Here is a 452,744-nt window from a genome sequence, read left to right on the forward strand (position 1 = left end):
TCAGTCTGGTTCGCCTTGGAAGGACAGGCGCGGGGGCCTTTGCTATCTGGGGGGAACGAGTGGTCAGCGGGGAAATTTAGGCGCCCTCGAGGGCCTCTTCGCGAGCAAGCTCGCTCCCACATTGAAATGCAATCCACCTGTGGGAGCGAGCCTGCTCGCGAAGGCGGCCGTGAAACCAACCTATCTTCTGCGAATGTACCCAGACCCATTGTGGGAGCGAGCTTGCTCGCGATGAGGCCCTCGCAGCTCGCTATAAATTTGTCCGCCCAGCCATCGTCCTAGCTTGGATAAAGCCCGTCCGAGGGCGAACACAGGTAAGGCAATGACGATTTCTCGACGATGGTTCATGGCAGGCCTGGCGCTGACCGGTGCCGCCGTGCCTGCGGTGTATTACGGGCACCGTGAACTGACCCGGCCGGACCCCACCATTACTCCCGGCGAGGCGTCGTTCGATGTGGCGGATGTGGCGGGCCAGCGCCGGGCCAACACGCTGCGGGGTATCTGGACGATCCGTTTCACCGGTCGCGATGCCGGTCTCGACGGTTTGCCCGGCGACGGCCTGCAAGTGTTTCTCGACATCGCCCACAAGGGCCGTGGCCTGGTGGGCTGCCTGGACACCGCCGAACGCCTGCGTGCCGGGGGCGAACCGCGTTATCGGGTCTTGGGCGACCTGGCCGGCAGCGACCCGAAGCAGTTGAGTTGGCGACTGATCGGCAGCGAACATGACGCGCCGGACTACGAGTTCATCATGACCCTGGACGAAGTCTGGGCCGGTTTCGGCAATGCCGGCACCGCCACCCTCAGTGGCCGGGTGTTGCGCCTGGACCGCCTGCTGGCCGAGCCGGAACTCGACAGCCAGTTCATCGCCGTCAAGCTGCGCTTTCCCGAAGCCAGGGAGCGCATACCGCTGAGCCCGAAGCTCTTGGCCTGGCTGGTGTCGCCCGAGCACCGCCTGTTTCACCAGCTCTGGCACGCCTCGCGGGACAAATGGCACACCCTCGACGAAGACAAGCGCAATGCCCTGCGCGGCCTTGGCTGGCAGCCCGGTCCACGGGACAACGAGCGTGACGCCCGTGGGCCGCGCAAAGATCGCAACGGCTCGGGGATGGATTTCTTTTTCATGCATCGGCACATGCTCGGCACGGCGCGTTCGTTCCAGCCGTTACCGTCGTGGCCGCGTTTCCCCTTGCCGCAACCGGAGCTGGAACGCGATCGCCTGGGCTTTGCCCGCTATTTCGATAACGTCGACGGCACGGCACTGCCGCCGACCTGGCTGGCCCGTGGCGACGAGCAGTACGCTCAATGGGTCAGCGACATCAAGACCGCCGAGACCTACCACAGCAATTTCCAGGTCTGGGAGTCGCGCTATCGCGACCCGCGCTACCTGTCGAAGCTGACCTTGGGCCAGTTCGGTTCCGAGGTGGAACTGGGCCTGCACGACTGGCTGCACATGCGCTGGGCCTCGGTGCCGCGTGATCCGTCCAACGGCCATCCGGTGCCGTTCGCCCGTGATCAGGCGGACTTCGCCCAGCGCTGGTTCGAACCGGAGAACGATTTCCTGGGCGATCCGTTTTCGTCTCACGTGAGCCCGGTGTTCTGGGCCTTCCACGGCTGGATCGACGATCGCCTCGAAGACTGGTTCCGCGCCCACGAGCGTTTCCATCCGGGCGAAGTCAGCCGGCTGCAAGTCAACGGCGTGCCCTGGTTCGCCCCGGGCCGCTGGGTGGAAATCGCCGACCCCTGGCTGGGCCCGGACACCCATGGTTGCAGCACCACGCCGGGGCTGCAGGTCGGCCGCTCGGTGGAAATGGACCCGGAAACCATGAAACTGGCGCTGCGCATCACCTTTGGCAGCGATGACGACAAACTCTCCAGACTGTTGCGCCGCGTGCCGCAACGGCCGTGGTACGCGCGTAATCTGAAGTCCAAGCCGGTTTGACTTTTCCTTTGCGCGACACCTTGTGGCGAGGGAGCAAGCTCCCTCGCCACGGGTTTCACTTGGCTTGAGGTGGCTAGCGCGGCGCGGCAATGTCCAAGGCGCGGTTTGCCAGGAGCTCGCCGAGCTCGATCATCTGCTGGATCCCCAACGCCAAATGCCGTCGCGAGCCTTCCAGGGCGAAGGCAAGGTCGCTGGTCATCGCATTCGCCGAGGCGAGGGTTTCGCTGAGGTTGGCGAGCAGGCATTCGATGTCGGCGTCTGGTGCGACGGTGAATAACGGGCTGGGGGATTCTTCGGGGGGATTGGGGGTGTGCTTGAACATGATGTAACTCCTAGTATGCATTTTCAGGAGCCGACACCATCGCTACCAAACGATTGGGGGGCGGCCGTACGCGGGTTGGTAGACCGGAGCACTAGGAACCCGGCGCGCCCGAAGACGCCCTGCGCACGGCCACCATGAAACAGATGCCAAGACAGCATCTGCAGAAGGTGGCGCTTGCGCCTAGTTGACTCGCGGGCTACCAAACCCGATCACTGAAATCAGCGACCCGGAAACAGTAAAAGCCACGAGCCAAGCGCACAAGTCGGCGGATTCTGGCGTAGTTGTAGGCAATGACGCAAGGCAACGTAGCCTCGCTCGGACGTCTTACATGGCCGGATAAACAGAACCAAAGCCGAACACAATTTGTGAGGAGACGAATCCCCCGTGGCGAGGGAGCTTGCTCCCGCTGGGCCGGTCCGACGCTTCGGGCGTAGCGGCCCCAAAATCTTGCGGTCGCTGCGCAACCGAGCGGGAGCAAGCTCCCTCGCCACGGGTTTCACTTGGCTTGAGGTGCTAGCGCGGCGCGGCAATGTCCAGGGCGCGGTTTGCCAGGAGCTCGCCGAGCTCGATCATCTGCTGGATCCCCAACGCCAAATGCCGTCGCGAGCCTTCCAGGGCGAAGGCAAGGTCGCTGGCCATCGCATTCGCCGAGGCGAGGGTTTCGCTGAGGTTGGCGAGCAGGCATTCGATGTCGGCTTCTGGTGCGACGGTGAATAACGGGCTGGGGGATTCTTCGGGGGGATTGGGGGTGGCTTTGAACATTGTGCAGCTCCTGATTATGAACAAGGCGCTGCCAGAACATCACTTGCAGATGATGGGTGGCAGCTATGCGCGGGTCTGCAAGACCGGGAAACCAGGAACCCGGCAGACCCGAAGGTCTCCCGCACACAGCCGCCATTGAGCGACACGGATATGTCGATTGGCTTGTGGCAATGCGCCTGGTATTTCGCCGGGCTTGCAGACCCGATCACTGATGGGCAGTGACGAGGTACAAGTTATCGACAGAGTGGCAGGCGCACAAGCCGGCGGATTCTGGCGTAGTTGTAGGCAATGACGCAAGGCAACGTAGCCTCGCTCGGACGGCTTACATGGCCGGATAAACAGAACCAAAGCCGAATGAATTGGCCTGTACTCCTGATGCTGATCTATACTGAGCAAGTATGAGCACGGTTCGTATTAAAAAACCTATAGAAAGCATACAGTTATGTCGTTTTTGTACCTAGGTGTTGTTTGAGGTGAGGCATGGTTATCGAGGAGCGTATCAGGAGATCAATCGCCTTGCGAAAGGATGACGTGTTTCTGCGCTCTGAATTTTCCAAGTTCGGCAGCCCCGCGCAAGTATCTCGAGCATTGCGTCATCTGGTCGCTAGCGGTGTATTGGTCAGACTTGGCATTGGTGTCTTTGCAAAAGCTAAAACCAGTATCCTCACCGGCAAGCCGATCCCGATACGTCCGCTTGAAGTTCTTGCGCCCCTGGCTCTGCAAAAGCTTGGCGTGAAGATCACGGCAGGGCGCGCATTGCGTGAATACAATGCCAGCGACAGTTTGCAGCTACCCGCCGGCATTGTTTTTGACACAGGCTTACGCCGTATCAATCGCAAGCTCGGTTTTGGTGGGCGTTACGTAGTCTATGAAAACCATCACGCCTGAGCAGGTCGAATTAATTGACGCGGTACTGGCTGAGGTTGACGTCGGTTTTCTTACTGCCAGCATCCTGGAAAAAGACATCCACGTAACAGATGCCTTGCAGCGCCTGATGGAAATGCAGTTCCCAGGCATTCGACTGGTGTTTTGTGGTGGGACGAGCCTGTCCAAGGCTTATCGATTGATCGAGCGCATGTCAGAAGACGTTGACTTGAAGATCGTATGGGATGAGTCGAACACGTTCAGTGCTTCGGCTCAAAAGCGACACCTCAGCCAACTGAAGGCTGAGGTCTGCCAGGTCCTCGCTAAGCTTGGCTTCGAAGAAACCATGGACGCGCGTATCGCCCGCAATGAAAACCGATATTTCTCCAGTCGTTGGCAATATGCTCCCCGATATCCTCATGATGCCAGTTTGCGGCCTTATCTGAGCCTCGAACTGACCGCACGAACTCCCCAATTTGAAGTGACTCGGCGACCGTTGGAACACCTGGTGGAAAGACTCGCCGCAAGGCCTGGACACCTGGGAACCATTCCGTGCGTGGCGGTTGAAGAAACACTCGCGAAAAAGTCATTTCATTTCTTCGACGTTATGCTCAACACCAAGGCGGGGCCATGATTCAGCCATGGGACGATACATTGGTACGTCATATCTATGATGTCTATTGCATAAGCGTTGGCGATCCTGCTGTCAGCGAACGAGCCGCCCACGGTTTCAAAAAGCTGGTCGAGTTCGATGCTGCTGAATTTGGTCGGCAGTTCCCTCCGTTCGCCGCCGACCCTGGGAAGGTTATGCAGGGCGCCTTGAATCAAATAAACTCGGACGCGGTGATTCGTGGCCAGTATGACGCTAGGCTGATACCGCTGATTTTTGGCTCCGTCCGCCCAAGCTTCGATGAGGCTTTTGCTGTATTTCGTGAGCACGCCGAGGCGTTAATCCGGACTCTGTGAATTCCTGACAGGATAGCTGGCCGCGGTTCTCGATCTCACTTGGCTTTACAACATCACCCGCCAACCCCCACCCAGCGCCTTGTACAACGCCACGCTCGCCTGCACTCGTGCCAGGCGCAATTGCACGTTCATGTCCTGGGCGGCGTACAGCGTGCGTTGGGTTTCGAGTACGGTGAGCAAGTCTTCGGCGCCGGCCTGGTAGCGGCTTTGGGCGATGTCGAAAGCGGTTTGCGCCTGGTGCAGTTCTTCGCTCTGCCATTGTCGCTGCTGGTCCAGGCCCTGGATGCCGTTCAGGGCTTTTTCGACGTCGGCGAAACCGTTGATGATCGCGGCGCGGTAGGTTTCCAGCAGTTCTTCCTGGCGCGCGGTGGCCCTGTCCCGTTCGGCCCGCAGGCGACCGTTGTTGAAGATCGGCGCGGCCAGGCCGGCGCTGAGGTTGTAGACGTTGTTGCGCAGCAACTGGTCGGCAATGTCGGCGCCGGTGGCCAGGCTCAGGCCCAGGGTGACCGAGGGTAGCAGGGCGGCGCGGGCCACGCTGATGTCGGCCTGGGCGGCGGCGAGGCGTGCTTCGGCGGCGGCGATGTCGGGGCGACGGCGCAGCAGGTCGCTGGGTACGCCCGCGTCGATGGCGGGCCAGTGCAAGGCGTTGAAGGTTTCATCGTCGAGCTTGAGCGATTGCACCGGCTGGCCCAGCAATGCCGCGAGGGTGATCAACGCCTCGCGCGCCTGTTGTTGCACCTGGGGCAATCGGCGCCGCTGCGTCGCCACCAGGCTTTTTTGCTGGGACAGTTCCAGCGCCGTGGCGCTGCCGGCGTCGTAGCGGGTCTGCACCAGGTCGAGCACGTTTTGCGCATTGGCCAGGTTCAGTTCGGCGATGCGCTGCTGTTCGCGCAGCGACAAGGCCTGGGTGTAGCTGTTGGCGACAGCGCTGAGCAGGGTCAGCTCCACGGTCGCCCGGTCGAACCGGCTGGCCGACAACGCGCTCAGCGCACTGTCCCGCGCCGCCCGCTTGCCGCCCCAGAAATCCACCTCATAACTGGCGCTGAGGTGGGCATCGTAGTAGTCGATGGTGCGGTTGTTCCGATCCACATCCAACTGGCTGTAGCCCTTGCCCCGCAGCAGCTCCTGGCGATTGCCGTTGAGCCCGGCGCTGATTTCCGGCAGCAACGGTGCGCCAGCGATCACCGCGCTGGCCTGGGCCTGGCGAACCCGGGCCATGGCGGCCGCAAGGTCGAAGCTGCCCAGGCGCGCCTGTTCGATCAAACGATCAAGTTGCGGGCTGCCAAACTGCTTCCACCATTGTTGGTTATCGACACGCGCATTGGGCGTATCGACGGTTTGCCAGGCCTGCGGCGGCTCGATGCCGCTGTCGGGTGTCGACAAAGGTGTGCCGCAGGCCGCCAGCAGCAGGCTGGCGGCCAGGAGAGTCAGGTGCGCTTTCATAGAGAAGGGTTCATTCACTGGTAAGGGCCGCGACCGGGTCGAGGCGAGCGGCCTTGCGGGCCGGCATGAAACCGAAGACGACGCCGGTGACCAGCGCACAACCGAAGGCGCCAAACACCGCCAGCCATTCGAACGCCACGGCGATTTTGCCCAGCAGCAACGCGCCGCCCACCAGCAGGGCCAGGCCGATGCCGGCCAATCCACCGACCACCGAGAGCATCACCGCTTCGGTCAGGAACTGGCGCAGAATGTCGCGCTGGCGGGCACCGGTGGCCATGCGGATGCCGATTTCCCGGGTCCGCTCGCGCACCGTCATGAGCATGATGTTCATCACGCCGATGCCGCCCACCAGCAGCGAGATTGCCGCAATGGCCCCGAGCATCAACGACAGCGTGCCCTGGGTGCGGGCCTCGGCCTGGATCATCGCGGCGTTGTTGGTCAGCTCGAAGTCCTGCTTGCCGTTGTGCAGTCGCAGCAAGGTACGGGAAACGGCCTGCTCGGCCTCCTTGACCTTGGCCGCGTCGCGAGCGGCGATTACCACGTATTCAGGATGACGGCTGCCGAACAGGCGCACGCTGGCGGCGGAGTAGGGCACGGCGATGCGATTGTCGGCGTCCGAATCCCCCGAGCTGGCGCCTTTTTCGGCGAGTACACCGACCACCTGAAACGGCACGTTTTCGATCAGGATGTAGCGGCCGATGGGATCGGCGACGTCCTTGAGCAGCTTCTGCCGGACCTTGTGGCCGATCACCGCCACGGCCGCCGCGCTGCGTTCATCAGCGTCACTGAAGTAGCTGCCCTGGGCCACCGGCCAGTTGAAGATGGTCGGGAAATGGGTGTCGTTGCCGCCCACGTAGCTGGTGTGGTCGAGGTTGCCGAAACGCACGTTGGCGTTGTTGCCGTTGACCGGCATGATGCGTTGCACTTCGGGCAGGGCGGCGAGGGCGGCGATGTCCTGTTCGCTGATGATGCCCTTGGCGGCGCGCGGGTTGGGCGCGGTGCCGTTTAGGTAGATGATGTTAGAGCCGAAGGCGCCCATCTGGGCCATGACCTGGCGCTTGCTGCCTTCGCCCACCGCCAGCATCACCACCACCGAGGCCACGCCGATGACGATGCCGAGCAAGGTCAGGGCGGTGCGAAAACGGTTGATCCACATGACTCGCCAAGCGGCCTGGACGGCGTCCACCAGTTCGCCTTTCCAGGCGCCGTTGTGCTCGCTGCCGGCGCTCAGGCGCCGGCGCAGATCCACCGCCTGCAACGCCTTGGGGTTGGCTTGTGGTGCGATGGCTGTGGTGGTGGCGCTGTCGCTGATGATCAGCCCATCGCGGATTTCGATGATGCGTTTGGCCCGGGCCGCCACTTCGCGGTCGTGGGTGATCAGGACCACCACGTGGCCCTGGCTCGCCAGTTCGTCGAGCAGCGCCATGACTTCGATGCCGCTCTGGCTGTCGAGGGCGCCGGTGGGTTCGTCGGCGAGGATGATGTGGCCGCCGTTCATCAAGGCCCGGGCAATCGACACTCGCTGTTGCTGCCCGCCGGACAGCTGGTGGGGACGATTGCCGGTGCGGCTCGCCAGGCCCAGGCGTTCGAGCAGGGCGCTGGCCCGGGCATGACGCTCGGCGGCCGAGGTGCCGGCATAGATGGCCGGCATCTCGACGTTTTCCTGGGCCGTGCCGGACGGGATCAGGTGGTAGCCCTGGAACACGAACCCGAACGCCTCCCGGCGCAGCCAGGCCAGTTCGTCGCTGCCCAGTCGGGCGACGTTCTCACCGGCAAAGCGGTACTCGCCGCTGGTGGGACGGTCGAGGCAGCCGAGGATGTTCATCAGCGTCGATTTGCCGGAGCCGGACGCCCCGACGATCGCCAGGAACTCCCCGGCGTGAATCGACAGGTCGATACCCCGCAGCACTTCCACCCGTGGGCTGTCGCCACCGCCGTAGGCCTTGCGAATGTCCCGCAGTTCGATCAGGGGCGTACTCATTCAGCCTCCGCTGCCGCTGGCCGGGCCGATCAGCACGCGATCGCCTTCGCTCAGGCCGTCGAGGATCTGCGTGCGCAAGCGGTCGCTGACGCCGGTGCGAACGGTCCTTGGCTGGATGTCGCCATTGTCGGCCAGCACCCGCACCTGGCTTGCGTCCTGCAACGCGGCGATGGGCACGGTCAACACGTCCTTGGCCTGGGCAGCGACGAAAAATACCTGGGCGGTCATGTCTGTCATCAGGGCGCGGTCGGCGTTGTCCACGTCCAGCAGAACGGTGTACAGCACCACCCGTTCGCTGCCGCTGCGGCCACCGGAGGGGCTGCCGCCCTGGCTGGCTTCCAGCGGACGCGGCGGCACCGGCAGGATCTGTCGCACGGTGCTGCTCCAGCGCCGGTTGCCGCCGGCCAGGGTGGTGAAGTAGGCGGTCATGCCCGGCTTGACGTGGCCGATGTCGGCTTCCGAGACTTCGGCCCAGACCGTCATCGGTGACAGCCGGGCGATGCGCAGGATCAGCGGAGTTTGCTGCTGGGCGTTGAGGGTCTGGCCTTCCCGGGCGCCGACGGCAACCACGGTGCCGTTCATCGGCGCATAGATCCGGGTATAGCCCAATTCGGCCTCGTCGCTGCGCAGATTGGCCTGGGCCTGGCGGATCTGCGCCTGGAACATGTCGATGCGCGCCTGGGTCGCCCGCACCTCGGCCTGCGCCGTCTGCACATCCTCTTCGCGAGTAGCTCCGCCGGCCTTGAGCTGTTGTTGACGGCGGAATTTCTGTTGCGCCAGGTCGTGCTGGGCGCGTTGTTCCTGGAGTTGGGCCTTGAGGTTTTCGATGGAAAAACGTCCGGCGTCGAGCCGGGCTTTCTGCGTGGACGGGTCGATTTCCACCAGCAACTGGCCTTCGCGAACCTCGTCGCCGGCCTCGACATGGATCTTCTGGATCTGCCCGGAGGCCTGGGCGCCGACGTCTACATAACGCCGCGGTTGCAAGGTGCCGAGGGCGGTGACGCTGTTTTCGATATCGCCACGGGTGACGGCCGCGGTGGCGACGGGGCCGTGGTCCGGCGTAACCGCTTGCCACGCGGCGAAGGCCACGGCCGGTAGCAGGGCAAAAGTCAGGAGCCAGGCGGGGCGGGTGAGGCGGGGACGTTTCATGCAGGGTTCCGGCCGGTGATATCGGGTCCGTCGCAAGAGCAGCAGGGACGGGGGGCTGTTCTGGTAAACGAGCGTTACCGGCGGGAATTTAGCGGGGGAAATACTGGGTAACAGTTGACCCCGTGGCGAGGGAGCTTGCTCCCGCTGGTCTGCGCAGCAGGCCCAAGGCAGGCAACCGGATAAAAATTGTGCACTCAGGTTTGGGGCCGCTTCGCGCCCCAGCGGGAGCAAGCTCCCTCGCCACAGAAGCGGTTTCAGACGCCCAATCAGATGAACGATTCGGCCTTGATACAAACCAACGCTTTAAATCTATATGAGAATTACTATAAATTACGCGATTGAGCCTGCCACTATCCTGCCATGCCTTTTTCAGGCATGCCGAGTGGCACAGGGATAGCTGTCGCAGTCGCTGCGCACGGGAGTCATGTTGGAAAACTACTATCGCGAACTGGTGTGTTTCCTCAACGCCAGGCTAGGCAACCGCCAGGCGGCCGAAGATGTGGTGCATGACGCCTACGTGCGGGTCCTGGAGCGCGCCAGCGAAACCCCCATCGAGCAGCCCCGGGCGTTCCTTTATCGCACCGCGCTGAACCTGGTGATCGACGGGCATCGGCGCAACACCCTGCGCCAGGTCGAATCCCTCGATGTGCTCGACAGCGAAGAACGGTTCTTCACCCCATCGCCCCATACCAGCCTGGACCACGGCCAGCGCCTGGACATGCTGCAACGGGCCCTGGCCGAGTTGCCGCCGCTGTGCCGCGAGAGTTTCCTGCTGCGCAAACTCGAAGGGCTGTCTCACTCGCAGATCGCCGGGCGCCTGGGTATTTCCAGGGCGCTGGTGGAGAAACACATCGTCAATGCCATGAAGCATTGTCGTATTCGCGTACGGCAGTGGGACGCGTCCTGATTCACCCTCGCTGATTCTCGGTGGTAAATTTTCCTTCATTGTCCTCGTTCCTCTCAACAGACGACTGACGGCCTAGTGCGGGCCGCTCAAGTCACCCAGGCTTTCGCGCCCTGTTGAGGGGCTTCTCCAGAGGACACTGGACATGACACAGGCAATTGCAGCGCCCACCGTTCACGATTTGATCGGCATCGGCTTCGGCCCTTCGAACCTGGCGCTGGCCATCGCGCTCCAGGAACGTGGCCCGGTCCAGGGCGAACTGGATGTGTTGTTCCTCGACAAACAGGCCGACTACCGCTGGCACGGCAATACACTGGTGACCCAGAGCGAATTGCAGATTTCCTTCCTCAAGGATCTGGTGACGCTGCGCAACCCGACCAGCCCGTACTCGTTTGTCAATTACCTCAAGCACCATGGCCGCCTGGTGGATTTCATCAACCTCGGCACCTTCTACCCGTGTCGCATGGAGTACAACGACTACCTGCGCTGGGTGGCGGCGCAGTTCGCCGGCCAGAGCCGCTACGGCGAAGAGGTGCTGCGCATCGAGCCGGTGCTGCACAACCAGCAGGTTGAAGCGCTACGAGTGATTTCCCGCAACGGACGGGGCGAGGAGTGTGTGCGCACCACGCGTTCGGTGGTGGTCAGCGCTGGCGGCACGCCGCGCATCCCCGAGGCGTTCAAAGGGTTCAGGGAAGATGCGCGGGTGTTCCATCACTCGCAGTACCTGGAGCGCATGGCAACCCAACCGTGCGTGAGCGGCCAGCCAATGAAAATCGCGATCATCGGCGGCGGCCAGAGCGCAGCCGAAGCCTTCATCGACCTCAACGACAGCTTCCCATCGGCGCAGGTCGACATGATCCTGCGCGGCTCGGCCCTCAAGCCTGCCGACGACAGCCCGTTCGTCAACGAAGTGTTTTCGCCGGAATTCACCGACCTGGTGTTCCAGCAACCCCACAGCGAGCGCGAGCGGCTGGTCAACGAATACCACAACACTAATTATTCGGTGGTGGACATTGACCTCATCGAACGCATCTACGGGATTTTCTATCGCCAGAAAGTCTCGGGCATCGCCCGCCATGCGTTCCGTACCCTGACCACGATCGAAAAAGCCACGGCCACGGAGAATGGCGTGGAGTTGGCCATGCGCAACAACGCCACCGGCGAGCTGACAAACCGGCGCTATGACGCGGTGGTGCTCGCCACCGGCTACGAGCGCCAGATGCACCGCACCTTGCTGGAGCCGCTGGCGCAATACCTCGGCGATTTCGAGGTGGATCGCAACTACAAACTGATCACCGATGAGCGCTGCAAGGCCGCCATCTACATGCAGGGCTTTTGTCAGGCCAGCCATGGTTTGAGCGATACCTTGCTGTCGATCCTGCCGGTGCGCGCCGACGAAATCGCCGGCTCGCTCTATGAGCACGGCAAGGAACGCGGCCTGGGCCAATCGGTACGGGAACGATTGCTGGCCACGGCATAAGGTCTGCCGGCAGGCGGCGATCCCGGGCTGCGCTTGAGCGCAATACCACGGATCGCCGTCTGCGCCTGAGCGATGTTATTACTCGATAACACATCAGGAAATTCTTCAGAAACTTCCTACACTCCAGTCACGCTTGCTGTATTTTGCGACAGGCACGCTGACGGTTCGCTGTTCCCTTGCTTTGGCAGGCAGAACCTTATTTTCACCCAGGTTCGGTGGCGCTCCCGCGCCAACTCTGCCAAGGCCAGGCGAAACCCTCTGATCCGATGATTGTGTTTTCACGCATGAGCCTGGCGGCGTTGTGGCTGGGTTTATTGAGCATGGCGCCGGAGACCGTCGCTGCGCCCGAGTCGCTGCAGGTGCTTGGGCGTTCCACCGTGAGCGGTTATTCGGTGTCACTGGACGCAGCCGACCAGGCCTGGCTGCGCGACAAGGGCTCGTTGCTGCTGGGCGCCTCGGCGCCGGATTATGCGCCGTTCGGTATCACCGGCAATGGCCATGAATACGAAGGCCTGACCGCCGATTACGCCGGGTTGCTCGGTCAGTTGTTGCAGGTCGATGTGCAGGTGCGCCGGTACCCGTCGCGGGCCGAGGCGCTGCAGGCCCTGCGCGGCGGTGCAATCGACATGCTCGGCAGCGCCAATGGCTTCGAGGCTGGCGACCCGGAACTGGCGATGTCCCAGGCCTACGCCGATGACCAGCCGACCCTGGTGACCCGTGCCGGTGACAATCGCAAGCTCGCGCCGGACCTGGCGGGCAAGCGGGTGGCGATGCTTTATCACTATCTGCCCCCTGAAGCGGTCAAGGCTTTTTACCCCAAGGCTTCGCTGCAGCTGTACCCGTCGACCCTGAGCGCAATCGGTGCCGTGGCTTTCGGCCAGGCCGACGTCTATCTGGGGGACTCGATCAGTGCCCATTACCTGATCACCAAGAACTACCTGAATAACGTCCAGTTGGCCGATTTTTCACGCTTGGAAGTGCAGCCGTTCGCGTTTGCCCTGGCGCGTGACAATACGCGCCTGCTGCGGATCATCAACAGCGCCTTGCAAGCCATTCCCGGCACCGAGCGCATGGCGATCCTGCGCCGCTGGAGTGCCGGTGGCGCAAGCATGCCCGGCCATCAGCGCCTGCATTTCAGTGTCAACGAGCAGCGCTGGCTGGACACGCATCCGCGGATCAGGGTGGTGATCAATGATCATTTCATGCCGCTGACGTTCATTGATCAGCAGGGACACTTTCGCGGTATCAGTGCCGATGTGCTGGCGAAAATCAGCCTGCGCACTGGGCTGAAATTCGATATCCGGCACGGTGAGTCGCTTGAGGATCTGATCGCGCAGGTTAAGGGCGGCGAGGCCGACGTCGTGGCGGCGTTCCCACCGGGTTCCGACTACGCCGATGAACTGAGTTCCACCCGACCTTATTTGAGCAATCCCTACGTGCTCGTGGCCGCCCTGGATACCCAGGCCCCCGTCACGCCGGAGCAGATGGCCGGCAAGCGCCTGGCGCTGGTGCGCGGCAATGTGCTGCGCGATTACCTGCTGCAGCAATTTCCCGACGTCCAACTGGTGCCGGCGCAAAACGCCGCCGATGCCCTGGCCATGGTGGCTTCCGGCGCGGTGGACGCGGCGATCAGCCCGCTGCTCAGTGCCAGCTACATGATCTCCCGTCAGTACCGCGACACGCTGCAGATCACCTGCACCGTCGGCACCGAGCCGGCGCTGATCGCCTTGGGCACTCGCCGGGACGCGCCGCAGTTGCACTCGATCCTGGACAAGGCGCTGCTCAGCGTTGCCCCTGAGGAAATGGACGAACTGACCAACCGCTGGCGTACGGAAATCGTTGTGGAAGACAGTTATTGGCTGCGCCACCGCGCCACCGTTCTCCAAGGCTTCGCCATCGCTGCACTGCTGTTGCTCCTGGCGCTGGGCTGGATCGGCTATCTGCGCCATCTGATACGCAAGCGTCGGCAGGCCGAAGTCGCCCTCAACGACCAACTGGAATTCATGCGGGTATTGATCGATGGAACGCCGCATCCGATCTATGTCCGTGATCGCGAGGCGCGGCTAGTGTTGTGCAACAGCGGCTACCTGGAGGTATTCGGTGCCGAACGGCAGAGCGTTGTCGGCAAGACCCTGCTCGAAAGCGCGCCGGGGGATCCGGTCGAAGCGCGGCTCTACCACCATGACTATCTAAGGGTCATGGAGGAGGGCTTGCCACGGGTCCAGGACCGCCGCCTGACCGTGGCCAACGGCGAGGTGCTGACCATCTATCAATGGATGCTGCCGTATCGCGGCAGCGACGGCGCGGTCAGTGGCATGATCGGCGGCTGGATCGACGTCAGCGAACGCCAGCACCTGCTCGAACAATTGCGCATTGCCAAGGACGGTTCGGATGACGCCAACCGGGCCAAGACCACGTTCCTGGCGACGATGAGCCACGAGATCCGCACGCCGATGAACGCCGTGATCGGCATGCTCGAACTGGCGCTGAAAAAGGCCGAAGAAGGCATTGTCGATCGGGCGGCCATCGAGGTCGCTTCGGGCGCTGCCCATGGCTTGCTGGCGTTGATCGGCGACATCCTCGATGTTGCCCGTATCGAGTCCGGGCGGATGTCGCTGGCGCCGGAGCGCGCCAACCTGCGGGAGCTGGTCGAGTCGGTGGCGCGGATCTTCGAAGGCCTGGCCCGGCAGAAACACCTGGGCCTGCAATTGACGCTGGACGATGAGCTCGACCGCGACGTGCTGATCGATCCGTTGCACTTCAAGCAGGTGCTGTCGAACCTGCTCAGCAACGCGATCAAGTTCACCGATCAGGGCCAGGTGCGCTTGATCGCCGAGGCCGTCCCCGGCAGCGAAGACCGGCGACTCGCTGTTTGCCTGCGAGTGGAAGACACCGGCAGCGGGATTTCCTTTGAAGACCAGCAGCGGCTGTTCCAGCCGTTCACCCAGGTTGGCGACAACCGCGAGTCGACCCGCGGCGGTTCCGGGCTGGGGTTGGTCATCAGCCGGACCTTGTGCGAAATGATGGGCGGCACGCTGACGATGAGCAGCCTGCCGGGGGAGGGCACGCAGGTCGAGATCCGGCTGGATCTGCCGCTGCTCGACGCCTTGCTCCAGGCTCCGCTTGCCGGGGGCAAGGCGCCGTTGCCGATGCGGGCGCTGGCCATTCTGGTGGTCGATGACTATCCGGCCAATCGCCTGCTGCTGTGCCAGCAACTGAGTTACCTGGGCCATCGTGTGGAGGAGGCTGCGGAGGGTGTGCAAGGCCTGCAAGCGTGGCGCGCCGGGCGCTTCGACATGGTCATTACCGACTGCAACATGCCCCTGATGGACGGCTACGCATTGACCCGAGCCATTCGTGAAGAGGAGCGCGCGCGAGGCCTGTCGCCGATATTGATACTGGGGTTCACCGCCAATGCCCAGCCAGAAGAAAAGAAGCGTTGCATCGACGCGGGAATGAACGACTGCCTGTTCAAGCCCATCGGTCTCGAAGTCCTCGGTGCGCGTCTTGCGCAGGTTCTTCCGGAACCGGCCGCAGGGTTTCCTGGAACGGAGGCCGAGGCGCCCACGGATGATTTTGACCTGGACGGCCTGGCGCAGTTGACCGGCGGCGATACGGAGGCGCTGAACAGCCTGATCAGCGAACTGGTCACCTGCAATACCGAAGACACCGCGCAGTTGCTGCGCTTGTCCGCCCGGCATGATCTGCCCGGACTCGCCGACCTGGCGCATCGGATCAAGGGCGGGGCGCGGATGGTCAGGGCGCAAGGTCTGGTTAGCGCGTGCGATGCCCTGGAAGACGCTTGCCGGGGCCGGGATGCGTCGTCGTTGGCCGATGCGGTGGGCGACTTGCAGCAGGCGCTCGAACATTTGACCGGGCGGCTGCGTGCTTCGTCGCTCTGGCCAGGTTGAAGTGGTTCCTGACCGGCATGAGGGGATATTGACCGCGGGACGGCGCCATGGGCGCCATTTACCCGGTTTTTAAGATTTTTCCTACAGCGTCCTTTGGAAGCTTTCTCTAGCCTGACGCCTCCTGACGTTCATGGGCCGCCTTACCCGTCGCGTTGCCATTGGATGCCCGTCATGCCGAACAAAGCATTACGTATCATGATCGCCGATTCAGAGCATTTTCATCGAATGAAGCTTGAGCGCCTGTTCAACCAGCAGGGTTATTTCCGGATTGCTCCGGTGAACGACATGGAGGAATTGTTGCTGCTGGTGGAGTATGGCAGCGAGCCGTTCGACGTGATCGTCGCCAATGCCAGACTGGCAAGTGGCGGAGTGGAGTTAGCCGATTTTCTGGTCGACAACCCCCAGGTGCTTCACGGGTTGATCTACAACATGCCGCAGGCTGGCGTGTCGCCGCAGGTAGGCGGGCGCCGGTCTCACGTGCAACTGAGCCAGGCCGCGTTGCCCGAACCTGTTGCACTGGCCTGCCTGATGGCTCGTGCCGAGGGAGCGCGTATCAGCGAGCGGGCGCGCTCTTGACGAGGTGGTTGTCGCCGGGCCAATGACCACTGGTCGCACCTGTCAGATCTGACAGGTGAATCCTGCCCACCGCTTGTGCAAGAGTTCGATGCCGTCTGGCACCAATGTCATTTGTAATTACCCTGGGAGTTGCCGTGAAAGACATGTTGATCGTGGACGACCACCCTGTCATTCGAGGAGCGTTGCGGCTCATTTGCCAGAATGAAGGGGCTGCGCAGGTCCGCGATGCCAGCAGCGTGGCGCAAGCCAGGGCCTTGATCAAGGAAGGCATACCCGACCTGGTAATCCTGGATTTGGTAATGAACGGTTTCGACGGCCTTGAACTGTTGAGCTGGATCATGGCCGAGTTCCCGTCATGCGGGGTGCTGGTGTTTACCTCCCAGGATGCCCAGCATTTCTGCAATCGCTGTATCTCGGCGGGGGCCCGAGGGTTTGTCACCAAGAAAAGCGACCTGAAGGAATTGACCAAGGCCATTCATGCATTGAAGTCCGGTTATTCCTATTTCCCACAGATGTCCGTCCGCCTGGATTTCCAGCAGCGCACCGAACAGCAGGCGCTGGAGAGTCTCTCGATCCGCGAGTTATCAATCCTGCGGATGCTGGCCATGGGCATGCGCGGCAAGGACGTCGCCGAAGCTTTGTTCCTGAGCCCCAAGACGGTCAGCACCTACAAGACCCGCCTGCTGGAAAAGCTTGGCTTGAAAACCCTGGTGGGCCTGTCGGATTTCGCCAAGCGCAATCACTTGTAGGGACCGTGGGGAGCGCCTTGCCGCATGCGCTAGGCCATGTCGCTCTGGCTGAACTCCTCGGCGAGGAAGTCGATCAGGGTTCGCACCGAGGGCAGCAAGCCACGGCGTGAGGCGAATATCGCATGGACGATCCCGCATTTCGGTGCCCAGCCCGGCACCAGTTCCACCAGGCGTCCGGCGGCCAGGTCTTCGCGTACCACGACCGTGGGCAGGTGGGCGATGCCGATGCCCGCCAGCACCGCATGACGCAAGGCCAGCAGGTCGTCGGTGACCATGCGCGGTGCGTGGCGGATCAGCGCGCGGGTGCCGTCCGGGCCGAACAGCTCCCATTGGTATTCACGTTGCGCCGAACCCCAGTGGACGCTCGGCAGGCCATTGAGGTCCGCCGGCGAGGCGGGGGACGACAGGCCTTCACGATAGACCGGGCTCCCCACCAGGCACTGGGTGCTGTTGCTCAGCACCTTCATGACCATGTCAGTGTTTTCCAACGGGGGAAAACGGACCCGCAACGCGATATCGAACCCTTCGTGGAGCAGGTCGACGCGGCGGTTGGTGCTCTCGATGAACAGCTCCACCCGCGGGTACTTGACCATGTAGCGGGTCAGCATCGGTCCGACCCAGCTGTTGAGCAGCGCCGTCGGGCAACTGATGCGCACCAGCCCCTGGGGTTCCGAGCGGTTGCGTTCGATCACTTCGGCGGCACTTTCAGCCTCGACCCGCATGGCCAGGCAGCGCTGGTAATAGGCCTGGCCGATTTCCGTCAACGAACAATGCCGGCTGGTGCGATGGATCAGCCTGACCCCCAGGCGCTCCTCCAGCTGGGCGATACGCCGGCTGAGCTTGGACTTGGGCATGTCCAGCGCCCGGCCAGCGGGGGCGAAGCCGCCGTGTTCGACCACTTGGGTGAAGTAGTACAGGGTGTTGAGGTCTTCGATGATCGTTCTCCTGGTGGAACGCTACGGCCGATTTTTGCAGTCTAGCGCATCAAGGGTTGCGGTTTTAAGCTGTTCCATCGAATGGCAACACCCGATTGGAGACTCAGCATGAAAAACATCACCGGCGTCTATACCAGTCCGCGGCCTCATTGGGTCGGCGACGGCTTTCCGGTTCGCACGCTGTTTTCCTACGATAATCTGGGCAAACATGTCAGCCCGTTCCTGCTGCTCGATCATGCGGCCCCCAGCGAATTCGCACCGACCAGCGAGCGACGCGGCGTAGGCCAGCACCCTCATCGTGGTTTCGAAACCGTGACCATCGTCTACCAGGGCGAACTGGAACATCGCGATTCGACTGGCAGCGGCGGCAAGATCGGCCCCGGTGACGTGCAATGGATGACCGCGGCGTCCGGCATCATTCACGAAGAGTTCCACTCCGAAGCCTTCGCCCGGCAGGGCGGGTTCATGGAAATGGTCCAGCTGTGGGTCAACTTGCCCGCCAAGGACAAGATGGCGCCGGCCGGCTACCAGACCATTCTCAAGGGCGACATTCCACAGGTCGCGCTGAAGGACGGAGCCGGTAGCTTGCGCCTGATTGCCGGGTCCTTCGAAGGGCATCAAGGCCCGACGAAAACCTTTACCCCGATCGACGTCTGGGACATCCGCCTGAACGCCGGGAAGCACCTGACCGTGGCCGTGCATGACGGTTACAACACCGCATTGGTAGTGCTGCGCGGTACCGTCCAGGTCAACGGCCGTGAACGCGTCGAGCAAGGGCAACTGGCCCTGTTCGAACGGGCCGGCGACCAATTGAGCCTGCAAGCCGATCATGACGCGGTGGTCCTGTTGCTCAGTGGCGAGCCCATCGATGAACCCATCGTCGGCCATGGCCCGTTCGTGATGAACAGCCAGCAGGAAATCCTCCAGGCCTTCGAGGATTTCCATTCCGGGCGCTTCGGCCGGATGCAGGGCTGAAGTGGTCGCATAGCCCCGTAGACCTCACCTGTGGGAGCGAGCTTGCTCGCGATAGCACTGGTTCAGCTTGCATCAATGTTGAATGGACCGCCGCCTTCGCGAGCAGCCTCGCTCCCACAGGGGGGCTGGGGCGCACCTGGGATTTGTCCTGGGGTGACCTCTACAGCGTGTTCATTCTGTGCCAATCTTCGCCAATGGCCTTCCTGGAGCTGTCCCGATGCTGTCTCTGTTCACCGACCACCCGCTGCTCTGTGCCCTGGCACTGCTTGTGCTCGATCTGGTGTTGTGGCGGCTGGTCAGCGCCGACCGGACCTACTGGAAAATCGGTGTACGGCTGCTGATCTTTTCGTTGTTCAGCGTGCTGCTGTTCAACGAAGGCCTCAATCCCATGGAAAAAGCCCAGTGGGTCGACGACGTGCCCCGGCACCTCGCGGCGACCGGCTTGCAGATCGGCTGGTGGTTGTTCGCCGCGCGCACCCTGACGGTGATGATCGGTGCAGTGATGATGCAACGGGTCGGCCATACCGGGCGGCTATTGCAGGACCTGCTCGGTGCGGTGATTTTCCTGGTCGCGGTCATCGCCGCGTTGGCGTATGTGCTCGACCTGCCGGTCAAAGGCGTGCTGGCGACGTCCGGCGCGATGGCAATCATCGTCGGCCTGGCGTTGCAGAGCACGCTCAGCGATGTTTTCTCCGGCATCGTGCTCAATACCACAAAGCCCTATCAGGTCGATGACTGGATTTCCATCGACGGCACCGAAGGCCGGGTCACCGACATCGATTGGCGGGCTACACGGCTACAGACCTCCCAAGGGAGCATGGCGGTGATCCCCAACTCGCTGGCGGCAAAGGCCAAGATCATCAATTTCAGCCGCCCCAGCGATGTCCATGGCTTGTCGATCAGCATCCAGGTGAGCCCTCACGCACGGCCGCAAACGGTAATCGACGCACTGGAGCGGGCGATGGTCGGCTGCCGTGCGTTGCTGTCGAGCCCGGAGCCCTGCGTGGCGCTGAAAAGCACCGGCAGTGGCGGGGCGGAATACGAGATCAGTGGGTTCGTTGCCTCGATGGGCCAGAAGCGCGGGGTGCGCAACCAGTTGTTCGACCTGGCGTTCCGGCATTTGCAGGCGTCCGGCGTGAGCCTGCTATCTACCAGTGAAAGCGCGGCTCCCGCGGTGGTGTCGCGGCCTCGGGCATTGCTGGAGAGCTCGAACATTTTCTCGACCCTGCGCCAGGATGAAAAAGACACCTTCAGCCAGAACATGACCCTGCAAACCTTCCGCGCCGGCGACGTGATCCTGGCGGCCGGGGAGGTCAGCGATCATCTGTTCATCATCGAGTCCGGGGTGGTCAGCGTGACGCTCATGCGTAACGGCCAGCCGCTGGAGGGCGGGCGCATGGGACCGGGGGAAGTCATTGGCGAAGCCGGAATCGTCGCCGAACAAGCCGCACTGGCGAACTTCTCCGCCAAGACGTTCTGCACCCTGTATCGCATCGAGAACAGCTACCTCAAGCCCTGCCTCGAAGCCCGTCGCGATATCAACGACGCGATGAAAAACCTTCTGGACGTGCGTATGCACCTGGCCCAGAACCTGACTCGCGACGTGCCCAAGCCAGTGGCCAAGAAGCGTTTTCTGCAATGGTTGCGCAGCCGCGCCTGAGTGCCTGTGGCGAGGGAGCTTGCTCCCGCTGGGCTGCGCAGCGGCCCCAAAACCAGACACCTCGGTGCAGCGGGTAAACCGTGCCAGCCGGTTTACGACTGCTGCGCAGCCGAGCGGGAGCAAGCTCCCTCGCCACGAAAGTATTCTTTGATTTCCGGACCATTGGCCACCCGAACTTCCCAACAATTGGCTATTTGTCCGGCGCCAGGGCAGGGCTAACGTAGCGCCACACCTCATTGTTTCAGGAGTTCACCATGCAACCGCGTATCGATTTTTATACCGCTTCCCCCGACGCCTACAAAGCCATGCTGACGCTGCAAAACACGGTGTCGAAACTGGGCCTGGAAAAGTCCCTGCTGGAGCTGGTCAAGCTGCGTTCTTCGCAGATCAACGGCTGCGCATTCTGCATCGACATGCACACCGCCGATGCGCGCAAGGACGGCGAGACCGAGCGGCGCCTGTACGCGGTGACCGCCTGGCGCGAAGCACCGTTCTTTACCGGCCGTGAACGCGCCGCGTTGGCCTGGACCGAAGCGCTGACACGCCTGAGCGAGACCCATGCGCCGGACGCGGACTACGCGCTGCTGAGCGAGCATTTCACGCCCAAGGAGATGGTCGACCTGACCGTGGCGATCAACGCCATCAACGGCTGGAATCGGCTGGCGGTGGGCTTTCGGAAAATGCCCGAGGTTTGATTCGAGCCCTGCTTACCTCAGGTAGTTCTTGGGCGTGAGACCGGTCATGAGCTTGAAGAAAGCGATAAAGGCGCTGTCGCTGGCAAAGCCCAGTTCGAAAGCGCAATAGCTCAGGCTGCGACCGGTGGCGAGCAGCTCAATGGCACGCATCAAGCGCCATTGCTGACGCCACTGCTGATAGCTCATGCCGGTTTCCCGTTGCAGGATTCGCCCGATGGTCCGGCCACTCGCGCCGATCTGCTGCTCCAGCACAGCCAGCGCCGGTGGCAATTGTTCCAGTGTTTTGAGCAGCGGCGCCAGGCGCTTGTCTTGAGGCAGCGGCAGCAGCATCGGTTGTGGCGCCGCCTGGCGGATTTCCTCCAGGCACAGGCCCAGCAGATGCGCGTTGCGGCCCTGCATCCAGTCGCTGTCAAACGCAGCGTGGGCGATTGGTTCAAGTACGGCGCGCAGCAGTGGCGATACCTCGATGATGCGCACTTGCGAAGGTAGATCGGCGCACAGAGCCGGCGTCAGGTAGATCGATCGATACTCCACGCTCTGTTGCATCACTGCGCGATGCGGCGTGCCCGGTGGAATCCAGGCCGCTCTTGAGGGAGGCAGCAGGCAAAGCTGCCGCTGCGAGGTGATGCGCGTGCAGCCCTGAAAGGTGAACAGCAATTGCCCACGCCGGTGAGCGTGCAAGCCAGAATCGTGATGACCCAGCGTTGCGGCGATGCCAACGACCGGCGCGTGATGGCGATCGGGGTCGAAGCGGGCGTGAGCGTCGAGCCAAGCCATGAGTTTGTCCGATTTCAGCGATTTATTGTCAGGCCTTGGATAATACGACAGTCATAGCGTTTATAGACTGCTCGCCATTCTTTCAGCGAGCACTTTCCATGACATCCCGTCCTCTGCTTCATCTGGCGATCGCCCTGGTCATGTTTCCCCAGATCGCCCAGACCCTTTACAGCCCTGCATTGGCAGACATCAGCCAGGCCTTTGCCGTCAGCGCCCAAATGGCGGCGCAGACGCTTTCGGTGTTTTTCCTGGGGTTCGCTCTCGGAGTGGTGGTATGGGGGCGCCTCTGTGATCGCGCGGGCCGTCGGCCCGTCATGCTGGCCGGCCTCGCGTTGTACGGGGCTGCAACCGTGCTCGGTTTGAACGCCTCCAGCTTTGACGCGTTGCTGGCCTTTCAGGCCTTGGCCGCGTTCGGCGCCGCAGTCGGTTCGGTAGTGACCCAAACGGTTTTGCGTGACCGCTTCCAAGGCGCCGAACTGGGCCAGGTCTTCTCGATCATCGGTATCGCATTGGCGGCCAGTCCGGCTATCGGTCTGTTCAGCGGCGCGGGCCTGGTGGAGCTCTTCGGGTATCAAGGCGTACTCGGTGCACTCCTGCTGCTGTCGTTGATCCTGCTGCTGTGGTGCGTGTGTGCCTTGCCCGAAACCTTGCCGGTCCGACTGCCTCCACCGCCGCTGTTGAAAATCCTCTGGCGCATGCTGGTGGACCCGGCCATCTGGCGTTCGGCATGGCTGGTGGCTGCGTTCAACGTGGCGCTGTTCAGCTACTACAACCTCGCACCGTTCCAGTTCGAACGGCTCGGCTTGAGTCCCGCCATGTTCGGTTACAGCGGAGTGGTTCTGGCGTTGGGTTCAGGTTTGGGCGCCTGGCTCAACAAGCGCCTGCTGGCACGCGGATTCGACGGCAAACAATTGTCGGCCCTGGCGGCGATTGTCCTGCTGGTGGGCGGTTCGGGTGTGCAAGGCCTGCTCGACAGCGGCAGCTTTGTCGCACCGATGTTGCTGGTCGTGCTGGCGTTCGGCATGGCAATCCCCAACGTCCTGGGTGCGGCGCTCGTACATTACAAGGATTGCCTGGGCACGGCCGGCGCGCTGTTCGGCCTGTTCTACTACGTGCTGATCGGCGCTGCGCTGATGCTCGCGGCCTGGTTCCAGGCGCTGGGCTGGACCTTGATTCTTTGCGGCACGCTGGCGGTGGGCTTGACGGTGCGCCAGTTGCTGCGTGCCAAACGCCAGTCATCCCGTGCCGGGAACTAAGCCCGATCACTTTTCTTCTACCCACAATAGGCGGCCCAAAGCCGCCTTTGTCAGAGGAGTCGATCATGCAAGTTCAAGTCAACAGCAACCATATCGAGGGCAGTGTCCGATTGCAGGAGTGGGTCGGCAGTACGGTGGTGGACGCGCTACAGCGTTTCGAAGACCAGTTGGCCCGGGTTGAAATCCACGTCAGCGACGAGAACGCCCAGAAGGGCGGCGCCGCTGACAAACGCTGCCAGATCGAGGCGCGCCTGCAAGGCGTTGCGGCCATCTCCGTAAGCCACAAGGCCGAAAGCCTGGAGCTGGCGGTCGAGGGCGCCGCCGAGAAAATGCTGCATGCGCTCGATCATCAGGTCGGCAAGCTCAACCCCGCCGTCGAATCCATGGGGCGCGTGACCGCTCCGGTGGATGAGGCTCCACCGGAATTGGTGGACGCCATGCTGGAGGAAGATTTCCTCGCAAACCAAGAGGCTCGTGGCAAAGAATAAAAGGAGACGATCATGACCGCTCATCAACCCTTCAGCCGGCAGGTATTGGCCGAGCTTCTGGCATTCGACGAACAGCCGAGCCTTTCGTTGTATATGCCTACCCACCGTACATTCCCCGAACGCAGCCAGGACCCGATCCGCTACAAGAACCTGGTGCGCGAACTGCAGACGCAACTGGAACAACAGCATCCGGGCGTCGATTGCGCGCCGTTGCTTGAGCCTTTTCATGCGCTGGCGGACGACCAGGATTTCTGGAACTCCAATCGGGACGGCATCGCGGTTTTCGGCGCCCGTGACTATTTCAAGGTCATCGCGGTGAACCAGCGCCTGCCGCAATGCGCATTCGCCAACAGCCATCCTTATCTGAAGCCATTGTTGCGTCTGGTCCAGTCGACCGAACGTTATCAGGTGCTGTGCCTGACCCGTAACGAGGTGTGGTTGTACGAGGGCTCCTCCCAACAACTGGAAAAAGTCGAGCTGGCCGACGAGGTGCCGCGCAACCAGAACGAGGCGCTCGGCGATGAACTCACTTCAGGTGACCAGCAGGGTTTTCCCAACGGCTTCAGCCGCAGCAGTGAGCGCGGCGATCCGATGATGCATGAATCCGCCGGCGGCGGTAAGCAGGACGAAATCAACCTCGACCGCGAGCGGTTTTTTCGCGCCGTGGACAAAGCCATCCTGGAACATTACTCGCAGCCTTCGGGCTTGCCGATGATCCTCGTGGCCCTGCCGGAAAACCAGGCGGTGTTTCGCGCGGTCAGCCATAACTCGCAGTTGCTGGCGCAGGGCATCGATGGGGACCCTTCGAGGTTGAGCGTGGAGGAGTTGCGCGTACAGTGCTCGAAGGTCATGGCCCACAGCCACTCGGACCGGGTTGTCGACAGCCTCAATCGTTATGGCGTCGCGGTCGGCCAGGGACGGGCGCTGGACAACCTCGCCGAGATCGCCAAGGCCGCCTGGGAAAGCCGCATTGCGCTGTTGCTGGTGGAGGCGGAGCGCCAGGTGCCCGGCCAGCTCGACGCAGACAAGGGCCGCTTGATCATTGACGAGACCGGCGATGAACAGGCGCCTGACGTGCTGGACGAATTGATCCTGGCCGTGACCCGGCAGGGCGGCGAGGTCATCGTCGTGCCGCCTGAGCATGTCATGCCGACTGATACGGGGGCGGCGGCGGTGTGCCGGTTCTAGGCAATCCCAGAGGCAGTGTCGAACCCTGTGGGAGCGAGCTTGCTCGCGATAGCGGACTGACCTTCAACATAAATGTTGACTGATGTACCGCCATCGCGAGCAAGCTCGCTCCCACATTGTATTTTTTCTGCCCAGTTGGCCGGACGGCATTTGCTTCCAATTAATAAGAACGATTACTATTCGTGCCCCGTCCCCACAGCACGCCGCGATGATTCCCAAGCTGCCTCGCAGACCCGGCTTTTTCGAGCATTACGAAGAGTTGATCGGCACCTGGACCCGCCGCCTGCGCAACCGCGAGCAGGCCGAGGACCTGGCCCACGACGCCTTTGTGCGCGTGCTCGAGTCCGATTCGGCGCAGGTCGAGCAGCCACGGGCCTATTTGCACCAGACAGCGCGCAATATTGCAGTGGACGGCTATCGGCGTGAAGATCGACGGGGCGCCATGGAGGAAGCGGCGCTTGACCCTGGTTATTCGTTTGCGGGCGACCCGGAGCACTACATGCACGCGATCCAGCTGGCGGACTCCATCGAACGGGCGCTTGCCGAGCTGCCGGCCCATTGCCGCACGGTGTTTGTCTGGCAGAAGATCGAAGGCCTGACCCAGGCGGAAATCGCCGAGCGCCTGGGCCTGTCAAAAAACATGGTGGAAAAGTATATGATCCGCACCCTGCGCCACCTGCGTGATCGTCTCGACGGGCCAGATCAATGACCGGTCGTCCTTTTCCACCCGAGCCACAGGACCCTTCCATGATGGATAGCCGTGACTGCCCGTGCGGGCAGAGCAGGGTTCGCGACGAGGCGGCGCAATGGTTCGTGCGCCTGCAGGACCCGGTCATGAGCCTCGACGAGCGTCAGCGTTTCGAGGCCTGGCTGGGCGAACACCCCAACCACCGCGATGAAATTCAACTACTGCAAGGGATCTGGAGCGCAACGGACCTGCTGTCCATGGAGCGCTTGCAAGCGCTGTGCGAGCGGCCCGCCGAACGCCCGAGACGCAGGCCTTTGCTGCGCTACGCGGTGGCCGCCGGATTGGTGGCGGTGGCGGTCGGGCTGGGGTTGTTCAGCGGCCTGGGTGCGTCGGGCGATTACCGCAGCGAATTCGCCACTGCCCTCGGTGAGCGTCGGCATGTCGCGCTGCCAGATGGCTCGCTGATCGATCTCAACAGCCGCAGCCATGTGCGAGTTGTCTTCGAGCACCGCCAACGCCGGGTAGAGCTGGTTGAGGGGGAGGCGCTGTTCAGGGTCGAGCATGATGCCGCGCGCCCGTTCACCGTTGACGCGGGCAACGGCCAGGTGACGGTGACCGGGACGCGCTTCGACGTGCGCCGCGATGCCGGCAGCACCCGGGTGGCGGTGGAGGAGGGTAGCGTCAAGGTCCAAGGGCGTGATTTCCCCATCAGTCTCACGGCCGGCCTGGGTACCCGGATCGATGCTCAAGGCAAAGTCGCGTCACCGTACCCGATCAACGCCGATGAACTCACCGCGTGGCGCAACGGCAAGCTGGTGTTCAACAACGCGCCGTTGAGTGAAGTCGCCGAGGAGGTCTCCCGTTATCGCGCCAAGCCCCTGCGGGTCGCCAGTGCCGCGGTGGGCAACCTGCGCCTGACCAGTGTGTTCCGTTCGGACAATCCCGAGGCGCTGCTCAAGGCCTTGCCGAACATCCTGCCGGTGGCCGTGCGCACACTTGACGACGGCAGCCAGGAAATAATTGCGAAATAGATTCAGGTTTTTTTCGAGTTCTTCGTCTTCTTGTCCAACTGCAACTGGTTTGCATTAACAGACGCGTATTCTTGCGATTCGACAGGACAAGGTTCGACGTGAAAACTTCCGCCAAGAACAACAAACGTACCTCCACCCGTTGGCTACCGCTGGCGCTGACCCTGGCGGTCAGCGCCGCGTTGCCCGAGGCTTTTGCCGACCAGACCGTCACGGCGATCCACATCCAGGCGCAACCCTTGGGTCAGGCGCTGAGCCAGCTTGGCCAGCAGACCTCGTTGCAGGTGTTCTTCAGCCCGGAGCTGGTGGCCGGCAAACAAGCACCGGCGGTGCAGGGCAACCTGTCTCCCGAGGTGGCCCTGGGTCAATTGCTCAAGGGCAGCGGTTTGCAATACCAGATCGATGACGGCTCGGTGACTGTGCTGCCGGCTCCTTCGGCGTCTACCGATGGCCCACTGGAGTTGGGCGCCACCGAGATCCAGGTGGTCGGCGACTGGCTTGGCGACGCCAACGCCGAAGTGGTACAGAACCACGCCGGCGCGCGGACGGTGATCCGCCGCGAAGCGATGGTCGAGCAGGGCGCCATGAACGTCGGCGATGTCTTGCGGCGGGTCCCGGGCGTGCAGGTGCAAGACGCCAACGGCACCGGTGGCAGCGACATCGCCCTGAACGTCGGCGTGCGCGGCCTGACCTCGCGCCTGTCGCCGCGCTCCACGGTACTGATTGACGGCGTACCGGCGGCCTTCGCGCCGTACGGCCAGCCGCAACTGTCCATGGCACCGATCTCGTCGGGCAACCTGGACAGCATCGACGTGGTACGCGGTGCCGGCTCGGTGCGCTACGGACCGCAGAACGTCGGCGGCGTGATCAACTTCGTGACTCGCGCCATCCCGGAAAAAGCCACCGGGGAAATCGGCAGCACCCTGGAGACCTCCCAGCACGGCGGCTGGAAGCACATCGATACGGCGTTCCTGGGCGGTACCGCCGATAACGGGCTGGGCGTGGCGCTGCTGTATTCGGGCATCAACGGCAACGGATATCGCAAGAGCAACAACGATAACGACATCGACGACGTGATCCTCAAGACCCACTGGGCGCCGACCGACGTTGATGATTTCTCGCTGAACTTCCACTACTACGACGCCGAGGCCGACATGCCCGGCGGCCTGACCCAGGCACAGTACGACGCCGACCCGTACCAGTCCGATCGCGACTGGGACAGTTTCAGCGGCCGCCGCAAGGACGTGTCGTTCAAGTGGATCCGCGAAATCGGCGAGCGCACCCAGGCCGAAGTGCTGACCTATTACTCCGACAGCTTCCGCGGCAGCACCATCGCCTCGCGGGACCAGCGCAACCTGGTGTCCTACCCGCGTAGCTATTACACCTTCGGCATCGAGCCGCGGGTGTCCCATGTGTTCGACCTCGGGCCGACCACCCAGGAGGCCAGCGTCGGTTATCGCTACCTCAAGGAAGGCATGCACGAGGAGGCAAGCCGCCTGGCGCTGCGCAACAACGAACCGGTGGTGCGTCCGGGCGCCGACGGTCACGTCTATCAGGACCGGACCGGTGGTACCGAAGCCCATGCGGTCTACATCGACGACAAGATCGACGTGGGCAAATGGACCATCACTCCGGGCATCCGCTTCGAAAGCATCAGCACCGAATGGCACGACCGCCCGGTGCTCGACACCGCCGGCCGCCCGGTGCAGGAAAAGCGCCGCAGCATCGACAGCAACGAACCGTTGCCGGCCTTGAGCGTGATGTACCACCTATCCGACGCCTGGAAGCTGTTCGCCAACTACGAGACCTCGTTCGGCAGCCTGCAGTATTTTCAACTCGGCCAGGGCGGCGACGGCAACAACACCGCCAATGGCCTGAGCCCGGAAAAGGCCAAGACCTACGAGATCGGTACGCGCTACAACGATGACGTGTGGGGCGGGGAAGTGACGCTGTTCTACATCGACTTCGACGACGAGTTGCAATACATCAGTAACGATGTGGGCTGGACCAACATGGGCGCCACCAAGCATCAAGGGCTGGAAGCGTCGGTGCACTACGACATGGCCGCGTTGGACCCGCGCCTCGACGGCCTGACCGCCAGCGCTGGTTTCACCTATACCCGGGCCACCTATGAAGGGGACATCCCGAGCTTCAAGGGCCGTGACCTGCCGTTCTATTCGCGCCAGATTGCCACCGTGGGCCTGCGCTACGAAGTCAATCGCTGGACTTACAACCTCGATGGCTTTGCCCAGTCCGGGCAACGTTCACCGGGCAACAGCGTGAACCCCGATGGCAGCTTCAGCGACAATTACATGACCGACGGCACCGCCGATGGGCAGTATGGCGACATGCCGGGCTATATGCTCTGGAACGTTCGGGGCGGCTATGATTTCGGCTCGCAGCTGTCGAACCTGAAACTCGGCGCGGGGGTGAAGAACCTGTTCGATCATCAGTACTACACGCGTTCCAGCGACAACAACTCAGGTATCTACGTCGGCGCGCCGCGTACGTTTTTCGTGCAGGCGAGCGTGGGGTTTTGATCAAGTACCCAGCGGCCTGAAACTCAGTCCCAAGGCTCAAATACATTCCCGTGGCGAGGGAGCTTGCTCCCGCTGGGTCGCGAAGCGGCCCAAAACCTGTCGAACGCGGAGCATCAGTTACTCCGCGTCCGCCAGGTTACGACTGCTTCGCAGCCGAGCGGGAGCAAGCTCCCTCGCCACGGGGAATCTGCAGGGCTTAGACTCTTAACGCTTTCCCGCAACCACCGCCCAACGGGCGTATCTACGTCGGCGCGCCGCGTACGTTTTTCGTGCAGGCGAGCGTGGGGTTTTGATCAAGTACCCAGCGGCCTGAAACTCAGTCCCAAGGCTCAAATACATTCCCGTGGCGAGGGAGCTTGCTCCCGCTGGGTCGCGAAGCGGCCCAAAACCTGTCGAACGCGGAGCATCAGTTACTCCGCGTCCGCCGGGTTACGACTGCTTCGCAGCCGAGCGGGAGCAAGCTCCCTCGCCACGGGGAATCTGCAGGGCTTAGACCTTCAACACTTTCCCGCAACCACCGCCCAACAGGCGTATCTACGTCGGCGCGCCGCGTACGTTTTTCGTGCAGGCGAGCGTGGGGTTTTGATCAAGTACCCAGCGGCCTGAAACGCAGTCCCAGCTCAAATACCTTCCCGTGGCGAGGGAGCTTGCTCCCGCTGGGTCGCGAAGCGGCCCCAAAACCTGTCGAACGCGGAGCATCAGTTACTCCGCGTCCGCCGGGTTACGACTGCTTCGCAGCCGAGCGGGAGCAAGCTCCCTCGCCACGGGGAATCTGCAGGGCTTAGACTCTTAACGCTTTCCCGCAACCACCGCCCAACGGGCGTATCTACGTCGGCGCGCCGCGTACGTTTTTCGTGCAGGCGAGCGTGGGGTTTTGATCAAGTACCCAGCGGCCTGAAACTCAGTCCCAAGGCTCAAATACATTCCCGTGGCGAGGGAGCTTGCTCCCGCTGGGTCGCGAAGCGGCCCAAAACCTGTCGAACGCGGAGCATCAGTTACTCCGCGTCCGCCGGGTTACGACTGCTTCGCAGCCGAGCGGGAGCAAGCTCCCTCGCCACGGGGAATCTGCAGGGCTTAGACTCTTAACGCTTTCCCGCAACCACCGCCCAACGGGCGTATCTACGTCGGCGCGCCGCGTACGTTTTTCGTGCAGGCGAGCGTGGGGTTTTGATCAAGTACCCAGCGGCCTGAAACTCAGTCCCAAGGCTCAAATACATTCCCGTGGCGAGGGAGCTTGCTCCCGCTGGGTCGCGAAGCGGCCCAAAACCTGTCGAACGCGGAGCATCAGTTACTCCGCGTCCGCCGGGTTACGACTGCTTCGCAGCCGAGCGGGAGCAAGCTCCCTCGCCACGGGGAATCTGCAGGGCTTTAGACCTTCAACACCTTCCCGCTGCCCGCCACCGCCACCAGCGACAGCGCAATCAATCCGAACGCAATGGCCAGGCTGCTGCCATGAGCGACAAAGCCGATCAGTGCCGGCCCCGCGAGGATGCCGGCATAACCGATCGTGGTGATGGCCGGCACGGCGATGGCTTCGGGCATCAGGGTCTGTTTGCCGACCGCGGTGTACAGCACTGGCACGATGTTCGAACACCCGGCGCCGACCAGCGCATACCCCAGCAGCGCCGCTTGCCACATCGGTGCGAGGGTCGCCAGGAAGAAACCTGCTGCGGCGATCGAGCCGCCGTAGATGATCACGCGCTTGGCACCCAGGCGATGCACCACCGAATCGCCTGTCAACCGGCCGACGGTCATGGTCAGCGCAAACGCGGCATAACCCAACCCGGCGTAGGCGGTATCCACCGCACGCTCGGTGGTCAGGAACACCGCGCTCCAGTCCAGTACCGCGCCTTCGGCCAGGAACACGATAAAGCATAGGATGCCGATGAACAGCACCACGCCATGCGGAATGGCAAACGCCGGTCCCGAGCTTTCACTGCCGTAGGGCAACAGGTGCGGTGCGGCCTTGAACAACGCCACCAGCAGGACCGCGTTGACCACCAGGGTTGCCGCCAGCGGCGAAAGCCCGAGGCCGAGCAGGGCGCTCACACCGGCCGCGCCGATGATTCCGCCGAGGCTGAACATGCCGTGGAAACCCGACATCATGGTCTTGCCGCTGGCGCGCTCGACGATCACCGCTTGCAGGTTGACGGTCGAATCGACGGTGCCGAGCCCGGCGCCAAACACGAACAATGCCGCCACCAACCAAGGCAAGGAACTCATCGATGCCAGCAGCGGCAACGCCAGGCAGATCAGGATCGTACCGCCACTGAGTACCCGACGGCAGCCGAACCGCGTCGCCAGCGCACCGGAGATCGGCATCGCCAGGATCGACCCGACCCCAAGGCATAACAGCAGCAAGCCGAGGGTCCCTTCATCCAGGTTCGCCCGCGCCTTGGCGTAAGGCACCAGCGGCGCCCAGGCGGCAATGCCGATTCCAGCGATGAGATAGGCGATGCGGGTGGACATCTGTTCCAGGCGTCCGGGAACAAAAGTGGGTGGGGGCGTGATGGCAGTCATGAAACGTCCTTGGCTTTGGTGCGGTGCGGTGATGCAGGCAGGGGCCTATGCTTGCATATCCACTGACCGCACCGCGACCCCAAGGTGCCGGCCCGATGTTCCCGTCTGGAGCAGGCTTTGCTCCTGCCGGGCTTGCCGGCATAAAGTAACGGTTCTTCCTGGCCTGTTCGGACCTGATGCATGACGCAGTTCTACAACGCACGCGGCAACCTTTACGGAGTCGTCTCACCGCAGCAGGTGCGTGCCCTGGGCATCGGGTTACCGTCGTCCGCCGCCGAGGCGGCCTCGTTACGCCAATCCTGGGCCAGCGCCGCCGTGCAGGCCTTCTGCGCCTGGGCGCCGGGCGAAGCGCCACCGGATGCCAAGGCTCATCGCAGTGATGGGCTGCTGGTCGGCCCGTTCCAGGACACGCCGCCCTTCGACCTGCTGATCGTCAATACCGACGGGACGCTGGCCGAGCGTAGCGGCAATGGCCTGACGATTTTTTCCCTGGCGCTGCAAGAGCGAGGGTTGCTGGTGGGCGATGACGATTGCGTACTGCAGGTTCACCACGACAAACCCGACGGTATCTCACCGCTGCGGACATCGGTTCGCGCCGCTGAACTGGGCGGCGTCCCAGGCTTCTGGCTAGACCTGGGGACACCGCTGTTCGGGCCCGCTGCCGTGGGCGCTCAAGGTGTAGCAGCGGTGACCTTCAACCAATGCGCGATAAGCCGGGTGCCTGCGCTGCATGGTTTGAATCCGGCGTGGGGCAACAGCCAGTTCGTGCGCATCGGCAATCCTCATTGCGTAACGCTGGTGGATGACGTGGAGGCGTTGCCAGGTCTTGCGCAGATGCGCGCCGAGGCGCTGTCGCAAAGCCTGACCGGCATTGCCTATGCGGCGCCTGGCGGGGCGGGGATGCCTTGTCCGGCGGGGGTCAACCTGCAATGGGCCTGGCGCGCCGCCGACGGACAGATCGCCGCCCGGGTGTTCGAGCGGGGCGAAGGCCCAACCGCGTCCTCCGGCACCAGCGCCAGCGCGGTCGCGTGTGCCGCGTGGCGGGTGGGCTGGGTGCAGGCCGGGACGGTGAGCGTCATGATGCCCGGCGGTACTGCGCCAATCCTGTTGCAAGAGCGGGAGGGTGAGTTGGTACGGGTCAGCCTGTTTGGCACGGCGCGGCTTGTCCCGTAGGGGCTTTCGGATGTTGTGCGGCACGGCGATTTCCGCCATCGCGAGCAAGTTCGCTCTTACAACTTAATCGGCTGCGGCCACGAAATTTGTGTACGGCACAGAACCCTGTGGGAGCGAGCTTCTCGCGAAGACGGCGGCAAGTCCAACCTTGCTGTACCGAACCACCGCTATTGCGAGCAGGAATCAACCCCGTTGCGGCCCAAACTCCACCACCGGCATCTGACGCTTCATCAACACTTCACCATTGCGAATCGAGTAAAGCGGCAGGCCCTGGCTGCGGATCACTTCGTAGTCGCTGTCGGCCGAGAGGATCAGCAGGTTCGCCGGGCGTCCGGGTTCGAGTCCGTAGCGTTCGCCCAGGGCCATGGCCTTGGCGCTGTTGTCAGTGACCAGGTCCAAAGCGCTTTGCAGGTTGCGGTAGCCGAGCATATGGCAGATGTGCAGCCCGGCTTCGAGTACGCGCAGGATGTTGCCATTGCCCAACGGATACCACGGGTCGACGATCGAGTCCTGGCCGAAGCAGACGTTCATCCCGGCTTCGAGCAGTTCATTGACCCGGGTGACGCCACGGCGTTTGGGAAAGTTGTCGAAGCGCCCTTGCAGGTGAATGCTTTCGGTGGGGCACGATACAAAGCTGATGCCCGAGTGCCCGAGCAGGCGGAACAGCTTGGCGCAGTAGGCGTTGTCGTAGGAGCCCATGGCCGTGGTGTGGCTGGCGGTGACCCGCGCGCCCATATCGCGGCTGCGGGCCTCTTCGGCGAGTACCTCGAGGAAGCGCGAGTGCGGATCGTCGGTTTCGTCGCAATGCACATCCACCAGGCAACCGGTGCGCTCGGCCAGGTCCATGAGGAATTTCACCGAGCTGACGCCTTGATCGCGGGTGTACTCGAAATGCGGAATGCCGCCCACCACGTCGGCGCCCATGCGGATGGCTTCTTCCATCAGTTCGCGACCGCTGCGGTAGGACTCGATGCCCTCCTGGGGAAACGCGACGATCTGCATGTCGACCAGATGACGGCTTTCCTCGCGCACTTCCAGCATTGCCTTGAGCGCGGTGAGCGTCGGGTCGGTCACGTCGACGTGGGTGCGCACGTGCTGGATGCCATGGGCGGCGAGGGCCTGGAGCGTCTTCCTGGCGCGGGTTTTGGTGTCTTCGTGGGTGATGGTGGCCTTGCGTTCGCCCCAGCACTCGATACCTTCGAACAGCGTACCGCTCATGTTCCAGCGCGGTTCGCCGGCAGTCAGGGTGGCGTCCAGGTGGATGTGCGGCTCGACGAAGGGCGGCACCACCAGGTTGCCGCCGGCGTCGAGGTCTTCGGGGCCCAGGCTGGGGGCCTCGGTCTGGCGGGCGATGCTGGCGATCAGGCCGTTTTCCAGGTGCAGTTCATGCAAGCCTTCGCGGTTGCGCAGGCGGGCGTTGATGATGTGCATCAAGCGAGTCCTTTATAGGTCTTGTAGGGGCGCGTCAGCGGTGCGAATACCCATCACGCCGATCAATAGCACATACGTTAGCGCGCCGGTGGCGATTCCTACCAGCGGCGCGACCCAGGGTGAATTGAAGGCGGCCACCGTGCCGACGCCGTAAGCACACAGCCCGGGCCAGTTGAAGGCCGGCAGTTGCGCCGCGGCCAGGCGCGGATAGCGGCCACGCCAGCGGAAGAAGAAGTCGGCCATGATCACCCCGCCAATCGGTGGGATCACGGTGCCGAGCAGGATCAGGTACGGCACCAGCAAATCGTACATGCCCAGTAGCGCCAGCAGCGTGCCGATCACCGCGCCGGCCAGCGTGACGGTCTTGCGTCGGCGGGTGCGCAGCAGGTTGCAGCCGGCCACGGCAAAATTGTAGATCGTGTTGTCCTGGGTGCTCCAGATGTTGAGCAGAAGCATCGCCATCGCCGCCATGGCGAAACCTTGCAGCAGCAACACTTCGACCACATCGGGCTGCTGGTAGACGATGGCTCCGTAGGCGCCGATCAGCACCATCAGGCCATTGCCGAGAAAAAAACCGATCAGGCTGGCCAGCACCGCGATCTTTGCCGAACGGGAAAAGCGCGTCCAGTTGGTCGCCTGGGTGGCGCCGCTGACGAACGTGCCGAACACCAGCGTGATCGCGGTCGACCAGTCGAGGCTGCCGGTGGGCACTACCGCGAGCAGACCATCGAGGCCACCGACCTGCTGCGTGGCGACCCACATCGAGAGCATCAGCCACAGCATCATCGCCGGCACGGCGACGTACGAGAGGATTTCCAGTCCGCGATAGCCGATGTAGGCCGTGGCGCAGAAGCCCAGCCCGAACAGCACCATCAACCCCAGAACGGTGCCCTGGCTCAATTCGAAATACTTACCCAGCACCACCGCCGCAGTGGCCGTGCCCCAGGCGTACCAGCCGATCTGGGTGAAGCCCAGGATCAAGTCGCTGAGCTTGCTGCCCATCTCGCCAAAACAGAAGCGGCCCATCAACACCGAATTGAGCCCGCTCTTGAACGCGATGTAACCCAGGCTCGCCGCGTACAGCCCCAGCAGCAGGTTGCCGATGACAATCACGCCGAGCATCTCGGCGAAACCGAACGCCACGCCCAACTTGCCGCCGGCGAACATGGTCGCGGTGAAAAAAGTGAAACCCAGCAGCACCATGGCGGTGGAGGCCAGGCCCTTGCGGGCATGCATCGGGACTTCGCTCAAAGGATAGTCGTTACCGGGATCGTTCTGAGTCATGTGGCGGTCCTTGCGGAGGAGGGAATGTCGCAAGCGTGCAGCGGCCGTGCCAAACGAGTGATTGCCGGTTATTTATAGCCAACGGGTGGATCGGGTGGGCTTCGAGGCGCAAAAGCGGTGCAGGGGTGGCTCAAGTTGGAACACGGATCGTGTACTCAGAAGTACCTTGTGAGAGCGAGCCTGCTCGCGAATGCGGTATATCAGTCGATGGCTATGTGACTGATCGGACGCTTTCGCGAGCAGGCTCGCTCCCACAAAGGTTGCAGGGGGTCCTCAGGCAGGCGAGTGCAGCGGCAAGAACCGCATCACCGCCGCGACGATCGCTTCCGGCGCGTCCTCCTGGACCAGATGCCCGGCATTCGGTACAGGATGGAACAGCGCCCCCGGGATCATCTTGTGCAACGCCCGGCCGCGCTCGATGGGGATCCACTGGTCATCCTCGCCCCAAAGGATCTGCGTTGGGCAGCGCACCTTCGGATAAAGGTCCTGGACCTCGTCGGTGTAACGCTCGTCCATCTGCGCAATCTGCCGGTAGAGCGCGGCCTGGCCGGTTTCGCCGAGCCAGGGCTGGACGTACGGGGAGAGCTCTTCATCGGTGATGCAGCGCTTGATCGCGCCACGGATATAGGTCGGCACGATGGCCCGCTGGATGTAGTCGGGCAGGCCGCTGAACGCCGCTTCGTGCTGGCGTACGTGTTGCACGAACGCAGAGCCCCAAGGCGACAAGGCCACCGGGTCGATCAGGGTCAGGCTGCGGTAATCCTTGCCATCGAGCAGATGGGTGCGCAGGGCCGTTGCGCCGCCAAAGTCATGGGCGATGACGTCCGGGCAATCCAGCTTCCAATGCTCCAGCAGTCGGGCAAGCAGCCGGTTTTGAACGCCGAGGGACACGTCTGCATCGGGTTGCGCGGATTGGCCATAACCCAACAGGTCGAAGTAATGAACCTTGTGCGTGGCGAAAAACAGCGGGGCGATCCGGTGCCATACATAAGAGGAGAACGGCGTGCCATGGACAAACACCAACGGCGGGCCGTCGCCGTGGATGGCGTAGCGGATGGGGTGCCCGTTGAAGTCGTATACCTGATCCAGCGGCCAGTGGGTCATGATGGTGTCCTCTTGGTAGATCCGAACCAAGGAGGATAGACACAAAGGCCGCCAGGTTCATTCGCCGTGGTAGATACAGCCGCTGGTGCAGGTCTCGTGGATGCGGATGGCGCTGAGTTCCGGCAGCAGCGGCTTCAACTCGTTCCAGATCCACTTGGCCAGGACTTCGCTGGTGGGGTTTTCCAGACCGGGGATGTCGTTGAGGTAGTTGTGGTCCAGGCGCTCATAGAGCGGCTTGAAAATCGCCTTGATTTCCGAGAAGTCGCGAATCCAGCCGGTGTGCGGGTCGATGTCGCCGCTGAGGTGGATCGCCACCTTGAACGAATGACCATGCAGGCGTCCGCACTTGTGGCCTTCCGGTACGTGGGGCAGGCGGTGGGCGGATTCGAAGGTGAACTCTTTGAAGATTTCCACAGATTTGGCTCTTTAAATGGACGGTCGCGAGGCAGGCGGCGCAGTTTATCAGTTTGATCCCCGCGTTGCGCGGGCGTGCTGACTAAAGGGTCAGCAAACCTGGCCGTCCTACCGGGTCTTGGCTGAAGCGTATACGCCGCTGCGCTCTCGCTTGCCAACCGCTATTACCAGAATGACGATCCGCTCCTCCTCTATGCGATACACGAGTCGATACCCAGCCCCGCGTAACTTGATCTTGTAACAATCCTTCATCCCGTGAAGAGCATCGCCCGGTACGCGAGGGTGCCCTTGTCGCTCCTGGAGTTTTTTCAAAAGCTGCAGACGGACCGCACCGTCCAGTTTTCGCAGTTCTTTCAGAGCCTTCGGGTCCCATTCGACTCCATATTCAACGCCCATTGGCGATATCAGCCTCAGCCTCGCCAATAAGGTCATCGAGCGATACGCGTACCCGCGGTTCGTTGGCCTCGATCCGCGCTTTGACCACTTGGGCCAGCTCCAACTCGTCCAGGCGCTCTATCATCGCTTCGTAGACCTCCGCCGGTACCATGTAGCCCATCACGCGGTTATGGTTCAGCACGGCCACAGGTGAGCCGTTCGCGCCACTCAGGACCGCGGACGGATTTTTCTTCAGTTCCGATACGCTGACGGCCACATCAGCCAAGACGATTTGCATGAAGATGGCTCCTTTAAAAGTGCTTTATTTTGGTCTTTTTATGCGCATTCAGGCAAGCACTCCATCCGGGCTGTCTCATAGTTATCACCGCGTTGCGCGAGCGTGCTGACTAAAGGGTCAGCAAACGCTCGCCCAGCCCACCGTTGGCGGTCAGTTCGAGGAACTCGTCGCCGAGGCGGCGGCTTTCGTCCATTGCGGTGCGCCAGTATTTGCGGCGGGCCGGGTCATCGCCCATGAAACGCTTGAAGTCGTTGCGGTCCGGCAGTTTGCCGTAGGGCAGGCGAGCCAGGTATTCGCGGGACGGCGCCAGCAATAGAACATCCTGCAAGCGCGAGGTATCGCCTCGGCGCCATGGCAGGCCTTTGTCGAACCAGCCGGGAATGACCCGATCGGTGAAGTGCGGATAGAGCACGATGTCCTCGCCGCTATAGGGCAGGTCAAGGTGGTAGTCCAGCAGGCCGCCATCGCGGTAGGTGCCCGCGCCGGCGCCGGGCAGGTCGCGCACGCCTTCCATTATCATCGGGATCGAGCCCGACGCCAGCAGTGCCTGGCGCAGGTTGCCGGCCTCCAGCGGCACGAAGCGCGAGGGGAAGTCCGTCAGCGGATGGAGCGGGGGAGCCAGGCGCGGGTCGTGGATGATCAGCCTTTCGAAATGCCGCGACAGCCGCGCCCGGCCACGCAGGTTGTCGGCGATCACCGAGGACAGCCCCAGGCCCAGCCGGCCGCGATGGTCCTGCGCCAACAGGCCATGACTCTTGACTACCATGACGTTGAGCCGGTAATGCGGATTGTCGAGGATCGTCAGGTCGCGACCTTCAAGCAGGTCGTCGAGCATGCGCTGCGAGCTCTGGCTGACCCCGGCCATGGTCACGCCTTTGGCGAAGCTCTGTTCGTTGTACAGGATGCCCAGGCGGCGAATGCCCTCGGCGGCGTCCGGCAGACAGGCGCTGGCGAAGCGCCAGGAGCCGACCGATGCACCGATCAGCGAGCGCTCCCGCGGCGCGGCGGGCAGCCATTCACCGAACAGCGCCAGGTCCAGCCCCTGGATACCCAAGGCCTTCGGCCCTCCGGCGGCGCCCGGCAGGATGCCGACATCGGCGGCCTGAAGGCCCGCCTGGCGGATGCGCTTGAAGGCGCGAGGGCCGGCCTTGACGGTCAGTGCGGGGAACTTGATGTGAATGGCGGTCATACCGGTCTCGAATACGTGCAAGCGGCTGATTATAGCGACACAGAAACCCTGTGCGAGCGAGCTTGCTCGCGATGACGCTGTGTCAGTTGTCAGTTTTGATGACCGACCTGACGCCAGCGCGAGCAAAACTGACCCAGATTCAATGATGGCAATTCAGTTTCAGTTAAGTTCGTCCCGATACAGTTCCCCGCTGAAGATTATAAAAAGGAGATAACCCGTGAACCGCCTCACTGCCTTTTTCATCGCGGCGCTGATGGTCATCGGTACAGGTCCGGCTCAAGCCAGGGACCTCGATGCCACTGAAGCCCAAAAATTGCTGGACGCTGGTACCATCCTGCCTTTTGATCAGCTCAACGCCGCTGCCCTGGCCAAACACACTGGCGCCACGGTGACCGATACCGAGCTGGAAGAGGAATACGGCAAGTACCGATACAAAGTGGATCTGCGTGATGCCAAGGGCATCGAGTGGGATCTGGAACTCGACGCCGTCACTGGCGAGGTGCTCAAGAATCATCAGGATACGTAATGAAGCTTAATCTGCGCGCCCGCAACCGTTGGGCGCTGGCGCTGCTGGTGTGCTGTTCGGTGGCCGTGGCCCGCGACCTGGACCAGGACGAGGCCCTGCAACTGCGTCAGCAGGGCGTGATCCTGCCCTTGGAACACCTGCTGCAACAGGCCCTGGACCGCCATCCCGGCGCCAAGTTGCTGGAAGCCGAGCTGGAAGAAAAGCACGGCATCTACATCTACGAAGTCGAGCTGCTGGACACCGACGGCGTCGTGCGCGAACTGGACCTCGAGGCCGCGACCGGCCGTTTACTCAAAGATAAGGAAGACTGATGCGCCTGCTACTGGTGGAAGACCATGTTCCCCTGGCCGACGAACTGATGGCCGGGCTCGCCCGGCAGGGCTACGCGGTCGATTGGCTCGCCGACGGGCGCGACGCGGTGTATCAGGGCAGCAGCGAGCCCTACGACCTGATCATTCTCGATCTTGGGCTGCCGGGGGTGCCGGGGCTCGAGGTGCTGGCGCAATGGCGCTCTGGCGGCTTGACCACCCCGGTACTGATCCTCACCGCGCGTGGCTCGTGGGCCGAGCGCATCGAAGGGCTCAAGGCCGGGGCCGATGATTACCTGACCAAACCCTTCCACCCTGAAGAGCTGCACCTGCGCATCCAGGCGCTGTTGCGTCGCTCCCACGGCCAGGTCAACCAGCCGACGCTGCAAGCGGCGGGATTGCACCTCGACGAAGGCCGGCAATGCGTGATTCGCGACGGCGCCGAGATCCAGCTGACCGCCGCCGAATTCAGGCTGCTGCGCTATTTCATGCTCCACCCCGAGCAAATCCTTTCCAAAAGCCACCTCGCCGAGCACCTCTATGATGGTGAAACCGAGCGCGATTCGAATGTGCTGGAAGTCCACGTCAATCACCTGCGGCGCAAGCTCGGACGCAGCGTGATCGAAACCCGTCGCGGCCAGGGCTACCTGTTCGGCGGACAGGCGCAGTGAGATCCATCCAGCGGCGCCTGAGCCTGGGCCTGATCGGTGTGATGGTGGTGGTCGGCCTGGTCCTCGCGCAGACCAGCCTGTGGTTGTTCGAGTTGGGTTTGCAGCGCTACCTCGAAGCGGGGTTGCGCAATGACAGCGAGAACCTGCTGGTGGCCCTGGTCCGTGGCCCGCAAGGGTTGCAACTGGACGAGCGACGCTTGTCGCCGGCTTACCTGCGACCGTTCTCCGGGCATTATTTCCGCATCGATTTTGCCGACGAGCATTGGCGCTCCCGTTCCCTCTGGGACCAGGAACTGCCGCGGCTCGACCATCCGGGGCTGCACAGCAACCTGCAACTGGGCCCCGAAGGCCAGAAGCTGCTGGTGCTGCGCACGGACTACCGGCGCCTGGGCCAGGCAATTTCCATCAGCGTGGCGCAGGACTACACGCCGGTGCGTGACAGCTTCCTGCGGATGCAGCAGGTCGGCCTCGGCCTCGGATTGGCGGGGTTGCTGCTGATCCTGCTGTTGCAACGGCTCACGGTGCAGCGCGCCTTGCGGCCGTTGGAGAAGGCCCGGGAGCAGATTGCCCAGCTGCAACGCGGCCAGCGTTCACAACTCGACGAACAAGTGCCCAGGGAACTGGAGCCGCTGGTGGCGCAGATCAACCATTTGCTGGCCCATACCGAAGACAGCCTCAAGCGTTCGCGCAACGCCCTGGGCAACCTTGGCCATGCCTTGAAGACACCTCTGGCGGTGCTGCAAAGCCTGGCGTCGAACGAGAAGCTCGACCCTTATCCCGAGTTGCGCAAGTTGCTGCTGGATCAACTGGAGCAGGTTCGCCAACGCCTGAACCGCGAACTCAACCGTGCCCGCCTGTCCGGCGATGCCTTGCCCGGCGCGCACTTGGATTGCGACGCCGAACTGCCGGGTTTGTTGGCGACGCTGAACATGATCCATGGCGAGCATCTGCACCTGGCTTATGTCGCGCCGCCCGGCTTGCACCTGCCTTGGGATCGGGAAGACCTGCTGGAATTGCTGGGCAACCTGCTGGACAACGCCTGCAAATGGGCCGACGCCGAAGTGCGCCTGACCGTGAGCGAGACGCTCGTGGGTTTCCACCTGGCAGTGGAAGACGATGGCCCCGGCATCCCGCCGGATCGCCGCGACCAGGTCTTCAGCCGCGGCACGCGCCTGGATGAGCAGACCGATGGCCATGGCCTGGGGCTGGGCATCGTGCGCGACATCGTCGACACCTGGGGCGGGACATTGGCGTTGGACGACAGCGAGTGGGGCGGGTTGAAAGTAATGATTGAGCTGCCCAAGCGCTGAAGCCATGGCTGCATCTCCTGTGGGAGCGAGCTTGCTCGCGATAGCGGCTTGTCAGTCGACACTTTCGTAACTGACCCGACGCTATCGCGAGCAAGCTCGCTCCCACAGGGGCAGTGTGGTGGATTCAAACACTGCGAGTGACTGCAAATCCCGCCGCATGACCCTTGCAGCTTGCCGCCGCTTGCTGCAAAGTCGCGACCTTTTTGTCCGGTGGCTTTCCATCGCTGTGCTTTGAGGTAACGATGATAAATGCAGTAATTGCCGCGGTTGGCGTCATGCTGGTGCTCAGCCTGTCCCGCGTGCATGTGGTGATCGCGCTGATTATCGGCGCGCTGGTGGGTGGCTTGGTAGGCGGCCTGGGGATCGAGGCAACACTCAAGGCCTTCAACGCGGGCCTTGGCGGCGGTGCGACGGTGGCGTTGTCCTACGCTCTGCTGGGCGCCTTTGCGGTGGCGATTGCCAAGTCCGGCATGGCCCATGCCTTGGCCGACAAGGTCCTGGCCATGGTCGACCGCCAGGACGCGGCCGGCGGCACGGGCGTCAAATGGCTGTTGATCGGCCTGCTGGGGACGGTTGCGGTGGCCTCGCAGAATATCCTGCCGATCCATATCGCCTTCATTCCGCTGCTGGTGCCGCCACTGCTTTATGTGCTGACCAAGCTGCAACTCGACCGTCGGCTGATCGCTTGCGTCATGACTTTCGGCCTGATCACCCCCTACATGTTCCTGCCGGTGGGCTTCGGCAACATCTTCCTCAACGAAATCCTGCTCGCCAACATCGCCCGCAGCGGTGTCGATGTCAGTGGCATCAACGTCACCCATGCGATGGGCATCCCGGCGCTGGGCATGGTCTTTGGGCTGGCGCTGTCGTTTATCAGCTACCGGAAGAAACGCGTCTACGATCTGAAAAAGATCGCCAGGGCCGAGCAGGTGGCCGTGCGCTACAACCCGCTCAGCCTGTTGGTCGCCGGGTTGGCAATCGCGGCGGCATTCGCCATCCAGCTCCTGCTCGATTCGATGATCATCGGCGCCCTGGCCGGTTTCCTGATTTTCTCGGTGTCGGGCGTGGTGCGCTGGCGCGAGACGGACGACCTGTTCACCGAAGGCATGAAGATGATGGCGATGATCGGCTTCATCATGATCGCCGCCTCGGGCTTCGCCGAAGTGATGAAGGCCACCGGTCAGGTGCAAAGCCTGGTGGAAACCTCGGCGGCTTGGATCGGCCACAACAAGGGCATCGGTGCGCTGTTGATGTTGCTGGTCGGGCTGCTGGTGACGATGGGGATCGGCTCGTCGTTTTCTACGGTGCCGATCCTGGCGACCATTTTTGTGCCGCTGTGCCTGCAACTTGGCTTCAGCCCGTTGGCGATCGTCTGCATCGTCGGCACCGCCGGCGCTCTGGGCGATGCCGGCTCGCCTGCCTCGGATTCGACGCTCGGCCCGACCTCCGGCCTGAACATCGACGGCCAGCATCACCACATCTGGGACACCGTGGTCCCGACCTTCCTCCACTACAACCTGCCATTGCTGGCGTTTGGTTGGGTGGCGGCGATGGTGTTGTAGCTTCAGAGACCGGGTTGTCTTCTTCGCGAGCAGGCTCGCTCCCACAGGGGATCGGTGTGAACACAGCAGTTGTGGACACCACCAAACCCTGCGGGAGCGAGCCTGCTCGCGATGGGGCCCTTGAATCCAGCGACCCTGCCAACCGACTGTCCACCTTGTCCTACAGTTTTATCGTGCGCTGCCGTTAACCCAGTTAACCACGCCATAAAACCAACAAGAGTGAACAGCATGCGCCTGAGCCTGAAGGCTAAAGTCCTGTCCCTGGCAATTCTGCCGGTATTGCTGTCCGCGGTGATCATCAGCCTGACCACGGCGTTCATCTTGAAGGAACAGGCCAGCAAGGAAGTCCAGCAAACCCGCGAACGTCTGCTCAGTGAAGCCAAGGCCACGCTGCAGAATTACGTCGCGGTCGGCCTTACCGCCATCAAGCCGCTCTACGATGCCGCCGCGCCTGGCGATAACGAGGCGCGCGCCCAGGCGATCAAGTTGCTGTCGAACATCAGCTACGGCAAGGACGGCTACTTCTTCGGCTACGACTCAGAGACCATTCGCCTGTTCAAGGCCAACAGCCCCGACGGCGTGGGCAAGAGTTTCAAGGACAACCGCGACCCGAACGGTGTCTACGTCAACCGCGACCTGGTGAAAGTCGCCAAGGACGGCACGCATTACCTGGAATACAGCTCGCCGCTGCCCGGCAGCAAGGACCTGGTGCCCAAGCTCGGCTACACCGAATACCTGGCCAAGTGGGACCTGGCGGTCGGCAGCTCGGTCAACCTCGACGGTATCGAAGGTCAGGTGGCGCTGGTGGAAGCCAAGGTCCACGATCGCCTGCAAGGCGTGATCCTGAGTATCGTCGGGATCGCCGCCGTGGTGCTGCTGGTGATCGCGGTGGTGGGCCTGGTGCTCGCCAATACCATCCTGCGTCCGCTGCACCTGATGAAGGACAACCTCGACGACATCGCGGCGGGCGAGGGCGACCTGACCCGGCGCCTGGCGATTACCAGCCAGGACGAACTGGGCCAACTGGCCGGTTCCTTCAACCGCTTCGTCGACAAGATCCATGGCCTGGTGCGGCAGATCACCGACATGACGTCGCAACTGACTGGCCTGGTGACGCAAGTGTCCGAGCAGGCCCAGCGTTCCGAGCAGGCCATGGAGCGCCAGCGCCACGAGACCGACCAGGTCGCCACGGCGATCAACGAAATGTCCTCCGCCGCCCAGGAAGTCGCCCGCAGTGCCCAGGGCGCAGCCGTCGCGGCCCAGCAGACCGATGAAGAAGGCCAGTCCGCCAAGCGCGTGGTGGCCGGCAGCATCCAGCAGATTCATGCGCTGGTGAACGATATCCGCAGCAGCGGCGTGTCCCTGGACAGCCTGCAACAGGACGTGGCCTCGATTGTCAGCGTACTCGGTGTGATCCGTTCGATTGCCGAGCAAACCAACCTGCTGGCCCTCAACGCGGCCATCGAGGCTGCGCGTGCCGGTGAGGCGGGCCGCGGGTTTGCGGTGGTGGCCGACGAAGTCCGCGCCCTCGCCAGCCGGACCCAGCAAAGCACCCAGGAAATCCAGGGCATGATCGATCGCCTGCAATCGGGTACGCATGCCGCGGTGGAAGCGATGCGCCGTTCCAGCGAGGCCGGCGACGGCACCTCGGAACGGGCCAACGAGGCGGGCGCCTCCCTGGACACCATGGCGCAACTGATCGGCACCATCAACTCGATGAACGCCCAGATCGCCAGCGCCGCCGAGGAGCAGACCGCGGTGGCCGAAGAAATCAACCGCAGCGTGCATCAGATCGCCGTGGCGGTGGACACTGTCGCCGACGAAACCCAGCTCAGCGCCCAGACCTCCCGCAGCCTGGCCGATCTGGGGCAGCGCCTGGGCAAACTGGTGGGGCAGTTCCGGATCTGATCCAAGCGCAGCAGGAGCTGCCGAAGGCTGCGATCTTTCGCTTTCGATCCAGATGTTTTCGCCTGGGCTACCAGGCCCTATCGGAAGCGGAGGATCGCAGCCTTCGGCAGTTTCTGCCGGGCAGAGCCAAACATGATCCGTGTGGGAGCGAGCCTGCTCGCGAAAGCGATTTCCAGCAGAATGCAACGCAGTCGTGGCGAGGGAGCTTGCTCCCGCTGGGCCGCGAAGCGGCCCCAAACCTGCCGCATGCGGAGCATCAGACACACCGCATCCGTAGATTTACGACTGCTTCGCAGCCGAGCGGGAGCAAGCTCCCTCGCCACGATTTGATCTCAGGCAGGCAGCTCGCGCACATCGCGCATCAACAGCCCGAACCACATTCCCATCCCCCGGCGCGAACTCGAATGCCGGCATATGGCAGACGCGACGGCACTCCGGCGAGTCCTGGCTGACTAACGTCTATCTGCCAATGACATGGATAGCACATGAACCGAAAGAACCTCCAAAACAAGTCGCAGATGTTGTTGCTGATCCTGGTCAGCATTGCCTTCGTCTGGATTCTGCTGCCGTTTTATGGGGCGGTATTCTGGGCTGTCATCCTGGGCATCGTCTTTGCGCCGCTGCAACGTCGCTTGCAGTTCAAGTTCGGCTGGCCGCGCAATGTCACGGCACTGTTCACCATGAGCATTTGCGTGGTGATCGCCATTTTGCCAGTGATCGTCATCAGTACCTTGCTCGTCCAGGAAGGGGCGGCGCTGTACAAGAGCCTGGAAAGTGGCGAGCTGGACGTCGCCGATTACCTGGCGCGTTTCAAGGAGGCGTTGCCGCCGTTCTTTCAGCATCTGCTTGACCGCTTCGGCCTGGGCAACCTGAGTGGCTTGCGAGACAAGATCGTCAAGAGCGCCATGCAGGGCAGCGAATTTTTCGCCACCCAGGCGTTCAGTTTCGGCCAGGGTACGTTCCAGTTCCTGGTGAGCTTCTTCGTGATGCTCTACCTGTTGTTCTTTTTCCTGCGTGACGGCGCGGAGCTGGTGCGCAAGGTGCGCTCGGCCGTTCCGCTGGCCGAGCACCAGAAGCGCCGCCTGCAATTGAAGTTCAACCGGGTGGTGCGGGCGACGGTGAAGGGTAACCTGTTGGTGGCGATCACTCAGGGCGCCCTGGGCGGCCTGATTTTCTGGATCCTGGGTATCCCGACGGTGTTGCCGTGGGCGGTGCTGATGGCTTTCCTGTCGCTGCTGCCGGCGGTGGGGGCGGGCATTGTCTGGGTGCCAGTGGCGGTGTATTTCCTGCTGTCGGGGGCGATCTGGCAGGGCGTGGTGCTGGCACTGTTCGGGGTCTTCGTGATCGGCCTGGTGGACAACTTCCTGCGCCCGATCCTCGTCGGCAAGGACACCAAGATGCCCGACTACATGGTCTTGGTCTCGACGCTCGGCGGGCTGGCCGTATTCGGCCTCAATGGTTTTGTCATCGGGCCACTGATCGCCGCGCTGTTCATGTCCTGCTGGGCGCTGTTCGTCGAGGGCAAGCCGCGGGTGCAGTTGCCCTAGGCACTCAACAGGTAGGGACCGATACGTTGCGACAAGGCCTGGGCGGCGGGTAGGGAAGTCAGCGGGCCGCTGACGGTGACGCCGTCCTGCACCAGATACCAGCAAGCCAACAGTCCGCGCTCCCGAAGTGGGGCGGGGACGGCGCTGCCAATGACAGACATGATTTGAACCTTGGGCATGGGAAACCTCCATCAGTCGATGGGGTTACCTTACGTCTCATGCGGGATGGGGAAAAATCAACCGCTTCAATAGTAGGAATCGATGCCGCTCAATCGACCACCAGGTCGAGCATGTGCACCACTTCCTGTTCATTGAGCAGGCCCTTGCGAACCAGGTTTTCCGCGAGCAGGGAAAGGAACTTGGCGCTGCGGTGGCCTTCCAGGTGCTTGAGCTCGGTCAGTACGTTGTAGACCTTGCTGGAAGTGCACAGGCCGACGATGCGGTGGGGATTTTGTGTGGGCATGGCTTCGTCCTTGTTGTTATGAGCTGCGGCGGCGGACGTTGACAGTTTGCGGCACTGCCATGACACGCTCGTGACAGCTTGAGTCGTCGAAAAATAAAGCAGGATTCAGACCATAGTGCCTGGTTGGCGCCAGATTATTGTTCCGGTAGCGACCTCAGCCAGGCGGTATGCGGCGATCAGTCGCCGTTTGGCTGAAAAGCGCCCACAAAAAAGCCCCTGGATCTTTCGATTCAGGGGCTTTGATTATTGCTGTCTGGCTCCACGACCTGGACTCGAACCAGGGACCCAGTGATTAACAGTCACTTGCTCTACCAACTGAGCTATCGCGGAATGGCGCGTATGTTACTGATTGGAAAAGAGAAGTCAAGCTTCTATTGCGGGCGGAGCGGCCTGAAGCCCATCGGTGACCAATCAAACGAATGGCAGTTACCGCGACGGCGAGAGAGGGCTACCATGGACGCCCGGAAGTGGCAGGATGCGCTGCCGGCCATTCGCCGACATCAAGGGACGCGCCATGAACCATTTGTTACCACTTCACACAATCGATTGCGCCGAGGTGTTCCTGTGAGCACCGCCCAGATCAGTCTGCCCAAGGGCGTGGGCCCTCACGCTGAAAAACTGTACGACGCCATCACCCAGGCCAGCACCCCGGAAGAACTGAACCGCGCCGGTGGCAAGGCCGAGGGATTTGTCCTGGGGCTCGAGAGTACCAAGGCGATCAAGAGCCAGGTCGCCGAGTCGTTGTATGTCATCTACGACGATGCGGCGAGCCAGCGGGCGACGGAGCTGTAGGCTTGACGAGCATTTCGTTCGCTGCTTTGTGGCCTGCCTTTTCTGGCCCGCTTTTGTGGCGAGGGAGCTTGCTCCCGCTGGGTTGCGAAGCAGCCCCAGGCTGTTCCAACCAACCAGGCTGATATCCCGCGGTGGCTGATTTTGGGGCTGCTCTGCAGCCCAGCGGGAGCAAGCTCCCTCGCCACGGGGGGCGGATTCAACCGAAAAAAAACGGGAAGCTCGAAGGCTTCCCGTTTTTCATTTCATCGAGCGTCAGATCACCTGGACGATGGCCTTGGTCACCGCATCGATGTTGTTCTGGTTCAACGCGGCCACGCAGATGCGGCCGGTGTCCAGGGCATAGATGCCGAACTCGTTGCGCAGGCGGGTCACTTGTTCAACGGTCAGGCCGGAGTAGGAGAACATCCCGCTCTGGCGGGCGACGAAGCTGAAGTCGTGATGCGGCGCGGCCTTGGCCAGCATGTCGACCATCTGCTCACGCATGCCACGAATGCGCAGGCGCATTTCGGCCAGCTCTTCTTCCCACTGTGCGCGCAGCTCAGGGCTGTTGAGCACGGCGGCGACGATACTGGCGCCGTGGGTCGGCGGGTTGGAGTAGTTGGTGCGGATCACGCGCTTGACCTGGGACAGCACGCGGGTGCTTTCTTCCTTCGACTCGCTGACAATCGACAGCGCGCCGACACGCTCGCCGTACAGGGAGAACGACTTGGAGAACGAGCTGGAGGCGAAGAAGGTCAGGCCCGACTCGGCGAACAAGCGCACGGCCGCCGCGTCTTCGTCGATGCCTTTGCCAAAGCCTTGGTAGGCCATGTCCAGAAACGGCACGTGGTTCTTGGCCTTGACCACGGCCAGGACGTTTTTCCAGTCTTCCGGGCTCAGGTCCACGCCGGTCGGGTTGTGGCAGCAGGCATGCAGCACAACGATCGAACGGTCGGGCAGGGCGTTGAGGTCTTCCAGCAGGCCGCTGCGGTTCACGTCGTGGGTAGCGGCGTCGTAGTAACGATAGTTCTGCACCGGGAAACCGGCGGTTTCGAACAGCGCGCGGTGGTTTTCCCAGCTTGGGTCGCTGATGGCCACGACCGCGTCCGGCAGCAATTGCTTGAGGAAATCGGCACCGATCTTCAGTGCGCCCGTGCCGCCCACGGCCTGGGTGGTGATGACGCGGCCCGATGCGATCAGCGGGGAATCCTTGCCGAACAGCAGGGTCTGGACTGCCTGGTCATAGGCGGCAATGCCGTCGATCGGCAGGTAACCGCGGGAAACGTGCTGAGCCACGCGAATCGTCTCGGCTTCGACCACGGCGCGCAGCAACGGAATGCGCCCTTCCTCGTTGCAGTAAACACCCACGCCCAGGTTGACCTTATTGGTACGGGGGTCGGCGTTGAAAGCTTCGTTGAGGCCCAGGATGGGGTCGCGTGGTGCCAATTCGACAGCGGAAAACAGGCTCATTATTGCGCGGCTCTGAATGGAGGGTGAGAGGACGTGTCGCGCTCCAGCCGAATGCACTAGAGCGGTGCACAAACGGGGAGCTAGTATAGAGGCCATCACCGGACAGGGCGACAGGCTATTCGGCGTTTAGCGTAAGTATTTTCGATTTTTTTCGACCGTTAGTCCCTTCGCAGCGTCAAAGTCTGCAAGGCGTGTAGGACGTTCGTCTTGAAAGCGAAGGCAATCACCTCCACATTGTGTGCATTCCAGCTTTTTCCTCGGGCGACGTCAGTCGTTTCGGTCTTTCTCGTTCCTGTCGCCTGGCCGACGGGAGTGAACCCAGGGGTTATGTCATGTCTGAATTCCAGCTAGTCACTCGCTTCCAGCCCGCCGGCGACCAGCCGGAAGCCATCCGCCTGATGGTGGAAGGCATCGAGGCCGGGCTGGCGCACCAGACCTTGCTCGGTGTGACCGGCTCGGGCAAGACGTTCAGTATCGCCAACGTGATCGCCCAGGTGCAGCGGCCGACCCTGGTGCTGGCGCCGAACAAGACCCTGGCGGCGCAATTGTATGGTGAGTTCAAGGCGTTTTTCCCGAACAACGCCGTCGAGTATTTCGTCTCCTACTACGACTACTACCAGCCCGAGGCTTATGTGCCCTCGTCGGACACCTTCATCGAGAAGGACGCCTCGATCAACGACCACATCGAACAGATGCGGCTGTCGGCGACCAAGGCGTTGCTCGAGCGCAAGGACGCCATCATCGTCACCACGGTGTCGTGCATCTACGGTCTGGGCAGCCCGGAAACCTATCTGAAAATGGTCCTGCACGTGGATCGTGGCGACAAGCTCGACCAGCGCGCCTTGCTCCGGCGCCTGGCGGACCTGCAATACACGCGCAACGACATGGACTTTGCTCGGGCGACGTTTCGGGTGCGCGGCGACGTGATCGACATCTACCCGGCCGAATCGGACCTGGAAGCGATTCGTATCGAGCTGTTCGATGACGAAGTGGAGAGCATCTCGGCATTCGATCCGCTGACCGGCGAAGTGATCCGCAAGCTGCCACGCTTCACGTTCTACCCCAAGAGCCACTACGTGACGCCGCGGGAAACCCTGTTGGGCGCCATCGAGGGCATCAAGGCCGAATTGCAGGAGCGCCTGGAATACCTGCGTTCGAACAACAAACTGGTGGAAGCCCAGCGTCTGGAGCAGCGGACCCGGTTCGACCTGGAAATGATCCTGGAGCTGGGATACTGCAACGGCATCGAGAACTACTCGCGCTACCTGTCGGGTCGTCCGGCGGGTGCGCCGCCGCCCACGTTGTATGACTATTTGCCGGCCGATGCCCTGCTGGTGATCGACGAATCCCACGTCAGCGTGCCTCAGGTCGGCGCCATGTACAAAGGCGACCGTTCGCGCAAGGAAACCCTGGTGGAATATGGCTTCCGCCTGCCCTCGGCGCTGGATAACCGGCCGATGCGCTTCGACGAATGGGAAGGCGTGAGCCCGCAGACGATTTTCGTCTCGGCCACGCCCGGCAACTACGAAGCCGAGCATGCCGGGCGGGTGGTCGAGCAAGTGGTGCGGCCGACCGGGCTGGTGGACCCGCAGGTCGAGGTGCGCCCGGCGCTGACTCAGGTCGATGACCTGCTCTCGGAGATCACCAAGCGCGTGGCGGTGGAGGAGCGGGTGCTGGTGACCACGCTGACCAAGCGCATGGCCGAAGACCTCACCGACTACCTCGCAGACCACGGCGTGCGGGTGCGTTACCTGCACTCGGATATCGATACGGTGGAACGGGTCGAGATCATCCGCGACCTGCGCCTGGGCACCTTCGATGTACTGGTGGGGATCAACCTGCTGCGTGAAGGCCTGGACATGCCCGAGGTGTCGCTGGTGGCGATTCTCGACGCGGACAAGGAAGGTTTCCTGCGTTCCGAGCGCTCGTTGATCCAGACCATCGGTCGCGCGGCGCGTAACCTCAACGGCCGGGCGATCCTGTATGCCGATCGCATCACCGGCTCGATGGAGCGCGCCATCGGCGAGACCGAGCGCCGTCGCGACAAGCAGATCGCTTTCAACCTGGCCAATGGCATCACGCCCAAGGGCGTGTTCAAGGATGTCGCCGACATCATGGAAGGCGCCACCGTGCCCGGTTCGCGCAGCAAGAAGCGCAAGGGCATGGCCAAGGCCGCCGAAGAGAGCGCTCGCTACGAGGCCGAACTGCGCTCACCGAGCGAAATCACCAAGCGTATCCGGCAGTTGGAAGAGAAGATGTACCAGCTCGCCCGGGACCTGGAGTTCGAAGCTGCGGCGCAGTTGCGTGACGAGATTGGCAAGTTGCGTGAGCGGTTGCTGACTGTCTGAGTATTGAGGTGTCCTCACAGGCCTCTTCGCGAGCAGGCTCGCTCCCACAGGAAACCAAGTCGTCTGGACTGGATGCGGTCCATTGTGGGAGCGAGCCTGCTCGCGAATGGGGCAGCTCAGTCTTAATGTTGGCCACACAAATCCCCTCTCACTGGAGCCCGCCCACCATCGCCTGTTACCATTCGCCCCCTGTTTCATCTTCGCTTTTATATTCTTTCCGAGACATGCCATGACCACCGTCCGTACCCGCATCGCGCCTTCGCCTACTGGCGATCCCCATGTCGGCACCGCTTACATCGCCTTGTTCAACTATTGCTTTGCCAAGCAGCACGGCGGTGAGTTCATCCTGCGGATCGAGGACACCGATCAATTGCGTTCGACCCGCGAGTCGGAACAGCAGATATTCGACGCCCTGCGCTGGCTCGGCATCGACTGGAGCGAAGGTCCGGACGTCGGCGGGCCGCACGGTCCGTACCGCCAGAGCGAGCGTGGCGAGATCTACAAGCAGTACTGCCAGCAGTTGGTGGACATGGGCCACGCGTTTCCTTGCTTCTGCACCGCCGAAGAATTGGACCAGATGCGCGCCGAGCAAATCGCCCGGGGCGAGACCCCGCGCTACGACGGCCGTGCGCTGCTGCTGTCGAAGGAAGAAGTCGACCGTCGCCTGGCCGCGGGCGAGCCTCATGTGGTCCGCATGAAGGTGCCGAGCGAGGGCGTCTGCGTGGTGCCGGACATGTTGCGTGGCGATGTCGAGATCCCGTGGGACCGCATGGACATGCAAGTGCTGATGAAGACCGACGGCCTGCCAACGTACTTCCTGGCCAACGTGGTCGACGACCATCTGATGGGCATCACCCATGTGCTGCGCGGCGAAGAATGGCTGCCCTCGGCACCGAAACTGATCCTGCTCTATGAGTACTTCGGCTGGGAGCAACCGCAGTTGTGCTACATGCCGCTGCTGCGTAACCCGGACAAGAGCAAGCTGTCCAAGCGCAAGAATCCGACCTCGGTGACCTTCTACGAGCGCATGGGCTTCATGCCCGAGGCGATGCTCAACTACCTGGGCCGCATGGGCTGGTCGATGCCGGACGAGCGCGAGAAGTTCTCGCTGGAGGAGATGGTCGAGCACTTCGACCTGTCCCGCGTCTCCCTGGGCGGGCCGATCTTCGACGTCGAGAAGCTGTCCTGGCTCAACGGCCAGTGGCTGCGCGACCTGCCGGTGGAAGAGTTTGCCGCGCGGGTGCAGAAGTGGGCGTTCAACCCCGAGTACATGATGAAGATCGCCCCGCACGTGCAGGGCAGGGTAGAGACCTTCAGCCAGATCGCGCCATTGGCCGGGTTCTTTTTTGCCGGCGGCGTGACCCCGGATGTGAAGCTGTTCGAATCGAAGAAACTCTCTGGCGATCAGGTGCGGCAGTTGATGCAATTGATCCTGTGGAAGCTGGAAAGCCTGCGCCAGTGGGAAAAGGACAGCATCACCGCGACCATCCAGGCGGTGGTTGAACACCTGGAGCTGAAATTGCGCGATGCGATGCCGCTGATGTTTGCCGCGATCACCGGCCAGGCGAGCTCGGTGTCGGTGCTCGATGCGATGGAAATCCTCGGGCCGGACCTGACCCGTTTCCGTCTGCGCCAGGCCATTGATCTGCTCGGTGGCGTGTCGAAGAAGGAAAACAAGGAGTGGGAAAAACTGCTGGGCGCGATTGCCTGAGCGGTCGATGGAACAAGGCATACCCCGGTTTTCCGGGGTTTGTCGGTAAGTGATTGTTATCCCGGCAAAAAATTTTCAATTTTGTTGAAAATAAATTTGACAGCCCTCGGATACGCCCTTAAGATTTGCCCCGTCCTCAGCGATGAGGGGCTATAGCTCAGCTGGGAGAGCGCTTGCATGGCATGCAAGAGGTCGACGGTTCGATCCCGTCTAGCTCCACCAATTTACAACTTCAAGGCCTGGCCACACCGGCCTTGAAGCGATCAACACTCAGCGTTGATCAGATGTTAGAAGGGTTTGCGTCCCCTTCGTCTAGTGGCCTAGGACACCGCCCTTTCACGGCGGTAACAGGGGTTCGAGTCCCCTAGGGGACGCCAGTTTTACAGAAGCGATGTTGCAACAGGATGTCGCTCCGCCGCGAGGCGAAAATCCGGGGCTATAGCTCAGCTGGGAGAGCGCTTGCATGGCATGCAAGAGGTCGACGGTTCGATCCCGTCTAGCTCCACCAATTTACACTTCGAGGTCTGGCCACACCGACCTTGAAGCGATCAGTCCTCAGCGCTGATCATGTTCAGAAGGTTTGTGTCCCCTTCGTCTAGTGGCCTAGGACACCGCCCTTTCACGGCGGTAACAGGGGTTCGAGTCCCCTAGGGGACGCCACGATTACCCGCTCTGCGGGATTTTATAAGGGTCATTCAATTCTTGAATGGCCCTTTTGTTTGTCTGGCGTTCAGCCAATTCCCTTATCCTCGATGAATACTTCCGACCAGCGGTGAAGATTTCGCTTGCGGAAAATTATTATGGGAATAATATTTCAATCGTAATATTCGGAGGCAACGATGAGCGATAAAAAAGCACAAACCCGTGAACGCATTCTCAAGGCCGCCAGCGATGCGCTGATCCAGCGCGGGCCGGCCGAGCCGAGCGTGGGCGAGGTGATGGGCGCGGCAGGGCTGACGGTGGGCGGTTTTTATGCCCACTTCGAAAGCAAGGACGCCTTGATGCTGGAGGCGTTCAAGCAACTGCTCAATCGCCGCCGTGGCCTGATCGCCGACATGGATGCCGAGCTGACAGGCGAAGAGCGGCGCGCGTTGGTCGCGGCGTTCTACCTGTCGCGCAAACATCGTGATTCCACCGAGCAGGCGTGCCCGATCCCGGCCTCGGTCGGCGAGCTCGGGCGACTGCCGGACGCGTTTCGTGAGGTTCTCAGTGAGCATATCGAGCTGATGGTCGCGCAGTTGGCCGCCAGCCCCGAGGATGCGGACAAAGCCCTGGCCGACATCGCCTTGATGGTCGGCGGCCTGGCCCTGGCCCGGGCGTTGGGCCCGGGCGAGTTATCGGATCGTTTGCTGCGCGCCGCCAAGTCGGCGGTGCGCTGAGCTAAGGCGCAAGCCCTGGAGATGAGCATGGACAGGTTGAGCTGGATTCGTGGTGTCAATGGCACGCTTGGCCGGATAGCCCCGCGCCTGGTAGCGAAACAAATGCGCAGGGTGTTCATGAGTCCTCGGGCCCTGCCGCCGCGGGACTGGGAGCTGCCATTGCTGGCCTCGTCCGAGCGCATCACCTTGCGCTTCGGCCTGTCTGCGTTGCGCTGGGGCAAAGGACCGGCGGTGCTGCTGATGCACGGCTGGGAGGGGCGCCCGACGCAATTCGCGGCACTGATCAACGCGCTGGTGGAGGCCGGTTATACGGTGGTGGCGCTGGATGGGCCGGCCCATGGTCGCTCGCCGGGTCGCGAGGCCAATGTGCTGCTGTTCGCCAGGGCGATGCTCGAAGCCGCAGCCGAGTTGCCGCCGTTGCAAGCGGTGATCGGCCACTCCATGGGCGGCGCCAGTGCCATGCTGGCGGTTCAGCTGGGGTTGCGGACCGAGACATTGGTCAGCATCGCCGCGCCGGCGCGTATCCTCGGCGTCCTGCGTGGCTTCGCGCGGATGATGGGTTTGCCACCCAGGGCGCGTTCGGCCTTTATTCGCCAGGTGGAGCAGGACGTCGGCATGCAGGCTTCGAAGATGGATGTCGCGCAATATCAGCTGGATATTCCGGGCTTGATTGTCCACGCCGAGGACGATACGTCGGTATCGGTCAAGGAATCACAATTGATCCATGAAGCCTGGTTCGACAGCCGCTTGCTGCGCCTGGGCCAGGGCGGGCATCAACGGGTACTGGCCGATCCCCGGGTCATTGATGGTGTGTTATCACTGCTGGCCGGACGCAGCCTGCAGGCGCGGCAATCGGCCTGAGCTTCCGGTACACTGCGCCGATCCAAATTCGACCGGGAGACGGGCATGGGCTGGGATCGGGCAACGCCGTTCATCATTGATCTTCAGGTGAATGCCGAAGATATCGACGGGCTGGGTCACGCCAATAATGCGGTGTACGTTACGTGGCTGGAGCGCTGCGCGTGGCGCCATTCCCAGCGCCTGGGCCTGGACCTGGTGGGGTACCGCCGGCTTGACCGGGCCATGGCGGTGGTGCGGCATGAGATCGATTACCTGGCAGCGGCCTATGAAGGCGACGAATTGCAGTTGGCGACCTGGATCGTGGACTGGGACCAGCGGCTGAAAATGACCCGGCACTTTCAACTGGTTCGCCCCAGTGATAACGCCACATTGCTGCGCGCCCAGACCACTTTTGTCTGCATCGAACTGTCCACCGGCAGGCCCAAGCGCATGCCGCCGGAGTTTATCGAGGGCTACGGCCCTGCGCTGAATCCATCCGGCATCCTTATAGACTGACCCACCGCTATCGCGAGCAAGCTCGCTCCCACAGTGAAATGTGGTGCACTCAGGCTTTATGGGCGCCCTCGGACCCTGTGGGAGCGAGCTTGCTCGCGATGACGGCGGTACATCCAACACATCTGCAGCTGACCCACCGCTATCGCGAGCAAGCTCGCTCCTACAGGTTTGGCGGTGGATTCCGATTCTGTGAAGGAAATCCGCTAAACTGCCGCACGTTTTTTCGTTGAGTGTGTTTTCCATGCAAATTGCCCTGGCGCCCATGGAGGGGTTGGTCGACAACATCCTGCGGGACGTCCTGACCCGTGTTGGCGGTATCGACTGGTGTGTCACCGAATTCATCCGCATAAACGACCGTCTGCTTACGCCGGCCTATTTTCACAAGCTTGGCCCCGAACTGCTGACCGGTGCCCGGACGGCTGCCGGCGTGCCGTTGCGGGTGCAATTGTTGGGTTCCGATCCGGTGTGCCTGGCGGAGAATGCGGCGCTGGCCTGTGAGCTGGGCTCGGAAGTCATCGACTTGAATTTTGGGTGCCCGGCCAAGGCCGTGAACAAATCCCGGGGCGGGGCGGTATTGCTCAAAGAACCGGAATTGCTCAACCGGATCGTCGAGCATGTCCGTCGCGCGGTGCCGAAAAACATTCCCGTCACCGCCAAGATGCGCCTGGGCTTCGACAGCCCGGACGGCGCGCTGGTCTGCGCCACGGCCCTGGCCGAGGGCGGAGCGGCGCACATCGTCGTGCATGCGCGGACCAAGGTTGATGGCTACAAGCCGCCGGCCCACTGGGAATGGATTCCGCGGGTCCAGGACGTGGTCAAGGTGCCGGTGTTTGCCAATGGCGATATCTGGAGCGTGGAAGACTGGCGTCGTTGCCGGGAAATCAGCGGCGTCGAAGACATCATGCTCGGCCGCGGCCTGGTTTCCCGCCCTGACCTGGCCCGGCAGATCGCCGCCGCCCGGGCCGGCGAGGAGGTGGTCGAGATGTCCTGGGCCGAACTGCAGCCGATGCTCCAGGACTTCTGGATGCAAGTGGTCGACCAACTGACGCCTCGCCAGGCACCCGGTCGGTTGAAGCAGTGGCTGGCGATGTTGACCCGCAACTACCCCGAAGCGGTCGAGCTTTTCGGCGCCCTGCGCCGGGAAACCGACCTGGACGCAGTGGGTCGTTTGCTGGGTGTGCAGCGCACGGAAGCGGCCTGAAAAAATTTCCGAAAAAAGCTCTTGAAAAGTATTTGGTGGTCCCTAGATAGGGAGTACGCGATGCCGAATTCGGGTCGCGGAGACAAGAAACCTTGCTGAACTTTCAGGAGATTTGAATCATGAGTACTGCATTTTCGCTGGCCCCTCTGTTCCGTTCCTCGGTGGGCTTCGACCGTTTCAACGACCTGTTCGAAACCGCCCTGCGTAACGAACCGGGCAGCAGCTATCCACCCTACAACGTGGAAAAACATGGCGATGACGAATACCGCATCGTAGTCGCCGCCGCCGGTTTCCGCGAAGAGGACCTGGACCTGCAAGTGGAAAAAGGTGTGCTGACCATCAGCGGCGGCAAGCGCGAGGCCAGCAACGACAGCGTCACCTTCCTGCACCAGGGCATCGCCCAGCGTGCGTTCAAGCTGTCCTTCCGGTTGGCGGATCATATCGAGATCAAATCCGCCGGCCTGAGCAACGGTCTGTTGAGCATCGACCTGTTGCGTGTGGTGCCGGAAGAGGCGAAAGCCAAGCGCATCCCGATCAACGGTGCGCAACAGCAAGCCGCGCTGGAAAATTGATACATCGCAGTTGAAGAAGGGCGCCGAATGGCGCCCTTTTTTGTCTTGGCAAGCAGTGAAGGATAAATTGTGGCGAGGGAGCTTGCTCCCGCTGGGCCGCGAAGCGGCCCCAAATGGTACGACTCAAACCGACCTGATACACCGAGGTGGCAGGTTTCAGGGCTGCTGCGCACCCCAGCGGGAGCAAGCTCCCTCGCCACAAAAGCTCCTAGCTAGGGCAACAACCGCTCGAACGCCTCCAGCGGCAACGGCCGGCTGTGCAGGTAACCCTGGTACAAATGACAATCGAGCCCCTGCAGGAACTTCAATTGCTCCAGCGTCTCGACGCCTTCGGCAATCATTTCCAGGTTCAGGCTGCGGGCCATGGCGACGATGGCGCGGATGATCTCGGCATCGTTGGGGTCACTGGTGGCGTCACGTACGAACGATTGGTCGATTTTCAGCGTGTCCACCGGCAGGCGCTTGAGGTAAGTCAGCGATGAATAACCGGTGCCGAAGTCGTCCATGGCAAAGCTCACCCCCAATTTCTTCAGGCGGCGCATCTTGCCAATGGTGTCGTCCAGGTTGTGGATCACGATGCCTTCGGTGATCTCCAACTTCAACAGGGAATAGGGCAGGCCATGGCTGGCGAGGCTGGTTTCGATGCGCTCGACGAAGTCGCTCTGGCGGAACTGCCGGGGGCTGATATTCACGCACAGTTTGAACCGTCGGGGGTCGACCTTGCCCTTGGCGATCAGTTGTTTGAAGCCGTCGCAGGCTTCGTCGAGGATCCAGGTGCCGACTTCCAGGATCAGGCCGCTGTCCTCCAGCACCTTGATGAACTCGTTGGGTGATTGCGCGCCCAGGTCCGGATGATGCCAGCGCACCAGCGCTTCGGCGCCGACGATGCGGTTGTCCCGGGCATCGACCTGTGGCTGGAAATGCACGCTGAACTCGTTGCGAGCCAGGGCCTGGCGCAGGTCGGTTTCCATGCGCAGCCGTTCGCTGGCAGCTTTTTGCATGGTGGCGTGGAACATCTGCGAGGTATTGCGTCCCGAATCCTTGGCGCGGTACAGGGCGATATCGGCGCGCTTGAGCAGGTCAGTGGGCGTGGAGCCGTGGTCCGGTATCAGCGCCATGCCGATGCTGGGGGTGACTTGCAGTCGTTGCCCATCGAGAAACATCGGCTCGGAAAGCAGTTCGCGAAGGGTGTCGGCCAGGGTCTGCACCTGCTGGCTGACCGCGCCGCGCGTGCCTTCCAGGCCGCTGAGCAGCACGACGAATTCATCGCCGCCCAGGCGCGCCACGGTATCTTCGAGGCGCACGCTGGCTTCGAGGCGCGCGGTGATGATCTTCAGCACCGTGTCGCCAACCGGATGGCCGAGCGAATCATTGATGTGCTTGAAATGGTCGAGGTCGAGGAACAGCAACGCCCCGCGCAGGTTATGGCGCTTGAGCAGGGCGATCTGCTGGCTGAGCCGGTCCAGCAGCAGCGCGCGGTTGGGCAGGTTGGTCAGCGGGTCGTGATAGGCGAGGTGACGGATCTGCGCCTCTGCGTTGCGCAGCAGGCTTACGTCACGGGCGGTCAGCAGCAGGCATGCGGTTTCGTTGAGCGTGATGGGCTCGACCGATACTTCCACCGTGAGGATTTCCCCGCGCTTGTTGCGCCCGAGCATTTCCTGGTGGAGAACGCGACCCTTGAGCTGCAATTCGGCCAGCAGCGCCGTCCGTTGCTTTTCTTCGGCCCAGATGCCGACCTCGTAGACGGTATGGCCGATGACTTCGTCGGCGCGGTAACCGGTCAGGCGACAGAAGCCATCGTTGACCTCAAGGTAGCGGCCGCTTTCGCATTCGGTAATGGTGATCGCGTCGGGGCTGGAGTGGAATGCCTTGGCGAATTTTTCCTCGCTGGCTTTCAGTGCCGCTTCGGAGCGTTGTTGCTGGGTGATGTCCCGCAGGGTGGTGACGATGCAGGGCTGGTTGCCGACACTGATCTGCCGGCTGGAGATCACGCAGGTCAGCGGCTGGCCGTTCTTGTGGTGGACGACGATGGCGACATTGCTCAGCGACTGCTCGCGGATGACCCGTTCGATGCGCTGCAGGCTGCTGCCCGAAGCTTCCCACAGGCCGATCTCGTCGGCGCTGCGGCCCAGCACATCATTGGCCGCCCAGCCGAATGTCTGGGTAAAACTGGAGTTTATTTCCAGGAACGTGCCGTCGTCCTGGTGGGTAAGGCAAATCGGATCGGGGCTGACCTGGAACAACGTGGCGAATTTTTCTTCCGAAGCCGCCAGGCTCTGTTCGCGCTCCACCTGGTCGGTGATGTCGAGCAAGGTGCCGGCCATGCGCAGCGGGCTGCCGTCGTCGTTGCGGTAGAGACGGGCGCGACTTTCCAGGTAACGCGAGCTGCCGTCCGGCAGTTGCACGCGGTAGGTCAGCTGGTAATTGCCCGCCGGGCCTTCACGCAGGCTGCGGTAGGCGTTGCGCATGTTGTTGCGTTCTTCGGTAGGCACGCCCTCGAAAAACGCATCGAACGATTCGTGAAACGCCTGGGGCTCCAGGCCATGGAGCTGCGCGGCCCGGGCCGAGCCGTAGAGCATGCCGCTGGGGATGTGCCAGTCCCAGGTACCCAGTTGCGCCGAGTCGAGGGCCAGGTCCAGGCGCTCCTGGCTGTCCTTGAGGGCCTGTTCGGCAAGTTTGCGTTCGGTGGTGTCGAGGAAGGTGCTCAGTAAATAAGGCTGGCCTTCGAGTTCGACTTTCTGGGCGCTGAGGATACCGTTGTGGACCTGGCCGTTACTGGCGCGGAATTGCACTTCCATGCTCACCAGCTCGCCCTTGGCCTTGGTGGCCTCTACCAGTTTGGCGCGCTGCGTGGGGTCGACCCACAGGCCCAGTTCCAGGGTGGTGCGGCCGATCACATTGTGGACCGGCCAGCCGAACAGGCTTTCGAAATACTGGTTGGCTTCGCTGATCAGCCCATCTTCCTGGCGGGTCAGCAGGACCATGTTCGGGCACAGGTGGAACAGTGTCGCGAAGCGTTTCTCCGAGCTGCGCAGCGCCTGTTCCCGTTCGCGCTGGTGGGTGATTTCGCGGATCACCCCGATCATGCGCGGGCGGCCATGCTTGTCGGGCAGTACGCTGCCACTGATTTCCAGCCAGTGCAGGCTGCCGTCGGGCCAGACGATGCGGTGGTGCATCGCCTGTTCCAACGGCACGCCGGACACGGCTGCATGGAAGGCCCGCACGGCCCTGGCCCGATCTTCGGGCAGCAGCAGGTCGAGGTAGTCGACGTCCGCCGGCAATGGCTGGCGCGGGTCGAAGCCGAACAACGCCTGGGTGCCTCGGGACCAGCTGATCTGGCCGGTATCGATGTCCCACGACCAGGCCCCCAGCCGCGCTCCGTTCAGGGCGGCGAGCAACTGTGGCGCGCTTTCCCAGCTTTGCTCCGACCGTTTCGGGTCGAGCGCCTGGATACGCGGCAGGGGCGGAGTATGGTCGGCGGGTTTGGGCATTCTCTAGCGGGCCTTGGGCGGTTGGGTGTTAGGCGCAGGCGTAATGGCCCTGTAGGAGTAGCACAACTTATGCCCTTGTCCCTGGCAGATCGATTTGTGCGTCCAATAGAGCCATGAAAGCCCGTGCAGCGTTCGACAGCGTCCTTTCGGTGTGCAGGATATAGCCTAGCTGGCGACTGAGCTGTATGCCCGGTAAAGGCACACGCGCCACTTGATCATCAAGCATCGTGCGCGGCAAAACGCTCCAGGCCAGGCCGATGGACACCATCATCTTTATGGTTTCCAGATAATTCGTGCTCATTGCGATGTTCGGCGTCAGGCCCTGGGCTTCGAACAGCCGCTGCACGATGTGATGGGTAAACGTGTTGCCTCCCGGGAAAACCGCCGGATGAAGGGCGATGTCCGCCAGGCTGACCGCGCTGTTTTCCAGCAGGGCGTGCTCCGGCGCCACCACGAAATCCAGCGGGTCGTCCCACACCGGCGTGGCCCGTACCAGCGTGTGGGGCTCGGGGGCCAGGGTGATGACCGCCAGTTCCGCCCGGCCGTGGAGAATTTCCTCGTAGGCCACTTCCGAATCCAGGAACTGAATATCCAGTGCCACCTGGGGGTAGCGTCGGGTGAACTCCCGCAATAGCGGTGGCAGGCGGTGCAAGCCGATGTGGTGGCTGGTGGCGAGGGTCAGGCGCCCGGTCACTTCGCCGGTCAGGTTGGTCAGGGCGCGGCGGGTGTCGTCCAGCACGTTGAGGATTTGATAGGCCCGTGGCAGCAGGGCCCGACCGGCTTCGGTCAGGCTCACTTCCCGGCCGAGACGGTCGAACAGGCGCACGTTGAGCTGCTGCTCGAGGCCGGCGATACGCTTGCTGATGGCCGGTTGCGTCAGGTGCAGGCGTTCACCGGCACCGGAAAAACTGCCGGTTTCAGCAATGGCAATAAAGGCATTGAGGTTGGCGAGGTCCATGGCGTTTCTGGTCGAATTCCAGTTGGTTATGCAAAGCATGAAAAATATGAATTTGAGTTATTTAATGTAGCCTCTTACCATCAGCCTCACAAGCCAAGGGGTTATTGATCCGCTCAGGACCCAGGGCATAGAAACAAGCTGATGAGGAAACCGTCTGATGGCCGGCAAAACGCTCTACGACAAGCTCTGGGATTCGCATTTGGTCAAGCAGCGCGACGATGGCTCTGCGCTGATCTACATCGACCGTCACATCATTCACGAAGTGACCTCGCCGCAAGCCTTCGAAGGTCTGCGTCTGGCCGGGCGCAAGCCTTGGCGCATCGATGCCAACATCGCGACCCCGGACCACAACGTGCCGACCACGCCGGAGCGCAAGGGTGGCATCGAAGCCATTGCCGACCAGGTTTCCCGCCTGCAAGTCCAGACCCTTGACGACAACTGTGATGAATACGGCATCGTCGAATTCAAGATGAATGACGTCCGCCAGGGCATCGTCCACGTGATCGGCCCGGAGCAGGGCGCGACCTTGCCGGGCATGACCGTGGTCTGTGGTGACTCGCATACTTCGACCCACGGCGCCTTCGGTGCGCTGGCGCATGGCATCGGTACTTCCGAGGTCGAGCACGTACTCGCCACCCAGTGCCTGGTCGCCAAGAAAATGAAAAACATGCTGGTGCGCGTCGAGGGCAAGCTGCCATTCGGCGTGACCGCCAAGGACATCGTCCTGGCCGTGATCGGCAAGATCGGCACCGCCGGCGGTAACGGCCACGCCATCGAATTCGCCGGTAGCGCGATCCGTGATTTGTCCGTCGAAGGCCGCATGACCATCTGCAACATGTCCATCGAAGCCGGCGCCCGCGTCGGCCTGGTGGCCGCCGATGAAAAAACCGTGGAATACGTCAAGGGCCGGCCGTTCTCCCCGAAAGGCGCCGAATGGGACATGGCGGTCGAAGCCTGGAAAGACCTGGTCTCCGACCCGGACGCCAGGTTCGACACCGTGGTCGAGCTCGACGCGACGCAGATCAAGCCGCAAGTCAGCTGGGGCACTTCGCCGGAAATGGTCCTCGCCGTGGACCAGAACGTGCCGGATCCGGCCAAGGAAATGGATCTGGTCAAGCGTGACTCCATCGTTCGCGCCTTGAAATACATGGGCCTGAGCGCCAACCAGGCGATCACCGACATTCAGCTCGACCGTGTGTTCATCGGTTCCTGCACCAACTCGCGGATCGAAGACTTGCGCGCCGCCGCCGTAATCGCCAAGGGCCGCAAGGTTGCCTCGACGATCAAGCAGGCGATCGTGGTGCCGGGCTCGGGGCTGGTGAAAGCCCAGGCCGAAGCGGAAGGGCTGGACAAGATTTTCCTCGAGGCCGGTTTCGAATGGCGCGAGCCAGGCTGCTCGATGTGCCTGGCGATGAACCCGGATCGCCTGGAGTCGGGCGAGCACTGCGCCTCGACGTCCAACCGAAACTTCGAAGGTCGCCAGGGCGCCGGTGGGCGTACGCACCTGGTGAGTCCGGCCATGGCCGCCGCCGCTGCCGTCAACGGCCGTTTTGTCGATGTCCGCGAATTGATCTGAAGGAGCGCAGCATGAAAGCTTTCACCCAGCACACCGGTCTTGTCGCGCCTTTGGATCGTGCCAACGTCGACACCGACCAGATCATCCCCAAGCAATTCCTGAAGTCCATCAAGCGCACCGGCTTCGGCCCGAACCTGTTTGACGAATGGCGTTACCTGGATGTGGGCCAGCCGTACCAGGACAACTCCAAGCGGCCGTTGAACAAGGACTTCGTGCTCAATGCCGAGCGTTACCAAGGCGCCAGCGTATTGCTCGCCCGCGAGAACTTCGGTTGCGGTTCGAGCCGCGAGCACGCGCCCTGGGCCCTGGAAGAGTACGGTTTTCGCAGCATCATCGCGCCGAGCTACGCCGACATCTTCTTCAACAACAGCTTCAAGAACGGCCTGCTGCCGATCATTCTCAGCGATGCCGAAGTGGACGAGCTGTTCCAGCAGGTCGAGGCCAACCCTGGCTATCAACTGCAGATCGACCTGGCGGCCCAGACGGTGACCCGTCCCGACGGCAAGGTGCTGGGTTTTGAAATCGACGCGTTCCGCAAGCATTGCCTGCTCAACGGCCTGGACGACATCGGCCTGACCCTGCAGGACGGCGAGGCGATTGCCGCGTTCGAAGCCAAGCACCGGGCGAGCCAGCCTTGGTTGTTTCGTGATGCTTGATTGAGGTGTGATTGATGTAGTCAGTGCTGGCCTCTTCGCGAGCAGGCTCGCTCCCACAGGGACGCCGCAATCCAGTGTGGGAGCGAGCCCGCTCGCGAAGACGGCGGTGCTGACACCACAAGGCTACAGCCCAAAAGGAAGTCCCTATGACCAGCACCGCCCACAGCCAAGTCGTACAAAAGCAATTCGGCGAACAGGCCTCGGCCTACCTGAGCAGCGCCGTGCACGCCCAGGGCGCCGAATTCGCGCTGCTGCAGGCCGAGCTGGCCGGTCACGCCAATGCCCGTGTGCTGGACCTGGGCTGTGGCGCCGGGCATGTGAGCTTCCATGTGGCCCCGGTGGCCGGCGAGGTGGTGGCCTACGACCTGTCCCAGCAGATGCTCGACGTGGTTGCCGCGGCGGCGGCCGAGCGTGGCCTGGGCAATATCGGCACGGTACATGGCGCCGCCGAGCGGCTGCCGTTCGCCGACGGCGAGTTCGACTTCGTGTTCAGCCGCTATTCGGCGCATCATTGGAGTGACCTGGGCCTGGCTTTGCGGGAAGTGCGCCGGGTGCTCAAGCCGGGCGGCGTAGCGGCGTTCATTGATATCCTGTCGCCGGGCATGCCGCTGCTCGATACCTACCTGCAAAGCGTCGAAGTGCTGCGGGACACCAGCCATGTGCGCGACTATTCGGCTGCCGAGTGGTTGCAGCAGGTCAGCGACGCGGGGCTGCACACCCGTAGCACCTCGCGCCAGCGTCTGCGCCTGGAATACCGTTCGTGGGTCGAGCGCATGCGTACTCCGGAGGTAATGCGGGCGGCGATTCTCGAGCTGCAGCGCTCGATGGGCGATGAAGTGCGTGAATATTTTCAGATTGAGGCCGATGGATCGTTCAGTACGGATGTACTGGTGCTGTGGGCCGAGCGATAGCATTTTTCCCGGCTAGCCCAAGGGCGCCGACAGTTAACGAGGAAAGCATGAGCAAGCAGATTCTGATTCTCCCAGGTGATGGCATCGGCCCGGAAATCATGGCCGAGGCGGTCAAGGTCCTGGAGTTGGCGAACGCCAAGTACGGCCTGGGTTTCGAACTCAGCCACGACGTGATCGGTGGCGCCGCCATCGACAAGCACGGCGTGCCGCTGGCCGATGAAACCCTGGACCGTGCCCGTGCCGCCGATGCCGTGCTGCTGGGCGCCGTGGGCGGGCCGAAATGGGACAAGATCGAACGCGACATCCGCCCCGAGCGCGGGCTGCTGAAGATTCGCGCGCAACTGGGCCTGTTCGGCAACCTGCGTCCGGCAATCCTTTATCCGCAACTGGCCGATGCATCGAGCTTGAAGCCAGAAATCGTTTCAGGCCTGGACATCCTCATCGTGCGTGAGCTGACCGGCGGTATCTACTTCGGTGCCCCGCGCGGTACCCGTGAGCTGGAAAACGGCGAGCGCCAGGCCTACGACACCCTGCCGTACAGCGAAAGCGAAATCCGCCGTATCGCCCGGGTCGGCTTCGACATGGCCCGCGTGCGTGGCAAGAAGCTGTGCTCGGTGGACAAGGCCAACGTGCTGGCGTCCAGCCAACTGTGGCGCGAAGTGGTCGAGCAGGTGGCCAAGGATTACCCGGACATCGAGCTGAGCCACATGTACGTCGACAACGCCGCGATGCAACTGGTGCGCGCGCCGAAGCAGTTCGACGTGATCGTCACGGACAACATGTTCGGCGACATCCTGTCCGACGAAGCGTCGATGCTCACCGGTTCCATCGGCATGCTGCCGTCGGCCTCCCTGGATGCCAACAACAAAGGCATGTACGAGCCGTGCCACGGTTCGGCGCCGGACATTGCCGGGCAGGGCATTGCCAACCCGTTGGCGACCATCCTGTCGGTGTCGATGATGCTGCGCTACAGCTTCAACTTGAACGATGCCGCCGACGCGATTGAAAAAGCCGTCAGCGTGGTCCTGGACCAGGGCTTGCGCACCGGTGACATCTGGTCACAAGGTTGCACCAAGGTCGGTACGCAGCAAATGGGCGATGCAGTAGTCGCCGCGCTGCGGAATCTGTAATCTTTCGGGCCCACTGCTTCGACGGTGGCCCACTTTTGTATAGGTGTAGTTGCGATGAAACGTGTAGGTCTGATCGGTTGGCGCGGCATGGTCGGTTCCGTGCTCATGCAGCGAATGCTGGAAGAGCAGGATTTCGATCTCATTGAGCCGGTGTTTTTCACCACCTCCAACGTCGGTGGCCAAGGCCCGTCCGTGGGCAAGGACACCGGTGTGCTCAAGGATGCCTACAGCATCGAAGAGCTCAAGACCCTCGACGTGATCCTGACCTGCCAGGGCGGCGACTACACCAGCGAAGTGTTCCCCAAGCTGCGTGAAGCCGGCTGGCAGGGTTACTGGATCGACGCCGCTTCCAGCCTGCGCATGCAGGATGACGCGGTGATCATCCTCGACCCGGTCAACCGCAAGGTCATTGACCAGCAGCTGGACGCGGGCACCAAGAACTACATCGGCGGCAACTGCACCGTCAGCCTGATGCTGATGGGGCTGGGCGGCCTGTTCGAGGCTGGCCTGGTCGAGTGGATGAGCGCCATGACCTATCAGGCGGCCTCCGGTGCCGGCGCGCAGAACATGCGCGAACTGATCAAGCAGATGGGCGCGACCCACGCCGCTGTCGCCGATGACCTGGCCAACCCGGCCAGCGCCATCCTCGACATCGATCGCAAGGTCGCCGAGGCGATGCGCAGCGATGCCTACCCGACCGAGAACTTCGGCGTGCCGCTGGCTGGCAGCCTGATCCCGTGGATCGACAAGGAACTGCCTAACGGCCAGAGCCGTGAAGAGTGGAAGGCCCAGGCCGAAACCAACAAGATTCTCGGTCGCTTCAAGAGCCCGATCCCGGTGGACGGCATCTGTGTGCGCATCGGCGCCATGCGTTGCCATAGCCAGGCGCTGACCATCAAGCTGAACAAGGACGTGCCGATCGCCGACATCGAAGGGCTGATCAGCCAGCACAACCCTTGGGTCAAGCTGGTGCCGAACAACCGCGAAACCAGCATTCAAGAGCTGAGCCCGACCAAGGTCACCGGCACCCTGAACGTGCCGGTGGGCCGTCTGCGCAAACTGAACATGGGTTCGCAATTCGTCGGCGCTTTCACCGTCGGCGACCAGCTGCTGTGGGGCGCGGCCGAACCGCTGCGCCGCATGCTGCGGATCCTGCTCGAGCGTTGATCGGTTGCTGCTGTTGAAGAGCCCGTGCCTTGCGAGAGGCACGGGTTTTTTTATATTGGTTTGGTGAAATCCCCGTGGCGAGGGAGCTTGCTCCCGCTGGGCTGCGCAGCAGCCCCAAAATTCTGGCGGTTGCTACGCAACCGAGCGGGAGCAAGCTCCCTCGCCACGAGTTCTCTTGTGTCCAATTGCTTGCCCGCCAACCACCCGGTAAAGTGCCGCTCCCCACGTTTTACCTGAGGTAGACCCATGAGCCAGTCCTTTGATATTGCCGTGATCGGCGCCACCGGTACTGTCGGCGAAACCCTGGTGCAGATCCTCGAAGAACGGGATTTTCCGATCGGCACCCTGCACCTGCTGGCGAGCAGTGAGTCGGCGGGGAGTTCGGTGCTGTTTCGCGGCAAGAACGTGCGGGTGCGCGAGGTCGATGAATTCGATTTCGGCAAGGTCCAACTGGTGTTCTTCGCCGCCGGCCCGGCGGTCACCCTGAGTTTTGCACCACGCGCCACGGCCGCCGGTTGTGCGCTGATCGACCTCTCCGGCGCGCTGCCGCCGGAGCAGGCGCCGCAGATCGTGCCAGAGGCCAACGCTCAGTTGCTGGCCGGCCTGAGCAAACCGTTCCAGGTCAGCAGCCCCAGCGCCTCGGCCACTGCGCTCGCCGTGGTGCTGGCGCCGCTGCGCGATTGCCTGGACCTGCAACGTATCAGCCTGACCGCCAGTCTCGCCGTCTCCGCCCAGGGGCGCGCAGCGGTGAGCGAGTTGGCGCGCCAGACCGCCGAGTTGCTCAATGCCCGTCCGCTGGAGCCGAAATTCTTCGATCGGCAGATGGCGTTCAACCTGCTGGCCCAGGTCGGTGTCCCGGATGAGCAGGGTCATACGCTGCTGGAGAAGCGCCTGGTCCGCGAGCTGCGCCAAGTGCTTGCGCAACCTTTGTTAAAGATTTCCGTCACTTGCATTCAAGCGCCGGTGTTTTTCGGCGATAGCTTTAGCGTGACCGTACAGTCCGCGAGCGCTGTTGACCTGGCGAAGGTCAACGCAGCCCTGGAGGCGGCGCCCGGCATTGAGCTGGTGGAGGCGGGTGACTACCCGACGCCGGTGGGCGATGCGGTCGGCCAGGATGTGGTTTATGTCGGGCGTGTGCGCGGTGGCGTGGACGATCCGGCGGAACTGAATCTGTGGCTGACGGCGGATAACGTGCGCAAGGGCGCGGCGCTCAATGCCGTGCAGGTGGCTGAGTTGTTGATAAAAGACTTGCTGTAAAAGATACTTGGCAACAATTTGTCGAATGAGTCTAGCTGGGCGCTATGCTTGGCCAGAGTGCTGAAGGCGAACCTCCTCCCCGGGGCGTCCTCGGGCATGAGTGAAACGATCGCGCGCGCCGTCGCTTCGGGGCTGCGCGCAATGCCTTACGGCAGCGGCATCAACACCTTCTCGCTGGCCGAGGAATGTTCAAACAAAGGAAGAGGCTATGGTTCAAGTTCGCAAACTGGTGTTAGCAATAGCGGCCGCCTCGGCGCTGTCCTCCGGTATGGCGCAAGCGCTCGGGCTCGGGGAGTTGACCCTGAAGTCGCCGCCGAACCAGCCTTTGGTCGCCGAGATCGAGCTGCTCGATGTCCAGCAACTGACCGCCGCCGAAGTCGTGCCGAGCCTGGCGCCCCCAGAAGAGTTCGCCAAGGCGGGCATTGACCGCCAAGCCTTCCTCAATGACCTGAGCTTCACCCCGGTGATCAACGCCAACGGCCGCAGTGTCCTGCGGGTGACGTCCAGCCGGCCGCTGTCCGAGCCGATGGTCAAGTTCCTGGTGCAGGTGATGTGGCCCAACGGCCGCTTGCTGCGCGACTACAGCGTGCTGCTCGATCCGTCCAAATTCTCGCCGCAGGCCGCCGATGCTGCGCGGGCGAAGCCGTCCCAAGCGGTTTCCACACCGGTCACCGGGGCCACCAAGCCGTCCCAATACACCACCACGCCGCGCGACACCCTGTGGGAAATCGCCGCCAAGGTGCGCAACGGTGGATCGGTGCAACAGACCATGCTGGCGATTCAGGCGCTGAACCCGAACGCCTTCATCAACGGCAATATCAACCTGCTCAAGACCGGCCAGGTGCTGCGCCTGCCGGATCCGGTGCAAAGCACGGCGCTGCCGCAACCCCAGGCCATCGCCGAAGTGGCTGCACAGAACGCCGCCTGGCGCCAGGGGCGTCGGGGTGTGGCGGGTAACGGCCGGCAGCAGTTGGACGCGACCAAGCGGGGCGCTGCCGAGGGCGCGCCAGCCCAGGCCGCCGCGCGCGACAACCTGAGCCTGGTTTCCGCCGAGTCGGCGAAGGCCGGCGCCAAGGGCAAGGGCGCTGCCGGTGATGCCCAGGCACTGAGCAACCAGCTTGCAGTGACCCAGGAAAGCCTTGATGCGGCTCGCCGCGACAACGAAGAACTGAAAAGCCGCATGGCCGACCTGCAGAGCCAATTGGACAAGCTGCAGCGTCTGATCGAACTGAAAAACAACCAGCTGGCGAAAATGCAGGCTGATGGCGCTGCTGTACCGCCTGCGGGCGAGTCGACCCCGACGATGTCGGCCGAGCTGACCCCGGCGCCGTCGGCGCAGCCACCGGCGCCAACACCAGCACCCGAGGCCGCCCCGGAAGCGACGCCGCCCGCCGCACCGGTCGAGCCGACACCTGCCGCTTCCGATGAAAAGAAATACAACGACCTGCTGACCAATCCGATCCTCCTGGGGCTGATTGGCGGCGGCGCGTTGATCCTGTTGCTGCTTCTGTTGCTGCTTGCCCGTCGCCGCAAGGCCCAGCAGGAAGCCGAGAAACATCTGCGCATGGCCCGAGCCCTCGAGGAGGAGGCCGACTTCTCCCCGGAGCTCGATCTGCCCCCGAGCAGCTTCGAGGGCATTGAGGTTCCACCACCTAGCGTAAAACTCGAACCCAAGCCAGCCCCGACGCCAGCGCCCAAGCCGGCTCCGGTGATTGCGCCAGTGATTGTCACGCCGCCCATTGCCGCACCGTTGGTGGCCCCGGCCGCCGATCGTTCCGACGACGTGCTGCCTCAGGCCCAGTCGCACATCGATCGCGGTCGTTTGAACCAGGCGGCCGATCTGCTGGAGCAGGGCATCAAGGCTGAGCCTCAGCGCAGCGATCTGCGTTTGAAGTTGATGGAGGTCTACGGCCAACAGGGCGATCGAGACGCCTTTGTGGCCCAGGAACGCCAACTGGTCGCCAATGGTGAAAACTACGCCCAGGTCGAACAGCTCAAGAGTCGTTTCCCGGCCATGGCGGTCGCCGCTGGCGCAGGCCTGGCGGCCGCAGCCGTGGCTGCCGAACTGGATGCGCAGTACGTCAAGGAACTGCTGGAAGACAAGCCGGCGACCGATGAAGAGCTCGACAACGCTTTTGACCTGAGCCTGGACGACTTTGATACGACGCCCGCAGCGCCGGCACCCGAGCCGCTCAACGAGCTGGACGCGTTTCCGGAAGACGATGACCTGAGTTTCGAGTCGGTGCTCAAGCAGCAGACCGAGGCCAACGAAAGCCTCGACGACCTGTCGGAGTTCGACCTGGACCTGGGCGCCGACGCTCCGGCACCCGCCCTGGAGGATGACGACTTCCTGCTGGGCCTGGAGGATGACCTCAAGGGTCTTGACGTCCCGGCTGCCGAAACGCCGGCCCTGAACGACACCCCGGCCGACGATCTTGAGCTGCCGGCGGATTTCGACCTGTCCCTGGCGGACGAAATGGATGCCCATGACCAGCCCAAGGATGCCTTCGAATCCGAGCTGGATGATGTCAACGCCGAGCTGGATCGTTTGTCCGACAGCCTCGGTCAGCCGACCTTCACGGCCGATGATGCCTTGGCGACTGCTGACGACGAGCCGGATTTCGACTTCCTCAGCGGCACCAACGAAGTGTCGACCAAGCTCGATCTGGCCCAGGCCTACATCGACATGGGCGACGACGATGGCGCCCGGGATATCCTGGGCGAGGTCCTCAACGAAGGCGATGCCACGCAGAAGAGTGAAGCGCAGGAAATGTTGTCACGCCTGGCTTGAGGTGATGGGGTAAACAACAACGGCAGCCGGTGAGGCTGCCGTTTTTGTTTGCAGGGGTTGGATGGTGTCTGGGCTGGCCTCATCGCGAGCAAGCTCGCTCCCACAGGTCGGTGCTCACTGGAGATCCCATGTGGGAGCGAGCTTGCTCGCGATGGCGCCAGTCGATTCCACGCAGAACCACCGGTTGCACTGGCATCGCGCCCCGCCCGCCTTATAATGCCCGCCTTTGCGTACCTCAGCAGGCTGTAATTCCTTGGCAAACATAGACAACCCGGCCGCAGAAATGGCGGCCGACGGCTTTTTCCGGATCGCCCTGGGCGTTGAATACAAAGGCTCGCGCTATCGCGGCTGGCAGCGTCAGGCCTCCGGTGTCCTGACGGTGCAGGAAACCCTTGAAAATGCCCTGTCCAAAGTCGCCGACTCGCCCGTGTCGCTACATTGCGCCGGGCGTACCGATGCCGGCGTGCATGCGTGCGGGCAGGTGGTGCATTTTGATACCCAGGTCGAGCGCTCGATGAAGGCGTGGGTCATGGGCGCCAATATCAACTTGCCGCACGATGTCAGCGTCAGTTGGGCCAAGGCCATGCCAGCGCATTTCCATGCCCGCTTCAAGGCCATCGCCCGGCGTTATCGCTATGTGATCTACAACGACCAGATCCGCCCGGCGCACCTGAACGAAGAAATCACCTGGAACCACCGCCCGCTGGACGTCGAACGCATGGCCGAGGCCGCGCAATATCTGGTCGGCGTCCACGACTTCAGCGCCTTCCGCGCCGGCCAATGCCAGGCCAAATCGCCGATCAAGGAGCTGCATCACTTGCGCGTGACCCGTCACGGCAAGATGATCGTGCTCGACATCCGTGCCAGCGCCTTCCTGCATCACATGGTGCGTAACATCGCCGGCGTGCTCATGACCATCGGCGCAGGCGAGCGACCGGTGGAGTGGATCAAGGAAGTGCTGGAAAGCCGCATCCGTCGTTCCGGAGGCGTCACGGCGCATCCGTTTGGCCTGTACCTGGTGCAGGTGGAATATCACGATGAGTTCGAACTGCCGGAGCGTTACATCGGGCCACATTTCCTGACAGGCTTCTCGGAACTCGACGGCTGACGCCTTCCGTTGCATTTGTTACCATCCGGGACTTTCATGGAATTGCCTGAGGTTTTCCCCATCATGCCGGTCGTTCGCAGCAAGATATGCGGGATCACTCGCGTCGAGGACGCGCTGGCGGCGGTCGAGGCCGGGGCGGACGCCATCGGGCTGGTGTTTTACGCCAAGAGTCCGCGGGCGGTGACGGTGCAGCAGGCGAGGGCGATCATCCAGGCCTTGCCGCCATTCGTGACGCCGGTCGGTCTGTTCGTCAACGCCAGCCGTTGCGAGCTGGGGGAGATACTCGATGCGGTGCCGTTGGCGCTGTTGCAGTTCCATGGCGACGAGACGCCAGCCGATTGTGAAGGCTGGCATCGCCCTTATATCAAGGCCCTGCGGGTCAAGGCCGGCGACGACATTTCCGCGGCTTGCGAGGCCTTTGCCGGTGCCAGCGGGATCTTGCTGGACACCTACGTCGAGGGCGTTCCCGGCGGGACCGGCGAAGCGTTCGACTGGTCGCTGGTCCCGCAAGATCTTGCCAAGCCGATCATCCTCGCCGGTGGCCTGACGGCGGACAACGTGGCGGCAGCCATTGCCCAGGTCCGCCCCTATGCGGTGGACGTCAGTGGTGGCGTGGAGCAGGCCAAGGGCCTCAAGGATCCGGCGAAGATTCGCGCATTCATGGCTGCTGTGCGCAGCAGCCAGTAGCCAATGTGACGGCTGGCAGACTGCCGCCGTCCATACCTGCACTGTACAAAGCAGGCAGGCGCCGCCTCCGGGCGGGCCGATAGCGTAGTGGCAATCGCCGTGCAGCGGTTGTCGGGATGGCAGGGGATGGTGGGGCTGGACGCAGGTCATGTTTCGCGCTGACCGCGACGGTCCGCAACCCTCGCCGCACAATGAATTTGAGCTCAAGGGCATACGCGGGGCCGCGAACCAGAGCGTTCGGGCCGCCGGTACTGGAGAAAGAAGCATGAGCAACTGGTTGGTAGACAAACTGATCCCTTCGATCATGCGTTCCGAGGTGAAGAAAAGCTCGGTGCCTGAAGGTCTGTGGCACAAATGTCCATCCTGCGAAGCGGTGCTTTACCGCCCCGAGCTGGAAAAGACCCTGGACGTTTGCCCCAAGTGCAACCACCACATGCGCATCGGCGCGCGTGCCCGTATCGATATTTTCCTCGACGCCGAAGGCCGCGTTGAACTGGGCGCCGAACTGGAGCCCGTGGACCGCCTGAAATTCCGCGACGGCAAGAAATACAAGGACCGCCTGACCGCCGCCCAGAAACAGACCGGCGAAAAAGACGCGCTGGTGTCCATGAGCGGTACCCTGCTGGGCATGCCGGTGGTGGTGTCGGCGTTCGAGTTCTCCTTCATGGGCGGTTCCATGGGCGCGATCGTCGGCGAGCGCTTCGTTCGCGCGGCCAACCACGCCCTGGAAAACCGTTGCCCGATGATCTGCTTCGCCGCATCCGGCGGTGCGCGGATGCAGGAAGCGCTAATCTCGCTGATGCAAATGGCCAAGACCTCCGCGGTGCTGGCGCGTCTGCGTGAAGAAGGCATTCCGTTCATTTCGGTACTGACCGACCCGGTCTACGGCGGCGTCTCCGCCAGCCTGGCGATGCTCGGTGACGTGATCGTCGGCGAGCCGAAAGCGCTGATCGGCTTTGCCGGCCCTCGCGTGATCGAACAGACCGTGCGTGAAAAACTGCCGGAAGGTTTCCAGCGCAGTGAATTCCTGCTTGAGCACGGTGCCATCGACATGATCATTCACCGTCAGGAACTGCGCCCGCGCCTGGGCAACCTGCTGGCGCAACTGATGGGCCTGCCGACGCCGAAGTTCGTCGCCACGCCTATCGAGCCGATCGTGGTTCCGCCGGTGCCTGCAGGCCTATGACCCAACGTACCCTGGGCGACTGGCTTGCCTACCTTGAGCAGTTGCATCCATCCGCCATCGACATGGGGTTGGAGCGCTCGCAAGCGGTAGCGTCCCGCATGGGACTGGCCAGGCCGGCGCCCCGGGTCATCACGGTTACCGGCACCAATGGCAAGGGTTCGACCTGCGCCTTCCTGGCTTCGCTGTTGCGGGGCCAGGGCCTGAGTGTCGGTGTCTACAGTTCGCCGCACCTGCTGCGCTACAACGAGCGGGTGCAGGTCAATGGCATCGAAGCCTCTGATGCCGAGCTGTGCGAAGCCTTCGCGGCGGTGGAAGCCGGGCGGGGCGAGACTTCCCTGACGTATTTCGAAATGGGCACGCTGGCGGCGTTCTGGCTGTTCGCCCGCGCCGGCCTGGATGCGGTCGTGCTGGAAGTCGGCCTGGGCGGGCGGCTGGACGCGGTCAACCTGGTGGATGCGGACATCGCGCTGGTCACCAGTATCGGCGTGGACCATGCCGATTACCTGGGCGATACCCGCGAATCCGTGGCTTACGAGAAAGCCGGCATCTTCCGCCCGGGCGCGCCTGCGCTGTGTGGCGACCTTGATCCACCGCAGCCCTTGCTCGACAAGGTTCGCGAGCTTGATTGCCGATTTTTTCTGCGTGGGCGGGATTTCGACCTGGCCATGACCGAGCAGCACTGGCAATGGCGCGGCAGTGACGCCAAGGGCAACCCGGTGGAGCTGCATGACCTGCCGCTCCTGGACCTGCCGATGGAAAATGCTGCGCTGGCGCTTCAGGCCTATTTGCTCGCGGATCTGCCGTGGGACGCGGAACGGATTGTCCAGGCGTTGCAGGCGACTCGCGTCGTCGGTCGTCTTGATCGTCGTTCGTTCGATTGGCGGGGCAAGCGTCTCAACCTGCTGCTCGATGTCGGCCACAACCCCCATGCGGCCCAGTACCTGGCGGAGCGTCTGGCGCGGCGGCCGGTGCCGGGCAAGCGCCTGGCGGTGTTCGGGCTGCTGTCCGACAAGGACCTCGATGGCGTGGTCGATGCCATGGATGCTACTGTCCAGCACTGGGCCGTCGCTCCGCTGGATTCGCCGCGTTCCCGTCCGGCCAGCGAGTTGCAGGCAGCCTTGCAGGGTCGTGGCGCTTCGGTTGATGCTTACGCCAGTGTGGCCGACGCGCTGGAAGGACAGTGCGCCCTGGCGACGGCCGACGATGAGATTCTGTTGTTCGGATCATTTTTTTGCGTAGCCGAGGCCCTTCAATGGTTGGCCCGGCGCTCCTCGGAGGAAGCTGCAGATGGCATTGCTGGATAAGGCGTACAAGCAGCGCATGGTCGGGGCCCTGGTGTTGGTGGCCCTGGCGGTGATCTTCCTGCCGATGCTGTTTTCCCGTCAGGACGAGCAGCGCCAGGTCACGGTTGATGCACCTGCTGCGCCCCAGGCGCCCGCCGTGCCGCCGGTGCAGGTCGAACCGGTGGCGGTGCCCGAGCCGCAAGCATTGCCTCAGGAACCTGTTCCGAGTGACGAGGAACTGGCTCAGGAACCTGCCGCGCCGTCTGCGCCCATTGCGCCCGCGCCGACCGCACCGGCTCCGGCCACGCCGAGCAAACCGGCTGCCGCGCCGACGCCTGTTCCAGCAGCGCCGGCAGTCAAGCCAGCCCCGACCCAACCGATCACGGCGGCACCGAAACCGGACACCACGCAAAGCCGCGTCGATGCCAATGGCCTGTCGGTCAGTTGGTCGGTGCAACTGGCCAGCCTGACCAGCCGCGAAAGCGCGGAAAAACTGCAGAAGAACCTGCGCAGCCAGGGTTACAACGCCTATATCCGTTCCGCCGATGGCAAAAATCGGGTGTTTGTCGGTCCGCTGATCGAGCGTGCCGAGGCTGACCGCCTGCGCGACTTGCTCAATCGCCAGCAAAACCTCAAGGGTTTCGTGGTGCGCTTCCAGCCGGAGCGTGGTTGAACGCCATTTGGCTGATTTGAATCACGCAGCTTACCGACAGCCCTGCGCTCTGCTAAAATGCGCCGCCTTATCCGTCTGTAGGCTGCACCGTGCCATTTACCTGGGTTGACTGGGCGATCGTTGCAATCGTCGCCATCTCTGCATTGATCAGTCTGAGTCGCGGCTTCGTCAAGGAAGCGCTCTCGCTGCTGACCTGGATCATTGCGGGAGTCGTGGCCTGGATGTTTGGTGGCTCGCTGTCCCAGTACCTCGCCGGATACATCGAAACACCGTCGGCCCGCGTCATCGCAGGCTGTGCCATCTTGTTTATCGCCACCTTGCTGGTTGGCGCAATGATCAATTATCTGATCGGCGAACTGATTCGCGTCACCGGGCTTTCCGGGACGGACCGGTTCCTGGGCATGGCCTTCGGCGCGGCGCGTGGCGCGTTGCTGGTGGTCGTGGCCGTCGGGCTGTTGAGCCTGGGGCCGGTACAGCAGGATACGTGGTGGCAGGAGTCCCGGCTCGTGCCACAATTTCTATTGGTCGCAGACTGGTCCAAGAACCTGATCCTGGGTTGGAGCAGTCAGTGGCTTGCCAGCGGTATCAGCGTACCCGCTGAAATACCGTTCAAGGAACAGCTCTTGCCGATGGCCAAAACGCCGCAGTGAGTGTTGTTCAGTTCAGATCCATTAAGTAGGGGTTGCGTCGCATGTGTGGCATCGTCGGTATCGTCGGTAAGTCGAACGTCAATCAGGCGCTGTATGACGCGCTAACCGTGCTCCAGCACCGCGGCCAGGACGCTGCCGGTATCGTGACCAGCCATGACGGCCGGTTGTTCCTGCGCAAGGACAATGGCCTGGTGCGTGACGTGTTTCATCAGCGTCACATGCAGCGCCTGGTCGGCCACATGGGTATCGGCCATGTGCGCTACCCGACAGCGGGCAGCTCGACCTCGGCCGAGGCCCAGCCGTTCTACGTCAACTCGCCGTACGGCATCACCCTGGCGCACAACGGCAACCTGACCAACGTCGAGCAGTTGGCCAAGGAAATCTACGAATCCGATCTGCGCCACGTCAACACCAGTTCCGACTCGGAAGTGATGCTCAACGTGTTCGCCCACGAGCTGGCCCAGCGCGGCAAGCTGCAGCCAACCGAAGAAGATGTGTTCGCCGCCGTAACCGACGTGCATAACCGTTGTGTCGGTGGCTATTCGGTAGTGGCGATGATCACCGGCTACGGCATCGTCGGTTTCCGCGACCCGCACGGCATCCGCCCAATCGTGTTCGGCCAGCGCCACACCGACGAAGGCGTCGAGTACATGATCGCCTCCGAGAGCGTATCCCTGGACGTGCTCGGCTTCACTCTGATCCGCGACCTGGCACCGGGCGAAGCGGTCTACATCACTGAAGACGGCAAGCTTTTCACCCGCCAGTGCGCGACCAACCCGAGCCTGACCCCGTGCATTTTCGAACACGTCTACCTGGCGCGTCCGGACTCGATCATCGACGGTATCTCGGTCTACAAGGCGCGCCTGCGCATGGGCGAGAAACTGGCCGACAAGATCCTGCGCGAGCGTCCGGACCACGACATCGACGTGGTCATCCCGATCCCGGACACCAGCCGCACCGCGGCCCTGGAGCTGGCGAACCACCTGGGCGTGAAGTTCCGCGAAGGCTTCGTGAAGAACCGCTACATCGGCCGCACCTTCATCATGCCGGGCCAGGCCGCGCGGAAAAAATCCGTACGCCAGAAGCTCAACGCCATCGAGCTGGAATTTCGCGGCAAGAACGTGATGCTGGTGGACGACTCCATCGTGCGCGGCACTACCTGCAAGCAGATCATCCAGATGGCCCGCGAAGCCGGCGCCAAGAACGTGTATTTCTGCTCCGCGGCCCCGGCCGTGCGTTACCCGAACGTGTACGGCATCGACATGCCGAGTGCCCACGAGCTGATCGCTCATAACCGCACGACCCAGGAAGTGGCCGACCTGATCGGCGCCGACTGGTTGATCTACCAGGACCTGCCGGACCTGATCGAAGCGGTCGGTGGCGGCAAGATCAAGATCGAGCAGTTCGATTGCGCGGTATTCGACGGCAAGTACGTCACCGGCGACATCGACGAGGTCTATCTGAACCGGATCGAGAACGCCCGTAACGATGCGTCCAAGGCCAAGACCCAGGCGGTCAGCGCGATCATCGATCTGTACAACAACTGAGTAACGAACCGGCCCCGAGGGGCCGGTTTGCGTTCAAGCGATAGAAGGAGTGGCAGCATGAGTCAGGATTGGGATGCCGGTCGGCTGGACAGCGACCTTGAAGGTGTAGCGTTCGATACCTTGGCGGTTCGCGCGGGCCAGCACCGTACACCGGAAGCCGAGCATGGCGATCCGATGTTCTTCACCTCCAGCTACGTCTTCCGCACCGCTGCCGATGCCGCGGCGCGATTTGCCGGTGAAGTGCCGGGCAACGTCTATTCGCGTTACACCAATCCCACCGTGCGGGCTTTCGAGGAGCGCATTGCCGCCCTGGAAGGCGCCGAGCAAGCGGTTGCCACCGCCACCGGCATGGCTGCGATCATGGCCGTGGTCATGAGCCTGTGCAGCGCCGGTGATCATGTACTGGTGTCGCGCAGCGTCTTCGGCTCGACCATCAGCCTGTTCGAAAAGTACTTCAAGCGCTTCGGTGTTGAAGTCGACTACGTGCCGCTGGCGGATTTGTCGGGTTGGGATGCGGCGATCAAGGCTAACACCAAACTGTTGTTCGTCGAATCGCCGTCCAACCCGCTCGCCGAGCTGGTGGATATCGCCGCGCTGGCGGAAATCGCCCACGCCAAAGACGCCATGCTGGTGGTCGACAACTGCTTCTGCACGCCGGCACTGCAACAGCCGCTCAAGCTGGGCGCGGACGTGGTCGTGCATTCGGCCACCAAGTTCATCGACGGCCAGGGCCGTTGCATGGGCGGCGTTGTTGCCGGTCGTGGCGAGCAGATGAAAGAAGTGGTGGGTTTCCTGCGCACCGCCGGGCCGACCCTCAGCCCGTTCAACGCCTGGATCTTCCTCAAGGGCCTGGAAACCCTCGGCCTGCGGATGAAAGCGCATTGCGCCAACGCCCAGGTGCTGGCCGAGTGGCTGGAACAGCAGGACGGCATCGAGAAAGTCCATTACGCCGGCCTCAAGAGTCATCCGCAACATGACCTGGCGGCGCGTCAGCAGCGTGGTTTTGGCGCGGTGGTGAGTTTCGAAGTCAAGGGCGGCAAGGAGGGCGCGTGGCGCTTCATCGATGCCACGCGGTTGATTTCCATCACCGCGAACCTGGGTGACAGCAAGACCACCATCACGCACCCAAGCACCACCTCTCACGGGCGTCTCTCGCCGCAAGAGCGTGAAGCAGCGGGCATCCGTGACAGCCTGATCCGCGTCGCGGTCGGCCTGGAAGACGTAGCGGACCTGCAAGCCGACCTGGCCCGCGGGTTGGCGGCCTTGTGATCGAGCTGGCAACGCCGCCGAGCGGTACTCATGGCCGGGTTGCCTTGGTAACGGGCGCGGCACGGGGGATCGGCCTGGGCATTGCCGCCTGGCTGATCTGCGAAGGTTGGCAGGTCGTCTTGACCGACCTGGACCGCCAGCGCGGCTCCAGAGTGGCGAAGGCCCTGGGCGACAATGCCTGGTTCATCGGCATGGACGTGGCGGATGAAGGGCAGGTTGCCACCGGCATCGCCGAAGTGCTCGGGCAGTTCGGCCGGCTCGACGCGCTGGTGTGCAACGCGGCCATTGCCGACCCGCACAACATCACTCTGGAAAGCCTCGACCTGGCTCACTGGAACCGGGTCCTGGCGGTGAACCTGGGTGGGCCGATGCTGCTGGCCAAGCATTGCGCGCCTTACCTGCGTGCCCATAACGGCGCCATCGTCAACCTGGCCTCGACCCGCGCCGCGCAATCGGAGCCCGACACCGAGGCTTATGCGGCGAGCAAGGGTGGCCTGCTGGCGCTGACCCATGCCCTGGCGATCAGCCTTGGGCCGGAGATCCGGGTCAATGCCGTCAGCCCCGGCTGGATCGATGCGCGAGACCCCTCGCAACGTCGTGCACAGCCGTTGACCGACGCCGATCATGCCCAGCATCCTGCGGGCAGGGTAGGCACGGTGGAGGACGTGGCGGCGATGGTGGCGTGGCTGTTGTCGCGCAACGCCGGTTTTGTTACCGGGCAGGAGTTTGTCGTGGACGGTGGCATGACCAAGAAAATGATCTACGAATAAACGGCAGCTGCAAGTGGCGAGCGGCAAGCTGCAAGCGATTGGTGCTGCTGACGCTTCTGACTTGCAGCTTGAAGCTTATCGCTCGAAGCTGTTTTTGAAAAAAACTCAACCCTGCTATTGACTTAGCATCGGTACCTGCGTAAATTTCGCGGCCTCAACGCAGCAAAGGGTGATTAGCTCAGCCGGGAGAGCGTCTGCCTTACAAGCAGAATGTCGGCGGTTCGATCCCGTCATCACCCACCATGTTTCTTGAGAGTCTTGCGAAAGCAAGATGGAAGCTGTCAGAAGCCTCCACCGACGCGCAGCGGTAGTTCAGTCGGTTAGAATACCGGCCTGTCACGCCGGGGGTCGCGGGTTCGAGTCCCGTCCGCTGCGCCATATTTTCCGAAGCAGGTTCGCCTGGTTCGAGATCCAAACCTTAGGGTTTTGATCAGACGAGTTAGCTGGACGCAAGTCCACAGCGATACGCAGCGGTAGTTCAGTCGGTTAGAATACCGGCCTGTCACGCCGGGGGTCGCGGGTTCGAGTCCCGTCCGCTGCGCCATATCTGCTTCGAGGCCCACTGAACGCCTTGAAGCTAAGAAGAAAGCTGAAAAGCTTCTTCCAATCGATAGCAAAGACCCTGGTCGAAAGACCGGGGTTTTTTGTTTCTGGGATTTGAAGATTGGAACAAGCCCCTGTGGCGAGGGAGCTTGCTCCCGCTGGGCTGCAAAGCAGCCCTTCGGTGAAATGTCGAACTCGCCTCAGAACCCCAACCGATCCCGCAACCCGTAATACCAGGCCCCCATCGCCGCAAACGGCGTACGCAACAACTGCCCGCCCGGGAACGGATAGTGAGGCAGGTCCGCAAACGCATCAAAACGCTCCGCCTGACCCCGCAGTGCCTCGGCCAGGACCTTGCCCGCCAGATGCGTATACGTCACGCCATGGCCACTGCAGCCCTGGGAATAATAAATGTTATCCCCCAGGCGCCCGACCTGCGGAAGACGCGACAGTGTCAGCAGGAAATTTCCGGTCCAGGCGTAATCGATCTTCACATCCTTGAGCTGCGGAAACGCCTTGAGCATCTTTGGCCGGATGATCGCTTCGATATTCGCCGGATCCCGCGCGCCGTACACCACGCCGCCACCGAAGATCAGACGCTTGTCGCCTGTCAGCCGGTAGTAATCGAGCAAGTAGTTGCAGTCTTCGACGCAATAATCCTGGGGCAGCAGACGTTGAGCCAACTCATCGCCCAACGGCTCGGTGGCAATCACCTGCGTACCGCAAGGCATGGACTTGGCCGCCAGCTCAGGCACCAGATTACCCAGGTAAGCATTACCCGCCACGATAATGAACTTGGCCCTGACCTTGCCCTGCGGGGTATGCACAACCGGACTGGCGCCGCGCTCGATGCGCACCGCCGGCGACTGTTCATAAATCACCCCGCCCAGCGACTCGACCGCCGCCGCTTCGCCCAAGGCCAGGTTGAGCGGATGAATATGCCCACCGCTCATGTCCAGCATCCCGCCGACATACTCGTCGCAAGCCACCACCTCGCGGATACGCCGCTGATCCAGCAGTTCCAGCTGGGTATGCCCGAAACGCTCCCATAAACGCTTCTGGGACTCCAGATGGCCCATCTGCTTGGCGGTGAGAGCGGCGAACACACCGCCGTCCTTCAAATCACACTGGATCTGATACTTCGCCACCCGCTCACGAATGATCCGGCCACCCTCGAACGCCATGTTGCCCAGTAACTGCGCCTGCTGAGGGCCGACACTGCGTTCGATCACATCAATGTCGCGGCTATAGCTATTGACGATCTGCCCGCCGTTACGACCCGAGGCGCCAAAGCCGACCCTGGCCGCCTCGACAACCGTAACCTTGAAGCCATGCTCCAGCAGAAACAATGCAGAAGACAACCCCGTATAACCCGCACCGATGACGCAGACATCGGTTTCGACGTCATCCTGCAGGGCAGGGCGCGACGGCGCCGGATTCGCCGATGCGGCGTAATAGGACGCTGGGTAGGATGTGTTCGCCATTCTGGAACCTCTGTTTTATATTTTTTACGAATGCGCCGATCCTACCCGAGATAAAAATCCGCCGCCAGCCGGCGCAAAATCTTGGTCGCGTTGGCGCAATTAAATATTTTGCATATTCATAGGGTTAGGTGAAAAAAAGGTGTTGACACCCTTTTGGAATTCCGTAGAATGCCGCCTCACAGCAGGCACGTAGCTCAGTTGGTTAGAGCACCACCTTGACATGGTGGGGGTCGTTGGTTCGAGTCCAATCGCGCCTACCAAACAAAATCCGCTCTGCTGGGCGGTCTAGAAGGGCTCACCGAAAGGTGGGCCCTTTTTTGTTGCTTCGGATTCAGGCAGAACGTTCACAAAATATCGCGTTCGTTCACATCGGCAATGTGAACGCTGGATTAGCGAGCTTTTGTAAGGCGATTTCTCCCGTTCATTCCCGCCGAACCACCGTTCATCCTCCTTGTCTTGAGTGTCTTTCGTTGTACCGATACTGTTCATTTGTACAGTATTTGGTGTGATGGCAATGCATGACGATCTGATCGATGACACTGGTTTTGAGCTTGGGCTACCTAGCCGTGAGGAGATGCTTAAGCATCAAGTGGACATACTCTGTTCAGACCTGGAGCTGACACGCCGTAACCTCAGAGCAGCCCACAGGGAGCTTGCAGGGCTGATCGTCGTGTACCGGAGTGCACTAAAGGAGATTGGGACGTTGAAGGCTGAGAACGAGAGGCTGAGGTGGACGCTGAGTGACATCTACCACAGGCAGAGCCAGGAGATGACCAAGAAGATGGGGTATGCCTACGGGGATCACGACAAGAGATGAGATCCGCCCTTTCTTAAGAAACCACTTCTTCTATAGAAGAAGAAAAGGGACGGATTTTTTTGCTCCGGTGTTCTGAGTTCTCATCGAATGGATTCACTTGGAGCTGGCAGCCGCTAGAAAATAAATCTGTTCCCTTTTCCTTCCTTTTCCCTCTTATCAGACTTTTAGTTTCTGATTGGGCCGCCGATACACTCACCACTCATTTTCAAATGGATGTAATCGGATGGTCATGTACTTGCTCCTGTCGGGGCTCGGCTTAATGGTTGCTATGCAGCTGGTCATTTTCTGCGTTGCCATCAAAAATTCGTTACCCCAGGCCATGCTCTGCTTAGTCATACCCTTTTACGTGTATGTCTATGCGAAGAAAGATTCACAAGCGAAGGTGTTCCTCTGGGGTTGGTATTTGGGAGTTGTTTTGCTCACTGCGGGGGTCGTGGCCTCAGCTTGAAGACATCTCAACATATTCATAAGCAAGAAAAGGGGACGGATTTATTTTTTGCTCCGGTGTTCTGAGAGTTCTCATCGAATGGATTCACTTGGAACTGCTAGCCGGCTAGAAAATAAATCTGTTCCCTTTTTCAAGGAAGACGAAGGCTGGATGAGCGATAAGATTCCTAGCGCAGCGATGTACAACATTTTCGTAATAGGCGAAAAAGTGTTCGGCAAGCATGACCGTCCATGGTTCGAAGGGGCCACAGGGTGACGCATCTACCCGCTAGCTTGCAAAAATAGATACCCCCCATGCCAGACGCCCGCTAGCATGAAGGCGCTTCGTAGGAAACGGAGCGGTCTATTGCCATAAAAAGGGAGTGTCGTATTTGAAAACCATTGACCGGATACTGCTGGGAATGGGGCTGTTGATTCCTCTTTGGTTGTTCGCGGGTGTGGCGCTGACGTCGCTGGGCTATCCGGGTTATAGCCATCTAGACCAGGCGATGAGTGTGTTGGGCGCGGTAGGGGCTCCCACGCACGGTTATTCCGCCTGGGTGAATAACTTTCCGCTGGGCGTGCTGTTCGTACTGTTCGCGATAGGTTTGATACGCAACTTCGGGGGATCGCGCCTCGCCCTGTTCAGCGCCGTTTTGATAGTGCTCCACGGCCTGGCGAGCTTCGCTGCAGGCTATTTTTCTTGTGATCAGGGATGTGCTCCGGTACTTCCTTCAACCTCTCAGCAGGCTCATAACCTGGCGGGGTTGATCATGTTCGTCTCCCTGGCGCTGGCCATTGTGTTGTGGGGTTTTCTCGGTAAACGGTTACTGTCGTCACCTGGATTCGGAAGGTTCTCGATGCTTTGCGTAATCCTGGCTGTCGTGACATTAGCGATGATGTCCAAGGCATTCGCCGAAGGGCATGGATTTGGTCTGTATCAACGGCTTAATTATGGCGTATGCGTCTTGTGGATCGCCGCCTTGGCATGGATCGCTCTTCGTGCTGAAGTGACCCCGGCAAGCGTCCGTTAAGGGACGGCCATAACCTATCCGCCCCGGCGGATACTTACCTCCATCTCACCGATTTTTGGATAGGGAAATCAATGAACAACTCCAAGCTTTCGATTGCACTGTCCTGTGCTGTTGCTCTTTTGATGTTGAGCGGATGCGCTGCTTCTGTCAAAAGCGGCGGGACAGAAACGCTGGTCATCCAGGAGTCAGCCAAGCAAAACCTGGTGGTGAACTTCCAGGGAAACAGCAAGGTTCAACAGAACGAGGACTGGCCTCGCTTGAAACAAGAATGGCGCGATGCCCTGCAAGTCGAAGCGACTCGTGCCGGCTTCAGCCTTGCGGAAGGTCAGGCATCAAATCCTGAAGGCGAAGACGGTGTCGGTATCAAGATCAATGTGAGCAATTTCCGTTACCTCACTCCGGGTGCACGCTACGGCGCCGGTGTCATGGTGGGGAATGCGTGGGTCAATTCCAGCGCAGATTATACGGACTTGAAATCAGGCCGGCTGATCGGCACCCGAACGTACGACACATCGTCGTCTGCCTGGGAAGGCGTCATGTCGGCGATGACCAAGGAGCAGGTTGAGGCTATTTCCCAGAAAATCATAAGCGACATCAAGAGCGCAAAAGCCAAGTAGTGCGGCCTTCGAAGCAAGAAAAAAAAGAAAAAAGGGACGGATTTATTTTTGCTCCGTGCGTTTGAGAGTTCTTATCGAATGGATTCGCTTGGAACTGGCAGTTGGCTGGAAAATAAATCTGGTCCCCTTTTCCCTTTTTTCCCCCCTTTTCCCCTATCTTTTCCTTCAGTCTGCGACAGGGGATTACGGATGACGCCACTTGGCTCCAATGAGGTTTTCATCATCCGGCCGAAGATCGGCATCGGTCGTTTATTTTTTGTCCCGCTGCTTCGCCAGACACCTTGGGCGATCACGGCGATCTTTTGTATCAGCTTATCGACCGGCCTGTCGTTACCTGGGAGGGAGTGGCCGGGCATCATCCTCGCAAGCCTGGTTGTGATGTGGTGGGTATATCAACTGGGCAGAGATATCAGCGAGCGCGCTCCGCTGGCCATGCAGTCGTCTGGTGTGGCTTTTCTCGGACGGTATCAACTAACGAAACGCACACCGCTTCGAATAGTGCTCAAACCCGACGGCCACCTGGCTGTTTTTAGCAAGTCCTACAGTATTTATGTCGAGTATGAAAACGGGCGTTTGTTAATTGCTCGCCGTGTCGTCGGAAAAAAAGTCAGCCAACAGAAACAGCTCGCCAGCGAGCTCGCCGCGTTTCTGGGCTTATTTGCATACGTGGATGATGGCTCTGGAAGACTGAAGAAATTAGCCGGCCAACGGTGAGGTTCCCACCGCAACCAAGCAAACGAAGCCCTGTTGAGGCACGTACCCACGCATTGCGGGCCAGGCCCTATAAATTGGCGCTCTGTGAGTGATAACCTGCGAGTTCTTCTTTAAGTGATATTGGATACAGTCATGGACAGCTGTTTGAGGACGCTTGGAGTTAGCCTCGCTAATAAAATAGCGATTCCCGCCGCTTGGTTATCGGGGCTTGTAACGATAGGACTCGTGTGGGGCATTATACGGTTTTCGCCCGATAAGCTTACAGTCGAGGGACGTCAGCTCTTCGGGGCTTCTTTTTCTATTTTTTGTCTCGCCATAGGGTATTTGATATGGCGTAAGCGACGAGCAAAAGCACTTGTGACGTCCATCAACCGAAAAGAAGGTCTGAGCCTGGACGGTGCTCGGATGCTCGGCTATCCAAACTCCCTGTTTTTTGTCTTTGACCTGTCCAACAGGAAACTCGCTCAATGCCAAAGCATCACTGGCGACTATCAAATTCGAGACTTCACTTGGGTAACAGGCTGGCAGTTCGAATGGCAACGGATTGACAGCAGGGTATCGGGCGGCGTTCTTCAAATAGTCGATGGGGCAGGCATCAGCGTTCCAGCCGACGAAATTCGGCGTAGGTTCATAAACTTCTCACTGGTTTTGACGGTTTCCGATACAGGTCATCCTCTCTTCCGTTTTCCGATGAGCCGGAGCGCAGCTGAAGGCTGGTGCAGCCGGTGCAATGTACTTTTCAAATGCTAAACATGAGGCATCACACCAGAAGGGATATCGCAATCCCACCAGCAGTTCGTCCTCTTCACAGGTGAGTGCACCGTGAGATGTTCTTAGCTAGGTAGTAACCATCGTTTTTCCTAGTCTTCTTCGCAAGCCAAGTCCGCGGGTTTTGAACATCGCCTACAAATGAATTTACCGGCGGTCCGGCCGTTCGGAATTACTGCCGCTCGCGGGACTCCATTCATCGAGGAATACCTATTTCTCAATGGCGGTGAACACCGCCCGAGGCAGATGCAATGACGTCGTTCGAAGAATTCAGGGCTACATCCCATGAGCTTCTCAAAGAGCTGGACGCCGCGACGATAAAGATGATGATGCTGGTCTCTGCGAAAGAGGTATCCGGTCCTTTTTGGGAGGACGCTGCCCAGCGGCATCATGACGCTGTAGATGCCTGGCATTCCTTTCTCAATATTCCGACGGGTTTCGTGTCGGATCCGCCTCTGCCCTAAGAGTGAGGTTTCTCACCGGTTATTTCGCTCGACATTTCGCGCCATACAGACTGCGTATGGTGCGCAGCTGACTGATATGCTGCGAACACCAGCGAACGTTAACAAGCTCAGTCCGACGTTGCTCTATGGTCTGCCAGTGGGCAGCTAGAGCTCTATCTCGCCTTTATCGACACGGCAGGTCGTCCAATTCGTGGCTGGAAACTAAGGAAGGATCCCCAATGCGAGAATTTAAGCTCATTAAGTCCGTGCCAGTCCCCTCAACGTCAGGCATTACCCATCTTTACAACCCGATGAACCTGGCGGACGCTTTTGCGATTCGGCTCCCTGCGGGCACATCCAGCGATCCGGATTTGCTAGCTCGATTCATTCTTTCACACCAGCCCTCCTGGATCGGATGGCTCCTGACAATCCGGGACACTATCGTTGCCTGTTTTGGCCTGAAGACAGCCAGACATCTGGCATCGCTTGCCAATCGGGTGGGGGTCTTCAAGGTCTACAGTACAAACCAGACTGAAATCGTGTTGGGAGAGGACGACAAGCACCTCGACTTTCGGATATCGATCCTGTGTTCTGAAGAGGCGGAGCCAGAAGGCAATCGCCAACTGGTGTTTTCAACCGTGGTTCAGTGCCACAACCGTCTTGGCCGGGCCTATATCTTCGTTATCGCCCCGTTTCATCGTTTGGTTGTCAGGGCCAGCCTGCTCCGTGCAGCACGCGTCGGTTGGCCTCTGGCTACCTGCGCCTGAGACCTGGAGCTGTATTTTCCAGCGGACACTTCTGCAGCCAGGCAAGCAGCCGTCAGAAGATAATGAGCATCGGTGCTCCTGACCTGATAGCGTTGCGGGAAAGGAGCATGGGTGTGTGCAGAGAATGGGCAAACTGGAACCGTTAATGCCGTACAACTACATGAACGGCCGCTACCTGGTCTTCAAAGGCAACGGCAACGATGGGGCGCCTTTGGGCAGGATTCACCAGGACGGAACCGTTCGAAACCTGCAGGGTGAGCCGCTCTACTACATAAACGTGGACGAACATGCGTTCTGTTCGATGGACTTTACCTTTCAGGGCACTATACAAAAAATTCGCGGCACGTTTTACGTGCTCAGCGACAGAACGCTGTTCACATTTTCCGAGATGAAGGTTAAGCCACTTGGAAACGAGACCGAGGAGCAGGCGCTTCACCGGGAGTTCAAAAACACCGCGATAAACCTGGCAAGGCAAATCGCCCAGGCGAAGAACGAGATGGCGCAGGAACGGATAGAGATGGCCATGTCCGATTCAAATCCTTTCAGGCGTTTCCGTGCCTTCTTCACGAGCCGAGCCCGCAGGGAGCGAGGATCACCAGGTTGGCGTCGCAGTGAGTTGGAAAACGATCATGTCTTCAAATCGAGGTCTGTCGCTGTCTCCTCATCATCACTCGCGCCAATGATTTTATGGGCAACAGATGCAAGGACCAGGAAAACGCGGCCATACAACAATTACGCGACGGTCCGGTTACAGGTGAACTCCTATTACGGTCTGTCCCTGGCTTTCCGCTTTCCGCCGATCAACGTGGGTTGTACTGCGTCACTCGCAGAAGCTTCTCGTCGTAGCTCACGTTGGGAAAACATCCCATCCGTCTATACCCCGCGTTTCTAGCCGCGGTCAATCTCAAGAGCGCGGTGTGCAACACACGCCTTCCAATTCACTGGGATTCATATGAAAACGCTAGTCTTGGCATTCTTGCTGGTAGTACTGGCAGCCTGCATGCCTTATAGGACAGTCACCTCGCCAGATCCAAACTGGATGCGTCTGGGTGGAAATGAGCCTGAAGGTTATCCAAGGACGTTTGTCGAGACTTGGGAGGGCAAATGCTATGCGGTTACCGAGGCATGGTTCAAGAGCGCAATCAACGGTCGTACTTTGTGGACCAAGCGGCAGTCTAACGAGGCTGTTACCTGTCCATAGGCGCCCCCGCAAGCAGATTGGGTTGTTCGGGATCCTGCAGTCATGGTTGCAGGCGATCAAGCCATTGAAACTTCACCCTTTACCAGATGATCTTCTAAGCATCGGCTAACAGGAGATCAGGTATGAAATGTTATCTATGCGGGCTGGAAGCACAACAGTCCGAAGAGGATCAAGGTGGTGAACTCGTCAACTGCGCTGACTGCGGCACCTACAAAATTTCAGGCCTTGTTCTGAAAGAGCTGGGGGGCAGGAAATTCAATTACCCGAAAATGCGCGATGATCTGCACCGCCAGCGGCAGTTCAACGCTACGTCTGTCGCGGAGATCAATACCGAGACGGCCATTTGGACTTGAGCGTGGCGCTGCCTGGCGATTCATCGCAAGACCCCGATCAACTTTAAAAAGCGCCAAGGCAATGCCAAAGAAACAGCCGGATGACAAAACGACAGCGAGTGCTGCCGAAATCGAGCGATCAATTCTGGCGCTCAACAAAATGGCTGAGCGCCTGTGGGGTGATGGCCGGGAAGCTGAAGCCGAGGCGCTGTTAAAGGCGCTGGATGCGTTAAACCGTGCGCTTGATCGCATAAGGATCGGGGAGAGTCGCAGAGTGCTTCACTGAAGCCCGGCGTTGGTGCTGGGCCTTCTGGTTTGTTGTGCATTGCTCCTAACCGAATTTCCCACCCACCTTGAACTGCTCCGTCGCCTCGATCAAAGCACTGACAATCCCGGTTTCCGAAGGTGAATGCCCGGCATCATTGATCACGGTCAGCACCGAGCCTGGCCACGCTTTATGCAGGCGAAAGGCCGAGTTTGGCGTAGCAATCATGTCGTGCCCGCCCTGGATGATGCTGCACGGCAGATGGGTAATCGCCGCGATGTCTCGGATGAGCTGATCTTCCTCCAAGAATAGCTGGTTCTTGAAGTACCAGGCATCCAGGCATCCCATGCCAGTGCTGGTCTGATCGTCTGACGCTTGTTCTTCGACGCCGTCAGGGTCATGCCGCAACAGCGAACAACTGGCGGAGTAGCGCACCCAGCAGCGGATGGCTTCCACGCGTAGGTGCTCGTCGGCGCCGGTCATGCGGTCCAGATAGGCTTTCAAGAGGTCGTGGCGTTCGGCTTCGGGAATGAAATTCACGAAGTCTTCATGAGCGCGGGGAAAGAAGCGCCGCATGCCGTGGATGAACCAGTCGATCTCGTCGGCTGTGCCCAGGAATACCCCTCGCAGGATGAAGCCGAGGCAGCGTTGCGGATGCGTCTCGCCGTAGGCCAACGCCAGGGTGGTGCCCCACGAGCCACCGGTGATTAGCCAACGATCGATTCCGAGATGCTCCCTTAACGCCTCGATGTCGTTGACCAGCGCTTGGGTAGTGTTGTCGCGCAGTTCCGCCAAGGGTGTCGAGCGAAGGGCGCCGCGCTGATCGAACAGTACGATGCGGTAATGATCGGGATCCCAGAACTGTCGTTTGGTCGGCGGAGCGCCTTCGCCGGGTCCGCCGTGGAGGTAAATCACCGGTACGCCGTCGGGGTTGCCGCTTTCTTCCCAATAAAGCGTATGCAGATCGTCGACGGGCAGCATGCCACTGCGCCGAGGCTGCTCGATAGGGGGAAATTGGCTGTAGGTAATCTGGCGGGGGGCATCCATGGGGCGGCTCCTGATGTATGTGTTGTTTCAGCAGGGTCTCTTTCAGTTCGGAAAGAGCCGCCTGCCGCAAGTTCACACGCGGCATCGGCGCACAGGACAAACGGAAGGCGCATAAGTTATTGATAAAGCGGAATAAACGGCCGTTTGTCGGGCCAGGCAATCGTTGTCGCTCAGTTCGCGGTCATTGCTAAGAACACCGCAAGCACGAGGAACCGGCGATGCCACTGGAGCCTGATGAATATGAAGAGCTGTTCGCTCGGCCAGAATCAGCTTCCACTGAAGGTGGGGACGTTGATCTTGATTGTCTGATCGTCGGCGCCGGCCCCGCTGGATTGACCGCTGCCGTTTACCTGAGTCGTTTCCACCGGCAGGTCCTGGTCGCCGACGGTGGGCGCAGCCGTGCGAGTCTCATTCCACGTTCCCATAACTATCCGGGTTTTCCACCGGGCATTTCCGGCACGGACTTGCTCGCCCGGCTGCGAGAGCAGGCGTTGCGTTACGGCGCGATCATCGAATCAGGGAGGGTCAAGCGCCTGCTCAAGCACCGTGCAGGTTTTGTTGCGCAACTCAACGGCCGTGAACTGGTTGCGCGTCGCGTGGTGCTGGCGACCGGAATCGTCGACACGCTGCCACACATGGAGCGGCCTTACGATGCGGTTGCGCAATCGGTGATCCGACTTTGCGCGATCTGTGATGGTTACGAAGTCAATGGCGATAACGTCGCGGTTTATGGCGAGGCGAGCTGTGCGATCAATCATGGATTGTTTTTGCGAAACTTCACTGACCGGGTAACGGTATTGATTCATGGAGATAGCCAGGCTTGCGAAGAAGCCGTTGCGGTAGCGAGGCATGCCGGTATTTGCTTGGTAGCCGATCGTGTCGAGCATATAGAGGCTGGCAGCGATCAAGTCCAGGTTGAAACGTGCAAGGGCGAAAGCCTCTGCTTCGACATTGTGTATCCGTGTCTGGGTTCGCAAATGTGCTCCGAACTCGCGGTGCAACTCGGTGCCGAAACCGACGAGCAAGGTGCGCTGGTCGTCGACGAGCACCAGCGCACCTGCGTAGAAGGTCTGTATGCGGTTGGAGACGTGGTCAATTCGCTCAAGCAGATCAGTGTCGCTACCGGCCAGGCGGCCATATGTGCGACGGCGGTGCATAACAGCCTGGAAGTGCGTTTATGGGATCGAGCGCGTGACAAGAAGATGCCTTTCGATTCGGCTTGAGCTTGCACCAGGCGGCGCTACTTGGTCGCTGGGAATCTCGTCGGTTCCACTCGACACCCAACCGGAACACCGACGCACCTTGGCGTATCTACCGACAACACAATCGGAGCGCCTGGCAGTGGATGTGTACAGGATAGAGTTCGAAAACGACCGTTGGACACTTTATAAATCCCATGGCTACAAACCGATCCTGCAGGCCGACAGTCAAGGTGAGTTGATCGACCATGTGCTTGCCTTGACGCGGGGGGAGGGTGTCGTGATTCGATTCATGGGGAACAGCGGCCTGCGAGAGTTGAGGCTGGGGAACGTGCGGGACGACTGACCGTAGAACCACGTATTGATTGAACTGCCAGCGCCCTGGTGTGCCCAACCTGTTATCAACGAGAGGGCAAACCCATGACCGACGAGAAGAAAAACGAACAACCCAAGGACGACACGCCCGCCCACTCCACCGAGCAGGAGCGTGAGCGTTTGAAGGACTTCAACAAAGATGGTATTCCACCGGGGTCCTCATGATCGGCCTCGGGAATTGCGCACTGCCTAAGTGCGGATTTATATACCGTTAGACGGAGACTGGCGGCGCAAACGTTCTCAGCGCCGCCAGCACAACTTACCGATTATTCCACCATGCAAATCCAATGATGATCCTCCCTGTAAGGCGCTCGGATAAACGCCACGTCGGATACCAGCACCATCCCACGCTTCTGAAGTGCTTCGGTCAGTTGTACGAGTGTCTCTGCTTCGATAGTCATCGCTGTTACCTCGTCAGATTACTGCGTTCATAATTGTTGACCGAGCGCCTTGACGGGTAATTCATTTTTTCTAACGAGCTGATCGTAGAGCCTGAGCGTTTTTTCCAGGTCTTGCTGCGAACTAAAGATGTCGCTGGCTCTACCGACATAGTGGAAACCTGACATCGAATGGCCTCGCTGTGCAGGCAAACAGTTCGCGCAAATGAGCGTGTGTTTCGATTTTGGCGCCACCATGGAAGATTTTCAGTGAAAAAGCTTTACCCCTTGTTTTTCGCAGCCCTATCTTTGGGCGCTCATGCAGTGCAAGTAGCAGATTCTGCGGTGGGTGCATCGGCAAAGGCCGATCATACGGCTCTTTTAGGAACTTGGGCGATGAGCCCTCTACGCAACGGTATTGCCAACGTGGCAAATTACTTGCCGGATGGAACAGTGGCATTGCATTCGTTTAACTGCAATGAGCCCAACGCCAGAGGGGAGGTCGAGGTATCCAAGTACACCTTGGCCGATGACGGTAAGTCGATCCATATCGAGTCGCCAAACGATACCTTCGACCTTGAGGTTATTTCGTTGACGCCGAATACCATGCGCCTGGGTATGGTGTTGTCCGGCAATCCTCTGATCTTTAGCTATCGAAAGGTGCAAAAGATCGCGCCATTGTGCGATTCGTATGTCATTGACCGGGAAGCAGAAGCCAAAAAGTCGCCGTACCAAGAGGCTGATTTTGCTCCAGCGCCTACTTTGCCCTCGCACGCCGACCTGAACCGATACATCGGTCGGTGGGCAAGCGAGCGAGGAGATATTCAATTTGAGATCCGCAGGGACAAAGGCGGCGAAGCTTATCTCTATAACTCAGACAGCGAAAATTGGGTCTACCTGTTCAACGGCGTCAGTTGGGAAGCTGACGGCCTCCACTTCACCGCGTTCGCCTACAGCAATAAGCCAGACCTTTATGATCACCCGTATCATAAATCCAGGATACCGCATGTGATTGCTATCAATGAGGACGGTACGCTAAAGCAAATATACTTCATCAGAGGAACCCATCGCTTCGAGACCACACTTTTCCGCAAGGCCGACAAATAAGCTCACGTCTAAGGCTCCCGGAGACGAAGCGCAATCATTGGCCCAGGTAGCCGCCAGGACGAATTGCTTTCTAAGACGCTCAGACTGGGCAGGATTGATCCGGTCAGCGTCTAAGCCGTCGGATGGAGGTCCACCTGAATGAATAAGCCCCGCAGCAATGCAGGGCTTATTCGTTACTTCTTCAATTGCCTGCGAACATCATCGGCCACCGGCCCAACAGCCTTGACCGCTGCCTTGAGCTGCTCTTCGGTCACGCCGAATTCTTTCGCCCAGTATCTCAATTCCCAGTCTTCGGAAGTGTTGATGCGGTTCCGGTCCTGGGGCCCGCGATTGCTCAAGTCGTCAGCCATTGTCGAGTTCCTATGAAAGGCCTGGTAACGCCAGGCGACACTCAATGGACCATCAGGCGGGGCTGTTTGCGCCATTTTTATAGGGCGCTGCGGCTGAGCCGGTAATCAGAGACGCATGCCTTTGAGCGGATTCCAGCCTTGCTCGCCCTTGATTTCCTTCAGGTAGTACGCATAGTTGGTCATGAGCGCATACATCATCGACATGGCGATGTTCAGACCCATGCTCAACGGCCGCGGAAATTCCATGCCGATGATGGCGAAAATCACGCTCAATACGATGTTGATCGCCAGGAAGATTCCGAGCAGCGCCAGGTTCTTCTTCCACAGGCCCAAGACAAACAGGTAGATAGGACCGAAGAAAAACGCGATCACGTTGGCGTTGATCAGGATTTTCTTTTTGAAGTCCGGCAGGCTCTTGACGGCTTCCTTGTAGCGCGGGTCGTTTGGCGCGCCATAGGTATCAAAGAAGTCGAAACGTTCCTGCCATTTGGCGCTGTATTTTCCGCTGCTTTGTATTTGTTCAGTCGTGCTCATTTTTCGCTGCTCCTGGTGTTCCATCAAAGAGATCGTTCTTCCGAGAATCCTGCGCTGTTTTTCCTGGTCTTTTGGCTAATTCGCTTTTGCTGCCCGCTTTATAAGCGTTCGCGCGCAAAAATACCGCAACAGTTGCTTAAATGGCTTTCTGATCTGTGATGGGCATCACGCTGGTCTTGCGAGGGCAGGCGGGAAGTTCACGACGGCGCTGGAAACTGCAAAGGCAGGTCATCCCGAATCGCCCGCTCAATCAAACGGGCGACGGGTTTCATCCAACATTCAGGACGCACTCAGAGCATGGCATCTGCAAAAGCGTGGTCTGGGACGATTGTCAGAAAGTGCAGCGGCATCTGCTGTTCCGTGTGCGTCACTGGCAACTCAAGACTGCCAACTATCTGGCTTTGAAGCGCGCTCAACCGCATCGACTCTTCTTCCTTTAATTTTGCCATTCTCGCGTGGTTCGCTGCGATTTCATTGAGAGTTGACACGGTACATCTCCGGTGGCTGACCAAGCGTTTAGAATTTGCTGCCGCGACAGAAAGACGTCGTCCTGCGCTGCGTACAAGGTCCGCTGCAAACCTTGAGCCAGACGTGCCCGTGTCATGTGCACGACTTGTCACAGGCGACCAGTGGCAAGTTTCGGCGCCTGTCGGGGCGGCAGCGCTCCAACCATGCCTCAGGAATAAGTCACTGATACGACAAAACCGGGTCAATTGCCGCCTGATTGCTTGGTTCAGGGCGGCACGGGGTGCAGGTAACCGACACGCAGCGTGATATGGAACTAATATCACCGTTAGTCTCTATATCTTTACAGGGACTATTCCCTTTCTGAGAGTACTGCCATGTTCAAATCGCGCTCGTTGATTGCTGCAGTAACCTGTTTTGCCTTGGCGGCGGGCCCTGGCCTTGCTGTCGCGGACCCGGGCAATGGCAAGGGAAACGCTCAATTCGATCAAGGTCAGGGACAAGGAGGCAAGGGCGGGCAGGGCAACAAGGGCGGCCAGGGTAATGCTGGCAATAAGGGTAACCAGGGCAATGCTGGCAATAAAGGCAACCAGGGAGGCAAAGGCAACCAGGGCGGTGGCGGCAGCGATTGGCATAATGGGCCGAGCATCGACCGTGGCGGTGTTCTGGGTGTGATTGGCGGTTATCGCGATTACTGGAGCCCAGGCCCGGCATTGCCGCCGGGTATCCAGAAGAACCTCGCCAGGGGCAAGCCGCTGCCACCCGGCATCGCCAAGAAGCTCGACGGACGTTTGCTGGGACACCTGCCGCGCTATGACGGTTACGAATGGCAGCAGGTTGGTACCGACCTGATTCTGGTGGCGATCGCCAGCGGCATCATTTACGAAGTGCTCAACGGTGCCTTCGACTGACCTGTTGCTTGAGTGGAATGGCAACCGCTTCGGAGTGCCAGGCAGATAAGCGAAACTTCTGTGAGAGCGAGCCTGCTCGCGAAAGCGGAGTGTCATTCAACGTTGATGTTGGCTGTCCCGACGCCTTCGCGAGCAGGCTCGCTCCCACATTTTTTCTGCTTTGTTCTCAGGTTTCACATTCACCCCAGGCCCCCTGTGGGAGCGAGCTTGCTCGCGAAAGCGGTGTGTCAGTCACCGTTGATGCCGACTGATCCGACGTTTTCCAACTGCCGCAGGCGTTTGTACAAAGTATTGCGGCTGACGCCGAGGCGTCGTGCCAGGTGGGAAATGTTGCCGCCGACGGCCTGCAACTGGCGGTTCAGGTCTTCGGCGTCGTTCAGGTCTACTGCCAGCGGTTCCGGTGTTTCCACCGGCTCCATTTCCAGGTCGACAAAAAAGTCATCGGGCAGATGTTCCGGGCGGATCGGTTGTTCTTCGGCCATTGCCAGGGCCACTTGCAGCACGCTGCTGACTTGCCGCAGGTTGCCCGGCCAGGGGTGGCGTTCGAACAGCTCCAGGACTTCGCGGCTCAGGCCGGCCCATTGGGTCGGCTCGCGGTGGTGTTCCCAGAGGCGGTTGAACAGCGCCTGCTTGTCGCTGCGTTCGCGCAGGGGCGGCAATTCGAGGGTCAGACCGCCGATGCGGTAGTAGAGGTCTTCACGAAATCGCCCCAGTTGCACCTGTTCGCGCAGCGAGCGGTTGGTGGCTGAGATGATGCGGATGTCCACCGGGAACAGCTCGGCGCTGCCCACCGGTTGCACGTAGCGTTCCTGCAAGACCCGCAGCAAGCGGGCCTGGGTCGGTAGCGGCATGTCGCCGATCTCATCAAGGAACAACGTGCCGCGATCGGCCTTGCGGATCAGGCCGATGCTGCCCTTCTGGTTGGCGCCGGTGAAGGCACCTTTTTCATAACCGAACAATTCCGACTCGACCAACTCGGCGGGAATCGCCGCGCAGTTGACTGCGATAAACGCCTGCTTGCAACGCGAACTGGCCTGGTGCAAAGCCTTGACGAAGACTTCCTTGCCGACGCCGGTCTCGCCGTGGATCAGCAGCGGAATGTCTTTCTCCAACAGGCGCTCGGCCTGGCGCACAGCTTTTTCCACCCTGCTGTCACCGAAGTGCAGGGTGTTGAGGCTGATGGTGGTATTGGCAGGGGCGGGCGCTGGCGAGGGCGTCGTTTCGGCAAAGATGCGCGGCTTGACCGACACCTGCTTCGGCCGCTTGAGCAGGCACTGGAACCGATTGCGCCCGGACGCCTGCAAGGCGAACGGCAGGCCGTCGGGCTGGTTGAGCAATTCCATCAGCGAGACCTTGAACAGGCTTTCGATGCTCACCCGTGACAGGCTGAGGCCCAACAGGTTGTCGGCGCGGCGGTTGGCCGAGAGCACCTGGCCGCTCTCATCGAAAATCAACAGCCCGGCCCATTGGCTGTCGAGGTTGTTCAGTCCGGTGTTGAACGTGAGTTGAAAGTGTTCACCGCGAAACAGATTAAGGATCAGCCGGTTCTCCACCGTCTGGCTCATCATCTTCACCATGCCCAGGGTGTGGGACGGCGGCAGGTAGCTGTCGCTGGAGACGTCCAGCACCGCGATGACCTTGCGCTCGGCATCGAAGATCGGCGCGGCGGAGCCGGTCATGAAGCGGTTGGCCTTGAGGAAATGTTCATCGTGTTCGATGTGCACCGCCTGTTCACAGGCCAGCGCGGTGCCGATGGCGTTGGTGCCGGTGCAGCGCTCCATCCAGGTCGCTCCGGCGCTGAAACCGTGGGCCAGCTTCGGTTCGATGAACCGCTGGGTGCCCCAGGAGGTCAGCACCTGGCCCTGGTTGTCGGCCAGCATGATCAGGCAATTGGAATTGCTCAGGATATTCTCGTAGTACGGCAGGACTTCCTGGTGAGTGGTCTGCACCAGTGAATGCTGGCTTTCCAGTAACTGGGCGATGCCCTCGGCCGGCAATGGGTCGAACGCCGGTACGCTCTGGTGATTGAGGCCAAAGGCGCGGCAACGGGACCAGGAAGCCTGAATGATGGCCTCGTGGGACAAGGCAGGAGCAGGTGCGGCCATGGGGCACTCTCGCAGGTGCTGTTTTTATTGTTGTGGCAAGTCTCGCACAGAGTCCTTGTGCTGGGGCAGGCCTGAATATCAATCCATACACAGATCCTGTGGAAGATTCTGTGGGAGCGAGCTTGCTCGCGATGGCGGTGTGTCAGTCACATCAATGCAACTGATCCACCGCCATCGCGAGCAAGCTCGCTCCCACAAGGACTATCGTCAGGCCGGCAGATAGCGTTCATTCAGTGTTGTTCAAAATTGTTCATTGTCAACCGGCTCACTGTTCAATTGTTCATCCCTGATTGTTCACTTCTGTTCAGCAATGAACGCCAGTTTTACCGTCAAAAAAAGAAAGCCAAGCATAATCAACAGCTTGTGATTTCTGGCACGGCTTTCGCTTTTGCACTCAGGTCGCTTGACTCCAAATAATAAAAAGGCCGAGCCATGTCATTACAGCTTGAGCACATCTGTCGCACCGTCGAAGGCCAGACCTGGATCGACGATGCCAATCTGAGTTTCGAACCCGGATCCTTCAACGTTCTGCTGGGCCGCACGCTGTCCGGCAAGACCAGCCTGATGCGCCTGATGGCCGGTCTGGACAAGCCCGACAGCGGCCGCATCCTGATGAACGGCGTGGATGTCACCAAGCGGCCGGTGCGGCTGCGCAATGTGTCGATGGTGTACCAGCAGTTCATCAACTACCCGACCATGACCGTATTCGAAAATATCGCCTCGCCGCTGCGCCAGGCCGGTATTTCCGAGGAAATCATCCAGGGCAAGGTCCTGGAAACCGCGAAGATGCTGCGGATCGAAAAATTCCTCAAGCGTCATCCGCTGGAGCTGTCCGGTGGTCAGCAGCAACGGACCGCCATGGCCCGTGCGCTGGTCAAGGACGCCGAACTGATCCTGTTCGACGAGCCGCTGGTGAACCTCGACTACAAGCTGCGTGAAGAACTGCGCCAGGAAATGCGCGAGCTGTTCCAGGCTCGTCACACCATCGCCGTCTACGCCACCACCGAGCCGAACGAAGCGTTGGCCCTGGGTGGCACCACGACGATCCTGCATGAGGGCAGGGTGATCCAGAGCGGCAAGTCGTCGTCCGTTTATCACCAACCGCAAACCGTGCTGGCCGCCGAGCTGTTTTCCGAACCACCGATCAATCTCATGCCGGGACGCATTGCCGGCAATGAAGTCAGCTTCGCCAACTTCGTGCACTTTCCGCTGAACGTCGACCTGCGTCCGGTGGGCGAGGGCGAGTTCCGTTTCGGCGTGCGTCCCAGCCATATCTCCCTGGTGCCGAGCAACGATGACGACCTGGAACTGGCGGTGACCGTCGAGGTGGCCGAGATCAGCGGTTCCGAGACCTTCCTGCACGTGCGCAACGAACACTTCCTGCTGGTCCTGCATTTGCCCGGCGTGCACGAATACGACGTCGACGCGCCGATCCGCATCTACATCCCGACCCACAAACTGTTTGTCTTCGATGCCCAGGGCAAGCTCGTCCAAGCCCCAGGGCAACGTATCGCGAGGGTTGCCTGATGGCCGAAATTCGTTTGCAGAACCTCGCCCACAGCTACACCAGCACCCCGGCGGGCCCCGAGGACTACGCGATCCGCGAGATGAACCACATCTGGGAGCAGGGCGGCGCCTATGCGCTGCTCGGGCCTTCGGGTTGCGGCAAGTCGACCTTGCTCAACATCATTTCCGGTTTGCTCAGCCCTTCCGAAGGGCAGGTGATGTTCGACAGCAAAGTCGTCAACGAACTGTCCCCGGAGCGGCGCAACATCGCCCAGGTGTTCCAGTTTCCGGTGGTCTACGACACCATGACGGTGTTCGACAACCTGGCGTTCCCGCTGCGCAACCAGGGCATGGCCGAGGCGCGGATCCACACCAAGGTGCAGGAAATCGCCGAGGTTCTCGACCTGCAGAGCCTTCTGGACAAAAAGGCCCGCAACCTCACCGCCGATGAAAAACAGAAAGTCTCCATGGGCCGTGGGCTGGTGCGCGACGATGTCTCGGCGATCCTGTTCGACGAGCCGCTGACGGTGATCGATCCGCACCTGAAATGGAAACTGCGGCGCAAGCTCAAGCAGATCCACGAGCAGTTCAACATCACCATGGTCTACGTCACCCACGACCAGTTGGAGGCCTCCACCTTCGCCGACAAGATCGCGGTGATGTACGGCGGCCAGATCGTGCAGTTCGGCACACCGCGCGAACTGTTCGAGCGTCCGAGCCACACCTTCGTCGGCTACTTCATCGGTAGCCCCGGCATGAACCTGATCGAGGTCCAGGCGCAGCCCGGTGGCGTCGGTTTCGCCTCGACCCACTTGCCGCTGTCCGAAACCCTGCAGCGGCGTGTCGCCGACGCGCAAGGCAAGAGCCTGAAGGTCGGCATCCGCCCGGAATTCGTGCATGTCTGGGACGGCCCTTACGACGACGCGATGCGGGCTGACGTGGTGCACGTCGAAGACCTCGGCACCTACAAGATCCTGACCCTCAACCTTGATGGCGCACCGCTGAAGGTCCGCCTCGCCGAAGACAAGCCTGTGCCGGAAGGCACCGCGTATATCAGTTTTCCGGGTCAATGGCTGATGGTCTATGCCGATGAATATCTGCTTGAATCCGCAGGCGAGGTACAGCCATGAACAAGGTGCAGAACAACAAGGCCTGGTGGCTGGTGTTGCCGGTGTTCCTGCTGGTGGCCTTCAGTGCCGTGATCCCGATGATGACCGTGGTCAACTATTCGGTGCAGGACATCTTCGACCAGTCCAGCCGCTACTTCGTCGGCGCCGACTGGTACAGGCAGGTGCTGCTCGACCCACGGCTGCACGATTCGCTGTTGCGTCAGTTCATCTACTCGGCGTGTGTCCTGCTGATTGAAATTCCGCTGGGCATCGCCATCGCCCTGACCATGCCGACCAAGGGCAAGTGGTCGTCCCTGGTGCTGATCATCCTGGCGATTCCGTTGCTGATTCCGTGGAACGTGGTGGGTACCATCTGGCAGATTTTCGGGCGCGCCGACATTGGCCTGCTGGGCTCGACGCTCAACGCCATGGGCATCAACTACAACTACGCGGCCAACACCATGGACGCGTGGGTCACGGTGCTGGTGATGGACGTCTGGCACTGGACTTCGCTGGTGGCGCTGCTGTGCTATTCGGGGCTGCGGGCGATTCCGGACGTCTATTATCAAGCGGCGCGAATCGACCGGGCGTCGAACTGGGCGGTGTTCCGGCACATCCAGTTGCCGAAGATGAAGAGCGTGCTGCTGATCGCGGTGATGCTGCGCTTCATGGACAGCTTCATGATCTACACCGAGCCGTTCGTCCTCACCGGCGGCGGGCCGGGCAACGCCACGACGTTCCTCAGCCAGACCCTGACGCAGATGGCTATCGGTCAATTCGACCTGGGCCCCGCGGCGGCGTTTTCCCTGGTGTACTTCCTGATCATTCTGTTGGTGTCCTGGCTGTTCTATACCGCCATGACGCACTCCGACGCCAACCGTTGAGGCCCGCACAATGAGCAAGAGAAAGCTGATACCGCTTTTGATCTACATCCTGTTCCTGCTGGTGCCCATCTACTGGCTGCTGAACATGTCGTTCAAGAGCAACACTGAAATCCTCGGCGGCCTGACGCTGTGGCCACAGGATTTCACCTTCCAGAACTACAAAGTGATCTTCACCGATCCGAGCTGGTATACCGGTTACCTCAACTCGCTGTACTACGTGAGCCTGAACACGGTGATTTCCCTGGCGGTCGCGCTGCCGGCGGCCTATGCGTTCTCGCGCTACCGCTTTCTTGGCGACAAGCACCTGTTCTTCTGGTTGCTGACCAACCGCATGGCGCCACCGGCGGTGTTCCTGTTGCCGTTCTTCCAGCTGTACTCGTCCATCGGCCTGTTCGACACCCACATCGCCGTGGCTTTGGCCCACTGTCTGTTCAACGTGCCGTTGGCGGTGTGGATCCTTGAAGGCTTCATGTCCGGCGTGCCGAAAGAAATTGACGAGACCGCCTACATTGACGGCTACAGTTTCCCCAAGTTCTTCGCCAAGATCTTTATCCCGTTGATCGGTTCCGGCATCGGCGTCACGGCGTTTTTCTGCTTCATGTTCTCGTGGGTCGAGCTGTTGCTGGCCCGGACACTGACCTCGGTGAATGCCAAGCCGATCGCGGCGGTCATGACCCGCACGGTGTCGGCGTCCGGTATTGACTGGGGCGTGCTGGCGGCGGCAGGGGTGTTGACCATCCTGCCGGGCATGCTGGTGATCTGGTTCGTTCGCAACCACGTGGCCAAGGGCTTTGCCCTGGGCCGGGTCTGAGGAGTCGATGATGGAATGGATGAACTGGACCGCCCCGACGGCGACGTTTTTTGGGGTCATTGCCTTGCTGCTGGCGGGCATGACGACATGGGAATTGCGTTCGCCGAGTATCCCTCGGCGTGGTTTCCTGCCGATTGCCACGACCCGTGGCGATCGGTTGTTTATCGGTCTTCTCGGTAGCGCCTACCTGCACCTGCTGGTGATCGGCGTTACCGACTGGAGCATCTGGATAGCGTTCGCGTTGTCTCTGGTGTGGCTGTTGGCAGTGATGCGGTGGGGCTAGTCGCGAAAGTTCGACGACGATCAGGCTCTTAAACCCAAACAGGAGGTCTCTATGTTCGATAAAAACAATAAGCTGCGACATAGCGTTTCATTGGCAGCCATGCTGGCACTCAGCGGGCTGAGCGCTACGGCCTGGGCCGACGCCTATGAAGACGCCGCGAAAAAATGGATCGGCAGCGAATTCAAGCCGTCGACCCTGACAGCCGAGCAGCAGCTCGAAGAACTGAAGTGGTTCATCAAGGCCGCCGAGCCATTTCGCGGGATGAAAATCAACGTGGTCTCGGAGACCATCGCTACCCACGAATATGAATCCAAGGTACTGGCCAAGGCTTTTAACGAAATCACCGGGATCCAGCTGACCCACGACCTGCTCCAGGAAGGCGACGTGGTGGAGAAGCTGCAGACCCAGATGCAGTCCGACAAAAACATCTACGACGGCTGGGTCAATGACTCGGACCTGATCGGCACGCACTTTCGCTACGGCAAGACCGAGTCGATCACCGACCTGATGGCCAACGAAGGCAAGAATTTCACCTCGCCGACCCTCGACCTCAAGGACTTCATCGGTATCTCCTTCACCACCGCGCCGGACGGCAAGGTCTATCAACTGCCCGACCAGCAGTTCGCCAACCTCTACTGGTTCCGCGCCGACTGGTTCGAGCGTGCGGACCTGAAGGCCAAGTTCAAGGAAAAATACGGCTACGAGCTGGGCGTACCGGTGAACTGGTCGGCCTATGAAGACATCGCCAAGTTCTTCTCCGAAGACGTCAAGGAGATCGATGGCAAGCGCGTCTATGGCCACATGGACTACGGCAAGAAAGACCCGTCCCTGGGCTGGCGCTTCACCGATGCCTGGTTCTCCATGGCCGGCGGCGGTGACAAGGGCCTGCCTAACGGCTTGCCAGTGGACGAGTGGGGCATTCGCGTCGAAGACTGCCATCCGGTCGGCTCCAGCGTCACCCGTGGCGGCGACACCAACGGCCCGGCCGCCGTGTTCGCTACCACCAAGTACGTCGACTGGATGAAGAAATACGCGCCACCGGAAGCGGCGGGCATGACCTTCTCCGAGTCCGGTCCGGTGCCGTCCCAAGGCAACATCGCCCAGCAGATTTTCTGGTACACCGCTTTCACCGCCGACATGACCAAGCCGGGCCTGCCAGTGATGAACGCCGACGGCACGCCGAAATGGCGCATGGCGCCGTCGCCACGCGGTCCGTATTGGGAAGAGGGCATGAAGCTGGGCTATCAGGACGTGGGTTCCTGGACCTTCATGAAGTCGACGCCTGAGAAACAGCGCCTCGCGGCCTGGCTCTACGCGCAGTTCGTGACATCCAAGACCGTGTCGCTGAAGAAGACCATCGTTGGCCTGACGCCGATTCGCGAATCGGACATCAACTCCCAGGCGATGACCGACCTGGCGCCGAAACTTGGTGGCCTGGTGGAGTTCTATCGCAGCCCGGCCCGTGTGCAATGGTCGCCAACCGGGACCAACGTGCCGGACTATCCACGCCTGGCGCAACTGTGGTGGAGCCACATCGCCGAAGCGGCCAGTGGCGAGAAAACCCCGCAACAGGCTCTCGACGGGCTGGCCAAGGATCAGGACGCGATCATGACGCGTCTGGAACGCTCCAAGGCCCAGGCCACCTGCGCACCTAAGATGAACCCTGAGCGCGACGCGCAATACTGGTTCGATCAACCGGGCGCACCGAAGCCGAAACTGGCGAACGAGAAGCCTAAAGGCGAGACGGTGAATTATGCCGAACTGCTGAAATCGTGGGAGGCGGCGCGTAAGTAACGCTTCAACCAAGAAACAACGGCACCGAAAGGTGCCGTTTTTTTTGCCCCCGGTTCTGAAGTAAACCCAATCCCCTGTGGGAGCGAGCCTGCTCGCGAAAGCTGTGGGTCAGTTCGCCCCGATGTTGAATGTACTGGCCCCTTCGCGAGCAGGCTCGCTCCCACAGGGATTGTTGATTTAGCCCGCCTTGGCCGGGCTTGCCTGGGCGTTTCCGGCCACCGGGGATGGGCGGGCATGCATCAACGCATCCAACGCCTGCCGATACGTGCGGCCCGCCAGGCTCATGCTGTTGTTATGCGTGGCGCCCGGCACCAACAACAACCGCTTCGGTTCCCGGGCGGCATTAAACAGCTGCTCGCTGAAGTGTGGTGGTACGTAGCGGTCGGCGGCGCCGTGGACGATCAGCAGCGGCATGTTGATCTCGCCGATCTTGTCGATGGAATCGAACTTCTGCGACAGCAGCCAGCGTACCGGCAGGGAAGTGTTGGCCATGGCGGTGGCGACATCGCCCAGGGACGTGAAGGTCGATTCGATGACCAGGCCTCGGGCGGGCACGGTGGTGCCATTTTTTGCCGCCTCCTGACCCAGCTCCGCCGCAAGATCCACCGCGACGGCACCGCCCAGGGAATGGCCGTAGATCAGGCGCAGGGCCGGGTCTGGTTGCAGCACCGCAAGACGTTCCCAGGCGATTCTTGCATCCTCGTACACGCTGGCTTCAGAGGGCAGTCCCCCTTGGCTTTTGCCAAAGCCACGGTAATCGATCGCCATGACCGAATAGCCCAGCGCCCGCAATTGCTGGATGCGAAACAGCTGGCCGGTCAGGTTCCAGCGCACGCCGTGCAGGTACAGGATGGCGGGCGCGTTCTTGCGTTCGGCCGGCCACCACCAGCCGTGGATATTTTCCCCGGCCTTGAAGCTCTTGGGCTTGAGGTCGAACTCCTGCACACCGCTGGGAAGGCCACTGAACCAACTCGCCGTCCCCGGCTCGATGCGAAACACCAGCTCGCGTTCCTTGTGCTGCAACACCGCGCAGCCCACCGGCAGGCCGACCACCATCGCGGCCATGAACAACCAGGCCAGCCAGCGTTGCCTGAGGCGAGAAAGTAAGGATGAAGGCATCGACGCGATTCGCTACTCGGGGACAGAAGCTGCGTTTTAGCAGATTCCTCGGAGGGCGCGCAGGGATTTCGGACGGTTTGCCTGTGATGCGGGAGCGGCCCCAGGGCTGCGGGCAGGCATCGATCTTTTGCGACTGCTGCGCAGTCGAGCGGGAGCAAGCTCCCTCGCCACGAGGGTTTCATTGCCTTCAGATTGTGGTGCAACCCGATCGAACTCTCGCCGTTTCGCCCCACTCGAAATTCAATACTCAACCCTGTCGAGGACGATGTCATGACGAGCGAACATTCGAAAACAGCCAGCCAAGTCGGCAACAATGCGCCAGCGAAGGATGCTGCCGGCGACCCGGTGGACGTCGTGGAGCGCGATGTGCGCCACCCGGATCCAGCCACTGACAAAGTCGACAAGACGATCACGCCCAAGTCGATCAAGAGCCATGAGCAGGACGCTGAAAAATTGCGCGACAAGGTCGGGCAGGTGGAGAAAAAGCTCGGCCGCTGAGTGGCGACTGTCATTCGTCAGAAGCCCGCTTTGCATCGCTGGAAATTGTCCCATCCGTGTGCCTTACTCCCTGTTCCTTAGGGGGAGGGCAACGGGATGCGACGTAGAAGCGCAGCGTATTGGCTGTGGGTGAACCGTCGGCTGGCGGGGCGCAACCACGAAGAGGTCCTGGAGGACGGCACGCAGGTCGAGGTCCAGGCGCGGATCAACCAGCAGAGCGTGACGCAACTTTTCATCTGTGTTTATCGGCCGAACGGATCCGTCTGGGTCGAGGAATTCCATGATCGCGCGTTGCGCGAACCGTTGTGCCAAGCGCTCGAATGGGGCTTGGCCCGGGCCGGGGACATCGTCGCCGGTAGCGGATGTTTCAAGGCGCCCCACAAGATCCAGATGACCCTTGGGCCATTGATCCGGGACGAATGCACCCTGGCCTTGAGGCGCATGGACATGAGCGATGAAGAGCGCCGCAACCTCAGGATCCGGGATGCCTGGGCAGAGTACGTCCACGCCAAGGAAGCGATGCTGGCGCTGATGCGTTCGGCCCGGGTCGAGGCCGACGTCTGGGAGACACAGAAGCGTCGGCTGTGCGAAGCCATCGATCGGCGGGCCTCCCTGGCCCGAGCGTGCCTGGGCAATTGAACATGGCAGCCTCCGTGGCGAGGGAGCTTGCTCCCGCTGGGGCGCGTAGCGGCCCCCCCCCGGTTCCAGCATTTGCCTCGTCGGGGCCGCTGCGCAGCCCAGCGGGAGCAAGCTCCCTCGCCACGGATCAGTACAGATCCCCCAACTCAACTCGCTCAAACTCCCGCCCTCTCTCGCCATACCCCACCTTCGGCACCCCCGCCAGGCGCCTGTGCAGCACTTGGGTCAGCGAGTTGTCGAGGGCCAGGCTGGCGTCGCCAAAATCCCCGTCCAGTTGCAGCGGATGAACGATCACTTCCAGCGAACCATGCTTCGGTGGCGCCGCGTGATGAAGGTCCGCTGGCGTGCAGACATAATCCGCCGTTGCGCCGCAGAGCCTGCGCAGGCGGCGGTTGAGCAGGGTTTTGAAGATGCGTTTGGCCACGCTCAGGTTCGGTCCCAGGTTACGTGCCAGGCGCATGGGCACGCCCTGCCGGGCGGCGAAGCGAGCCACCAGTTCGCCGACGGGCCAGATGTTGTGTACATGCTGATGAGAGTCCAGATGGCTCGGACGCAGGCCACGGTCCAGGCAGTATTGCCACTGCGCCTGGAGTTCTTCTTCCACGGCCGCCAGATCATCCGTCCCCAGTCGCAGGCTGTAGCGCGACAGATTGAGGTCGAATTCGCCGGTTGCATTGCAGAACGTCTGCCGTGTCCTGATTGCCTGACTCAGCGGCGGTCCGTAACTGAGATTGAAATGCAGGCCGATGCGCCCTTCAAGCAGTGGGTGTCGGGCCAGCTCACACGCCTGGTCAAATCCTGGCATGTTGGCCATGGCCGTAGCGGAGCTGATCACGCCTGCCTCGAAGGCTCGTAGAATCAAGTCGTTTTCATCGAGGCTGAGCCCGAAGTCATCAGCGTTGACGATCACTTGGCGAGGCATGCGTGTCCTCCGGCTTTTTGGCAGTGGGCGACGTTGTCGCGGGCGGTTTGGCGCGGCGCTTGCCGAGCCAGGGCTTCAGGCTTTTCCATAGCCGCAGGGCGAACCCCAGGAGCAGGCCATCGGGCCGCCAGGAATAGAAACTCCAGCGCCAGTGCTCAAGTTGGCCGGTCATGCGTTCGTGCAGTTGATGGCTGGAATTCTCCAGGCTGACGCGCGATGCATCGATCCACCGCCAGTTCTCGTCCAGCCCCCAGCGGATCCACTCTTCGAGCAAGACCCGACCGCTGCCCAGGTCGGCGTGCCGCGGCAGGAACGCCAGGTTGTAGTCATATAGCCGTCCCTGGTCGAGCAGGCCGAGGCGATAGCTGATGCACTCGCCGTTCAGCTCCAGCATCACCACCCGCACCAGGCCTTGGGCGGCGAGGGCGGTGAAGGCAAGGTTCATCCATTGCCGGCGCCCGGGGTCGGCGAAGATGCCGACACCTTCCTCGCCTTTCCAACTGGCCGCCTCGACTTCAGCGAGAGCCCGCAGCAGTTGCCCCATGCCGATGGCATCCGGCGTCACCCGACGTATTTCGGCACCGCAAGCGGCGATCCGCTTGCGCGCGCGGCGCAACTTGTAACGCGGATCGCCGGTGATTTCCTGATGGTCACTGTCGCTGATCAGGTGCACCGGGACCCGGCAACTGAGCCGCCGTTCGCCGGTGGAACTCTGCGCCATCCAGGCACTGAGCACGCTTTGTTCGCCGACCGGCTCGATCACTTCATTCAATTGCAGCAACGCGTGGGGCACCTGCTGGCGGATCTGCATCAGCGCCTGGCCCATGGCTTCGGCGTCCAGGCGCACCAGTAGGGCGATACGGTCAGCCAGTGGAAACCCCAAGTGATGCAACACCCGAAAGCGCAGCCCGCCGATGCGCTCGCGCCCCGCGACCAGAGGCAGGCACAGGCACAGTGTCTCGTCCTGCCAGCCCAGCAGCACATGGAGTTGCTGGTCGGGCGCGAGGGCGAATTCCGCCGCTTGCAACCAGGCCAGCGTATTGAACGGCGTAGCGTCGACCACCTGGGTCCGCAGCTCTTCATAAGCCGTTGCAGGAAACTCCGCCGCGCTCATGGAGCGACACCACTGGAACCGGATCGCCATGGACGTCAGGCCGCCGCAGCCGATGCAACCGGCCGGGCCGGTTTACGGAAAGCGTCGAGTACCGAGCCGCTGTAGAACGTGTCGCGGAAGAACCGGAAGCGACCGAACAGGCAATACACATGGGTGATCTGGCCGCGCTCCTGGAAGTCCATGCGGATGTGCATCTTGATCGCTGGGGTGTTCTCCAGGTCGCAGACATCGACCATTTTTTCGCAGCCCTTGTCCGCCATGACTTTCCATATATCGGTTTGTACATCCGCCGACAATTGGGAGCCCCAGTACGCGCGAATCATCTCGCCACCGAACTGGAAGTATTCACCCGGCTTGATCGGGAACCAGCAGCCATAGAAGTGGCGATCAAAATAATCTCGGGTACTGGCCCAGGCGAAACCTATGGTGTCGCCCTTGTCGTCCAGGTACATCAGGCCGGTATAGCCTTCGGCGGCCAGCTCGCGCATGGTTTCGACGCGGTCGCCGAAATGCCTGGCGAAAGCGTCGGCGTTTTCGACGGTGATGAACTCGCGACGTACCGGTGGGTAGGGCCTGAGGGTATGCGGCCGCAGCGGGATTCTCACATCGTGTTCCAGCCATACCAGTTGCGAATGGAAAAACACGAAGCGACGTACCAGCAGTTTGAAAACGGAACGCAGGCCTTTTTTCTGAATGCGATCACGCAATTTTTGCAGAGCGTTCATGGAGCCTCCTGACGGATAGCGGGTTGGGGGGGAAGGGTGGCAGTCCAGCGCAGGGCGAATACGGTTTCTCCTGGCAAGAGAAATCCGACCTGGCCGGCCTTGCAGTTGAACGGGGCATTGCGGCTGATGTTGTCCGGGCCGAAATACACCAGGCTGGCGCCGGGCTGCGGGCAGCCCGCACCCTGCAGGCTGACTTGATGGGCGCGAATGCTTTTGTTCACGCCCAGCAGGCTGCGCTGCTGCCCGGTGGCCATGGCCAGCGCGTCGACTTCAAACGCGTCGTTGTCCAGGCGCAGCACCTGGTCGAGCCAGTGCTGCTGGATGAATTGCTGGGCCAGGCCCACCGGCTTGAGTTCGAAGCGCTGGTTCTCCAGCACTCGCACCATGCCTTTGGGGTATTGCGGCTCGTCGGCGGACTGGAACCAGTTGAGCATGTCCAGCCAGCCGTCGGCGGAGGCGTTGATCGCCACCGACGTCCACCACAGCGCGGCGTAGTGGGTTTCCTGATCGTAGGGGCTGAGGCTCGAGCCGCTGGAGATGTTGGTCTGATCCAGCAGCAAGGCCTTGCGCGGCCGGCCCTGGCTGTCCAGGCCAACCAGGTCGGCGGCCTGGCGGACGCTGTAGCGATAGACCCGGGTCGCCAGCAAGTCGCGGACCATCCATTCATGCCAGGCCAGGGCGTCGATCCGGTCGCCGGAGGTTTCCAGCAGGCGCCGTGCCCAATCGATGCCACGCCGATCCGCCGCGTTTTCGGCCAGCGGGCCATTGGTGAATCGGGAGCTGGCCGGCATGGCGATGCGCACTCCGGCGCGGGCATTGGCGTCGTTGGCGCGGACCTGGGCGGCCAGGCTTTCGAACATCTGCTGGAAGCTGGCGAAGTCCGGATAGTTGAGGTTCGGCTCGTCGGCGAAACTCAGGTAATGGAGGCTCTTGCCGCCCAGGGCGCGGGTCGTGTCGAGCCAGGCTTGCAAGCCGCTGCTGCTGGTCCGGTCGGCGCGCAGATCGGCCTTGCGTTGGCTGCCGGCCAAGAGGGTAATGTCCCGGGTGATGCCGAAGCGATCCTGGTACAGGCGCCGGAACGCATCTTCGTGGTCGGCCTTGGCCGCCGTGACATCGACGAAACTGTAGTAGGTGGCCGCTCGGGGCTTGAGGGTATCGATCACCGCGTAGGCGGACGGTGGCGGCAGCACATAGGGCAGGGACATGCCCAGGCTGGGGGTGGGGCCGAGCACATCGTCATGGAGGGTCAGGTGGGTTTGGCCCGGATCCTGGCGCACCGGCTGCAACTGCGCCGGGTCCTGGGCGAACAGGTTGGCGCTACCGTCGAGCCAGAACGCTACCTTGCCGTTGCCTTGCAAGTGCAGACGCCAGGTTTGCTCGACATCCGCCACCGGCAGGGCGATCTGGTCGAACTGCCAATAGGCGCGATACGGTTTGAGATTCAGCTGGAGCTGTTTGCCGTCGCCGACGCGCCGGGCTTGCAGCGCGTGCACACCGCCATGGAATTTACCCGCCAGCACTGCGCGTTCGCCGGCCGCCACCTTGAAGTACAACTCGTCGCCATCGTGGGCTTCGGCGCTGAAATGCACTTTCGCCGGGGCGAACAGGGCACGGGTGCGCGCATCGTGCTCTACCGCATAGCGGCGGAAACTGTAGCCGGGAATTTCCAGGCGATAACTGGCGGCACCAGGCCGCAGCGGCCACTGCTGCTCGCCACGGGTCTGTGCCGCTTCGACCAGGCGCTCACCGGCCAGCCGCCCCTGGCCGTCGAGCAGGTAAAGGTGTTCGGTATTGGCATCGGCCTGCCAGGCGGGCACCCAGCGCACGGTCACGGTGCTTGGCTGGTCGGTCTGCAGGTACAGGCTGCCGTCGCGGATGCCGGCCCATTGCATGGACGCGCCATGGGCGGAGGCTGCGAGGGCCAGAAGGCATAGACCGGCGCCGATTTTTCCCATGCCCCCCACTGGCCCCATCGCGAGCAAGCTCGCTCCCACAGATCTACGGTGACCACAAATACCCTGCCCAACCCCGCCCCCCTGTGGGAGCGAGCCTGCTCGCGAAGAGGCCGTCACCTTCAACATCCCAGCCAGCTGACCCAACGCTTTCGCGAGCAGGCTCGCTCCCACAGGTGATCTACGGTGACCACAAATACCCTGCCCAACCCCGCCCCCCTGTGGGAGCGAGCCTGCTCGCGAAGAGGCCGTCACCTCCAACATCACCGCCAGCTGACCCAACGCTTTCGCGAGCAGGCTCGCTCCCACAGGTGATCTGTGGTGAACACAAATACCGAGCCCAACCCCGCCCCCCTGTGGGAGCGAGCCTGCTCGCGAAGGGGCCGTCACCTTCAACATCCCAGCCAGCTGACCCAACGCTTTCGCGAGCAGGCTCGCTCCCACAGTGGAAATGTGGTGACCACAAATATCCTGCCCAACCCCGCCCCCTTGTGGGAGCGAGCCTGCTCGCGAAGGGGCCGTCACCTTCAACATCCCAGCCAGCTGACCCAGCGCTTTCGCGAGCAGGCTCGCTCCCACAGGTGATCTGTGGTGGATATAAATACCGTTGCCAACCCTGGACCCTGTGGGAGCGAGCTTGCTCGCGATGGCGGTCTGGCGGGCGGCGGTGTTCACGCGGATTTCCCCAGCAGCATCTGGCGCATCGGCAGCAAATCGCTGGGCAGGATGATCAGTGTCTGCCACAGCGCCACGCCGCTGAGGCGGCAGTACATGCCCAGCAGCGCCAGCGTTACCCCCAGATAGGCGATCGACGACGCGGCGGCCGCGCCGACGATGCCGTAGCGCGGTATCAGGACCAGGTTGAGCGCCAGGTTCAGCAGCGCGCCGACGCCCATCAGCAGCGACACCGTGCCGGGTCGGTCCTTGCCCAGCAGATCCAGGCGCAGGATGCTCGCATAGCAGAGCCCGAACAGCCCCGGCAGCAGCGCCAGCAGGGCCGGGTAGGCCGGTTGATAGGCGGCGCCGAACAGCGTGACGATCAACCATTCGCCAATCAGCGCCATGCCCAGGCAGGCACCGAGCATCACTGTGGCGGTCAGGCGCAAGGCCAGCGGGGTCAGGCGCTGCATGTCGCGGTCTTGCTGCAGCAGGCGTTTCATCAGCGGCGTGGTGACCGCTTCCGGCACGATCAGCAGCAGTTCGGCCGCAGCGCTGGCCATGGCGTAATGCCCCAGCGCCGTGCTGCCCAGCAGGGCGCCGATGAACAGGAAATCCGAACGCAGCACCACTTGCTGGAACAGCAGGTCCGGATGGCTGCGGGCGCCGTAGCGCAACAGCTCGTTCTGGCCGGCACGGTCCCACTGCAGCTCGACCGCATGATCGCGGCGCAACCACATCCAGCCGGCCAGCACCACCAGGCTCAAGCCCGCCAGCCAACTGATCAGCGCCGCCTCCAGCGCCTTGTCTTGCCACATCCAGAACAGCGCCACGAACAACAACAGCGGTGCCAGCGATTCCATCAGCCGCAACGCGTTGAACGCGCCCACGCCGCCCGAGGCATTGTGCAGCGTCAGCAGGCCGCTCTTGAGCACGGTCAGCGGTACGGCCAGCAACAGCAGCCAGGCCAGCAATCCCAATTGCGTGGTGATGTCCAGCTCACCGCCAAATTCCCGCACCAGCGCCACCACCAACAAGGTCAGCAACCCGGCGAGGAGACAACCGAACACCAGCACCTGGCTGAGCAACAAGCCCATCGAGCGCTGCTGCGCCGCCTGGTAGCCGACGGCGGAATTCAGGCCACCGCTGGTGGCGGCGCTGATCAGGTCGGGCAGGGTACTGAGCAGTGCGAACAGTCCGCGCTCGCTGGGCCCGAGGATCCTTGCCAACAACACGTTACGCAGCAGGCGCAGAGCGATCATCGCCAGGCGCGTGCCCATGCTCAGTGCCAGATGCTTGAGGTAATGGGCTCGGCTCATGAGCGGGCTCCTCGACGGATGCGCCAGGCCAGCAACTCGGGGTGGCAGGCATTGCGCTGGCTGACGCCAAAGCGTGGCAGGTTCAAGGGGTCGCCATCGTGGCGATACAGCCCGGCCTCGGTGCCCAGGGCAAACGGAAAACCGTGGGCCGCTACCTGCTCGCGTACCCGTGCATCATGATCACCGTTGGGGTAGCAATACACCGGCAGGGGTTGCGCGCAGCCGTTTTCCAAAGCTATCCAGCTGCGGGTCAGTTCCTCGTGCAAACGCTGGTCGTCCAGCCCGGTCAGGATCGCATGGCTGGCACCGTGGGGGCCGAAGCGGATCAGGCCGGAATCTTCGAGCATGCGCACCTGGGTCCAGTCCAATGCCTGGGGTTGCGAGCCCTGCGGACAGGCCTCGGTGAGATCGCTCAGGGTTCGCGCATCGAGGGTTTTCAGGCTTTGCAGGAAATGCAACAGCGCCAGGCTGCGGCGCTCGTCGTCGATATCATCGAGCAGCACCGGCAATGGCCGGCCGACCTGCTGCAAATGCTCGATGAGCGAATGCCGCGCCAGTTGCCCATGGCTGCCCCAGAGGGTTTCGCCGATGCTTTCCCACCAGAAATGCTGGCGGCTGCCAACAAAATCGGTGGACAGGAAAATGCTCGCCGGCACCTGGTACTGGCGCAGCAGGGGAAAGGCATTCATGGCGTTGTCGCGCCAGCCATCATCGAACGTCAGGGCCACCCGCGGACGGTTCGGAACGCTTTCCGGGTCGGCCAGCAGCAAGCTCATCAACGGCACACATTCAAAATGCCGTTGCAGCCAGATCAACAGGTGTTCGAACGCGTCAGGCCCCACGCACAGCTCATTGCGATGCGGCAATTCGGCGGCGCGGTCGTTGTTCAACACCCGGTGCAACATCAGGATCACGCCGGCGCCACGCAAGGGATGGCGTCCCATCGACGTGTTCAGGTACAGCCAGCCGCCGGTGCGCTTGAAGACGTGTTTGATCGACATCGGCGTTGCTCCTTAGCGGTTCTGCTCGGGATTCCATTGGCTATAGCGGTGGCCGCGCAGAAACTGCCACAACCCGATGCTCATGCCCGCCAACGTCACCAGCACGAACGCGGCCAGGCGAAAAGGCCGGGGCAGACGGTGGCCGACGTCCAGCAACCCGATCAAGGCGATGGCGTAGCCGAGCAACTGCGCCACCAGGCTCAGGCGATAGAACCCATGCTCGCTCCACAGCCAGGCGTTGCTCAGCAACAGCGGCACCAGCAACACCGGGGCCAGGCGGCGGATCAGCTTGTGGCTGATCAAGCCAATGGCGTAGAGCCCATGGCGCAAGGGATTGAGCAGTTCGCGACGCTGGGCCAGGCTCTGCAGCCCACCGACGGTGACCCGTTGGCGCCGGCGGAACTGTTTGTCGGCTTCGTCCACGCCCTGGTCGATCACTCGGGCGAGCGGTGCGTAGACGATCGCCTTGCCGGCCACCGGCGCACAGGTGCTGAGAAAAAAGTCATCGTTGACTTGTGCCGGTATCGCCTGGAACAACTCCCGGCGCAGGGCCAGCAGAGCACCGTCAGCGGAGACCATGCAGCCGGTGCGGCTCTCGACCCGACGCAGCCAGCCTTCGTAGTGCCGATACAGGCTGTCGCCCAGGCTCAGGCCCTTGCCGGGCACGGGGATTACCATGTGCCCGGCGCAGGCGCCGACTTCCGGGTCGGCCAGCGGCGCCAACAGGTGGCCGAGGGTATCGTGGGCCCATTGATTGTCGGCGTCGGTGAACACCAGGATTTCGCCGCTGCTATGGGCCACGCCCGTGTTGAGGGCGGCAGCCTTGCCTTGGCGCGGCAGGTCGAGCACGCTGATCCGCGGATCGCTGACCTTGCGTGCGCAGGCCACCGTGTCATCGGTGGAACCGTCGCTGGCGAGGATGATTTGCAGCGAGCGCGCGCGATAATCCTGAGCCAGCAGCGTGCGCAATTTTTCTTCGATGTGCCGCGCCTCGTTGTGGGCGGCAATCACAATGCTCACGTCCATCGGCACTGCCGTGGTGTAGCGCCGTAGCGGAAACAGCGGCGCCAGCAAGGTCAGCAACAGCGGGTAGCCGAGGTACGCGTACACCGGCAGCAACAGGCAAGACCAATAGAAAAACTCAGCCACGGGCAGGTCTCCTGACGTTCCATTGAAAAAGATTGAGCAGCAGCGCCGCGCCGGTCAGGTGCAAGCGCACCCCATGCAGGGCCCACAATTGCAAGGTCAGGCGCGGGTCGCGCTGGCTCTGGCGCAGGCTCAGAACCAGGGCCGGCAATGTGCTGATCAACAGCAGCATCAGCCCCAGGCGCGCCTGGCCCTGGAACAGCGCGACCAGCGCCACGAAATCCAGGCCCCAGGCACCGATGGACAAGGCGGGGAAGCGCAACAGCCGCAGGCTCGGCCCGTGGCTGCGCAGCAGTTGCCAGTGACTGCCCTGGCGCCACAGTTCCTTGCTCATCCACTCGCGCCAGCTGCCTTCGTAACCCCAGTGCAGGGCGAGACTTTCGCTCACCAGCAACAACTGCGCTCCGGCCTGGCGCAGGCGCAGGGAAAAATCCTTGTCCTCACCGGTGCGCAGGGTTTCATCGAAGCCACCGACGCGATCGAACCAGGCGCGGCGCATCAGCAGATTGGCACTGGGCAGCCACTGCACCCGGTGCAGCGGACGCGACCCCGGGCGTTGGCCGCGCCGCTGCCAGGCCCGGGCGAACCACGGCGCCTGCTCGGGCGTATCCAGGTCGAGACCGAGCACATCGCCCTGGCGACCTTCGATTTCGATCAACAACCTGAGCCAGTCGGCGGGCATTTCGATGTCGGCATCGATGAATGCCAGCCAGTCGCCGCTGGCGGCGGCCGCGCCACGATTGCGCAGGGCGCCGATGTGCACGCCGGGCACGATCAGCACCCGGGCGCCCAATTCGTTGGCGATGCGCGGGCCATGGTCGTCCGAGCCGTTGTCGACCACGATCAGCTCGCACTCCAGCTGCGCCTGGCGCGCAGCTTCCTGGGCCGCCAGCAACGTGCGGCCGATGTGCCGGGCCTCGTTGTACATCGGGATCACAATGCTCACGCGTTTCATCAACGGGTCTCCTGCGGCGCGGACCGTTCGGCGTCGTAGCGCAATACGCTGGTCAAGCCCAGCATGATCCACAGCAACTTGTGGTTCGGTGCACTGAGAAACATCAGGAACAACGCCAGCGACAGGAAACTCATGCCCAGGTGCGTCAGCAGGTCCGCCTGCGTCCAGTCCCGCCGCTGGAGCCAGAGCTGGCGTGCGCGCAGCAGGTTGTAGAGACCCAGGCCGATCATGCCGACAAACATCAACCCGCCGGGAATGCCGATCTCGCTGAAAATTTCCAGATAGGTGTTATGCGCCCGGCGATACAGGTCCCCCAGTTTGCGGTTGGCCGAGAAAGCCTTGGCGTAACCGGTGGGGGCGTAGTGCAGGGGAAACGTTCCGGGACCTGAGCCGAGCAGCGGATTTTCGCGAAGCATCTGGCTGCCGACGACGATGTACGAGGCGCGACGGCCCAGGGATTCGTCTTTGTGAGCGCTGGCACCAGCGCTGAGGATGCTCAGTGACTGGATGCGCGCCACGTAGCCGGCCGGCATCACCGCGATTGCCAGGGGAATCAGCAGCGCCAGCCCGAGCATCGCGAAGCCCAGGTGCCGTGGGCGGATGCGCGGCAGCTGCGCGCGGTAGTGATACAAGCCGATCATCAGGCTGAGCAGCAGCACCACCAGTCCCGAACGCGATTCGGTCTTGGTCATGCCGCCCAGCAGCAGGATGAAGCAGCCACCCCAGAACAACCGGTGCAGCAGGTTCGGACTGCGCACCACCAGCAACAACGCCAGCGGCACGGTGAAGGCGATCAGCAGGGCGAAGGTGTTCGGATCTTCCAACAGGCCGGAAGCGCGGCCCTGATCCTGGTACCGGGCGGAGAACATCGCCAGCACGCAGGTCGTCGTGACGCTCAGCGTGACCAACCGGCAGAACAGGTCCAGGTTCAGCTCGCGGCCGATCAGCAGGGTGATCGCGAACAGCACCAGGCCCACCGCCAGTTCCCGGAAGTGGGTGGTGGAGAGGCCCGGGTTTTCCGATAGCAGCAAGCTCAGGCCGTAGAACAGCATGAAGCCGATCAGCGGCTTCCAGATATTGCTGCGCAGGCGAGTGGCGGGAATCTGGTGCAGGGCCAGTTGCAACGCCAGGATCAGGATCAGCGCCAGCCCGAGGAACTTGCTGCCGGAAAAGGCGTTTTCCTTGAACAGCCCTTCGAACGGCACCAGCGCGGCAATCCCCAGCAAGCCCCAGCCGGGCTTGCGATAGAGCACGGCAACACCGACCAGGCCGAGCACCGCGCCGGGAGCCAGGTACGGATAAGGGCTGGCCAGCAACATCAGGCAAACCAGGCCCAGGAGGCTGACGATCGAGAGCGGGACAATCATGGCCGGGCCTCCCGTGCGGTGCGGATATACAGTTGCGACCAGCGTTCGGCCAGCGTGCGCAGGTCGTAGCGGTCGCGTTGGGTGCGCCGTGCGTTGTCAGCGAGGATCTGCGCCAGCGGTGGTTCGCTGAACAGCGTCTCGATCTGCCGGGCCAGCTCCTCGCTGTCGGCGGGCGTGGCGAGCAGGCCGTTGTGGCGGTCCTGCACGACATCGGGAATGCCGCCGACGCCGAACGCCACCACCGGCACTCCGGCTTGCATGGCTTCGAGCAGAATCATCGGCGTGCCCTCGGTGCGCGAGCTGATCACCAGTACATCGAGGCGGCTCCACCAGGCATTCATGTCGGTCTGGTAGCCAGGCAATTCGATGCGCGTGGGCAGCCCGGCATCGGTGATGCGCTTGAGCAGGAGCTGGCGTTCCGGGCCGTCGCCGAGCATCACCGCGTGCAGCGAAGCATGGCGCTGGCACAGCGGGATCATGGCGTCGAGAAACAGGTCCGGGCCTTTCTCGCTGCTCAAGCGGCCGACATAGCCGACCCGCCAGCGCTGCCGGTCATCGCGATGCGGCAGGGGTGTGGCGACCGCCGGCAGGCCGTTGGGAATCACGTCGAGTTTGTCCGCCTTCACGCTGGCCTGGCGGTGCAACGCCGCGATGCTTTCGGCCACGCATACCACTCGCTTGACCGAGGCGGTGCGGCACAGTTGCAGGCTCAGCCAGGTATAAAAACGCTGCTTGGTGCTGCGCGGCGTAAAGCCGTGCTGGGTAATCACCAGGGGCAGGCGCAGCAGCGTGGCCGCGGCCCAGCCGAACAACAGGCCTTTGAAGTTATGCGTGTTGATCAGCGGTCGCTCGGCGCGCCGTTGCCGCAAATGCTGCAGCAGCTCGGCCCAGTTGGCGCAGTGGCGGCAGTCGACCCCGGCCTGGCGAAAGCGCGTGATCAAGGTCGGCGGCGCCGCTAAAAACACCACTTGGTGCTGGCCGGGCGTGGCCAGGCAATGATCGAGCAGCATCCGCTCGGCCCCGTAGAAGCCGCCGCTGTCGAGCAGATGAATGATCGACAGGGGGCTGCTGCGGTGGGACGGGCCGAACGGCGCGTTCAATTTCTCACCCAATGGACAAGACTGGGCAAGCTCCAGTTGCGATGCGGATTGACCTGCTCGGGTGACTGCTCGTTGATCACCAGCAACACCGGCAGATCCAGTTGCTGGGTGATCTGCGCCGGATGCTTGAAGCGATGGTCGAAGAACTCACGCACATAGACCAGGGCGATGGCCAGCAGCAGGCCGCTGAACAGGCCGAACACAATGATTAGCATCGGCTTGGGAAATGCCGCGGCGGTCGGTTCGAAAGGCGGGCTCAGGACCCGGGCGTTGGACAGGTCGTTGTCCAGCGAGCGGGCGGTGCTGGCTTCGGCGAATCGCTGGGCGTAGGTGGAGAACGCCGCATGCAGAGCGTTGATCTCAGTGTCCATCTGCCGCAGCTTGCTCTGGGTTTCCTGCAACTGATGGATGCGCTCCTTGAACGCCCCGATGCGCGCTTTTTTCTGCTCGATCACCGAGCTGACCACCGCAAGATCGGTGGTGCGTTCCTGGATGCGGTTGTTCACTACTTTCAGAAACTGCTGGCGGGTCCGCACGATCTGCTCCCGGGCCAGCAGCATCGGTTCGCTGCCGGGCTGGAAAATCGCCAGGTCATTCATGTAGCGGCTGACCTGGCCGGTCAATTGCTCACCCAACTGGCGGATTTCCCGGTCTTCGAAGGCGATGTTGTCCACCGTGGTGGTGAAGGTGAACGGGAAGGTGTAGTCGTTGAACCGCGAGCTGGTCGTCGCCGCCAGGCTGCTCTTGAGGTAGTCGAGCCAGCGTTGGCTTTGCAGCAGGCGATCCTGATAGAGGTTCAGCGCCTGCTCTTCGGTATTGATGGCGTTCAGGCGGAAAGTGACTTCTTCCTTCGGATCGGACGAACCGATGCCTTCGAGCAGCCCGAGTCGTTTGTCTTCCAGGCCGTCGAGACGCGTCTGGTATTGGGCTTTTTTCTGCTCGTAGAAAGTCTGCGGCAGTTCGATCGATTGCAGTTCCTGGCGGCCGGTGAGGTAGTTCTTCAGCAGTTGCGCGACGAACCGCGTGCCCTGGGCCGGGTCACCGAAGCTGTAGACGATGGAGATGACATTGGAGCCGGGGAGGGTTTCGATCTTCAGGTTTTCGATGGCCTGGTCGGTCAGCGTATCGAGCATCGTGTCGCGCACCGGATCGACCTCAAGCCCCAGGCCGTCGCGCAACGGGTTGACCACATACTCACGCAGCGGCTGGGTGATGTAGCGCTTGAGCGGCTCGCTGACCCATTTGTTGAGGATGCCCGGGCTTGGCGTGTACTCGCCCTGGTCGCGCAGGGTCTGGATGGTCTGGCGAATCAACGCCGGCGAGCGGAGGATATTGCTCTCGGTTTCCATGTCCGCCAGGGACGGCGGGATAAACGTGGCGTTTTCCTGGTTCAGCGACGTGGTGGCGTCGCCCTGGGAAAGTTTTTTCGACTGGACGATCACCTGGGCGGTGATATCGAAGCTCTGCTTGAGCATCAATGGCAGCACCAGGGCGATCACGGCGAAAATCAGGAAGATGCGCTTCACCCACTGCTTGTTGGCAAAGAAGATCCTGAAAAACTCGTGCAGATAATTTTCCTTGGGGTTCATGATCGGTCACCTGAGTTTCAGTTGTCGCTGCCTTTGTTGTCGACGCGGTAGCCGAAGCCGAACCCCACGCCCTGGAACAGCACCACGTCGGCCAATTGGCGGGCCGTTTCGCCGGCTTTGGCCAGCCCGGTCTTGGGCACGAAGAGCATGTCTTCGGGCTGCAGGTAGGCGATTTGCGAGGCGTCGCCGCTCAAGGCTTTTTCGACGTCGTAGTGGCGGGCTTCGACCTGATTGCCGTTGCGGCGCATGATCACCACCGAGTCGAGCCGGGCCTTGACGTTTGCGCCACGGGCCAGGGTCAGGGCTTCCAGTACCGAGATGGGCCGGCGGATCGGATAGGAACCGGGCTGGGCCACTTCACCTAGGACGTAGATTTCATTGCCGGCGGTGGACTTGAGCAGCACATCGACGGTCATGCGTCCGGGCAGATTGGCGTAACGCTCGTTGAGGAAGGTTTCCAGCTGGGTGACGGTCATGCCCTGCAACGGTACGGCGCCGATTTCCGGAAAGCTGGCGTAACCGTCCCGGCCCACGGTGATTTCCCGGCTCATGCCGGTGCCAGGGTGGGTCAGGGTATTGCGCAGGGTCGTCTCGCCGGCCAGCGGACTGGTCACCAGCACCGTCAACTGGTTGCGATTGGGCTGGAACAGCATCTTCTGGTCATAGGCTCGCTGTACCGCCAGGCGGGCCTCGTCGGTGGTCAGGCCGGCGAGTTTCACCGAGGTGTTGGCGCCCGGCAGTTCGATGCTGCCGTCGGGCATCACCTGTTGCGTGCCGTTGAGCTGGCTGGCGGCGGTAAAGTTCAGCGCTACCTGGTCGCCCGGCTGTACACGATAAGCCTGGGAGGCGGTGGTGCTGATATGAAAAATCACATCCAGCACGTCCTGGGGCCGCAGGGTCTGTTCGACTTTGGGCATGTCGGTGGCCTGGGCGTTGGCCGGCGCGGCCGTGAGGATCTGCACCGGCATCGAGCGGGTATCGGTGGTGCTGGAGCAACCGGCAAGCGGCAGCAACAGCAGGACAAGCATTCTGGCGTTCATCTCGTCATCCTTTTGCAGGCTTACAGGTTGTTGTAGAGCCACTTGGGCATGTAGTACTTGCGGCGATTGAAGACGCTGCCGACCACCTTCGCGCCGGCCTGGGCCAAGCGTTGTCGGGCGGCCTGGGCGACTTCCCAGCGGGTGTCCTCGCCGCGCACCACCAGCACCACGCCGTCCACCTGAGTGCCCATGACCAGGGTGTCGGTGGCCGAATACACCGCGTCGGCGTCGATCACCACGAAGCGGTACTGCGCGGCCAGTTGCCTGAACAGCGGGCGCAGTCGCTCGGGGCTCAGGCGCTCGGCGTTATGGCCCAGGCGACCGTTGGGCAGCACGTCGAAGGGCAGGCTGGAAACCTGCACCACGCAGTCCTGCAACAGCGGCGGAGAAAGGCTGTTGAACAGCAGGTCGCTGAAGCCGCGCTCTTTTTGCAGCGACAGCTGCTGACTGAGGTTGCGCGGCGACCGGCTGGCGTCCACCAGCAGCACACGGCCGCTGCTCATCTGCGCCAACTGGGCGGCCAGCGCCATGGCGCTGGTGCTCGTGCCGGTGCCGATATTCGCCGCCGTCAGGAGCAGGATCCGCAAGGAAGGGTCGAGCACGGTCGAGGTCAGGTTGGTCTCGCTCGGGCTTGCTATGGTCAGGATATTCGTTGAACCGTCCATTTAACTCGCTCCGTGGCCGCTGAAGACTTTGAAGGGGGTGATGATCAGGATCTTCAAATCCAGCAAAAGGCTCTGCTCGGCGATATAGCTGAGGTCCAGTTCCACGCGCTGGTCGAAGTCGATATTGCTGCGTCCGGAGATCTGCCAGAGGCCGGTGAGGCCGGGGTAGATGCTCAGGCGCACCAAATGGTTGTCCTTGTAGCGGTAGGCGTTGAACGAGGTCGGCCGCGGGCCCACCAGGCGCATGTCGCCGGTCACGACGTTGATCAGGTTCGGCAGTTCATCGAGGCTGCTGCGGCGCAGGAACCGGCCGATGGGGGTGATGCGCGGATCGTTGTCGATCTTGAAGTCGATGGCGTCGGCGCCGTGCTTGTTGAGGTGGCGCAGCGATTCTTTCAAGGCCTCGGCGTCGGCGACCATGGTGCGGAACTTGTACATGCCGAAAACGCGGCCGCGATAGCCGGTGCGTTTCTGCACGAACAGCACCGGGCCAGGGCTGGAGAACCTCACCAGCAGTGCCAGGCCCAGCAGCAGCGGACTGAGCATCAGCAACAGGGCCAATGCGCCGAGGCAGGCCACCATCCGGTTGGTGCGCGAGACGGTCCAGGGCCGGCCGCCGTCGCGGCCAGTCATCCAGCCACGACCCTGGCGGTGGATAGCCGCGTCCAGGCGCCTGCGGTGCTCGGGGTCGACTCGTTTGTCACGTCCGAGGGTCCGGGTCGGGATGGCTTGCTCATGTCGGGTCATAGACTCCTCCGTTGAGGTTGGGCCGCAAGCGTTCTGTCGCAAGCGGTGCGTGGGCGGTGGGCGGTGCGTAGTAATCGAGGAACCAGTCGATGAAACGGCCGAGGCCTTCATCCAGTTCGATGCAAGGCTGGAAACCGGTGGCCCGGGCCAGGTCGCTGGCATCGGCGCAGGTGTTCAGCACATCGCCCGGTTGCAGGGGCAGCAGCTCGACTCGCGCGCTCCGGCCCAAGTGTTTTTCCAGCAGCGCCACGTAGGCCCGCAGCGTCACCGGATGCTGTCCGCCAATGTTGAAGACGCGCCACGGCGCCAGGCTGGTGGCCGGGTCCGGCTGGTGGCGATTCCAGTCCGGGTTTGCATGAGGTGGGCGCTCGATCAGCCGGGCGATGCTCTCGATGATGTCGTCGATGCAGGTGAAGTCGCGCTCGTGCTCGCCATGGTTGAACAGCTTCAGCACCTGGCCTTCGGCAATGGCCCGGGCGAACTGGATCGGCGACATGTCCGGCCGGCCCCAGGGGCCATAGACGGTAAAGAAACGCAGGCCGGTGCAGGGGATGCCGAACAGATGGCTGTAGCTGTGGGCCATCAGTTCATTGGCCTTTTTGGTGGCCGCGTACAACGACAACGGATGGTCGACGCCGTCCTGTACCGAATACGGCGTGCGCTGGTTGGCGCCGTACACCGAACTGGAAGAGGCGTAGATCAGGTGCCTGACCGGATGGCGGCGGCAGCTCTCCAGAATGTTCAGGAACCCGCTGAGATTACTGTCGACATAAGCCCGCGGGTTTTCCAGCGAATAACGCACGCCGGCCTGGGCTGCCAGATGAATCACCACGTCGGGGCGATGGGACTGGAACAGTTGATCGAGGGCCGATGCGTCGGTCAGGTCGATGCGCGCCAGGTGGAAGTCGCCGGCCTGGTCTTTGACCCAGGCCACGCGGTCGTGCTTGAGTTGCGGGTCGTAGTAGTCGTTGAAGTTGTCCAGCCCGCACACGTCATGGCCATCGCGCAGCAGTCGCAGCACGCAATGGGCGCCGATGAAACCGGCCGCGCCGGTCACCAGGATGTTCACGCTTGTGGCCCCTGAGCGGGCACGGTGTGGCGCAGCCCGATGCCGCGATACAGCAGTCCGGCGGCGGCCAGGTGTTCCGGGTTGTACAGGTTGCGGCCATCGATGATGACCCGCGCGCGCAACTTGCTGGCGAGCAGGTCGAAATCGACCACGCGAAAATTCTTCCACTCGGTGCAGATCACCAGGGCGTCGGCATCTTCCAGCGTGTCGTCGCGGGTAGCGCAAAGGTTCAGGTCCTTGCGATAGCCATAGAGGCGCCGGCATTCGGACATGGCTTCCGGGTCGTAGGCCTGAACGCGGGCGCCTTCGCGCCAGAGTGCCTCCATCAGGTAGCGGCTGGGCGCTTCGCGCATGTCGTCGGTGTTCGGTTTGAATGCCAGGCCCCAGATGGCAATCGACTTGCCGGCCAGGCCGTCGGGGAATTGCAGCGTGAGTTTTTCGAAAAGAATGTGCCGCTGGCTGTCGTTCACATCGGTGACGCTGCGCAGCAGGCGCAGTGGCATGCCGCTTTGTTCGGCGGTGTGCAGCAGGGCGCGCAGGTCCTTGGGAAAGCACGAGCCGCCAAAGCCGCAGCCGGGATAGATGAAGTGGTAGCCGATGCGCGGGTCCGAGCCGATGCCCTTGCGCACGGCCTCGATGTCGGCGCCCAGGTGTTCGGTGAGGTTGGCCAGTTCGTTCATGAAACTGATGCGCGTGGCGAGCATGGCGTTGGCGGCGTACTTGGTCAGTTCCGCGCTGCGGTTGTCCATGAACATCAGTTTTTCGTGGTTACGGCAGAAAGGCGCATAAAGCTCGCTCATCTGGTCGCGGGCCAGGGCGTCGACGGTGCCGACGATGATCCGGTCCGGGCGCATGCAATCGGCCAGTGCGCTGCCTTCCTTGAGGAACTCCGGGTTGGACACCACGCGCACATTCAGTTGTTGCAGGCCGCGACGGGCCAACGCCTGGCGGGCGCATTCGGCGACCTTGTCAGCCGTGCCGACCGGCACGGTCGACTTGATGATCAGGGTGCGGTCGCTGTCCATGAAGTCGGCGATCTGCCGGGTCACGGCCAGGACATGGCTGAGGTCCGCCGAGCCATCTTCATCGGCGGGCGTGCCCACGGCGATGAAGATCAGCTCGCCATGGTTGACCGCATCACTGGCCTGGCAACTGAACGACAGGCGCCCGGCCTTGATGTTGTCTTCGAGCAACCCGGACAGTCCCGGCTCGCTGATGGGCGGTACCGCCTGTTGCAGTTGCCGGATCTTGTTCGGATCGATATCGACACACAGGACGCGATGTCCGACGTCTGCCAGCGCCGCCGCTTGAATCAGCCCAACGTACCCCGTTCCAAATACGCTCACGTCCATTCTTGGCGCGCCTCGCAGACCCGTTGATGTAACTCGGATGAAACTGTTTAGAGGGGTATAGCGCAGCCTCAGAAAAGCGTGTCAGCAAAATGACAGTTGTCACTGTTGGCAAACTCGAAAGAGTAGGGCTTTTTGATATCAAGTCCTTGACCGAATTGGAAAAGTGCCGTTTTTAAAGGGCTTCAAAGGTGTTTAAGTAGCCGATGAACGGTATCCATCCATAGATTTTTATATTTTTAGCGGTTATTAGGTGTCATTTTTGAGCTAACTTTTTTTTGACGCTGTAGCCGTTGATCGACTTTCTTGCGCTTTGCAAACCCGCTGCTAGTGTGCAGAAACCAAGCCGTTTTCAACCTCCTCGTAACGCTGGGAAAAACATGGCGCGATACCTCAAGGAACTGCTACTGCTGCTGTACCTGCTCAGGGCGCATGACTATTATCTCGACCGTCTTTCGGCGCTGGGTTTTGGCTTGGCAACGCTGCTGTTCGGCGCGATGTTCGTTGCGCTGGTGCTGGCTCTGTGGATGACCGCGTACATTCGCCAGGCATTGGTGCGGCATCTGTTTGCCCTGGCGATGTTTGCCTCGGCGGTGTTCTTCGAGGTCTACACGCGCGTAACCGACAGCTACCTGACCTACAGCCAGTTCGTGTCGATGGTCTATTCCGGCGGGTTCATCCAGGAGGCGGCTTATCAGTACCGCGAGGTGATCATCAGTGCGGTTGCGGGGGGCTTGTTGCTGCTGCTGGGGATCGGCCTGAAGCCCCGGCGTCATCTGCCGTTGCCCGGTTACGTCGCGATCACCGCGCCCCTGCTCGGCGTGCTGCTGCTCAGTGGCGTGCTGTTCGTACGGGCAGGCGAGGGCGCGCGCGGTTTGCCGATCATGTACACGCCGCTGGCCTATCTGAATCTCTTCATCTATGAAGCCGTGCACAACACCGTGGGCCCACGGGCGCCAGTCAGTCTCGTGCGGCAAACAGCGGCAATCGGGCACGATATCGTGCTGATCATCGACGAAAGCATTGGCGGGAATTATCTTGATATCAACACGTCGTCCGGCGTCGCCACCGGCCTCAAGACGCCCCCTCCCGGCGTGGAAATCGTCAATTACGGCTACGCCGCCTCGATCGCCAATTGCAGCGCGGATACCAACGTTACCCTGCGCTATGGCGGCACCCGTGGCGACTACATGCGCATCAACAGCACCCAGCCGTCGATCTGGCAGTACGCCCGCAACGCCGGGTTGCGCACCGTCTATATCGACGGCCAGAACACCGGCGGCAAGCGGCAGAACCTGATGACAGAGCGGGAACAGCAGGACATCGACGAATTTGTCCAGTTCGACCAGGTCCGTGTGCGCGACCGTGACATGGCGGCTGCGGCGAAACTGATCGAGCTGATGGGCAACGACCGGGCCGAGCTGGTGGTGGTCAACAAAGTCGGCGCGCATTTCCCGGTCCACGACAAATACCCCGATGCTTTCATGACCTACCGTCCGGCCTTGCCGCGAGGGCAGTTCGAGGAGGTGGCCGACACCGGCCGGCGCGACGGCTTCAGTGGCGAAGCGAATGATTGGGTGCTGTATCGCAATGCTTACCAGAACACCTTGCTGTGGAGCGTCGGAGAATTTTTCCAACGCCTGTTCCGAGAGGGCAATCTCGACAATGCGGTGTTGATCTATACCTCCGATCATGGCCAGGATCTGCACGAGCGCGGCAACCCCGGCCTCAACACCCATTGCGGCGGAGATCCGGTGGAAGAAGAAGGGCTGGTGCCGTTGCTGGTGATCCAGGGAAGCCGGTTGCAGACCCTCGATTGGCGCAGCGCCTGGGCGCAGAACAAGGACCGCTCCAGCCACTACAACATCTTCCCGACGCTGCTGCGGTTGATGGGCTATGAATCGGCCGAGGTCACGGCCCTGTATGGAAAATCCCTCGACCAGCCGACCGAAGACGACTTCACCTTCAACTACCGTTTTAACGCGCGACTGGGGGCCAAGCCGGCGTGGAAGCATATTGACCTGAGCAACATCGTTACGCCGAAACCGGTCCAGGGTGAAATGGCGGTGGGGCACTGAACTGGCGGGTGGGAAACCTGAATCCTCGGGGGCGCTGCATCAGTGGCTTTGGTGGCGACTGGTGCATCGCTATCGCGAGCAAGCTCGCTCCCACATTTGATTTGTGTTGAGTCAGATTCTGGATTCACTGGACTAACCCTGTGGGAGCGAGCTTGCTCGCGATGGCGTCCGGTCAGCTTGCAATTCCCCTTGGCTTGCCGCTATTACAAACAAACCCGCATCACATGTTTTTGGAACTCTGCGCACAGCGCAACCTCCGCTATCCTGATGCCCTTGTCGATCAGCCGAGTTGCCCATGCTTGAGGTCCGAAACGTCTTCAAAAGCTACACCACGCCCCAAGGCCCCCTGGCGGTGCTGCAAGGTATCGACTTGACGCTGCCTCCCGGCAGCAGCCTGGCGCTGATGGGGGAATCCGGCAGCGGCAAGAGCACCTTGCTGCATCTGGTCGCTGGCCTCGACAAGGTTGATCGGGGCAGCATCCACAGCGCGGGGCACCGGCTCGAAGACATGAGCGAAAGCCAGTTGGCGAATTGGCGGCGCACCGAGATCGGCCTGGTGTTCCAGCAGTTCAACCTCATCAGCAGCCTTGCGGTGGAAGACAATCTCGCATTCCAGGCGCGCCTGTGCGGTCGTTTCGACGCTACGTGGCAAGCGCATCTGGTGCAGCGGCTCGGGTTGTCGGAGCTGTTGCGGCGTTATCCCGAGCAGCTTTCCGGTGGTCAACAACAACGGGTAGCCCTGGGCAGGGCGCTGGCTTCACGGCCGCCGTTGTTGCTGGCCGATGAGCCAACCGGCAGCCTCGACGAAGCCACCAGCGACGAGGTGCTGAAACTGCTCCTGGAATTGCTCGATGGCAGCCCGACCAGTCTGTTGATGGTTACCCACAGCCAGCGGGTGGCGGCGCGCCTGGCGCATCGCGTGGTATTGCAAGGCGGGCGCCTGGCGCAAGCGGGCCCGGCGTGATGATCTTTCGCCAGACCCTCAAGGCCCTGCTCAGTCACTGGCGTCGGCACCCAGTGCAATTTTTCAGTGTGTTGACCGGGCTTTGGCTGGCCACCAGCCTGCTCACTGGCGTGCAGGCCTTGAACAGCCAGGCCCGGGACAGCTACGCCCGGGCCAGCCAGCTGATCGGCGGCGAACCCCAGGCCAGCCTCAGCGCTCCCGGCGGGGGCTCGTTCCCACAGCAATGGTTTGTCGACCTGCGGCGTCAGGGTTGGCCCGTATCGCCGGTGTTGCAGGGTCGGCTGACGCTTGCGGGGCATGAAGACCAGCGCCTGCAATTGATGGGCATCGACCCGGTGTCGCTGCCGCCGGGTTCGGCCGTGGCGGGGCAAGCGCGGGAGATTGCCGAGGTGGTGGACTTCTTCACCGGGCCCGGTCGTACCTGGATCGCCCCGCAGACGTTGCGGGCCCTCGGGCTGAAGGTGGGCGACCGGCCCCGCAGCGCCGACGGCCAGGCCTTGCCGCCGCTGCACGTACAGCCGGACATGGCGCCAGGCATGCTGTTGATGGACATCGGTTTCGCCCAGCAGCTCCTGGGATTGCCGGAGCAGGTCTCGCGAATGTTGTTACCGGCCACGTTCACCGCGCCCTTGCCCGAGGCATTCAACGGCCTGTTGCAATTCAAGCGCGCGGACGAGGAGAACAACTTGACGCGCCTGACCGAGAGCTTTCATTTGAACCTCGACGCACTCGGGTTCCTGTCATTCGTGGTGGGACTGTTCATCGTCCACGCCGCCATCGGCCTGGCTCTGGAACAACGGCGCAGCCTGCTGCGAACCTTGCGCGCCTGTGGCGTCAGTGCGCGGGTACTGGTCGCCAGCCTGGCGCTGGAGTTGGGCGCGCTGGCCTTGCTCGGCGGGGTTGCCGGGGTGCTCAGCGGTTACTGGCTGGCGAGCCTGCTATTGCCTGATGTCGCGGCGAGCCTGCGCGGTCTGTACGGCGCCGAAGTGCCCGGGCAATTGCACCTCAGCCTTTGGTGGTGGCTCGGCGGCGTGGGCCTGGGCCTGCTCGGTGCGTTGCTGGCCGGGGGCCAAAGCCTGTTGCGGGCGGCGCGCCTGCCCTTGCTGGCGTTGGCCAATCCCCAGGCCTGGCACCAGGCACACGCGCGGTGGTTGCGGCGCCAGGGCGGGGTGGCACTGATGGCCGCGCTGATCGCGGTGGCGGCGCTGGTCTGGGGCGACAGCCTGGCGAGCGGATTTGTCCTGATGACTGCGTTGTTGCTGGGCGCGGCGCTGGCGCTACCGGTGCTGCTCAACGCTGTGTTGAACCGGTTGTTGCGCGGCAACCGTTCCGTGCTCGGCCAATGGTTCCTCGCCGATTGCCGCCAACAGTTGCCGACGTTGAGCCTGGCGCTGATGGCGTTGTTGCTGGCGCTGGCGGCGAATATCGGCGCTGGCAGCATGACCGCCGGTTTCCGCCAGACCTTCAGCGACTGGCTCGAACAGCGGCTCACCGCCGAGCTGTACATCAACCCACAGACCCCGGCCCAGGCAGGTAAATTGTACGAATGGCTCAAGCAACAACCGAGTATCAGCGCCGTGCTGCCGAACTGGCAGGTATCGGTCCCTCTGCAAGGCTGGCCGACGGATATCTACGGCATCGTCGATCACCCTTCCTATCGCCTGCACTGGCCCTTGCTGGAGTCGGCCGGTGACCAGGCCTGGGACCAACTGGCCGGCGCCGACACGCTGATGCTCAGCGAACAACTGGCCCGGCGCCTGAAAGTGAATGTTGGCGACCGGTTGACCCTGCCGACCCCACAAGGGCCGTGGACGCCGCGGGTTGTCGGGATTTATGCCGATTACGGTAATCCCAAGGGGCATGTGCTGATCAACGCCGATCACCTGCTGGCGCACTGGCCGCAATTGACGCCGAATCGCTTCAACCTGCGCATCGAGCCGGCCGCCATCGGGCCATTGCTGGCGGCGTTGCAAAGCCGGTTCAGCCTGGACGACAGTCACATCGTCGACCAGGCTCGCCTCAAGGGTTGGTCGACCCAGGTATTCGAACGCACCTTTGCCGCCACCGCGGCGCTGAACAGCCTGACCCTGGCGGTCGCCGGGGTGGCGTTGTTCATCAGCCTGCTGACCCAGAGCCAGAGCCGTCTCGGTCAGTTGGCGCCGTTGTGGGCAGTGGGGGTAACGCGTCGGCAACTGATGCTGCTCAACCTCGGCCAGACCTGGCTGCTGGCGCTGCTGACCCTGATGCTGGCCGTGCCGCTGGGCATCGCCCTGGCCTGGTGCCTGGACGCCGTGATCAACGTGCAGGCTTTTGGCTGGCGCCTGCCGTTGCGGGTATTCCCGGTGCAATTGGCGCAGCTGCTGGGCTTGGCAATGTTCGCCACGCTGCTGGCGTCGGCGTGGCCGCTGTACGCGCTGTACCGCACGCAACCGGCGGATCTGCTCAGGACCTTCGCCCATGAAAATTAGAATCGGCCTGATGCTGCTGGCCTTGCTCGGCGGCTGCGACGACTCGTCGGCGCCGGAAAAAGGTTTCGCCGGCCTCGGCAACCAGGCCGTTGCATTTACGCCTGTGGTGCCCGGGCGCGTATTCAGTTTTCCGGCCGATCATGGTGCCCATGACGGGTTTCGGATCGAGTGGTGGTACATCACCGCCAATCTCAAGGACGCCGAAGGCCGGGATTTCGGTGTGCAGTGGACGCTGTTCCGCAGCAGCCAGGATGCCGCGCCCCAGGCCAGCGGCTGGCGTAACCAGACTATCTGGCTCGGCCACGCCGCGGTCACTTCCGCGACCGTCCATCACGCCGCCGAACGTTATGCCCGCGGCGGAGTGGGGCAGGCCGGAGTGCGCACGACCCCGTTCGATGCCTGGATCGACGATTGGCAATTGACCACCCGAAGCGCGGGCACCGATCCCCTGGCGGCGATGCAGCTCAAGGCGCGGGATGCACGTTTCGGCTATGAGCTGCAGCTCACCTCGACACGCCCCTTGGTCCTGCAAGGCGACCAGGGTTTCAGCCAGAAATCCGCGCAGGGCCAGGCGTCGTATTACTACAGCCAACCCTTCTTCCAGGCCAACGGTCAGCTGGAAATCGATGGCCAGCGCTATCAGGTCAGTGGTCCGGCCTGGCTCGACCGTGAATGGAGCAGCCAGCCGCTGACCGAAAACCAGACCGGATGGGACTGGTTTTCCCTGCATCTGGATAATGGCGAACACGTCATGCTCTACCGCATGCGGCACAAGAAGGGCGCGCCGTACCTCACCGGCACCTGGATCGACGCCCAGGGCCAGGCAACGACTCTGGGCGCCAGCGAAATCAGCCTCGAACCGCTGGACACCGCCGAGGTCGCGGGACGCTCGATGCCGGTGCGCTGGTCGATCAGGATTCCCGCCAGGCAGCTCGAAATCACCACTCAGGCGCTGAACCCCGATGCCTGGATGAACCTGCGTATTCCTTATTGGGAAGGGCCGGTGCAACTGAGCGGCAATCGTGGCGGCATCGGCTACCTGGAAATGACCGGCTACTGACAATCACCGGAACTCCCGACATTCGTCGCCTCTCATACTTTATGAATGCCTCGCGGGAGCCCCTCATGAGCGATGACCTCAAACCTCCGTCGCTGACCGACTGGCAGCGGCTGTTCGACGACAAGGCCTACTTCCAGCAGTCGCCCGACGCTCATTTCACCGAGCTGATGCGGCTGGCCGACGACCTGTTTGGCCAGGGAGCCATTGACCTGGACCGCTGGCAGGAGCTGAAGACCAAGGCGGAGGAACTGCACCAGCGCTCGCCGGATGCGAATGTGGCGGAGGAAGTGGCCGATCCTGACGCCTGATTCTTCGAGGGCCGCCTTCGCGAGCAGGCTCGCTCCCACAGAAGCGCGAGCAGGCTCTGCCACAGAAAATGCATTTCAGTGTGGGAGCGAGCCTGCTCGCGAAGAAGACAACCCGGTCCTGGAGGCAGCCCTCGCCGCCCTCCAGCCAAACGCCAGCAGATGGCACAATCATCCAAGGAGTCCACCATGAAGCCCGGTCCCGATCAGACCCAACACAACCCCGACGAGCCGGCTCTGCCCGGCGAAGTGGAGCGAGACAACGACGCGCTACGGCCGAACGACCCGGCCAAGCGAGAACAGCAAGGCAATGCCGAGGCGCAGGAAACCGATGCGCAAAAAACCGCACGGCGCGATTGAATCCCTGGTGGCGAGAAACAAACTCCCTCGCCACGCCAGGTGAATAATTATTTAAGCGGGCCTCACGGACAGACCCGGCAAGCTCCACTATCATTGTTTTCGTTCGCCCAGTGCCAGGCTCTTTACCAGTGCATGGAATGCCGAGGCCGTCACACTGGGCGAACACCTGCATGACTCAGCCGGCTACCGGGGTGCGCCAGTCATCCGAGCCCGAAGTGCCGCTGACTTCGTGAGTCCAGGTGATTTTCCGATAGCTGAAATGAACGTCCTCCAGATGGGTGAAGTGGCTGTTGCCCGGGTCCTGGCAATTAAGCATGTAGTCTTTCATGTCGACAATGATCGCGTCCTCCAGGGTGGTGGTGTAGTAGTGCTCCTGGGTGCCTGCAGCCGATGTGCGGTACCACTGGATTTCGACCTTCGTCAGGCGTTCGCCGCTGGTCAGGGCTGCCAGCAGCAGGGGCGAAGCCTTATCGAAGACTTTGGTGATGACCAGCGGTTTGTGCACGCGCTGGCCGGTTGGCTGGCCCGATTGCGGGTCGCGGGGGATGTTCACCTGATGCTCGAAGCCCTGCACCATGACCTGGTCTTCGTGACCCTCCTGATAGGTATTGCCAACCGAGTCGGCGGTGAACGCACCGGCAGTGATCAGGCCTTGTTTTTCACCGGTGACGGACATGTAAGCGGGGGTAGCCAATGGATGCTCTCCTTCCTGGATAAACTGAGAAGCCCCGGGACGCGAATCGTCCTGAGGCGGTCTGAGCGTTATCAAGAGCCGTGCCATCGGCCAGAAAATACAGCCAGATCAAGGTGTTAACTTATTTTTTGAGCCGACGTCGGGTTGCGCGCCCGGCAAATCACGCAAACGGCTGCACGCTGCGTCGCATTGATCTGCCCACGCCCGAGGCGCCGTGTTGCCGGGAGCAAGGCGCGTAAGTCGAGCGGATGCTGCTGTCGGACTTGCGCAACTTGCTGCTTCTCCTTCCTGCGCTGTTTTTCAGAGCCCCAGCGTGCGCAGACATTCATCGACGGAGCGCTGCTGCGTCTCGGCATACAGCCCCAGTTCATCGATGGTCGGCCGCCCCAGCGCCGTTTCGAAGGCGTGCCGATTGGACTGTCCGGCGTAGTGATTCTGCGCGGCATCGCCCAGGTTCGACTGGAAGATGCCGGCGGCGCTGACCGGAAGGAAATCTTCGTACACCAAGGGTTCGGCGCGCAGGTACTGCTGCTCAAGCAAGTGCTCCAGCGAGCTCGACCGTTCAATCGCGCCCTTGGCGGTCAGCCCCGCTGGCGTCACGAAATAGCGAAAGTACGCCAGCGCTTGTCGGCGTAGCTCGTCGAGGGTGTCAGGGAATTCGGCGAAGTGTTCAGCCATCAGCGCGTTGTAGCGTTCGGCATTGGCTTCGTTGGGAAACGCGCCCAGGGCGTCCCGCGCCGCGTTCAGCAGTTGATCGTAGAGCGCCCGGCCCTTGGGCGTAAGCGCCGCGCCCCGTTGCTCGATTTCACCAAACCGGGCGCTGTGGCTGCCTTGGGATTCTGGTTGGTCGGTAAACGCGACGGGTTCATCGAGCGCCTTGAAACTGGTCTGGCGCAGCAGGATGGGGCACTGGCGACGGGGCGGGCCTTCGATCACGGCCTTGGGCGTGATGCCATGCACCGGCATCTGGGCCTGGACAATGTCGATGTCCAGGGTGCGCGGCGTCAGGTGATTGATATGCGGGCCCTTGAACGCCACCACGTCGGCAATCAGCCGATGCTGGGCGCTCAGTTGACGGTATTGTTCGGCGGTGACGGTGGCGCTGTGGTGCCAGCGAAAGGTTTCCAGCGCTTGCAGCACGAATTCCTCGGCCTGGGGCTCGGTCAGGCCGCCCTGACGTTCGGCCAACTCGACGAGTTCAAGGGCGCCGGAAGTGAAGATCTGCCGTTTGCCCAGCACCGATTCGGCAAAGGCCCGAAGCTCGGCGTTTTCAATCAGTTCCAGGCGCAACAGCGACGTGAACACGCGGAAGGGGCTGACCTGCAGTGCGGCCTCATGCACGGCGCGAAACGCCGTGGAGTGCACCGGCACCCCGGCCGGCGTGAGATCGTAATAGCCCACCGGCTGCATGCCCATGACCGCGAACAGCCGACCCAGCATCGCCAGCTCGGCGGCGGTGCCGACGCGGATCGCGCCATGCCGTTCCAGGTCCAGACGCTGCAGTTCGCCGGTGTTGCGCAGGTGTTCGGCCAGTTGCGGATCGTTGCCCAACACCCGGGCGTTGGTTTGCTCCACCAGGTTCATCAATGCGCCGTACAGCGGTACTTCGTCGCGGTACATGTCGGACATCGCCCTGGAGAAGCGTTGGCGGATCAGGTCGGGGCTGACGAAGCTCATCGTGGGAATTCCTGGCGAGGGCTGTGGGAAAGATGGACAAAAGATCGCAGCCTTCGCCAGTGCCGGCAAACGAAGAATCTTCACGACTTCATTCTGCCAGGGACTGATCCACCAGCTCGATCCAGTGCCGCACGGGCGTGCGACCAGCGCCGTCGAGGTGGCTCTGGCAGCCGACATTGGCGGTGACGATCAGCTCCGGTCGGCCGCTTTCCAGCGCGTTGAGACGGTTGTCCCGCAATTGTCGCGCCAGCGCCGGCTGGGTCAGCGAATAGGTCCCGGCCGAGCCGCAGCACAGGTGGCCGTCGGGCACCTCGGTGAGGTTGAAGCCCAGCCGTGTGAGCAGGGCTTCGACGGCGCCACCGAGTTTCTGCGCGTGTTGCAAGGTGCAGGGGCAATGGACGGCGATGCGTTGATCCCTGGCGGCGCAAATTTCTTCCAGCGGTTCGTTGCCGAGTACCTGCACCAGGTCCAGCGCGTGTTCGCTGACGTGTTTCGCCTTGGCGGCATAAACCGGGTCGTGCTCCAACAGATGTCCGTAGTCCTTGATAAACGCGCCGCAGCCGCTGGCGGTCTGGACGATCGCCTCGGCGCCGTCTTGCAAGTGCGGCCACCAGGCATCGATGTTGCGCCGGGCGCGGTCCAGCCCGGTGGGTTGAGCGTCGAGATGATAATCCAGCGCGCCGCAACAGCCGGCTCCAGCGCTGGCAACGACGCTGATGCCGAGCCGGTCCAGCACCCGGGCGGCGGCCGCATTGGTGTTGGGCGACAGGCCCGGCTGTACGCAACCTTCGAGCATGAGCACGCGGCGCGAGTGCCGCACGGCCGGCCGCGTGCCGGGGGACGCCGCCGACCGTGGCAGCTTGGCCCCCAGGTTCGCCGGCAACAGCGGGCGGAATAGCGTTCCCAGGCGCAGCAGATTCTTGAATCGTTCGGGACTCGTGGCCAGCCCCCGCAAGCCGAGACGCAGGCCGCGTTGGCCGGCGGGGCGGGGTACGGCCGCGTCGACCACGGCCCGGCCGATGTCCAGCAGGTTGTGATAATCGACGCCGGACGGGCAAGTGGTTTCGCAGTTGCGGCACGACAGGCAACGATCCAGGTGCAGTTGGGTGCTGGCGGTTGGCGGCTGGCCTTCGAGCACCTGCTTGATCAGGTAGATGCGTCCGCGCGGGCCGTCCAGTTCATCGCCGAGCAACTGATAAGTGGGGCAGGTGGCGTTGCAGAAGCCGCAATGCACGCAACTGCGCAGGATCCGTTCGGCCTCTTCGGCGCGAGGCAGGCGTTGGCTTTTTTCACTGAACCGGGTCTGCATCTAGAACTCCGCGTACATTCGGCCAGGATTGAACAGGCCCTGGGGATCAAGCTTCGCCTTGAGTTGACGGTGGTAGCGCAGCAGCGCCGGTTCCAACGGTTGGAACGGCGTTGCGGTTGCGCCAGGACGATAGCAGACGGCATGGCCGCCCCATTCCCGCGCCAGGGCCTGGACCGTATCGGCGTCGGTTTTCAGCCAGCGCTGCGCGCCCGCCCAATCGATCAGTTGCGCACCGGGCAAGTCGAGCGGGCCGGTAGCGTTGGGCAGCGACAGGCGCCACAGCGGCAGGTCTTCAGCGAAGAATGGCAGGCGGTGTTCGTTCAGCTCGGTCCAGTATTGATCGTCGATGGCTTCGCCGCCCAGGCGCTGATGGGCCGCGCTGACCGAACCCTCGCCGCCTTCCAGGCGCAGGCGCAGACAATCGTCGTCGTGGCTGGCGGCGCTGATGGGCAAGGGTTGGCGGCCGCATTCGGCGAGTTTTTCCAGGGCTTCGCGACTGTCCATTTCCAGGCGGATGCTCAAGCCGTGGCGGGGCTTGGGCAGCACTTTCAAGGACACTTCGGTGATCACCCCCAGGCAACCGAAACTGCCGGCCAGCAGGCGCGAAAGGTCATAGCCGGCAACGTTTTTCATCACCTCGCCGCCAAAGCGCAACAGGTGGCCGTGGCCGCTGATCATCCGCGTGCCGAGCACATAGTCGCGCACCGAGCCGGCCCACGGACGGCGCGGCCCCGACAATCCGGCGGCGACCATGCCGCCCACCGTGGCGTCTGTGCCGAACGCCGGCGGCTCGCAGGGCAGCCGCTGCCCGGCGGCGTCCAGCGCGGCCAACAGCTCCCGCAGGGGGGTGCCGGCGCGGGCGGTGATGACCAGCTCCGTGGGGTCGTAGTCAACGATCCCGCGATGCGCACGGGTGTCCAGCACCTCGCCGGCCACTTGGCGTCCCAGGAAAGCCTTGCTGTTGGAGCCCTGGATGCGCAGCGGCGTATCGCTCGCGCGGGCGCGGTTGACCTGCTCCAGCAGCAGCTCGCTGGCGTCGCGGTCGACTTGCGCGGTCATCAGAATCGCTCCAGTTCAGGAAACGGCAACTGCCCGCCATGGATATGCATCGCGCCGAATTCAGCGCAGCGGTTCAGGGTCGGTATGTTCTTGCCGGGGTTGAGCAGGCCAAGCGGATCGAATGCGGCTTTCACCGCGTGGAACAGCAGCAGCTCGTCGCTGTTGAACTGCGTGCACATCTGGTTGATTTTCTCCCGGCCGACGCCGTGTTCACCGGTGATGCTGCCGCCCACCTGGACGCACAGTTCGAGGATCTTCCCACCCAGGGTTTCGGCGCGCTCCAGCTCGCCCGGTTGGTTGGCGTCGAACAGGATCAGCGGGTGCATGTTGCCGTCGCCGGCATGGAACACGTTGGCGACCCGCAGGCCGTGTTCGCTGCCCAGGCTGGCGATGCGCTGCAGGACCTCGGGCAATGCCCGCCGGGGGATGGTCCCGTCCATGCAGTAATAGTCCGGCGCCAGGCGGCCTACCGCCGGAAACGCATTCTTGCGTCCGGCCCAGAACCGCAGGCGTTCGGCCTCGTCCCGGGCCAGGCGCACCTTGGTGGCGCCGGCCCGTTGCAGCACTTGGCGGACCCGTTCGCAGTCATCGTGGACATCGGCCTCGACGCCATCGAGCTCGCACAGCAGGATCGCTTCGGCGTCGACCGGATAGCCTGCGTGGATGAAATCCTCGGCGGCGCGGATCGCCAGGTTGTCCATCATTTCCAGGCCGCCGGGGATGATCCCGGCTGCGATGATCTCGGCCACCGCCCGTCCGGCCTTGTCCACCGAATCAAAGCTGGCCAGCAGCACCCTGGCAACCTGGGGGCGAGGCAACAGCTTGACGGTGACTTCGGTGATGATCCCCAGCAGGCCTTCGGAGCCGGTGAACAACGCCAGCAGGTCCAGGCCTGGCGAGTCCAGGGCCTCGCTGCCCAGCACCAGGCGTTCGCCTTCGATGGTGAGGATTTCCAGCTTCAGCAGGTTGTGCACCGTCAGGCCGTATTTCAGGCAATGCACGCCACCGGCGTTCTCCGCGACGTTGCCGCCGATGGAGCAGGCGATCTGCGAGGAAGGGTCCGGCGCGTAGTACAACCCGAACGGAGCCGCCGCCTGGGAAATCGCCAGGTTGCGCACCCCTGGCTGCAAGCGCGCGGTGCGGGCGTCGGGGTCGATGTGCAGGATCTGGTTGAAGCGCGCCATCACCAGCAACACGCCGCTTTGCAGGGGCAGGGCGCCACCGGACAGGCCGGTCCCGGCGCCCCTGGCCACCACCGGTACATTCTGTTCATGGCACAGCGTGAGCAAGGCCTGCACCTGCTCGACCCGCCGCGGCAGCACGACCAGCAATGGCGTGGTCCGGTAGGCAGATAGCCCATCGCATTCGTAGGGCCTGAGGTCTTCGTCGCGGTGCAGGATATCCAGGTCCGGAATGCGTGCCTGCATGGCGTCGAGCAGGGCCTGCTTGTTCACGTTCGGCAGCGGGCCGTCGAGCTGCTCGTCGTAGAGGATGTTCATGGCAGTCAGATACCTCTGAGTCGGCGCGGACCCCCTGTGGGAGCGAGCTTGCTCGCGATGGCGGCGGGTCAGCTTGCATCAATGCTGGATGTGCCTGCGCTATCGCGAGCAAGCTCGCTCCCACAGAGTAGATTCACTTGAGTACTTGTTATTGTTTTCACTGCCCCAGCCCCTTCAGAAAATCCCGGTACAACGCCGCAGTCTTGCCCGGTTTTTCAACCATCGGCATATGCCCGACCCCGTCCCAGATTTCCACCCTGAGGTCGGTGATGCCCTTGCTCCATACCGGTACGCTGCTGACGTCGATCAACCGGTCCTTGCGCCCCCAGAGTAGCAACGAAGGGGCACGGATGTCGGCCAGGCGCGGTTCCATTGGTGGGCTGGCGCGTAAATCGACGAAGATCTCCGCCAATTCCTCCCGGCGCTGTTCATAACGCTCGGCCAGCGCTGCCAGCACTACGCTGGGCAGCCAGGGCGGCGAGGCCATGGTCATGGCGTAGAACGGCGCGAAATCGGCTCGAGAATCAACCAGGAACGGGTTGTGACCGGCGGCCAGGTGGCGTTCCATGTCGCTGGGTTCGGGGGCGGTGACACCGGCCGGATCGATCAGCGCCAGGGTCAACACCCGCTCAGGCGACGTTGCCGCCAGCCAGGCTGCGAGGTAACCACCCATGGAGTTGCCGATCACATGGACCTTGTCCAGGCCACAGGCATCGAGCAATTCGATCACTCGCCGCGCCTGGGTCGGGATGTCATAACCGCCGCCGGCCTTGAAGCCGGTTTCGCCATGGCCGGCCAGGTCGGGAATCACCACCCGGTAATCGCCGACGAAATACCGGGCGAAGCGCAACCAGAGGTTCTTGTCGGCGCTGTAGCCATGCAGCATCAGCACGCTGCCGGACGCTTCATAGGGCCCGCCTTGCCAGGTCGACACCGTCATTTCGCTGATGGGCACGGTAATCTTGTGCAGCCGGTAGAGACGCGCCTCCAGCGCCATGCCCAGGTCATACAGCACATGGCCGATGCCCGGATACGTCAACCAGCTCCAGGCGATGAACACCGCAAGGACCACCCACAACACCAGCATGTTGTTGCCTCCATATCAGGACAAGGCAATCGAGACCCTGTACCAACGAATTTCCCTTTTTCATGTATAGCCAAAATCCGCGGGGAACCACGCTGATCGGTCGGAATAAATACCCCTGCATCGATAGTGGCTATTTGACCTCGCCCTGATAGACTGCCCAAAACCTATCCCGGCCCCGGGAGACCGGTGGTGCAGAGGCCTCTATGCATAAAGCGGGAAAAAAGGGATTGTCGCTGGCCAGGAGGCTCTACACATCCCGAATCCTCGGCCTGGCGCTGGGGTTGCTGGTGGTGAGCGCCGCGCTCTATCCCCTCGACCCGGCGCTCTGGGTCTGGGGTTTCATGCTGTTCAACGGGTTGCTCTGGCCGCACGTGTCCTACCAATGGGCCCGTCGTTCGACGGTGCCGTACCATGCCGAGCACCGCAACCTGGTGATCGACGCCTTCCTCGGTGGCTTCTGGGTCGCCGCGATGCAATTCAACCCGCTGCCCACCGCCGTGACGCTGGCGATGATGGCAATGAACAACGTGGCCATCGGCGGCCTGCGTTTCCTGTTGGTCGGGGCTGTGGCCCAGGTAGCCGGTATCACCGTCGGGATATTCATGTTCCCCTTTGCCAGCGTGCCCATGACCAGCCCGGCGCAGCTATACGCCTGCTTGCCGTTGCTGTGCCTGTACCCGCTGGCGCTGGGCTGGATCTGCTTTCGCCAGGCGCACACCCTGGGCCGACAGAAACGCGAATTGCTGGCCCTGAGCCGTACCGACAGCCTGACCGGCCTGCTCAACCATGGCGCCTGGAAGGACCGGCTCAACGAGGCATCCCAGCACTGCCGACGCCAGTCACCGGACGGGGCAGGGCATGGCGTGATCGCGCTGATCGATATCGACCACTTCAAAGCCATCAATGACACCTACGGCCATGGCGCCGGTGATGTCGTGCTGCGTCAGCTCGGCAAGCTGCTGGGGCAGAACCTGCGGGCCACGGACATCGTCGGGCGTTATGGCGGCGACGAGTTCGGGGTGATCCTGCCGGACCTGACGCTGCTCAGCGCGGTGCAGGCGATGGAGGGGCTACGCGAACGCTTCACCGCGCAGGACTACGAACGTGGCCCGGCGCTGAAAGTGAGCCTGAGTATCGGCCTGGCGGCCTTCACGGCGGATTATGCCGATGCGACCGCCTGGCTCGACGACGCCGACCAGGTGCTCTATGAAGCCAAGACCAGCGGACGCAACCGGGTTGTCTGTCAGCGACATCGGCCGATGCTGGAGGCGTCCGCGGTCTAGAGCCTTGGCGCATTGTCGGGTAGGGTGCTGGTTGACCTTCCCGATGATGCTTTCCAATGAAACAAGGATGAACTCATGACCGTTATCGTTCGTCGCTCCCGTCTCGCCGTCAGCCTCGGCCTGAGCCTGGCCCTTGGTGCCTTCGCTCCGGCGGCCCTGGCGCAACCTCATCAACAGGTGCTGGCCGATGCCGAGCAGTACAAGGGCGAGGCGCTGAAACTGCTTGAACGCCTGGTGAACATCGACTCCGGTTCCGGTTATGTGCCGGGGCTGACCCAGGTCGGCGACATCGCCATCGACGAGTTGCAGAAGCTCGGCGCCAGCATCGAAAAGGTGCCCAATTCGGACGGCACCCACCATGTCCTGGCGACCTTCAAGGGCACCGGCAAGGCGAAAATCCTGCTGATGGCCCATATGGACACGGTGTTCAAGGAAGGCTCGGCGGCCGAACGTCCCTTCCATATCAAGGATGGCCGCGCCTACGGGCCGGGGGTGATGGATGACAAGGGCGGCATCGTCGCGGGCATCTACGCGCTGAAGGTGCTGAAGAACCTGGATTTCAAGAATTACGCGCAGATCACGTTCCTGCTCGATGCCAGCGAAGAGACCGGTTCGGACGTCGCCACCGACCTGATCAAGAAAACCGCCAAGGCCCATGACGTGACCCTCAACCTTGAACCGGGGCGCCCGGCCGACGGCCTGGTGGTGTGGCGCAAGGGCAGCGCAACCGCGCTGGTGGAGGTCAAGGGCAAGGCGGCCCACGCCGGCGTCGCACCGGAACTGGGGCGTAACGCGGCAATGGAAGCGGCGCATCAGATACTGCAACTGGGCAAGCTGGGCGACGCGGAAAAGAAGACCACCATCAACTTCACCGTGCTCAAGGCCGGTGACCGGACCAACGTGATTCCCGACCAGGCCAGCGCCAAGGCCGATGTGCGCGCAGCGGTGCCGGAAGAATTCGACCGCATCGAAAAAGACCTGGCCCGGGTCTCGAAGGACAAGCTGATCGCCGACACCGAAGTCACCACCAGCCTGCAGCGCGGCTTGCCGCCCATGCCACAGACCGCCGAGTCGGACCGGTTGATGGCCATGGCCCAGGGCATCTATGGCGAGCTGGGCCGCAAACTGACCGAGGAAGGCAGCGGCGGCGCGGCGGACGCCAGCCTGTCCGCCGGCGTTGGTACACCCACGCTGGACGGCTTTGGCATCGTCGGCGGCAATATCCATACGCCCGAGGAATATGCCGAGGTCGAAAGCGTGGTGCCGAGGATTTATCTGCTGACGCGAATGATCATGGAGTTGGCGGCACGGTAGTATCCCGCGGAAGAAAGGCTTTTCGTGGCGAGGGAGCTTGCTCCCGCTGGACTGCGCAGCAGGCCTGGTCTTTTGTTTTGACACAAGGGGGGATCAACACCTAGAAACCCTGTGGGAGCGAGCTTGCTCGCGATAGCGATCTGTCTGTCCAGCAGATGTTGACTGACCTGCCGCTATCGCGAGCAAGCTCGCTCCCACAGGGGGATGTGTTGAAGCGGCTAGCGTGGGTCGACGTTGTCCAGCGCGCGGTTTGCCAGGAGTGCGCCCAGTTCGATCAGTTGCTGGATGCCCAGGGCAATATGGCGTCGTGAGTCTTCCAGGTCGAAGGCCAGGTAACCGACCATGGCGTTGGCCGAGGCGAGGGTTTCGCTGAGGTTGGCGAGCAGGGATTCGGTGTCGATGCCGTCGATGACGGTGAAGAGTTGGCCGGGATCGGTTTCTCTTGGAGCGGCGGTGGCTGGATCGGTGTCCGGTGGGTTGGGTGTTGGTTTGAACATGGTGAATCTCCTTGGTAATTGGAGCCGCAACCCTTCTGCTACCAAACATCAGGTGGCGGCTATACGCAGGTTGGTAGACCGGGTACCAAGGCAAACCCGGCGCGCCACGAGGGCGCCCCACGCACAGCCGCCATTACAAATATGCCGGAGCTGTGCGCCTTAGTTTTACCCGGGCTACCAAACCCGATCGCTGATTTTTCAACGACCGGGCCACAGTAAAGCCCAACCCCAAGGCGCACAAGCCGGCCGATTCTGGCGTAGTTGTAGGCAAAGGCGCAAGACGCGGGAGTTCGGTCCTACACGCAGGCCAACCCAATAAACCCCCGGGCTTTTCGTGGCGAGGGAGCTTGCTCCCGCTGGGCCGCGAAGCGGCCCCAAGAATTTTGTGTTGATACAAAAACCTGGGCCTGCTGCGCAGTCCAGCGGGAGCAAGCTCCCTCGCCACTAGGGGTTTAGTAAACCCAAACCTCCACCCGCCGATTGCGCACCCGGCCTTCGTCTTCATTGTTGGCCGCCACCGGCATCAGCGCGCCGAACCCGCGGACCTCGCGCAACGTCACGCCGTATTTGACCAATTCCCGCCGCACCGCCATGGCGCGCAATTTCGACAGCAGGTCGGCTCGCGCCGGGTCGTCCTTGAGGTCGCCAAAACCCACCAGGGTCACGCGCCGATCGAGTTTTCCGTGTTGCCTTATATAGTCGAGTACCCGGCCGAGGTCTTGGTGGGCCTTGTTGTCCAGGCTCGCGCTGCCTTCCTCGAAGCGGAAATTCACGGTCAGGCGCTGGGCATGGCGGCTCAAGGCCTGGTAACCCTCCGGCATCAGCGCGTTGGGCGTGACGGACATGGCCTGGATGGTCTGGGCGATGAATCCGTTGGCCGCGACGATGGCCTGGCCTTGTTCACTTTGGCTGAAGTCGACCAGGGCTTCGGCCCACGGGTTGGTTTGCGCTGGCGGCAAGTAGAAGAACAAGCGTCGGGACAGGGGATAATCCTCGGTGGCGATCAGGTTGTTCAGCGGCAGCATGGGCTGCGAGGCGCCGTCAACGAGCGCCAGGGGTTTTGCCTGACGTACATAGGGCAAACCGATGAAGCCGATGCCTTGCGGATCCTGGCTGACCGCATCGGACAATTGCTCACTGGATTCGAAGCGCTGGGCCGTAGGATCGAGCTTTTTTCCTTGTCGGTTGAGTACCAGTTCCTTGAAGGTATCGTAGGTGCCGGACTGTTCGTCCCGCGCGTATAAATGGATGGCCCCGCCGACGCTGCCCACCGCTTCCCAGGTCTTTGCCTCACCGCTGAAAATGCGCGCCAGTTGCGCGGTGTCGAGCTGACGCAACGGGTTTTGCGGATGCAGAATAATCGCCAGGCCGTCGATGGCGATGACCTGCTCGGCCATCGGACTTTTCAAATCGCCGAGGGCCGACAGGTCCTTCAGTTCACCGTCCTTGATCGGACGGGACGAGGCTGCCAGGTCAGCGCTGGCTTGCTTGAGAGCGGCGAATCCGGTGCTGGAACCGTGGGCCGCGATGTCGATCTGGACGCGCTTACCTTCGGCGGTCCAGCCAACGATCCGTTGCTCATTGTCCCGGCCGGTTATTTCGCTGCTGACCCTGAGCAGCCCCTGGCCTTGCATCAGGCCCTTGACCAGGGCCGGCCCCAGTGCCGCGCCGATGGTGTTGGAGCCTTGGATGCGCAGGGCTGGACCGTGCTCGGGAACGGGCAAGGCGCCGGCCCATGCCATGAGCGGCAGCCAGAAGCTCATGAAAAACACAACGCACAGCCGCATGCCGGCACCTTTTGAACCAGGGAGGTGCCGGAAGATTAAGTCAGTCAGGTTGCTGAAAGATGACAGGGTTGCGACGGGTTCAGTGGATCGGGTGGGAGCGAGCTTGCTCGCGATGGCGGCGGCACAGTCGATGGTGATGTGACAGTGAAACCGCTATCGCGAGCAAGCTCGCTCCCACAAGGTGATGGAATGGAAGGCTGGTATTCAGCTCAGTTCCAGCCAGATCGGCGCGTGGTCCGAGGGTTTTTCCATGCCGCGCAATTCATAATCCACGCCGGCGTCCTTGACCCGTGGCAGCAGGCCTTGGGACGCGAGGATCAAATCGATGCGCAGGCCGCGCTTGGGCTCGTCCTCGAAACCGCGGCTGCGGTAGTCGAACCAGCTGAAGCGGTCACTGACGTCCGGGTTCAGGTGACGGAAGCTGTCCACCAGACCCCAATTCTTCAGGCGCGCCATCCATTCGCGTTCTTCCGGCAGGAAGCTGCATTTGCCGGTCTTGAGCCAGCGCTTCATGTTGTCCGGGCCGATGCCGATGTCGCAGTCTTCCGGGGAAATGTTCACATCGCCCATCACCACCACCGGCTGGTCGTTGCTGAAGCGGGTTTCCAGCAGTTGCTGCAAATCGCTGTAGAAGCGCTGCTTGGCCGGGAACTTGGTCGGATGGTCGCGACTTTCACCTTGAGGGAAATAACCGTTCATGATGGTCACCGGCACGCCATTGGCATCGGCGAAGGTGCCCCAGATGAAGCGCCGCTGGGCGTCTTCGTCGTCAGTCTCGAAACCTTTGTGCAGGGTCAGCGGCGCCTGGCGCGAGAGCAGGGCCACGCCGTAATGGCCTTTCTGCCCGTGGTAATGCACGTGATAACCCAAGGCTTGCACCTCGGCCAGGGGGAATTGTTCGTCGTGAACCTTGGTTTCCTGCAACCCGATGACGTCAGGCTGGTGCTTGTCGATCAGTGCCGCCAACTGATGGGGACGGGCGCGCAGCCCGTTGATGTTGAAGGAGACGATCTTCATGGTCGGCTGTCCTGGCAAAACTGCGATGCTAGCTGACATGTCGGAAGGGAGCCAGCGTGGCGGTAGGACAAATGCACTGCTAATGTCCTCTGGCATGTAGGAACGATCGCAGCCCTGACGGGTTCGTAGTCAATAAGAGCAGGGCCTCACCGAGCCTCGCCCAGGAGATCCACCACCATGCCTGACGCCATTACCGCTGATATCCACATGCTCGACAGCGGCTATTCCCGCGAAGCGCGTTCATTGCTGTACCAGGCCTACCGCCATGAGCCGACCTTCAGCTACCTGTTCGAATCCGAGCGTCCCGGTTACGAACAGCGGGTGCGGGCGACGGTGCGTGAACTGGTCAAGCAGCATTTCTTCCAGGACCTGCCAGCGATCGGCCTGTTGGTCAACGACCGCCTGATCGGCATCGCCCTGATTGCCCCGCCGCAGCGGCGCCTGGGCATTACCGAAAGCTGGGCCTGGCGCCTGCGCATGGTCTTGAGCACAGGGTTTCGCTGCACCCGGCGTTATCTGGAGTATCACGCCGCGGTGCTGGCCTGCCTGCCATCGGACGCGGTCCATGTGCTGCCACTGCTGGGGGTTCATCCGCAGTTCCAGGGCCAGCATTACGGCGAGCAGTTGCTTGAGGCAGTCCATAACTGGTGTGCGGTGGACGAGCATTCCCAAGGCGTCGTGCTCGATACCGGCAACCCGCGCTACCTGGAATTTTATAAACGCCAGGGCTATGAGGAAATCGGCGAAATCGCGGTAGGACCGGTCCGCGAGCATGTGTTCTTTCACGCCAACCCGCAGGTTTTACACAGCGCGACGGCATAATCGGACGAACTTTTGCGAAGCGTCCGGCTCTATCAGGCTCCCAAGCTCGTGATAGCATCCGCGCCATGAATTTCCCAGGACGAATGACCAGTGGCGCGCTCTTGCTGTCCCTCAGCTGCGCCGCGCTGGCACAAAGTGTATTGGATGTACGGGTCAAACCGTCCAATGACGAGCTCAAGGCCAATGTAGAGGGCTATATCGGTGGCCTCGGTGAGCGTGACGAAGAGGCACTGCTGCGTTTCAGTCGCGGCGCCGAGGAGCAGGCGCGCAAGGCGGCCCAGGCGCTCGGCTATTACCAGCCGCAGATCGACAGCGAGGTCAAGGCTGGCAAGGACCCGCGCCTGATCCTGACCATCGACCCCGGCGAGCCGGTGCACCTGCGCAATGTCACGATCCGCATCGACGGCCCGGCGGCCTCGCTGAAGAGTTTCCGGGTGCCGGACAACGCCGGTCTCAAACCGGGTGCGGTGCTCAATCACGGACGCTATGAAGACGCCAAGCGGACGATCCAGAACCAGGCCTCGCGTTATGGCTTTTTCAGCGGAAAGTTTGTCAGCCAGACGTTGCGCGTGGATCCCACGGCCGGCATTGCCGACATCGAGCTGATCTACGACAGCGGCCCGCGTTATGCCTTGGGCCCGGTCAGTTTCGAGGGCGATACGCCGTTCGACGAGGACCTGCTGCAGCGCATGGTGCCGTTCAAGGCGGGCGCGCCCTACGACTCCGAATTGATTGCCGAACTCAACCAGGCCTTGCAGTCGAGCGGTTATTTCGAAGGCGTGCGCGTTGATGCGGCGCCCACCGCGGCCACCGACACCGTGATCCCGGTGGCGGTCAGGCTCGACACCCGCAAGCCGCGCACCATGGGCCTGGGCCTGGGGTTTTCCACTGACGTCGGCCCGCGCGCCAAGGCCAACTGGACGCGTCATTGGGTCAATCCCCAAGGCCACAGCTATGGCTGGGAAGCGGAAATATCGGCGCCCCGGCAAAACGTCGGCCTCTGGTACGACGTGCCGCTCGACCCGCCACTGACTGACAAGATGCGCTACGCCGGCGGCTATCAATATGAAGAACTGTCCGGCACCGACACCCTCAGTAAACTGTTGACCGTGGGCCCCGAGTGGCACAGCAAGCTGCCCAGCGGCTGGCAGCGGGTGGTGTCGCTCAAGTGGCAGCGCGAGGAATACCGCCTCGGCGACGATTCGGGCCTGAGCACCTTGCTGATGCCCGGCGTCAGCTATTCGTACTTGCGCAGCGACAACCGCATCGACCCGCACAACGGCTATCGCCTGCAATTCGACACCAAGGTCGCCAAGGAAGGGTTGGGTTCGGACAACAACCTTTTGTATGGCACGGCCATGGTCAAGGGCCTGACCACGGTGTTCGACAAGCATCGCCTGTTGGCCCGGGCCCAGGTGGGCGGCAGCGCCACCAACGGCTACAAGTCGATCCCGCCGTCCCTGCGCTTTTTCGCCGGTGGCGACCAGAGCGTGCGTGGCTACGACTACCAGAGCCTGTCGCCGGAGAACTCCGAGGGCGATCGCATCGGCGGTCGCTACATGGTGGCCGCCAGCGTCGAGTATCAATATTCGGTCGCGGAGAAATGGCGCGTGGCGACCTTCGTCGACCAGGGCAACTCCTTCAACAGCCTTGAGCTGCCAAGCCTCAAGACCGGCGTCGGCGTCGGCGTGCGCTGGGTCTCGCCGGTCGGCCCGATCCGTCTCGACCTGGCCCATGCGATGGACGACGACGGCGGCATTCGACTGCACTTTTCCATGGGGCCCGAGTTGTGAATCGCGGTTTGAAAATAACGCTCCTGGCGCTCGCCGGGTTGCTGCTGACGGTTGTCCTGGCCTTGAGCATGGTGTTGGGCACCGCCTTTGGCAGCCGTTGGGCTCTCGGCCTGGTGCCGGGCCTGAGCGTGGAGAATTTCCAGGGGCGGCTGGGCGGGCAGTGGAGCGCCGATCGGGTGCTGTGGCAGCAAGATACCCGCCGGGTGGCGCTGGAGAGGCCGAATGTCGCCTGGTCGCCGTCGTGCCTGCTGCGCATGACCCTGTGCATCGAACAGCTCAAGGCCGAGACCATCGCCGTGCAGTTGCCAGCCACAGTCGATGAACCGAGCAGCGGCCCGATCAGCCTGCCGGACCTGAACTTGCCGTTGGCGATCGAACTGGGCGATGTCCAGGTGGGCAGCCTGTCGTTCAACGGCAGTGAGCAACTCAAGGGGCTGCAACTGGTGGCGCACTGGACCGCCGAGGGTTTGCAGATCGACTCGGTGCAGTTGCAGCGCGACGAACTGAGCCTGAAATTGTCCGGCCTGCTGCAACCGCACGGCGACTGGCCGCTGAATGCGACGGGCCAGCTGACCCTGCCGGCGCCGGGCGCGACGCCTTGGGCACTGGAGCTGAAAGTCGCTGGCGACCTGCTCAAGACCCTCAACCTTACGGCCGACAGCAGTGGTTATCTGCAAGGCCGCCTGACGGGCGAACTGCAACCGCTGGCGGATAACCTGCCGGCCAAGGTGCGCATCACCGCCGACGGCTTCAAGGCCAGCGCCGATCTGCCGGACACGCTGCTGCTCAACCAACTGGAACTGACCGGCGAAGGCGACCTGAAGAACGGCTATCAACTGCTCGGCAAGGCGACTCTGCCCGCCGAAAAGGGGCCGGTGGCGTTGCTGCTGCAAGGCAAGGTGGACGCCAATGGCGCGCAAGTCGCCGGGCTGGATCTCGACGCCGGCAACCAGCAGACCCTCAAGCTCACCGGGCAGTTGGATTGGCGTGAAGGGCTGAACGCCGAAGCAAAAGTCGCCTGGCTGGATTTCCCCTGGCATCGCCTTTATCCGCTGATCGACGAGCCGCAAGTCACGCTGCGCAGTTTTAATGGCGAAGTCTCGTATACCGACGGCCAGTACCTGGGCAATTTCCAGGCGGCGCTGGACGGTCCCGCCGGGGCGTTCAGCCTGGGCAGCCCGTTCAGCGGCAACCTGACGCAAATCCACTTGCCGGAACTCAAGCTTGCCGCCGGACAGGGCAAGGCCGAAGGGCACCTGGACCTGCAATTTTCCGACGGCATCGCCTGGGACACCGCGCTGCAACTGTCATCGGTCAACCCGGCGTACTGGCTCGCCGAACTGCCCGGTACGCTGGCCGGGCCGTTGCGCAGTAAAGGCTCGATGAAAAACCAGCGCATGGAACTCGACGCGGACGTGGACCTCAAGGGCAAGCTGCGCGGCCAGCCGGCGCTGTTCCAGGCCAAGGCCAGCGGCGCCGGCGAGCAATGGAAACTCGGCGCACTGGATATCCGCCTCGGCGATAATCGCATCAACGGTACGGGCAGCCTGCAACAGCAGCTGACCGGCCAGATCGACATCAAGCTCGCGCGCCTGGCCCAGCTCTGGCCGCAGTTGCGCGGTCAGGTCAGCGGGCGTGTCGACGTGGCCGGCACGCTCAAGGCCCCCCAAGGCAAGCTCGACTTGCAAGGCACGCAACTGGCGTTTCAAGACAACCATCTGCAAAGCCTGAACCTGGACGCGACGCTCGACGGCGCGCAACGGGGCAAAGTCGATCTCAAGGCCAGCGGTATCCGCAGCGGCGAAACTTCCCTTGGCATCCTGACGCTGAGCGGGCAGGGCGATATCAAGCAACAGCAACTGAAGGTCGACCTGCAAGGGCCCCAGTTGAAAACCAGCCTGGCCCTTGATGGCACGCTGGATCAGGGCAGCTGGCGTGGACGCCTGGCCAGTGGCGACCTGCGGGTCGGCGGTCAGGACTGGCGCCTGCAAGCGCCAGCGAAGCTGGAACGGCTGGCCAACGGTACGCTGAACTTCGGTTCCCACTGCTGGCGCTCCGGCCAGGCCAGCCTGTGCGGCGAAGACCAACGGCTGATGCCGGAGCCGAAGCTGCGCTATCACCTCAAGCAATTCCCCATCGAAAGCCTGGCCCAGTGGATGCCCAAGGATTTTGCCTGGCAAGGCCGGCTCAACGCCGACCTGCAACTGGACCTGCCGGCCAGCGGCCCGAATGGCCGGGTGCTGGTGGATGCCAGCGGCGGCACGTTGCGGATTCGGGATAAAGAACAGTGGCTGGACTTCCCCTACCAGACCCTGACGCTCGACAGCCGCCTGACACCCACGCGCATCGATACCGATCTGAATTTCGTCGGCGCCAGGCTCGGCGAACTGAGGGTCCAGGCGCGGATCAATCCGTTGCCAGCAAGCAAGCCGCTGAGCGGTTCGTTCCGCCTGAGTGGCCTGGACCTGTCCGTCGCCCGTCCGTTCGTGCCGATGGTGGAAACCCTCACGGGGCACTTGAACGGCAGTGGCACGCTTTCCGGCGGGCTGCTCGCGCCCCAGGTCAACGGCAACCTGATGCTCAGCGATGGCGAAGTGTCCGGCCCGGAACTGCCGGTCAGCCTTGAAGCCTTGCAACTGCGGGCGATGATCGCCGGCGAAACGGTGCGTCTGGATGGCGATTGGAAGAGTGGCAAGAGCGGGCAGGGCCGCCTGACCGGGAACATCGGCTGGGGCGAGGCGCTGACCATGGACCTGGCTCTCAGGGGCTCGCAACTGCCGGTGACCGTCGAACCCTATGCGGTGCTGGACGTGGCGCCGGACTTGAAGATCACGCTGCAGGGCGAGCGGCTGGCGATTGCCGGCAAGGTCCTGGTGCCGAAGGGCGAGATCACCATTCGCGAACTGCCGCCGTCGACCGTCAAGGTTTCGGACGACACGGTGATCGTCGGCCACCAGACCGAAGAGGGCAAGGCACCGATGGCCATGGCAATGGACATCGACGTGCTCGTCGGCCAGGAGAAGCTTGCCTTTTCGGGATTCGGGCTCACCGCCAACGTCCAGGGACAGGTGCACATCGGCGACAACATGGACACTCGCGGCGAACTCTGGCTCAACGACGGCCGCTATCGGGCCTATGGGCAGCGGTTGACGGTGCGCCGGGCGCGCTTGTTGTTCGCCGGGCCTATCGATCAGCCGTACCTGGACATCGAAGCGATCCGCCAGACCGACGATGTGATTGCCGGCATCCGCTTGAGCGGCAGCGCCGAGCAACCCACCACGCAAATCTTCTCGGAACCGGCCATGAGCCAGGAGCAGGCATTGTCCTACCTGGTGCTGGGCCGGCCGCTGAGTACCACCGGCGAAGACAACAACATGCTCGCCCAGGCTGCACTGGGCCTGGGCTTGATGGGCAGTTCCGGCGTGACCACCAGCCTGGCCAACAACCTGGGAATCGAGGATTTCCAACTCGACACCCAGGGCAGCGGCAACGAAACCAGCGTGGTCGCCAGCGGCAACCTGTCGGAAAAACTCAGCCTGCGCTACGGCGTCGGAGTGTTCGAACCGGCCAATACCATTGCCCTGCGCTACAAGCTGAGCAAGAAGGTCTACCTCGAAGCCGCCAGCGGCGTCGCCAGCTCGCTGGATATCTTCTACAAGCGCGATTTCTGACCTTTCCCCCAAGTCCCCTGTGGGAGCGAGCTTGCTCGCGATAGCGGTATCACATTCAACCTGTTCGCAGGCTGACAGACCGCTATCGCGAGCAAGCTCGCTCCCACATGTGTTTTCTCATTTCTGTTGTTTATGCATAGCTAACTAACTATTTGTTTGACATTTGCTGCCTAAGCAGTAACATCTCGACATACATTCACTGCCTAGGCAGCAAACGGTATTCAGACAACGGTATCCAGATGAAGCATTTCACCCCGGACGAATTCCACAATTGCCATCTCGGCATGCTCCTTGGCCGTGCCGCGGCGCTCAAGGACCGGATCATCGACACCCACATGGAGCCTGTCGGCATCACCGCCGCGCAGTTCAAGGTGTTGATCATCATGGCCCAGCACGGCATCGATACGCCGGTCGAGCTGTGCCGGTACCTGTCGCTGGACAGCGGCTCGATGACCCGCATGCTCGACCGCCTGGAGCAGAAGGGCTTTCTGGTTCGCCAGCGCTCGGCACAGGATCGGCGCCAGGTTCGTCTGGTGCTGACCGACGCCGGCCAGGCCCTCGCCGATCGCCTGCCATTCATCGGTGCCGACGCCATGAATCAACTGGCCGGCGCCATCAGCCGCGAGGAGCTGCAAACCCTCGAAGACATCCTCAAGAAAATACTGCTCGCCGCCGGTGACCCCATCACCGTCCTGCGATTGGGGGCCAAATGAAACATCAAACCTTGCGTACCCGCCTGAGCCTTGTGCTGTTGGCCATGAGCCTCGCCGGTTGTGCCAGCTACAGCGGCCTGAAGACCGAGGGCGTCAGCCTGGAGGCCAAGAGCCTGCAGGCTGGGCAATCGCTGACCGGGGTCAAACTGTCGCCCGCCGCGTGGCCGAAAAGCGACTGGTGGAAAAGCCTTGGCGACCCGCAACTCGACGGCCTGATCCGTGAAGCGCTGCGCGACAGCCCGGACATGCAGATCGCCAGCGCCCGGGTGCACCAGGCCAGCGCCGCTGCCTATGCCGCGAATGCCGCGCGCCTGCCGACCCTCGACGCCAGCGGCAGTGTCAGCCGTTCGCGCCTGGCCCGTGACCAGGACCCGCAAGGGCAGGGCGGCGCCTATAGCACCCTGCGTTCGCTGAGCGTGGATTTCAATTACAACTTCGACCTCTGGGGCGGCCAACGTGCCGCCTGGGAAGCGGCCCTGGGCCAGGCCCGCGCCGCCGAGATCGATCGCCAGGCCGCGCAACTGACCCTCGCCGCCGACGTGGCCCGGGCCTACAGCGACCTGGGCCAGGCCCACATCATTTATGACCTGGCCAATGAAGACCTCAAGCGCACGCGGCAGATGCTCGACCTGGGCAAACGCCGTCTCGGTGCCGGGATCGACAGCGAATACCAGTTCCAGCAGACCGAAAGCCTCGAAGCCAGCGCCGATGCGACGCTGATCGACGCGGAAAAACGCCTGCAAAGTGCAAAGATCGCCTTGGCGGTGCTGCTGGGCAAAGGTCCCGACCGGGGCAACGACATCGCCCGGCCCAACGTGCTGCAGGCCAGCGCAGTTGCCCTGCCGTCGAATCTGCCGGCCGAGTTGCTCGGTCGCCGTCCCGACCTGGTCGCGGCGCGGTGGCGGGTCGAGGCGGCGAGCAAGAACATCGAGGCCGGCAAGACCAACTTCTACCCCAACCTCAACCTGAGCGCGGCGGCGGGGGTGCAATCGCTGCTGGGTGACGCGATGTTCGGCGCGCCCAGTCGTTTCTTCAACGTGGCGCCGACCGTGTCGTTGCCGATCTTCGATGGCGGCCGCCTGCGGGCGGACCTGGATGCCCGGGACGCCGATTACGACCTGGCGGTGGCGCAATACAACAAGAGCCTGGTCGCGGCCCTTGGCGACGTCAGCGACACCATCAACCAGTTGCGCGACATCGGTCGGCAGCTCGGCGCCCAGCAACACGCGGTGGATATCGCCCGGAACTCCTACGACACCGTGGTCCAGCGCTACGGTTCCGGCATCGGCAATTACCTGGACGTGTTGAGCATCGAGCAACAACTGCTCCAGGCCCAACGCCAACTGGCGACCCTCAATGCCGAGCAGATCGATCTGTCGATCCAACTGATGCAGGCCCTGGGCGGTGGTTTCGATACCCAAACCATCGCTTCGGCCACTCCGGCCGCCACCGCGCCGACTCACTGATTCGAGGTACTTGTCATGGCAACTGCCGAAACTACCCAGGAAACCCAACAGGACAGCGGCAACCCGCGCAAGCGCAAGGTGTTGCTGCTGGCCCTGGCCCTGATCGTCATTCTCGCCGGCGTCGGTGTCTGGGCCTGGCATGGACTTTATGGACGCTGGAGCGAAAGCACCGACGATGCCTACGTGAACGGCAACGTGGTGGAAATCACCCCGCAAGTCACCGGCACCGTGGTGAGCATTGGTGCCGATGACGGTGACCTGGTGCGCGAAGGCCAGGTGCTGGTGCAGTTCGACCCGAACGACGCCGAAGTTGCCTTGCAAAGTGCCCAGGCCAACCTGGCCCATACCGTGCGCCAGGTGCGTGGTTTGTACAGCAATGTCGACGGCATGAAAGCGCAGGTGCATGCGCAGGAAGCGGAAGTGCAGAAGGCTCGGGAAAACTACAACCGACGCAAGAACCTGGCGGCCGGCGGGGCGATTTCCCAGGAAGAACTGTCCCACGCCCGGGACGATCTGACCTCGGCGCAGAACGCCCTGGCCAACGCCCGGCAACAACTCATGACGACCAGCGCGCTGGTGGATGACACCGTGGTGTCGAGCCATCCCGACGTGCAGGCGGCGGCCGCGCAACTGCGCCAGGCTTACCTGAGCAATGCCCGCAGCACCTTGATTGCGCCGGTGACCGGTTACGTCGCCAAGCGCACCGTTCAGCTCGGGCAACGCGTGCAGCCGGGCACGGCGCTGATGGCGGTGATCCCGCTGGACCAGTTGTGGATCGACGCCAACTTCAAGGAAACCCAGCTACGTGACATGCGCATCGGCCAGCCGGTGGACATCGAGACCGACCTTTATGGCAGCGACGTGAAGTACAGCGGCACGGTGGACAGCCTGGGCGCCGGTACCGGCAGCGCGTTTGCCTTGCTGCCAGCGCAGAACGCCACCGGTAACTGGATCAAGATCGTCCAGCGGGTGCCGGTGCGTATTCATATCAATGCCGAGGAGCTGGCCAGGCATCCGCTGCGGGTCGGCCTGTCGACCCAGGTCAACGTCAATCTCCACGACCAGAGCGGCCCGGTACTGGCCCAGCAGCCACCGCAAAAAGCCTCGTTCAGCACCCAGGTCTACGACCGCCAGCTGGCCGATGCCGACGCGATGATCACTCGGCTGATTCATGAGAACAGCGCGGCGGCGAGCAAGACCGCGCAGCGTTGAAGCAGCCCCGTCGAACCCTGTGGCGAGGGAGCTTGCTCCCGCTCGGCTGCGAAGCAGTCGTAAACCGGCGGGTGCGGTGTGTCTGGTGCTTCCCGTTCAGCAGGTTTTGGGGCCGCTTCGCGACCCAGCGGGAGCAAGCTCCCTCGCCACGTGTCTGGCGCAGACTCAAGTGACAGCATTCAGGTCCTGGCGGTCTTGCTCCAATTTTGTCACCTTTGCTTCATAGGATTCTCGCAATGAGCAATAACGCGTCCTTCACGCCGCCCAGCCTGTTGCTCAGCACCATCGGGTTGTCGCTGGCGACGTTCATGCAGGTGCTCGACACGACCATCGCCAACGTCGCCTTGCCGACCATTTCCGGCAACCTGGGCGTCAGTTCGGAGCAGGGCACCTGGGTCATTACCTCGTTTGCGGTGAGCAATGCGATCGCGCTGCCGCTGACCGGTTGGCTGAGCCGCCGGTTTGGCGAGGTCAAACTGTTTTTGTGGGCAACGATGCTGTTCGTCCTGGCCTCGTTCCTCTGCGGGGTTTCCACGTCGATGCCCGAGCTGATCGGTTTTCGTGTGGTTCAGGGCCTGGTGGCCGGGCCTCTGTATCCGATGACCCAGACCTTGCTGATTGCCGTGTACCCGCCGGCCAGGCGCGGCATGGCCTTGGCCTTGCTGGCGATGGTCACCGTGGTGGCGCCGATCGCCGGGCCGATCCTGGGCGGCTGGATCACCGACAGTTATAGCTGGCCGTGGATTTTCTTCATCAACGTGCCGATCGGGATTTTCGCGGTGCTGGTGGTGCGTCAGCAGCTCAAGGCGCGGCCGGTGGTCACCAGTCGCCAGCCGATGGATTACGTCGGGTTGATCACCCTGATCATCGGTGTCGGGGCGTTGCAGGTGATCCTCGACAAGGGCAACGACCTGGATTGGTTCGAGTCGAACTTCATCGTCGTCGGCGCGCTGATTTCGGTCGTTGCGCTGGCGGTGTTCGTGATCTGGGAAATGACCGACCGCCATCCGGTGGTCAACCTGCGGCTGTTTGCCTATCGCAACTTTCGCATCGGGACGATCGTGCTGGTAGGCGGTTATGCCGGATTCTTCGGCATCAACCTGATCCTGCCGCAGTGGTTGCAGACCCAGATGGGTTATACCGCCACCTGGGCCGGCCTGGCGGTTGCGCCCATCGGGATCCTGCCGGTGTTGATGTCACCTTTCGTTGGCAAATACGCCCACAAGTTCGACCTGCGCCTGCTGGCCGGGCTTGCGTTTCTGGCGATCGGCCTGAGTTGCTTCATGCGCGCCGGGTTTACCAACGAGGTGGATTTCCAGCACATCGCTCTGGTGCAGCTGTTCATGGGCATCGGCGTGGCGCTGTTCTTCATGCCGACCCTGAGCATCCTGATGTCGGACCTGCCGCCCCAGCAGATTGCCGACGGCGCGGGGCTGGCAACGTTCCTGCGGACCCTGGGCGGCAGCTTTGCCGCGTCGCTGACCACCTGGATCTGGATCCGCCGCGCCGACCAGCACCATGCCTACCTGAGCGAAAGCATCAGCACTTTCGAACCGGCCACGCGCGAGACGATCAACCAGCTCGGCGGGGCGAGCACGCCGGTGTACGCCCAGCTCGACCAGATCCTCACCAGCCAGGCGTACATGCTCTCCACCGTGGATTATTTCACGCTGCTGGGCTGGGCGTTCATGGGGTTGATCCTGCTGGTGTGGCTGGCGAAACCGCCGTTTGCGGCGAAGGCGGGGCCTGCTTCGGCAGGGCATTGACTGGGTAATGCAATTCCAATGTGGGAGCGAGCTTGCTCGCGATTGCGGGCTCATATCCAACATTTTCGTTGGCTGATGCACCGCTATCGCGAGCAGGCTCGCTCCCACAGGGGATTTATATTGGATCGGGAATTGTGTCCGGTGCCGGCAGTTGTGGCGGCGGGGCAAACTCGAAAGGCGCCAGCGAAAAGCCCTGCTCATCCACCTGCAACGCCCAGCCCTGCTTGTCCCAATCTCCCAGCACGATGCGCCGGGCGGCGTGTTCGCCCAGTTGCAGCTTGTGGATGGCAGGGCGGTGGGTGTGGCCGTGGACCAAGGTTTTTACGCCATAGTGCTGCATGACGCGCGGGACCTCTTCTGGCGTGACATCAACGATGTCGTTGGCTTTCATCCTCACCTGCGTGCGGCTTTCACTGCGCAGCTTGCGCGCCAGTTTCTGACGGCTGCCCAAGGGCAGGTGGCGCAGGACGAACAGCGTGACCGGGTTGCGCAGCCAGCGCCGCAGTTTCATATAGCCGACATCCCGCGTGCACAGGCTGTCGCCGTGCATCAGCAGCACTGGCTCGGCGTTGAATTGCACGACGGTCGGGTCCTTGAGCAGGGTACAGCCGGCCGCTTTGCAGAAGGCCTGCCCGAGCATGAAGTCGCGGTTGCCGTGCATCAGGAAAATCGCCGTGCCGCTGTCGCTCAATTCGCGCAGGGCCTGGCAGATGGAACGCTGGAACGGCGTCATGGCATCGTCGCCGATCCAGGCTTCGAAGAAGTCGCCCAGAATGTATAACGCTTGCGCCGAGCGGGCGCGTGTGGCGAGTAAATCCAGAAACGCCCGGGTGATGTCCGGGCGTTCCTCTTCCAGATGCAGATCTGAAATCAGCAATATCACTCAATGATCTCGGCTTTCTCGATGATCACGTCTTCTGCCGGGACGTCCTGGTGACCAGCCTTGGAAGTGGTGGAGACGCCTTTGATCTTGTCGACCACGTCGGTACCGGCAGTGACCTTGCCGAATACGGCGTAGCCCCAGCCCTGGACGTTCTTGCCGCTGTGGTTCAGGAAGCTGTTGTCGGCAACGTTGATGAAGAACTGCGCGGAGGCCGAATGTGGCTCCATGGTGCGAGCCATGGCAACGGTGTATTTGTCGTTGGAAAGGCCGTTGTCGGCTTCGTTCTGGATGCTCGGGCGCTTGTCTTTCTTTTCTTTCATGCCCGGTTCGAAACCGCCGCCCTGGATCATGAAGTTGCCGATGACACGGTGGAAAACGGTGTTTTCGTAGTGGCCGGCCTTGACGTATTCAACGAAGTTGGCAACGGTAATCGGTGCCTTCTCGGCGTTCAGCTCCAGGACGATCTCGCCATGGTTGGTGGTCAGTTTGACTTGGGTCATGATCACTACTCTTTCAAGGAATTCGTGGGTTTCGGGGGCGCGGACGCCCGCAACCGGTCTGGCTGTAATCGGCCAGGCTGGGCAGTTTAGCGCGCCATGCGCGAATTTCGAGGCTGTTTTTCATCTGGCTGTCGAATAAATTCAATCGTTTGCCGGCCTGGCCTGTCAGGTGCTTGACAGCATCGGCTATGATACGGGCTTTGATTTATCAGGCCGCACCCGGCCGCGCACTTGTATGTTCAAGGATCCTATGAGCAAGCCCACTGTCGACCCTACCTCGAATTCCAAGACCGGCCCGGCCGTGCCGGTCAATTTCCTGCGCCCGATCATCCAGGCGGACCTGGATTCGGGTAAGCACACGCAGATCGTCACCCGTTTTCCGCCGGAGCCCAACGGCTATCTGCACATCGGTCACGCCAAATCCATTTGCGTGAACTTCGGCTTGGCCGAGGAGTTCGGTGGCGTCACGCACCTGCGTTTCGATGACACCAACCCGGCCAAGGAAGACCAGGAATACATCGACGCGATCAAGAGCGACGTCAAGTGGCTGGGCTTCGAATGGGCCGGCGAAGTGCGCTACGCCTCGCAGTATTTCGACCAGTTGCATGATTGGGCGGTGGAGCTGATCAAGTCCGGCAACGCCTACGTGTGTGACCTGACGCCGGAGCAGGCCAAGGAATATCGCGGCAGCCTGACCGAGCCGGGCCGCAACAGTCCGTTCCGCGATCGCAGCGTGGAAGAGAACCTCGACCTGTTCGCCCGCATGCGCGCTGGTGAATTCCCGGACGGTGCCCGTGTGCTGCGCGCGAAGATCGACATGGCCTCGCCGAACATGAACCTGCGCGACCCGATCATGTACCGCATCCGTCATGCCCATCACCACCAGACGGGCGACAAGTGGTGCATCTACCCGAACTATGACTTCACCCACGGCCAGTCCGACGCCATCGAAGGCATCACGCATTCGATCTGCACCCTGGAGTTCGAAAGTCATCGTCCGCTGTACGAGTGGTTCCTCGAGCATCTGCCGGTGCCGGCCAACCCGCGCCAGTATGAATTCAGCCGCCTGAACCTGAACTACACGATCACCAGCAAGCGCAAGCTCAAGCAACTGGTGGACGAGAAGCACGTCAGCGGCTGGGATGACCCGCGCATGTCGACGCTGTCGGGTTTCCGCCGTCGTGGCTACACGCCAAAGTCGATCCGCAACTTCTGCGAGATGGTCGGCACCAACCGTTCCGACGGTGTGGTCGATTTCGGCATGCTGGAATTCAGCATTCGCGAGGACCTCGACCACAGCGCACCGCGCGCCATGTGCGTGTTGCGTCCGCTGAAAGTCGTCATCACCAATTACCCGGAAGGCCAGGTCGAGAACCTCGAACTGCCGTGCCACCCGAAAGAAGACATGGGCGTGCGCGTCCTGCCGTTCGCCCGGGAAATCTACATCGACCGTGACGACTTCATGGAAGAGCCACCAAAAGGCTACAAGCGCCTGGAGCCGGCCGGCGAAGTGCGCTTGCGCGGCAGCTACGTGATCCGCGCCGACGAGGCGATCAAGGACGCCGACGGCCACATCGTCGAGCTGCGTTGCTCGTACGATCCCGACACCCTGGGCAAGAACCCGGAAGGTCGCAAGGTCAAGGGCGTGATCCACTGGGTGCCGGCCGCCGCCAGCGTCGAGTGCGAAGTGCGCCTGTACGATCGCCTGTTCCGTTCGCCGAACCCGGAGAAGGCCGAAGACAGCGCCAGCTTCCTGGACAACATCAACCCTGACTCCCTGCAAGTACTTACGGGTTGTCGTGCCGAGCCTTCGCTGGGCAACGCACAGCCGGAAGACCGTTTCCAGTTCGAGCGCGAAGGCTACTTCTGCGCGGATATCAAGGACTCGAAACCCGGTGCTCCGGTATTCAACCGTACCGTGACCTTGCGCGATTCCTGGGGTCAGTGATCAAGTCTTAAGGGAAACCCCGTGCTTACGATCTACAACACGCTCACCAAGAGCAAAGAAGTCTTCAAGCCGCTGGATGGCAACAAGGTCCGCATGTACGTCTGCGGCATGACCGTGTACGACTATTGCCACCTCGGCCATGGCCGCAGCATGGTTGCCTTCGACCTGGTGACCCGTTGGTTGCGCTTCAGCGGTTATGACCTGACCTATGTGCGCAACATCACCGACATCGACGACAAGATCATCAATCGGGCCAACGAGAACGGTGAAGCGTTCGATGCGCTTACCGAGCGCATGATCAAGGCCATGCACGAGGACGAGGCGCGCCTCAACATCCAGAAGCCTGACCTGGAGCCGCGGGCCACGGACCACATCCCGGGCATGCTGGCGATGATCCAGACCCTGATCGACAAGGGCTATGCCTACGCACCGGGCAACGGCGATGTGTACTACCGAGTCGCCAAGTTCATGGGCTACGGCAAGCTGTCGCGCAAGAAGATCGAAGACCTGCGCATCGGCGCACGCATCGAAGTCGACGAGTCGAAAGAAGACCCGCTGGACTTCGTGCTGTGGAAAGGCGCCAAGCCGGGCGAGCCGAGCTGGGATTCACCGTGGGGCGCCGGGCGTCCGGGCTGGCATATCGAATGCTCGGTGATGTCGACCTGCTGCCTGGGCGAGACCTTCGACATTCATGGCGGCGGCAGCGACCTGGAGTTCCCGCACCACGAAAACGAGATCGCCCAGAGCGAAGCGGCCACCGGCAAGACCTACGCCAATGCCTGGATGCATTGCGGCATGATCCGCATCAATGGCGAGAAGATGTCCAAGTCCCTGAACAACTTCTTCACCATCCGCGACGTGCTCGACAAGTATCACCCGGAAGTTGTGCGTTACCTGCTGGTGTCCAGCCACTACCGCAGCGCCATCAACTATTCGGAAGACAACCTCAAGGACGCCAAGGGTGCCCTTGAGCGTTTCTACCATGCCTTGAAGGGCCTGCCCGCCGTGCCGCCTGCCGGTGGCGAAGCGTTCATGGCGCGGTTCACCGAAGTGATGAACGACGACTTCGGCACGCCGGAAGCCTGCGCGGTGCTGTTCGAGATGGTGCGTGAGATCAACCGCCTGCGCGAGAGCGATCTCGATGCGGCGGCGGGCCTGGCAGCGCGGCTGAAGGAATTGGCCAGCGTGTTGGGCGTGTTGCAGCTTGAAGCCGACGACTTCCTGCAAGCCGGCGCCGAAGGCCGGGTGAACGCCGCCGAGGTCGAGGCCTTGATCCAGGCGCGCCTGACCGCGCGGGCCAACAAGGACTGGGCCGAATCCGACCGCATCCGCGACCAGCTCACCGCCATGGGCGTGGTGCTCGAAGACGGCAAGGGCGGGACGACCTGGCGATTGGCGGACTGAGTCCTTCCAGCCCTCGCAATACCCCTGTGGGAGCGAGCCTGCTCGCGAAAGCGCAATATCAGCCAACAATGGTTTGACTGATATACCGCATTCGCGAGCAGGCTCGCTCCCACAGTTTTTTGTATGTCCACGCTGGAACAGGTCGCTTCGACCTTCGCGCTGACAGCACAGTCCCCATGCCGGAACCGGTCACGAACGCCTGCTTCGTCGCCATTAAAACGAAACGTCTGACAGCCATGCTGTGAGACATGCCAGTAGTATCGGTTTTAACGGAACGTCAAAGGCGGGATAGAGCAGGGTGAGGCTCGGTCGGCCTGATCTTTAGCCAGCCACTGCGCTGCTGCAAACGGGCTGGCTGCGGATTGCGGCAGGGGCTCAGGGCGTTTGTGGCTTGTCAGGAGCAGTCAGGCCGGCCTGGATACGCTGATAGATTTCTTCGCGGTGCACCGCAACGTTTTTCGGGGCGTTGATGCCGATCCGGACTTGTTGGCCGCTTACGCCCAGAATGGTGATCGTGATGTCGTCACCAATGTTTATGCTTTCACCGACTTTGCGGGTGAGTATCAGCATGGTGTTCTCCTTGATTGCTTTATAGGGCACCTGATTCAGACAGTGCAGATGTCGGTACTGCTTATAGATTAGTGCTAAGTGTCACAATGTGGGTGCCTCTTTCTGACGTGCAGATGCTGCATTAATTCCCAGGGTGCGACTATACAGAGACGCCGGAGAGGTTTCTCGTGTTTTGAGCTCCGTTTGCGGCGTTTTTGGCGACAGTGAGTGCTAAAATTCCCGCCTCATGTCTTTCGGGGGAATCGTTGTGCGTAAATTGGCTTGGGTATTGGTGGTATTGGCGCTGGCGGGATGCGGTGAAGGGCGTGACGTCGCGGCACCCAAGCCCAAGCCCGTGGCGAGCTCTACGCCGGCCGCCGCTGCCGCACCGCAGTGGGCCGTCGAGGTTCGAGGCCAGACGCCCCAGGCCGTCAGCGACCTGACCGGATGGCTGATCGAGCACAGCTTCATGTCCACCGTCGTCAGGGAAAACGGCAAGGACCGCGTCCTGGTAGGGCCGTTAAGCTCCAAGGCTGAAGCCGAAGCGAAGCAGGAACAGATCACCGCTGCCTTGGTCCGTGCGAAGAAACGCAACATCGAAGCCTTGGTGGTGGACTTCCCGCCTGCTCAATAATCGGTCAATACAGAACCTGTGGGAGCGAGCTTGCTCGCGATAGCGGTATATCAGTCGACAAACCCTGTTGTCTGTCACTCCGCTATCGCGAGCAAGCTCGCTCCTACATTGTTTTGTGCTGTTAACGAATGCCAGGTCAGCCGCAGGCCTTCAGGTCCACCGGGCCGACGAATTCGTTCCCGCGGCCCATGACACACGCCACGCTCTGGTTGCGCTGGCGTTCCCAGGCCTGCACCGGATAGGTCTTGTCCCAGGCTTCATACAGACGCCGGTCCTGTTTGGAGAGGTGCAAACCGTATTGTTTGCTCATGTAGAAATACGTCCTGGCGATCATCCCCCGAATGGACGGGCGCGGCATGACCTTCTTGGCCTTGAAATCTACCTGGGTCAGGCATGAGCCGTACTGGCCTTTCTGCACCGGCAACCAGCCGAAGCTGAAGTTGCTGCGATCACCGTTCACCTCGCCAATGCTCGGCACCAGGTTATGCAGATCCGCCTCGGCCCGTTGATAGACCGGGTCGTAGCGGGTGCACTGCTTGCGCCCGCCCTGTTGCCAGCATTGGCGCTGATGGCCGATTTGCCAGGCCGGGACAATATGCTCCCACTCGATGCGGGCGGCGCGATTGGCGTTCTTGCGCGGTACATAACCGCAGGCCGCGAGGTTCACGCGGTTGCCGGTGTATTTGCACCCGCAATAGAACTCGGTGGATTGCGGCGCATAGAGTTTCCAGGCGACTTTCTTGGCTTCGTTGAAGGTGCGCGGCGCACCAGCCTGTGCACCCGTGGCAACGAAGACGAGCAATAAAGCTAAACAGCGAACAATCATCGGGCTCAATCTTCCTTCGGCACAACCCAGAAAACCTGCACACCGCCATCGTCGCGATAAGCGAGGGTGACGTTGTCGTTCTCGTCGATTTCTTCGAGCAGGCGTTCCCACTCGTCGATCGGCTCGTCGGGCAGGCGGAAGATCAGTGCGGCCTTGGCCTTTTGCGCGGTGGGCGAATTGATGATTTTCGAGACGCGCAGGCCGAGTCGTGTGTAGGAATCTAAGGGGGTAGTTGCAGCGAGGGGCGTTGCCACAGGATTATCCTTATTAAGCTGTACGGGCATACAGTATTTAACCGTAGGCAATTACGCAACTGCTTAAAATTCAAGAAAATCGTCTGACAACACTTTTCCGACTTTGGTGTAGGAGAAATACGTTTTTTTAGCGGGTGTGTAGGCGAAGCGCCACTGCTCGTAGGAAAGCAGGTGGCGAAACAGCCCGACCGGAAACGGCCGGGCGTGAGTATCAGTATTCCCAGAATATCCGCTGCAATTCCTTGCTGTCCTGAGTCTTGGTCAGGGAGACCATGGCCAGGATGCGCGCCTTTTGCGGATTCAGGTCGTGGGCCACGACCCAGTCGTATTTATCGTCAGGCTGTTCGGCGTTGCGCAGCACGAAACCGCCGGCGTTGGCGTGGGACGAGCGAATGATCTGCACGCCTTCCTTGCGCAAGGCCTGCAACGAAGGCACAACCCGCGACGACACCGAACCGTTGCCGGTTCCGGCATGAATGATCGCCTTGGCGCCGGACTGGGCGAGGGCCTTGTAAGCCGTGTCGCTGACGTTGCCGTAGGAGTAGGCGATTTCCACGTCCGGCAGGCTCTTGATGGTCTTGATGTCGAATTCCGAGTTCAGGGTGTGACGCTTGGCCGGCAGGCGGAACCAGTAGGATTTGCCTTCCACTACCATGCCCAGCGGGCCCCATGGGCTCTTGAAAGCTTCAGTCTTGATGTTGATCATCTTGCTGACATCGCGACCGGACTGGATTTCATCGTTCATGGTCACCAGCACGCCCTTGCCCCGTGCTTCCTTGCTACTGGCCACGGCCACGGCATTGTAGAGATTGAGCATGCCATCTGCCGACATCGCGGTGCCGGGACGCATCGAGCCGACGACGATGATCGGTTTTTCGGTCTTTTCCACCAGGTTGAGGAAGTACGCGGTTTCTTCCAGCGTGTCGGTGCCATGGGTGATGACAATGCCATCGACGTCATTGCTGTCGGCGAGCTCGGCGACGCGCCGGCCCAGCTGCAGCAGATTGTCGTTGGTGATGCTTTCCGAGGCGATTTGCATGACCTGTTCGCCACGCACATTGGCCAGTCGGCTGAGCTCGGGCACGCCGGCGATCAGTTGTTCGATGCCCACCTTCGCCGCCTGGTAAGTGGCGCTGTTGGCCGAGCTGGCTCCCGCGCCGGCGATGGTGCCGCCGGTGGCGAGGATGACGACGTTGGCGAGCTTTTGCTCAGTTTGGGTTTCTTTTGCCTGGAGCGCGCCGGGCAGCAGGAGCAGAAGGGCCAAGGCGCCCGGGACAAGAGTCTTAAAAGCAGATGTCATTATTTTTCTCTCTAGTCATGAGGAATCTAGTCATGAGGATTCATCTAGATGTTCCGGCAGACCTGAATGCCGGGAACACAGCTGGAGGAGCATGATCCGTACCAGCCCGGTCGGCGCCGCTGATCAGGGCCTAAGATATTGATATGCATAACGATGTGTATTAAGTGAGGGGCCCGGGCGAGCAGTCTGGGGACGGGTTTCCGAATGTCGCGAGTGTTTACTGTTCGGTTACCCGAAAGGGAAAGGGCTGAAAGAAAGGTCTGAAGCGCTAAAGAAAAAGCTCTGACGGACGATGCCTTTGTAGGAATTCATTCACGGAGCGAGACATGTCCTTTTCCATCGGCTTTCCCAATGCCGCGACCATCACCATCGGTGGTAGATCTATCTCCACGCTGAATGCCCTGAGGGAGGCGAGCGCTGACGCGGCTGACGAGGCGCTGGGCGAAACGCAGGAAACCGGCACGGTCCGTGCGAACCTGGCAACCGAAGCCGAGGGCAAGACCGAGAAAAGCAGCAGTACGCAAAGTATCGCTATGCAAGTGCTGCTCAAGCGAATGCAGGAACTCCAGCAGCAATTGCGGGAGCAGCAGCAACAACTTGCCGCTGCACAGACGCGTGCCTATTCAACGCCCGAAGCCAAGACGACCGCTATCATGGCTATCCAAGGGCAAATCGCCGATACCACCGGCGCGCTGCAACAGGTCACCGGAAATCTGATCAAGGAACTGGCCAAGGATTCGGGTTCGGGGGCGCTGGTGAATACCACCGCTTGAGGTGTCAACGTTGCGGATGAAACCGCAACGTTGACAAAACCCTGATGCTTTACCATAGTTCATTCCACGCAAACGTTTGCGCGGCTGTCGTGCGACGATTTTGCTCACAATAATCATAAAATCGGAGTGAACCCATGAAGCTGCCATTCGCTGGACGCCTTCTCGCCGTCGCCATGCTCGCGGCCGCATCCGCAGCGCTGCCATTCTCCTCGGCGCTCGCCCAGACCACCGAAAAACCCAAGGTCGCCCTGGTCATGAAATCCCTGGCCAACGAATTCTTCCTGACCATGGAAGATGGCGCCAAGGCTTATCAGAAGGAACACTCCGCCGATTTCGACCTGATCTCCAACGGGATCAAGGATGAAACCGACACCGCCAACCAGATTCGCATCGTCGAGCAGATGATCGTGTCCAAGGTCGATGCGCTGATCATCGCGCCGGCCGACTCCAAGGCCATGGTGCCGGTGATCAAGAAAGCCGTGGATGCCGGCATCACTGTGATCAACATCGATAACCAGCTCGATCCGGCCGTGGTCAAGAGCAAGAACATCAACGTGCCGTTCGTAGGCCCGGACAACCGCAAGGGCGCCCGCCTGGTGGGTGAATACCTGGCCAAGCAGCTCAAGGCCGGTGACGAGGTCGGCATCATCGAAGGTGTGTCGACCACCACCAACGCCCAGGCGCGCACCGCAGGCTTCAAGGATGCGATGGAAGCGGCGCAGATCAAGGTCGTCTCCCTGCAATCCGGTGACTGGGAAATCAACAAGGGCAACCAGGTTGCCGCGTCGATGCTCAGCGAATACCCGAACATCAAGGCACTCCTGGCCGGCAACGACAGCATGGCGGTCGGTGCGGTCTCGGCCGTTCGTGCCGCTGGCAAGGCGGGCAAGGTGCAAGTGGTCGGCTACGACAACATCAACGCCATCAAGCCGATGCTCAAGGACGGTCGCGTCCTGGCGACGGCCGACCAGTTCGCTGCCAGGCAGGCAGTGTTCGGCATCGAAACCGCGCTGAAGATGCTCAAGGGCGAAAAAGTCGACAGCGGCACCAACGGCGTCATCGAAACTCCGGTCGAGCTGGTGACCAAGCCGTAACCCTGGCGACACAACGGCGCTCGCCCGTCCGGGCGGGCGCATTGGAGAGTTTGTTATGTCCGTTCGTGATCCGAACGCTGTCCTTTGCGTCAGCGGTATCGGCAAGACCTATGCGCAGCCGGTACTGAGCGATATCAGCCTGACGTTGATGCGCGGTGAAGTGCTGGCGCTGACCGGCGAAAATGGCGCCGGCAAAAGTACCTTGTCCAAGATCATCGGCGGGCTGGTCACGCCGACAACCGGGCAGATGCAATTCCAGGGGCAGGATTACCGTCCCGGCAGCCGGACCCAGGCTGAATCGTTGGGCGTGCGCATGGTGATGCAGGAGCTCAACCTGCTGCCGACCCTTTCCGTGGCTGAAAACCTGTTCCTCGACAACCTGCCCAGCCACGCTGGCTGGATCAGCCGCAAGCAATTGCGCAAGGCGGCAGTCGAGGCCATGGCCCAGGTGGGGCTGGATGCCATCGATCCTGACACGTTGGTCGGTGAGCTGGGGATCGGTCACCAACAGATGGTCGAGATCGCCCGCAACCTGATCGGCGATTGCCATGTGCTGATCCTCGACGAACCAACCGCCATGCTGACGGCCCGTGAAGTCGAGATGCTGTTCGAACAGATCACCCGTCTGCAGGCCCGCGGCGTGTCGATCATCTACATTTCCCATCGCCTCGAAGAACTGGCGCGGGTGGCCCAGCGCATTGCGGTCCTGCGCGACGGCAACCTGGTCTGCGTCGAGCCGATGGCCAACTACAACAGCGAGCAACTGGTGACGCTGATGGTCGGTCGCGAGCTGGGCGAGCACATCGACCTGGGCCCGCGCCAGATCGGCGCACCGGCACTGACGGTCAAGGGCCTGAGCCGTTCCGACAAGGTTCGCGATGTGTCCTTTGAAGTTCGCAGTGGCGAAATCTTCGGTATTTCCGGCCTGATCGGGGCGGGGCGCACCGAGCTGCTGCGGCTGATCTTCGGCGCCGATGCGGCCGACAGCGGCACGGTGGCGCTGGGTTCACCGGCGCAGGTGGTGAGCATTCGCTCGCCGGCCGACGCGGTAGCTCATGGCATCGCCTTGATTACCGAGGATCGCAAGGGCGAAGGCTTGCTGCTGACCCAATCCATCGCGGCCAACATTGCCTTGGGCAACATGCCGGAGATTTCCAGTGGCGGTTTCGTCAACGGCAGCGAGGAACTCTCGCTGGCGCAGCGGCAGATCGATGCCATGCGCATCCGCAGCTCCAGCCCGACGCAGCTGGTGTCGGAACTGTCCGGCGGCAACCAGCAGAAGGTCGTGATCGGCCGCTGGCTCGAACGCGATTGCTCGGTATTGCTGTTCGACGAGCCGACCCGGGGCATCGACGTCGGCGCCAAATTCGACATTTATGCGCTGCTTGGTGAGTTGACTCGCCAGGGCAAGGCGCTGGTCGTGGTGTCCAGTGACCTGCGGGAACTGATGCTGATCTGCGACCGGATCGGCGTGCTGTCCGCCGGGCGCCTGATCGACACTTTCGAGCGCGACAGCTGGACCCAGGATGACTTGCTTGCCGCCGCGTTCGCCGGCTACCAGAAACGTGATGCGTTGCTCAACGAAGCAGCGCCTAGGGAACTCTCATGAAAACCGCTCCTGCCGTCGGCAAATCGAATGGCAACTTTTATGGCCTTGGCACCTACCTGGGCCTGGCCGGCGCCTTGCTGGCCATGGTCGCGCTGTTCTCGGTCCTGAGCAGCCATTTCCTTTCCTACGACACTTTCAGCACCCTTGCCAACCAGATTCCGGACCTGATGGTACTGGCGGTCGGCATGACGTTCATCCTGATCATCGGCGGCATCGACCTGTCGGTGGGCTCGGTGCTGGCGCTGGCGGCCTCGACCGTCAGCGTGGCGGTACTCGGCTGGGGCTGGAGCGTCTGGCCGTCGGCCTTGCTCGGCATGGCCGTGGCGGCGCTGGCCGGGACGGTGACCGGTTCGATTACCGTAGCGTGGCGCATCCCGTCGTTCATCGTCTCGCTGGGCGTGCTGGAAATGGCCCGTGGCCTGGCGTACCAGATGACCGGCTCGCGGACCGCCTATATCGGCGACTCCTTCGCCTGGTTGTCCAACCCGATCGCCTTCGGTATTTCCCCTTCGTTCATCATTGCCTTGCTGGTGATTTTCATTGCCCAGGCCGTGCTGACCCGTACCGTGTTCGGTCGCTACCTGATCGGCATCGGCACCAACGAAGAGGCCGTGCGTCTGGCCGGCATCAATCCCAAACCCTACAAGATCCTGGTGTTCAGCCTGATGGGGCTGCTCGCCGGTGTCGCCGCGCTGTTCCAGATTTCGCGCCTGGAGGCGGCCGATCCCAACGCCGGTTCAGGGCTTGAGCTGCAAGTCATCGCCGCGGTGGTCATCGGCGGTACGAGCCTGATGGGCGGGCGCGGCTCGGTCATCAGTACCTTCTTCGGCGTGTTGATCATCTCGGTGCTGGCGGCGGGCCTGGCCCAGATCGGCGCGACCGAGCCGACCAAAAGGATCATTACCGGCGCGGTGATCGTGGTGGCGGTGGTGCTCGATACGTACCGCAGCCAGCGCGCCAGTCGGCGGGCTTGAAGCATGGCGACGATCAAGGATGTGGCGGCGCTCGCGGGGATCTCTTACACGACGGTGTCCCACGTGGTGAACAAGACGCGGCCGGTCAGTGACGAGGTGCGACGCAAAGTCGAGGCGGCCATCGAGCGGTTGGACTACGTGCCCAGCGCGGTGGCGCGTTCGCTCAAAGCCAAGACCACGGCGACCATTGGCCTGCTGGTGCCCAACAGCCTCAACCCGTACTTCGCGGAACTGGCTCGCGGGATCGAGGATTACTGCGAGCGCAATGGCTATTGCGTGATCCTGTGCAATTCCGACGACAACCCGGACAAGCAGCGCAGTTACCTGCGGGTGCTGCTGGAAAAACGCATCGACGGCTTGATCGTGGCGTCGGCCGGCGGCGATGTCGGCCTGGCCGAGGGCTTGGCCAACGTGCGCACGCCCATGGTGATCGTCGACCGCGGGCTCGATGGGGTGGACGCCGACCTGGTGCGTATCGACCACGAATATGGCGCGTACCTGGCGACCCGGCACCTGCTGGAGCTGGGGCACCGCGACATTGCCTTTATCGGTGGGCCGGCGGACACCAGTGTGGCGCAGATGCGCCTGGCGGGTTACTGCCGTGCGCTGAAAGAGGCGGGGATCGAATTGCCCGTAGAGCGCATGCTCGAAAGCGATTTCACCAGTACCGGCGGCTATCGCGCGGCGGCGCAACTGCTTGAGCAGCAGCCGCCCAGCGCGATCTTCGCCGCCAACGATATGATCGGCATCGGTGCGCTGCGCGCCGCCGCCGAACGCAACGTGCGGGTGCCCGGCGAGCTGTCGATCATCGGCTTCGACGACATCCAGATGAGCCGTTACGTCTACCCGGCGCTGACCACGGTGGGGCAATCGATCCTACAGCTCGGCGAGATGGCGGCCGAAGTGCTGCTACGCCGGATCGCCACGCCGACGCTTGCCACCGACCAGCGGATCGTGACGCCCAGCATTGTCTTGCGAGAATCGACTGCACCGCTGTCCGGTACATTCGCCCAATACCGCTGAACCGAATTGACGAGTAATGATGTATGCCAGCAAAAGTAGTGGTAATAGGCAGCCTGAACATGGACCTGGTGACGCGTGCGCCACGTCTGCCCCGTGGCGGTGAAACGCTGATCGGGGAATCGTTTTCGACCATCCCCGGCGGCAAGGGCGCCAACCAGGCGGTGGCTGCCGCGCGCCTCGGGGCGCAAGTGTCCATGGTCGGTTGCGTCGGCGGTGACGCCTACGGTCAGCAACTGCGCGGTGCGCTGGTGGCCGAAGGCATTGATTGCCAGGCCGTCAGCGTTGTCGAGGGTTCCAGCGGCGTGGCGCTGATCGTAGTCGATGACAACAGCCAGAATGCGATCGTGATCGTCGCCGGCGCCAACGGTGAGCTGACGCCGGCTGTGCTCGACAGTTTCGACGCGGTGCTGCAAAGCGCCGAGGTCATCATCTGCCAGCTCGAAGTGCCGGATGCAACCGTGGGCCATGCGCTCAAGCGTGGCCGTGAACTTGGCAAGACCGTCATCCTCAATCCGGCGCCCGCTTCTCGGGCATTGCCCGCCGACTGGTATGCCTGCGTCGATTACCTGATTCCCAACGAAAGTGAAGCGGCGATCCTCAGCGGCCTGGCGGTGGAGTCCCTGGAAAATGCCGAAGCCGCCGCGACCCAGTTGATCGGCGCCGGTGCCGGCAAGGTGATCGTGACCCTGGGGGCCCAAGGGCTGATGTTCGCCAACGGTTCGAGCTTCGAACATTTCCCGGCGCCGCGGGTCAAGGCGGTGGACACCACGGCAGCGGGCGACACGTTTGTCGGCGGGTTTGCCGCGGCCCTGGCCAGCGGCAAGAATGAGGTCGAGGCTATTCGTTTCGGCCAGGTCGCCGCTGCACTGTCGGTCACCCGCGCGGGCGCTCAGCCTTCCATTCCAACCCTGCAGGAAGTACAGGCGTTCGAAGCATGAAAAAAACTCCTCTGTTGAACATCGCCCTGTCGCGATTGATCGCCTCCCTCGGTCATGGCGACAAGGTGGTCATCGGTGACGCCGGCCTGCCGGTGCCGCCCCACGTCGAGTTGATCGACCTGGCGCTGACCCATGGGGTTCCGGATTTCGTCAGTACCTTGAAAGTGGTGCTCAGCGAAATGCAGGTCGAGCGCCATGTGCTGGCTCAGGAAATCCTCGATAGACAACCGTCGGCCCTGGCCACGTTGCAGGCGCTGCATGCCGAAGGCGCGTTGGGCACGCGGGAGCTGGTCAGCCACGAGCAATTCAAGACGCTCAGCCGAGAGGCGAGGGCAATCATTCGCACAGGAGAATGTTCTCCATACTGCAACGTGGTGCTGATCGCCGGCGTCACGTTCTAGGTTTTCCCACCAGCACAAGGAGTGCGCCATGCACCGCTATGCTCAGAAAATGCATCAACTGTTGCGGAGTCTGCTGCTTTTGTCATTGCTCACGGCTACAAGCGCCCAGGCGGCGGAAAAAATCGACCTGATCATCGACACCGATCCAGGCGCCGATGACGTGGTTGCGTTGTTGTTCGCCCTGGCATCCCCCGAAGAGTTGCATATCCGGGCGTTGACCACCGTTGCCGGCAACGTGCGCCTGGACAAGACATCCCGCAACGCGCGCCTTGCTCGCGAGTGGGCCGGGCGTGAAGAGGTTCCGGTGTACGCCGGTGCCCCGAAGCCGTTGATGCGCACGCCGATCTACGCCGAAAACATCCATGGCAAGGAAGGTTTGTCCGGTGTCGAGGTGCATGAGCCGAAGAAAGGATTGGCCGAGGGCAATGCCGTCAACTACCTGATCGACACGCTCAAGGCCGCCAAGCCACACAGCATCACCATTGCGATGCTGGGCCCGCAGACCAACCTGGCCCTGGCGCTGGTCCAGGAGCCCGACATCGTCCAGGGCATCAAGGAAGTGGTGATCATGGGCGGCGCGCATTTCAACGGCGGCAATATCACGCCGGTGGCGGAGTTCAACCTGTACGCCGATCCCCAGGCGGCAGAGATAGTCGCCAAAAGCGGGCTGAAGCTGACGTATCTGCCACTGGACGTGACCCACAAGATCCTCACCAGCGAGGCACGCCTCAAGCAGATCGCCGCGCTGAACAACAACGCCAGCAAGCTGGTCGGCAATATTCTCAATGAGTACGTCAAGGGCGATATGGAGCACTACGGCATGACCGGCGGGCCGGTGCATGATGCGACCGTGATCGCCTATCTGCTAAAGCCGCAGTTGTTTACCGGGCGTTCGGTCAATCTGGTGGTGGACAGTCGTGAAGGCCCGACGTTCGGGCAGACGGTCGTCGATTGGTACGACGGCCTCAAGGCGCCCAAGAATGCCTTCTGGGTGAAGGACGGCGATGCCCAGGGGTTCTTCGATCTGTTGACCGAGCGGCTGGCCCGCCTCAAGTAGACCTTCTCGCAGCGACCCCGCAGGCGCCGGCCTGCGGTGGTCTAGTCAACCGCCTCGATAATGCTCGGGTAGCGTTCGAACGCCTGCTGGATGAAGTTCTGAGCGCCTTGCGTCCCGAGCTCTTTCACCAACAACTCGATGCCGATGATTGCCAGTTCCTCAGGGCTGCCCGGGCTGTATGAGCTGTGGCCCTGGGCCCATTTGGCATTGATGGTGGCTTCGATGCTGACGGTGCTCATGGTCGGGCTCGCAGGTTGGGAGATCAGTAGGCTGAGTTAAGCATTTTTGCTTCGGGTTTGGCAGTGCGACTTAGGCATCAGAAGTGCGGTATGCGACACTTGGCTTTTGATTTTTTCGAGGAGCCCTGGCATGCAGATCGACCTGAACAAACCAGATGGACTTACCCTCGACTCGGTTCGCCAATTGCTGGCTTCTGCCAGTGATGACGAGCATACCCAACTGCGAGTGACCAAGGACGGCATCGCCTATCTGTCTTCGGGCATCGTGGGTGGTGCTGAAATCGATGGCCTGCGGTTCCGGCTCGAGACATGGGCGAAAGGGTCAGGCTACGTTGGTCGGGTCGCGGCAAGCGACGAGGTCTGGGTCATGCAGATCTATAACGCGCTGAAGGACAACTGGCCGAACCCACCCTTCGATTACATCGATATCTATTGAGCACCGTTCATATTCAGTCACGATTCAGCTCTGGACTGGCGGTCGTGCTCGGGCAAACTGCCGGTTTTTCCAGTGAGGGCGCAATGATAGCGCCGGTGTTGAAACCAAGCGTCATCCCGGCTGTCGCACGCTCACTACTATCCATCGAAAAAAGGAGGCTTCATGCCTTGGAAGCTCGTGTCATTGAATATTTTGTTGGCCGCCACGTTCTTGAGCGGATGCAGTAGCACGTCGGAGTCGACGCCTGATCCTGTAGCAGCCGAGGCCGGTCATACCCGCTGCGATGCCAAGGCCGCCGAGTTTGCCGTCGGCAAGCAGGCTTCGCCGCAGTTGCTTGAGCAAGCGCGCGCTCGATCCGGCGCGCAGAATGCCCGGATTCTCAAACCCAACGACATGATCACGCTTGAGTACCGCTCCGATCGCCTCAACCTCAACACCGATGCCAAGCTGGTGGTCAATCGGGTGAGCTGCGGCTGACAGGCGGTTTCCAGCAGGCCATAAAAAACCCCGTCACATGGACGGGGTTTTTTTAGCGCGCCGGGAAATTACTCTGGGCGAACTTGTGCAGCTTGCATACCCTTTTGGCCTTTCTCAGCCACGAAGGAAACGGTCTGGCCTTCTTTCAGGCTTTTGAAACCGTCGCTTTCGATAGCTTTGAAGTGTACGAACAGGTCGTCACCGCCACCTTGAGGAGTGATGAAGCCGAAGCCTTTTTCATCGTTGAACCATTTAACGGTGCCGGTTTGGCGATTAGACATGGTGTATCTCCAAGAAACATATATTTTCAGTGTACTGTGCTGCTCAGGCCAACTGGGCACACCCGGGTATCATAGTCGAAATGTTCGATTTGGGAGCCCCCCGGACGAGCTGTTTGCCAATCAGTCGTGTTTCCTTTACCCCCTGAACCGGCTGGAAGGCCCGGTTTCAAAGGCTTTCAGCCGAACGTAAAGACGATAAAAAAAGCTGTAAAACCTGAATAAATCCTGAAAAAAGCCGCTTATCCAAGCCTTTTCAGCTGTTCCGAGCCGTCTCTGGGGCCTCGATCACTCATTTTTTTGCGGGTGGATTGGCCTTGCATTTGGCGATCTGACCGAGCGCTTTCTGCTGCAGTTCAGGGGTGGCCTTATTGTCCATCAGCGCCTGGATATCGCTCGCCGGGTAGGATTTGATCGCGTCCGCACCACAAGCGCAGTGGGCCTTGGCCGCCGCTGCGCCAATCTGCGGGGTCGCCGCTTGAGTGCACTGTGCCATGTATTTTTCGCGCTCGCCCTTGGGCCATTCGGCGTGGGCACTTAGCGGAAGCAGCAAGGCGAGGGGGGCGACTACTGCCAATAGGGTGTTCAGACGCATGCGGGGATGCTCCTTTGTGGGTCGATGTCTTGTTATCTGAGGCGTAGCAGACGCTTCGGTTCAGCACTCTGGCATAAAAATCGTCAGTTTACGCCGGCTTCGATCCAGGCGCGGCGATGACCGTTCATCTGTGCTAGGATGCCGGGCTCGGGTATTTCTCAGGCTCCGGAGGCAACAGGCCCCGGCGGCGGTAAATGTTCGATCAACCCTGATTTGAATCCCAGTCACTCTGGTTCGGTTTCCCGGTTGGCCGCAAGGCTCCTGCCGCTGTAAGGCAGGCGTTCTTCATTGAACGGCCTGGACTGGATCTTGTACTGGCTCATCCCAACCCACGTGACCTTTGGTAGGGGTCACCACTAGGAGAGGAGGCGCCATGCCAACTATTACTCTTCCCGACGGCAGTCAACGTTCATTCGACCACCCGGTTTCCGTAGCCGAGGTCGCCGCATCCATCGGCGCGGGCCTGGCCAAGGCCACGCTGGCCGGCAAGGTCAACGGCAAGCTGGTCGACGCCAGCGATGTCATCGACAGCGATGCCACGCTGCAAATCATCACGCCCAAGGACGAAGAGGGGCTGGAGATCATTCGCCACTCTTGCGCGCACCTGGTTGGCCATGCGGTCAAGCAGCTGTATCCGAGCGCGAAAATGGTCATCGGTCCGGTCATCGACGAAGGCTTTTATTACGACATCGCCTTCGAGCGTCCTTTTACCCCGGACGACATGGCCGCCATCGAACAGCGCATGCAGCAGTTGATCGAGAAAGACTACGACGTCATCAAGAAGGTCACCCCGCGCGCCGAAGTCATTGAAGTCTTCAAGGCCCGTGGCGAGGACTACAAGCTGCGTCTGGTGGAAGACATGCCGGACGAACAGGCCATGGGCCTGTACTACCACGAAGAATACGTCGACATGTGCCGCGGCCCGCACGTGCCGAACACCCGTTTCCTGAAGTCCTTCAAGCTGACCAAGCTGTCCGGCGCCTACTGGCGTGGCGATGCGAAGAACGAACAGTTGCAACGCGTCTACGGCACCGCCTGGGCCGACAAGAAGCAGCTGGCGGCCTACATCCAGCGCATCGAGGAAGCGGAAAAACGCGACCACCGCAAGATCGGCAAGCGCCTCGGCCTGTTCCACACCCAGGAAGAATCCCCGGGCATGGTGTTCTGGCACCCGAATGGCTGGACGCTGTATCAGGTGCTCGAGCAATACATGCGCCAGGTCCAGCGCGAAAACGGCTACCTGGAGATCAAGACGCCGCAAGTGGTTGACCGCAGCCTGTGGGAGAAATCCGGGCACTGGGCCAACTACGCCGACAACATGTTCACCACCCAGTCGGAAAACCGCGACTACGCCATCAAGCCGATGAACTGCCCGTGCCACGTGCAGGTGTTCAACCAGGGCCTGAAAAGCTACCGTGAGTTGCCGATGCGCCTGGCCGAGTTCGGTGCCTGCCACCGCAACGAGCCATCGGGTGCGCTGCACGGCATCATGCGCGTGCGGGCCTTTACCCAGGACGACGCCCACATTTTCTGCACCGAAGAGCAGATGCAGGCCGAATCCGCCGCGTTCATCAAGCTGACCATGGACGTCTACCGGGACTTCGGCTTCACCGAAGTCGAGATGAAGCTGTCCACTCGTCCGGAAAAACGCGTCGGCTCCGACGAACTGTGGGATCGCGCCGAAGCAGCCCTGGCCGCTGCGCTCGACAGCGCGGGCCTTGCGTACGATCTGCAGCCGGGCGAGGGCGCTTTCTACGGTCCGAAGATCGAATTCTCGCTGAAAGATTGCCTTGGTCGCGTCTGGCAGTGTGGTACCCTGCAGCTCGATTTTAACCTGCCGATCCGTCTGGGCGCTGAATATGTGTCCGAAGACAACAGCCGCAAGCACCCGGTCATGCTTCACCGCGCGATCCTCGGTTCCTTCGAGCGTTTCGTCGGTATCCTGATCGAACACTACGAGGGTGCGTTCCCCGCGTGGCTGGCGCCGACCCAGGCAGTGATCATGAATATCACTGATAAACAGGCAGATTTTGCCGCTGAAGTCGAAAAAACTCTCAACCAAAGCGGATTTCGTGCCAAGTCCGACTTGAGAAATGAAAAGATCGGCTTTAAAATCCGCGAGCATACTTTGCTCAAGGTTCCCTTTCTCTTGGTTATTGGAGATCGGGAGGTCGAGATGCAGACTGTCGCTGTGCGTACTCGTGAAGGTGCTGACCTGGGCTCGATGCCCGTCGCCGAATTCGCTGAGTTTCTCGCGCAAGCGGTTTCCCGGCGTGGTCGCCCAGATTCGGAGTAATTATTATTAAGCGTGAAATGAGACAAGATAAACGAGCTGCACCGAAAGCCCCGATCAACGAGAATATCTCGGCACGCGAGGTTCGGTTAATTGGCGCTGATGGCGAGCAGATTGGCATCGTCTCGATTGATGAAGCGCTTCGTATTGCTGAAGAAGCCAAGCTTGATCTGGTGGAAATTTCCGCGGACGCAGTCCCACCCGTTTGCCGGGTGATGGACTACGGCAAGTCGATCTTCGAAAAGAAGAAGCAGATTGCCGCGGCGAAGAAAAACCAGAAGCAGATTCAGGTAAAAGAAATCAAGTTTCGTCCAGGGACGGAGGAAGGGGATTACCAGGTAAAACTGCGCAACCTGGTACGTTTCCTGAGTGACGGGGACAGGGCCAAGGTATCCTTGCGATTCCGCGGCCGTGAGATGGCCCACCAGGAGCTGGGGATGGAACTCCTCAAGCGGGTTGAACAAGACCTGCTCGAGTACGGTTCGGTCGAACAGCATCCTAAGATGGAAGGACGCCAGCTGATCATGGTCATCGCCCCGAAAAAGAAGAAGTAATCAACAGGGCACGGCAGGCCTTGCGATTATGTTTATCAACTGAATGCGGAGTATCCGAACATGCCAAAGATGAAGACTAAAAGTGGTGCTGCTAAGCGGTTTCTGAAAACTGCTAACGGTATCAAGCACAAGCACGCTTTCAAGAGCCACATCCTGACCAAAATGTCGACCAAGCGTAAGCGTCAACTGCGCGGTAGCAGCTTGCTGCATCCGTCTGACGTGGCAAAAGTCGAGCGCATGCTGCGCCTTCGTTAATTTTTGGATCAAGAATAGAGGAAGTAACTCATGGCTCGTGTAAAGCGTGGCGTCATTGCCCGTAAGCGTCACAAAAAAATTCTGAAACTTGCTAAAGGCTACTACGGCGCGCGTTCCCGCGTATTCCGTGTTGCCAAGCAAGCGGTAATCAAGGCAGGCCAATACGCCTACCGTGACCGTCGTCAGAAAAAACGTCAGTTCCGCGCTCTGTGGATCGCTCGTATCAATGCTGGTGCTCGTGTTAACGGTCTGTCCTACAGCCGTTTCATCGCTGGCCTGAAAAAAGCGTCCATCGAGATCGACCGCAAGGTTCTGGCTGATCTGGCAGTGAACGAAAAAGCGGCGTTTGCTGCGATTGTCGAGAAAGCTAAAGCCACCTTGGCTTAAGTACCCCCGGCAGTCACCAGGGCTCACCTCTGTGGGCCCAGGTGTCAAACGTCTTAAATAGGGGAAGAGCCTTAAAGCTCTTCCCCTATTTTGTATCTGGAGTCTGTACATGGAAAACCTGGACGCGCTGGTCGCTCAAGCACTAGAGGCTGTGCAAAGCGCTGAAGATATCAATGCCCTGGAGCAAATCCGGGTTCACTACCTTGGCAAGAAAGGCGAGTTGACTCAGGTGATGAAGACCCTGGGGAACCTGCCGGCTGAAGAGCGTCCGCAGGTCGGTGCGCTGATAAACGTCGCCAAGGAGCGTGTCACAGAGGTCCTCAATGCGCGCAAGGCGTTGTTCGAGGAGGCGGATCTGGCTGCCAAACTCGCCGCCGAGTCCATCGACGTGACCCTGCCTGGCCGTGGCCAGACTTCCGGTGGCTTGCATCCGGTGACCCGCACCCTGGAGCGCATCGAGCAGTTCTTCACCCATATCGGCTATGGCATCGCCGAAGGCCCTGAGGTCGAAGACGACTACCACAACTTCGAAGCGCTCAACATCCCAGGCCATCACCCGGCCCGGTCGATGCATGACACCTTCTATTTCAATGCGAACATGCTGTTGCGCACCCATACCTCGCCGGTACAGGTCCGCACCATGGAATCGCAGCAGCCGCCGATCCGCATCGTCTGCCCAGGCCGTGTGTACCGCAGCGACTCCGATATCACCCACTCGCCGATGTTCCATCAGGTTGAAGGCCTGCTAGTGGATCGCGACATCAATTTCGCCGACCTGAAAGGCACTATCGAAGAGTTCCTGCGGGTGTTCTTCGAAAAAGAACTGGCCGTGCGTTTCCGCCCTTCGTACTTCCCGTTCACCGAGCCATCGGCGGAAGTCGACATGGAATGCGTGATGTGCAGCGGCAAAGGCTGCCGTGTCTGCAAACAGACCGGCTGGCTGGAAGTCATGGGCTGCGGCATGGTTCATCCGAACGTGCTGCGCATGTCCGGGATCGATCCGGAAGAGTTCTCCGGCTTTGCCTTCGGCATGGGCGTCGAGCGCCTGGCCATGCTGCGTTACGGTGTGAATGACTTGCGCCTGTTCTTCGACAACGACTTGCGATTCCTTGCGCAATTTCGCTAGGTCGCAGTCGGTAACGAATTTATTAAGGGGAGCAGGATGAAATTCAGTGAACAATGGCTGCGCGGCTGGGTAAGCCCGCAGGTAAGCCAGGACGAGCTGGTTGCTCGCCTGTCGATGGCCGGCCTTGAGGTCGATAGCGTGACGCCGGCCGCCGGTGAGTTCAGCGGTGTGGTCGTAGGCGAGGTGCTGAGCACCGAGCAGCACCCGGACGCCGATAAACTGCGGGTTTGCCAGGTCAGCAATGGCGCGGAGACCTTCCAGGTCGTCTGCGGCGCGCCCAACGTGCGCCCGGGCCTGAAGATTCCGTTCGCCATGATCGGCGCCGAACTGCCGGGCGACTTCAAGATCAAGAAAGCCAAGCTGCGCGGCGTCGAATCCAACGGCATGTTGTGCTCCCAGGCCGAACTGCAGATCGGCGAAGGCAATGACGGCCTGATGGAACTGCCGGCCGACGCACCGGTTGGCCAGGACATTCGTGAATACCTGGGCCTGGACGATGCCAGCATCGAAGTCGACCTGACGCCGAACCGTGGCGACTGCCTGTCCCTCGCCGGTCTGGCGCGCGAAGTGGGCGCCTTGTATGACGCACCGGTTACCCGCCCTGCGGTCGCGGTCGTTCCGGCGGTGCATGATGAAGTGCGCCCGGTTGAAGTTCTCGCGCCGGCCGCATGCCCGCGTTACCTGGGTCGTGTAATCCGCAACGTCGACCTGTCGAAGCCGACCCCGCTGTGGATGGTCGAGCGCCTGCGGCGCGCCGACGTGCGCAGCATCGACGCGGCCGTCGACATCACCAACTATGTGATGCTCGAACTGGGCCAGCCGCTGCACGCGTTCGACCTGGCTGAAATCAACGGCGGCATCCGCGTGCGCATGGCCGACGAAGGCGAGAAGCTGGTACTGCTCGACGGCCAGGAAGTGACCCTGCGCAGCGACACACTGGTGATTGCCGACCACACCCGCGCCCTGGCGATTGCCGGCGTGATGGGCGGCGAGCACAGTGGCGTCTCCAAGACGACCCGTGATGTGTTCCTCGAGAGCGCGTTCTTCGACCAGATCGCCGTCGCTGGCAAGGCCCGTTCCTACGGCCTGCACACCGACGCCTCGCACCGCTACGAGCGTGGCGTGGACTGGCAACTGGCCCGTGAAGCCATGGAGCGCGCCACTGGCCTGCTGCTGGAAATCACCGGTGGCGAAGCCGGCCCGATCATCGAGACGGTCAGCGAGCAGCATTTGCCGAAGATCGCGCCGGTGACCCTGCGCGCCCAACGCATCACCCAGATGCTGGGCATGGAAATGGACTCGGCCGAAGTCGAGCGCCTGCTTAGCGCCTTGGGCCTGGGCATCCGCGCCGATGGGCAAGGGCAGTGGCAGGTTGAAGTGCCGAGCCACCGCTTCGATATCAGCCTGGAAGTCGACCTGATCGAAGAACTGGCCCGCCTGTACGGCTACAACCGTCTGCCGGTTCGCTACCCGCAAGCCCGTCTGGCTCCACAGGCCAAGGCTGAGGCGCGCAGCGAGCTGCCGGAACTGCGCCGCCTGCTGGTGGCCCGTGGTTATCAGGAAGCGATCACCTACAGCTTCATCGATCCGCGCCAGTTCGAGCTGTTCAGCCCGGGTGTCGAGCCGCTGCTGCTGGCCAACCCGATCTCCAACGACATGGCGGCCATGCGTTCGTCCTTGTGGCCGGGCCTGGTCAAGTCGTTGCAGCACAACCTGAACCGCCAGCAGGACCGCGTGCGTCTGTTCGAAAGTGGCCTGCGCTTCGTTGGGCAACTGGACGGCTTGAAGCAAGAGCCGATGCTGGCCGGTGTCGTCTGTGGCAGCCGCCTGCCGGAAGGCTGGGCGCAAGGTCGCGATGTCGTTGATTTCTTCGACGTAAAAGCTGACGTGGAAGCGGTGCTGGGCTTCGCCGGCGCGCTTGACGCGTTCACCTTCGTGCCGGGCAAGCATCCGTCGCTGCACCCGGGCCAAACCGCACGCATCGAGCGAGACGGGCGCGAAGTCGGTTATGTCGGGGCGATTCACCCTGAATTGTCGAAGACCCTGGGCCTCGACCGTCCGGTCTTCGTTTTCGAGCTGGTGCTGGCCGAAGTCGCTCAAGGAAAAATGCCGAAATTCCAGGAGTTGTCGCGCTTTCCTGAAGTGCGTCGTGACCTTGCCCTGGTGGCCGATGTCAGCGTTGCATCCAGCGACGTACTGGCAGTAATCCGTGAAAATGCAGGCGAATGGCTGACGGACCTCAGGCTATTTGACGTGTATCAGGGTAAAGGCATTGATCCGCATAGAAAAAGCCTTGCAGTCGGCTTGACCTGGCAGCATCCATCGCGCACTCTTAACGACGATGAGGTGAATACCGCAACGCAGAATATCCTCACCTCGCTCGAACACAGGTTGAACGCCACGTTAAGGAAGTGACGTATGGGGGCTCTGACGAAAGCTGAGATGGCGGAACGTCTGTATGAGGAGTTGGGCCTGAATAAACGGGAGGCCAAAGAATTGGTCGAACTGTTTTTCGAAGAAATCAGGCACGCTCTCGAAGACAACGAACAGGTCAAATTGTCTGGTTTCGGCAATTTCGACCTTCGGGACAAACGCCAGCGGCCTGGCCGCAATCCGAAAACGGGAGAAGAAATCCCGATCACGGCTCGCCGTGTGGTCACCTTTCGTCCAGGGCAGAAGTTGAAGGCCCGAGTTGAGGCTTATGCTGGAACCAAGTCATAACGATGAGCTACCCGTCATCCCAGGCAAACGCTACTTCACCATCGGTGAAGTCAGCGAGCTGTGTGCGGTAAAACCGCACGTGCTGCGCTATTGGGAGCAGGAGTTTCCTCAACTCAACCCGGTCAAGCGCCGCGGAAACCGCCGGTATTATCAGCGCCAGGACGTGCTGATGATCCGCCAGATCCGCGCGTTGCTGTATGACCAGGGGTTCACCATCGGCGGCGCGCGCCTGCGCCTCTCCGGTGATGAGGCCAAAGACGACACAACCCAGTACAAACAAATGATCCGCCAGATGATCGCCGAGCTTGAAGATGTGCTGGTGGTGCTCAAGAAATAAATTTCTGCTTTTAAATACTTCCAGTTTTCAAAAGCTTGCGATATATTCCTGAGCGTTCCGTTGAGAAGCGGAACAAGATTCACGCCTAGTCGGGGCGTAGCGCAGTCCGGTAGCGCACTAGCATGGGGTGCTAGGGGTCGAGTGTTCGAATCACTCCGTCCCGACCATATTTTCTGAGTAGAGTCAGACACTTAAGCCGATCAGATAGATCGGCTTTTTTGTGTCTGCGCAAAACCCGCGCAAAACTATCCAATGATTTCGCTGATATTCAGGTCGGGGATTGCCTCCGACCACACGATATCCGCGTGATCCTTCTGGTAGTTTCTGGTCATGCTTTCGCTGGCGTGACCGGCTATCTTTTGCCCATCCTTACCGGCTTTTTGGTGCAGGTGCAGCGACAATGCTCGAACTTCGTGGAAGCCCGACATTTCTTCTTCCTTCCGCCCCTTGTAACAACCCGCCGCTTCCCGGGCCTCTTTGAAGGCTCGCGTCAAATATCGTTCTTCGACTTGAGTCCAGTGGTCCTTTGTTTGCGCCTGCTTCTGTTTCAGGCGATCCGGGCGCCGATGGACTAGATACGGGGAAGCGATATCGTCCCGGCATCGGCTGATGACGGCTTGGAGTTCTTCGGTCACCTTGAAACGAATCCAGGCAGCGTCGCTGGCCTTGGCCGTCTTCTGCTGTACCACGTACAGATAGCCTTCCCGAACCCCATCAAATCGCATATTCAAGATGTCAGTGCGCCGCTGAGCATTGATCAATGCCAGGTCGATTGCGTTTTGCAGCCAGGCCGGCGACTTTTCTCGAATGGCCTTCAGGCCTTCAACGGTGTGCCGCTTGCGCTGCTTCTTCTCGATCCGGTTGATGGTGCTGGCCGCCGGGTTGTCCGGGCATAGGCCCTTGGCCGCTGCGTGGTTGAAGATGTCGATCAGCAGCGCGCGGCACTGATTTGCAGTGCTCGGGGTGAGCGCATCCAGCATTTCGGCAATCATCCGGATCGTGATTTGGTCTGCGGCAGGCTCTTGTTCGCCTGTTGCGCGCCGTGGGACCATCATGCAGCTCCTTTCAATGCCTTTGCGACCAGATCATTACCGTCCGACCGGCTGAATGCTGTCCAATCAACGTACCAGAGTTTCCCGATTTGCTCGCCGGGCACCTGGCCGTTGCGGAGGTTATGCGGATCGCCCGGGGGCAGGGTGGTGTGCCGTTTTCACCCCAGCGCCGGCGCTGGAGTTCACTGATCTTGATCAGCTCTTTTTCATCTGTGTGCTCCATGCCGCGCGTGGCGGCAGGAGGTGGTTATTGGGTGGCTTTGGCAATGGCTGCGTCGATCCTTTGCACAGTGACGTGTAGCGCAACCTTTTGATCGGTATCGAACCAGTCGGGCGCCCCAGCCTTATGCGCCATGGCGATCACTTGCCGAGACTCACGGAGCGTCGCGACCATTTCTTCGTGCTGCTCGCGCTCCTCCCGGCCATATCCCAGAAGCGCTGGCCCAAGTGGCCGGCCGGCGGTGGGTTGGAGTTCTGCGCGCCCACAGCCAGCGCGCCGATAATCATGTCGCACAGGTCGCGCTTGTAGGCGTTGTCGCCGTCGATGCTCAGGCCCTGGCGGCGCGTCGCGTCGTGGGCGTTGTTCAGGTTTGCCTCGGGCGAGGGCAGGACCAGTCGAAGTCGTCCTTGCCGGGACGGCACACCACCAAGAACATTTGGCAGTTGAGCGGCAGCTGCTGGGCGATATCGGAGATCGCATCGATCGCCACATCACGGAGCAAAGATTTTTGATCAGGCATAGGAAATCCTCGCCCGCCGTTCACCGGCAGGCTGTTAAGTTAGGGGAGGGGTTAGCCGTTGTCGGCAATGTCGGCGTCGGCCATCTCGCAGAAGAAAGAGCAAGAGGGGATTTTCTCGTTGCGCCGCACTGGGCCGTCGCCGATGTCGCGCAGGGAGAAGCGGACATTGGTGGTGCGATCGCGAAACAGGTATGAGCCTTCACCCAGTTCGTCCTGAATCACGCATAGCTCTTCAAACTGCTCCGGAAAATCTTCCCGGATGGCTCGGAAGTAGCCTTCGCCACCTTTCACACAGCCAATGCAGTTGGCATTGTCGTAGCCCAAGCGGTACATCAGCGGCAATTCAATCTCCGCGCGCTCGACCATTGCCTTGCAGTCGTCCTTCCCCAGTCCGGCATCAATCAGAGGGGCAATCACAGGGCGATCAGGATTTCGATCGCGAAAGTCTTCCAAGCCATCAGCCTCTTCAGCGGTGTACCCGAAAACGATCACGTCGCCTGGCTGCTTCCAAGAGTCGAGCAACCGGCGCTTTAGCAGCTTGGTGCAGGGCGCCCCGTTGCGGCCTTTCATGAAGCGTTCGCGCAGGAATACCTGGATGATATCGGCGCCGTACTTCTCGTCTCGCAGTTGCACGATGTTCTGACCGAACCATTCTTGGCAATCCAACAGAAAGCGCCGGTTGTCTTCATGATCATTAGCGAGAAACGCGTTGATAATCTGAACGTCGTGGGTCGCGCCGTACTGGGCGAGCGCAATCTTGGTGGCGACGGCAGAGGCGGCACCGCAACTGAATAGGCAAACAATCCTGGTCATGGCCTCGTTCCCCTGTATATCAGGTGGGCCATGTAGAGCAGGGGGAGGATCATGGCGTCACCCGCTTGAATTTGACTACCCAGACCCAGGGGTTCGAGCGCCAGGACGCGGCGCCGTTGATGGATTCCCAAAGTTCACGCCACGCTGCGGGATATCAGTCGCGGTAGTTGGGAGATACGTCGTCGCTTGCCAGTTCAGGCGGGCACTGCAGTCCTTCGGCGCGAATATCGATTCGGCTGATGTCCTGCAACCGCTCGACGCGGACGGTGGTGACCTCCAGCAGGATGCGGCTGACCCAGCGCGGCATATGAGTCGAGGGTCGGATTCTCCCTGGCTTGATCATCGCGCAACCGGTTTTTGCCGGAAGTTCCAATCTGCTGGGTACCGGATCGGCTCGCCCTGGCTCAGCTCTCGCGGCGCGACAGAATCCATCTGAGCGTCAGCTTGCTAGGACTCGCGCACCCACAGCCGGTCGCCGGGATTGCCGCACGGGCAAAGTCCGCTCGCTGAGTGTACAACGAACTCCGGAACGAACTCTTCCAGCCATTTCAGCGCAATGCCTTTCACCGGCCGGCGCATGACCGTCTTTCGGTCCTCCAGGATGGCGCGCACCATCGGCGCCGAGAACAGGAACGGCCGTTCCTTTATTTCAGGTATGAGTCGTCCTTGCCGCTATAGCGGCTATCAAACTTTTTTGGTTGTAGGTATCGTTGGTAAATCAATTAATAGAGGCGATGTTGTCGTAATCGGATTCGAGTACCGGCTGAGTTGGTGAGCATGCTAGTCGTGCATCGATTGGCGTTCGCATCAATCATGAATTTTCTTTCGCTTAGCAAAGGTTGCGGGCGTAATTGAGGCTGTATGGAATTAAGAACAAAACGAATAGTGCTTGTTGTAAGAACGATAACTAATTCAATGACTTTTTTTGCCATTAGAGCGATCGTCTATTTTTTTAAGAAGCTGCACGCCGCTGCGTTTACTATTTTGGTTCTTACTTTTGCAGGAGGCGCGATTACGTTCGTGTCGTGGCTTTTGTGTAGACGCTTTTTGCAGGACAAAGATATTCCTTTTGTTGAATTCAAACAGATGGAGTTTATTCAGTATTGGGGGCAACTGGGTGATTTTTTTGGTGGGGTTCTTAACCCTATTCTGAGTTTTGTCGCGATTCTCGCGGTTCTTTATACAATTAGGATTCAAAGTAAAGAGTTGGCGGAGGCAAGAGAGGAAACTAAGATAGCCAATAGAACTTTAATCAAGCAGACCCAGGTTTTTGAAAGGCAAAATTTCGAATCGGTATATTTTCGGATGCTTGAAGTTCACGCACGTCTTTTATCTGATACGGAGGTGCCTGGGAGTAGGAGCCGTGGGCGCGGAGTTTTTGTTGAGTTCAGTAAGGAGCTGAAGGATTTTTGTTCAAAGAAGTATGTAACGGAAGTCAGCATTAAACACTTGGCGTCCGAGTTAATGTCTCGTGGCGATAACGCTCTCGGTCACTATTTCAGAAATATGTACCAGATTTGCAAGATGATAGACAATTCAAGGTTTCATGTCTCGAACTTCCCTGAGGGAGTGTCGGGCCGCTCTGTTCGAAGAACCATAAAAATGAATTATGATCAGAAGCGATTTTATGCAAATATATTGAGAGGTCAATTGTCGTCATATGAGATGCAAATGCTACTGCTGAATTGTTTAACTCCTGATGGGGAAGGTTTGAAGTACTACGTAGAAAAATTCTCCATGTTGAAGCCGCTCAATAAAAATAGTTTTGATGCGGATTCCCAAAAAATGTTTTCTCTTTTTGATAATATGGCATTTATGGATTCTGAGGATATCGATGTTTCTTTGATTATGAAGTTTGATAAAGTTAAACGGGCGGAAAATGTTCGCCGATTGATACGGCTCTAATACATCATGCTGCGATTTGCCGCTGAGCCAGTCGCCAAGGGTCATTTGCTTTGGCCAGCGCGGCCATCGGTGGCGGACTGACGCTGTTGCCGCACATGTGCACCTGCTGGGTTTTGGTGAGAAGCACCAAGTGGGCCGACACCAGCTGCTGCTGGCTTCCGGTGTTTGTCACCGTTGTCAGCGGCTCGTCCATGCCCTTGGCAAACGTAGTGTTGAACCCGCCATTCATCTGGGCCATGAAAATTGTAGATATGCCCATGGCGTGAGCGGCGCCGGCTGGCCGCTGGTAGTTGCCGCAGCTGGTGATGGTAGGTAGCAGCTCATCAAGCGCCTTGCCGGCGTCGTTGAAGCGGAACTTCAGCAGGTGCGCCGCGGCGATCGCGCGGTGGTTCTGCGTCATCAGCGTCCCGACCGGCTGATCGGCCGTCGTTGGCTTGCCGCTGTATTCAGGGCCACCGGCGCCGACCATTCCCGGACTAATCAGCGTCAGTTCGCCGCGGTTGGCGCATGTAACGGTAGGCAATGGGTACATCGGGTCGTTAACCCTGAGGCTGCCTTGGTGTGTAGCGGTCGCAATTACAGGGCTAGCCATGGCGAACGAGCCGCCGCGGGGCCAGCTAGTGATGGTGCGCCGGGGCTCCGCCGACGATTGCGCAAGCTCGCCGGACCAATTCGCGATCGACACAATGAACGGCGCCGGGTTGTCGATGACGAACTTCTTCATGCCCTTTGCAACGCGACGCAGGGTGGCCGGGCAAGGTCCTTCTTGCGATCGAAAATGCTTCTGCCCAGGTCGCTGAAGTCGATACAGTCGGCGGCGGTCTTCCACTTCTGCTGGCTTTTGACCGGGTTCTTCGCGTGGGTTGGCTCCGGCCCACGATCGGCTTGCTGTCGCACCGGGCGATCATGAACAGGCGTTCACGGCTGGTCGGGGCACCGAAGTCGCAGGCTTTGATCACACGCCATGCCACGGCATAGCCCAGGCGTTGCAGCTCGGCGACGAACACGGCCCAGGTCTGCCCGCGGCGTTTCGGGTCAGGCACCAGGAAATGGGGGCCGCTGATCGCCAACGCTGCAAGCGTTACCGACCGCGTCGTGAAACTGAGCGGCGATATCGCCGAGCCTGGCGAAGTGGTTCCCGTCCACCAGCATTGGAGGATCTGCTTTAGGTTCTCCAGGCTTATCAGGCGGGGTTTCTTCTTTCCGCCCCACTTCAGACCGATCCAAGACAGGTTCTGGATTTCGCGCTTGCGCGGCTGTGGTGCGTGCATTCCGGCGACATATGGAATCAGCCGACGGCCTTGCCGCCGCACCCGGTGTCTGGGTCACCATCGAAAACGTCGGTGGTGAAGTGCACCGCGCCCGTATGGTTCACGGTGTGCATGCTGATGGCTTGCGGGCTATGGTTCTTCGCCACGTTCACCGTGCGGCCCAGCCCCATCTCCAGGCCGGTGCCAGCACCGCCACCACAGAAGAAATCGACAATGATCTCATCGTCCTGAGGATTGAAGCCAAGTCCATATTGGGCTTTGAAATCGAGGAGGTGTTTCTTCTGTTTTGCGGACATAGGGGATCCTCGCCGGTATAGTTCTGGGATCTGCAGGGGAGTGAGTTATGAGTTGGGAAGTGGTTTCTTGCTGGATCGAAGGACACCCGGGGCTGGCGTCGTGGGTTCAAGCATTCGGTTCGATTGCCGCGCTTGGTATCGCAATCTGGGTTGCATCTTCACAACGCTCAGCTCAATTGAAAACGGCAGATAAAATTGCGCGTGACAAGGTTGCAGCGCTTATAGCGGTGGTTGAAAGTGCGTCAATTTTTGCCACAATTTTGTCAGTCTTTATTGAGCGAAAGCCATCTTCGTTCGCCTTCAAGGAGAGCTGGAAACTTGTTAATAAGAACTGGCTAGAGTCTTCACTACACTCTCTAAGCCAGCTTCCTGCACATGAACTTGGTAAGGGGGATCTCGTGCGTGGCTACTTTGGCATCTTAGCTGGCATGACTGAAATTCGTCGGCTTGTTGATAGCGCGATAAATGCTGAAGCTTTTGAAGAGCAAGAGTTCTTTTTCATGTATCAGGAGGTAATGAGCCAAATAAGAATCGTACAGGCAACATGGAGAAGTTTTCAGGCGTGTGCCTCTACGAAACAATGAAGGTTGTTTGTCGACTTGGCAGTGGCAGACAAATAGCGTCACACGCGCTCAACAAATTCCAGCCCGATCTGGCTGACCCGATCGACACATGCCGGGCCCAGCCAGACGCACTCGGTTCGGCTTGCAGTGCCGCGGCTGGCGCTAATTCGCGCCGAAGTGCTGTAGCACGCCCAATCCGGCAGCAGTTCCGCATAAAGGTCGCTCAAATATCCGGAAGCACGACCATTCCTTCTAGCTCGAGCAAAACGCGGAGCAATTCACGGGGCGCCGCGTCGTCCATTTCGTGCTTGTAGTAGCGACCGCTCGATGCGCCTTTGTATCGGGTGTCATGCACCTACGGCGGATCGACGTAGTGCAGTGTTTGCAGGCCGTCATGCGCCTTGATGATCTCGATGGCCGGCCTGTTCTCCATCAGACACCGCTCAGGCGCTGACCAACTTCGGCCAGCTGTTCGGGGTAAGTCGCCCAAAGCGATTGGGCCGTGCCGTACTGCCGCTTCGTGTCGATTAGAAAGCCGGTGACGCCCTTGGTAGCGCCGGCTGAACCTAGGCCCATTTGGGCGCGGATGATGGTGCGCCGGGCTCGCTCGATCGGATCGCTGCTCGGCTCCCACGGAAGTTCGCATTCCTCGCGGGAGTACGACGTGAAGACCAGGCGCTCTGTGAGCCCCGATCGCGTCACCGGATCCTGCAGGACGCGGAACAGGTCCACGATGTCGCCGTCCAGGTCGTTGTACACCTCGGCATATGATCGAGGCTTCTACATCAGGACGCCGGCGGCGCCGAACGATTCGACGTAGCAGGTGTGAGGCGGAAAGTGTTGCAGCACCTACGGCGCAAGCCGGAACTTGGCACCGTGGTAGCGGATCACCGGTGCGGTGATGGTCATAGTTGATTTCCAGTCAAGCGCCGCCCTCCGTGACCGGTGGTGGCAATTTGATTTTATTTAGGGTTGAATGCTGCGTATGTTCCACATGGATCTGGATGCAGATATGTCGAAAGCGAGCGCGCTACGAGCCTTAGCAATTGCCTTGGTAATTACTGTTACCAGTGGCTGTATCTCTTACACCGAAAAAGCAGCTGAAGGATTACCGGATTCTGACGTTGCGCGTATCGGCCTAACCGACAAGTCACTGTTCATTGCCACTATTGACGGCAGGAAAACCAATTTCGCACTCGCTACCCAAACAGAATATCGACTCACTGCGGGTAGGCATCGACTGGAACTCAGGTATTGGGTAGGCACTGCCAGTTCTTTGGATCGAAAGCTCCGAGACGTTGATCTTGTCGCTGGTCGCTTATACAAGCTTACAACCGCCCCCAGTGACACTTGGTGGGACATGATCATTGTCGACACGAGCACCGGGGAGCGAGTGGATCAGCACGTTCTGCGCCGCTAACCGCCGTGGCGCTGCGCCCAGTGGCAATTTGGTTTGGGTTGGGGTATTACGGGCGACGGACATGAGGCTGGGAGAGGGAGTAGCGTGTGGCGAAAAAATTGGAGTTCTGGGGGGTGTTGGGAACCGTCATCTACTTATTAATAATCGGGACGACGGTTTCATTTAAGCTTGATGGCTTTCTTAATCTGGAATTGAACGAACTGGGAGACTTCCTCGCTGGAGCGTTCGGGCCTGTCGCCTTCCTTTGGCTGGTGCTGGGTTTCTTGCAGCAGGGGCGTGAATTGAAGCTCAGCTCGGATGCATTGCGACTTCAAGCACAGGAACTAAAAAATTCAGTAGATCAGCAGCGTGAGTTGGTTGAGGTGACCCGTGCTCAAGTTGAAGCAGATCTGGAAAATCTTAAAACCGTGAGGCAGTTGAGAGCTAAGGAAATCAAGCCTTTTTTTGTCGTAGATGGAGGCGGATCTTCTCACTCTGGTAAGGAGCATGAAATGGATTTTCAAATCAGGAATCTTGGACACGCAGTCACTCGATTGGAATTCGATTTTGGATCTCGGCTCTCAAATCTAAATCGCTCGCTTCATGTACTCAACAGGAATGATTCAACTAGCTTCAAAGTAAAATTCAATGACGATGATGAAGAGATAGACGGCTGGCTAGGAGTTGATTTTTTAAATGCTGATCATGAGAAGAGTACCGCAATGTTTCATTACAAAGTGGAACCGCGTAGCGCAACGTATCCATACCCACAACTCAAAGTGCAGTTGTCAGCAGTAGGTTAATATTTATACTGGAAAAATAATATCGTCGCCTGGATCACGCTTTAGCTCCGCCAGGCTTTGATTCCGAAACGCACGCGCCACGTTTCCGCTAATAGCGATTTCGCGGCGCGTTTTTAATGCTTCCCGCGCACCATCGCGCCCAAGTGAATGGCGTAACGCAGGCAGCCCTCAACCACCGATGCCTGTTCGGTATCCTCGTTCCAGGCCATGAGCTCTTCCAGCTTCTTCCGCGTGCCGAGCCGGCAGCGATGCCGCAATTCCTTCTCGTCGTACTCGATCCGCTTTGCTGCTGCTTTGGCTGATCATTCTGCCCCGGTCCTCGCCATGGCCTGCTCCTTCAATTCCACTGGCCGGCAGTGCTAGCCAAGTCTTTCGTTTGCGTTGTTGGTGCGGAAAAGTCTCACGCTGCTACCTTCACTCGGTGCCAGGCGCCGCCGCCGTAGAACAGCTTCGCGGCCTGGGCCTCATCCATCGAAACCGCGTCTGGAATTGCGATCCATCCTGAGGCCATCGGGTGGTTGGGGTTGGCGCTGTTGCGCAGCTCCAGATAGGAATGCTCGATGGCATGTGTGCGGAGTTAAGCCTGAGATGAACTACTCGGTGCAGAACTTGCTCAGCGTGCCCGATCGCGGGGTGAGCCCAGAGCCAAAGGAAGAAATCGCTAAGATCGATGCCGACCCGTCCCGTCAGGATGAAATCGTGACGACAAAAATGCACATCGCTGGGGACCCGTTAGCAATGAAGTACCTCTGAACCGTTTAGGCCGGTTCATCGCTGCCTTTGAATCTGGGCCGGTGGTAATCCGGCAAGGGGTGGGGCTAAAGAGCGGCGGGTCTGAGTAGGCCCTGGCGAGTCGGTATGGCGTCTCGATGGACTGAATTTAAGTAAACTGAAATTAACGCTGCAAACATGCTAAGTTAGGTAATTCACTATGCTGAAATTAGCAGGCATTAAAAAGCCCGCTCGATGGCGGGCCCATTCATGCTTCGCGGTATTCGCGCTAGCCAATCCTGACGGCTCCGTCTTCCATCCGCTCTATTCGAACGCCACTGGTTTCTTCGATCTCCTGAACGACCCGGTGCCAAGCCTTCGAGCTTTCGTCCCCGCGCCTGGATACGATAACGGCCTGAGTCTTTTGAACGGCGGGCGAGGCGATGAGGCGCTGGATTCGACGTCCTACAAGCTCGTAGGAATTCTTTGGCTGCGATTCTACGGCTGCGTTCTGCTGGATATGACGCGCCCTTTTATAACTGTATAGGTATACAGTCTTGCTCCAAGCATTTTTTGACAAGGGCCAAGGGAGATGGGGTGAAAGCACGGGTTCCACTATCGGCCATTCCTAAGGAAGGACAGGGATAGCCGAGCCTTAGGCGACCACCTTGCGGGAGGGTGGGCTTACGTGACGACAGATACACCTTTAGCCCTAGGTCATCGTATAATGCGCCCATTGAGGGGAAATAAATGCCTACAGCAGTATCACTTTTTTCAGGATGTGGCGGCTCTGACGCGGGCGTTATGGCCGCAGGATTTGACGTCATTATGGCAAATGACATTCTTGCTTACGCCAAGGATGTTTATCTCGCGAATTTCGAAGCGACTGATTATCAGCTTGGGGACGTTAGAGGGATTAGCAGTTTTCCTGCTGCCGACTTATTGGTCGGATGCTACCCGTGCCAAGGCTTTAGCCAGGGTGGTGCCCGGGAAGCAGATCGCAAGATAAACACTCTTTATGTCGAGTTCGCTCGGGCGCTAAATGTTATGCAGCCGAAAGCGTTTATCGCTGAGAATGTTTCGGGCCTTCGCCGTAGCACTTATCGTCACCTGCTAGAAGACCAGCTAAAACGATTTTCTGAAGCTGGTGCACATGGTTATGATGTTCACTGGCAGCAGCTGAATGCACACGAGTACGGTGTAGCTCAGGAGCGAAAGCGATTAGTAATTGTTGGCATCAGAAAGGATATCGGCGCAGCTTTTTCGTTCCCTCAAGCCTCCCATGGTCCTTTGGCAGGTCAACCGTATTTTAGTATTGGCCAGGCTTTAGCTGGGCTTCCAGATTGGCCGGAAGGCGAGTATTGCGAAGATCCGTTTCATTGGTACTACCTGTCGAGGAATCGTCGTCGCGGTTGGGACGAAATTAGTAAAACGATTGTAAGCCATATGCGGCATATGCCTTTGCATCCAGTGAGCCCACCACTGCAAAGAATTCATACAGATAGTTGGGTGTTTGAATCAGAGGCCCCGGCACGGAGATTCTCATACCGTGAGGCAGCTCGCTTGCAAGGCTTTATGCCTCGTTACACAACACACGGCGGAGATATGATTTTCCCCGCTACGATAGCTGATAATAAAAAGGATTTTTCTTACAATATGTTACGTCACCGTTATCGGGTCATAGGTAACGCCGTTCCGCCTCCAATGTTCGAGGCCGTAGCGAGAGCGCTTCCGAATATTTGGTAATCAGACCAGCTCTAGACGATGTTCAAGGAAGGTCTCAAAAAGTGGAGGTGGTGAAAGATAAGCCCAATCTATCGCCTCCGCGAAGTTATTCAATATCCTTAATCGATCAAAAATTATAGTTGCAGCTATCTCGCCATCAACGGCCCAAGCTCCATGATTGTTTCTAAAGCTGTGAGGTATAAAAATTAGTTGCATCCATGGATGCGATGGGTGAATAAAATTATTCAACCTATCTCGTGAAATCTCTGTTTGCTTGGTGACCCAATCAGTCCTTGAACAGGCGCATTGTCCTAATGCAGAGGGGATATTTCTAGATTCGAATGGGTCCATCCCCAGCCAAGCTACTAAATCAATTCCTCCATCGCCGGTGTCTCTCCCGCGAAACGTTGCCTCACTACACAATCCTCTTCCGCCAATGTGTGAAGCCAGAGCGTTTATTCTTTCCCACTTGGCGCCGGTATAGTCCGTTTCATTCTTTCCAAAAGCTTTGATGTTTGCTGGTATGGGCCAAGATGCTTTCAGTGCAATAAACGCCACTCGCTCGAACGCGTCGGTGATGGTTTCTCTATTAGTAAGAAACGGTAGGTTCGCGCAAAGTAAAAGCAACGTATAAAGACGCTGCTTATCCGTTAGCTCTTCGAGAGCACTAAAGGTTTTAGAGCTTGAGTCCACGGTGAAAGGATAGTAATCACCAAACGCTTGTGAGCGCCATTCCAAGTGGCTAAAGCAGTCGTTGAGATCTGCCTCCCGCACCTTGCTTTCCCCAACGTCTTTGATTTGATCGGATATAGTCTCTCTGGAGCACACTCGGTCTTGAGTAACAAGGCACAGGAGCTCTGAGAAATCAGCCAGCGTATGGATATCCGAATCTCTAGGCTTATCTAGAATTATCATGTTATTCGATCTGATTTAGTAGGCCGTGGAGAGCCGCGTGAAGTGCGGTTGCTGCTTTCTTTATTCGACTAGCCTGATCTATGTCGGACGTATTAATTCCTTCGGCAACGCTGAGAGTTGTCATGGCGCTGTCGATCCTCTCCTCAGTTTCTCGTAGCAAATTTCTAAGTGCTTCTAACGGCCCACTTGTGTACAGATCAGCAGTTTCTAAAGGGACTCCGCGACGTAATTCGCTGATAGCTTGTTGGTTGTGTACGACACGTGCTAACTTTTCAAGATTTCGCGATTCCCCAAGTTTAGTGGGGCCATGTGATTTATCGAATACCCAGGTAAAAAACTCTGAAAATTCTTCTTGCTTAAGGTCCGCTGCATCCACATCGGAAGCTGACTTGAGACCAATAAATTCACATATGTTCGAGTATCCAATACCTGTTGTTAGAAGTGAGAACTGTATGTCGTCCTCTTCTAGCTTGATCGTATTGAGTAAGCCACTATCTCGTGCTTTTTCTAGCAGGGTTAGACCTGTTAGTAGTTTGGCGACATGAGCCGCCTTACTTCCGATTTCTTTAGCAAGCGCTTTGTGTGCTTCGTTGTGATCAGCGCCATGGCGAACCCTTAGTTGCCTTAGATACCGAGCTTTGGCTAGGGCGTCCCATTCTTTAATGCCTGTAATGTGTCTATAACCGAGATAGCTGAGAATTCTATCCCGCTGTTCAAATTTCAGAACAGGTATTGAAGTAGGTACATTTGTTGTTATCGCGCGGGCATCTTTGACTTGAGAAGGCTTTACCGGAGGCACCACATCAGGCTGGAGTAATTTAAGGGCTCCCAGGCGTCGATTACCTTCGATAACGGTAAAGCCACCCTCCGCTCTAGGAACGACCAAAAGAGGTTCGCCAGCAAAAAAACCATGCTCACCGATAGAAAGCATCAGCTCTATCAAATTACACTCAAGCAGCAGATACTTTAGAACGGACTCATCATTTTGATGCTTAAGAGAGTTTGGAAGTCGTGGGTTCTCTGGGTCAAAGTGAAGCTGACTTAACTCAACATTCTCTAGCTTAAGGTTGTTCATATAAAATACTTTATCAAGTTGAGAATATGAGGGCGGCGATCGGTATTCAGCTACCTTTATCACGAAGCCCTACCAAAAAACTAGAATTTCTGCAGCGCCCGGACCACAACCCCAACGATCCGGCAGTACTCAGTGAACGGCTCGATCCTCCAAGCTGGGTTCAGTGGTTTCAAGAAGAGCTTGCCGCCGTCATTGACCAGCTTCTTGAAAGTCGCTTCGTTGCTATCCGGTAATTTGGCGATCACCAGCTTCCCGGGTGCCGCCTCTGCCTCAGTGTCCACCAGGATTAGCGTGCCTTCTGTAACGCTTTGGCCGACAGGTGACGTCATGGAGTCGCCCTTGACCTCAAGCCAGAACGCCGGCCCCTTCGAGTTGTACTCTGAGAACTCGTAGCGATCCGAAATTCCAGCGGGGTAGGGTTCAACTGCTTTGGACCAGGCGCCGGCAGACACCCAGCTAATAACCGGATAGCGGGAAGATAGGGTTGGTTGCGCAGTGCTGGACACGTTCGCCTCCGAGACCTCCTGCTCGTCCCCTTCACCGATGGCAAGCCACTCAGCCCTGAAGCCCGTGGCTTTGGCCAAGGCGTAGAGATTCTCTGGCCGCAGGCTTTTACTCTCGCCAGTAATCCATTGAGTAACAGCAGAATTTGCGACGCCACAAAGCGCCGCAATCTCGCCCTTCTTTTTCCCGCTGAGCTGTATGGCTCGGGCAATACGTTCATGTCTTTCCATGGACTCGATATTAAGTTAACTGAATTTAAGCATGCAGTAGGCAGGAAGCGCCGTTGACTATATAAATTAAGCATGCTGAAATTTGGTCAGAGTCGAGCGAGGAAGCGAAATGAATACGCATGAGGTCGCCGAGTTCTTCGGCTGCAAGACAAAGGTGGCATGGGCACTGCGCATTCGCCCGAGTGCCGTGACCATGTAGGGAAACCATCCCTGACTTCCAGCAATACCAGATCCAAGTTCTTCCCAAAGGCAAGTTCAAGGCTGCAAAGAAAGCCCAGGTCGCCTAAGCGGCATCCCCTGTCCGCCGTTCTATTGAAGCCAGATTAGAAGAGAGCAGCCCGTGCAAACGTCCAGTTCCAGACACACCGCTCAAATCCATGATCAGGTGCTGGTCGCCCACGCCCAAAACCAGATTGCGCGCACGAGCCTTGGCCAGGATGACTTTGCCCAGGCGCTAAGCCGCGAGATCTATCTGGCTGTGCGTGCTTCGAAAATCGAGCTGGCAAAGGTTCCTGACTTTGGAGAGCTGGCCCGCCAAAACGACGTTGGTGAGTTCATCAAAGCAACCGGCCGTTGGCTCAAGCGTGTCCAGCGCTGGCTGAACGGCGATCAGGAAATGCCTTCTTGGCTGGAAGAGTCGTGGGTGAACGCCCTTGAGCCTGATTTTCGCGACCACTGCCTGAACGAGCTGGCAAGCCGTCACGGCCTGACCGGCGCCCGCCAGATGACCAGCGACCAATGCGCGAACAAAAGTTTCGGCGCGTTGATCCGCGCCTTGGGCGACGCCATCGACACCGGCAGCGGAGTATTTGACGACCAAGTGATGTGCGAGCAAGACCTGCCGCTTTTGCCAGCGTTCGCCAAGCAATGCCGCCAGGTTGAAGCGAAGGCGGGGGAGTTGGGACGCAAGGCCGAGCATTTGCTCTGTTCGCCCCGGCCAAACTTGAAATCTATCGCTTAATTTTCTGCGTATGCGCGGATCGGTGCCCTTTGGGTTCGCACTAATCAATTGAGCGGACACAAAACCCTGGCACAAAAAAGCCGACGGTCGAGGTCGGCTGATTAGATAACACTTTGTGAGACCGATTATATGCAACCCCAACCACATATCAATACCCAGCTGAATGTCGCGACATAATTTGCTGATGCGCGAATCGTGTCGCGCACCACGATGTCCTCTCTGGAGATTGCCAACGTCACGGGCAAGCGCCACGACAACGTGAAGCGCGACATCCTCGCCATGCTGAAAGAGCTGAAAGTCGATCCCCTCAAGTTTGAGGAGATCTAGCGGGCCCACCTTGGATGGGTATACCAGTTATGTGCCTCCCCATTGGATATTGCTTTTTTATCCGGAAAATTGTCGCTGATGTCTATTTGAAGAAGGGCTGGAAAGAAGTACCGGACGCGCCCTGATCTGCCGAGAGCGGAGCATCAGACCCACCGCACCCGCTGGTTTTACGACTGCTTCGCAGTCGAGCGGGAGAAAGCTCCCTCGCCACGGGTCTGCCGTTTCTCTTGGGTGAACAGCGTTAGGCTTCTCAGCCTTTCACCCAGGCAAAACTCACTTCCCCCCAGTCACATCAAGAAACGTCCCCGTCACAAACGAGGCCTCTCCACCCGCCAGCCATAAAATCGCCCGTGCCACTTCCTCCGGTTGGCCGCCCCGACCCATGGGGATCGAGTCCTTCACCCGATCAACCCGCCCGGGCTCGCCGCCGCTGGCGTGCATTTCGGTGTAGATGTGTCCGGGGCGAATGCAGTTGACACGTATGCCTTCCCGGGCCACTTCTTTGGCGAGGCCGATGGTGAAGGTCTCTAAGGCGCCCTTTGAGGCCGCGTAGTCGACGTATTCATTGGGGCTGCCAAGGCGCGCCGATGCCGAAGAGACGTTGATGATCGCGCCACCCGGGCCGTTATGCCGGTACGCCATGCGCTTCATTGCTTGCTGGGCGCAGAGAATCGGGCCGATGGAGTTGACCGCGAAGATGCGCTGCATGCGCTCGAAGCCAAGGTCTTCCAGGCGTGACTGAGCCGACAGCATCCCCGCGTTATTGACCAGGACGTCGATGCGCCCGAACGAGCGGTCGATGGCCGCGAACAGATCGGCGACCTGTTCGGGGTCGGCACTGTCGGCGCGCATGGCCAGCGCGCGGCGTCCGAGTGCCTCTACATCCGCGACCACGGCCAGCGCCGCGGGCTCGTTGGCAACGTAGCTGATCGCGACGTCGTAGCCTTGTGCGGCGGCCAGCCGCGCGGTGGCGGCGCCCACTCCGCGACTTCCGCCGGTTATCAGGATCAGCGGTGCCTGCGAGTCGTTGACCATGTTGAATAGCCCTCCTGAGCAGTTGGCCGTGTCAGCCGATGATAATGGTGCCGCAGACGATCACTGCGCACGCCAGGATCTGGCGGGCGGTGAGTGTCTCGCCGAGGAAGATGGCGCCGATCAGCGCCGCAAACAGCACGCTGGTTTCGCGCAATGCCGATACCGCCCCCAGGGGCGCTTCGTTCATGGCGTAGATGACTATTCCATAGGCCAGCAAGGAGACCAACCCACCGGCCGCGGCGCTGAATATTCCGGGGCGGACGGAGAACAGGCTGCGTGCGTCGCGCAGGCCGATGTAGACCATCGGCATCATCACGCCCCACAAGGCGCACATCCAGACGGTATAGGCGAGCGGCGCGCCGGAGAGCCTGGCACCGATGCCGTCGACGACGCTATAGGCGGCGATGAAACAGCCCGTGCCCAGCGCGTAGGGCAGGCTGGGCACCGACAGTTTGCGGCCCCTGAAGGCCAGGGAAATGATCCCGCCGGACACCAGCGCAATCCCCAGCAGGACGCCGGGGGCGATGCTTTCTCCGGCGAAGACGGCGGCGCCCAGGGCGATCAGTGCCGGTGATGAGCCACGGGAAATCGGATAGACCTGTCCCAGGTCGCCGACGCGGTAGCTGCGCACCAGGAACAGGTTGTAGCCGACGTGCAGTACGGCTGAAAGCACCGCATAACCCCAACTGGCGGCAGCCGGTGGGACCATGAATGCTGCGGCGACGACGCAGGTCACGGCGATGGCGATGCACATGATCGTCATTGACCACAGCCGATCGGCACCGCCGCGCAGCAAGGCGTTCCAGCTGGCATGCAGGAGCGCGGCGAAAAGAACCAGTGAGATGATATGGATAGGCATGCGCCATTCTAGGCAACGCAGATGCCTGTACTACAGCGAAGTCTCCTCATCGTTTCATGAGTAAAACCTCATGCATTTTCATAAGCGCGTTGGACGGTCGACGCCTCGCCGATCAACCATTGGCGGAAGCTGACGATATGCGGCTGCGATTCGATGCCCTTGGGACAGACAAAATAGTAGGCCAGTGGTGACGGGAATGGCACGTCGAACAGCCGCACCAGGCGGCCATCGCTGATTTCGCTTTCAACATGCCCGCTGCGCACCAAGGCAACGCCCTGGCCGAGCAGGGCTGCCTCGACCGTCATGTTGGTGTCGCCGAACCTGACGCTTTCCTTGAGTGGCAAGAATTCCAGCCCGACCTTCTCGAACCACATCTCCCATTTCGGCACCAGCTCGGCGCCATCCCGGGTCAGCAACGGATAGTGCAACAGTTCGGCAGGGCTGCGTGGCGTCCCCAAGCGCTGCAGCAGATAGGGACTCGCCACCGGAAAAACCTGCTCGCCGAAGAGAAATTCCGAATACAGGCCGGGGTAGTTGCCCTTGCCGAGCCGGATCGCCACGTCGGCCTGGGCACTGGAGAAGTGGATGATCTTGTCGGTAGTGTCCAGCGAGACCAACAACTCCGGGTGCAGGCGGGAGAGATTCGGCAAGCGGGGCAGTAGCCATTTCAGTGCGAAGGAATACGTGGTGCTGACTTCGAGTCGAACCCTGCCTTTCTGCTCGCGCAGATCGCCCAGGGTCGCTTCAAGGCTCATGAAAAACTCGCGCACGATGGGCGCCAGCGTGGCCCCCGCGGCGGTGAGGCGCAGTGACTTGCCACGTTCGAACAATTGCAATCCCCAAAGGGATTCCAGGTGCTTGAGCTGGTGACTGACCGCGCTTTGGGTGACATGCAGTTCTTGCGCGGCTGCGGTAAAGGTCGCATGGCGGGTGGCGACTTCAAAGGCTCGTAATGTAGCGGTCGGCGGCAGGTCTCTCATGTGAAGGGTATCCGGCGATTTGAGGATGCGCGTCATGAGCGCTGGCTCATGATAGAACATCGCCGGCGGCTAGGAATGGGACGGCTCACGAAGGGATTGCTGATAATGCGCTTCATCGACCTCGGTCAGGCTCGCATAGCCGTCGTAGTGGTAGATTCGGTGCTTGTCTCGGGCATAACGCTCCGTCAGGAATTCCATGGTGCCCAGGTCGATACGCTTGGCACTCAGCGGCCGCCGATGGCAGAACAGTTTGCGTGTACCCAACTGCAGGAAATCGGGATGCGGCACGCGGACTTCGTCAGGCTCGAAAGCCACATCCAGGCACTTGCCTTCCGAGAAGATCAGCGTGGGGCTAACGGCATAAGTACCGAGAATGCGAGTGTCGCAAGGATGCAGCTTTTTTTTCGCCTCGCCGTAGTAATAAACCGCGTCCCGATCCTTGGCCCAACCATGCCCGCAAGACTCGAAACTGCCTACCTGAGCCTTACGAATCGGTTCAGGGGGATGATAGAAGACCCGGTGGCAGAATACGGTTTTGCCGTCGGTGAGATAGGGGTCGCCGAGTGAGCGGAAGTGTTCAACCGGCTCCTGGGAAAACCGTTCGGGCACTTGCGTCTCGGCGTTATGAAACGGAATCAGATAAAGGCCCTGGGCGTCGCCGCACAGGTGTGTGTCGAGCAATTTGAAACTTGTTGCGTCCAGCCCGTTGATAACGCGGCCATGGAAGTACACCTGGCGGCCGACTTCGAAACCGAGGCCGATGGCTTGTAACGGCGGCGTTTCTGTTTGCGCTTCTGCAGCTTCAGGCGATACCTGCAAACGATGCCACCAGTAACCCTGCAGTTGCGGATGAGCCTCGAAGTAGGGCGCCCATGCCTGTTGCATGGCCGCATCGATGATTCCGCCAGAACCCAGCGGACCCTTCCTGTCGCCTGCGAGCACAGGCGAGTAGTCCAGGTCATCGCCACAGAGCTGGGTCACGACGAAGCTTTCCGCGTCGACATCCAGGCGTTTCTGGCGTTTGTAGACGTGATGTTGATCACGGTAATAATCGAACCCCAAGTGGCGGAAACTCGGGCCGTGGGCGTCACGCAGACGCGTCCCGGCGGCGTAGACGTACAGGTCGTCCACGGCGAAATTCTCATCCTCGCTTTCGCTGCTGCCAACCACGCGGCCGCACTCGTCGAACGCCGGATGGCAGTTCTTCAGCAGCCGAAAATCACCAACGTAGCGCAGGGTCTTGCCGGTCAGGTAATAGGCGCGTTGCTGGTCCTTGGCGTAACGTTCGTTAAGCACGGTGAAGGTCGCCAGGTCGGCATTGTCGATGCGATAGAAATACTCATAGGCAATGCTCGAACCTTGCTGCGCCTGCACGATGATCGACTGCCCGTCGGTTCCCCAGCGTTCGGCGAGCATCCGGAAGTCGTCCGGATTGCTGATCGGCAATGGGGTGCCGTCCTTCTGATGCAGGGGTTTGAAGCCCTTGTAGACCTGGCCGTCAATCACTCGATAGGAAGGGTGGTTGCAATAACGCACCCGCGCCGTCGCGCTGGCGATGAATCTGCCTTGGAGAAAGATACTCACCCCGTCGCTGAACAGGGCAGACGCTGCCGTCACCGAGGCTGGCGACGATGGCACCGGGGCCAGGCTGGCGGGCTTTGCCTGAAGGATTTCGGTGATTGCGTATTCGCCGAACCAATAGGCGGCGGACGCATCGCGCCAATACTGGTGGCCAAGGTTTTCCAGGGCCTTGTCGAACCGAAACGCCAGGGCCTGGAGCGCGTGATAGCCGTAGCGCTGTTGGTAGGCGGGAAGCAGGTAATAGTCGCGCAAGGCGTCACGCAAAACCCAGGGGTTGCGTCGATGCCGCCAGACCGGCTGGCCGGCAACCAGAGGCGAGGGCGGATAACGCCCGTCACTGGCAGCTTTCGCTATCGCGTCGGGGTGTGCGCCTTCAGGGCTGAGCAGGATGTACACGTCCGGCACTTGCCCGTCGCCCAGCAGCACGCCTTCCAGGAAGGCGAAACCCTGATGCCATTCGAGATCAAGCGGCTCCCACTCAGCAATAGCCGTCTCTACGTCTGTCATGTTGTTGCGACCTGAGCGTTCGATGGTTGGCCAATGATCACGGTTTTACATGCCAGAAGCACACCGTTCAGTTATGAATCGGCAGGCTCACCCCAAAAAGTACGAAAAAACCGCCACAGACTTTATTAGATCGGCGCCCGGTTCGGGCCAGCCAAGGCCTGACCCGGTGCGCTGCGCTGGCTACACCGAACTCAACGATAAACTCGACGACCGCATAAGTCAGCGCGATGGCCAACGTCAGCGCGATAATGTAGAAACCCGGGCGGCTTTTCATGGTGAAGAGTTGACCGGACGGATCCGTCTGGGTGTCGCCGAGGACGAACCCCCCAGCACCGGAGCACTTTCGCGGTGAAACGTCAGGCTTTGTAGCGCTCGGCAACCGTCGATTGCTTGATCTGCGACAGCAGTCCCTGCCGCGCCGCCTGCAACGCATCCCAACGCGCGCCGTCCTGCAAGGGTGGAATGGTTACGCCTTCGCGGCGATCGAAGCCGACCAGCGCGGCATCCACCAGGTCGCTCACTTCCATGATTTCACTCAGCGTATTGATGTCGATGCCGGCGCGCTCCCAGATTTCGGTACGGGTGGCTGCCGGCAGCACGGCTTGGACGTAGACGCCTTTGGGCGAAAGCTCGAGGCTCAGCCCTTGGGAGAGGAACAGCACAAAGGCCTTGGTTGCGCCGTAGACCGACATGCCGAATTCCGGTGCCAGGCCGACCACCGAGCCGATGTTGATGATTGCGCCTTCGCCAGCGTTTGCCAGGCGCGGGGCGATGGCGCTGGCGAGTCGAACCAGCGCGGTGGTGTTGAGCGCAACGAGGTGCGCGACGCTGTCGGTGGTCTGTTCGATGAAACTGCCGGACTGGGCGGCGCCGGCGTTGTTGATCAGGATGCCGATGCTGTCGTCATCGCGCAGGCGGGCCTCGACCTTGTGCAGATCGCCGGTTTGGGTGAGGTCGGCCTGGAGCACATCGACGCTGACGTTGTGTTCATTGCGCAGTTCGCTTGCCAGCGCTTCCAGCCGCGCGTTGTCGCGGGCTACCAGCACCAGATCGTGGCCGCGTTGAGCGAAGCGCCTGGCGTAGACCGCGCCGATGCCGGTGGAGGCGCCAGTGATGAGGACGGTTTTGCGAGTGGTCATGGTGTCGGTCTCTTCAGGGGGAGGAAATGTGCGATCAACTTCAGTTGCGGGTGCCGGATTCGGCGAACGTCGGGTAGTCGATGTAGCCCTCTGCGCCGCCGCCATAGAGGGTGGCTGGGTTGAGCGCAGCCAAGGGGGCGTTGGACTTGAGGCGCTCCACCAGGTCCGGATTGGCAATGTACGGCCGACCGAAGGCGATCAAGTCGGTCTTGTCTTCGAGCAGTTGCGCAGTCGCCAGCTCCAAGTCGTAACCGTTGTTGGCGATGTAGGTGTTGTTGAAGCGTTGGCGCAAGCCGGCAAAATCGAAGGGCGCCACGTCGCGCGGTCCGGCAGTGGCGCCTTCGACAACGTGAATATAGGCGATGTCCAGCGTGTTGAGCTGGTCGACGATGTAGTCGAACTGCGCCTGCGGTGCGCTGCTGGACACGCCATTGGCTGGCGATACCGGCGAGATGCGCAGACCCGTGCGCCCGGCACCGATCTCGCCCACGACGGCGGCGGTCACCTCCAGCAGCAGGCGCGCGCGGTTTTCAATCGAGCCGCCGTATGCATCGGTGCGCACGTTGGCGCCATCCTTGATGAACTGATCAAGCAAGTAGCCGTTCGCACCGTGGATTTCTACGCCATCGAACCCGGCGGCAATGGCGTTGGAGGCCGCTTGGCGAAAATCGTCGACGATCCCTGGCAGCTCGCTGACGTCGAGCGCTCGTGGTTCAGACACGTCCTCGAAACTGTTATTGACGAACACCTTGGTGGCCGGGCGAAGGGCGGAGGGCGCGACCGGCGCTGCGCCGTTTTTCTGCAGGGCAACGTGGGAAACACGCCCGACATGCCATAGCTGCAGGAAAATCCGACTGCCTTTGGCATGTACCGCATCGGTGACGGTGCGCCAGCCGTCGATCTGCGCCTGGGTATAAATTCCTGGCGTGTCCTGGTAGCCCTGACCTTGTTGCGAAATCTGCGTGGCCTCGGCGATCAGCAAACCTGCCGATGCCCGCTGGCTGTAATAGGTCGCCGCGAGTTCGCTGGGAACGAAGCCTTTCCCGGCCCGGTTGCGGGTCAGTGGTGCCAGCACGACTCTGTTGGCAAGGGTGAGGGAGCCCAGTTTATGCGGGGTGAAGAGAATCTGGTTGGTCATGGGTCTTGTGTCCGTGCCTGTGGAGGAGGTTTCGTACCGCTTGTTTCTAGGATGATGACCGAAATCTAAACTGTCAACGAATTTGATTATGCTCGGCATCTATGTATGATGAGGGCTTGATTCGAGCGGCCACGAGGCATACGCAAATGAGAGTGACCAAGGCCCAGGCACAGGCAAACCGCGAGCACATCGTCGAGACGGCGTCCGTGTTGTTCCGCGAGCGCGGCTTTGACGGAATAGGCGTGGCGGACCTGATGGCCGCTGCGGGTTTTACCCATGGAGGCTTCTACAAACATTTCGGTTCGAAGGCCGACCTGATGGCTGAGGCTTCCGCGAACAGCCTGTCGCAGTCGCTGGCCAGCACCGGCGAGCTTGATGTAGCCGGATTTTTTGCGATGTATCTATCCAGGGAACACCGCGATGCGCGGGGGCACGGTTGCACCATGGCGGCGTTGTGCGGGGATGCGGCGCGTCAGTCAGACGAGTTGAAGGCGACTTTCGCCAGCGGCGTCGAAAGCACCCTGGCTTCGCTTGAAAAAAAGCTTGAGACGCAAGAGGAGGGGGGCCGGGCAAAGATGCTTGGCCTGCTCGCCCAGGCTATCGGCGCGATCATGCTCTCGCGCGCGTGCCCGGACGATGCTCCGCTGGCTGGCGAAATACTCGAGGTCTGCCGAGCACAGATCCTCGCGTCCCTGCCAGCATCGGAGCCATGAAAAACCAGCGGTAGCGCAGCACGTGCTACCGCTGTCCGGGTCAGAAAATGAACTTGAACAGGGCAATGACCACGATTAGGCCGATGAGGAAAATGATCCCGACGGTACCACCAAGAAATTTCAACATGAGGACGCTCTCTTCAGATGGGCTTAGTGTTCTAGACCCCTGGCGAGCGCGCGCGGTTCGTTAAATTTTCGAATGATCGGCCGCAGGCTTCAGTGAACCGCCAGGGACCTCGAGACGGAAACGTATTCGAACTTCGACACGGTCTTGATCCAGTACCGCCGATACTCGGTCTTGTCCGGCGCCAGCGGTTTATGGCTTGACCAACGGTTTTCCGCCTTCAGGCTGGCGCGATAAGCCTCCCATTCTTTCTGCTCGGCCACTTCCCTGGCTTTGTTCCTGTCATCGAACCAACCCAGCACGTACGCATCGCTCTGGTCCGTGCCGCTCGCTATCAGCAGATATATGTCTGTCATCACCGGTTCCCGCCGCAATCCAGCCACCCAGTCACTGGGCTCTTGTGAGGGTTATCGGCCGCCGTTGCGGTTTTTGAAGCCGTTTGATAAACGGCTCTGGGTTCGACGCACCACTGCTCAGGCACCCTCCGCCTGCGCAAGATAAGTCATCAGCCATTCGCGGAAGCGATTGACACTTTGCCGGTTCGGCGCGCGCCCCAAGGGTTCCAGCAGACAAAACTGCGCATCGGTGCGCAAGAGGCTAGCGGTCGGGCGGACAAGGTTGCCGGTCTGCAAGTGGTCGCCGAGCAACCTCGACCAGGCCAGGGCCACACCTTGTCCGGCCAGCGCCGACTGAATCAGCATCGAGTAGCTGTTGATGTTGATCCGCCGACGAGGCTCTGGCGCGTGGTGGCCCAGGCGTCGGAACCATTCCTTCCAGCCGATCCAGTCCCGATGCTGATCCTCCAGCCATAACCAGGTGCAGGCGCCGAGCTGTTCGAGCCTGCCGGCCTCGGGATGCTGCGCCAGGTACGCGGGGCTGCACACCGGGAAAATCTCTTCGCTGAACAGCGTGGTGACCTTCATGTTGTTGGGCGGCTTGCTGCAGTAATACAGCGCCAGATCGCAATCGAGTCGGGAAAAGTCCTCGACCTGGTCGGTGGCGATGATGCGCAGGTCGATCTCTTCGTGCTGGCGCTGAAACTCCGAAACAAGCGGAAGCAGCCACAGGGATGCCATCGCCGTACTGGTGACCACGGTGACTTGCTGCGCGCCTTGCCAATGACGAACGCCAGCCGTGGCGCGGGCAATCTGCTGCAACGTATCGCGAATGCTTTCGTGATACTGGCTGCCTGTAGAAGTGAGGTTGATTTCACGGGTCGTGCGGATGAACAGTGCCGTGCCCAGAAAATCTTCGAGCAGGCGTATCTGGCGGCTGATGGCGCCCTGGGTGACGTTCAGTTCACGAGCCGCCACGGTGAAACTCAGGTGGCGAGCAGCGGCCTCGAACGCCACCAGGCTGTTGAGCGGCGGCAACGGTTGCAGTTTCATCGGGCTGGGTCACTGTCTTGTTTGGGGTCAGGCGCAGGGTGATTGTGCAGAAGCCTGCGCGCAGTGACTAGCGGATCAGGCGTGACGGCTAGAGATCGATGATCAGATTGGAGGTCGGCTTGCTGCAGCAGAGCAAGCGCAGGCCTTTGTCGATCTCCCGTTGCCGGATGCCGCCGTTGTGGTTCATGTCCACCGTGCCTTCCAGCAGGGCGGTCTTGCAGGTGCCACAGATGCCCTGGCTGCACGAGGAGGGCACGATCGCCCCGGCTTTTTTTGCCGCGCTCAGCACGGTCTGGTTGCCGGGCATGCTGAAGGTCTTGCCCGAGCGCGACAGGGTGACGATGAACATCTGTTGCTGGTCGAGTGAAGGGGCCTGCTCAATCAACGGTTCTTCATTCAGCACCGCGATATCGAAGCTTTCCTGATGATAGTGGCGAAAATCGAACGCCGCTTCCCTGAGCAGCGACTTGACCGCTTCCATGTAGCCCTGGGGACCACAGGTGAAGATTTCCCGCTCGTTGTAGTCAGGCACTTGCTGGCTCAACAAAGGCAAATCGAGCCGGCCGATCGGCTGCTGCCACTGGCTGGCAGCGCCAAGCCCTTCGCAAATACCAATGACCCGCAGGCCGGGCATATCGGCCTGCATTCGCGTCAGTTCGTCATGGAAAATGATATCCGCCGGCGTACGGGCGCTGTGCAGGAACACGATGTCGAGATTGGCCGCCATGTCGCAGGCGGCGCGGGTCATCGACATCAAGGGCGTCACGCCGGAACCGGCCGACAGATACAGCAGTTTTGTCGCCGGATGACCCACCGGTGTGAAACTGCCCGCCGGGCCGGATGCCCTGAGGTTGTCTCCCGGTTCGAGATGGTCATGCAGCCAGTTCGAGACCACGCCACCCGGCACGCGCTTGACCGTAATCGAAAAGGCGAACGGGCGCGTGGGGGAGGAGGACAGCGTGTAGCAGCGCGCGATGGTTTGCCCACCGATGACCGGCGACAGCGTGATGAATTGCCCCGGTTCGAAGCTCAACGCACTGAAGTCCGCGCATTGGAACACGAACGTCTTTACGTCATGGGTTTCCTGGTGCACGGCGCAACATGACAAGGTTTTCTGCTCGCCGCTGTGCCATTGCGAGCCATAAGCGGTCCAGGTCGTCGGGTCGGTAAAACGTTGGGGCCGCGTCAGCTTTTCGTAGGTCGTCATGTCCATCCCTCACACGCCATGGGCGGCCAGACGCGCCGCGTACCAGCGAGAAAACTGGTCGACATAGGTTTCGGTAAACGCCGAGAACGGTCCGGGTGAATAGGCCGGGTCCTGGGTGCCGCTGTGGGTGATGCCGACCAGGTTGGCGTCCTGGAGATTGGTCGCCGCCCAGACTTCGATCAGTCTATCCACCTGGTAGTCCACGCCCTCGATGGCATCGGCGTGCACCAGCCATTTGGTCCGCACCAGGGTTTTGTCGGGCGCCAGCGGGATGATGTAGGAGACCACCGCATGGTCGCTCATGATGTGGCTCCATGAGTTGTGGGTCCACAGGTGCATGTCGCCCAGATCGCGCCGGGTGAGGTCGCCAAACAAGCGCGTGCAGGCGACGCGGGTATCGAGGGTCTGGGATTCGCCGTTGCCGGCGATGGCCAGGCGCTGGGTGCGGAACTGAGTCACCGCGTCCTCGCCCAAGTGTTCGACGGCCTCACAGAGGTAGCCTTGGTTTTCCCAGTCTTGCCTGGTATCGGCGTTGCGCTGGTGATATTCCTTGAGTGCCAGGAGCGAGTCCTCGCCCAGGCCGTCGATGCAGAAGCCGAAGTCTTCCGGCAGGAACGACGCGGTCAATTCGGGGTGCGTGGCGGCGCAGTGATAACACTCGCGATTGTTCTCGATCACCAGTTTCCAATTGCCGTTTTCGATGATTTCCGACTCGTAGGCAATCTTCGAATGGCTGAGATCGTACTGAGCGAAACGCGGGGTCATGACCTGGTCGAGGTACAGGATGTCTTCCGGCGGCTCGTCACTCAGGCAGACGAATACATGGGCGCCCACCACGCGGGTGTGGACCGGAATCAGGCTCTTGCACCCCGGGTCGAAATCCTTGCCCATGTGCGCGGCATGTTTCAGGCTGCCGTCCAGGTCGTACGTCCATTGGTGATAGGGGCAGACCAGCATGCCCACCGTCGATTTGCCGGCCTGTTTCAAGCGCGCCCCACGGTGCCGGCAGACATTGCGGAACGCCTGCACATGCTCGTCATCATCGCGGACCAGGATGATCGAGGATTTGCCGATATCGATCGTCGAAACATCGCCGGGTTCGGCAACGTCGCTGGTGACCCCCACCAGAATCCAGTGTCTGGTAAAAAACACATCGACGTCGGTTTCAAAAACATCCTCGCGGCCGAACAGACCGCCGGGCATGCCATGGCCCGGGGTGCGGTCGGCCAGCAGTTCACGATGGGTTTTCAGGGTTGGGTTCATCGTCGATCTCACTCAAGGCAAATGATCGGTGGTTGGCGGACAAGCAGTGCTGCAGGGAAAACGGGTTTCGTCTGTTCAGGCCACCGCAGGCTCTGACAATGGCTCGGATAAAACCGGGCGCGACAGGTCATGCCCGAGCAGTGCGCGGTACAGTTCCGTATCGCCCAGTACACCGACGACGGTCTGGTCTTTGTCGAGCACGATCAGTGGATGTCCTGTTTCATAGCGGATACGCAGCGCCTCGCGCATGCCGGTATCCGCCGGCACCGAGGTGACCAGGCGGCGCAAGGGCGCGGTGGCCTCGTTGCGGTTCCAGTGTTGCAGCGGTTGGGCCGCAGCGCCGCGGCGCACGCTGGCCAATTCTTTCGATGCGTTCAGCGCAACCCAGAGGTTCTGCACCGTATCCAGGCAATATTCGCCCTGTGCGGATATGCACTGGTCCAATGGGGTCATCAGGCTTCCCGCACAGAGCACATTCAGTGGGTTGGTGTGGGCGACGAAATTGCGCACGTAGTCGTCTGCCGGCTTCAGCACGATCTCCTCGGGTTTGCTGTACTGGATGATCTTGCCGTCTTTCATGATGGCGATCCGTGTTCCCAGCTTGAGGGCTTCGTCCAGGTCATGACTGACGAAGACGATGGTCTTGTGCAACTTGCGCTGCAGGTCGAGCAGCTCGTCCTGCAGCCCTTGGCGAATGAGCGGATCGAGGGCCGAGAAGGGTTCGTCCATGAGCAGGATATCGGCGTCCATCGCCAGGGCACGGGCCAGGCCGACCCGTTGTTGCATGCCGCCGGACAACTCGTCGGGCTTCTTGTTGCGCCATTGGGTCAAGCCCACCAGTTCAAGCTTTTCATCGACCAGCTTGCGCCGCTCCTTCTCGGGGCGGCCTTGCATTTCGAGGCCGAAACCGATGTTCTCGCGCACGGTCAGCCAGGGCATCAGCGCGAATTTCTGAAAGACCATGGCGATGCGTCGGGTGCGCATCATTTTCAGCTCGGCCGGGGTGCAGGCGGCGATGTCGATCTGTCGGCCCTCGTGCTCGACGAACAACTTGCCGCGACTCACCGTGTTCAAGCCATTGATGCAGCGCAGCAGGCTCGACTTGCCGGAGCCGGACAGGCCCATCAGCACGCAGATTTCACCTTTATTGATGTCGAGATTGGCCTTCTCCACGCCGACGATCAGGCCGGTTCGCTGCAGAATCTCCGGGCGCGAAAATCCCTGGTCGAGCAGCTCCAGCGCCGGCTTCGGGCGGTTGGCGAAGATGACGTCGACGTCTTCAAAACGAATGATGCTCATGCGTCACCTCTTTTCACGGTTTCGCGCTGCTTGCAGATGCGGTCGAGGATGATCGCCAACAACACGATCGCCAGGCCTGCTTCGAAACCCATGGCGATATCGGCGGTATTCAAGGCGTTGACGACAGGCTTGCCCAGGCCATCCGCGCCGACCAGCGCGGCGATGACCACCATCGACAGCGACAACATGATGCATTGGGTAATCCCGGCGGCGATGCTCGGCATGGCATGGGGCAGCTCGATGCGTGCCAGCAGCTGGCGACGCGAGCAGCCAAAGGCTTTGCCGGCGTCCATCAGTTCTTGAGGAACATCGCGCACGCCCAGGTAGGTCAGGCGGATTGGCGCGGCAATGGCGAAGACCACCGTGGAGATCAATCCCGGAACCACGCCGAGGCCGAACAGCGTCAAGGTCGGGATCAGGTAGACGAAAGTGGGGACGGTTTGCATCAGGTCGAGCACCGGTCGCAGGGTTGCGTAGAACCAGGGACGATGCCCAGCGGCACGCCGATGATGACGCACACCAGCGTGGCGAATGTCACTTGGGCCAGGGTTTCCATGGTTTCCTGCCAGTAGCCCAGGTTGAAGATCAACAGGAACGACAGGCCGACGAAAAGCGTCAGGCTCACCTTGCGTTGAATGTAATAAGCGAAGAGGGCCAGCAGCCCGATCAAGGCCGGCGGGTTGAACCAGAGCAGGGCGCTGGTAAAGACCGCAATGACCTCGGAAAGCGACAGCGAAATGGCGTCGAAGACATCGGCGGCATGTTGGGTCAGCCATTCGACGTATCGGGCGATGTACTCACCCAGCGGGAGTTTTTCTTGTGCAGTCCACATAAGGCGGCTCGTTTTTGTTCTGGTTTGCCTGGAGCAGATACTCATCCGGGCGTGCGGTGCTGACAAACCATTTAAAGTCAGTGGCCCATGAGTTTTTTTCATCAATCTGGCCGGGCTTCGGGCGCACAGGCCGCGCTGCGTTGAGCAACTGTACTCAGGTGTACATTCGGCGGGCATCCGAGTACATTCGCGTTACGTATGTTCAACAAGGTGGATGCAAGATGCCCCAGGTAGGGAAGGCGCGCGGCAAGGCCCAGGACGCCGGCTGGCGAGGGTCGCCCGAAGGCTGGCTGGAAGCGGCCTACGAGGCCTTGAAGGAGTCCGGCATCGATGCGGTCAGGGTCATGCCGCTGGCCAAGCGTTTGGGTTTGTCACGCACCAGCTTCTATTGGTTCTTCGAGGATCGTGAGCAGTTGCTCGCCGCCTTGCTGTCGCGCTGGCGCGAGACCAACACCGGTGGCCTGATCCGGCAAAGCGAGAGCTACGCCGAGAGCATTTCCGAGGCGATCCTGAATGTCTTCGAATGCTGGCTCAACCCTCAATTGTTCGATTCGCAATTTGAATTCGCCGTGCGCAGCTGGGCGCTCCAGTCCGCTGAAGTGGCGCAGGAAGTTGCAATCGTCGACGAGCAGCGAATGGGTGCCCTGGCGAGCATGTTCAAGCGCTTTGGTTACGACAGCCAGGGCGCCGACGCACGGGCCCGGACGATCTACCTGACCCAGATCGGCTACATCACCATGAACACCAGCGAGCTGATCACCGTGCGTTTCCAGCGCATCCCGCATTACGTGAGCATTTTCACCGGCAAAGTACCCAAGCAGCGCGAGCTGGATCGTTTCTACGGCAAATTCGGTTATGCCGAAAAGGAGCCGGGGATCTTTGTGCCGTTGACAGAAACCTTTGAAGAGACGGCCGGGAAATGAACGCGCCGACGCTGGGCATCATTGGCGGAACGGGCTGGCTGGGCGGGGCGATTGCCAAGGCTGTGTTGGCGCAGGCGCTGTTGCCGGCGGGCAATCTGGTTATTTCCAATCGCTCGGGTGTCCATCCTTTGGCGCAACAAGGCGTTTGTCTCGTCACGGACAACCAGGCGCTGATGGACCGCAGCGACGTGGTCATCATCGCGGTGCGCCCCGAGCAGTTCGCCGGCCTGAGCCTCAACGCTACTGGCAAGACAGTCATTTCATTGATGGCCGGGATCACCGCGCAGGCCATTGCCGCCCGGACCTCGGCTTCGAGAGTGCTGCGGGCGATGCCCAATGCGGCGGTGGAGATCGGGCAGTCGTTTACACCTTGGTATTGCTTCGGCGTGGTGGATGCGGCGACGAAGAGCTTCGTCCAGCGCTTGTTCGGATGCGTCGGTACTGCCGCCGAGGTTGAGCAGGAAGACTTCATTGATTACCTTTCCGCGCTTTCCGGCACTGGCCCGGCCTTTCCCGCCTTGCTCATGACAGCCCTGGCCAATCAGGCGATGGAGGCCGGCATCCCCGCCGAGATTGCACAGCTTGCGGCGAAGAATGTCGTGGTCCACAGCAGCCAGTTACTGGCCAGCCATGACGCCCGGCAGATGATCGACGCCCTGGTCGCCTATCGCGGCGTGACCGCCGCCGCCCTGCAGGCGCTGACCGAGGGACATTTCGAGGAGCAGGTGGGGAAGGCGTTGCAAGCCGGTGCCGCGGTCGCCCGCCAGGGCCTGCAAGCCTGATTCACTGATCAGACCTGTGGGAGACCTGTGGGAGCGAGCCTGCTCGCGAAAGCGTCCGCCAATCCACCATCCCTGTCACTGGACCACCGTCTTCGCGAGCAGGCTCGCTCCCACATTTGGATCTTTATCAATCACAAGATTACTGTGCAACACAGAACCCTGTGGGAGCGAGCCTGCTCGCGAAAGCGTCCGCCATCCAGCATCCTTGTCACTGAACCACCGCTATCGCGAGCAAGCTCGCTCCCACATTTGGATCTTCATTATCGACACAATTGCAGTGTCCTTCTCCGGTCGCGCTTCAGATGTCCTTGACCAACCGCAGCGCATCGTAGATGGCCGCATGTGTATTGCGCGCCGACACCGCGTCGCCGATCCGGAACAGCTGAAAACGGCCTCCGGGGTTGGTCACGATATTCTGGGTTTTCCCGGCGATCAGGTTGTGCTGCTCGACCGCGCCGTTGTTGCTCGAATACGGCCGCAACTCAAAGTACAAATCGTCCAGGGGCAGGGTGCCGTGGTTGACCACCACCTGATCGACCACGCGCTGCTTGTGCACCTGGCCGTAGTCGCTGCCGAAGTGCGCAACCAGTTGACCGTCGCGTTTTTCCACGGAATCGACCCGATAGGTGACGGTGAAGGTGACGTTCAGGTCTTGCAGGCTGCGCATGTAAGGCACCAGGTTCATCGCCATCACCTCCGGTGCGAACGACCGGTCGGGCGTGACGATTTCCAGTTTCGCGCCGCTGCTGGCGATGATCTCGGCCGCCTGTAGCGCCGCGTGGTCGCCGGCGTCGTCGAAGATCAGCACGTTCTGGCCGGGCTTGATATCGCCGGAAATGATGTCCCAGGTCGACACCACCAGCTCATTACCTTGCTTGAGCACCTCGGTGTGGGGCAGACCGCCCGTGGCGACGATCACCACGTCCGGTTCTTCGGCCATCACCGTCTCGGCCTCGGCCCAGGTGTTGAACTGGAACTTCACGCCGAGGCGTTCGCATTGCGCCATGCGCCAGTCGATGATGCTGATCATCTCGCGGCGGCGCTCGCTCTGCGCGGTCAAGCGGATCTGCCCGCCTGGCTGGTCGGCCACTTCGAACACGGTGACTGCATGGCCGCGCTCGCCGGCCACCCGTGCCGCCTCCAGGCCCGCCGGGCCGGTGCCGATCACCACCACCTTGCGCTTGAGCGGCGCCTTGGGGATTTCGTGGGGCATGGTCGTTTCGCGCCCGGTGGCGGCGTTGTGGATGCAATACGCGGCGCCGCCCTGATAGATGCGGTCCAGGCAGTAGTTGGCGCCAACGCAGGGGCGGATCTCTTCTTCACGTTTTTCGATGATCTTGCGCACGATATGCGGGTCGGTCATGTGCGCGCGGGTCATGCCGATCATGTCCACTTTGCCCGAGGCGATGGCGTGTCGCGCCGTGGCGACGTCCGGGATCTTCGCTGCATGAAAGGTCGGGAAACCGGTGGCGGAGCGGATCTCGCCAGCAAAATCCAGGTGCGGCGAGTTGCGCATGCCCTGGATCGGAATCACGTCGGTGAGGCCGGCATCGGTATCGATGTGCCCGCGTACGACGTTGAGGAAATCCACCAGCCCGCTGTCCTTGAGCATGTGGGAAATCTGCAGGCCATCGCTGGCGCCGAAGCCGCCGGGCAGGTCTTCATCGCCGGTGTAGCGCACCCCCAGCAGGAAGTCCTCACCGCAACGCTGGCGGATGCCGCGCAACACATCGAAGGTGAAGCGCATGCGGTTTTCCAGCGAACCACCGTAGGGGCCGTCGAGATCGTTGGTCAGTGGCGACCAGAATTGATCCATGAGGTGCCCGTAGGCCTGCAGTTCCAAACCGTCGAGACCGGCGGCCTTCATGCGTTCGGCGGCGTCCACGTAATCCTTGACGATCCGGTCGATGTCCCAGTCTTCCATCTTTTTCGGGAACGCCCGGTGGGACGCTTCGCGGCGATGGGACGGCGAGACGACCGGCAGCCAATCAGCCTTGTCCCAGCGCGTGCGCCGCCCCAGGTGGGTCAGTTGAATCATCACCGCGGCGCCGTGTTCGTGGCATTCGTCGGTCAGGTCCTTCATCCATTTGACCACTTCGTCCTTGTACGCCAACACGTTGTTGAACACCGGCGGGCTGTCCCGTGAAACCGCAGCGGAGCCCGCGGTCATGGTCAACGCAACGCCGGCCTTCGCCCGTTCGACGTGATAGGCGCGGTACAAATCCTTCGGCATGCCATCCACGGGATACGCGGGCTCGTGGGAGGTGGTCATGATCCGATTCTTGAGGGTCAGATGCTTGATCTTGTAGGGCTGCAGCAGAGGATCGCTGGACATGGTGTTGCTCCGGGAACAGAACATCAGGCTTGGTTTTGACATAACGGTATGTGCAATGTTCATGTGTGTCAACGATTGAGACACAGGTGTACATTTTTCTTGCGCGGGGGAAAAACCAGGATTACCATCCAATCGAAACAGGGGTGGTCCGGCGTCTGCGCGCCGGTCATCGCGCATCGATCCAAGTGCAAGGGGGCTGTGCAAAGACCATGAAAGTGCTCGTTGCGATAAAGCGCGCCATCGATCCGAATGTGAAAGTCCGGGTGAAGGCTGACGGTTCAGACGTTGAGCTCAACGGCGTGAAAATGGCCTTGAATCCGTTCTGCGAGATCGCGGTGGAAGAGGCGATTCGCCTCAAGGAAAAAGGCCTGGCAACCGAAGTGGTGGTGGTCTCGGTGGGCACTTCGGCCGCCCAGGAACAACTGCGCACGGCGTTGGCACTCGGTGCGGACCGCGCACTTCTGGTCGAGACCAGCGCGACTCTCGAGCCCCTCAACGTCGCCAAGTACCTGAGCAAAGTAATCGATCAGGAACAGCCACAACTAATCCTGTTCGGCAAGCAGGCGATCGACCAGGAAAACAACCAGGTCGGGCAGATGGTCGCGCAGTTGATCGGCAGCGGTCAGGCCACTTACGCCTCGGCAGTCAATCATGTCGATGGGCAATGGCTCGTCGAGCGTGAGGTCGATGGGGGCAGCCAGGTGGTCGCGCTCTCGACGCCGGCCGTGGTGACCTGCGATCTGCGCCTGAATCAACCGCGCTATGCCTCGTTGCCGAACATCATGAAAGCCAAGAAAAAGCCTTTGGAAACCATTGCCGCCGACAGCTTGGGCGCGAGCGTGAAGCAACACTCGCGATTGCTGGGTGTCGTCCCTCCACCGGTACGCAAAGCAGGCATCACGGTCGCTTCGGTGACCGAGTTGGTGGATAAACTGAAAACCGTTGCGGGGGTGATTTGATGCGCACATTGGTGATTGCCGAGCACAGCGCCGGACAGCTGACGGCAGGCACCTGGAGTGCCGTGAGTGCTGCCGCGGCGTTGGGTACTGAAACGGATTTGCTGGTGATGGGCGGGACGGACGCCTCGGCCGTGGCGCAACAGGCAGCCTTGACCCAGGGCCTGGACCGGGTGCTGCTCGCACAAGCGGCGGTGTTCGAAAATGCCCTGGCTGAAAACGTCCAGCCGCTGATCACTTCGCTGGTGGCCGAGGGGTATACACACGTCGTTGCCGATGCCAGCAGCATGGGCCGCAATCTGCTGCCACGGGTCGCGGCGAGCCTGGATGTGGGCATGCTTTCGGACGTTACCCACATCGTCTCGGCGGACACTTTCCAGCGGCCTGTTTATGCCGGCAATGCCATCGCCACGGTGCAGTCGCTGGATCCGATCAAGTTGCTCACGGTGCGCGCTTCGGCATTCGCCCAAGCGTTATCCCATGACAAACCCTGCGAAGTGGTTGCAGTGGACGGCGGACAAAGCGCCAGCAACGTGCGTTTGGTGAGCGAACAACTGACGGCCAGCGAACGGCCCGACCTGTCGAGCGCCCGCGTCGTCGTTTCCGGTGGCCGCGGGATGCAGAGCAAAGAGAACTTCGCCCTGATCGAGCGGGTGGCCGACAAGCTAGGCGGTGCCGTGGGGGCCTCCCGCGCTGCTGTTGATTCGGGGTTCGCGCCCAACGATTTGCAGGTCGGGCAGACGGGCAAGATCGTCGCGCCGGAGCTTTACATTGCCGCAGGCATCAGTGGCGCCATTCAACATCTGGCGGGCATGAGCGGTTCAAAGGTCATCGTCGCGATCAACCAGGACGCCGAGGCACCGATTGCCCAAGTGGCGGATTACCTGTTGGTGGCGGATTTGTTCGAGGCGCTGCCGGCACTCGAAAGGGCATTGTGAATTCAAGACGTAAAACGACGATCCCGTGGCGAGGGAGCTTGCTCCCGCTCGGCTGCGCAGCAGCCGCAAAACCTGGGGCCGCTGCGCGACCCAGCGGGAGCAAGCTCCCTCGCCACGGGTTTATCGACAACCTTGAAAGAATCAGCCCGCCAACGGGCGGAGGAGGGCAAGCCACACTCAATAGCCGTGATTTCATAATTAGAACTTGCCCATGGCCGTGCGCGGTCACGATGGGAAATGAATGCTTCTGCTGCCCTGCCAATAACTATTAATACAGTCTGCGGAGATGCACATGATGACGTTACCCCGTAAAACTTTTATCGGCTGGTTTGCCGGCCTTGCATTGGCCTGCGGCAGCCTGATCGCTCAAGCCGAGGAACCCGCGCCCATTCGTATCGGCTGGGTGAACTGGTCGGATACGGAAATCGCCGTGAAGCTGGCGAATACCGCGTTGCAGGATCATCTCAAGCAACCGGTCAAGCTGGTACTGGCCGACATCGGCATCCAGTTCCAGGCACTGGCCAACGGCAATATCGATTTGATTCCGATGGTCTGGCTGCCGAGCACCCACAAGTCCTTCTTTGACAAGTACAAGGACAAGCTCGAAGACCTCGGCGTACTGTATGAAGGCCGGATCGGCATGGCGGTGCCCACCTCGATTCCTACCAGTGAAATTGCCAGTGTCGAAGACCTCAACAAACCCGAAGTGCGGGAGAAGCTCGGCGGCAAGATTCTCACCTCGGAAGTGGGCAATGGTCAGTACAAGCTGACGGAAAAAGCCATCAAGGAATACAAGCTCGACGGCTACAAGATGGTTGCGTCTTCAGAGTCCGGCATGCTGAGTGAACTGGATCGCAACATCAAGCGGGACAAGTGGTCGTTGGTCAACGCCTGGAGCCCCCACTGGATGTTCGCCAAATGGCCGCTGCGTTACCTGGATGATCCAAAGCAGATATTCGGTGGCGCCGAGCAGATCCACGCGATTGCCCGCAAAGGTTTCAGCGCCGAACATCCGGACGTGGCGCGCTTCTTCGCCAACTTCAAGATCCCGAAAGCGGACCTTGAGAAGTTGATGGCGGATGCCCGCGAAAGCACTGCGGACAAGGTGGTTGCCGAGTACTACGCGGCGAACAAACCGCGCTTCGAAGCGATGTTCGGCAGCCAGACTGCTTCCGCTACGCCAGCCCCGTAATCACCGCTGTCCCATGATGGTTTTGTTGCCGTCCGGTGCCCTTCGTCAGGGCACCGGACTTATTGTTTTCAAGGATGAATAGTCTGTAAGCGCTGCTACTGTCTGACAACTTTAAAGATACTCCGTTTTCGTTGTTGCAATCCTCGGATTCTAATGAGCAGCCCATCGAGGCCTAGCATCGGCAGACCTGCCTCCTCGTCAGCAGGCGCTATATCTCGTAGCGACTTTCCTTCGAAGGAGGAAAGCCAAAGAGCGTGCTATAGCACTTGCTGAAGTGAGGGGTAGAGACAAACCCGCAGGCAATGGCGACATCCGTGACGCTCAGCCTGGAGTTCTGTAGCAGGCGCCGTGCCTCGGTCAGCCGTAGTTCCAGATAGTAGCGTTGCGGAGACATATTGATCTGCCTGCGAAACAGGCGCTGGATCTGGCGCTTGGACAGCTGAACGCATTGAGCGAGCAAGTCCAGGCTCAAAGGTTCTTCAAGGTTGCATTCCATCAATGCAATGACTTCCCGCAGGCACGCACTGACTTTGCGGTCCAGGACCTTGGCCGAGGTACGAAACCGAGACTCATGGTCCAACAGGTCAAACACCGCGTCCGCAACTTTCGGGTCGAGGGCCGCGTACAGCCATTTCATCATGATCTGAAAGGCGCCGGCAGGGTTTGACGCGGTGAATCGGTCCCTGTCGAACACCACTGTATCCAGCGTCACCGTGGTCTTTGGTGAACACTCCGACAAGGCCATTCGTTGTTCGGCATGAATAGCACATCGGTAACCGTCCAGCAGCCCAGCCTTGCCCAGGTACCAAGCGCCGTTCCATAACCCGCCGAGCGCAATGGGCAGGTTCGCCAGTTTGGTCAGCAGCGTTACCAGCCCGTGGGGGAGTACCCTCGGCGTGCGCAGGCCGCCGCAGACAATCATCAAGTCCAGCGCCGCGATCCTGATATCGGTCAACGGTGTGTCTGGCCTGATGGGGATTGCCAGGTCGCTGATCACTTCAGAGTCGTTGCGACTGAAAGTATGGATTTTTATCGACCCTGGCTGAATCAGATTGGCGGTGACAAGCACGTCCAGGCATTGAGTGAAGCAGGTCAGGGAGAAGTTATCGAGCAACAGGAAGCCCACGCTCGATGTTTTCTGGGACTCGATCATCGCGTTCATGAGTGGTGCTTCGTATCCCGCAGGAAACTGTCATCGAAAGGGTAGTGGGTGAGTAACTCATAACCGGCCTCGGTCACCAGCAATTGGTTCTCCAGCTTGATGCCATCCTGTCCGCCCACCTCACCGACATACGCCTCGACGCACAGGGCCATGCCCGGCTGCAGTTCGCCCTCGTATCCGTAGGACTCCAGGTCCTCTGGATAACGAATGCTCGGGTACTCGTCACACAGCCCGACGCCGTGATAAAGCACGCCATACCGTTGAGCCCGGCACGGCTCGGGCAACCGGTGCGCTTTGGCGGTCAGTTCGGTGAAGCGTACGCCTGGCTTGATCAACTCGGTGTTATGGATGATATGGTCATGGGCGATCCGGTACAGGCGTTTCTGTTCGGGCGTGGGCTCCAGCCCCCCGCAGATCCAGCTGCGGGACATGTCCACGCACATGCCGTAGGTGCCGATCAGATCCGTGTCGAATGACAGCAGGTCGCCGTCGTTCAACACGCGTGGGCCGGACTCCTGGAACCAGGGGTTGGTGCGAGGACCGGAACTGAGGATGCGCGTCTCGATCCATTCGCCACCGCGGCGGATATTGCCGGAATGCAGCGCGGCCCAGACATCGTTTTCGGTCGCGCCGGCGCGCATTGCCTGGTGCATTTCGGCCACTGACGCTTCGCATGAAGCCACCGCACAGCGCATCGCCTTGATTTCATCCGGGCCCTTGATCATGCGCGCGAATTCGGTCACTTCCTGGCCGCTGCAAATCTCGATTGCCAGGGCATCCAGGGCACGTACGCCGGCGACTTCTATTCGATCGACCGCAAGCCGTCGGTTGACTCCGGCGTGTTGGCGCAGCAAATCGTCGATTTGCGCGGCGAAATGCCTGGCGTGTCGATCAGTGTGTTCACCGGTCTCGAAAAAGAAAAAAGATGCCCCGCTGCGTAGCTCCGTCACCAGCGGCAAGTGGGCGGACAAGTGATCACAGCCATGGAAGTCCCACAAAACCACATGCCCACTGGCGGCGACGAAGCATGCCCGTGCAGGGTTATGAGTCGTCCACAGTTGCATGTTGGTGGCATCGGTCGCGTAGCGGATATTCAGCGGATCGAATAACAGGATGCCACCCAGGTCACGGGCGACAAGCTGATCGACAATCCGTTGTAATCGGTACTTGCGCAGGGTGGGCAAATGGGGCGGCTCCAGGCCCAGCCGCTCCCATTCCGCAAACGCCAGCGGCGTAGGGCCTATCTCGACGCGGTTGTTGTCATCGACGGAGCCGTCTTTTTTCAGTGCTACTGCACGCTGCCTCGCCGGGTCGATGCGCCGGGCAGAGGCTGGAATCGAAAAAGGTGAAGGAGGCATGATGGCGTCCAGTGTTCAGTCTGCTAGAGGTATTCAGCTGTGCCGGCCTCTTCGCGAGCAGGCTCGCTCCCACAGGGTCATGTGTACGCCCGAGGAATGTGGGAGCGAGCTTGCTCGCGATGAGGCCAGTACAGTCGCTACAAAATCGCGACCCTTATTAAAAGCATCCAGCTTACGAAGCATCGATCCAGATGGTTTTCAGCTCGGTGTATTGATCATGTGCCCAGACGGATTTGTCGCGACCACCAAAACCGGACTCCTTGTAGCCGCCGAACGGCGTGGAGGCGTCGCCTTCACCGAAACAGTTGACCGTGACCACGCCCGCCCGAATTTCCCGCGACAGCCGCAAGGCGTTACGCAGGCTACCGGTATAGGCAGATGCCGCCAGGCCGTAGACCGTGTCGTTGGCCAGCGCAATGGCTTCGTCGATCGTGCTGAAGCGGGTGACGCTCAGGACCGGGCCGAAGATCTCCTCGATGAACAGGCGACTGTCACGTTCAACGCCGTCGATGATCGTCGGCTGCACGAACACACCGGACTCGGTCTCGCCACCTTGCAACACATTGAGTTTCTGCTCGGCCGCATATTCCAGATACGAACGCACCTTCTCGAAATGCGTTTTGCTGATCATGGCCCCGAGGCGATTTTGCGGATCCAGCGGGTCACCCATTTTCCAATCACGAAGGTGCTTGCCGATCAGTTGCAGCAACTCATCCTTGACGTCTTCATGGACGATCAGCCGCGACGACGCCGAGCAGTTCTCGCCCATGTTCCAGAAAGCGCCGGCGGTCACATACTGGGCAACCTGATCGAGGTCTTCGCAGTCATTCATCACCACGGCGGGGTTCTTGCCCCCCAGTTCCAGCACCACGCGCTTGAGGTTCGACTCGGACGCATACTTGAGGAACAACCGGCCTGTGTCGGTAGAACCGGTGAAGCTGACCATCGCCACATCCATGTGCCGGCCGATTGCCTCGCCAGCCTCGCGACCACCGCCAGGGGTAATGTTGAATACACCGGCCGGAATACCAGCCTCATGAGCCAGCTCGGCGACACGCAGCGCGGTCAGGGTGGTTTCCTTGGCGGGCTTGACCACGATGGAACAGCCGGCGGCCAGGGACGGACCAATCTTCCAGGCCAGCATCAACAGCGGGAAGTTCCAAGGCAGGACCAGGCCGACCACGCCGATCGCTTCGCGCACCACCATGGTTACGGCACCTTGGCCGGTCGGCGCGGTACTGTCGTACACCTTGTCGATCAACTCGGCATGCCAGCGCAAGGTATGGATGGTATCGGGCACATCGACATTCTGGCATTCGCTGACCGGCTTGCCACTGTCCAGGCTTTCCAGCACCGCGAGCTCATGGGCATTGTCTTCCAGCAACTGGGCGAAACGCAGGAGCACCTGCTTGCGTGCGCCGGGCGACAGCTTGTGCCAGCGGCCATCCTCGAACGCTTGCTTCGCGGCAGCCACGGCAACGTCGACGTCACGGGTATCGCAAGCCGCTACCTCTGCAAGCTGTTCGCCCGTGGCAGGGTTCGTCGTGATGAAGGTGCTTCCGGAGAGTGCATCGCGGAACTCGCCATTGATGAAAGCCTGGGTAGGAAACTGCAACTTGGCGGCGATGGCCGCGTACTGTTCCTTGGTCAGTAAATCAGCCATCTCATGCACCTCCAGTGATTTGCGCGATGTTGCGCTTGAGCTCGGTGACGACACTTTGCAGCGCCTGCTTTTCATCAAGGTCCAGGCCGTGCAGGGGGGCACGCAGGCCACCGGTGCTCAAGCCGTTCAGTTCACAGCCGTACTTGATGGACTGGACAAATTTCCCACCTTCCAGGAAATCCATCAGCGGCATCATCGCCGCCATGATTCGGCGACCTTTGTCGAAGTTCTTCTCGACCACGCAGGCCTCGTACAGCGCGACGTGTTCACGGGGAATGAAGTTGGAACCGGCACATACCCAACTGCGGGCGCCCCAGGCGAAAAACTCCAGGGCTTGATCGTCCCAGCCGCAAGACAGAGCGATGTGCGGGTACTTGCAGGCCAGACGGTGCATCTGCGCCATGTCACCGGAGCTTTCCTTGATGGCGACGATGTTTTTCACATCACGGACCTCATCAAAGAACTCCGTGCCCATGCTCACGCTCATGCGGCCTGGATAGTTGTAAAGCATGATGGGGAGATTGGCGGCGCGGTCCACTGCCTTGACGTGCAGCGCGATTTCCTTTTGCGTTGGCAGTGCATAGGGCGGTGAGCCCACCAGCAGCGCATCGGCCTTGATCGCCTTCGCCGCTTCGGCGTAGGCGACCGAGTCTTCGGTGCGGATGGCGCCGGTCCCCACGATCAGCGGCAGGCGACCGCGCAGCACGTCCTTGGCCTGGGCAGCCAGGTCGAAACGCTCCTGGGCGGTGTGGGCATAATATTCGCCCGTTGAGCCACCAATAATGATGCCGTGTACCTTGGCGTCGACCAGATACTCCAGGACTTCGGCGAAGGCTGTCTTATCGATACTGCCGTCTGAGGTCAGGGGCGTAACGGCCGGTGTGTAAATGCCTTCAAACTTCATTGATATCGCTCCAGTTAATGTCACTGTTCAATCAAGGGAGGCCGCTTGCCGAGAATCGAGCGAGCGGACCTGAACTTCTTCAAGTGTGTCGGGGCGGGTCAACTTTCTTTACCGGCGCGGTATTGCCCCCAGCGCAAACTTATATTGACGCCCGCTGAAACCAGCGGGGCGGGTGGATTAGGGCAGGGGCCGGGTGATTTCAAGACGAAGTCAATAAGTTCGGAGTGTTCGCCGGCCAGCCAATCCGCCAGAAGTTTTCCGGTCGCCGTCCCGCGGGTAACACCCAGGCCGTTGCAGCAAAGTGCCCCATAGACATGGGGTGATAGTTCGCCGAAATAACCCATATGGTTACGCGAAAGAGCCAGTGCACCGCCCCAGGTATATTCGAAGTTCATCTCGGGCAACATGGGAAAGCGTTGCTCGAAAGAGGCTTGATGCCTGGCGACAAAACGTCTCAAGTATTTTGCATCGCTGCGCCCGTCGGGGTTGAAGCTGAAACTGTTACGGATCAACAGGCGGTTGTCCGGGGTGCGACGTACCGTGGTGCCGAATGGGTCCGCAGGAATCACCCCCCAATAAGGCCGGCCGCCCAGGCGAGCTTGCTCTTGCTCGGTCATGGGACGGGTCAGGCTGGCATAGGTGAACACCGGTAGCATTCGCCCTTTCAGGAAGCCGAAACTCATGCCAAAGGCATTATTGGTCAGGATCAGTTTGTCGGCGGTGATTGAGCCCCCGGCGTGCTTGAGCACCGTCCTGGTGCCGTACTCGACATGCGTGATCGCGGTGTTTTCGTAGAGTGTCACGTTGCCGGGGAGGCTGTCGGCCAGACCTTTGACCAGCGCCGAGGGCTGAAGCAAGGAAGTCCCTGGCGTAAATAAGGCCTTGCGGTAGAAATGCGTGCCGATATGTTCGGGTAGTTCGCCAGCCTCGATCATCTGGTAGGGTTGATCGAGCTTATCGAGTCCGCGACGGTAGGCTTCCAGCACAGCGATGCCCCGTGGTTCAACGGCCGCCTGATATTTGCCGCAATGCTTCATCTGGCAATTGATGTTGTGGCGTTCAACCAACTCTTTTAAATAGCTCAGGCCGCTCAAATTAAGTTTAAGGGTTGTTTTGGCAGTGGCGATATCACCGATGTAATCTTCTGCGGCGATGTCATGCGGCAAGTCGATAGCGAATCCGGCATTGCGACCGGAAGTGCCAAAGCCGATTTCCTGAGCGTCGATCAACACAATGTGATCGTCGGGGAAATGAGTCGCGAGCTGCCGGGCGGCGGCGAGCCCTGTAAAACCGGCACCGACAATCACCCAACGTGCGCTGTCGTGACCTTGATGGGCTGGCTTGACCTGGCGCCCCCTGCTCAAGTGATACCACCCGCAAGACTGATCATCGGCAGGTAACGAAGAGACTTTCAACATTTCAAGATCCTGTTCATTCAACCAATCCGACGCCTGTCTTGCGAAAGCTTGCTTGGCAATTTCACGGCGACTGAGTATTTAACGGGCGTAACGGTCAAGACGTTGCAGTTTCAATGAGCGATAGGGTAAGGCATTAAATTTATTCTGATGATGCTTGATATCCAGCAACATTAAATCAAGAAAAAAGATAACCCTCCGTTATCAGTAATCGAAACGGAAGCTTTCAATTGGATTTCATAAACTAAATGTTGCGTAGAACCGAGCGCCATTAAAAGGCGGGGGCAGTCATCGATTCGCCCCGCCTCTTGTTCGTATCAATTGCTGGCTTGTGTCGCTGCGGCGCGAGCAGTTTGTAACCAGGTATCAAACTGCTGCCGATGGGCGGCTACCCACTCCTTGGCGTGACGGCGAATATCCGCAGGCTTTTTCTCGCCCTGTTGCATCTTCAAGTTCTGGGCACTTTCGTCAGCGGTAGTAATCTGCATCACCGAAAGGAACTTCAAGGCTGCCGGATTTTTGTCGGCGAAATCTTTATTCAACACGGCCTCGACCTTATCCACTGCAAAGCCGAGATTCTTGCCCTTGTACATCGTGTCAACGTTATTGTTGCCATCAGGCAGGTCGGTTTTCGGTACTTCCAGCCAGACCACATCCCTGTCTTCGACCAGAACGGTGGCGATCCACTGTGGGACCCAGGTGAAGTAGAGAATCGGCTGCCCTTCCTTATAACGAGTAATGGTGTCAGCCATCAGCGCGAAATAGGAGCCCTGGTTGACCGTGACCGTTTTTTCCAGGTCATAGGCCTTCATGTGATGGGCAATGATCAGCTCGCAGCCCCAGCCAGGATTACAGCCCGTCATGTCTGCCTTGCCGTCGCCGTTGGTGTCGAACAGCTTGGCGATTTCCGGTTTCTTCAAGTCGGTGATGTACTTGATGTTGTGCGCTTCAGCGGTCTTTTTGTCGATCAGATAACCTTGAAGTACACCGGGCATGATGTCGCCCGCCTTGACCATGGCTTTATCACCCCCGGCCTGCTGGAAGAATTTATCGTGCAACTTGTCCCACAAGTGCACGGTAAAGTCCGCGTCACCGTTACCCAAGGCCATCATCATGACGCCGTATTCGGTCTCCTTGGGCTCCTGCACCTTGTAACCCAGCTCTCGCAACCCTTCCATGGCCACTTCGCCGCGGAAGCGCTCTTCGGCGATGGAAGGGAAGATGGGGGTGACCTTCACACCGTCGCCCGGTTGGTTCGTCGAGGCGTTTGCGCACAGGGACATGGCCGCAATGGCGAGGGCTGTAGCGCAATTGAGAATGCTGCGGGAGAGCTTGAATTCAGACATTGTCGCGTACCTTTTTTTGGGTTTTTTCTTCAAGTGCGGCAGATCGAAAGTGGGATTCAGGCGGTCTTGCTCCGCCCCGCAGGCTGTCTTGCGCCGAACAGGCGTAGCAGCAGACCTACGGGACCGGTGTGATACCAGCGCAGGCTCGGGTCGGCGCCGGTGCGCGCGCCCATGGCTTGGGTCAGGCGGTCAAGGAAGATGGCGAGCAGTACCAGGCCCGTCCCGCCGACCGTGGCCAGGCCCATGTCCAGGCGACCGATGCCGCGCAGGACCATCTGTCCAAGGCCGCCCACCGAGATCATCGAGGCGATGACCACCATCGACAGCGAGAGCATCAGGGTCTGATTGAGTCCCGCCATGATGGTCGGCGTCGCCAGTGGCAGCTGGACACGGGTGAGCATCTGCCGCGGTGTGCAACCAAACGCGCGGGCCGCTTCTATCTTGTCCTCCGGTACCTGGCGGATGCCCAGGTTCGTCAGGCGCACCAGAGGGGGGAGGGCGAAGACAATCGTCACAAGGATGCCCGGCACGTTGCCGATGCCGAACAGCATGACGACCGGCACCAGGTAAACGAACGCCGGCAGTGTCTGCATGGCATCGAGGATGGGCCGCAGGACCTTTTCCAGGTTGTCGCTGCGGGCACAGAGAATACCCAGTGGAATACCCAGCAGCGCGCAAAAGAACACCGAGGTCAGTACCAGCGCCAGGGTCGTCATCGACTCGGACCAGACACCGATCAAACCCAGCAGTGTGAGTGTCACAAAGCACAGCAACGCCATGCGTTTACCAGCGAGTTGCCATCCGAGCAATGAAGACAGGATGATGCCGATGCTCGGTGGAATGCTCTGCAGAATGAACTCAACGCCGTTAAGTACCTGGTCAATTGGCCAGCGGATGGCGCGAAATACATCGCGAAAGTTGTGCACCAGAAAATTCAGGGTGCTTTCCACCCAATCGCCGAGCGGGATGGTGGCGACTTGGAACGGGTCGAGAAAACTGAACTCGGACATCAGGGCTTACCTCTTCACGGTTGTATCAATGGCGGCTCAGCGTTTGCAGCAACTCGCTCTTTGACAGGGTCCCGGTGAGCGCGCCCGAGCGGTCCAGTACTGGGACCGGATACGGCAGGTTGGCCGCAATTTCCAATACTTCGTGCAGGGGCGTATCGGTAAATACCGGCTGGTGTTGGTGCTGGGTGTGATGTGTGCTGCCACCCGCGCCACTGGTATCGATGTCGACGACCCCGAGCAGTTGCCCTCGTTCATCGACCAGGTAACCAAACGGAAGGCCGGCCTTGAACTGCGGTGCTTGACCATTCACTTTACGAACCCATTCCGGATCAAGCCTGGCCACGTCGCCCGCCTTGAGAATCCGTGAACTGTCGAACCCTTTGAAAAAGGTGCGTACATAGTCATTGGCGGGTTGGCTGATCAGCTCTTGAGGCGTGCCTATCTGCACCACCTGGCCGCCCTCCATGATCGCGATGCGGTGGCCGATGCGAACGGCTTCCTCGATGTCGTGGGAGATAAAAATGATGGTCCGCTTCTGTTCGGCTTGCAGGCGAATGAGCTCCCCCTGCATCTCGCTGCGGATAAGCGGGTCCAGCGCGGAAAAGGCCTCGTCCATCAGCAGGATGGTCGGGTCGTTGGCCAGCGCACGGGCCAGGCCTACGCGTTGCTGCATGCCGCCGGAAAGTTGATGCGGATAACTGTGCTCCTGTCCGGCAAGACCGACCTGGCTGAGGGCTTCCCGGGCGCGGCTATGCCGTTCCTTTTCGGCGATGCCGGAAATTTCCAGGCCGAAGGCGGTGTTCTCCAGGACACTCATGTGAGGCATCAGGGCAAAGGATTGGAACACCATGCCCATCTCTTTACGGCGAACATCAAGCAGGGCTTTATCAGCCAGCCCGGTAATTTCCCGACCGTTCAGATAAATGCTGCCGGAAGTGGGCTCGATAAGGCGGTTGAACAAACGCACCATCGTCGACTTGCCAGAACCCGAGAGCCCCATGATCACAAAGATTTCGCCACGCTTGACGGCGAAGCTGGCGTCGAAAACACCAATAACCTGGCCTGTTTTCTCAAACACATCTTTTTTGCAGGCGCCGGCGGCAAGCATCTTCATCGCCGCGTCGGGTTGTGCGCCGAATATCTTGAAAACGTTCTTAACAGAAATGATTTCGTCTGAACTAGTCATCGCGTCCCTCCTTTGCGTGTAACGCTACAAGCGCACGAAATCGAATTGAGTTCGAGCGTTGGTAATTTAGGCGGGCAGGAATAAATGATTGAATGGCGCATGACATTGACCTTGTTTTTATTGTTTGCCCTTGGGCTCGGGCTTTTTTTCAATCTATGGGTATCCTTGTGTTAAATCCAACAACATTTACCGGGCTTTATGGATAACCTAACGTTATCGAGGCCTGTCGAAACGACCGCCTTGGCGTAATCACGACGCTTTGTATGGCCCGCGCCAGGCTATTGGGTTACGCTCCGGCGCTTTCGCGGATGCTAGGAGTGCGAGGGCTTGCCATGCTCAGCAGACACGTTGACCCCGATACATTACTGCTTAGAATGCCTTCCCTCAGGGCTGTCAGAGCGTTTGTCGCCGCCGCCAAATACGAAAGCTTCACTCGGGCGGCGGAGGCACTTTGTGTATCGCAAGCAGCGATCAGTCGGCAGATCCGAGAGCTTGAGGACTCCTTGGGCGCTCAATTGTTCATGCGTGCCGGGCGGACTGTAGAGCTGACCGCCGAGGGAAAGATCTTTTTTGAGGCGGCCCAACTGTCCTTCGTTAATATCGCACAGGCGGCTGAAAGGATTCGTACCACGCCGACGCAGAAGCACATTCTGACTGTTTGTTGCTCACCAGCATTCTCCGCATTATGGCTGTCGGAACATCTTCCAGAGTTTCGTGCAACGAACCCGGATATCGAGTTCAATCTGATCACTACCCAGAACTTTGTGAATATGGAGCCTGGCGTAGAGCCGGACATCATCATCTCGAAGATCCGCAAAGTCGGGGACGGGTACAAGAGTTATCAGTTGTGCCACGACATTATTTATCCTGTTTGCTCTCCCGTGTTCCTGGAGGCGCACCCCGAACTGACTTCGCTTGAAGGCGTGCGCGATTCTTCGCTACTCAATCTGAGTCCCTATGGCCGGTCGGGGGTGGCTGAGCATGTTGACTGGGGGGTATGGCTGGCGTTTCTGAACGTTGATATTGATGAGCGTCCTGGTGACTGCCCGCCTATTTTTCATGCCAATGACTACAACCTGATCATGAATATGGTCTTGACCCATCAGGGCGTCGCACTCGGCTGGAACCAGCTGGTCGGGGCCATGGTCGAGAGAGGGCAGCTTGTTCGTCCCGTCGAGCAGCAGGTGACGCTTCGAAACAGTCTTCATTATGTTGCCTGTAATGAAAGGACTGAATATGAAGATGCCTGTCGGAGAGTGCGAGACTGGATCCTCTCGAAATTTTCCAGATTGGCCGTATAAGTTTCTCCCGACGTAGGTCCCTCTTGGCCGTTAGCGAAATCCAAACAAGGTAGTGTCTGGATTCGCCCGGTCATAACGCCAAGTTATCAGTTGAACAACGAAAATGTAGTTTTGCCGACCGGATTGGCTATCGTACCCTTCGGGCTAAACATGGCTGATACATGTGTATCCAGCGGCTGCGCTGAAAATCGTTCGCGCAGGATCCGTTGGCCATGACACTGCTCTCTGGGCGTACTTGCCATTAACCGTCAGGTTGATGTGTAGAGGATAATAATGAATATCAGAACATCCGTGATCGACCTGATTCAAAAGCGCAAGGCGCGCCACGCGCTTCCTCGCGAACTGTACATTGAACCTGAGGTTTTTCGGCAGGATCTCGAGCAGATCTGGCACAAGGACTGGATCTTTGCCGGGCATACCTTTGAGCTTGAAAAACCCGGGCAATACCTGACGTTGCAGATCGGCGACTATCCCGTCCTGATCGTCAGGGATAAAAGTGGTCAGGTCCGGGCTTTTCACAACGCTTGTCGTCACCGTGGCTCCAAAGTTTGCGAGCACGCCCAGGGCAAAGTCGCAAAACTGGTCTGTCCTTATCACAAGTGGACTTTCGAACTGGATGGCAGTCTTTTGTTTGCCGGTAACATGGGCGCTGACTTCGACAGGTCGCAATACAATTTGAAGCCTGTCCATTGTGAAGTTGTTCACACCTATATTTATGTTTGTGTCGCTGACAAGGCGCCGGAATTCGTCAGTTTCAGAAATGCTGTAAGTCCATTTATAGCCCCGCATTTCCTGGATAACTGCAAGGTCGCTTTCGAGTCCAACCTTGTCGAAAAGGGTAACTGGAAACTTGTCTTTGAAAATAACCGCGAGTGCTTTCACTGCGACGGTACCCATCCGGAACTGATGAACTCCTTTGTCGAGAACCTTTCGGTGGCCGGGGTGGGCGGCGAAGATGATCCCGAACTGAGCGCACACTGGAATCGCTGCGAGACCGCGGGGATGCCCAGCAAGTTGGTCATGGATCCCGATGGCCGGTTTCGTATGACACGCATCCCACTTTCGGCAGGCGCCGTGAGTTACACAATGGACGGTAAACCTGCTGTGGCGGGACGCCTGGATAAAAGCGGCGAGCCGGATATTGGCGCCTTGCTGTATTTCAACTACCCATCTACCTGGAATCACTTCCTTGGTGATCATGCGTTGAGCTTCCGCGTCCTCCCGATCGGACCGGACGAAACGCTTGTCACGACCAAATGGCTGGTGCCCAGTACCGCCGTTGAAGGTGTTGACTACGAGATCGATCGGCTGACCAAGGTCTGGCTTGCCACCAACGATCAGGATCGTCGTTTGGTGGAAGGTACGCAGGCCGGTATTACCTCACCGAGTTACGAGCCGGGACCTTTTTCGGACATCGCGGAAAACGGTGTATGCCAGTTTGACGATTGGTACTGCGAAACCATGCTTAAGCGGCTCCAAACCCATATTCCGCTCAAGTCGGTGGGCTGATTCCCCGTCATGAGTGCGTTCGATCAGAGATTCCGAACTTCGTGTCGGTCAAGGACAGCAGTGGTGACCTTGCCGCCCAAGCCGCGCTGATCCGTACGGGCCTGCCGACGATGAATGGCGCCGATCCATTGGTGCCCTACGCGCTCTTCGCCGGGGCCGCAGGTCTGATCTGGGGCGGCGCTAACATGGCTCCAAGCGCTTGCGTTGCCGTGGTAGAGGCCGCCATGAGGCACGACTGGATCAGTGCCAGGGAGATCTGGCGGTCGATAGAGCCGGTGATGTCGTTGATCTGGCAGGGTGACTATGTGCAGTCGGTCTACGCCGCTGCCGAGATCACCGGCTACGGAGCGGGAAACCCGCGTCGGCCGTTGGCGCGTTTGGCCGCTGGTAAACTCGACGCGCTCAAGGTTGCCCTTGAACCGTTGATCGCGCTTGAATCTGATCTCGCCTGAGGATCGGGCGCGGGCTTACGAGCGTGCCGGGCGAATGATGTCGTCTCCCTCGAAATGGAATGATCCATGAGCAACCAGTCGGACAGCGCGGCACCTGCTTACGATGTGCCCAGGCCTCGGCTCGGTATCATCCTGTGCCTTCTCTCGATGCTGGTGTTCGCCAGCCAGGACGGGATTACCAAGGTACTGGTCAAGGACCTCCCGATTGCGCAGCTGGTGATGGTGCGCTATTGGGCCTTCCTGGTTTTCGCTGTCGGCTATGGCGTCTTCCAGGGAAACCTGCGCACCGCCTGTCGAAGCCGCCACCCCTGCCTGCAGATCATTCGCGCCTTGATCGGCGTGGGTGAAATCGCCTTGTTCGGACTGGGGCTGCGCTACCTTGGGCTGGCGGAAATGCACGCGCTGTATGCAGTCTTCCCGCTGATGACGCTGGCCTTGGCTGGAGCGTTCCTGGGCGAGTTCATCGGGGTTCGTCGATGGATAGCCGCCGCCATCGGTTTTACGGGGACACTGGTTATCCTTCGCCCCGGCACCGGTGTCTTCGAGCTGGCGGCGCTTATCCCGCTGTTGTCCGCCCTGGGCTTCGCGATTTTCAGCGTGCTGACCCGGCGGATCAGCCAACATGATTCGTTCGCTACGAACCTGCTTTACATGGGGTTCTTCGGCGCGATAGCCATCACCTTGTGGGGGCTTCCAGGTTGGGTTTCGCCAAGCCCGATGCAATGGGCCCTGATCGCGGTGCTTTCCACTACCGGGGTTGTGGCCCAGCTGTTGTTGCTCCAGGCGCTCAAGTACGCAACGGCAGCCACGCTCCAACCGTTCAACTACACCTTGCTGGTGTTCGCCACGCTGATTGGCCTGCTGGTATTCGGTGAGCTGCCCGACACCTGGACCGTGGTGGGTGCATGTCTGGTGATTGCGGGTGGGATGTATGCGATCAAGGCGAAAGGGTAGCCACCGGGCAGATGCCCAGCGGCTGTGACACCGCCTTCGCGAGCGAGCTCGCTCCCACATTTTTGATCTTTAGCGGACACAAAACCCAAGTAACCGCAGAACTTCAGCAGACACAAAACTAAGGTAACCGCAGAACCCCTTGTGGGAGCGAGCTTGCTCGCGAAGAGGCCAGCACAGTCAACATTTTCATTGGCTGTGACACCGCCTTCGCGAGCAGGCTCGCTCCCCCATTTTTGATCTTTAGCGGACACAAAACTCAAGTAACCGCAGAACTTCAGCAGACATAAAACTAAGGTAACCGCAGAACCCCTTGTGGGGGCGAGCTTGCTCGCGAAGAGGCCAGCACAGTCAAAACATCTATCAACTGTCAGGCCGCCTTCGCGAGCAGGCTCGCTCCCACATTGGATCTTCGGCGGGACATAAAGCCGATTTAGAACCTGAAGCGTCCCACCAAGCCCTTGAGTTGCCCGGAAATATCGGTCAGCCGCCCCGAACCGGTCTGCGCCGTGTGCGCGAATTCCTCGACCAGTTGCGCATCGGAATGGATCTGCGCGATGTGCCGGTTGATGTCCTCGGCCACTTGATGTTGTTGCTCCGCGGCGGTGGCGATCTGGGTGTTCTGGTCGCGGATCGAGTCCACCGAGGTGCGGATCTTGTCGAAGCTGTCGCGAGCCTGCTGGATGCGCTCGACGCTGGTATGCGACACCTGCAGGCTGTTCTGCATCTGTTGCGTCACTTCCTGGGTGCGCCGCGCGAGGTTGCCGAGCAGACTGTCGATCTCGCCGGTGGAATCGGCGGTGCGCCGCGCCAGGGCGCGGACCTCGTCGGCCACCACGGCAAAGCCGCGGCCCTGATCGCCCGCGCGCGCCGCTTCGATGGCCGCATTGAGCGCCAGCAGGTTGGTCTGTTCAGCGATCGAACGGATGGTGTCGAGGATGGTGTTGATGTTCTTGCTGTCCTGCTCCAGCGCCTGCATGGTCTGGGTCGACTGCTGCAATTCCTCACTCAGCTTCAGCACACTGCCCGTGGCTTCGCCGATGTGGTGCTGGCCGTCATGTACATCGCGATAGCCGGTGTCCGCGCTGACGGCGGCCTGGCTGCAGGAGCGGGCCACCTCGTTCGCGGTGGCGACCATTTCGTTGAACGCGGTGCTCACCAGCTCCACGGCCTGGCGCTGGCGCCCGGCGGCATCGTTCATGTTCTGGGCCACGTTGCTGGTATCGGCCGCGGCAGTTTGCAGGTCGGAAGAAGCGCTGCCGATGCGCTGCATCAGTTGCGCGATCATGGCCAGGAACTGGTTGAACCAACCCGCCAGGGTGGCCGTTTCGTCCTTGCCCTGCACCGACAGTTTGCGGGTGAGGTCGCCTTCACCTTCGGCGATTTCCTGCAGGCCATTGGCAACGCCACGAATCGGCCGCACGATCACGCTGGCGAAGCTGGCGCCGACGATGGCGAAGACCACGGCCAGCGCGGCGGCGATAGCGGCGATCAACCAGGTCAGGCTCGAAGCCTCGGCCATCACTTCGTCGCGCTTGATCAGGCCGATGAAGCGCCAGCCCAGGCTTTTGGAGGTGACGATGTTGGCCATGTAGGGCACGCCATCGATCTCGATCTGGGTGGCGCCATCGCTGCTCTTGGCCAGCGCGGCGTAATTGGGGCCGAGGTCGGCCAGCGGCTTGAAGTTGTGCTTGGCCTCGGCCGGGTCGACCAGCACGTTGCCGCTGGCCTCCACCAGCATCAGGTAGCCGCTGTCGCCCAGCTTGATGTTCTTGACCAGTTCGGTCAGCTGTTTGAGCGACACATCGAGGCCGACCACGCCGACCAGCTTGCCGCTGGCATCGGCGACGGTGTGCACGATGCCGATCAACGACACGTCGTCCGGTGCCCAGTAATAAGCATCGGTTTTCACGGTGGTGCCAGGCGCTGCAATAGCCGCCTTGTACCAGGGGCGTACGCGCGGGTCGTAGTTGGAAATCTTCGGATCATCCGGCCAACTGGCATAGCCGCCGTCCGCCAGGCCCAGGGACAGGTAGGCGGTGGTTGGATGGCTCTTGGCGAACTGGTCGAAAATCGCCAGCAGCTGTTTGTTGTTCTCGGTCAGCGGGATTTGCGCGGCGTCAGCGCCCGAGTAGTTCTTCAGGTCCTTGGCCGCGACGATCCGCGGGTCCTTGGCGAAGAACTCGACGTTCTGCATGATGCCGTCGAAGAACTGCTTCATGCCGTTGTCGATCTGGCGGATCTCGCGGCCGCTGCTGTCCAGGAAGTTGGCTTGTGCCGCATCGCGCAGGTTCAATACAACGAGCACCGCCACCAGGATAACCGGGAGGCAGGCAATGGTCGCGAACGCCCATGTCAGCTTCTGTTTGATATTCATGACTTCTCCCGCAGGTATTTATCGGTGTTGGAAACGGCGGAAACAGTAGCGGTGAGCGTTGCGAACTCTTGGGGGAAAAGCGCCCATGCCTACTCTCAGGCTATCGACCAATGTCGTATTCCCTTGAGGTCACCACCGGTCGGACGTCGCTAACGCTGACAGTGATGTCGCGCAGGCGATGGTTGCCTTTGCGGTTAATCGGGAAGATGGCTTGGCTCGGGCAATCCGCCCGGGTCCGGTCCAGATCGCCTTCCTGTCTCACGAGGCCCCATGCCCAGCGCATTCGAAAGCGTACTCAAGAACAAGAACATGGCCTATCGCCCCCAAGGGGCTGCGCCTGTGGGACAAGCGCCGGTGCGCGTCGCGTTTGTGCTGATGGACAACTTTTCCATGATGTCCTTTACCGGCGCGGTGGACGCGCTGGTCACCGCCAACCTGATGAGCGACATGCCGCTTTATGAAGTGCTGACGGTGGGCGCTTCGGGCGGGCAGGTGACGAGTGACCTGGGCATCGTCATTTCCACCGATATCGAGCTGGCGCAATTGCCCGATAACCTCGACGTGCTGATTGTCGCCGGAGGCTTTCGTGTGAAGTTGCAAGGCACGCCGTTATTGCGGCGCAAGCTGCGCGCCAACGCAACGTCCGGGGCGATAGTGGGTGGGTTGTGGAACGGCGTTTTTTTTGTGGCAGAGGCGAACCTGCTCGATGGTTTCGAATGCGCGGTCCATCCGGAAAGTCGGGCGACAATGGCCGAGATGTTCCCCCATGTGAAAGTCACTAGCCGCGCCTATGTCGTAGACCGCGAGCGAGTCAGCTGTGCGGGCGCCAACAGCTCGCTGCGCATGATGCTCCAGCTGATCCGCCGCACGGGCGGGGAGGCGCTGGTGGGGGCGATTGAAGAAATCCTTCGCTGCGATGAATCAGGGGATGACGCCACGGACCTGCCGCCGATCTTCGTCGAGACCGATCCGACGCTGCCGGAAAGTCTCAAGCTGGCGTTGGAATTGATGTGGCAGAACGTCGAGGAGCCCTTGACGATCGATGAGCTGGCGGCCTGCGTCAATGTCTCCAAGCGCCAGCTGGAGCGGCGGTTCTGCCGGTTCCTCGGTGCGACCCCGACGCGTTATTACCTGGAACTGCGCCTGACACGCGCACGCCAGCTCATCCAGCAGACCAACCGCTCGGTGACCGAAATCGCCGTGGCTACGGGCTTCGTCAGCTCTCCGCATTTCCAGCGACGTTTTCGCGACTTCTTTGGCGTTCCGCCCGGCAGTTATCGCGCCGGGCTCGGGCGCAAACAGGGGGCGCGTTGAAGCATCAATGCGAAGCGCTTATAGGCGTTTGTGTCTGACGCCAGGCGTTTTTATCGCAAATAAACAGGCACACCTGTCAAGGTTGACAGGTGTGCCTGGAAAAAACCCCACACAAGATAGTCACCCATGTTCATTCAATTTAGCCAATTGACGAAGTCGGTTGTTCAGTTCGAACAGCATGAAAAGGGGACTCTTATGTCTGTTTGCCTCGATTTGAAAGACTGTCTGGAAACCTGTATCGCGGAATTGAATTTGCCGGAGAATGTGTACTTCAAGATGCTTTGCAGCGGGAAAATGTCAAAGCAACAATTCCTAAAGAGCCAAATGGAATTTGCACCGATGGTGTATTTTTTCAGTCGTCCGATGGCACAAGTGATCGCCAATATTCCTGAGGCGCCACCCCGTGTTGCCCTGGTGGGAAATCTATGGGAAGAGCATGGCCAGGGCGTTCCGGAAAATGTACACGGCCAGACCATATTGACACTCATCGACCGACTGGGTGGCGACTCCTCAAGCATCGACCTGAACAACCCGTCACCCAATGCACGGATCTTCAATGAAGCGCTGCGTGGCGTCTCGACGTTCGAAAACTATCGTTTTGCCGTCTCCATGTTCGCGGGGATTGAGCGAACATTCGCCGATATCTCGGCACTGATAGGCCAGTCCATCGTCGACCAGAGATGGCTGGATGTACATCAGGTCACACACTATGGATTACACAAGGCGCTGGATATCGAACATGCCGAAGACTTCTTGAGCGTTGTTGACAACGATTGGCAAGAAGGCGTCTTCAAATCTTCAATCAAAGAAGGGATACGATTCGGCTGTCACCTCTTCGCCAGTACCTACACGGGTTTTTATAACAACATGACTCGTTGAATGTGTTCGCGAGGCACTCAGTGGACTTTCGCTATGAACTTCATCAGGAATGCCTGGTACGCGGCTTGCCGGAGCCAGCAAGTACGCGGTGGTGAGATTTTCCATAGAATACTGCTGGATGAACCGGTCGTTTTCTATCGCAAGCAAGACGGCGCGCTGGCGGCGTTACGCGATCGTTGTCCCCATCGATTCGTACCGCTTCATCTCGGTAAGCTTCAAGGGGATGAGATCGAATGCGGGTATCACGGCCTGCGATTCGACTGTGCAGGTCGCTGTGTCGGCAATCCTCATGGCGATGAAAAAATTCTCGAGGTGGCAAAGGTACATGCCTATCCGGTGCAAGAGCTGTATGGCCTGGTGTGGATCTGGATGGGGGATGCTCCGGCCGACCTGACGCGGATTCCCGACTATGGCCTGCACGGTGCGGATTCCAGCTACCAAGTGGTGAGCGGTTACCTCCATGTCGGCGCCAATTACCTGCTGATGGCGGACAATCTGCTGGATCTGAGCCACCTCATGTATCTCCACGATGGCCTGTTGGGTGATCCTGAACAGGCCGGCGCTGAACAAGTTGTGGAGGAAGACGAGGAAGGGCGACTCGTCTGCCGGCGTTGGATGCCAAACAGTAAAGTTCCTGCTGTCTTCGACCTGATCTACCGACGTGACCAGCAACCGGTTGATATGTGGACGGAGATACGTTGGATGGCGCCGAGTTACTTCTGGTTCGACGGCGGAGTGCGGGCGCCACGGCTGGAGGAACGCGAGGATCACGGTTGGTGGTACGGACAACATATCCTGACACCGGAAACCGGGTCGACGACCCATTATCACTTCGCCGCCGCACTGCCATCGGGGACTCGATTGAATGAAGTCGACGAGACAAAGTTTGCTGAAATGCGTCGTTTCGCATTTGCCGAACAAGACAAGGTCATGCTCGAAGCGCAGCAGGCTGCGCTGGGTGATAGCGAGTTCTGGGCAATGAAACCGTCACTGTTTTCCGTCGATGCGGCTCCGGCGCGCATGCGCCGGGCTGTCGAGCGTCTGATCCGTGAAGAACAGGCGCAGGGCCGCGTTCAGGCGTGACTGGATGGAATCGGATATGAAAGACCGTACGTTTCCCGGCCGTGAGGCGTTCGGCGACATCGCCCCCGCCCTGGCCGATTACACCGACCGGATTCTCTTTGGCGAAGTCTGGCAGCGAGAGGGGCTCTCGCCACGCGACCGCAGCCTGGTAACCGTAGCCGCTCTGGTAGCGCTCTATCGTGGTAATGAGCTGCCGATTCATTTACGCAAGGCGCTTGAAAATGGCGTCAGCCAGGAAGAGTTGGTCGAGTTGATCACCCATCTGGCATTTTACTCAGGCTGGCCAACGGCCCACTCGGCACTGATGATATTGCGACGCATCGTTGAAGAGGGGCAGACCCCATCAGACCCTCGCCATCCACGGTCGGACAACCCAAAAAATAGTCGCTCGGACTTGCGCGATCCCAGCGACCCTGGTTGAAAAACTCAGTGGCCGGCCGGGTTTTTCATCCTGGGCAGCAGGCCCAGCGCCAGAGCAGTCAGAATCGCTCCCGCCGATACCAGAAACAGTAACCCGTGCTGTCTGCCATTGCATTGAACAGCGCCGAATAGCCAAACCCGGCCAACGCCTGGAAGGTTGCGGTGCGGGCGGTGATCGATGAGATCGTCGCGGCGTTTGCCCAGGAGACCAATTAAATTAATGTGGGAGCGAGCCTGCTCGCGAAGGCGTCAGGCCAGCCAACTGTCATCTTGGCTGACCCACCGCCTTCGCGAGCAGGCTCGCTCCCACCAGTTACACCAGTTACACCCGTTGCATAGGGCGTCGGCCTCATGGCATTTGCGGCAGTTCCTGCGGCCGCAGGTCAAACACCAGCACCTCGGCATCCTGGCCGTTGCCCAGCGTCAGTACCTGTTCGTTGCGTACCCGCACACCATCCCCTTCCTGCAACGCCACGCCGTTGAGCTCGACGCTGCCCCGGGCCACATGCACATAGGCATAACGATCAGCGGCCAAGGTCAGCGTGGCACTTTCCTGGCCATCGAACAGCCCGGCATACACCCGTGCGTCCTGGCGTACGTGCAACGAGCCCTCGGTGCCGTCCGGGGAGATGATCAGTTGCAGGCGACCGCGTTTCTGTTCGGTGCTGAAGTGCTCCTGCTGGTAGCGCGGCGTGGCGCCCACGACATTGGGCACGATCCAGATCTGCAGGAAGTGCACCGGCTCGTCCGCGCTGTGATTGAACTCGCTGTGGGCCACGCCGCTGCCGGCGCTCATCAACTGCACGTCACCCGGACGAATCACCGAGCCCGTGCCCAGGGTGTCCTTGTGTTCCAGCGCGCCTTCGAGCACGTAGGAGAAAATCTCCATGTCCCGGTGTGGGTGCTGGCCGAAACCTTTGGCGGCGGCGACCCGATCGTCGTTGATCACCAGCAGGTCGGAAAAACCCTGTTGGTTGAGGTCGCGGTAGTTGGCGAAGGAAAAGGTGTGGAACGACGTCAGCCAGCCGTGACGAGCGATGCCGCGATCAGAAGCTTTGCGAAGGGTCAGCATGATGATTCTCCTGGTTCAGAGGGCGGTGGCCTTGGCCGTTCGCCGGGTACAGAAGAAGGTTAATGGTTATCGGCGCATTCAATAAGCGGCTGAATGTGGAAATACTGTCCGTTCTGAGTGGACAATCTCGCCGGGAGCGCTGCGCTTCGTCATAATGCCAGCTGGTGACCGCTGGTCCCTGTGGGAGCGAGCTTGCTCGCGATAGCGGTGCCTCAGTTACATAGATGCCGGCTGGACGGACCCTATCGCGAGCAAGCTCGCTCCCACAGGGTCCTCGGTCGCCAACCGGTAGCATGTTCCCCTTGTCTTGGCGTCCTTCCCATGAAAACCGTTGCAATGGTGCTGTTCCCCGATTTCCTGCTGCTCGACATGGCCGGGCCGCTCGAAGTGTTTTCCATCGCCAATCGTTTTCTCGCGCCGGAGCAGCACTATCAGTTGCTGACCCTGGGCACCGAGCGCGGGGCGTTGCGAGCCTCCAACGGGGTGACGGTCCAGGCCGACATCCATATCGACCAGGCTTGGGCGGCCTACGACGTACTGCTGGTACCGGGCGGGCCTGGTGCCTATAACGACCGGCATCCGGGCTTGCACACCTGGTTGCGGGCGTCGGCACAGCGGGCCACGCGCTACGGGTCGATCTGCACCGGAGCCTTCATCCTGGGAGAGGCGGGCTTGCTCGACGGCTATCGGGTCACCACCCATTGGCATTACACCGAACGCCTGATCCAGCGGTTCCCCAAGGCTCTGGTCGAGACCGACAAGATCATTTTGCATGACCGACGGTTGATCACCTCCGGCGGTGTCACGGCCGGTATCGACATGGCCCTGTCCATCGTCGCCCAGGACCATGGCCGCAAAGTCGCGCTGGATGTGGCCAAGGTCTTGCTGGTGGTCATGCAGCGCCAGGGTGGGCAAGCGCAGTTCAGCCCGCTGGTAGCGGCGGTGGCGGCACAGGAATCGGCGGTTACCCGGGTGCAGCATTACGTGATGGAACACCTGGAGGAGCCGTTTTCCATCGAGCGCATGGCCGATCTGGCCGCCATGAGCTCAAGGCATTTCGCCCGGGTTTTCCAGCGCGAAGTCAAAATGACGCCGATGGAGTTCCTGCAAGGTGCGCGCATCGATCGGGCGCGGCAGTTGCTGGAGTCCACCGACTTGCCCCTCAAGACCGTGGCGTTTCGCAGTGGCTTTGGCAGCGTCCGGCACATGCGCCAGTTGTTCAGCGAAAAACTCGGCCTGACACCGGTCCAGTACCGGCAGCAGTTCAGTTGAGCCTTCGGTGTCCGTCCAGGGCATCGTGATGTCCGTGATGCGTCCTGTGCCAGCATTGTTCTCTGGCCCGTGGCTGCCAAGATAACGGCGAACCCTCTGCAAAGGATGCGCAGGAGCCAGGGCAGGTGTGTGCGGTAATCCGCAGCGCCACGCCCGGACCGGTTTTCTGTCGCTGGATCGCTCATGAACAGCTTCACCAAACCTTGCGCCGCAACAGCGGTGAGCACCGAAACAACGGTGCGCTTCGGTCCGTTTGTCTTTCACCGCCAGCAGCGGCTGGTTACCCGCGATGGCGAGCCCCTGGCCTTGGGCGGTCGCGCCCTGGACATCCTGCACTTGCTGGTTGCCCATGCGGGCGCCTTCGTCAGCAAGCAAACCCTGATCGCCCAAGTCTGGCCCGACAGCGTGGTGGAAGACATCAATCTGCGGGTGCACATCGCCGCCTTACGGCGGGCGTTCGGCGCCGGACAGGATGGCAACCGCTACATTCTCAATCATCCGCGCCAGGGCTACTGCTTCGCCGTGCCCCTGACCCCACAGCCGAGTGCCGAATCATCCGGCGCCAGGCGCTCCGAGCGGCACAATCTGCCTGCGCGCCTCAGCCCGGTGATCGGTCGCGACAAGCTGCTGGGACGGCTGTTGGTCGAGGTTCCGCGCCAGCCCCTGACCACCGTCGTCGGCCCGGGCGGTATCGGCAAGACCACGGTGGTGTCGCGGGCGGCGGAACTGTTGCTTGAGCATTTTGCCGACGGCGCCTGGTTTATTGACCTGGCGGCGATCAGCGACCCGGCCGAGGTCTGCCCGCGGATCATGCAAACCCTTGGCCTGACGGGCGGCTCGCTGGGACAGTGCCTGCAATCGTGCCGGATGTTGCTGGTGCTCGATGGCGCCGAACACCTGCTCGATGCCTGCCGGGAGTTGGCCTTGACGCTGCGCTCCGCGGCCCCTGGCGTATCGCTGTTGTTGAGCAGTCGCGAAGCCTTGGAGCTTGCAGATGAACAGGTCGTGCAATTGGCCGGTCTGGCCGTGGCGACGGCCAGCGAGCCCGGCCACCTGATATTGGCGAGTCCGGCAGTGCGCTTGCTGGTTGATCGGGTCGGTGCCCGACAGCAGGGCTTCAAGCCGGGTGAGCGCGACCTCGCGCCTCTCGCACAAATCTGCCAGCGCCTGGACGGGTTGCCGTTGGCGCTGGAGCTGGCGGCGGCCCAGGTTGATGTGCTGGGTGTGGCGGGGGTCCTGGAACAGTTGGACTACGGTCTGTCACTGTTGAGCCACGGCCGCCGTACAGCCGTGGCACGCCACCGCAGCCTTGATGCGGCGTTGGATTGGAGTTTCGAGCGCTTGGGTAGCGACGAACGGACGCTGTTCCAGCGGCTGGCGGTGTTCGAGGAACCGTTCACGTTGAAGGCTGCGCTGGCTGTGGTCAGTTGCACTGACGTCGGGGTGGGGCGATTGCCCTGGCTGCTGTCACGGCTGGTCAAGCAGTCGTTGGTGATGGTCGAACAAGGTGCCGAAGGCAATCGCTACCACCTGCTCAATACCACGCGTGCCTATGCCTTGGAAAAGTTGCGCCGCGCTGGCCAGTGGCAGTCGCTCCATCGGCGCTACGTGTTGCAGGAGGCCTGGCTGGCGCGGCGTTCAAGACCCGAGCTGGCGAGTCAGCGTCTGGAGCAGCGCGCCGGCTTCCTTTAGGTCGGGTGTGTCGAATCCTTCGCTGAAGCGCCGATAGACCGAAGCGAGCACATCCTGCGCTGCCGCATCCTGGCCGCGCCGTTGCCACAGCCGGGCCAGGGACATGGCACTGCGTAATTGCCAGGCCAGCGCGCCTTGGCTGCGGGCTACCGTCAGCGCAGCGTGCAAGTACTCTTCGGCACGGCTTTCTGCGCCCGCTTTTCCCCCGGCCAGCAACGCTTCGGCAGCGACGCGCAGGATTTCCGCCGAGCACCAGCCTGCCGCGCCGCTATGGGCGCGCTCGATCTGCTGCGGGCTGACGGCATCGCCGCGCAGAGTGACGACGGTATCCTGGATCAGGCCGCAAGCGCTCAAGTGCGACTGCGGAGTGGCGCCGTCGAAGGCGCGCTCGTAATGGCCAGCCCAATCATGGAACAGCATGACCGAATGGCGTTTGGCCTGCTGCTTCAACATGTCCAGCCGTTCCCGGGCGGTCGGCTGATCGCCGGTGTAATGGGCGATCACGCAACCGGCGATCGCCAGGGTGTAGCAGATCGAAAGGCCGTGGTTGATCTGCAGGGCAATCTGTAGCGCAAGGTTGGCCGTGCGCCGGGCTTTTTCGGCGAAGCCTTGCAGCCAGAGGATGCGCGACAGGATTGTCAGCGCGGCCACGCTCTGCTCGTATTGCACGCCGAAACCGTGGCTGAAGCGGCTCAGGTGACCATTCTGGGCCAGGCGCTGGATTACCTGCTCGGCGTCACGTCGCGCGCCGTCCTGGTCGCCGGTGAAATGCAGCGCCAGCACTCGCAGGCGCTGGGTACTCAAGGACAGGACCGGGTCGCCCGGCAGGCCCAGGCGATCGAAATCCAGGCTTTGCTCCAGCGCCTGCTGATAGCGGCCGGCGCTGAGATTGACCGTCATGAGGCCCGACAATGCGCGCAATTCTCCCGCCCGGTCCTGGCACTGCCGGGCCAGGTGGCGGGCCGTGACGAAGGCCTCGACAGTGGCCGGCGTACCGCCCTCGGTGTGGTAGTTGAAACTGCCATGGGCCAGTTCCAGGGCGAGGGTCAATCTCGGGCACGGCGAGGGGCTGGCCCGTAGCAGCGCCCGCGCCTTGCTGACATACAGCCCGTGCTCCTTGAGCAGCGACAGCTCTTGCCAGAGCGGCAGGGTGCGCGCGGCCAGACGGATCGCCACGGCGTGCGAACCCTGCGGGCCTAGCCCGCGGTCGAGCGCCGCGCGGATGTCGTCCCGATAGGCCGCGTACCGTGCGATCCACACGCGCGTAGAAGTGTTTTCCCAATCCTTTTCAGCCTGTTCCATGAGCGTCAGGCAGCGCTCGGCGTGGCGCTCCCGGGTGGCGGCCAGTTCCCCGGTATCCAGCAATTTTTCCAGGGCGTAGCTGCGCGTGGTATCCAGCAGCCGATAACGGACCTCATCGTCGCCGATTTCGACATTGAGCAACGATTTCGCCACCAACTGGCTGATCGAGACCAGCACCTGCTCGGGCGCGACATGCTGGCCGACGATGACTGCCGCTGCCGACGCCAGGTTGAAACTGCCCATGAACACCGCCAGGCGCCGCAGGCAGGTTTGTTCGCACGGCGTGAGCAGCGCGAAGCTCCAGTCCACCGTGGCGCGCAGGGTCTGCTGGCGCGGTGCGCTGGCGTGCCTGTCATGGTCGAGCAGGGCGACGCTGTCCTGCAGTTGCCGGCATAGCGCCTCCAGCCCAAAGCGCCCGACCTGGGCGGCGGCCAGTTCGATCGCCAAGGGAATTCCGTCGAGCCGCTGGCAGATATCGATGATCAGCGGAACCTCGTGGTCCGTCAGCTCAAAATCGTCCTGGCTGGCCATCGCCCGTTCGGCGAACAGTTGCAGCGCCGGGAATTCCAGGGCCGGATAACCTTCAATGACCATGCCCCTTGGCGGAAACGCCAGCGAATCGAGGCGCTGCACGTGTTCGCCTTCGGCGCGCAGGCCTTCGCGGCTGGTGGCCAGGATATGCAGGTGAGGCGCGCCGCGCAGCAAGGTTTCGCAGAGCAGCGCAACGGCATCGATCAGGTGTTCACAGGTGTCGATGACCAGCAGCAGATGGCGGTCCTTGAGCTGCCGGACGATCGCGTCAAGCGGTTCGCCGTCATGCAGCGTCAGCTCCAGCAGCGCACAGAGGTTGGGGGCGATCATGGTCGCGTCGTTGAGCGAGGCCAGGTCCAGCAGGCAGGTGCCGTCGCGGTACTGGCCGAGCAGCCGTTCGGCAACCCGCAAGGCGACGGTGGTCTTGCCGATGCCGCCGCTGCCGACCAGGCTGATGAAGCGTTTGCGCGGAAGCTGCGCCACCAGGCTCTCCACCAGGCCCTGGCGGCCGATCATGCGGGTACGGCGCGGCGGCAGGTTGCGTGCCAGGGAGGGGTGTGGGATGCGCGCCAGTTCCTCGGGCGCTTCGAATGTCACCGGCGCGACAAAACTGTAGCCGCGCTGCGCCACCGTGACGATATAACGCTGGCCGGCCTGGCCGTCGCCCAGGGCCTTGCGCAACGCCGCCACGTGAACCCGCAGATTGGTGTCCTCCACCACGCTTTTCGGCCAGACCCGGGCGATCAGTTGCTGCTTGCTCACCACTTGGCCGGCGTGTTCGAGCAGCACCAGCAGGATCTCCACCGCTCGCCGCCCCAGGCGCAACGGTTGCCCGCCCTCCAGCACCAGGCGCTGGCGCGGATGGACCCGGTAAGGGCCGAAATGCACCGTCTGTTCGACGGGCAGGCTGAGGTATTGGCTCATGGTCTGCTCAAGGTTCTGTTTGCGCTGTACCCGAGCATATTCCTCAGGTTTTGCGTCAAGCGCAACGGTAAGGCGTCTTGTTCCAACCCACGACCCGTGGCGAGGGAGCTTGCTCCCGCTGGGCCGCGAAGCGGCCCCAAAAGCACCACCCCAACCAATCTGGCACACCGAAGTGACAATTCCGGGGCTGCTGCGCCCGAGACGTCGGACCGACCCAGCGGGAGCAAGCTCCCTCGCCACAAATGTGCTCTCCAGTAGCTTGTTAACACCTCAGTCGCGAAAAAATTAACAACGTTTAACTCACGCACATGCCTCTCCTGGCCGGACCATTGAATGATCCACCGACCTCAAGGAATCACGTCATGAGCACCTTCATCACCCGCGACGGCACCGAGATCTACTACAAGGATTGGGGCAGTGGCCAACCGGTGGTCTTCAGCCACGGCTGGCCGTTGAATTCGGACAGTTGGGAGGCGCAGATGATGTTCCTGGCGTCCAATGGCTATCGGGTGATTGCCCACGACCGTCGTGGTCACGGGCGTTCCAGCCAGCCCTGGGACGGCAATGACATGGACACCTACGCCGATGACCTGGCCGAGCTGATCGAGCGCCTGGACCTCAAGGACGCGGTGTTGCTCGGTTTCTCCACCGGCGGTGGCGAAGTGGCGCGCTACATCGGTCGGCACGGTGCCGCCCGCGTCGCCAAGCTCGGCCTGATCTCGGCGGTCACGCCGCTGATGCTCAGGACCGCGGCCAACCCCGGCGGCCTGCCCATCGAGGTGTTCGACGGCTTCCGCCAGGCCTCCCTGGCCGACCGTTCTCAGCTATACAAGGATGTGGCCAGCGCGTTTTTCGGCGCCAACCGTCCGGGTGCCAAGGTGTCCCAGGGCATGATCGACTGGTTCTGGATGCAGGGCATGCTTGCCGGCCACAAGAACGCCTATGACTGCATCAAGGCCTTCTCGGAGACCGATCTTTCCGAAGACCTGCGCAACATCGATGTGCCGACCCTGGTGGTGCATGGCGATGACGACCAGGTCGTGCCGATCGAAACCGCCGGCATCGCGGCCGCCAAGCTGCTCAAGAACTCGCAGCTGCTGGTCTATCCGGGCGCGCCCCATGGTCTGACCGACACCCACAAGGACCGGCTGAACGCCGACCTGCTGGCGTTCATCCAGGGTTGATCAAGCCATGAACCTGTGGGAGCAAGCCAGCTCCCATAGTTTAAACAGGACCCCACACCCATGAACCGCAACGATCTACGCCGCCTCGACATGAACCTGCTGGTGATCTTCGAGGCGCTGATGTTCGAGAAGAACCTGACCCGCGTCGCCGAGAAGCTGTTCATGGGCCAACCGGCGGTGAGCGCAGCGCTCGGGCGGCTGCGGGATCTGTTCGATGATCCGCTGCTGATCCGTCACGGCCGGGGCATGGAACCGACGCCTCGGGCCCTGGCGATCCTGCAAGAATTGCAGCCGGCCATGGACACCATTTCCGGCGCGGTCAGCCGGGCCAAGGCGTTCGACCCGTCCACCAGTTGCGACGTGTTCCGCATCGGTCTGTCCGACGATGCCGAATTCGGCCTGTTTCCACCGCTGCTCAGTCAACTGCGCGAAGAAGCGCCGGGCATCATCGTGGTGGTGCGCCGGGCCAATTTCCTGCTGATGTCGTCGTTGCTCGCCAGCGGCGAAATCAGCGTCGGTGTCAGCTACACCACCGACCTGCCGGCCAATGCCAAGCGCAAGAAACTGCGGGACATTCCCTGCAAGGTCCTGCGTGGCGACAAGCGCCCGGGGCCGCTGACCCTGGACGACTACTGCTCGCGACCCCACGCCATGGTGTCGTTCTCGGGCGACCTGAGCGGCAACATCGACCTGGACCTGGCGCGCATCGGCCGGGCCCGCAAAGTGGTCTTGGCGGTGCCGCAATTCAGCGGCCTGCGCGCCTTGCTGGCGGGCACCGAGCTGATCGCCACGGTGCCGGACTACGCCGCCTGCGCGCTGGTGGAGGGCTGCGCCTTGCGCGCCGAAGATCCGCCGTTCGAGATCAATGCCGCCGAATTGTCGATGGTCTGGAGCGGCGTCCACGACAACGACCCCGCCGAGCGCTGGCTGCGCTCGCGCATCGCCACCCACATGTCCCAACCGTTGCCGGCAGCCGCCTCGACGGACCCGGCCGGAGCTCACCGATGAACACCACTGACGAACGCCGCATGCAGGACCTCGGCCTGCTGTTCCTGCGCCTGAGCGGCGCGCTGTTTTTGCTGTGGGTCCATGGCTTGCCGAAGCTGCTGAACTACAGCGCCGAGCTGACCCGCATCGAAGACCCGTTCCACCTCGGCGCGGCGCCCACGCTGATCCTGGCGATTTTCGCCGAGGTGCTTTGCCCGCTGCTGATCATGGCCGGCGTGCTGGTGCGCCTGGCGTGCTTGCCCATCCTCTTCCTGCTGGCCGTTGCGCTGCTCGTGGTGCACCCGCAATGGAGCCTGGAAGAAGGCCAGTTCGGCTGGTTGCTGCTGATCATATTTACCAGCGTGTTCATTGCCGGCCCGGGAGGCCTGGCGATCAACGCGCGTTTTGCTGGAGTGCTGCGTCATGCCTGAATCCCAAACCCTTGAATCAACCGCGATCCCGGCGATCCCCGGCTTCGATGAAATCGTCACCCTGGTAGTCAAACACCGGGTCAAGGCCGGGCAGGACGGCGCCTATGAAGCCTGGTTGCGGCGCATCGTCAGCGTGGCCGGCCAATGGCCGGGGCATCTGGGCGTGGACGTAGTCCGGGGCAAGCAGGGCGGGTTGTCGCTGTTCACCTGCGTGCTGCGGTTCTGCTCCACCGAGGCCATGCAGCGCTGGCTGGACTCGCCCGAGCGCCGCGAACTGGTGGAAGAGGCCGCGCCGCTGCTGGCGGACGGCGACCAGACAGAAGTCGCCCCGCACAAGGAATTCTGGTTCGCCCCGCTGGCCGATGCCGCCACGCCGCCACCGCGCTGGAAGCAATCGGTGGTGACCTTGCTGGTCATCCTGCCGCACACCTTGCTGGTGCCGTTGCTCTGGGGCCCGCTGCTGCAACTCAACGCGTTTCTGTCGAATTACGTGGTCGCCACGTTCCTGATCACCGTGACCATCGTGCTCTCGGTGGTGTACGTGTGCATGCCGCTGGCGACGCGTCTGTTCGCGCCGTGGCTGGAAGCGTCCAAGGCCCACCAACACCTGGAGCCCGGCGATGGCCAATAAAGACGACCCGACCGATCCGCTGCGCCGCCAGTTGCTGGCCGCCGGATCCCTGCTCAGCGCGGCGGCGGCTTTCTGGCCACGCCTGTCTCTTTCATCTTCCCATCCAGAAGGACATCCAATGAACGCCGATCTGATTCTGTTCAATGGCCAGTTCCATACCGTCGACCGTGAAAAACCTCGCGCCAGCGCGGTTGCCATCAGCCAGGGCCGTTTCGTCGCCGTGGGCACCGATGCCGAGGCCATGGCCTTGCGTGGCAGTGGCACCCAGGTCATCGACCTCAAGGGCCGCACCGTCATTCCCGGCCTCAACGACTCGCACCTGCACCTGATCCGCGGTGGCCTGAACTACAACCTGGAGCTGCGTTGGGAAGGCGTGCCGTCCCTGGCCGACGCCTTGCGCATGCTCAAGGACCAGGCCGATCGCACCCCGACCCCGCAATGGGTACGGGTGGTGGGGGGCTGGAACGAATTCCAGTTCGCCGAAAAACGCCTGCCGACCCTGGAAGAACTGAACCAGGCCGCGCCCGACACCCCGGTGTTCGTGTTGCACCTGTATGACCGCGCCTTGCTCAACCGCGCCGCGCTGCGGGTGGCCGGCTACACCCGCGACACGCCGAACCCGCCGGGCGGCGAGATTGTTCGCGATGCCAACGGGAATCCGACCGGCATGCTGGTGGCGCGGCCCAACGCGATGATCCTTTACTCGACGCTGGCGAAAGGGCCGAAGCTGCCGCTGGAATACCAGGTCAACTCCACCCGCCAGTTCATGCGCGAGCTCAATCGCCTGGGCCTGACCAGCGCGATCGACGCCGGCGGCGGCTATCAGAACTACCCGGACGACTACGAAGTCATCGAGCAGTTGGCTCGCGAGCAGCAGTTGACGGTGCGCATCGCCTACAACCTGTTCACCCAGAAGCCCAAGGAAGAGCTCACCGACTTCAAGAACTGGACCGGCAGCGTCAAGCTGCACCAGGGCGATGACTTCCTGCGGCACAACGGCGCCGGTGAAATGCTGGTGTTCTCGGCGGCGGACTTCGAAGACTTCCTCGAACCGCGTCCGGACCTGCCGCCGGGCATGGAGCAGGACCTGGAGCCGGTGGTGCGTCATCTGGTCGAGCAGCGCTGGCCGTTCCGCCTGCACGCCACCTATGACGAATCCATCAGCCGCATGCTCGACGTGTTCGAGAAGGTCAACCGCGACATTCCGTTCAACGGCCTGCCGTGGTTCTTCGACCACGCCGAGACCATCACGCCGAAAAACATCGAGCGGGTCCGGGCGCTGGGCGGTGGCATCGCGATCCAGGACCGCATGGCCTTCCAGGGTGAATATTTCGTCGACCGCTACGGCGCCAAGGCCGCCGAAGCCACGCCGCCGATCAAGCGCATGCTGGCCGAAGGCGTACCGGTGGGCGCCGGCACCGACGCCACCCGGGTCTCCAGCTACAACCCGTGGACCTCGCTGTACTGGATGGTCAGCGGCCGCACCGTCGGCGGTCTCTCGCTGCACGAAGAAGGCCTGCCGCGGCTGACCGCGTTGGAGCTGTTCACCCATGGCAGCGCCTGGTTCTCCTCGGAGCAGGGCAAGAAGGGCCAGATCAAGGTTGGCCAACTGGCGGACCTGGCAGCCCTGAGCGCGGATTTCTTCAGCGTCGAGGAAGAAGCCATCAAGTGGATCGAATCGGTGCTGACCGTGGTGGACGGCAAGGTCGTCTACGCCGCCGGCGACTTCGAAAAACTCGGTCCGGCCAGCGTCCCGGTACTGCCGGACTGGTCGCCGGTGGTCAAGGTTCCCGGCCACTGGCGCCCGGCTTCGCCATTGCAGGCGCAAGTCCACCAGTGCAGTGGGCCGTGCAAGGTGCATTCCCACAGCCATGAACGGGCGCGTCTGTCGAACGTGCCGGTCAGCGACTTCCAGGGTTTCTGGGGCGCGTTTGGCTGTTCGTGTTTTGCCTTTTAACTGAGACGCGGAATTCCCCTGTGGGAGCGAGCTTGCTCCGGGCGGCGATCCGACGATGGCGGCGGAACATTCAACGTGCCGCCGCCTGACACTCCGCTATCGCGAGCAAGCTCGCTCCCACATTGGTTTCAATATATCCATCCCAAAGGAGTCATCCCATGAGCAACGTTCCCGCCTACAACCGCCTGAATAAAGACGACGCGGTGGTCCTGCTGGTCGATCACCAGACTGGCCTGATTTCCCTGGTCCAGGATTTCTCGCCCAACGAGTTCAAGAACAACGTGCTGGCCCTGGCTGACCTGGCCAAGTTCTTTGGCCTGCCGACCATCCTGACCACCAGTTTCGAACAGGGCCCCAATGGCCCGATCGTGCCGGAGCTCAAGGAAATGTTCCCGGACGCGCCGTACATTCCGCGCCCTGGCCAGATCAATGCCTGGGACAACGAAGACTTCGTCAAGGCGATCAAGGCCACCGGCCGCAAGCAATTGATCATCGCCGGCGTAGTGACCGATGTCTGCGTGGCGTTCCCGACCCTGTCGGCCCTGGCTGAAGGTTTCGACGTGTTTGTCGTCACCGACGCCTCGGGTACGTTCAACGAAACCGTGCAACAGGCCGCCTGGGTGCGCATGACCGCCGCCGGCGCGCAGATGATGAACTGGTTCTCGGTGGCCTGTGAGCTGCACCGCGACTGGCGCAACGACATCGAAGGCCTGGGCAACCTGCTGTCCCAGCGCATCCCCAACTACCGCAACCTGATGAACAGCTACTCGGCGCTGACCGCCAAGTAAGCGCGCCTTGCTGGACGATGCCCGCCTTGTGCGGGCGTTTTTGTGTCGGGCCTTTGATGGTGGGCAGCTGTACTGGCCTCATCGCGAGCAAGCTCGCTCCCACAGGTGATTTGTGAACGCCTCGAATCCCTGTGGGAGCGAGCTTGCTCGCGATGAGGCCGGCACATTCAACAGCTGGTCAATCTGACCTGCCAAGACCACAATGCCCGCTGGAACCCGATGACTGTCCACCCACGGAATGACAATGAACCCCTTCGAAGAAATGCGCATCTTTGCCCAGGTCATGGAGTCGGGCAGTTTCACCGCCGCGGCGGACAAGCTCGGGCTGTCCAAGCAGTTCGTCAGTCGCAAGTTGATGGAGCTGGAGCAGCGGCTGGGGGTTCGGTTGCTCAATCGCTCGACGCGCCGCCTGGACGTCACTCCGCTGGGCCAGCGCTATCACGAGGCGGCGTTGCGCCTGCTCAGCGAAGTCGAGCAGGTGGAGCAGGGCATCAGTGGCCAGACCAGCGAGCCGCGCGGAACCATCCGCCTCAGCGCTCCGTTGTCCTTCGCCGTGGCGCACCTGGGCAGCCTGCTGCCGCTGTTCTTGCAGCGCTACCCGGATGTCACCGTTGAGGTCGACCTGAGTGATCGTTCGGTGGACCTGCTGGGGGAGGGGTACGACCTCGCACTGAGGATCGGCGTGCTGGAAGATTCGACCCTGATCGCCCGGCGCATTGCGAGTATCGAGCGAGTGTATTGCGCGAGCGCCGCCTACCTGGCGCAGCGAGGCACGCCGACGCGACCGGAAGACCTGCGCACCCACGACTGTTTGCCGTACGGGCACAGCCGTCAGGTGCAGTGGCGATTCGCCGGAAAGGGCAAGCCGTTGGCGCTGGAAGTGGTGGGACGCATGCGTGCCAATAACGGCGACTTGCTCAGGGATGCGGCGATTGCCAGCATGGGGATTACTTATCTGCCGACCTTCATCCTCGGAGAGGCGTTGAGGGATGGGCGGCTGATCCAGGTATTGGAGGGATTCGAGACCGAGCCGTTGACGCTGTCGGCGGTCTATCCGCAACACCGACAAAGCTCGCGACCGGTGCAAGCGTTGGTGGAATTCTTGCGTGAACACATGCAGTAGGTAGCGCAAAACGCATTCAGCCGTCCCAGGGACGGCTGAATTTCGAGACGGCTGGATCAGGCAGCCAGGTTGGCGGTGAACTCTTTTTTATACTGGGCTTTCACGGCTTCCATCTGGTTGCCCAGTTCTTCGAGCTTGGCCTTGCCGAGGATTTCTTCGGCTTTAGGGAACATTTCTTCCTCTTCTTCTTCGATGTGATGCTCGAGCAGCTCCTTGACCACTTTCACGCGACCGGCAAACTCAGGTTGGGAAGGGTCGGTGTTTTTCAGGTCGGGCAGCACCAGGGAATCGACGGTACGGTGCTCTTCCTTGGCTTCGTAGTACATCTCGGCTTCATCCTTGCCACCTTCCTGTTTGAAGGCCGGATAAAGGATTTCTTCTTCCAGGCGGGTATGGATGGACACTTCCATTTCCAGCTTGGCCAACAGTTCGGTGCGTTTCTTGATGGCGCGGTCGGTTGATTCGCTCAACTGGGACAGGATGCCCTTCACGCGTTCATGGTCGGCTTTCAACAGGTCGATGGCGTTCATGTGTTGCTCCTCGGTCATTCACGGATGCGGGCCGGCTTCGAGCGCCGACGCCACGTAACAAGGACAGGTGCATCCACCGTGCCAGCCGAGTCGCTTGATAAAAATCTTTGGAATCAACGACTTAAATTATCGAGAATTTTCGCCATCGTGCAGGCTGCATGAGGCCCGCTGAAAACGCCTTGCACTTTGCGCTGCCAAGGGCGCTGGTGGCTGATCGAGCCCAGGGTCACCGATCTTCGCGTGTGTGCCACAGGCGTAGCAGGTAAAGGGTGGAGCCGATTATTTCATAGCGCATTTCGTAGGGGCCAACCTGGATTCTGCGCACGTTCCGAGGGTCGAACTCTTCCAGGCGCTCACCCATGCGCGGGTTGGCCAGCAGAGCGGTAGGCGCCGCCGTGAGCTGTTGCACTGTTCGCGCGGCGGCGGGTTGATTCACCAGCGCCAGAAATTCATAAAGTCGGGCGATGTCGGAAAGCGCCTTGCTGGTCCACTTCAACTCCATCAGCGCGGTACCGGTAACGGAGCGTCAGTGCTGAGGCTATCGGCCCAAGCCTGGACAGCCTGATGGTCAACCACACGGCCAGCGTCAACATCGGCCAACGCCTCATGAGTCAGGCGGCTGCGTTCCTCCTCCTGTTCGATCCAGGCAGATAGCGCTTGTTTGACGATCCAGTTCCTGGAGCGCTCAAGGCGCTCGGCCATCAGGTCGACTTTTTCAGCCAGGTCCACCGGGACATGAGCGGTGACCGACCGGGTTTTCGTGGTGGTTGTCATGACGGAATTCTCCTTGGCGGTTGGCGGTGCAAGCCAGTCTTCTAGGCCGATGATTATAGATGACTGGCTGCGATTTAAGCCGCCAAAAAACTAATCAAACCTAATAACAATCTCAGAAAACCACCAGACCGTGGCGAGGGAGCTTGCTCCCGCTCGGCTGCGCAGCAGTCGTAAAAATCTGCCTGACCTGACGCGGTAAAGCGATGGGGCTGCTGCGCAACCCAGCGGGAGCAAGCTCCCTCGCCACGGTTTTAAATCCAGCTCAAAAAAAATGCCCGCATCTCACGATACGGGCATTTTTGTCAGCGATGACGCTCAGGCAATCAGCCGGTCAGGCCCGCCTGCTGGACCAGCGTCAGCAACGGCTGCGGGTACACACCGAGGAAGAACGCCAACACCGCGATGGCCAGCAGCATCACGCCGCCTGCCTTCTGTTCCCAGTGCAACTCGGCATCGTGACGACGCAGGTTCGGTTCCATCAGGTACAGGGTGACCATCACGCGCAGGTAGTAGAACACGCCGATGGCACTGCCCAGCACCAGGGAGCCGACCAGCCACCACTGGTGGGCCTCGACGCCGGTGGCGATGATGTAGAACTTGCCGATGAAGCCGGCGGTCAGCGGGATGCCGGCCAGGGACAGCATCATCACGGTCAGCACGGCGGTCAGGTACGGACGACGCCAGAACAGGCCGCGGTATTCGTACAGGGCGTCGGCGTCGCGGCCGTTGTACGGCGAGGACATCAGGGTGATCACGCCGAAGGCGCCGAGGCTGGTGATCACGTAGGTCACCAAGTACACGCCGATGGCTTCCACGGCCAGGCCTTTGCTGGCGATCAGGGCGATCAGCAGGTAGCCGAAGTGGGCGATGGACGAGTAACCGAGCAGACGCTTGAGGTTGCTCTGGGTCAGTGCGAGCAGGTTACCGAACAGGATCGACGCGATGGCGATGATCGTCAGCACATTGCTCAGCACACCGCTACTGGCCACTGGCGAGATCTGGAACAGCCGCACCATCACCGCGAACACCGCCACTTTCGAAGCGGTCGCCAGGAACGCCGCCACTGGCGCCGGGGCGCCTTCGTAGACGTCCGGGGTCCAGAGGTGGAAGGGCACCAGCGACAACTTGAACGCCAGGCCGATCAGCATCATGCCCAGGCCCAGTTGCGCGATCGGGCTAGGCAGGCCGGTGGCCGCCAGGGCCTGGCCGATGCCGACGAAGCTCAGGGTGCCGGCTTCGGCGTAGAGCAGGGCCATGCCGAACAACAGGAACGCGGAACCGGCCGCCGACAGCACCATGTACTTGATGCCGGCTTCCAGGGAGCGCTTGTTGAAGAAGGCATAGGCCACCAGGCCGTAGACCGGTACCGACAGCAGCTCCAGGCCAATGAACAGGCTGGCCAGGTGCTGCGCGCTGACCAGGACCAGGCCACCGGCGGCGGCCATCAGGATCAGCAGGTACAGTTCTTCGCGGTTGCCCGGGTAACCCGAACCGCCGTCACCCAGGTAGGCGTGGGCGAGGGTGACGCAGGCGAGGGTAGCGACCAGGATTAGCGCCATGTACAGGCAGGCGAAGCTGTCGATCTGGATCAGTGGCGTGACCGCCAACGGCGCGACTTTCAGGGCCGGCAGGATCGACAGCAAGGCCAGGTTCAGCCCCGCCACCGACAGCAGGAAGGTCTGCGAGTGATTGCGCCGCCAGGCGATCGCCAGCATCACCACGATGATCGTGGCGCTGGTGATCAACAGCGGCGCAAGCGCGATAAAGTGTTGAATCGTGAATTCCATAGCGCTCTTACCGGGCCGAAGCGAGTTGAGAGAAGGCGGTGCCGAGCCACTGCTGCACGCCATGCATCGTGGCGGCAGAGGTGTCGAGGAACGGTTGCGGGTAGACGCCGAGGTAAACCAGCAGCACCGCAAGGCCGAGCACCATGATCAGTTCGCGACCGTCCATGCCCCGCAACACTTCGTCCGACTTGGCCGGACCGAAGTAGGCGCGGTGGATCATGATCAGCGAGTAGACCGAACCGAACACCAGGCCGGACGTCGCGATCGCGGTGATCCACGGTGCGCTGACGAACGAGCCGATCAGGATCAGGAACTCGCCGACGAAGTTGCCGGTGCCTGGCAGACCCAGGGACGCGGCCGCGAAGAACAGGCTGATGGCCGGCAGGTAGGCGATGCGCGACCAGATGCCGCCCATTTCACGCATGTCCCGGGTGTGCAGGCGCTCGTACAACTGACCGCTGAGGATAAACAGCGCCGCGGCCGACAGGCCGTGGGCGAGCATCTGGATCACCGCGCCTTGCAGGGCCAACTGGCTGCCGGAGTAGATCCCGATCAGCACGAAGCCCATGTGCGAGACGCTGGAGAAGGCGATCAGGCGCTTGATATCGCTCTGGGCAAATGCCAGGAACGCACCGTAGAAAATCCCGATCAGGCCCAGGGTCATGGCAATCGGCGCGAACTCCGCCGAGGCATTCGGGAACAGCGGCAGGGCGAAACGCAGCAGGCCGTAGGCCGCCGTTTTCAACAGGATACCGGCCAGGTCCACGGAACCGGCGGTCGGTGCCTGGGCGTGGGCGTCCGGCAGCCAGGAGTGGAACGGCACCACCGGCAGCTTCACCGCGAAGGCGATGAAGAAGCCCAGCATCAGCACGTATTCGGTGGTGCGCGACATCTGCACTTTCAACAGGTCGGCGTAATTGAAGGTAATCACGCCGGTGTTGTTGAAGTTCACCAGCACCAGGCCAAGGATCGCCACCAACATGATCAGGCCGGAAGCCTGGGTGAAGATGAAGAACTTGGTCGCCGCGTAGATCCGGGTTTTCTTGCCGTCCGAAGAACTGTGACCCCAGAGCGCGATGAGGAAGTACATCGGCACCAGCATCATTTCCCAGAAGAAGAAGAACATGAACAGGTCCAGCGCCAGGAACACGCCGACGACACCGCCCAGGATCCACATCAGGTTCAGGTGGAAGAAGCCGACGTGACGCTGGATCTCTTTCCAGGAGCAGAGTACCGAGAGGATACCCAGCAGGCCAGTCAGCAGGATCATCAGCAGCGACAGGCCATCGAGGGCCAGGTGCACGCTGATGCCGAAGCGCTCGATCCAGGTGTGCTTGAACTCAAGCGCCCAGGTCGGATCGGCGCCAGGGGCCGGTGCGAATGAATAGTCGCCGGTCGCCCACAGCCAGAGGCCGAGCGCGAGTTCCAGGGACATGGTCAGCAGCGCAATCCAGCGCGGGAGGGTAGAGCTGGAACGCTCCGCCATCCAGCACAGCAGGCCGCCGATGAAGGGGATCAGGATTAGCCAGGGCAGAATCATGACGGGCTCGTTTCCTTTCGCAAGTTCGCAAGGTTCATATCAGACCGCTACCAGCACGATGGCGCCGATAACCAGCACGGCGCCAGCCGCCATGGAAGCCGCATACCAACGCAGTTGACCGGTCTCGGTACGGCTCAGGGCGGTGTGGCCGCCCTTGGCCATGCGCGGGATCAGGCCAATGGTCTGGTCGAGCGGGTCTTTGCGCAGAATGTGGCTGATCGCAAGGTATGGCTTGACGAACAGTTTGTCGTAGATCCAGTCGAAGCCCCAGGCGGCGAACCACCAGGCCGAGAGGAAACGCCCGATGCCGCTGTTGGCGATGGCCGTGACGAAGCGGCGCTTGCCAAGGAACAGCAGGGCGGCCAGCAGGATCCCCGCCAGGGCGATGGCACCCGAGGCGATTTCCAGGCTGTGCTTGGCTTCGCCGCCGGCATGGCCGACGCTTTGCGGCAGCACATCGGCCAGCGGTGGGGTGATCATTGCGCCGACAAAGGTCGACAGCACGATCAGCACCGACAGCGGCAGCCAATGGGCGATGCCGTGGCCGGCGTGGGCTTCGGTCTTGGCTTCACCGTGGAACGCGATGAAGATCAGGCGGAAGGTGTACAGCGAGGTCATGAACGCACCCACCAGGCCGGCGTAGAGCAGACCCTGGTTACCGCTGGCGAACGCTTCCCAGAGGATTTCGTCCTTGGAGTAGAAACCGGCAGTGACCAGTGGCAGGGCCGCCAGGGCCGCGCCGCCAACGATGAAGCTGGCGTAGGCCAACGGCAGTTTTTTCCACAGGCCGCCCATCTTGAAGATGTTCTGCTCGTGGTGGCAGGCAACGATCACCGCACCGGAGGCAAGGAACAGCAGGGCCTTGAAGAACGCGTGGGTCATCAGGTGGAAGATCGCGCCTTCCCAGGCGCCGACACCCAGGGCCAGGAACATGTAGCCGATCTGGCTCATGGTCGAGTAGGCGAGGATACGCTTGATGTCGGTCTGCACCAGCGCGGCAAAACCGGCCAGCACCAGGGTCACGCCGCCAACGAGGCCGACCAGGTGCAGGATGTCCGGCGCCAGGGCGAACAGGCCATGGGTACGGGCGATCAGGTAGACGCCCGCGGTGACCATGGTCGCGGCGTGGATCAGTGCCGAAACCGGGGTCGGGCCGGCCATCGCGTCCGCCAGCCAGGTCTGCAGCGGCAGTTGCGCGGATTTACCGACAGCACCGCCCAGCAGCATCAGGGTCGCCAGGACGATCCAGAAGTCGCCGGCCTTGAAGTGCTCCGGAGCACGAACCAGCAGCTCCTGGATGTTCAGCGTGCCCAGTTGCTGGAACAGGATGAACAGGCCGATGGCCATGAACACGTCGCCGATGCGGGTCACGATGAATGCCTTGAGCGCGGCGTTACCGTTGTTGCGGTTGCTGTAGTAGAAACCGATCAACAGGTACGAGCACAGGCCCACGCCTTCCCAGCCGAAGTACAGGAACAACAGGTTATCGCCGAGGACCAGGAACAGCATGCTGGCGATGAACAGGTTGGTGTAGGCGAAGAAGCGCGAGTAACCGGCTTCACCGCGCATGTACCAAGAGGCGAACAGGTGGATCAGGAAACCCACGCCGACCACCACGCCAAGCATGGTCACCGACAGGCCGTCCAGGTAGAGGGCGAAGTTCGGCGTGAAGCCTTCCACCGCCATCCACTGCCACAGCACCTGCACGTACCGGCCACCTTCCGGTGGGGCGACGTTGAATTGCCAGATCACATAGGCGGTGACGAGGGCGGACAGGCCGATCGAGCCCACGCCAACCAGCGCCGAAAGGTTTTCCGACCAGCGTCCACGGGAGAACGACAGCAGCAGGAAACCGATGAGGGGAAATACGAAAGTCAGGAAGAGAAGGTTCATCCGCGCATCTCGCTGGCAGCGTCAATATCGAGAGTGTGGAAGCGGCGGTACAGCTGCAACAGGATCGCCAGGCCGATACTGGCCTCGGCGGCTGCCAGGCTGATCACCAGGATGAACATGATCTGTCCATCCGGTTGCGCCCAGCGCGCGCCCGCGACGATGAAGGCCAGGGCGGAGGCATTCATCATGACCTCCAGGCTCATCAGCACGAACAGAATGTTGCGGCGGACCATCAGGCCGACCAGACCGAGACAGAACAGGATGCCGGCAACCGCCAGACCATGCTCGAGAGGGATAGCAGGCATGTGATTACTCCTTCGCCTCGTTACGGCCCAAATGGAACGCCGTGACGACTGCGGCAAGCAGCAGCATCGAGGCGAGTTCGACCACCAGCAGGTACGGACCGAACAGGCTGATGCCCACGGCCTTGGCGCCTACGGTGGTGTGGCCGATGGCCTGGCCGCTCTGGTGGGCGAACAGCACATACAGCAGTTCACCCAGCAGCAGCGCGGAGAGAATCACCGGCCCGGCCCAGATGCCCGGCTTGAGCCAGGAGCGTTCCTGCTGGACGGCTGCCGGACCCAGGTTGAGCATCATCACCACGAATACGAACAGCACCATGATGGCGCCGGCGTAGGCGATCACTTCCAGGGCACCGGCGAACGGTGCTCCGAGAGCGAAAAAGGTCATGGCCACGGCGATCAGCGAAATGATCAGGTAGAGCAGGGCGTGCACAGGGTTGGTGTTGGTGACCACACGAAGCGTGGACACCACCGCGATACCCGATGCGAAATAGAAAGCGAATTCCATCTTTCTTCCTTAAGGCAGCAAGCTCTTCACGTTGATCGGTTCGGCTTCGTTCTGCGCGGCGCCTTTCGGCTTACCGGCAATGGCCATACCTGCAACACGATAGAAGTTGTAATCAGGGTTTTTACCGGGACCGGAAATCAGCAAATCTTCTTTCTCGTACACCAGGTCCTGACGCTTGAAGTCGGCCATTTCGAAATCCGGCGTGAGCTGGATCGCGGTGGTCGGGCACGCTTCCTCGCACAACCCGCAGAAAATGCAGCGCGAGAAGTTGATACGGAAGAAGTCCGGGTACCAGCGACCGTCTTCGGTCTCGGCTTTCTGCAGCGAGATGCAACCTACCGGGCACGCCACGGCGCACAGGTTGCAGGCCACGCAGCGTTCCTCGCCGTCAGGGTCGCGGGTCAGGACGATACGGCCGCGATAACGCGGCGCCAGGTAGACCGCTTCTTCCGGGTATTGCAGTGTGTCGCGCTTGCGAAAGCCATGGCCGAAGATCATGACCAGGCTTCGCAGTTGGGTACCGGTACCCTTAACGATGTCGCCAATATATTTGAACATGGGTCAAATCCTCACTGAACCGCGGCCGCAGGCGCGTTCATCAAAACGATCGCAGCGGTCACCAGCATGTTGATCAGGGTCAGCGGCAGGCAGAATTTCCAGCTGAAGTCCATCACCTGGTCGTAGCGTGGGCGCGGGATCGAGGCGCGCAGCAGGACGAACAGCATGATGAAGAACGCGGTCTTCAGGGCGAACCAGACGAAGGACAGTTGCGGCAGGATGCCGAACGGACCGTGCCAGCCACCGAAGAACAGCGTTACCAGCAGCGCCGAGATCAGGATGATGCCGATGTACTCGCCAACGAAGAACATGCCCCATTTCATGCCGGCATATTCAATGTGGTAACCGTCGGCCAGTTCCTGTTCCGCTTCCGGCTGGTCGAACGGGTGACGGTGAGTCACGGCCACGCCGGCGATGAAGAAAGTACAGAAACCGAAGAACTGCGGAATGATGAACCACAGGTTCTGGGCCTGGTACTCGACGATGTCGCGCATGTTGAACGAGCCGGCCTGGATCACGATGCCCATCAGCGACAGGCCCATGAACACTTCATAGGACACGGTCTGGGCCGAGGCCCGCAGGCTGCCGAGCAGGGCGAACTTGTTGTTGCTCGACCAACCGGCGAACAGCACCGCGTACACCGAAAGACCGGCCATGGCGAAGAAGAACAGCAGGCCGATGTTCAGGTCCGCCACGCCCCAGGTCGGGGTGATCGGGATGACCGCGAAGGCGATCAGCAAGGCGCTCATGGCCACGACCGGTGCCAGGGTGAAGATCACCTTGTCGGCAAACGGTGGCGTCCAGTCTTCCTTGAAGAACATCTTGATCATGTCGGCGGCGATCTGGAACATGCCGAACGGGCCGACGCGGTTCGGACCGTAGCGGTCCTGCCACCAGCCGAGCAGGCGACGTTCGACGAAGCTCAGCAACGCGCCGCAGACCACCACGGCCAGCAGGATCACGATGGCCTTGAGGACCGTCAGGATCACCGCGATCACTTCAGGGGTGAACCAGCTCATTGCGCCGCCTCCTGCAGACCGTCGACAGTCTTGCCGAAAATCGCCGGTGGAATGCCCGCCAGGCCAGCCGGCAGGGCCACCAGGCCGGCGCCCAGTTCTTCATTGATGCGCAGCGGCAGACGCAAGGTCCGGCCCGCAACGTTCAGGCTCAGCAAGGCGCCATCGTTGACGCCCAGGCGATCGGCTTCGGACTTGGCCAGCGACACGTAGGCCGCCGGGATGCGCTCCTGCACCGGCTCGGCCTTGGAAGAGTTCTCTTCACTGCCGAACAGGTGATGGAACGGCACGACCTGCCAGGTGCCCGGTGCCGGATTGAAGGCGCGTGGCACGCTGGCGAACCAGCCGAGGCCATCGCCCTGGCTTTCGATCAGGCGGGTGCCCGGATCACCGGCGCGCAGGTGACCGCCGACTTCGTCCTGGAACTTGTTCCAGGCTTGCGGCGAGTTCCAGCCCGGCGACCAGGCGAACGGCACCTGGGAGCGCGGTTCGGCGGAGCCCGAGTAACCTTCCATGGAGAAGGCGAACGCGGTGTCCTGATCCTGCGGCATACGCGGTTCGTGCACGCTGATGTTGGCGCGCATCGCGGTGCGACCGGAATAGCGCAGCGGTTCGCGCGCCAGCTTCAGGCCCTTGATGCGGAACGCGGCGGACGGCGCGGCGTCGACGATGCGGTTCAACTGCGGGCTGCTCGAGGCAACAGCGGCGGTGACGTGGTCCAGCTGGGTCCAGTCGATCGGCTGGTTCAGCAGGGTCGCGCGCAAGGCATGCAGCCAGCGCCAGCCTTCGTGGACCAGGATGCTGGCGTCCAGGTATTGCGGATCAAAGACCTGGAAGAAGCGCTGGGCGCGACCTTCCTGGCTGACCAGCGTACCGTCGCCTTCGGCGAAGCTCGCCGCCGGCAGCACCAGGTCGGCGCGGTCGGTGGTGGCGGTTTTCTGATGGTCGGCGACGATCACCACCTTGGCGGCGCTCAGCGCAGCATCGACCTTGGCATTGTCGGTGCGGGTGAACAGGTCGTTCTCCAGCACCACGATGGCATCGGCGCTGCCGTCGATCACTGCTTGCAGGGCGGCATCGACCGATTCGCCACAGAGCATAGCCAGGCCGAGGCTGTTGGCTTCCGGCACGACCAGGCTGATGGAACCGTTCTTCTCGCGCAGCTTCAGGGCCTTGGCTATGTTGGCGGCGGCTTCGATCAGCGCCTTGGAACCCAGCGAGGTGCCGGCAATGATCAATGGACGCTTGGCCGCCAGCAGGGCGTCGGCGATGCGTTGGGCCAGGCCGGCAGCTTCGCTGTCCAGGCCGTCGACGGCCGGGGCGCTGGCGTCCAGGGCGTGGGCGACGGCAAAACCGATGCGCGCGAGGTCGTCCGGAGCGGCGTGGACGCATTCTTCGGCGACGTCGTCGAGCTTGGTTTCAGCGAGGCTGGCGATGAACAGCGGGTTCAGCGCGTGCTGGCCGATGTTCTTCACCGCAGCGTCGAGCCATGGCTGGACGCGCATGGCGTCGGCCATGTCCTCGGCCTTGCCTTTTACCGACTGACGCAGGGCCAGGGCCATGCGGGCGGCGGTCTGGGTCAGGTCTTCGCCGAGGACGAACACCGCGTCGTGATCTTCGATGTCGCGCATCGTCGGCACGGGCAGCGGGCCGTCCTTGAGCACTTGCAGCACCAGGCGAATACGTTCCAGCTCGCCGGCTTCGATGCCGCTGTAGAAGTGCTCGGCGCCGACCAGCTCACGCAAGGCGTAGTTGCTTTCCAGGCTGGCCCGTGGCGAACCGATGCCGACAATGTTGCGACCGCGCAGCAGTTCGGCGGCCTTGTCCAGGGCTTCGTCCAGGCTCAGCTTGGCGCCATTGGCGAGCAGCGGCTGGCGCGGGCGGTCCTTGCGATTGACGTAGCCATAGCCGAAACGGCCGCGGTCGCAGAGGAAATACTGGTTCACCGAACCGTTGTAGCGGTTCTCGATGCGCCGCAGTTCGCCGTAGCGTTCGCCCGGGCTGATGTTGCAGCCGCTGGAGCAGCCGTGGCAGATGCTTGGCGAGAACTGCATGTCCCACTTGCGGTTGTAGCGCTCGGAATGCGTCTTGTCGGTGAACACACCGGTCGGGCAGACCTCGGTGAGGTTGCCGGAAAACTCGCTTTCCAGGGTGCCGTCTTCAACGCGACCGAAGTACACGTTGTCGTGGGCGCCGAACACACCCAGGTCGGTGCCGCCGGCGTAGTCCTTGTAGAAACGCACGCAACGGTAGCAGGCGATGCAGCGGTTCATCTCGTGGGAAATGAACGGGCCGAGGTCCTGGTTCTGGTGGGTGCGCTTGGTGAAGCGATAACGGCGCTCGTTGTGGCCGGTCATCACGGTCATGTCTTGCAGGTGGCAGTGGCCGCCTTCCTCACAGACCGGGCAGTCGTGAGGGTGGTTGGTCATCAGCCATTCGACGACGCTGGCGCGAAACACTTTCGCTTCTTCGTCGTCGATGGAGATCCAGCTGCCGTCGGTGGCGGGGGTCATGCAGGACATGACGATCCGACCACGCTTGTCGTTTTCGTCGGTGTACTGCTTGACCGCGCACTGGCGACAGGCGCCAACGCTGCCAAGGGCGGGGTGCCAGCAGAAATAAGGAATGTCGAGGCCCAGCGACAGACATGCCTGTAACAGGTTGTCTGCGCCATCGACTTCGAGCTCTTTGCCGTCTACGTGGATAGTGGCCATGGTTCAAAGTTCTTCGTTGGCCCGGTGTCAGCGGGCGTGGCTAATGGAATCTTGTTGTTCGTCCGAATCCAAACAGCCTCGGTGAAAAGGCGTCATCGAACGAAAGGCGAAGGGCACGGACCCTTCGCCTTGTTAAGCGTCGTTACGCGCCGACCATGGTCGGCGTGACCACCTGATTGAGATCGCCCGCGCGGGTTGGCGCGATGCCGGCCTCGAACTCAGGGCGGAAGTATTTGATTGCGCTGCCCAACGGCTCCACGGCACCCGGTGCGTGAGCACAGAAGGTCTTGCCTGGGCCGAGGAAACCGACCAGACCCAGCAGGGTCTCGATGTCGCCGGGCTGGCCTTCGCCGTTCTCGATGGCCATCAGCAGCTTGACGCTCCACGGCAGGCCGTCGCGGCAAGGGGTGCAGAACCCACAGGATTCGCGCGAGAAAAACTGCTCCATGTTGCGCAGCAGCGAGACCATGTTGACGCTGTCGTCCACCGCCATCGCCAGGCCGGTACCCATCCGGGTGCCGACCTTGGCGATGCCGCCGGCATACATTTGGGCGTCCAGGTGTTCCGGCAACAGGAAACCGGTGCCGGCGCCGCCGGGCTGCCAGCACTTGAGCTTGTAGCCATCGCGCATGCCGCCGGCGTAGTCCTCGAACAGCTCGCGGGCGGTGACGCCGAACGGCAGTTCCCACAGGCCAGGGTTCTTGACCTTGCCGGAGAAGCCCATGAGCTTGGTGCCCATGTCTTCGCTGCCGTCACGGGCCAGGGATTTGTACCAGTCCACGCCGTCGGCGATGATCGCCGGCACGTTGCACAGGGTCTCGACGTTGTTCACGCAGGTCGGCTTGCCCCAGACGCCAACGGCGGCAGGGAAGGGCGGCTTGGAGCGTGGGTTGGCGCGACGACCTTCGAGGGAGTTGATCAGCGCGGTTTCTTCACCGCAGATGTAGCGCCCGGCGCCAGTGTGGACGAACAGCTCGAAGTCGAAGCCTGAGCCAAGGATGTTCTTGCCCAGCAGGCCTGCAGCCTTGGCTTCTTCGACGGCACGGTTCAGGTGCCTGGCGGCGGTGGTGTATTCGCCGCGCAGGAAGATGTAGCCACGGTAGGTTTTCAGCGCGCGGGCACTGATCAGCATGCCTTCGATCAGCAGATGGGGCAGTTGCTCCATCAGCATGCGGTCTTTCCAGGTGTTGGGCTCCATCTCGTCCGCGTTGCACAGCAGGTAGCGGATGTTGATGGACTCGTCCTTGGGCATCAGGCCCCACTTCACTCCCGTGGGGAAGCCCGCGCCGCCACGGCCCTTGAGGCCGGCGTCTTTCACGGTCTGGACGATGTCGTCGGCAGCCATGTCGGCGAACGCCTTGCGCGCGGCGGCATAGCCGTTCTTCGCCTGGTATTCGTCCAGCCACACCGCCTCGCCATCGTCACGCAGGCGCCAGGTCAGGGGATGGGTTTCGGCCGAACGCTGGATGCGGTTGGCGGGCCCGAAGGAAGTCAGGGTCATACGTAGCCCTCCAGCAGTTTGGCGACGCCATCCGGCTTGACGTCACCAAAGGTGTCGTCGTCGATCATCAGCGCCGGTGCCTTGTCGCAGTTGCCCAGGCAGCACACCGGCAGCAGCGTGAAGCGGCCGTCGGCGGTGGTCTGGCCCAGGCCGATGCCCAGCTTGCCCTGGATTTCGTTGACCACCGACTCGTGGCCGCCGATGTAGCAGACCATGCTGTCGCAGACGCGAATGATGTGGCGGCCCACCGGCTGGCGGAAAATCTGGCTGTAGAACGTGGCGACACCTTCGACGTCGCTGGCCGGAATGCCGAGGATTTCGCCGATGGCATAGAGCGCGCCGTCGGGCACCCAGCCACGTTCCTTCTGGACGATCTTCAGGGCTTCGATCGACGCCGCGCGCGGGTCTTCGTAGTGATGCAGCTCGTGCTCGATGGCCGAGCGCTCGGTTTCGCTCAGGGCGAAACGGTCTGTCTGGATAAGCGTGCTGTTCATGCTTAGCGGTCCACGTCGGCCATAACGAAATCGATACTACCCAGGTACGCGATCAAGTCCGCGACCATGCTGCCTTTGATCACCGAAGGGATCTGCTGCAGGTGCGGGTAGCTTGGGGTGCGAATCCGGGTGCGGTAGCTCATGGTGCCGCCATCGCTCGTCAGGTAATAACTGTTGATGCCCTTGGTCGCTTCGATCATCTGGAAGGATTCGTTGGCCGGCATGACCGGGCCCCACGAAACCTGCAGGAAGTGCGTGATCAGGGTCTCGATGTGTTGCAGCGTGCGCTCTTTTGGCGGCGGCGTGGTCAGCGGGTGGTCCGCCTTGTACGGGCCTTCCGGCATGTTGCGCATGCATTGCTCGATGATCTTCACGCTCTGGCGCATTTCTTCGACGCGAACCAGGCAGCGGTCATAGGCATCGCCGCTGGACGCCAGCGGGACTTCGAACTCGAAGTTCTCGTAGCCAGAGTACGGGCGCGCCTTGCGCAGGTCGAAATCAAGGCCGGTGGCGCGCAGGTTCGGGCCGGTGACGCCCCATTCCAGCGCTTCCTTGGTGTTGTACGCGGCGACGCCGACGGTACGACCCTTGAGGATGCTGTTCTGCAACGCAGCCTTGGTGTATTCGTCCAGGCGCTTGGGCATCCACTCGACGAAATCCTTGACCAGTTTTTCCCAGCCGCGCGGCAGGTCGTGGGCAACGCCACCGATGCGGTACCACGCCGGGTGCAGGCGGAAACCGGTGATGGCTTCGATCACGGTGTAGGCTTTCTGGCGGTCGGTGAAGGTGAAGAACACCGGCGTCATGGCGCCCACGTCCTGGATATAGGTACCCAGGAACAGCAAGTGGCTGGTGATGCGGAAGAACTCGGCCATCATGATGCGAATCACGTTGACCCGGTCCGGCACCGTGATGCCCGCCAGTTTTTCCACCGACAGGACGTACGGCAGGTTGTTCATCACACCGCCGAGGTAATCGATGCGGTCGGTGTACGGAATATAGCTGTGCCAGGACTGACGCTCGCCCATCTTCTCGGCGCCACGGTGGTGATAGCCGATGTCCGGGACGCAATCGACGATCTCTTCACCGTCCAGTTGCAGGATGATACGGAACGCACCGTGGGCCGAAGGGTGGTTCGGGCCCAGGTTGAGGAACATGTAGTCCTCGTTGGCGCCGGAACGCTTCATGCCCCAGTCTTCCGGCTTGAAGCGCGCGGATTCTTCCTCGAGCTGCTGTTTGGCCAGGGTCAGGCTGTACGGGTCGAACTCGGTGGCGCGGGCCGGGAAGTCCTTGCGCAACGGGTGACCTTCCCAGGTCGGCGGCATCATGATGCGGGTCAGGTGCGGGTGGCCGGGGAAGTCGATGCCGAACATGTCCCAGACTTCACGCTCGTACCAGTTGGCGTTCGGCCAGATGCCGGTCACGGTCGGCACGCTGAGGTCGCTCTCGGACAAGGCGACCTTGATCATTACGTCACTATTACGCTCGATCGACAGCAGGTGGTAGAACACGGTGAAGTCGGCGCCCGGCAGCCCCTGGCGCTTGGTGCGCAGGCGCTCGTCCACGCCGTGCAGGTCATAGAGCATGACGTACGGCTTGGGCAGGTTGCGCAGGAAAGTCAGGACTTCGATGAGCCTGGCGCGGGCAACCCAAAGCACCGGCATGCCGGTGCGGGTGGCCTGGGCGGTGAACGCCTCGGCGCCAAAGCGGTTGTTCAGTTCGACGACCACATCCTGGTCGTCTGCCTTGTAAGGCGGGATGTACAGAGCACTGCCTGTAGTCATGGTTATTTATCGCTTTCGGTCAACGTAAAGAATGAAGCCAGGTTCTCGTTTCTTCTACAGAACAGAGCTGGATCAGACTTCGTCGGGGCTGCGCAGGTTGGTGACTGCGATTCGCTGTTCGCGGCGCTGTTCCTTTTGCGACGGCATGTCGGCGCGATAGACGCCTTGATCACCGACGACCCAGGACAGTGGGCGACGCTCCTGGCCGATGGATTCCTGCAGCAGCATCAGGCCTTGCAGGAACGCTTCGGGGCGGGGCGGGCAGCCGGGCACGTAGACATCCACCGGGAGGAACTTGTCGACTCCCTGGACCACGGAATAAATGTCGTACATGCCGCCGGAGTTGGCACACGCGCCCATGGAAATGACCCACTTGGGTTCCAGCATCTGTTCGTACAGGCGCTGGATGATGGGAGCCATTTTCAGGAACGGCGTACCGGCGATAACCATGAAGTCCGCCTGGCGCGGCGATGCCCGGATCACCTCGGCGCCAAAGCGCGCGATGTCGTGGGGCGCCGTGAAGGCGGTGGTCATTTCCACGTAGCAGCACGAAAGGCCGAAGTTGTACGGCCACAGGGAGTTCTTGCGACCCCAGTTGACCGTGCTGTTCAGCACGTCTTCGAGCTTGCCCATGAAGATGTTCTTGTGAACTTGATCTTCTAACGGATCGGAAACGGTTTCCCGCTTGCCGATCGGATACTGCTCGTTAGGAGCATCGGGGTCGATCCTGGTGAGATTGTATTGCATTGCCAAAGCCTCATTGTTTCAGCTTCGCCTGCCGCTTGCGCCGAGCTTCCGGAGCCCAATCAAGAGCCCCCACCCGGTAAAGGTAGACAAGACCTGCCAACAGAATTGCTATGAAAACGAGAGCTTCGACGAATCCGGTCCAGCCGCTTTCGCGGACGGACACAGACCATGCAAAGAGAAAAAGGGCTTCGATATCGAAGATCACGAAGAGCATCGCGACCAGATAGAATTTGGCTGAGAGCCGCAAGCGGGCGCCACCGGTAGGCAGCATGCCGGACTCGAACGGTTCATTCTTGCTGCGGCCCCAGGCTTTTGACCCGAGCAGGCTCGACACGCCGAGCATGAAGGCACACAGGCCGACAACACCCAGAAGGAATATGGCAAAGCCCCAGTTGTGGGCCATGAGTCCTGTCGCTTCGGGCATGCTGGAAATCCTTAACAGAGAGCAAAGGTCTCTGAGCTTGAAAAGAAATAACGCAGTGACGATATGTCGCAGCAATCAATCGCGGTGATTTTATGGCTAAACACCGGGCAAGTAAAATTCCTATAGCGAAATTATTTATTGGAATAAGGACATAGCGCGCCTCCACGACCTCGCGAGCCCGGCCCCGTGGGGATTGGCCGTCGAATGCACAATGGAATTTCGTTTTGGATGTAACAATGGAAACGCCCTTCAAATGATAATTATTATTGTTTGGCCTGTGATCGCCGTATGGGCTCGATGCAACAACTGAGAACATGTCTTATATAGCGGAGACCGCAGTTGTCAGCGCCGGCCGTTTTACTCTTTTTCAGACTGCCCGTTACTGCGTTCGATCAATCTTTTTGCTTTTTCTGTGGGAGCGCTTCCTTAAGGCCTGTCTGGATCCTTGTGGCGAGGGAGCTTGCTCCCGCTTGAGTGCGAAGCGCTCACAAAAAGGCTGCTGCGCAGCCAGCGGGAGCAAGCTCCCTCGCCACAAAATCATTTCATGTGACGAGGTTGCTGCTAAAGCATAGGCAAAAAAAAGCCCCGAACCAGTCGGGGCTTCAAATCGTCGGCTTTGCGGTTAGCTTTTATTCGGTCCGCAAGGGCCGTTTACGCGTGCAATCAGTGGAACTGTTCTTCTTCGGTCGAGCCGGTCAGTGCGGTCACCGACGAGGTACCGCCCTGGATCACCGTGGTCATGTCGTCGAAGTAACCGGTGCCGACTTCCTGCTGGTGGGCCACGAAGGTGTAGCCTTTGGCGGCGTCAGCGAACTCCTGCTCTTGCAGCTTCACGTAGGCGGTCATGTCGTTGCGGGCGTAGTCGTGCGCCAGGTTGAACATGCTGTGCCACATGTTGTGGATGCCGGCCAGGGTGATGAACTGGTGCTTGTAGCCCATGGCGGACAGTTCGCGCTGGAACTTGGCGATGGTCGCGTCGTCCAGGTTCTTCTTCCAGTTGAAGGAAGGCGAGCAGTTGTACGACAGCAGTTGGTCCGGGTATTCCTTCTTGATCGCTTCGGCGAAGCGACGAGCCTCGTCCAGGTCCGGCTTGGCGGTTTCGCACCAGATCAGGTCGGCGTACGGGGCGTAGGCCAGGCCGCGGGCGATGGCCTGGTCGAGACCGGCGCGCACCTTGTAGAAGCCTTCCTGGGTACGGGTGCCGGTGACGAACGGCTGGTCGTACGGATCGCAGTCGGATGTCAGCAGGTCAGCGGCGTTGGCGTCGGTACGGGCCAGAATGATGGTCGGTACGCCGGCAACGTCGGCGGCCAGGCGCGCGGCGGTCAGCTTCTGTACGGCTTCCTGGGTGGGAACCAGTACCTTGCCGCCCATGTGGCCGCATTTTTTAACCGAGGCCAACTGATCTTCGAAGTGCACGCCGGCGGCGCCTGCCTCGATCATGCTCTTCATCAGTTCGTAGGCGTTCAGTACACCGCCGAAACCGGCTTCGGCGTCAGCCACGATTGGCGCGAAGTAGTCGATGTAGCCTTCGTCGCCCGGGTTCTTGCCGGCTTTCCACTGGATCTGGTCGGCGCGACGGAACGAGTTGTTGATGCGCTTGACCACGGTTGGAACCGAATCCACCGGGTACAGCGACTGGTCGGGGTACATGGACTCGGCGGAGTTGTTGTCCGCGGCCACTTGCCAGCCCGACAGGTAGATGGCCTGGATACCGGCCTTGACCTGCTGCACAGCCTGGCCGCCGGTCAGGGCGCCCATGCAGTTGACGAAGTCTTTCTCGGGACGGAAGGCTGGCTTGGCGCCCTGGGTGACCAGGTTCCACAGCTTCTCGGCGCCCATTTTCGCGAAGGTGTGCTCAGGTTGCACCGAGCCACGCAGACGGACGACGTCAGCAGCCGAATAATTGCGCTTCACGCCTTTCCAGCGCGGGTTTTCAGCCCAGTCTTTTTCAAGGGCTGCAATTTGCTGTTCGCGTGTCAGTGCCATGGAAATAAACCTCGTCGCGTCTTGTATGGATGGTCGTTCCGGGCTGGAAGGTCCCAGCTCGTCAATCGCACCAGTCATTGGTGTGAAGGGCTGCTCGCTGACCAGGAGGCTGGCGTACAAGTCGGTTGAGGCGGGGAGGCGACGGGATGAACGATGGGCTCGAGGGGAAAGTGAGCAGGTAGGGGCGAGCTGCGGGCGCATTCGGGCGTCGTGGGCCTTCATACGAACTCAGAGTGATGCCGGGTTACCTAGTTACGCTTCCGTCCCTCGGGACAACTTCGTTCCAGTCGCAACCTCGTCAAACACACCTTGTGGGCGGTACAGACACGAATCGGCTCGCAGGGTAGTTGCAAGCGTCGACCCGAAGGCCCTTGCCAGGGCCCCTGATTAGCGGGAGCGAGGCCATCATGCCTTCGGTTTTTTGGCTCGTCAAACGTTTTGTAGTGCTTTTTTTCAGGCACTACATCTTTGGTCTAATACGACTTGTCAGTCAGTTTCTGGTGCTTCAGTTCAGCGTATCGACCTTGACCCGCAAAATCATGTCATCCCGGCCTTGGGTCGAGTAGCTGCGGGTCAGGCCTTGTTTATCGGCCTGATTCTGCCGATTCACCCCGGCCAGGGTGATCCACTCGCCCAAGCGCCCGCTGACGGTTGTGTCGGTGCTTTGCACGTTCACTACATCGGGACGTTCCTGGCTCATGCGGTCACGGTTGGTGCTGATGCTCAGATGAACGGTCTCGCCGGTGACGCTGGCCGTTACGTAAAAACCCTGGGTGACGTTGCGGTATTCGGTCTGGCTTTGCATGCGCCCATAGCCGTCGGTCTGGTTGCTGGTGAAGGGCACGCTCTGGCCCACCTGGATCAGCGCCGGCTGGCCCTCGCTGGCCTGGATCTGCTGCACGCCGCCGTCACGGCTGGCGGTGCTGCGGTTGATGATGCGGGTCTGGCTGGGTGCGGCTCCGTTGATCGAGTAACCCTGGTCGCCTTGCAGGTTGTTTTCATTGGTGTCGACCGTGATCAGCAAGCGCTTGGGAGCCACGTCGAGCTGCGCCAGGAATTGTCGAAGTTCTTCGATCTTGCCGGGTTCGGCGTTGACGATCAGTTGGTTGCCGTAAGCGCTGACCTGGCCATCCTTGCCGATGAAGTTCTGCGCCACCGGCAGCAAGTCCGCGCTGGTGCGGTAGTTCAGCGGCACGATTTCGGTAGCCGCCATGACTGACAGGCTGCAACCGAGCAGCAGGGTGGTCAGCAGGGTACGTAGGGACATGTCCATTTCTCCGCGAGACAAAAGCTGGATATTGCCAGTTTGTCGGCCCCGGGTGGGGCAAGTTGAATGGTAGACGGCAAAACGCCCCGGCATCGGTGGATGGCGGGGCGTTTTGGGCGTTGCAGGATGTTGTTGCAGGCTGCCTTTGTGGCGAGGGAGCTTGCTCCCGCTGGGTCGCGAAGCGCCCCCAAAAAGCGGGGGCCGCTGCGCAGCCCAGCGGGAGCAAGCTCCCTCGCCACAGGGGTATTAGGTCGAATGACGGACCATGTCCACGTGAGGAATCCCGGCTTCGAGGAACTCCTCGCTGACCACCGCAAACCCCAGTCGCTCGTAGAACGGCGTGGCGTGCACCTGGGCGCTGAGCATCTGCTGCTTGAGCCCGCGCTTCTCGGCCTCGGCGATTGCTGCGTGCATCAGCGCATCGCCGACTTTCAGGCCGCGCCAATCCTTCAGGACCGAGACGCGGCCGATATGGCCATCGGTCAGCAGGCGCGCGGTGCCGATGGGGAAGTCGCCTTCGAAGGCCAGGAAATGCACAGCGTCCTGGTCATCCGAATCCCACTCCAGCTCCGGCGGCACGGATTGCTCGGCAATGAATACCGCTTCACGAATGCGCCGGATCTCGGCGTTATCCTTTTGCCAGTCTGCGACACGAACGTGAATTTTATTCATCGGCGAACCCCAGGCTACCTTGCTTGACCAATTCATGAATGAGGCCGCGACCGTCCTCGTCGGCCAGCCATGGGCCGAGGTTTTCGATGTGCAGCGCGTCGGCGGCACAGATCATCTTCAACAGGTCGCGCAATTTGCCCGGCAAATAACGGCTCTGGCCGCTGGCGAACAGCAACAGGTCTTCATCGACTTCCGACCAGGCCAGGCGAGCGCTCGGGTTGCGAATGATCACTGCGCCCTGTTCCAGGCCGGCCAGCAGATCGTCCTCTTCCAGCTCCGGGCCGACGACCAGTTCCGGATAGCGCGGCTCGGTCATGAACTGGCCGAACCAGGTCAGCAGCAGGCGCTCGTCGCTCATGTGCTCGGCCAGCAGGCCCTTGAGTCGGTCCAGGGCGTCATGCTGGATCTGATGCGGGTCGGCGACGGGCCGCGCATCGGCGTCGGTGTAACGCTCTTCGTCCGGCAGGAACTGGCTGAGGAAGTCGGTGAAATGGGTCAGCACCTCGGCGGCGCTCGGTGCGCGGAAACCCACCGAATAGGTCATGCAGTCATCCACGGCGACGCCGCAGTGGGCCAGGCGCGGCGGCAGGTAGAGCATGTCGCCAGGTTCCAGGACCCATTCCTCGGTCGGCTCGAAATCGGCGAGGATGCGCAAGTCTGCATGGGGCAGCAGCGGGCTTTCGGAGTTGCACATCTGGCCGATTTTCCAGTTGCGCTTGCCGTGGCCCTGCAGCAGGAACACATCGTAGTTATCGAAATGCGGGCCGACGCCGCCACCTGGGGCAGCGAAGCTGATCATCACATCGTCGATGCGCCAGCTCGGCAAAAAGCGGAAATGCTCCAGCAGCTCGCTGACTTCCGGTACAAACTGGTCGACCGCCTGCACCAGCAGGGTCCACTCGCGCTCCGGCAGTTTGCTGAATTCGTCTTCGGCGAACGGGCCGCGACGCAATTCCCAGGGGCGCTCGCCGTGTTCGATCACCAGGCGTGACTCGATCTCTTCCTCAAGCGCAAGGCCGGCCAATTCGTCGGCGTCGATCGGGCTTTCGAAGTCAGGAATGGCCTGGCGGATCAGCAGGGGTTTCTTCTGCCAGTAGTCGCGCAGGAACTCCCGTGCCGTGATACCGCCCAGGAGTTGCAGTGGAATGTCAGAATTCATGTGTAACCTATTGAAAAAATATACTTTTCAGACGCGAATAAAAACGCCCGGCGCGGCCGGGCGTCTCAAAGGTGAAGCGATGTGTCAGATGCGCTTGGCTTGTGCCGCCGCGTTGCCGATGTAGCTGGCCGGGGTCAGTTTCTTCAGCTCTGCCTTGGCCTCGGCAGGCATGTCCAGGCCATCGATGAAAGTCTGCAACGCGTCCGGGCTGATGCCCTTGCCACGGGTCAGTTCTTTCAGCTTTTCATAGGGGTTTTCGATGTTATAGCGACGCATCACGGTCTGGATCGGCTCGGCCAGGACTTCCCAGCAGGCATCCAGGTCGGCGGCGATTTTCTGCTCGTTCAGTTCCAGCTTGCTGATGCCCTTGAGGCTGGCCTCGTAGGCGATGACGCTGTGGGCAAAACCTACGCCCAGGTTGCGCAGCACGGTGGAGTCGGTCAGGTCGCGCTGCCAGCGGGAAATCGGCAGCTTGCTCGCCAGGTGCTGGAACAGCGCGTTGGCGATGCCCAGGTTGCCTTCGGAGTTTTCGAAGTCGATCGGATTGACCTTGTGCGGCATGGTCGAGGAACCGATTTCGCCGGCGATGGTGCGCTGCTTGAAGTAACCCAGGGAGATGTAGCCCCAGATGTCACGGTCGAAGTCGATCAGGATGGTGTTGAAGCGCGCGATCGCATCGAACAGCTCGGCGATGTAGTCATGCGGTTCGATCTGGGTGGTGTACGGGTTGAAGCTCAGGCCCAGCTCGTCTTCGATGAAGGCGCGGGCGTTGGCTTCCCAGTCGATGTCCGGGTAGGCCGACAGGTGGGCGTTGTAGTTGCCCACGGCGCCGTTGATCTTGCCCAGCAGTGGCACGGCGGCCACCTGAGCGATCTGGCGCTCCAGGCGATACACCACGTTTGCCAGCTCCTTGCCCAGGGTGGTCGGCGAAGCCGGTTGACCGTGGGTGCGCGACAGCATCGGCACGTCGGCGAAGCGGATCGCCAGTTCGCGGATGGCCTGGGCGGTCTGGCGCATCAGGGGCAGCATCACCTCGTCACGGCCTTCGCGCAACATCAGGGCGTGGGACAGGTTGTTGATGTCCTCGCTGGTGCAGGCAAAGTGAATGAACTCGCTGACGTTGGCCAGTTCCGGCAGCTTGGCCGCCTGCTCCTTGAGCAGGTATTCGATGGCCTTGACGTCGTGGTTGGTGGTGCGCTCGATCTCTTTGACGCGCTCGGCGTGCTCCAGCGCGAAATCGTCGGCCAGGGCGTTCAGTACCGCGTTGGCTTCGGCGGAAAAGGCCGGTACTTCGCCAATGCCAGGGTGAGCGGCCAGGCGCTGGAGCCAGCGCACTTCAACCAGAACGCGGGCACGGATCAGGCCGTACTCGCTGAAAATAGGGCGCAGGGCCTGGGTTTTGCCGGCGTAGCGGCCGTCTACAGGGGAAACCGCAGTGAGCGAAGAGAGCTGCATGGGGTGTTCTCGGACAGTCGGGCAACGAAATGGGGCGCGTATCATACATGAAATCCAGCGCCGGTCCGTTGCCAACTGACCGGCGTGTTACGCGTATCGAGATAAAACTGTTCATTACCTGTGGCGAGGGAGCTTGCTCCCGCTGGGCTGTAAGCAGCCCCTCAATGTCCACAAGCAGGTCGAGGCGACTTATTCGTTGCGCATCAACGGGTAAAGCTCTTTCAACAATTTGCGCCGGCTGATCACCAACTGCCAGCGATGCCCGCCCAGTTGTCGCCACAGCCGCGCCGAGCGAATCCCGGCCAGCAACAGGGCGCGGATCTTTGAAGCGTTACTAGGCTGCTGCAGGTTACGCATGTCGCCATGCACCTGGATGCGCTGGCGCAGGGTGCTCAAGGTGTCCTGGTACAGCGCGCCGCAAGCAGCGATCACGTTTTCGTGGGACGGGCCGAAGTGTTCGACCTGGGACTGGATCTGCGGCAGGCGTTTGCCGATGGTCTCCAGCAGGTCGTCGCGCTTGGCCAGCTGACGCTCGAGGCCCAGCATCGACAGGGCGTAGCGCAGCGGCTCCCGTTGCAGGGCACTGGGGTCGCGCTCCAGGGCGCCGATCAGCGCACGGTAGCCTTCGCGCAGGTTCAGGTCATCGCCTCCGTAGACCTCCAGGGTGTCCTTGGGGTCGCGCACCAGCAGGCTGCCGAGCATGCAGCCCAGGCCGGCTTCGGTGGCCTGGCCGGTCTTGGCGATCCGGTCCACCAGCACCGCGGCGAGAAACACCCCGCCGAGTGCCGTCAGTTGTTCCTGGATCGGCGTCATGCCTGGCTGCTCCATGGCTCGGCGACTTCTATCACGCCGCCGCCGAGGCAGACTTCACCGCCGTAGAACACCACGGACTGGCCGGGGGTGACCGCGCGCTGCGGATCATCGAACGTGGCGCGATAGCCGCTGGCGGTTTTTTCCAGGGTGCAGGGCTGGTCGCTCTGGCGGTAGCGAACCTTGGCGGTCAGGCGGCGCGGTTCGCTGAGGTCGATCGGGTTGACCCAATAGATGTCGGAGGCGAGCAGGGCGCGGGAAAACAGCCATGGATGGTCATTGCCCTGGCCAACGATCAGCTCGTTGTGCTCCAGGTCCTTGACCAGCACGTACCAGGGCTCTTCACCGGCATCTTTCAAGCCGCCGATGCCCAGGCCCTGGCGCTGGCCGATGGTGTGGTACATCAGACCGTGGTGGCGGCCGATGACTTCGCCTTCGGTGGTCTTGATCTCGCCCGGCTGGGCCGGCAGGTATTGCTTGAGGAAATCGCTGAAGCGCCGTTCGCCAATGAAGCAGATCCCGGTGGAATCCTTCTTCTTCGCGGTGGCCAGGTCATGTTTCTCGGCAATTGCGCGCACTTCGGGTTTTTCCAGCTCGCCCACCGGGAACAGGGTCTTGGCGATCTGTTCACCGCCGACGGCGTGCAGGAAATAACTCTGGTCCTTGTTCGGGTCCAGGCCCTTGAGCAGCTCGGTACGACCGTCGATGTCGCGGCGGCGCACGTAGTGACCGGTGGCGATCAGGTCGGCGCCGAGCATCATGGCGTAGTCGAGGAACGCCTTGAACTTGATTTCGCGGTTGCAGAGGATGTCCGGGTTCGGCGTGCGACCGGCCTTGTATTCGGCGAGGAAGTGCTCGAACACGTTGTCCCAGTATTCCGCGGCGAAGTTGGCGGTGTGCAGCTTGATGCCGATCCGGTCGCAGACGGCCTGGGCGTCCGCCAGGTCGTCCATGGCGGTGCAGTATTCGGTTCCGTCGTCTTCTTCCCAGTTCTTCATGAACAGGCCTTCCACCTCATAACCCTGCTCGATCAGCAGAAGGGCGGAAACGGAAGAGTCCACGCCGCCGGACATGCCGACTATGACGCGTTGCTTGGGGGTGTTCGAAGAGGCTGGATCACGCATAGGAATTCAATGAGTGTCTTGAAAAAGGACGCGATTCTATCAGGCCCGGGCGTGCAAGGCTAAAGAGAAGGGCGGATAAGCTCCAGGCTGTGGCGATGGCCGGCCAGGTAATCGTCGATGCAGCGGATGACCAGCTCGCTGCGCCAGCGGTCGCGCTGTGCCAGCAATTCGTCGCGGGTCAGCCACTTGGCGCCGAGGATGCCGTCGTCCAGTTGATAGTCCGGGTGGTGTTTCAGGGCTTTGGCGGCGAAGCAGACCCGTTGGTAGGTCACACCGTTGCTCGGGGCGGTGTAGAGGTAGATGCCGGTGATGCTGGTGGGTTCGACGTCCCAGCCGGTTTCTTCGAGGGTTTCACGTATGGCGGCTTGGATCAGTGTTTCGTTCGGGTCCAGGTGGCCGGCGGGCTGGTTGAGCACTGCTCGTCCGCCCTTGGATTCTTCGACCATCAGGAAGCGGCCGTGGTCTTCGACGATGGTGGCGACGGTGATGTGGGGTTGCCAGTTCATGAGATTCCTCTATTTCTCGGATTTGGTTGGCTGGGTACATATCCATTGCTGCGGTAACGGCTGCTTAGGGTTCCGCCCTTACGGCGGGTCACTTTTTTCAGACGCCAAAAAAGTAACCAAAAAGGCTTTGGGGGTATGACTCACCCACATAGGTTACAAATCAGTTCACTCACATAGGTAACAGTTTTCAACTGGCAGGGTCGGTTTTCGAGGATCTGACCGTGCCATGGCGAGACCTATGGACCTGAAACTGCTATTCATCGCGGACTACATCAAAGGCCCGCCCAGCTGTACCCCCATCTAATTGTGGGAGCGAGCCTGCTCGCTGGCCGGGTTTCATTGATTGAGTACATATCCATTGCTGCGGTCACGGCTGCTTAGGGTTCCGCCCTTACGGCGGGTCACTTTTTTCAGACGCCAAAAAAGTAACCAAAAAGGCTTAGCCCCACCACTCGGTGCCTCGCCTGGGCTCGGCATGCCCTCACTCCGGCATTGCTCCGTGGGCCGCCGCGAAGGGCCATCCATGGCCCAGCGCGGCTAACCCGGCATCCATGCCGGGTTGCCCACTGCGCAACGCCTGCGTTCGGCCATCGTGGTTAACGGGGCGCCCCAGATCAAGATCAAGATCAAGATCAAAAGCGAGGCGGCCTGATAGCCGGCCTGGTTCTTGGTGAGAGCGCGTTTCTCCTGTGGGAGCGAGCCTGCTCGCGAAGGTGGCCTGGCAGCCGACCTGTCTCTGGCGGCTGTACTCCAATCCAACTGTGGGAGCGAGCTTGCTCGCGATAGCGGTGGGTCAGTCAATATTTGAATTGAATGATGAATTGCAATCGCGAGCAAGCTCGCTCCCACAGGGTCGGGTGCTGTCTGACGGATAGTGTAAATGCCAGAAACACAAACCCCGGCACAGGGCCGGGGTTTGTGGTGTTTCCTTGCAACCTTATACCAGCGCAGCAATCGCCGCGTTGAAGGTGTTGCTCGGGCGCATGGCCTTGCTGGTCAGCTCGGGGTTGGCGAAGTAGTAGCCGCCGATGTCCACTGGCTTACCTTGGACGGCGTTGAGCTCGGCAACGATTTTTTCTTCGTTGTCGGTCAGGGTCTTGGCCAGGGTGGTGAACTGCGCCTTCAGGGCTGCGTCGTCATCCTGGGCGGCCAGTGCCTGGGCCCAGAACAGGGTCAGGTAGAAGTGGCTGCCGCGGTTGTCGATGCCGCCGACCTTGCGCGAAGGCGACTTGTTGCGGTCCAGGAATTCGCCAGTCGCCTGGTCGAGAGTCTTGGCCAGCACCAGTGCTTTCGGGTTGTTGTAGGTCACGCCCAGGTGTTCCAGGGATGCGGCCAGGGCCAGGAACTCGCCCAGGGAATCCCAACGCAGGAAGTTCTCTTCCAGCAATTGCTGCACGTGCTTGGGTGCCGAGCCGCCGGCGCCGGTTTCGAACAGGCCGCCACCGTTCATCAGTGGCACGATCGAGAGCATCTTGGCGCTGGTGCCCAGTTCCATGATCGGGAACAGGTCGGTCAGGTAGTCACGCAGTACGTTGCCGGTCACCGAGATGGTGTCCTTGCCTTCGCGGGTACGCGCCAGGGTGAACTTCATCGCGTCGACAGGCGACATGATGCGGATCTCCAGGCCGCTGGTATCGTGATCCTTCAGGTAAGCCTGGACCTTCTCGATCATCACGCCATCGTGGGCGCGCATCGGGTCGAGCCAGAAGATTGCCGGGGTGCTGCTGGCGCGGGCGCGGTTGACGGCGAGCTTGACCCAGTCCTGGATCGGCGCGTCCTTGGTCTGGCACATGCGGAAGATATCGCCAGCCTCGACGTTCTGCTCCAGCAGGGTGCGACCGTTGTTGTCCGAGACGCGGACCACGCCGTCAGTCTTGATCTGGAAGGTCTTGTCGTGGGAGCCGTACTCTTCGGCTTTCTTGGCCATCAGGCCGACGTTCGGCACGCTGCCCATGGTGGTCGGGTCGAAGGCGCCGTGTTGCTTGCAGTCTTCGATCACGGCCTGGTAGATGGTCGCGTAGCAGCGATCCGGGATCACGGCCTTGGTGTCGTGCAGCTGGCCGTCGGTGCCCCACATCTTGCCAGAGTCACGGATCATGGCTGGCATCGAGGCGTCGACGATGACGTCGCTCGGCACGTGCAGGTTGGTGATGCCTTTGTCGGAGTTGACCATCGCCAGTGCCGGACGAACGGCATAGACCGCCTGGATGTCGGCTTCGATCTGCGCCTGCTGCTCGGCCGGCAGGGCCTTGATGCGGGCGTACAGGTCGCCGATGCCGTTGTTCAGGTTGAAGCCGATCTGCTCCAGTACCTGGGCGTGCTTGGCCAGCGCGTCCTTATAGTACTCAGCCACGATCTGGCCGAACATGATCGGGTCGGAGACCTTCATCATGGTCGCTTTGAGGTGAACCGACAGCAGCACGCCTTTCTGCTTGGCGTCTTCGATTTCGGCGGCGATGAAATTGCGCAGGGCATTTTTGCTCATGACCGCGCAATCGAGGATCTCACCGGCTTGGACGGTGGTTTTTTCCTTCAGGACAGTGGCAGTACCGTCCTTGGCGATCAGCTCGATCTTCACGCTGCCCGCGGCGTCGATCAAGGCAGCTTTTTCGCTGCCGTAGAAATCGCCGGTGCTCATGTGGGCCACGTGGGATTTGGAATCGGCAGCCCAGGCGCCCATCTTGTGCGGATGCTTGCGAGCGTAGTTCTTCACCGACAGCGGCGCGCGGCGGTCGGAGTTGCCTTCGCGCAGGACCGGGTTCACGGCGCTGCCCTTGACCTTGTCGTAACGGGCGCGGACTTCTTTCTCGGCGTCGGTGGTCACGGTTTCCGGGTAGTCCGGCAGTGCGTAGCCCTGGGCCTGCAATTCCTTGATCGCGGCCTGCAGTTGCGGCACCGAGGCGCTGATGTTCGGCAGCTTGATGATGTTGGCTTCAGGCGTGACGGCCAGGTCGCCCAGTTCGGCGAGGTGGTCGGCTACGGCTTTGTCACCCAGTTGCTCGGGGAAGCTGGCCAGGATGCGCCCTGCGAGGGAGATATCGCGGGTTTCCACGGCGATATCGGCCGAAGCGGTGAAGGCTTCGACGATCGGCAGCAGCGAATAGGTGGCGAGGGCAGGCGCTTCGTCGGTGAAGGTATAGATGATCTTCGAGCGGGTGGGCATATTCGGATTAACTCTCTTCTTTGCTAAAGCATGCGCAGAAACTCGAGGGGCGCCGGGTAAGCGCGTTCGTTCAAAGTCATCCGTGAGCCGAATGTCGAGGTTTCTTCGCGGTGATGTTGGGTGCATCAGTCGAGCGTCAAGCGGTCGGGCCGCGGTAACGGTCCGGCTTTCAAATTGGCGGAAAGTCTCGTGATAGAGCCGTCAGCCATCGTGACCCTGTGGTCAGCGGCGGCATTATACATAGGTAGCTGGCGATCTGCCGACGGTTCATAGACTTCCGTACACGTCCATTGGTCTAAACGTCGCAGGCCGCGGGGCTGGACTATGCTCAAGTTTGGCGCTTTTCCCTTGGTTTTCAGGCTTGTACGCGGCGAACTCGGTTTATTTGCCGAGGACGGGCCGAACGTAGGGTTTGCGTGCCGATACAACTGGGGTACGCTCGAACGCAGCCAGATGTTCAATCCAAGCAATGGAGTTCAGCATGGGGTATCAAAAGATTCAGGTTCCAGCCGTCGGTGACAAAATCACCGTCAATGCAGACCATTCTCTTAATGTTCCCGACAATCCGATCATCCCTTTCATTGAAGGTGACGGCATTGGCGTTGATATCAGTCCGGTCATGATCAAGGTTGTCGACGCCGCGGTCGAGAAGGCTTATGGCGGCAAGCGCAAGATTTCCTGGATGGAAGTCTATGCCGGTGAAAAAGCCACCCAGGTCTACGACCAGGACACCTGGCTTCCCCAGGAAACCCTGGACGCGGTCAAGGACTACGTGGTTTCCATCAAGGGCCCGCTGACCACGCCGGTCGGTGGCGGTATCCGCTCGTTGAACGTCGCGCTGCGCCAGCAGCTGGACCTGTATGTCTGCCTGCGCCCGGTGCGCTGGTTCGAGGGTGTGCCAAGCCCGGTGAAGAAGCCTGGCGATGTCGACATGACAATCTTCCGCGAGAACTCCGAAGACATCTATGCAGGCATCGAATGGAAGGCCGGTTCGGCCGAGGCCACCAAGGTCATCAAGTTCCTCAAGGAGGAAATGGGTGTCACCAAGATCCGCTTCGACGAAGATTGCGGTATCGGCGTCAAGCCGGTTTCCAAGCAGGGCACCAAACGTCTGGCGCGCAAAGCCTTGCAATATGTTGTCGACAATGACCGCGATTCGCTGACCATCGTGCACAAAGGCAACATCATGAAGTTCACCGAAGGTGCCTTCAAGGAATGGGCCTACGAAGTGGCGGCCGAAGAGTTCGGCGCAACCCTGCTCGACGGCGGGCCCTGGATGCAGTTCAAGAATCCGCGGACCGGCAAGAATGTCGTGGTCAAGGATGCCATCGCCGACGCCATGCTCCAGCAGATCCTGCTGCGCCCGGCCGAGTACGACGTGATCGCAACCCTGAACCTCAACGGCGACTATCTCTCCGACGCCCTGGCGGCCGAAGTGGGCGGTATCGGTATCGCGCCGGGTGCCAACCTGTCGGACACTGTGGCGATGTTCGAGGCCACTCATGGCACCGCGCCCAAATATGCCGGCAAGGACCAGGTCAACCCGGGTTCGCTGATCCTGTCGGCGGAAATGATGCTGCGTCACATGGGCTGGACCGAAGCGGCCGACCTGATCATCAAGGGCACCAACGGCGCGATCTCGGCCAAGACCGTGACCTATGACTTCGAACGCCTGATGGACGGAGCCAAGCTGGTATCGTCTTCCGGCTTTGGTGATGCACTGATTTCGCACATGTAGGCGGATCGTTACGCAACTGAAAACGCCCGGCTCGAGTGATCGATCCGGGCGTTTTGCCTGAGGAGGGGCGGGTGTGTCAGCCTTTTTCGGAGGCGATGACGTGCTCCAGGGCGTTGACGGATTCGGGCGTGGCGTCGGCGTTGTCCTGCGCGACGGGCGTGATGGCGATCGCGTGTACGCCCTTGGGACCCTGGATCATGCTGAACGACACGGTTTGCCCGGCCTTCAAGGTCTTGTAGCCGTCCATCAGGATCGCCGAGTAGTGAGCGAACAGGTCTTCCTTATTCGGATCGCCATCGCGATTGATAAACCCGAAGCCCTTGGAGTTGTTGAACCATTTGACCTTGCCCTTGAATGTCATCCCGGTACCCGGCATACCAATATCCCTCTGCAACACACCCCGCCATGGGAGTATCATCCTGATCATCCGCCGTCGATCGCCGAAATCGGATTGACTTCACGGACCTTTTTAACCCACGGTGGGCTCTATTGGTTGTAACACCGATTTGCCGATAGTCAAGGTGATCGGGCAGTAGCGGTTGAAATCGCCTGCAAGCGGCCCCATCACTGTATTCGCCAACTAAACGAACCTTTCTTTCCATGCATGCAATCAGCCAGATTCGACTAACATTCAATCAGGATCGCCCGGATCTACATGACGACGATTCAGCGGGTATTGCTGTTCAGGAATCAAAGCCCGCTTTACAGGCTCCACCGATGTACAAGGTGGTTTTGTTCAACGATGACTACACACCGATGGATTTCGTCGTCGAAGTGCTCGAGGTGTTTTTTAACCTGAATCGCGAGCTGGCGACCAAGGTCATGCTGGCCGTCCATACAGAGGGACGGGCAGTATGTGGAGTGTTTACCCGCGACATCGCCGAGACAAAGGCCATGCAGGTCAACCAGTACGCCCGGGAAAGCCAGCATCCGCTACTCTGTGAAATCGAGAAGGACGGTTAACGCCGACCACTTGGGTATGAGGTGAAGCTATGTTAAACCGCGAGCTCGAAGTCACCCTCAATCTTGCCTTCAAGGAGGCTCGTTCGAAGCGTCATGAATTCATGACCGTCGAACACCTGCTGCTGGCCCTATTGGATAATGAGGCTGCCGCCACCGTTTTGCGTGCCTGCGGCGCAAACCTCGATAAACTCAAGCATGATCTGCAGGAGTTCATCGACTCCACCACGCCATTGATCCCCGTTCATGACGAGGATCGCGAAACCCAGCCAACCCTGGGCTTCCAGCGTGTACTGCAGCGTGCTGTCTTTCACGTACAGAGCTCGGGCAAGCGCGAAGTCACCGGCGCCAATGTCCTGGTCGCGATCTTCAGCGAGCAGGAAAGCCAGGCGGTTTTCCTGCTCAAGCAGCAGAGCGTGGCGCGTATCGATGTCGTCAACTACATCGCCCATGGCATTTCCAAAGTGCCCGGGCATGGCGATCATTCCGAGGGTGAGCAGGATATGCAGGACGACGAGGGCGGTGAGTCTTCTTCTTCAGGCAATCCCCTGGATGCCTATGCCAGCAACCTGAACGAACTGGCGCGCCAGGGCCGTATCGACCCGCTGGTCGGGCGCGAGGCGGAAGTCGAGCGCGTGGCGCAGATCCTGGCCCGGCGTCGCAAGAACAATCCGCTGCTGGTAGGCGAGGCGGGCGTGGGCAAGACCGCGATCGCCGAAGGCCTGGCCAAGCGCATCGTCGATAACCAGGTGCCGGACCTGCTGGCCAACAGTGTCGTCTATTCCCTCGACCTGGGTGCCTTGCTGGCCGGTACCAAATACCGCGGCGACTTCGAGAAACGCTTCAAGGCGCTGCTCGGCGAGCTGAAGAAACGGCCGCAGGCGATCCTGTTCATCGACGAGATCCACACCATCATCGGTGCCGGTGCTGCGTCGGGTGGCGTCATGGATGCCTCGAACCTGCTCAAGCCATTGCTGTCTTCGGGTGATATCCGTTGCATCGGCTCGACCACGTTCCAGGAATTCCGCGGCATTTTCGAGAAAGACCGTGCCCTGGCCCGGCGTTTCCAGAAAGTCGACGTCTCGGAGCCGTCGGTGGAAGACACCATCGGCATCCTGCGCGGCCTGAAAGGGCGTTTCGAGCTGCACCACAGCATCGAATACAGCGACGAAGCGTTGCGCGCGGCCGCCGAGCTGGCCTCGCGCTACATCAATGACCGGCATATGCCGGACAAAGCCATCGATGTCATCGACGAGGCGGGTGCCTATCAGCGCCTGCAACCGGTGGAGAATCGCGTCAAGCGCATCGAGGTGCCGCAGGTCGAGGACATCGTCGCGAAGATCGCGCGGATTCCCCCAAAACACGTCACCAGTTCCGACAAGGAGCTGCTGCGTAACCTGGAGCGCGACCTGAAGCTCACGGTGTTCGGCCAGGATGCGGCCATCGACTCGCTGTCGACCGCCATCAAGCTATCGCGTGCAGGTCTCAAGTCGCCAGACAAGCCGGTCGGTTCGTTCCTGTTCGCCGGGCCTACCGGTGTCGGCAAGACCGAGGCGGCACGGCAGTTGGCCAAGGCGATGGGTATCGAGCTGGTGCGCTTCGACATGTCCGAGTACATGGAGCGTCACACCGTATCGCGGCTGATTGGTGCGCCTCCGGGCTATGTCGGGTTCGACCAGGGCGGTCTGCTGACCGAGGCGATCACCAAGCAGCCGCACTGCGTGCTGTTGCTCGATGAAATCGAGAAGGCGCATCCGGAAGTCTTCAACCTGCTGCTGCAGGTCATGGACCACGGTACGCTGACCGACAACAACGGGCGCAAGGCGGATTTCCGCAACGTGATCATCATCATGACCACCAACGCCGGCGCTGAAACCGCCGCGCGCGCTTCGATCGGTTTCACCCATCAGGACCACTCGTCCGATGCGATGGAAGTGATCAAGAAGAGCTTCACGCCTGAGTTCCGTAACCGCCTGGACACCATCATCCAGTTTGGTCGCCTCAGTCATGAAGTCATCAAGAGCGTGGTGGACAAGTTCCTTACCGAACTCCAGGCGCAGCTCGAAGACAAGCGTGTGTTGCTGGAAGTCACCGATGCAGCCCGCAGCTGGCTGGCCGAAGGTGGCTACGATGTGACGATGGGAGCGCGGCCAATGGCTCGCCTGATCCAGGACAAGATCAAGCGTCCACTGGCGGAGGAAATCCTCTTTGGCGAACTGGCCGAGCATGGCGGTGTGGTCCACATCGACATCAAGGATGGCGAGCTGACGTTCGACTTCGAAACCACGGCGGAAATGGCCTGATCGTAAATCGCAATAAGCAAAAGGCGCCGAAAGGCGCCTTTTTGCTATATGCGACACCGTAATCCCATGTGGGAGCGAGCTTGCTCGCGATGGCTGCGGCACATTCGACACCGATGCAAACTGACCCACCGCTATCGCGAGCAAGCTCGCTCCCACAGTGTTTCGGGGCAGCCATCAAATCCCAGGCAAACAAAAACGCCCGACATGAGCCGGGCGTTTTGTATTGACTTGTTAGCGAGCGCGGTAAGTGATGCGCCCTTTGCTCAAGTCATAGGGCGTCAGCTCGACGCGCACTTTGTCACCGGTAAGAATACGAATGTAGTTCTTGCGCATCTTGCCGGAGATATGCGCGGTTACGACGTGCCCATTTTCCAACTCCACACGAAACATGGTGTTGGGCAGGGTGTCGACGACAGTGCCTTCCATTTCGAAGCTGTCTTCTTTCGACATGCAGTAAAGCCCTCGGTATCCAGTGAATGGCCCGGTGCAACTGCGCCAGGCAAAAGCGGCGTGCATTGTGCCCGAAAAAGGGGGGGCAAGCCAAGGGGTTCTTGGGATACTCGACGAGTCGGGTACTTGCATCGGGGCACTCATTGCGAGCGAGCCCTTAGTTCAGGACAACCCACCGCTGATTGATCAGCAATTCAATGGGCCGATATTGGGTCTTGTAGTTCATTTTTTTGCAGTTCTTGATCCAGTAGCCCAAGTACACCGCATCCAGGCCCAGGCGCCGGCATTCGTTGATCTGCCAGAGAATCGCAAAACGCCCCAGGCTGCGTTTTTCTTCGTCGGGCTCATAGAAGGTGTACACCGCCGAAAGCCCATTGGGCAGCAGGTCGGTGACGGCGATGGCGACCAGTCGGTCATCGAGGCGGAACTCGTAGAAGCGCGAGAACGGCAGGTCGCGCACCAGGAACGTCGAGAATTGATCCCGGCTGGGCGGGTACATGTCGCCATCGGCGTGGCGTTGCTCGATATAGCGCTGGTACAGGTCAAAATATTCTTCGGTAAATTGCGGCTTGGCCGGGCGCACCTGCAAGTCGGCGTTGCGCTTGAAAATACGCTTTTGCTGGCGATTGGGTGTGAATCGCGCCACGGGAATGCGCGCCGGAACGCACGCATTGCAGTGCTGGCAATGGGGCCGGTAAAGATGATCGCCACTGCGCCGAAAGCCCATTTCCGACAGGTCTGCGTAGACATGCACATCCATGGGCTGGCTCGGGTCGAGGAACAGGGTCGTGGCCTGTTCCTCCGGCAGATAACTGCAAGAGTGAGGTTGAGTGGCATAGAACTTCAAGCGCGCCAACTCGGTCATGATCAACCCTCGGGATAAAACTTCAATTCAAGTGTAAGCCAGTCGCGCGAATATCGCTCAGCAAAGCCAAGTGGCCTGGTTGGGCTGGTCCAGGTGCGCCTTCAAGTAATCGGCAAACGCTGCGCGGGGAATCGACCGGGCGCCCAGGCTGTGCAGGTGCTCGGTGGGCATCTGGCAGTCAATGAGCACGAAACCCGCTTCCTTGAGATGTTGGACCAGGGTTGCGAAGCCGAATTTCGACGCATTGTCGGCCCGGCTGAACATCGACTCACCGAAAAACAGCTGCCCCATCGCCAGGCCATACAAGCCGCCCACCAACTGGTCCTGGTCCCAGACCTCCACCGAATGGGCGAAGCCACGCCGGTGCAGTTCCAGATAAGCGGTCTGCATGGCGTCGGTGATCCAGGTGCCGTCGGCATAATCGCGGGGTGCGGCGCAGGCCTTGATGACCGCCGCGAAGTCCCGGTCGAACGTCACTTGATAGCGCTGCTTGCGCAACAGCTTGTTCAGGCTACGGGAAACATGCAGTTCGTCGGGAAACAGCACGGTGCGCGGGTCCGGTGACCACCACAGGATCGGCTGTCCTTCCGAGAACCATGGAAAGCAGCCGTGGCGATAGGCCTGGATCAACCGATCGGCGCAAAGGTCTCCGCCGGCGGCCAGCAAGCCATTGGGGTCGCGCATGGCTTTTTCCAGCGGTGGGAAATCCAACGTGTTGCGTTGTAACCAGGTCAGCATCGTTATCCGGACTTGCAGAAGGGGAGGGGAGCGGGCCCTGTCATAGGCCCGCCCTAGAGGTTAACCGTCAAACGGCCGGGATGTCATCGAGATACTTCTCTGCATCCAGCGCGGCCATGCAACCGGCGCCAGCGGAAGTGATGGCCTGGCGATAGACGTGGTCAGCCACGTCGCCGGCGGCAAAAACACCTTCGATGTCAGTGGCGGTGGCATTGCCTTCGCTGCCGCCGCGCACAATCAGGTAGCCGTCGCGCATCTGCAACTGGCCCTGGAACAGATCGGTGTTGGGTTTATGCCCGATGGCGATGAACACCCCGGCCAGGGATAGCGTGCTGGTATCGCCCGTCTCGCTGTGCCGCAGGCGCGCGCCGGTCACGCCGCTGGCGTCACCCAGCACTTCATCCAGGTTCTGGTTCCAGTGCAGGCGAATATTGCCGTTGGCTGCCTTTTCGAAGAGCTTGTCCTGCAATATCTTTTCCGCGCGCAGCTTGTCGCGGCGGTGAATCAGGTGAACTTCCCTGGCGATGTTCGACAGGTACAAGGCTTCTTCAACCGCCGTGTTACCGCCACCGATAACGGCCACCACCTGGTTTCGATAAAAGAAGCCATCGCAGGTCGCGCAGGCGGACACGCCTTTGCCGGCGAAGGTTTCCTCCGAAGGCAGGCCCAGGTATTGAGCCGAGGCGCCGGTTGCGATGATCAATGCGTCGCAGGTATAGGTGCCGCTGTCGCCGACCAGTTCGAACGGTCGCTGTTGCAACTTGGCGGTATGGATATGGTCGTAGACGATCTGCGTGTCGAAGCGCTCGGCGTGCCGCTGCATGCGCTCCATGAGTACGGGGCCGGTCAGGCCTTCGACATCGCCGGGCCAGTTATCGACTTCGACCGTGGTGGTGAGCTGGCCACCGGCCTGTATGCCGGTAATGACAACGGGTTTGAGGTTGGCGCGGGCCGCATAGACAGCCGCGCTGTACCCTGCAGGGCCGGAACCGAGAATGATCAGGCGTGAATGCTTCGCTTCGCTCATAAAAAACACCTCATAAGCCTTTGTCACAAAAGAGAATGCATGCTCAAATTGGCGCCCGATGACCCGTTTCTGGCCAGGTTGTCGCCGGGCGCACGGGCAATGCCTCGGGCAAGACAAACCCGTACAATGCTTGAGTTTTGAACGCAGGACGGGCAAAAGGTCAAATCTTCGGCAACACCTGCGGTTTTCCGGACGCATGCCACAGTGGTAAAACATGCCTCAGTGGTAAAAGTAGTACCGGTTGAGCACATTCACTTTTTTTACCTGCTCCACGTGGGCAGTTTTTATAGTCATTCAACAGATGGACGCGCCATTGGCGCAGGAAAAGAAGCGTTTTGAAGAAATCCACCGCAGCACCCAAGACAGTCGTTCCGCTCTGGCGCCAACAATTGCACTACCGGCTCAAGGAAGGTGCGTTGATCGCCATTGGGGCCTTGTGCCTGTTCCTGATGATGGCCTTGCTGACCTACGGCAAGGACGATCCGGGCTGGAGCCACAACAGCAAGATCGAAGACGTGCAGAATTTCGGCGGGCCGGCCGGTTCCTACAGTGCTGACATCCTGTTCATGGTGCTGGGCTATTTCGCCTATATTTTCCCGCTGCTGCTGGCGATCAAGACTTATCAGATTTTCCGTCAGCGCCATGAGCCCTGGCAGTGGAGCGGCTGGCTGTTCTCCTGGCGCCTGATTGGCCTGGTGTTCCTGGTGTTGTCGGGCGCCGCTCTGGCACATATCCATTTCCACGCACCCACCGGCCTGCCGGCCGGGGCGGGTGGTGCGCTGGGCGAGAGCCTTGGCGACCTGGCGCGCAATGCCCTGAATATCCAGGGCAGCACGCTGCTGTTCATCGCACTGTTCCTCTTCGGCCTGACCGTGTTCACCGACCTGTCCTGGTTCAAGGTCATGGACGTGACCGGCAAGATCACGCTCGACCTCATCGAGTTGATCCAGGGTGCGCTGAACCGCTGGTGGGCGGCGCGCAACGAACGCAAGCAACTGGTGGCGCAACTGCGTGAAGTGGATGATCGGGTCCATGACGTCGTGGCGCCCACCGTTCCGGACAAACGCGAGCAGGCCAAGGTCAAGGAACGCCTGATCGAGCGCGAGCAGGCCCTGAGCAAGCACATGTCCGAGCGCGAAAAGCAGGTGCCGCCGGTCATCACCATGGCCCCGGCCAAGCCGCCGGAGCAGAGCAAGCGCGTGCAGAAGGAAAAACAGGCGCCGCTGTTCGTCGACAGCGCGGTGGAAGGGACCTTGCCGCCGATCTCGATCCTCGATCCTGCCGAAAAGAAACAACTCAATTATTCCCCCGAATCCCTGGCGGCCGTCGGTCACCTGCTGGAGATCAAGCTCAAGGAGTTCGGTGTCGAGGTGTCGGTGGATTCGATCCATCCGGGTCCGGTCATTACCCGTTACGAAATCCAGCCGGCCGCCGGCGTCAAGGTCAGCCGTATCGCCAACCTCGCGAAGGACCTGGCGCGCTCCCTGGCGGTCACCAGCGTGCGGGTGGTGGAAGTGATCCCGGGCAAGACCACCGTGGGCATCGAGATCCCCAACGAGGATCGCCAGATCGTGCGCTTCTCCGAGGTGCTCTCGACCCCCGAGTACGACAATCACAAGTCACCGGTCACCCTGGCCCTGGGCCACGACATCGGTGGCAAGCCGGTCATCACCGACCTGGCGAAGATGCCTCACCTGCTGGTAGCCGGTACCACCGGTTCGGGTAAGTCGGTGGGGGTGAACGCGATGATCCTGTCGATCCTGTTCAAGTCCGGCCCGGAAGACGCCAAGCTGATCATGATCGACCCGAAGATGCTCGAATTGTCGATCTACGAAGGCATCCCGCACCTGCTGTGCCCGGTGGTCACCGACATGAAGGACGCGGCCAACGCCCTGCGCTGGAGCGTTGCCGAGATGGAGCGCCGCTACAAGCTGATGGCGAAGATGGGCGTGCGTAACCTGTCGGGCTTCAACGCCAAGGTCAAGGAGGCCGAGGAAGCCGGCACGCCGTTGAGCGACCCGCTGTACCACCGCGAAAGCATCCACGACGAAGCGCCGCTGTTGCACAAGCTGCCGACCATCGTGGTGGTGGTGGACGAATTCGCCGACATGATGATGATCGTCGGCAAGAAGGTCGAAGAACTGATCGCCCGTATCGCCCAGAAAGCCCGTGCGGCCGGTATTCACCTGATCCTCGCCACCCAACGGCCGTCGGTAGACGTGATCACCGGTCTGATCAAGGCCAACATCCCGACCCGCATGGCGTTCCAGGTGTCGAGCAAGATCGACTCGCGGACCATCATCGACCAGGGCGGCGCCGAGCAATTGCTCGGCCACGGTGACATGCTCTACATGCCGCCCGGCACCAGCCTGCCGATCCGTGTCCACGGTGCGTTCGTCTCCGATGACGAAGTGCACCGCGTGGTCGAAGCCTGGAAGTTGCGTGGCGCGCCTGAATACAACGACGACATCCTCAACGGTGTCGAAGAGGCCGGCAGCGGTTTCGAGGGCGGCAGTGGCGGCGGTGACGACGATGCCGAGACCGATGCGCTTTATGACGAAGCGGTGCAGTTCGTCCTGGAGAGTCGCCGTGCCTCGATTTCCGCCGTACAGCGCAAGCTGAAGATCGGCTACAACCGCGCCGCACGCATGATCGAGGCCATGGAAATGGCCGGGGTCGTGACGGCCATGAACACCAACGGCTCGCGCGAAGTGCTGGCGCCGGGCCCGATGCGCGACTGACAACCCGGGCGGCGTGATGACGCGCCGCTCGCCCCCCACGAATTCATGAGGACTCCCATGCGCCTGATTCGCATGCTGTTGTTGCCCGTATTGGCTTTGTCTACCTTGTCGGCCCATGCCGGCGAGAAAGATGTGGCCCGCCTGACCCAGTTGCTGGGCGGCTCCCAGACCCTGACTGCGCGTTTCTCCCAGCTGACCCTCGACGGCAGCGGCACCCAGTTGCAGGAAACCGCTGGCGACATGGCCCTGCAGCGCCCTGGCCTGTTCTACTGGCACACCGATGCACCCGCCGAACAGCTGATGGTGTCCGATGGCAAGAAAGTCTCCCTGTGGGATCCGGACCTCGAACAAGTGACCATCAAGACCCTCGACCAGCGCCTGACCCAGACGCCGGCGCTGCTGCTCTCCGGCGATATCTCGGAGATCAGCCAGAGCTTCGACATCACCTCCAAGGAGGCCGGTGGCGTGATTGACTTCACTCTCAAGCCGAAGACCAAGGACAGCCTGTTCGACAGCCTGCGCCTGTCGTTCCGCAACGGCCTGGTCAACGACATGCAACTGATCGACAGTGTCGGCCAGCGCACCAACATCCTGTTCACAGGGGTCAAGGCCAACGAGCCGATCGCCGCGTCCAAGTTCAAGTTCGACATCCCCAAGGGTGCGGATGTGATCCAGGAATAAAGGCAAGCCCCCCTGTGGGAGCGAGCTTGCTCGCGATGGCGTCATATCAGTCAACATTGATATTGAATGTAATGCCGCTATCGCGAGCAAGCTCGCTCCCACAGGGGGCGGTGTTCAACAGGACCCAGTGGAGGTTGCATAAGCAGTGATGGACCTGTTTCGAAGCGCCCCGATTGCCCAGCCATTGGCCGCCCGCCTGCGGGCCACCAACCTGGATGAGTACGTCGGCCAGGAACATGTGCTCGCCCGCGGCAAGCCCCTGCGCGAAGCCCTGGAGCAGGGCGCCCTGCATTCGATGATCTTCTGGGGCCCGCCGGGGGTCGGCAAGACCACCCTGGCGCGGTTGCTGGCGGAAGTCTCGGACGCGCATTTCGAAACGGTGTCGGCCGTGCTGGCCGGGGTCAAGGAGATTCGCCAGGCGGTGGAAATCGCCAAGCAGCAGGCCGGCCAGTACGGCAAGCGCACCATCCTGTTCGTCGATGAAGTGCATCGCTTCAACAAGTCGCAGCAGGACGCCTTCTTGCCCTATGTCGAAGACGGCACGCTGATTTTCATCGGTGCCACCACCGAGAACCCTTCGTTCGAACTCAACAACGCCTTGCTGTCCCGCGCGCGGGTCTACGTGCTCAAGAGCCTCGACGAGGCGGCGATGCGCAAGCTGGTGCATCGCGCGCTCACCGAAGAGCGCGGCCTGGGCAAGCGCCACCTGAGCCTCAGCGACGAAGGTTTCCAGATATTGTTCAGCGCTGCCGACGGCGATGGCCGGCGCCTGCTCAACCTGCTGGAAAACGCCTCGGACCTGGCCGAAGACGACAGCGAGATCGGTGTCGAGCTGCTGCAAAGCCTGCTGGGCGATACCCGGCGCCGCTTCGACAAGGGCGGCGAGGCGTTCTACGACCAGATTTCGGCGCTGCACAAGTCGGTGCGCGGCTCCAACCCGGACGGCGCGTTGTACTGGTTTGCGCGAATGATCGATGGCGGTTGTGATCCGCTGTACCTCGCACGCCGTGTAGTACGCATGGCCAGCGAAGACATCGGTAATGCCGATCCGCGCGCGCTGAGCCTGTGCCTGGCAGCCTGGGACGTGCAGGAACGCCTCGGCAGTCCGGAAGGCGAGCTCGCCGTGGCCCAGGCCATTACCTACCTGGCCTGCGCGCCGAAAAGCAACGCCGTCTACATGGGCTTCAAGGCGGCGATGCGCAGCGCCGCCGAGCACGGCTCCCTCGAAGTGCCGTTGCACCTGCGCAACGCGCCGACCAAGCTCATGAAACAGTTGGGCTACGGCGAGGAATACCGTTACGCCCATGACGAGCCTGACGCTTACGCCGCCGGCGAAGACTATTTTCCCGAGGAACTCGACCCCCAACGGTTCTATCAGCCGGTGCCCCGTGGCCTGGAGCTGAAGATCGGCGAGAAGCTCAACCACTTGGCGCAATTGGACCGATTGAGTCCACGGCAGCGGAGAAAACCGTGATCCCCTTGATTCTTGCAGTCTCCGCCGGCGGCGTTGCCGGTACGTTGTTGCGTTTCGCCACGGGCAACTGGATCAGTGCAAATTGGCCGCGGCACTTCTATACCGCGACGCTGGCCGTTAATATCGTGGGCTGTCTGCTGATCGGCGTTCTTTACGGCCTGTTCCTGATTCGTCCCGAAGTGCCCATCGAGGTGCGCGCGGGGTTGATGGTCGGCTTTCTTGGCGGCCTGACGACTTTTTCATCCTTTTCACTGGATACGGTGCGCCTGCTGGAAAGCGGGCAGGTGCCGCTGGCCCTGGGCTATGCGGCCATCAGCGTGTTCGGCGGGCTGCTCGCCACCTGGGCCGGCCTGTCCCTGACCAAACTTTGATAACGAGAGACCGACATGCTCGATTCCAAACTGTTACGTAGCAACCTTCAGGACGTAGCGGACCGCCTGGCATCCCGTGGCTTTGCCCTGGATGTCGCGCGCATCGAAGCGCTGGAAGAACAGCGCAAGACCGTCCAGACCCGCACCGAAGCCCTGCAGGCTGAACGTAACGCGCGCTCCAAGTCCATCGGTCAGGCCAAGCAGCGCGGCGAAGACATCGCGCCGCTGATGGCCGATGTCGAGCGCATGGCGGGCGAGTTGAGTGCCGGCAAGACCGAACTGGACGCGATCCAGAGCGAGCTGGATTCGATCCTGCTGGGCATCCCGAACCTGCCCCACGAATCGGTGCCGGTGGGCGAGGACGAAGACGGCAACGTCGAAGTGCGCCGCTGGGGCACGCCGAAAGCCTTTGATTTTCCGGTGCAGGACCACGTCGCCCTGGGCGAGAAATTCGGTTGGCTGGACTTCGAAACCGCCGCCAAGCTGTCGGGCGCGCGTTTCGCCCTGCTGCGCGGGCCGATCGCCCGTCTGCATCGCGCACTGGCGCAGTTCATGATCAACCTGCACGTCACCGAGCACGGCTACGAAGAGGCCTACACGCCATACCTGGTCCAGGCACCGGCGCTGCAAGGCACCGGTCAGTTGCCGAAGTTCGAGGAAGACCTGTTCAAGATCGCTCGCGACGGCGAAGCCGATCTGTACCTGATCCCGACCGCCGAAGTCTCGCTGACCAACATCGTTGCCGGCGAAATCGTCGATGCCAGGCAACTGCCGATCAAGTTTGTCGCCCACACGCCGTGCTTCCGCAGTGAAGCCGGCGCATCGGGCCGTGACACTCGCGGCATGATCCGCCAGCACCAGTTCGACAAGGTCGAGATGGTGCAGATCGTCGAGCCGTCGAAATCCATGGAAGCCCTGGAAAGCCTGACCGCCAACGCCGAGAAGGTCCTGCAACTGCTCGAGCTGCCGTATCGCACCCTGGCGCTGTGCACCGGCGACATGGGCTTCAGCGCGGTCAAGACTTACGATCTGGAAGTCTGGATCCCGAGCCAGGACAAGTACCGCGAGATTTCGTCGTGCTCCAACTGCGGTGACTTCCAGGCCCGCCGCATGCAGGCGCGTTTCCGCAACCCGGAAACCGGCAAGCCGGAACTGGTCCATACCCTCAACGGCTCCGGCCTGGCGGTGGGTCGTACGCTGGTCGCCGTGTTGGAAAACTATCAGCAGGCCGACGGTTCGATCCGGGTGCCTGAAGTGCTGAAGCCGTACATGGGCGGCATTGAGGTCATCGGCTAAATGGACTATCTGCCACTGTTCCACAACCTGCGCGGCAGCCGCGTGCTGGTGGTCGGCGGCGGCGAGATTGCCTTGCGCAAGTCTCGCTTGCTGGCGGATGCCGGTGCGCTGCTGCGGGTGGTCGCACCCGACATCGAACCGCAGTTGCGGGAACTGGTCAGTGGCAGCGGCGGCGAATGCGTGCTGCGTGGCTACGTCGAAGCGGATATGGACGGCTGCGGCCTGGTCATTGCCGCCACCGACGACGAGCCGCTCAATGCCCAGGTTTCGGCCGACGCCCATAAGCGCTGCGTGCCGGTCAACGTGGTGGACGCGCCCGCGCTGTGCAGCGTGATCTTCCCGGCGATCGTCGACCGCTCGCCGCTGGTTATTGCGGTGTCCAGCGGCGGCGACGCGCCGGTGCTGGCACGGCTGATCCGCGCCAAGCTGGAAACCTGGATTCCATCGACCTACGGGCAACTGGCCGGCCTGGCGGCGCGCTTTCGCAATCAGGTCAAGCAACTGTTTCCCGATGTGCAGCAACGGCGGGCATTCTGGGAAGAGGTTTTCCAGGGCCCGATCGCCGACCGTCAACTGGCCGGGCAGGGCGCCGAGGCCGAGCGGCTGCTGCGCGAGAAGATCGACGGCCAGGCGCCAAACGCGCCGGGCGAAGTCTATCTGGTAGGCGCGGGGCCGGGTGACCCGGACCTGCTGACCTTCCGCGCGTTGCGCCTGATGCAGCAGGCGGACGTGGTGCTTTACGACCGTCTGGTGGCCCCGGCGATTATCGAGCTGTGCCGGCGCGACGCCGAGCGGGTTTACGTCGGCAAGCGCCGGTCCGAGCACGCGGTACCCCAGGACCAGATCAACCAGCAATTGGTCGACCTGGCCCGGCAGGGCAAGCGTGTGGTGCGGTTGAAGGGCGGCGATCCGTTCATCTTCGGTCGTGGCGGCGAAGAAATCGAAGAACTGGCGGCCCATGGCATCCCGTTCCAGGTGGTCCCTGGCATTACGGCGGCCAGTGGTTGCGCGGCTTACGCCGGGATCCCGCTGACCCATCGCGACTACGCCCAGTCGGTGCGTTTCATCACCGGCCATCTCAAGGACGGCAGCAGCGATCTGCCCTGGGCGGACCTGGTATCGCCAGCGCAGACGCTGGTGTTCTACATGGGCCTGGTGGGGCTGCCGGTGATTTGCAACGAATTGATCAAGCACGGTCGCGCGGCGGACACGCCAGCGGCGCTCATCCAGCAAGGCACGACTTCAAACCAGCGGGTGTTTACCGGTACCTTGGCGGACCTACCGCGGCTGGTGGCCGAGCACGAGGTGCATGCGCCGACACTGGTGATCGTCGGGGAAGTGGTGCAGTTGCGCGAGAAGCTGGCTTGGTTTGAAGGGGCTCAGGGGCAGGTCTGAAGACCGCGCCGCGCCCTTCGCGAGCAGGCTCGCTCCCACAGGGATGAGTGTAACCATTGTGTTTCAACACTGATCAACTGTGGGAGCGAGCCTGCTCGCGAAGAGGCCCTCAACGATTACACAGATTCCAGATCAATCCCGCGCTCCGCGCCAGATCCCTTTCCCACCCAACCTCCCTCGATCATGCGCCACCATGAAGTCCTGCTTCGGCCCCTTGGGCACGATCCCATTGGGGTTGATGGTCTTGTGGCTGCCGTAGTAATGCCCCTGGATATGGGTGAAATCCACTGTCTCGGCAATGCCCGGCCACTGATACATCTCCCGCAGCCAGTTCGACAGGTTCGGATAATCGGCGATGCGTCGCAGGTTGCATTTGAAGTGACCGAAGTACACCGCGTCGAAACGGATCATCGTCGTGAACAAGCGGATGTCGGCCTCGGTCAGGTACTCGCCAGCCAGGTAGCGGCGGGTGTCGAGCAGAGCCTCCAGGCGGTCCAGCTCGGCAAACAGCTGATCAAAGGCTTCTTCGTAAGCCGTCTGGGTGGTAGCGAAGCCGGCGCGGTAGACGCCGTTGTTCACCGCCGGATAGATGCGCTCGTTCAACCCATCGATTTCGCCGCGCAGGTGCTCTGGATAGAGATCCAGGTCGTTGCCAGTCAAACCATCGAAGGCGCTGTTGAACATGCGGATGATTTCCGCTGACTCGTTGTTGACGATGCGCTGCTGCTGTTTATCCCACAGCGCGGGCACAGTGACACGGCCGGTGTAGTTCGGTGTATCGGCGGTGTAGCGCTGGTGCAGGAAGTCGAAGTGGTCGAGCTTGTCGCCCGTCGAGCCGTGAGCCTGATCGAAGGTCCAGCCGTTTTCCAGCATCAGGTAGCTGACCACTGAAACATCGATCAGCTCTTCCAGGCCCTTGAGCTTGCGCAAGATCAGCGTGCGGTGGGCCCAGGGGCAGGCGAGGGACACATAGAGATGATAACGACCGGCTTCGGCGGCGAAGCCGCTCTCGCCGGAAGGACCGGCGCTGCCGTCGGCGGTTATCCAGTGGCGGCGTTGCGCCTGTTCACGCTGGAAACTGCCGTCCCTGCTTTCATACCACTGGTCCTGCCAGCGGCCCTCGACCAACAAACCCATCTCGATCTCCTCAACCTGGTAAACGTTGGAGAAGAGTCTATGCCGATAGGTTCGAACAAAAAGCGCAAAGGTTGGTCGCTGATGATCGACTAAATCGATCTGTTCCGCGCGTCCCAATACTGCCGGGCTTTGTCGAACGCTTCTTCGCGAGACAAACCCAGGCCGCGCAAGGCCAAAGCCATCGTGGCGATCAACGCCAGTTGCGGGTAGCTGTCCTCGACGTCGCCGCGCCAGACGGCTTTCATATGCTCAGGGTCGAGGCGCTCCGGCTTGACGTGGCGCTGCTCCGACAGGCGTGGCCATTCTTCGTCCCAACTGGCGCCACCGGTGGTGCCGTACAGATGGCTGTCGGCGTCCGGATTGATTTCGATCTCGCCGCCGTCGCCCTTGATCACGATGGCGGTGTCGCCCAGCAACCCGCTGGCCTCGCGATGCACGGCCTGGTAGCCAGGATGGAAGATGCTTTGCAGACCGCAACGCGCGCCCAGTGGGTTGAGGATCCGCGCCAGGGAATGGATCGGCGAGCGCAGGCCGAGAGTGTTGCGCAGGTCGATCATCCGTTGCATCTGCGGCGCCCAGTCCACCAGCGGCATGAAGGCCAGGCCGCCGGTGTCCAGCGCCGTGCCGACCTGTTGCCAGTCGCGGCACAAGGGAACATCCAACAAACCCAGCAACTGTTCGGTGTAGAGCCGACCCGCCGTGTGGGCACCGCCGCCGTGCATGAAGATCCGCACGCCGTTCTGTCCCAGGCATTTGGCCGCCAGCAGATACCACGGCAGGTGGCGCTTCTTCCCGGCGTAGGTCGGCCAGTCGAGGTCTACCGCCAGTTGTGGAACCACCAGGCGTTGACGCAGGGCGTCGGTGAAGCCGGCCATTTCCTCGGCGCTTTCTTCCTTGTGCCGCAACAGCATCAGGAAGGCGCCGAGCTGGGTCTCTTCGACCTGCTCATCAAGCACCATGCCCATGGCCTCGCGGGCTTCTTCACGGGTGAGGTTGCGGGCGCCACGCTTGCCTTTGCCAAGGATGCGCACGAATTGGGCGAACGGATGTTCGGCCGGGGTCTCGAGGGTCAGCGAAGGAAAGTCGGTCATAAGCAATTCGTCGGTTTGGGCAGGCCCGCCAGCTTGGCGGCGAGTTTGGCGGGAGTGCCTTTGAACAATCGGTTCAGGTGCAGGCTGTTGCCCTTGTCCGCGCCGAGTTTCAGCGCGGTGTACTTGATCAGCGGCCGAGTGGCGGGGGACAGCTGGAATTCATCGTGGAAGGCCCGGAGCAGTTCGAGGATTTCCCAGTGCTCGGGGCTCAGCTCGATGTCTTCGGCGGCGGCCAGGGCTGTGGCCACTTCCGTTGACCAGTCATTGAGATCGGCCAGGTAGCCGTCCTTGTCCAGCGCGATGCTGCGCGCGCCCACGGTCAGCACGTTCATAGCCAGGAGTTGACCTTGTCATGCTCGATTGAAAGCTCGACGAAGGCCGGATAATCGATGGCTTCGGCCCAGTCCGGAATGTCCAGGGCACGGCCCTGGGCGTCTTCGGCAAGGACGAACACCTTGCGAGCGGCGGCCTGGAGTGCAGCGAACGGTTCGGTGCCAGGTTGCAGCGCGTAAGTCGCGTCGCCGCACAGCAGCAGCGCATCCTGGCTCCCCAGTATCCGCAGGCAACGGGCGAGGCGGTTATCACCGAACGGCGAGTGGGACAACACATGCAAAGTCGACATCAGAGGGTGATCACCTGGTCGTAACGGTCAATGAGCGCGGCGATGTCCGCTGCGCCCAGCACTTTCAAAGCGTCCAGTGCCAGGGCATCGGTGGCGATGCCACGCTCGGCGGCGCTGTCGGCGCAGACAAACAGGTCTTCGACCCCGAACATCGGCAATGCCTGCAAATTGGCGCTCAGGTCTTTTTGCTGGAGGGCCTTGGCGTTTTGCCCGGCGCTGAGCTGGAACACGCCGTCATCGAGAAACAGCAGGCCAATGGGCAGGTCGAACGCACCGCCGGCCAGCACGATGTCCAACGCTTCCCGGGCTCCGGGGCCAGACCACGGAGACTGACGGCTGATGAGCAATAACGACTTGGCCATCATGCGCCTCCAAAACAGATCAAGCGGTCGGCGTCCTGGATCGCATCGTGCAGCTGACCCAGTCCGGAAAGGGCCCAAGGCGCTTCGACGCTGATTGCCGAACGCTGATAGCGCTGGGCCTCTTCGGCGTTGAGCACACCACGGCGCAACGCCGCCGCGATGCAGACGACGCCGTCGAGCTGGTGGTCGCTGACGAAGGTTCGCCATTGCCGGGGCAGATCCTGCTCATCCTGAGGCGTGACGATGCTGTTATCGGCGTTGTAGACGCCGTCCTGGTAGAAAAACAGCCGCACGATCTCATGCCCACCGGCCAGCGCGGCTTGCGCAAACAGCAGGGCGCGGCGCGAGGAGGGCGCATGGGCGGCGGAAAACAGCGCGATGGCGAACTTCATGACAGACCCGATCCGTAAAACTGCGGCCATGATAAAGCTTTATGGGCGTCGGGGCGATTCTCGGAACGGCTGGAGCTTTCGTGGCGAGGGAGCTTGCTCCCGCTGGGCTGCGAAGCGGCCCCTGGATCGTGCTGCTCGGTGTGTCAGGTGAGTTGAGTCGCCTTTTTGGGCCTGCTGCGCAGGCCAGCGGGAGCAAGCTCCCTCGCCACGGGGTTCACTTCAGTCCATGAGACCATGTAACTGGCAGTACTCAGCCCATTCCATTCCCGCCATCTCCGCGACTTCCCTGTGCACTTCCATGCGCTGGGCCTGGTAGTCCTCGGCGGAGGCCGCCGTCAGCGACAGCGTCAGCTCCCAGGCAAACAGACCCAGGCGCTCGGCCTCGGCTTCGAACGCCTCATGCAAGCGCTCGGCGCGATACTGCGCAGCGGTTTCGCCCTTGGCCTGGGCCAGCAGGGGGTTGAGGTTGTCCAGCTCGACACGCAACTGCGGGCGTTCGTCGAGAAAGATCTCCAGGGCTCGTTCGTGCTGCTGTCCGGTTGCCGCCATGGTTGCTCCTTGAGTCAATGTCCCGACAGGTTGCGTGAATCGATAGCCATTGTCGCGGGCAAATTTCAGTAAAGCCGCACGTAGGCGCGGATCGCAGTGCTAAAGTCGGTTTTTTTCTCGATGAGTGAACACGATGCGAATGCTGATGGTGGCCGTGGCCGCAACCCTGCTGGCCGGCTGCGCGGGTTCGGCGATGGAACAGGCCCGGACCCAAGCTCCCTACAAGACCCTGGCCTCGGACAAGCCGGAGCAGAATGTCGCCCAATGCGTGAAGTTCGCCTGGGAAGACGAAGCGGTGTTCGGCGTCGATGCCGGTGCCTACCTGCAACCCGGCAAGCAGGGTGGCTCGACGGTGTACACCCGCTCGGCCGAATCGTTTGTCGATATACAAGCCAGTGCCACCGGCACGGTGTTGAAGTATTACGCCAAGCAGGATGATTTTGTCGCCAAGCGCCGGTTGGCGGCGTTGGCGACTTGCCTCTGAACACCTGATCCTGGTGTGGGAGCGAGCCTGCTCGCGAAGGCGGTTTATCTTCTTGCATAGCAGCCGACTGACCCACCGCTTTCGCGAGCAGGCTCGCTCCCACAAGGATGTCCCACAGGTTATGGTGGTCAGTCAGCGTTCGGCAGGCGTTTCTGGAAAAAGAAACGCTGATGCCCCGGCGGGTAGTCGTCGATCTGCCCGCACTCGGTAAAGCCATGCCGGCGGTAGAAGTCCGGGGCCTGGAAGTCGAAGGTGTCGAGCCAGATACCTACGCAATCCTTCTCCCTGGCCAGCTGTTCGGCCATCCGCATCAGTTGCGAACCCGTGCCTTGGCCCCGGGCCTGTTCAGGCACTACCAGCAGTTCGATATAGAGCCAACGAAAAAATACTCGGCCGTAGAGTCCGCCGACGATTTCGCCGTGCTCGTCGCGCACCAGCCAGGCGACCGGTTCCGGCGCGCTTCCACCGGTCTGAGCCGTGTTATAGGCGCGTAGTGGCGCGAGGATGGCCTGGCGTTGTTCATCGGTTGGAGCGTCCGTGCGTTCGATTCGCAGCGTCATCGGCGATGTCCTTGTGCGAGGATGATCAAGCACACGAGCCTACAGTAAACAGGCATATTGTTTAAACCGAGCCATACTCGTGTGTGCTTTTGAAGCGATCCCGACCCTAAAACAAGAAGAGACCGACTCATGAAGTTCGAATCCCTGGCCCGGACCCTCATCGCCACTTCGCTCTCCCTTTGCTGCCTGACTGCCCACGCTGCGTCCCAGGCCCCGGTTGCCGCCGAGAACGGCATGGTCGTCACCGCCCAGCACCTGGCGACCCACGTCGGCGTCGACGTGCTCAAGAACGGTGGCAACGCGGTGGATGCGGCAGTCGCGGTGGGCTACGCCCTGGCGGTGGTCTACCCGGCGGCGGGCAACCTTGGCGGTGGCGGCTTCATGACGCTGCAGATGGCGGATGGCCGCAAGACATTCCTGGATTTCCGCGAAAAAGCGCCATTGGCCGCCACCGCCGACATGTACCTGGACAAGGACGGCAACGTCATTCCCGAGCTCAGCACCCGCGGCCACCTGGCGGTAGGCGTGCCCGGCACCGTGTCCGGCATGGAGCTGGCGCTGAAGAAATACGGCAGCAAGCCCCGGGAGGAACTGATCGCCCCGGCGATCAGGTTCGCCGAGGAGGGTTTTGTCCTTGAGCAAGGTGATGTCGACCTGCTGGAAACCGCCACGGACGTGTTCAAAAAGGACATGCGCGATTCCGGCGCGATCTTCCTGCACAACGGCGAGCCGATGCAGGCCGGCCAGAAACTGGTGCAGAAAGACCTCGCCAGGACCCTGCGGGAAATTTCCGCCAAAGGCGCCGATGGCTTCTACAAAGGCTGGGTGGCCGACGCCCTGGTGACTTCCAGCCAGGCCAACAAGGGCATCATCACCCAGGCCGACCTGGACAAATACAAGACCCGCGAGCTGGCCCCGGTGGAATGCGACTACCGCGGTTATCACATCATTTCCGCACCACCGCCCAGTTCCGGTGGTGTGGTGCTGTGCCAGATCATGAATATCCTCGACGGGTATCCGATGAAAGACCTGGGCTTCCATTCGGCCCAGGGCATGCACTACCAGATCGAAGCCATGCGTCACGCCTATGTCGATCGCAACAGCTACCTGGGCGACCCGGACTTTGTGCAGAACCCCATCGACCATCTGCTGGACAAGAACTATGCGGCAAAACTGCGCGCCGCGATCGAGCCGCAAAAGGCCGGCGATTCGCACAAAATCAAACCCGGCGTGGCGCCTCACGAGGGCAGCAACACCACCCACTATTCGATCGTCGACCAATGGGGCAACGCCGTCTCTGTCACCTACACCCTCAACGACTGGTTCGGCGCCGGCGTGATGGCGAGCAAGACCGGGGTGATCCTCAACGATGAAATGGACGATTTCACCGCCAAGGTCGGCGTGCCCAACATGTACGGCCTGGTACAGGGCGAGGCCAACGCCATCGCACCGGGCAAGGCGCCGCTGTCGTCCATGAGCCCGACCATCGTCACCAAGGACGGCAAGACCGTGATGGTCGTCGGCACGCCGGGCGGCAGCCGCATCATTACCGCGACCCTGCTGACCATCCTCAATGTGATCGACTACGGCATGAACCTGCAGGAAGCGGTCGACGCACCGCGCTTCCACCAGCAGTGGATGCCGGAGGAGACCAACCTGGAAACCTTCGCCGCCAGCCCCGATACGCTCAAGCTGCTGGAAAGCTGGGGCCACAAATTCGCCGGCCCGCAGGACCCCAACCACATCGCCGCGATCCTGGTGGGCGCGCCGTCACTGGGTGGCAAGCCCGTGGGCAAGAATCGTTTCTACGGTGCCAACGATCCGCGCCGCAACACCGGGTTATCGTTGGGCTACTGAGCGCTCGGAGAGGCAAGCATGAGCAGCGCATTGCTGATTATCGACGTCCAGGCCGGGCTGTGCACGGGCGAAGAGGAATGCTTCGACAGCCCACGCCTGCTCGGTACCATCAACGTCCTCAGTGCCAGGGCTCGGGCTGTCGGCTTGCCGGTGATCCTGGTCCAGCACGAAGAACTTGAGGGCTCGTTGGCTTATGGCAGTGCCGCCTGGCAATTGGCCGATGGCCTGCTCACCGCCGCGGATGACTTGCGGGTGCGCAAGACCACGGCGGACGCGTTCTACCAGACCGACCTGCTGGCGCTGTTGCAGGCCAGAAGTATTGACCGCGTGGTGATCTGCGGGCTGCAGACCGATCACTGCATCAATGCCACCGTGCGCCAGGCCCATGCCCTGGGGTACGAAGTGGTGTTGGCCGCCGATGCGCATTCGACGGTGGACAATGGCAGCCTGTCGGCCGAGCAGATCATTGCCGATCACAACCAGCGACTGGGGCGGCTGAGCAGCGCGGTGTCGCGCATTGATGTGGTACGGGCCGCCGGGATTCGCCTGTAGCCGATACTCACTGCCTGGCCTGAGGAGCAGGCCGGGCTGGCACTCCAGTGCGCAGCGACCGCAAGATTTTCAGGCCCGCTTCGCAGGCCAGCGGGAGCAAGCTCCCTCGCCACAAGGGCCGTCGTTTTATGGATTACGCGATCAGCATAGCAGCGCGAGCATTGGCGGCAGGCGATCCAGTAGCGGCGCTCAATCGCATCGCCTTGCGCACCGATGCCCCGGCCCTCGCGCTGCGCGGCATCGCCATGGCGCAGCTGGGGGATCTGGACAAAGCCAGGAGCCTGATGCGCCGGGCAAGTACGGCGTTCGGGTCCAAGGCGGCCGTGGCGCGGGCACGGTGTATCGTGGCGGAGGGCGAAATCGCCTTGGCTTCCCGTGACCTGGCGTGGCCCATGAAGCGCCTCGACGCCGCGCGGACGGTACTCGAAGCCTGCGGTGACCGGGCGAACGTCGGTCACGCTCATGCGATCGAAATCCGCCGCCTGCTGTTGCTCGGTCACCTTGGCGAGGCCGAGGGCAAGCTTGCTGATCTGAATCTTTCCAGCTTGCCTGTGGCGTCTCGAGCCGCTTGTGAACTGGTGGCGGCGGGGATCGCCATGCGGCGCCTGCAAGCGCAAACCGCCCACGCCGCTCTGGAAAGGGCCGGGCAGGCCGCACGGCAAACGGGCATCAGCGCGCTGAACGCCGAAATCGAAAGCGCCTGGCGCATGCTGAGCTCACCGGCGGCGCGTCTGATCGGCCGGAACGAAGAGCGCTTGCTGATTCTTGAAGAGGTACAGGTGCTGCTGGCCGGTGCGGCGCTGGTAGTAGATGCATGCCGGTATGGCGTCAGTAGCGCTGGCAGCCAGGTTTCCCTCGCCCGGCGCCCGGTGTTGTTCGCCCTGGCCCGCGGGCTGGCCCAAGCCTGGCCGGGCGATGCATCGAGGGAAGCGCTCATGGCCGAGGCCTTCGGCTTGAAACTGACGGATGAGTCCCACCGCGCCCGGCTGCGGGTCGAGATGGGGCGGTTGCGGGTGGCGCTGCGGTCATTGGCCGAGGTGAAGGCAACCCGGCGCGGTTTTATCCTGATTCCCAGTCAGGCCGACGAGGTCGTGGTGCTGGCGCGCGTCATCGAAGAACCTCACGGCCCGGTGCTGGCGCTGCTTGCCGATGGCGAAACCTGGTCCAGTTCGGCCCTGGCGCTTGCCTTGGGCAACAGCCAGCGCAGCGTGCAGCGGGCCTTGGAAACCCTCGCCGCCTGCGGCAAGGCGCAAGCGTTCGGTCGTGCCAGGGCCCGGCGCTGGATGGCGCCAACGATGCCTGGATTCGCGACGGCATTGTTACTCACTGCGTTGCCAGTGGCTGGTTAGGATGCAATCACACCCCACTGATGAGGCGAGTGAAATGAAACGTTCAGAAGCACAGATCCTGCGTGAGTACGGCCCTTTTCCCGGCGTCGAGTGTGTCCACGGCGTAAGCCATGACGGCGAGCGCGTCTGGTTCGCCTCAGGCGAAAAGCTCCACGCACTTGATCCCGCCAGTGGCCAGACCGTGCACTCGCTCGACGTGCCGGCGAACGCTGGCACGGCGTTCGACGGTGAGCACCTGTTCCAGATTGCTGGCGACAGCATCCGCAAGATCGATCCACGCACCGGCGAGGTACTGGCGACGATTCCGGCGCCCAACAGCGGTGATGATTCAGGGTTGGCGTGGGCCGAAGGATCGCTCTGGGTCGGCCAGTACAAGGCGCGCAAAATCCTCCAGATCGACCCGGCCGACGGAAAAGTCCTGCGCACCATTAAATCCAATCGCTTCGTCACGGGCGTGACCTGGGTCGACGGAGAGCTTTGGCACGGGACCTGGGAAAACGACGAGAGCGACCTGCGGCGTATTGATCCGCAGACAGCACAAGTGCTGGAAAGCGTGACGATGCCGCCCGGGACCGGTGTGTCGGGGCTGGAATCCGATGGGGCCGAACGGTTCTTCTGTGGCGGCGGTGGCAGCGGGAAGGTGAGGGCGGTGCGTCGGCCGGCGTGAGGACGCCAGGCTCGCATAAACCTCCGTGGATACCCGTCCGTTACATCACGGGGCGCCAAGCACCATTGTCCAATACACTCCGGCATCGCTGCGCGAGTCACTGGCCGACGCCGCACCGACCTGGGTGAACATCGGGTTCATCAGGTTGGCGCAATGCCCGGGGCTGGCGAGCCAGTCGTGCATGGCCTGGCTTGGCGAACGTTGTCCGGCGGCAATGTTCTCGCCGAGTTTGCGTCCGCGAAAACCGGCGCTTCTGGCCCGCTCGGATGTGGAGCGACCGTCCGGGTCGCGATGGGCAAAATAGTTGCCCCGGGCCATTGACCGACTGTGGCCCTGGGCAGCGCTTCCCAGCGCGGCGTTCCAGCTCAGCGGCCGAGCCGCCGCAAAGCGCTGGCGCCCGCACATGCGGGGCTTGGCCCTGGCGGCATTGACCTGGGCGAGCAGCGTTTTGTCCGGCGCGCCGATGTCGCGCGTGTCGCTGATCCGCGTTCCGCCCATGGGTTGAGCGAGCACCACGCGCCATTCATCCCCGACCCGATTGACGCCAATGTCGGCGTACTGGCCGTCCAGCAGCGCTGCGCAATGCTCGTCCGCCAGCCTCTCGAACGCTTCTTCAGCGTCCCGCGCATCGGTCAGGCGGATGCTGCGCACTGACCGGGCCTGATAGCCGGATCTGCTCAGGGTTTCGCGCAAGCCACCGCTGAAGCCGATGGGCAAGGCTAGGCTGGAGCGCAACACCAAAGGTTGGGCAGCACGCACTGTTTGCCATTCACAGCGGTGGGGCTGGCTGCGGTAGTCGTTGATGGCGCTCACCAGTTGTCCTTCGCCTCGGGCGTGAGCCGGGCTGGGGAACAACGGAAACAGGATCGTGAGGCACAGCGCAGCGAAACGGCGAGAGCGAACGAGGTGGCGCATGGATGGACAGCTCTGGAAGGGAATTGCCTGAGCGCCGGGAGACGGCGCCAATCAGCCCGAAACGCTTCGTTCAGGGCTGGGGTAGGACTGTGGCTTTTGAAACTAGTTTCCGGCGCACCCAGACATAAACGCCTGACCGCACATTGCTTTTGTGGCGAGGGAGCTTGCTCCCGCTGGCCTGCGAAGCAGGCCCAAGAAATTCGCGACTGCGTCGCAGCCGAGCGGGAGCAAGCTCCCTCGCCACAAAAGAGCGTTCAGTCAGTTCAATTGCGTGCAGCCACTGGCGCCTTGACCCGCTCAGCCTTGCGCCAGGTCAGCAACACAATACCCGTCACCACGATCGCGCCGCCGAGCACCTGGCCCGGGTTGAGCATCTGGTCCAGCACCAGCCAGCCAATCAGCAGGGTCGCCAGCGGTTCGATGTTCATCACCGGGGCATTGCGTGGCATGTCCAGGCGTGGCACGCACATGAACAACACGATGAACCCGGTGCCGTAAAGCACCACCAGGGTGGCGAGCGCGAGCCAGCCGGTGTTGCTGGCGGGCAGGTCGAGGCCGCCGGGCAGGGCGCCGGTCAGGCCCGCGAGGTTGACGCTGCTGAACACAATGAAAATCGTCAGCAGGCTGCGCACCGAGCCGCGCACCTGGGACAGCTTGTGATCGGTGATCCACAACGCGCAAGCGAACACGCACGCGGCGCAGAATGCCAGGCCAACCCCCAACAGCCATTGCGGGCCGACGTCCGCCTGCGACGATAACCGCGCCGGCACTTCCAGTACGAACACCAGGCCGACCAGGATCATCCCCATCAACATCGCCGTACGCGCAGTGGGGCGCGGCCCGCCGAGGGCCCAGGTCAGCAGCGCCAGCAGGATCGGGAACACGTTACCCACCAACAGCGCCAGCGCCACCGGCACCCGCGCCACGGCCGAATACAGGCACAGGCTCTGGGCGCCGATCAACAGGCCCAACACCAACTGCCAGCGCCAGGCCCCGGCGGGCAGGCGCAGGCTCTGGCGTTGCCACAAGACCATCGCCGCCAGCACCAGCAACGTCCCGCCCGAGCGCAGCAGGATCGCCAGCAGCACGCCGGCACCGTCATCGAACGCCGCCCGCGCGGCGACGTGGTTACCGGCAAAAGCGCAGCCCATGCAAAGCAGGATGAGCACAGCGACAGGGCGGGAAAAAGGAATAGGAACATCGGCGGCAACGGTGGGGCGGGTCATGGCAGCAATCTCAAAGGTGTACCACCGCAGCAGCGAGGCTTCGGTGGTTTATTTTTTAGTTATAGGTTGTCGTACAACAAGGAGGATTTGTACCGGATCCAGCAGAGAGAGACAAGCGCCGGCTCCCGCCCGTCAACCCGTTCTCCCCAGATGTTCACAGCTCACCCGTGGCGAGGGAGCCTGCTCCCGCTCGGCTGCAAAGCAGCCGCCAGCTCCACCAGCTCAACCAATCCAGAGACTGGCGTACATCCCCCAGCGATTTGCTGTACAACATCTGACCGCTGTGTTGTTTCCGGCACCGATCCCCCTGAGTTTCCCGCGGAGCAACCCATGCGCCTGGCTGATTTCATTGTCGACAACATCGAACCGATCCTCCAGGCGTGGGAAGACTTCGCCAGGACCATCACCCCGGCTTCCATCGGCATGGATGCGGTAGCGCTACGCGACCATGCCGAGCAGATGCTGCGCACCATCGCCATTGATCTGCGCACCTCTCAGACCCCGGAGGAGCAGATCGCCAAATCCCAGGGCGAAGCCCCGGCGGCGGAGGCCGAGACCGCGGCGGAAACCCACGCTGTCATTCGCCAGTCTTCCGGTTTTACCGTGGAACAGATGGTCTCGGAGTACCGTGCGTTGCGCACCAGCGTGCTGGTGTTGTGGATGCCCCATGCCCAGCTGGACCAGGCGCAGGCGATGTCGGATGTGATCCGCTTCAATGAAGCCGTCGACCAGGCCCTGGCGGAATCGGTGGTCAGTTATTCCGGCGCGGTCGATGCAGCGCGCAATATCTTCCTCGGGATCCTGGGACATGATCTGCGCAGCCCGCTGGGGGCAATCCTGCTGAGTTCCGAAGTGCTCCTGCGCGCCGGCGATCTGCCTGCCAAGGCCACCAAGATTTCCTCGCGCATCTACACCAGCGTCAAACGGGCGAACAAGATTGTCGGCGACCTGCTGGACTTCACCCGTACCCAGCTGGGCGCAGGCATACCGGTACAGCGTTTCAACGGCGACCTGGTCGCGGCGTGCGAAGGCATGGTGGAAGAGGCGCGGGCCTATCATCCGGAAAGCAGCATCCTCTTCGAGCCGCACGGTCCGCTTGAAGGGCTGTTCGATCCGGCGCGGATGGAACAGGTGTTTTCCAACCTGATCGGCAATGCCGTGCAACATGGCGCGGAGGGCGCGCCGATCACGGTATCGTTGAGCCGCGAAGGGAATGAAGCCGTCATCGCGATCAACAACCAGGGCAAGCCTATCGCGAAGGACGCCATCGCCAGCATCTTCAATCCCTTGATCCGGCAACTGCGCAGCGGCGACTTGCAATACGGCCCGACGGCCGGCCTGGGACTGGGCCTCTACATCGCCTCGGCGATCGTCGCGGCTCACCAGGGGACCATCGAAGTCCACTCGAAGGCGCGCGGAGGCACCACGTTCACCGTTCGGATCCCACTCCATCCCGAGTGACAGGGCCGGGCGAGGATAATAACTTGTACGATGTCCTATCAGAGGGTAAAACAAACGTCCCCGTCCAATAATAATTAACGGAGACGTACTATGGATGCTTCGCAACTTGCAACCGCCGATCAGGCGCGCCGGACCTTCCTCAAGAAATCCCTGGTGGTCTCGGCCGCGGCCGCGACCCTTGGCAACCTGCCCGGCCTGACCCAGGCCGAACCGCTGAGCCAGCGTTATCCGGACCCTCTGGTCAACATCCTCGACCCCAGCTTCATGGACCTGCGCATCTTCAACGCCAGCGTGGAAAAACTCGCCAGCGGCCTGCGCTGGGCCGAAGGGCCGGTGTGGATCGGCGACGGTCGGTATCTGCTGGTCAGTGACATCCCCAACAACCGCATCGTGCGTTGGGACGAAGTCACCGGTGGGCTGTCGGTGTATCGGGAGAATTCGAACTTCTCCAACGGCATGTGCCGTGATCGCCAGGGGCGGTTGCTGGTCTGTGAAGGCTCGACCACGTCGACCGAAGGGCGGCGTATCACCCGCACCGAACACAACGGCACGATCACTGTGCTGGCCGATCGTTTCGACGGCAAACCATTGAACTCGCCCAACGACATCGTCTGCAAACGGGATGGCTCGATCTGGTTCACCGACCCGCCGTTCCAGACCGGCAACAACTACGAGGGGCACAAAGTCACCCCCGAGCAGCCGCACGCGGTGTACCGCATCGACGGTGAAACCGGCAAGCTCAGCCGGGTCATCGACGACCTGGCGGGGCCGAACGGCTTGTGCTTTTCCCCGGATGAAAAAACTCTCTATGTGGTCGAAGGCCGGGCCAAGCCCAACCGCCTGGTCTGGGCAATCACGGTCAAGGATGACGGCACCTTGGGCGAGCGCCGCAAGCATATCGAAGGCCTGGATTACGCCGCCATCGACGGCATCAAGTGCGATGAGAGCGGCAACCTCTGGTGCGGCTGGGGCGGCAACGGCGACCCCAAGGCCGACCTGGAAAAACTCGACGGTGTGCGGGTGTTCAACCCCGAGGGCAAGGCCATCGGGCATATCTCCCTGCCGGAACGTTGCCCCAACATCTGTTTCGGCGGCAGGGAGGGCAACCGGCTGTTCATGGCCGGCAGCCACTCGTTGTACTCATTGTTCGTGAACACCCGCGGGGCGACGTTTGCCTGATCCAGGCCTCGCGAATAAGAATAACCGTGGCGAGGGAGCTTGCTCCCGCTCGATTGCGCAGCAATCGCAAAGCAAGCTTCCCAACCCTCAAGCCAACTTCACATTCATGGTGATCCGCGCCGTGAACACCTTCTTGCCATCCACGTCATGAATATCCACCGGCACGATCTTGTCGCCCTCGGTCTGCCAATCAACCTCATCGCCGTTCGCCACCGCCGTCACGTCGCTCTTGGCCTTGGCCAGGTATTCCACGGTCATGCCTTTGGGGATCCACCGGGCGCCGTCGGGAATCGAGACGTTGGTCATCATCCCGGCGGCCAGCTCGGCGGCGTTGCACATGGCAATGGCATGCACGGTGCCCAGGTGATTGGTGATTTCCTTGCGAAACGGTACCTGCACAGTCGCCGCGCCCTGGCGCAGCTCCGTGACCAGCGGATTGATAGTGGAGAAGTAAGGTGCCATCTGACAGGCCATTTTGCTGAACGCATCGGGACCTGCGCTGTTGAACATACCGAGAACCTGATTCATGTGAAGCCTCACTGACAAGGGATTTACGGAACAATTTTCCGTTACAGAATATTATTCTGTGACGGAACGGTATTCTGTTGTTGGCGAATCTGTCAAGCTGCGCTCACTTCGTCATGGGCAGTCGTCTGCCTGATCCTTCAACGAACCGGTTTAAGCCCAGCATGCAAACAACGGAATTACTTGAACGTGCCTTTCCCGGCAGAAGGGCCGAGCTCAAGCGCGATATCTTCAGAAAGGCTCTGGCGCTGTTCAACGAACAGGGCATCGAGGCGACCACCATTGAAATGATCCGCACCGAATGCCAGACCAGCGTCGGCGCGATCTACCACCACTTCGGCAACAAGGAAGGCCTGGTGGCGGCGCTGTTCTTCACCGCGCTGGACGACCAGGCGCACTTGCGCGAGCAATACCTGGCCGAGGCGACGACGGCCGAACAGGGCGTGCAAGCGTTGATCTTCAGCTATGTCGATTGGGTCGACAGCCAGCCGGAATGGGCGCGTTTCCAGTATCACGCGCGTTTTGCCGTGACCAAGGGACCGTTCAAGGACGAACTCGCCAGCCGCAACAGCACGCGCAACGGCCAGCTCTGGCAGTGGCTGAGCGCGGCGGCGCAGGGCGAGGCGCTCAAGCGGTACCCGGCCGAGCTGATGTTCTCGCTGATCATCGGCGCGTCGGAAAGTTATTGCCGTGCCTGGCTGGCGGGGCGCGTGCCGACCAGCCCGAAGGTCCATCGGGAATTACTGGCGCAGGCGGCGTGGCGGTCGATCAGCGCTGATTAATCGAGCGCCGTTCGCAGCTCCACAGTTCTACCGAGGGGTGTTCCAAGGTGGGCGGTCCCAGCCAATCCGCCATGGGCTGGCAATGGCCGGCATGACACAGTTGGTAATCGCCGGCCTGGGGCGTGCGGCCCAGCTTCAAGGGTTGCAGCGGCGGCAGTTGTCGATAGTAGTGCCAACTGCCGTTTTCCAGCCGGGCATTTTCCGGAATCTCCATGCCGGCACCGTTGCCCTTGATCCTGGCTTCGCCCAGGGCCAGGCCCGTTTCGGTGACACGGTAGTCTTCCTCCCAACGGATCTTCTCGATGGTGTGATCCCACGCCAAGGTGAACTCGCTGAGTTCAAGCTGCGCCCAGACCACTCCGGACAAGCCCAGGCACAAGCCGATCACGCCAAGGCCTGCCCGCTGCGACGTGCGCGCCACAGATGCTGCCCGATCAACAGCGCCCCCAGGACAAAGCCGATTTCATCGGTCAGCGGCAGCGCCACCACCAACAATGCCCCGGCGGCAAAACACATCAGCCGTTCCCAGACCGGCATCTTCTGTTGCAGGAAACCGGTAGACGCCATGCCCCACAGGCCGACCGCGAGCAAGGTCTTGATCAGCATGTACGCCGTCATCCAGAGATCGTCGCCCTGGAGCATCAGCGCCGGGTTGTAGACCGTCATGAACGGAATGACGAAGCCGGCGAGGGCGATGCGCACGGCCCAGAAGCTGATCTTCAGGCCACTCTCCCTGGCGATGGGCGCGGCGGCGAAACAGGCCAGGGCCACCGGAGGGGTCAGGTCGGCGAGGATGCCGAAATAGAACACGAACATGTGCGACACGATCAGCGGCACGCCCAGTTCCAACAGGGCTGGCGCGGCGATCGAGCTGGTGATGATGTAGTTGGGGATGGTCGGGATGCCCATGCCCAACACCAGGCAGGTAAGCATGGTCAGGATCAGCGACAGCAGCAGGTTGTCCTTGCCGATGGCCAGGATGTAACCGGCGAAAGTGGACGCCACGCCCGTCAGCGAAACCACGGCGATGATGGTGCCGACCAAGGCGCAGGCGATCCCCACCGGAACGGCGTGCCGGGCACCATCCACCAATGCATGCAGGCAGATGACCAGGGTTTCCCGCGTGCCTTGCATGAACCAGCAAGCCACCACCAGCACGCCGATCACCGCGAACACGATACCGATGCCGAGCCGGAAGAAGCCGACGCAGAGAATCCCCAGTGCTATCCAGAATGCGCAGCGCAAGGCGTAGTTCGATACTTTGAGGATGATTGCCGAGCCGAGGATCACGATGGCCGTCAGGGCCAGACCGACCATGCCGGAGAACAGCGGCGTGCGCCCGGAAAACAGCAGATAGACCAGCACTGCCAGTGGAATCAGCAGATACCAGTTTTCCTTGACCGCGCCCCAGGCACTCGGGCACTGATCCTTGGGTAAACCTCTGAGGTTCGAACGCTTGGCCTCCAGGTGCACCATCCAGAACACCGAGCCGAAATACAGGCAGGCGGGTATCAAGGCCGCCTTGGCGATTTCCACGAACGGCACGTTGATGGTCTCGGCCATGATGAACGCCACCGCACCCATGACCGGCGGCATGATCTGGCTGCCCATGCTCGATGTCGCTTCCACGCCGCCGGCGAACGCGGCCTTGTAGCCAAAACGTTTCATCAGCGGAATAGTGAACTGGCCGGTCGTTACCACATTGGCGATGCCCGAGCCGGTGATGGTGCCCATCAGCGCCGATGACACCACCGACACCTTCGCCGGACCGCCCAGCTTGTGACCGAACAGGCCCATGGAGAAATCGGTGAACAGCTTGATCATGCCGGCCTTTTCCAGGAAAGCGCCGAACAGGATGAAGAGGAAGATATAAGTGGCCGATACGTAGGTCGGCGTGCCGTACAACCCTTCGGTGCCAAACGCCAATTGGTTGATGATCTGGTCCACGCCGTAGCCGCGATGCGCCAGGTCGCCCGGCAGGTGTTCGCCGAACAGGCCATAGGCGAGGAACAGGCCGCAGATGATCGGCAAGGCGATGCCCATCACCCGCCGCGCCGCCTCGAATACCAGCACGATCAGGACGATGCCGATGACCATGTCGGCGCTCGTCAGGTCGCCGGAGCGCTGAATCAGGTCGGCCTCGAATACCCACTGATAGAGCGCGGTCGCCATCCCCGCCAGCCCCAACGCCCAGGCCAGGGGTTGCCAGGGCCGTTGATTGCCATGGGCCGGGTAACTCAAGAACACCACCCACAGCAAAAAGCCCACATGCACCGCCCGCAGCACGATGCTGGATACCGGGGAGAAGGCTGCGGTGACGATCTGGAATATGGAAAACAGCAACGCTACATAGAACAGCGTCCTCGGCCAGTCCCGTGGGTCCGTGGCGATGCCGTGCTGGTCTTCACTCATAAGGTGCCTGCCTGTTGTCTGTAGCCGGTGCGAAACACGACACGGCAACGGCGGTTTACGCCGTTGCCGCCCCAGGGGTCTACAGCGCGCCCACTTCCTTGTAGTAGCGTTCGGCGCCAGGGTGCAGGGCTATCGGCAGGTTCTTCGCGGCGTTTTTCAGGGAAATGTCTTTCGCCGCCGAATGGGACGTGCCCAGGCGATTGAGGTTGTCGAAGAGCAGCTTGGTCATCTGATAAGCCACTTCGTCCGGCACATCCTCGCGGGTCACCAGGATATTGGTGATGGCTACGGTGGGCACGGCGTCAGTTTGTCCGTCGTACGTGTTGGCCGGGATTTGCGCGCTCAAATAGGCCGGGTTACCGATTTTTGCCACGACATCGGTGGGAATCGATACGTAGTTCAATGGCATGGTCGACGCCAGGTCACGAATCGCGGCCATGCCCAGGCCGGAAGATTGCAGCGTGGCATCCAACTGGCGGTTCTTGATCAGATCCACCGACTCGGCGAATGGCAGGTATTGCACCTTCATATCGCTGTAGGTCAGGCCCGCGGCCTTGAAGATTGCCCGGGCGTTGAGCTCGGTGCCGGATTTCGCTGCGCCGACCGAAACGGTCTTGCCCTTGAGATCGGCTAGGGTCTTGATGCCCGATTCCTGGCTGGCGACGATTTGTATGTAGTTGGGGTAGGCGCCAGCGATGGCCCGCAGCTTGGTCAAGGGCGCCTTGAAGCCGGCGTCTTCCACCCCATTCTTGGCGTCCGCCACCGAGTCGCCCAAGGCGAACGCCAACTCCCCGCGTCCGGCTTGCAGCAGGTTCAGGTTTTCCACCGAAGCCTTGGTGGCCTGGACCGACGTCTTGGAATCCTTGATGCCACTGCTGTAGATCTGCGAGAGCCCGACGCCAATCGGGTAATACACCCCGCTGGTGCCTCCGGTCAGAATGTTGATGTACGCTGGCGCAGCATAGGCCGTGGTCGTGACCATCACGGCTGCGGCGGCGGCCAGGGAAATGAAGCGTTTGCTGATTGGCATGGCGACTCTCCGTCTTGTTATGGCTTTTGCAGAGTCTTTCCACTGTAGTCGAAACGGGCCTGATGGCGAGTCGACAACTCCGATGTGCCTGATCAGGCCATGCTGGAGCCTGGCGCTGCGCTGCTGCCGCGTACGGTCAGCTCGAACGGCAGGAGCACGTGCCGCTGGGCGATGGGTCTTTTCTCGATCAGGGCGATGAGCATTTCTACGGCTTTGTGACCAAAGGTTTCAGCCGGCTGGGAAATGGTGGTCAGCGGCGGATCGCAATAGGCGGCGAACGGGATGTCGTCAAAACCCACCAGGGAAATATCCTCAGGCACCCGCAGGCCCATCTGCTTGATGCGCTTGAGCGCGCCGATGGCCATTTCGTCGTTCTCGCAGAACAGCGCGCTGGGACGCTCGGCCTGGGCGAGCATGGCGCTGGCGCCGTCGAAGCCGGCCTTGAGGGTGAAGTCGCCGTGGCAGATCAGTTCCGGGACGATGGCGATGCCGGCGTCTTGCAAGGCGTCCTGGTAGCCGGCCACGCGATCGAGGGTCAACGGGCTGCTGCGAGGGCCCTTGATGATGCCGATGCGTCGGTGGCCGAGGCCGATAAGGTGCTCGGTCATGGCGCGGGCGGCGCTGCGGTTGTCCAGGCTGATGGTCGGGTAGGGCGCGTCCTTGACCACTTCGCAGGCATTGACCAGCGGCAACGCGTCGGCGCCGGGCGGCAATGAAACAAAGGGGTCGCTGGCGCGCAATTGAATCACCCCGTCGGCCTGGTGGGCGTAGACCAGCGCGGCGAATTCCTGCTCGATGGCTTCGCGGCCCTGGGTATCGCACAGCAGCAGTCGATAGCCGGCCGCTTGCGCCGCCTGTTGGGCACCGCTGATGACCCGGGCGAAAAAGGTATTGGCGATCGCCGGCACCAGGATCACCAGGTTGCCGGTACGGCGGGAACGGAACTGCACCGCCATCAGGTTCGGTCGATAACCGGCCTGTGCCACCGCGGCGTTGACCTTGTCGCGGGTTTCCGGCAGCACGCGTTCAGGCGACTTCAGCGTCCTCGACACCGTGGCCACGGAAACACCGGCCAGCCGGGCCACTTCACGGATATTCGACAAGATCACCTCGATTCGGCGCCTGGAGACGCAGGCATGGCCGCGAGCTTACCGCAGGTTCGAAGCCTGACAAATGCTCATCGGCATCTTCCAGGGTTTGACACGAAGCTAAACCAGGCCTAGATTTCCGCTCATGATGTAACCGGTTACATCATCAGTCCGGACAAAAGAGAATCGCGATGAAACCTGTAGCACCAAAAATAAGAATGGGCTTCGTCGGCGGTGGGGAGGGCGCGTTCATCGGCCAGGCCCATCGTCAGGCCGCGGGCCTGGACGGTGGTTTCGAGTTGGTGTGCGGCGCGTTCAGCCGCGACCCGCAGAATAACCGGCAGACCGGAGAAGCCCTGGGGCTGGCCGCGTCCCGCTGTTATCACGACTGGCAGCAAATGCTCGACGCCGAGGCGCTGCTGCCGCTGGACCAGCGCATGGAACTGCTGGTGATTGTCACCCCCAATCATCTCCACGCGCCCATTGCCCGCCAGGCGCTGGCGGCGGGTTTCCATGTGTTCAGCGAGAAGCCCGCGGCACTGAACCTCAAGGAATTGCTCGCGCTCAGGGACGTGCTGCAGGGCAGCCGCTGTCTCTACGGCCTGGCCCACACCTATCTTGGCTACCCGATGGTCTGGCAAGCCCGGGAGATGGTGCGTTCGGGCGTGATCGGCCAGGTGCGCAAAGTGTTCGTCGAATACCCTCAGGGCTGGCTCAGCCAGGATGTCGCCGCGCAAGGCAACAAACAGGCCGAGTGGCGCGACGATCCGGCACAGTCAGGGTTGGGCGGCTGTATTGGTGACATTGGTACCCATGCCTTTTCCCTGGCGGAGTTCGTCGCCGACCTACCGATCCAACAGCTTTGCGCCACGCTGGGCACGCATGTCGCCGGTCGGCAACTGGATGACGACGTAGCGATGTTGTTCCAGATGCAACGCGGCGCCAGCGGCGTGTTGTTGGCCAGCCAGGTCTGCACCGGCGAAGAGAACCCGCTGAAAATCCGCGTCTACGGCGACAAAGGCGCCCTGGAGTGGCGCCAGGAAGAACCATCGAGCCTGATCCATCGCGCCTTCGATCAACCCCTGCGCATCCTGCGTAGCGGAGTTGGCCAGCCGTGGTTGTGCGAGGCCGCGACGCGCCGCATGCGTCTGCCCGCCGGGCATCCCGAGGGTTATCTGGAAGCGATGGCCAACCTCTACGGCGATTTCGCCCGGGCCATTCGCGAACGCGTCGAAGGCCCCGATGTGCCTGGCGTACCCGGCATCGAAATCGGCTTGCGCGGCATGGCGTTCATCGAGGCCGCCATCATCAATCACCGTGGCGAGGCGAAATGGACCACGCTGAAAACCGGAGAATCGCAGTTGTGAGCACCCCCGACGTAACACCGAGCGGCCTGCGCGGGCCAGCGATTTTCCTGGCGCAGTTCATGTCCGATGAAGCGCCGTTCGACACCCTGGCCGACATTGCTCGATGGGCCGCGTCGCAGGGCTACAAGGCGATTCAACTGCCGACCCTCGGCACGCGTTACATCGACCTGGCCCGGGCCGCCGAGAGCCAGGATTATTGCGATGAGCTCAAGGCCGTCTGCGCATCGGCCGGCGTCGAGATCAGCGAGTTGTCGACGCACCTGCAAGGGCAGTTGGTGGCGGTGCACCCGGCATTCGACGCGCTGTTCGACGACTTCGCCCCGGCCCACCTGCGCGGCCAGCCTGAGGCGCGCACCGAGTGGGCCATCGAGCAACTGAAACTCGCCGCCCGTGCCAGCCAGCGCCTGGGCCTCAAGGCCCACGCGACGTTTTCCGGTGCGTTGCTGTGGCCTTATATGTACCCGTGGCCGCAACGTCCGTCCGGCCTGGTCGAGCAAGGGTTCGCCGAACTGGCCCGGCGCTGGTTGCCGATCCTCGACTGTTTCAACGCGGCCGGCGTCGACCTGTGCTACGAGATCCACCCCGGCGAAGACCTCCACGACGGCGCCTCGTTCGAGCGCTTCCTGGAAGCCGTCGATTACCATCCACGGGCGGCGATTCTCTACGACCCCAGCCACCTGTTGCTGCAACAGATGGACTACCTGGGCTTCATCGATCGCTACCACGACCGCATCCGCATGTTCCACGTCAAGGACGCCGAATTTCGCCCCGATGCCCGCTCCGGTGTCTATGGCGGCTACCAGGGTTGGGTTGATCGCCCCGGCCGGTTCCGTTCCCTGGGCGATGGGCAGATCGATTTCAAGGCGATCTTCAGCAAGCTGACCCAGTACGGCTTCGACGGCTGGGCGGTGCTGGAATGGGAATGCTGCCTGAAGGATTCGCAGCAGGGCGCGGCCGAAGGCGCGGCGTTCATCCAGCGGCACATGATCAATCGGACACGCAAGGCGTTCGACGACTTCGCCGGTGTCACGGCGGATGAAGCGTCCAATCGACGGTTGCTGGGGTTGCCCCCGGAGCAATGACCCCGTGGCGAGTGAGCTTGCTCCCGCTGGGTGGCGAAGCCGCCCCTTAACATTGTTCCAGCCGGACCGCGTCGCCTGGTTTTACGACTGCTGCGCAGCCGAGCGGGAGCAAGCTCCCTCGCCACAAGGGCAGTCCACAAGGGCAATCCACAAGAGCAGAGCCACAAGGGCAGGGCCATAAAAGCAGGGCACGGCTTTGTTTCAACAAGAACAACAATAAACGGTGACTACCATGACCACGATGAATGCACGCCTGAGCGTGATGATGTTCCTGCAGTTCTTTATCTGGGGCGGCTGGTTCGTCACCCTTGGCACGTTCCTGTCCACTACGCTGAGCGCCAGCGGCGGGCAGATCGGCATGGCCTTCGCCACCCAATCCTGGGGCGCGATCATCGCGCCGTTCGTCATCGGGCTGATTGCCGACCGCTACTTCAACGCCGAGCGCATCCTGGCGGTGCTGCACCTGGTGGGCGCGGTGTTGTTGTATCAGCTGTACTCGGCGGTGGATTTCAACGCGTTCTATCCGTACGTGCTGGCCTACATGGTGATCTACATGCCGACCCTGGCCCTGGTCAATTCCGTGGCATTCCGGCAGATGCGTGATCCGGCGCTGGAGTTCTCGCGTATCCGCGTCTGGGGTACGGTCGGCTGGATCGTCGCCGGCGTGGTGATCAGTTTTGTCTTTGCCTGGGACTCACGCGAGGCGATCTCGGCGGGCGGCCTGCGCAATACGTTCCTCATGGCGGCCATCGCCTCGCTGCTCCTTGGGCTCTACAGCTTCACGCTGCCGGGCACCGCGCCGCTCAAGGCGCAGGCGAGCGCTGGCGCCGTCAAGCAGTCGCTGGGGCTCGATGCGTTAGGCCTGCTCAAGGACCGCAGCTACCTGGTGTTTTTCATCGCCTCGATCCTGATCTGCATCCCGTTGGCGTTCTACTACCAGAACGCCAACCCGTTCCTGGCGGAAATCGGCATGACCAACCCGACGGCGAAAATGGCTATCGGGCAGGTGTCCGAAGTGCTGTTCATGCTGCTGTTGCCGCTGTTCATCCAGCGCTTCGGTATCAAGCTGGCGCTGTTGGTGGGCATGCTGGCGTGGGCGTTGCGCTATGTGCTGTTCGCCTACGGCGACAACGGCGGGCTGGCGTTCATGCTGTTCACCGGCATTGCGCTGCACGGCATCTGCTACGACTTCTTTTTTGTCTCGGGGCAGATCTACACGGACGCCAAGGCGCCCGCGCACCTGCGCAGCTCGGCCCAGGGGCTGATCACCCTGGCGACGTACGGAGTGGGCATGTTGATCGGGTTCTGGGTGGCGGGGCAGGTGACCGATCACTTTGTGGTGGAAGGCGGCCACGACTGGAAAAGCATCTGGCTGTTCCCGGCCGGTTTTGCCGTGGTGGTATTCGTCTGCTTCCTGCTGACCTTCAGCGGCCGGCAAGCGGTCGTGGCGCCGTCCAAGGCTTGAGCGAGCGTGGAAAGAACGCCAGTCACTTGTGGCTGGCGCTCAGTTTGGTGTAGGTCACTTTTCCGCCTTCACTGGTGCTGCCCTTGTTATCCAAGGTGTAGACGCCGGCCTTGAAGTAGAAATCGTAGCCTTGCCAGGACTTGTCCAGTTTCACCTGGGTGCCATTGTTGCCGATCATTACCGACAGTTGGCCTTGCTTGTCCATTTGCAGCGTGTACGAAAACGATTTGTTCAACGGCACCTTAGGCACGGTCATGATCACCGGGCTTTTTTTGTCCTTGGGCTTGAAGCGGTATTCCACGTCGATATTGCCGACGCCTTTTTCGTAGCGGTAAACCAGTTTCAACAACGGCGTCGGCGCCTCCTTGGCGTGAATCTGCGCCACCACCACACGGCCTTCCGAAGGCACCTGGTTCACCGACAATTCCCCCTTGAGAGTGTTGGTGCCGCTGTTGTAGCGCCAGTTGCGATGTTTCCCGTCTTTGCTGGTTTCCCGCAGTTCGGAACGCGGGTAGTCGCTGTTACCGGTATGGGAGCCGGTGACAGGCGCCCAGAAGATGATCCTCTGGCCGTTATTGTCGAAATACTTGTTGTTCAAACTCGGCATGGCTTTGGTCGCCACGACCTGCGCGGGTGTTTGCACCGGCAGGGTAACGCTCCAGACAGTCACGTCAATCATGATGAAATCCTCCAACGGGACCGGCCGTATCTGGCGGTCGTCAAGACAATGAATTGCCTTCCGTGGCGTAGTTTTCATGCTATCGACGGGAGTCTGTTTCGCTGGAGGCCCAACTGACGGATGGCTCTGCGATGAGCCTCTCGGGCCCGTAATTGGGGAGAGATGACGTTGTGTCTTTTTGTTGCTGATCGGTTAGAGTACGCGCCGCCCGAGAGACGGATCCCGGGCGTTTTCCCATGGAGCATCAAATGAAACAATTCAGCAAAGTTGTCGCCTGCGCACTGTTCGGCCTGGTCCTGGCGGGTTGCACCGGCACCCCGATGAAAACCCAGCAATACGACAGCAGCCAATACACCGTGGTTGGCCACAGTGAAGCCAAGGCCACCGGCCTGCTGCTGTTCGGCGTGATCCCGATCCGCCAGAACAACCGTTTCGTGCGCGCCCAGACCGCCGCGATCAAGGCCAAGGGCGGCGACGCCATGATCAACACCCAAGTCCAGGAAAACTGGTTCTGGGCCTGGGTCCTGACCGGCTACACCACTTCGGTGTCCGGTGATGTGGTCAAGCTGAAGAACGTTCAGTAAGTCCGACCAGGTAAGTCCGCCCGTGGCGAGGGAGCAAGCTCCCTCGCCACAAAAGCTGGTTCATTTCCAGGTTACTTTCCTCCCACCACCATGTGACTGAAAGGCTCGACATACGCCTGCAATGTCACCAGCCCGCCCACCAGAATCGCCAGCACCACCGAGTGGAAAAACACGTAGCGCAGGATTTCCCCTTCGTGGCCGTACCAGCGGGTCGCGGTGGAGGCGACCACGATCGATTGGGCGTCCACCATCTTGCCCATCACCCCGCCGGAGCTGTTGGCGGCGGCCATCAACACCGGGCTGATTCCCAACTGCTCTGCCGTGACCCGTTGCAAACCGCCGAACAGCACGTTGGACGCCGTGTCCGAACCGGTCAGCGCCACGCCGAGCCAGCCCAGCAGCGTGCCGAACATCGGGTAGAAGATGCCCGTCGCGGCAAACGCCAGGCCCATGGTCGCGTCCAGGCCCGAATAACGGGTGAGAAAGCCCAACGCCAACATGGCGACAATGGTGATCAGCGAATAGCGCACCACCCACAGCGTTCGCAGGTATTGGCGCGCCAGTTGCGGGATCGAATAGCCCATCAGCAAGCCGCCGAGAATAGCCGCCAGGAAGATGCCGCTGCCGGTGGCGGTAAACCAGTTGAACTTGTAGACCGCTTCCTCGGTTTTCGGCTGGGGCACCACCGGCGGGACCTTTTCGATCTGCTGGTGGATGGTGCCGAAGGTCAACAGCGGCGAGAAGATCGGATTCGCCTCGCGCATTGGCTTGCCCTGGGGATCGAGCCTGGCCGATTGGGTCTGCGGGTCGATGGCCGGGCGGGTGTCGAACAGATTCTTGAAGCCCTGGGTGCCCCAGGCAAACACGAAGACCGTGAGGATGATCCACGGCATCCACGCCCGCAGCACGGCGGGGCGGTTGTCGCTGGCGAAGGCGCCGCTGGCCACCGGCGTCTGTTGCTCGCTGGGGTCGATCTTCGAATCATCGTGCCGGCCTGACAACGCCGCCGAGGTATGCACCGTGGCCGGTTTCCAGACCTTGAGGAAACCGGTCAGGCAGGCCATGGAAATCAGCGCGGCAATCACGTCCACCAGCATCGGGCCGTGGTAGTTCGATACCAGGAACTGCGGGATGGCGAAGCTGACGCCGGCCACCAGGATCGCCGGCCAGACTTCGAGCATCTTGCGCCAACCGGCGAACGCCCAAATCAGCCAGAACGGCACGATCACCGAGAAAAACGGCAACTGCCGGCCGACCATCATCGACAGCTCCATTTCATCCAGCCCGGTGACCTTGGCAAGCGTGATGATCGGCGTACCCAGCGCGCCGAACGCCACTGGCGCAGTGTTGGCGATCAGCGCCAGGCCCGAGGCTGCGAGCGGCGAAAAGCCCAGCCCGATGAGGATCGCCCCGGTCACCGCCACTGGCGTGCCGAAGCCCGCCGCGCCCTCGAAGAAGGCACCGAAACAGAAGGCGATCAGCAGCAATTGCAGACGCCGATCGTCGGTGATGCGCGCCAGGGAATCCTGCAGGACCTTGAACGAACCGTTCTCGGTGGTCAGCCGGTGCAGGAAGATGATGTTGAGCACGATCCAGCCGATCGGCAGCAGGCCGTTGGCCGCACCATAAAGGGCCGCCGAACCGGCCATGTCGGCGGGCATGCCGAAGGCGAAAATTGCGATGAGCAACGCCGAGGCCAGGGCGTACAACGCCGCCAGGTGCGCCTTGACATGAAAGAACGCCAGGGCCGCCAGCATCACCACCACCGGAACCGCCGCCAACAGCGTCGACAGCACCGCATTACCGAAGGGATCGTAGACTTGTTGCCAGACCATGTTCCACCTCTGCTTTTTATTGTTGGAAGTGCAGGCCCCGGGGGGATTGGCAGAGAAGTATAGGCGGGGATTTGCTCGGCGATTGCCTGCCCACCCCCTGTGGCGAGGGAGCAAGCTCCCTCGCCACAGGGAGCTGTGCAACGGCGGCTAGCGGGCCTCGACGTTATCCAGCGCGCGATTCGCCAGCAGCCCGCTCAGCTCGATCAACTGCTGGATGCCCAGCTTTAACAACCCCGTGGCGAGGGAGCTTGCTCCCGCTGGGTGGCGAAGCCGCCCCAAAATTTCTGCCTTGGCAAAAAGCTTGGGCCTGCTGCGCAGGCCAGCGGGAGCAAGCTCCCTCGCCACGAGAGTGATTCGTAAGACCGTGCGCTCAGCCCTTCGCCGCCATCGCCGTCACCTCCACTTTCATGCCTTCCACCGCCAGCGCCGCCACGCCCACCGCGGCGCGCACCGGCCAGGGCTTGGCGAAGAAGCGTTTGTAGACTTCATTGAAAGCCGCGCGATCGGCCATGTCAGTCAGGTAGATGGTCAAGTGCAACACGCGGTCCATGGAGCTGCCGGCGCGTTCGAGGGCGCTCTTGAGCGCCTGCAACGTGCATTCGCTCTGCGCCGTGATGTCGCCCAGCTCCAGGCTGCCGTCCGCGCGGGTCGGGATCTGGGTGGAAACCAGCAGGCCGCCGAAACCGGCGACGTCAGAGGAGATGGAGTCTGCGTCCGGGTCGGGGGTGAACGTGATGTCTTGGTTCGCCATGGAAGTCTCGTGCTCGAAAAGAAAGGAGGCCAGTCGCGTCAAAACGACTGACCTGCCAGTTTAACGCCGATCTTCGGGCTGTCAGCCACTTCCTCCGGTTCGAGCCGCCGTCACCGTCGGCCCTGGACCATTCGCTTGGCGGTCAGCACGTGCTCCAGTTGCGGTTCGGCGACCGCTACGTGGGCGGCCATGTCGCGGGCCTGTTCCCAATCCAGCTCCGGGCGCAACCATTCGAGGGCGTTCTCGCCGGTGAAGGCCAGCAGGCGCTGCTGTTGATTGACCATATCGCCGTAGGTCACCAGGGCCAGCCCGTCACAGCCGTTGGGCGTTTCACTGGCCTGGGCCAGGGCGGCGAGGAAGATCGGAGAGGATTGCCGCGACGTCGTATAGCTCAGGCGCTTGGACTGGGTGTGCGCGCCAGTCTCCGCGGCGGCTTCGTACCAGCCATCCACCGCCACCAGGACGCGACCGTCGCGCTTGATCCGGTCGAACACCTTGGAGCGCATCACCAGGTGCAAGGGCAGGTGGGTCAGCGGCGGCATCGTGCCCATCGACCACACGGGCGACCACCCCCAGCGCACCTTGATGCACTCCAGGCGCCCGCCACGGTTGCGTATGGCGCTGACCTGCATGTTCGGCTTGATCACGCTTTGTCGCTCATGCAGCGCGGGCTCCGCGGCAGCGTGAAGGCTGTCGGCGGACAAGCTTGATGGGTTGGCACCGAAGGGGTCGCGCTGGGCAAAAAACGCCAGGGAATCCTTGGAAGAAACGGGCTGAACGAAACATTCACACATCGCGAAAACTCCAGGCAGATATTGACTACAACCCGCCGTTGAAGCCGCAAAAAACGAGTCGTCTTCAGTCGGTTGCGGCGGTGTTATGTAGCTCCGAGCCGGCGCGCCAAAGCTTGGTTCGAAAATCCTTATCGTCACCGGATGAGCGGAAAATCAAGCGGCATTTCATCCACTTATGCGACCGCTCATCGTCTGCACGGAGAGCCGCGCAATTTCCCAAGGTCGTTCGTTTTGTCCCCGCTGCTGTTGCATCGACGGCGTATCGGGAGGCCTCTGATGAAGGAGAAATGACCCATGACCAAAATCGACAACCTGCTGGATAACAAAGGGACGCCGCTGGACAAGCAGACGTTTACCTGGCGTGACCTGGCCGGCAAACCCATCAGCAAACTGGATGACGATGCGTTCACCCGAGTGCGGGTGATCCTGATGAACGGCGTCGAATCCGACGCGCTGCGCCTCAAGCATTTCGGCGCGCGTTTCCACAAGGAATTGCAACTGCCCCTGGCCCAGGTAAGGCGCGCCGAGCAGCATCAGATGACCGCGATAAACTGGCTGCTGTCGGCTGATCATTCGCCGCTTGAAACCACCGTGGCCTACGAACAGGTCGCAATCGAAGTGACTGCCGCCGTTGCCCAGAACGAGCCCGACCCTTATCAGGCGCAGACCTATCGTTTCGGCCTGCTGGAAGATTTCGACCACCTCTATCGTTACTCGGCCATGCTTGATCGGTTGGAAGGCAAAGACGCCAACAACATCCTGCAAGGCTATACGGACATCGTGCCCGGCCGGCCCACTAGCGAGCACCACCGCGCCCCCGGCGATGACCTGCGCGACAACTACAAGAAGGAGAACGCCGCGCTGATCACCAAGATCCATGCGGCGCTGATCACCGGTGCGGAATACCAGACCCACGATTACTACATGAACATCGGCCCGCTGTTTGCCGACCCGGTGGCGCGCGCGTTGTATGCCGAAATCGCCTCGGTGGAAGAGCAGCATGTCACCCAATATGGCTCGTTGCAGGACCCCAGCGAAACCTTCATGGAGAAGTGGCTGGTACATGAAGCGATGGAGGTCTACACCTACGCCAGTTGCGCCGAGCAGGAAGAAAACCCACGGATCAAGGCGATGTGGGAACGCTTCGTCGACTACGAGCTGGGGCACTTGAACCTGGCTTGCGAATTGTTCAAGAAGTACGAGCGACGCGACCCCGCCGAGGTGCTCAGCGGCCAGTTGCCGCGCATGATCGAGTTCAAGAGCCAGCGTGATTTTGTCCGTGAAACGCTGTCCCGCGAAGTGGACCTGCGCGCCCACGGCATCGACTACGTGCCCAAGGAACGCGAAGGCCACGCCTCCCTCGACTACCGCGCCCAGCTCAACAGCGAAGGCGTGCCTGCCAACATCGTTTCCGCCGGCTACACCTTCAAGCCCGGCACCGAACTCAACCCAGTGGGAGAACAGCAATGAGCGAACGCCAAGTCACTATCGGCATGAATCGTACCGGCGTCCAGATGTCTCCCGAAGACACCGCTCGCCAACTGGAAGCCACCCGTCTGTTTCCGGCGGATGTGCCGGGCGACGTGAGCGAATTTACCGCCGAGCGCGAGCGTGCCATTCGCGAGGCCGACCTGATCGGCTCGGTACCGGCACCGGGTTCGGTCAAAGGCGTGGTCAAGACCGCATTGGACAAAACCATCGGCAAGGCGCCGGAAGTGCTGCTGGACAAGCTCGGCGAACGCCTGGCCTTCGAGCGCACCGGCGTGCGCCTGTATGAGGCGATGGTCGCCAAGGCCACAGCCGCGCCCGGGGCCGATCCGGCGTTGGTGGAGACGTTGCGGCAGATCCAGGCCGAGGAGCTTGAGCACATGAACATCGTGCGCGAAGCCATCGAAACCCTTGGCGGCGACCCGACCGCGATGACGCCATGCGCGGACGTGGCGGGAGTCAAGGCGATGGGCGTGCTGCAAGTATTGACCGACCCACGCACCACCGTTTCCCAGTCGATGAGCGCGATCCTGACCATCGAGTTGGAAGACAACGCTGCCTGGGAATTGCTGATCGAGCTGGCGAAGAAGGGCGGTCACCCGCTGATCGCCAAGCGCTTCGGCCATGCCCTGGAGCAGGAGGAAAGGCACTTGGCCACGGTGCGCGACTTCATCAGGCAAGACCTGCTCGCGCAAGTGAGTTGAGGCTTGTTTCACTGCGGGCTCCACCCTGTGTTTTTTCGGGGCGGAGCCCTTGGCTCGAACTTTTGAAGGACACCCGCCCGTGAGTGAAACCGACCTTGAGATGGAATTGAAAGCCTGGCGGCTGTTGCTGGAAGACGATGCATATCGCCTGGACTTTCCCGAAGATTATTACGACACGTTGATCCGGCGCGCGGATGAACTGGTGTTGCATGAATTGATCAGTCTGGAGGATTGGCAATTGCTCAAGGACGCAGCGGACCAGGCCTACCAACTGACGGTGGAAATGCTGGCGCGCAATCAGCGCGATTGTCTGAATGTTCAGGGGATGCGCTTGCCTCGGGCTTGATTTTCGTTGCGCCGTCAAACCCATGTGGGAGCGAGCCTGCTCGCGAAGGCGGCGGCACAGGCGATGAAGACGTTGGATGTGCCGGCCTCATCGCGAGCAAGCTCGCTCCCACACTTGGATCTACGGCGGACGCCAGATCTCGGACACTCCGCAAAACCCATGTGGGAGCGAGCCTGCTCGCGAAGGCGGCGGCACAGGCAATGAAGATGTTGGATGTACCGGCCTCTTCGCGAGCAGGCTCGCTCCCACACTTGGATCTACAGCGGACGCCAGATCTCGGACACTTCGCCAAACCCATGTGGGAGCGAGCCTGCTCGCGAAGGCGGCGGCACAGGCGGTGAAGATGTTGGATGTGCCGGCCTCTTCGCGAGCAGGCTCGCTCCCACATTTGGATCTACAGCGGACGCCAGATCTCGGACACTCCGCAAAACCCATGTGGGAGCGAGCTTGCTCGCGAAGGCGGCGGCACAGGCAATGAAGATGTTGGATGTACCGGCCTCTTCGCGAGCAGGCTCGCTCCCACATTGGATCTACGGCGGATGGCAGTTCCCGGACACTCCGCAAAACCCATGTGGGAGCGAGCTTGCTCGCGAAGGCGGCGGCGCAGGCGATGAAGATGTTGGATGTACCGGCCTCTTCGCGAGCAGGCTCGCTCCCACACTTGGATCTACGGCGGGCGTCGTATCTCGGACACTCCGCAAAACCCATATGGGAGCGGGCTTGCTCGCGAAGGCGGCGGCACAGGCGGTGAAGATGTTGGATGTGTCGGCCTCTTCGCGAGCGGGCTCGCTCCCACACTTGGATCTACAGCGGACGCCAGATCTCGGACACTTCGCCAAACCCATGTGGGAGCGAGCCTGCTCGCGAAGGCGGCGGCACAGGCGATGAAGATGTTGGATGTACCGGCCTCTTCGCGAGCAGGCTCGCTCCCACAGATGTTGAACAATCCAGCGATCATCCCTGCTCGATACTCCGCAAAACCACCTCCCGCGGTTCGACCCGAGGAAAATTCAGGCGCTGCCAGCGCCAGGCATCCTCCAACATTCGCTCAAGCCCATGACGTGCAGTCCAGCCCAACTGCTCGGCTGCCTTGCCCGGATCCGCCCAGCATCGTGCAATGTCTCCCGGACGACGCGCTTCAAAAGCCAGCGGTACCTTCGCCCCGGTCGCCCGCTCGAAAGCACTTACCACTTCCAGCACCGAATAACCACGCCCGGTGCCCAGGTTCCAGACGTGCACACCCGTCTGTTCGCGCAAGAACGCCAGAGCTTGCAAGTGCCCCTCGGCCAGATCCACCACATGCACATAATCCCTGATCCCGGTGCCATCCGGCGTCGGGTAGTCGGAGCCGAAAATTCGCAGCACCTCGCGCTCGCCGTTGGCCACCTGCAACAGGTATGGCAAAAGGTTGTTGGGGGTCTGCGTCGGCGTCTCTCCCAGCAGGCCTGAACAATGCGCGCCGATCGGATTGAAGTAGCGCAGCAAGCCGATCGACCAGCGGGCGTCGGAGGCGGCGGTGCTGCGCATGACGTGTTCGGCCATCAGTTTCGACTGGCCGTACGGGTTGGTTGGCTGCCCGGTCGGGCAGGTTTCGGCGATGGGCATCTGGGCGCAATCGCCGTAGACCGTCGCCGATGAGCTGAACACCAGGTTGAACACGCCGGCTTGCGCCATCGCCTGGCACAGCGTCACGCTGCCGCTGACGTTCGTGTCGAAATACCTCAGCGGTTCACGCACGCTTTCACCCACCGCCTTGAGCCCGGCGCAATGAACGACGGCCTCGATGGGGTACTCCCTGAAGACCTTGTCCAGTGCGCGACGGCTTCTCACGTCGGCATGGACAAAAACCGGCTCCCGCCCCGTCACGTCCGATATGCGCTGCACGGTTGCCCGGGAGCTGTTGCAAAGGTTGTCGAGGATCACCACCTCGTCGCCGCGGTTCATCAACTCGACCGCCACATGGGCGCCGATATAACCCGCACCACCTGTCACCAGAATCATCATTCAGTCCCCCTCGATTATCCCTGTCCTGGTGTCTCTTGGACGAGACACTCGGCGTTGTCCGGCGGTCTCTTTCGGCAGTGGTGCGCGTTGGAGACATCAGCCTGTTCTGTTGAGTGTGGTGGCGGGTTCCAGGAGTTCAGAGCAGTTGACTGACCGGTGTGTGCACTTGGTCGGCTGGCTGGAAGAAGATTTGGAACGGCATCGGAACCGGCTTTCTCAAACGTCCACAAGGCCAGGCGTGAGAGGAGTTACCAGGTCTTGTTTGCCAGGCGCGGCAGCGCCGGATCGCGGTAGGCCCAGCATCGATCTAAAAACATCGATCTTCAGACATCGATCTTGAGAAAAGGAACGTCACATGAATCAACAAGAACATCTTCATCCCGATCACAGCGCCGCGCCCGCCGCGAGCTTGCGACCTACGCTGTTGTGCCTGTCGCACCTGCGCTGGGGCTTTGTCTATCAGCGGCCGCAACACGTGATGTCGCGATTGGCCAGGGACTACGACGTACTGTTTTTCGAAGAACCGATATTCGAAGGCCGGCAGTCCGCGCACCTGGAAAGCTATGCGGTGGCGGAGGGCGTGACGGTGCTGGTGCCCAGGCTCCCCGAGGGGCTGGATGAAGCCCAGGTGATCGCCACCCAGCGTGAATTGCTCGATGCCTGGCTGGCAGAGCATTGGCCGAGTGAGTTGATGCTCTGGTACCTCACGCCTATGAGCCAGGCCTTCACCGATCACCTGGAGGCCAATGTGGTGATTTTCGATTGCATGGACGAGCTCTCGGCCTTCAAGTTCGCGCCGCCCGCGTTGGTGGAGATGGAGCGGCGGTTGATGGCCAAGGCCGATGTGGTGTTCACCGGCGGATACAGCCTCTGGGAGGCCAAGCGCGAGCATCACGCCAACGTCCACGCCATGCCCAGCAGCGTTGATATCACGCACTTTGCCGCGGCCAGGCAGCCGATTCCCGACCCGGCGGACCAGGCCGATATCGGTCATCCGCGCCTGGGTTTCTTCGGCGTTATCGATGAGCGTTTCGATATCGAGCTGGTACGTGAACTGGCAACGCAGCGGCCGGACTGGCACATCGTGTTGATCGGGCCGGTGGTGAAGATCGATCCGCAGACGTTGCCGCGCCTGGCGAATATTCACTACCTGGGCGCCAAGCAATATGAAGAGCTGCCGGCGTACCTGGCGGGTTGGGACGTGGCGTTGATGCCATTCGCGTTGAACGAATCCACTCGCTTCATCAGCCCCACCAAGACGCCTGAATACCTGGCGGGCGGATGCCCGGTGGTGTCCACGCCGATCCGCGATGTGGTCAATGGCTACGGTGAGAGTGGCGTTGTCGCGATTGCCGATTCGCCCCAGGGATTCATCGACGCGATCCAGGCGGCGCTGGACCTGCGGACCCAACCAGGAGTGGTTGCGCAGTACGCCGACAAAGCGCTGGACGGCATGTCCTGGGACAAGACCTGCGCGCAGATGAAGGAGCAGATCGAATGCCAACGATAACCCTCGATTCCCTTGATAACTCCCAGGGCGGCGCGCCGTACGACTACCTGATCGTCGGCGCCGGTTTCGCCGGCAGCGTGCTGGCCGAGCGGCTGGCCGAAGGGTTGGGCAAGCGCGTGCTGCTGGTCGATCGTCGCGATCACATCGGCGGCAATGCATACGACCATTTGGACGAGGCGGGCGTGCTGGTCCATCGCTACGGGCCGCACATCTTCCACACCAATGCCCAGCGCATTGTCGATTACCTGTCGCGGTTCACCGAATGGCGCCCGTACGAGCATCGAGTGCTGGCCCAGGTGGATGAGCATCGGGTGCCGATTCCCATCAACCTGACGACGCTCAACACGCTGTTCGGCTTGTCCATGGATGAAACGCAGGCCGAGGCCTTCCTGGCGCAGCGGGCGGAGCCGGTCGAGTCGATCCGGACTTCGGAGGACGTGGTCATCAACCAGATCGGCCGCGAGCTGTATGAGAAATTCTTTCGTGGCTACACCCGCAAGCAGTGGGGCCTGGACCCTTCCCAGCTGGACAAGTCGGTGACCTCGCGGGTGCCGACACGGACCAACACCGATGATCGGTATTTCACTGACCAGTTCCAGATGATGCCGCTGCACGGCTACACACGGATGTTCGAGCGCATGCTCGCCCATCCGAACATCGATATCTTGCTGGCGACCGATTTCAAAGAGGTTCGCCAGCGCATCCCCTATCGGGAACTGGTCTATTGCGGGCCGATAGATGAGTACTTCGATTACTGCTTCGGCCATCTGCCGTATCGCTCGTTGCGCTTTCAGCATGAAACGCTGGATGCGCCGCAGTTCCAGCCGGTGGCAGTGGTCAACTATCCGGACGAGCGCGTGCCCTATACACGAATCACCGAGTACAAGCACCTCACCGGGCAGGAGCACCCGCGCACCAGCATCAGCTACGAGTTCCCCTGCGCCGATGGCGACCCTTACTACCCGGTTCCGCGCCCGGAGAACGCCGAGCTGTACAAACGCTACAAGGCCCTGGCCGACGAAACACCCGGGGTGACTTTTCTCGGTCGGCTCGGCACCTACAAGTACTACAACATGGATCAGGTGGTCGGTCAGGCGCTGGCGCTGTATCAGCGCATCGCCGAGGGCGAAGGGGTCGTGGCGAGGGCTCACGAGGTCGAGCCGGGTTGATCCCGGCTTCATCCAGACACTGGGAGACAGCAGCGTGCAGGAGAGGATCTTCAACAGTTTCGTGATGGCCGGCTACGAGTGTTCCACCCATCGCCGTGCCGATGGACGTCGGCTGGATATGCTCGCCGCGACTCGCCATGACCGCTGGGCCGAGCAGGATTACAGCCGGCTCGCCGACCTAGGCATTCGCTGCGCCAGGGATGGCTTGCGTTGGCATCTGATCGAACAGCAGCCGGGTCGTTATGACTGGAGCAGTTTCCTGCCGATGCTGCGCGCCGCCCAGCGCTGCGATGTGCAAGTGGTGTGGGACCTGTGCCATTACGGCTACCCCGACGATCTGGACATCTGGCGGCCGGCCTTCGTCGAACGGTTTGCTCGCTTCTCCGGTGCCGTCGCGCGGCTGATGCGCGAGGAGGGGATCGAGACCGCGTTCTACTCGCCGATCAACGAGATCTCTTTCTGGAGCTGGGCCGGCGGCGACGTCGGCTACTTCAACCCCACCGCCCGACAACGGGGCATGGAGCTCAAGCACCAGTTGGTGCGCGCAAGTATCGCGGCGATCGAGGCGATTCGCGAGGTAACGCCCGCGGCGCGATTTGTCCAGTGCGACCCACTGATCAACGTGCGGTCCTTATCGCGGCGGGCCGAAGATATAGAGGCCGCCGAGGCGTATCGGCTGTCCCAGTTCGAGGCATGGGACCTGCTCACCGGCAGAAGCTGGCCGGGGTTGGGCGGGCGCGAGGAGTACCTGGATATTGTCGGCGTCAATTTCTATCCGCATAACCAATGGTTCCTGCACGGCAATCGGATCGAGCCGGGCAGCGCGGATTATCGCCCGTTGGTGGGCATGCTCAGCGAAGTCCACCAGCGTTATCGAAGGCCGCTTCTGCTCTCTGAAACGGGCGCCGAAGACACCGCTCGGGTGCCCTGGCTGCACTACATCGGCGAGCAGTTGGCGCTGGCGATGGAGCGCGGCATTCCGACGGTGGGCATGTGCTGGTACCCGTTTCTCGACTACCCGGGTTGGGACGATGATCGCTACTGTCCCACTGGCGTGTTTGGCTACGCCGACAACGAGGGCAGCCGCGCATCTTTCCATCCACTGACGCTGGCAATGAAGGCCCTGCAGGCGCGGTTCGCCTCGTCCGTTGCCACGGTGCAAATGCCATGAACAGCCATCAGTCCCATGGCGCGCCGTTGCCGAATACCGCCATCGCGTTTTTGTGGCGATACGTCACCCTCAGGCCGTGGCATTTCGCGACGTTGTTTGTGCTGATTGTCGGTGCCGCCAGTTGCGCGGTGGCGGTGCAGTTCGGCATGAAGCTGCTGGTCGACGCGATGGCCCAGGGCAGGGAGGCGGCCGGGCATGTGTGGCTGCCGTTCACCGTGTTCATCGCGCTGATTGTGGTGGAAAACCTGTTCTGGCGTTCGGGCGGCTACCTGGGCTGCCGGACGGTGGTCGCCAGTTGCGCGGACCTGCGGATCGACCTGTTCAATCACCTGACCGGACACCCGATGCGCTATTTCTCCGAGCATTTCGCCGGAGCCCTGGCCAACCGGATCTCCTCGGCGGGCGCGGCAGCGGGTTCCATCTACGGTGGCCTGGCCTGGAAGATTATTCCACCTTGCGTGGATTTCATCGGTGCGGTTGTGGTGCTGTTTACCGTGCGGCTTTCCATGGGGTTAGCCTTGATCGGCGCGGTGATTGTGGTGGCTTCGCTGATCACCGTGATGGGGCTGCGTGGCCGCAGCCGGCATATCGATTTCGCTTCCCAGGCCGCACGCGTCGGTGGCGAGTTGGTGGACCAGGTCTCCAACGTCTGGACGATCAAGGCATTCTCCGCCCGACACCGCGAGCGGCGCCGGCTCGAGCAGGCGATCGGCGTCGAGGCCAAGGCCCAGCGCCGCAGCTGGATCTACCTGGAAAAAGCCCGGGTCTTGCACGACATCTGCTTGTCGATCATGGCCGGCGGCATGCTCGGCTGGTCGATCCTGTTGTGGCAGGACGGACAGATCACCCCGGGCGATGTGGTGATGGTCAGCGCGTTGTCGTTTCGCATCCTGCATGGCTCCCGCGACTTGGCGCTGGCCCTGGTGGACACTTCGCAGCAGATGGGCGTGATTGCCGAGACGTTGCGCATCATCGTCCAGCCACACGCACTCAGCGACACCCCGGCGGAACTGGAACCTGGGCGCGGCAATATCCGTTTCATCGACGTCAGCTACAGCTATTCCGACGGGCGCGGCGCGATCAGGCATCTGTCCCTGGACATTCCGGCCGGCCAGAAAGTCGGCATCGTCGGGCCGTCGGGCGCGGGCAAGTCGACATTGGTCAGTCTGGTCCAGCGCCTGGACGATGTGCGCAGCGGGGTGATCCTGATCGATGGCCGCGACGTGCGCTCGGTCAGTCAGGACAGCCTGCGCAGCCAGATCGCCGTGGTGCCTCAGGAGCCGGCGCTGTTCAATCGGACCATCTACGAAAACATCGCCTATGGCCAGCCCGATGCCACCGAGGCACAAGTCATCGACGCGGCCCGCCATGCCTATTGCGAAGAATTCATCCGCGACCTGCCGGAAGGCTTCAACACGTTGGTGGGCGAGCGCGGCGTGATGCTCTCGGGCGGCCAACGCCAGCGCCTCGGGCTGGCGCGGGCGTTCCTCAAGAACGCACCGATCCTGATCCTTGACGAAGCCACCTCGGCACTGGATTCGGAATCCGAAGCCAAGGTGCAAATGGCCCTGGACGACCTGATGCGCGGTCGCACCGTGCTGGCAGTGGCGCACCGGCTGTCGACGGTCGCGCGGTTCGACCGGATCTTGGTCTTGCAGGGCGGAAGAATCATCGAAGACGGCTCACCCGATGAACTGCGCCAGCGTGAAGGGCCGTTCCAGACCCTGTGGCAGGCGCAAGGGTTGGAGTTGGGCAAGCGTTAGTTGCCGATATTGGACGTGCCGCCGCCTTCGCGAGCAGGCTCGCTCCCACAGTGGGAAATGAGGTTGGGCGCTGGATGTGCATGCGCCGCAGGTCCCCTGTGGGGGCGAGCTTGCTCGCGATAGCGGTGGTTCAGTTATGGAGATGTTGGATGTGCCGCCGCCTTCGCGAGCAGGCTCGCTCCCACAGTGGAAATGAGATTGGGCGTTGGATGTGCATGCGCCGCAGGTCTCCTGTGGGAGCGAGCCTGCTCGCGAAAGCGGTGGTTCAGTTATGGAGATGTTGGACGTGCCGCCGCCTTCGCGAGCAGGCTCGCTCCCACAGTGGAAATGAGATTGGGCGTTGGATGTGCATGCGCCGCAGGTCTCCTGTGGGAGCGAGCCTGCTCGCGAAAGCGGTGGTTCTGATGGCGGAGATGTTGGGTTTGCGGTCGCGCAGCAAGCGCCTCAGTCACCCCGGTTTTGATTGATGAAGTCCACAAACGCCCGCAGCGGCGAGGGCAGGTAGCGGCGGCCGGGGTAGTAGAGGAATGGTCCGGTAAAGCGCTGCCACCAGGGTTCGAGTACCGGTTCGAGGACACCGCTGTCCAGGTAGGGGCGCAGCCAGTCCTCGAACAGGTGGACGATCCCGAGTCCATCCACCGCGGCCTGGACGGCCAGGTCCATGGCGCCGCCAATGCGCACCAGCAATGGGCCGTTCGGCTCGACGCTGATGGTTTCGCCGTCACGCTCATACTCCCACAGCGGCAAGGCGCCGCTGGGGAACTTGCCGGCCAGGCAAGCGTGTTGCAGCAGGTCCCTTGGGTGCTCGGGGCGGCCCCGGGCGTCGAGGTACGCCGGTGCGGCGGCGGTCGCGAAGCGTTGAAAGCGCGGGCCGATGGGGATCGCGATCATATCCTGTTCGAGGCGTTCGTCGTAGCGAATGCCTGCATCACACCCGGCCGCCAGCATGTCGACAAAGCTTTCTTCGGTAACGACTTCGAGGCGGATGTCGGGGTAGCTTTTCAGGAACGGCGCGATGATCGACGGTAGCACCAGTCGGGCGGCGCTGACCGGCACGTTCAACCTGAGGGTACCGGAAGGGCGGTCGCGAAAATCGTTGACCACGTCCAGCGCGGATTCGACTTCGCCCAGGGCCGGCACGATGCGTTCCATCAACCGTGCGCCGGCCTCGGTCGGCACCACGCTGCGGGTGGTGCGGTTGAGCAGGCGCACGCCGAGTCGGCTTTCGATCCGGCGTACCGCGTCGCTGAGGCTGGAGGCGGATTTGCCGCTGAGCCGGGCGCCTTCTCGAAATCCCCGCGCATTGACCACCGCCACAAAGGCCAGCAAGTCTTGAATGTCCGTAGCCATTGTTCTCTCCGTCGTACAACCCGTTCGGATTGCACCTGATTATCAGTAGAGTGGTCAACGCCTATAGTCGGCTCACACGGACTAATTCAAGGGGTACGCGATGAGCAGGGCAGACAAGGCGGGGACTTATTTACTGGGTGATCGTACGGTCAACCGCATGGGCTACGGCGCGATGCAACTGGCGGGGCCGCAGGTCTTCGGACCGCCCAAGGATCCGGCGGCGGCCATCGCCGTGCTGCGCGAAGCGCTGGCCGCTGGGGTCAACCACATCGACACCGCCGATTTTTACGGACCCCATGTCACCAACCAGCTGATCCGCGAGGCGTTGCACCCTTACGCCGACGACCTGGTCATCGTGACCAAGGTCGGCGCGGTTCGTGGCGCCGATGCGTCATGGAACGCAGCCCAGAGCCCCGCCGAGCTGACTCGTGCGGTGCGCGACAATCTGCGCAACCTCGACGTCGAGGTGCTGGACGTGGTCAATCTGCGGGTCATGGGCGATGTGCATGCGCCCGCGGAAGGATCGATTGAAGAGTCCTTCACAGCATTGGCCGAGCTGCAGCGCCAAGGCCTGATTCGCCAACTGGGCCTGAGCAACGTCACGGCGGCGCAGGTCAAGGAGGCCCAGGGTATCGCCAAGGTGGTCTGCGTGCAGAATCACTACAACCTGACCCATCGCGACGACGAACAACTCATCGCCGACCTGGGTCGCCAAGGCATTGCCTACGTGCCGTTCTTCCCGCTGGGTGGCTTTACGCCGCTGCAGTCGGAAGCGTTGTCGAACATTGCCGCGCGCCTGGAGGCGTCGCCGCTGTGCGTTGCGCTGGCATGGCTGCTGCAACGTGCGCCGAATATCCTGCTGATTCCCGGTACGTCGTCAGTGGCTCACCTGCGGGAAAATATCTCGGCCAGTGAGCTGCAGATTCCGGCGCCTATGTTGGCTGAGCTTGACGCCATGGTTTAGCCGCAGCCCCTCTGGGCAGTCTCCATTCGCCTGAAAAATCGAACAGGGTCCAGCCGGGCGATGTCCCAGACATATCGTTGTCAGGCAAGGATTTCGTCATGGCAGACCCTTCTATTCCCGGCCACCGCTGGGCTGATTCGACCTTGGCATTCTTGCGCGAGGGCTACCCGTTCATACGCAAGCGTTGCGTCGCCTATGGCAGTCCGGTTTTCCAGACCCGACTGCTGGGGCGGCGCACGCTGTGCCTCAGTGGGCTGGAAGCGGCGGAGCTGTTCTACGATGCGCGGCGCTTCGTCCGGACCCCCACGTCGACACCGGCGCCGCTGCGCAACATCCTGTTGGGCGCGGGCGGCGTCCAGGGCCTGGATGGCGCACCTCATGCGCGACGCAAGCAGCTGTTTCTCGACGTGCTGGACAAGGAAAGCGTAAACCGCCTGGTCGGCCTCTACGAGGCTCACTTGAGCGAAGCGGCGGCGAAGCTTGCGACGAACCAGCCGATCGAATTCCTGCCGTGGATCGAGGCGCTGCTGTGTCGATCGGTCTGCGAGTGGGCCGGCGTGCCAATGATGAGTGATCGGCAAATGCACCGGTTGACCCGTCGGCTCGCCTCGCTGATCGATGGCAACGGCCGCGTCGACTGGCGGATGCCGGCCGCCTGGATGCGGCGCAAGGCCTGCGAGGCCCAGGCGGCGCGCTGGATAAAAAACTGTCGGCAAGACCCGGCGCCAGCATCGCCGCAGACCCCGCTGCAACAACTCGCATGGCATCGCGATGAGCAGGGCCAGTTGCTCCCACCGCGGATAGCGGCAGTGGAGCTGCTAAATATCTTGCGTCCAGTGGTGGCGGTGGGGCGCTTTCTGTTGTTCGGGCTGATCGAGTTGGAACGCCGGCCGCAATGGCGCGCCAGCATTGGTCGCGATGACGCTGCGGCTTGGGCTTTTGCCGAGGAAACGCGGCGCTTTTACGCGTTCTTTCCGATGGTGGCGGCGTTTGTGCGCGAGAGTTTCGAGTGGCGAGGCTACCGCTTCGAAAAAGGCACTCGGGTGCTGCTCGATCTGTTTGGCTCCAACCGTGATCCGGCGCACTGGAAAACCCCGGAAAGTTTTGCGCCCGAACGTTTCGGCCAGTGCCCCATGAGAACCTCTGTCATCAGCCAGGGCGGCGGGGAATACACCTATCACCGCTGCCCGGGCGAGCCGCTGACGCTGGCCCTGATGCAGAAAACCTTCGAACATCTGTGCCGCCATGTGCAATGGCGGCTGGTGGTGAAAGACGTCGATTTTCAACGCCTGCCCATGTTGCCCAGGGAGCCGGTGCTGATGTCAGTGGTGACCGGCTAGCCACGCGCCTCATCCGTCTCGTTTCGATGGTGTTCCGGCCAGCTGTCGACGGGACGGGCGCGGTCTTCGTTGAACATCTCGGTGAGCAACGCGTTGGCGCGTCGGTAGGCGTCGTGCCGGAACGTGAGGTCATCTTCCGGTTGGGCGACGATTTCTTCGAGCATCTGCAGATTCAAGCGGCGGAACTGATCGGCGCGTTCGCGCGCCTCGTAAACGCCGACACCCATCTGCACCAGTGCCCGGCGACCCAACGCCAGCGCGCTTTCGAAGGTTTCCCGCTCGGCAACCTCGACGCCCATCTGCCGCAGGTTGATCAGGTGGCCCATGTCCCGCGCGCGGACGACGAGTTTCAACGTGGGGAAGTGCTCCTGGGCCAACCGGGTCAGCGTCAGGTTGTCTTGCTGATCGTCGATCGCGTTGATCAGCACCGCCGCCTGTGCCGCGCCGGCCGCGTGCAACAGGTCGAGGCGCGTGGCGTCGCCGTAGAACACTTTCACGCCGAATTTGCGCAGCGTCTCGATGTTGTCGGGGTCGTGGTCCAGAACCACTACCTCGACGCCGCAGGACATCAGCAAACGTCCGGCGATCTGTCCGAAACGGCCGAAGCCGGCAATGATCACCCGCGGGTTCTGCTGGTCGACGAGGTCGGATTCCTGGCGGTCTTTCTTGCTGGCCGACTCGATTCGCTCCAGCAGCAGAATGAGCAGCGGCGTCACGCACATCGACAGGGCCACCGCCAGCGTCAGGCTCTTGCCCCACTGGTCGGTCAGGATGCCCGCCAATGTCGCGGCGCCGAACACCACAAAGGCGAACTCGCTGCCCTGGCCGAGCAATACCGCCTGCCAGGAACGTTGGCCGGCGGGGACATTCAGGAAGCGGCTGACGGCCTTGATCACCAGCAGTTTGATCAGGATGAACCCGACGGTCAGGGTGATGACTTTCAGCGGTGCGTCGATCAGCGTGCCGAAGTCGATCGACATGCCGACGCCGATGAAAAACAGCCCCAGCAGCAGGCCCTTGAACGGTTCGATGTCGCTTTCCAGGGCATGGCGGTATTCGGAACTCGCCAGCAACACGCCGGCGAGGAATGCGCCCATGGCCATCGACAGGCCGGCCTCTTCCAGCAGAAAGCCGAAGCCGAATACCAGGAACAGCGCCACGGCACTGAAGATTTCACGCAGGCCCGAGCGCGCGGCGAAGCGCAACAGCGGCCGTGTCACGTAGCGCCCGAGCAGCACGACGACGCTGATGGCGGCGACGATCTTGACGATCGACAACGCCAGGGCCATGCCCGAGGGGGTGTCGCCATGGGCCGAGAGCAACGGGATCATGGCCACCAGGGGAATGGCCGCGATGTCCTGGAACAGCAGGACGGCAAAACTGCTGCGGCCCACGGCGGTAGCGTTCAGGTTGCGTTCGCTCATGGCCTGCATGGCGATGGCCGTGGACGAAAGGCTCAGGGTCAAGCCCACCAACAACGCCGCCGTCCAGCCCAGGCCCAGCGCCGCGCAGAACGCAGCAATGGCGGCACCGCAAGCGAGCATCTGCAGCGCGCCGCCACCGAATACCATCCGGCGCAGCGCCCAGAGGCGCTTGGGGTCGAGCTCAAGACCGATGATGAACAGCATCAGCACGACGCCGATTTCGGCGAATTCCAGGATGGCCTTGACGTCGGTAATGAGCTTCAGCCCCCACGGGCCGATCACGCACCCGGCCAGCAGATAACCGAGCACCGGGCCCAGGCCCAACCGGACGGCAATCGGTACGATCAGTGTCGCCGAGGCCAGGTAGATGAGCATTTCGATCAGGCTGTGAGTTTCCATATCAATCTTCCTTCCAGGCGGCCAGGCGTTCGCCATAGTGTTCGATTTGCTCGCGTTGGGCCTCGGCGTCGCCGGCAAACGCACCATGCACGACCAGCGGTTCCAGCCAGCGCATATGACAGTAGAGCGCCGTGGCCTGGAGCGGCTGCGCCAGCACGGCAAAGCCGGGGTAGGCGCCCATCCGAAAATGATCGTGTTCGCCACCCGTGGTGACGGCCCACAGCAGGCTTTTGCCGTTCAGGGCCGTGGCGCCTTTGCCGTACGCCCAGCCATGGGTGAAGACTTTGTCGATCCATAATTTGAGCAGGGGCGGCATGCTGTACCAGTACATCGGGTGCTGCAGGACGACCAGCTGTGCCTGTTCGACGGCGCGCTGTTCCGCCTCGACGTCGATGTCGAAATCCGGGTAGAGATCGTAGAGCGAGCGTATGACCACGTCCGGATTGGCGCCGGCGCGCTTGAGCATCTGCTGGTTGACCCGCGACTGGTCGGGGTAGGGATGGGCGTATACGATCAGGATCATCGGGGCAGTTCCAGGCGGCTGGGTCCGGGTCGAAAGGCCGGACATCCTACCGGGGAAGGCGCGTGATGTTTAGGAGATTGTTCCCGGGCGAGCCTTGCCAGGGTCAATTGAGCGGGAGCGAGACCCTGACCTCCAGGCCGCCGCCCCGGCGGTTCCTGAGCGTCAGTGTGCCGCCGTGCTCCAGCACCGTCGCCCGAGCCGCCGACAGGCCCAGGCCGACGCCGCCGGTATTTTTGTTGCGTGAACCCTCGATGCGAAAGAACGGTGCGAAGACCTGCTCATGGTATTCGGGCGCAATGCCCGGGCCGCGATCCTGGATGCGGATCTCGATGCGATCGATGAAGGTCCTGAGTTGAACACTCGGTTCGCTGGCGTATTTGACCGCGTTGTCGATCAGGTTGGTCAGCGCGCGCTTGATCCCGATGGGGCGGCCCACGTAGACCAGCCGCTGGGCGCCCTCGAAAGACACTTCGATGCCGCCGTCCCTGAAATCATCGACGATGGTGTGCAGCAGCTCCGCCAGGTCGAATGCGGTGGCGTGTTCGAGGCGTGCTTCGTCGCGGAAGAATTCCAGCGCGGCGTTGACCATCGCCTGCATCTCGTCGACGTCCCGGAACAACCGCGATTGCTGTTCGGCGTCCTCGATGAATTCGCCGCGCAGGCGCATGCGGGTCAACGGCGCCCGCAGGTCATGAGAGATGGCCGCCAGCATTTGCGTGCGGTCCTGGACGAAATGTTTGAGCTGGGCCTGCATGGCATTGAACGCCAGGATCGCCTGGCGGATCTCGAAGGGGCCGACGACCGGGATCGGCGGCGCCCGGAAGTCCACGCCGAAGCGCCGGGCACCCTCGGCGAAACGCTCCAGCGGGGTTGCCAGGTGCCGCGTGGCAATCAGGGCGACGATGAAGGTCGACAGCAGGATCAACGCGATGATGATCAGGTTGCGCTGCCATTCCCCCAGCCCCCAGCTGCGCGAGCCCACGGAGAAGATGACCCAGGTGTGGTCAGACAGCTCGATGATCACGGCGTAGCGTCTGCCCGGGTCATCAGCGGCCGGCCAGTCGTTGGGCTCGTAGGCCTCGATCCGGGCGTCGGGCCTGTTCAATTGCTGGTGCAGGAACGCCGAGCCTTCGCTGAACTCCGGATCCCCGATCACCGGCAGATGCGCCTCCTCATAGCGCTGCAGCCACTGTACGTTGATCCCGGGGTCGCTGGCGATACGGGCAATGGCGTGCCGTTGGCCGGGATCGGCCGCGTCGATGATGCGCGTGATCGCCGCAGCCTTGTCCATCAGGCCGGTTTCCATCAGGGGAGGGCGCGCCCACGCACCGGCCACCAGGCTGAACAGTTCATTGAGGGCCAGCAGCGTCAGCATCGAGACCATGGTGGTCAGGGCAATCCAGCGCGCCACGGTGTCCCTGGGGCGAGGCATCTTCGAGGGGTTGGCGGTCATCGCTTCACCACGTGAGGGCTGAACAGGTAGCCGCTGTTGCGGATGGTACGGATCATCGACGGCCCCGTGACGTCGGTCTCCAATTTGCGCCGCAGGCGGCTGACCTGCACGTCGATGCTGCGGTCGAATGCGTCGAAGGTTTCGCCCCGGGCCAGGTCCAGCAGTTGCTGGCGGGTGAGGACGCGGCGCGGATGTTCGGCGAAGACCAGTAGCAGTTCGAACTCGCCGGTGGACAGCGGAATCATGACCTTGTCGGGGGAGCGCAACTCGCGACGGGTGACGTCCAGCTGCCAGCCCTCGAATTCCAGCACCGGCCGGGAGATATCGCCCAGGCTGCCCCTGGCTTCGCCGGTACGCCGCAGGACGGCACGGACCCGGGCCAGCAGCTCGCGGGCGTCGAAGGGTTTGGTCAGGTAATCGTCGGCGCCCATTTCCAGGCCGACGACGCGGTCGCTCAGTTCGCCCATGGCGGTGAGCATGATGATCCCGACCCGGTGTTCGGCCCGCAGCCGCTGGCAGAGCACCAGGCCGTTGTCGCCCGGCAGCATGACGTCGAGGATGATCAGGTCGGGCATCCGCCGCTCGACCGCCTGCCACAGCGCCGCGCCGTCGGCGGCCACTTCGACGCTGTAGCCATGTTGTTCGAGGAATTTGCGCAGGAGGGCGAGGACTTCGAGGTCGTCGTCCACCAGGAGTAGGTGGCTCACAGGGGTCACGTCGGGCAATGGATACAGGAGGCGATACTAGGGTCAATCCGCCGCTTGCGTCATATATTTCAATCCGGAAATAAAGCGACCGGCGCGCAACATTGCGGAAATCTTCGGGCAAGAAAACCGCGGCAGGATTGCCTCGATGCCGGCCAGTGAAGCTGTGCACTGAACCTGTGGCGAGGGAGCTTGCTCCCGCTTGAGTGCGAAGCGCTCATGGATTTTTAGGGCCGCTTCGCGACCCAGCGGGAGCAAGCTCCCTCGCCACGGGTTTGGTGTTCGGCTTTCAACTGGCAGGCAGCCCTTATTCCTCGCCGAGATAATTCTGTATGCCGATCGCCAGACCCGCGCTGCTTGTTCGATCCACCGTCGTCGTTGCGCTGGCGGCGTTTGCCAGCGGTTGCAGCAGCACGCCGCCCGCGACACCGGGCAGCTGCGAGAATATGCCCTATGCCGTGCATGATCCGGCGGAACCGGTGAACCGCGGCATCTTCGCCTTCAACCGTACCGTGGACGACTATGCCCTGGCCCCCATCGCCCGTGGTTATCGCAAACTGCCAGAGATGTTCCAGAGCGGCGTGCACAACTTCGTCGCCAACTTCGGCGAGCCCAAGGTCTTCATCAACGATTTGCTGCAAGGCAACGGCGAGCGCTCGGTCACCACTCTGGGCCGTTTTGTCATCAACACCACGGTGGGCATCGTCGGGCTGATCGACGTGTCGGGCAAGATGGGCATCGCCCGTCACGAATCCGATTTCGGCCAGACTTTCGGCGTCTGGAATATCGCTCCGGGGCCGATCGTGGAATTGCCATTGTTCGGCACTGGCAACCTGAGGGACGCGACTGGCAAAGTGGTGAGTTTCGCGGTGGACCCGTTCGGCAGCAACAGCGATACCGTCGAAACCCTGGGCACGATCAAGACCGTGGGCGGCGTCGTCGATGGCCGCGCCGAGGCGCTGCCGCTCACCGACAAATTGCAGACCCAGGCCGATTACTACGTGGCGCTGCGAGACGCGGTCGCCCAGCGGCGCGCCGATTTTGTCGCCGACGGGAAACTGGGAGCCGTCCAGGACAACCCGCAATGCCAGGAACAGGGTGCCGGGGATGAATAGCCAGGCGCTGGTCCTGCATCGTCGAGTGAAGACACTCGACCAAGGTGCGTTGCATTGCCGCGAAGTCGAGTTGCGGCTCGCCGAGGATGGCCGGCATGTGCTGCTCAGCCGCTACGTCGAATGGTACGACCCCGAGCAAGCCGGCTTGTGCGCCACCCAGCACTATCGCGTGCCGCTGGCGAGCATGATTCGGTGGATGATCAATAACGGCGAACGAGGGGAGGGCCACTGACAGCGGGTTCAATAATGGCTGTTTGCCGCCCGAGCAGTGATGAAACATTTTTACATACTCTCGATAAATTAGAGTTGTACGATGTCGTACGAAATATGGTCGACTGTGTCCGTTTCTCACAAAAAAAACAACGGAGACTCCATCCATGTCGAGCATACCTTCCGTCGAAGGGCAGGCTGCAGCCCCCGCGCAAAGCCGCTTCGTACGACTGTTGAAGCTTCTAGGCCCGGGCATCATCGCGGTACTTTCCTGGCTGGGCGCAGGCGACCTCATCACCTCATCCGTAGCCGGTGCCAACTACGGCTACGCCATGATGTGGGTGCTGGCGGTGTCTCTGCTGCTGCGCTACCTGATCGTCAACATCATCGCGCGCTTCCAGCTTTGTAATAACCAGGGCATGACCATCCTGCAGGGCTACGCGCAACTCAATCCGTTTTTTGCCTGGTTCATGCTGGTGTATGCGCTGCTCATGGGGCACCTGATGAATGCCTACATGATCAAGGGTGCCGGCGAGGCCTTGGCGATGCTGCTCAAGACCGATTATCCGCTGCTCTGTTCGGTGGCGGTGGTGCTGGCGGTGTGGATGCTCGTCGGGCGCAATATCTATTCGATGATCGAAGGCGTGATGAAGGCGCTGCTGGCGATCATGACTTTGGCGTTCCTGGCCCTGGCGGTGATGTCCGGCCCGGATGTCGCCGGTATCGTCAAAGGCACCATCGGCTTCAGCATTCCGCCGGATGAAGGTGTGCACGGTGCGCTGCTGGTGGCGGTCTCGGTGATCGGCGCGGTGGCGGGTTCCATCGCCAACTTCGTTCATCCCTACGTGATGCGCCAGAAAGGCTGGGTGGGTCCGGAGCACAAGCGCATCCAGCGCAACGACCTGCTGTTTGCGGTGTTCGTCGGGATCATCATCAACCTGGCGATCTGGATCGTCGGCGCGGAGATCCTGCGGCCCAACGGCATCGAAGTCAAAACCCTGGGTGACCTGGGCAAGGCCCTGGAAATCTTCTTCGGCCCGATTGGCTGGTATGTGTTCTTCATCGGTGTCTTCGCCACGCTGTTCGCCAGTATTTCCGGCAAGACCACGGCGTTCCCGATGCTCATCACCGACGCCTTCCAGCACGTACGCCCCGAGCGTCGTGAGCGCTATGGCAAAGAGTTCCACCGTGACCCGATGCACAAGTGGTTCATGCTGTTCATCCTGGTGACGCCGCTGATCTGGTCCTTGCCCGGCATGCCGGACTTCGTGACCCTGACCATTGGTGTCAACGCCCTGAACATCATCGGCCTGCCGGTGATCTCCCTGGGCCTGTTGATCATGTCCAACCAGAAGTCGCTGCTGAGCAAGGAATACCGCAACAACCTGTTCGAGAATATCGCGCTGGTATTCGCCACTGGCCTGGCGTTGTGGGTCGCGTTCCAGCTGGGCGTCGATCTGTTTACCTGAGGTCTGCTCATTCATCTCTGGAGGGGCTGCTAGACTTCACGGTCCAGCCCCTTGCGGAGAATCCGGATGAACAACAAGAACAGGATCTGTCTCTGGTATGACGGCACCGCTCAGGAAGCTGCGCAGTTCTACGCGGCTACCTTTCCCGACAGTGCGGTGAACGCCATCCACCACGCGCCCGGCGACTACCCGGCGGGCCAGGAGGGCGACGTGCTCACCGTGGATTTCACCGTGATCGGCATCCCCTGTATCGGCCTGAATGGCGGGGCGATGTTCAAGCACAACGAAGCGTTTTCTTTCCAGGTGGCCACCGATGACCAGGCCGAAACCGACCGCTTGTGGAACGCAATCATCGACAACGGCGGCCAGGCGAGCGCCTGCGGATGGTGCAAGGACAAGTGGGGCGTGTCGTGGCAGATCAGCCCGCGGGTGCTGGTCGAAGCCATCACCAGCGCCGACAAAGCCGCCGCCAGGCGCGCCTTCGAAGCCATGATGAGCATGACCAGGATCGATATTGCAGCGATTGAGGCGGCGGTGAGGGGCTGACCGGCAGTACCCCCATTGATGCAAGCTGAACTACCGCTATCGCGAGCAAGCTCGCTCCCACATGGGCTCCATGGGGAGACCGAACCTTGAGTTCACACCTCTTCCCTGTGGGAGCGAGCTTGCTCGCGATGGCGCCGGTACTGTCGATACAGCTATCAGCTCCCGGTGGTTTCCGGCAACCGGGCAATCACCTTGATCTCGAACTGAAAACCATACAACCACGTCACGCCCACCGCCGTCAGCGTCGGGTGCGGCGCGTTGCCCCAGAATTCCGGCACGACGCTCCAGACTCGCTCGAATATCGACTGCGGATCGACCATGAAGACCGTCACGTCAACCACATCGTCAAAGCTGCAATCGGCAGCCGCCAGGATCGCCTTCAGATTGTTGAACGCACGCCGGACCTGATCCTCCAGGAGCGGCTCCGGTGAACCGTCCTCGGTACTGCCGACCTGCCCGGAGACGAACAGGAAACCATTGGAACGAATCGCCGGCGAGTAACGGTTGCGCTCGTAGAGCGCCTGGCGGCCGGCTGGGAAAACAACGTCGCGCTGTGTCATGGGTGTCTCCATCAAATGAGCCGCAAGCGGCGGGAAATCAACGATGAAGTCACTCTAGGGGCTTGTGTCCGGGCGATAAACGAGCAACCTTGGCGATCACTGTTTGTAGAACCCAAACAATCCGAGGCACCCATGGATCGTTTCGATGCGATGCAGGCGTTCGTACGTGTCGTGGAGGCGGGCAGTTTCACCAAGGCCGCCGAGACCCTGCACATGAGCAAGACCACCGTGACCCAACTGGTGCAGCAGCTGGAGGCGCGGCTGCGCGTCAGGCTGCTCAACCGCACCACCCGCAAGGTCAATGTCACCGCGGACGGCGCGGTTTTCTACGAGCGGGCGATTCGCCTGCTGGCCGACCTGGACGACGCCGAAACCAGCTTGTCCACTGCCCAGTCGCTGCCCCGTGGACGGCTGCGGGTGGACGTGCCGAGTCCGCTGGCCGCGATGATCCTGGTGCCGGCATTGCCGGGTTTCTATCAGCGCTACCCGGACATCCAGATTGACCTGGGCGTCAGCGATCGCATCGTCGACATGCTCGACGAAAATGTCGATTGCGTGGTGCGCGGCGGTGAACTGAAAGACCAGTCACTGATCGCCCGGCGGGTCGGCGACCTGGCCCTGGGCGTCTTTGCGGCGCCGAGTTACCTGGCGCGCGAGGGCATCCCCCTGCATCCCCGGGAGCTGGAAGATTCCGCGCACCGCATCGTCGGTTTCCTCTGGGCGCGCACCGGCAAGGCGCTGCCTTATGCCATGCACAAGGATGACGAACACCTTCATATCAAGGGCCGCCATGCGCTCGCCGTCGACGATGGCAACGCTTATCTCGCAGCCGGCCTGGCGGGGCTGGGCGTGTTATGGCTGCCCCAGTACATGTCCCGCCCACACGAAGCGCAAGGCGCGCTGGTGCCGCTGTTCGAAGGCTGGCGCCTGGAGTCGATGCCGCTTTACGTGGCTTACCCGCCGAACCGGCACATCAGCGCCAAGCTGCGGGTATTCATCGACTGGGTGGTGGAGCTGATGGCGCAACATGCGCCTATTATTGGTCGGCCTGTGTCATGAAAATTTTCTCGAATGCAGAGGAGATCGACGATGGACCGATTCACTGGCGGTTGCCTGTGCGGCAACGTGCGCATTGAAGCTTCAGGGCGGCCATACCGGGTTGGCCTGTGCCACTGCCTGGATTGCCGCAAACACCATGGCGCACTGTTTTTCGCCGCCGCCGTGTTCCCCCGGGACGCGGTGACCGTCAGTGGTGAAACCCGGGATTATGCCGGACGTTTTTTCTGCCCCCACTGCGGCTCGTCCGTCTTCGCCCGCAGCGGCGACGAGGTCGAAGTCAACCTGGGCACGCTGGATGCGCCCGACCAACTGATGCCCACCTACGAAAGCTGGACCGTGCGCCGCGAATCCTGGTTGCCGGCGTTTCCACTATCACGGCGCTATGAACATGATCGCGAGGGCACGGGGCGGTTTGAGGGGTAGGGTGCTCCTGGCCAGGCAGAGCCTCAGGCTGGCTCCCCTATGCACCACTGTTGGACTTTGTTTTCGTCGTAAGGTCGAGTGACCTCATGTCCATGCTCGATGAAGTGCGTTGGAACGTGCAGGGCGAGCTTGTCGCTGAGCCGTTGCGGTTCGAGCGCGTTGGCTTCGCCCAGAAAACGTAGGTAGTAGTCCTGGTCGTAGAAAATCGTGACTTCGCTTTCAAACACCCATGGCCATGTCAGCAGGCACGCGACTCGGTAGTAGCCCTGTGAACGGTCGGCGGCACTGGACAGATGCGTTGCAGCTTCAAGCAGTTGCTGGATACAAAAGGCCTGGGCTTCGATCCTGGCTCGATCGCCTTCGACCAGGAGTTCGTGGACCGGAATCTTCCAGTTTGCATAGCGCCTGTCTTCCGGCCTCGGATAAAAATTGCCTTCAAAGCCCGATGCCCAGCGCTCGATCGAGCGAAGGCGACGGTGGAGGCCCCTGAGTGGTTTTCCGTTGATGCTGATTTGCCGCATTGTTGAGCCCTGCCGAATTTGGGCGATCATTCTCTGGGGCCGGATGGGACAATCCAAGGCCTACATCGAGGAATTCAGTGTCATTTGATTTCGCTCAATGACTGGGTCAGGTAGCAGTAGTGCAACGCGAAGGCTGAACGGGGCTTGTTTGCTTACCGGTGCTACGCCATCGCGAGCAGGCTCGCTGCCACAGGGGTTTGGCGGTGGACATAGGATCGAAGGCCGCCCCGAATCCAGTGTGGGAGCGAGCCTGCTCGCGATGGCGGCCCAGAACCTTGCCCATCCTCTGTGGTCAGCCCAGATACGCCTTGGGAACCGAGGAACGGGGAAATGGACCTGGCCGAGCAATACCGCAATTACATCGACTGCCTGAATGACCGTCGCTGGCAGGAACTGGGCAATTTTGTCGACGATAGCGTGCAATACAACGGCGAACCGGTGGGTTTGGCGGGCTATCGGGCGATGCTGGAAAACGACGTGAGGACCATTGCGGACTTGCGTTTTATTATCGACCTGCTGGTAGTCGAACCGCCGAATGTCGCGGCCCGGCTGCTGTTCGATTGCTCGCCGCGCGGCCGGTTTCTCGGGCTTGAGACCGATGGCCGGCGGATTCGCTTTTCCGAGAATGTGTTCTACGCCTTCGATGGCGGAAAAATCGTTCGCGTGTGGTCGGTCATCGACAAGGCGGCGGTGGAAGCGGCGCTCCAACGCGAAAGCCCTTCCGGAGAAGGGCTTTGAGCACAAATGAATGATTGAGTGAATGAATGTGGGAGCGAGCCTGCTCGCGAAAGCGGTGGCACAGCTTGCAGAGGTGTTGAATCTGCTGCCGTCTTCGCGAGCAGGCTCGCTCCCACAGGTTATCTCCCACCCAGTTATCCGCGATCGTTTTCCGGGGGTTATTCCTTGAGGAAAGTCACCAGGTCCTGGTTCAGGCGATCCTTGTGCGTCTCGGTCAAGCCGTGCGGCGCGCCTGGGTAGACGATCAATCGAGCGCCCTTGATCAGCGCCGCCGAAGCCCGGCCTGAGGCATTGATGGGCACGATCTGGTCGTCGTCACCGTGGATCACCAGCGTCGGCACGTCGAATTTTTTCAAGTCGCCGCGAAAGTCGGTCGCCGAGAACGCCGCGATCGAGTCATAGGTGTTCTTGCTGCCACCTTGCATGCCCTGCGCCCAGAACGACTGGATCAGGCCTTGGGATGGCTTGGCACCCTTGCGGTTGTAGCCATAGAACGGGCCGGAAGCGATGTCCAGGTACAGCTGCGAACGGTTCTCCAGGGACGCTTTGCGCAGGCCGTCGAAGACTTCGAGTGGCAAGCCGCCGGGGTTGGTGTCGGCCCTGAGCATCAGCGGCGGCACCGAGGACACCAGCACGGCTTTCTTGACTCGACCGGTGCCGTGGCGACCGATGTAACGCGCCACTTCGCCGCCCCCCGTCGAGAAGCCGACCAGGGTCACGTCCTTCAGGTCCAGCGCTTCGATGACTGCCGCCAGGTCGTCGGCGTAGTGGTCCATGTCGTTGCCTTCCCACGGCTGGCTGGAGCGACCATGACCGCGACGGTCGTGCGCAATCACGCGGTAGCCCTTGGAGGCGAGGAACATCATCTGGCCTTCCCAGCTGTCGGAGTCCAGCGGCCAGCCGTGGCTGAAGGTGACGACCTGGCCGTTACGCGGGCCCCAATCCTTGTAATAGAGCTGGACGCCATCCTTGGTGGTGATGTAGCTGGACGACTGCACCACGCTGCCGACGGCCGAGGCCGGGGCACCGGCTTGTACGGGCGTCGCCGCCTCGGCGCCGACGGTGGCCAGGGCCAGGGTTGCGATAGCCAGGGTGCGGTTGAAGGTGTTCATCGTTTCTCTCTCCATAAGGGGTGTTTGATCTGCCGGGATCGTCATCGATCGCGTTGGTGGGCAGATTAGAGAGAGCGCAGCGCAACGAGAACGGCGCTGGCGTTGATAGCAACTATGGGGATTTCGGATACCTGCGGAATCTCAGGAGACCTCAGGGCTCCAGATACCTGCAAGATCACCGTGGCGAGGGAGCTTGCTCCCGCTGGACTGCGTAGCAGTCCCAATGGGCTGGATGCGGTTTTGCAGGTATACCGGGTGATTCGGTATTACGACGGCTGCGCCGCCGAGCGGGAGCAAGCTCCCTCGCCACAGAAGCAGTAAAAATTGCAGGTGTGATCACCCAAACGAAGGCATCGGCCCCAACGATTTGATCACCCAGGCGATCACCGCTGCGGCAATCAGCACCGCTGCCAGCAGCCCGATAAACAGCCACTTGACGACTTTCACCCACCTCGGCGTCCCGGAACTCGGCGGGAGCGTTTCGGCCGCCGCCTGCCTCATCGACTCGGAGCAGCGTTTGCACTCACCGTTATCAGCGAGAATAAGGGCTCCGCAGTAAACACAATTTTTCATGGTATATCCGAGGATCGAGGACGTTTGTGCGACGACGAAATATCGCCGCACCAGAGGCTTAGTATTTATAGACGATGCCCAGCCTGCCGAGGATTTCCAACGCATTGACCAGGCCCAGGCCGTTCATGGGCAGGCAGGCAAATGCTTGGTATTCATCGAAATGGGTGCCGATGGCCAGCAGCTTCAAATCGTGGGGTTCCAGCTGCGCGTTGAAGTACTGCAGCAGTGCGCGCTCCCAATCGTCGGCGCGGTTCACGGCGTCAACGGTCTTGCTGTCCGGGGCAGGGATTTCGATGCTCAGTTGCTTTAACGGGGCGAGGGCATTGATGGCGTAGACGCCTGAGGACGACCACTCCTTCCATTCGAATTCAGCCAGCTGCCCGGCCTCGGAAAGCGCCGATTGCACTTGCGTCCAGGCCCAATCCCACTCGCCGGTAGGGGCCGGCATGTTGTCGATCAGCGCTTGCGCCTGCGCCTCGTCGAAAAGTCCATCGAACAGGTCGGCCAGCGTATCGGCCAGATCCACGGGTGGCCCGTTGCCTTGGGTGTCGAGGTCGAGGCTCAAACGCTGCCAGAGACCGCCAAGTTCGGCCCAATCGTCATCGTCCATGTCGTCATCGATCACTTGGGCCTTGTGGCCCCGGTGGTAATTGTCCAGCCGCGTCTTGCGCACCCGGACCGCGCCTTCGAGGACATCCACTGCATAACTGCTGTGGTCCAGGTAGTTGGTCTGGAAAACGATGCGATCGGGAAACAGGTCATGGACCAGGCTTTCTTCCGCGTCGAAGTACGACGCACCCTCAAGGGTGCCGTGGGCGGCGGTGATGCGCTGAAGCGCCAGTGGATCGATGGGGTTGGTGGTCATCTACTTCACACTCTTGATGTGCATGTCGATGGAAGTGGAGTCGCTTTTGTCGGTACTGGCATGGAAAAAGAAGCCGTAGTCGACCAGATAGTAATAGTGATCGAAGGGGACGGGGCCGGGGCTCGGGCGCTGTTCCTGGCAGCTCATGGCCTTGGCCTGGCCGCTCAGCGCCGGGTTCAGTTGTTTGGCCGGCAATTCGCGGTCGATGCGACAGTCGACGACTTTCGGCTCCGTGCCCAACGTGCCGATGATGTTGCTGGTGAGACTGCCTTGCCGAGTGAAACCCAATTGACCGCCCACCGGCATGTGTTGCCAATCACCCCGAAAAGTCAGGCTGTCGATCACTGCGGTGTTCCGAGACGCCTTGGCCTGCTCCAGGCCTGACAACGTGAGCAGGCCACGCCAGCTGATCATGCGGCCGTCGAGATTTTCGCTTTTGTGTGTAATGCGCAGTTGGCGGGTGGCAGGGTCGCTCGACAGAAAATATTCGGTACGCTCCGGCCGGCTTTCCTTGGGGTAGTTGACAGTGCCGGCCAGTTCCACGTAGCTCAGCGTCTTGACCGGCGCGGGCATGTTCAGTTGTTCGATACTTTTCAGCACGTCCGGGTTGATGACCGGAAGGCCATCGGCCGCCAACGGTACGCTGCGGAACGTGAAGACCGGCGCGTTGAGCGGTTTTGTCCGGGACTGCTGGCTGGCACAAGCGGCCAGTGCGATGCAGGCGATGCCAAGGATAAGACGTTGCACAGGTGTCTCCGGAAGTCCATTCGAGGGAGGCGTGACGGGGTGCTGATGCCTGTCACAGGCAGGGATCAGCTTTCAGGGGAAACGGTCGCCTCTGGATCGGCTTCAGCCGCCTTGAGTCGGTCGGCTTTGCTGATGTATCGGTCCTTGCTCTTCGGCGCCAGCTTGGCACTGGCCTTTTTTGCATTGGCCTTGAGTAGCTGGTTGATCTTTTTACGGCGATTCATGTTTTCTACTCGGCTTGTCCGATTGGGAAGCGGCTGCGGTGACGTATCGTAAGTGCGAAAGGGGGCGGTGGCTAGGGTTCGGGTTCCCGCGTCGTCTTTTGTGAACGGCTGCGCCTATCCCTTGAGCACCAACGACATGTCCGGGTACCTGGCGCAAAGGAAATCGACGAAGGCGCGGACCTTCGGCGCCGCCAGGCGCCTGGATGTGTGCAAGACCCAGAGTTGCGGTTCGACGCCGGTCACGGTGCCCCATTGGACCAACTCACCGCGGGCCAGTTGATCCCACGCGATCGATTGGGGAATGAGCGCAGCACCACCGCCGGCGATCGCGGCGTCGCGGATCATCAGGAATGAGGAAAACTGCAGATTGGGGATGGGCTCCAGCACCAGTTCCCCTCCATCGAGCGTCCAGTGGGTGGGCTGGAAGCTCGGCATCACGATGCCGGGAACCGGGCGGATCGCGCCGGGTTCTGGCCTGGGTATGCCTGGGGCGGCTACGACCACCAGCCGGTCCTTGGCGAAGCAGCGCCCGACCAGGCTGCTGTCCGGGCTCGGATTGATCCGGATGGCGACGTCGAATTGATCCTCGACGAGGTCCACCAGCCGATCTTCCGCCACCACTTCGAGGGTGACTTGCGGGTAGGCCGCACAAAACTCGGCACCGATCCGACCCATCGCCAACTGCGAGAACAGCACCGGGGAGGCGATACGCAGGCGTCCTCGTGGCGTCGACCCTCCGTCACGCGCGGCCGTCAACGCCTCCGCCACCTCGGCCAGCGGCCCCTCGGCCCGGGCCAGCAGTGTTTCGCCGGCTTCAGTCAGCTTCAGGCCTCGCGCGCTGCGCTCGATCAGCCTCACACCCAATTGCTCTTCGAGCTCGGAGATGCGCCGCGACAAGGTCGCCTTGGACCGGCCGCTTGCTCTGCTTGCCTTTCCCAATCCCTCGCTGCTGGCGACGAGTGTGAAATCGATCAGTGCATTCAGGTTCATCGCTGTTCCAGATTTGAGACATGGCGTCTACATATTGTGGTCTTCGTTTTGCGGATGCAACGGCTTATCTTTTTTCCAACGCGGTTCGATTCATCCACTTGCATCCACTTCTGGAGATTCACATGAGCATTCTCGTCATCGGCGCCACCGGCACCATCGGTTCACTCGTCACGCAAGGCCTCGCCGACGCGGGCGCCGAGGTGAAAGCCCTGGTGCGCCAAACGGGTAAACGCGCCTTTGCGGCCGGTGTCACGGAAGTTGTCGCGGACCTGACCGATGTCCCGTCGCTGCGCGCTGCGCTGTCGTCGGTACGTACGCTGTTCCTGCTCAACGCCGTGACGCCCGATGAGGTCACCCAAGCCCTGATCACCCTGAACCTCGCCCAAGAGGCAGGCATCGAGCGCGTCGTCTACCTCTCGGTGATCCACGCCGACCGGTTCACCAACGTCCCGCATTTCACCGGCAAGCACACGGTTGAACGCATGATCGAAAGCCACGGCATCGCCGCGACGATCCTGCGCCCGGCCTACTTCATGCAAAACGAACGCATGGTCCAGCAAACGATCCAGGACTACTCGGTGTACCCGATGCCGATTGGCTCGGCGGGCGTCTCGATGGTCGATGCGCGCGATATCGCCGATGTCGCCGTGGCCGAGTTGCTGCGCCGTGACAGGGCTTCGGCACCGCTGGAGCGGATCACCCTGGATCTGGTCGGCCCGCAAGCGCTGACCGGGGCGTCGGTGGCGAAGATCTGGAGCGCCGCGCTGGGGCGCGAGATTGCCTACGGCGGTGACGATTTGGCGGCCTTCGAAGCGCAGATGGCTTCGTTCGGTCCCGCCTGGTTGGCTTATGACATGCGCCTGATGATGGCCGGCATCCAGCAGCTCGGCATGACCAGCGAAGGCGCCGTCGACCGGTTGCAGGCCATCCTCGGCCGTCCGCTGCGCAGCTATGAGGCATTTGTTCGCGAGGCGGTTGCCGGAGAGTAGGCCGCCGGAGCAAAGCGTCACTGCTGCATGTTGTGCAGCAATGATCTGCAATCCGCCTGTCTTGTTCATTTCGGGATCGCTTCTCACACTGGCTCCGTCTGGTGAAGTCGATTTCCAACCGAGGGAGAAATGAACATGGCAGCTGCGATCCGGTTCAACCAATTCGGCAGCCCCGATGTACTGACGCTGCAAGCAGTGCCCGAACAGTCGCCAGGGCCGGGCGAGGTCTGGCTCGAGCAGGAAGCGATCGGAGTGAATTTTCTCGACGTTACCCAGCGCAAGGGCGCCGTGCCGATTCCCTTGCCTTCCGGCCTTGGGCTTGAAGGTGCTGGGCGTGTGGCGGCCGTGGGTGCCGATGTCAGCAACGTAAAAGTCGGTGATCGCGTCGCCTACGCCACGGGCCCGATAGGCGCGTATGCGTCGGCTCGGCTTTATCCGGCCCAGCGCCTGGTCAGGATTCCCGATGCGCTGTCGTTCGATGATGCGGCGGCGCTGATGTTCAAGGGCATCACGGCGCAGTACCTGCTGAAAAGCACCTATCCCGTCGGGCCGGGCAGCACCCTTCTGCTTTACGGAGTGGCAGGCGGGCTGGGGGCGATCATGGTGCCGTGGGCCAAGCACTTGGGCGCGTTTGTGATCGGCGTGGTCTCCAGGCAAGCCAGCGTCGAAAAAGCCAAGGCATTGGGCTGCGACGAGGTCCTGGTGTTCGACGCCGACAGCCTGGCTTCCGATGTCGCACGTATCACCGACGGGCAGAAAGTCGACGTCGTCTACGACCCGATCGGGCGGGTCTCTTTCCAGGCCTCCCTGGACAGCCTGCGACCCAGAGGCCTGCTGGTGTCGTTCGGCGCTTCATCGGGCGCGCCGGCAGCCGTGGAACTGGCGACACTCAATGCCAAGGGTTCGCTGTTCCTGACCCGTCCTTCATTGGCCGCGCATACCGCGTCTGTCGAGGAATACCAGGCGCGGGTGCAGGATGTCCTGGCCGTGATCGATTCGGCTGTCATCCAGCCGCGAATCTGGGCAAGCTATGCGCTGGCTGACGCAGCATCGGCCCATGCCGATCTGGAGTCGGGGCGTTCATCGGGGGCGATCATCCTGAAACCATGAATCTTGATGTCTTGAATAACCAGCACAGCGACGAAATCGCTGCGTTCCTGGCCGTGGCCGCGCAGGGCTCATTCGTGGCGGCCGGCCGGCTGTTGCAACGGCACCCGACCATCATCTCGAAACGGCTCGCGGCGATGGAAAAGCGCCTGGGCGTGCGGCTGGTGGAGCGCTCCACCCGGCAGGTGCGGATTACCGAAGTCGGGGCCAAGCTGGAACAGCGCCTGCGCTCGGCCATCGAGCTGATGGATGAAGCACAGGCGCAAGCGGCCGAGGGCGCCAGCGAAGTCCGCGGCACGTTGCGACTGGCATTGCCCGCCGCCATGGGCAGGCGTTGGCTCGGCCCGATACTGCCGGGGTTTCTCGAGGCATATCCGCAGGTTTCGATCATCGCGGACTACAGCGAACGCCTGGTCGACATCATCGATGAAGGTTTTGACGCGGCGATCCGGATTGGCGAACTGGATGACAACCGATTGATCGCCAAGAAACTGAGCGATCACCGGCGCATCCTCTGCGCCTCACCGGCCTATCTGGAAAAACATGGCATGCCCCGGACGCCGCAGGACCTGGCCAGCCATAACTGCCTGCGCTTCAGCGGCCTGGCGTCTTTTCCTCAATGGCGGCTCCATCGTGGCAACGAACTGCAGACAGTCACGCCGAAAGGCAACCTCACCGCCAACGAAAGTGAATCATTGCTGGCGGCGGCCTGCGCCGACGCCGGGATACTCGGCGCCGGCGACTGGTTGATGAGTCATGAGATCGCCGCCGGCAGGCTCTTGCATGTACTCCCCGATTGGCACCTGGACGCCGCTGGCGGGGTTTATCTGGTCAGGCCATCGGCCAAGTTTCCGAGTGCCGTGGTGGTCGCTTTCAAGCAGTGGATCGAGGCGAGGTTCAGCCCGGCGCCGCCTTGGGGCCTGTGACCCTACGAATCAACGCACCCGATCGCGACTCTGTACCGACAGATCCAGGGCCTTTTGCATGTCCAGCCGCGCCGAGCGACCGACATCCTTGTCGTTGAGCTGGTAGTTGCGCTCCGATGGCAGGATAGGCGCGGTGAGGTCTTCGCCATCCATTTGTTCGAAGTCGTGATTATCGCCGATGGTCATGGCGCTACGGCGCAGAAGCATACGCAGCTGCTCGGGATGAAGCTGCGGATTGATCGACAGCATCGCCGCCAGCAGGCCGGTAACCATTGGCGTGGCGTAGGACGTGCCGCAATGTACCGCGCCGTCTTCGCCGGCATTGACCGTCGAGGCGTGGGTGCACGCGGCGGCGGTGATGTCGACGCGCATGTCGACGTTCGAGGAGTCGCGCTTGACTGCGTAGGCCGGATCATCGACCGCAACCCCGGCGCGTTCGCTGCGCTGATGCCCGCCGACCACCAGTAATTGTTCGGTGATGAACGAGGAGGGCAGGCGGTATTCATCAGTGCCCGAGTATGACGAGCCGTTGCCGGCGGAATTCACCACCACCACGTCGGGATGCTCCTTGCGCAGCCACAGGAAAAACTCCTCCAGCAACTCCTCGTAGCCGCTCATGGCAATGCCCGAGCGCAGCAACGAATCGACCTCGTCACCCTTGACGTTTTTCGCGCCGACGCGATGAATGCCCCAGCTCCAGTTGAGCACCCGCACGCCGTCCTCGACGAGGTTCACCGAAGCGGCGATGTTGGCGGTGATCCCGGCGTCGGAATTGCGCTCGACAATCACCTCGAAGCCGCCGCTGGCCTTGTCCAGGCCCCTTAGGAACCCGCTGTTGCCGCCATCGTTCCAGCGCGCGGCGAGGATGCCGGCGACCGTCGTGCCGTGGTCGTCCGGCTTGTCCGCATCGCGGGCATAGACGCAGGTTCGCGGCATCGAGCAGGCGCCGAGGTAATCGGCGAAATCCGCCGTGTCGAAATCCACGTCGCGCTCGATCAGGCCGATGCGCACCGGTTGCGGTCGGATCGGCGCCTGCTGCCCAGGGATGCGCCGCTGGTAATAGTGCACCGCATCGAGGAAGCGATTCGCCGCCCATTCATCGGAGTCCTTGGCCGGCTTCTTCGGCTCTTCTGGCTGGGCGGGCGCTTGCTCAGTCTCTTCGGCAGCGGACTCCTCTATCACCACCGCATCGACACTGGTCTCGCCGCCCAGGCGCAGCACCAACGCATCGCGCTCGACCAAGTCCTTGGCCGGCAGGCGCAGCTGATAAACGTTCAGCGGGGCGATGCTGCCGACCACTTTCGCCCCGTATTTGGCGGCGAGACGTTCAGCCTCCTGGCGACCATCATGACTTTCCTCGATCAACAGGCTGACCAGATCCACATAGGTGGTCAGGCCGTCCATGTTCTTCGCCACTTCGTTCGGCCCGGCGGCCACCACGTGGCTGGTGCGTAACGTCAGCCAGGCGGCGTTGCTGGCCCGCGTACCATCCTCCAGCCAGAGCGGGCCGCTTTGGTAGTCGGCGCGGTCCAGGCGCAGGCGGAGGTGGTTCCCGTCACGCTGAACGCTGCCGGCCGGAATCATTTTCTCGCCCAGTTTCAGTTGCGGTGTTGCGTCACCCAGCCCCCGCGCGGTCAGGCACCATTCCTGGCGCTGGTTATCCAGCAAGTCGCCGCAGCGTTTCAGGCCTTCCAGGCGTAGCGGTTCCTGCGCCACTGCAAGGGTGCTGGCAGACAGGGCGAACAGCGTTACGAGGGCGGCGGATCGTATGGGCATGGGGTGAGTTTTCTTGGTCGGGGATTGCTGTTCCGACCGTTGTGTCGCGAGCTTCGTTCAGCCCTGGGATTCGATCCGTGGCGGTCGTCATCGAAATGGAACAACCGGACCCGCGCGGCAATCGGATTCTTAAACGTCTGAGACTCGAAAAGAGGGATCCCATGTCTCGTCCACCCATGATCGGAATCATCGCCTGCTCAGGCAAAGTCGGCCCACACACCGTCCAGCTCAGCAACGACAAATATGCCCAGGCCGTGGCCACCGCCGCCGACGCGTTGCCGGTGATCCTGCCGGTGTTTCCGGCGCTGCTCGATCCGGTCCACATCATCGCCGGCCTTGACGGCCTGCTCTTCACCGGATCGCCGTCCAATATCGAACCCCATCACTACGACGGCCCCCCGAGCCCGCCGGGCACCGAGCACGACCCGGCCCGCGACAACCTGGCGCTGCCGCTCTGGCGCGCCGCCGTCGAAGCCGGCCTGCCGGTGCTCGGCATCTGCCGCGGCTTCCAGGAAATGAACGTCGCCTTTGGCGGCTCGCTCCATCAACAACTCGATGGCCCGGGCGCCGAACACGAACCGCCGAGCAATGAACCGGTCCAGGAACAGTACGCCCGCAACCACGCCTTGACGGTGCGGCCCGGTGGCGTGTTGGCGCGGCTGGGCCTCAAGGACGTGATCGAGGTCAACTCAGTCCACGGCCAGGGCATCGCGCGGGTTGGGCAGGGCTTGCGCGTCGAGGCCGTGGCCGAGGATGGGTTGGTGGAGGGCCTTTCGGTGGAGGGCAGCCGGGCGTTTGCGTTGGGGGTGCAATGGCATCCGGAGTGGGAGGTTATGGATAACGCGGATTATCGGACGATTTTCCGGGCGTTCGGGGACGCATGTCGGGAGCGTGCGGAAAAAGACGCTTGACGCTTGGATCTGGTTTCTAGATGCTGTAGCGGTCAAGTATCTGGAAGGTAGGGCTGCCCTGAATTGGTACGGGTTGCCGTTCGGCCCTCTGGGTGCAGGCAAATCCACGTTCACCTGGTAACTGGAAGCCGGGTCGATCTGATGTCTTTCCCCTAGTGCTGGAGCGTTTTGCAATGTCTGTAAATTCACCTACTGAACCGACCGCGAACGGATCGATGCTTGATCGCTGTATCCGCTTGTCACGCGCCTACACCTCAGCCGCGCGGCGGGTCGATGCCAAGCTTTCCGCGGTGCATGGCCTGAGCTTCAGCGACTTCATGATTCTTTACCACCTCAAGCATGCCCACAACTCCCGGCTTCGACGCGCTGACCTGGCCGATTGCATGGGCCTGACTGCGTCGGCGGTGACCAAATCCCTGCTGTCGCTTGAAAAAATAGGCTTGGTTTCCCGACAAAGCGATCCTCGAGATGCGCGCGTGGGCTACGCCTGTCTGACCACGACTGGCGAACAGGTGTTTGCCGACGCGCAGGTTTCTGCGGAGTTCGCTTGCCAGGAGGTTTATGAGGCGATGGTTGGTGAGTGGAACAAGGCCGGTTGAGATTGCTGTTTAAGCGCCTGGCCTGGACCCAATTCTCTGGATCTGACCTTGTCGGATGCTGAGCCCGATCAGGATATCGAAGAGTGCTTGCTGCCCGGCCGGCAGGACGGGGAGCAGGGTTGCGCGGCGCTTCTCGACATCGAACCAGGATTCAACCAGCCATCCCACCAGGTAAAGCGCGGCAAGGCATCCGCCTGCCGTGGCGACATTCCCGTGGCAGACCAGCGGCTGATCCAAGGGCTCGATTCCCACGGCCAGCAGGCCTGATCGAGCCTCCGGGTGGGTGGTTGCCCGGCCGTCGGGCAGCAGCCCAAGCCGCTGGAGAATAAAGGCCCCGGCGCAGATCGAGCCGATTCGCTGGCGTCGGGCATCGAGTTCAAACGACGGTAGGAAGTCCGCAGCTGCAAGCGCGGCAGGTATGCCTTGTTTGCCACTGACGAACAATACCGCGTCCGCGCCATTGGCCTCGCACAGAGGACCGTGCACCGAAACCGCCAAGCCGTGCGCCGATGTCACGACAGGGCTGGAGGCCAGAATTCTTACGTGCCAGTCTTGCGTATTGCGGCCTAAGATGTCCCACATCAGGAACAGGTCGATGTCGGTGAACTGGTCGAAAGCGATCAGGGCGATTTGCTTCAAGGCGAACTCCATGAAAATGCTGGCGTGCAAAACGCAACGGCCTTCTATGCAGGTGTTCGCAGCGTATCGATCGGTTTGGCACCCTACACAGTCTGTACGGTGCATTGAGAGGGAGCGAAGTAACCATGGAAAAACTGACTCGTCACCGTTGGATCGCGGCAGGCTTCGAGGCCCTCGACCAGGCAGGCCACGCAGGCGTCTCGGCCGAAAGCCTGGCGCGTCGATTGAATGTGACCCGTGGCTCGTTCTATCACCACTTTCGCAATCGCGAAGACTTTGTCCGCGCTTTGCTGGCTGCCTGGGAAGAGGACTACACGGGGCGCATGCTTGCTTATGCGGGCCAGGGTCGGAGCGCGCGAGAGACGTTGCAGCGCTACCTGGAAATCGCCGCGCAGAAACAACCTGGGCGGGAAGTGTCCATCCGCGCCTGGTCGCTGCATGATCCGTTGGTTGCCGAGTTCCAGCAGCGTGTCGACGCAAGACGATTGGCCTTTGCGATACAGGCGTGTCGCCGCTTGGCCCCGGCGCCCGGCCAGGCGGAGGTCATCGGGCAGATGGCCCATCTGTGCCTGATTGGCGGGCAACAGGCCGGGATACGACGTGATGCGGCGCGCTTCAATGGTTTTGTGAGCCGGGCTTTTGCCTTGGTCGAGGGCGTTATTGCGCCGTGGAGAGGCTGAGTGGTGGGCTGAGTTTCTTTGAAAGTGAAAATCAGGCACGGCGATACGGAATTAGGCTTTAATGCCCCGCGCAACTCAACTGTTTGTCCGATCAAGGAAGACGACATTGAACAATGCTCTTGCGGCTCTGTTTCTGGCTTGCCTGGCCACCTCCGTATTCGCTGACGAAAACCCTGTCGGCTTTCGCTCTTCGACAATGTCGAATCCACAGGATGGCCGGCCGTTGGAAATGGTCGTCTGGTACCCTGGCGCAACTGCCGCAACCCCGCAATTGATCGCCGATAACGCGGTATTTGTCGGCGCATCCGCCGTTCGTGACGCGCCGCCGTCTGCCGGTAATCATCCCCTGGTGGTGCTTTCTCATGGATACAGGGGCAACTGGAGCAATCAGGTCTGGCTTGCCAGTGCCTTGGCCCGTAAGGGGTACGTCGTCGCGGCCGTCAATCATCCTGGCACCACCACCCATGACCGCAGTCCGCAAGCAGCGGCGCAGTTATGGCAGCGGTCCGTTGATCTGCGCCGAACCATCGATGAGGTCACGACCCAACCGGAAAAATTCGGCCAGGTTGCCAATCATCGCGTCGCAGTCGTGGGCCATTCACTCGGTGGCTGGACCGCCCTGGAAATTGCCGGCGCCCGTTTTGACCCGGACCGCTTCGCCGATGATTGCAAAACCCATCCGCAGCTAGCCAGTTGCACCGTCTACAGGCAGATGAATCCGGCGAACAGCCCAGACTCGAAAGCCGCGCTGGCCGCCGACTGGCGCGACAAACGCGTCACGGCCGTGATCACTCTCGATCTGGGCCTGTCGCGAGGCCTGACCGATGAAAGCCTCTCCGCGCTGCCGGTGCCCGCCCTGGTGATTGCTGCCGGCGTGCCCTCGCGCGAACTTCCCGCCGAGTTGGAGTCCGCCGACCTCGCCAGGCGCCTGCCGCCGGCATCCACTCGTTATGTGGAAATCAGCGACGCCAGCCATTTCAGTTTCATGTCGATTTGCAAACCTGGCGCGCAGGCAATGCTCGAAGAAGAAGTGCCAGGCGATGGCATCATTTGCCGGGACGGTGAAAACGGGCGTGATCGTGGGGTGATTCAACAGGAGGTCATATCGTTGATAGCGGATTTCCTGGCGGGAGCGCCTGCGTCCAGTGGAGGCGGGTTGTAAGTTGCCTTGATCCGCCGTCCCCAACTTCATCAAGGTCATCCGATGGAAATATCGCCTCGCTTTGTCGTTCATGAATCAGAGCATTGGCTCATCAATCACCGCGTCGACAGTGCACTGCCCGGCTACCTGATGCTCAGCGCAAAACAGATGACGAATGCCTTGGCATCGCTGTCGGCTGAAGCGCTGGCGGAGTTGGGTGTATTGCAAGCGCGAATCCAGCACGCCATCGAAACCTGCCTGCAACCAAGACGACTGTACATCGGCCGTTTTGGTCATGACGCTGGTTACTCCATCCACTTCCATTTCATTCCGGTTTATCACTGGGTCGAAGCGCTGTTCTGGGATGACGACAGGTACCGGCTGCTGCAGACTTTCGGCTCGATCGACAGCAGTTTGCCTCAGACCGATGGTGCGGAATTGACGCTCTTTGTCTGGCGGGAATTTTGCGAGCGTCCCGATCCTCCGCCGATACAGGGGCCATCTGTCGAGCAGGTCGTGGCGGTGTTACGGCGGGAATTCGGTTTTTGGCTTGTTGATGAATAGCGCGGACCGTTAGCCCTGCTCGCGATGGCGGTGGTCAGCCGTGTAGGACCGCTTTCGCGAGCAGGCTCGCTCACACAGGTTTTTCTGGTGCTCAGAAATAATCAATCCACCTCAGCCCCCGTGGCGAGGGAGCTTGCTCCCGCTGGGTCGCGTAGCGGCCCCAAGCTTTTTGCTGCCGCTACGCAACCGAGTGGAATCAACCGCCCTCAACGATCGGACTTCATCCGCCCCTCGATCGCCACGCGCAAACAACCCCAGGCGATGACGCCAATGATCAGCAGCTCGGCGACGCCGATAAGCATGTGAAAGGAAAAGGTCATCGGCTCCTCGGCCCAGTAGAAGGTCGTTGGGCGACTGATGCCAATGCGCAGCCGTCCGGTAAACAGCGAAGGCACCCAGGTGATGATGCGGGTCAGCTCATACACAGCCAGGAAGGCGCCAAGCAGGGCGAGCAGGGCGCGGACGGGAGTGCCTAGTTGCTCAGTCGTCTCAGCCGCAGGCGTCGGCGCCTTTGCTTTGCGCTGCCTGGCGATCTTCGCCGGGGTTGGAGCAGGCCGGTAGGCTGCCTTTGCAACGGCCGTCGAACCGATCATGACCTCGCTGGGCACTGGCACTTGCAGGTAGTCGGCCAGTTCACGCAGCCACAGGTCAGTGCGTTTGCTTCCAGGCACTACCGGAACGTTGTCGCTCGTCAGGCGGTGCTCGGTGCCATCGCGCAGCACCAGCCATAGCTGGGTGCGGGCTGGCTCGGCCTCCGGGTGGCGGCGAAGTTCGAGGTATTTGACGGCGTCGATCCTGAACACCGATCGCACCCGCTCACGGCGTCCAAAAAAGTTTCGGGTGCGACGCTTGCCTTCAGCGTCGACGCGCGACAGCAGCAGGGTCTCGCGGGTGCCGGTGTAGACCAGCAGCGCCAGGCCCAGGGCAGGAATCAACAGCAGCCCGAGCACCATCAGCAGCAAGGTCAGTGGGTCCAGGCCCACCAGCGACGAGTCTGCAGTGGCAATCGCCAGCACGGCTCCCACGGGAAAGATCAAGGCCAGCGCACTGGTAAACAACACGAATACGCTCTGCACCCGGTTGAGCGAGTGGATGTGCAAGTCACCCCGCGCGGTGCGCTCGAACCGATATCCAATCAAATGCACATCTCCTGAAAGCCGCCAGCCCAAAGCAGCGGTGGATTTGAACGAGGTGGAACAACCGCCGAGTGGAGCCAATCGGCTGAATGATTTGTCGACAGCAACCTGACCGATTATTGGGCATCAGCCTCTGGCGCAACATCGGTATCCGGTGGAGCTCCATAAGGTTCGCCAATCTCCACCCGGTCTGCCTTCACCCAACCGGTATAGTCCTCGCCATCCTTGGCGATGTAGTTCACTTCCAGCCAGGACTCGTCTTCAAGGCTGGCGTAAACGGTGAGGGAGTCGCCGGGTATCACGAAAATCTTCTTGTTGGCGCAAGCCGCATCCGGCGCTTCGTGGAAATGCAGGCGCCCGGTGCCAATGACCTTGCCTTGCACTGACGGATGAAATTCAGGGACCGTTCCCGAGAGCTTTTCCGCCAGGGCAGAACAGTCGACAGCGGCCTGGCCAAGGCTGCTGAAAAGGCACAGGCACAACAAGCTTGAACGCAGATGCATCTAGGCAAAGTCCGTTTGGGTTGGATGCGTAGGATAGTGAACTCGCAAACTGTTGGGAAAGACTCATAAGCAGCTTTGTGCGGTTCCGCTAATTATTTCGACCCCGGCCCTCTGGCGTTTGAGGAAAACGGAGTAGCCAATCCAAGACGCGTCCTACATCGCCGCGCTTACCCCTTGCGTTAGCGTCCGTCCTGGATTTTCAGGATGAGATTCGCGACTCGTGACCACACGCCCCAAAGACCTGCCCAAAATTCGCAATCCACCTTCTGGAGAAGGGCACCGCGTTTCCTATCGAGACATGACCTCCAGCGAGGTGGCCGAGTACGAAGCACTCCAGCGTGGCCACAAAGCCATGCTTGCCCGACAGGCTGCTTACGAAAAACAACGTTGGGCCAAGGTTGAAAGGACGCCTCTCGTCATCACCGGGTCGGTGTTCGCCAAAAGCTGCGCGCTGCCCAACGGAATCATTGACTACAACAACCCCAACGGCTTTGTTCCGCCGGACCTGATCAAGCAGTACGGCGACCTGATGTGGCTTGGCGCCAGGAGCCCCGACGCGTCGGGAACACTTGCGCTGAAGCAGATCGGCTCAAGCGTGATACCCGCCGCTATCGGCAGACTCGCACTGGGCGGGTCCGCAGTATCAAGCGCCGGAGCCGTCGGCGGCACGGTCGGCGCGGCGCTGTTGACCGGCATCGTCGCCTTGCTCTGGCCCTCCAGCCTCGGCGACAGCGCACTCTACAGCGAAGACCAGTTGCGCAATCTCAAACAGGCCCGCAGCCGCATGCGCCTGAGCATCGAGCAGCAGGCCGATGGCAGCCTCAAGGGCTATGGCTTCTACACCGGCCAGAACCGCGCCTGGGAAATGGTCGACGTCATCCAGCTCACGCCGCGTGCCGACCAATACGTCGCCGACCTTGGTGATGGCATCGAACTGATCTGGACCCCGGCCATCGACTCCTCCGACACTTTCGGCATCCCGGCCTTGGAAGCCGCCCCTCAGACGCCACACATCTGGATTTATCCGCCGACGCCCGTGGCGGACAGCATCATCGTCAACCCGATCTATCCGCCGGAGTACAAGGATTTCATTCTGGTGTTTCCGGTGGACTCGGGGGTTCGGCCGGTTTATGTGGTTGCCTCTGTCAGACGAAGCTCTAATTCAGACCATGACTATTATCCAGCCCCGGACACTGAAGAAATCACAGGCTTCTTAAATCTTGAAGCGGCAAAAAAGAAAACACCGAAACAAGGAGGAGCAGGACTTAGAGAGCGCTGGGTTGATCCTAAAGGGCGGACTATTTATGAATGGGATTCCAGGCATGGAGAACTTGAGGCGTATCGTGCAAGCGATGGAAGTCACCTAGGTGCATTCAGCCACGAGACGGGTCTTCAGATAGGTCCGGTTAAAAAAAATCGTAATATCAAAAAATATTTGTGAGGATTTAAAATGGGTATGAAAGTGAGGTTGGACTGGTATGACAAGGAAACTGAATTGGGTGCAGGAAAAGAATATTCGAGAGATATGGGGGACGATACATCTCTAATCGTCGCGCTGGGCTTAGAGGGAGAGCCCCGTATGTACGATGGAGGCTTTGATGTGCTCGGAGAATGGATTCCTGTTCTCCAACCTTTTTTCGATCATCTGATCGACCCAGAGCAATTTGATTATCAGATCTCTTTTCGTTATCGAACCGTTTGGTAATCGGCTTGCACGAAGCACGCAGTCTTGGACCAAACATCAAGAAAATCGATTAGGCGGATACGACATTAACTGTTAGCCAAGCGAAACCTGTCAAGCCAGGTAGAGCAACCCACGATAATAGGAGTGGAATGCCGTGCCCTATTTTTTGATAACTGGCTTTTATCCAGATGACAAAAAAGATGATTCATTGCAGTTCGAAATGTCCGTCAGAATTCTGAGCAGAATGAAATGCTAGCCCAAATAACCGAAGGGACATCTTTCGGAAAATTTAGCCCTGGAGAGCTGGAAATAACAAGTGAGCAGCTAACAATCATCGAACAGGTCTTGGGTATGAGTTTCCCAGCGGGGCTCGAGTATTACATCGGAACTTGCGTCGATTACTAAGGAAACACTGGAAAGGAATCGTATGGGTCTCAAATTGCGACTCGAGCGTTACATCAAGGGGCGGGGATGACGAGGTGGTGTAGCGAAGCCGCTCGCGCGCCGAAGCGGACCAGGTCACCCCGGTCCGCCTCGCAACACCAGCTTCGGCAAAGCGAATTCAATTCGGTTGATTGACTAGCGATTAAATCGCTCCACCAACGAGTACTGGGTCATGGCTGTTTGCGTCAATTCCTTGCTCAGTTCCGCGGAGTGCCTGGCCTGTTCGGAGGTCTGGTCTGCCAGGTTCGCGATAGTGGTGATATTGCGGCTGATTTCGTCGGCCACCGCAGTTTGCTCTTCTGTCGCAGCGGCAATCTGGGTCGTCATGTCGGTGATGTGTGCCACGGCTTCGCTGATACCGATCAGTGCTTTGTCTGCCTCAAGCACCCAGGCGACGCCTTCCTCAGCTTGTCGGTGGCCGCTTTCCATGGTTTTCACGGCGTTGTTGGAGGAGACCTGCAACTTGGAAATCAGGCTATGGATCTGAGTGGTGGACTCAGTCGTGCGCTGCGCCAGTTGGCGCACTTCATCGGCAACCACCGCGAAGCCCCTGCCCATGTCTCCCGCGCGCGCGGCTTCGATGGCGGCGTTCAACGCCAGCAGGTTGGTCTGGTCGGCAATGCCTTTGATGACATCGACCACCGTTCCGATTTCGTTGCTGTCCTTGGCCAGTTGCGCGACCGTCAGCCCGGTTTCGCCCACCACCTCGGAGAGACGCTGAATCGCCTGGCGGGTGTCACGGGCCACGTCGCGTCCGCGCCCGGTCAGCACGTTGGCTTCCTGGGTAGCATCAGCCGTGCGTTGGACATGACTGGCAACCTCTTGGGTTGTCGCCGACATCTGATTCACCGCGGCCGAGACTTGCTCAGTCTCGACGCGTTGGCGTTCAAGCCCGCGTGAACTGTCGGCGGCCAGGCCATCGGACCTGCCGGCCAAACCGGTCAGTTGCTCGGCGGTGTCCTGCAGGCGAGTGAGGCACGTCTTGAGCCGGGATGCCTGGCTCTCGAAAGCTGTTTCAAGGCGAGCCTGCAGGCCGCGCTCGTCGCTGTACATTTTCGCCAGCAACGCATCCGAGGTGGAAGCCTCGGCCATTTCCAGCAGACGCAGCGCGCCTTTGTTCTGCTGGCGCGAGATGATCAACCCGACCGGAATCGATATTCCGACAGCAAGCAGCATCGCCATGGCGGTATTGAGGAAGGCGCCGCCCGCTGTGCCCAATAAACCCATCAACAGCACCGGTACCCAACTGAGCAGGAAGGGGTACCACCGATCAAGCCCCGGGACAGCTGCCTTGCCGAGCCTGATGCGTTTGTAGAGCGCTTCGGCGCGGCGGATCTGGCTGGCCGTCGGCTTGACTCGGACCGACTCGTAACCGACGACCTGGCTCCCTTCGTAAACAGGCGTGACGTAGGCATTGACCCAATAATGGTCGCCGTTTTTCGAGCGGTTCTTGACGATCCCCATCCACGGCTTGCCTTGCTTGAGCGCGGCCCACATATGCGCAAACACGGCGGGCGGCACATCCGGATGACGAACGATATTCTGTGGTGCGCCGATCAGGTCGACCTTGTCGAATCCGCTGATCTCGACGAAGGCGTCATTGCAATACGTGATGACGCCTCGCGTATCCGTGGTGGAAATCAGCTTCTGCTGAGGTGCGAGTGATATCTCACGTTGCGTGACCGGTTGATTGTTTCTCATTCTGAACTGCTCCCTGGAATCTGTAAGTCCATCGACTGCCGTTCAGAAAAGTTGATGAAATGCCTATGAAATACTCTGGTAACAATCAGCTGTGGTCATTCTTTCCGCGGATTGGACCATCAGCCTGGCCCGCGGACCGCACCCCATCAAGAAGCTGCGAAGCTGGCGATGTGGAGCGATTTCTAAAGTTGGATCCAGCACCGTCGATAACCTGTACGAACCCGCCCATCATGGACAGATGAAAAATGGTACTCACCGTCAGTTCCGCTTACATCCCGCCGGCCAATACCAACCTCACGCGCTCCGAACAAGTGCTCGTGACCCAGGCGCCGACAGACGCTGCAAAACTAGCGCTGTCCAACGCCAGCCCAGCGGCCATCTTCCATCCCAGCGAAGAAGCCCAGGCAACGATGCCGATGCCTATGGCGATCGAGACCTGGATCGGGCGCTCGCAATCACCGGACTTTCCTCGATACGTAGAGATCCTCAAAGGGGCAACCAGTACGCTGAAGTCCTCGTTCGAGGATTTCCAATCCACCCTCTCGACGACCCACCCGGACTTGGCCGGCAAGAAATACGGCTTCACTGTCGAAGCCGACGGCAGCCTGAAAGTGCTCAATACCGCCGGCAAGCTCAGCAGCTCCGATATCCAACGGCTGACCGATCTGCTCAACGACTCCAAGGACCTGAAAGCCGCCGCCGTCGCAGTCCGCGACGCCTCCATCGACCTGGTCGACGCCGACTCGCCATGGTCCGGCAGCTACCTGGGCCTCTACAGCCTGACCAAGGAAAACTTCGCCAAAACAATCGATCTGGCCCCGCTGCTGAAAGACCGTGGGTCGGTGTCCATACAGGAATATTCCGACGGGTTGTTTTTCAATCAGTTGGCGTACAAGGGCGAGCGGGCGACGCGGGAAACGGAGCAGGCGATGTTTGAGAGGCGGGCGGCGGAGCGGTTTTCGGTGCGGGTTTGAGTGTTAATGGCATTGACGAAAAAGGGACAGATTTATACAAATTCTGAGGCTGCTCAGGCAGTTCAGATCAGAGCTGCCCGGTACGCTCATTGCAGGGCTTAACACTGTCGCTCTGGAGATCTATAAGGGCGTGCCGCGAACGTTTGGGCCGGAACAGTAAAAGCCGTCTATCGTTGACCTTCGCAGGAGCGAAAAAGGGACAGATTTATTTGCCAAATAAACCTGTCCCTTTCCATTTAGAACTCCAGCGAAGCCCCATCTTCCGGAATGTCCACACGTCCCTCAATCCCTTGCTTCTTGACGTAAGCGCGCAGTTCTTCACGAGTCAGGGACATATGGTTTATCGCGTCCATGTGCACCGCGACAATCTGTGCGTTTTTCGCGGCTTTTGAGGCGCGAAGCACATCTTCCTCACCCATGATGATCGAGCCGTCGAATCCCGCCATTTTTGCCTTCCCGGCGTTGAGCACGATAACTTCCGGGCGGTACTGGCTGATGGCTTGGTCGACCTCTTTACGCCAGATCGTGTCACCCGCAAGGTAGAGCGTCTTGTAACCCGGTGCTTGGAAAACCACGCCCATGGCTTCGCCTAGCGGTTTTGCGAGCGCTGGCACGGCATACATTTCGTCAGTGCCATGCTGGCCGCCGGTCTTGGTGATCTTCACGCCGCCGAATTCGGCTTCATCCGTCAGCACGCGTACGTTCTTGAAACCCTGGGAACGAATCAGTTGAGCATCTTCTTCATGTTGGGCGAACAGCGGAATGTCTTTAGGCAGCGCTTTCTGCGCGGCATCGTCCCAGTGATCCAGGTGCGTATGGGTGACGATGACGGCATCGACTCCGGCGATAACTTTCTCCGGTGATTCCGTCAGATCAACCAAGGGGTTGCGCAGGTTGCTTCGATAGGTGTTTTCAAAACCCGGATAAGCGCCTTTTTTTGCCAGCATCGGATCAACCAGGAAAGTGGTGTCACCGTAGGTGATTTTCACCGTGGCGTTACGAACCTGCTGCAAATCCAACTTGTGAGAGGCGTCCGGCGCTTTGGGAGCATTCGAACTGGCGAACGCGGGGGCAGCGGCTACGGCACAAGCCATGCTGACGGCAAGCGGTAAAGTTGTGAGTTTCATAAGAATTGATCCTGTTGTTTACATCGAGGCATCCATTCTTGCCGAATGTCTCGCGAGCCAACAGTGGCCCGAATGACATATTTCGCTATAATCGGGCCAACTGCTCGACGTGGTTCGGCTTGGGCCCCACAGGGCGAATCGAGGCCTCCTCATGCTCCCCATACGCGTTGCTGTTCTAGCTTTCGAAGGCGTCAGCCTTTTCCATCTTTCCGTGCCAGGAATGGTATTGGGAACCGCCCAACCCGCGCCCGATGGGCCTCGGTATGAAATCAATTACTGCGCAGAAGTGCCCGGAGTAATCAGTGCCGACCAGGACATTGGACTGTCGGTAAGCCTCGGCCTGGAGCTGATGGAAACTTCCGACGTCATCATCATCCCCGCGTGGGGCGATCAATCCCTTGTTGCATCGCCCCAACTCGTAGAAGCGCTGCAGCTCGCCAATACGCAAGGCAAGCTCATCGTGGGATTGTGTTTGGGTGCGTTCGTCCTCGGCGATGCCGGGCTGCTCGATGGAAAGGAAGCAACCACCCACTGGGCCGTCCGTGACCAGTTTGCGCAACGTTTTCCCAAGGTTCGATTCAAGCCCGAAGTGCTCTATGTCAGCGCCGATAACATCGTGACGTCCGCCGGAACGGTCGCGGCCATCGATTGCTGCCTGCACCTGGTACGCGAACGACTCGGCGCAGACGTGGCGAATCGCACCGCGAAAATGCTCGTGACGCCACCCCACAGGCCCGGAGGCCAGGCGCAGTATGTTGAACACCCGGTGCCGCAATTATCTGGCGAGACTCACCTGTCCGACGTCCTGACCTGGGCCCGAATGAACCTGTCCGGCGACCTGTCCCTCGACGTTCTGGCAGACATGGCAAAAATGAGCAGACGGACTTTTACCCGTCGGTTCAAGGAGGCGACTGGCACAACCGTGTCCAAGTGGTTGACCGCTGAACGGGTGGCTAGAGCGCAGGCGTTGCTGGAAACGACTGAGTTGCCTATTGAATGCATCGCGGGGGAGGTGGGGTTTGGGACGCCGTTGTCGTTGAGGCAGCATTTCGGTGCGCATCTGGGGACGTCGCCTTCTGATTATCGGAAGATGTTTTGTCTTGGGGTGGGGCGGAAGGGTTGATGGTATTGGAGGGCGCGTCCGGGGGCGGCGCGGGAGACAGAGTTGGTCTTTGGGGGACACCACCCATTTCTGGTGGGCAGCAATCGGCCAAGATCGGACGTTTGGAAAGTGGGATTATGACGAACAGCAATAAGCCGGAATACTGCACGATCTGCAGACGCTTACTCGACAACCCAGCAGATCCGCTATCGGGCAATTGCGGCGGAGATTGCTGGGGATGCATAGGCGCTATCGAGGCGAAAATGGGATGCGCAGAGTCGCTCGCCTACGTACGCAAAGAATATGAGGCAGGACTTCGGCCTGGCTGGATTGATCCGTTCAAGCCCTGACTTGGAGCTTCGTTACGGCCGCTTTGGGTCGATAGCGGTCGTTCGCGACCGGCAGCTATCGACCCAAAGAGGACACCAGTTGCCGGAAGAAATCGGCGCAAAAGCAGCTTCCGATCAACAATCGAATCTCAGGTTCTGTGATCCACACCTACAAGCCGCATAGGAGTTCGCGCCTCACCTGAAGAGCAATTGCTGCGAAGCCCTTTCCAGTGCCGCGCTTGCGGGGCGCGTAGTCCTGATTAGCAGAAACATCCTCCCATTGACTCACCGATTCCACGTACCTGTGAGTGTTATCGGTATCAATTTCAAACTCTATGAACCGCTCTGTGTGAGTGAGCAAAAGACCATAAAGGCTGGGCATACCGGGAAAGTCGACCTCAAGATCTAATACGACGGTTTCTGACCATCTAATGCCTTTCGACTCCCCATAGTTTTTTAAGGCGAGGGGAATCCCGCTGGCCAACCAAGCTTTGGCGGTTACCATGAGTCTGTGGGCCACAAGAGCATTTTGCTCTTGCACGTTCAGTTGCCGCTTTTTTAACAGACGGTCAATGTCCACTTCAATCTCCTCAAAAATCGTCGCTTCCAGAATGACGATGACCTATCAAACGCGCAACGACTCAGGCGACTCCCATCTCCACGCTGCTACCCGATCCGCGTGGGGCGTCGCGACGTCCCGATGTCTTTACCGAAAGACGTCTTTCGACCCAAGGCGGTCATTCGGCAAATCCTTTGACCGACGCCAAAAGGCGTTTAATGCAGTCAGCTCTTCTGACGCAGAACTTGCATGAGCTGCTCGACGACGATGGCTTCGACGAAGCCTTCACTGGACCCCACGTCAAAAGCAGCACAACAAGCCGATGCGTCGCCGTCGCAGAGACGGTAGACAGCAATGACACTGCTCGGTCCGCACCCGGTGTGCCCGCATAGCGAATACCCGCCATCAATCGACCCTTGCATCACGCCAAGGCCATAGCCCGGCGTGATCCAAGGGCGACCGGGAATCGGGCCGCCCAATGTTCGTGCTTTTTGCATTTCCTGAAGCAAGTCCGTGGGGAGCAGGTCTGCACAAAAGAGTCGATCCAGAAATAACGCTGCGTGCGAAATGTGGCCGATCAACAAGCCGTGGTAAACCCAGGCAGGATCATAATTTGAGGAACTTCCAAGGTGGGTCGTTTGGAAGTCTGCTCGCGTTTTTGCAAAGCGAACGCCCAATAAGCCCAGAGGAGAAAGTGTCCGTTGAATTACCGCTTCATCAAGCTTCAGATCAGTCAGCCGTTCAATTAGCCTGCCGACAAGCAGGTAGCCGACATTCGAGTAACGCCAACCGTTTCCGGGACTATATCGGAGTCGAGCACCGTCAAGGCGTTGCATCATTTCATCGGCCGGCCAGGCTGGCTCACTATCTTTAACGGCGGAGTGATACTCCGCAAGTTCTCCGTAATCAGGCAGACCGGCCTCATGCCGTAGTAACTGGCGTAGCGTAAAAGGCTGACCAAGAACAGGGTGGTCCAATCCGACCAGCCCGTCACGCACCAACGACAGGGCCGTAGCAGCCAAGACTGTTTTCGTGAAACTCCACCAGGGGGCCATCAGTTCTGAGCGATCAGCCGCTTGTACCTGACCATTTGAAACGAGTGAACTGAGCATTGGCTTCCTTGGAGTCTCAAGCGGATCGGCAGCTTGACAAGATACCTCAATCATTCCTTTCGCGGAGGCAAAGATCAGCCGTTGCACTGTCCTGAACGACTGCTCCTGGCCGATTGCTGCCGTTCAGTACTCTTCAAAATGCGCCACGGCGCCAAACGCAGAACTTTCTAGTACCCCATTCGTTTATCTGAGGCAAAAAAAGGGCGCTTCCAGCGCCCGTTCTCTTTCACCCCTCAACTGCCTCCTGAAGCCGCCGCCCAATCACTTCCAACAAATCACACCCATCCCTTAGCGGAATCGCCAGCAACTGCGCGAAATCCGAAAGCACTACCGTATCGCTACCAATCTCGGCACGAGACGCAATATTTTCCAGAACCTGTGTCACGACCCGAATACGGTAATCAGCCGTAGCATGCAGAACATCAAGCGGTGCCTGACTCGCCATGGTCCGGCAGCTACCTGGGCCTCTACAGCCTGACCAAGGAAAACTTCGCCAACACGATCGATCTGGCCCCGTTGCTGAAAGACCGTGGGTCGGTGTCCATACAGGAATATTCTGACGGGTTGTTTTTCAATCAGCTGGCATACAAGGGCGAGCGGGCGACGCGGGAGACGGAACAGGCGATGTTCGAGAGGCGGGCGGCGGAGCGGTTTTCGGTGCGGGTTTGAGTGTTAATGGCATTGACGAAAAAGGGACAGATTTATACAAATTCTGAGGCTGCTCAGGCAGTTCAGATCAGAGCTGCCCGGTACGCTCATAGCAGGGCTTAACACTGTCGCTCTGGAGATCTATAAGGGCGTGCCGCGAACGTTTGGGCCGGAACAGTAAAAGCCGTCTATCGTTGACCTTCGTGTAACACATCTTCGGGTGGCAATCGTTTTGCTCTGGAGGCAAATGACATGGAAAGTAGAGTGCTCGTGGGTGGTAAGTACGACGTTATCTTGGTTGTGACATTTAAAAAGAACCACACCGACAGCGAGATGATTGCCAGCGATTTGTCCATGAGAGAGAAATATCAGGGGAACGGCAAAGCAAAATTTTTTTTATGCGAAGTAAACGATATTGACGTAAATGATGCGCTTACTCTTGCGTATTTGATGTACAGCGTTATTGGAGAAGGCGTAGAAGGTCGGCGTCTGGGTATATACGTCGGTACACACTGTGATGTGGCGTCGTTAAATCCGGAAGTCCCGGCCAAAACGATGGGTAACGCGATTGGCTATTTGGCTACACGTTACAAATTCATCATTTCTAAAGTCTGTGTCGATGCGTGTTATTCAGCCGGCGCTGAAACTTCAATGCCGCACGAGGATTCTTTGGCCAAGCAGGTCGGTAGGGCTATCGCGGAAATTGTCTCGGTGGACGAGGCTGATGAAGAGACAGAGCTTACCCTGCAAACTCGAAAAGCCCGGGTAATTGGCTGCCGAATTGCCGGATATTGCGTGATCATCAAACGTTACACGCCGAATCACGAATATTTTTCGAATCATCCGAAGAACTATCCTGAAAATATAACGGCGCAGGCTGTGTACGGAAAGGGAACAGCAAAGGTTTTTAGGCCAAAAGTGGTGGCAGGTAAATATGATATAAAAGCAAAAAATAAAAAGATAGGGTTATTCAAGGAGGAGGAAGAGGAGATAGCCAATCTTGACCAAGGGTCGCCGCTTTACAAGTTTATCAAGAGCTTGAATGCTTATTTCGCCCTGAAAAAAGCCTGGAAGATTGACGCAAACCTTGCGATTGTTTCCATCCCTTTACATCAATACACGGACAGCCCGCTGTTTAGTCGGTTCGCCTATGACCCGCAGGGACAAATAGTGAAGTTTCGGCGCGGCGATGTGCTGACCAAATAAGCTGCGGGCAGGTGGTGTGAACGACAACAGACTTCATCATGCACGGTAGGGGGAGTTGATGGGGCCGTCGGTCGCGGCCTTAGCGTTACGAATCTTTTTTCTATATGACTGCGTTCCACGTTTCCACCGTAATCGCCCAGAAACGGATGTTCCTGCAAAATTGCAAGATTGGCCAGATTGTGACCGTCCGCTTCTGGCCGATTGCTGCCGTTCAGTACTCTCCAACATGCCCACGGCGCTAAGTGCAGAAAACGTCCAGGCACGTGCATACGAGCGCCCTTCGAGGCAAAAAACGGGCGCCACCAACGCCCGTTCTCCCATCAATCTTCAACGCTCTCCTGAAGCCGCCGCCCAATCACCTCCAACAAATCACACCCATCCCTTAGCGGAATCGCCAGCAACTGCGCGAAATCCGAAAGCACTACCGTATCGCTGCCAATCTCGGCACGAAACGCAATATTTTCCAGAACCTGTGTCACGACCCGAATACGGTAATCAGCCGTAGCATGCAGAACATCAAGCGGTGCCTGACTATCAATCAGCAGCGAAGCCGGGGTGCAGTCGATGCCGGTGATGGGGATGTATCTTTCCATGGGAATGCTCCGATCAGATTAATGGGCTGATCCGATCGCAGGTCGCCAAACCTGGTCGCCCTTCCAAGCGACGCAACCGACTATAAGTTCAAGTACCCGTCAGGAACAGGTGACCATTTCCGAGAGTCGCGTAGGAATTATCACAACTCACCCCCAACGCGTCCCCAACACAATCCCCTGCGCCTTGAACCCCTCAAGCGCCGCCACTCCCATTGGCATCAACTCCCGCACCGACACTCCAACCACTTCAGCCAACGCCACCAAATGCTCGCGCCCACTGCGCCGATTCTCCATCAGCGAAACCAACAGCGCATACGCCATTGGCGCCATCCGCGAAAACGTCACATGCCCTTCGCGCCGCTGCAGCAGCACCAAGGTCGGGGCCACAGGCTTTTCGGTGGGCTGATGATCCAGCCCGATGTCGCACACCGGCCATTCATAGGCATGTGCCTGCGCGAGTCCGGAAACCACGGGGGCGCCTTCGATCAGATCACCGTGGGGATTGTGTGACGGCTCCACCGCATCGCTCAGCAGCAGGGCGCTTTCGCTCCATTCGTGTTGGGCGAGTTCGGGCAGCCATGGGGGGAAATCGTGCGCATCCTCGTGTTGTTCCAGGTAGGCGACAAACTCACCGGCAAGCTGTGTGAACAGTGGCGTCTGGCAGCGGTAGTTGGCGTAGAAGTCGTGGACCAGTCGTTGCCAGTCGGCGCGCGGCAGGGTTTGGTGGATGACCGGGAAGCTGGCGGCGAGCAGTGATTCGATGTTGCCGATGAACAGTTGGCGGTAGATGGCCAGGCGTCGGGCTTCCAGCCCGAGTGGGGGCGGGTGGTGGGGGTTGCGGACGAAGTTGGCCATGCAGTTGAGTTGGTCGAGCAATTGTTCAGGCATGGCGGGCCTCCGGGGTTGCCGGGTAGGCGAGTTGTTGAAGCTGTTTGATCTGCCCGACTTCGGCGAGCAGTTCGGTCAACGGCGGGAAGTTGAAGTCGCGTTCCAGCAATGTCGGCACCGGTCCGAATTGTTGGTAGGTCTGGTACAGAAGCGTCCAGACGTCTTGCTTGACGGCCGCGCCGTGGGTGTCGATTTTCAGGTCGTCGGCTTCGTCGTAATGGCCGGCGACGTGCAGGTAGCTGACGCGTTGCGCGGGCAGGGCGGCGAGGAATTTCTGGGCGTCGTAGCGGTGGTTGATGGCGTTGACGTAGAGGTTGTTGACGTCCAGCAGCAGGTCGCAGTCGGCTTCTTCGAGGACTGCGGTGATGAAGTCGATTTCGCTCATGGCCTGGAAGGGCGCGGCGTAGTAGGAGATGTTTTCCACGGCGATGCGCTGGCCCAGTAGGTCCTGGGTCTGGCGTATGCGCGCGGCAACGTGATGGACGGCTTCTTCGGTGAAGGGGATCGGCAAGAGGTCGTAGAGGTGGCCGCTGGCGGAGCAATAGCTCAGGTGCTCGCTGTAGGTCGCCACGCCGTAGCGATCGAGAAAGCGCCGGGTGCCGCGCAGCAGGTCGAGGTCGAGAGGTTGTGGGCCGCCGAGGGACAGGGACAGGCCGTGGCAGGTGATGGGGTGTCTTGCGGCCAGTTGATCGAGTTGTTCGGCGTAGACACCGCCGACGCCGATCCAGTTATCCGGCGCGCATTCGAGGAAATCCGCGGCGCCCGGGGGCATTTTCAGCAAGTCGCCAAGCATGGCGCGACGCAGGCCGAGCCCGGCGCCGTTGGGTGAAGTGAACGTGCTCATCGCAATTCTCCAGGGATGGCCAGACCCTCCCGGTGTGAACCGCCGGGAGGGCGCGGGCGAAGGGCTTTATTCCTTGGCTTGGCTCATGCGGGTGAATAGCTCGGTGGGCACTTTCTTGCCGTTGGCGGTGTATTGGCCGGTGCGGTATTTGTAGGTTTCCGCTTCGGACAGGTAGCCGTCGTGGTTGCTGTCCATCTTTTCGAACTCGGCTTTTTCGGTCGGCGCCACGCTGAGGAATTCCTTCAGCGACACGCGATCATCTTTGTCGGTGTCAGTGCGGGCGAAGGACGCGTCGCCACATTTGCCTTCACCGCATTTGCCTTCGGCCTGGGTGACTTTTTTGCCCGATTCGGCGGCGCCGCATTTGCCTTCGCCGCACTTGCCTTCGGAGGTTTTTTCCGCCGAGGCCAGTTGATAACCCTGGGGCAGGGCGTCGACCGCGAAAGCCGACTGGGCGAGGCTCAAGCCGCCGGACAGGGCAAGTGCGGCAAGGGCGAGGCGAGCGGTGTTCGAGTTTTTTGTACGGGTCATGAGACTTCTCCAGATAAGAGCTGTGTGGCCCCTGGCAACGTTGCGTGGGGCGTGTGCCGTGGCGGCGTCACGTTGCTTGCCCGGTGCTGGGCACGTCGGGTCGAAGCAAGGCGCGACTGGCCTGTTCGGACGGGGCCATTTGGCGCTTGTCGTGTATCTGGGATGTGTCGTGCGGCGGTGTGTTTGTATTGCTGTGTGTCGCGGATACAGAGCGCTGCAACAGGGGCCGCGCTCAGTTCAGATCATGCAAGTCCTTGCCCAGCGCAGGCCCGAGCGTCCAGTCGGAAAAAGCGACTTTCAAGCCGCCGCGCTTGGGGCTGCACGCCATCGGGCCGACGCGGTAGGTCGGTGCGATGGGAAACGGGCATAAGCGCACCAGCGGCCAACGAAGTCCATCGGCGGAAACCTGCAAGCGCAGTACGCCATTGGCGACCGTGGCGCGCATCCAGAAGTCGTTGGGATCGGCGGTGTACGGGCTGGTCGCCCAGTCGGATTGTCCGTCGGTGAGTACGCTGCCGAGCATCGCCTGGCCGTCGCTCAGTTCGATCCCGGCCTTGACCCATTGGCGTTCGTTGATGCGGACCATCAGGCCGGCCTGGTCGTACAGGGCTTCGAAGGTGCCTTGGATGCGTAGTTGGCAGGTGAAGCTGGGTGGGGCTTCGACGCCGAGGAAATGGCCGCTGTCGTGGGTGAAGCCGTAGTGGGTTTCGCGCCAGAAGTCGGTAGCGTTGTCGGTTTCCAGGTGCAGGGAGTTTGTTGTTGCGGCGCTGTGGATTTTGGGTTCGTTCAGCCATGAGCCGTTTAGCAGGCTGTGGGGGGGTGTATTGGGTTTGTCAGGCATCGTCGTGCTCCTGGTTCGAGGGGTTTGGAGTCGACAGATGAGCCGGGGGGTAGTTCAGAAAGAGGGGGGCTGCTGCGCAGCCCAGCGGGAGCAAGCTCCCTCGCCACGGGTTTGGTGTGTTTCTTACAGAAAATGGGCGCTTATGGGGTGAATGAACGAAATCTCTGACGACTTTTTAGGGTTGGCCTTCGGAAGTGCCGCGCCTAGCATGGGCTAGCACAACGCTGTGTGAAGAACTTCATATCGTGAGGATAAATCGATGCTGGGAAGTCAGGATGTCAAGCTTCAGTATGCCCGCACTTTGGATCATGCGACTGAGGTGTTCGGCAGCCAGTCGTTGGCTCAAGACTGGTTGAAGAAACCCTGCAGGTACCTGGACGGTCATGTGCCCTTGGAGTTGATCGACAAGCCGCTGGGCTTTCAAACGGTAAAGGATTACCTGCGCCGTATCGAGCAAGGGGTTTATCAATGAATCCCTTGCCTGATACGCGATGATTGTTGGGTTGCTTGATCGCGCATGTCTCTACTTCTTGACCGAATAATCCGCCCCCCAGACCCGTACGGCGCTGATCGCCTCGTTCATGCCTTCGAAAACGAATTTCTGTCGTACGGCGATCTTCGGTGGGACGGTGACTTCGTCGGGGTTGTCCAGACCGGTGAGGCGGTTGGCGTAGCCGGCCTGGTCGATGGCCAGCAGGGTGCCGGTTTGTCCGAGGTTGATCAGGCGCAGTTGGGTGTCGGTGCTGTTCTTGAAGCCGAGGGTGATGGTGACGTTTTCTTCGCTGGGCTCAAGCTTCAGCACTTCGATGGTGATGCGGTCTTTCATTTGCTCGCCGGAGGAGATGATCGCGGCGCCATCGGTGCCCTGGACCGACTCGCGCCCGTCGAGCACGCCTTCGCTCACACCGCCCAACAGGTTCTTGCCTGCGGTGATGAACGACGAGACCGCGGATTTGGTCGAGTCCTTGATGACGCTTTCCGCCGGCTCGCCCTCGGCCAGGCACAGAGAGCTGATCAGAAGACCTGAGACTAAGAGGGTGGCGCGTGACGGAAGGGGCATACCTGAATCCTTTAGGGTGGCTAGCAGCACGCCGGGCAAATGAGCGTGCGGCATGATAGCCGGGATCATGGCGTACTTCTGCAGTTCTGGCTTGGCGGGTTTCTGGCTTTATGCGCTGATCCGCATTTTTTGGTCGCAGGTGCGTCTGTAACGGTATCAGTTACCGCTCCACAATTCGGCCGTGCCGCAATGACTCTATTGGGAGAATGCTCATGGCGAAGATGGCGATTTTTCTGGGTGGTTTTCTGGCGTTGACGTTGCTGATTGGTGTGCTGGCGACGATCTCGCCTGTTTAAACAGCTTTTCTTGTGGCGAGGGAGCTTGCTCCCGCTGGGGCGCGCAGCGGCCCTGAACCCTGGCAACTCGATCTGCAACGGCGCCTCCGAGTATTTGGGGCCGCTGCGCAGCCCAGCGGGAGCAAGCTCCCTCGCCACAACAGCTCTCACTCAACAACAGGTGCTTTGTTCAGCGATGCAATATCACCTGCGCAATCTCCTGCAACGGCATCACCCGCTGCGCGGCGTTGAGTTTGATGGCTTCCTTGGGCATGCCGAACACCACGCAGCTAGCCTCGTCCTGGGCCACCGTGGCGCTGCCGGCGTCGAGCATTTCCTTGAGGCCGCGGGCGCCGTCGTCGCCCATGCCGGTCATGATGATGCCCGTGGCATTGCGGCCGGCGAACTTCGCCACCGAGCGGAACAGCACATCCACCGAAGGGCGATGGCGATTGACCAGCGGGCCGTCCACTACCTGCACGTGATAGAACGCGCCGCTGCGGGTCACCATCATGTGCTTGCCGCCGGGGGCGATGAGGGCCAGGCCCGGGTGGATGCGGTCGTTGTTTTTCGCTTCGCGCACTTCGATCTGGCACAGGCTGTTGAGCCGCGCGGCGAAGGATGCGGTGAATTTTTCCGGCATGTGCTGGACGATGACGATGCCCGGACACACCCGTGGCAGGGCGGTGAGCACCGCTTCCAGCGCCTGGGTGCCGCCGGTGGAGGTGCCCATGGCGACGATGCGTTCGGTGGTCTGGGCCATGGCGTGGCCGTTGGCGGCGGGCAGCATGGCGTCGGCGGTGAGTTTGGTCGCCGGGGTCAGCGGCGTCGCCGGAGCCGGGCGCTTGCCCAGGTTGCGGACGTTGACCTGGGCGGCGGCACGGATGGCGGACACCAGTTCCGGGGCCGATTCCAAGAGGAAATTCTTCAAGCCGCTGGTGGGCTTGGTGATGATTTCCACCGCACCGGCGGCCATGGCTTGCAAGGTGGTTTCCGCGCCCTTGGGCGTCAGCGACGAGCAGATCACCACCGGGGTAGGCCGTTCGCTCATGATTTTTTTCAGGAAAGTAATGCCGTCCATGCGCGGCATTTCCACGTCCATCACGATCACGTCGGGCCATTCCTTCGCCAGTTTATCCATGGCGAAGATCGGGTCGGAAGCCGCGCCGATGACATTGATGTCCGGCGTGTCACTCAGGATCGCCAGCAATACCTGGCGGACCACGGCGGAATCATCCACCAGCAATACGTTTATCTTTTTGCCTGACATGGTTAGTGCAGGGTCCTTATCGGTTGGTGCCTGACCCAGACGTCACCCGTGCAAAGGTCAAAAATGATGCTCCGGTGGCCGGTGCTGCCCATGTCCTGGGCGATCAGGTCCAGGCGATAGAGCGCGGCCATTTCCAGCGCCGCGTTGACGTTCGACCGTGCCACGTCGCCAAATGCCACATGGCGTTGCAATTCGGGGAACATCTCGCCGCCGCCGAACAGCTTGAGCTGGTATTCCTCGGGCTCGGTGCGATGGGCCCGGGCCTGGCGGACGAATAGCTCGATGGCTTCATCGGCGTACATCCCGTCCAGCGCGGTGGAGCACCGCACCCGGCTGGGCAACATGAAGTGGCACATGCCGCCGATCTTGCGTTGCGGGTGCCAGAGCGTGATTGCCACGCAGGAGCCGAGGATCGTCCGCAGCCGGGTCGGGCAGGTCGCAAAGCGAAACTCTCCCGGCCCGAGGTAGACCTCCGCTACCTGCTTTATCGCGGCGCTCATGGCTTGCGATAAATCGAAGGGGCGACCAATTTCAGCGCATCGGACACGCCATTGAGGCTCTCCGAATGGCTGACGATGAAATAGCCGCCAGACTTGAGCCGAGGGATCAGTCGCGCAACCACTTTGCTTTTGGTGGGTTGGTCGAAATAGATCATCACGTTGCGCAGGAAAATCACATCGAACTCCCCCAGCTCCGGCAGGGTGTCGTTGAGGTTGACCTGGATGAAGTTGACGCGGTTGCGCAGCGCCCGATCGATGAGCATCGTGCCTTGCTGGCTGCCGGTGCCCTTGAGGCAATATTTCACCAGCAACGGATGGGGCAGGTTGCGCGCGCGTTCCATTGGGTAATGCCCGGAACGGGCCTTGGCCAACACCTGGGTGCTGATGTCCGAACCGATGACTTCCCATGGCGTGGTGCCCAGGCTTTCGGCCAGAGTCATGGCGAGGCTATAGGGCTCCTCGCCGGAGGAACTGGCCGCGCTCCACAGGCGGAAGGTCTTGCCCGGCGTCGCGTGGGGCAGCACATGGTCGCGAAGAAAGTCGAAGTGCTTGGGCTCGCGGAAAAAATAGGTCTCGTTGGTCGTGAGCAGGTCCAGCGCCACCTGCAGTTCGTCGCTGCGCTGGCCGCTCATGATCAGCGTGAAATATTCGCCATAACTGTCCAGTTCATAGTGCTTGAGGCGCTTGAACAGCCGCCCGGCCACCAGGGCTTTCTTGGCCGGCGACAGGTTGATGCCGGCGGCCTGGTACAGCCAGGTTTGAAACTGGCTGAACTCCCGGTCGCTGAGGGCCATTGAATTCACTGTGCGTTCCTTGCAAGTGTCTGTGCTCATGAGGCTGGCGCTTCCAACGCAGCGGGGCTGGCCTGGGCGAGTTCGGACATCTCGTCGATGGACAGCACCCGGTCGACCTCCAGCACGATGACGAACTTGCCATCGACCTTGGCCATGCCGCTGATGAAGTCGGCGCGGATCTTCGCGCCGAAACTCGGCGGTGGTTCGATCTGCGAGGCCGGGATCTCCAGCACCGCCGACACCGTGTCCACCAGCAGGCCGATATCCTGGGCCTGACCATCAGCGCTGGCGGCCTCGATGATGACCACGCAACTGCGCCGGCTGATGGCGGAATTTGGCCGGCCGAAACGGGCCGACAGGTCCACCACCGGCACGACCGCACCCCGCAGGTTGATCACCCCGCGCACGAAGGCCGGCATCATCGGCACGACGGTCAGGTTGCCGTACTCGATGATTTCCTTGATGCACAGGATGCCGATGGCGAACATCTCCGTGCCGAGCATGAACGTCAGGTATTGCGCTTCTTCCTCGACCGCGCTGACGGTTTGACGTGTGGTCGCGATGGCGCCCATAGCTTTTTCTCCTTTAGGCAAGCCTGTGGAACCGGGCCATCAGAACCGGGTGAATTCCGATTCGTCCGGCGCGCTGGCCATGTTGTAGGCAAATGCCTTGGGCATCACCGGTGCCGGTGCCCGTGCCGGTTTGCGGCTGGACGGACCTGGGGTGTTATCGACCCTGGCGCTCTGCATGGCGGACTTGGCTGGCGTGTCCAGGGTGAAGAAGCTCATGGCCTGTTGCAGCTGTTCGGCCTGGCTGCTCATCTCTTCAGCGGTGGCGGCCAGTTCTTCGCTGCTGGAGGCGTTCTGCTGGGTCACCTGGTTGAGCTGAGTCATGGCGGTGTTGATCTGCGCCACGCCGGCGGCCTGTTCTTCGGAGGCAGCACTGATTTCTTGCACCAGGTCCGAAGTCTTGTTGATGGACGGGACCATTTCGTTGAGCAGGTTCCCGGCCTTCTCCGCCATGTCGACGCTGCTGGACGACAGTTCGCCGATTTCCTGGGCGGCAACCTGGCTGCGCTCAGCCAGTTTGCGCACTTCGGCGGCGACCACCGCGAAGCCTTTGCCATGTTCGCCGGCGCGGGCCGCTTCGATGGCGGCGTTAAGCGCCAGCAGGTTGGTCTGGTAGGCGATGTCGTCGATGATGCTGATGCGCTGGGCGATTTTTTTCATCGCCACCACGGTCTGCTGCACCGATTCGCCGCCGTCGGTGGCTTCCTTGGCGGCCTTGCTGGCCATGCCGTCGGTAACCTTGGCGTTCTCGGTGTTCTGGTTGATGCTGGCGCTCATCTGCTCGATGGAGGCGCTGGTTTCCTCGACGCTGGCCGCCTGTTCGCTGGTGGCCTGGCTCATCGATTGCGCGGTGGCGCTGACTTCTTCGGAGGCGCTGGCGAGGTTGTCCGCCGCGTTGCGCACTTCACCGATGATGTGCGAGAGCTTGCCAACCATATTCTGCATGGCATTGAGCACCATGCCGGTTTCGTCCTTGGAGCCGGCTTCGATTTTCGCGTTCAGGTTACCTTCGGCCAGTTGTTCGGCGACGGCGGCGGCCTGCTTCAGCGGACGGGAAATGATCCGCGAGATGAACAGCGCCAGGCCCAGGCCCACCAGCAAGGCGGCAGCCAGCACGGCGATGATCGACAGGCGTGCATTCTCATACAGCTGGGTGCCGTGTTCGCTGGCGGCGCCGGCACCGACGTCGTTCAGTTCCACGAGTTTTTGCAGGTCGCTTGTCACCAGGTCGAACTGGCGTTTGGACTCGCCTTTGAGCAGCGCCATGGCTTGCTCGGTCTGGTTCTGCCGGGACAGCGCGAACAGATCCTTGCTGACCACCAGGTAAGCGGCCCAGTCGTTGCGGGTGGTTTCGAACAGTTGACGGTCTTCGGCGGTGGAGAGCAGTTTTTCATAGGTGCCGAGACGGGTTTCGAAGGCCTTTTTCGCTTCGTCGGCTTCCTGCTCCAGCGTTACGCGTTCTTGCTCGGAGTCGGCGGAAATATGACGGTTTTCCTTGAGGCGAAAGCTCGCTGCGTAGAAGCGCATGCCCGAGGCGGCGCGCATGGACGGCATCCAGTTCTCGCGGATCTCGGTGGTGGTGCCGTTCACCTGGCCCAGCTGGTGGATCGAAAACACGCCCATGACGGCGGTCAGCGCCAACACCACGAGGAACGAGGTGATCAGTTTGGTGGCGATTCTAAGGTCGTAGAACCATTTCATTGGGGAATACCTCTCCATGGAGTGTTGAAGCGTCAGCGAGCGTTGGCTTGTTGTAATGGGGTCGGGTTGTAGCGGTTTTCTGTTTGTGCGATCTGGGTGAGCAGGGCAGGTACGTCGAGAATCAACGCCACCGCACCGCTGCCCAGAATGGTCGAGCCGCTGATGCCGCGCAGTGCGCCGAACAGCTTGCCCAAGGGTTTGATCACGGTCTGGAATTCACCCAGCAGGTCATCCACCACCAACCCGGCCTTGAGTTCGGCGTAGCGCACCACCACCACGTTCTGCCGGCGCGAGGCCGGGCCTTCGTGATGGAAGTGATCGCGCAGGTACACCAGCGGCAGCACTTCGCCGCGCAGGTCGAGGTAGCCCTGTTCGCGACTGGCGACGCCATCGTCTTCACTCAGTTCGATGCATTCCTGCACCATGTCCAACGGAATCACATAGGTGGACTGGCCGATGCCGACGAGGAAGCCATTGATGATCGCCAGCGTCAGCGGCAGGCGGATGCGCACCACGGTGCCCTTGCCCGGTTGGCTGTCGAGGTCGACGGTGCCGCGCAGCAGTGTGATGTTGCGCTTGACCACGTCCATGCCCACACCGCGCCCGGACAGGTTGGTGACGGCCTGGGCGGTGGAGAAGCCGGGTTCGAAAATCAGGTTGTAGATTTCCTGGTCGCTCAGGTTCGCGCCGGCGGCGATCAGGCCGCGCTCGTGGGCTTTTTCCAGGATGCGGTCGCGGTTGAGGCCGGCGCCGTCGTCGGCGATTTCCAGCACGATGCTGCCCGAGTCGTGGTAGGCGTTGAGGTGCAGGTGACCCTTGGCCGGTTTGCCGGCGGCCATCCGCGCCTCGGCGGTTTCGATGCCGTGGTCCATGGCGTTGCGCAGCAGGTGCATGAGCGGGTCGCCGATCTTTTCCACGACGGTCTTGTCCAGCTCGGTTTCCGCGCCGCTGATGATCAGGTCGATGTCCTTGCCCAGTTCCTGGCTGACGTCGCGCACCACCCGGCGAAAGCGGTTGAAGGTTTCGCCGATGGGGATCATCCGCAGGCGCAGGGCACCATCGAGAATCTCTTCCACCAGCCCGGACACCGATGAGGTGGCTTCCTGCAACGGGTCGTTCTGGCACGTGCGGGCCAGCAGGCTGGCGCCGGCACTGGCGATCACCAGTTCGCCGACCAGGTTGATCAGTTCGTCGAGTTTGTCGGCGTTGACCCGGACGTACGTGCCGTCCCTGCTTTTGCCGTCGCTGGCCACGGCCTGTTTGTCGGGCGCGACCTGGGCCGGCATGCGCGGGGTCTTGCGCTGGTCTGGCAACAGCTCGCCGGTGGTGACCATGGCGGTGCTTTCTTCGCTGGCTGTCTGGGCGGTGGTGACCAAATCGGTGCTCGCCTGGGACTCTGCCTCTGGCGCGGCAACGATCTCGATCACGCAATCTTCGCGAACAAAATCGAAGACTTCGTTGATCGCGGCATGACCGGCGGCGGAGCGAAACCCGATATCAAAACCCAGGTAGCAGGATTCGGCATCCCAGGCTTCGATAGCCGGCATCGCTTCGGTCAGCGTGGTGATCTCGACGATCTCACCGAGGGTCTGCAGATAGCGCAGGAACGACAGCGGGTCCATGCCATTGCGGAACACTTCCTGGCCAAAGCGCAGGCTGATGTGCCAGAGGCGCGCGTCGGTTGACTCGCTCGTTTCAGTTGCCTCTGCGGTAGTGGTTTCGGGCGCGGTCGGGGGCGCCTGGTATTCCTGGAGGATCTGGCACAACTCCATTTCCCGAGCCAGGGCAGGGGGCTGCAAGGTCGAGCCCTGGTTGGCGACCACGTCGATCAGTTCCAGCATGTGATCGCCGGACTTGAGCAGCACCGCGATCAGGCCCGGGTCCACCGCGACGCTGCCTTCACGCAAGCGGTCGAGCACGTCTTCGACGATGTGGGTGAAGCTGACGATCGGCTCCAGGCCGAACAGCCCGGCCGAGCCCTTGATGGTGTGGGCCGCGCGGAAAATTGCGCCGATGGCGTCATCGTCGGCGGGGTCGTTTTCCAGTTGCAGCAGCGATTCTTCCATCGCCTGCAACTGCTCTCGTGCCTCGACGATAAACGTTTGTTGTGCCTGATCGAGATTGATGCTCACGCTCATATCCTTTGTCGTGTCCGACGTGTCGCGGGGCCTCTAGGCAACGAGGTTGCACAGGGCGAGTGTCTCCGTAACGGCTTTGCTCTGGCCGGTCACCGTCAGTTGGGTCCCGGCCTTGGGTGCTTCGCGCTGAATCATCAGCAGCAGTTGCAGGCCGGCGCCGTCCATCTCGGTGATCTGCGACAGGTCCAGTGCCATGTTCGGCGTGGCCCCCAGCCGTGGCAGCAATTGTGCGGCCAGGTCGGCGGCGGTGTAGATCGTCAGCTCGCCGTCGATCTGCACCTGCGCGGTGTCATCTTCTGTTTCGTACAGCAGCGGCATCGAAGCCTCCGGCCATCAAGGAAGAATCAGCTTGGATACCGCCGCCAGCATCTGCGCCGGTTGGAACGGCTTGACCACCCAGGCCTTGGCGCCTGCGGCCTGGCCTTCCTGCTTCTTCGATTCCTGGGATTCGGTGGTGAGCATGATGATCGGCGTGAACTTGTAGCTGGCGAGCTTTTTGACCTCCTTGACGAAGGTGATGCCGTCCATGTTCGGCATGTTCACGTCGCTGATGATCAGGTGCACTTTCTGCCCGGTGAGCTTGCCCAATGCGTCCTTGCCATCGCTGGCTTCGATCACGTCGTAGCCGGCACTTTTCAACGCGATGCCGACTACCTGCCGAACGCTCGCGGAGTCGTCGACAACCAATACACTTTTAGCCATGAACGGCTCTCCTAAAAGAAGGTTATTTCCTGTGAAGTCTGTTGCGCGGCCGAGTCGCCATGATGATTGCGGCGTTGCTCGTCGGTGGCGTAGGTGGTTTCCATGCGCGCCAGCCATTGGCGGGCGTCGATGGAGGCAGCGTGGTCCGGCGACTGGCTGGCCTGCTGCATATGCACGTGCAGGTCCTCGATGTTGTCGCGCACGTGGCTGAGGATCTGGCTGACCCGATCCTGGAATTGGAGATTGACCAGCACTTCGGTGAGCTCGTCGCGAATGCCGAAGCTTTCCCGTTGCAGCATGTCGGCCGAATCGGCGAGACGCTCAGTGACGCTTTTGAAGCGTTCCAGCACGCGCTGAATGCTGCCTTCGGACACGGCCACGGACTGGCTGTCCTGGTCGGCGCCGTTGGAGGCGGCCTGGACCAGTTGGGTGATGGCGGTATTGATGACGTCGACCTTGGCCGACATCTGCTGGCCGGTCTCGCTGGATTTGCTCGACAGTGCGCGCACCGCATCGGCCACTACCGCAAAACCGCGCCCGGCTTCGCCCGCCCGGGCGGCCTCGATGGCGGCGTTCAGGGCCAGCAGGTTGGTCTGGGCGGCAATCGCCGCGACATCGGCGGCCATGGTCCGCAGTTCGCCGGTGTAGGCGGTCAGGTTGCGGACCTGGGTCAGGGTTTCATCACGGCTGGCCTGGGTGGTTTTCAGCGAGTCGATGACCTTGACCAGTTCACCTTCGCTCTGCGCCAGTACCTGGACGGCACCGCCACCGCCGCTGCCGGCCAACTCGCCGGCGGCCTGTTGCGAGGCTTGCACGGTCTCTTCGAGGCGCGAAGAGATACCGGTGAAGCGGGTGGTCAGCGAGACGATTGCGGTTTCAGTCTGCTGGCGTGAGCTTTCGACTTGCTTGGCCCAGATCGGCATCGCGCCGAGGATTACTTCGTTGAGCTGCGCGGTGGCTTTATGGGAAACATGACCGGCGGCTTGCAACTCGTGGCGGGTGATGGCCGCGGCCGTCGCCTCGTCGAGTTGAAGACGTTGTGAACGCGCGCCCAAGATGCCGACGGCCACGCCAAGAACCACCAGCACGATGCTCAAACCGATGTTCTGTGTGCTCGCACCGTTGAGTGCCAGCACGCCGACGCTTGCGGCGACGGCCACGATCAAGGCGTGCCAGAGAATGCGTGGCTGGGTTTTGGCGAGGGAGTGGTCGTGGGAATACGACGTCATGGTTCGGTCCTTGAACAGTGTTGCTGACAGGATATTTGCTGATGACTGGTTATCTGCAAAGCCGACGCGGTCTTGAGGACCAGTCGTCCGGTTTCGACAAAAATAATGGCACATTGCTATCTAAGAATAGACGAAATCCATGAATTGTCGAGGAGGCCTGACCTGCGGATAACCCGTGGCGAGGGAGCTTGCTCCCGCTGGGCCGAGCAACGGCCCCGTTTTAATCGGGTTTAGCCAGAAGTAATCAGCCTTATGGATTTTGGGCCTGCTGCGCAGTCCAGCGGGAGCAAGCTCCATCGCCACAAAGGCGACATCTCTGCAACAGAACGAGAGGATTGAGCTAAATTACCCGGCATTGATTTCGAACCTGCCATCGAGCCCCCATGCCTGCCCAGCCGCTCTGGAAAACCTACTTGCTGTTCCTGGCCCCCATGGTCCTGTCCAATTTCCTCCAGTCGATGTCCGGTACGCTCAACAGCATCTACATCGGCCAGATGCTCGGCACCCAGGCTTTGGCGGCGGTGTCGGGGATGTTTCCCATCGTGTTTTTCTTCATCGCCCTGGTGATTGGACTGGGCGCGGGGGCGGGCGTGTTGATCGGGCAGGCCTATGGCGCCGGCGAGACCGGAACGGTGAAGGCGATCGCCGGCTCGACTTTGCTGTTGGGGGCGATCATCGGGTTGGTGGCCGCGGTGTTGGGCAGCGTCTTTGCTCGCGAGGCCCTGCAAGGGCTCGGCACGCCCGACGATGTGCTCGAAGATGCCATTTCTTACGCGCGGGTGATGATGTGGATCCTGCCGATGCTACTGGTGTTCGTGCTCTTCACCCAGCTGCTGCGCGGTGTGAGTGATACCGTCTCGCCGCTGCTGGCGTTGCTGGTATCCACCAGCGTCGGGATGCTGCTGACGCCGGTGCTGATCCGCGGCTGGCTGGGATTGCCACAGATGGGTATCCAGAGCGCGGCGTGGGCGGGCCTGGTGGGCACCGCATCGGCCATGGCCATGCTGGCGTGGCGCCTCAACCGGCGGGCGCATGCCTTGGCGCCGGACCGCGCGCTGTTCGCCGCGATGCGCCTGGACCGGGATATTCTCGCCAAGGTGCTGCGCATCGGCTTGCCGACAGGGTTGCAGATGGTGGTGATTTCGTTGTCGGAGCTGGTCGTCCTGGCGTTGGTCAATCACCACGGCTCCCAGGCCACGGCCGCCTACGGGGCGGTGACGCAGATCGTCAATTACGTGCAGTTTCCGGCGCTGTCGATCGCCATCACCGCCTCGATCCTCGGCGCCCAGGCCATCGGCGCCGGACACCTGGAACGTCTCGGGCCGATCCTGCGCACGGGGCTGTTGATCAACGTCTGGCTGACCGGTGGCCTGGTGCTGCTGGGGTATCTGTTGTCCCACTGGCTGCTGGGGCTGTTCATCACCGACCCGGCGGCGCGGGTCCAGGCCGAGCACCTGCTGCACATCATGCTCTGGAGCCTGCTGGTGTTCGGCTTCCAGGCCATCATCGGCGGCATCATGCGCGCCAGCGGCACGGTGCTGGTGCCGGTGGCCATCTCGATCTTCTGCATCATCGGCGTGCAAGTGCCGGCGGCCTACCTGCTGGACGCGCACTTCGGCCTGCAAGGGGTGTGGATGGCGTTTCCGGTGGCTTACCTGAGCATGCTGATCTTGCAGGCGGTGTATTACAAACGGGTCTGGCAGCATCAGCGGATCGAGCGGTTGGTGTAATCGCCCGCCACTAAGCCCCTGTGGGAGCGAGCTTGCTCGCGATAGCGTCGGCACATTCAGCATCGATGCAGGCTGATCCACCGCCATCGCGAGCAAGCTCGCTCCCACAGGTTCGGGGGCACGACGATGTTACAGTGGCCGTTATCCACCCTTCATCATTGAGGATCCGATGCCTGTCAGTCTCCCCAGCCCCGTCGCCTACCGCGCCTTCCTCTTCGACATGGACGGCACGCTGCTCAACTCTGTCGCCGCCACCGAGCGGATCTGGACACGCTGGGCCATGCGCCATGGCCTGGACGTGGCGAAATTCCTGCCGACCATCCATGGCGTGCGCGCTGTCGACACCGTCGCCCGCCAGAACCTGCCGGGCGTGGATGCCCAGGCCGAGGCCGCGCAGCTCACCGTCGAAGAAATCGAGGACGTGGAGGGCGTGGTCGAGGTGCCCGGTGCGCTGGCCTTTCTCAAAAGCCTGCCGCCGACGCAATGGGCAATCGTCACCTCGGCGCCCATGGCCTTGGCTTTGCGCCGCATGGAAGCAGCCGGGATTGTGCGTCCGGCGGTGATGGTGACTGCCGAAGACGTGAACGCCGGCAAGCCAAACCCCGATTGCTATCTACTCGCGGCGCAGCGCTTGCAGGTGAAACCGCAGGAATGCCTGGTGTTCGAGGATGCCGAAGCCGGGATCAAGGCCGGCGAGGCGGCGGGCGCGGACGTCATGGTGGTGACGGCCACGCACACGCATCCGGTGGCGACGTTGCACTCGCAGATCGAGGATTACCGTGGGCTGAGTGTCGCGGTGGAGAGCGGATTGATGCACCTTCCAAACCACCGCTAAACCCTGTGGGAGCGAGCTTGCTCCGGGCGGCGATCCGACGATAGCGTTCGTTCAGCCAGCACTGATGCTGGATGGACCACCGCCATCGCGAGCAAGCTCGCTCCCACATTGGATCTGCGGTGATTCGATCAGGTCAGGTCACCACGCGATAGCACGGCACATACGCCGCGCCGCCCGGCAGTTTCATCCGGTGCTGGGCGACGAAGGCCTGCAGCAGCCGATCAAGCGGTTCCATGATGGCGGAGTCGCCGTGGATCTCGTACGGGCCGTGCTCCTCGATCAGACGGATGCCCTTGTCCTTGACGTTACCGGCGACGATTCCCGAAAACGCCCGGCGCAGGTTGGCGGCCAGTTCGTGGGGCGGCAGGTCGCGGCTCAGGCCGAGGCTGGCCATGTTGGCGTGGGTCGGGTCGAACGGGCGCTGGAAACCTTCGTCGATCTTCAGCAGCCAGTTGAAGTGGAACGCGTCGTTGCGCTCGCGGCGGAACTGCTTCACTTCTTTCAGGCCTTGGGTCATCTGCCGCGCCACTTCGGCCGGATCGTCGATGATGATCTGGTAGTGCTTCTGCGCGGCTTCGCCCAGGGTCGCGCCGACAAACGCGTGCAACTGGTCCAGGTACGGCGCGGCGCTTTTCGGTCCGGTGAGCACGACCGGGAAGGGTAGGTCCTGGTTGGCCGGGTGCATGAGGATCCCCAGCAGGTAGAGGAACTCTTCCGCCGTACCGGCGCCGCCCGGGAAGATGATGATGCCGTGGCCGACGCGCACGAAGGCTTCCAGGCGCTTCTCGATGTCCGGCAGGATTACCAGCTCGTTGACGATCGGGTTCGGCGCCTCGGCGGCGATGATGCCCGGCTCCGTCAGGCCCAGGTAACGCCCGCCATGGATACGCTGCTTGGCGTGGGCAATGGTCGCGCCTTTCATCGGGCCTTTCATCACGCCGGGGCCGCAGCCGGTGCAGATGTCCAGGCTGCGCAGGCCGAGTTCGTGGCCGACTTTCTTGGTGTATTTGTATTCTTCGGTGTTGATCGAATGACCGCCCCAGCACACGACGATTTTCGGTTCCACGCCGGGACGCAGGGTGCGGGCGTTGCGCAGCAGGTGGAAGACGTAGTCACTGATGCCCTGGGACGAACTCAGGTCGATGCGCTGGCTGTCCAGTTCGTTCTCGGTGTAGACGATGTCGCGCAGGGCGCTGAAGAGCATTTCCCGGGTGCTGGCGATCATTTCGCCGTCGACGAACGCATCGGCCGGCGCGTTCAGCAGCTCCAGGCGCACGCCCCGGTCCTGCTGGTGAATGCGGATCTCGAAATCCTTGTAGGCTTCGAGGATGGTCTTGGCGTTGTCGACATGGGCGCCGGTGTTGAGGATAGCCAGGGCGCACTGGCGGAAAAGATCGTAGATGCTGCCGGAACCGGCTTCGCTCAGTTGCTGGACTTCGCGCTGGGACAAGGTCTCCAGGCTGCCCTTGGGGCTTACCGAGGCGTTGATTACATGTCTTTGAGTCATTCAGCTTTCCTTGAAAACGATGCCGCGCGCACGACGGCGGCATCTTTGAAAAAACGTCCACGCAGGAAGATCGCACGATCCTTGCGGTATCGCCATGGACTTTGATCCGGGTCCTTCGGGTCGGTGCAACACAAATGAGCCCCAGCATAGCCAAATCGACCGGGGAGGCGATAATGCGCGAGTCTTTTCACGCCACACAAGGAAAATGCGACGCGATGTTCGAGATCAAACCGTGGGACGCCGTGACCTACCGGCAGCAGACCCGCCGCAGCACGCTCATCCTCGCCGTGGTATTCCTGGCCTTGGCGATGCTGCTATCGAGCCTGGCGGTGATGCTGTTCGGCACACCCGGGGGCGATAATTTTCGCTTCAACGTGGGCGGGGTTTTCGCCGCCGTGCTGCTGATGGCCGCGCTCATGCGCGGGTATTTCTGGCAACAGCCGTGGATGGCCGCGGCGGTGTACGGCTGGCAGCTCAAGCGCAGCCTGATGAGCGTTACCAACGTGATGCACCAGGTAAAGGCTGGGGTGCAGGCCCAGGATACGGCGGCGATGAAGCTGCTGCGCTTCTATCATTTGGGCCTGGCCCAGATGCACCTGCTGGATGCCAACTCCAGCGACCAGGCCTCGTTGAGTCGCGAGGCCGATGAACATCTGCAGAACATGCAGGCGCGCGGTCTTGACCCCGAGCAGTCGCGCCTTGACCCGGCCTGGATCGATACCGTGAAACAGGCCTATAAAGCCCGCGATTAGCGGCCGCTCGTCGGTTGCTCAGGTGAAAAAATCAAACCCGGGTGAACGGGCGCCTTTCTCATGAACAGTCATGAAAAGGATAGTCGAGATGCCTGGAAAAATCACTCAAGGAACCTGGGCCATGCTTTGCGTGGCAACGGTGGGGTTGGCAGGCTGCGCGGGCGGCGACAGCCATTCACCGGTGGACGCGCCAGGAGCCGCGAAGAGCCCGACCACCGCGACGCTGGAAGCCGGGGCGGGGCTCATGCAGAACAAACCCCCGTTGCAAGCGCTGGACACCTACCTGGATGGCTTCCATTTCTATAACGGGCGGATGTCCGGGCAAATGGAAGCGCATCACTACTGCACGGCACTGAACGAAGAAGTGTTCCAGTGCGCCATCTTTGATGCCAACACCGCGAACGCCAAGCTCATGGGCGTGGAGTACATCATCAGCAAGCGCTTGTTCGAAGGCTTGCCGGCCGGCGAGAAACAGTTGTGGCACAGCCATGTGCATGAGGTGAAGTCCGGGCAACTGGTCGCGCCAGGGATCCCCGAGGTGGCGGAAACCCGCTTGATGAAAAACCTCGTCAGCACCTACGGCAAGACCTGGCACACCTGGCACACCGAACAGGGCAACGCGCTGCCTTACGGTGTTCCGCAACTGATGATGGGCTTTACCGCCGACGGCCAGATCGACCCGCAGTTGGTGCGTGAGCGCGACAGCCGGATGGGCATCTCCAGCGAAGAGAAAAAACGCGCCCGCGCGGCAATCGAAGCGCTGACAATCGATCCCGGTGCGGATGCTTGGCAGAAGGGGCAGGTGTGGCAGATCAAGGACCCGACGGGGCATGCTCATTAAACGCGAATTTGCCGAATATGCTTTTGTGGCGAGGGAGCTTGCTCCCGCTGGGTTGCGTAGCAGCCCCAAGGCAATCAACTTGGATACTGTGTTTAATTGGATAATTATCAGGGCTGCTGTGCAGCCCAGCGGGAGCAAGCTCCCTCGCCACGGGGCAGGGATAAATTAATTACGGCTGTTTGAAGTGCCCTGGAACATCATGTTCCGTTTCGTTTGGCTTGGTTCTTTTCTGAACTTGGACGTCGCTGATTCCGACGCTTTTCAATTCGGTGAAGGTCACTCTCAAGAGTGCCTCGGCTTCTTCGGTGCTCAGGGTCTCGGTGTCAGCCGCCAGCACCCGATTATCGGGCTGGCCGTCGGCAATGAAACTGACAATGAATCGGTCCTGGCTCATTCGTGACCTCGACAGGTTTAAGCGCCAGGGCGCAGCAACGCTACGCCCCAACGGTTTTTCCGGGTTACGATTTTCTGCCGCCGCCATGGCTGCGTTCGCCACCTTTCTTACCGGCTTCAGAGGCTTTTTCCCGGTCGTTGGCAAAGTTTCCGCCGGAAGCATGTCCGCCTTTCTTGCCGGCTTCGGATGCTTTCTCTCGGTCGTTTGCGAAGTTACCTGGGTTTTTGTTTCCGCTATTAGCCATTTCGAGAATCCTCATTTTGGTTAAGCGAGTAAAACGTGCCTCGCAGTACTGTGAAAGAAATCTGCGGATGGAAGTTTAAAAAAAACGTTTCGCTGGCGACGAACGGTATCAACTAAAGAATTAACGCCCGAGTAACTTATACAGCCGTCTCGCTTGAACTTGTACAGCATCGATTTAATTAATAAGGCAAGCGGCGGCAAATTGTATTTATTCATCATCAAAGGAGTGATTCAGTCCTCGCCGCCGCTGACTTTCCAGTGTTTCGCCTCGGGCGCAAACACCACCTGCTCAACCCGGTGCGCGATGCCGAAAGCCAGCGAATTTTCCGCCGGTATCACTCGCTCCTCGGCGCACAGGCATTTGAAGATATCCAGTTGCGTGGCGGCTCCGGCGGTTTCCTTGACGTAGATTTCCACGTACCGCGCCACGTCGTTGTCCAGGCTCGAGAGGTATTCACGCAAGCGCGAGTGATCCACTGATTTCTGGCCGAAATACCAATTCATCGGGTGTATCAGGAAGCGTGAATGCGGGGTGGTGGTGCGGTCGCTGGCGGCCAGGTACATGACGATGCCCATCGACTCGATGTTGCCGGCATTCACCGCGCGCACGGGCACCGGAAGGGATTTGATAAAGGTATAGAGGGTGAAACCGAAATTGGTGCTGCCGCCGACGGTAGAGAGGTTGAGCATCAGCGAGTCGGCGCCTTTTTCAATGGCTTCCAGGCAATTGTCCCGGAAGCGCTCGGTGGTCCCCTGGTCGATCTGGCAATGGAAATGGACGATGTGTTCGGACATCTGAAACTCCTCTCGACTTCACGCGTTGACGAGTCTGCGGATCAGCGGCTCTGTACAGTTGGGAGTGCACCGGCTGTCGGATGTTCCACTTCCGTCATGCGCTTGTTCAGTTCCGGCAATCAGCCGCCGCTTCGCTCAACAGGCTTCGACGGCTTGGGCCATACGCTGCAGGAATATTGTCAGTGCGGCTTCTTGCGCACTGAGTCCCTTGCGTTCGCGAGGTTTGGGCAGGTCGCTCAGCACACCGCCCATGAAGCCTTCCAGCACGGCGGGGTGGATGTAGCATTTGCGACAGACGGCAGGCGTATTGCCCAACTGCCGGGCGACCTGCCTGACCATTTCGGCAACGTGTCGCTTGGCTTCGGTCTCGGTTTCCCACTGCAATGTGCGCAGCCCGTCCAGCGCCGCCGCGCTGCCTGCCCAGGTGCGATAGTCCTTGGCGGTGAAATCGGCGCCGGTGAGTGTCTTGAGGTAGGCGTTGATGTCCGAAGAGGTGACGGCGTGGCGCTCGCCGTGTTCGTCCAGGTACTGGAACAGGTTCTGCCCGGGAATTTCCTGGCAGCGCTTGATGATCCGTGCCAGGCGTCGGTCCTTCACGGTGATCTGGTGTTCAACGCCGCTCTTGCCACGGAACTGGAAAGCGATGGCGCTGCCGTTGACCGCGACATGCTTGTTGCGCAGCGTGGTCAGGCCGTAGGAACGGTTGTCCCGGGCGTATTGGCTATTGCCGACGCGGATCAGCGTGACGTCGAGCAGCGTGATGACCGTTGCGAGGACTTTATCGCGGCTGAAACCGGGCGTGGCGAGGATTTCCTCGAGGCGTTTGCGCAGTCGCGGCAGGGTGCGGCCGAATTCGAGCATGCGTGAGTACTTGTCCGCATCGCGCACTTCGCGCCAGCGCGAATGGTAGCGGTACTGCTTGCGTCCTCGGGCGTCGCGTCCGGTGGCCTGGAGGTGGCCGCGCGGGTCGGTACAGATCCACACATCGGTGTAGGCCGGCGGAACGGCCAGGGCGTTGATCCGCTGGATTTCGGCGGGATCGGTAATGCGCTGGCCCGACGGGTCAAAGTAACAGAACTTGCCCCGCAGTTTGCGGCGGGTGATGCCCGGGGCGGTGTCGTCGACGTAGTGCAGATCAGCCGGGAGTGCATCGGGCGGCAGGGTGTCGGGCATGTTTGATCCTTGGCGATGAATTCGAATGGCCTCTGAATTGATTGACCGCCGCCCGTTGCGGTCGTGCCGAGTTTCTCACGTCGGCACAGTCCAGTCCCCTGTGGGAGCGAGCTTGCTCGCGATAGCGGTTTGTCTGACACGGGGATGTTGGATGTACCGGCCCCATCGCGAGCAAGCTCGCTCCCACAGGGGCTGTGTCGATACCTACGCCAACACCGCCACCGCCTTGATCTGCGCCCACAGCATCTGCCCCGGATGCAGCTTCAACTGATCCCGGGAATACCGGGTAATCCGCGCCAGCAACGGCGTGCCAGCGGCCTCCAGCCGGATCAGTACATGAGCCGCGTTGTCGCCCGCCAGTTCGCTGACGACCGTCACCGGCAGGCGATTGAGAATGCTGGTCTGTGCATCGTTCGCCAGGCTCAGGCTGACATCCCGCGCCTGTACCTTGAAGCGCAACGGTCGGCCGACAGCCATCGGCTGATGGGCGACACGCACCTGCAACTGGCTGTCGGGCAACGTCAGGGTAAGTAGCTGGTATTGCGGGTCATGGGCGCTGACTTTGCCCTGGATCACCACGCCCGCGTCATCGCCCTGGGCCAATGGCAGGTCGAGTCGCGCCAGGGTCTCGGCGATCGGCCCGCTGGCCAGGGCGCGCCCGGCATCGAGTAGCACGATGTGATCAGCCAGGCGCGCGACTTCGTCCTGGGAATGGCTGACGTACAGCACCGGGATGTCCAGTTCGTCGTGGAGTCGTTGCAGGTAAGGCAGGATTTCGTTTTTGCGCCGCGTATCGAGGGCCGCCAGTGGCTCGTCCATCAGCAGCAGTCGCGGGCTGGTCAGCAAGGCGCGGGCGATGCCGACGCGCTGGCGTTCGCCGCCGGAGAGGTTATGGGGTTGCCTGTCGAGAAGGTGACCGATGCCGAGCAGTTCCGTCGCGTGGTTCATGTCCACGCGCCGTTGCGCCGGTGCTACGCGTTTGAGGCCGAACGCCAGATTGTCGCGTACCGACAGGTGGTCAAACAGGCTCGCCTCCTGGAAAACATAGCCCAGCGCGCGCTGATGAGGTGGCACGAATACGCCGCGCTCACTGTCTTGCCAGACCTCGCCATTGACCTCGATGAAGCCCTGTGAGGGTCGCTCCAGGCCGGCGATGCAGCGCAGGCAAGTGGTCTTGCCGGAGCCGGATTCGCCGTACAGCGCCGTCACCCCACGGCCAGGCAATTGCACGTCCAGGTCGAGGAAAAAGTCGCCGTGGTCGAGTTGAAATCTTGCCTGGATCATCGCTCAGCTCCAGCCTGCACGGGTTCGGCGGCTGGAGTACAGCACCAGCAGCACCAGGAAGGAAAACCCCAGCATCGCCGCCGCCAGCCAATGGGCCTGGGCATATTCGAGGGCTTCGACATGGTCGTAGATCTGCACCGACACCACCCGGGTCTTTTCCGGGATGTTGCCGCCGATCATCAGCACCACGCCGAATTCACCGACCGTGTGGGCGAAACCGAGAATCGCCGCGGTGATGAAACCGGGTCGGGCCAAGGGCAGGATAACGTGGAAAAAAGTGTCGCACGGGCCTGCTCGCAGCGTGGCGGCGACTTCCAATGGACGATTGCCGATGGCGGAAAACGCGTTCTGCAAGGGCTGGACAACAAACGGCATGGAATAGATCACCGAGCCGATCACCAACCCGGTAAAGCTGAAGGTGAGGGTGCCCAGGCCGAGAGCCTGGGTGAACTGGCCGATCCAGCCGTTCGGACCCAACGCCAGCAACAGATAAAAGCCGATCACGGTGGGCGGCAACACCAGCGGCAGTGCCACCACCGCGCCCACCGGCCCGCGCAGCCAGGATCGGGTGCGCGACAGCCACAAGGCGATGGGCGTGCCGATGAGCAGCAGGATCACCGTGGTCAGCGAGGCCAGTTTCAGCGTCAGCCAGATGGCCGCGTAATCGGCGCCGGTCAGCGGCATCAGCGTTGATAACCGAAGGACTGGATGATGGCGGCGGCTTGCGGGCCCTTGAGGTACTCCATCAAGGCCAGGGCGGCAGGGTTATCCCGGCCTTTGTCGAGAACCACCGCGTCCTGTTTGATCGGATCATGCAGCTCGGCCGGGACGATCCATGCCGAACCGCTTGCCAGCTTGCCGTCCTTGTACACCTGGGACAGGGCGACGAAGCCCAGTTCGGCGTTGCCAGTGGAAACGAACTGATAGGCCTGGGTGATGTTCTGGCCTTCGACGAGCTTGTTTTTCACCGGCGCGGACAGCCCGAGTTTTTCCAGTACCTGGGTCGCGGCCAGGCCATACGGCGCGGTTTTCGGATTGGCGATGGACAGGTGCGTGAATGCATTGTCGCGCAGGACCTGGCCCTGGTTGTCGACGTAGTTGTCCTTGGCCGACCACAGCGCCAACGTGCCGATGGCATACGTGAAGCGCGAGCCCTTGACGGTAGCGCCTTCGCTTTCGAGCCTGGCCGGGGTGGTGTCGTCGGCGGCGAGGAAGACTTCGAAGGGCGCACCATTCCTGATCTGCGTATAAAACTGCCCGGTCGCGCCATAGGCGGCTATCAGCTTGTGGCCGGTGTCTTTTTCGAAATCGGCGGCGATGGCCTGTATCGGCGCAGTGAAGTTGGCAGCGACGGCTACCTGCACCTCGTCGGCTTGGGCGGCACTGACACAAAAGCAGGTAGCCAGCAGCAGCCGGGCGAAAGGGTTCGAGCGCATGGGCAGGGTTCCGTGGGGATGGGTTCGCTATATAGCGGAATATATAGCGAATGCCTGGGAAACGGAACGCGGTATTTTGTCGGGTTTGGCGGTGATACGACTGGCCTCATCGCGAGCAAGCTCGCTCCCACAGGTTTTCAAGGCGTCGCAAGATCGTTATTCACCCCACATCCCCTGTGGGAGCGAGCTTGCTCGCGATAGCGTCCTTGAAAGCGCCGCAGACGCTCAGTCGACCAAGTCAGCCCTTGAACCGCGCCAGCGCTTCTTCGGCCAGGCGCCGGGTCAGTTCGCCGCTCGGCAGCTCACGCCCCAGGGGAAACGCCTGGCCGGCCCAGAGGTTGGCGAAATCCGCTTCGTCTTTCGCCCGCAGCGGCATCAAGGCGCCGCCCGCCAGGGGGAAAGCCGGCGCGAGCGGGCTCATCGGGCCGACCTCGCGCATCACCCGGTTGACGATGCCCCGGGCCGGGCGGCCGGTGAACAGGTTGGTAACGGCGGTCTGGCTTTCCCTGGCCGTGCGTAGCGCCCGGTGATGGGAAGGTGTGATCATGGCTTCCGGCGTGAACAGATAAGCGCTGCCCAACTGCACCGCCGACGCGCCCAGGGCAAACGCCGCGACAATCCCGCGCGCGTCGCCGATCCCGCCGGTGGCGATCACCGGCACCTTCACCGCATCCACCACTTGCGGCAGCAGGGCGAACAGACCCACCTGGGTGTTGAGGTCCTCGCTCAGGAACATCCCGCGATGACCGCCGGCCTCATAGCCCATGGCGATGATCGCGTCGCAGCCGTGCTGTTCGAGCCAGATGGCTTCTTCGACGGTGGTGGCCGAGGAGAGGATTTTCGCGCCGGTGGCCTTGACTCGATCCAGCAAGGATTTTTCCGGCAGGCCGAAGTGGAAGCTGACCACCTTGGGCCGCAGTTCCTCCAGCACGCGACAGGCCGCATCATCGAACGGGGTGCGATTGGACACCGGCGTCGGCGCTTCGAAGTCGGCGCCCAGTTCTTCGTAATAAGGCTTGAGCCGCTGTTTCCAGGCCTCGGCCCGTTGTTCATCGAACGCCGGTGGCTGGTGCGAGAAAAAATTCACGTTGAACGGTTTGTCGGTCTGTTCGCTGATGGTCGTCAGCGCCTGGCGCAGTTGCTCCACGTCGAGCATCGCCGCCGGCATCGAGCCCAGCCCGCCGGCATTGCAGGTGGCGACTACCATGGCCGGACCGGTTACGCCGGCCAGAGGCCCCTGGATGATGGGCAGCTCGATGCCGAGCAGGTCGAGAATGCGGGTGTCTGGCCACTGACTCATGTTCGGGTGTCTCCGACGGCAGAAGGAAAGCGTGTTTTTAGCAGGTGTCGCCCGGCCAGGACCAGTCGAGTTTTTCAATCGATGTTCGGGTTTGATCCGGGCAAAGGGATGGGTACCATGCGGCTTCCCCCATCAAGGAGCTCGATCCATGGACGTGAAACTCAAGACTGTCGAACCCTTCACCGTCGCCGGTTTGCAGGTGCGCACCCGCAATGCCGACGAGCAGCAAGGCGACACGGCAAAAATCGGCCCGATGTGGCAGCAGTTCTTCACTGAAGGGCTGTTCGAAAACGTTCCGGCCCGGCAGTCCGAGTCGTTCGTCTATGGGGTGTATTCCGATTACGAGTCCGATGCCACCGGCTACTTCAACGTGACGGCCGGTGTGCAGGTCGATGCCACGAGCGCAGGTTACCCCGCCGTGGACGTCGAGGGCGGGGATTACCTGGTGTTTTCGGCCAAGGGGCCGATGCCCGATTGCGTGATCCAGGCCTGGGGCCTGATCTGGGCGTACTTCGCCGATAACCCGCAGACCGTGCGCCGGTTCACCACCGATTTCGAGGTCTACAACGCGCCCGACTCGGTGGCGATCTATATCGGCGTTCAGTCTGCGGACGAGCGTTCCAGCGCCAGCAACTGACGCTTGCGCTCGACGCCCCAGCGATAGCCCGAGAGGTTGCCGTCGCTGCGCACCACCCGGTGGCAGGGGATCGCCACGGCGAGGCTGTTGGCGCCGCAGGCCTGGGCCACGGCGCGGACGGCCTTGGGCAGGCCGATGCGCTGGGCGATCTCGGCGTAGCTGGCGGTGCTGCCCGGTGGAATCTCCCGCAGGGCTTGCCAGACCCGTTCCTGAAAGGCCGTGCCGCGCAGGTCCAGCGGCAAGTCGAGGCCCAGGGCCGGTGCTTCGATGAATCCCACGACCTGGGCAATCAACTGCTCGAATTCCCGGTCGGCGCCGATGAGGTTGGCGCGGCGGAATTTGTCCTGCAGGTCGCGTACCAGTGCGTCCGGATCGTCCCCCAGCAGAATCGCGCACACGCCACGGTCGCTTTGCGCCACCAGGATTGCCCCCAGGGAGCACTGGCCGACAGCGAAGCGAATGTCGGTGTTCTGCCCGGCGGCGCGGTAGTCGGCCGGTTTCATGCCGAGGACTTTGTCGGCGGCTTCATAGAAGCGGCTGTTGGAATTGAAACCGGCGTCATACAGCGCCTCGGTCACCGTCCCGGCTTCGGCCAGGCGTTCGCGCACTTTGCGCGAGCGGTGGGCGGCGGCGTAGGCCCTGGGCGTCAGGCCGGTGACAGACTTGAAAACGCGATGGAAATGAAAAGGGCTCAAACCCGCGCTCAGCGCCAGTTCGTTCAGGCCTGGCAGTTCCTCGGCGGCCTCGATCTGTCGGCAGGCGGCCGCGACCCGGGCGGCCTGTTGCGCGGCGATCTGGGTCTGGTCCCTGGCCACGCGTTTGCTGGGACGATAACCGGCCGCCTGGGCCTGTTCCGGTGTGTCGAAGAATTCGACGTTACGCGGGTTGGGCAGGCGCGACAGGCTGCTGGGGTGGCAATAGATGCCGGTGGTTTTCACGCCATAGACAAATTGCCCGTCGGCACGCGGGTCCCGGGCAAGCACGGCGGCCCAGCGGGGATCCTGGTCAGAGGCGAGAGTGTTTGAAGTGCTGTTCATGGTCGTTATTCCATTGGCCCGTTTTGCCTACAGTAGCGAGCCATCCAGGTGGCGACACTCCGGGTCTTGCGGTTGAATTCTGCGCTGTTATCCGGCCATGCGGAACGTCAGATTGATCCGCTGGGCACCCAGCGTCGGATGCTCTCCCGGCTTGAGTGGCAGCACGCCGTGGAAACGCAAGCGATCCACACCGCCCCAGACGACGATGTCGCCGTGGAACAGCGCAATGCGCTGGCTTTTGTCGCTGCGCTCGAACCCGCCGAACTGGAACATCGCCGGCAGGCCAAGGGAGAGCGAGACGACGGGGGCCGTCAGGGAGCGTTCGTTCTTGTCCTGGTGCAGCGACATTCGGGCACCGGGCACGTAGCGGTTGATCAGGCAGGCATCGGGCTCGAAGTGTTCGAACCCCGCCTGCCGGGCGGCGTTACGGGCCAGGTCGCGAAACAGCTGTGGCATGTCGGGCCAGGGCTGGCCGGTCTGCGGGTCGTGGGCCGTGTAGCGATAGCCGCTGCGGTCGGTGGTCCAGCCGAGCGCGCCGCAACTGGTCAAGGCCACCGACATGGTAAAACCGCCGGGCGTGACCATCTGCCGGAATGGCGCCGCCTGCAAGACGCTTTCCAGCGCCGGCAGCACGCGGTCGATCCAGGGCAGGGCAAACCCGCGTAATACGAAGGATTGCTGGCCGATCTGTTCGACCTCGCCGGGCGTGGTGGGCGGTTGATCGGCGAACAGATCCAGAGTGATGGGCGTGTGGTCATTGCGCATCATGAAAAATGATCCCAAGTGTATGCCGGCGGCCGCTGTGCAAGCGGCTGACGCCATGGCGCAGGTTCACTCGATAATAACCGCGAACGCCTTTGACGGGTCGCTGGTGTACGGCGAACATCACGGCGTCGCCCTGTTTCAGATCGATGACCTGTGGTCGTGACTGCATGCGCGGGCGCTGTTCGGTGAGGACAAATTCGCCGCCGGCAAAGTCCTCGCCCGGCTCCGCCAGCAGGATCGCCACCTGCAACGGGAATACGTGCTCGCCGTACAGATCCTGATGCAGGCAATTGTAGTCCTGCGGGCCATATTGCAGCAGCAGCGGCGTAGGGCGTTGTTGGCCGGCGTCGTGGCAGCGCCGGATGAAATCGGCGTGCCGGTCGGGATAGCGCACTGGCTGGCTCATGCAATCGTTCCAGCGGTTGGCCAGCGGCACCAGCCGCGAATACAGCGATTGACGTAATTGCTGGACAACCTTGGGCAGCGGATAAGCAAAGTACTGGTACTCGCCCCGTCCGAATCCATGACGGGCCATCACCACGCGGGAACGAAACAGCCCCGGGTCGCTGTACAAGCCTCGCAGTTGCAGGCACAGCGCTGCCGGCAGTAGGTTGCGAATGATCGCGCAGCCGTCCTGGTCGAGGCTTTGTTCCAGGGCGGGCCAGTCGAGGTCGGCGATGGGGCGGGGCAGGGAGGACTCAGAGGGCATGATTGCAATCCTGAATGGGAGGATCGCCCAGTCTGAGCACTACTGCGTCGCCCGCACCCCGATTCTTGCGGTGTGATGAGCTTTCTGTGGCGGGGGAGCTTGCTCCCGCTGGGTGGCGCAGCCGCCCCAATCAGGCAGATGAAGCCATTATGATGTACCGCGTCAATGCGTTTTACGACTGCTGCGCAGCCGAGCGGGAGCAAGCTCCCTCGCCACGAAAGGCATTTTGTCCCGCCGTTTAGAGGGCCTTGCTGACCTTGAGCTCGCTGATCACATCATCGCTCTCGCCATGCAGCTTCTTCAGCTCTGCCAGGGCTTCTTCCTCGGTGCCATTTTGCAACTGCGCGAACTCGAAGCGGCGTTCGCCGTTGAGCTTGTACTTGATGACGTATTTGGTCGTCTGGGCCACGGTTATTCCTGTCTTCGTCTGGGACGCTGCTCAGCTCAGTTTCGAGCTGGAGCGCCGGATGATCTTGATCTTGTGGGTCAGGGTCGGCTTGCGGGTAACGCTGATGGCGCGACGGTTGACGGTATCGATGGTGATGTTCCAGAAGCCTGTGCTCGGTGCGGTGATCCGTGCCGGGAACGTGTCGAACGCGCCGCCATGGTACGTGTGCCGGCCACCGTTCTTGAAGCTGCGGAAATTGGCGTCGTTCATCAAACGGATGTTGCACATTTGGGAGCATTCGATAACGACGATATCGTCCTCGTTGAGGTGCTCGCGCTGGTGGATGAATTTCAAGGGTGCCTCCAGAAGGGCATTTCTTGCCGGGTCAGGACAGAAGATGAAGCAAATAATGGCGCGCAGTTTATCAGCACCACGGGTTAATATCCGACCCCTGTCCCAGGCTGGGCTGATTTATTACCGGCCACTGGGTAAAAAAGCGCAGCGCAGGGGAGAAAAGCAGTGTTTATGCTGTCGGAGGGTCTTTATCGGAGGAATCGTATGAAGCGCAGCGTGTGGGTATTGGCTTTGGCCCTGAGTGGATGTGCGTCGGTATCGGACATCAACCAGACACCGCCCACCATGAGCGTCATCTCCGGAAAGAAGCCCCATGAATACGCCCGGTGTGTTGCCGACAAGCTGCTCGAGAGCCGTGGCCCGCTGCAAATGGAGCCGCATAAAAACGGCGTTCGGGTGATCGTTCCCGGCAAGCTGTCGGCGCTGCCGGCGGCGGTGTTCGACATTGACGAGCGCTCCAGCGGCAGCAGCATCAAGCTGCATGAAAGCATGTCCAACGTGCCCGTGCGCCCCGGGGATGTACAGGACGCGGCCAACGCCTGCATTTCCGGTTGAGCGTGGGCTCGGCCTGACGGATCGCCAGGCATCGGTTAAACTTCCACCCTCGATACAAGAATGCCGCCACGGTCGCCGTTGGCGGCATTGTCATTTATGGAGCCCGGTCAATGAAACGCGAACAGGTGCGCGAGCGCCATGCAGAAGGCCTGATCTGCGCCACCCACGTGATCCAGAACCCTGGGAGCCCAGGCGAGTGGATTGTGTTCTTCAAGAAAAGCGCCGGGCGCAGTTTTTTCCTGGTGGACGACCAGGACGAAGTTGAATCCTTCTCTCGGCTCGACGACCTGATCGAGACCTTGCGGGGCCTGGGGATCAAGTTCGCCGAGATTCACATCTAGTTTATTTGCCCACTTTTATTTGCACACCACGACGACACTGCGGCTGCTGAAATTGCCCACGTCGACCCCCAGAGTCTTTTCGCTTTCCTTGGCTTGTGGTGTGCCGTCGGTGCCGACGATGCGATAACCCGTGCCGGCGCAGGACGCATCGGCTTTTTCGTAGCAGGTCGCCCAGGAATTGGCTTCGCCCGAGCAGTCGATGGCCAGGCCTTGTTCACCGTTGGCCAGGTAGGTTTTTTCCGCCGAGGCACAGCCCGCCAGGGCCAGGACTGTAAACAGCGCCAGAAGTGTTTTCATGGGATCGTCATCGAGAGGGGGGAGGAATGGCGCGAGATTATAGCGAATGGCCATTCCGGTACAGCTAAACCACAGTTCCCATCAAGGCAATGATGGGACGGCCCGACTATTTCTTGCGGCGAGTATTGCGTGCCGGAGCCTTTTCGCGCTCCCGGGGCGCCGGGGCAGAGCGTTCATCCTGGAATACCGCAGCCACTTCCACCGCCATGGCCTTGCTGGGCAAGGGGCCGGCGACCTGTTCACCGTGGTAATTGGTAATCCACCACTGGCCGTCCTTGTCCTGGCTGACCGAGTAACCGTTTGCGTTTGGAGTTGCCGACATCTAATTGCCCCGTTGGCGTGATCAAGGCGGCCATGATACGTCAAAAGCTCGTAAACAGCGCCCATGGGCGTACAGTGGGACCGCTGGAACCATCGAAGCGAAAGGCGATTGAACTATCCGCCGGTTTATTTCTCTATGATGGCATCGGTTGGCCAGCGTGGGCATTGTAAGGTGCCTGCGGCCTGATTAGACTGCGCCGAAACTCGTACATACCGCCTTTTCAAGGACTTATATGATCAAGAAATGCTTGTTCCCAGCAGCCGGTTACGGTACTCGCTTCCTGCCAGCGACTAAAGCCATGCCCAAAGAAATGCTGCCGGTGGTGAACAAGCCACTGATCCAGTACGGTGTCGAAGAAGCCCTTGACGCAGGCCTGACGGAAATTTCCATCGTCACCGGCCGTGGCAAGCGCGCCCTGGAAGACCATTTCGACATCAGCTACGAGCTGGAAAACCAGATCAAGGGCACCGACAAGGAAAAATACCTGGTCGGCATCCGCAAGCTGCTGGACGAGTGCTCGTTCTCCTATACCCGCCAGACCGAAATGAAAGGCCTGGGCCACGCGATCCTGACCGGTCGCCCGCTGATCGGTGACGAACCGTTCGCCGTGGTGCTGGCGGACGACTTGTGCGTCAACCTCGAAGGCGACGGCGTACTGACCCAGATGGTCAAGCTGTACAAGCAGTTCCGCTGCTCCATCGTGGCGATCCAGGAAGTGGATCCGCAGGAAACCAACAAGTACGGTGTGATCGCCGGCGAGATGATCCGCGAAGACATCTACCGGGTGCACAGCATGGTCGAGAAGCCAAAGCCTGAAGACGCACCGTCGAACCTGGCGATCATCGGCCGCTACATCCTGACTCCGGACATCTTCGACCTGATCGAACAGACCGAGCCGGGCAAGGGCGGTGAAATCCAGATCACCGACGCCCTGATGAAACAAGCCCAGAACGGCTGCGTAATGGCCTACAAGTTCAAGGGCAAGCGTTTCGACTGCGGTGGCGCCGAAGGTTACATAGACGCGACCAACTTCTGCTTCGAGAACTTCTACAAGACCGGCAAGGCTTACTGATAGCCTGCACCGCGCCTTGAAAAAACGCCCCGACTGGTTCGGGGCGTTTTTTTGTGTACAGGAAAGGCACTCGCAACTCATCAATTCGCTAGTACACCCCGTGGGAGCGAGCTTGCTCGCGATAGCGTCGGCACATTCAGCCTTGGTGCAAGCTGGCCCACCGCCATCGCGAGCAAGCTCGCTCCCACAGGGATTGCGCTTGACCTGAGCGATGGCTATCCATTGATCCGATCCAGCTGGCTTTCCCATTTTCCGTCCCCATAACCATCGCAACGCTGCCGCAGCTGGAAACAGCAGGTATGCTGACGGCCTGCCGAAGGAGATGAATGATGGCCTACGATTTTGACCTGTATGTGATTGGCGCCGGTTCCGGCGGTGTTCGAGCCGCACGGTTTGCCGCCGGTTTTGGAGCCAAGGTGGCCGTGGCGGAAAGCCGCTACCTGGGCGGCACCTGCGTGAATGTCGGCTGCGTGCCGAAAAAACTGCTGGTCTACGGCGCGCATTACGCCGAGGACTTCGAGCAAGCGTCGGCCTATGGCTGGACAGCGGGCGAGGCGAGTTTCGACTGGGCCACGCTGATCGCCAACAAGGATCGCGAGATCGATCGCCTCAACGGCATCTATCGCAACCTGCTGGTCAACAGCGGTGTCACGCTGCATGAAGGTCACGCGAAGATTACCGGCCCTCACGAAGTGGAAATCAACGGCCAGCGCCACACCGCACAGCACATCATGATCGCCACGGGCGGCTGGCCGGTGATCCCGGAGATTCCCGGGCGCGAGCACGCCATCAGTTCCAACGAGGCGTTTTTCCTCAAGTCGCTGCCCAAGCGCATGCTGGTGGTCGGTGGCGGCTATATCGCGGTGGAGTTCGCCGGGATTTTCCATGGCATGGGCGCGCAGACCTCCTTGCTGTATCGCGGCGACCTGTTCTTGCGCGGTTTCGACGGCGCGGTGCGCAAACACCTGGCCGAAGAGCTGCAACGCCGTGGCCTCGACCTGCAATTCAAGGCCGACATCCAGCGCATCGACAAGGAAGCCGACGGCAGCCTGAAGGTGACGCTCAAGGACGGTCGCACGCTGGTCACCGATTGCGTGTTCTACGCCACTGGCCGCCGCCCGATGCTGGACAACCTCGGCCTGGAAAACACCGGCGTCACGCTGGACGACAAGGGTTTTGTGCAGGTCAACGAAAAGTACGAGACCGCCGAGCCGTCGATCCTGGCGATTGGCGACGTGATCGGTCGCGTGCAGTTGACCCCCGTCGCACTGGCCGAAGGCATGGCAGTGGCGCGGCGCCTGTTCAAGCCCGAGCAATACCGTCTGGTGGATTACCGGATGATTCCCACGGCCGTGTTCAGCCTGCCAAACATCGGCACCGTTGGCCTGACTGAAGAGCAGGCACGGGAGGAGGGCCATGAGGTGCAGATTTTCGAAAGCCGTTTCCGGCCGATGAAGCTGACTCTCACCGAGTGCCAGGAGCGCACGCTGATGAAGCTGGTGGTCGATGCCAGCTCCGACAAGGTGCTGGGTTGCCACATGGTCGGGCCGGACGCCGGGGAAATTGTCCAGGGCCTGGCGATCGCCCTCAAGGCCGGAGCCACCAAGCGCGACTTCGACGAGACCATTGGCGTGCACCCAACCGCCGCCGAAGAATTCGTCACCATGCGCACGCCAACCGCCTGATTGGCGCCTGCGAACCAGGGCTGTGATCCATCGGTCCAGCCTTGTGAACTGTTTGGCAACTGCCACGATCAACAAAGGGTCGCCTGTGGCAGGTCCACAGATTTCTTCTATCTATATAGATTCCTGATAGCCAAAACCAATCATTCGCATGAGCTTTGCCAATGAGCCAGCGGCGGCATGAGTGGCTAAGATTCACTTCATCAACTTCTCAACCCCTGACGGAGAGTCAACGATGCCTATCATCAACAGCCAAGTTAAACCGTTCAAAGCTACCGCTTTCAAAAACGGCGCATTCGTCGAAGTCTCGGACGCCGACCTGAAAGGCAAGTGGTCTGTCGTGTTCTTCTACCCGGCTGACTTCACCTTCGTTTGCCCAACCGAACTGGAAGACCTCGCCGACAACTACGCCGAGTTCCAGAAGCTGGGTGTCGAGATCTACAGCGTGTCGACCGACACTCACTTCGCCCACGCTGCCTGGCACAACACCTCGCCAGCCATCGGCAAGATCCAGTACACCATGATCGGCGACCCGACCCTGGCCATCTCCCGCAACTTCGACGTGCTGATCGAAGAAGCCGGTCTGGCGGATCGCGGTACTTTCGTGATCAACCCTGAAGGCCAGATCAAGATCGTTGAAATCAACGACGGCGGTGTAGGCCGTGACGCTTCCGAGCTGCTGCGCAAGATCAAGGCTGCTCAGTACGTTGCTGCCCACCCAGGCGAAGTCTGCCCAGCCAAGTGGAAAGAAGGCGAGGCCACTCTGGCTCCGTCCCTGGACCTGGTCGGCAAGATCTAAACCAGTGCGTTATCCGAGGGCGATTCGCTCTTAGCCAAGTAAGCCGCTTCGCCCCAAAAAACGCCCGGGCGAGATTCGCTCGGGCGTTGTTTTTTCTGAAATTCAAACATGGAAATCGCCCGTATGTTGGACGCCAATCTTAAAGCTCAGTTGAAGTCATACCTGGAACGGGTCACCCAGCCGATCGAGATCGTTGCATCCCTCGACGACGGTGCGAAATCCCAGGAAATGCTTGCATTACTCAAAGACGTTGCCAGTCTTTCCAACCAGATTACCTTGCTCGACAACGGTACTGATGCGCGCAAGCCATCGTTCTCGTTGAATCGCCCGGGAGCCGATATCAGCCTGCGCTTCGCCGGCATTCCCATGGGGCACGAATTCACTTCGCTGGTGCTGGCCCTGCTGCAAGTCGGCGGCCACCCTTCGAAGGCCAGTGTCGAAGTGATCGAACAGATCCGCTCGCTCAAGGGCGAGTTCAACTTCGAGACGTATTTCTCGCTGTCATGCCAGAACTGCCCGGACGTGGTCCAGGCGTTGAACCTGATGGCGGTGCTGAACCCGAACATCCGTCACGTCGCCATCGACGGCGCGCTGTTCCAGGCCGAAGTCGACGAACGCCAGATCATGGCGGTGCCGAGCATCTACCTGAACGGCGTGAACTTCGGCCAGGGCCGCATGGGCCTGGAAGAAATCCTCGCCAAGATCGACACCAGCGGCATCGAGCGTCAGGCCGAGAAGATCAGCGCCAAGGATGCTTTTGATGTACTGGTGGTCGGCGGTGGCCCGGCCGGTGCTTCGGCAGCGATCTACGCCGCCCGTAAAGGCATCCGCACCGGCGTCGCGGCCGAGCGTTTCGGCGGCCAGGTGCTCGACACCATGGCGATCGAGAACTTCATCTCGGTCCAGGAAACCGAAGGCCCGAAACTGGCCGTCGCCCTGGAAGAGCACGTCAAGCAGTACGACGTCGACATCATGAACCTGCAACGTGCCGACGCTTTGGTCGCTGGCAAAGACGGCGGGCTGCATGAGATCAAGTTCGCCAGCGGTGCGAGCCTCAAGGCCAAGACCGTGATCCTGGCGACCGGTGCCCGCTGGCGTGAAATGAACGTGCCGGGCGAGCAGCAATACCGCAACAAGGGCGTGGCGTACTGCCCGCACTGTGACGGTCCGCTGTTCAAAGGCAAGCGCGTAGCGGTGATCGGCGGCGGCAACTCCGGCGTCGAAGCGGCTATCGACCTCGCGGGTATCGTGGCTCATGTCACCTTGCTGGAGTTCGACGTGCAATTGCGTGCCGACGCGGTGTTGCAGCGCAAACTGCACAGCCTGCCGAACGTGACGGTGATCACCAACGCCCAGACCACCGAAGTGACGGGCGACGGCCAGAAGGTCAACGGTTTGCGCTACAAGGACCGTCCAAGCGGTGAAGTGCGCGATGTGACGCTGGAAGGCATCTTCGTGCAGATCGGCCTGTTGCCAAACACCGATTGGCTCAAGGGCACCGTCGAGCTGTCGCCGCGTGGCGAGATCATCGTCGATGCGCGCGGTGAAACCTCGATTCCGGGTGTGTTCGCCGCCGGTGACGTGACCACCGTGCCGTACAAGCAGATCGTGATCGCCGTGGGCGAGGGTGCCAAGGCTTCGTTGAGCGCCTTCGATCACCTGATCCGTACGTCCGCCCCGGCCTGATCGCCTCTCGCTGAAACAACAAAACCCCATGGGCCTTGGCTCATGGGGTTTTGTTTTGGATTACGCATTCTCCTGTGGGAGCGAGCTTGCTCGCGATAGCGGTCGGTCAGCCTGTATCCATGTTGAATGCGCCGAAGCCATCGCGAGCAAGCTCGCTCCCACAGGGGATTTCTCAAATGTTGGAGCGGTAATGCGGTCTACAGCGGCGCAGGCTGAATGATCTCGACCCAGTAGCCATCCGGGTCCTTGATGAACGCCAGGCTTTTCATGCGGCCATCGCTCAGGCGCTTCTGGAAGTCGCAGCCCAGCGCTTCGAAGCGCTCGCAGGCGGCGACGACGTCCGGCACCGAGATGCAGATGTGGCCGAAACCGCGCGGGTCGCTGTTGCCGTTGTGGTAGGCAAACGCCGGATCGTTTTCGGTGCCATGGTTATGCGTCAGTTCGAGGATGCCGGGGATCGACTTCATCCACTCGGTACGCGCCGCGGCGTCTGCCGGGATCTGGCTCTTGTCGACCAGAGCGAGGAAATAAAGGCTGAATTCGGCTTCGGGAAAGTCGCGTTTTTCCACCAGCGAGAAACCCAGTACACGGGTGTAGAAATCGAGGGACTTGGTGATGTCCTTGACCCGCAGCATGGTGTGGTTGAAGACGAATCTGGCCGTGGCGGCGTCGGGCTGGGCAGTAACGCCTGGGAAAGTGTCGAGTTCGTGCAGGCTCATGGGCCCTCCGGAAAATAAGTGGGGCAAACGGCGTCGCAACCGGGCTGCGACGGTTCCTGGGCTTGCGTCAGATGGCTTCCTTGCAGGTGCGTTCATGATACGCAAGGCGCGCGCCATCGCCAAACCGCGTGTGGCTATTGCCTGGTGCTGCGGCGGGCTTCAGACTTTACGATTCGTCCTTGAGTGCAACGCAATGATTCGACCTTGTCTTACGCTGTTCATTCTCTTGTCAGCCGGCATTGCGAGTAGCGGTGCCCTTGCGCTCGAACCGCAGGTTGCATGGCCATCGGGCTGGGTAGTCGAATCGCTCCCCACTCCGGCGGCTGCGCAGTCGATCAGTCGTGAACGCGCGACCAAGAACGATTCCGCGGGTAATGCGGTGATGGTGATGGAACTGACAACCACGCCCGTCGAACCCGATCATCAGGTCAACTTGCAAGGTGTGTTGCTGGAGATGCGAAAATCCGTTCAGAAGGATTTTTTCCAGGGCGGTTATCAAAGCGTCTGCAATAAGATTCATTCTTCCCTGTTGGGCGGGACTGCAGCGCTGGAAACCACTTGCACGATCACGCAGAACGGCAGACATGTGTTGTCTCAAACACTTGTTGCTGCGCTAAAAGAGGGCAGGGCGTATGTGCTGTCCTACGCCGGTCAGGCCCAGGTATTTGTTCAAAGCCAGGAGGAAGTTCAGTCTGTAAGAAATAGCCTGAAATTCTAATGCGTCTAATACTCAAGGCTTGATACTGAAGTTGTCCGGCACAAAAAAGCCCTGAACCAGTCAGGGCTTCTCAATAATGCCGATGGTCAACCGCGCAACCAGGAATCAACGGTTTGAGCCCCGTATTGTTCCTTCCACGCTTTCAGGCCGCGGTGGTTGCCGCCCTTGGTTTCGATCAGCTCGCCGGTGTGCGGGTTCTGGTACACCTTGACCACGCGGGCGCGGCGGGTCTTGGTTGGCTTGACCGCCTGCGGGCCGGCCTTGGACGGCTTCGGATCAAGAATGGCGACGATGTCGCGCAAGCTCTTGCCGTAGGTTTTCATCAGCCCCAAGAGCTTTTCTTCAAATTCGATCTCTTTTTTCAGCCCGGCGTCATTCTTCAGAGATTCCAGCTGTTTGAGCTGCTCCTGAAGGGCCCTTTCGGCTGCACGGAATTCAGCGAGTCTGGACAATATCGTTACTCCAATCAAAATGTCTGGCTGATACAAACCGCCAACAAAGCATTAAGCCAAGCGCTTTGTAGCGACTCGATGATAATGACTTCCTGCTCTCTGGCACAGGCAAAAAAATTGTAGTAGTTAATTCAGAAAGTGTAAATCGTAACTTTTTCGTTATGTAACAGGAACAATTGTTCCAACGCGTGTGGCGTGTATCGGTCAATCGAGCGGTGTCGTGGGCGGGTTTTTAGCGGCGGTCAGCGCAGCATTGAAGTCTTGGCCACTAATAGGCCGGCCAAACAGATAGCCTTGTAGAAAGTTGACGTTGTGAGCCGTCAGGTAATCGCTTTGCTCAACGGTTTCGACGCCCTCTGCGACGATCTCCAACTGCAGTTTTCCCGACAACTCGATGATGCTGTCCAGGATATGGCGTGACAGCGCATCGGCGCCGATCATCGCGACAAAGCTTTGATCGATTTTCAGAAAGTCGACGTTGAACTGCTGCAAGTACCCCAGGCTGGAGTGGCCGGTGCCGAAATCGTCGATGGCGATCTTGACGCCCAGATCGTGCAGCAACTCGAACAATTGGTGGGTCACCGGGCTCGGTTCGATCAGCTCGCGCTCGGTCAGTTCCAGCACCAGCGTGACGACGCCCGGTGGGAACGCGGCCAGGAACTCGCGGCAATCCTCCAGCAGCGCCAGGTCCTTGCAGTGGCGGGCGGTGATGTTGATACCGACATGGAACGGCGCCTCCAGCAGGGGCGCGAGCGGCGCCAGCAATTGTCTGGTCTGGCGCATGAGTGCCTGGGTCATCGGCACGATCAGCCCGCTGTGTTCGGCGAGCGGGATAAACAGGTCCGGACGCACCAGGCCTTCCTTGGGGTGGTTCCAGCGCATCAGCACCTCAACCCCGGCCCAACGCTTGTCGTCGCCGCGCACCACCGGTTGCAGATACGGCACAAACTCCCCGGCCTCGAGAGCGCGTAGCAGTTCATGGCTGGGGGAGGAGGCGCGTTTCTGTGTCCAATGCGCGAGCAGCGCCGCGATGGCGCCGAAGACAATCAGCAGGCTGAACAGCGGCGGATATTCCCGAGCCATGTAGCGCCAGGTTTCCCCTTCATCGAAGCCGGCTTCGACGTTGAAGGCATAGCGTGACGAGGCCAACTCGTTGCGAGCTACCGGCTGGGCAGGCGGCGGGGTTTGCCGAACCTTGCCGTCCGCCGCCAGCCAGCTCGGTCCTACTTGCAGCAACAAACGCGTCTCGCCGCCAATCAGGCGCAGGACATTGGCCAGGTGGTAACCGTCCAGTGTCGCCAGTGCCCCTTGCCGGCCCTCGTTGAGCCGGTAGATCAGCAACGCGGTGTCGGGCGTGACCGGGTTGCCGTCCATCAGCCACAGAGTGCCTTGGTGGTAATTGTGCGGGTTGACCGGCTCCTCGAATTCGCCGAACAGCGAGCTGCAATACAGCGTGTCGTCCCATATCAGGTTGGTCGAACGGACGAAGGGCCGGCGGGTCACCTGGTCACGCAGGGCCAGTTTTACCGCTTCGCAAGGTTGACCGGCCAGGGGCAGCAGTGCGCGCGCCGCCAGCGCGGTATTGTCGAGCATCAGCTCGACTTGCCGGACCAGCTCTCCCGCGGTCTGGCGGGCCTGCTGTTGCAATGTCCGTTCGGCCTGGATATGGAGAATGCCCACCCCCGAGAGCACCGGCAGCACCCCGCAGAGCAGGGTGATCAGATTGCGACGGGACCGCTTGCGTATCTGTGTGGCGGACAATGGCATCGGTACGACCTTGTTGAGCCTGGGCGGGGGACAGCGTCGATGATAGACGGCCAGGCGGTTGCGCGCCCGCCGGCCTCCAGGTGGCTTATGGTTGCCGGGCCACTTCGATAAACGCCAGCGTCGCGGGCGAGGCCTGGCGGCTGTCCAGCACCGCAAGGCCGATCTGGCGCGGAACGCGCGGCGACAAGGGACGTACGACAAACCCGGGATTTTCCATGGCTGGCAGCGAACCCTCGGAAACCACGGTCACGGCTTCGCCCCGGCTGACCACATCCAGCGTGCTGAGCAGTTGCGAACAGCGATAGCGGATATTCGGCGTGAGCCGGGCGGCGCTGAACAGCCGCCGGACCACTTCCGAGGAGCCGGCCTCGGTGAGTATGAAGGGGTCGTTGCACAGCGCCTTGAGTTCCACGCAGGCGCGCTCGGCGAGGGGATGATGGGTGGGCAGCAGGGCGACCATCTGGTCTTCCATCAAGGCGAACGTATCGAAGCGTTCCTCGGGCAGGACCACGAAGCCGACGTCGATCCGTCGTTCATCCAGCCATTGCAGCACTTGCCGGTCCGGCCCTTCATCGATGTGCACTTCGATTCCCGGATGCAGGGTGCGGTACCGCTGCAGGATGGCTGGCAGCAGTTTCATCGACGACGTCGGTCCGAACGAGCCGATACGCAGGGTCCCACGGCGCATGCCGCGGGCATCCGCGGCCTCCTGTTGCAGGGTGTTGGCCAGGCCGAGCATGGCCCGGGCACGCAGCAACAATTGCTGGCCGATGTCGCTGAGCTCGACAAGGGATTGATGACGCCTGAACAGTTCGACGCCCAACTCCTGTTCCAGGGATTTTATCGCGTGGGACACCGCTGACTGGCCGATGCCAAGGCGTGTCGCGGCCGCGGTGAAACCTTGCAGTTCGGCGACCAGCGAAAAGATTTCGAGTTGGGTGAGGGTCATGAGTAAACGCTCATTTTACGATGATGTTTCATGAGCGGAACAATACGCCATCCCAGCGACATACGGGACATTGATTAATCTCCTAGCGGTGGACTATGAAAGCCCTGGAACAAACTGCCTCGACACCCTCGGACCTGCCGGTCTACCTCAAGCTTGCGATGGTCACGATGATCTGGGGCGGCACCTTTGTGGCCGGTAGGATCCTTGCCGATGCGCTGACGCCGATGTTCGCCGCCAGCTTGCGTTTTCTCCTGGCGAGCATCGCGTTGTTGCTGTTTCTCGGCGTCGCCGGTATCCCCCTGGCCAGGCCCGGCTTGAAGCAGGGCCTGCAGCTGGCCGCGCTGGGGTTCTTCGGGATCTTTTTCTACAACCTGTGTTTCTTCCATGGCTTGCAATACATCAACGCATCGCGCGCCTCGTTGATCGTCGCGTTGAACCCGGCAGTGATCGGCTTGGCCTCATGGTGCTTGTTCAAGGAACGGTTGGGCCGCTTCAAAGTCGCCGGTATCGTGCTGTGCATCGGCGGGGCGGGGTTGGTCATCATCAGTCGCGAACCGTCGCTGTTGCAGGCGACGGAACAGGCTTGGCGCGGAGATCTGCTGATTTTCGGCTGTGTGCTGGGGTGGGGCATCTATTCGCTGTTTTCCAAAGGCCTGAATGAGAGCCTGGGTCCTTTGCAGACAGTGACCTGGTCGATCCTGCTGGGCACGCTGATGTTGTGGCTGGCGTGCGCAGCCGGCGGTGAGATCCGCTTCGAGGCATTGCGCGGGCTGGACCTCAGGCAATGGTTGAGCCTGCTGTACCTCGGCGTGCTGGGTTCGGCCCTGGCCTATATCGCCTGGTATCAGGGCATCCGCCGGATCGGTGCGACGCGTTCCGGCGTCTTCATTGCGCTCAACCCGCTGACGGCGGTACTGCTGGGCGCGATGCTGCTCGACGAACGGCTCACTTTGTTGATGTGCGTAGGCGGCGGGTTGATCCTGGCGGGGATCTTCCTGTGCAACAAACCGCTTGCACGTTCGGCAAAAAAGACGATTTGATACCTGAAGCGGACAAATCTGGTTACGCTGTGTAGAATCGGGTTACGCATATAAGAATAAGGTCTTCTGGCAGCAGAAGCCTCGCCCGCAATAGCCTTGGGTCGACAATGAAGATACTTGGGTTTCAACTGATCTATGGCGACTTCCTCGCCCGCAGTGTCCGCGGCATTTCCTGCGCGCCGCCCCGCGTCCTCAGCATCACTGGCAACTAACGTTTTTTTGTTAATTGATAAGTTTGATGAGGCGCCGACATGGCAGATCTATACGAAAACCCGATGGGCCTGATGGGCTTCGAATTCATTGAGTTCGCATCCCCGACCCCGAATACCCTGGAGCCGATCTTCGAGATCATGGGCTTCACCAAGGTGGCCACCCACCGTTCCAAAGACGTGCACCTGTACCGCCAGGGCGCGATCAACCTGATCCTCAACAACGAACCGCACAGCGTGGCGTCCTACTTCGCGGCCGAGCACGGCCCGTCGGTGTGCGGCATGGCCTTCCGCGTCAAGGATTCGCAAAAAGCCTACAAGCAGGCCCTGGAACTCGGTGCCCAGCCGATCCACATCGAAACCGGCCCGATGGAGCTGAACCTCCCGGCGATCAAAGGCATTGGCGGCGCGCCGCTGTACCTGATCGACCGTTTTGGCGAAGGCAGCTCGATCTACGACATCGACTTCGTCTTCCTCGAGGGTGTCGATCGCAATCCGGTGGGCGCCGGTCTGAAGATCATCGACCACCTGACCCACAACGTTTATCGCGGGCGCATGGCCTACTGGGCCAACTTCTACGAGAAGCTGTTCAATTTCCGCGAGATTCGTTACTTCGACATCAAGGGCGAATACACCGGCCTGACTTCCAAGGCCATGACAGCACCGGACGGCATGATCCGCATCCCGCTGAACGAAGAGTCATCCAAGGGCGCCGGGCAGATTGAAGAGTTCCTGATGCAGTTCAATGGCGAAGGCATCCAGCACGTGGCCTTCCTGACCGACGACTTGATCAAGACCTGGGATGCGCTCAAGAAGATCGGCATGCGCTTCATGACCGCGCCGCCGGACACCTACTACGAAATGCTCGAAGGACGCCTGCCGAACCATGGCGAACCGGTGGCGGAGCTGCAATCGCGGGGCATCCTGCTGGACGGGGCCTCGGAGCAGGGCGACAAGCGCCTGTTGCTGCAGATCTTCTCGGAAACCCTGATGGGGCCGGTGTTCTTCGAGTTCATCCAGCGCAAGGGCGACGATGGCTTCGGCGAGGGTAACTTCAAGGCGCTGTTCGAATCGATCGAGCGTGACCAGGTGCGGCGTGGTGTACTCACTACCGAGTAAACCCGACAGGTAAAAAAGCCCGCCCGGCAGTGATGCCGGGCGGGCTTTTTGTTGTCGATGCAAGACCCCTTTGGGAGCGAACCTGCTCGCGAAAGCGCTGTGTCAGTCACCTAAGCCTTCGCGAGCAGGCTCGCTCCCACAGGGCGGGGGTAGCCTCAAGCCCGGCGCCGCTGCCGCACCAGATGCCTGAAGCCTTCCAGTACCAGCACGGCCACCGCCATCCAGATGGGGATGTAAGTCAGCCATTGCTCAGCCTGGATGCTTTCCCCCAGCAGCAGTGCCACGCCCAGCAGCAACACCGGCTCGACATAGCTCAACAGCCCGAACAGGCTGAACGGCAGCAGTCGGCTGGCGATGATGTGGGCCACCAGCGCCGAGGCACTGATCACGCCAAGTCCCGGGATGAGCAGCGAAAGCCGAGGGTACTGGTTGAAAATCGCGAAACCTTGTCCACCGCTCTGCACGAACCAGAACGCCAGGGGCAGCATCAGCGTCATGTCCAGCCAGAGCCCGCCCAGGTTGTCGGTGCCCAGGCGCCGGCGCAGGACGAAGTAGATCGGATAGCCCATCACCACAAGCAAGGTCGCCCAGGAAAAACCGCCCACCCGGTAGAGTTCGTTGAGCACGCCGAGCGTGGCGAAGAACACCGCGATCTTTTGCAGGCGGGAGAGCCGCTCGCCGTAGACGATACGCCCGGTGATGACCATCGACAGCGGCAACAGGAAATACCCCAGCGATACGTCCAGGCTGTAGCCGTTGAGCGGCGCCCACATGAACAGCCACAGTTGCACTCCCATCAAGGCCGAAGACACCGTCGCGCCGATCAGCAGGCGCGGTGTGTCGACCAAGCGCCCGACAAGTTGCCTGACGAGTGTCCACTCCCGTGCCACCAGCATGAATGCGGTCATGCATGGCAGGGTGAGCAGCATGCGCCAGCCGAAAATTTCCATCCCGGTCAAGGGGTCGAGCAATGACGTGTAGTAATACAGGACCGCGAACAGGGCGGAGGCCGATACCGATAGAGCGATGCCTTTGGACACTGATGCCTCTTGTTATTGGAATTGCAGCAGGGAGTTGTTTACCCGTGGCGAGGGAGCAAGCTCGCGCTGGGCCGCGTAGCGGACTCGAAATAGCGGCTGCTACGCAGCCGAGCGGGAGCAAGCTCCCTCGCCACGGGGTCATGCGTTGAATATCACGACGTATGCGGCACGCGGCCCGGCACGAAATGACTGATGTCGTTGAAGCCCGGCGTCGAAGCATGCCCCGGTGTCACCAGCGAATCGATGAACGCTTCGTCATCTGCCGTGATCCGCACCGCTTGCGCCCTGGTGTACGCGTCCCATTGTTCTTCGGTGCGCGGTCCGACGATCGCCGACGTGACGGCACGGTTGTTCAACACCCAGGCAATGGCGAACTCGACGATGCCGACGCCGCGATCCCGGGTGTATTGCTGGATCTGCTGGGCAATGCGCAAGGATTCGACCCGCCATTCGGTTTCCAGGATGCGCTTGTCCTGGCGTCCGGCGCGGCTGTTGGCATCCGGTGCCACATCGGGTGCGTACTTGCCGCTGAGCACACCTCGGGCGAGGGGGCTGTAGGGCACCACGCCGAGGCCGTAGTTCTGCGCGGCGGTGATCTGTTCGGTTTCCGCCTGGCGGTTGACGATGTTGTACAGCGGCTGGCTGATCACCGGCCGATCGACGCCCAGGCTGTCGGCGATACGGATCACTTCGGCGATGCGCCAGGCGCGGTAATTCGACAGGCCCCAGTAGCGGATCTTGCCCTGGCGAATCAGATCGCCGATGGCCGACACCGTGACCTGCAATGGCGTGTTGTGGTCTTCGCGGTGCAGGTAGTAGATGTCCAGGTAATCGGTGCCCAGGCGCGTCAGGCTGGCCTCGATGCCGTTGAAGATATGCTTGCGGCTCAAGCCGCTGCGGTTGGGCACACCGTCCGGCGGGCCGAAGCCGACCTTGGTGGCGAGCACCCACTCGTGGCGCCGGCTGGCAATCGCCTCGCCGACGATTTCTTCGGAACGGCCGTTGGTGTAGACATCGGCCGTGTCGATGAAATTGATGCCCTGGTCCCAGGCCTTGTCGATGATCCGCAGCGAATCCTCGGTGCTGGTCTGTTCACCGAACATCATCGTGCCCAGGGTCAGCGTCGAGACTTGCAACCCGGAATGGCCCAGCGTGCGGTAGCTCATGGACAAGATCCTTTTATCGATGGGAAAGGTCCCATCAAATACCAGAACCGCCGTATGGATCCAACCGTTTTCTCAAACACCTGCAAATCAACTGTGGGAGCGAGCCTGCTCGCGAAGGCGTACTTCCAGGCACCCTCTACAGTGACTGACACAGCGCTTTCGCGAGCAGGCTCGCTCCCACAGCAGGCAAACCGCGTCAGCCCCGCAGGGTGCGCGTCATGCGCAACGCCAGCAGGCTGCCGCAGACAATCACTGCCGCCAGCATATAGAGCGCCGCATCGGTCGAGCCGGTGGCGTCCTTGACCCAGCCCACCAGGTACGGACTGAGGAAGCCGGCCATCTGGCCCATGGAATTGATCAGCGCCAGGCCGCCGGCCGCCGCCCCCGCGCTGAGCAGGGCGGTGGGCACCGGCCAGAACATCGGCAGGCCGGTGAGGGCGCCCATGGTGGCGATGGTCAGGCCGAGGATGGCGATGGCCGGCGTAGTGGCGAAATTGACGGCGATCAGCAGCCCGACCGCACCCATCAGCATCGGCACGACCAGATGCCAGCGGCGCTCCTTGCGCAGGTCCGCCGAGCGGCCCACCAGCAGCATGAACACCGCCGCCAGCAGATAGGGGATCGCACTCAGCCAGCCGATCACCAGGTTATCGCTGAAACCCAGGTTCTTGATGATCGACGGCAGCCAGAAGTTGATCGCGTACACGCCGCTCTGGATACAGAAGTACACCAGGCCGAAGGCCCAGATCGCCGGGTTCTTGAATACGGCTGCCAGGGAATCGGTAGTGGTCTTCGGCTTGTTGGCCAGGTCTTCGGCATGGTCGGCGGTGAGCACGGCGCGCTCATGGTCGGTCAGCCACTTGGCATTGGCGAAGGTGTCGCTGAGCAGGAAGAACGCCAGGCCCCCGAGGATCACCGTCGGCACGCCTTGCAGCAGGAACATCCACTGCCAGCCCGCCAGGCCACCCTGGCCAGCGGCGAAATGGTTGAGGATCCAGCCGGAAAACGGGCTGCCGAGCAGGCCGGACACCGGGATGGCCGACATGAACAGCGCCATGATCCGGCCGCGACGGAACGTCGGGAACCACTGCGAGAGGTACAGCACCACGCCAGGGAAGAACCCGGCCTCGGCTGCGCCAGTGAACAGCCGCAAGGTATAGAACCCGGTCGGGGTGGTGACGAACAGCAGGCAGGTCGACAGCGTGCCCCAGGTGATCATCATCAGCGCGATCCAGCGCCGCGGGCCGAATTTTGTCAGCGCCAGGTTGCTCGGCACGCCACACAGCACGTAGCCAATGAAGAAGATCCCGGCACCAAGGCCGTACACGGTTTCGCTGAATTTCAGCGCATCGAGCATCTGCAACTTGGCGAAGCCAACGTTGACCCGGTCCAGGTAGTTGAACAGGTAGCAGATGAAGATGAAGGGGATCAAGCGCAGGGTGATGCGCTTGTAGACGGTATTTTTTTCGTCGGGGGTAGCCAGGAGGGCTGCTGCGCTCTGGGACATGGCGGGTCTCTCTTTATTATGATTTTGGCGTGCCAAGGGGTAACGTTGACCGCCCCTTGAGTCTCGGCCAGCCTGAGGGCCCGTGTCTTTGTGCCGGGGCACAGGGTTTGGGCGCGGACCCTGTGCGGCTGACCAATCGCGCTGAAGCATTACGCCCAAAACCAAGAACCCTGCTCACAAGGAATCGCCCATGTTCGAACTCGATCACGACCTGGCCCAGGACATCGTCGACCGGGCGATGGCGATTCTGCCCTATAACGTCAACGTCATGGACAACCAGGGCCTGATCCTAGCCAGCGGCGAGCGCGAGCGCATCAATACCCGTCACGAGGGTGCGCAGCTGGTCTTGGCGAATGGGCGAGTGGTGGAAATCGACGAGCACACCGCCGTGCACCTCAAGGGCGTGCAGCCGGGAATCAACCTGCCGTTGATGCTCGACCAGCGGCTGATCGGCGTGCTCGGTATCACCGGCGAACCCGCGCAGTTGCGCACCTACGCGGAACTGGTGCGCATGACCGCCGAAATGCTGCTCGCCCAGCGCAACCAGCAGGCCGAGCAGCAATGGCGGCGCCAGCGTTGCGATGATTTGCTGGCGCTGCTGCTGGGTGATGCCGGGGATTCGCCACGGTTGCTCGACGAAGCCCTGCAGATGGGCCTCAAGCCGCAGCTGTCGCGGGTGCCGTACCTGTTTGAATTGGGCCAGGAACATGGGCCCGGGCAAACCGTCGAGGCACTGAGCGCGTGGCTGATGTCACGCTACCCGGACAGCTGGTGCCTGACCTCGTCCAAATCTTCTTTGCTCTGGTGCCGGCCGGTCACGGCTTCGGTGGAGAACGAGCGCTTGCTCGGCAAGCTCGACGGGCTGGGCTGGAACATCCTCAGGGTGGCGGTGGGCGGTCAGGCCGAGGGTCTGACCGGCCTGCGCCGTTGCTACCGGCGTGTGGCGGACCTACTTGCCTACGGCCGTGATGTCCTGCCGCAGTCACGCCTGTTGATCCTCAATCGTTATCGCCTGCCGGTGCTGCTCTGGCGCCATCGCAGCGACGATGCGCTGGACGAGTTGCTGACACCGCTGCGCAAGGTGATCGCCAAGGACAACAACGGGCAACTCCTGGCGACCCTGCGCAGCTGGTGCGAACACGACGGCCAGAGCCAGGCCTGCGCCGACGCGCTGGGCATCCACCGCAACAGCCTGCGCTATCGCATGGAACGCATCGCCGAGCTCAGCGGCGTGGACCCGCTGCGGCTGGATGGAATGCTGGCGCTGTATCTAGGCGTCCAACTGTTGCCGCACGATCAAAACCTCCCCGCATGACCCTGTGGGAGCGAGCTTGCTCGCGATGACGGCATCCGCTTCAAAAAACTGCAAGCTGACACACCGCTATCGCGAGCAAGCTCGCTCCCACATTGGATCTGCTGCGCTCGCGATTTTTGTTTTCAGCACGGATCCGTTGTGGGAGCGAGCCTGCTCGCGAAGAGGCCAGCAATGCCGAACCGCCATTTTTGTGAAATTGACCAATAATGCCCAAGGAGTTTTGTGCGGCGGACCGGCGTCAGGGCTGCGGTCAGCTGGCAGCATGCTGTGCATCGGAACCGGAGAACAAAAATGAAAATAATCATCGCCCCCGACTCGTTCAAGGACAGTCTCAGCGCCCAGGGCGTGGCGGACGCGATTGCCCAGGGGTTGGCTGAGGTCTGGCCGGATGCGCAGTTGATCAAATGCCCAATGGCCGACGGCGGGGAAGGGACGGTGGAGTCGGTGCTGGCGGCGTGCAACGGCCAGTGGCGTCGCACCCTGGTTCGCGGGCCCTTGGGCGCCGCTGTCGAGGCCCGCTGGGGCTGGCTGCCCGACAGCGGCACCGCGATCATCGAGATGGCTGAGGCCAGCGGCCTGCAACTGGTGCCGCCGGGACAGCGTGACGCGTGCTCCAGCAGCACCTTCGGCACCGGCGAACTGATTCGCGCCGCCCTCGATGAGGGTGCCCGGCGCGTGATCCTGGCGATCGGCGGCAGTGCCACCAACGACGGCGGAGCCGGGGCGATGCAGGCTCTGGGCGTGGCGCTGCTGGACGCACAGGGCCAATCGCTGCCGCCCGGCGGCGTGGCCCTGGGCAAACTGGCGCGCATTGACCTTAGCGAGTTGGACCCGCGCCTGGCCGGGGTGCGTTTCGAGATCGCCGCCGACGTCGATAACCCCTTGTGCGGGCCCCACGGCGCTTCAGCGGTGTTCGGCCCGCAGAAGGGAGCTTCTGCCGAGCAGGTGCAGCAACTGGATCGCGCGCTGGGGCATTTCGCCGAACACTGCGCCCAGGCGTTGCACCGGGACGTGCGCGACGAACCGGGCAGTGGCGCCGCCGGAGGCCTGGGATTCGCCGCCAAGGCCTTTCTCCAGGCCCGGTTTCGCACCGGCGTCGAAGTCGTTGCGCAATTGACCGGCCTGGCCGAGGCGATCAACGGGGCCGATCTGGTCATCACCGGCGAAGGCCGTTTCGATGCGCAGACCCTGCGCGGCAAGACGCCTTTTGGCGTGGCCCGCATTGCCCGGCGCCAAGGTGTACCGGTGATAGTCATTGCCGGCACGTTGGGGGAGGGTTACCAGGCGCTGTATGAGCATGGCATCGATGCCGCCTTTGCCCTGGCGAACGGGCCAATGACGCTGCAAGAAGCCTGCACCGATGCGCCACGCCTGTTGGCCGAGCGCGCGCGGGACATCGCCCGGCTCTGGCGCGTGGCGGCCCGCTAGATCGGCCGTGCCGGTGCCGACGATAAGGCACCGGCCCGCGGAGTTTGCCTCAGGGACATTGACCCGCCCGCGCACCCTGCGTAGCCTTGCGCCTTCGAGGTTCTTTGGCGTACGCCGAAGCTAAGAAGGGAACGCGGTCCAAGCCGCGGCTGCCCCCGCAACTGTGAACGGTGCTGTTTCTGCAAGGCCACTGTGCATGCCCTTTTTCAACGGGTGCACGGGAAGGCGCAGCAAATTGTCGGTCCAGGCTTTGTATGAAGCGTGGACCGGCCCGCCGTCAGCCAGGAGACCTGCCTCGACAACAGATTCTCACTACAACCGGGCGGGGTGATCCGGTGGCGAAATCTTCCGCGCGCGTCTGTGCCAGCGGTTGTCGTCCCGTTTGCCCGCCACCTTGCCAAAGGGCATCCGATGAAAACACTGGCCAAACTCCCCGTCACCATCGTCACCGGTTTCCTCGGCTCGGGTAAGACCACCTTGCTGCGGCACATGCTCGATAACGCCCAGGGCCGGCGCATCGCGGTGATCGTCAACGAATTCGGCGAGCTCGGTATCGACGGTGAGATTCTCAAGCAGTGCTCCATCGGTTGCACCGAAGAAGAAGCCAACGGCCGGGTCTACGAATTGGCCAACGGTTGCCTGTGCTGCACCGTGCAGGAAGAGTTTTTCCCGGTGATGCGCGAACTGGTGGCCCGTCGCGGCGACCTCGACCACATCCTCATCGAAACCTCTGGCCTGGCCCTGCCCAAGCCCTTGGTCCAGGCCTTCCAGTGGCCGGAAATCCGCAGCGCCTGCACGGTCGATGCGGTGATTACCGTGGTCGACAGCCCGGCCGTGGCCGCCGGTACTTTTGCCGCGTTCCCCGACCAGGTCGATGCCCAGCGCAAACTGGACCCGAACCTGGATCACGAATCGCCGCTGCACGAGCTGTTCGCCGATCAACTGGCGAGCGCCGACCTGGTGATCCTCAACAAGGCCGACCTGATCAGCCCTGAGGACCTGGCAAAAGTCCGCCTGGAAGTCGCCGAAGAATTGCCGCCAGCGGTCAAGGTCATCGAAGCCAGCAGCGGTCGCCTGCCGCTGGACGTACTGATCGGCCTGGGCGCCGGCTCCGAAGAGCACATCGACAGCCGCCACAGCCACCACGACCATCACCATGACGGTGATGATGACGACCACGATCATGACGCCTTCGACTCGATCTCCCTCGAACTGCCCCAGGCCGATGAAAGCCTGCTGCTGGACGCGCTGACGCAACTGGTGATCCAGCATGACGTGCTGCGGGTCAAGGGTTTCGCGGCGATCCCGAACAAGCCGATGCGCTTGTTGATCCAGGGCGTCGGCACGCGCTTCGACAAGCATTTCGACCGCCAGTGGGGCGCCGACGAAGCACGGGTGACGCGGCTGGTGCTGATCGGCCAGGCGCTGGATGCCGGGATGCTTGAAGCGCAGCTGCGCGCCGCCCTCAGCGTCTAAGCCATGCACCTGCTCAGGACCCAGCCCGGCGGTTTTGTGTCGGATGACAACATCGCCGACCTCGGACAAACCCCCGCCGAGCTGGTGATCCTGTGCAGCGGCGATTCCAGCCTGGCGCTGCTGGCCGAAGCGGCGCGGCAATTGCCGGACGACTACCCGCAGTTTCGCCTCGCCAACCCGATGCAGGTGCAGAACCACGCGTCGGTGGACCTGTATGTCGACGACGTACTGCGCCACGCCAAGGTCATCCTGTTGTCGCTGCACGGTGGCATCGGCTATTGGCGCTACGGCATCGAGCGCCTGATGGAACTGGCCGCGCGCGGCGTGAAGCTGATCCTGGTGCCGGGGGATGATCGCCCCGACCCGGAGCTCAGCGACCTGAGCAACGTGGCGTTGGAGGATCGCGACCGGCTCTGGCAGTTCTTGCGCCAAGGCGGATTGGCCAATGCCCTGAACCTGTTCCATCACCTGGGCAGCCAATGGTTTGGGCGCGATTATCCGTGGGCCGAACCGCAGCCCTTGCCGCGCACAGCGATCTACCACCCCGAACACACCCACGCGACCCTCGATCTTTGGCAAGCCGACTGGCGCGCCGACGAGCCGGTGGCGGCGGTGTTGTTCTATCGCTCACACCTGCAAGCGGCGAACACTGCTTTCATCGACGTATTCTGCCAGCGCCTGCAAACGGCGGGGCTCAATCCGCTGCCGATTGCCGTGGCGAGTCTCAAGGAACCCGGTTGCCTGGCACAGGTGGAAGATTGGCTGGACGAGGCAGGGGCGGGGGTGATTCTAAACACCACCGGCTTCGCCCAATCCAGCCCTGAAGCACCGCATCTGCGGCCGTTTCGCCGCGACATCCCGGTGATCCAGGCGATCTGCGCGCAGGACAATGAGCCCGGCTGGCGCGCCAGCGAACAAGGCCTGGGGCCACGCGACCTGGCGATGCACATCGCCCTGCCGGAACTGGATGGACGGATCATCAGCCGGCCCATCAGTTTCAAGGACCTGGCCTGGCGCAGCGAGCGCAGCCAGAGCGATGTGGTCTGCTACCGGGCGGTGCCCGAGCGTATGGATTTCGTTGCCGAGCTGGCCCGGCGCTGGACGGCGCTGGCGCGTCTGCCCAACCGCGGAAAGCGCGTGGCGCTGATCCTCGCCAATTACCCGACTCGCGATGGGCGCATCGGCAACGGTGTCGGCCTGGACACGCCGGCGGCGGCGCTGAATATCCTCCGCGCCCTGCAGGCCGAGGGCTATCCGCTGTCGGCCGAGCTGCCGGCCAGCGGCACCGCGTTGATCCAGCAATTGCTCGGCGGCGTCAGCAACGATCTCGACAGCCTGGATTTGCGACCGTGTCATCAAAGCCTGGCCCTGGACGCCTATCAAGCCATGTTCGACGCGCTACCCGAGGCCAACCGCGACGCGGTATTGGCCCGTTGGGGCGCGCCCGAGCAGGACCCGATGTTCCGCGACGGCCGATTGATGATCGCCGGCTTGCGCCTTGGTCTGACGTTCGTCGGTATCCAGCCGGCGCGCGGTTATCAAGTCGACCCGAGCGCGGTCTACCACGACCCGGACTTGGTGCCGCCCCACGGTTACCTGGCGTTCTACTTCTGGTTGCGCCACACCTACGGCGCCCATGCAGTGATTCACGTCGGTAAGCACGGCAACCTCGAATGGCTGCCGGGCAAGGGCGTCGGGCTCTCGGAAAGCTGCTGGCCGGATGCGCTGCTCGGACCGCTGCCGAACATCTACCCGTTCATCGTCAATGACCCGGGCGAGGGCGCCCAGGCCAAGCGACGCACCCAGGCGGTGATCATCGATCACTTGATGCCGCCGCTGACCCGGGCCGAAACCTACGGGCCGCTGCGTAACCTCGAACTGCTCGCGGACGAATACTACGAGGCGCAACTGCTCGACCCGCGCCGCGCCCGGGAGCTGCAACGGGATATTCTCAACCTGGTGCGCGAGACCCACATCGACCGCGAACTGCAACTCGACGCCGCTCTCGACAGCGACGCCGACGCGGCAATCTGGCTGCCACGCCTGGACACCTACCTGTGCGACCTGAAGGAATCGCAGATTCGCGACGGCTTGCATATCTTCGGCGAGTCGCCTGGCGGACGGTTGCGTATCGACACCTTGCTGGCGTTGCTGCGTATTCCCCGTGGCGATGGCAAGGGTGCGCAGTCGAGCCTGTTGCGGGCCCTGGCGAAGGCGTTCGGGCTGGGGTTCGATCCGCTCGATTGTGCCTTGGCCGAGCCTTGGACCGGGACGCGACCCGAGGCCCTCGGCGAGGTCAGCGCCGAGCCTTGGCGCAGCGTCGGCGACACCCGCGAGCGCCTGGAGCTGTTCGCCGCGCGGTTGATCGAACAGGCCCTGGAAGGTCCGGTCAAGCAGCTCGACGCGCCGGGCTGGGACGCGGTGGGCTGCATCATCGAACACCTGCGCTGCGTCGTCGCGCCGCGCCTGGACGCCTGTGGTCCGGCGGAAATGCGCGGCTTGCTTGATGCACTGGGCGGGCGCTTCGTGCCGGCCGGCCCCAGCGGTGCGCCGAGTCGTGGACGCCTGGATGTGCTGCCCACCGGACGCAATTTTTTCTCCGTCGACGTGCGCAACCTGCCCACCACCACGGCGTGGCGCATCGGCTTCCAATCGGCCAACCTGATCCTCGAACGGCACTTGCAGGACCATGGCGATCACCTGCGCCAGCTCGGTCTGTCGGTGTGGGGCACCGCGACCATGCGCACCGGTGGCGATGACATTGCCCAGGCCATGGCGCTGATGGGCGTGCGCCCGGTGTGGGCCACGGGCAGCCAGCGCGTCGACGATTTCGAAATCCTGCCGTTGAGCCTGCTGGACCGGCCCCGGGTCGATGTGACGCTGCGGGTCTCGGGGTTCTTCCGGGACGCCTTCGCCAACCTGATCCGCCTGTTCGATGCGGCGGTGCAGGCCGTTGCGGCCCTCGATGAGCCGGACGACATGAACCCGCTGGCGGCGAAAGTTCGCAGCGAACGCGAAGCCTTGCGGCAAACCGGACTGCCCTTGGAAGACGCGACGCGCCAGGCCGGCTGGCGGATCTTCGGCGCCAAGCCCGGTGCTTATGGCGCGGGCGTGCAGGGGGCGATCGACGGGGGTCTCTGGCAGAGCCGCGAAGACCTCGCCGAGGTGTACCTCAACTGGGGCGGCTACGCCTACGGCGCCAGTGATGAAGGCACCGCCGCGCGGGCTCAGTTCAGCCGGCGCCTGAGTCAGGTGCAAGCGGTGTTGCAGAACCAGGACAACCGCGAGCACGACCTGCTCGATTCCAATGATTACTACCAGTTCCAGGGCGGCATGCTCGCCGCCGTCGAAACCCTGAGTGGCGAAGCCGCGGCCAGTTACCACGGCGATCACAGCCAGCCGGATTTGCCGAAAATCCGCACCCTGAAAGAAGAACTCAACCGGGTCATCCGCTCCCGCGCGGCCAATCCGAAGTGGATCGACGGCGTCAAGCGCCATGGTTACAAGGGCGCGTTCGAACTGGCGGCGACGGTGGACAACCTGTTTGCCTTCGACGCTACCACGCAGTTGATCGATGATCACCAGTACGCCTTGCTGGCCGATGCCTACCTCCTCGATCCGGATACCCGGGACTTCGTCCGCCAGCACAACCCCGACGCCCTGCGGGACATGACCGAGCGAATGCTCGAAGCCCAGCAGCGGGGGATGTGGCAGGAACCGGGCGACTATCGCGAGGCGCTGGAGAATCTGTTGCTGGATATCGAAGAGGATGGCTGATTTGCCGATGACTGCCGGGCTTTTGTGGCGAGGGAGCTTGCTCCCGCTCGGCTGCGCAGCAGCCGTCATCCGTCATCCAGAAAAACGCCGAGACCTCAGGTTGTCGGGGCTGCTGCGCAGCCCAGCGGGAGCAAGCTCCCTCGCCACGGGGGACGTTCTTACATTCATGAGACATTCAATATGACCGACACCGCCCATTTTCCCCTCTCCGCCGTGGTCGGCGCCGATGCGCTGAAACTGGCCCTGTGCCTGGCGGCGATCGATCCGAAGATCGGCGGTGTGCTGATCGAAGGTCCACGGGGGATGGCCAAGTCCACGCTGGCCCGGGGCCTGGCGGATCTGCTGGCAAGCGGTCAGTTCGTGACCTTGCCACTGGGCGCCACCGAAGAGCGGCTGGTGGGCACTCTCGACCTGAATGCCGCACTTGGGGAAGGGCGCGCGCAATTTTCCCCCGGCGTGCTGGCCAAGGCCGACGGTGGCGTGCTGTATGTCGATGAGGTGAACCTGTTGCCGGATCACCTGGTGGACCTGCTATTGGACGTCGCCGCCAGCGGCACCAACCTGATCGAGCGCGACGGCATTTCCCACCGGCATCCGGCGCGTTTCGTGCTGATCGGCACCATGAACCCGGAAGAGGGCGAACTGCGTCCGCAATTGCTCGATCGTTTCGGCCTGAACGTGGCGCTTGATGGTCACACGGCGCCTGCCGAGCGCGGGCAGATCATTCGGCGGCGGCTGGATTTCGACAGCGATCCGGCGGCGTTCTGCGCCGAGTGGGAAACCGCCCAACGACAGTTGCGTGAACGCTGCCAACAGGCGCGCGCGCGGTTGGCCGGGATCCCATTGGATGACATGGCGCTGGAGCAGATTACCGAGCGTTGCTTCGCCGCTGGGGTCGATGGCTTGCGCGCCGACCTCGTCTGGTTGCGGGCCGCCCGTGCTCATGCTGCCTGGCGTGGCGCGGCCGCCATCGCGGCCGAAGACATCGACGCCGTCGCCGAGTTTGCCTTGCGCCATCGGCGCCGCGACCCGGCGACCCAGGCGCCCGCGCCGTCCCAGGCACCGCTGCTGCGCCCGAATGAAGCGAGCGAGTCCGGCGAAGGCCAGGGCCAATGGGGTGACCTGCCGGCCCGGGCGCTGCCGAGCGGTGCCCGGCGTGACGTGCCGAGCTGGCCAAAAAAGCCCTAGGCATTCGCCCCCGGTCGTCCGCGGGGGCGAATGCCAGACCCCGTCCGGGACGGCTCGACCAGGGCCGCCAAGGCCACGGCAAAGCGGCCGCCAGCGGCGCAGTGGATTGGCCGGGCACGTTGCTCAAGGGACGTCCACGCCTGCTGGCGGATTTGCGTTTCAAATGGCGGCAGCGTTCAGCCCATGAGCTGTGGCTGGTGATCGTCGATGCGTCGGCCTCGACCCGCCGCCATCGCGCCCTGAGTGACGGCAAGGGCCTGCTGGCCCAACTGTTCGATGACGCCTACCGACAACGTGCGCGGTTGGCGCTGTTGACCGCCAGCGGCGCCGCGCCGAGGTGGCAAGTGCAGGGGCTCAAGGCCTCTACTGGCCTTGGCGCTTGGCTCGACGCGCTGGGCGCCGGCGGCGGCACGCCGTTGCTGGCGGCGCTGGACGAGGCACAGCGCTGGCTCATGGTCCGGCGCAAGCGCTATCCGGCGGAGCAGCAGCGGGTGTTGCTGATGACCGATGGACGAGTCAAGGACGGGCTGGGCGTGCCGCCTCTCGAATGCCCGTGCCTGCTGATCGACATCGAGCGCGGCCCGATTCGCCTGGGCCGGGCGCGGCAACTGGCGGAGCAGTTGGGGGCTGAGTATCGGCATATCGATGAAGCGCTTTGAATACTCTGTGACTGTCAGGGCCCTATCGCGAGCAAGCTCGCTCCCACAAGGTGACGGGGTTTGCATTGGTTATGTGCCCACAGCGAAACCAATGTGGGAGCGAGCTTGCTCGCGATAGCATCGCCTCTATTCCGGATCTGCCACTTGAACCGCATCACTGCTCTATGCTCAGGCAGTCTCCACAGGAGTGAATCATGCGCGTACTCGTCACCAACGCGAAGGACGATTTCCGGGTCAAGGCCTATGCCGGCACCAACGGCGTGTTGCTCGCCATGGACCTGGCCGAGCCCCGGCGCAAGGGGCTGCTGGGTTTTGCCATCGAGAAACAGCAGGGCGCCAAGCCCTGGCTGTTCCTGTTCAACAGCCTGACGTTCCCCGACAAGGCGCACACCTTTCCCCAGTTCCATGCCACGCCCAGCGACAAGGCGCCCTTGCAGAAATTTCGCTGGGCCGATTACGCCGTCAACCCTGGCGTGACGATTCATTACCGCGTGCACCTGGCCTACGGCAACGCCGATGCGCCGCAACTGGGCGAATCCCTCGAAGTGAGCGTCACCAGTGATGACGGCCAGCCGGCCAACCAGCGGGTCATCTTCAATCGCGCGGTGGCCGCCAGCCAGGCGTTTCAGCGCAAGTTTCCCGAACTGGACGCACTCATTGATGCCAACAAGAACCTGTCCATCGACGACTGGCCCGACGCGCCGCGGCGCTGGCTGGAAAACGGCTTGCTGGGACGCCTGACCGGCTTCATCGATCGGGCGCTCGATGCCAACTGGGCGCTGGACGTCGCCATTTATGAGTACGAATTACCGGTGATCGTCGATGCGGTGAACGCTGCCCATGCCCGTGGTGCACGGGTCAGGGTGCTGTACCACGCCGAACCGGGGGATGACGGTACGCTGCGCAACGAAGCCAGCCTGGAAAAACTGCCAGCGGCGAACAAGCGTGGGCGGGTCACCCACAATATCTTCCACGACAAGTTCATCGTGCTGAGCAAAGTCGAAGGCAACGCGTCGCTGAAACCCGAGGCGGTGCTGTGCGGCAGCACCAACTTCACCGCCAATGGCATCTACCGCCAGGCCAATGTCATTCATGTGCTGGACGACCCGCGCATCAGCGCCAGTTACCTTCAGGTCTTCGAGCAGATCTGGGCCACGCCGGAGGATGTCGATGCCACGCGCCAATGGCTGACCCGTAACAACCCCATGGATGCAGACGAGAAACTGTTCGCCGGTTTCTCGCCGCGTACCGGGCAGGGCGATCTGGATCGCTTCGTCGACATCATCGACGGTGCGCGCAAGGACCTGCTGTTCGTCACGGCGTTTGCCTTGCCCGACCGGATCCTCGATGCCTTGCTCGGCCAGCCCAATGACGACGTGCTGCGCTACGGCCTGCAAAATACCACCAGCCGCATCAGCGGTTTTCACGCCGACCGCACCGCCGAATTCGCCGCCACCGCGCTGCTCAATACTGGCCTGGAAGGTTGGCTCAGGGAAAACATGAAAGGCCAGAAAGGCAACCTGCTGGTGCATACCAAAGCGGTGGTCACCGATTTCACCAGCGATGCGCCGACCATCATCAGCGGCAGCCATAATCTCAGCATCGCGGCGAGCAACGGCAACGACGAGAACTACCTCGTCATCCAGGGCGACACCGACCTGGCCGACCGCTACGGGCTCGAACTGCTGCGTTTCTACGAGCATTACCGCTTTCGCTACTTCGCGAAAAAACTCGCCCTCAAGCAGGTCAAGCCGCTGGCGGTGGATGACAGCTGGAGCGACGACTATTACCGCGAGGGGGATTTGCGAATGCTGTCCAGGGTGAGGTTTTGCGGGCGTTGAGCAGTAGCGAGAGCCGGTTTGGAGTGCTATTTTTAGCACCATTAAAAGTGCTCGAGGATATCTCATGACCCATATCGTGCTTTCTCAAGTGGTAGCCAGCATCTCCGAACTCAAGAAAAACCCCATGGGCACCGTTGCTGCAGGCGGAGGACTATCTGTAGCGATCCTCAACCGTAACGAGCCGGCTTTTTACTGTGTCCCTGCCAAAGAGTATGAAGCCATGATGGAGCGGCTTGAGGACATCGAGCTGGTTGCCCTTTGCCGCGAGCGGGAGAATGATCCGACGATCAAGGTTTCTCTCGATGACTTATGAGTTGGAGTTTTTTGATAACGCATGAAACAGGCAATTTGCGGCGGTAGGCGGGGAACGACTCCAGTGCTAGCATAGGGCCATCTATCAGCCTGGAAGCTGTCATGAAGCTCTGTCACGGAAAGTTCTTTCTGCTTCGCACCGGTGTCGCGGTCCTGTTGTTGGCCCTGGGCACTTCGGCCATCGCTGCCAACCAGCCGTGTTCCGGACGCAAGGGCGGCATTGCCGGATGTGACGGCGATACGTTCCTGTGCAACGACGGCTCCATCAGTGCTTCGAAAAGGTCCTGTTCCGCTGTGCTGGGGCTTCGCAATGAGGCTCGCCCGCAATCGCTGCTCAAGTCATCAGACGGCTGCCAATGCGGCAGCGGCAATTATTGCGTAGGTCCCCGGGGCGGGGTCTACTGCCTCACACCCGGTGGCAGCAAGAGTTACAAGCGTAAATAGCACCGCAAGCCCTATGTGGGAGCGAGCTTGCTCGCGATAGCGTCAGGTCGGCCGGCATCGTTATCGGCTGAAACACCGCCATCGCGAGCAATCTCGCTCCCACAGGAGAGGGGCTACCCACCCATCCCGGAATCACTCCGTTTCGGTGCGGCAGGTGTACTGATCCCCGCAGCGGCACCGATTTGGGGCCTCGCTACCCGCATCCGTGGCCAACGGTAGCAACCACGCAGCGACCCGCCGGGGTGCCCTCTGGCGTTGTATTTTTCCATCTCGCTGATTTTCCTCACATTCCATTTTTCCCACCCATGCACATCAAGCCTGTGGCACACTTTCTGCTGTCTATTCCGTTGTTATATACTATGTTCCGGTATAGCGGAATAAACTCATCCTGGAGTGCTTGCCATGCAATGCCGACCTTCCTTGTTCAAAGCGTGTGTTTTTCTCTTCGCGGCCACGACGGCTGCCATGGGTGTCGCTCAGGCGGCCGACAGCAAGCTGGACAGCGTGCTGCAACGCGGGAAATTGATCGTGGGCACGGGCAGCACCAATGCGCCGTGGCACTTCCAGGGAGCGGATGGCAAGTTGCAGGGGTTCGATATCGATATCGCGCGGATCGTCGCCAAGGGTTTGTTCAATGACCCGGAAAAAGTCGAGTTCGTGGTGCAGTCTTCCGATGCACGGATTCCCAACCTGCTGACCGACAAGGTCGACATGAGCTGCCAGTTCATTACGGTCACCGCCAGCCGAGCCCAACAGGTGGCATTTACCTTGCCGTACTACCGCGAAGGTGTAGGCCTGCTACTGCCGGCCAACAGCAAGTTCAAGGAAATCGAAGACCTCAAGGCCGCCGGCGACGACGTCACCGTGGCGGTGCTGCAGAACGTCTACGCCGAAGAACTGGTGCACCAGGCGCTGCCCCAGGCCAAGGTCGACCAGTACGACAGCGTCGACCTGATGTATCAGGCGGTGAACTCCGGCCGTGCCGATGCCGCTGCCACCGACCAGTCCTCGGTCAAATACCTGATGGTGCAGAACCCCGGTCGCTACCGCAGCCCGGCCTACGCCTGGAGTCCGCAAACCTACGCTTGCGCGGTCAAGCGCGGCGACCAGGACTGGTTGAACTTCGTCAACACTGCGCTGCATGAAGCGATGACCGGTGTGGAATTCCCGACCTACGCTGCGTCGTTCAAGCAGTGGTTCGGCGTCGAGCTGCCATCGCCGGCCATCGGTTTCCCCGTTGAATACAAATGACCCAGTGAGCCCGGGGCGCCAGCGTTGGGCGCCCCGTCGAAGGTACTGCCGACCATGAATTATCAGTTGAACTTTGCCGCCGTCTGGCGCGATTTCGACACGCTGCTGGCGGGGCTTGGCCTGGGGCTTTCCCTCGCGCTGGTGTCGATCGCCATCGGTTGTGTGATCGGCCTCCTGCTGGCGTTCGCGCTGTTGAGCAAGCACCGCGCACTGCGGTTGTTGGCCTCGGTGTATGTCACGGTGATCCGCAATACACCGATCCTGGTGCTGATCCTGCTGATCTACTTCGCCTTGCCGAGCCTGGGTATTCGCCTGGACAAGCTGCCGTCGTTCGTCATCACGCTTTCGCTGTACGCCGGGGCCTACCTCACCGAAGTGTTCCGTGGCGGCCTGGTGAGTATTCACAAAGGGCAGCGGGAGGCAGGTCTGGCGATCGGCCTGGGCGAATGGCAGGTAAAGGCCTACGTCACCGTGCCGGTGATGCTGCGCAACGTGCTGCCGGCGTTGTCCAACAACTTCATTTCGCTGTTCAAGGACACCTCGCTGGCGGCGGCGATTGCCGTGCCGGAGCTGACCTACTATGCCCGCAAGATCAACGTGGAAAGCTACCGGGTGATTGAAACCTGGCTGGTCACCACGGCCCTGTATGTCGCGGCCTGTTACCTCATTGCCATGTTGCTGCGTTACTTCGAGCAGCGCCTGGCGATCCGCCGTTAGGAGCGTTCCATGTACCAATCCCCTAGTTGGTTGCAGGAGTTGTGGGTCGCCCGGGAGACTTTGTGGGCCGGTTTCCTGACCAGCGTGCAATGTTCGGCCCTGGCGATTGTGTTGGGCACCTTGATCGGCGTCGTCGCCGGGTTGGCGCTGACTTATGGCCGGGTCTGGATGCGCGCGCCGTTTCGTTTCTACGTCGACCTGATTCGCGGCACGCCGGTGTTCGTGCTGGTACTGGCCTGCTTCTACATGGCCCCGGCCCTGGGTTGGCAGATCGGTGCGTTCGAGGCTGGCGTCCTCGGATTGACGCTGTTCTGCGGATCCCACGTGGCCGAGATCGTGCGCGGTGCCTTGCAGGCATTGCCGCGTGGGCAAATGGAAGCGAGCCAGGCCATCGGCCTGACATTCTTCCAATCGCTCGGTTATGTGCTGCTGCCCCAGGCGTTGCGGCAGATCCTGCCGACCTGGGTGAACTCCTCCACCGAGATCGTCAAGGCCTCGACGCTGCTGTCGGTGATCGGTGTCGCCGAACTGCTGCTCAGCACCCAGCAGATCATCGCCCGGACCTTCATGACCCTGGAGTTCTACCTGTTCGCCGGTTTTCTCTTTTTCATCATCAACTACGCCATCGAATTGCTCGGGCGGCACATTGAAAAGCGGGTGGCCTTGCCATGACTGACGTTTCCCTTTCAAACGCGCAACCGCTGCTGGACATTCGCGGCCTGCGCAAACAATACGGCCCGCTGGAAGTGCTCAAGGGCGTGGACCTGAGCATGCAGCGCGGCAACGTGGTGACGCTGATCGGCTCCAGTGGCTCGGGCAAGACCACGCTGCTGCGTTGCGTCAACATGCTCGAAGAATTCCAGGGCGGGCGGATCGTGCTCGACGGCGAGTCCATCGGCTATGACGAGGTGGACGGCAAGCGCGTGCGTCACGCCGAAAAAGTCATCGCCCGGCACCGGGCCATGACCGGGATGGCCTTCCAGCAATTCAACCTGTTCCCGCATCTGAGCGCTTTACAGAACGTCACCCTGGGCCTGCTCAAAGTGAAAAAACTGCCGAAGGACGAAGCGGTGGCCCTGGCCGAGAAATGGCTGCAGCGGGTCGGCCTGCTGGAACGGCGCGATCACTTTCCCGGTCAGTTGTCCGGCGGCCAGCAGCAGCGCGTGGCGATTGCCCGGGCGATCGCGATGAACCCCAGCCTGATGTTGTTCGACGAAGTGACCTCGGCCCTGGATCCGGAGCTGGTCGGCGAGGTGCTGAACGTGATCAAGGGCCTGGCCGAAGACGGCATGACCATGCTGCTGGTGACCCACGAAATGCGCTTTGCCTTCGAGGTCTCCGACAAGATCGTTTTCATGAACCAGGGCCGCATCGAAGAGCAGGGGCCGCCGAAGGAATTGTTCGAGCGCCCTCAATCGCCGCGCCTGGCGGAATTTCTCAAGAACACCCGTTTTTAAGTCCATCCAATAAGGAGTAACTCATGAGCATTACGCGCTATGGCACCGGCAGCACCGCGGGCGGCGGACAGCCGCGGCCCTTCGCTCGCGCCGTGGAGGCCGATGGCTGGTTGCACGTGTCCGGCCAGGTGCCCGCGGTGAATGGCGAGATCGTCGCTGGCGGCATCGTCGAGCAGACGCACCAGACCATGAAGAACCTGATCGCCATTCTCGAAGAGGCCGGCTATGGCCTGGAAGATGTTGTGCGTTGCGGCGTCTGGCTGGATGACCCGCGCGATTTCTGGAGTTTCAACAAGGTCTTCGGCGAATATTTCAGCCCCGAACACGCCCCGGCCCGGGCCTGTGTGCAGGCGAGCATGATGGTTGACTGCAAGGTCGAGATCGATTGCATCGCCTACAAGAAAAAGGCCTGAACACGATATTCTGGCGAGGCCACTTTCCGTGGCGAGGGAGCTTGCTCCCGCTGGCCTGCGCAGCAGGCCCATTTTTTACGACTGCTGCGCAGCCGAGCGGGAGCAAGCTCCCTCGCCACAAGGTTTTTTTGCCCGATGAAAATTGAGATCTCAGGAACCGCAGACATGACCGAAGACACCATCAAACGCCGGGCCCGGGGATTGGATCGGGCGTTCGATATCCTCGATTTCCTCAAGGAAATCGGCCAGCCGCTGCGCCCGAACGATATTGCCAGCGGCATCGGCAGCCCCAAGTCCACGGTCTACGAACTGGTGGCGTCGCTGCTTGAACGGCGCATTCTCGAGCCGGTCGGCAAGGATGGTCACGTCTACCTGGGGCGGCAGTTGTATTTTCTCGGGCAGGCGCACCTGCGGCATTTCGACCTCAGCCGCGAGGCCGACCAGGCCTTGCAGGAGATCGTCCGCCAGACCCGCGAAACCGCGCAGATGTGCCTGCTCAACGGGCGCAAATACACCGTCGCGCTGATGAAGGAAGGCGAGCGGCACTTTCGCATTTCCTCGGACATCGGTGAGAACGCGCCGATCCCCTGGACCGCGTCCGGGCGCCTGCTGTTGGCGCATCTGAGCGACCAGCAGATCGTCGACCTGATCGACCCCGACGACTTCATCCTGCCGGGCGGCGAGCGCTTGCCCCTGGAGCAGTTTCTCAAGGAAATCCGCCAGGCCGGCGTCGATGGATTTTTCTCCTTCGACAGTGTGGCCGACACCTTCACGCATTGCTTCGCCGCGCCGGTCAAAGACCCCAGTGGCGTGGCCATCGCGACGCTGTGCATCGTCGCCCCGAGGGCTGACGCCAAGAACAATTATGCCGACTACCGCCGGGTGCTGATCCAGAGCGCCAACAACCTGGCCCGTCGCATCAACGAATAGACAGCCGCGGCTGTATGAGGAGTTCGAACATGTCTTCTGCCATTAATAACGCCGATGTCGAAAAGGGCGCCGCTTCCCTGGGCGCCCATCTGCTGCGCGATGTCAGCCTGCCGGCCCTGGTACTGCATCGCGAGGCGCTGGAGCACAACATTCGCTGGATGCAGAAGTTCGTCAGCGACAGCGGCGCCGAGCTGGCGCCCCACGGCAAGACCAGCATGACCCCGACGCTGTTTCGTCGCCAGCTTGAGGCCGGTGCCTGGGGCCTGACCCTGGCCACCGCAGTGCAGACCCGCGCCGCCTACGCCCATGGCGTGCGCCGGGTGCTGATGGCCAATCAATTGGTAGGCCGGCCGAACATGGCGCTGATCGCCGACCTGCTGGCCGACCCGGCGTTCGAATTCCATTGCCTGGTGGATCATCCAGACAACGTCGCCGAGCTGGGGGCTTATTTCGCTTCGCGCGGCGCACGGTTGAACGTGATGATCGAGTACGGCGTGGTCGGCGGTCGTTGTGGTTGCCGGACCGAAGCCGAGGTACTTACGCTGGCCGAGGCCATCGGTGCACAACCGGCGTTGGCCTTGACCGGTATCGAAGGTTACGAAGGGGTGATCCACGGCGATCACGCCATCAGCGGCATCCGGGCGTTCGCCGCGTCCCTCGTCGGGCTGGCGATGCAGTTGCAGGACAGCGGCGCGTTTGCCAACGACAAACCCATCATCACCGCCTCGGGTTCGGCCTGGTACGACCTGATCGCCGAATCCTTCGAGGCGCGCAATGCCCACGGGCGCTTCCTCAGTGTGTTGCGACCTGGCAGTTATGTGGCCCACGACCATGGCATCTACAAGGAGGCGCAATGCTGTGTGCTGGAGCGCCGCAGTGACCTGCACGAAGGCTTGCGTCCAGCGCTGGAAGTCTGGGCCCACGTGCAATCGCTGCCGGAGCCGGGCTTTGCGGTGATTGCCCTGGGCAAGCGCGACGTGGCCTACGACGCCGGGTTGCCGGTGCCGCTCAAGCGCTACACGCCGGGTTCGGAATCGGCGACGGGGGACGACGTCAGCGGCTGCAAGGTAACCGCGGTGATGGACCAGCATGCGTTCATGAACGTGGCGCCGGGCGTTGAACTGCGGGTGGGCGACATCATTGCGTTCGGCACGTCCCATCCGTGCCTGACGTTCGACAAGTGGCGGGTGGGGTGTCTGGTGGATGAGGGGTTGCGGGTGGTCGAGAGCATGGAGACTTGTTTTTAAGAGTTGAGACCGAGTCGCGGCCTTCGCGAGCAGGCTCGCTCCCACAATTGGATCGCGGGTGACCAAGCGATCACTTGTGGGAGCGAGCCTGCTCGCGAAAGCGGCCTGCAACACACCGCTGAATATCAGGATGACACATGAGCAACTCCATCCCCCGCATCGCCCTCATCGGCGAATGCATGATCGAACTGCAACACCGCGCCGACGGCAGCTTGCAGCAAAGCTTCGGCGGCGATACGCTGAACGCCGCGGTCTACCTGGCCCGGGCCTTGGGCGACAACGGCGCTGTGGATTACGTCACCGCGCTGGGCGACGACAGTTTCAGCGATGCCATGTGCCAGGGCTGGGCCGCCGAAAACATTGGTTTGGGCATGGTCCAGCGCTTGCCCGGGCGCCTGCCGGGCCTGTATTGCATCCAGACCGACGCGACGGGCGAGCGCCGCTTCCTGTACTGGCGCAACGAGGCGGCGGTGCGTGATTGCTTCACCTCGCCAGCCGCCGCGCCGATTCTCGCAGCGTTGGCCGACTACGATGTGCTGTATTTCAGCGGCGTGACCCTGGCGGTAATTGGCGAGCAGGGCCGGCGCAAACTCATCGACACGCTGGTCGAGGCGCGTCGGCGCGGGGCCCAGGTGGTGTTCGACAACAACTATCGGCCAAGGCTCTGGGCCTCGGTCGAGGCGGCCCGTGCGGCTTATCGCAGCGTGCTGCCCTATGTCGAGCTGGCGTTGTTGACCGTGGGCGACGAACAGGCGCTGTTCGGCCATGCCGACAGCGAGGCGGTGTTCGCTGCCTATGCACAGTTCGGTACACCGGAAGTGGTGCTCAAGCGCGGCGCCGAGGCTTGTCTGATTCGTTGCGACGGCCGGTCATATGAGGTGCCTGCCCTGCGGGTCGAGCGGGTGGTGGACACGACGGCGGCGGGAGACTCGTTCAGCGCCGCCTACCTGGCGAGCCGCTTGCTCGGCGGCAGCCCGGCGGAAGCCGCCGAGGCCGGGCATTTGCTGGCGAGCCGGGTGATTCAGGTGCCGGGGGCGTTGATTCCCCGGCAGTGACATCACGTCCCTGTGGCGAGGGAGCTTGCTCCCGCTGGCCTGCGCAGCAGGCCCATCCTTTGCGACTGCTGCGCAGCCGAGCGGGAGCAAGCTCCCTCGCCACAGAGGCCGGTTCGCGCCAGCATCGTTTCAGTCGCGGTAAAACACCTGCACCAGGTGATAGCCGAACTTGCTCTTGATCGGTCCGTGCACCACCCGCAGCGGTTTCTTGAAGATCACCGCATCGATCGCGCCGACCATCTGCCCAGGGCGTACCTCACCCAAGTCCCCGCCGCGCTTGCCGGAGGGGCAGGTGGAGTACTTTTTTGCCAACACGTCAAACGCTTCGCCCTTGGCGATGCGTTGCTTGAGCTGTTCGGCTTCTTCGGCGGTTTTCACCAGGATATGGCGGGCTTGGGCTTTCATTGCAGCGATGACCTGAGCGGTGCAAAAGGGCGGCGATTATGCCTCAAGTCAGCTGCCATGGTTGATCATCGTCCGAATCTTGTTGGCCAGGAGATCGAGGGTGAACGGCTTGGCAACCATGTCCATGCCTTGCTCGAGGAACCCCTGGCGCTCGGTGGCTTTCTGCGCATAACCGGTCATGAACAGGACTTTCAAGTCAGGCCGGTGCTGACGGGCGATTTCAGCCAGCTGCCGGCCGTTCATGCCCGGCAGGCCGACATCGGTCACCAGCAGGTCGATGCGCTGCCCGGACTCCAGCAACAGCAGAGCCTGCCGGCCGTCCTCGGCTTCGAGGGCGGTGTAGCCCAAGGTGGCCAGCAGGTCGAGCACGAGCATGCGCACCGCCGGTTCGTCTTCGACCAGCAACACGGTTTCCCCGGCAATGGCCGGCGGCGCGTCCGTGGCCGCCGGCGCTGCGGGTTGTTCGGTCGCGGCGACGCGCAGCCGCGGCAAGTACAGCTGCACCCGCGTGCCCTGGCCTGGCACGCTGTCCAGGCTCAGGTGTCCGCCGGACTGCTGGGCAAAGCCGTAGATCATCGAAAGACCGAGGCCGGTGCCCTGGCCGATGGGTTTGGTGGTGAAGAACGGATCGAAGGCCTTGGCCAGCACGGCGGGAGTCATGCCGCTGCCGTTGTCGCGCACGGCGATCATCACGTAGTCCCCGGCCTTGACCGGTTCCAGCGTGCTGATGTCGCTGCCGTCGAGGTAGACGTTGGCGGTTTCGATGGTCAACTCGCCGCCGTCGGGCATCGCGTCCCTGGCGTTGATCACCAGGTTGAGCAGGGCGTTTTCCAGTTGGCTGGCATCGGTACTGACCGGCCACAGCTCGTCGGCCAGTTCAAGCCGCAGCACGATGTGATCGCCGGTGGTACGGCTCAACAGGTCTTCGAGTGAGCGCACCAGGCCATTGGCGTCCAAGGGTTTGCGGTCCAGCGACTGGCGCCGGGAAAAGGCCAGCAGGCGATGGGTCAGGGCCGCGGCACGGTTGGCCGAGGAGATGGCCGCTTCGGTAAACCGGCCTATCTCGGCGGCGCGGCCCGAGGCGATGTAGCGCTGCATCAGGTCCAGGCTGCCGAGAATACCGGTGAGCATATTGTTGAAGTCATGGGCAATGCCGCCGGTGAGCTGGCCCACCGCTTCCATTTTCTGCGCATGGCGCAGCGCTTCTTCGGCGCGTTCGCGCTCGAACATCTCGCTTTGCAGGCGATGATTGGCTTCGGCCAGCTGCTGGGTGCGGGCGATTACCCGTTCCTCCAGCGTTTCGTTGAGATTACGCAGTGCTTCTTCGGTTTTCTTGCGCTCGGTTTCGTCGATCACGAAGATGTAGAAACCGTTCACCGCGCCGTCACTGCCATGGCGCGGCAGGTAGTTGATCAATGCATGCCGTGGCCGGCCATCGCGATGGGCCGACTGCACGGTGAAACTGCACGGCTTGCCTGCCAAGGCGCCGGCGATCTGTTCGGCGCGCGCCGCGTAGGCTTCGTCGCCGATGACCTCGCGAATGGTCTTGCCGTACAGCTCCTGCGGGGTCAGCCCGTACCAGTTCAGGTAGGCGCTGTTGTTCAGGCGGAAACGCTCTTCGCGATCGACATAGCTGATCAGCACCGGCATGGCGTTGATGATCAGTTGCAGCTCGGTCTGGCTCTGGCGCAGGGCATGCTCGGTGCGCTTGCGCTCGGTCAGGTCCAGCGCCGCGCCAAGGAAGCGCTTGGGCCGGCCGTGGCGATCCTTGTAGCAGCGCCCGCGCACGAATACCCAGCGCAGTTCACCGTCGGGCTGCAGCAGCCGGTACTCCTCGGCATATTCGGTGCCGTGGGTGATGCAATGCTTGATGCTGCGCGCGACCATCGCCCGGTCTTCGGGGTGCACGCCTTCCAGGTACGCGCTGATCGGCAGTTGCCGCGACAGGCTCGGATCGACGCCATGCAGCAGGGCGAAATGCGCATCGGCGATGAAGCGGTCTTCGCTGATGTCCCAGTCCCAGGTCCCCAGTGCATCGGTGGCCGCCAGCGCCAGTTGCAAGCGCTCCTCGCTTTCCTGCTGGGCCTTGAGGCTGGCCTCGGAACGCCGCTCGAATTCCTGGGCCAGCCGGCGTCTTTCGCTGGTCTCGATGGCCGTGACCAGGATGCCGGCAACACTGGCGCTTTCGTCGTGTATCGGGCTGTAGGTCAGGTCGAGCCACACGTCACAGAGGCGGCCACTGAAGGGCATGCGCCACCGTTTGTCGCGGCAGGCGTACATGCGCCCTTGCAACACGCTGTGATAAATCCCCTCGGTCTCGCCCCGAAGTTCAGGCCAGGCCGTGTGGGTGGGTTGGCCGAAGGCCCTGGGGTGCTTGTCGCCGACCAGCCGGGCATAGGCGTCGTTGTACAGATGGGTCAGCTGCGGCCCCCACAGCACGGCCATCGGCATGGGCGAGTGGAGCATGATGTCCACGGCGGTGCGCAGGCTCTGTGGCCAGGTATCGATGGCGCCCAAGGGGCTGGCGGTCCAGTCCTGACGGGCGATCAATTGCTGTGTGTCGCTGCCGGCGGGTATTGCATTCATCACGGGAATTCCTGGATGTTCATATCGATGCGGCGGCTTCTACTATCCTCTGGAGAAGGTAAGCGCGGGTTGATCTGAAGTTTTTCTGGCTCGGGTCAACGTGTCCATTGAAGTTTGCGGAAGTTTTTCAGGCCATGGAAATTGATCCCTTGTTACGCATCCTGGCAAGCCAGGACGGTTCCGACCTCTACATGTCCACCGGTGCACCGCCCTGCGCGCGTTTTGAAGGTGTGCTCAAGCCGCTGAGCAACCAGGCGTTCAAGGTAGGCGACATCGCCGGGCTCGCCGAGTCATTGATGGACGCCGAACAGCGCCTTGAGTTCGATCGGGAACTGGAAATGAACCTGGCGATTTCCCTGGCCGGTGTCGGGCGGTTCCGGGTCAACATCTTCAAACAGCGCAACGACGTGTCCATGGTGATACGCAACGTCAAGCTGGACATCCCGCGCTTCGAAGACCTGAAGCTGCCCAAGGTGCTGCTGGAAACCATCATGCAGAAGCAGGGGCTGATGTTGTTCGTCGGTGCGACGGGCTCGGGCAAGTCGACCTCCCTGGCGGCGCTGATCGATTACCGCAACCGCAACAGCAGCGGCCACATCATCACCATCGAAGACCCGGTGGAGTATATCCATCGGCATAAGAAATCGATCGTCAACCAGCGGGAAGTCGGGGTGGATACGCGCAGTTTTCATGCCGCGCTCAAGAATACCTTGCGCCAGGCGCCGGACGTGGTGCTGATCGGCGAAATCCGCGACCGGGAAACCATGGAGCATGCCCTGGCCTTTGCCGACACCGGCCATCTGGTGATTTCCACCCTGCATGCCCACAACGCCAACCAGGCCCTGGACCGGGTGATCAATTTTTTCCCGGAAGAACGCCGGGCGCAACTGCTGCACGACTTGGGCAACAACCTCAAGGCGTTTGTTTCCCAGCGCCTGGTGCGCACCCGCGGTGGCCAGCGGCGGGCGGCGGTGGAGGTGATGCTGGGCTCGCCGACGGTGGCCGACCTGATCCGGCGCAACGAACTGGGCGAGCTCAAGGGCATCATGGAAAAGTCCGAGGAACTGGGCATGCAAACGTTCGACCAGGCATTGTTCAACCTGGTGGTCGAAGGCGCCATCGATGAGGAAGAAGCGCTGAAAAATGCCGATTCGGCAAACAACCTGCGTTTGCGCTTGAAGCTGCATGCGGAGACGGGGGCCGCGCCGCCGGCCGATCCGCCGGCGGGGGAGTGGGGACTCATGGACTGATTGAGCCCTGGCGAAAACCGCGTAATCGTTCATCGCGAGCAAGCTCGCTCCCACAATTGATCTCCGGTGATCAGCAGATCCATGTGGGAGCGAGCTTGCTCGCGATGGGGCCCTCATAGCCAACAAACCAGTCAAATCAGACGCAAAGCTCCGGCCGCCCGCGAAACTGCTCCAACGCCTCGGGATTGGCCAGCGCATCGGTGTTCTTCACCGCCTCGCCATGCACCACGTTACGCACGGCCAGTTCCACCACTTTTCCGCTGATCGTGCGCGGAATGTCGCTGACCGCGAGGATTTTCGCCGGTACATGGCGCGGCGTCGTGTTAGCGCGGATGACCTGGCGAATCTTCTGCTCCAGGGTATCGTCCAGCACGACGCCATCACGCAGGCGCACGAACAGCACCACTCGTACGTCACCCTGCCATTGCTGGCCAATGGCGACGCTGTCGAGGACCTCTTCGACTTTTTCCACCTGCCGATAGATTTCCGCCGTGCCAATGCGCACGCCACCGGGGTTGAGCACCGCGTCGGAGCGTCCGTGGATCAGCAAGCCGCCGTGGGCCAGTTCTTCGGCGTAGTCCCCCTGGGCCCACACTCCGGGAAACTGGCTGAAATAGGAGGCGCGAAGTTTATCCTGGCGCGGGTCGTTCCAGAGCCCGATGGGCATCGCCGGAAAATGCCGGGTGCAGACCAGCTCGCCTTTCTCGCCGATCACCGCCTCGCCGGCCTCGTTCCAGACCTGCACCGCCATGCCCAGGCTCTTGCCCTGCATCTCGCCCCGGCGCACGGCGGACAGCGGGTTGCCGTTGATGAAACAGGAGACGATATCGGTACCGCCGGACATCGAGGCCAGGCAAACGTCGGCCTTGAAGTCGCGGTAAACGTAATCGTAGCTGTGGGGGGCGAGAGCCGAGCCGGTGGACAGGAGGGTCTTGAGGCTGCCCAAGTCATGGCTCTGGCGTGGCTGGATGCCTTGGCTTTCCAGGGCGGTGAGGTATTTCGGGCTGGTGCCGAACACGCTGATGCGCTGTTGGTCGATCAGGTCGAGCAGGCGTTCGGGACCAGGGTGAAACGGCGAGCCGTCATACAGCACCACCGAGCTGCCCACCGCCAGGGCCGAGACCAGCCAGTTCCACATCATCCAGCCGCAGGTGGTGTAGTAGAACAGCCGATCCCCGGGGCCGAGATCGACGTGCAGGCCATGTTCCTTCATATGCTGCAGCAGCACGCCGCCGGTGCTGTGGACGATGCACTTCGGCACGCCGGTGGTGCCGCTGGAGTAGAGGATATACAACGGATGATCGAACGGCACGCTGGCGAACTCCGGCTCGCCACCGCTTTGATAAAAGTCCTCCCACAGCGCAACGCCGGCCTGGGTCTTGAAATCGTCGACGCGAGCATCGGGGCGGGCGTAAGGCAGCATGATCAACTGTTGCAGGGACGGCAGCCGCGCAAGGATCTCGTTCACCTTCGGGCGCTGGTCGATGACCTTGCCGGCATAACGATAACCGGCACAGGTAATCAAAACCTTGGGCTCGATCTGGCCGAACCGGTCGATGACGCCCTGGGTGCCGA

At 61.3% G+C, this 452,744-nt stretch carries 424 protein-coding genes, 10 tRNA genes, 13 pseudogenes and 1 riboswitch (1 of these 448 only partly in view); of the genes and pseudogenes, 233 read left to right on the forward strand and 214 right to left on the reverse strand.

What is annotated here, in order from left to right:
* Positions 1–322: 322 nt before the first annotated feature.
* Complete coding sequence (gene pvdP, locus J3P91_RS08585) at positions 323–1,939, forward strand: pyoverdine maturation tyrosinase PvdP (protein ID WP_434603417.1); 1,617 nt, start codon at positions 323–325, stop codon at positions 1,937–1,939.
* Positions 1,940–2,012: 73 nt separating this feature from the next.
* Here the strand turns inward: pvdP and J3P91_RS08590 are convergent.
* Together J3P91_RS08590 and J3P91_RS08595 are read right to left on the reverse strand one after the other, a co-directional pair.
* A pseudogene (locus J3P91_RS08590) lies at positions 2,013–2,219 on the reverse strand (DUF6124 family protein); the annotation flags it as partial.
* A gap of 555 nt (positions 2,220–2,774) precedes the next feature.
* A pseudogene (locus J3P91_RS08595) lies at positions 2,775–2,981 on the reverse strand (DUF6124 family protein); the annotation flags it as partial.
* Between the two features lie 522 nt (positions 2,982–3,503).
* Here J3P91_RS08595 and J3P91_RS08600 point away from each other — a divergent pair.
* The 3 genes from J3P91_RS08600 to J3P91_RS08610 are packed head-to-tail and all read left to right on the forward strand — an operon-like array spanning position 3,504 to position 4,853.
* Positions 3,504–3,911 carry a DUF6088 family protein gene (locus tag J3P91_RS08600; RefSeq protein ID WP_434569251.1) on the forward strand — a complete coding sequence of 136 codons (408 nt, stop codon included), beginning with the start codon at positions 3,504–3,506 and terminating at the stop codon, positions 3,909–3,911.
* Complete coding sequence (locus tag J3P91_RS08605) at positions 3,892–4,521, forward strand: nucleotidyl transferase AbiEii/AbiGii toxin family protein (RefSeq protein ID WP_434603419.1); 630 nt, start codon at positions 3,892–3,894, stop codon at positions 4,519–4,521. Before J3P91_RS08600 ends, J3P91_RS08605 begins: the two co-directional genes overlap by 20 nt.
* Entirely contained in the window at positions 4,518–4,853 is a 336-nt protein-coding gene (locus J3P91_RS08610; RefSeq protein WP_434603421.1) for a hypothetical protein, read from the forward strand. The genes J3P91_RS08605 and J3P91_RS08610 overlap by 4 nt, the downstream gene beginning before the upstream one ends.
* A 45-nt stretch (positions 4,854–4,898) precedes the next feature.
* On the opposite strand, the gene J3P91_RS08615 is transcribed toward J3P91_RS08610, so the two are convergent.
* From J3P91_RS08615 to J3P91_RS08625, 3 genes are read right to left on the reverse strand one after another with little or no spacing between them, the layout of a single operon-like run.
* On the reverse strand, positions 4,899–6,296 hold the full coding sequence (locus J3P91_RS08615; RefSeq protein WP_434603423.1) for an efflux transporter outer membrane subunit: 1,398 nt from the start codon (positions 6,294–6,296) through the stop codon (positions 4,899–4,901).
* Between the two features lie 10 nt (positions 6,297–6,306).
* Entirely contained in the window at positions 6,307–8,277 is a 1,971-nt protein-coding gene (locus tag J3P91_RS08620; RefSeq protein ID WP_434603425.1) for a MacB family efflux pump subunit, read from the reverse strand.
* A complete protein-coding gene (locus tag J3P91_RS08625) occupies positions 8,278–9,426 on the reverse strand; it encodes an efflux RND transporter periplasmic adaptor subunit (RefSeq protein WP_434603427.1) in 1,149 nt (382 codons plus the stop codon). It lies immediately after the preceding gene.
* Positions 9,427–9,850: 424 nt separating this feature from the next.
* Between J3P91_RS08625 and J3P91_RS08630 the strand changes: the two genes are divergently transcribed.
* The 5 genes from J3P91_RS08630 to J3P91_RS08650 all read left to right on the forward strand — a co-directional run bounded on the left by J3P91_RS08630 (position 9,851) and on the right by J3P91_RS08650 (position 17,046).
* Positions 9,851–10,333 carry a sigma-70 family RNA polymerase sigma factor gene (locus tag J3P91_RS08630; protein ID WP_434569246.1) on the forward strand — a complete coding sequence of 161 codons (483 nt, stop codon included), beginning with the start codon at positions 9,851–9,853 and terminating at the stop codon, positions 10,331–10,333.
* A gap of 142 nt (positions 10,334–10,475) precedes the next feature.
* Positions 10,476–11,810 (forward strand): lysine N(6)-hydroxylase/L-ornithine N(5)-oxygenase family protein, encoded by a 1,335-nt coding sequence (locus J3P91_RS08635; RefSeq protein WP_434603429.1) that lies wholly within the window; start codon positions 10,476–10,478, stop codon positions 11,808–11,810.
* Positions 11,811–12,076: 266 nt separating this feature from the next.
* Positions 12,077–15,721, forward strand: a complete 3,645-nt coding sequence (locus tag J3P91_RS08640) for an ATP-binding protein (protein ID WP_434603431.1) — start codon at positions 12,077–12,079, stop codon at positions 15,719–15,721.
* A 171-nt stretch (positions 15,722–15,892) separates the two neighbouring features.
* Complete coding sequence (locus J3P91_RS08645) at positions 15,893–16,297, forward strand: hypothetical protein (protein ID WP_434603433.1); 405 nt, start codon at positions 15,893–15,895, stop codon at positions 16,295–16,297.
* A 134-nt stretch (positions 16,298–16,431) separates the two neighbouring features.
* Entirely contained in the window at positions 16,432–17,046 is a 615-nt protein-coding gene (locus J3P91_RS08650) for a response regulator (RefSeq protein WP_434603435.1), read from the forward strand.
* Between the two features lie 29 nt (positions 17,047–17,075).
* Here the strand turns inward: J3P91_RS08650 and J3P91_RS08655 are convergent, their stop codons facing one another.
* Positions 17,076–17,981: a LysR family transcriptional regulator gene (locus J3P91_RS08655; RefSeq protein WP_434574250.1), complete on the reverse strand. Its 906-nt coding sequence runs from the start codon at positions 17,979–17,981 to the stop codon at positions 17,076–17,078.
* Positions 17,982–18,089: 108 nt separating this feature from the next.
* Between J3P91_RS08655 and J3P91_RS08660 the strand changes: the two genes are divergently transcribed.
* The 3 genes from J3P91_RS08660 to J3P91_RS08670 all read left to right on the forward strand — a co-directional run bounded on the left by J3P91_RS08660 (position 18,090) and on the right by J3P91_RS08670 (position 21,311).
* Complete coding sequence (locus J3P91_RS08660; protein WP_434603437.1) at positions 18,090–18,956, forward strand: pirin family protein; 867 nt, start codon at positions 18,090–18,092, stop codon at positions 18,954–18,956.
* Between the two features lie 217 nt (positions 18,957–19,173).
* Positions 19,174–20,616, forward strand: a complete 1,443-nt coding sequence (locus tag J3P91_RS08665) for a mechanosensitive ion channel domain-containing protein (protein ID WP_434603439.1) — start codon at positions 19,174–19,176, stop codon at positions 20,614–20,616.
* Between the two features lie 254 nt (positions 20,617–20,870).
* Positions 20,871–21,311, forward strand: coding sequence for a carboxymuconolactone decarboxylase family protein (locus tag J3P91_RS08670; protein WP_434603441.1), 441 nt, complete (start codon positions 20,871–20,873; stop codon positions 21,309–21,311).
* Between the two features lie 12 nt (positions 21,312–21,323).
* Here J3P91_RS08670 and J3P91_RS08675 read toward each other — a convergent pair whose 3' ends face one another.
* Positions 21,324–22,088 (reverse strand): AraC family transcriptional regulator, encoded by a 765-nt coding sequence (locus J3P91_RS08675; protein WP_434603443.1) that lies wholly within the window; start codon positions 22,086–22,088, stop codon positions 21,324–21,326.
* A 98-nt stretch (positions 22,089–22,186) separates the two neighbouring features.
* Here J3P91_RS08675 and J3P91_RS08680 point away from each other — a divergent pair, with 98 nt between their 5' ends.
* The 6 genes from J3P91_RS08680 to J3P91_RS08705 all read left to right on the forward strand — a co-directional run bounded on the left by J3P91_RS08680 (position 22,187) and on the right by J3P91_RS08705 (position 29,276).
* Positions 22,187–23,344 carry an MFS transporter gene (locus J3P91_RS08680; protein ID WP_434603445.1) on the forward strand — a complete coding sequence of 386 codons (1,158 nt, stop codon included), beginning with the start codon at positions 22,187–22,189 and terminating at the stop codon, positions 23,342–23,344.
* 65 nt (positions 23,345–23,409) lie between these two features.
* Positions 23,410–23,832, forward strand: a complete 423-nt coding sequence (locus J3P91_RS08685) for an HPF/RaiA family ribosome-associated protein (RefSeq protein WP_434569238.1) — start codon at positions 23,410–23,412, stop codon at positions 23,830–23,832.
* Positions 23,833–23,844: 12 nt separating this feature from the next.
* Positions 23,845–25,020, forward strand: a complete 1,176-nt coding sequence (locus tag J3P91_RS08690) for a hypothetical protein (protein WP_434603447.1) — start codon at positions 23,845–23,847, stop codon at positions 25,018–25,020.
* Positions 25,021–25,228: 208 nt separating this feature from the next.
* Complete coding sequence (locus tag J3P91_RS08695) at positions 25,229–25,729, forward strand: sigma-70 family RNA polymerase sigma factor (RefSeq protein WP_434569236.1); 501 nt, start codon at positions 25,229–25,231, stop codon at positions 25,727–25,729.
* 38 nt (positions 25,730–25,767) lie between these two features.
* Positions 25,768–26,739 carry a FecR family protein gene (locus tag J3P91_RS08700; protein ID WP_434603449.1) on the forward strand — a complete coding sequence of 324 codons (972 nt, stop codon included), beginning with the start codon at positions 25,768–25,770 and terminating at the stop codon, positions 26,737–26,739.
* A gap of 98 nt (positions 26,740–26,837) precedes the next feature.
* Positions 26,838–29,276 (forward strand): TonB-dependent siderophore receptor, encoded by a 2,439-nt coding sequence (locus tag J3P91_RS08705; RefSeq protein ID WP_434603451.1) that lies wholly within the window; start codon positions 26,838–26,840, stop codon positions 29,274–29,276.
* A gap of 1,368 nt (positions 29,277–30,644) precedes the next feature.
* Here the strand turns inward: J3P91_RS08705 and J3P91_RS08710 are convergent.
* A complete protein-coding gene (locus J3P91_RS08710; RefSeq protein WP_305495870.1) occupies positions 30,645–31,796 on the reverse strand; it encodes an MFS transporter in 1,152 nt (383 codons plus the stop codon).
* A 180-nt stretch (positions 31,797–31,976) separates the two neighbouring features.
* Here J3P91_RS08710 and J3P91_RS08715 point away from each other — a divergent pair, with 180 nt between their 5' ends.
* Positions 31,977–32,969, forward strand: coding sequence for a diaminopimelate epimerase (locus J3P91_RS08715; protein WP_434603453.1), 993 nt, complete (start codon positions 31,977–31,979; stop codon positions 32,967–32,969).
* Between the two features lie 183 nt (positions 32,970–33,152).
* Here J3P91_RS08715 and codA read toward each other — a convergent pair whose 3' ends face one another.
* The 7 genes from codA to J3P91_RS08750 all read right to left on the reverse strand — a co-directional run bounded on the left by codA (position 33,153) and on the right by J3P91_RS08750 (position 39,064).
* Positions 33,153–34,400, reverse strand: coding sequence for a cytosine deaminase (codA, locus tag J3P91_RS08720; protein WP_434603455.1), 1,248 nt, complete (start codon positions 34,398–34,400; stop codon positions 33,153–33,155).
* Positions 34,401–34,412: 12 nt separating this feature from the next.
* Positions 34,413–35,684 (reverse strand): cytosine permease, encoded by a 1,272-nt coding sequence (gene codB / locus J3P91_RS08725; RefSeq protein ID WP_434603457.1) that lies wholly within the window; start codon positions 35,682–35,684, stop codon positions 34,413–34,415.
* A gap of 273 nt (positions 35,685–35,957) precedes the next feature.
* A complete protein-coding gene (locus tag J3P91_RS08730) occupies positions 35,958–36,788 on the reverse strand; it encodes an alpha/beta fold hydrolase (RefSeq protein WP_434603459.1) in 831 nt (276 codons plus the stop codon).
* 57 nt (positions 36,789–36,845) lie between these two features.
* Entirely contained in the window at positions 36,846–37,202 is a 357-nt protein-coding gene (gene queD, locus J3P91_RS08735) for a 6-carboxytetrahydropterin synthase QueD (protein WP_025212792.1), read from the reverse strand.
* Between the two features lie 108 nt (positions 37,203–37,310).
* Entirely contained in the window at positions 37,311–37,598 is a 288-nt protein-coding gene (locus tag J3P91_RS08740; protein WP_434603461.1) for a type II toxin-antitoxin system RelE family toxin, read from the reverse strand.
* Complete coding sequence (locus J3P91_RS08745) at positions 37,588–37,875, reverse strand: type II toxin-antitoxin system Phd/YefM family antitoxin (RefSeq protein ID WP_434603463.1); 288 nt, start codon at positions 37,873–37,875, stop codon at positions 37,588–37,590. Before J3P91_RS08745 ends, J3P91_RS08740 begins: the two co-directional genes overlap by 11 nt.
* Positions 37,876–37,984: 109 nt before the next feature.
* Positions 37,985–39,064 (reverse strand): patatin-like phospholipase family protein, encoded by a 1,080-nt coding sequence (locus J3P91_RS08750; protein WP_434603465.1) that lies wholly within the window; start codon positions 39,062–39,064, stop codon positions 37,985–37,987.
* Between the two features lie 217 nt (positions 39,065–39,281).
* Between J3P91_RS08750 and J3P91_RS08755 the strand changes: the two genes are divergently transcribed.
* The 7 genes from J3P91_RS08755 to J3P91_RS08785 all read left to right on the forward strand — a co-directional run bounded on the left by J3P91_RS08755 (position 39,282) and on the right by J3P91_RS08785 (position 46,896).
* Positions 39,282–39,590 carry a PepSY domain-containing protein gene (locus tag J3P91_RS08755; RefSeq protein WP_434569227.1) on the forward strand — a complete coding sequence of 103 codons (309 nt, stop codon included), beginning with the start codon at positions 39,282–39,284 and terminating at the stop codon, positions 39,588–39,590.
* Entirely contained in the window at positions 39,590–39,901 is a 312-nt protein-coding gene (locus J3P91_RS08760) for a PepSY domain-containing protein (protein WP_434569226.1), read from the forward strand. Before J3P91_RS08755 ends, J3P91_RS08760 begins: the two co-directional genes overlap by 1 nt.
* Positions 39,901–40,569 carry a response regulator transcription factor gene (locus tag J3P91_RS08765; protein ID WP_434603467.1) on the forward strand — a complete coding sequence of 223 codons (669 nt, stop codon included), beginning with the start codon at positions 39,901–39,903 and terminating at the stop codon, positions 40,567–40,569. The genes J3P91_RS08760 and J3P91_RS08765 overlap by 1 nt, the downstream gene beginning before the upstream one ends.
* On the forward strand, positions 40,566–41,879 hold the full coding sequence (locus tag J3P91_RS08770; RefSeq protein ID WP_434603469.1) for a sensor histidine kinase: 1,314 nt from the start codon (positions 40,566–40,568) through the stop codon (positions 41,877–41,879). Before J3P91_RS08765 ends, J3P91_RS08770 begins: the two co-directional genes overlap by 4 nt.
* Before the next feature lie 245 nt (positions 41,880–42,124).
* On the forward strand, positions 42,125–43,441 hold the full coding sequence (locus J3P91_RS08775) for a Na+/H+ antiporter family protein (RefSeq protein WP_434605039.1): 1,317 nt from the start codon (positions 42,125–42,127) through the stop codon (positions 43,439–43,441).
* Positions 43,442–43,669: 228 nt separating this feature from the next.
* Positions 43,670–45,349 carry a methyl-accepting chemotaxis protein gene (locus J3P91_RS08780; RefSeq protein WP_305495854.1) on the forward strand — a complete coding sequence of 560 codons (1,680 nt, stop codon included), beginning with the start codon at positions 43,670–43,672 and terminating at the stop codon, positions 45,347–45,349.
* Between the two features lie 485 nt (positions 45,350–45,834).
* The gene (locus tag J3P91_RS08785) at positions 45,835–46,896 is read left to right on the forward strand and encodes an AI-2E family transporter (protein WP_434603471.1); all 1,062 of its coding nucleotides are present in this window, start codon (positions 45,835–45,837) and stop codon (positions 46,894–46,896) included.
* Here J3P91_RS08785 and J3P91_RS08790 read toward each other — a convergent pair.
* The 3 genes from J3P91_RS08790 to J3P91_RS08800 all read right to left on the reverse strand — a co-directional run bounded on the left by J3P91_RS08790 (position 46,893) and on the right by J3P91_RS08800 (position 47,689).
* Entirely contained in the window at positions 46,893–47,075 is a 183-nt protein-coding gene (locus J3P91_RS08790; RefSeq protein WP_305495849.1) for a hypothetical protein, read from the reverse strand. The two genes, J3P91_RS08785 and J3P91_RS08790, sit on opposite strands and share 4 nt — an antisense overlap.
* Before the next feature lie 89 nt (positions 47,076–47,164).
* Positions 47,165–47,359, reverse strand: a complete 195-nt coding sequence (locus tag J3P91_RS08795) for a hypothetical protein (RefSeq protein WP_305495847.1) — start codon at positions 47,357–47,359, stop codon at positions 47,165–47,167.
* A gap of 254 nt (positions 47,360–47,613) precedes the next feature.
* Positions 47,614–47,689: transfer RNA gene (locus J3P91_RS08800), tRNA-Asn, on the reverse strand.
* A 234-nt stretch (positions 47,690–47,923) separates the two neighbouring features.
* Between J3P91_RS08800 and J3P91_RS08805 the strand changes: the two genes are divergently transcribed.
* Entirely contained in the window at positions 47,924–48,151 is a 228-nt protein-coding gene (locus tag J3P91_RS08805; protein WP_305495845.1) for a hypothetical protein, read from the forward strand.
* A 252-nt stretch (positions 48,152–48,403) separates the two neighbouring features.
* Here J3P91_RS08805 and J3P91_RS08810 read toward each other — a convergent pair whose 3' ends face one another.
* A complete protein-coding gene (locus J3P91_RS08810) occupies positions 48,404–49,600 on the reverse strand; it encodes an amino acid aminotransferase (protein ID WP_305495843.1) in 1,197 nt (398 codons plus the stop codon).
* Between the two features lie 332 nt (positions 49,601–49,932).
* Here J3P91_RS08810 and uvrB point away from each other — a divergent pair, with 332 nt between their 5' ends.
* The 11 genes from uvrB (at position 49,933) to J3P91_RS08865 (ending at position 58,167) form a co-directional block, all read left to right on the forward strand.
* A complete protein-coding gene (uvrB, locus tag J3P91_RS08815) occupies positions 49,933–51,948 on the forward strand; it encodes an excinuclease ABC subunit UvrB (protein WP_434569222.1) in 2,016 nt (671 codons plus the stop codon).
* A 229-nt stretch (positions 51,949–52,177) separates the two neighbouring features.
* Positions 52,178–53,659: a glutamate--tRNA ligase gene (gene gltX / locus J3P91_RS08820; protein ID WP_434603473.1), complete on the forward strand. Its 1,482-nt coding sequence runs from the start codon at positions 52,178–52,180 to the stop codon at positions 53,657–53,659.
* A gap of 146 nt (positions 53,660–53,805) precedes the next feature.
* Positions 53,806–53,881: transfer RNA gene (locus tag J3P91_RS08825), tRNA-Ala, on the forward strand.
* A 79-nt stretch (positions 53,882–53,960) separates the two neighbouring features.
* Positions 53,961–54,036, forward strand: a tRNA-Glu gene (locus J3P91_RS08830).
* 55 nt (positions 54,037–54,091) lie between these two features.
* Positions 54,092–54,167, forward strand: a tRNA-Ala gene (locus J3P91_RS08835).
* A 76-nt stretch (positions 54,168–54,243) separates the two neighbouring features.
* Positions 54,244–54,319 (forward strand) — tRNA-Glu (locus tag J3P91_RS08840).
* A 179-nt stretch (positions 54,320–54,498) separates the two neighbouring features.
* Positions 54,499–55,038: a TetR/AcrR family transcriptional regulator gene (locus J3P91_RS08845; protein ID WP_305495839.1), complete on the forward strand. Its 540-nt coding sequence runs from the start codon at positions 54,499–54,501 to the stop codon at positions 55,036–55,038.
* A 27-nt stretch (positions 55,039–55,065) separates the two neighbouring features.
* Complete coding sequence (locus tag J3P91_RS08850) at positions 55,066–55,899, forward strand: alpha/beta fold hydrolase (RefSeq protein ID WP_434569220.1); 834 nt, start codon at positions 55,066–55,068, stop codon at positions 55,897–55,899.
* A 45-nt stretch (positions 55,900–55,944) separates the two neighbouring features.
* Positions 55,945–56,394: an acyl-CoA thioesterase gene (locus J3P91_RS08855; protein ID WP_434603475.1), complete on the forward strand. Its 450-nt coding sequence runs from the start codon at positions 55,945–55,947 to the stop codon at positions 56,392–56,394.
* A 241-nt stretch (positions 56,395–56,635) separates the two neighbouring features.
* Positions 56,636–57,595, forward strand: a complete 960-nt coding sequence (locus J3P91_RS08860; RefSeq protein ID WP_434603477.1) for a tRNA dihydrouridine synthase — start codon at positions 56,636–56,638, stop codon at positions 57,593–57,595.
* A 119-nt stretch (positions 57,596–57,714) separates the two neighbouring features.
* Complete coding sequence (locus J3P91_RS08865) at positions 57,715–58,167, forward strand: Hsp20 family protein (protein ID WP_434569217.1); 453 nt, start codon at positions 57,715–57,717, stop codon at positions 58,165–58,167.
* A gap of 212 nt (positions 58,168–58,379) precedes the next feature.
* Here the strand turns inward: J3P91_RS08865 and J3P91_RS08870 are convergent, their stop codons facing one another.
* Positions 58,380–61,658, reverse strand: coding sequence for an EAL domain-containing protein (locus tag J3P91_RS08870; RefSeq protein ID WP_434603479.1), 3,279 nt, complete (start codon positions 61,656–61,658; stop codon positions 58,380–58,382).
* A 67-nt stretch (positions 61,659–61,725) separates the two neighbouring features.
* Positions 61,726–62,616, reverse strand: coding sequence for a LysR family transcriptional regulator (locus J3P91_RS08875; protein ID WP_434569215.1), 891 nt, complete (start codon positions 62,614–62,616; stop codon positions 61,726–61,728).
* A 157-nt stretch (positions 62,617–62,773) separates the two neighbouring features.
* Here J3P91_RS08875 and leuC point away from each other — a divergent pair, with 157 nt between their 5' ends.
* The 19 genes from leuC (at position 62,774) to J3P91_RS08970 (ending at position 81,821) form a co-directional block, all read left to right on the forward strand.
* Positions 62,774–64,192, forward strand: a complete 1,419-nt coding sequence (gene leuC / locus J3P91_RS08880) for a 3-isopropylmalate dehydratase large subunit (protein WP_305495827.1) — start codon at positions 62,774–62,776, stop codon at positions 64,190–64,192.
* An 11-nt stretch (positions 64,193–64,203) separates the two neighbouring features.
* Positions 64,204–64,848 (forward strand): 3-isopropylmalate dehydratase small subunit, encoded by a 645-nt coding sequence (gene leuD / locus J3P91_RS08885; protein ID WP_030142033.1) that lies wholly within the window; start codon positions 64,204–64,206, stop codon positions 64,846–64,848.
* A 146-nt stretch (positions 64,849–64,994) separates the two neighbouring features.
* Positions 64,995–65,759 carry a class I SAM-dependent methyltransferase gene (locus J3P91_RS08890; protein ID WP_434603481.1) on the forward strand — a complete coding sequence of 255 codons (765 nt, stop codon included), beginning with the start codon at positions 64,995–64,997 and terminating at the stop codon, positions 65,757–65,759.
* 47 nt (positions 65,760–65,806) lie between these two features.
* Positions 65,807–66,889 carry a 3-isopropylmalate dehydrogenase gene (gene leuB, locus J3P91_RS08895; protein WP_434603483.1) on the forward strand — a complete coding sequence of 361 codons (1,083 nt, stop codon included), beginning with the start codon at positions 65,807–65,809 and terminating at the stop codon, positions 66,887–66,889.
* Positions 66,890–66,943: 54 nt separating this feature from the next.
* Positions 66,944–68,056, forward strand: coding sequence for an aspartate-semialdehyde dehydrogenase (asd, locus tag J3P91_RS08900; protein WP_434569212.1), 1,113 nt, complete (start codon positions 66,944–66,946; stop codon positions 68,054–68,056).
* 246 nt (positions 68,057–68,302) lie between these two features.
* A complete protein-coding gene (locus J3P91_RS08905; RefSeq protein WP_434603485.1) occupies positions 68,303–69,313 on the forward strand; it encodes an aspartate-semialdehyde dehydrogenase in 1,011 nt (336 codons plus the stop codon).
* Between the two features lie 208 nt (positions 69,314–69,521).
* Positions 69,522–72,104, forward strand: coding sequence for a FimV/HubP family polar landmark protein (locus tag J3P91_RS08910; protein WP_434603487.1), 2,583 nt, complete (start codon positions 69,522–69,524; stop codon positions 72,102–72,104).
* Positions 72,105–72,387: 283 nt separating this feature from the next.
* Positions 72,388–73,212: a tRNA pseudouridine(38-40) synthase TruA gene (gene truA, locus J3P91_RS08915; RefSeq protein ID WP_434605041.1), complete on the forward strand. Its 825-nt coding sequence runs from the start codon at positions 72,388–72,390 to the stop codon at positions 73,210–73,212.
* Between the two features lie 63 nt (positions 73,213–73,275).
* On the forward strand, positions 73,276–73,899 hold the full coding sequence (locus tag J3P91_RS08920) for a phosphoribosylanthranilate isomerase (protein ID WP_434603489.1): 624 nt from the start codon (positions 73,276–73,278) through the stop codon (positions 73,897–73,899).
* 265 nt (positions 73,900–74,164) lie between these two features.
* Positions 74,165–75,085, forward strand: a complete 921-nt coding sequence (accD, locus tag J3P91_RS08925; RefSeq protein WP_434569208.1) for an acetyl-CoA carboxylase, carboxyltransferase subunit beta — start codon at positions 74,165–74,167, stop codon at positions 75,083–75,085.
* A complete protein-coding gene (gene folC / locus J3P91_RS08930) occupies positions 75,082–76,389 on the forward strand; it encodes a bifunctional tetrahydrofolate synthase/dihydrofolate synthase (RefSeq protein WP_434603491.1) in 1,308 nt (435 codons plus the stop codon). Before accD ends, folC begins: the two co-directional genes overlap by 4 nt.
* Positions 76,373–77,041, forward strand: a complete 669-nt coding sequence (locus tag J3P91_RS08935; RefSeq protein ID WP_434603493.1) for an SPOR domain-containing protein — start codon at positions 76,373–76,375, stop codon at positions 77,039–77,041. The genes folC and J3P91_RS08935 overlap by 17 nt, the downstream gene beginning before the upstream one ends.
* Before the next feature lie 89 nt (positions 77,042–77,130).
* On the forward strand, positions 77,131–77,691 hold the full coding sequence (locus J3P91_RS08940) for a CvpA family protein (protein WP_039593931.1): 561 nt from the start codon (positions 77,131–77,133) through the stop codon (positions 77,689–77,691).
* Positions 77,692–77,732: 41 nt separating this feature from the next.
* Complete coding sequence (gene purF, locus J3P91_RS08945; RefSeq protein ID WP_434569205.1) at positions 77,733–79,238, forward strand: amidophosphoribosyltransferase; 1,506 nt, start codon at positions 77,733–77,735, stop codon at positions 79,236–79,238.
* 57 nt (positions 79,239–79,295) lie between these two features.
* Entirely contained in the window at positions 79,296–80,507 is a 1,212-nt protein-coding gene (locus tag J3P91_RS08950; protein ID WP_434603495.1) for an O-succinylhomoserine sulfhydrylase, read from the forward strand.
* Positions 80,504–81,277 carry an SDR family oxidoreductase gene (locus J3P91_RS08955; RefSeq protein WP_305495812.1) on the forward strand — a complete coding sequence of 258 codons (774 nt, stop codon included), beginning with the start codon at positions 80,504–80,506 and terminating at the stop codon, positions 81,275–81,277. Before J3P91_RS08950 ends, J3P91_RS08955 begins: the two co-directional genes overlap by 4 nt.
* 167 nt (positions 81,278–81,444) lie before the next feature.
* Positions 81,445–81,520, forward strand: a tRNA-Val gene (locus J3P91_RS08960).
* A 58-nt stretch (positions 81,521–81,578) separates the two neighbouring features.
* Positions 81,579–81,655 (forward strand) — tRNA-Asp (locus J3P91_RS08965).
* A gap of 89 nt (positions 81,656–81,744) precedes the next feature.
* A tRNA-Asp gene (locus J3P91_RS08970) sits at positions 81,745–81,821 on the forward strand.
* 199 nt (positions 81,822–82,020) lie between these two features.
* Here the strand turns inward: J3P91_RS08970 and J3P91_RS08975 are convergent.
* Complete coding sequence (locus J3P91_RS08975) at positions 82,021–83,304, reverse strand: NAD(P)/FAD-dependent oxidoreductase (protein ID WP_434569203.1); 1,284 nt, start codon at positions 83,302–83,304, stop codon at positions 82,021–82,023.
* 183 nt (positions 83,305–83,487) lie between these two features.
* On the opposite strand from J3P91_RS08975, the gene J3P91_RS08980 reads away from it, so the two are divergent.
* The 11 genes from J3P91_RS08980 to J3P91_RS09030 all read left to right on the forward strand — a co-directional run bounded on the left by J3P91_RS08980 (position 83,488) and on the right by J3P91_RS09030 (position 90,709).
* Positions 83,488–83,564, forward strand: a tRNA-Val gene (locus J3P91_RS08980).
* Positions 83,565–83,818: 254 nt separating this feature from the next.
* Complete coding sequence (locus J3P91_RS08985; RefSeq protein ID WP_434569150.1) at positions 83,819–84,121, forward strand: hypothetical protein; 303 nt, start codon at positions 83,819–83,821, stop codon at positions 84,119–84,121.
* Positions 84,122–84,939: 818 nt separating this feature from the next.
* The gene (locus J3P91_RS08990; RefSeq protein WP_434569148.1) at positions 84,940–85,581 is read left to right on the forward strand and encodes a DUF998 domain-containing protein; all 642 of its coding nucleotides are present in this window, start codon (positions 84,940–84,942) and stop codon (positions 85,579–85,581) included.
* 71 nt (positions 85,582–85,652) lie between these two features.
* Positions 85,653–86,198, forward strand: coding sequence for a hypothetical protein (locus J3P91_RS08995; protein WP_434603497.1), 546 nt, complete (start codon positions 85,653–85,655; stop codon positions 86,196–86,198).
* Positions 86,199–86,387: 189 nt separating this feature from the next.
* Positions 86,388–86,912: a hypothetical protein gene (locus tag J3P91_RS09000; protein ID WP_434569146.1), complete on the forward strand. Its 525-nt coding sequence runs from the start codon at positions 86,388–86,390 to the stop codon at positions 86,910–86,912.
* A gap of 132 nt (positions 86,913–87,044) precedes the next feature.
* Positions 87,045–87,662, forward strand: coding sequence for a hypothetical protein (locus tag J3P91_RS09005; RefSeq protein WP_434603498.1), 618 nt, complete (start codon positions 87,045–87,047; stop codon positions 87,660–87,662).
* 269 nt (positions 87,663–87,931) lie between these two features.
* Positions 87,932–88,144, forward strand: coding sequence for a hypothetical protein (locus J3P91_RS09010; protein WP_305495793.1), 213 nt, complete (start codon positions 87,932–87,934; stop codon positions 88,142–88,144).
* Between the two features lie 218 nt (positions 88,145–88,362).
* Entirely contained in the window at positions 88,363–88,890 is a 528-nt protein-coding gene (locus J3P91_RS09015) for a DUF2867 domain-containing protein (RefSeq protein ID WP_434603500.1), read from the forward strand.
* Positions 88,891–89,035: 145 nt separating this feature from the next.
* Entirely contained in the window at positions 89,036–89,782 is a 747-nt protein-coding gene (locus J3P91_RS09020; RefSeq protein ID WP_434603502.1) for a hypothetical protein, read from the forward strand.
* 431 nt (positions 89,783–90,213) lie between these two features.
* On the forward strand, positions 90,214–90,444 hold the full coding sequence (locus J3P91_RS09025) for a hypothetical protein (protein ID WP_434603504.1): 231 nt from the start codon (positions 90,214–90,216) through the stop codon (positions 90,442–90,444).
* A gap of 61 nt (positions 90,445–90,505) precedes the next feature.
* Complete coding sequence (locus tag J3P91_RS09030; protein ID WP_434569141.1) at positions 90,506–90,709, forward strand: hypothetical protein; 204 nt, start codon at positions 90,506–90,508, stop codon at positions 90,707–90,709.
* 45 nt (positions 90,710–90,754) lie between these two features.
* On the opposite strand, the gene pip is transcribed toward J3P91_RS09030, so the two are convergent.
* Positions 90,755–91,735: a prolyl aminopeptidase gene (pip, locus tag J3P91_RS09035; RefSeq protein ID WP_434603506.1), complete on the reverse strand. Its 981-nt coding sequence runs from the start codon at positions 91,733–91,735 to the stop codon at positions 90,755–90,757.
* 218 nt (positions 91,736–91,953) lie between these two features.
* On the opposite strand from pip, the gene J3P91_RS09040 reads away from it, so the two are divergent.
* Positions 91,954–92,958, forward strand: coding sequence for an NAD(P)/FAD-dependent oxidoreductase (locus J3P91_RS09040; protein WP_434603508.1), 1,005 nt, complete (start codon positions 91,954–91,956; stop codon positions 92,956–92,958).
* A 998-nt stretch (positions 92,959–93,956) separates the two neighbouring features.
* On the forward strand, positions 93,957–94,793 hold the full coding sequence (locus J3P91_RS09045) for a hypothetical protein (protein ID WP_434569140.1): 837 nt from the start codon (positions 93,957–93,959) through the stop codon (positions 94,791–94,793).
* Positions 94,794–94,966: 173 nt separating this feature from the next.
* On the opposite strand, the gene J3P91_RS09050 is transcribed toward J3P91_RS09045, so the two are convergent.
* The 3 genes from J3P91_RS09050 to J3P91_RS09060 form a co-directional block, all read right to left on the reverse strand.
* The gene (locus J3P91_RS09050; RefSeq protein ID WP_434569139.1) at positions 94,967–95,143 is read right to left on the reverse strand and encodes a DUF3606 domain-containing protein; all 177 of its coding nucleotides are present in this window, start codon (positions 95,141–95,143) and stop codon (positions 94,967–94,969) included.
* 105 nt (positions 95,144–95,248) lie between these two features.
* Positions 95,249–95,677 (reverse strand): DUF2628 domain-containing protein, encoded by a 429-nt coding sequence (locus J3P91_RS09055; protein ID WP_434603510.1) that lies wholly within the window; start codon positions 95,675–95,677, stop codon positions 95,249–95,251.
* Positions 95,678–95,967: 290 nt separating this feature from the next.
* Positions 95,968–96,165 (reverse strand): hypothetical protein, encoded by a 198-nt coding sequence (locus tag J3P91_RS09060; protein WP_434603512.1) that lies wholly within the window; start codon positions 96,163–96,165, stop codon positions 95,968–95,970.
* A gap of 354 nt (positions 96,166–96,519) precedes the next feature.
* Between J3P91_RS09060 and J3P91_RS09065 the strand changes: the two genes are divergently transcribed.
* A complete protein-coding gene (locus tag J3P91_RS09065; protein ID WP_434569136.1) occupies positions 96,520–97,053 on the forward strand; it encodes an anti-virulence regulator CigR family protein in 534 nt (177 codons plus the stop codon).
* 227 nt (positions 97,054–97,280) lie between these two features.
* On the opposite strand, the gene J3P91_RS09070 is transcribed toward J3P91_RS09065, so the two are convergent.
* Positions 97,281–99,158 (reverse strand): sigma-54-dependent Fis family transcriptional regulator, encoded by a 1,878-nt coding sequence (locus tag J3P91_RS09070; RefSeq protein WP_434603514.1) that lies wholly within the window; start codon positions 99,156–99,158, stop codon positions 97,281–97,283.
* A 432-nt stretch (positions 99,159–99,590) separates the two neighbouring features.
* Here J3P91_RS09070 and J3P91_RS09075 point away from each other — a divergent pair, with 432 nt between their 5' ends.
* The 6 genes from J3P91_RS09075 to J3P91_RS09100 are packed head-to-tail and all read left to right on the forward strand — an operon-like array spanning position 99,591 to position 105,545.
* Positions 99,591–100,685: an ABC transporter ATP-binding protein gene (locus tag J3P91_RS09075; RefSeq protein ID WP_305495775.1), complete on the forward strand. Its 1,095-nt coding sequence runs from the start codon at positions 99,591–99,593 to the stop codon at positions 100,683–100,685.
* On the forward strand, positions 100,685–101,794 hold the full coding sequence (locus J3P91_RS09080; protein ID WP_434569134.1) for an ABC transporter ATP-binding protein: 1,110 nt from the start codon (positions 100,685–100,687) through the stop codon (positions 101,792–101,794). Before J3P91_RS09075 ends, J3P91_RS09080 begins: the two co-directional genes overlap by 1 nt.
* Positions 101,791–102,657: a carbohydrate ABC transporter permease gene (locus J3P91_RS09085; RefSeq protein WP_305495771.1), complete on the forward strand. Its 867-nt coding sequence runs from the start codon at positions 101,791–101,793 to the stop codon at positions 102,655–102,657. The genes J3P91_RS09080 and J3P91_RS09085 overlap by 4 nt, the downstream gene beginning before the upstream one ends.
* Positions 102,658–102,667: 10 nt before the next feature.
* Positions 102,668–103,468 (forward strand): carbohydrate ABC transporter permease, encoded by an 801-nt coding sequence (locus tag J3P91_RS09090; protein ID WP_305495769.1) that lies wholly within the window; start codon positions 102,668–102,670, stop codon positions 103,466–103,468.
* A gap of 10 nt (positions 103,469–103,478) precedes the next feature.
* Complete coding sequence (locus tag J3P91_RS09095; protein ID WP_305495766.1) at positions 103,479–103,751, forward strand: DUF2160 domain-containing protein; 273 nt, start codon at positions 103,479–103,481, stop codon at positions 103,749–103,751.
* A gap of 51 nt (positions 103,752–103,802) precedes the next feature.
* The gene (locus tag J3P91_RS09100; RefSeq protein ID WP_305495764.1) at positions 103,803–105,545 is read left to right on the forward strand and encodes an ABC transporter substrate-binding protein; all 1,743 of its coding nucleotides are present in this window, start codon (positions 103,803–103,805) and stop codon (positions 105,543–105,545) included.
* A 177-nt stretch (positions 105,546–105,722) separates the two neighbouring features.
* Here J3P91_RS09100 and J3P91_RS09105 read toward each other — a convergent pair whose 3' ends face one another.
* On the reverse strand, positions 105,723–106,664 hold the full coding sequence (locus J3P91_RS09105; RefSeq protein ID WP_434603516.1) for an alpha/beta hydrolase: 942 nt from the start codon (positions 106,662–106,664) through the stop codon (positions 105,723–105,725).
* 270 nt (positions 106,665–106,934) lie between these two features.
* Between J3P91_RS09105 and J3P91_RS09110 the strand changes: the two genes are divergently transcribed.
* A complete protein-coding gene (locus J3P91_RS09110; RefSeq protein ID WP_434603518.1) occupies positions 106,935–107,162 on the forward strand; it encodes a hypothetical protein in 228 nt (75 codons plus the stop codon).
* Positions 107,163–107,258: 96 nt separating this feature from the next.
* Positions 107,259–107,801 carry a hypothetical protein gene (locus J3P91_RS09115; RefSeq protein WP_434603520.1) on the forward strand — a complete coding sequence of 181 codons (543 nt, stop codon included), beginning with the start codon at positions 107,259–107,261 and terminating at the stop codon, positions 107,799–107,801.
* Between the two features lie 127 nt (positions 107,802–107,928).
* Here J3P91_RS09115 and J3P91_RS09120 read toward each other — a convergent pair whose 3' ends face one another.
* The 16 genes from J3P91_RS09120 to J3P91_RS09195 form a co-directional block, all read right to left on the reverse strand.
* The gene (locus J3P91_RS09120; protein WP_434603522.1) at positions 107,929–108,723 is read right to left on the reverse strand and encodes a ChbG/HpnK family deacetylase; all 795 of its coding nucleotides are present in this window, start codon (positions 108,721–108,723) and stop codon (positions 107,929–107,931) included.
* On the reverse strand, positions 108,695–109,867 hold the full coding sequence (locus J3P91_RS09125) for a GNAT family N-acetyltransferase (protein ID WP_434603523.1): 1,173 nt from the start codon (positions 109,865–109,867) through the stop codon (positions 108,695–108,697). The genes J3P91_RS09120 and J3P91_RS09125 overlap by 29 nt, the downstream gene beginning before the upstream one ends.
* Positions 109,868–109,872: 5 nt before the next feature.
* The gene (locus J3P91_RS09130; RefSeq protein ID WP_434569128.1) at positions 109,873–110,562 is read right to left on the reverse strand and encodes an N-acetyltransferase; all 690 of its coding nucleotides are present in this window, start codon (positions 110,560–110,562) and stop codon (positions 109,873–109,875) included.
* A complete protein-coding gene (locus J3P91_RS09135) occupies positions 110,559–112,454 on the reverse strand; it encodes a hypothetical protein (protein WP_434603525.1) in 1,896 nt (631 codons plus the stop codon). Before J3P91_RS09135 ends, J3P91_RS09130 begins: the two co-directional genes overlap by 4 nt.
* 731 nt (positions 112,455–113,185) lie before the next feature.
* Positions 113,186–114,490 (reverse strand): lipopolysaccharide biosynthesis protein, encoded by a 1,305-nt coding sequence (locus J3P91_RS09140; RefSeq protein ID WP_434603527.1) that lies wholly within the window; start codon positions 114,488–114,490, stop codon positions 113,186–113,188.
* Positions 114,487–115,491, reverse strand: a complete 1,005-nt coding sequence (locus J3P91_RS09145) for a polysaccharide deacetylase family protein (protein WP_434569125.1) — start codon at positions 115,489–115,491, stop codon at positions 114,487–114,489. The genes J3P91_RS09140 and J3P91_RS09145 overlap by 4 nt, the downstream gene beginning before the upstream one ends.
* Positions 115,492–115,503: 12 nt before the next feature.
* Positions 115,504–116,640, reverse strand: a complete 1,137-nt coding sequence (locus J3P91_RS09150; RefSeq protein WP_434603529.1) for a glycosyltransferase — start codon at positions 116,638–116,640, stop codon at positions 115,504–115,506.
* Entirely contained in the window at positions 116,633–117,592 is a 960-nt protein-coding gene (locus J3P91_RS09155) for a glycosyltransferase (protein ID WP_434603531.1), read from the reverse strand. The genes J3P91_RS09150 and J3P91_RS09155 overlap by 8 nt, the downstream gene beginning before the upstream one ends.
* A complete protein-coding gene (locus J3P91_RS09160) occupies positions 117,592–118,959 on the reverse strand; it encodes an O-antigen ligase family protein (protein ID WP_434603533.1) in 1,368 nt (455 codons plus the stop codon). Before J3P91_RS09160 ends, J3P91_RS09155 begins: the two co-directional genes overlap by 1 nt.
* Positions 118,956–120,059 (reverse strand): glycosyltransferase family 4 protein, encoded by a 1,104-nt coding sequence (locus tag J3P91_RS09165; protein ID WP_434603535.1) that lies wholly within the window; start codon positions 120,057–120,059, stop codon positions 118,956–118,958. The genes J3P91_RS09160 and J3P91_RS09165 overlap by 4 nt, the downstream gene beginning before the upstream one ends.
* Positions 120,056–121,648, reverse strand: a complete 1,593-nt coding sequence (locus J3P91_RS09170) for a GumC family protein (protein ID WP_434569120.1) — start codon at positions 121,646–121,648, stop codon at positions 120,056–120,058. Before J3P91_RS09170 ends, J3P91_RS09165 begins: the two co-directional genes overlap by 4 nt.
* A 17-nt stretch (positions 121,649–121,665) precedes the next feature.
* Positions 121,666–122,688, reverse strand: a complete 1,023-nt coding sequence (locus J3P91_RS09175) for a polysaccharide biosynthesis/export family protein (protein ID WP_434603537.1) — start codon at positions 122,686–122,688, stop codon at positions 121,666–121,668.
* A 20-nt stretch (positions 122,689–122,708) separates the two neighbouring features.
* Positions 122,709–123,353, reverse strand: coding sequence for a CpsD/CapB family tyrosine-protein kinase (locus J3P91_RS09180; protein WP_434569118.1), 645 nt, complete (start codon positions 123,351–123,353; stop codon positions 122,709–122,711).
* Entirely contained in the window at positions 123,354–124,100 is a 747-nt protein-coding gene (locus tag J3P91_RS09185) for a sugar transferase (RefSeq protein ID WP_434603539.1), read from the reverse strand.
* Positions 124,087–125,169 carry an NAD-dependent epimerase gene (locus J3P91_RS09190; RefSeq protein ID WP_434603541.1) on the reverse strand — a complete coding sequence of 361 codons (1,083 nt, stop codon included), beginning with the start codon at positions 125,167–125,169 and terminating at the stop codon, positions 124,087–124,089. The genes J3P91_RS09185 and J3P91_RS09190 overlap by 14 nt, the downstream gene beginning before the upstream one ends.
* The gene (locus J3P91_RS09195; protein ID WP_434603543.1) at positions 125,166–126,521 is read right to left on the reverse strand and encodes a UDP-glucose dehydrogenase family protein; all 1,356 of its coding nucleotides are present in this window, start codon (positions 126,519–126,521) and stop codon (positions 125,166–125,168) included. Before J3P91_RS09195 ends, J3P91_RS09190 begins: the two co-directional genes overlap by 4 nt.
* A gap of 377 nt (positions 126,522–126,898) precedes the next feature.
* On the opposite strand from J3P91_RS09195, the gene J3P91_RS09200 reads away from it, so the two are divergent.
* The 6 genes from J3P91_RS09200 to J3P91_RS09225 all read left to right on the forward strand — a co-directional run bounded on the left by J3P91_RS09200 (position 126,899) and on the right by J3P91_RS09225 (position 133,753).
* Positions 126,899–128,596, forward strand: coding sequence for a sulfatase-like hydrolase/transferase (locus tag J3P91_RS09200; protein ID WP_434603545.1), 1,698 nt, complete (start codon positions 126,899–126,901; stop codon positions 128,594–128,596).
* A gap of 295 nt (positions 128,597–128,891) precedes the next feature.
* A complete protein-coding gene (locus tag J3P91_RS09205) occupies positions 128,892–129,560 on the forward strand; it encodes an ABC transporter ATP-binding protein (RefSeq protein WP_434569113.1) in 669 nt (222 codons plus the stop codon).
* Complete coding sequence (locus tag J3P91_RS09210) at positions 129,557–132,028, forward strand: FtsX-like permease family protein (protein WP_434603547.1); 2,472 nt, start codon at positions 129,557–129,559, stop codon at positions 132,026–132,028. Before J3P91_RS09205 ends, J3P91_RS09210 begins: the two co-directional genes overlap by 4 nt.
* The gene (locus J3P91_RS09215) at positions 132,018–133,088 is read left to right on the forward strand and encodes a lipocalin-like domain-containing protein (protein WP_434603549.1); all 1,071 of its coding nucleotides are present in this window, start codon (positions 132,018–132,020) and stop codon (positions 133,086–133,088) included. Before J3P91_RS09210 ends, J3P91_RS09215 begins: the two co-directional genes overlap by 11 nt.
* Before the next feature lie 65 nt (positions 133,089–133,153).
* The gene (locus J3P91_RS09220) at positions 133,154–133,396 is read left to right on the forward strand and encodes a hypothetical protein (protein WP_434603551.1); all 243 of its coding nucleotides are present in this window, start codon (positions 133,154–133,156) and stop codon (positions 133,394–133,396) included.
* Between the two features lie 186 nt (positions 133,397–133,582).
* Entirely contained in the window at positions 133,583–133,753 is a 171-nt protein-coding gene (locus J3P91_RS09225; protein ID WP_434569109.1) for a hypothetical protein, read from the forward strand.
* Positions 133,754–133,928: 175 nt separating this feature from the next.
* Here J3P91_RS09225 and J3P91_RS09230 read toward each other — a convergent pair whose 3' ends face one another.
* The 6 genes from J3P91_RS09230 to J3P91_RS09255 form a co-directional block, all read right to left on the reverse strand.
* A complete protein-coding gene (locus J3P91_RS09230; RefSeq protein WP_434569108.1) occupies positions 133,929–134,447 on the reverse strand; it encodes an Hcp family type VI secretion system effector in 519 nt (172 codons plus the stop codon).
* A gap of 300 nt (positions 134,448–134,747) precedes the next feature.
* Entirely contained in the window at positions 134,748–136,124 is a 1,377-nt protein-coding gene (hglS, locus tag J3P91_RS09235) for a 2-oxoadipate dioxygenase/decarboxylase HglS (protein ID WP_434603553.1), read from the reverse strand.
* Positions 136,125–136,212: 88 nt separating this feature from the next.
* A complete protein-coding gene (glcF, locus tag J3P91_RS09240; RefSeq protein ID WP_434603555.1) occupies positions 136,213–137,433 on the reverse strand; it encodes a glycolate oxidase subunit GlcF in 1,221 nt (406 codons plus the stop codon).
* On the reverse strand, positions 137,434–138,492 hold the full coding sequence (glcE, locus tag J3P91_RS09245) for a glycolate oxidase subunit GlcE (protein WP_434603557.1): 1,059 nt from the start codon (positions 138,490–138,492) through the stop codon (positions 137,434–137,436).
* Positions 138,492–139,991 (reverse strand): glycolate oxidase subunit GlcD, encoded by a 1,500-nt coding sequence (gene glcD, locus J3P91_RS09250; RefSeq protein ID WP_434603559.1) that lies wholly within the window; start codon positions 139,989–139,991, stop codon positions 138,492–138,494. Before glcD ends, glcE begins: the two co-directional genes overlap by 1 nt.
* A 157-nt stretch (positions 139,992–140,148) precedes the next feature.
* The gene (locus tag J3P91_RS09255; protein ID WP_434569103.1) at positions 140,149–141,078 is read right to left on the reverse strand and encodes an alpha/beta fold hydrolase; all 930 of its coding nucleotides are present in this window, start codon (positions 141,076–141,078) and stop codon (positions 140,149–140,151) included.
* Between the two features lie 203 nt (positions 141,079–141,281).
* On the opposite strand from J3P91_RS09255, the gene J3P91_RS09260 reads away from it, so the two are divergent.
* Positions 141,282–142,361, forward strand: coding sequence for a diguanylate cyclase (locus J3P91_RS09260; RefSeq protein WP_434603561.1), 1,080 nt, complete (start codon positions 141,282–141,284; stop codon positions 142,359–142,361).
* Positions 142,362–142,436: 75 nt separating this feature from the next.
* The gene (locus J3P91_RS09265; RefSeq protein ID WP_434569101.1) at positions 142,437–143,675 is read left to right on the forward strand and encodes a M20/M25/M40 family metallo-hydrolase; all 1,239 of its coding nucleotides are present in this window, start codon (positions 142,437–142,439) and stop codon (positions 143,673–143,675) included.
* Positions 143,676–143,893: 218 nt separating this feature from the next.
* Here the strand turns inward: J3P91_RS09265 and J3P91_RS09270 are convergent, their stop codons facing one another.
* The 3 genes from J3P91_RS09270 to xthA all read right to left on the reverse strand — a co-directional run bounded on the left by J3P91_RS09270 (position 143,894) and on the right by xthA (position 146,976).
* Complete coding sequence (locus J3P91_RS09270; protein WP_434603563.1) at positions 143,894–144,172, reverse strand: DUF6124 family protein; 279 nt, start codon at positions 144,170–144,172, stop codon at positions 143,894–143,896.
* A 452-nt stretch (positions 144,173–144,624) separates the two neighbouring features.
* Complete coding sequence (locus tag J3P91_RS09275) at positions 144,625–145,959, reverse strand: substrate-binding domain-containing protein (protein WP_434603565.1); 1,335 nt, start codon at positions 145,957–145,959, stop codon at positions 144,625–144,627.
* A gap of 204 nt (positions 145,960–146,163) precedes the next feature.
* Positions 146,164–146,976 carry an exodeoxyribonuclease III gene (xthA, locus tag J3P91_RS09280; RefSeq protein WP_434603567.1) on the reverse strand — a complete coding sequence of 271 codons (813 nt, stop codon included), beginning with the start codon at positions 146,974–146,976 and terminating at the stop codon, positions 146,164–146,166.
* 177 nt (positions 146,977–147,153) lie between these two features.
* Between xthA and J3P91_RS09285 the strand changes: the two genes are divergently transcribed.
* From J3P91_RS09285 to J3P91_RS09315, 7 genes are all read left to right on the forward strand, one after another.
* Positions 147,154–147,798, forward strand: coding sequence for a GNAT family N-acetyltransferase (locus J3P91_RS09285; RefSeq protein WP_434569098.1), 645 nt, complete (start codon positions 147,154–147,156; stop codon positions 147,796–147,798).
* Positions 147,799–147,863: 65 nt separating this feature from the next.
* The gene (locus J3P91_RS09290; RefSeq protein ID WP_434603569.1) at positions 147,864–149,591 is read left to right on the forward strand and encodes an autotransporter assembly complex protein TamA; all 1,728 of its coding nucleotides are present in this window, start codon (positions 147,864–147,866) and stop codon (positions 149,589–149,591) included.
* On the forward strand, positions 149,588–153,262 hold the full coding sequence (locus J3P91_RS09295; RefSeq protein WP_434603571.1) for a translocation/assembly module TamB domain-containing protein: 3,675 nt from the start codon (positions 149,588–149,590) through the stop codon (positions 153,260–153,262). Before J3P91_RS09290 ends, J3P91_RS09295 begins: the two co-directional genes overlap by 4 nt.
* Positions 153,263–153,501: 239 nt before the next feature.
* Positions 153,502–153,975, forward strand: coding sequence for a MarR family winged helix-turn-helix transcriptional regulator (locus J3P91_RS09300; protein WP_305495695.1), 474 nt, complete (start codon positions 153,502–153,504; stop codon positions 153,973–153,975).
* Complete coding sequence (locus J3P91_RS09305) at positions 153,972–155,441, forward strand: efflux transporter outer membrane subunit (RefSeq protein ID WP_434603573.1); 1,470 nt, start codon at positions 153,972–153,974, stop codon at positions 155,439–155,441. The genes J3P91_RS09300 and J3P91_RS09305 overlap by 4 nt, the downstream gene beginning before the upstream one ends.
* 15 nt (positions 155,442–155,456) lie before the next feature.
* Complete coding sequence (locus J3P91_RS09310) at positions 155,457–156,653, forward strand: HlyD family efflux transporter periplasmic adaptor subunit (protein WP_434603575.1); 1,197 nt, start codon at positions 155,457–155,459, stop codon at positions 156,651–156,653.
* 236 nt (positions 156,654–156,889) lie between these two features.
* Complete coding sequence (locus J3P91_RS09315; protein WP_434603577.1) at positions 156,890–158,419, forward strand: DHA2 family efflux MFS transporter permease subunit; 1,530 nt, start codon at positions 156,890–156,892, stop codon at positions 158,417–158,419.
* A gap of 115 nt (positions 158,420–158,534) precedes the next feature.
* Here J3P91_RS09315 and J3P91_RS09320 read toward each other — a convergent pair whose 3' ends face one another.
* Positions 158,535–159,302: a UDP-2,3-diacylglucosamine diphosphatase gene (locus J3P91_RS09320; RefSeq protein ID WP_434603579.1), complete on the reverse strand. Its 768-nt coding sequence runs from the start codon at positions 159,300–159,302 to the stop codon at positions 158,535–158,537.
* Positions 159,299–159,802 carry a peptidylprolyl isomerase gene (locus J3P91_RS09325; RefSeq protein WP_434603581.1) on the reverse strand — a complete coding sequence of 168 codons (504 nt, stop codon included), beginning with the start codon at positions 159,800–159,802 and terminating at the stop codon, positions 159,299–159,301. Before J3P91_RS09325 ends, J3P91_RS09320 begins: the two co-directional genes overlap by 4 nt.
* Before the next feature lie 250 nt (positions 159,803–160,052).
* Between J3P91_RS09325 and J3P91_RS09330 the strand changes: the two genes are divergently transcribed.
* Together J3P91_RS09330 and cysS are read left to right on the forward strand one after the other, a co-directional pair.
* Complete coding sequence (locus J3P91_RS09330; protein WP_434603583.1) at positions 160,053–161,750, forward strand: glutamine--tRNA ligase/YqeY domain fusion protein; 1,698 nt, start codon at positions 160,053–160,055, stop codon at positions 161,748–161,750.
* Positions 161,751–161,771: 21 nt separating this feature from the next.
* A complete protein-coding gene (cysS, locus tag J3P91_RS09335) occupies positions 161,772–163,154 on the forward strand; it encodes a cysteine--tRNA ligase (RefSeq protein ID WP_434603585.1) in 1,383 nt (460 codons plus the stop codon).
* Positions 163,155–163,529: 375 nt separating this feature from the next.
* On the opposite strand, the gene csrA is transcribed toward cysS, so the two are convergent.
* Positions 163,530–163,724, reverse strand: a complete 195-nt coding sequence (gene csrA, locus J3P91_RS09340; protein ID WP_003179932.1) for a carbon storage regulator CsrA — start codon at positions 163,722–163,724, stop codon at positions 163,530–163,532.
* A 247-nt stretch (positions 163,725–163,971) separates the two neighbouring features.
* Here csrA and J3P91_RS09345 point away from each other — a divergent pair, with 247 nt between their 5' ends.
* On the forward strand, positions 163,972–164,337 hold the full coding sequence (locus J3P91_RS09345; RefSeq protein WP_434603587.1) for an SPOR domain-containing protein: 366 nt from the start codon (positions 163,972–163,974) through the stop codon (positions 164,335–164,337).
* 136 nt (positions 164,338–164,473) lie between these two features.
* Here J3P91_RS09345 and J3P91_RS09350 read toward each other — a convergent pair whose 3' ends face one another.
* From J3P91_RS09350 to J3P91_RS09360, 3 genes are all read right to left on the reverse strand, one after another.
* A complete protein-coding gene (locus J3P91_RS09350; RefSeq protein ID WP_434603589.1) occupies positions 164,474–165,163 on the reverse strand; it encodes an endonuclease in 690 nt (229 codons plus the stop codon).
* Between the two features lie 5 nt (positions 165,164–165,168).
* Complete coding sequence (locus tag J3P91_RS09355) at positions 165,169–165,468, reverse strand: DUF1654 domain-containing protein (RefSeq protein WP_434569086.1); 300 nt, start codon at positions 165,466–165,468, stop codon at positions 165,169–165,171.
* Between the two features lie 160 nt (positions 165,469–165,628).
* Entirely contained in the window at positions 165,629–166,717 is a 1,089-nt protein-coding gene (locus tag J3P91_RS09360) for an asparaginase (protein ID WP_434603591.1), read from the reverse strand.
* A gap of 326 nt (positions 166,718–167,043) precedes the next feature.
* On the opposite strand from J3P91_RS09360, the gene J3P91_RS09365 reads away from it, so the two are divergent.
* From J3P91_RS09365 to J3P91_RS09400, 8 genes are all read left to right on the forward strand, one after another.
* Entirely contained in the window at positions 167,044–167,490 is a 447-nt protein-coding gene (locus J3P91_RS09365; RefSeq protein ID WP_434603592.1) for a hypothetical protein, read from the forward strand.
* Between the two features lie 134 nt (positions 167,491–167,624).
* Positions 167,625–168,584: a sugar ABC transporter substrate-binding protein gene (locus J3P91_RS09370; RefSeq protein WP_434603594.1), complete on the forward strand. Its 960-nt coding sequence runs from the start codon at positions 167,625–167,627 to the stop codon at positions 168,582–168,584.
* Between the two features lie 55 nt (positions 168,585–168,639).
* Positions 168,640–170,193 carry a sugar ABC transporter ATP-binding protein gene (locus tag J3P91_RS09375; protein ID WP_434603596.1) on the forward strand — a complete coding sequence of 518 codons (1,554 nt, stop codon included), beginning with the start codon at positions 168,640–168,642 and terminating at the stop codon, positions 170,191–170,193.
* Positions 170,190–171,167: an ABC transporter permease gene (locus J3P91_RS09380; protein WP_305495674.1), complete on the forward strand. Its 978-nt coding sequence runs from the start codon at positions 170,190–170,192 to the stop codon at positions 171,165–171,167. Before J3P91_RS09375 ends, J3P91_RS09380 begins: the two co-directional genes overlap by 4 nt.
* 3 nt (positions 171,168–171,170) lie before the next feature.
* The gene (locus J3P91_RS09385; protein ID WP_305495672.1) at positions 171,171–172,190 is read left to right on the forward strand and encodes a LacI family DNA-binding transcriptional regulator; all 1,020 of its coding nucleotides are present in this window, start codon (positions 171,171–171,173) and stop codon (positions 172,188–172,190) included.
* 23 nt (positions 172,191–172,213) lie between these two features.
* Positions 172,214–173,128: a ribokinase gene (rbsK, locus tag J3P91_RS09390; RefSeq protein WP_434603598.1), complete on the forward strand. Its 915-nt coding sequence runs from the start codon at positions 172,214–172,216 to the stop codon at positions 173,126–173,128.
* Entirely contained in the window at positions 173,125–173,529 is a 405-nt protein-coding gene (rbsD, locus tag J3P91_RS09395; RefSeq protein WP_434603600.1) for a D-ribose pyranase, read from the forward strand. The genes rbsK and rbsD overlap by 4 nt, the downstream gene beginning before the upstream one ends.
* A gap of 28 nt (positions 173,530–173,557) precedes the next feature.
* Positions 173,558–174,586, forward strand: a complete 1,029-nt coding sequence (locus tag J3P91_RS09400; protein ID WP_434603602.1) for a nucleoside hydrolase — start codon at positions 173,558–173,560, stop codon at positions 174,584–174,586.
* Between the two features lie 41 nt (positions 174,587–174,627).
* On the opposite strand, the gene J3P91_RS09405 is transcribed toward J3P91_RS09400, so the two are convergent.
* Positions 174,628–174,825 (reverse strand): hypothetical protein, encoded by a 198-nt coding sequence (locus J3P91_RS09405; RefSeq protein ID WP_434569078.1) that lies wholly within the window; start codon positions 174,823–174,825, stop codon positions 174,628–174,630.
* Positions 174,826–174,955: 130 nt separating this feature from the next.
* Here J3P91_RS09405 and J3P91_RS09410 point away from each other — a divergent pair, with 130 nt between their 5' ends.
* A complete protein-coding gene (locus J3P91_RS09410; protein WP_434569077.1) occupies positions 174,956–175,261 on the forward strand; it encodes a hypothetical protein in 306 nt (101 codons plus the stop codon).
* A gap of 162 nt (positions 175,262–175,423) precedes the next feature.
* Positions 175,424–175,738, forward strand: coding sequence for an I78 family peptidase inhibitor (locus tag J3P91_RS09415; protein WP_434569076.1), 315 nt, complete (start codon positions 175,424–175,426; stop codon positions 175,736–175,738).
* 68 nt (positions 175,739–175,806) lie between these two features.
* Here the strand turns inward: J3P91_RS09415 and J3P91_RS09420 are convergent, their stop codons facing one another.
* On the reverse strand, positions 175,807–176,019 hold the full coding sequence (locus tag J3P91_RS09420) for a cold-shock protein (protein WP_003179963.1): 213 nt from the start codon (positions 176,017–176,019) through the stop codon (positions 175,807–175,809).
* Between the two features lie 289 nt (positions 176,020–176,308).
* Positions 176,309–176,611 (reverse strand): hypothetical protein, encoded by a 303-nt coding sequence (locus tag J3P91_RS09425; RefSeq protein ID WP_305495662.1) that lies wholly within the window; start codon positions 176,609–176,611, stop codon positions 176,309–176,311.
* Positions 176,612–176,984: 373 nt separating this feature from the next.
* On the opposite strand from J3P91_RS09425, the gene thrS reads away from it, so the two are divergent.
* The 9 genes from thrS to J3P91_RS09470 all read left to right on the forward strand — a co-directional run bounded on the left by thrS (position 176,985) and on the right by J3P91_RS09470 (position 184,451).
* Positions 176,985–178,907, forward strand: coding sequence for a threonine--tRNA ligase (thrS, locus tag J3P91_RS09430; protein ID WP_305495660.1), 1,923 nt, complete (start codon positions 176,985–176,987; stop codon positions 178,905–178,907).
* Positions 178,907–179,458 carry a translation initiation factor IF-3 gene (gene infC / locus J3P91_RS09435; RefSeq protein ID WP_169432615.1) on the forward strand — a complete coding sequence of 184 codons (552 nt, stop codon included), beginning with the start codon at positions 178,907–178,909 and terminating at the stop codon, positions 179,456–179,458. The genes thrS and infC overlap by 1 nt, the downstream gene beginning before the upstream one ends.
* 60 nt (positions 179,459–179,518) lie before the next feature.
* Positions 179,519–179,713, forward strand: coding sequence for a 50S ribosomal protein L35 (gene rpmI / locus J3P91_RS09440; RefSeq protein WP_002553160.1), 195 nt, complete (start codon positions 179,519–179,521; stop codon positions 179,711–179,713).
* Between the two features lie 30 nt (positions 179,714–179,743).
* Complete coding sequence (gene rplT / locus J3P91_RS09445; RefSeq protein ID WP_002553161.1) at positions 179,744–180,100, forward strand: 50S ribosomal protein L20; 357 nt, start codon at positions 179,744–179,746, stop codon at positions 180,098–180,100.
* 109 nt (positions 180,101–180,209) lie between these two features.
* Complete coding sequence (gene pheS, locus J3P91_RS09450; protein ID WP_003203624.1) at positions 180,210–181,226, forward strand: phenylalanine--tRNA ligase subunit alpha; 1,017 nt, start codon at positions 180,210–180,212, stop codon at positions 181,224–181,226.
* 36 nt (positions 181,227–181,262) lie between these two features.
* A complete protein-coding gene (gene pheT, locus J3P91_RS09455; RefSeq protein ID WP_434603604.1) occupies positions 181,263–183,641 on the forward strand; it encodes a phenylalanine--tRNA ligase subunit beta in 2,379 nt (792 codons plus the stop codon).
* Between the two features lie 3 nt (positions 183,642–183,644).
* A complete protein-coding gene (gene ihfA / locus J3P91_RS09460) occupies positions 183,645–183,947 on the forward strand; it encodes an integration host factor subunit alpha (protein WP_002553164.1) in 303 nt (100 codons plus the stop codon).
* Positions 183,928–184,284 carry a MerR family transcriptional regulator gene (locus J3P91_RS09465; protein ID WP_003179985.1) on the forward strand — a complete coding sequence of 119 codons (357 nt, stop codon included), beginning with the start codon at positions 183,928–183,930 and terminating at the stop codon, positions 184,282–184,284. The genes ihfA and J3P91_RS09465 overlap by 20 nt, the downstream gene beginning before the upstream one ends.
* Positions 184,285–184,374: 90 nt before the next feature.
* Positions 184,375–184,451 (forward strand) — tRNA-Pro (locus J3P91_RS09470).
* A 78-nt stretch (positions 184,452–184,529) separates the two neighbouring features.
* Here J3P91_RS09470 and J3P91_RS09475 read toward each other — a convergent pair.
* From J3P91_RS09475 to J3P91_RS09495, 5 genes and pseudogenes are all read right to left on the reverse strand, one after another.
* Positions 184,530–185,300, reverse strand: a pseudogene (locus tag J3P91_RS09475) (tyrosine-type recombinase/integrase); the annotation flags it as partial.
* A gap of 35 nt (positions 185,301–185,335) precedes the next feature.
* Positions 185,336–185,559, reverse strand: a pseudogene (locus J3P91_RS09480) (hypothetical protein).
* A gap of 137 nt (positions 185,560–185,696) precedes the next feature.
* Positions 185,697–185,978: a hypothetical protein gene (locus tag J3P91_RS09485; RefSeq protein ID WP_434603606.1), complete on the reverse strand. Its 282-nt coding sequence runs from the start codon at positions 185,976–185,978 to the stop codon at positions 185,697–185,699.
* 149 nt (positions 185,979–186,127) lie between these two features.
* Positions 186,128–186,889: a hypothetical protein gene (locus J3P91_RS09490; RefSeq protein ID WP_434603608.1), complete on the reverse strand. Its 762-nt coding sequence runs from the start codon at positions 186,887–186,889 to the stop codon at positions 186,128–186,130.
* Between the two features lie 49 nt (positions 186,890–186,938).
* Positions 186,939–187,546: pseudogene (locus J3P91_RS09495) on the reverse strand (hypothetical protein).
* 204 nt (positions 187,547–187,750) lie between these two features.
* On the opposite strand from J3P91_RS09495, the gene J3P91_RS09500 reads away from it, so the two are divergent.
* On the forward strand, positions 187,751–188,794 hold the full coding sequence (locus J3P91_RS09500) for a putative phage abortive infection protein (RefSeq protein WP_434603609.1): 1,044 nt from the start codon (positions 187,751–187,753) through the stop codon (positions 188,792–188,794).
* A 133-nt stretch (positions 188,795–188,927) separates the two neighbouring features.
* Here J3P91_RS09500 and J3P91_RS09505 read toward each other — a convergent pair.
* Positions 188,928–190,361, reverse strand: a pseudogene (locus J3P91_RS09505) (DNA cytosine methyltransferase); the annotation flags it as partial.
* 47 nt (positions 190,362–190,408) lie between these two features.
* Here J3P91_RS09505 and J3P91_RS09510 point away from each other — a divergent pair.
* Positions 190,409–190,945, forward strand: a complete 537-nt coding sequence (locus J3P91_RS09510; RefSeq protein ID WP_434603611.1) for a hypothetical protein — start codon at positions 190,409–190,411, stop codon at positions 190,943–190,945.
* Between the two features lie 411 nt (positions 190,946–191,356).
* Here J3P91_RS09510 and J3P91_RS09515 read toward each other — a convergent pair whose 3' ends face one another.
* The gene (locus J3P91_RS09515; protein WP_434603613.1) at positions 191,357–191,683 is read right to left on the reverse strand and encodes a hypothetical protein; all 327 of its coding nucleotides are present in this window, start codon (positions 191,681–191,683) and stop codon (positions 191,357–191,359) included.
* Positions 191,684–191,909: 226 nt separating this feature from the next.
* Here J3P91_RS09515 and J3P91_RS09520 point away from each other — a divergent pair, with 226 nt between their 5' ends.
* Together J3P91_RS09520 and J3P91_RS09525 are read left to right on the forward strand one after the other, a co-directional pair.
* Positions 191,910–192,344, forward strand: a complete 435-nt coding sequence (locus J3P91_RS09520; RefSeq protein ID WP_434603615.1) for a hypothetical protein — start codon at positions 191,910–191,912, stop codon at positions 192,342–192,344.
* Between the two features lie 86 nt (positions 192,345–192,430).
* The gene (locus J3P91_RS09525) at positions 192,431–193,126 is read left to right on the forward strand and encodes a hypothetical protein (RefSeq protein WP_434603617.1); all 696 of its coding nucleotides are present in this window, start codon (positions 192,431–192,433) and stop codon (positions 193,124–193,126) included.
* A gap of 3 nt (positions 193,127–193,129) precedes the next feature.
* Here J3P91_RS09525 and J3P91_RS09530 read toward each other — a convergent pair.
* A pseudogene (locus tag J3P91_RS09530) lies at positions 193,130–193,404 on the reverse strand (hypothetical protein).
* 310 nt (positions 193,405–193,714) lie between these two features.
* On the opposite strand from J3P91_RS09530, the gene J3P91_RS09535 reads away from it, so the two are divergent.
* Positions 193,715–193,879 carry a hypothetical protein gene (locus tag J3P91_RS09535; RefSeq protein ID WP_434603619.1) on the forward strand — a complete coding sequence of 55 codons (165 nt, stop codon included), beginning with the start codon at positions 193,715–193,717 and terminating at the stop codon, positions 193,877–193,879.
* A 247-nt stretch (positions 193,880–194,126) separates the two neighbouring features.
* Here J3P91_RS09535 and J3P91_RS09540 read toward each other — a convergent pair whose 3' ends face one another.
* A complete protein-coding gene (locus J3P91_RS09540; RefSeq protein ID WP_434605043.1) occupies positions 194,127–194,357 on the reverse strand; it encodes a DUF1654 domain-containing protein in 231 nt (76 codons plus the stop codon).
* A 230-nt stretch (positions 194,358–194,587) separates the two neighbouring features.
* Here J3P91_RS09540 and J3P91_RS09545 point away from each other — a divergent pair, with 230 nt between their 5' ends.
* Entirely contained in the window at positions 194,588–195,583 is a 996-nt protein-coding gene (locus J3P91_RS09545) for a DNA cytosine methyltransferase (RefSeq protein WP_434603621.1), read from the forward strand.
* Here J3P91_RS09545 and J3P91_RS09550 read toward each other — a convergent pair whose 3' ends face one another.
* The 3 genes from J3P91_RS09550 to J3P91_RS09560 all read right to left on the reverse strand — a co-directional run bounded on the left by J3P91_RS09550 (position 195,584) and on the right by J3P91_RS09560 (position 198,286).
* Positions 195,584–196,477 (reverse strand): hypothetical protein, encoded by an 894-nt coding sequence (locus J3P91_RS09550; protein WP_434603623.1) that lies wholly within the window; start codon positions 196,475–196,477, stop codon positions 195,584–195,586. It lies immediately after the preceding gene.
* Position 196,478: 1 nt separating this feature from the next.
* Complete coding sequence (locus J3P91_RS09555; protein WP_434603625.1) at positions 196,479–197,552, reverse strand: ParB N-terminal domain-containing protein; 1,074 nt, start codon at positions 197,550–197,552, stop codon at positions 196,479–196,481.
* An 80-nt stretch (positions 197,553–197,632) separates the two neighbouring features.
* Complete coding sequence (locus tag J3P91_RS09560) at positions 197,633–198,286, reverse strand: LexA family protein (RefSeq protein WP_434603627.1); 654 nt, start codon at positions 198,284–198,286, stop codon at positions 197,633–197,635.
* A 340-nt stretch (positions 198,287–198,626) separates the two neighbouring features.
* Between J3P91_RS09560 and J3P91_RS09565 the strand changes: the two genes are divergently transcribed.
* Entirely contained in the window at positions 198,627–199,247 is a 621-nt protein-coding gene (locus tag J3P91_RS09565; RefSeq protein ID WP_434603629.1) for a hypothetical protein, read from the forward strand.
* Between the two features lie 195 nt (positions 199,248–199,442).
* Positions 199,443–199,574: a Rha family transcriptional regulator gene (locus J3P91_RS09570; RefSeq protein ID WP_434603631.1), complete on the forward strand. Its 132-nt coding sequence runs from the start codon at positions 199,443–199,445 to the stop codon at positions 199,572–199,574.
* A 273-nt stretch (positions 199,575–199,847) separates the two neighbouring features.
* Here J3P91_RS09570 and J3P91_RS09575 read toward each other — a convergent pair whose 3' ends face one another.
* From J3P91_RS09575 to J3P91_RS09605, 7 genes and pseudogenes are all read right to left on the reverse strand, one after another.
* The gene (locus J3P91_RS09575; RefSeq protein WP_434603633.1) at positions 199,848–200,609 is read right to left on the reverse strand and encodes an SDR family oxidoreductase; all 762 of its coding nucleotides are present in this window, start codon (positions 200,607–200,609) and stop codon (positions 199,848–199,850) included.
* Between the two features lie 31 nt (positions 200,610–200,640).
* Positions 200,641–201,468, reverse strand: coding sequence for an EamA family transporter (locus tag J3P91_RS09580; RefSeq protein WP_434603635.1), 828 nt, complete (start codon positions 201,466–201,468; stop codon positions 200,641–200,643).
* 68 nt (positions 201,469–201,536) lie between these two features.
* Positions 201,537–202,448, reverse strand: coding sequence for a transcriptional regulator GcvA (gene gcvA, locus J3P91_RS09585; RefSeq protein ID WP_434605045.1), 912 nt, complete (start codon positions 202,446–202,448; stop codon positions 201,537–201,539).
* 69 nt (positions 202,449–202,517) lie between these two features.
* Positions 202,518–204,536 carry a DKNYY domain-containing protein gene (locus tag J3P91_RS09590; RefSeq protein WP_434603637.1) on the reverse strand — a complete coding sequence of 673 codons (2,019 nt, stop codon included), beginning with the start codon at positions 204,534–204,536 and terminating at the stop codon, positions 202,518–202,520.
* Between the two features lie 67 nt (positions 204,537–204,603).
* Positions 204,604–204,786: pseudogene (locus tag J3P91_RS09595) on the reverse strand (LysE family translocator); the annotation flags it as partial.
* A gap of 106 nt (positions 204,787–204,892) precedes the next feature.
* Complete coding sequence (locus J3P91_RS09600; RefSeq protein ID WP_434603639.1) at positions 204,893–205,675, reverse strand: SDR family NAD(P)-dependent oxidoreductase; 783 nt, start codon at positions 205,673–205,675, stop codon at positions 204,893–204,895.
* 40 nt (positions 205,676–205,715) lie between these two features.
* The gene (locus tag J3P91_RS09605) at positions 205,716–206,813 is read right to left on the reverse strand and encodes an alkene reductase (RefSeq protein ID WP_434603641.1); all 1,098 of its coding nucleotides are present in this window, start codon (positions 206,811–206,813) and stop codon (positions 205,716–205,718) included.
* 146 nt (positions 206,814–206,959) lie between these two features.
* Here J3P91_RS09605 and J3P91_RS09610 point away from each other — a divergent pair, with 146 nt between their 5' ends.
* A complete protein-coding gene (locus J3P91_RS09610) occupies positions 206,960–207,526 on the forward strand; it encodes a TetR/AcrR family transcriptional regulator (protein ID WP_434569065.1) in 567 nt (188 codons plus the stop codon).
* A 216-nt stretch (positions 207,527–207,742) separates the two neighbouring features.
* Here J3P91_RS09610 and J3P91_RS09615 read toward each other — a convergent pair whose 3' ends face one another.
* The 6 genes and pseudogenes from J3P91_RS09615 to choW all read right to left on the reverse strand — a co-directional run bounded on the left by J3P91_RS09615 (position 207,743) and on the right by choW (position 213,639).
* On the reverse strand, positions 207,743–208,006 hold the full coding sequence (locus J3P91_RS09615; protein ID WP_434603643.1) for a hypothetical protein: 264 nt from the start codon (positions 208,004–208,006) through the stop codon (positions 207,743–207,745).
* Positions 208,007–208,123: 117 nt separating this feature from the next.
* Positions 208,124–209,038: a LysR substrate-binding domain-containing protein gene (locus J3P91_RS09620; protein WP_434603645.1), complete on the reverse strand. Its 915-nt coding sequence runs from the start codon at positions 209,036–209,038 to the stop codon at positions 208,124–208,126.
* A gap of 88 nt (positions 209,039–209,126) precedes the next feature.
* Positions 209,127–210,245 carry an FAD-binding oxidoreductase gene (locus J3P91_RS09625; protein ID WP_434603647.1) on the reverse strand — a complete coding sequence of 373 codons (1,119 nt, stop codon included), beginning with the start codon at positions 210,243–210,245 and terminating at the stop codon, positions 209,127–209,129.
* 9 nt (positions 210,246–210,254) lie between these two features.
* Entirely contained in the window at positions 210,255–211,508 is a 1,254-nt protein-coding gene (locus J3P91_RS09630; RefSeq protein ID WP_434603649.1) for an aromatic ring-hydroxylating oxygenase subunit alpha, read from the reverse strand.
* 75 nt (positions 211,509–211,583) lie between these two features.
* Positions 211,584–212,807 carry a choline ABC transporter ATP-binding protein gene (gene choV, locus J3P91_RS09635; RefSeq protein WP_434603651.1) on the reverse strand — a complete coding sequence of 408 codons (1,224 nt, stop codon included), beginning with the start codon at positions 212,805–212,807 and terminating at the stop codon, positions 211,584–211,586.
* Positions 212,804–213,639: pseudogene (gene choW / locus J3P91_RS09640) on the reverse strand (choline ABC transporter permease subunit). The gene choV and the pseudogene choW overlap by 4 nt, the downstream one beginning before the upstream one ends.
* 221 nt (positions 213,640–213,860) lie before the next feature.
* Between choW and J3P91_RS09645 the strand changes: the two are divergent.
* Together J3P91_RS09645 and J3P91_RS09650 are read left to right on the forward strand one after the other, a co-directional pair.
* On the forward strand, positions 213,861–214,562 hold the full coding sequence (locus J3P91_RS09645) for a TetR/AcrR family transcriptional regulator (RefSeq protein WP_305495603.1): 702 nt from the start codon (positions 213,861–213,863) through the stop codon (positions 214,560–214,562).
* The gene (locus tag J3P91_RS09650) at positions 214,559–215,344 is read left to right on the forward strand and encodes a pyrroline-5-carboxylate reductase family protein (protein ID WP_434603653.1); all 786 of its coding nucleotides are present in this window, start codon (positions 214,559–214,561) and stop codon (positions 215,342–215,344) included. The genes J3P91_RS09645 and J3P91_RS09650 overlap by 4 nt, the downstream gene beginning before the upstream one ends.
* Before the next feature lie 298 nt (positions 215,345–215,642).
* Here the strand turns inward: J3P91_RS09650 and J3P91_RS09655 are convergent, their stop codons facing one another.
* Positions 215,643–217,679 carry an FAD-dependent oxidoreductase gene (locus J3P91_RS09655; RefSeq protein ID WP_434603655.1) on the reverse strand — a complete coding sequence of 679 codons (2,037 nt, stop codon included), beginning with the start codon at positions 217,677–217,679 and terminating at the stop codon, positions 215,643–215,645.
* 209 nt (positions 217,680–217,888) lie between these two features.
* On the opposite strand from J3P91_RS09655, the gene J3P91_RS09660 reads away from it, so the two are divergent.
* From J3P91_RS09660 to J3P91_RS09670, 3 genes are all read left to right on the forward strand, one after another.
* The gene (locus J3P91_RS09660; RefSeq protein ID WP_434603657.1) at positions 217,889–218,638 is read left to right on the forward strand and encodes an electron transfer flavoprotein subunit beta/FixA family protein; all 750 of its coding nucleotides are present in this window, start codon (positions 217,889–217,891) and stop codon (positions 218,636–218,638) included.
* Positions 218,638–219,573, forward strand: coding sequence for an electron transfer flavoprotein subunit alpha/FixB family protein (locus J3P91_RS09665; protein ID WP_434603659.1), 936 nt, complete (start codon positions 218,638–218,640; stop codon positions 219,571–219,573). The genes J3P91_RS09660 and J3P91_RS09665 overlap by 1 nt, the downstream gene beginning before the upstream one ends.
* A gap of 292 nt (positions 219,574–219,865) precedes the next feature.
* Positions 219,866–220,765 carry a glycine betaine ABC transporter substrate-binding protein gene (locus tag J3P91_RS09670; RefSeq protein WP_434603661.1) on the forward strand — a complete coding sequence of 300 codons (900 nt, stop codon included), beginning with the start codon at positions 219,866–219,868 and terminating at the stop codon, positions 220,763–220,765.
* 208 nt (positions 220,766–220,973) lie between these two features.
* Here J3P91_RS09670 and J3P91_RS09675 read toward each other — a convergent pair whose 3' ends face one another.
* The 8 genes from J3P91_RS09675 to J3P91_RS09710 all read right to left on the reverse strand — a co-directional run bounded on the left by J3P91_RS09675 (position 220,974) and on the right by J3P91_RS09710 (position 230,809).
* Positions 220,974–221,927, reverse strand: coding sequence for a GlxA family transcriptional regulator (locus J3P91_RS09675; RefSeq protein ID WP_434603663.1), 954 nt, complete (start codon positions 221,925–221,927; stop codon positions 220,974–220,976).
* Positions 221,924–223,285: a dimethylsulfonioproprionate lyase DddP gene (dddP, locus tag J3P91_RS09680; RefSeq protein WP_434603665.1), complete on the reverse strand. Its 1,362-nt coding sequence runs from the start codon at positions 223,283–223,285 to the stop codon at positions 221,924–221,926. The genes J3P91_RS09675 and dddP overlap by 4 nt, the downstream gene beginning before the upstream one ends.
* A 172-nt stretch (positions 223,286–223,457) precedes the next feature.
* Positions 223,458–224,948 carry an aldehyde dehydrogenase gene (locus J3P91_RS09685; protein WP_434603667.1) on the reverse strand — a complete coding sequence of 497 codons (1,491 nt, stop codon included), beginning with the start codon at positions 224,946–224,948 and terminating at the stop codon, positions 223,458–223,460.
* A gap of 1 nt (position 224,949) precedes the next feature.
* On the reverse strand, positions 224,950–225,852 hold the full coding sequence (locus J3P91_RS09690) for a dihydrodipicolinate synthase family protein (protein WP_413795124.1): 903 nt from the start codon (positions 225,850–225,852) through the stop codon (positions 224,950–224,952).
* 98 nt (positions 225,853–225,950) lie between these two features.
* Positions 225,951–227,270 carry an NAD(P)/FAD-dependent oxidoreductase gene (locus J3P91_RS09695; protein WP_434574245.1) on the reverse strand — a complete coding sequence of 440 codons (1,320 nt, stop codon included), beginning with the start codon at positions 227,268–227,270 and terminating at the stop codon, positions 225,951–225,953.
* A gap of 314 nt (positions 227,271–227,584) precedes the next feature.
* Positions 227,585–228,613, reverse strand: a complete 1,029-nt coding sequence (proX, locus tag J3P91_RS09700) for a glycine betaine/L-proline ABC transporter substrate-binding protein ProX (protein ID WP_434605047.1) — start codon at positions 228,611–228,613, stop codon at positions 227,585–227,587.
* Positions 228,614–228,669: 56 nt separating this feature from the next.
* Positions 228,670–229,623, reverse strand: a complete 954-nt coding sequence (gene proW / locus J3P91_RS09705) for a glycine betaine/L-proline ABC transporter permease ProW (RefSeq protein ID WP_434569048.1) — start codon at positions 229,621–229,623, stop codon at positions 228,670–228,672.
* Between the two features lie 25 nt (positions 229,624–229,648).
* Positions 229,649–230,809: a quaternary amine ABC transporter ATP-binding protein gene (locus J3P91_RS09710; RefSeq protein WP_434603670.1), complete on the reverse strand. Its 1,161-nt coding sequence runs from the start codon at positions 230,807–230,809 to the stop codon at positions 229,649–229,651.
* 332 nt (positions 230,810–231,141) lie between these two features.
* On the opposite strand from J3P91_RS09710, the gene J3P91_RS09715 reads away from it, so the two are divergent.
* From J3P91_RS09715 to J3P91_RS09730, 4 genes are all read left to right on the forward strand, one after another.
* On the forward strand, positions 231,142–232,110 hold the full coding sequence (locus J3P91_RS09715; RefSeq protein WP_434605048.1) for a LysR family transcriptional regulator: 969 nt from the start codon (positions 231,142–231,144) through the stop codon (positions 232,108–232,110).
* A gap of 273 nt (positions 232,111–232,383) precedes the next feature.
* Positions 232,384–233,619 carry an aromatic ring-hydroxylating oxygenase subunit alpha gene (locus tag J3P91_RS09720; protein WP_434603672.1) on the forward strand — a complete coding sequence of 412 codons (1,236 nt, stop codon included), beginning with the start codon at positions 232,384–232,386 and terminating at the stop codon, positions 233,617–233,619.
* A gap of 41 nt (positions 233,620–233,660) precedes the next feature.
* Positions 233,661–234,071, forward strand: a complete 411-nt coding sequence (locus J3P91_RS09725; protein WP_434603674.1) for a dihydrodipicolinate synthase family protein — start codon at positions 233,661–233,663, stop codon at positions 234,069–234,071.
* 66 nt (positions 234,072–234,137) lie between these two features.
* Positions 234,138–235,025 (forward strand): DMT family transporter, encoded by an 888-nt coding sequence (locus J3P91_RS09730; protein WP_434603676.1) that lies wholly within the window; start codon positions 234,138–234,140, stop codon positions 235,023–235,025.
* Between the two features lie 430 nt (positions 235,026–235,455).
* Here the strand turns inward: J3P91_RS09730 and J3P91_RS09735 are convergent, their stop codons facing one another.
* Positions 235,456–236,310, reverse strand: a complete 855-nt coding sequence (locus J3P91_RS09735) for a methyl-accepting chemotaxis protein (RefSeq protein WP_434605050.1) — start codon at positions 236,308–236,310, stop codon at positions 235,456–235,458.
* Between the two features lie 54 nt (positions 236,311–236,364).
* A pseudogene (locus J3P91_RS09740) lies at positions 236,365–237,399 on the reverse strand (cache domain-containing protein); the annotation flags it as partial.
* Positions 237,400–237,669: 270 nt separating this feature from the next.
* Between J3P91_RS09740 and J3P91_RS09745 the strand changes: the two are divergent.
* The 4 genes from J3P91_RS09745 to J3P91_RS09760 all read left to right on the forward strand — a co-directional run bounded on the left by J3P91_RS09745 (position 237,670) and on the right by J3P91_RS09760 (position 241,096).
* A complete protein-coding gene (locus J3P91_RS09745; RefSeq protein ID WP_434603678.1) occupies positions 237,670–238,713 on the forward strand; it encodes a GlxA family transcriptional regulator in 1,044 nt (347 codons plus the stop codon).
* 126 nt (positions 238,714–238,839) lie between these two features.
* Positions 238,840–239,592, forward strand: coding sequence for a TenA family transcriptional regulator (locus tag J3P91_RS09750; RefSeq protein ID WP_434603680.1), 753 nt, complete (start codon positions 238,840–238,842; stop codon positions 239,590–239,592).
* A 33-nt stretch (positions 239,593–239,625) separates the two neighbouring features.
* The gene (locus J3P91_RS09755; protein WP_434603682.1) at positions 239,626–240,675 is read left to right on the forward strand and encodes a Rieske 2Fe-2S domain-containing protein; all 1,050 of its coding nucleotides are present in this window, start codon (positions 239,626–239,628) and stop codon (positions 240,673–240,675) included.
* A 16-nt stretch (positions 240,676–240,691) separates the two neighbouring features.
* Positions 240,692–241,096, forward strand: coding sequence for a carboxymuconolactone decarboxylase family protein (locus J3P91_RS09760; protein WP_434603684.1), 405 nt, complete (start codon positions 240,692–240,694; stop codon positions 241,094–241,096).
* Between the two features lie 348 nt (positions 241,097–241,444).
* On the opposite strand, the gene J3P91_RS09765 is transcribed toward J3P91_RS09760, so the two are convergent.
* Positions 241,445–242,167 (reverse strand): pirin family protein, encoded by a 723-nt coding sequence (locus tag J3P91_RS09765; protein WP_434569037.1) that lies wholly within the window; start codon positions 242,165–242,167, stop codon positions 241,445–241,447.
* Between the two features lie 321 nt (positions 242,168–242,488).
* On the opposite strand from J3P91_RS09765, the gene J3P91_RS09770 reads away from it, so the two are divergent.
* Together J3P91_RS09770 and J3P91_RS09775 are read left to right on the forward strand one after the other, a co-directional pair.
* A complete protein-coding gene (locus tag J3P91_RS09770; RefSeq protein ID WP_434603686.1) occupies positions 242,489–243,439 on the forward strand; it encodes a GlxA family transcriptional regulator in 951 nt (316 codons plus the stop codon).
* Positions 243,440–243,622: 183 nt separating this feature from the next.
* The gene (locus J3P91_RS09775) at positions 243,623–245,131 is read left to right on the forward strand and encodes an ATP-binding protein (protein ID WP_434603688.1); all 1,509 of its coding nucleotides are present in this window, start codon (positions 243,623–243,625) and stop codon (positions 245,129–245,131) included.
* Here the strand turns inward: J3P91_RS09775 and J3P91_RS09780 are convergent.
* Positions 245,078–247,888: an ATP-binding protein gene (locus tag J3P91_RS09780; protein ID WP_434603690.1), complete on the reverse strand. Its 2,811-nt coding sequence runs from the start codon at positions 247,886–247,888 to the stop codon at positions 245,078–245,080. The genes J3P91_RS09775 and J3P91_RS09780 overlap by 54 nt on opposite strands.
* A 362-nt stretch (positions 247,889–248,250) precedes the next feature.
* Here J3P91_RS09780 and J3P91_RS09785 point away from each other — a divergent pair, with 362 nt between their 5' ends.
* The 7 genes from J3P91_RS09785 to J3P91_RS09815 all read left to right on the forward strand — a co-directional run bounded on the left by J3P91_RS09785 (position 248,251) and on the right by J3P91_RS09815 (position 254,989).
* Positions 248,251–249,072 carry an alpha/beta fold hydrolase gene (locus tag J3P91_RS09785; RefSeq protein WP_305495574.1) on the forward strand — a complete coding sequence of 274 codons (822 nt, stop codon included), beginning with the start codon at positions 248,251–248,253 and terminating at the stop codon, positions 249,070–249,072.
* Positions 249,073–249,132: 60 nt separating this feature from the next.
* Positions 249,133–250,080 (forward strand): LysR family transcriptional regulator, encoded by a 948-nt coding sequence (locus J3P91_RS09790; RefSeq protein WP_305495573.1) that lies wholly within the window; start codon positions 249,133–249,135, stop codon positions 250,078–250,080.
* Positions 250,077–250,490 (forward strand): DoxX family protein, encoded by a 414-nt coding sequence (locus J3P91_RS09795; RefSeq protein WP_434603692.1) that lies wholly within the window; start codon positions 250,077–250,079, stop codon positions 250,488–250,490. Before J3P91_RS09790 ends, J3P91_RS09795 begins: the two co-directional genes overlap by 4 nt.
* Positions 250,483–251,121, forward strand: a complete 639-nt coding sequence (locus tag J3P91_RS09800; protein WP_434603694.1) for an antibiotic biosynthesis monooxygenase — start codon at positions 250,483–250,485, stop codon at positions 251,119–251,121. Before J3P91_RS09795 ends, J3P91_RS09800 begins: the two co-directional genes overlap by 8 nt.
* A 118-nt stretch (positions 251,122–251,239) precedes the next feature.
* Positions 251,240–253,078 (forward strand): amidohydrolase, encoded by a 1,839-nt coding sequence (locus J3P91_RS09805; protein WP_434605052.1) that lies wholly within the window; start codon positions 251,240–251,242, stop codon positions 253,076–253,078.
* 158 nt (positions 253,079–253,236) lie between these two features.
* Positions 253,237–253,866, forward strand: coding sequence for an isochorismate family cysteine hydrolase YcaC (ycaC, locus tag J3P91_RS09810; protein WP_030141308.1), 630 nt, complete (start codon positions 253,237–253,239; stop codon positions 253,864–253,866).
* Positions 253,867–254,110: 244 nt separating this feature from the next.
* Complete coding sequence (locus tag J3P91_RS09815; protein ID WP_434603696.1) at positions 254,111–254,989, forward strand: LysR family transcriptional regulator; 879 nt, start codon at positions 254,111–254,113, stop codon at positions 254,987–254,989.
* Positions 254,990–255,045: 56 nt separating this feature from the next.
* Here J3P91_RS09815 and J3P91_RS09820 read toward each other — a convergent pair whose 3' ends face one another.
* From J3P91_RS09820 to J3P91_RS09940, 25 genes are all read right to left on the reverse strand, one after another.
* Positions 255,046–255,519 carry a hemerythrin domain-containing protein gene (locus J3P91_RS09820; protein ID WP_305495568.1) on the reverse strand — a complete coding sequence of 158 codons (474 nt, stop codon included), beginning with the start codon at positions 255,517–255,519 and terminating at the stop codon, positions 255,046–255,048.
* Between the two features lie 226 nt (positions 255,520–255,745).
* Positions 255,746–256,021, reverse strand: a complete 276-nt coding sequence (locus J3P91_RS09825) for a type II toxin-antitoxin system RelE/ParE family toxin (protein ID WP_434603698.1) — start codon at positions 256,019–256,021, stop codon at positions 255,746–255,748.
* Positions 256,021–256,293 (reverse strand): CopG family ribbon-helix-helix protein, encoded by a 273-nt coding sequence (locus J3P91_RS09830; RefSeq protein ID WP_434603700.1) that lies wholly within the window; start codon positions 256,291–256,293, stop codon positions 256,021–256,023. Before J3P91_RS09830 ends, J3P91_RS09825 begins: the two co-directional genes overlap by 1 nt.
* Positions 256,294–256,616: 323 nt before the next feature.
* On the reverse strand, positions 256,617–258,080 hold the full coding sequence (gene nuoN / locus J3P91_RS09835) for an NADH-quinone oxidoreductase subunit NuoN (RefSeq protein WP_003203388.1): 1,464 nt from the start codon (positions 258,078–258,080) through the stop codon (positions 256,617–256,619).
* Positions 258,081–258,087: 7 nt separating this feature from the next.
* Complete coding sequence (gene nuoM, locus J3P91_RS09840; protein ID WP_434569028.1) at positions 258,088–259,620, reverse strand: NADH-quinone oxidoreductase subunit M; 1,533 nt, start codon at positions 259,618–259,620, stop codon at positions 258,088–258,090.
* Between the two features lie 39 nt (positions 259,621–259,659).
* Positions 259,660–261,513 (reverse strand): NADH-quinone oxidoreductase subunit L, encoded by a 1,854-nt coding sequence (gene nuoL, locus J3P91_RS09845; protein WP_434603702.1) that lies wholly within the window; start codon positions 261,511–261,513, stop codon positions 259,660–259,662.
* The gene (nuoK, locus tag J3P91_RS09850) at positions 261,510–261,818 is read right to left on the reverse strand and encodes an NADH-quinone oxidoreductase subunit NuoK (protein WP_003180046.1); all 309 of its coding nucleotides are present in this window, start codon (positions 261,816–261,818) and stop codon (positions 261,510–261,512) included. The genes nuoL and nuoK overlap by 4 nt, the downstream gene beginning before the upstream one ends.
* Before the next feature lie 4 nt (positions 261,819–261,822).
* Positions 261,823–262,323 carry an NADH-quinone oxidoreductase subunit J gene (gene nuoJ, locus J3P91_RS09855; RefSeq protein WP_030141317.1) on the reverse strand — a complete coding sequence of 167 codons (501 nt, stop codon included), beginning with the start codon at positions 262,321–262,323 and terminating at the stop codon, positions 261,823–261,825.
* A 9-nt stretch (positions 262,324–262,332) separates the two neighbouring features.
* Positions 262,333–262,881 carry an NADH-quinone oxidoreductase subunit NuoI gene (gene nuoI, locus J3P91_RS09860; RefSeq protein WP_072392816.1) on the reverse strand — a complete coding sequence of 183 codons (549 nt, stop codon included), beginning with the start codon at positions 262,879–262,881 and terminating at the stop codon, positions 262,333–262,335.
* Positions 262,882–262,892: 11 nt separating this feature from the next.
* Positions 262,893–263,900 carry an NADH-quinone oxidoreductase subunit NuoH gene (gene nuoH, locus J3P91_RS09865; protein WP_186609329.1) on the reverse strand — a complete coding sequence of 336 codons (1,008 nt, stop codon included), beginning with the start codon at positions 263,898–263,900 and terminating at the stop codon, positions 262,893–262,895.
* Positions 263,897–266,611, reverse strand: coding sequence for an NADH-quinone oxidoreductase subunit NuoG (gene nuoG / locus J3P91_RS09870; protein WP_434603704.1), 2,715 nt, complete (start codon positions 266,609–266,611; stop codon positions 263,897–263,899). Before nuoG ends, nuoH begins: the two co-directional genes overlap by 4 nt.
* Before the next feature lie 142 nt (positions 266,612–266,753).
* Positions 266,754–268,112 carry an NADH-quinone oxidoreductase subunit NuoF gene (nuoF, locus tag J3P91_RS09875; RefSeq protein ID WP_434569024.1) on the reverse strand — a complete coding sequence of 453 codons (1,359 nt, stop codon included), beginning with the start codon at positions 268,110–268,112 and terminating at the stop codon, positions 266,754–266,756.
* Positions 268,109–268,606, reverse strand: a complete 498-nt coding sequence (nuoE, locus tag J3P91_RS09880; RefSeq protein WP_434603706.1) for an NADH-quinone oxidoreductase subunit NuoE — start codon at positions 268,604–268,606, stop codon at positions 268,109–268,111. The genes nuoF and nuoE overlap by 4 nt, the downstream gene beginning before the upstream one ends.
* Positions 268,607–268,608: 2 nt before the next feature.
* A complete protein-coding gene (gene nuoC / locus J3P91_RS09885; protein ID WP_434603708.1) occupies positions 268,609–270,390 on the reverse strand; it encodes an NADH-quinone oxidoreductase subunit C/D in 1,782 nt (593 codons plus the stop codon).
* 72 nt (positions 270,391–270,462) lie between these two features.
* Positions 270,463–271,137: a NuoB/complex I 20 kDa subunit family protein gene (locus tag J3P91_RS09890; protein ID WP_186609323.1), complete on the reverse strand. Its 675-nt coding sequence runs from the start codon at positions 271,135–271,137 to the stop codon at positions 270,463–270,465.
* Positions 271,138–271,147: 10 nt separating this feature from the next.
* Positions 271,148–271,561, reverse strand: a complete 414-nt coding sequence (locus J3P91_RS09895) for an NADH-quinone oxidoreductase subunit A (protein WP_030141323.1) — start codon at positions 271,559–271,561, stop codon at positions 271,148–271,150.
* Between the two features lie 663 nt (positions 271,562–272,224).
* Positions 272,225–273,550 carry an isocitrate lyase gene (aceA, locus tag J3P91_RS09900; RefSeq protein ID WP_014337679.1) on the reverse strand — a complete coding sequence of 442 codons (1,326 nt, stop codon included), beginning with the start codon at positions 273,548–273,550 and terminating at the stop codon, positions 272,225–272,227.
* Between the two features lie 505 nt (positions 273,551–274,055).
* On the reverse strand, positions 274,056–274,817 hold the full coding sequence (locus tag J3P91_RS09905) for a secretin N-terminal domain-containing protein (RefSeq protein WP_434569022.1): 762 nt from the start codon (positions 274,815–274,817) through the stop codon (positions 274,056–274,058).
* 246 nt (positions 274,818–275,063) lie between these two features.
* Positions 275,064–275,489 (reverse strand): GNAT family N-acetyltransferase, encoded by a 426-nt coding sequence (locus tag J3P91_RS09910; protein ID WP_434603710.1) that lies wholly within the window; start codon positions 275,487–275,489, stop codon positions 275,064–275,066.
* Positions 275,482–276,648: a JmjC domain-containing protein gene (locus tag J3P91_RS09915; protein WP_434603712.1), complete on the reverse strand. Its 1,167-nt coding sequence runs from the start codon at positions 276,646–276,648 to the stop codon at positions 275,482–275,484. The genes J3P91_RS09910 and J3P91_RS09915 overlap by 8 nt, the downstream gene beginning before the upstream one ends.
* Positions 276,649–276,732: 84 nt before the next feature.
* Positions 276,733–278,103: an adenylosuccinate lyase gene (purB, locus tag J3P91_RS09920; RefSeq protein WP_434603714.1), complete on the reverse strand. Its 1,371-nt coding sequence runs from the start codon at positions 278,101–278,103 to the stop codon at positions 276,733–276,735.
* Between the two features lie 189 nt (positions 278,104–278,292).
* Positions 278,293–278,916, reverse strand: a complete 624-nt coding sequence (gene hflD, locus J3P91_RS09925) for a high frequency lysogenization protein HflD (RefSeq protein ID WP_305495552.1) — start codon at positions 278,914–278,916, stop codon at positions 278,293–278,295.
* Entirely contained in the window at positions 278,913–280,037 is a 1,125-nt protein-coding gene (mnmA, locus tag J3P91_RS09930; protein ID WP_434603716.1) for a tRNA 2-thiouridine(34) synthase MnmA, read from the reverse strand. The genes hflD and mnmA overlap by 4 nt, the downstream gene beginning before the upstream one ends.
* A 59-nt stretch (positions 280,038–280,096) precedes the next feature.
* A complete protein-coding gene (locus tag J3P91_RS09935) occupies positions 280,097–280,543 on the reverse strand; it encodes an NUDIX hydrolase (protein ID WP_434603718.1) in 447 nt (148 codons plus the stop codon).
* 937 nt (positions 280,544–281,480) lie between these two features.
* Complete coding sequence (locus tag J3P91_RS09940; RefSeq protein ID WP_434603720.1) at positions 281,481–283,706, reverse strand: NADP-dependent isocitrate dehydrogenase; 2,226 nt, start codon at positions 283,704–283,706, stop codon at positions 281,481–281,483.
* 481 nt (positions 283,707–284,187) lie between these two features.
* Between J3P91_RS09940 and icd the strand changes: the two genes are divergently transcribed.
* A complete protein-coding gene (gene icd / locus J3P91_RS09945; RefSeq protein ID WP_305495545.1) occupies positions 284,188–285,444 on the forward strand; it encodes an NADP-dependent isocitrate dehydrogenase in 1,257 nt (418 codons plus the stop codon).
* Positions 285,445–285,520: 76 nt separating this feature from the next.
* Here the strand turns inward: icd and J3P91_RS09950 are convergent, their stop codons facing one another.
* Positions 285,521–285,820 (reverse strand): cold shock domain-containing protein, encoded by a 300-nt coding sequence (locus J3P91_RS09950; RefSeq protein WP_434603722.1) that lies wholly within the window; start codon positions 285,818–285,820, stop codon positions 285,521–285,523.
* A gap of 224 nt (positions 285,821–286,044) precedes the next feature.
* On the opposite strand from J3P91_RS09950, the gene clpS reads away from it, so the two are divergent.
* Positions 286,045–286,407 (forward strand): ATP-dependent Clp protease adapter ClpS, encoded by a 363-nt coding sequence (gene clpS / locus J3P91_RS09955; protein WP_305495541.1) that lies wholly within the window; start codon positions 286,045–286,047, stop codon positions 286,405–286,407.
* Positions 286,408–286,436: 29 nt separating this feature from the next.
* The gene (gene clpA, locus J3P91_RS09960; RefSeq protein WP_434603725.1) at positions 286,437–288,707 is read left to right on the forward strand and encodes an ATP-dependent Clp protease ATP-binding subunit ClpA; all 2,271 of its coding nucleotides are present in this window, start codon (positions 286,437–286,439) and stop codon (positions 288,705–288,707) included.
* Between the two features lie 231 nt (positions 288,708–288,938).
* On the opposite strand, the gene infA is transcribed toward clpA, so the two are convergent.
* The 4 genes from infA to trxB all read right to left on the reverse strand — a co-directional run bounded on the left by infA (position 288,939) and on the right by trxB (position 291,787).
* The gene (gene infA, locus J3P91_RS09965) at positions 288,939–289,157 is read right to left on the reverse strand and encodes a translation initiation factor IF-1 (protein ID WP_002553999.1); all 219 of its coding nucleotides are present in this window, start codon (positions 289,155–289,157) and stop codon (positions 288,939–288,941) included.
* A gap of 157 nt (positions 289,158–289,314) precedes the next feature.
* Complete coding sequence (locus J3P91_RS09970) at positions 289,315–290,022, reverse strand: arginyltransferase (RefSeq protein ID WP_434569013.1); 708 nt, start codon at positions 290,020–290,022, stop codon at positions 289,315–289,317.
* Between the two features lie 57 nt (positions 290,023–290,079).
* Positions 290,080–290,760, reverse strand: coding sequence for a leucyl/phenylalanyl-tRNA--protein transferase (aat, locus tag J3P91_RS09975; RefSeq protein WP_434603728.1), 681 nt, complete (start codon positions 290,758–290,760; stop codon positions 290,080–290,082).
* A gap of 67 nt (positions 290,761–290,827) precedes the next feature.
* Positions 290,828–291,787, reverse strand: coding sequence for a thioredoxin-disulfide reductase (gene trxB / locus J3P91_RS09980; RefSeq protein WP_434603730.1), 960 nt, complete (start codon positions 291,785–291,787; stop codon positions 290,828–290,830).
* Positions 291,788–292,122: 335 nt separating this feature from the next.
* Here trxB and J3P91_RS09985 point away from each other — a divergent pair, with 335 nt between their 5' ends.
* The 6 genes from J3P91_RS09985 (at position 292,123) to cysG (ending at position 299,745) form a co-directional block, all read left to right on the forward strand.
* Positions 292,123–294,528 carry a DNA translocase FtsK gene (locus J3P91_RS09985; RefSeq protein WP_434603733.1) on the forward strand — a complete coding sequence of 802 codons (2,406 nt, stop codon included), beginning with the start codon at positions 292,123–292,125 and terminating at the stop codon, positions 294,526–294,528.
* A gap of 57 nt (positions 294,529–294,585) precedes the next feature.
* Positions 294,586–295,209, forward strand: a complete 624-nt coding sequence (lolA, locus tag J3P91_RS09990) for an outer membrane lipoprotein chaperone LolA (protein ID WP_186710180.1) — start codon at positions 294,586–294,588, stop codon at positions 295,207–295,209.
* Positions 295,210–295,357: 148 nt separating this feature from the next.
* Positions 295,358–296,683, forward strand: a complete 1,326-nt coding sequence (locus J3P91_RS09995; protein WP_434603736.1) for a replication-associated recombination protein A — start codon at positions 295,358–295,360, stop codon at positions 296,681–296,683.
* Positions 296,680–297,054, forward strand: coding sequence for a fluoride efflux transporter CrcB (gene crcB / locus J3P91_RS10000; RefSeq protein ID WP_207961507.1), 375 nt, complete (start codon positions 296,680–296,682; stop codon positions 297,052–297,054). Before J3P91_RS09995 ends, crcB begins: the two co-directional genes overlap by 4 nt.
* A 15-nt stretch (positions 297,055–297,069) precedes the next feature.
* Positions 297,070–298,350, forward strand: a complete 1,281-nt coding sequence (gene serS / locus J3P91_RS10005; protein ID WP_434569008.1) for a serine--tRNA ligase — start codon at positions 297,070–297,072, stop codon at positions 298,348–298,350.
* A complete protein-coding gene (gene cysG, locus J3P91_RS10010; protein ID WP_434603739.1) occupies positions 298,351–299,745 on the forward strand; it encodes a siroheme synthase CysG in 1,395 nt (464 codons plus the stop codon).
* 132 nt (positions 299,746–299,877) lie between these two features.
* Here the strand turns inward: cysG and J3P91_RS10015 are convergent, their stop codons facing one another.
* The 7 genes from J3P91_RS10015 to J3P91_RS10045 form a co-directional block, all read right to left on the reverse strand.
* A complete protein-coding gene (locus J3P91_RS10015) occupies positions 299,878–300,882 on the reverse strand; it encodes a glutathione S-transferase family protein (protein WP_434603742.1) in 1,005 nt (334 codons plus the stop codon).
* An 89-nt stretch (positions 300,883–300,971) separates the two neighbouring features.
* Positions 300,972–301,973 carry a glycosyl transferase family protein gene (locus tag J3P91_RS10020; protein ID WP_434603745.1) on the reverse strand — a complete coding sequence of 334 codons (1,002 nt, stop codon included), beginning with the start codon at positions 301,971–301,973 and terminating at the stop codon, positions 300,972–300,974.
* Positions 301,970–302,305: a TusE/DsrC/DsvC family sulfur relay protein gene (locus J3P91_RS10025; protein ID WP_305495521.1), complete on the reverse strand. Its 336-nt coding sequence runs from the start codon at positions 302,303–302,305 to the stop codon at positions 301,970–301,972. Before J3P91_RS10025 ends, J3P91_RS10020 begins: the two co-directional genes overlap by 4 nt.
* Positions 302,302–302,595 carry a sulfurtransferase complex subunit TusB gene (gene tusB / locus J3P91_RS10030; RefSeq protein WP_434603748.1) on the reverse strand — a complete coding sequence of 98 codons (294 nt, stop codon included), beginning with the start codon at positions 302,593–302,595 and terminating at the stop codon, positions 302,302–302,304. The genes J3P91_RS10025 and tusB overlap by 4 nt, the downstream gene beginning before the upstream one ends.
* A complete protein-coding gene (gene tusC / locus J3P91_RS10035; RefSeq protein WP_434569003.1) occupies positions 302,595–302,957 on the reverse strand; it encodes a sulfurtransferase complex subunit TusC in 363 nt (120 codons plus the stop codon). The genes tusB and tusC overlap by 1 nt, the downstream gene beginning before the upstream one ends.
* Positions 302,957–303,349, reverse strand: coding sequence for a sulfurtransferase complex subunit TusD (gene tusD / locus J3P91_RS10040; protein WP_434603751.1), 393 nt, complete (start codon positions 303,347–303,349; stop codon positions 302,957–302,959). Before tusD ends, tusC begins: the two co-directional genes overlap by 1 nt.
* A gap of 219 nt (positions 303,350–303,568) precedes the next feature.
* Positions 303,569–303,898 carry a DUF6388 family protein gene (locus J3P91_RS10045; protein WP_434569001.1) on the reverse strand — a complete coding sequence of 110 codons (330 nt, stop codon included), beginning with the start codon at positions 303,896–303,898 and terminating at the stop codon, positions 303,569–303,571.
* A 133-nt stretch (positions 303,899–304,031) separates the two neighbouring features.
* On the opposite strand from J3P91_RS10045, the gene J3P91_RS10050 reads away from it, so the two are divergent.
* Positions 304,032–304,382: a hypothetical protein gene (locus J3P91_RS10050; RefSeq protein ID WP_434603754.1), complete on the forward strand. Its 351-nt coding sequence runs from the start codon at positions 304,032–304,034 to the stop codon at positions 304,380–304,382.
* 128 nt (positions 304,383–304,510) lie between these two features.
* On the opposite strand, the gene J3P91_RS10055 is transcribed toward J3P91_RS10050, so the two are convergent.
* Positions 304,511–304,942: a GNAT family N-acetyltransferase gene (locus tag J3P91_RS10055; protein WP_434603757.1), complete on the reverse strand. Its 432-nt coding sequence runs from the start codon at positions 304,940–304,942 to the stop codon at positions 304,511–304,513.
* A gap of 129 nt (positions 304,943–305,071) precedes the next feature.
* On the opposite strand from J3P91_RS10055, the gene ggt reads away from it, so the two are divergent.
* From ggt to J3P91_RS10075, 4 genes are all read left to right on the forward strand, one after another.
* On the forward strand, positions 305,072–306,799 hold the full coding sequence (gene ggt, locus J3P91_RS10060; protein ID WP_434603760.1) for a gamma-glutamyltransferase: 1,728 nt from the start codon (positions 305,072–305,074) through the stop codon (positions 306,797–306,799).
* Between the two features lie 18 nt (positions 306,800–306,817).
* Positions 306,818–307,351 carry a cysteine hydrolase family protein gene (locus J3P91_RS10065; protein ID WP_434603762.1) on the forward strand — a complete coding sequence of 178 codons (534 nt, stop codon included), beginning with the start codon at positions 306,818–306,820 and terminating at the stop codon, positions 307,349–307,351.
* A 128-nt stretch (positions 307,352–307,479) separates the two neighbouring features.
* Positions 307,480–308,700 (forward strand): helix-turn-helix domain-containing protein, encoded by a 1,221-nt coding sequence (locus J3P91_RS10070; RefSeq protein WP_434603765.1) that lies wholly within the window; start codon positions 307,480–307,482, stop codon positions 308,698–308,700.
* Between the two features lie 34 nt (positions 308,701–308,734).
* Positions 308,735–309,367: a Vgb family protein gene (locus tag J3P91_RS10075; protein WP_434603768.1), complete on the forward strand. Its 633-nt coding sequence runs from the start codon at positions 308,735–308,737 to the stop codon at positions 309,365–309,367.
* Positions 309,368–309,412: 45 nt separating this feature from the next.
* On the opposite strand, the gene J3P91_RS10080 is transcribed toward J3P91_RS10075, so the two are convergent.
* Together J3P91_RS10080 and J3P91_RS10085 are read right to left on the reverse strand one after the other, a co-directional pair.
* Positions 309,413–310,282, reverse strand: coding sequence for a CAP domain-containing protein (locus J3P91_RS10080; protein ID WP_434568994.1), 870 nt, complete (start codon positions 310,280–310,282; stop codon positions 309,413–309,415).
* 263 nt (positions 310,283–310,545) lie between these two features.
* Positions 310,546–311,508, reverse strand: coding sequence for an EamA family transporter (locus tag J3P91_RS10085; protein ID WP_434568993.1), 963 nt, complete (start codon positions 311,506–311,508; stop codon positions 310,546–310,548).
* 330 nt (positions 311,509–311,838) lie between these two features.
* Here J3P91_RS10085 and J3P91_RS10090 point away from each other — a divergent pair, with 330 nt between their 5' ends.
* A complete protein-coding gene (locus J3P91_RS10090) occupies positions 311,839–312,969 on the forward strand; it encodes a sensor histidine kinase (protein WP_434603771.1) in 1,131 nt (376 codons plus the stop codon).
* A gap of 90 nt (positions 312,970–313,059) precedes the next feature.
* Positions 313,060–314,148: an SMP-30/gluconolactonase/LRE family protein gene (locus J3P91_RS10095; protein ID WP_434603774.1), complete on the forward strand. Its 1,089-nt coding sequence runs from the start codon at positions 313,060–313,062 to the stop codon at positions 314,146–314,148.
* 87 nt (positions 314,149–314,235) lie between these two features.
* On the opposite strand, the gene J3P91_RS10100 is transcribed toward J3P91_RS10095, so the two are convergent.
* Positions 314,236–314,676 (reverse strand): hotdog fold domain-containing protein, encoded by a 441-nt coding sequence (locus J3P91_RS10100; protein WP_434568990.1) that lies wholly within the window; start codon positions 314,674–314,676, stop codon positions 314,236–314,238.
* Between the two features lie 161 nt (positions 314,677–314,837).
* Between J3P91_RS10100 and J3P91_RS10105 the strand changes: the two genes are divergently transcribed.
* The gene (locus J3P91_RS10105) at positions 314,838–315,455 is read left to right on the forward strand and encodes a TetR/AcrR family transcriptional regulator (protein WP_434603777.1); all 618 of its coding nucleotides are present in this window, start codon (positions 314,838–314,840) and stop codon (positions 315,453–315,455) included.
* On the opposite strand, the gene J3P91_RS10110 is transcribed toward J3P91_RS10105, so the two are convergent.
* The 4 genes from J3P91_RS10110 to J3P91_RS10125 all read right to left on the reverse strand — a co-directional run bounded on the left by J3P91_RS10110 (position 315,442) and on the right by J3P91_RS10125 (position 320,000).
* On the reverse strand, positions 315,442–315,843 hold the full coding sequence (locus J3P91_RS10110; protein WP_434605054.1) for a DUF1850 domain-containing protein: 402 nt from the start codon (positions 315,841–315,843) through the stop codon (positions 315,442–315,444). The genes J3P91_RS10105 and J3P91_RS10110 overlap by 14 nt on opposite strands.
* The gene (locus J3P91_RS10115) at positions 315,840–317,867 is read right to left on the reverse strand and encodes a TRAP transporter permease (RefSeq protein WP_434603779.1); all 2,028 of its coding nucleotides are present in this window, start codon (positions 317,865–317,867) and stop codon (positions 315,840–315,842) included. The genes J3P91_RS10110 and J3P91_RS10115 overlap by 4 nt, the downstream gene beginning before the upstream one ends.
* 79 nt (positions 317,868–317,946) lie before the next feature.
* Positions 317,947–318,897 (reverse strand): TAXI family TRAP transporter solute-binding subunit, encoded by a 951-nt coding sequence (locus J3P91_RS10120; protein ID WP_434568986.1) that lies wholly within the window; start codon positions 318,895–318,897, stop codon positions 317,947–317,949.
* 92 nt (positions 318,898–318,989) lie between these two features.
* Positions 318,990–320,000 (reverse strand): LacI family DNA-binding transcriptional regulator, encoded by a 1,011-nt coding sequence (locus J3P91_RS10125; protein WP_434603782.1) that lies wholly within the window; start codon positions 319,998–320,000, stop codon positions 318,990–318,992.
* Between the two features lie 176 nt (positions 320,001–320,176).
* On the opposite strand from J3P91_RS10125, the gene J3P91_RS10130 reads away from it, so the two are divergent.
* The 3 genes from J3P91_RS10130 to J3P91_RS10140 all read left to right on the forward strand — a co-directional run bounded on the left by J3P91_RS10130 (position 320,177) and on the right by J3P91_RS10140 (position 323,899).
* The gene (locus J3P91_RS10130; protein ID WP_434603785.1) at positions 320,177–321,352 is read left to right on the forward strand and encodes a Gfo/Idh/MocA family protein; all 1,176 of its coding nucleotides are present in this window, start codon (positions 320,177–320,179) and stop codon (positions 321,350–321,352) included.
* 59 nt (positions 321,353–321,411) lie between these two features.
* Positions 321,412–322,434 (forward strand): sugar phosphate isomerase/epimerase family protein, encoded by a 1,023-nt coding sequence (locus J3P91_RS10135; RefSeq protein WP_434605057.1) that lies wholly within the window; start codon positions 321,412–321,414, stop codon positions 322,432–322,434.
* A 232-nt stretch (positions 322,435–322,666) separates the two neighbouring features.
* Positions 322,667–323,899 (forward strand): nucleoside permease, encoded by a 1,233-nt coding sequence (locus J3P91_RS10140; protein ID WP_434603788.1) that lies wholly within the window; start codon positions 322,667–322,669, stop codon positions 323,897–323,899.
* A gap of 22 nt (positions 323,900–323,921) precedes the next feature.
* Here J3P91_RS10140 and J3P91_RS10145 read toward each other — a convergent pair whose 3' ends face one another.
* The gene (locus tag J3P91_RS10145; RefSeq protein WP_434603791.1) at positions 323,922–324,578 is read right to left on the reverse strand and encodes a polysaccharide lyase family 7 protein; all 657 of its coding nucleotides are present in this window, start codon (positions 324,576–324,578) and stop codon (positions 323,922–323,924) included.
* Positions 324,579–324,826: 248 nt separating this feature from the next.
* Here J3P91_RS10145 and J3P91_RS10150 point away from each other — a divergent pair, with 248 nt between their 5' ends.
* Positions 324,827–325,162, forward strand: coding sequence for a hypothetical protein (locus tag J3P91_RS10150; protein ID WP_434568981.1), 336 nt, complete (start codon positions 324,827–324,829; stop codon positions 325,160–325,162).
* Between the two features lie 71 nt (positions 325,163–325,233).
* On the opposite strand, the gene J3P91_RS10155 is transcribed toward J3P91_RS10150, so the two are convergent.
* From J3P91_RS10155 to J3P91_RS10170, 4 genes and pseudogenes are all read right to left on the reverse strand, one after another.
* On the reverse strand, positions 325,234–326,997 hold the full coding sequence (locus J3P91_RS10155) for an L-lactate permease (RefSeq protein WP_434568980.1): 1,764 nt from the start codon (positions 326,995–326,997) through the stop codon (positions 325,234–325,236).
* Between the two features lie 147 nt (positions 326,998–327,144).
* Positions 327,145–327,219: pseudogene (locus J3P91_RS10160) on the reverse strand (DUF6124 family protein); the annotation flags it as partial.
* 148 nt (positions 327,220–327,367) lie between these two features.
* Positions 327,368–327,748 carry a RidA family protein gene (locus J3P91_RS10165; RefSeq protein WP_434603794.1) on the reverse strand — a complete coding sequence of 127 codons (381 nt, stop codon included), beginning with the start codon at positions 327,746–327,748 and terminating at the stop codon, positions 327,368–327,370.
* A gap of 110 nt (positions 327,749–327,858) precedes the next feature.
* A complete protein-coding gene (locus J3P91_RS10170; RefSeq protein WP_434603797.1) occupies positions 327,859–328,542 on the reverse strand; it encodes an SOS response-associated peptidase family protein in 684 nt (227 codons plus the stop codon).
* 294 nt (positions 328,543–328,836) lie between these two features.
* Between J3P91_RS10170 and J3P91_RS10175 the strand changes: the two genes are divergently transcribed.
* The 3 genes from J3P91_RS10175 (at position 328,837) to J3P91_RS10185 (ending at position 331,080) form a co-directional block, all read left to right on the forward strand.
* Positions 328,837–330,012, forward strand: coding sequence for a hypothetical protein (locus tag J3P91_RS10175; RefSeq protein ID WP_434603800.1), 1,176 nt, complete (start codon positions 328,837–328,839; stop codon positions 330,010–330,012).
* The gene (locus J3P91_RS10180; protein WP_434603803.1) at positions 330,009–330,734 is read left to right on the forward strand and encodes a ferritin-like domain-containing protein; all 726 of its coding nucleotides are present in this window, start codon (positions 330,009–330,011) and stop codon (positions 330,732–330,734) included. Before J3P91_RS10175 ends, J3P91_RS10180 begins: the two co-directional genes overlap by 4 nt.
* A 79-nt stretch (positions 330,735–330,813) precedes the next feature.
* Positions 330,814–331,080, forward strand: a complete 267-nt coding sequence (locus tag J3P91_RS10185; protein WP_434568975.1) for a hypothetical protein — start codon at positions 330,814–330,816, stop codon at positions 331,078–331,080.
* 954 nt (positions 331,081–332,034) lie between these two features.
* On the opposite strand, the gene galE is transcribed toward J3P91_RS10185, so the two are convergent.
* Positions 332,035–333,081 (reverse strand): UDP-glucose 4-epimerase GalE, encoded by a 1,047-nt coding sequence (gene galE / locus J3P91_RS10190; protein WP_434605059.1) that lies wholly within the window; start codon positions 333,079–333,081, stop codon positions 332,035–332,037.
* Between the two features lie 358 nt (positions 333,082–333,439).
* Here galE and J3P91_RS10195 point away from each other — a divergent pair, with 358 nt between their 5' ends.
* The 4 genes from J3P91_RS10195 (at position 333,440) to J3P91_RS10210 (ending at position 338,697) form a co-directional block, all read left to right on the forward strand.
* On the forward strand, positions 333,440–334,594 hold the full coding sequence (locus tag J3P91_RS10195; RefSeq protein WP_434603806.1) for a glycosyltransferase family 1 protein: 1,155 nt from the start codon (positions 333,440–333,442) through the stop codon (positions 334,592–334,594).
* Complete coding sequence (glf, locus tag J3P91_RS10200) at positions 334,582–335,763, forward strand: UDP-galactopyranose mutase (RefSeq protein WP_434568973.1); 1,182 nt, start codon at positions 334,582–334,584, stop codon at positions 335,761–335,763. Before J3P91_RS10195 ends, glf begins: the two co-directional genes overlap by 13 nt.
* 64 nt (positions 335,764–335,827) lie before the next feature.
* The gene (locus J3P91_RS10205; RefSeq protein ID WP_434605061.1) at positions 335,828–336,934 is read left to right on the forward strand and encodes a beta-glucosidase; all 1,107 of its coding nucleotides are present in this window, start codon (positions 335,828–335,830) and stop codon (positions 336,932–336,934) included.
* Positions 336,931–338,697, forward strand: coding sequence for an ABC transporter ATP-binding protein (locus J3P91_RS10210; protein WP_434603809.1), 1,767 nt, complete (start codon positions 336,931–336,933; stop codon positions 338,695–338,697). The genes J3P91_RS10205 and J3P91_RS10210 overlap by 4 nt, the downstream gene beginning before the upstream one ends.
* A gap of 444 nt (positions 338,698–339,141) precedes the next feature.
* Here the strand turns inward: J3P91_RS10210 and J3P91_RS10215 are convergent, their stop codons facing one another.
* A complete protein-coding gene (locus J3P91_RS10215; RefSeq protein WP_434603812.1) occupies positions 339,142–340,047 on the reverse strand; it encodes a LysR family transcriptional regulator in 906 nt (301 codons plus the stop codon).
* Between the two features lie 100 nt (positions 340,048–340,147).
* On the opposite strand from J3P91_RS10215, the gene J3P91_RS10220 reads away from it, so the two are divergent.
* Together J3P91_RS10220 and J3P91_RS10225 are read left to right on the forward strand one after the other, a co-directional pair.
* Positions 340,148–341,011 (forward strand): aldo/keto reductase family oxidoreductase, encoded by an 864-nt coding sequence (locus tag J3P91_RS10220; protein ID WP_434603815.1) that lies wholly within the window; start codon positions 340,148–340,150, stop codon positions 341,009–341,011.
* Positions 341,012–341,109: 98 nt separating this feature from the next.
* On the forward strand, positions 341,110–342,351 hold the full coding sequence (locus tag J3P91_RS10225) for a cytochrome P450 (protein ID WP_434603818.1): 1,242 nt from the start codon (positions 341,110–341,112) through the stop codon (positions 342,349–342,351).
* Here the strand turns inward: J3P91_RS10225 and kefC are convergent.
* The 4 genes from kefC to J3P91_RS10245 form a co-directional block, all read right to left on the reverse strand.
* On the reverse strand, positions 342,348–344,174 hold the full coding sequence (gene kefC, locus J3P91_RS10230) for a glutathione-regulated potassium-efflux system protein KefC (protein ID WP_434603821.1): 1,827 nt from the start codon (positions 344,172–344,174) through the stop codon (positions 342,348–342,350). The genes J3P91_RS10225 and kefC overlap by 4 nt on opposite strands.
* A gap of 1 nt (position 344,175) precedes the next feature.
* Complete coding sequence (kefF, locus tag J3P91_RS10235) at positions 344,176–344,697, reverse strand: glutathione-regulated potassium-efflux system oxidoreductase KefF (RefSeq protein ID WP_434603824.1); 522 nt, start codon at positions 344,695–344,697, stop codon at positions 344,176–344,178.
* A gap of 103 nt (positions 344,698–344,800) precedes the next feature.
* Positions 344,801–346,150: a HAMP domain-containing sensor histidine kinase gene (locus tag J3P91_RS10240; RefSeq protein WP_434603827.1), complete on the reverse strand. Its 1,350-nt coding sequence runs from the start codon at positions 346,148–346,150 to the stop codon at positions 344,801–344,803.
* Positions 346,147–346,857, reverse strand: a complete 711-nt coding sequence (locus J3P91_RS10245) for a response regulator (RefSeq protein WP_434568965.1) — start codon at positions 346,855–346,857, stop codon at positions 346,147–346,149. The genes J3P91_RS10240 and J3P91_RS10245 overlap by 4 nt, the downstream gene beginning before the upstream one ends.
* 329 nt (positions 346,858–347,186) lie before the next feature.
* Between J3P91_RS10245 and J3P91_RS10250 the strand changes: the two genes are divergently transcribed.
* From J3P91_RS10250 to J3P91_RS10265, 4 genes are all read left to right on the forward strand, one after another.
* The gene (locus J3P91_RS10250; RefSeq protein WP_434603830.1) at positions 347,187–347,969 is read left to right on the forward strand and encodes an MlaA family lipoprotein; all 783 of its coding nucleotides are present in this window, start codon (positions 347,187–347,189) and stop codon (positions 347,967–347,969) included.
* Complete coding sequence (locus J3P91_RS10255) at positions 347,962–348,201, forward strand: hypothetical protein (RefSeq protein WP_434603833.1); 240 nt, start codon at positions 347,962–347,964, stop codon at positions 348,199–348,201. Before J3P91_RS10250 ends, J3P91_RS10255 begins: the two co-directional genes overlap by 8 nt.
* A gap of 145 nt (positions 348,202–348,346) precedes the next feature.
* A complete protein-coding gene (locus J3P91_RS10260; protein WP_434603836.1) occupies positions 348,347–349,648 on the forward strand; it encodes an Nramp family divalent metal transporter in 1,302 nt (433 codons plus the stop codon).
* Between the two features lie 66 nt (positions 349,649–349,714).
* A complete protein-coding gene (locus J3P91_RS10265; protein WP_434568961.1) occupies positions 349,715–350,194 on the forward strand; it encodes a VOC family protein in 480 nt (159 codons plus the stop codon).
* Positions 350,195–350,349: 155 nt separating this feature from the next.
* On the opposite strand, the gene J3P91_RS10270 is transcribed toward J3P91_RS10265, so the two are convergent.
* Positions 350,350–350,754, reverse strand: coding sequence for a RidA family protein (locus J3P91_RS10270; protein WP_434603839.1), 405 nt, complete (start codon positions 350,752–350,754; stop codon positions 350,350–350,352).
* A gap of 132 nt (positions 350,755–350,886) precedes the next feature.
* On the opposite strand from J3P91_RS10270, the gene J3P91_RS10275 reads away from it, so the two are divergent.
* Together J3P91_RS10275 and J3P91_RS10280 are read left to right on the forward strand one after the other, a co-directional pair.
* Positions 350,887–351,813 carry a LysR substrate-binding domain-containing protein gene (locus J3P91_RS10275; RefSeq protein WP_434603840.1) on the forward strand — a complete coding sequence of 309 codons (927 nt, stop codon included), beginning with the start codon at positions 350,887–350,889 and terminating at the stop codon, positions 351,811–351,813.
* 30 nt (positions 351,814–351,843) lie between these two features.
* Positions 351,844–352,236, forward strand: a complete 393-nt coding sequence (locus tag J3P91_RS10280) for a GFA family protein (protein WP_434568958.1) — start codon at positions 351,844–351,846, stop codon at positions 352,234–352,236.
* A gap of 23 nt (positions 352,237–352,259) precedes the next feature.
* Here the strand turns inward: J3P91_RS10280 and J3P91_RS10285 are convergent, their stop codons facing one another.
* Positions 352,260–352,787: a DUF3916 domain-containing protein gene (locus tag J3P91_RS10285; RefSeq protein WP_434603842.1), complete on the reverse strand. Its 528-nt coding sequence runs from the start codon at positions 352,785–352,787 to the stop codon at positions 352,260–352,262.
* Between the two features lie 300 nt (positions 352,788–353,087).
* On the opposite strand from J3P91_RS10285, the gene J3P91_RS10290 reads away from it, so the two are divergent.
* Complete coding sequence (locus tag J3P91_RS10290) at positions 353,088–353,495, forward strand: ester cyclase (RefSeq protein WP_434603844.1); 408 nt, start codon at positions 353,088–353,090, stop codon at positions 353,493–353,495.
* Positions 353,496–353,653: 158 nt separating this feature from the next.
* Here the strand turns inward: J3P91_RS10290 and J3P91_RS10295 are convergent, their stop codons facing one another.
* From J3P91_RS10295 to J3P91_RS10315, 5 genes are all read right to left on the reverse strand, one after another.
* Entirely contained in the window at positions 353,654–354,607 is a 954-nt protein-coding gene (locus J3P91_RS10295; RefSeq protein ID WP_434603846.1) for an alpha/beta fold hydrolase, read from the reverse strand.
* Positions 354,608–355,238: 631 nt separating this feature from the next.
* Entirely contained in the window at positions 355,239–356,045 is an 807-nt protein-coding gene (locus J3P91_RS10300; protein WP_434603847.1) for a DUF6630 family protein, read from the reverse strand.
* A complete protein-coding gene (locus tag J3P91_RS10305; RefSeq protein WP_434603848.1) occupies positions 356,046–356,792 on the reverse strand; it encodes a hypothetical protein in 747 nt (248 codons plus the stop codon). It abuts the gene before it with no gap.
* 65 nt (positions 356,793–356,857) lie between these two features.
* A complete protein-coding gene (locus tag J3P91_RS10310; protein WP_434603849.1) occupies positions 356,858–357,016 on the reverse strand; it encodes a DUF2986 domain-containing protein in 159 nt (52 codons plus the stop codon).
* Positions 357,017–357,130: 114 nt separating this feature from the next.
* Positions 357,131–358,006, reverse strand: a complete 876-nt coding sequence (locus tag J3P91_RS10315; RefSeq protein ID WP_434603850.1) for a LysR family transcriptional regulator — start codon at positions 358,004–358,006, stop codon at positions 357,131–357,133.
* Between the two features lie 122 nt (positions 358,007–358,128).
* On the opposite strand from J3P91_RS10315, the gene J3P91_RS10320 reads away from it, so the two are divergent.
* The 3 genes from J3P91_RS10320 to J3P91_RS10330 all read left to right on the forward strand — a co-directional run bounded on the left by J3P91_RS10320 (position 358,129) and on the right by J3P91_RS10330 (position 361,028).
* Positions 358,129–358,995: an NmrA family NAD(P)-binding protein gene (locus J3P91_RS10320; RefSeq protein WP_434603852.1), complete on the forward strand. Its 867-nt coding sequence runs from the start codon at positions 358,129–358,131 to the stop codon at positions 358,993–358,995.
* Between the two features lie 135 nt (positions 358,996–359,130).
* Positions 359,131–360,105, forward strand: coding sequence for a quinone oxidoreductase family protein (locus J3P91_RS10325; RefSeq protein ID WP_434603854.1), 975 nt, complete (start codon positions 359,131–359,133; stop codon positions 360,103–360,105).
* Positions 360,102–361,028: a LysR family transcriptional regulator gene (locus tag J3P91_RS10330; protein WP_434603856.1), complete on the forward strand. Its 927-nt coding sequence runs from the start codon at positions 360,102–360,104 to the stop codon at positions 361,026–361,028. The genes J3P91_RS10325 and J3P91_RS10330 overlap by 4 nt, the downstream gene beginning before the upstream one ends.
* A 9-nt stretch (positions 361,029–361,037) precedes the next feature.
* Here the strand turns inward: J3P91_RS10330 and J3P91_RS10335 are convergent, their stop codons facing one another.
* Positions 361,038–362,804, reverse strand: coding sequence for a S8/S53 family peptidase (locus J3P91_RS10335; protein WP_434603858.1), 1,767 nt, complete (start codon positions 362,802–362,804; stop codon positions 361,038–361,040).
* A 161-nt stretch (positions 362,805–362,965) separates the two neighbouring features.
* Between J3P91_RS10335 and J3P91_RS10340 the strand changes: the two genes are divergently transcribed.
* Positions 362,966–363,715 (forward strand): gamma-glutamyl-gamma-aminobutyrate hydrolase family protein, encoded by a 750-nt coding sequence (locus tag J3P91_RS10340; protein WP_434603861.1) that lies wholly within the window; start codon positions 362,966–362,968, stop codon positions 363,713–363,715.
* A 155-nt stretch (positions 363,716–363,870) separates the two neighbouring features.
* Complete coding sequence (locus J3P91_RS10345) at positions 363,871–364,314, forward strand: MarR family winged helix-turn-helix transcriptional regulator (RefSeq protein ID WP_434568946.1); 444 nt, start codon at positions 363,871–363,873, stop codon at positions 364,312–364,314.
* Positions 364,315–364,323: 9 nt separating this feature from the next.
* Here the strand turns inward: J3P91_RS10345 and J3P91_RS10350 are convergent, their stop codons facing one another.
* On the reverse strand, positions 364,324–364,953 hold the full coding sequence (locus J3P91_RS10350; protein ID WP_434603864.1) for a DJ-1/PfpI family protein: 630 nt from the start codon (positions 364,951–364,953) through the stop codon (positions 364,324–364,326).
* Between the two features lie 125 nt (positions 364,954–365,078).
* Between J3P91_RS10350 and J3P91_RS10355 the strand changes: the two genes are divergently transcribed.
* From J3P91_RS10355 to J3P91_RS10365, 3 genes are all read left to right on the forward strand, one after another.
* Complete coding sequence (locus J3P91_RS10355) at positions 365,079–365,633, forward strand: TetR/AcrR family transcriptional regulator (protein WP_434603866.1); 555 nt, start codon at positions 365,079–365,081, stop codon at positions 365,631–365,633.
* A gap of 61 nt (positions 365,634–365,694) precedes the next feature.
* Positions 365,695–366,795, forward strand: a complete 1,101-nt coding sequence (locus J3P91_RS10360; RefSeq protein WP_434603868.1) for an alpha/beta hydrolase family protein — start codon at positions 365,695–365,697, stop codon at positions 366,793–366,795.
* Positions 366,796–366,837: 42 nt separating this feature from the next.
* Positions 366,838–367,338 (forward strand): HIT family protein, encoded by a 501-nt coding sequence (locus tag J3P91_RS10365; protein WP_434603870.1) that lies wholly within the window; start codon positions 366,838–366,840, stop codon positions 367,336–367,338.
* A 206-nt stretch (positions 367,339–367,544) separates the two neighbouring features.
* Here J3P91_RS10365 and J3P91_RS10370 read toward each other — a convergent pair whose 3' ends face one another.
* Together J3P91_RS10370 and J3P91_RS10375 are read right to left on the reverse strand one after the other, a co-directional pair.
* Positions 367,545–368,477, reverse strand: a complete 933-nt coding sequence (locus J3P91_RS10370) for a hypothetical protein (RefSeq protein WP_434603873.1) — start codon at positions 368,475–368,477, stop codon at positions 367,545–367,547.
* A 113-nt stretch (positions 368,478–368,590) separates the two neighbouring features.
* Positions 368,591–368,977 carry a hypothetical protein gene (locus J3P91_RS10375; protein ID WP_434603876.1) on the reverse strand — a complete coding sequence of 129 codons (387 nt, stop codon included), beginning with the start codon at positions 368,975–368,977 and terminating at the stop codon, positions 368,591–368,593.
* A 220-nt stretch (positions 368,978–369,197) separates the two neighbouring features.
* Between J3P91_RS10375 and J3P91_RS10380 the strand changes: the two genes are divergently transcribed.
* From J3P91_RS10380 to J3P91_RS10395, 4 genes are all read left to right on the forward strand, one after another.
* Complete coding sequence (locus J3P91_RS10380) at positions 369,198–370,418, forward strand: colicin E3/pyocin S6 family cytotoxin (RefSeq protein WP_434603877.1); 1,221 nt, start codon at positions 369,198–369,200, stop codon at positions 370,416–370,418.
* A 9-nt stretch (positions 370,419–370,427) separates the two neighbouring features.
* The gene (locus J3P91_RS10385) at positions 370,428–370,682 is read left to right on the forward strand and encodes a colicin E3-like toxin immunity protein (RefSeq protein ID WP_434603879.1); all 255 of its coding nucleotides are present in this window, start codon (positions 370,428–370,430) and stop codon (positions 370,680–370,682) included.
* 133 nt (positions 370,683–370,815) lie between these two features.
* On the forward strand, positions 370,816–370,917 hold the full coding sequence (locus J3P91_RS10390; protein WP_434603881.1) for a pyocin S6 family toxin immunity protein: 102 nt from the start codon (positions 370,816–370,818) through the stop codon (positions 370,915–370,917).
* Positions 370,911–371,066, forward strand: coding sequence for a pyocin S6 family toxin immunity protein (locus tag J3P91_RS10395; RefSeq protein ID WP_434603883.1), 156 nt, complete (start codon positions 370,911–370,913; stop codon positions 371,064–371,066). The genes J3P91_RS10390 and J3P91_RS10395 overlap by 7 nt, the downstream gene beginning before the upstream one ends.
* A gap of 174 nt (positions 371,067–371,240) precedes the next feature.
* On the opposite strand, the gene J3P91_RS10400 is transcribed toward J3P91_RS10395, so the two are convergent.
* Positions 371,241–372,332 carry a methyl-accepting chemotaxis protein gene (locus J3P91_RS10400; RefSeq protein ID WP_434605063.1) on the reverse strand — a complete coding sequence of 364 codons (1,092 nt, stop codon included), beginning with the start codon at positions 372,330–372,332 and terminating at the stop codon, positions 371,241–371,243.
* 195 nt (positions 372,333–372,527) lie between these two features.
* Positions 372,528–372,806, reverse strand: a pseudogene (locus J3P91_RS10405) (PAS domain-containing protein); the annotation flags it as partial.
* A 245-nt stretch (positions 372,807–373,051) separates the two neighbouring features.
* On the opposite strand from J3P91_RS10405, the gene J3P91_RS10410 reads away from it, so the two are divergent.
* Complete coding sequence (locus tag J3P91_RS10410) at positions 373,052–373,780, forward strand: hypothetical protein (protein WP_434603885.1); 729 nt, start codon at positions 373,052–373,054, stop codon at positions 373,778–373,780.
* Between the two features lie 236 nt (positions 373,781–374,016).
* Here J3P91_RS10410 and J3P91_RS10415 read toward each other — a convergent pair whose 3' ends face one another.
* Positions 374,017–374,907 (reverse strand): MBL fold metallo-hydrolase, encoded by an 891-nt coding sequence (locus tag J3P91_RS10415; protein WP_434603886.1) that lies wholly within the window; start codon positions 374,905–374,907, stop codon positions 374,017–374,019.
* A gap of 151 nt (positions 374,908–375,058) precedes the next feature.
* Here J3P91_RS10415 and J3P91_RS10420 point away from each other — a divergent pair, with 151 nt between their 5' ends.
* Positions 375,059–376,030: a GlxA family transcriptional regulator gene (locus tag J3P91_RS10420; RefSeq protein WP_434603888.1), complete on the forward strand. Its 972-nt coding sequence runs from the start codon at positions 375,059–375,061 to the stop codon at positions 376,028–376,030.
* A gap of 477 nt (positions 376,031–376,507) precedes the next feature.
* Here the strand turns inward: J3P91_RS10420 and J3P91_RS10425 are convergent, their stop codons facing one another.
* The 3 genes from J3P91_RS10425 to J3P91_RS10435 all read right to left on the reverse strand — a co-directional run bounded on the left by J3P91_RS10425 (position 376,508) and on the right by J3P91_RS10435 (position 378,454).
* Entirely contained in the window at positions 376,508–376,918 is a 411-nt protein-coding gene (locus J3P91_RS10425) for a hypothetical protein (RefSeq protein WP_434603890.1), read from the reverse strand.
* 203 nt (positions 376,919–377,121) lie between these two features.
* Positions 377,122–378,009: a serine hydrolase domain-containing protein gene (locus tag J3P91_RS10430; protein WP_434603892.1), complete on the reverse strand. Its 888-nt coding sequence runs from the start codon at positions 378,007–378,009 to the stop codon at positions 377,122–377,124.
* Positions 378,010–378,235: 226 nt separating this feature from the next.
* Positions 378,236–378,454 carry a hypothetical protein gene (locus J3P91_RS10435; RefSeq protein WP_434603894.1) on the reverse strand — a complete coding sequence of 73 codons (219 nt, stop codon included), beginning with the start codon at positions 378,452–378,454 and terminating at the stop codon, positions 378,236–378,238.
* Between J3P91_RS10435 and J3P91_RS10440 the strand changes: the two are divergent.
* Both J3P91_RS10440 and J3P91_RS10445 read left to right on the forward strand, forming a co-directional pair.
* A pseudogene (locus tag J3P91_RS10440) lies at positions 378,445–378,678 on the forward strand (hypothetical protein); the annotation flags it as partial. The gene J3P91_RS10435 and the pseudogene J3P91_RS10440 overlap by 10 nt on opposite strands.
* Before the next feature lie 231 nt (positions 378,679–378,909).
* Positions 378,910–379,863 carry a hypothetical protein gene (locus tag J3P91_RS10445; protein WP_434603896.1) on the forward strand — a complete coding sequence of 318 codons (954 nt, stop codon included), beginning with the start codon at positions 378,910–378,912 and terminating at the stop codon, positions 379,861–379,863.
* Positions 379,864–380,183: 320 nt separating this feature from the next.
* Here the strand turns inward: J3P91_RS10445 and J3P91_RS10450 are convergent, their stop codons facing one another.
* The 5 genes from J3P91_RS10450 to J3P91_RS10470 all read right to left on the reverse strand — a co-directional run bounded on the left by J3P91_RS10450 (position 380,184) and on the right by J3P91_RS10470 (position 383,560).
* Positions 380,184–380,456, reverse strand: coding sequence for a hypothetical protein (locus J3P91_RS10450; RefSeq protein WP_434603897.1), 273 nt, complete (start codon positions 380,454–380,456; stop codon positions 380,184–380,186).
* Positions 380,457–380,603: 147 nt separating this feature from the next.
* Complete coding sequence (locus J3P91_RS10455; protein ID WP_434603899.1) at positions 380,604–381,344, reverse strand: HvfC family RiPP maturation protein; 741 nt, start codon at positions 381,342–381,344, stop codon at positions 380,604–380,606.
* On the reverse strand, positions 381,337–382,188 hold the full coding sequence (locus tag J3P91_RS10460; protein ID WP_434603901.1) for an HvfB family MNIO-type RiPP peptide maturase: 852 nt from the start codon (positions 382,186–382,188) through the stop codon (positions 381,337–381,339). The genes J3P91_RS10455 and J3P91_RS10460 overlap by 8 nt, the downstream gene beginning before the upstream one ends.
* Positions 382,189–382,254: 66 nt before the next feature.
* Positions 382,255–382,719 carry an HvfA family oxazolone/thioamide-modified RiPP metallophore gene (locus J3P91_RS10465; RefSeq protein WP_305495408.1) on the reverse strand — a complete coding sequence of 155 codons (465 nt, stop codon included), beginning with the start codon at positions 382,717–382,719 and terminating at the stop codon, positions 382,255–382,257.
* Between the two features lie 232 nt (positions 382,720–382,951).
* Positions 382,952–383,560: a DUF1349 domain-containing protein gene (locus J3P91_RS10470; protein WP_434603903.1), complete on the reverse strand. Its 609-nt coding sequence runs from the start codon at positions 383,558–383,560 to the stop codon at positions 382,952–382,954.
* A 259-nt stretch (positions 383,561–383,819) separates the two neighbouring features.
* Here J3P91_RS10470 and J3P91_RS10475 point away from each other — a divergent pair, with 259 nt between their 5' ends.
* Entirely contained in the window at positions 383,820–384,032 is a 213-nt protein-coding gene (locus tag J3P91_RS10475) for an antitoxin Xre/MbcA/ParS toxin-binding domain-containing protein (RefSeq protein WP_434603905.1), read from the forward strand.
* Between the two features lie 51 nt (positions 384,033–384,083).
* On the opposite strand, the gene J3P91_RS10480 is transcribed toward J3P91_RS10475, so the two are convergent.
* From J3P91_RS10480 to J3P91_RS10525, 10 genes are all read right to left on the reverse strand, one after another.
* Positions 384,084–384,620, reverse strand: a complete 537-nt coding sequence (locus J3P91_RS10480) for a hypothetical protein (RefSeq protein ID WP_434603907.1) — start codon at positions 384,618–384,620, stop codon at positions 384,084–384,086.
* Between the two features lie 465 nt (positions 384,621–385,085).
* Positions 385,086–386,165, reverse strand: coding sequence for a protein-glutamate methylesterase/protein-glutamine glutaminase (locus tag J3P91_RS10485; protein WP_434568923.1), 1,080 nt, complete (start codon positions 386,163–386,165; stop codon positions 385,086–385,088).
* A gap of 2 nt (positions 386,166–386,167) precedes the next feature.
* Positions 386,168–386,665 carry a chemoreceptor glutamine deamidase CheD gene (gene cheD, locus J3P91_RS10490; protein ID WP_434603909.1) on the reverse strand — a complete coding sequence of 166 codons (498 nt, stop codon included), beginning with the start codon at positions 386,663–386,665 and terminating at the stop codon, positions 386,168–386,170.
* Positions 386,662–387,498, reverse strand: a complete 837-nt coding sequence (locus J3P91_RS10495) for a CheR family methyltransferase (protein ID WP_434603911.1) — start codon at positions 387,496–387,498, stop codon at positions 386,662–386,664. The genes cheD and J3P91_RS10495 overlap by 4 nt, the downstream gene beginning before the upstream one ends.
* The gene (locus J3P91_RS10500) at positions 387,495–388,031 is read right to left on the reverse strand and encodes a chemotaxis protein CheW (RefSeq protein ID WP_305495396.1); all 537 of its coding nucleotides are present in this window, start codon (positions 388,029–388,031) and stop codon (positions 387,495–387,497) included. Before J3P91_RS10500 ends, J3P91_RS10495 begins: the two co-directional genes overlap by 4 nt.
* Positions 388,032–388,070: 39 nt before the next feature.
* Positions 388,071–389,729 (reverse strand): methyl-accepting chemotaxis protein, encoded by a 1,659-nt coding sequence (locus tag J3P91_RS10505; protein ID WP_434568919.1) that lies wholly within the window; start codon positions 389,727–389,729, stop codon positions 388,071–388,073.
* Positions 389,730–389,761: 32 nt separating this feature from the next.
* The gene (locus J3P91_RS10510) at positions 389,762–391,861 is read right to left on the reverse strand and encodes a chemotaxis protein CheA (RefSeq protein WP_434603914.1); all 2,100 of its coding nucleotides are present in this window, start codon (positions 391,859–391,861) and stop codon (positions 389,762–389,764) included.
* A 39-nt stretch (positions 391,862–391,900) separates the two neighbouring features.
* A complete protein-coding gene (locus J3P91_RS10515; RefSeq protein WP_305495393.1) occupies positions 391,901–392,185 on the reverse strand; it encodes an STAS domain-containing protein in 285 nt (94 codons plus the stop codon).
* Positions 392,186–392,200: 15 nt separating this feature from the next.
* Positions 392,201–392,569, reverse strand: coding sequence for a response regulator (locus J3P91_RS10520; RefSeq protein ID WP_042730627.1), 369 nt, complete (start codon positions 392,567–392,569; stop codon positions 392,201–392,203).
* Positions 392,570–392,580: 11 nt separating this feature from the next.
* On the reverse strand, positions 392,581–393,912 hold the full coding sequence (locus J3P91_RS10525; RefSeq protein ID WP_434603916.1) for a methyl-accepting chemotaxis protein: 1,332 nt from the start codon (positions 393,910–393,912) through the stop codon (positions 392,581–392,583).
* A gap of 269 nt (positions 393,913–394,181) precedes the next feature.
* Between J3P91_RS10525 and J3P91_RS10530 the strand changes: the two genes are divergently transcribed.
* Complete coding sequence (locus J3P91_RS10530) at positions 394,182–395,528, forward strand: MATE family efflux transporter (protein ID WP_434568917.1); 1,347 nt, start codon at positions 394,182–394,184, stop codon at positions 395,526–395,528.
* A gap of 169 nt (positions 395,529–395,697) precedes the next feature.
* Positions 395,698–396,363, forward strand: coding sequence for an HAD family hydrolase (locus J3P91_RS10535; RefSeq protein ID WP_434603917.1), 666 nt, complete (start codon positions 395,698–395,700; stop codon positions 396,361–396,363).
* A 133-nt stretch (positions 396,364–396,496) separates the two neighbouring features.
* On the opposite strand, the gene ppnN is transcribed toward J3P91_RS10535, so the two are convergent.
* Positions 396,497–397,870 (reverse strand): nucleotide 5'-monophosphate nucleosidase PpnN, encoded by a 1,374-nt coding sequence (gene ppnN / locus J3P91_RS10540; protein WP_305495382.1) that lies wholly within the window; start codon positions 397,868–397,870, stop codon positions 396,497–396,499.
* 215 nt (positions 397,871–398,085) lie between these two features.
* Between ppnN and J3P91_RS10545 the strand changes: the two genes are divergently transcribed.
* Together J3P91_RS10545 and J3P91_RS10550 are read left to right on the forward strand one after the other, a co-directional pair.
* A complete protein-coding gene (locus J3P91_RS10545; RefSeq protein WP_434603919.1) occupies positions 398,086–398,622 on the forward strand; it encodes a DUF3087 family protein in 537 nt (178 codons plus the stop codon).
* 88 nt (positions 398,623–398,710) lie between these two features.
* Positions 398,711–399,463 (forward strand): OBAP family protein, encoded by a 753-nt coding sequence (locus tag J3P91_RS10550; protein WP_434603921.1) that lies wholly within the window; start codon positions 398,711–398,713, stop codon positions 399,461–399,463.
* A gap of 169 nt (positions 399,464–399,632) precedes the next feature.
* Here the strand turns inward: J3P91_RS10550 and J3P91_RS10555 are convergent, their stop codons facing one another.
* The 8 genes from J3P91_RS10555 to J3P91_RS10590 all read right to left on the reverse strand — a co-directional run bounded on the left by J3P91_RS10555 (position 399,633) and on the right by J3P91_RS10590 (position 406,088).
* Positions 399,633–399,944: a hypothetical protein gene (locus J3P91_RS10555; protein ID WP_434568913.1), complete on the reverse strand. Its 312-nt coding sequence runs from the start codon at positions 399,942–399,944 to the stop codon at positions 399,633–399,635.
* A complete protein-coding gene (locus J3P91_RS10560) occupies positions 399,922–400,101 on the reverse strand; it encodes a general stress protein (RefSeq protein ID WP_186614672.1) in 180 nt (59 codons plus the stop codon). The genes J3P91_RS10555 and J3P91_RS10560 overlap by 23 nt, the downstream gene beginning before the upstream one ends.
* A 230-nt stretch (positions 400,102–400,331) precedes the next feature.
* On the reverse strand, positions 400,332–400,895 hold the full coding sequence (locus J3P91_RS10565) for an ATP-dependent Clp protease proteolytic subunit (protein WP_039592957.1): 564 nt from the start codon (positions 400,893–400,895) through the stop codon (positions 400,332–400,334).
* A gap of 135 nt (positions 400,896–401,030) precedes the next feature.
* Positions 401,031–402,068 carry a DNA topoisomerase IB gene (locus J3P91_RS10570; protein WP_434603923.1) on the reverse strand — a complete coding sequence of 346 codons (1,038 nt, stop codon included), beginning with the start codon at positions 402,066–402,068 and terminating at the stop codon, positions 401,031–401,033.
* 204 nt (positions 402,069–402,272) lie between these two features.
* Positions 402,273–403,352, reverse strand: coding sequence for a molybdenum ABC transporter ATP-binding protein (modC, locus tag J3P91_RS10575; RefSeq protein ID WP_434568911.1), 1,080 nt, complete (start codon positions 403,350–403,352; stop codon positions 402,273–402,275).
* A gap of 3 nt (positions 403,353–403,355) precedes the next feature.
* Positions 403,356–404,036 carry a molybdate ABC transporter permease subunit gene (gene modB / locus J3P91_RS10580; protein WP_434603925.1) on the reverse strand — a complete coding sequence of 227 codons (681 nt, stop codon included), beginning with the start codon at positions 404,034–404,036 and terminating at the stop codon, positions 403,356–403,358.
* Positions 404,036–404,788 (reverse strand): molybdate ABC transporter substrate-binding protein, encoded by a 753-nt coding sequence (gene modA, locus J3P91_RS10585; RefSeq protein ID WP_434603927.1) that lies wholly within the window; start codon positions 404,786–404,788, stop codon positions 404,036–404,038. The genes modB and modA overlap by 1 nt, the downstream gene beginning before the upstream one ends.
* 238 nt (positions 404,789–405,026) lie before the next feature.
* Complete coding sequence (locus J3P91_RS10590) at positions 405,027–406,088, reverse strand: NAD(P)H-dependent flavin oxidoreductase (RefSeq protein WP_434603929.1); 1,062 nt, start codon at positions 406,086–406,088, stop codon at positions 405,027–405,029.
* Positions 406,089–406,236: 148 nt separating this feature from the next.
* Here J3P91_RS10590 and J3P91_RS10595 point away from each other — a divergent pair, with 148 nt between their 5' ends.
* Entirely contained in the window at positions 406,237–406,725 is a 489-nt protein-coding gene (locus J3P91_RS10595) for a GyrI-like domain-containing protein (protein ID WP_434603932.1), read from the forward strand.
* On the opposite strand, the gene ada is transcribed toward J3P91_RS10595, so the two are convergent.
* The 5 genes from ada to J3P91_RS10620 form a co-directional block, all read right to left on the reverse strand.
* Positions 406,689–407,762: a bifunctional DNA-binding transcriptional regulator/O6-methylguanine-DNA methyltransferase Ada gene (gene ada, locus J3P91_RS10600; protein WP_434603935.1), complete on the reverse strand. Its 1,074-nt coding sequence runs from the start codon at positions 407,760–407,762 to the stop codon at positions 406,689–406,691. The genes J3P91_RS10595 and ada overlap by 37 nt on opposite strands.
* Positions 407,763–407,849: 87 nt before the next feature.
* Complete coding sequence (gene alkB / locus J3P91_RS10605) at positions 407,850–408,527, reverse strand: DNA oxidative demethylase AlkB (RefSeq protein ID WP_434605065.1); 678 nt, start codon at positions 408,525–408,527, stop codon at positions 407,850–407,852.
* On the reverse strand, positions 408,517–409,236 hold the full coding sequence (locus J3P91_RS10610; RefSeq protein ID WP_434603937.1) for a 2OG-Fe(II) oxygenase: 720 nt from the start codon (positions 409,234–409,236) through the stop codon (positions 408,517–408,519). The genes alkB and J3P91_RS10610 overlap by 11 nt, the downstream gene beginning before the upstream one ends.
* Positions 409,237–409,474: 238 nt before the next feature.
* Complete coding sequence (locus J3P91_RS10615; RefSeq protein WP_434603939.1) at positions 409,475–409,645, reverse strand: hypothetical protein; 171 nt, start codon at positions 409,643–409,645, stop codon at positions 409,475–409,477.
* Between the two features lie 30 nt (positions 409,646–409,675).
* Positions 409,676–409,978, reverse strand: coding sequence for a DUF1883 domain-containing protein (locus J3P91_RS10620; RefSeq protein WP_003182962.1), 303 nt, complete (start codon positions 409,976–409,978; stop codon positions 409,676–409,678).
* Between the two features lie 204 nt (positions 409,979–410,182).
* Here J3P91_RS10620 and J3P91_RS10625 point away from each other — a divergent pair, with 204 nt between their 5' ends.
* Positions 410,183–410,533 (forward strand): hypothetical protein, encoded by a 351-nt coding sequence (locus J3P91_RS10625; RefSeq protein WP_434568904.1) that lies wholly within the window; start codon positions 410,183–410,185, stop codon positions 410,531–410,533.
* A 110-nt stretch (positions 410,534–410,643) separates the two neighbouring features.
* A complete protein-coding gene (locus J3P91_RS10630; protein ID WP_305495360.1) occupies positions 410,644–410,874 on the forward strand; it encodes a hypothetical protein in 231 nt (76 codons plus the stop codon).
* Between the two features lie 15 nt (positions 410,875–410,889).
* Here J3P91_RS10630 and J3P91_RS10635 read toward each other — a convergent pair whose 3' ends face one another.
* Together J3P91_RS10635 and J3P91_RS10640 are read right to left on the reverse strand one after the other, a co-directional pair.
* Positions 410,890–411,171, reverse strand: a complete 282-nt coding sequence (locus tag J3P91_RS10635) for a hypothetical protein (RefSeq protein WP_305495358.1) — start codon at positions 411,169–411,171, stop codon at positions 410,890–410,892.
* Between the two features lie 106 nt (positions 411,172–411,277).
* Entirely contained in the window at positions 411,278–411,493 is a 216-nt protein-coding gene (locus J3P91_RS10640; protein WP_305495356.1) for a hypothetical protein, read from the reverse strand.
* 232 nt (positions 411,494–411,725) lie between these two features.
* On the opposite strand from J3P91_RS10640, the gene galU reads away from it, so the two are divergent.
* The 4 genes from galU to ahpF all read left to right on the forward strand — a co-directional run bounded on the left by galU (position 411,726) and on the right by ahpF (position 416,732).
* Positions 411,726–412,565: a UTP--glucose-1-phosphate uridylyltransferase GalU gene (gene galU / locus J3P91_RS10645; RefSeq protein ID WP_039592970.1), complete on the forward strand. Its 840-nt coding sequence runs from the start codon at positions 411,726–411,728 to the stop codon at positions 412,563–412,565.
* A 329-nt stretch (positions 412,566–412,894) separates the two neighbouring features.
* Complete coding sequence (gorA, locus tag J3P91_RS10650) at positions 412,895–414,250, forward strand: glutathione-disulfide reductase (protein WP_434605067.1); 1,356 nt, start codon at positions 412,895–412,897, stop codon at positions 414,248–414,250.
* A gap of 232 nt (positions 414,251–414,482) precedes the next feature.
* A complete protein-coding gene (ahpC, locus tag J3P91_RS10655; RefSeq protein WP_011061677.1) occupies positions 414,483–415,046 on the forward strand; it encodes an alkyl hydroperoxide reductase subunit C in 564 nt (187 codons plus the stop codon).
* A 123-nt stretch (positions 415,047–415,169) separates the two neighbouring features.
* Positions 415,170–416,732 (forward strand): alkyl hydroperoxide reductase subunit F, encoded by a 1,563-nt coding sequence (ahpF, locus tag J3P91_RS10660; RefSeq protein ID WP_434605069.1) that lies wholly within the window; start codon positions 415,170–415,172, stop codon positions 416,730–416,732.
* 197 nt (positions 416,733–416,929) lie between these two features.
* Here ahpF and gloA read toward each other — a convergent pair whose 3' ends face one another.
* Positions 416,930–417,451 (reverse strand): lactoylglutathione lyase, encoded by a 522-nt coding sequence (gloA, locus tag J3P91_RS10665; RefSeq protein WP_434603941.1) that lies wholly within the window; start codon positions 417,449–417,451, stop codon positions 416,930–416,932.
* A 193-nt stretch (positions 417,452–417,644) separates the two neighbouring features.
* Here gloA and J3P91_RS10670 point away from each other — a divergent pair, with 193 nt between their 5' ends.
* On the forward strand, positions 417,645–418,169 hold the full coding sequence (locus tag J3P91_RS10670) for a DUF4946 domain-containing protein (RefSeq protein WP_434605071.1): 525 nt from the start codon (positions 417,645–417,647) through the stop codon (positions 418,167–418,169).
* An 86-nt stretch (positions 418,170–418,255) separates the two neighbouring features.
* Here J3P91_RS10670 and J3P91_RS10675 read toward each other — a convergent pair whose 3' ends face one another.
* The 3 genes from J3P91_RS10675 to J3P91_RS10685 form a co-directional block, all read right to left on the reverse strand.
* Complete coding sequence (locus tag J3P91_RS10675) at positions 418,256–418,621, reverse strand: histone-like nucleoid-structuring protein, MvaT/MvaU family (protein WP_434574225.1); 366 nt, start codon at positions 418,619–418,621, stop codon at positions 418,256–418,258.
* A gap of 204 nt (positions 418,622–418,825) precedes the next feature.
* Positions 418,826–420,388 carry an EAL domain-containing protein gene (locus J3P91_RS10680; RefSeq protein ID WP_434603942.1) on the reverse strand — a complete coding sequence of 521 codons (1,563 nt, stop codon included), beginning with the start codon at positions 420,386–420,388 and terminating at the stop codon, positions 418,826–418,828.
* Positions 420,389–420,473: 85 nt separating this feature from the next.
* Positions 420,474–421,337 carry a LysR family transcriptional regulator gene (locus J3P91_RS10685; protein ID WP_434603943.1) on the reverse strand — a complete coding sequence of 288 codons (864 nt, stop codon included), beginning with the start codon at positions 421,335–421,337 and terminating at the stop codon, positions 420,474–420,476.
* A 95-nt stretch (positions 421,338–421,432) separates the two neighbouring features.
* Between J3P91_RS10685 and J3P91_RS10690 the strand changes: the two genes are divergently transcribed.
* The gene (locus J3P91_RS10690) at positions 421,433–422,377 is read left to right on the forward strand and encodes a DMT family transporter (protein WP_434603945.1); all 945 of its coding nucleotides are present in this window, start codon (positions 421,433–421,435) and stop codon (positions 422,375–422,377) included.
* A gap of 251 nt (positions 422,378–422,628) precedes the next feature.
* A complete protein-coding gene (hppD, locus tag J3P91_RS10695) occupies positions 422,629–423,705 on the forward strand; it encodes a 4-hydroxyphenylpyruvate dioxygenase (RefSeq protein ID WP_434568898.1) in 1,077 nt (358 codons plus the stop codon).
* Between the two features lie 155 nt (positions 423,706–423,860).
* On the opposite strand, the gene rarD is transcribed toward hppD, so the two are convergent.
* The 3 genes from rarD to J3P91_RS10710 form a co-directional block, all read right to left on the reverse strand.
* Positions 423,861–424,745, reverse strand: coding sequence for an EamA family transporter RarD (gene rarD / locus J3P91_RS10700; RefSeq protein WP_434568897.1), 885 nt, complete (start codon positions 424,743–424,745; stop codon positions 423,861–423,863).
* A 152-nt stretch (positions 424,746–424,897) separates the two neighbouring features.
* Positions 424,898–425,911: an aldo/keto reductase gene (locus tag J3P91_RS10705; protein ID WP_305495332.1), complete on the reverse strand. Its 1,014-nt coding sequence runs from the start codon at positions 425,909–425,911 to the stop codon at positions 424,898–424,900.
* 196 nt (positions 425,912–426,107) lie between these two features.
* Positions 426,108–427,418 carry an MFS transporter gene (locus tag J3P91_RS10710; RefSeq protein WP_434603947.1) on the reverse strand — a complete coding sequence of 437 codons (1,311 nt, stop codon included), beginning with the start codon at positions 427,416–427,418 and terminating at the stop codon, positions 426,108–426,110.
* Positions 427,419–427,608: 190 nt separating this feature from the next.
* Between J3P91_RS10710 and J3P91_RS10715 the strand changes: the two genes are divergently transcribed.
* From J3P91_RS10715 to J3P91_RS10795, 17 genes are all read left to right on the forward strand, one after another.
* On the forward strand, positions 427,609–428,733 hold the full coding sequence (locus tag J3P91_RS10715; protein ID WP_434603949.1) for a sugar diacid recognition domain-containing protein: 1,125 nt from the start codon (positions 427,609–427,611) through the stop codon (positions 428,731–428,733).
* A gap of 291 nt (positions 428,734–429,024) precedes the next feature.
* A complete protein-coding gene (locus J3P91_RS10720) occupies positions 429,025–430,161 on the forward strand; it encodes a glycerate kinase (RefSeq protein WP_434603951.1) in 1,137 nt (378 codons plus the stop codon).
* An 80-nt stretch (positions 430,162–430,241) separates the two neighbouring features.
* Positions 430,242–430,473, forward strand: a riboswitch (cobalamin riboswitch).
* A 99-nt stretch (positions 430,474–430,572) separates the two neighbouring features.
* Positions 430,573–431,637, forward strand: a complete 1,065-nt coding sequence (cobW, locus tag J3P91_RS10725) for a cobalamin biosynthesis protein CobW (protein ID WP_434603953.1) — start codon at positions 430,573–430,575, stop codon at positions 431,635–431,637.
* A gap of 3 nt (positions 431,638–431,640) precedes the next feature.
* On the forward strand, positions 431,641–435,414 hold the full coding sequence (gene cobN / locus J3P91_RS10730; protein WP_434603955.1) for a cobaltochelatase subunit CobN: 3,774 nt from the start codon (positions 431,641–431,643) through the stop codon (positions 435,412–435,414).
* Between the two features lie 180 nt (positions 435,415–435,594).
* Positions 435,595–436,602 (forward strand): ATP-binding protein, encoded by a 1,008-nt coding sequence (locus J3P91_RS10735; RefSeq protein WP_434603957.1) that lies wholly within the window; start codon positions 435,595–435,597, stop codon positions 436,600–436,602.
* A gap of 101 nt (positions 436,603–436,703) precedes the next feature.
* A complete protein-coding gene (locus J3P91_RS10740) occupies positions 436,704–437,261 on the forward strand; it encodes a vWA domain-containing protein (RefSeq protein WP_434603959.1) in 558 nt (185 codons plus the stop codon).
* Positions 437,262–437,455: 194 nt separating this feature from the next.
* Positions 437,456–439,102 carry a phospholipase D-like domain-containing protein gene (locus J3P91_RS10745; RefSeq protein ID WP_434603961.1) on the forward strand — a complete coding sequence of 549 codons (1,647 nt, stop codon included), beginning with the start codon at positions 437,456–437,458 and terminating at the stop codon, positions 439,100–439,102.
* Positions 439,103–439,166: 64 nt separating this feature from the next.
* Positions 439,167–439,415 carry a type II toxin-antitoxin system Phd/YefM family antitoxin gene (locus J3P91_RS10750; protein ID WP_434603963.1) on the forward strand — a complete coding sequence of 83 codons (249 nt, stop codon included), beginning with the start codon at positions 439,167–439,169 and terminating at the stop codon, positions 439,413–439,415.
* 101 nt (positions 439,416–439,516) lie between these two features.
* A complete protein-coding gene (locus J3P91_RS10755; protein ID WP_434603965.1) occupies positions 439,517–439,858 on the forward strand; it encodes a hypothetical protein in 342 nt (113 codons plus the stop codon).
* Between the two features lie 402 nt (positions 439,859–440,260).
* Positions 440,261–441,109: a transporter substrate-binding domain-containing protein gene (locus J3P91_RS10760; protein ID WP_434568888.1), complete on the forward strand. Its 849-nt coding sequence runs from the start codon at positions 440,261–440,263 to the stop codon at positions 441,107–441,109.
* A 54-nt stretch (positions 441,110–441,163) separates the two neighbouring features.
* Positions 441,164–441,826: an amino acid ABC transporter permease gene (locus J3P91_RS10765; RefSeq protein ID WP_434603967.1), complete on the forward strand. Its 663-nt coding sequence runs from the start codon at positions 441,164–441,166 to the stop codon at positions 441,824–441,826.
* 9 nt (positions 441,827–441,835) lie between these two features.
* Positions 441,836–442,498 (forward strand): amino acid ABC transporter permease, encoded by a 663-nt coding sequence (locus tag J3P91_RS10770; RefSeq protein WP_434568886.1) that lies wholly within the window; start codon positions 441,836–441,838, stop codon positions 442,496–442,498.
* Entirely contained in the window at positions 442,495–443,283 is a 789-nt protein-coding gene (locus J3P91_RS10775) for an amino acid ABC transporter ATP-binding protein (RefSeq protein ID WP_305495315.1), read from the forward strand. Before J3P91_RS10770 ends, J3P91_RS10775 begins: the two co-directional genes overlap by 4 nt.
* A gap of 23 nt (positions 443,284–443,306) precedes the next feature.
* Positions 443,307–443,696, forward strand: coding sequence for a RidA family protein (locus J3P91_RS10780; protein ID WP_434603969.1), 390 nt, complete (start codon positions 443,307–443,309; stop codon positions 443,694–443,696).
* Between the two features lie 165 nt (positions 443,697–443,861).
* Entirely contained in the window at positions 443,862–444,626 is a 765-nt protein-coding gene (locus J3P91_RS10785; RefSeq protein ID WP_434603971.1) for an IclR family transcriptional regulator, read from the forward strand.
* A gap of 29 nt (positions 444,627–444,655) precedes the next feature.
* A complete protein-coding gene (locus tag J3P91_RS10790) occupies positions 444,656–445,873 on the forward strand; it encodes an amino acid deaminase (RefSeq protein ID WP_434603973.1) in 1,218 nt (405 codons plus the stop codon).
* Between the two features lie 137 nt (positions 445,874–446,010).
* A complete protein-coding gene (locus tag J3P91_RS10795; protein ID WP_434603975.1) occupies positions 446,011–446,928 on the forward strand; it encodes a sugar kinase in 918 nt (305 codons plus the stop codon).
* A 129-nt stretch (positions 446,929–447,057) separates the two neighbouring features.
* Here J3P91_RS10795 and J3P91_RS10800 read toward each other — a convergent pair whose 3' ends face one another.
* The gene (locus tag J3P91_RS10800; RefSeq protein ID WP_019690952.1) at positions 447,058–447,333 is read right to left on the reverse strand and encodes a peptidylprolyl isomerase; all 276 of its coding nucleotides are present in this window, start codon (positions 447,331–447,333) and stop codon (positions 447,058–447,060) included.
* A gap of 48 nt (positions 447,334–447,381) precedes the next feature.
* The gene (locus J3P91_RS10805) at positions 447,382–449,919 is read right to left on the reverse strand and encodes a PAS domain S-box protein (protein WP_434603977.1); all 2,538 of its coding nucleotides are present in this window, start codon (positions 449,917–449,919) and stop codon (positions 447,382–447,384) included.
* A 134-nt stretch (positions 449,920–450,053) separates the two neighbouring features.
* Between J3P91_RS10805 and J3P91_RS10810 the strand changes: the two genes are divergently transcribed.
* A complete protein-coding gene (locus J3P91_RS10810; protein ID WP_305495301.1) occupies positions 450,054–451,169 on the forward strand; it encodes a PilT/PilU family type 4a pilus ATPase in 1,116 nt (371 codons plus the stop codon).
* Positions 451,170–451,305: 136 nt separating this feature from the next.
* Here the strand turns inward: J3P91_RS10810 and J3P91_RS10815 are convergent, their stop codons facing one another.
* Positions 451,306–452,744 carry the 3' portion of an acetoacetate--CoA ligase gene (locus tag J3P91_RS10815; protein ID WP_434603979.1) on the reverse strand. 517 nt of this gene lie beyond the right edge of the window, so 1,439 of the gene's 1,956 nt are visible here — the last part of the coding sequence; the start codon falls outside the window, past its right edge — the gene reads right to left on this strand; the stop codon is at positions 451,306–451,308.

Source organism: Pseudomonas sp. Z4-7 (assembly GCF_051131965.1).
Classification (GTDB): Bacteria; Pseudomonadota; Gammaproteobacteria; order Pseudomonadales; family Pseudomonadaceae; genus Aquipseudomonas.

What these genes read in the sequence shown, in the direction of transcription:
- pvdP (WP_434603417.1), top strand. Translation starts at nt 323, where the DNA reads ATGACGATTTCTCGACGATGGTTCATGGCAGGCCTGGCGCTGACCGGT.
- J3P91_RS08600 (WP_434569251.1), top strand. Translation starts at nt 3,504, where the DNA reads ATGGTTATCGAGGAGCGTATCAGGAGATCAATCGCCTTGCGAAAGGAT.
- J3P91_RS08605 (WP_434603419.1), top strand. Translation starts at nt 3,892, where the DNA reads ATGAAAACCATCACGCCTGAGCAGGTCGAATTAATTGACGCGGTACTG.
- J3P91_RS08610 (WP_434603421.1), top strand. Translation starts at nt 4,518, where the DNA reads ATGATTCAGCCATGGGACGATACATTGGTACGTCATATCTATGATGTC.
- J3P91_RS08615 (WP_434603423.1), bottom strand. Translation starts at nt 6,296, where the DNA reads ATGAAAGCGCACCTGACTCTCCTGGCCGCCAGCCTGCTGCTGGCGGCC.
- J3P91_RS08620 (WP_434603425.1), bottom strand. Translation starts at nt 8,277, where the DNA reads ATGAGTACGCCCCTGATCGAACTGCGGGACATTCGCAAGGCCTACGGC.
- J3P91_RS08625 (WP_434603427.1), bottom strand. Translation starts at nt 9,426, where the DNA reads ATGAAACGTCCCCGCCTCACCCGCCCCGCCTGGCTCCTGACTTTTGCC.
- J3P91_RS08630 (WP_434569246.1), top strand. Translation starts at nt 9,851, where the DNA reads ATGTTGGAAAACTACTATCGCGAACTGGTGTGTTTCCTCAACGCCAGG.
- J3P91_RS08635 (WP_434603429.1), top strand. Translation starts at nt 10,476, where the DNA reads ATGACACAGGCAATTGCAGCGCCCACCGTTCACGATTTGATCGGCATC.
- J3P91_RS08640 (WP_434603431.1), top strand. Translation starts at nt 12,077, where the DNA reads ATGATTGTGTTTTCACGCATGAGCCTGGCGGCGTTGTGGCTGGGTTTA.
- J3P91_RS08645 (WP_434603433.1), top strand. Translation starts at nt 15,893, where the DNA reads ATGCCGAACAAAGCATTACGTATCATGATCGCCGATTCAGAGCATTTT.
- J3P91_RS08660 (WP_434603437.1), top strand. Translation starts at nt 18,090, where the DNA reads ATGAAAAACATCACCGGCGTCTATACCAGTCCGCGGCCTCATTGGGTC.
- J3P91_RS08665 (WP_434603439.1), top strand. Translation starts at nt 19,174, where the DNA reads ATGCTGTCTCTGTTCACCGACCACCCGCTGCTCTGTGCCCTGGCACTG.
- J3P91_RS08670 (WP_434603441.1), top strand. Translation starts at nt 20,871, where the DNA reads ATGCAACCGCGTATCGATTTTTATACCGCTTCCCCCGACGCCTACAAA.
- J3P91_RS08675 (WP_434603443.1), bottom strand. Translation starts at nt 22,088, where the DNA reads ATGGCTTGGCTCGACGCTCACGCCCGCTTCGACCCCGATCGCCATCAC.
- J3P91_RS08680 (WP_434603445.1), top strand. Translation starts at nt 22,187, where the DNA reads ATGACATCCCGTCCTCTGCTTCATCTGGCGATCGCCCTGGTCATGTTT.
- J3P91_RS08685 (WP_434569238.1), top strand. Translation starts at nt 23,410, where the DNA reads ATGCAAGTTCAAGTCAACAGCAACCATATCGAGGGCAGTGTCCGATTG.
- J3P91_RS08690 (WP_434603447.1), top strand. Translation starts at nt 23,845, where the DNA reads ATGACCGCTCATCAACCCTTCAGCCGGCAGGTATTGGCCGAGCTTCTG.
- J3P91_RS08695 (WP_434569236.1), top strand. Translation starts at nt 25,229, where the DNA reads ATGATTCCCAAGCTGCCTCGCAGACCCGGCTTTTTCGAGCATTACGAA.
- J3P91_RS08700 (WP_434603449.1), top strand. Translation starts at nt 25,768, where the DNA reads ATGATGGATAGCCGTGACTGCCCGTGCGGGCAGAGCAGGGTTCGCGAC.
- J3P91_RS08710 (WP_305495870.1), bottom strand. Translation starts at nt 31,796, where the DNA reads ATGACTGCCATCACGCCCCCACCCACTTTTGTTCCCGGACGCCTGGAA.
- J3P91_RS08715 (WP_434603453.1), top strand. Translation starts at nt 31,977, where the DNA reads ATGACGCAGTTCTACAACGCACGCGGCAACCTTTACGGAGTCGTCTCA.
- codA (WP_434603455.1), bottom strand. Translation starts at nt 34,400, where the DNA reads ATGCACATCATCAACGCCCGCCTGCGCAACCGCGAAGGCTTGCATGAA.
- codB (WP_434603457.1), bottom strand. Translation starts at nt 35,684, where the DNA reads ATGACTCAGAACGATCCCGGTAACGACTATCCTTTGAGCGAAGTCCCG.
- J3P91_RS08730 (WP_434603459.1), bottom strand. Translation starts at nt 36,788, where the DNA reads ATGACCCACTGGCCGCTGGATCAGGTATACGACTTCAACGGGCACCCC.
- J3P91_RS08740 (WP_434603461.1), bottom strand. Translation starts at nt 37,598, where the DNA reads ATGGGCGTTGAATATGGAGTCGAATGGGACCCGAAGGCTCTGAAAGAA.
- J3P91_RS08745 (WP_434603463.1), bottom strand. Translation starts at nt 37,875, where the DNA reads ATGCAAATCGTCTTGGCTGATGTGGCCGTCAGCGTATCGGAACTGAAG.
- J3P91_RS08750 (WP_434603465.1), bottom strand. Translation starts at nt 39,064, where the DNA reads ATGACCGCCATTCACATCAAGTTCCCCGCACTGACCGTCAAGGCCGGC.
- J3P91_RS08760 (WP_434569226.1), top strand. Translation starts at nt 39,590, where the DNA reads ATGAAGCTTAATCTGCGCGCCCGCAACCGTTGGGCGCTGGCGCTGCTG.
- J3P91_RS08765 (WP_434603467.1), top strand. Translation starts at nt 39,901, where the DNA reads ATGCGCCTGCTACTGGTGGAAGACCATGTTCCCCTGGCCGACGAACTG.
- J3P91_RS08780 (WP_305495854.1), top strand. Translation starts at nt 43,670, where the DNA reads ATGCGCCTGAGCCTGAAGGCTAAAGTCCTGTCCCTGGCAATTCTGCCG.
- J3P91_RS08785 (WP_434603471.1), top strand. Translation starts at nt 45,835, where the DNA reads ATGAACCGAAAGAACCTCCAAAACAAGTCGCAGATGTTGTTGCTGATC.
- J3P91_RS08790 (WP_305495849.1), bottom strand. Translation starts at nt 47,075, where the DNA reads ATGCCCAAGGTTCAAATCATGTCTGTCATTGGCAGCGCCGTCCCCGCC.
- J3P91_RS08795 (WP_305495847.1), bottom strand. Translation starts at nt 47,359, where the DNA reads ATGCCCACACAAAATCCCCACCGCATCGTCGGCCTGTGCACTTCCAGC.
- J3P91_RS08810 (WP_305495843.1), bottom strand. Translation starts at nt 49,600, where the DNA reads ATGAGCCTGTTTTCCGCTGTCGAATTGGCACCACGCGACCCCATCCTG.
- uvrB (WP_434569222.1), top strand. Translation starts at nt 49,933, where the DNA reads ATGTCTGAATTCCAGCTAGTCACTCGCTTCCAGCCCGCCGGCGACCAG.
- gltX (WP_434603473.1), top strand. Translation starts at nt 52,178, where the DNA reads ATGACCACCGTCCGTACCCGCATCGCGCCTTCGCCTACTGGCGATCCC.
- J3P91_RS08845 (WP_305495839.1), top strand. Translation starts at nt 54,499, where the DNA reads ATGAGCGATAAAAAAGCACAAACCCGTGAACGCATTCTCAAGGCCGCC.
- J3P91_RS08850 (WP_434569220.1), top strand. Translation starts at nt 55,066, where the DNA reads ATGGACAGGTTGAGCTGGATTCGTGGTGTCAATGGCACGCTTGGCCGG.
- J3P91_RS08855 (WP_434603475.1), top strand. Translation starts at nt 55,945, where the DNA reads ATGGGCTGGGATCGGGCAACGCCGTTCATCATTGATCTTCAGGTGAAT.
- J3P91_RS08860 (WP_434603477.1), top strand. Translation starts at nt 56,636, where the DNA reads ATGCAAATTGCCCTGGCGCCCATGGAGGGGTTGGTCGACAACATCCTG.
- J3P91_RS08865 (WP_434569217.1), top strand. Translation starts at nt 57,715, where the DNA reads ATGAGTACTGCATTTTCGCTGGCCCCTCTGTTCCGTTCCTCGGTGGGC.
- J3P91_RS08870 (WP_434603479.1), bottom strand. Translation starts at nt 61,658, where the DNA reads ATGCCCAAACCCGCCGACCATACTCCGCCCCTGCCGCGTATCCAGGCG.
- J3P91_RS08875 (WP_434569215.1), bottom strand. Translation starts at nt 62,616, where the DNA reads ATGGACCTCGCCAACCTCAATGCCTTTATTGCCATTGCTGAAACCGGC.
- leuC (WP_305495827.1), top strand. Translation starts at nt 62,774, where the DNA reads ATGGCCGGCAAAACGCTCTACGACAAGCTCTGGGATTCGCATTTGGTC.
- leuD (WP_030142033.1), top strand. Translation starts at nt 64,204, where the DNA reads ATGAAAGCTTTCACCCAGCACACCGGTCTTGTCGCGCCTTTGGATCGT.
- J3P91_RS08890 (WP_434603481.1), top strand. Translation starts at nt 64,995, where the DNA reads ATGACCAGCACCGCCCACAGCCAAGTCGTACAAAAGCAATTCGGCGAA.
- leuB (WP_434603483.1), top strand. Translation starts at nt 65,807, where the DNA reads ATGAGCAAGCAGATTCTGATTCTCCCAGGTGATGGCATCGGCCCGGAA.
- asd (WP_434569212.1), top strand. Translation starts at nt 66,944, where the DNA reads ATGAAACGTGTAGGTCTGATCGGTTGGCGCGGCATGGTCGGTTCCGTG.
- J3P91_RS08905 (WP_434603485.1), top strand. Translation starts at nt 68,303, where the DNA reads ATGAGCCAGTCCTTTGATATTGCCGTGATCGGCGCCACCGGTACTGTC.
- J3P91_RS08910 (WP_434603487.1), top strand. Translation starts at nt 69,522, where the DNA reads ATGGTTCAAGTTCGCAAACTGGTGTTAGCAATAGCGGCCGCCTCGGCG.
- truA (WP_434605041.1), top strand. Translation starts at nt 72,388, where the DNA reads ATGGCGGCCGACGGCTTTTTCCGGATCGCCCTGGGCGTTGAATACAAA.
- J3P91_RS08920 (WP_434603489.1), top strand. Translation starts at nt 73,276, where the DNA reads ATGCCGGTCGTTCGCAGCAAGATATGCGGGATCACTCGCGTCGAGGAC.
- accD (WP_434569208.1), top strand. Translation starts at nt 74,165, where the DNA reads ATGAGCAACTGGTTGGTAGACAAACTGATCCCTTCGATCATGCGTTCC.
- folC (WP_434603491.1), top strand. Translation starts at nt 75,082, where the DNA reads ATGACCCAACGTACCCTGGGCGACTGGCTTGCCTACCTTGAGCAGTTG.
- J3P91_RS08935 (WP_434603493.1), top strand. Translation starts at nt 76,373, where the DNA reads ATGGCATTGCTGGATAAGGCGTACAAGCAGCGCATGGTCGGGGCCCTG.
- purF (WP_434569205.1), top strand. Translation starts at nt 77,733, where the DNA reads ATGTGTGGCATCGTCGGTATCGTCGGTAAGTCGAACGTCAATCAGGCG.
- J3P91_RS08950 (WP_434603495.1), top strand. Translation starts at nt 79,296, where the DNA reads ATGAGTCAGGATTGGGATGCCGGTCGGCTGGACAGCGACCTTGAAGGT.
- J3P91_RS08975 (WP_434569203.1), bottom strand. Translation starts at nt 83,304, where the DNA reads ATGGCGAACACATCCTACCCAGCGTCCTATTACGCCGCATCGGCGAAT.
- J3P91_RS08985 (WP_434569150.1), top strand. Translation starts at nt 83,819, where the DNA reads ATGCATGACGATCTGATCGATGACACTGGTTTTGAGCTTGGGCTACCT.
- J3P91_RS08995 (WP_434603497.1), top strand. Translation starts at nt 85,653, where the DNA reads ATGAACAACTCCAAGCTTTCGATTGCACTGTCCTGTGCTGTTGCTCTT.
- J3P91_RS09000 (WP_434569146.1), top strand. Translation starts at nt 86,388, where the DNA reads ATGACGCCACTTGGCTCCAATGAGGTTTTCATCATCCGGCCGAAGATC.
- J3P91_RS09005 (WP_434603498.1), top strand. Translation starts at nt 87,045, where the DNA reads ATGGACAGCTGTTTGAGGACGCTTGGAGTTAGCCTCGCTAATAAAATA.
- J3P91_RS09010 (WP_305495793.1), top strand. Translation starts at nt 87,932, where the DNA reads ATGACGTCGTTCGAAGAATTCAGGGCTACATCCCATGAGCTTCTCAAA.
- J3P91_RS09015 (WP_434603500.1), top strand. Translation starts at nt 88,363, where the DNA reads ATGCGAGAATTTAAGCTCATTAAGTCCGTGCCAGTCCCCTCAACGTCA.
- J3P91_RS09020 (WP_434603502.1), top strand. Translation starts at nt 89,036, where the DNA reads ATGCCGTACAACTACATGAACGGCCGCTACCTGGTCTTCAAAGGCAAC.
- J3P91_RS09025 (WP_434603504.1), top strand. Translation starts at nt 90,214, where the DNA reads ATGAAATGTTATCTATGCGGGCTGGAAGCACAACAGTCCGAAGAGGAT.
- J3P91_RS09030 (WP_434569141.1), top strand. Translation starts at nt 90,506, where the DNA reads ATGCCAAAGAAACAGCCGGATGACAAAACGACAGCGAGTGCTGCCGAA.
- pip (WP_434603506.1), bottom strand. Translation starts at nt 91,735, where the DNA reads ATGGATGCCCCCCGCCAGATTACCTACAGCCAATTTCCCCCTATCGAG.
- J3P91_RS09040 (WP_434603508.1), top strand. Translation starts at nt 91,954, where the DNA reads ATGCCACTGGAGCCTGATGAATATGAAGAGCTGTTCGCTCGGCCAGAA.
- J3P91_RS09050 (WP_434569139.1), bottom strand. Translation starts at nt 95,143, where the DNA reads ATGGCTGACGACTTGAGCAATCGCGGGCCCCAGGACCGGAACCGCATC.
- J3P91_RS09055 (WP_434603510.1), bottom strand. Translation starts at nt 95,677, where the DNA reads ATGAGCACGACTGAACAAATACAAAGCAGCGGAAAATACAGCGCCAAA.
- J3P91_RS09065 (WP_434569136.1), top strand. Translation starts at nt 96,520, where the DNA reads ATGTTCAAATCGCGCTCGTTGATTGCTGCAGTAACCTGTTTTGCCTTG.
- J3P91_RS09070 (WP_434603514.1), bottom strand. Translation starts at nt 99,158, where the DNA reads ATGGCCGCACCTGCTCCTGCCTTGTCCCACGAGGCCATCATTCAGGCT.
- J3P91_RS09075 (WP_305495775.1), top strand. Translation starts at nt 99,591, where the DNA reads ATGTCATTACAGCTTGAGCACATCTGTCGCACCGTCGAAGGCCAGACC.
- J3P91_RS09080 (WP_434569134.1), top strand. Translation starts at nt 100,685, where the DNA reads ATGGCCGAAATTCGTTTGCAGAACCTCGCCCACAGCTACACCAGCACC.
- J3P91_RS09085 (WP_305495771.1), top strand. Translation starts at nt 101,791, where the DNA reads ATGAACAAGGTGCAGAACAACAAGGCCTGGTGGCTGGTGTTGCCGGTG.
- J3P91_RS09090 (WP_305495769.1), top strand. Translation starts at nt 102,668, where the DNA reads ATGAGCAAGAGAAAGCTGATACCGCTTTTGATCTACATCCTGTTCCTG.
- J3P91_RS09095 (WP_305495766.1), top strand. Translation starts at nt 103,479, where the DNA reads ATGGAATGGATGAACTGGACCGCCCCGACGGCGACGTTTTTTGGGGTC.
- J3P91_RS09100 (WP_305495764.1), top strand. Translation starts at nt 103,803, where the DNA reads ATGTTCGATAAAAACAATAAGCTGCGACATAGCGTTTCATTGGCAGCC.
- J3P91_RS09105 (WP_434603516.1), bottom strand. Translation starts at nt 106,664, where the DNA reads ATGCCTTCATCCTTACTTTCTCGCCTCAGGCAACGCTGGCTGGCCTGG.
- J3P91_RS09110 (WP_434603518.1), top strand. Translation starts at nt 106,935, where the DNA reads ATGACGAGCGAACATTCGAAAACAGCCAGCCAAGTCGGCAACAATGCG.
- J3P91_RS09115 (WP_434603520.1), top strand. Translation starts at nt 107,259, where the DNA reads ATGCGACGTAGAAGCGCAGCGTATTGGCTGTGGGTGAACCGTCGGCTG.
- J3P91_RS09120 (WP_434603522.1), bottom strand. Translation starts at nt 108,723, where the DNA reads ATGCCTCGCCAAGTGATCGTCAACGCTGATGACTTCGGGCTCAGCCTC.
- J3P91_RS09125 (WP_434603523.1), bottom strand. Translation starts at nt 109,867, where the DNA reads ATGGCGATCCGGTTCCAGTGGTGTCGCTCCATGAGCGCGGCGGAGTTT.
- J3P91_RS09130 (WP_434569128.1), bottom strand. Translation starts at nt 110,562, where the DNA reads ATGAACGCTCTGCAAAAATTGCGTGATCGCATTCAGAAAAAAGGCCTG.
- J3P91_RS09135 (WP_434603525.1), bottom strand. Translation starts at nt 112,454, where the DNA reads ATGCAATGGGCCGGCATCCGCGACGGCAGCCTGTACCTGCAGACCGAC.
- J3P91_RS09140 (WP_434603527.1), bottom strand. Translation starts at nt 114,490, where the DNA reads ATGAGCCGAGCCCATTACCTCAAGCATCTGGCACTGAGCATGGGCACG.
- J3P91_RS09145 (WP_434569125.1), bottom strand. Translation starts at nt 115,491, where the DNA reads ATGTCGATCAAACACGTCTTCAAGCGCACCGGCGGCTGGCTGTACCTG.
- J3P91_RS09155 (WP_434603531.1), bottom strand. Translation starts at nt 117,592, where the DNA reads ATGAAACGCGTGAGCATTGTGATCCCGATGTACAACGAGGCCCGGCAC.
- J3P91_RS09160 (WP_434603533.1), bottom strand. Translation starts at nt 118,959, where the DNA reads ATGATTGTCCCGCTCTCGATCGTCAGCCTCCTGGGCCTGGTTTGCCTG.
- J3P91_RS09170 (WP_434569120.1), bottom strand. Translation starts at nt 121,648, where the DNA reads ATGAACCCCAAGGAAAATTATCTGCACGAGTTTTTCAGGATCTTCTTT.
- J3P91_RS09175 (WP_434603537.1), bottom strand. Translation starts at nt 122,688, where the DNA reads ATGAACGCCAGAATGCTTGTCCTGCTGTTGCTGCCGCTTGCCGGTTGC.
- J3P91_RS09180 (WP_434569118.1), bottom strand. Translation starts at nt 123,353, where the DNA reads ATGGACGGTTCAACGAATATCCTGACCATAGCAAGCCCGAGCGAGACC.
- J3P91_RS09185 (WP_434603539.1), bottom strand. Translation starts at nt 124,100, where the DNA reads ATGACCCGACATGAGCAAGCCATCCCGACCCGGACCCTCGGACGTGAC.
- J3P91_RS09195 (WP_434603543.1), bottom strand. Translation starts at nt 126,521, where the DNA reads ATGGACGTGAGCGTATTTGGAACGGGGTACGTTGGGCTGATTCAAGCG.
- J3P91_RS09200 (WP_434603545.1), top strand. Translation starts at nt 126,899, where the DNA reads ATGGCGCGATACCTCAAGGAACTGCTACTGCTGCTGTACCTGCTCAGG.
- J3P91_RS09205 (WP_434569113.1), top strand. Translation starts at nt 128,892, where the DNA reads ATGCTTGAGGTCCGAAACGTCTTCAAAAGCTACACCACGCCCCAAGGC.
- J3P91_RS09215 (WP_434603549.1), top strand. Translation starts at nt 132,018, where the DNA reads ATGAAAATTAGAATCGGCCTGATGCTGCTGGCCTTGCTCGGCGGCTGC.
- J3P91_RS09220 (WP_434603551.1), top strand. Translation starts at nt 133,154, where the DNA reads ATGAGCGATGACCTCAAACCTCCGTCGCTGACCGACTGGCAGCGGCTG.
- J3P91_RS09225 (WP_434569109.1), top strand. Translation starts at nt 133,583, where the DNA reads ATGAAGCCCGGTCCCGATCAGACCCAACACAACCCCGACGAGCCGGCT.
- hglS (WP_434603553.1), bottom strand. Translation starts at nt 136,124, where the DNA reads ATGAGCTTCGTCAGCCCCGACCTGATCCGCCAACGCTTCTCCAGGGCG.
- glcF (WP_434603555.1), bottom strand. Translation starts at nt 137,433, where the DNA reads ATGCAGACCCGGTTCAGTGAAAAAAGCCAACGCCTGCCTCGCGCCGAA.
- glcE (WP_434603557.1), bottom strand. Translation starts at nt 138,492, where the DNA reads ATGACCGCGCAAGTCGACCGCGACGCCAGCGAGCTGCTGCTGGAGCAG.
- glcD (WP_434603559.1), bottom strand. Translation starts at nt 139,991, where the DNA reads ATGAACATCCTCTACGACGAGCAGCTCGACGGCCCGCTGCCGAACGTG.
- J3P91_RS09255 (WP_434569103.1), bottom strand. Translation starts at nt 141,078, where the DNA reads ATGCTGGTGTTGTGGGTGGTCCTTGCGGTGTTCATCGCCTGGAGCTGG.
- J3P91_RS09260 (WP_434603561.1), top strand. Translation starts at nt 141,282, where the DNA reads ATGCATAAAGCGGGAAAAAAGGGATTGTCGCTGGCCAGGAGGCTCTAC.
- J3P91_RS09265 (WP_434569101.1), top strand. Translation starts at nt 142,437, where the DNA reads ATGACCGTTATCGTTCGTCGCTCCCGTCTCGCCGTCAGCCTCGGCCTG.
- J3P91_RS09270 (WP_434603563.1), bottom strand. Translation starts at nt 144,172, where the DNA reads ATGTTCAAACCAACACCCAACCCACCGGACACCGATCCAGCCACCGCC.
- J3P91_RS09275 (WP_434603565.1), bottom strand. Translation starts at nt 145,959, where the DNA reads ATGCGGCTGTGCGTTGTGTTTTTCATGAGCTTCTGGCTGCCGCTCATG.
- xthA (WP_434603567.1), bottom strand. Translation starts at nt 146,976, where the DNA reads ATGAAGATCGTCTCCTTCAACATCAACGGGCTGCGCGCCCGTCCCCAT.
- J3P91_RS09285 (WP_434569098.1), top strand. Translation starts at nt 147,154, where the DNA reads ATGCCTGACGCCATTACCGCTGATATCCACATGCTCGACAGCGGCTAT.
- J3P91_RS09290 (WP_434603569.1), top strand. Translation starts at nt 147,864, where the DNA reads ATGAATTTCCCAGGACGAATGACCAGTGGCGCGCTCTTGCTGTCCCTC.
- J3P91_RS09300 (WP_305495695.1), top strand. Translation starts at nt 153,502, where the DNA reads ATGAAGCATTTCACCCCGGACGAATTCCACAATTGCCATCTCGGCATG.
- J3P91_RS09305 (WP_434603573.1), top strand. Translation starts at nt 153,972, where the DNA reads ATGAAACATCAAACCTTGCGTACCCGCCTGAGCCTTGTGCTGTTGGCC.
- J3P91_RS09310 (WP_434603575.1), top strand. Translation starts at nt 155,457, where the DNA reads ATGGCAACTGCCGAAACTACCCAGGAAACCCAACAGGACAGCGGCAAC.
- J3P91_RS09315 (WP_434603577.1), top strand. Translation starts at nt 156,890, where the DNA reads ATGAGCAATAACGCGTCCTTCACGCCGCCCAGCCTGTTGCTCAGCACC.
- J3P91_RS09325 (WP_434603581.1), bottom strand. Translation starts at nt 159,802, where the DNA reads ATGACCCAAGTCAAACTGACCACCAACCATGGCGAGATCGTCCTGGAG.
- J3P91_RS09330 (WP_434603583.1), top strand. Translation starts at nt 160,053, where the DNA reads ATGAGCAAGCCCACTGTCGACCCTACCTCGAATTCCAAGACCGGCCCG.
- csrA (WP_003179932.1), bottom strand. Translation starts at nt 163,724, where the DNA reads ATGCTGATACTCACCCGCAAAGTCGGTGAAAGCATAAACATTGGTGAC.
- J3P91_RS09350 (WP_434603589.1), bottom strand. Translation starts at nt 165,163, where the DNA reads ATGATTGTTCGCTGTTTAGCTTTATTGCTCGTCTTCGTTGCCACGGGT.
- J3P91_RS09360 (WP_434603591.1), bottom strand. Translation starts at nt 166,717, where the DNA reads ATGACATCTGCTTTTAAGACTCTTGTCCCGGGCGCCTTGGCCCTTCTG.
- J3P91_RS09365 (WP_434603592.1), top strand. Translation starts at nt 167,044, where the DNA reads ATGTCCTTTTCCATCGGCTTTCCCAATGCCGCGACCATCACCATCGGT.
- J3P91_RS09370 (WP_434603594.1), top strand. Translation starts at nt 167,625, where the DNA reads ATGAAGCTGCCATTCGCTGGACGCCTTCTCGCCGTCGCCATGCTCGCG.
- J3P91_RS09375 (WP_434603596.1), top strand. Translation starts at nt 168,640, where the DNA reads ATGTCCGTTCGTGATCCGAACGCTGTCCTTTGCGTCAGCGGTATCGGC.
- J3P91_RS09380 (WP_305495674.1), top strand. Translation starts at nt 170,190, where the DNA reads ATGAAAACCGCTCCTGCCGTCGGCAAATCGAATGGCAACTTTTATGGC.
- J3P91_RS09385 (WP_305495672.1), top strand. Translation starts at nt 171,171, where the DNA reads ATGGCGACGATCAAGGATGTGGCGGCGCTCGCGGGGATCTCTTACACG.
- rbsK (WP_434603598.1), top strand. Translation starts at nt 172,214, where the DNA reads ATGCCAGCAAAAGTAGTGGTAATAGGCAGCCTGAACATGGACCTGGTG.
- rbsD (WP_434603600.1), top strand. Translation starts at nt 173,125, where the DNA reads ATGAAAAAAACTCCTCTGTTGAACATCGCCCTGTCGCGATTGATCGCC.
- J3P91_RS09400 (WP_434603602.1), top strand. Translation starts at nt 173,558, where the DNA reads ATGCACCGCTATGCTCAGAAAATGCATCAACTGTTGCGGAGTCTGCTG.
- J3P91_RS09405 (WP_434569078.1), bottom strand. Translation starts at nt 174,825, where the DNA reads ATGAGCACCGTCAGCATCGAAGCCACCATCAATGCCAAATGGGCCCAG.
- J3P91_RS09410 (WP_434569077.1), top strand. Translation starts at nt 174,956, where the DNA reads ATGCAGATCGACCTGAACAAACCAGATGGACTTACCCTCGACTCGGTT.
- J3P91_RS09415 (WP_434569076.1), top strand. Translation starts at nt 175,424, where the DNA reads ATGCCTTGGAAGCTCGTGTCATTGAATATTTTGTTGGCCGCCACGTTC.
- J3P91_RS09420 (WP_003179963.1), bottom strand. Translation starts at nt 176,019, where the DNA reads ATGTCTAATCGCCAAACCGGCACCGTTAAATGGTTCAACGATGAAAAA.
- J3P91_RS09425 (WP_305495662.1), bottom strand. Translation starts at nt 176,611, where the DNA reads ATGCGTCTGAACACCCTATTGGCAGTAGTCGCCCCCCTCGCCTTGCTG.
- thrS (WP_305495660.1), top strand. Translation starts at nt 176,985, where the DNA reads ATGCCAACTATTACTCTTCCCGACGGCAGTCAACGTTCATTCGACCAC.
- rpmI (WP_002553160.1), top strand. Translation starts at nt 179,519, where the DNA reads ATGCCAAAGATGAAGACTAAAAGTGGTGCTGCTAAGCGGTTTCTGAAA.
- rplT (WP_002553161.1), top strand. Translation starts at nt 179,744, where the DNA reads ATGGCTCGTGTAAAGCGTGGCGTCATTGCCCGTAAGCGTCACAAAAAA.
- pheS (WP_003203624.1), top strand. Translation starts at nt 180,210, where the DNA reads ATGGAAAACCTGGACGCGCTGGTCGCTCAAGCACTAGAGGCTGTGCAA.
- pheT (WP_434603604.1), top strand. Translation starts at nt 181,263, where the DNA reads ATGAAATTCAGTGAACAATGGCTGCGCGGCTGGGTAAGCCCGCAGGTA.
- ihfA (WP_002553164.1), top strand. Translation starts at nt 183,645, where the DNA reads ATGGGGGCTCTGACGAAAGCTGAGATGGCGGAACGTCTGTATGAGGAG.
- J3P91_RS09465 (WP_003179985.1), top strand. Translation starts at nt 183,928, where the DNA reads ATGCTGGAACCAAGTCATAACGATGAGCTACCCGTCATCCCAGGCAAA.
- J3P91_RS09490 (WP_434603608.1), bottom strand. Translation starts at nt 186,889, where the DNA reads ATGACCAGGATTGTTTGCCTATTCAGTTGCGGTGCCGCCTCTGCCGTC.
- J3P91_RS09500 (WP_434603609.1), top strand. Translation starts at nt 187,751, where the DNA reads ATGGAATTAAGAACAAAACGAATAGTGCTTGTTGTAAGAACGATAACT.
- J3P91_RS09510 (WP_434603611.1), top strand. Translation starts at nt 190,409, where the DNA reads ATGAGTTGGGAAGTGGTTTCTTGCTGGATCGAAGGACACCCGGGGCTG.
- J3P91_RS09520 (WP_434603615.1), top strand. Translation starts at nt 191,910, where the DNA reads ATGTTCCACATGGATCTGGATGCAGATATGTCGAAAGCGAGCGCGCTA.
- J3P91_RS09535 (WP_434603619.1), top strand. Translation starts at nt 193,715, where the DNA reads ATGAACTACTCGGTGCAGAACTTGCTCAGCGTGCCCGATCGCGGGGTG.
- J3P91_RS09545 (WP_434603621.1), top strand. Translation starts at nt 194,588, where the DNA reads ATGCCTACAGCAGTATCACTTTTTTCAGGATGTGGCGGCTCTGACGCG.
- J3P91_RS09550 (WP_434603623.1), bottom strand. Translation starts at nt 196,477, where the DNA reads ATGATAATTCTAGATAAGCCTAGAGATTCGGATATCCATACGCTGGCT.
- J3P91_RS09555 (WP_434603625.1), bottom strand. Translation starts at nt 197,552, where the DNA reads ATGAACAACCTTAAGCTAGAGAATGTTGAGTTAAGTCAGCTTCACTTT.
- J3P91_RS09560 (WP_434603627.1), bottom strand. Translation starts at nt 198,286, where the DNA reads ATGGAAAGACATGAACGTATTGCCCGAGCCATACAGCTCAGCGGGAAA.
- J3P91_RS09575 (WP_434603633.1), bottom strand. Translation starts at nt 200,609, where the DNA reads ATGGTCAACGACTCGCAGGCACCGCTGATCCTGATAACCGGCGGAAGT.
- J3P91_RS09580 (WP_434603635.1), bottom strand. Translation starts at nt 201,468, where the DNA reads ATGCCTATCCATATCATCTCACTGGTTCTTTTCGCCGCGCTCCTGCAT.
- gcvA (WP_434605045.1), bottom strand. Translation starts at nt 202,448, where the DNA reads ATGAGAGACCTGCCGCCGACCGCTACATTACGAGCCTTTGAAGTCGCC.
- J3P91_RS09590 (WP_434603637.1), bottom strand. Translation starts at nt 204,536, where the DNA reads ATGACAGACGTAGAGACGGCTATTGCTGAGTGGGAGCCGCTTGATCTC.
- J3P91_RS09600 (WP_434603639.1), bottom strand. Translation starts at nt 205,675, where the DNA reads ATGACCACTCGCAAAACCGTCCTCATCACTGGCGCCTCCACCGGCATC.
- J3P91_RS09605 (WP_434603641.1), bottom strand. Translation starts at nt 206,813, where the DNA reads ATGACCAACCAGATTCTCTTCACCCCGCATAAACTGGGCTCCCTCACC.
- J3P91_RS09610 (WP_434569065.1), top strand. Translation starts at nt 206,960, where the DNA reads ATGAGAGTGACCAAGGCCCAGGCACAGGCAAACCGCGAGCACATCGTC.
- J3P91_RS09615 (WP_434603643.1), bottom strand. Translation starts at nt 208,006, where the DNA reads ATGACAGACATATATCTGCTGATAGCGAGCGGCACGGACCAGAGCGAT.
- J3P91_RS09620 (WP_434603645.1), bottom strand. Translation starts at nt 209,038, where the DNA reads ATGAAACTGCAACCGTTGCCGCCGCTCAACAGCCTGGTGGCGTTCGAG.
- J3P91_RS09625 (WP_434603647.1), bottom strand. Translation starts at nt 210,245, where the DNA reads ATGACGACCTACGAAAAGCTGACGCGGCCCCAACGTTTTACCGACCCG.
- J3P91_RS09630 (WP_434603649.1), bottom strand. Translation starts at nt 211,508, where the DNA reads ATGAACCCAACCCTGAAAACCCATCGTGAACTGCTGGCCGACCGCACC.
- choV (WP_434603651.1), bottom strand. Translation starts at nt 212,807, where the DNA reads ATGAGCATCATTCGTTTTGAAGACGTCGACGTCATCTTCGCCAACCGC.
- J3P91_RS09645 (WP_305495603.1), top strand. Translation starts at nt 213,861, where the DNA reads ATGCCCCAGGTAGGGAAGGCGCGCGGCAAGGCCCAGGACGCCGGCTGG.
- J3P91_RS09650 (WP_434603653.1), top strand. Translation starts at nt 214,559, where the DNA reads ATGAACGCGCCGACGCTGGGCATCATTGGCGGAACGGGCTGGCTGGGC.
- J3P91_RS09655 (WP_434603655.1), bottom strand. Translation starts at nt 217,679, where the DNA reads ATGTCCAGCGATCCTCTGCTGCAGCCCTACAAGATCAAGCATCTGACC.
- J3P91_RS09660 (WP_434603657.1), top strand. Translation starts at nt 217,889, where the DNA reads ATGAAAGTGCTCGTTGCGATAAAGCGCGCCATCGATCCGAATGTGAAA.
- J3P91_RS09665 (WP_434603659.1), top strand. Translation starts at nt 218,638, where the DNA reads ATGCGCACATTGGTGATTGCCGAGCACAGCGCCGGACAGCTGACGGCA.
- J3P91_RS09670 (WP_434603661.1), top strand. Translation starts at nt 219,866, where the DNA reads ATGATGACGTTACCCCGTAAAACTTTTATCGGCTGGTTTGCCGGCCTT.
- J3P91_RS09675 (WP_434603663.1), bottom strand. Translation starts at nt 221,927, where the DNA reads ATGAACGCGATGATCGAGTCCCAGAAAACATCGAGCGTGGGCTTCCTG.
- dddP (WP_434603665.1), bottom strand. Translation starts at nt 223,285, where the DNA reads ATGCCTCCTTCACCTTTTTCGATTCCAGCCTCTGCCCGGCGCATCGAC.
- J3P91_RS09685 (WP_434603667.1), bottom strand. Translation starts at nt 224,948, where the DNA reads ATGGCTGATTTACTGACCAAGGAACAGTACGCGGCCATCGCCGCCAAG.
- J3P91_RS09690 (WP_413795124.1), bottom strand. Translation starts at nt 225,852, where the DNA reads ATGAAGTTTGAAGGCATTTACACACCGGCCGTTACGCCCCTGACCTCA.
- J3P91_RS09695 (WP_434574245.1), bottom strand. Translation starts at nt 227,270, where the DNA reads ATGTTGAAAGTCTCTTCGTTACCTGCCGATGATCAGTCTTGCGGGTGG.
- proX (WP_434605047.1), bottom strand. Translation starts at nt 228,613, where the DNA reads ATGTCTGAATTCAAGCTCTCCCGCAGCATTCTCAATTGCGCTACAGCC.
- proW (WP_434569048.1), bottom strand. Translation starts at nt 229,623, where the DNA reads ATGTCCGAGTTCAGTTTTCTCGACCCGTTCCAAGTCGCCACCATCCCG.
- J3P91_RS09710 (WP_434603670.1), bottom strand. Translation starts at nt 230,809, where the DNA reads ATGACTAGTTCAGACGAAATCATTTCTGTTAAGAACGTTTTCAAGATA.
- J3P91_RS09715 (WP_434605048.1), top strand. Translation starts at nt 231,142, where the DNA reads ATGCTCAGCAGACACGTTGACCCCGATACATTACTGCTTAGAATGCCT.
- J3P91_RS09720 (WP_434603672.1), top strand. Translation starts at nt 232,384, where the DNA reads ATGAATATCAGAACATCCGTGATCGACCTGATTCAAAAGCGCAAGGCG.
- J3P91_RS09730 (WP_434603676.1), top strand. Translation starts at nt 234,138, where the DNA reads ATGAGCAACCAGTCGGACAGCGCGGCACCTGCTTACGATGTGCCCAGG.
- J3P91_RS09735 (WP_434605050.1), bottom strand. Translation starts at nt 236,310, where the DNA reads ATGATCGCGCAACTGATGCAGCGCATCGGCAGCGCTTCTTCCGACCTG.
- J3P91_RS09745 (WP_434603678.1), top strand. Translation starts at nt 237,670, where the DNA reads ATGCCCAGCGCATTCGAAAGCGTACTCAAGAACAAGAACATGGCCTAT.
- J3P91_RS09750 (WP_434603680.1), top strand. Translation starts at nt 238,840, where the DNA reads ATGTTCATTCAATTTAGCCAATTGACGAAGTCGGTTGTTCAGTTCGAA.
- J3P91_RS09755 (WP_434603682.1), top strand. Translation starts at nt 239,626, where the DNA reads ATGAACTTCATCAGGAATGCCTGGTACGCGGCTTGCCGGAGCCAGCAA.
- J3P91_RS09760 (WP_434603684.1), top strand. Translation starts at nt 240,692, where the DNA reads ATGAAAGACCGTACGTTTCCCGGCCGTGAGGCGTTCGGCGACATCGCC.
- J3P91_RS09765 (WP_434569037.1), bottom strand. Translation starts at nt 242,167, where the DNA reads ATGCTGACCCTTCGCAAAGCTTCTGATCGCGGCATCGCTCGTCACGGC.
- J3P91_RS09770 (WP_434603686.1), top strand. Translation starts at nt 242,489, where the DNA reads ATGAAAACCGTTGCAATGGTGCTGTTCCCCGATTTCCTGCTGCTCGAC.
- J3P91_RS09775 (WP_434603688.1), top strand. Translation starts at nt 243,623, where the DNA reads ATGAACAGCTTCACCAAACCTTGCGCCGCAACAGCGGTGAGCACCGAA.
- J3P91_RS09780 (WP_434603690.1), bottom strand. Translation starts at nt 247,888, where the DNA reads ATGAGCCAATACCTCAGCCTGCCCGTCGAACAGACGGTGCATTTCGGC.
- J3P91_RS09785 (WP_305495574.1), top strand. Translation starts at nt 248,251, where the DNA reads ATGAGCACCTTCATCACCCGCGACGGCACCGAGATCTACTACAAGGAT.
- J3P91_RS09790 (WP_305495573.1), top strand. Translation starts at nt 249,133, where the DNA reads ATGAACCGCAACGATCTACGCCGCCTCGACATGAACCTGCTGGTGATC.
- J3P91_RS09795 (WP_434603692.1), top strand. Translation starts at nt 250,077, where the DNA reads ATGAACACCACTGACGAACGCCGCATGCAGGACCTCGGCCTGCTGTTC.
- J3P91_RS09800 (WP_434603694.1), top strand. Translation starts at nt 250,483, where the DNA reads ATGCCTGAATCCCAAACCCTTGAATCAACCGCGATCCCGGCGATCCCC.
- J3P91_RS09805 (WP_434605052.1), top strand. Translation starts at nt 251,240, where the DNA reads ATGAACGCCGATCTGATTCTGTTCAATGGCCAGTTCCATACCGTCGAC.
- ycaC (WP_030141308.1), top strand. Translation starts at nt 253,237, where the DNA reads ATGAGCAACGTTCCCGCCTACAACCGCCTGAATAAAGACGACGCGGTG.
- J3P91_RS09815 (WP_434603696.1), top strand. Translation starts at nt 254,111, where the DNA reads ATGAACCCCTTCGAAGAAATGCGCATCTTTGCCCAGGTCATGGAGTCG.
- J3P91_RS09820 (WP_305495568.1), bottom strand. Translation starts at nt 255,519, where the DNA reads ATGAACGCCATCGACCTGTTGAAAGCCGACCATGAACGCGTGAAGGGC.
- J3P91_RS09825 (WP_434603698.1), bottom strand. Translation starts at nt 256,021, where the DNA reads ATGGAGTTGAAGTGGACCAGCAAGGCGCTTTCCGACATCGCCCGACTT.
- J3P91_RS09830 (WP_434603700.1), bottom strand. Translation starts at nt 256,293, where the DNA reads ATGACAACCACCACGAAAACCCGGTCGGTCACCGCTCATGTCCCGGTG.
- nuoN (WP_003203388.1), bottom strand. Translation starts at nt 258,080, where the DNA reads ATGGAATTCACGATTCAACACTTTATCGCGCTTGCGCCGCTGTTGATC.
- nuoM (WP_434569028.1), bottom strand. Translation starts at nt 259,620, where the DNA reads ATGATTCTGCCCTGGCTAATCCTGATCCCCTTCATCGGCGGCCTGCTG.
- nuoL (WP_434603702.1), bottom strand. Translation starts at nt 261,513, where the DNA reads ATGAACCTTCTCTTCCTGACTTTCGTATTTCCCCTCATCGGTTTCCTG.
- nuoK (WP_003180046.1), bottom strand. Translation starts at nt 261,818, where the DNA reads ATGCCTGCTATCCCTCTCGAGCATGGTCTGGCGGTTGCCGGCATCCTG.
- nuoJ (WP_030141317.1), bottom strand. Translation starts at nt 262,323, where the DNA reads ATGGAATTCGCTTTCTATTTCGCATCGGGTATCGCGGTGGTGTCCACG.
- nuoI (WP_072392816.1), bottom strand. Translation starts at nt 262,881, where the DNA reads ATGTTCAAATATATTGGCGACATCGTTAAGGGTACCGGTACCCAACTG.
- nuoH (WP_186609329.1), bottom strand. Translation starts at nt 263,900, where the DNA reads ATGAGCTGGTTCACCCCTGAAGTGATCGCGGTGATCCTGACGGTCCTC.
- nuoG (WP_434603704.1), bottom strand. Translation starts at nt 266,611, where the DNA reads ATGGCCACTATCCACGTAGACGGCAAAGAGCTCGAAGTCGATGGCGCA.
- nuoF (WP_434569024.1), bottom strand. Translation starts at nt 268,112, where the DNA reads ATGACCCTGACTTCCTTCGGGCCCGCCAACCGCATCCAGCGTTCGGCC.
- nuoE (WP_434603706.1), bottom strand. Translation starts at nt 268,606, where the DNA reads ATGAACAGCACGCTTATCCAGACAGACCGTTTCGCCCTGAGCGAAACC.
- nuoC (WP_434603708.1), bottom strand. Translation starts at nt 270,390, where the DNA reads ATGACTACAGGCAGTGCTCTGTACATCCCGCCTTACAAGGCAGACGAC.
- J3P91_RS09890 (WP_186609323.1), bottom strand. Translation starts at nt 271,137, where the DNA reads ATGCAATACAATCTCACCAGGATCGACCCCGATGCTCCTAACGAGCAG.
- J3P91_RS09895 (WP_030141323.1), bottom strand. Translation starts at nt 271,561, where the DNA reads ATGCCCGAAGCGACAGGACTCATGGCCCACAACTGGGGCTTTGCCATA.
- aceA (WP_014337679.1), bottom strand. Translation starts at nt 273,550, where the DNA reads ATGGCACTGACACGCGAACAGCAAATTGCAGCCCTTGAAAAAGACTGG.
- J3P91_RS09905 (WP_434569022.1), bottom strand. Translation starts at nt 274,817, where the DNA reads ATGTCCCTACGTACCCTGCTGACCACCCTGCTGCTCGGTTGCAGCCTG.
- J3P91_RS09910 (WP_434603710.1), bottom strand. Translation starts at nt 275,489, where the DNA reads ATGAATAAAATTCACGTTCGTGTCGCAGACTGGCAAAAGGATAACGCC.
- J3P91_RS09915 (WP_434603712.1), bottom strand. Translation starts at nt 276,648, where the DNA reads ATGAATTCTGACATTCCACTGCAACTCCTGGGCGGTATCACGGCACGG.
- purB (WP_434603714.1), bottom strand. Translation starts at nt 278,103, where the DNA reads ATGCAGCTCTCTTCGCTCACTGCGGTTTCCCCTGTAGACGGCCGCTAC.
- hflD (WP_305495552.1), bottom strand. Translation starts at nt 278,916, where the DNA reads ATGACGCCGATCCAGGAACAACTGACGGCACTCGGCGGGGTGTTTCTC.
- mnmA (WP_434603716.1), bottom strand. Translation starts at nt 280,037, where the DNA reads ATGCGTGATCCAGCCTCTTCGAACACCCCCAAGCAACGCGTCATAGTC.
- J3P91_RS09935 (WP_434603718.1), bottom strand. Translation starts at nt 280,543, where the DNA reads ATGAACTGGCAACCCCACATCACCGTCGCCACCATCGTCGAAGACCAC.
- J3P91_RS09940 (WP_434603720.1), bottom strand. Translation starts at nt 283,706, where the DNA reads ATGCCCACCCGCTCGAAGATCATCTATACCTTCACCGACGAAGCGCCT.
- icd (WP_305495545.1), top strand. Translation starts at nt 284,188, where the DNA reads ATGGGGTATCAAAAGATTCAGGTTCCAGCCGTCGGTGACAAAATCACC.
- J3P91_RS09950 (WP_434603722.1), bottom strand. Translation starts at nt 285,820, where the DNA reads ATGCCGGGTACCGGGATGACATTCAAGGGCAAGGTCAAATGGTTCAAC.
- clpS (WP_305495541.1), top strand. Translation starts at nt 286,045, where the DNA reads ATGCATGCAATCAGCCAGATTCGACTAACATTCAATCAGGATCGCCCG.
- clpA (WP_434603725.1), top strand. Translation starts at nt 286,437, where the DNA reads ATGTTAAACCGCGAGCTCGAAGTCACCCTCAATCTTGCCTTCAAGGAG.
- infA (WP_002553999.1), bottom strand. Translation starts at nt 289,157, where the DNA reads ATGTCGAAAGAAGACAGCTTCGAAATGGAAGGCACTGTCGTCGACACC.
- J3P91_RS09970 (WP_434569013.1), bottom strand. Translation starts at nt 290,022, where the DNA reads ATGACCGAGTTGGCGCGCTTGAAGTTCTATGCCACTCAACCTCACTCT.
- aat (WP_434603728.1), bottom strand. Translation starts at nt 290,760, where the DNA reads ATGCTGACCTGGTTACAACGCAACACGTTGGATTTCCCACCGCTGGAA.
- trxB (WP_434603730.1), bottom strand. Translation starts at nt 291,787, where the DNA reads ATGAGCGAAGCGAAGCATTCACGCCTGATCATTCTCGGTTCCGGCCCT.
- lolA (WP_186710180.1), top strand. Translation starts at nt 294,586, where the DNA reads ATGCGCCTGATTCGCATGCTGTTGTTGCCCGTATTGGCTTTGTCTACC.
- J3P91_RS09995 (WP_434603736.1), top strand. Translation starts at nt 295,358, where the DNA reads ATGGACCTGTTTCGAAGCGCCCCGATTGCCCAGCCATTGGCCGCCCGC.
- serS (WP_434569008.1), top strand. Translation starts at nt 297,070, where the DNA reads ATGCTCGATTCCAAACTGTTACGTAGCAACCTTCAGGACGTAGCGGAC.
- cysG (WP_434603739.1), top strand. Translation starts at nt 298,351, where the DNA reads ATGGACTATCTGCCACTGTTCCACAACCTGCGCGGCAGCCGCGTGCTG.
- J3P91_RS10015 (WP_434603742.1), bottom strand. Translation starts at nt 300,882, where the DNA reads ATGGGTTTGTTGGTCGAGGGCCGCTGGCAGGACCAGTGGTATGAAAGC.
- J3P91_RS10020 (WP_434603745.1), bottom strand. Translation starts at nt 301,973, where the DNA reads ATGACCGACTTTCCTTCGCTGACCCTCGAGACCCCGGCCGAACATCCG.
- J3P91_RS10025 (WP_305495521.1), bottom strand. Translation starts at nt 302,305, where the DNA reads ATGAACGTGCTGACCGTGGGCGCGCGCAGCATCGCGCTGGACAAGGAC.
- tusB (WP_434603748.1), bottom strand. Translation starts at nt 302,595, where the DNA reads ATGTCGACTTTGCATGTGTTGTCCCACTCGCCGTTCGGTGATAACCGC.
- tusC (WP_434569003.1), bottom strand. Translation starts at nt 302,957, where the DNA reads ATGGCCAAGTCGTTATTGCTCATCAGCCGTCAGTCTCCGTGGTCTGGC.
- tusD (WP_434603751.1), bottom strand. Translation starts at nt 303,349, where the DNA reads ATGAAGTTCGCCATCGCGCTGTTTTCCGCCGCCCATGCGCCCTCCTCG.
- J3P91_RS10045 (WP_434569001.1), bottom strand. Translation starts at nt 303,898, where the DNA reads ATGGCGGCAACCGGACAGCAGCACGAACGAGCCCTGGAGATCTTTCTC.
- J3P91_RS10050 (WP_434603754.1), top strand. Translation starts at nt 304,032, where the DNA reads ATGCGAATGCTGATGGTGGCCGTGGCCGCAACCCTGCTGGCCGGCTGC.
- J3P91_RS10055 (WP_434603757.1), bottom strand. Translation starts at nt 304,942, where the DNA reads ATGACGCTGCGAATCGAACGCACGGACGCTCCAACCGATGAACAACGC.
- ggt (WP_434603760.1), top strand. Translation starts at nt 305,072, where the DNA reads ATGAAGTTCGAATCCCTGGCCCGGACCCTCATCGCCACTTCGCTCTCC.
- J3P91_RS10065 (WP_434603762.1), top strand. Translation starts at nt 306,818, where the DNA reads ATGAGCAGCGCATTGCTGATTATCGACGTCCAGGCCGGGCTGTGCACG.
- J3P91_RS10070 (WP_434603765.1), top strand. Translation starts at nt 307,480, where the DNA reads ATGGATTACGCGATCAGCATAGCAGCGCGAGCATTGGCGGCAGGCGAT.
- J3P91_RS10075 (WP_434603768.1), top strand. Translation starts at nt 308,735, where the DNA reads ATGAAACGTTCAGAAGCACAGATCCTGCGTGAGTACGGCCCTTTTCCC.
- J3P91_RS10080 (WP_434568994.1), bottom strand. Translation starts at nt 310,282, where the DNA reads ATGCGCCACCTCGTTCGCTCTCGCCGTTTCGCTGCGCTGTGCCTCACG.
- J3P91_RS10085 (WP_434568993.1), bottom strand. Translation starts at nt 311,508, where the DNA reads ATGACCCGCCCCACCGTTGCCGCCGATGTTCCTATTCCTTTTTCCCGC.
- J3P91_RS10090 (WP_434603771.1), top strand. Translation starts at nt 311,839, where the DNA reads ATGCGCCTGGCTGATTTCATTGTCGACAACATCGAACCGATCCTCCAG.
- J3P91_RS10095 (WP_434603774.1), top strand. Translation starts at nt 313,060, where the DNA reads ATGGATGCTTCGCAACTTGCAACCGCCGATCAGGCGCGCCGGACCTTC.
- J3P91_RS10100 (WP_434568990.1), bottom strand. Translation starts at nt 314,676, where the DNA reads ATGAATCAGGTTCTCGGTATGTTCAACAGCGCAGGTCCCGATGCGTTC.
- J3P91_RS10105 (WP_434603777.1), top strand. Translation starts at nt 314,838, where the DNA reads ATGCAAACAACGGAATTACTTGAACGTGCCTTTCCCGGCAGAAGGGCC.
- J3P91_RS10115 (WP_434603779.1), bottom strand. Translation starts at nt 317,867, where the DNA reads ATGAGTGAAGACCAGCACGGCATCGCCACGGACCCACGGGACTGGCCG.
- J3P91_RS10120 (WP_434568986.1), bottom strand. Translation starts at nt 318,897, where the DNA reads ATGCCAATCAGCAAACGCTTCATTTCCCTGGCCGCCGCCGCAGCCGTG.
- J3P91_RS10130 (WP_434603785.1), top strand. Translation starts at nt 320,177, where the DNA reads ATGAAACCTGTAGCACCAAAAATAAGAATGGGCTTCGTCGGCGGTGGG.
- J3P91_RS10135 (WP_434605057.1), top strand. Translation starts at nt 321,412, where the DNA reads ATGTCCGATGAAGCGCCGTTCGACACCCTGGCCGACATTGCTCGATGG.
- J3P91_RS10140 (WP_434603788.1), top strand. Translation starts at nt 322,667, where the DNA reads ATGACCACGATGAATGCACGCCTGAGCGTGATGATGTTCCTGCAGTTC.
- J3P91_RS10145 (WP_434603791.1), bottom strand. Translation starts at nt 324,578, where the DNA reads ATGATTGACGTGACTGTCTGGAGCGTTACCCTGCCGGTGCAAACACCC.
- J3P91_RS10150 (WP_434568981.1), top strand. Translation starts at nt 324,827, where the DNA reads ATGAAACAATTCAGCAAAGTTGTCGCCTGCGCACTGTTCGGCCTGGTC.
- J3P91_RS10155 (WP_434568980.1), bottom strand. Translation starts at nt 326,997, where the DNA reads ATGGTCTGGCAACAAGTCTACGATCCCTTCGGTAATGCGGTGCTGTCG.
- J3P91_RS10165 (WP_434603794.1), bottom strand. Translation starts at nt 327,748, where the DNA reads ATGGCGAACCAAGACATCACGTTCACCCCCGACCCGGACGCAGACTCC.
- J3P91_RS10170 (WP_434603797.1), bottom strand. Translation starts at nt 328,542, where the DNA reads ATGTGTGAATGTTTCGTTCAGCCCGTTTCTTCCAAGGATTCCCTGGCG.
- J3P91_RS10175 (WP_434603800.1), top strand. Translation starts at nt 328,837, where the DNA reads ATGACCAAAATCGACAACCTGCTGGATAACAAAGGGACGCCGCTGGAC.
- J3P91_RS10180 (WP_434603803.1), top strand. Translation starts at nt 330,009, where the DNA reads ATGAGCGAACGCCAAGTCACTATCGGCATGAATCGTACCGGCGTCCAG.
- galE (WP_434605059.1), bottom strand. Translation starts at nt 333,081, where the DNA reads ATGATTCTGGTGACAGGTGGTGCGGGTTATATCGGCGCCCATGTGGCG.
- J3P91_RS10195 (WP_434603806.1), top strand. Translation starts at nt 333,440, where the DNA reads ATGAATCAACAAGAACATCTTCATCCCGATCACAGCGCCGCGCCCGCC.
- glf (WP_434568973.1), top strand. Translation starts at nt 334,582, where the DNA reads ATGCCAACGATAACCCTCGATTCCCTTGATAACTCCCAGGGCGGCGCG.
- J3P91_RS10205 (WP_434605061.1), top strand. Translation starts at nt 335,828, where the DNA reads ATGGCCGGCTACGAGTGTTCCACCCATCGCCGTGCCGATGGACGTCGG.
- J3P91_RS10210 (WP_434603809.1), top strand. Translation starts at nt 336,931, where the DNA reads ATGAACAGCCATCAGTCCCATGGCGCGCCGTTGCCGAATACCGCCATC.
- J3P91_RS10215 (WP_434603812.1), bottom strand. Translation starts at nt 340,047, where the DNA reads ATGGCTACGGACATTCAAGACTTGCTGGCCTTTGTGGCGGTGGTCAAT.
- J3P91_RS10220 (WP_434603815.1), top strand. Translation starts at nt 340,148, where the DNA reads ATGAGCAGGGCAGACAAGGCGGGGACTTATTTACTGGGTGATCGTACG.
- J3P91_RS10225 (WP_434603818.1), top strand. Translation starts at nt 341,110, where the DNA reads ATGGCAGACCCTTCTATTCCCGGCCACCGCTGGGCTGATTCGACCTTG.
- kefC (WP_434603821.1), bottom strand. Translation starts at nt 344,174, where the DNA reads ATGGAAACTCACAGCCTGATCGAAATGCTCATCTACCTGGCCTCGGCG.
- kefF (WP_434603824.1), bottom strand. Translation starts at nt 344,697, where the DNA reads ATGATCCTGATCGTATACGCCCATCCCTACCCCGACCAGTCGCGGGTC.
- J3P91_RS10240 (WP_434603827.1), bottom strand. Translation starts at nt 346,150, where the DNA reads ATGACCGCCAACCCCTCGAAGATGCCTCGCCCCAGGGACACCGTGGCG.
- J3P91_RS10250 (WP_434603830.1), top strand. Translation starts at nt 347,187, where the DNA reads ATGCCGATCGCCAGACCCGCGCTGCTTGTTCGATCCACCGTCGTCGTT.
- J3P91_RS10255 (WP_434603833.1), top strand. Translation starts at nt 347,962, where the DNA reads ATGAATAGCCAGGCGCTGGTCCTGCATCGTCGAGTGAAGACACTCGAC.
- J3P91_RS10260 (WP_434603836.1), top strand. Translation starts at nt 348,347, where the DNA reads ATGTCGAGCATACCTTCCGTCGAAGGGCAGGCTGCAGCCCCCGCGCAA.
- J3P91_RS10265 (WP_434568961.1), top strand. Translation starts at nt 349,715, where the DNA reads ATGAACAACAAGAACAGGATCTGTCTCTGGTATGACGGCACCGCTCAG.
- J3P91_RS10270 (WP_434603839.1), bottom strand. Translation starts at nt 350,754, where the DNA reads ATGACACAGCGCGACGTTGTTTTCCCAGCCGGCCGCCAGGCGCTCTAC.
- J3P91_RS10275 (WP_434603840.1), top strand. Translation starts at nt 350,887, where the DNA reads ATGGATCGTTTCGATGCGATGCAGGCGTTCGTACGTGTCGTGGAGGCG.
- J3P91_RS10280 (WP_434568958.1), top strand. Translation starts at nt 351,844, where the DNA reads ATGGACCGATTCACTGGCGGTTGCCTGTGCGGCAACGTGCGCATTGAA.
- J3P91_RS10285 (WP_434603842.1), bottom strand. Translation starts at nt 352,787, where the DNA reads ATGATCGCCCAAATTCGGCAGGGCTCAACAATGCGGCAAATCAGCATC.
- J3P91_RS10290 (WP_434603844.1), top strand. Translation starts at nt 353,088, where the DNA reads ATGGACCTGGCCGAGCAATACCGCAATTACATCGACTGCCTGAATGAC.
- J3P91_RS10295 (WP_434603846.1), bottom strand. Translation starts at nt 354,607, where the DNA reads ATGAACACCTTCAACCGCACCCTGGCTATCGCAACCCTGGCCCTGGCC.
- J3P91_RS10300 (WP_434603847.1), bottom strand. Translation starts at nt 356,045, where the DNA reads ATGACCACCAACCCCATCGATCCACTGGCGCTTCAGCGCATCACCGCC.
- J3P91_RS10310 (WP_434603849.1), bottom strand. Translation starts at nt 357,016, where the DNA reads ATGAATCGCCGTAAAAAGATCAACCAGCTACTCAAGGCCAATGCAAAA.
- J3P91_RS10315 (WP_434603850.1), bottom strand. Translation starts at nt 358,006, where the DNA reads ATGAACCTGAATGCACTGATCGATTTCACACTCGTCGCCAGCAGCGAG.
- J3P91_RS10320 (WP_434603852.1), top strand. Translation starts at nt 358,129, where the DNA reads ATGAGCATTCTCGTCATCGGCGCCACCGGCACCATCGGTTCACTCGTC.
- J3P91_RS10325 (WP_434603854.1), top strand. Translation starts at nt 359,131, where the DNA reads ATGGCAGCTGCGATCCGGTTCAACCAATTCGGCAGCCCCGATGTACTG.
- J3P91_RS10330 (WP_434603856.1), top strand. Translation starts at nt 360,102, where the DNA reads ATGAATCTTGATGTCTTGAATAACCAGCACAGCGACGAAATCGCTGCG.
- J3P91_RS10335 (WP_434603858.1), bottom strand. Translation starts at nt 362,804, where the DNA reads ATGCCCATACGATCCGCCGCCCTCGTAACGCTGTTCGCCCTGTCTGCC.
- J3P91_RS10340 (WP_434603861.1), top strand. Translation starts at nt 362,966, where the DNA reads ATGTCTCGTCCACCCATGATCGGAATCATCGCCTGCTCAGGCAAAGTC.
- J3P91_RS10355 (WP_434603866.1), top strand. Translation starts at nt 365,079, where the DNA reads ATGGAAAAACTGACTCGTCACCGTTGGATCGCGGCAGGCTTCGAGGCC.
- J3P91_RS10360 (WP_434603868.1), top strand. Translation starts at nt 365,695, where the DNA reads ATGCCCCGCGCAACTCAACTGTTTGTCCGATCAAGGAAGACGACATTG.
- J3P91_RS10365 (WP_434603870.1), top strand. Translation starts at nt 366,838, where the DNA reads ATGGAAATATCGCCTCGCTTTGTCGTTCATGAATCAGAGCATTGGCTC.
- J3P91_RS10375 (WP_434603876.1), bottom strand. Translation starts at nt 368,977, where the DNA reads ATGCATCTGCGTTCAAGCTTGTTGTGCCTGTGCCTTTTCAGCAGCCTT.
- J3P91_RS10385 (WP_434603879.1), top strand. Translation starts at nt 370,428, where the DNA reads ATGGGTATGAAAGTGAGGTTGGACTGGTATGACAAGGAAACTGAATTG.
- J3P91_RS10395 (WP_434603883.1), top strand. Translation starts at nt 370,911, where the DNA reads ATGCTAGCCCAAATAACCGAAGGGACATCTTTCGGAAAATTTAGCCCT.
- J3P91_RS10400 (WP_434605063.1), bottom strand. Translation starts at nt 372,332, where the DNA reads ATGGGTTTATTGGGCACAGCGGGCGGCGCCTTCCTCAATACCGCCATG.
- J3P91_RS10410 (WP_434603885.1), top strand. Translation starts at nt 373,052, where the DNA reads ATGGTACTCACCGTCAGTTCCGCTTACATCCCGCCGGCCAATACCAAC.
- J3P91_RS10415 (WP_434603886.1), bottom strand. Translation starts at nt 374,907, where the DNA reads ATGAAACTCACAACTTTACCGCTTGCCGTCAGCATGGCTTGTGCCGTA.
- J3P91_RS10420 (WP_434603888.1), top strand. Translation starts at nt 375,059, where the DNA reads ATGCTCCCCATACGCGTTGCTGTTCTAGCTTTCGAAGGCGTCAGCCTT.
- J3P91_RS10430 (WP_434603892.1), bottom strand. Translation starts at nt 378,009, where the DNA reads ATGCTCAGTTCACTCGTTTCAAATGGTCAGGTACAAGCGGCTGATCGC.
- J3P91_RS10435 (WP_434603894.1), bottom strand. Translation starts at nt 378,454, where the DNA reads ATGGCGAGTCAGGCACCGCTTGATGTTCTGCATGCTACGGCTGATTAC.
- J3P91_RS10445 (WP_434603896.1), top strand. Translation starts at nt 378,910, where the DNA reads ATGGAAAGTAGAGTGCTCGTGGGTGGTAAGTACGACGTTATCTTGGTT.
- J3P91_RS10450 (WP_434603897.1), bottom strand. Translation starts at nt 380,456, where the DNA reads ATGGAAAGATACATCCCCATCACCGGCATCGACTGCACCCCGGCTTCG.
- J3P91_RS10455 (WP_434603899.1), bottom strand. Translation starts at nt 381,344, where the DNA reads ATGCCTGAACAATTGCTCGACCAACTCAACTGCATGGCCAACTTCGTC.
- J3P91_RS10460 (WP_434603901.1), bottom strand. Translation starts at nt 382,188, where the DNA reads ATGAGCACGTTCACTTCACCCAACGGCGCCGGGCTCGGCCTGCGTCGC.
- J3P91_RS10465 (WP_305495408.1), bottom strand. Translation starts at nt 382,719, where the DNA reads ATGACCCGTACAAAAAACTCGAACACCGCTCGCCTCGCCCTTGCCGCA.
- J3P91_RS10470 (WP_434603903.1), bottom strand. Translation starts at nt 383,560, where the DNA reads ATGCCTGACAAACCCAATACACCCCCCCACAGCCTGCTAAACGGCTCA.
- J3P91_RS10475 (WP_434603905.1), top strand. Translation starts at nt 383,820, where the DNA reads ATGCTGGGAAGTCAGGATGTCAAGCTTCAGTATGCCCGCACTTTGGAT.
- J3P91_RS10480 (WP_434603907.1), bottom strand. Translation starts at nt 384,620, where the DNA reads ATGCCCCTTCCGTCACGCGCCACCCTCTTAGTCTCAGGTCTTCTGATC.
- J3P91_RS10485 (WP_434568923.1), bottom strand. Translation starts at nt 386,165, where the DNA reads ATGTCAGGCAAAAAGATAAACGTATTGCTGGTGGATGATTCCGCCGTG.
- cheD (WP_434603909.1), bottom strand. Translation starts at nt 386,665, where the DNA reads ATGAGCGCCGCGATAAAGCAGGTAGCGGAGGTCTACCTCGGGCCGGGA.
- J3P91_RS10495 (WP_434603911.1), bottom strand. Translation starts at nt 387,498, where the DNA reads ATGAGCACAGACACTTGCAAGGAACGCACAGTGAATTCAATGGCCCTC.
- J3P91_RS10500 (WP_305495396.1), bottom strand. Translation starts at nt 388,031, where the DNA reads ATGGGCGCCATCGCGACCACACGTCAAACCGTCAGCGCGGTCGAGGAA.
- J3P91_RS10505 (WP_434568919.1), bottom strand. Translation starts at nt 389,729, where the DNA reads ATGAAATGGTTCTACGACCTTAGAATCGCCACCAAACTGATCACCTCG.
- J3P91_RS10515 (WP_305495393.1), bottom strand. Translation starts at nt 392,185, where the DNA reads ATGCCGCTGCTGTACGAAACAGAAGATGACACCGCGCAGGTGCAGATC.
- J3P91_RS10520 (WP_042730627.1), bottom strand. Translation starts at nt 392,569, where the DNA reads ATGGCTAAAAGTGTATTGGTTGTCGACGACTCCGCGAGCGTTCGGCAG.
- J3P91_RS10525 (WP_434603916.1), bottom strand. Translation starts at nt 393,912, where the DNA reads ATGTGCCATTATTTTTGTCGAAACCGGACGACTGGTCCTCAAGACCGC.
- J3P91_RS10530 (WP_434568917.1), top strand. Translation starts at nt 394,182, where the DNA reads ATGCCTGCCCAGCCGCTCTGGAAAACCTACTTGCTGTTCCTGGCCCCC.
- J3P91_RS10535 (WP_434603917.1), top strand. Translation starts at nt 395,698, where the DNA reads ATGCCTGTCAGTCTCCCCAGCCCCGTCGCCTACCGCGCCTTCCTCTTC.
- ppnN (WP_305495382.1), bottom strand. Translation starts at nt 397,870, where the DNA reads ATGACTCAAAGACATGTAATCAACGCCTCGGTAAGCCCCAAGGGCAGC.
- J3P91_RS10545 (WP_434603919.1), top strand. Translation starts at nt 398,086, where the DNA reads ATGTTCGAGATCAAACCGTGGGACGCCGTGACCTACCGGCAGCAGACC.
- J3P91_RS10550 (WP_434603921.1), top strand. Translation starts at nt 398,711, where the DNA reads ATGCCTGGAAAAATCACTCAAGGAACCTGGGCCATGCTTTGCGTGGCA.
- J3P91_RS10555 (WP_434568913.1), bottom strand. Translation starts at nt 399,944, where the DNA reads ATGGCGGCGGCAGAAAATCGTAACCCGGAAAAACCGTTGGGGCGTAGC.
- J3P91_RS10560 (WP_186614672.1), bottom strand. Translation starts at nt 400,101, where the DNA reads ATGGCTAATAGCGGAAACAAAAACCCAGGTAACTTCGCAAACGACCGA.
- J3P91_RS10565 (WP_039592957.1), bottom strand. Translation starts at nt 400,895, where the DNA reads ATGTCCGAACACATCGTCCATTTCCATTGCCAGATCGACCAGGGGACC.
- J3P91_RS10570 (WP_434603923.1), bottom strand. Translation starts at nt 402,068, where the DNA reads ATGCCCGACACCCTGCCGCCCGATGCACTCCCGGCTGATCTGCACTAC.
- modC (WP_434568911.1), bottom strand. Translation starts at nt 403,352, where the DNA reads ATGATCCAGGCAAGATTTCAACTCGACCACGGCGACTTTTTCCTCGAC.
- modB (WP_434603925.1), bottom strand. Translation starts at nt 404,036, where the DNA reads ATGCCGCTGACCGGCGCCGATTACGCGGCCATCTGGCTGACGCTGAAA.
- modA (WP_434603927.1), bottom strand. Translation starts at nt 404,788, where the DNA reads ATGCGCTCGAACCCTTTCGCCCGGCTGCTGCTGGCTACCTGCTTTTGT.
- J3P91_RS10590 (WP_434603929.1), bottom strand. Translation starts at nt 406,088, where the DNA reads ATGAGTCAGTGGCCAGACACCCGCATTCTCGACCTGCTCGGCATCGAG.
- J3P91_RS10595 (WP_434603932.1), top strand. Translation starts at nt 406,237, where the DNA reads ATGGACGTGAAACTCAAGACTGTCGAACCCTTCACCGTCGCCGGTTTG.
- ada (WP_434603935.1), bottom strand. Translation starts at nt 407,762, where the DNA reads ATGAACAGCACTTCAAACACTCTCGCCTCTGACCAGGATCCCCGCTGG.
- alkB (WP_434605065.1), bottom strand. Translation starts at nt 408,527, where the DNA reads ATGCGCAATGACCACACGCCCATCACTCTGGATCTGTTCGCCGATCAA.
- J3P91_RS10610 (WP_434603937.1), bottom strand. Translation starts at nt 409,236, where the DNA reads ATGCCCTCTGAGTCCTCCCTGCCCCGCCCCATCGCCGACCTCGACTGG.
- J3P91_RS10625 (WP_434568904.1), top strand. Translation starts at nt 410,183, where the DNA reads ATGAAGCGCAGCGTGTGGGTATTGGCTTTGGCCCTGAGTGGATGTGCG.
- J3P91_RS10630 (WP_305495360.1), top strand. Translation starts at nt 410,644, where the DNA reads ATGAAACGCGAACAGGTGCGCGAGCGCCATGCAGAAGGCCTGATCTGC.
- J3P91_RS10635 (WP_305495358.1), bottom strand. Translation starts at nt 411,171, where the DNA reads ATGAAAACACTTCTGGCGCTGTTTACAGTCCTGGCCCTGGCGGGCTGT.
- J3P91_RS10640 (WP_305495356.1), bottom strand. Translation starts at nt 411,493, where the DNA reads ATGTCGGCAACTCCAAACGCAAACGGTTACTCGGTCAGCCAGGACAAG.
- galU (WP_039592970.1), top strand. Translation starts at nt 411,726, where the DNA reads ATGATCAAGAAATGCTTGTTCCCAGCAGCCGGTTACGGTACTCGCTTC.
- gorA (WP_434605067.1), top strand. Translation starts at nt 412,895, where the DNA reads ATGGCCTACGATTTTGACCTGTATGTGATTGGCGCCGGTTCCGGCGGT.
- ahpC (WP_011061677.1), top strand. Translation starts at nt 414,483, where the DNA reads ATGCCTATCATCAACAGCCAAGTTAAACCGTTCAAAGCTACCGCTTTC.
- ahpF (WP_434605069.1), top strand. Translation starts at nt 415,170, where the DNA reads ATGTTGGACGCCAATCTTAAAGCTCAGTTGAAGTCATACCTGGAACGG.
- gloA (WP_434603941.1), bottom strand. Translation starts at nt 417,451, where the DNA reads ATGAGCCTGCACGAACTCGACACTTTCCCAGGCGTTACTGCCCAGCCC.
- J3P91_RS10670 (WP_434605071.1), top strand. Translation starts at nt 417,645, where the DNA reads ATGATTCGACCTTGTCTTACGCTGTTCATTCTCTTGTCAGCCGGCATT.
- J3P91_RS10680 (WP_434603942.1), bottom strand. Translation starts at nt 420,388, where the DNA reads ATGCCATTGTCCGCCACACAGATACGCAAGCGGTCCCGTCGCAATCTG.
- J3P91_RS10685 (WP_434603943.1), bottom strand. Translation starts at nt 421,337, where the DNA reads ATGACCCTCACCCAACTCGAAATCTTTTCGCTGGTCGCCGAACTGCAA.
- J3P91_RS10690 (WP_434603945.1), top strand. Translation starts at nt 421,433, where the DNA reads ATGAAAGCCCTGGAACAAACTGCCTCGACACCCTCGGACCTGCCGGTC.
- hppD (WP_434568898.1), top strand. Translation starts at nt 422,629, where the DNA reads ATGGCAGATCTATACGAAAACCCGATGGGCCTGATGGGCTTCGAATTC.
- J3P91_RS10705 (WP_305495332.1), bottom strand. Translation starts at nt 425,911, where the DNA reads ATGAGCTACCGCACGCTGGGCCATTCCGGGTTGCAAGTCTCGACGCTG.
- J3P91_RS10710 (WP_434603947.1), bottom strand. Translation starts at nt 427,418, where the DNA reads ATGTCCCAGAGCGCAGCAGCCCTCCTGGCTACCCCCGACGAAAAAAAT.
- J3P91_RS10715 (WP_434603949.1), top strand. Translation starts at nt 427,609, where the DNA reads ATGTTCGAACTCGATCACGACCTGGCCCAGGACATCGTCGACCGGGCG.
- J3P91_RS10720 (WP_434603951.1), top strand. Translation starts at nt 429,025, where the DNA reads ATGAAAATAATCATCGCCCCCGACTCGTTCAAGGACAGTCTCAGCGCC.
- cobW (WP_434603953.1), top strand. Translation starts at nt 430,573, where the DNA reads ATGAAAACACTGGCCAAACTCCCCGTCACCATCGTCACCGGTTTCCTC.
- cobN (WP_434603955.1), top strand. Translation starts at nt 431,641, where the DNA reads ATGCACCTGCTCAGGACCCAGCCCGGCGGTTTTGTGTCGGATGACAAC.
- J3P91_RS10735 (WP_434603957.1), top strand. Translation starts at nt 435,595, where the DNA reads ATGACCGACACCGCCCATTTTCCCCTCTCCGCCGTGGTCGGCGCCGAT.
- J3P91_RS10745 (WP_434603961.1), top strand. Translation starts at nt 437,456, where the DNA reads ATGCGCGTACTCGTCACCAACGCGAAGGACGATTTCCGGGTCAAGGCC.
- J3P91_RS10750 (WP_434603963.1), top strand. Translation starts at nt 439,167, where the DNA reads ATGACCCATATCGTGCTTTCTCAAGTGGTAGCCAGCATCTCCGAACTC.
- J3P91_RS10755 (WP_434603965.1), top strand. Translation starts at nt 439,517, where the DNA reads ATGAAGCTCTGTCACGGAAAGTTCTTTCTGCTTCGCACCGGTGTCGCG.
- J3P91_RS10760 (WP_434568888.1), top strand. Translation starts at nt 440,261, where the DNA reads ATGCAATGCCGACCTTCCTTGTTCAAAGCGTGTGTTTTTCTCTTCGCG.
- J3P91_RS10765 (WP_434603967.1), top strand. Translation starts at nt 441,164, where the DNA reads ATGAATTATCAGTTGAACTTTGCCGCCGTCTGGCGCGATTTCGACACG.
- J3P91_RS10770 (WP_434568886.1), top strand. Translation starts at nt 441,836, where the DNA reads ATGTACCAATCCCCTAGTTGGTTGCAGGAGTTGTGGGTCGCCCGGGAG.
- J3P91_RS10775 (WP_305495315.1), top strand. Translation starts at nt 442,495, where the DNA reads ATGACTGACGTTTCCCTTTCAAACGCGCAACCGCTGCTGGACATTCGC.
- J3P91_RS10780 (WP_434603969.1), top strand. Translation starts at nt 443,307, where the DNA reads ATGAGCATTACGCGCTATGGCACCGGCAGCACCGCGGGCGGCGGACAG.
- J3P91_RS10785 (WP_434603971.1), top strand. Translation starts at nt 443,862, where the DNA reads ATGACCGAAGACACCATCAAACGCCGGGCCCGGGGATTGGATCGGGCG.
- J3P91_RS10790 (WP_434603973.1), top strand. Translation starts at nt 444,656, where the DNA reads ATGTCTTCTGCCATTAATAACGCCGATGTCGAAAAGGGCGCCGCTTCC.
- J3P91_RS10795 (WP_434603975.1), top strand. Translation starts at nt 446,011, where the DNA reads ATGAGCAACTCCATCCCCCGCATCGCCCTCATCGGCGAATGCATGATC.
- J3P91_RS10800 (WP_019690952.1), bottom strand. Translation starts at nt 447,333, where the DNA reads ATGAAAGCCCAAGCCCGCCATATCCTGGTGAAAACCGCCGAAGAAGCC.
- J3P91_RS10805 (WP_434603977.1), bottom strand. Translation starts at nt 449,919, where the DNA reads ATGAATGCAATACCCGCCGGCAGCGACACACAGCAATTGATCGCCCGT.
- J3P91_RS10810 (WP_305495301.1), top strand. Translation starts at nt 450,054, where the DNA reads ATGGAAATTGATCCCTTGTTACGCATCCTGGCAAGCCAGGACGGTTCC.